Annotated in this window: 395 protein-coding genes, 13 tRNA genes, 2 pseudogenes and 2 riboswitches (2 of these 412 only partly in view); of the genes and pseudogenes, 162 read left to right on the top strand and 248 right to left on the bottom strand. The window is 66.2% G+C overall.

Annotated elements, in window-relative coordinates:
• A protein-coding gene (locus FHW58_RS03875) for a hypothetical protein (RefSeq protein WP_179671732.1) crosses the window boundary here: on the top strand, positions 1-107 show its 3' end. Its footprint begins 298 nt before the window's first position; the window shows 107 of its 405 coding nt (coding positions 299-405); the start codon falls outside the window, past its left edge; the stop codon is at positions 105-107.
• Between the two features lie 53 nt (positions 108-160).
• Here the strand turns inward: FHW58_RS03875 and FHW58_RS03870 are convergent, their stop codons facing one another.
• From FHW58_RS03870 to FHW58_RS03805, 14 genes are all read right to left on the bottom strand, one after another.
• A complete protein-coding gene (locus tag FHW58_RS03870; protein ID WP_179671731.1) occupies positions 161-1099 on the bottom strand; it encodes a LysR family transcriptional regulator in 939 nt (312 codons plus the stop codon).
• A 94-nt stretch (positions 1100-1193) separates the two neighbouring features.
• A complete protein-coding gene (gene yjfF / locus FHW58_RS03865; RefSeq protein WP_179671730.1) occupies positions 1194-2189 on the bottom strand; it encodes a galactofuranose ABC transporter, permease protein YjfF in 996 nt (331 codons plus the stop codon).
• 5 nt (positions 2190-2194) lie between these two features.
• Positions 2195-3226: an ABC transporter permease gene (locus FHW58_RS03860; RefSeq protein WP_229265168.1), complete on the bottom strand. Its 1032-nt coding sequence runs from the start codon at positions 3224-3226 to the stop codon at positions 2195-2197.
• 46 nt (positions 3227-3272) lie between these two features.
• Positions 3273-4859, bottom strand: a complete 1587-nt coding sequence (locus FHW58_RS03855; protein WP_179671728.1) for a sugar ABC transporter ATP-binding protein — start codon at positions 4857-4859, stop codon at positions 3273-3275.
• Positions 4859-5824: an ABC transporter substrate-binding protein gene (locus FHW58_RS03850; RefSeq protein ID WP_179671727.1), complete on the bottom strand. Its 966-nt coding sequence runs from the start codon at positions 5822-5824 to the stop codon at positions 4859-4861. Before FHW58_RS03850 ends, FHW58_RS03855 begins: the two co-directional genes overlap by 1 nt.
• Before the next feature lie 109 nt (positions 5825-5933).
• Positions 5934-8531 carry a beta-L-arabinofuranosidase domain-containing protein gene (locus FHW58_RS03845; RefSeq protein ID WP_373996623.1) on the bottom strand — a complete coding sequence of 866 codons (2598 nt, stop codon included), beginning with the start codon at positions 8529-8531 and terminating at the stop codon, positions 5934-5936.
• Between the two features lie 4 nt (positions 8532-8535).
• On the bottom strand, positions 8536-10086 hold the full coding sequence (locus tag FHW58_RS03840; protein ID WP_373996622.1) for an alpha-N-arabinofuranosidase: 1551 nt from the start codon (positions 10084-10086) through the stop codon (positions 8536-8538).
• An 18-nt stretch (positions 10087-10104) separates the two neighbouring features.
• Positions 10105-12060: a glycoside hydrolase family 97 protein gene (locus tag FHW58_RS03835; protein ID WP_179671726.1), complete on the bottom strand. Its 1956-nt coding sequence runs from the start codon at positions 12058-12060 to the stop codon at positions 10105-10107.
• A gap of 89 nt (positions 12061-12149) precedes the next feature.
• Positions 12150-12917, bottom strand: a complete 768-nt coding sequence (locus FHW58_RS03830; protein WP_179671725.1) for an SDR family NAD(P)-dependent oxidoreductase — start codon at positions 12915-12917, stop codon at positions 12150-12152.
• A 96-nt stretch (positions 12918-13013) separates the two neighbouring features.
• Positions 13014-14582, bottom strand: a complete 1569-nt coding sequence (locus FHW58_RS03825; RefSeq protein WP_179671724.1) for an aldehyde dehydrogenase (NADP(+)) — start codon at positions 14580-14582, stop codon at positions 13014-13016.
• Positions 14579-15571 carry an AraD1 family protein gene (araD1, locus tag FHW58_RS03820; protein ID WP_179671723.1) on the bottom strand — a complete coding sequence of 331 codons (993 nt, stop codon included), beginning with the start codon at positions 15569-15571 and terminating at the stop codon, positions 14579-14581. Before araD1 ends, FHW58_RS03825 begins: the two co-directional genes overlap by 4 nt.
• Before the next feature lie 99 nt (positions 15572-15670).
• The gene (locus FHW58_RS03815; RefSeq protein WP_179671722.1) at positions 15671-17413 is read right to left on the bottom strand and encodes an IlvD/Edd family dehydratase; all 1743 of its coding nucleotides are present in this window, start codon (positions 17411-17413) and stop codon (positions 15671-15673) included.
• 140 nt (positions 17414-17553) lie between these two features.
• Positions 17554-18612, bottom strand: a complete 1059-nt coding sequence (locus FHW58_RS03810; protein ID WP_179671721.1) for an aldose epimerase family protein — start codon at positions 18610-18612, stop codon at positions 17554-17556.
• A 90-nt stretch (positions 18613-18702) separates the two neighbouring features.
• The gene (locus FHW58_RS03805) at positions 18703-20205 is read right to left on the bottom strand and encodes an AMP nucleosidase (RefSeq protein WP_179671720.1); all 1503 of its coding nucleotides are present in this window, start codon (positions 20203-20205) and stop codon (positions 18703-18705) included.
• Between the two features lie 126 nt (positions 20206-20331).
• On the opposite strand from FHW58_RS03805, the gene FHW58_RS03800 reads away from it, so the two are divergent.
• Genes FHW58_RS03800 through FHW58_RS03785 form a run of 4 tightly spaced genes read left to right on the top strand, consistent with a single transcriptional unit; the run spans position 20332 to position 26223 of the window.
• Positions 20332-24375, top strand: a complete 4044-nt coding sequence (locus tag FHW58_RS03800) for a Pls/PosA family non-ribosomal peptide synthetase (protein ID WP_179671719.1) — start codon at positions 20332-20334, stop codon at positions 24373-24375.
• Positions 24372-24947, top strand: a complete 576-nt coding sequence (locus FHW58_RS03795; RefSeq protein WP_179671718.1) for a 4'-phosphopantetheinyl transferase superfamily protein — start codon at positions 24372-24374, stop codon at positions 24945-24947. Before FHW58_RS03800 ends, FHW58_RS03795 begins: the two co-directional genes overlap by 4 nt.
• On the top strand, positions 24944-25675 hold the full coding sequence (locus FHW58_RS03790; RefSeq protein WP_179671717.1) for a polysaccharide deacetylase family protein: 732 nt from the start codon (positions 24944-24946) through the stop codon (positions 25673-25675). The genes FHW58_RS03795 and FHW58_RS03790 overlap by 4 nt, the downstream gene beginning before the upstream one ends.
• On the top strand, positions 25672-26223 hold the full coding sequence (locus FHW58_RS03785) for a YdeI family protein (RefSeq protein WP_229265043.1): 552 nt from the start codon (positions 25672-25674) through the stop codon (positions 26221-26223). Before FHW58_RS03790 ends, FHW58_RS03785 begins: the two co-directional genes overlap by 4 nt.
• 107 nt (positions 26224-26330) lie before the next feature.
• Here the strand turns inward: FHW58_RS03785 and FHW58_RS03780 are convergent, their stop codons facing one another.
• Genes FHW58_RS03780 through bla form a run of 4 tightly spaced genes read right to left on the bottom strand, consistent with a single transcriptional unit; the run spans position 26331 to position 29296 of the window.
• On the bottom strand, positions 26331-26804 hold the full coding sequence (locus tag FHW58_RS03780; protein ID WP_218892622.1) for a GNAT family N-acetyltransferase: 474 nt from the start codon (positions 26802-26804) through the stop codon (positions 26331-26333).
• The gene (locus tag FHW58_RS03775) at positions 26801-27958 is read right to left on the bottom strand and encodes a GNAT family N-acetyltransferase (RefSeq protein WP_179671715.1); all 1158 of its coding nucleotides are present in this window, start codon (positions 27956-27958) and stop codon (positions 26801-26803) included. Before FHW58_RS03775 ends, FHW58_RS03780 begins: the two co-directional genes overlap by 4 nt.
• On the bottom strand, positions 27955-28356 hold the full coding sequence (locus FHW58_RS03770; protein WP_179671714.1) for a GFA family protein: 402 nt from the start codon (positions 28354-28356) through the stop codon (positions 27955-27957). The genes FHW58_RS03775 and FHW58_RS03770 overlap by 4 nt, the downstream gene beginning before the upstream one ends.
• A 58-nt stretch (positions 28357-28414) precedes the next feature.
• Positions 28415-29296: a class A beta-lactamase gene (gene bla / locus FHW58_RS03765; RefSeq protein ID WP_179671713.1), complete on the bottom strand. Its 882-nt coding sequence runs from the start codon at positions 29294-29296 to the stop codon at positions 28415-28417.
• Positions 29297-29402: 106 nt separating this feature from the next.
• Here bla and FHW58_RS03760 point away from each other — a divergent pair, with 106 nt between their 5' ends.
• The 4 genes from FHW58_RS03760 to FHW58_RS03745 all read left to right on the top strand — a co-directional run bounded on the left by FHW58_RS03760 (position 29403) and on the right by FHW58_RS03745 (position 35164).
• Complete coding sequence (locus FHW58_RS03760) at positions 29403-30905, top strand: FAD-dependent monooxygenase (RefSeq protein ID WP_179671712.1); 1503 nt, start codon at positions 29403-29405, stop codon at positions 30903-30905.
• 83 nt (positions 30906-30988) lie between these two features.
• Complete coding sequence (locus FHW58_RS03755; RefSeq protein ID WP_179671711.1) at positions 30989-32857, top strand: DUF885 family protein; 1869 nt, start codon at positions 30989-30991, stop codon at positions 32855-32857.
• A 49-nt stretch (positions 32858-32906) separates the two neighbouring features.
• Positions 32907-34166 (top strand): D-amino acid dehydrogenase, encoded by a 1260-nt coding sequence (locus FHW58_RS03750; RefSeq protein WP_179671710.1) that lies wholly within the window; start codon positions 32907-32909, stop codon positions 34164-34166.
• A gap of 41 nt (positions 34167-34207) precedes the next feature.
• Positions 34208-35164, top strand: a complete 957-nt coding sequence (locus tag FHW58_RS03745) for a tetratricopeptide repeat protein (RefSeq protein ID WP_179671709.1) — start codon at positions 34208-34210, stop codon at positions 35162-35164.
• Positions 35165-35186: 22 nt separating this feature from the next.
• Here the strand turns inward: FHW58_RS03745 and FHW58_RS03740 are convergent, their stop codons facing one another.
• On the bottom strand, positions 35187-36173 hold the full coding sequence (locus FHW58_RS03740; RefSeq protein ID WP_179671708.1) for a LysR family transcriptional regulator: 987 nt from the start codon (positions 36171-36173) through the stop codon (positions 35187-35189).
• A 100-nt stretch (positions 36174-36273) separates the two neighbouring features.
• Between FHW58_RS03740 and FHW58_RS03735 the strand changes: the two genes are divergently transcribed.
• Positions 36274-37221, top strand: coding sequence for an MBL fold metallo-hydrolase (locus FHW58_RS03735; RefSeq protein ID WP_179671707.1), 948 nt, complete (start codon positions 36274-36276; stop codon positions 37219-37221).
• A gap of 44 nt (positions 37222-37265) precedes the next feature.
• The gene (locus FHW58_RS03730) at positions 37266-37898 is read left to right on the top strand and encodes a response regulator (RefSeq protein WP_373996661.1); all 633 of its coding nucleotides are present in this window, start codon (positions 37266-37268) and stop codon (positions 37896-37898) included.
• On the opposite strand, the gene FHW58_RS03725 is transcribed toward FHW58_RS03730, so the two are convergent.
• From FHW58_RS03725 to FHW58_RS03710, 4 genes are read right to left on the bottom strand one after another with little or no spacing between them, the layout of a single operon-like run.
• Positions 37895-38551, bottom strand: a complete 657-nt coding sequence (locus tag FHW58_RS03725; protein ID WP_179671705.1) for a YoaK family protein — start codon at positions 38549-38551, stop codon at positions 37895-37897. The genes FHW58_RS03730 and FHW58_RS03725 overlap by 4 nt on opposite strands.
• Positions 38538-38930, bottom strand: a complete 393-nt coding sequence (locus FHW58_RS03720) for a DoxX family protein (RefSeq protein WP_179671704.1) — start codon at positions 38928-38930, stop codon at positions 38538-38540. Before FHW58_RS03720 ends, FHW58_RS03725 begins: the two co-directional genes overlap by 14 nt.
• The gene (locus FHW58_RS03715; RefSeq protein WP_179671703.1) at positions 38930-40858 is read right to left on the bottom strand and encodes an amidohydrolase; all 1929 of its coding nucleotides are present in this window, start codon (positions 40856-40858) and stop codon (positions 38930-38932) included. The genes FHW58_RS03720 and FHW58_RS03715 overlap by 1 nt, the downstream gene beginning before the upstream one ends.
• A gap of 4 nt (positions 40859-40862) precedes the next feature.
• Positions 40863-41126 carry a DUF1427 family protein gene (locus FHW58_RS03710; RefSeq protein WP_179671702.1) on the bottom strand — a complete coding sequence of 88 codons (264 nt, stop codon included), beginning with the start codon at positions 41124-41126 and terminating at the stop codon, positions 40863-40865.
• A gap of 163 nt (positions 41127-41289) precedes the next feature.
• Here FHW58_RS03710 and FHW58_RS03705 point away from each other — a divergent pair, with 163 nt between their 5' ends.
• Positions 41290-44295 (top strand): triple tyrosine motif-containing protein, encoded by a 3006-nt coding sequence (locus FHW58_RS03705; RefSeq protein WP_179671701.1) that lies wholly within the window; start codon positions 41290-41292, stop codon positions 44293-44295.
• Between the two features lie 10 nt (positions 44296-44305).
• On the opposite strand, the gene FHW58_RS03700 is transcribed toward FHW58_RS03705, so the two are convergent.
• Complete coding sequence (locus tag FHW58_RS03700) at positions 44306-44953, bottom strand: response regulator transcription factor (protein WP_179671700.1); 648 nt, start codon at positions 44951-44953, stop codon at positions 44306-44308.
• Between the two features lie 189 nt (positions 44954-45142).
• Between FHW58_RS03700 and FHW58_RS03695 the strand changes: the two genes are divergently transcribed.
• From FHW58_RS03695 to FHW58_RS03640, 12 genes are all read left to right on the top strand, one after another.
• On the top strand, positions 45143-45838 hold the full coding sequence (locus FHW58_RS03695) for a response regulator transcription factor (protein WP_179671699.1): 696 nt from the start codon (positions 45143-45145) through the stop codon (positions 45836-45838).
• Positions 45839-45905: 67 nt separating this feature from the next.
• The gene (locus tag FHW58_RS03690) at positions 45906-46220 is read left to right on the top strand and encodes a hypothetical protein (protein WP_229265042.1); all 315 of its coding nucleotides are present in this window, start codon (positions 45906-45908) and stop codon (positions 46218-46220) included.
• 73 nt (positions 46221-46293) lie between these two features.
• A complete protein-coding gene (locus FHW58_RS03685) occupies positions 46294-48423 on the top strand; it encodes a TonB-dependent receptor (RefSeq protein WP_179671698.1) in 2130 nt (709 codons plus the stop codon).
• Between the two features lie 51 nt (positions 48424-48474).
• On the top strand, positions 48475-49128 hold the full coding sequence (locus FHW58_RS03680; protein WP_179671697.1) for a MarR family transcriptional regulator: 654 nt from the start codon (positions 48475-48477) through the stop codon (positions 49126-49128).
• 57 nt (positions 49129-49185) lie between these two features.
• Positions 49186-49728, top strand: a complete 543-nt coding sequence (locus FHW58_RS03675) for a carboxymuconolactone decarboxylase family protein (protein ID WP_179671696.1) — start codon at positions 49186-49188, stop codon at positions 49726-49728.
• A gap of 10 nt (positions 49729-49738) precedes the next feature.
• A complete protein-coding gene (locus tag FHW58_RS03670; RefSeq protein WP_179671695.1) occupies positions 49739-50248 on the top strand; it encodes a redoxin domain-containing protein in 510 nt (169 codons plus the stop codon).
• Between the two features lie 80 nt (positions 50249-50328).
• The gene (locus tag FHW58_RS03665) at positions 50329-51024 is read left to right on the top strand and encodes a CPBP family intramembrane glutamic endopeptidase (protein ID WP_179671694.1); all 696 of its coding nucleotides are present in this window, start codon (positions 50329-50331) and stop codon (positions 51022-51024) included.
• Positions 51011-51853 carry a rhombotarget lipoprotein gene (rhlP, locus tag FHW58_RS03660; RefSeq protein ID WP_179671693.1) on the top strand — a complete coding sequence of 281 codons (843 nt, stop codon included), beginning with the start codon at positions 51011-51013 and terminating at the stop codon, positions 51851-51853. The genes FHW58_RS03665 and rhlP overlap by 14 nt, the downstream gene beginning before the upstream one ends.
• Positions 51831-52337 (top strand): rhombosortase, encoded by a 507-nt coding sequence (gene rrtA, locus FHW58_RS03655; RefSeq protein WP_179671692.1) that lies wholly within the window; start codon positions 51831-51833, stop codon positions 52335-52337. Before rhlP ends, rrtA begins: the two co-directional genes overlap by 23 nt.
• A 21-nt stretch (positions 52338-52358) precedes the next feature.
• Positions 52359-53759 carry a serine hydrolase gene (locus tag FHW58_RS03650; RefSeq protein ID WP_179671691.1) on the top strand — a complete coding sequence of 467 codons (1401 nt, stop codon included), beginning with the start codon at positions 52359-52361 and terminating at the stop codon, positions 53757-53759.
• Positions 53760-53764: 5 nt separating this feature from the next.
• On the top strand, positions 53765-54715 hold the full coding sequence (locus tag FHW58_RS03645; RefSeq protein WP_373996621.1) for a MaoC/PaaZ C-terminal domain-containing protein: 951 nt from the start codon (positions 53765-53767) through the stop codon (positions 54713-54715).
• A 63-nt stretch (positions 54716-54778) separates the two neighbouring features.
• Positions 54779-55354: an NnrU family protein gene (locus tag FHW58_RS03640; protein WP_179671689.1), complete on the top strand. Its 576-nt coding sequence runs from the start codon at positions 54779-54781 to the stop codon at positions 55352-55354.
• A gap of 127 nt (positions 55355-55481) precedes the next feature.
• Here FHW58_RS03640 and FHW58_RS03635 read toward each other — a convergent pair whose 3' ends face one another.
• The 6 genes from FHW58_RS03635 to FHW58_RS03610 all read right to left on the bottom strand — a co-directional run bounded on the left by FHW58_RS03635 (position 55482) and on the right by FHW58_RS03610 (position 63532).
• The gene (locus tag FHW58_RS03635) at positions 55482-55829 is read right to left on the bottom strand and encodes a hypothetical protein (RefSeq protein WP_179671688.1); all 348 of its coding nucleotides are present in this window, start codon (positions 55827-55829) and stop codon (positions 55482-55484) included.
• The gene (locus FHW58_RS03630) at positions 55829-56848 is read right to left on the bottom strand and encodes a diguanylate cyclase (RefSeq protein ID WP_373996620.1); all 1020 of its coding nucleotides are present in this window, start codon (positions 56846-56848) and stop codon (positions 55829-55831) included. The genes FHW58_RS03635 and FHW58_RS03630 overlap by 1 nt, the downstream gene beginning before the upstream one ends.
• 8 nt (positions 56849-56856) lie before the next feature.
• On the bottom strand, positions 56857-59931 hold the full coding sequence (locus FHW58_RS03625; protein ID WP_179671687.1) for an efflux RND transporter permease subunit: 3075 nt from the start codon (positions 59929-59931) through the stop codon (positions 56857-56859).
• Positions 59932-59943: 12 nt separating this feature from the next.
• Positions 59944-61104 carry an efflux RND transporter periplasmic adaptor subunit gene (locus FHW58_RS03620; RefSeq protein ID WP_179671686.1) on the bottom strand — a complete coding sequence of 387 codons (1161 nt, stop codon included), beginning with the start codon at positions 61102-61104 and terminating at the stop codon, positions 59944-59946.
• A 24-nt stretch (positions 61105-61128) separates the two neighbouring features.
• Complete coding sequence (locus FHW58_RS03615; RefSeq protein WP_373996619.1) at positions 61129-62670, bottom strand: efflux transporter outer membrane subunit; 1542 nt, start codon at positions 62668-62670, stop codon at positions 61129-61131.
• A 190-nt stretch (positions 62671-62860) separates the two neighbouring features.
• Positions 62861-63532: a hypothetical protein gene (locus tag FHW58_RS03610; protein ID WP_229265041.1), complete on the bottom strand. Its 672-nt coding sequence runs from the start codon at positions 63530-63532 to the stop codon at positions 62861-62863.
• A gap of 271 nt (positions 63533-63803) precedes the next feature.
• On the opposite strand from FHW58_RS03610, the gene FHW58_RS03605 reads away from it, so the two are divergent.
• From FHW58_RS03605 to FHW58_RS03590, 4 genes are all read left to right on the top strand, one after another.
• On the top strand, positions 63804-63986 hold the full coding sequence (locus FHW58_RS03605) for a DUF3311 domain-containing protein (protein ID WP_179671684.1): 183 nt from the start codon (positions 63804-63806) through the stop codon (positions 63984-63986).
• On the top strand, positions 63983-65461 hold the full coding sequence (gene mctP / locus FHW58_RS03600) for a monocarboxylate uptake permease MctP (RefSeq protein WP_218892621.1): 1479 nt from the start codon (positions 63983-63985) through the stop codon (positions 65459-65461). Before FHW58_RS03605 ends, mctP begins: the two co-directional genes overlap by 4 nt.
• Before the next feature lie 80 nt (positions 65462-65541).
• Complete coding sequence (locus FHW58_RS03595) at positions 65542-67212, top strand: alkaline phosphatase family protein (protein ID WP_179671683.1); 1671 nt, start codon at positions 65542-65544, stop codon at positions 67210-67212.
• A gap of 125 nt (positions 67213-67337) precedes the next feature.
• Positions 67338-68513: an MFS transporter gene (locus FHW58_RS03590; protein WP_179671682.1), complete on the top strand. Its 1176-nt coding sequence runs from the start codon at positions 67338-67340 to the stop codon at positions 68511-68513.
• Here FHW58_RS03590 and FHW58_RS03585 read toward each other — a convergent pair.
• From FHW58_RS03585 to FHW58_RS03535, 11 genes are all read right to left on the bottom strand, one after another.
• Complete coding sequence (locus FHW58_RS03585; RefSeq protein ID WP_179671681.1) at positions 68484-68852, bottom strand: response regulator; 369 nt, start codon at positions 68850-68852, stop codon at positions 68484-68486. The two genes, FHW58_RS03590 and FHW58_RS03585, sit on opposite strands and share 30 nt — an antisense overlap.
• Positions 68853-68928: 76 nt before the next feature.
• Positions 68929-70116, bottom strand: a complete 1188-nt coding sequence (locus FHW58_RS03580; protein WP_218892620.1) for an alginate lyase family protein — start codon at positions 70114-70116, stop codon at positions 68929-68931.
• Positions 70109-70585, bottom strand: coding sequence for a VOC family protein (locus FHW58_RS03575; protein WP_218892690.1), 477 nt, complete (start codon positions 70583-70585; stop codon positions 70109-70111). The genes FHW58_RS03580 and FHW58_RS03575 overlap by 8 nt, the downstream gene beginning before the upstream one ends.
• 157 nt (positions 70586-70742) lie before the next feature.
• Entirely contained in the window at positions 70743-73121 is a 2379-nt protein-coding gene (locus FHW58_RS03570) for a glycoside hydrolase family 3 N-terminal domain-containing protein (protein ID WP_179671679.1), read from the bottom strand.
• A gap of 29 nt (positions 73122-73150) precedes the next feature.
• The gene (locus FHW58_RS03565) at positions 73151-74290 is read right to left on the bottom strand and encodes a sugar ABC transporter permease (RefSeq protein ID WP_179671678.1); all 1140 of its coding nucleotides are present in this window, start codon (positions 74288-74290) and stop codon (positions 73151-73153) included.
• A 14-nt stretch (positions 74291-74304) separates the two neighbouring features.
• Positions 74305-75831 carry a D-xylose ABC transporter ATP-binding protein gene (xylG, locus tag FHW58_RS03560; protein ID WP_179671677.1) on the bottom strand — a complete coding sequence of 509 codons (1527 nt, stop codon included), beginning with the start codon at positions 75829-75831 and terminating at the stop codon, positions 74305-74307.
• 9 nt (positions 75832-75840) lie between these two features.
• Positions 75841-76809 carry a D-xylose ABC transporter substrate-binding protein gene (xylF, locus tag FHW58_RS03555; RefSeq protein WP_179673259.1) on the bottom strand — a complete coding sequence of 323 codons (969 nt, stop codon included), beginning with the start codon at positions 76807-76809 and terminating at the stop codon, positions 75841-75843.
• Between the two features lie 150 nt (positions 76810-76959).
• Positions 76960-78735, bottom strand: a complete 1776-nt coding sequence (locus tag FHW58_RS03550; protein ID WP_179671676.1) for an IlvD/Edd family dehydratase — start codon at positions 78733-78735, stop codon at positions 76960-76962.
• Positions 78736-78742: 7 nt separating this feature from the next.
• Positions 78743-79618, bottom strand: a complete 876-nt coding sequence (locus FHW58_RS03545; RefSeq protein WP_179671675.1) for an SMP-30/gluconolactonase/LRE family protein — start codon at positions 79616-79618, stop codon at positions 78743-78745.
• Positions 79615-80394, bottom strand: a complete 780-nt coding sequence (locus tag FHW58_RS03540; protein ID WP_179671674.1) for an SDR family NAD(P)-dependent oxidoreductase — start codon at positions 80392-80394, stop codon at positions 79615-79617. The genes FHW58_RS03545 and FHW58_RS03540 overlap by 4 nt, the downstream gene beginning before the upstream one ends.
• Positions 80395-80417: 23 nt before the next feature.
• The gene (locus FHW58_RS03535; RefSeq protein ID WP_179671673.1) at positions 80418-81602 is read right to left on the bottom strand and encodes a fumarylacetoacetate hydrolase family protein; all 1185 of its coding nucleotides are present in this window, start codon (positions 81600-81602) and stop codon (positions 80418-80420) included.
• Between the two features lie 106 nt (positions 81603-81708).
• Here FHW58_RS03535 and FHW58_RS03530 point away from each other — a divergent pair, with 106 nt between their 5' ends.
• From FHW58_RS03530 to FHW58_RS03520, 3 genes are read left to right on the top strand one after another with little or no spacing between them, the layout of a single operon-like run.
• On the top strand, positions 81709-82980 hold the full coding sequence (locus FHW58_RS03530) for an SGNH/GDSL hydrolase family protein (protein WP_179671672.1): 1272 nt from the start codon (positions 81709-81711) through the stop codon (positions 82978-82980).
• Entirely contained in the window at positions 82980-84602 is a 1623-nt protein-coding gene (locus tag FHW58_RS03525; RefSeq protein ID WP_218892619.1) for a glycoside hydrolase family 43 protein, read from the top strand. The genes FHW58_RS03530 and FHW58_RS03525 overlap by 1 nt, the downstream gene beginning before the upstream one ends.
• A gap of 36 nt (positions 84603-84638) precedes the next feature.
• The gene (locus FHW58_RS03520) at positions 84639-87473 is read left to right on the top strand and encodes a glycosyl hydrolase 115 family protein (protein ID WP_229265040.1); all 2835 of its coding nucleotides are present in this window, start codon (positions 84639-84641) and stop codon (positions 87471-87473) included.
• Between the two features lie 96 nt (positions 87474-87569).
• On the opposite strand, the gene FHW58_RS03515 is transcribed toward FHW58_RS03520, so the two are convergent.
• On the bottom strand, positions 87570-88676 hold the full coding sequence (locus FHW58_RS03515) for an endo-1,4-beta-xylanase (RefSeq protein ID WP_179671670.1): 1107 nt from the start codon (positions 88674-88676) through the stop codon (positions 87570-87572).
• 81 nt (positions 88677-88757) lie between these two features.
• Between FHW58_RS03515 and FHW58_RS03510 the strand changes: the two genes are divergently transcribed.
• The 6 genes from FHW58_RS03510 to FHW58_RS03485 all read left to right on the top strand — a co-directional run bounded on the left by FHW58_RS03510 (position 88758) and on the right by FHW58_RS03485 (position 98630).
• Complete coding sequence (locus FHW58_RS03510) at positions 88758-90917, top strand: alpha-glucuronidase family glycosyl hydrolase (protein ID WP_179671669.1); 2160 nt, start codon at positions 88758-88760, stop codon at positions 90915-90917.
• 57 nt (positions 90918-90974) lie between these two features.
• Complete coding sequence (locus FHW58_RS03505; protein WP_179671668.1) at positions 90975-92081, top strand: LacI family DNA-binding transcriptional regulator; 1107 nt, start codon at positions 90975-90977, stop codon at positions 92079-92081.
• 96 nt (positions 92082-92177) lie between these two features.
• Positions 92178-93689, top strand: coding sequence for a carboxylesterase/lipase family protein (locus FHW58_RS03500; protein ID WP_179671667.1), 1512 nt, complete (start codon positions 92178-92180; stop codon positions 93687-93689).
• Between the two features lie 87 nt (positions 93690-93776).
• The gene (locus FHW58_RS03495; protein WP_179671666.1) at positions 93777-96122 is read left to right on the top strand and encodes a M1 family metallopeptidase; all 2346 of its coding nucleotides are present in this window, start codon (positions 93777-93779) and stop codon (positions 96120-96122) included.
• Entirely contained in the window at positions 96119-96613 is a 495-nt protein-coding gene (locus tag FHW58_RS03490; protein ID WP_179671665.1) for a DUF6702 family protein, read from the top strand. Before FHW58_RS03495 ends, FHW58_RS03490 begins: the two co-directional genes overlap by 4 nt.
• 19 nt (positions 96614-96632) lie before the next feature.
• Complete coding sequence (locus FHW58_RS03485) at positions 96633-98630, top strand: TonB-dependent receptor (RefSeq protein ID WP_229265039.1); 1998 nt, start codon at positions 96633-96635, stop codon at positions 98628-98630.
• On the opposite strand, the gene FHW58_RS03480 is transcribed toward FHW58_RS03485, so the two are convergent.
• The 4 genes from FHW58_RS03480 to FHW58_RS03465 form a co-directional block, all read right to left on the bottom strand.
• The gene (locus FHW58_RS03480; RefSeq protein WP_179671663.1) at positions 98627-99655 is read right to left on the bottom strand and encodes an aldo/keto reductase; all 1029 of its coding nucleotides are present in this window, start codon (positions 99653-99655) and stop codon (positions 98627-98629) included. The two genes, FHW58_RS03485 and FHW58_RS03480, sit on opposite strands and share 4 nt — an antisense overlap.
• A 79-nt stretch (positions 99656-99734) precedes the next feature.
• On the bottom strand, positions 99735-102416 hold the full coding sequence (locus tag FHW58_RS03475; protein WP_179671662.1) for an ATP-binding protein: 2682 nt from the start codon (positions 102414-102416) through the stop codon (positions 99735-99737).
• A 69-nt stretch (positions 102417-102485) separates the two neighbouring features.
• Positions 102486-102962, bottom strand: coding sequence for a cupin domain-containing protein (locus FHW58_RS03470; RefSeq protein WP_179671661.1), 477 nt, complete (start codon positions 102960-102962; stop codon positions 102486-102488).
• 25 nt (positions 102963-102987) lie between these two features.
• Positions 102988-103941 (bottom strand): GlxA family transcriptional regulator, encoded by a 954-nt coding sequence (locus tag FHW58_RS03465; protein ID WP_179671660.1) that lies wholly within the window; start codon positions 103939-103941, stop codon positions 102988-102990.
• A gap of 152 nt (positions 103942-104093) precedes the next feature.
• Between FHW58_RS03465 and FHW58_RS03460 the strand changes: the two genes are divergently transcribed.
• Complete coding sequence (locus FHW58_RS03460) at positions 104094-104972, top strand: sensor histidine kinase (RefSeq protein ID WP_179671659.1); 879 nt, start codon at positions 104094-104096, stop codon at positions 104970-104972.
• 40 nt (positions 104973-105012) lie between these two features.
• Here the strand turns inward: FHW58_RS03460 and FHW58_RS03455 are convergent, their stop codons facing one another.
• The 15 genes from FHW58_RS03455 to FHW58_RS03385 all read right to left on the bottom strand — a co-directional run bounded on the left by FHW58_RS03455 (position 105013) and on the right by FHW58_RS03385 (position 121920).
• Complete coding sequence (locus tag FHW58_RS03455; protein ID WP_373996660.1) at positions 105013-106596, bottom strand: rhodanese-related sulfurtransferase; 1584 nt, start codon at positions 106594-106596, stop codon at positions 105013-105015.
• A 576-nt stretch (positions 106597-107172) separates the two neighbouring features.
• A complete protein-coding gene (locus tag FHW58_RS03450) occupies positions 107173-108501 on the bottom strand; it encodes an LLM class flavin-dependent oxidoreductase (RefSeq protein ID WP_179671657.1) in 1329 nt (442 codons plus the stop codon).
• A gap of 23 nt (positions 108502-108524) precedes the next feature.
• Positions 108525-109523 (bottom strand): ABC transporter substrate-binding protein, encoded by a 999-nt coding sequence (locus FHW58_RS03445; RefSeq protein WP_179671656.1) that lies wholly within the window; start codon positions 109521-109523, stop codon positions 108525-108527.
• Positions 109513-112002 (bottom strand): TonB-dependent siderophore receptor, encoded by a 2490-nt coding sequence (locus tag FHW58_RS03440; protein ID WP_179671655.1) that lies wholly within the window; start codon positions 112000-112002, stop codon positions 109513-109515. The genes FHW58_RS03445 and FHW58_RS03440 overlap by 11 nt, the downstream gene beginning before the upstream one ends.
• A gap of 23 nt (positions 112003-112025) precedes the next feature.
• Complete coding sequence (locus FHW58_RS03435) at positions 112026-113018, bottom strand: ABC transporter substrate-binding protein (RefSeq protein ID WP_179671654.1); 993 nt, start codon at positions 113016-113018, stop codon at positions 112026-112028.
• A 22-nt stretch (positions 113019-113040) separates the two neighbouring features.
• Positions 113041-113463: a protein TolR gene (gene tolR, locus FHW58_RS03430; protein ID WP_179671653.1), complete on the bottom strand. Its 423-nt coding sequence runs from the start codon at positions 113461-113463 to the stop codon at positions 113041-113043.
• 2 nt (positions 113464-113465) lie between these two features.
• The gene (gene tolQ / locus FHW58_RS03425; RefSeq protein WP_179671652.1) at positions 113466-114251 is read right to left on the bottom strand and encodes a protein TolQ; all 786 of its coding nucleotides are present in this window, start codon (positions 114249-114251) and stop codon (positions 113466-113468) included.
• Positions 114252-114263: 12 nt separating this feature from the next.
• On the bottom strand, positions 114264-115064 hold the full coding sequence (locus FHW58_RS03420) for a TonB family protein (RefSeq protein ID WP_179671651.1): 801 nt from the start codon (positions 115062-115064) through the stop codon (positions 114264-114266).
• Between the two features lie 13 nt (positions 115065-115077).
• Positions 115078-115947, bottom strand: a complete 870-nt coding sequence (locus tag FHW58_RS03415) for a class II aldolase/adducin family protein (protein WP_179671650.1) — start codon at positions 115945-115947, stop codon at positions 115078-115080.
• 15 nt (positions 115948-115962) lie between these two features.
• Positions 115963-116919, bottom strand: coding sequence for a D-isomer specific 2-hydroxyacid dehydrogenase family protein (locus FHW58_RS03410; protein ID WP_179671649.1), 957 nt, complete (start codon positions 116917-116919; stop codon positions 115963-115965).
• Positions 116920-116933: 14 nt separating this feature from the next.
• Complete coding sequence (locus FHW58_RS03405; protein WP_179671648.1) at positions 116934-118037, bottom strand: LLM class flavin-dependent oxidoreductase; 1104 nt, start codon at positions 118035-118037, stop codon at positions 116934-116936.
• On the bottom strand, positions 118034-119272 hold the full coding sequence (locus FHW58_RS03400) for an acyl-CoA dehydrogenase family protein (protein WP_179671647.1): 1239 nt from the start codon (positions 119270-119272) through the stop codon (positions 118034-118036). The genes FHW58_RS03405 and FHW58_RS03400 overlap by 4 nt, the downstream gene beginning before the upstream one ends.
• A 4-nt stretch (positions 119273-119276) precedes the next feature.
• Entirely contained in the window at positions 119277-120116 is an 840-nt protein-coding gene (locus FHW58_RS03395) for an ABC transporter ATP-binding protein (protein ID WP_179671646.1), read from the bottom strand.
• Positions 120117-120118: 2 nt separating this feature from the next.
• Complete coding sequence (locus tag FHW58_RS03390; protein WP_229265038.1) at positions 120119-120895, bottom strand: ABC transporter permease; 777 nt, start codon at positions 120893-120895, stop codon at positions 120119-120121.
• Positions 120896-121005: 110 nt separating this feature from the next.
• The gene (locus tag FHW58_RS03385) at positions 121006-121920 is read right to left on the bottom strand and encodes a LysR family transcriptional regulator (RefSeq protein ID WP_179671644.1); all 915 of its coding nucleotides are present in this window, start codon (positions 121918-121920) and stop codon (positions 121006-121008) included.
• Positions 121921-122081: 161 nt separating this feature from the next.
• Between FHW58_RS03385 and FHW58_RS03380 the strand changes: the two genes are divergently transcribed.
• Positions 122082-123020: an aliphatic sulfonate ABC transporter substrate-binding protein gene (locus tag FHW58_RS03380; protein WP_179671643.1), complete on the top strand. Its 939-nt coding sequence runs from the start codon at positions 122082-122084 to the stop codon at positions 123018-123020.
• Positions 123021-123127: 107 nt separating this feature from the next.
• Here FHW58_RS03380 and FHW58_RS03375 read toward each other — a convergent pair whose 3' ends face one another.
• The 3 genes from FHW58_RS03375 to FHW58_RS03365 are packed head-to-tail and all read right to left on the bottom strand — an operon-like array spanning position 123128 to position 127115.
• The gene (locus FHW58_RS03375; RefSeq protein ID WP_229265037.1) at positions 123128-123922 is read right to left on the bottom strand and encodes a phosphate/phosphite/phosphonate ABC transporter substrate-binding protein; all 795 of its coding nucleotides are present in this window, start codon (positions 123920-123922) and stop codon (positions 123128-123130) included.
• Positions 123919-124863: a fatty acid desaturase gene (locus FHW58_RS03370; RefSeq protein WP_179671642.1), complete on the bottom strand. Its 945-nt coding sequence runs from the start codon at positions 124861-124863 to the stop codon at positions 123919-123921. Before FHW58_RS03370 ends, FHW58_RS03375 begins: the two co-directional genes overlap by 4 nt.
• Entirely contained in the window at positions 124863-127115 is a 2253-nt protein-coding gene (locus tag FHW58_RS03365) for a TonB-dependent receptor (protein ID WP_179671641.1), read from the bottom strand. Before FHW58_RS03365 ends, FHW58_RS03370 begins: the two co-directional genes overlap by 1 nt.
• 153 nt (positions 127116-127268) lie before the next feature.
• Here FHW58_RS03365 and FHW58_RS03360 point away from each other — a divergent pair, with 153 nt between their 5' ends.
• Positions 127269-127475: a hypothetical protein gene (locus tag FHW58_RS03360; RefSeq protein ID WP_179671640.1), complete on the top strand. Its 207-nt coding sequence runs from the start codon at positions 127269-127271 to the stop codon at positions 127473-127475.
• On the opposite strand, the gene FHW58_RS03355 is transcribed toward FHW58_RS03360, so the two are convergent.
• The 6 genes from FHW58_RS03355 to FHW58_RS03330 all read right to left on the bottom strand — a co-directional run bounded on the left by FHW58_RS03355 (position 127472) and on the right by FHW58_RS03330 (position 135082).
• A complete protein-coding gene (locus tag FHW58_RS03355) occupies positions 127472-128167 on the bottom strand; it encodes a Crp/Fnr family transcriptional regulator (protein WP_229265036.1) in 696 nt (231 codons plus the stop codon). The genes FHW58_RS03360 and FHW58_RS03355 overlap by 4 nt on opposite strands.
• A 168-nt stretch (positions 128168-128335) precedes the next feature.
• A complete protein-coding gene (locus tag FHW58_RS03350) occupies positions 128336-129328 on the bottom strand; it encodes a hypothetical protein (protein ID WP_179671638.1) in 993 nt (330 codons plus the stop codon).
• A 201-nt stretch (positions 129329-129529) separates the two neighbouring features.
• The gene (locus tag FHW58_RS03345; protein ID WP_179671637.1) at positions 129530-129772 is read right to left on the bottom strand and encodes a hypothetical protein; all 243 of its coding nucleotides are present in this window, start codon (positions 129770-129772) and stop codon (positions 129530-129532) included.
• An 86-nt stretch (positions 129773-129858) separates the two neighbouring features.
• Complete coding sequence (locus FHW58_RS03340; RefSeq protein ID WP_179671636.1) at positions 129859-130728, bottom strand: alpha/beta hydrolase; 870 nt, start codon at positions 130726-130728, stop codon at positions 129859-129861.
• Positions 130718-133747, bottom strand: coding sequence for a glycosyl hydrolase family 28-related protein (locus tag FHW58_RS03335; RefSeq protein WP_229265035.1), 3030 nt, complete (start codon positions 133745-133747; stop codon positions 130718-130720). The genes FHW58_RS03340 and FHW58_RS03335 overlap by 11 nt, the downstream gene beginning before the upstream one ends.
• Positions 133748-133750: 3 nt before the next feature.
• Positions 133751-135082, bottom strand: coding sequence for a gluconate:H+ symporter (locus FHW58_RS03330; protein WP_179671635.1), 1332 nt, complete (start codon positions 135080-135082; stop codon positions 133751-133753).
• A gap of 252 nt (positions 135083-135334) precedes the next feature.
• Between FHW58_RS03330 and FHW58_RS03325 the strand changes: the two are divergent.
• A pseudogene (locus FHW58_RS03325) lies at positions 135335-135830 on the top strand (2Fe-2S iron-sulfur cluster-binding protein).
• A 7-nt stretch (positions 135831-135837) separates the two neighbouring features.
• On the opposite strand, the gene FHW58_RS03320 reads toward FHW58_RS03325, so the two are convergent.
• Entirely contained in the window at positions 135838-136743 is a 906-nt protein-coding gene (locus tag FHW58_RS03320; protein ID WP_179671634.1) for a catalase, read from the bottom strand.
• A gap of 20 nt (positions 136744-136763) precedes the next feature.
• Positions 136764-137399, bottom strand: coding sequence for a response regulator transcription factor (locus tag FHW58_RS03315; RefSeq protein ID WP_179671633.1), 636 nt, complete (start codon positions 137397-137399; stop codon positions 136764-136766).
• A gap of 93 nt (positions 137400-137492) precedes the next feature.
• Between FHW58_RS03315 and FHW58_RS03310 the strand changes: the two genes are divergently transcribed.
• Positions 137493-138773 (top strand): MFS transporter, encoded by a 1281-nt coding sequence (locus FHW58_RS03310; protein WP_179671632.1) that lies wholly within the window; start codon positions 137493-137495, stop codon positions 138771-138773.
• Positions 138774-138784: 11 nt separating this feature from the next.
• Here the strand turns inward: FHW58_RS03310 and FHW58_RS03305 are convergent, their stop codons facing one another.
• Positions 138785-139717: a GlxA family transcriptional regulator gene (locus tag FHW58_RS03305; RefSeq protein ID WP_179671631.1), complete on the bottom strand. Its 933-nt coding sequence runs from the start codon at positions 139715-139717 to the stop codon at positions 138785-138787.
• A gap of 203 nt (positions 139718-139920) precedes the next feature.
• Here FHW58_RS03305 and FHW58_RS03300 point away from each other — a divergent pair, with 203 nt between their 5' ends.
• The 6 genes from FHW58_RS03300 to FHW58_RS03275 all read left to right on the top strand — a co-directional run bounded on the left by FHW58_RS03300 (position 139921) and on the right by FHW58_RS03275 (position 145590).
• Positions 139921-140742: an alpha/beta fold hydrolase gene (locus tag FHW58_RS03300; RefSeq protein ID WP_179671630.1), complete on the top strand. Its 822-nt coding sequence runs from the start codon at positions 139921-139923 to the stop codon at positions 140740-140742.
• Positions 140739-142889 (top strand): xanthine dehydrogenase family protein molybdopterin-binding subunit, encoded by a 2151-nt coding sequence (locus tag FHW58_RS03295; protein ID WP_179671629.1) that lies wholly within the window; start codon positions 140739-140741, stop codon positions 142887-142889. The genes FHW58_RS03300 and FHW58_RS03295 overlap by 4 nt, the downstream gene beginning before the upstream one ends.
• A 15-nt stretch (positions 142890-142904) precedes the next feature.
• On the top strand, positions 142905-143357 hold the full coding sequence (locus FHW58_RS03290) for a (2Fe-2S)-binding protein (protein WP_179671628.1): 453 nt from the start codon (positions 142905-142907) through the stop codon (positions 143355-143357).
• Complete coding sequence (locus tag FHW58_RS03285; protein WP_179671627.1) at positions 143354-143896, top strand: hypothetical protein; 543 nt, start codon at positions 143354-143356, stop codon at positions 143894-143896. The genes FHW58_RS03290 and FHW58_RS03285 overlap by 4 nt, the downstream gene beginning before the upstream one ends.
• A gap of 18 nt (positions 143897-143914) precedes the next feature.
• Positions 143915-144634: a hypothetical protein gene (locus FHW58_RS03280; protein WP_179671626.1), complete on the top strand. Its 720-nt coding sequence runs from the start codon at positions 143915-143917 to the stop codon at positions 144632-144634.
• A gap of 68 nt (positions 144635-144702) precedes the next feature.
• Entirely contained in the window at positions 144703-145590 is an 888-nt protein-coding gene (locus FHW58_RS03275) for a LysR family transcriptional regulator (protein WP_179671625.1), read from the top strand.
• Between the two features lie 6 nt (positions 145591-145596).
• Here the strand turns inward: FHW58_RS03275 and FHW58_RS03270 are convergent, their stop codons facing one another.
• Positions 145597-146301 carry a siderophore-interacting protein gene (locus tag FHW58_RS03270; RefSeq protein ID WP_179671624.1) on the bottom strand — a complete coding sequence of 235 codons (705 nt, stop codon included), beginning with the start codon at positions 146299-146301 and terminating at the stop codon, positions 145597-145599.
• A 32-nt stretch (positions 146302-146333) separates the two neighbouring features.
• Between FHW58_RS03270 and FHW58_RS03265 the strand changes: the two genes are divergently transcribed.
• The 4 genes from FHW58_RS03265 to cphA all read left to right on the top strand — a co-directional run bounded on the left by FHW58_RS03265 (position 146334) and on the right by cphA (position 151791).
• Positions 146334-146795: a MarR family winged helix-turn-helix transcriptional regulator gene (locus FHW58_RS03265; RefSeq protein ID WP_179671623.1), complete on the top strand. Its 462-nt coding sequence runs from the start codon at positions 146334-146336 to the stop codon at positions 146793-146795.
• Positions 146796-146900: 105 nt separating this feature from the next.
• On the top strand, positions 146901-148304 hold the full coding sequence (locus FHW58_RS03260) for an iron-containing redox enzyme family protein (RefSeq protein ID WP_179671622.1): 1404 nt from the start codon (positions 146901-146903) through the stop codon (positions 148302-148304).
• Positions 148301-149143 (top strand): cyanophycinase, encoded by an 843-nt coding sequence (locus FHW58_RS03255; RefSeq protein WP_229265034.1) that lies wholly within the window; start codon positions 148301-148303, stop codon positions 149141-149143. Before FHW58_RS03260 ends, FHW58_RS03255 begins: the two co-directional genes overlap by 4 nt.
• The gene (gene cphA, locus FHW58_RS03250; protein ID WP_179671621.1) at positions 149140-151791 is read left to right on the top strand and encodes a cyanophycin synthetase; all 2652 of its coding nucleotides are present in this window, start codon (positions 149140-149142) and stop codon (positions 151789-151791) included. Before FHW58_RS03255 ends, cphA begins: the two co-directional genes overlap by 4 nt.
• Before the next feature lie 61 nt (positions 151792-151852).
• Here cphA and FHW58_RS03245 read toward each other — a convergent pair whose 3' ends face one another.
• Both FHW58_RS03245 and FHW58_RS03240 read right to left on the bottom strand, forming a co-directional pair.
• The gene (locus FHW58_RS03245) at positions 151853-153925 is read right to left on the bottom strand and encodes a Mur ligase family protein (RefSeq protein WP_229265157.1); all 2073 of its coding nucleotides are present in this window, start codon (positions 153923-153925) and stop codon (positions 151853-151855) included.
• A gap of 2 nt (positions 153926-153927) precedes the next feature.
• Positions 153928-154881 carry a class I SAM-dependent methyltransferase gene (locus FHW58_RS03240; RefSeq protein WP_179671619.1) on the bottom strand — a complete coding sequence of 318 codons (954 nt, stop codon included), beginning with the start codon at positions 154879-154881 and terminating at the stop codon, positions 153928-153930.
• Positions 154882-155089: 208 nt separating this feature from the next.
• Between FHW58_RS03240 and FHW58_RS03235 the strand changes: the two genes are divergently transcribed.
• Both FHW58_RS03235 and FHW58_RS03230 read left to right on the top strand, forming a co-directional pair.
• Positions 155090-155983 carry a manganese catalase family protein gene (locus tag FHW58_RS03235; RefSeq protein WP_179671618.1) on the top strand — a complete coding sequence of 298 codons (894 nt, stop codon included), beginning with the start codon at positions 155090-155092 and terminating at the stop codon, positions 155981-155983.
• 18 nt (positions 155984-156001) lie between these two features.
• Positions 156002-156401 (top strand): annotated as a pseudogene (locus tag FHW58_RS03230) (DUF892 family protein).
• A gap of 4 nt (positions 156402-156405) precedes the next feature.
• Here FHW58_RS03230 and FHW58_RS03225 read toward each other — a convergent pair.
• Positions 156406-157926, bottom strand: coding sequence for a PAS domain-containing sensor histidine kinase (locus tag FHW58_RS03225; RefSeq protein ID WP_179671617.1), 1521 nt, complete (start codon positions 157924-157926; stop codon positions 156406-156408).
• 135 nt (positions 157927-158061) lie between these two features.
• On the opposite strand from FHW58_RS03225, the gene FHW58_RS27880 reads away from it, so the two are divergent.
• The 4 genes from FHW58_RS27880 (at position 158062) to FHW58_RS03200 (ending at position 163959) form a co-directional block, all read left to right on the top strand.
• Positions 158062-160056 carry a purine nucleoside permease gene (locus FHW58_RS27880; protein ID WP_373996659.1) on the top strand — a complete coding sequence of 665 codons (1995 nt, stop codon included), beginning with the start codon at positions 158062-158064 and terminating at the stop codon, positions 160054-160056.
• An 83-nt stretch (positions 160057-160139) separates the two neighbouring features.
• Positions 160140-161156 (top strand): polysaccharide deacetylase family protein, encoded by a 1017-nt coding sequence (locus tag FHW58_RS03210; RefSeq protein ID WP_179671616.1) that lies wholly within the window; start codon positions 160140-160142, stop codon positions 161154-161156.
• A gap of 41 nt (positions 161157-161197) precedes the next feature.
• Positions 161198-161704 carry a hypothetical protein gene (locus tag FHW58_RS03205; protein ID WP_218892618.1) on the top strand — a complete coding sequence of 169 codons (507 nt, stop codon included), beginning with the start codon at positions 161198-161200 and terminating at the stop codon, positions 161702-161704.
• Entirely contained in the window at positions 161701-163959 is a 2259-nt protein-coding gene (locus FHW58_RS03200; RefSeq protein ID WP_179671614.1) for an acyltransferase family protein, read from the top strand. Before FHW58_RS03205 ends, FHW58_RS03200 begins: the two co-directional genes overlap by 4 nt.
• 1 nt (position 163960) lies before the next feature.
• On the opposite strand, the gene FHW58_RS03195 is transcribed toward FHW58_RS03200, so the two are convergent.
• Positions 163961-166306, bottom strand: a complete 2346-nt coding sequence (locus FHW58_RS03195) for a glycoside hydrolase family 31 protein (RefSeq protein WP_179671613.1) — start codon at positions 166304-166306, stop codon at positions 163961-163963.
• A gap of 181 nt (positions 166307-166487) precedes the next feature.
• Between FHW58_RS03195 and FHW58_RS03190 the strand changes: the two genes are divergently transcribed.
• Complete coding sequence (locus FHW58_RS03190) at positions 166488-167609, top strand: mechanosensitive ion channel family protein (RefSeq protein ID WP_179671612.1); 1122 nt, start codon at positions 166488-166490, stop codon at positions 167607-167609.
• Here the strand turns inward: FHW58_RS03190 and FHW58_RS03185 are convergent.
• Positions 167606-168115 carry a hypothetical protein gene (locus FHW58_RS03185; RefSeq protein WP_179671611.1) on the bottom strand — a complete coding sequence of 170 codons (510 nt, stop codon included), beginning with the start codon at positions 168113-168115 and terminating at the stop codon, positions 167606-167608. The two genes, FHW58_RS03190 and FHW58_RS03185, sit on opposite strands and share 4 nt — an antisense overlap.
• A gap of 193 nt (positions 168116-168308) precedes the next feature.
• Between FHW58_RS03185 and FHW58_RS03180 the strand changes: the two genes are divergently transcribed.
• Both FHW58_RS03180 and FHW58_RS03175 read left to right on the top strand, forming a co-directional pair.
• A complete protein-coding gene (locus tag FHW58_RS03180) occupies positions 168309-169247 on the top strand; it encodes a PaaX family transcriptional regulator C-terminal domain-containing protein (protein WP_179671610.1) in 939 nt (312 codons plus the stop codon).
• Positions 169214-169429: a hypothetical protein gene (locus FHW58_RS03175; RefSeq protein WP_179671609.1), complete on the top strand. Its 216-nt coding sequence runs from the start codon at positions 169214-169216 to the stop codon at positions 169427-169429. Before FHW58_RS03180 ends, FHW58_RS03175 begins: the two co-directional genes overlap by 34 nt.
• Here FHW58_RS03175 and FHW58_RS03170 read toward each other — a convergent pair.
• From FHW58_RS03170 to FHW58_RS03160, 3 genes are read right to left on the bottom strand one after another with little or no spacing between them, the layout of a single operon-like run.
• Positions 169410-170369, bottom strand: a complete 960-nt coding sequence (locus tag FHW58_RS03170) for an AEC family transporter (protein ID WP_179671608.1) — start codon at positions 170367-170369, stop codon at positions 169410-169412. The genes FHW58_RS03175 and FHW58_RS03170 overlap by 20 nt on opposite strands.
• Before the next feature lie 37 nt (positions 170370-170406).
• Positions 170407-171033, bottom strand: coding sequence for a response regulator transcription factor (locus FHW58_RS03165; protein ID WP_229265033.1), 627 nt, complete (start codon positions 171031-171033; stop codon positions 170407-170409).
• Between the two features lie 56 nt (positions 171034-171089).
• Positions 171090-174035 carry a sensor histidine kinase gene (locus tag FHW58_RS03160; protein WP_179671607.1) on the bottom strand — a complete coding sequence of 982 codons (2946 nt, stop codon included), beginning with the start codon at positions 174033-174035 and terminating at the stop codon, positions 171090-171092.
• 137 nt (positions 174036-174172) lie between these two features.
• Between FHW58_RS03160 and FHW58_RS03155 the strand changes: the two genes are divergently transcribed.
• Positions 174173-175072: an alpha/beta fold hydrolase gene (locus FHW58_RS03155; protein WP_179671606.1), complete on the top strand. Its 900-nt coding sequence runs from the start codon at positions 174173-174175 to the stop codon at positions 175070-175072.
• Positions 175073-175089: 17 nt separating this feature from the next.
• On the opposite strand, the gene FHW58_RS03150 is transcribed toward FHW58_RS03155, so the two are convergent.
• The 3 genes from FHW58_RS03150 to FHW58_RS03140 all read right to left on the bottom strand — a co-directional run bounded on the left by FHW58_RS03150 (position 175090) and on the right by FHW58_RS03140 (position 181157).
• Complete coding sequence (locus FHW58_RS03150; RefSeq protein WP_179671605.1) at positions 175090-177360, bottom strand: ATP-binding protein; 2271 nt, start codon at positions 177358-177360, stop codon at positions 175090-175092.
• Positions 177361-177364: 4 nt separating this feature from the next.
• A complete protein-coding gene (locus tag FHW58_RS03145; RefSeq protein ID WP_373996618.1) occupies positions 177365-178759 on the bottom strand; it encodes an amino acid permease in 1395 nt (464 codons plus the stop codon).
• Positions 178760-178961: 202 nt separating this feature from the next.
• Positions 178962-181157 carry an OsmC domain/YcaO domain-containing protein gene (locus FHW58_RS03140; protein WP_179671604.1) on the bottom strand — a complete coding sequence of 732 codons (2196 nt, stop codon included), beginning with the start codon at positions 181155-181157 and terminating at the stop codon, positions 178962-178964.
• Positions 181158-181257: 100 nt separating this feature from the next.
• Between FHW58_RS03140 and FHW58_RS03135 the strand changes: the two genes are divergently transcribed.
• Entirely contained in the window at positions 181258-182259 is a 1002-nt protein-coding gene (locus FHW58_RS03135; protein WP_179671603.1) for a S41 family peptidase, read from the top strand.
• A 4-nt stretch (positions 182260-182263) separates the two neighbouring features.
• On the opposite strand, the gene FHW58_RS03130 is transcribed toward FHW58_RS03135, so the two are convergent.
• From FHW58_RS03130 to FHW58_RS03120, 3 genes are read right to left on the bottom strand one after another with little or no spacing between them, the layout of a single operon-like run.
• Positions 182264-183610, bottom strand: a complete 1347-nt coding sequence (locus FHW58_RS03130) for an MFS transporter (RefSeq protein ID WP_179671602.1) — start codon at positions 183608-183610, stop codon at positions 182264-182266.
• A gap of 33 nt (positions 183611-183643) precedes the next feature.
• On the bottom strand, positions 183644-184417 hold the full coding sequence (locus FHW58_RS03125) for a substrate-binding domain-containing protein (protein ID WP_179671601.1): 774 nt from the start codon (positions 184415-184417) through the stop codon (positions 183644-183646).
• An 11-nt stretch (positions 184418-184428) separates the two neighbouring features.
• Positions 184429-185505: a porin gene (locus FHW58_RS03120; protein ID WP_179671600.1), complete on the bottom strand. Its 1077-nt coding sequence runs from the start codon at positions 185503-185505 to the stop codon at positions 184429-184431.
• Positions 185506-185612: 107 nt separating this feature from the next.
• Between FHW58_RS03120 and FHW58_RS03115 the strand changes: the two genes are divergently transcribed.
• On the top strand, positions 185613-186527 hold the full coding sequence (locus FHW58_RS03115; protein ID WP_179671599.1) for a LysR family transcriptional regulator: 915 nt from the start codon (positions 185613-185615) through the stop codon (positions 186525-186527).
• Between the two features lie 8 nt (positions 186528-186535).
• On the opposite strand, the gene FHW58_RS03110 is transcribed toward FHW58_RS03115, so the two are convergent.
• The 7 genes from FHW58_RS03110 to FHW58_RS03080 all read right to left on the bottom strand — a co-directional run bounded on the left by FHW58_RS03110 (position 186536) and on the right by FHW58_RS03080 (position 199988).
• Positions 186536-188089, bottom strand: coding sequence for an alpha-N-arabinofuranosidase (locus FHW58_RS03110; protein ID WP_179671598.1), 1554 nt, complete (start codon positions 188087-188089; stop codon positions 186536-186538).
• An 82-nt stretch (positions 188090-188171) separates the two neighbouring features.
• A complete protein-coding gene (locus FHW58_RS03105; RefSeq protein ID WP_229265032.1) occupies positions 188172-191183 on the bottom strand; it encodes a glycosyl hydrolase family 28-related protein in 3012 nt (1003 codons plus the stop codon).
• A gap of 15 nt (positions 191184-191198) precedes the next feature.
• Positions 191199-192506, bottom strand: coding sequence for a gluconate:H+ symporter (locus tag FHW58_RS03100; protein ID WP_179671597.1), 1308 nt, complete (start codon positions 192504-192506; stop codon positions 191199-191201).
• Positions 192507-192520: 14 nt separating this feature from the next.
• Complete coding sequence (locus FHW58_RS03095; RefSeq protein WP_229265031.1) at positions 192521-195475, bottom strand: TonB-dependent receptor domain-containing protein; 2955 nt, start codon at positions 195473-195475, stop codon at positions 192521-192523.
• A gap of 80 nt (positions 195476-195555) precedes the next feature.
• Entirely contained in the window at positions 195556-196473 is a 918-nt protein-coding gene (locus FHW58_RS03090; RefSeq protein WP_179671596.1) for an alpha/beta hydrolase, read from the bottom strand.
• A gap of 12 nt (positions 196474-196485) precedes the next feature.
• Positions 196486-199095 carry a glycoside hydrolase family 3 C-terminal domain-containing protein gene (locus FHW58_RS03085; RefSeq protein ID WP_179671595.1) on the bottom strand — a complete coding sequence of 870 codons (2610 nt, stop codon included), beginning with the start codon at positions 199093-199095 and terminating at the stop codon, positions 196486-196488.
• Between the two features lie 329 nt (positions 199096-199424).
• Positions 199425-199988: a TetR/AcrR family transcriptional regulator gene (locus FHW58_RS03080; protein ID WP_179671594.1), complete on the bottom strand. Its 564-nt coding sequence runs from the start codon at positions 199986-199988 to the stop codon at positions 199425-199427.
• Between the two features lie 145 nt (positions 199989-200133).
• On the opposite strand from FHW58_RS03080, the gene FHW58_RS03075 reads away from it, so the two are divergent.
• Positions 200134-200784 (top strand): glutathione S-transferase family protein, encoded by a 651-nt coding sequence (locus FHW58_RS03075; RefSeq protein WP_179673249.1) that lies wholly within the window; start codon positions 200134-200136, stop codon positions 200782-200784.
• A 177-nt stretch (positions 200785-200961) separates the two neighbouring features.
• On the opposite strand, the gene FHW58_RS03070 is transcribed toward FHW58_RS03075, so the two are convergent.
• From FHW58_RS03070 to FHW58_RS03055, 4 genes are read right to left on the bottom strand one after another with little or no spacing between them, the layout of a single operon-like run.
• A complete protein-coding gene (locus tag FHW58_RS03070) occupies positions 200962-201210 on the bottom strand; it encodes a hypothetical protein (RefSeq protein WP_179671593.1) in 249 nt (82 codons plus the stop codon).
• Positions 201211-201228: 18 nt separating this feature from the next.
• Positions 201229-201774: a nuclear transport factor 2 family protein gene (locus tag FHW58_RS03065; protein WP_179671592.1), complete on the bottom strand. Its 546-nt coding sequence runs from the start codon at positions 201772-201774 to the stop codon at positions 201229-201231.
• 12 nt (positions 201775-201786) lie between these two features.
• Positions 201787-202482 (bottom strand): dienelactone hydrolase family protein, encoded by a 696-nt coding sequence (locus tag FHW58_RS03060; RefSeq protein WP_179671591.1) that lies wholly within the window; start codon positions 202480-202482, stop codon positions 201787-201789.
• A gap of 26 nt (positions 202483-202508) precedes the next feature.
• Positions 202509-203477, bottom strand: a complete 969-nt coding sequence (locus FHW58_RS03055) for an AraC family transcriptional regulator (RefSeq protein ID WP_179671590.1) — start codon at positions 203475-203477, stop codon at positions 202509-202511.
• Between the two features lie 87 nt (positions 203478-203564).
• Between FHW58_RS03055 and FHW58_RS03050 the strand changes: the two genes are divergently transcribed.
• Positions 203565-204380 carry an alpha/beta fold hydrolase gene (locus FHW58_RS03050; protein ID WP_229265030.1) on the top strand — a complete coding sequence of 272 codons (816 nt, stop codon included), beginning with the start codon at positions 203565-203567 and terminating at the stop codon, positions 204378-204380.
• A gap of 2 nt (positions 204381-204382) precedes the next feature.
• On the opposite strand, the gene FHW58_RS03045 is transcribed toward FHW58_RS03050, so the two are convergent.
• The 5 genes from FHW58_RS03045 to FHW58_RS03025 all read right to left on the bottom strand — a co-directional run bounded on the left by FHW58_RS03045 (position 204383) and on the right by FHW58_RS03025 (position 211774).
• Positions 204383-205345, bottom strand: coding sequence for an alpha/beta fold hydrolase (locus tag FHW58_RS03045; protein WP_179671589.1), 963 nt, complete (start codon positions 205343-205345; stop codon positions 204383-204385).
• 111 nt (positions 205346-205456) lie between these two features.
• Positions 205457-205885: a MarR family winged helix-turn-helix transcriptional regulator gene (locus FHW58_RS03040; RefSeq protein ID WP_179671588.1), complete on the bottom strand. Its 429-nt coding sequence runs from the start codon at positions 205883-205885 to the stop codon at positions 205457-205459.
• A gap of 87 nt (positions 205886-205972) precedes the next feature.
• The gene (locus tag FHW58_RS03035) at positions 205973-207409 is read right to left on the bottom strand and encodes an efflux transporter outer membrane subunit (RefSeq protein ID WP_179671587.1); all 1437 of its coding nucleotides are present in this window, start codon (positions 207407-207409) and stop codon (positions 205973-205975) included.
• A 1-nt stretch (position 207410) separates the two neighbouring features.
• Positions 207411-210590, bottom strand: coding sequence for an efflux RND transporter permease subunit (locus FHW58_RS03030; protein WP_179671586.1), 3180 nt, complete (start codon positions 210588-210590; stop codon positions 207411-207413).
• On the bottom strand, positions 210587-211774 hold the full coding sequence (locus FHW58_RS03025) for an efflux RND transporter periplasmic adaptor subunit (RefSeq protein WP_179671585.1): 1188 nt from the start codon (positions 211772-211774) through the stop codon (positions 210587-210589). The genes FHW58_RS03030 and FHW58_RS03025 overlap by 4 nt, the downstream gene beginning before the upstream one ends.
• 148 nt (positions 211775-211922) lie before the next feature.
• Here FHW58_RS03025 and FHW58_RS03020 point away from each other — a divergent pair, with 148 nt between their 5' ends.
• Entirely contained in the window at positions 211923-212825 is a 903-nt protein-coding gene (locus FHW58_RS03020; protein WP_179671584.1) for a LysR family transcriptional regulator, read from the top strand.
• Here FHW58_RS03020 and FHW58_RS03015 read toward each other — a convergent pair.
• Positions 212788-213720, bottom strand: coding sequence for an alpha/beta fold hydrolase (locus tag FHW58_RS03015; RefSeq protein ID WP_179671583.1), 933 nt, complete (start codon positions 213718-213720; stop codon positions 212788-212790). The two genes, FHW58_RS03020 and FHW58_RS03015, sit on opposite strands and share 38 nt — an antisense overlap.
• Positions 213717-214148, bottom strand: a complete 432-nt coding sequence (locus tag FHW58_RS03010) for a hypothetical protein (protein ID WP_179671582.1) — start codon at positions 214146-214148, stop codon at positions 213717-213719. Before FHW58_RS03010 ends, FHW58_RS03015 begins: the two co-directional genes overlap by 4 nt.
• Positions 214149-214313: 165 nt before the next feature.
• Between FHW58_RS03010 and FHW58_RS03005 the strand changes: the two genes are divergently transcribed.
• Positions 214314-214568, top strand: coding sequence for a hypothetical protein (locus FHW58_RS03005; RefSeq protein WP_179671581.1), 255 nt, complete (start codon positions 214314-214316; stop codon positions 214566-214568).
• Positions 214569-214638: 70 nt separating this feature from the next.
• Here the strand turns inward: FHW58_RS03005 and FHW58_RS03000 are convergent, their stop codons facing one another.
• Positions 214639-214854: a 4-oxalocrotonate tautomerase family protein gene (locus FHW58_RS03000; RefSeq protein WP_179671580.1), complete on the bottom strand. Its 216-nt coding sequence runs from the start codon at positions 214852-214854 to the stop codon at positions 214639-214641.
• A 40-nt stretch (positions 214855-214894) separates the two neighbouring features.
• A complete protein-coding gene (locus tag FHW58_RS02995) occupies positions 214895-215635 on the bottom strand; it encodes an SDR family oxidoreductase (protein WP_179671579.1) in 741 nt (246 codons plus the stop codon).
• Between the two features lie 98 nt (positions 215636-215733).
• Here FHW58_RS02995 and FHW58_RS02990 point away from each other — a divergent pair, with 98 nt between their 5' ends.
• The gene (locus FHW58_RS02990; RefSeq protein ID WP_179671578.1) at positions 215734-216639 is read left to right on the top strand and encodes a LysR family transcriptional regulator; all 906 of its coding nucleotides are present in this window, start codon (positions 215734-215736) and stop codon (positions 216637-216639) included.
• Here FHW58_RS02990 and FHW58_RS02985 read toward each other — a convergent pair.
• Positions 216634-217407 (bottom strand): helix-turn-helix domain-containing protein, encoded by a 774-nt coding sequence (locus FHW58_RS02985; protein ID WP_229265029.1) that lies wholly within the window; start codon positions 217405-217407, stop codon positions 216634-216636. The two genes, FHW58_RS02990 and FHW58_RS02985, sit on opposite strands and share 6 nt — an antisense overlap.
• Before the next feature lie 37 nt (positions 217408-217444).
• Here FHW58_RS02985 and FHW58_RS02980 point away from each other — a divergent pair, with 37 nt between their 5' ends.
• Positions 217445-218209: an aspartate/glutamate racemase family protein gene (locus FHW58_RS02980; protein ID WP_179671576.1), complete on the top strand. Its 765-nt coding sequence runs from the start codon at positions 217445-217447 to the stop codon at positions 218207-218209.
• On the opposite strand, the gene FHW58_RS02975 is transcribed toward FHW58_RS02980, so the two are convergent.
• From FHW58_RS02975 to FHW58_RS02960, 4 genes are all read right to left on the bottom strand, one after another.
• Positions 218197-221157, bottom strand: a complete 2961-nt coding sequence (locus FHW58_RS02975) for a TonB-dependent receptor (protein WP_179671575.1) — start codon at positions 221155-221157, stop codon at positions 218197-218199. The two genes, FHW58_RS02980 and FHW58_RS02975, sit on opposite strands and share 13 nt — an antisense overlap.
• Positions 221158-221437: 280 nt before the next feature.
• Positions 221438-222376, bottom strand: a complete 939-nt coding sequence (locus FHW58_RS02970) for an alpha/beta hydrolase (RefSeq protein WP_179671574.1) — start codon at positions 222374-222376, stop codon at positions 221438-221440.
• A 232-nt stretch (positions 222377-222608) separates the two neighbouring features.
• Positions 222609-225566 carry a sensor histidine kinase gene (locus FHW58_RS02965; RefSeq protein WP_179671573.1) on the bottom strand — a complete coding sequence of 986 codons (2958 nt, stop codon included), beginning with the start codon at positions 225564-225566 and terminating at the stop codon, positions 222609-222611.
• A 22-nt stretch (positions 225567-225588) separates the two neighbouring features.
• On the bottom strand, positions 225589-226140 hold the full coding sequence (locus FHW58_RS02960) for a hypothetical protein (RefSeq protein ID WP_179671572.1): 552 nt from the start codon (positions 226138-226140) through the stop codon (positions 225589-225591).
• A 168-nt stretch (positions 226141-226308) separates the two neighbouring features.
• On the opposite strand from FHW58_RS02960, the gene FHW58_RS02955 reads away from it, so the two are divergent.
• A complete protein-coding gene (locus FHW58_RS02955; RefSeq protein WP_179671571.1) occupies positions 226309-229122 on the top strand; it encodes a winged helix-turn-helix domain-containing protein in 2814 nt (937 codons plus the stop codon).
• Here FHW58_RS02955 and FHW58_RS02950 read toward each other — a convergent pair.
• Positions 229083-229571 carry a hypothetical protein gene (locus FHW58_RS02950; protein ID WP_179671570.1) on the bottom strand — a complete coding sequence of 163 codons (489 nt, stop codon included), beginning with the start codon at positions 229569-229571 and terminating at the stop codon, positions 229083-229085. The genes FHW58_RS02955 and FHW58_RS02950 overlap by 40 nt on opposite strands.
• A gap of 196 nt (positions 229572-229767) precedes the next feature.
• Between FHW58_RS02950 and FHW58_RS02945 the strand changes: the two genes are divergently transcribed.
• The 5 genes from FHW58_RS02945 (at position 229768) to FHW58_RS02925 (ending at position 233325) form a co-directional block, all read left to right on the top strand.
• Entirely contained in the window at positions 229768-230388 is a 621-nt protein-coding gene (locus FHW58_RS02945) for an isochorismatase family cysteine hydrolase (protein ID WP_179671569.1), read from the top strand.
• Positions 230389-230398: 10 nt separating this feature from the next.
• Complete coding sequence (locus FHW58_RS02940; protein WP_179671568.1) at positions 230399-231250, top strand: alpha/beta fold hydrolase; 852 nt, start codon at positions 230399-230401, stop codon at positions 231248-231250.
• 16 nt (positions 231251-231266) lie between these two features.
• The gene (locus tag FHW58_RS02935; RefSeq protein ID WP_179671567.1) at positions 231267-231875 is read left to right on the top strand and encodes a response regulator transcription factor; all 609 of its coding nucleotides are present in this window, start codon (positions 231267-231269) and stop codon (positions 231873-231875) included.
• 104 nt (positions 231876-231979) lie between these two features.
• Positions 231980-232573 (top strand): response regulator transcription factor, encoded by a 594-nt coding sequence (locus FHW58_RS02930; protein ID WP_229265028.1) that lies wholly within the window; start codon positions 231980-231982, stop codon positions 232571-232573.
• Between the two features lie 38 nt (positions 232574-232611).
• Positions 232612-233325 carry an SDR family oxidoreductase gene (locus FHW58_RS02925; protein ID WP_179671566.1) on the top strand — a complete coding sequence of 238 codons (714 nt, stop codon included), beginning with the start codon at positions 232612-232614 and terminating at the stop codon, positions 233323-233325.
• A gap of 135 nt (positions 233326-233460) precedes the next feature.
• Here FHW58_RS02925 and mqo (FHW58_RS02920) read toward each other — a convergent pair whose 3' ends face one another.
• Entirely contained in the window at positions 233461-235170 is a 1710-nt protein-coding gene (mqo, locus tag FHW58_RS02920; RefSeq protein ID WP_179671565.1) for a malate dehydrogenase (quinone), read from the bottom strand.
• Positions 235171-235616: 446 nt separating this feature from the next.
• Between mqo (FHW58_RS02920) and FHW58_RS02915 the strand changes: the two genes are divergently transcribed.
• Complete coding sequence (locus FHW58_RS02915) at positions 235617-235964, top strand: hypothetical protein (protein ID WP_179671564.1); 348 nt, start codon at positions 235617-235619, stop codon at positions 235962-235964.
• 277 nt (positions 235965-236241) lie between these two features.
• Here the strand turns inward: FHW58_RS02915 and FHW58_RS02910 are convergent, their stop codons facing one another.
• From FHW58_RS02910 to FHW58_RS02760, 31 genes are all read right to left on the bottom strand, one after another.
• Positions 236242-236805, bottom strand: a complete 564-nt coding sequence (locus FHW58_RS02910) for an imm11 family protein (RefSeq protein WP_179671563.1) — start codon at positions 236803-236805, stop codon at positions 236242-236244.
• 407 nt (positions 236806-237212) lie between these two features.
• Positions 237213-237288: transfer RNA gene (locus FHW58_RS02905), tRNA-Gly, on the bottom strand.
• A gap of 338 nt (positions 237289-237626) precedes the next feature.
• Positions 237627-240608 (bottom strand): glycosyl hydrolase 115 family protein, encoded by a 2982-nt coding sequence (locus FHW58_RS02900; protein WP_179671562.1) that lies wholly within the window; start codon positions 240606-240608, stop codon positions 237627-237629.
• A 171-nt stretch (positions 240609-240779) separates the two neighbouring features.
• Positions 240780-240855: transfer RNA gene (locus tag FHW58_RS02895), tRNA-Gly, on the bottom strand.
• A gap of 9 nt (positions 240856-240864) precedes the next feature.
• Positions 240865-240938: transfer RNA gene (locus tag FHW58_RS02890), tRNA-Cys, on the bottom strand.
• A gap of 55 nt (positions 240939-240993) precedes the next feature.
• Positions 240994-241069 (bottom strand) — tRNA-Gly (locus FHW58_RS02885).
• 46 nt (positions 241070-241115) lie between these two features.
• Positions 241116-241191 (bottom strand) — tRNA-Gly (locus FHW58_RS02880).
• A 72-nt stretch (positions 241192-241263) separates the two neighbouring features.
• A tRNA-Gly gene (locus tag FHW58_RS02875) sits at positions 241264-241339 on the bottom strand.
• Positions 241340-241425: 86 nt separating this feature from the next.
• Positions 241426-242007: a CDP-diacylglycerol--glycerol-3-phosphate 3-phosphatidyltransferase gene (gene pgsA, locus FHW58_RS02870; protein WP_179671561.1), complete on the bottom strand. Its 582-nt coding sequence runs from the start codon at positions 242005-242007 to the stop codon at positions 241426-241428.
• A gap of 97 nt (positions 242008-242104) precedes the next feature.
• Complete coding sequence (uvrC, locus tag FHW58_RS02865; protein WP_179671560.1) at positions 242105-243958, bottom strand: excinuclease ABC subunit UvrC; 1854 nt, start codon at positions 243956-243958, stop codon at positions 242105-242107.
• Positions 243955-244350 (bottom strand): holo-ACP synthase, encoded by a 396-nt coding sequence (gene acpS / locus FHW58_RS02860; RefSeq protein WP_179671559.1) that lies wholly within the window; start codon positions 244348-244350, stop codon positions 243955-243957. The genes uvrC and acpS overlap by 4 nt, the downstream gene beginning before the upstream one ends.
• Entirely contained in the window at positions 244347-245111 is a 765-nt protein-coding gene (pdxJ, locus tag FHW58_RS02855; protein WP_179671558.1) for a pyridoxine 5'-phosphate synthase, read from the bottom strand. Before pdxJ ends, acpS begins: the two co-directional genes overlap by 4 nt.
• A 12-nt stretch (positions 245112-245123) precedes the next feature.
• Positions 245124-245960 carry a DNA repair protein RecO gene (gene recO, locus FHW58_RS02850; RefSeq protein ID WP_179671557.1) on the bottom strand — a complete coding sequence of 279 codons (837 nt, stop codon included), beginning with the start codon at positions 245958-245960 and terminating at the stop codon, positions 245124-245126.
• A gap of 13 nt (positions 245961-245973) precedes the next feature.
• Entirely contained in the window at positions 245974-246879 is a 906-nt protein-coding gene (era, locus tag FHW58_RS02845; protein ID WP_179671556.1) for a GTPase Era, read from the bottom strand.
• A 12-nt stretch (positions 246880-246891) separates the two neighbouring features.
• Positions 246892-247680, bottom strand: a complete 789-nt coding sequence (gene rnc / locus FHW58_RS02840; RefSeq protein ID WP_179671555.1) for a ribonuclease III — start codon at positions 247678-247680, stop codon at positions 246892-246894.
• A gap of 15 nt (positions 247681-247695) precedes the next feature.
• Complete coding sequence (locus FHW58_RS02835; RefSeq protein WP_179671554.1) at positions 247696-248070, bottom strand: DUF4845 domain-containing protein; 375 nt, start codon at positions 248068-248070, stop codon at positions 247696-247698.
• Positions 248071-248081: 11 nt separating this feature from the next.
• Positions 248082-248999 (bottom strand): signal peptidase I, encoded by a 918-nt coding sequence (gene lepB / locus FHW58_RS02830; RefSeq protein ID WP_179671553.1) that lies wholly within the window; start codon positions 248997-248999, stop codon positions 248082-248084.
• Entirely contained in the window at positions 248996-250789 is a 1794-nt protein-coding gene (gene lepA / locus FHW58_RS02825; protein WP_179671552.1) for a translation elongation factor 4, read from the bottom strand. Before lepA ends, lepB begins: the two co-directional genes overlap by 4 nt.
• Positions 250790-250931: 142 nt before the next feature.
• Entirely contained in the window at positions 250932-251204 is a 273-nt protein-coding gene (locus FHW58_RS02820) for a glutaredoxin family protein (protein ID WP_179673246.1), read from the bottom strand.
• A 99-nt stretch (positions 251205-251303) separates the two neighbouring features.
• The gene (locus FHW58_RS02815; RefSeq protein ID WP_373996658.1) at positions 251304-252719 is read right to left on the bottom strand and encodes a DegQ family serine endoprotease; all 1416 of its coding nucleotides are present in this window, start codon (positions 252717-252719) and stop codon (positions 251304-251306) included.
• Between the two features lie 219 nt (positions 252720-252938).
• On the bottom strand, positions 252939-253220 hold the full coding sequence (locus FHW58_RS02810; RefSeq protein WP_179671551.1) for a sigma-E factor negative regulatory protein: 282 nt from the start codon (positions 253218-253220) through the stop codon (positions 252939-252941).
• Between the two features lie 47 nt (positions 253221-253267).
• On the bottom strand, positions 253268-253867 hold the full coding sequence (rpoE, locus tag FHW58_RS02805) for an RNA polymerase sigma factor RpoE (protein WP_179671550.1): 600 nt from the start codon (positions 253865-253867) through the stop codon (positions 253268-253270).
• A 71-nt stretch (positions 253868-253938) separates the two neighbouring features.
• Positions 253939-254364 carry a protein YgfX gene (locus tag FHW58_RS02800; protein WP_179671549.1) on the bottom strand — a complete coding sequence of 142 codons (426 nt, stop codon included), beginning with the start codon at positions 254362-254364 and terminating at the stop codon, positions 253939-253941.
• A 161-nt stretch (positions 254365-254525) separates the two neighbouring features.
• Complete coding sequence (fabF, locus tag FHW58_RS02795; protein WP_179671548.1) at positions 254526-255773, bottom strand: beta-ketoacyl-ACP synthase II; 1248 nt, start codon at positions 255771-255773, stop codon at positions 254526-254528.
• Between the two features lie 30 nt (positions 255774-255803).
• Positions 255804-256043 carry an acyl carrier protein gene (gene acpP, locus FHW58_RS02790; RefSeq protein ID WP_055936274.1) on the bottom strand — a complete coding sequence of 80 codons (240 nt, stop codon included), beginning with the start codon at positions 256041-256043 and terminating at the stop codon, positions 255804-255806.
• Between the two features lie 143 nt (positions 256044-256186).
• On the bottom strand, positions 256187-256933 hold the full coding sequence (gene fabG, locus FHW58_RS02785; protein ID WP_179671547.1) for a 3-oxoacyl-ACP reductase FabG: 747 nt from the start codon (positions 256931-256933) through the stop codon (positions 256187-256189).
• A 48-nt stretch (positions 256934-256981) separates the two neighbouring features.
• On the bottom strand, positions 256982-257917 hold the full coding sequence (gene fabD / locus FHW58_RS02780; RefSeq protein ID WP_179671546.1) for an ACP S-malonyltransferase: 936 nt from the start codon (positions 257915-257917) through the stop codon (positions 256982-256984).
• A gap of 97 nt (positions 257918-258014) precedes the next feature.
• Positions 258015-258998, bottom strand: a complete 984-nt coding sequence (locus FHW58_RS02775) for a beta-ketoacyl-ACP synthase III (RefSeq protein WP_304506247.1) — start codon at positions 258996-258998, stop codon at positions 258015-258017.
• Between the two features lie 10 nt (positions 258999-259008).
• On the bottom strand, positions 259009-260070 hold the full coding sequence (gene plsX, locus FHW58_RS02770) for a phosphate acyltransferase PlsX (protein ID WP_179671545.1): 1062 nt from the start codon (positions 260068-260070) through the stop codon (positions 259009-259011).
• Between the two features lie 146 nt (positions 260071-260216).
• Positions 260217-260399, bottom strand: coding sequence for a 50S ribosomal protein L32 (rpmF, locus tag FHW58_RS02765; protein ID WP_072783806.1), 183 nt, complete (start codon positions 260397-260399; stop codon positions 260217-260219).
• Between the two features lie 141 nt (positions 260400-260540).
• Positions 260541-261038: a DUF177 domain-containing protein gene (locus FHW58_RS02760; protein ID WP_179671544.1), complete on the bottom strand. Its 498-nt coding sequence runs from the start codon at positions 261036-261038 to the stop codon at positions 260541-260543.
• Between the two features lie 126 nt (positions 261039-261164).
• Between FHW58_RS02760 and FHW58_RS02755 the strand changes: the two genes are divergently transcribed.
• The 3 genes from FHW58_RS02755 to FHW58_RS02745 are packed head-to-tail and all read left to right on the top strand — an operon-like array spanning position 261165 to position 263738.
• The gene (locus FHW58_RS02755; RefSeq protein WP_179671543.1) at positions 261165-261761 is read left to right on the top strand and encodes a Maf-like protein; all 597 of its coding nucleotides are present in this window, start codon (positions 261165-261167) and stop codon (positions 261759-261761) included.
• Positions 261758-262483, top strand: coding sequence for an SAM-dependent methyltransferase (locus tag FHW58_RS02750; RefSeq protein WP_179671542.1), 726 nt, complete (start codon positions 261758-261760; stop codon positions 262481-262483). Before FHW58_RS02755 ends, FHW58_RS02750 begins: the two co-directional genes overlap by 4 nt.
• A gap of 1 nt (position 262484) precedes the next feature.
• A complete protein-coding gene (locus tag FHW58_RS02745; protein WP_179671541.1) occupies positions 262485-263738 on the top strand; it encodes a lipoprotein-releasing ABC transporter permease subunit in 1254 nt (417 codons plus the stop codon).
• Positions 263739-263837: 99 nt separating this feature from the next.
• Here FHW58_RS02745 and FHW58_RS02740 read toward each other — a convergent pair whose 3' ends face one another.
• Together FHW58_RS02740 and FHW58_RS02735 are read right to left on the bottom strand one after the other, a co-directional pair.
• The gene (locus FHW58_RS02740) at positions 263838-265106 is read right to left on the bottom strand and encodes an EAL and HDOD domain-containing protein (protein WP_179671540.1); all 1269 of its coding nucleotides are present in this window, start codon (positions 265104-265106) and stop codon (positions 263838-263840) included.
• 45 nt (positions 265107-265151) lie between these two features.
• Positions 265152-266111, bottom strand: coding sequence for a 23S rRNA (adenine(2030)-N(6))-methyltransferase RlmJ (locus FHW58_RS02735; protein WP_179671539.1), 960 nt, complete (start codon positions 266109-266111; stop codon positions 265152-265154).
• Between the two features lie 165 nt (positions 266112-266276).
• On the opposite strand from FHW58_RS02735, the gene FHW58_RS02730 reads away from it, so the two are divergent.
• Both FHW58_RS02730 and FHW58_RS02725 read left to right on the top strand, forming a co-directional pair.
• Positions 266277-266534 carry a hypothetical protein gene (locus FHW58_RS02730; protein WP_154364341.1) on the top strand — a complete coding sequence of 86 codons (258 nt, stop codon included), beginning with the start codon at positions 266277-266279 and terminating at the stop codon, positions 266532-266534.
• Between the two features lie 2 nt (positions 266535-266536).
• Complete coding sequence (locus FHW58_RS02725; RefSeq protein WP_229265027.1) at positions 266537-266755, top strand: hypothetical protein; 219 nt, start codon at positions 266537-266539, stop codon at positions 266753-266755.
• 56 nt (positions 266756-266811) lie between these two features.
• Here FHW58_RS02725 and rraA read toward each other — a convergent pair whose 3' ends face one another.
• Complete coding sequence (rraA, locus tag FHW58_RS02720; protein WP_179671537.1) at positions 266812-267306, bottom strand: ribonuclease E activity regulator RraA; 495 nt, start codon at positions 267304-267306, stop codon at positions 266812-266814.
• A 201-nt stretch (positions 267307-267507) separates the two neighbouring features.
• Between rraA and FHW58_RS02715 the strand changes: the two genes are divergently transcribed.
• A complete protein-coding gene (locus FHW58_RS02715) occupies positions 267508-268401 on the top strand; it encodes a GGDEF domain-containing protein (protein WP_179671536.1) in 894 nt (297 codons plus the stop codon).
• A 73-nt stretch (positions 268402-268474) separates the two neighbouring features.
• On the opposite strand, the gene clpB is transcribed toward FHW58_RS02715, so the two are convergent.
• The 7 genes from clpB to FHW58_RS02680 form a co-directional block, all read right to left on the bottom strand.
• Positions 268475-271063: an ATP-dependent chaperone ClpB gene (gene clpB, locus FHW58_RS02710; RefSeq protein WP_179671535.1), complete on the bottom strand. Its 2589-nt coding sequence runs from the start codon at positions 271061-271063 to the stop codon at positions 268475-268477.
• Positions 271064-271128: 65 nt separating this feature from the next.
• The gene (moaE, locus tag FHW58_RS02705) at positions 271129-271587 is read right to left on the bottom strand and encodes a molybdopterin synthase catalytic subunit MoaE (protein WP_179671534.1); all 459 of its coding nucleotides are present in this window, start codon (positions 271585-271587) and stop codon (positions 271129-271131) included.
• Entirely contained in the window at positions 271584-274130 is a 2547-nt protein-coding gene (locus FHW58_RS02700) for a DUF349 domain-containing protein (RefSeq protein ID WP_179671533.1), read from the bottom strand. The genes moaE and FHW58_RS02700 overlap by 4 nt, the downstream gene beginning before the upstream one ends.
• Before the next feature lie 79 nt (positions 274131-274209).
• Positions 274210-274917, bottom strand: coding sequence for a hypothetical protein (locus tag FHW58_RS02695; protein WP_179671532.1), 708 nt, complete (start codon positions 274915-274917; stop codon positions 274210-274212).
• 129 nt (positions 274918-275046) lie between these two features.
• Positions 275047-277452, bottom strand: coding sequence for a bifunctional acetate--CoA ligase family protein/GNAT family N-acetyltransferase (locus FHW58_RS02690; protein WP_179671531.1), 2406 nt, complete (start codon positions 277450-277452; stop codon positions 275047-275049).
• A gap of 6 nt (positions 277453-277458) precedes the next feature.
• Complete coding sequence (locus FHW58_RS02685; RefSeq protein WP_179671530.1) at positions 277459-278448, bottom strand: DUF2804 domain-containing protein; 990 nt, start codon at positions 278446-278448, stop codon at positions 277459-277461.
• Complete coding sequence (locus tag FHW58_RS02680; RefSeq protein WP_179671529.1) at positions 278445-279686, bottom strand: winged helix-turn-helix domain-containing protein; 1242 nt, start codon at positions 279684-279686, stop codon at positions 278445-278447. Before FHW58_RS02680 ends, FHW58_RS02685 begins: the two co-directional genes overlap by 4 nt.
• A gap of 134 nt (positions 279687-279820) precedes the next feature.
• On the opposite strand from FHW58_RS02680, the gene FHW58_RS02675 reads away from it, so the two are divergent.
• The 13 genes from FHW58_RS02675 to dbpA all read left to right on the top strand — a co-directional run bounded on the left by FHW58_RS02675 (position 279821) and on the right by dbpA (position 295358).
• Complete coding sequence (locus FHW58_RS02675) at positions 279821-282442, top strand: diguanylate cyclase domain-containing protein (protein ID WP_179671528.1); 2622 nt, start codon at positions 279821-279823, stop codon at positions 282440-282442.
• Positions 282443-282508: 66 nt separating this feature from the next.
• Positions 282509-283735: an exonuclease SbcCD subunit D C-terminal domain-containing protein gene (locus FHW58_RS02670; protein ID WP_179671527.1), complete on the top strand. Its 1227-nt coding sequence runs from the start codon at positions 282509-282511 to the stop codon at positions 283733-283735.
• Positions 283732-287679 carry an AAA family ATPase gene (locus FHW58_RS27765; RefSeq protein ID WP_179671526.1) on the top strand — a complete coding sequence of 1316 codons (3948 nt, stop codon included), beginning with the start codon at positions 283732-283734 and terminating at the stop codon, positions 287677-287679. Before FHW58_RS02670 ends, FHW58_RS27765 begins: the two co-directional genes overlap by 4 nt.
• Before the next feature lie 192 nt (positions 287680-287871).
• Entirely contained in the window at positions 287872-288381 is a 510-nt protein-coding gene (locus FHW58_RS02660; RefSeq protein ID WP_179671525.1) for a putative metalloprotease CJM1_0395 family protein, read from the top strand.
• A 42-nt stretch (positions 288382-288423) separates the two neighbouring features.
• Positions 288424-288633: a hypothetical protein gene (locus FHW58_RS02655; RefSeq protein WP_179671524.1), complete on the top strand. Its 210-nt coding sequence runs from the start codon at positions 288424-288426 to the stop codon at positions 288631-288633.
• A 76-nt stretch (positions 288634-288709) separates the two neighbouring features.
• Positions 288710-289591, top strand: a complete 882-nt coding sequence (locus tag FHW58_RS02650; RefSeq protein WP_179671523.1) for a hypothetical protein — start codon at positions 288710-288712, stop codon at positions 289589-289591.
• An 86-nt stretch (positions 289592-289677) separates the two neighbouring features.
• Complete coding sequence (locus tag FHW58_RS02645) at positions 289678-290847, top strand: class I SAM-dependent methyltransferase (protein ID WP_179671522.1); 1170 nt, start codon at positions 289678-289680, stop codon at positions 290845-290847.
• Positions 290848-290895: 48 nt separating this feature from the next.
• A tRNA-Met gene (locus FHW58_RS02640) sits at positions 290896-290972 on the top strand.
• Positions 290973-291102: 130 nt separating this feature from the next.
• Positions 291103-291375, top strand: a complete 273-nt coding sequence (locus FHW58_RS02635; protein WP_179671521.1) for an antitoxin — start codon at positions 291103-291105, stop codon at positions 291373-291375.
• Complete coding sequence (locus tag FHW58_RS02630; RefSeq protein WP_179671520.1) at positions 291372-291782, top strand: type II toxin-antitoxin system VapC family toxin; 411 nt, start codon at positions 291372-291374, stop codon at positions 291780-291782. The genes FHW58_RS02635 and FHW58_RS02630 overlap by 4 nt, the downstream gene beginning before the upstream one ends.
• 78 nt (positions 291783-291860) lie before the next feature.
• On the top strand, positions 291861-293522 hold the full coding sequence (locus tag FHW58_RS02625; RefSeq protein ID WP_179671519.1) for an acid phosphatase: 1662 nt from the start codon (positions 291861-291863) through the stop codon (positions 293520-293522).
• Between the two features lie 83 nt (positions 293523-293605).
• Complete coding sequence (locus tag FHW58_RS02620) at positions 293606-293830, top strand: hypothetical protein (protein WP_179671518.1); 225 nt, start codon at positions 293606-293608, stop codon at positions 293828-293830.
• 118 nt (positions 293831-293948) lie between these two features.
• A complete protein-coding gene (gene dbpA, locus FHW58_RS02615) occupies positions 293949-295358 on the top strand; it encodes an ATP-dependent RNA helicase DbpA (RefSeq protein ID WP_179671517.1) in 1410 nt (469 codons plus the stop codon).
• Positions 295359-295361: 3 nt separating this feature from the next.
• Here the strand turns inward: dbpA and FHW58_RS02610 are convergent, their stop codons facing one another.
• Entirely contained in the window at positions 295362-296573 is a 1212-nt protein-coding gene (locus FHW58_RS02610; RefSeq protein ID WP_179671516.1) for an MFS transporter, read from the bottom strand.
• An 82-nt stretch (positions 296574-296655) separates the two neighbouring features.
• Here FHW58_RS02610 and FHW58_RS02605 point away from each other — a divergent pair, with 82 nt between their 5' ends.
• Entirely contained in the window at positions 296656-297468 is an 813-nt protein-coding gene (locus FHW58_RS02605) for a helix-turn-helix domain-containing protein (RefSeq protein ID WP_179671515.1), read from the top strand.
• On the opposite strand, the gene FHW58_RS02600 is transcribed toward FHW58_RS02605, so the two are convergent.
• Together FHW58_RS02600 and FHW58_RS02595 are read right to left on the bottom strand one after the other, a co-directional pair.
• Positions 297449-298924 carry a HAMP domain-containing sensor histidine kinase gene (locus FHW58_RS02600; protein WP_179671514.1) on the bottom strand — a complete coding sequence of 492 codons (1476 nt, stop codon included), beginning with the start codon at positions 298922-298924 and terminating at the stop codon, positions 297449-297451. The genes FHW58_RS02605 and FHW58_RS02600 overlap by 20 nt on opposite strands.
• Positions 298921-299631, bottom strand: coding sequence for a response regulator transcription factor (locus FHW58_RS02595; protein WP_179671513.1), 711 nt, complete (start codon positions 299629-299631; stop codon positions 298921-298923). Before FHW58_RS02595 ends, FHW58_RS02600 begins: the two co-directional genes overlap by 4 nt.
• Before the next feature lie 123 nt (positions 299632-299754).
• Between FHW58_RS02595 and msrB the strand changes: the two genes are divergently transcribed.
• Genes msrB through msrA form a run of 3 tightly spaced genes read left to right on the top strand, consistent with a single transcriptional unit; the run spans position 299755 to position 302843 of the window.
• The gene (gene msrB, locus FHW58_RS02590) at positions 299755-300240 is read left to right on the top strand and encodes a peptide-methionine (R)-S-oxide reductase MsrB (protein WP_179671512.1); all 486 of its coding nucleotides are present in this window, start codon (positions 299755-299757) and stop codon (positions 300238-300240) included.
• Positions 300241-300255: 15 nt separating this feature from the next.
• On the top strand, positions 300256-302127 hold the full coding sequence (locus FHW58_RS02585) for a cytochrome c biogenesis protein DipZ (protein ID WP_179671511.1): 1872 nt from the start codon (positions 300256-300258) through the stop codon (positions 302125-302127).
• Between the two features lie 14 nt (positions 302128-302141).
• Positions 302142-302843, top strand: a complete 702-nt coding sequence (gene msrA, locus FHW58_RS02580) for a peptide-methionine (S)-S-oxide reductase MsrA (RefSeq protein ID WP_179671510.1) — start codon at positions 302142-302144, stop codon at positions 302841-302843.
• Positions 302844-302849: 6 nt separating this feature from the next.
• On the opposite strand, the gene FHW58_RS02575 is transcribed toward msrA, so the two are convergent.
• Complete coding sequence (locus FHW58_RS02575) at positions 302850-303821, bottom strand: alpha/beta fold hydrolase (RefSeq protein WP_179671509.1); 972 nt, start codon at positions 303819-303821, stop codon at positions 302850-302852.
• A gap of 53 nt (positions 303822-303874) precedes the next feature.
• On the opposite strand from FHW58_RS02575, the gene FHW58_RS02570 reads away from it, so the two are divergent.
• Positions 303875-304612, top strand: coding sequence for a hypothetical protein (locus FHW58_RS02570; protein ID WP_179671508.1), 738 nt, complete (start codon positions 303875-303877; stop codon positions 304610-304612).
• Here FHW58_RS02570 and FHW58_RS02565 read toward each other — a convergent pair.
• The 3 genes from FHW58_RS02565 to earP form a co-directional block, all read right to left on the bottom strand.
• The gene (locus FHW58_RS02565; RefSeq protein ID WP_179671507.1) at positions 304609-306198 is read right to left on the bottom strand and encodes an amidase; all 1590 of its coding nucleotides are present in this window, start codon (positions 306196-306198) and stop codon (positions 304609-304611) included. The genes FHW58_RS02570 and FHW58_RS02565 overlap by 4 nt on opposite strands.
• Before the next feature lie 145 nt (positions 306199-306343).
• Positions 306344-306919, bottom strand: coding sequence for an elongation factor P (locus FHW58_RS02560; RefSeq protein WP_179671506.1), 576 nt, complete (start codon positions 306917-306919; stop codon positions 306344-306346).
• A gap of 124 nt (positions 306920-307043) precedes the next feature.
• Entirely contained in the window at positions 307044-308168 is a 1125-nt protein-coding gene (gene earP / locus FHW58_RS02555) for an elongation factor P maturation arginine rhamnosyltransferase EarP (protein ID WP_179671505.1), read from the bottom strand.
• Positions 308169-308318: 150 nt separating this feature from the next.
• Between earP and FHW58_RS02550 the strand changes: the two genes are divergently transcribed.
• Genes FHW58_RS02550 through FHW58_RS02540 form a run of 3 tightly spaced genes read left to right on the top strand, consistent with a single transcriptional unit; the run spans position 308319 to position 311618 of the window.
• Entirely contained in the window at positions 308319-309314 is a 996-nt protein-coding gene (locus tag FHW58_RS02550; RefSeq protein WP_179671504.1) for a hypothetical protein, read from the top strand.
• Between the two features lie 47 nt (positions 309315-309361).
• Positions 309362-309661 carry a hypothetical protein gene (locus FHW58_RS02545; protein ID WP_179671503.1) on the top strand — a complete coding sequence of 100 codons (300 nt, stop codon included), beginning with the start codon at positions 309362-309364 and terminating at the stop codon, positions 309659-309661.
• Between the two features lie 10 nt (positions 309662-309671).
• Positions 309672-311618 carry a S8 family serine peptidase gene (locus FHW58_RS02540; RefSeq protein WP_179671502.1) on the top strand — a complete coding sequence of 649 codons (1947 nt, stop codon included), beginning with the start codon at positions 309672-309674 and terminating at the stop codon, positions 311616-311618.
• 45 nt (positions 311619-311663) lie between these two features.
• Here the strand turns inward: FHW58_RS02540 and FHW58_RS02535 are convergent.
• Positions 311664-311739 (bottom strand) — tRNA-Glu (locus tag FHW58_RS02535).
• 35 nt (positions 311740-311774) lie between these two features.
• Positions 311775-311850: transfer RNA gene (locus FHW58_RS02530), tRNA-Glu, on the bottom strand.
• Positions 311851-312077: 227 nt separating this feature from the next.
• On the opposite strand from FHW58_RS02530, the gene FHW58_RS02525 reads away from it, so the two are divergent.
• A complete protein-coding gene (locus tag FHW58_RS02525; RefSeq protein ID WP_179671501.1) occupies positions 312078-312923 on the top strand; it encodes an NAD(P)H-binding protein in 846 nt (281 codons plus the stop codon).
• On the opposite strand, the gene FHW58_RS02520 is transcribed toward FHW58_RS02525, so the two are convergent.
• From FHW58_RS02520 to FHW58_RS02460, 13 genes are all read right to left on the bottom strand, one after another.
• Positions 312876-313592, bottom strand: a complete 717-nt coding sequence (locus tag FHW58_RS02520; RefSeq protein WP_179671500.1) for an MgtC/SapB family protein — start codon at positions 313590-313592, stop codon at positions 312876-312878. The two genes, FHW58_RS02525 and FHW58_RS02520, sit on opposite strands and share 48 nt — an antisense overlap.
• Before the next feature lie 145 nt (positions 313593-313737).
• Complete coding sequence (locus tag FHW58_RS02515) at positions 313738-314298, bottom strand: imm11 family protein (protein ID WP_179671499.1); 561 nt, start codon at positions 314296-314298, stop codon at positions 313738-313740.
• A gap of 539 nt (positions 314299-314837) precedes the next feature.
• The gene (locus FHW58_RS02510) at positions 314838-315140 is read right to left on the bottom strand and encodes a hypothetical protein (RefSeq protein WP_179671498.1); all 303 of its coding nucleotides are present in this window, start codon (positions 315138-315140) and stop codon (positions 314838-314840) included.
• Positions 315141-315150: 10 nt separating this feature from the next.
• Positions 315151-315735: a hypothetical protein gene (locus FHW58_RS02505; RefSeq protein ID WP_179671497.1), complete on the bottom strand. Its 585-nt coding sequence runs from the start codon at positions 315733-315735 to the stop codon at positions 315151-315153.
• A gap of 12 nt (positions 315736-315747) precedes the next feature.
• Complete coding sequence (locus FHW58_RS27875; protein ID WP_373996617.1) at positions 315748-315867, bottom strand: DUF3024 domain-containing protein; 120 nt, start codon at positions 315865-315867, stop codon at positions 315748-315750.
• On the bottom strand, positions 315843-316076 hold the full coding sequence (locus FHW58_RS02495) for a hypothetical protein (RefSeq protein WP_179671496.1): 234 nt from the start codon (positions 316074-316076) through the stop codon (positions 315843-315845). Before FHW58_RS02495 ends, FHW58_RS27875 begins: the two co-directional genes overlap by 25 nt.
• Positions 316077-316238: 162 nt before the next feature.
• Positions 316239-316314: transfer RNA gene (locus FHW58_RS02490), tRNA-Glu, on the bottom strand.
• Positions 316315-316347: 33 nt separating this feature from the next.
• Positions 316348-316423: transfer RNA gene (locus tag FHW58_RS02485), tRNA-Ala, on the bottom strand.
• A 45-nt stretch (positions 316424-316468) separates the two neighbouring features.
• Positions 316469-316544 (bottom strand) — tRNA-Glu (locus FHW58_RS02480).
• 32 nt (positions 316545-316576) lie between these two features.
• A tRNA-Ala gene (locus FHW58_RS02475) sits at positions 316577-316652 on the bottom strand.
• A gap of 85 nt (positions 316653-316737) precedes the next feature.
• Positions 316738-318147 carry a glutamate--tRNA ligase gene (gene gltX / locus FHW58_RS02470; protein ID WP_179671495.1) on the bottom strand — a complete coding sequence of 470 codons (1410 nt, stop codon included), beginning with the start codon at positions 318145-318147 and terminating at the stop codon, positions 316738-316740.
• A gap of 30 nt (positions 318148-318177) precedes the next feature.
• Positions 318178-318585 (bottom strand): VOC family protein, encoded by a 408-nt coding sequence (locus tag FHW58_RS02465; protein ID WP_179671494.1) that lies wholly within the window; start codon positions 318583-318585, stop codon positions 318178-318180.
• Positions 318586-318711: 126 nt separating this feature from the next.
• A complete protein-coding gene (locus FHW58_RS02460) occupies positions 318712-319821 on the bottom strand; it encodes an alanine racemase (RefSeq protein ID WP_179671493.1) in 1110 nt (369 codons plus the stop codon).
• Between the two features lie 135 nt (positions 319822-319956).
• Here FHW58_RS02460 and FHW58_RS02455 point away from each other — a divergent pair, with 135 nt between their 5' ends.
• On the top strand, positions 319957-320121 hold the full coding sequence (locus tag FHW58_RS02455) for a hypothetical protein (RefSeq protein WP_179671492.1): 165 nt from the start codon (positions 319957-319959) through the stop codon (positions 320119-320121).
• Here FHW58_RS02455 and FHW58_RS02450 read toward each other — a convergent pair.
• The 3 genes from FHW58_RS02450 to apbC all read right to left on the bottom strand — a co-directional run bounded on the left by FHW58_RS02450 (position 320103) and on the right by apbC (position 323102).
• Positions 320103-321284, bottom strand: a complete 1182-nt coding sequence (locus FHW58_RS02450; protein ID WP_179671491.1) for a hypothetical protein — start codon at positions 321282-321284, stop codon at positions 320103-320105. The genes FHW58_RS02455 and FHW58_RS02450 overlap by 19 nt on opposite strands.
• A complete protein-coding gene (locus FHW58_RS02445; protein ID WP_179671490.1) occupies positions 321260-321886 on the bottom strand; it encodes a TetR/AcrR family transcriptional regulator in 627 nt (208 codons plus the stop codon). The genes FHW58_RS02450 and FHW58_RS02445 overlap by 25 nt, the downstream gene beginning before the upstream one ends.
• Positions 321887-322013: 127 nt before the next feature.
• Positions 322014-323102 (bottom strand): iron-sulfur cluster carrier protein ApbC, encoded by a 1089-nt coding sequence (gene apbC, locus FHW58_RS02440; protein ID WP_179671489.1) that lies wholly within the window; start codon positions 323100-323102, stop codon positions 322014-322016.
• A gap of 100 nt (positions 323103-323202) precedes the next feature.
• Between apbC and metG the strand changes: the two genes are divergently transcribed.
• From metG to FHW58_RS02415, 5 genes are all read left to right on the top strand, one after another.
• Positions 323203-325368 (top strand): methionine--tRNA ligase, encoded by a 2166-nt coding sequence (metG, locus tag FHW58_RS02435; protein ID WP_179671488.1) that lies wholly within the window; start codon positions 323203-323205, stop codon positions 325366-325368.
• Between the two features lie 9 nt (positions 325369-325377).
• A complete protein-coding gene (locus FHW58_RS02430; RefSeq protein ID WP_179671487.1) occupies positions 325378-325857 on the top strand; it encodes a GNAT family N-acetyltransferase in 480 nt (159 codons plus the stop codon).
• Positions 325858-326132: 275 nt separating this feature from the next.
• Positions 326133-326378 carry a hypothetical protein gene (locus FHW58_RS02425; RefSeq protein WP_179671486.1) on the top strand — a complete coding sequence of 82 codons (246 nt, stop codon included), beginning with the start codon at positions 326133-326135 and terminating at the stop codon, positions 326376-326378.
• 99 nt (positions 326379-326477) lie between these two features.
• The gene (locus tag FHW58_RS02420) at positions 326478-326789 is read left to right on the top strand and encodes a hypothetical protein (RefSeq protein ID WP_179671485.1); all 312 of its coding nucleotides are present in this window, start codon (positions 326478-326480) and stop codon (positions 326787-326789) included.
• A 10-nt stretch (positions 326790-326799) separates the two neighbouring features.
• The gene (locus FHW58_RS02415; RefSeq protein ID WP_179671484.1) at positions 326800-327111 is read left to right on the top strand and encodes a hypothetical protein; all 312 of its coding nucleotides are present in this window, start codon (positions 326800-326802) and stop codon (positions 327109-327111) included.
• 19 nt (positions 327112-327130) lie between these two features.
• Here the strand turns inward: FHW58_RS02415 and FHW58_RS02410 are convergent, their stop codons facing one another.
• Complete coding sequence (locus FHW58_RS02410; RefSeq protein ID WP_179671483.1) at positions 327131-329125, bottom strand: pyridoxamine 5'-phosphate oxidase family protein; 1995 nt, start codon at positions 329123-329125, stop codon at positions 327131-327133.
• Positions 329126-329127: 2 nt separating this feature from the next.
• Complete coding sequence (locus FHW58_RS02405) at positions 329128-329751, bottom strand: glutathione S-transferase family protein (RefSeq protein WP_179671482.1); 624 nt, start codon at positions 329749-329751, stop codon at positions 329128-329130.
• A gap of 109 nt (positions 329752-329860) precedes the next feature.
• On the opposite strand from FHW58_RS02405, the gene FHW58_RS02400 reads away from it, so the two are divergent.
• Complete coding sequence (locus tag FHW58_RS02400; RefSeq protein WP_179671481.1) at positions 329861-330766, top strand: LysR family transcriptional regulator; 906 nt, start codon at positions 329861-329863, stop codon at positions 330764-330766.
• A 38-nt stretch (positions 330767-330804) separates the two neighbouring features.
• Here the strand turns inward: FHW58_RS02400 and FHW58_RS02395 are convergent, their stop codons facing one another.
• Both FHW58_RS02395 and FHW58_RS02390 read right to left on the bottom strand, forming a co-directional pair.
• Entirely contained in the window at positions 330805-332463 is a 1659-nt protein-coding gene (locus tag FHW58_RS02395) for a hypothetical protein (RefSeq protein ID WP_218892617.1), read from the bottom strand.
• Between the two features lie 76 nt (positions 332464-332539).
• Complete coding sequence (locus FHW58_RS02390; RefSeq protein WP_179671480.1) at positions 332540-333442, bottom strand: DMT family transporter; 903 nt, start codon at positions 333440-333442, stop codon at positions 332540-332542.
• Between the two features lie 126 nt (positions 333443-333568).
• On the opposite strand from FHW58_RS02390, the gene FHW58_RS02385 reads away from it, so the two are divergent.
• From FHW58_RS02385 to panC, 3 genes are read left to right on the top strand one after another with little or no spacing between them, the layout of a single operon-like run.
• The gene (locus FHW58_RS02385) at positions 333569-333778 is read left to right on the top strand and encodes a DUF3460 family protein (protein WP_179671479.1); all 210 of its coding nucleotides are present in this window, start codon (positions 333569-333571) and stop codon (positions 333776-333778) included.
• A 38-nt stretch (positions 333779-333816) separates the two neighbouring features.
• On the top strand, positions 333817-334812 hold the full coding sequence (locus FHW58_RS02380) for a ScpA family protein (protein ID WP_373996657.1): 996 nt from the start codon (positions 333817-333819) through the stop codon (positions 334810-334812).
• Positions 334813-334839: 27 nt separating this feature from the next.
• Entirely contained in the window at positions 334840-335679 is an 840-nt protein-coding gene (panC, locus tag FHW58_RS02375; RefSeq protein WP_179671478.1) for a pantoate--beta-alanine ligase, read from the top strand.
• On the opposite strand, the gene FHW58_RS02370 is transcribed toward panC, so the two are convergent.
• The 16 genes from FHW58_RS02370 to flhD form a co-directional block, all read right to left on the bottom strand.
• Positions 335676-336089 (bottom strand): DUF1640 domain-containing protein, encoded by a 414-nt coding sequence (locus FHW58_RS02370; protein ID WP_179671477.1) that lies wholly within the window; start codon positions 336087-336089, stop codon positions 335676-335678. The two genes, panC and FHW58_RS02370, sit on opposite strands and share 4 nt — an antisense overlap.
• Positions 336090-336155: 66 nt before the next feature.
• Positions 336156-337367 carry an EAL and HDOD domain-containing protein gene (locus FHW58_RS02365; RefSeq protein ID WP_179671476.1) on the bottom strand — a complete coding sequence of 404 codons (1212 nt, stop codon included), beginning with the start codon at positions 337365-337367 and terminating at the stop codon, positions 336156-336158.
• Positions 337368-337477: 110 nt separating this feature from the next.
• A complete protein-coding gene (gene cheY, locus FHW58_RS02360; protein WP_028104141.1) occupies positions 337478-337867 on the bottom strand; it encodes a chemotaxis response regulator CheY in 390 nt (129 codons plus the stop codon).
• 124 nt (positions 337868-337991) lie between these two features.
• Positions 337992-339068 (bottom strand): chemotaxis response regulator protein-glutamate methylesterase, encoded by a 1077-nt coding sequence (locus FHW58_RS02355; protein WP_179671475.1) that lies wholly within the window; start codon positions 339066-339068, stop codon positions 337992-337994.
• A gap of 18 nt (positions 339069-339086) precedes the next feature.
• Entirely contained in the window at positions 339087-339683 is a 597-nt protein-coding gene (gene cheD, locus FHW58_RS02350) for a chemoreceptor glutamine deamidase CheD (protein ID WP_179671474.1), read from the bottom strand.
• 9 nt (positions 339684-339692) lie between these two features.
• Positions 339693-340556, bottom strand: a complete 864-nt coding sequence (locus FHW58_RS02345; RefSeq protein ID WP_179671473.1) for a CheR family methyltransferase — start codon at positions 340554-340556, stop codon at positions 339693-339695.
• Positions 340557-340620: 64 nt separating this feature from the next.
• On the bottom strand, positions 340621-342372 hold the full coding sequence (locus tag FHW58_RS02340) for a methyl-accepting chemotaxis protein (RefSeq protein WP_179671472.1): 1752 nt from the start codon (positions 342370-342372) through the stop codon (positions 340621-340623).
• 117 nt (positions 342373-342489) lie between these two features.
• Positions 342490-342987, bottom strand: a complete 498-nt coding sequence (locus tag FHW58_RS02335; protein WP_179671471.1) for a chemotaxis protein CheW — start codon at positions 342985-342987, stop codon at positions 342490-342492.
• Positions 342988-342996: 9 nt separating this feature from the next.
• The gene (gene cheA / locus FHW58_RS02330) at positions 342997-345189 is read right to left on the bottom strand and encodes a chemotaxis protein CheA (RefSeq protein ID WP_179671470.1); all 2193 of its coding nucleotides are present in this window, start codon (positions 345187-345189) and stop codon (positions 342997-342999) included.
• A gap of 42 nt (positions 345190-345231) precedes the next feature.
• The gene (locus FHW58_RS02325) at positions 345232-345597 is read right to left on the bottom strand and encodes a response regulator (protein WP_179671469.1); all 366 of its coding nucleotides are present in this window, start codon (positions 345595-345597) and stop codon (positions 345232-345234) included.
• Between the two features lie 35 nt (positions 345598-345632).
• Complete coding sequence (locus FHW58_RS02320) at positions 345633-346181, bottom strand: chemotaxis protein (RefSeq protein WP_179671468.1); 549 nt, start codon at positions 346179-346181, stop codon at positions 345633-345635.
• Positions 346182-346208: 27 nt separating this feature from the next.
• The gene (gene motB / locus FHW58_RS02315; protein ID WP_179671467.1) at positions 346209-347174 is read right to left on the bottom strand and encodes a flagellar motor protein MotB; all 966 of its coding nucleotides are present in this window, start codon (positions 347172-347174) and stop codon (positions 346209-346211) included.
• A gap of 37 nt (positions 347175-347211) precedes the next feature.
• Entirely contained in the window at positions 347212-348072 is an 861-nt protein-coding gene (motA, locus tag FHW58_RS02310) for a flagellar motor stator protein MotA (RefSeq protein ID WP_179671466.1), read from the bottom strand.
• 130 nt (positions 348073-348202) lie between these two features.
• A complete protein-coding gene (locus FHW58_RS02305) occupies positions 348203-348937 on the bottom strand; it encodes a bifunctional 2-polyprenyl-6-hydroxyphenol methylase/3-demethylubiquinol 3-O-methyltransferase UbiG (protein ID WP_179673240.1) in 735 nt (244 codons plus the stop codon).
• A 71-nt stretch (positions 348938-349008) separates the two neighbouring features.
• Positions 349009-349554 (bottom strand): flagellar transcriptional regulator FlhC, encoded by a 546-nt coding sequence (gene flhC, locus FHW58_RS02300; protein ID WP_179671465.1) that lies wholly within the window; start codon positions 349552-349554, stop codon positions 349009-349011.
• A 27-nt stretch (positions 349555-349581) separates the two neighbouring features.
• Positions 349582-349899, bottom strand: a complete 318-nt coding sequence (flhD, locus tag FHW58_RS02295; RefSeq protein WP_179671464.1) for a flagellar transcriptional regulator FlhD — start codon at positions 349897-349899, stop codon at positions 349582-349584.
• Between the two features lie 567 nt (positions 349900-350466).
• Between flhD and kynU the strand changes: the two genes are divergently transcribed.
• From kynU to FHW58_RS02280, 3 genes are read left to right on the top strand one after another with little or no spacing between them, the layout of a single operon-like run.
• Positions 350467-351708, top strand: coding sequence for a kynureninase (gene kynU, locus FHW58_RS02290; protein ID WP_179671463.1), 1242 nt, complete (start codon positions 350467-350469; stop codon positions 351706-351708).
• Positions 351709-351726: 18 nt separating this feature from the next.
• Positions 351727-352608 carry a tryptophan 2,3-dioxygenase gene (kynA, locus tag FHW58_RS02285; RefSeq protein ID WP_179671462.1) on the top strand — a complete coding sequence of 294 codons (882 nt, stop codon included), beginning with the start codon at positions 351727-351729 and terminating at the stop codon, positions 352606-352608.
• A gap of 58 nt (positions 352609-352666) precedes the next feature.
• Positions 352667-353242 carry a CHRD domain-containing protein gene (locus FHW58_RS02280; protein ID WP_179671461.1) on the top strand — a complete coding sequence of 192 codons (576 nt, stop codon included), beginning with the start codon at positions 352667-352669 and terminating at the stop codon, positions 353240-353242.
• 2 nt (positions 353243-353244) lie between these two features.
• Here the strand turns inward: FHW58_RS02280 and FHW58_RS02275 are convergent, their stop codons facing one another.
• From FHW58_RS02275 to FHW58_RS02265, 3 genes are all read right to left on the bottom strand, one after another.
• Positions 353245-355227 carry a CocE/NonD family hydrolase gene (locus FHW58_RS02275; RefSeq protein ID WP_179671460.1) on the bottom strand — a complete coding sequence of 661 codons (1983 nt, stop codon included), beginning with the start codon at positions 355225-355227 and terminating at the stop codon, positions 353245-353247.
• Between the two features lie 104 nt (positions 355228-355331).
• Positions 355332-357242: a molecular chaperone HtpG gene (gene htpG, locus FHW58_RS02270; protein WP_179671459.1), complete on the bottom strand. Its 1911-nt coding sequence runs from the start codon at positions 357240-357242 to the stop codon at positions 355332-355334.
• A gap of 55 nt (positions 357243-357297) precedes the next feature.
• Positions 357298-359046, bottom strand: coding sequence for a PLP-dependent aminotransferase family protein (locus tag FHW58_RS02265; RefSeq protein WP_179671458.1), 1749 nt, complete (start codon positions 359044-359046; stop codon positions 357298-357300).
• 76 nt (positions 359047-359122) lie between these two features.
• Here FHW58_RS02265 and FHW58_RS02260 point away from each other — a divergent pair, with 76 nt between their 5' ends.
• The 4 genes from FHW58_RS02260 to FHW58_RS02245 all read left to right on the top strand — a co-directional run bounded on the left by FHW58_RS02260 (position 359123) and on the right by FHW58_RS02245 (position 363611).
• Positions 359123-360058: a DMT family transporter gene (locus tag FHW58_RS02260; protein WP_229265026.1), complete on the top strand. Its 936-nt coding sequence runs from the start codon at positions 359123-359125 to the stop codon at positions 360056-360058.
• Positions 360059-360156: 98 nt separating this feature from the next.
• Positions 360157-360618: a RidA family protein gene (locus FHW58_RS02255; protein ID WP_090177463.1), complete on the top strand. Its 462-nt coding sequence runs from the start codon at positions 360157-360159 to the stop codon at positions 360616-360618.
• An 83-nt stretch (positions 360619-360701) separates the two neighbouring features.
• Complete coding sequence (locus FHW58_RS02250) at positions 360702-361895, top strand: PLP-dependent aminotransferase family protein (protein ID WP_179671457.1); 1194 nt, start codon at positions 360702-360704, stop codon at positions 361893-361895.
• Between the two features lie 357 nt (positions 361896-362252).
• On the top strand, positions 362253-363611 hold the full coding sequence (locus FHW58_RS02245; protein ID WP_179671456.1) for a diguanylate cyclase domain-containing protein: 1359 nt from the start codon (positions 362253-362255) through the stop codon (positions 363609-363611).
• Here FHW58_RS02245 and FHW58_RS02240 read toward each other — a convergent pair.
• Genes FHW58_RS02240 through FHW58_RS02230 form a run of 3 tightly spaced genes read right to left on the bottom strand, consistent with a single transcriptional unit; the run spans position 363608 to position 368451 of the window.
• Positions 363608-365170: an FGGY-family carbohydrate kinase gene (locus tag FHW58_RS02240; protein WP_179671455.1), complete on the bottom strand. Its 1563-nt coding sequence runs from the start codon at positions 365168-365170 to the stop codon at positions 363608-363610. The genes FHW58_RS02245 and FHW58_RS02240 overlap by 4 nt on opposite strands.
• Before the next feature lie 15 nt (positions 365171-365185).
• On the bottom strand, positions 365186-366865 hold the full coding sequence (locus tag FHW58_RS02235; RefSeq protein WP_179671454.1) for a glycerol-3-phosphate dehydrogenase/oxidase: 1680 nt from the start codon (positions 366863-366865) through the stop codon (positions 365186-365188).
• Positions 366862-368451, bottom strand: coding sequence for an FAD-binding oxidoreductase (locus FHW58_RS02230; protein ID WP_179671453.1), 1590 nt, complete (start codon positions 368449-368451; stop codon positions 366862-366864). The genes FHW58_RS02235 and FHW58_RS02230 overlap by 4 nt, the downstream gene beginning before the upstream one ends.
• A gap of 102 nt (positions 368452-368553) precedes the next feature.
• On the opposite strand from FHW58_RS02230, the gene FHW58_RS02225 reads away from it, so the two are divergent.
• Positions 368554-369576, top strand: a complete 1023-nt coding sequence (locus FHW58_RS02225; protein ID WP_179671452.1) for an AraC family transcriptional regulator — start codon at positions 368554-368556, stop codon at positions 369574-369576.
• On the opposite strand, the gene FHW58_RS02220 is transcribed toward FHW58_RS02225, so the two are convergent.
• From FHW58_RS02220 to FHW58_RS02200, 5 genes are all read right to left on the bottom strand, one after another.
• Positions 369573-370022, bottom strand: a complete 450-nt coding sequence (locus tag FHW58_RS02220) for a hypothetical protein (protein WP_229265025.1) — start codon at positions 370020-370022, stop codon at positions 369573-369575. The genes FHW58_RS02225 and FHW58_RS02220 overlap by 4 nt on opposite strands.
• Positions 370023-370033: 11 nt before the next feature.
• Positions 370034-370558 (bottom strand): SRPBCC family protein, encoded by a 525-nt coding sequence (locus tag FHW58_RS02215; protein ID WP_179671451.1) that lies wholly within the window; start codon positions 370556-370558, stop codon positions 370034-370036.
• Between the two features lie 36 nt (positions 370559-370594).
• Positions 370595-372001 carry a cytochrome P450 gene (locus FHW58_RS02210; protein WP_179671450.1) on the bottom strand — a complete coding sequence of 469 codons (1407 nt, stop codon included), beginning with the start codon at positions 371999-372001 and terminating at the stop codon, positions 370595-370597.
• A 61-nt stretch (positions 372002-372062) separates the two neighbouring features.
• Positions 372063-372263 carry a hypothetical protein gene (locus FHW58_RS02205; RefSeq protein ID WP_179671449.1) on the bottom strand — a complete coding sequence of 67 codons (201 nt, stop codon included), beginning with the start codon at positions 372261-372263 and terminating at the stop codon, positions 372063-372065.
• Positions 372264-372272: 9 nt separating this feature from the next.
• On the bottom strand, positions 372273-375098 hold the full coding sequence (locus tag FHW58_RS02200) for a pitrilysin family protein (protein ID WP_179671448.1): 2826 nt from the start codon (positions 375096-375098) through the stop codon (positions 372273-372275).
• Between the two features lie 94 nt (positions 375099-375192).
• Positions 375193-375311, top strand: a riboswitch (FMN riboswitch).
• 91 nt (positions 375312-375402) lie between these two features.
• On the opposite strand from FHW58_RS02200, the gene ribB reads away from it, so the two are divergent.
• Positions 375403-376062: a 3,4-dihydroxy-2-butanone-4-phosphate synthase gene (gene ribB, locus FHW58_RS02195; RefSeq protein WP_179671447.1), complete on the top strand. Its 660-nt coding sequence runs from the start codon at positions 375403-375405 to the stop codon at positions 376060-376062.
• Positions 376063-376120: 58 nt separating this feature from the next.
• Here the strand turns inward: ribB and FHW58_RS02190 are convergent, their stop codons facing one another.
• A complete protein-coding gene (locus FHW58_RS02190; RefSeq protein ID WP_179671446.1) occupies positions 376121-377509 on the bottom strand; it encodes an MFS transporter in 1389 nt (462 codons plus the stop codon).
• 95 nt (positions 377510-377604) lie between these two features.
• On the opposite strand from FHW58_RS02190, the gene FHW58_RS02185 reads away from it, so the two are divergent.
• From FHW58_RS02185 to FHW58_RS02160, 6 genes are all read left to right on the top strand, one after another.
• Positions 377605-378471, top strand: a complete 867-nt coding sequence (locus FHW58_RS02185; RefSeq protein ID WP_179673237.1) for a LysR family transcriptional regulator — start codon at positions 377605-377607, stop codon at positions 378469-378471.
• Positions 378472-378511: 40 nt separating this feature from the next.
• On the top strand, positions 378512-379300 hold the full coding sequence (locus FHW58_RS02180) for an ABC transporter permease (RefSeq protein WP_179671445.1): 789 nt from the start codon (positions 378512-378514) through the stop codon (positions 379298-379300).
• A gap of 1 nt (position 379301) precedes the next feature.
• Positions 379302-380270, top strand: a complete 969-nt coding sequence (locus tag FHW58_RS02175; protein WP_179671444.1) for an MlaD family protein — start codon at positions 379302-379304, stop codon at positions 380268-380270.
• Entirely contained in the window at positions 380267-380914 is a 648-nt protein-coding gene (locus FHW58_RS02170) for a hypothetical protein (protein WP_179671443.1), read from the top strand. The genes FHW58_RS02175 and FHW58_RS02170 overlap by 4 nt, the downstream gene beginning before the upstream one ends.
• Positions 380915-381035: 121 nt before the next feature.
• Positions 381036-381998 (top strand): nucleoside hydrolase, encoded by a 963-nt coding sequence (locus FHW58_RS02165; protein ID WP_179671442.1) that lies wholly within the window; start codon positions 381036-381038, stop codon positions 381996-381998.
• Between the two features lie 3 nt (positions 381999-382001).
• Positions 382002-382346 (top strand): translation initiation factor Sui1, encoded by a 345-nt coding sequence (locus FHW58_RS02160; protein ID WP_179671441.1) that lies wholly within the window; start codon positions 382002-382004, stop codon positions 382344-382346.
• A gap of 38 nt (positions 382347-382384) precedes the next feature.
• Here FHW58_RS02160 and FHW58_RS02155 read toward each other — a convergent pair whose 3' ends face one another.
• Both FHW58_RS02155 and FHW58_RS02150 read right to left on the bottom strand, forming a co-directional pair.
• Positions 382385-383635, bottom strand: a complete 1251-nt coding sequence (locus FHW58_RS02155) for a DEAD/DEAH box helicase (RefSeq protein WP_179671440.1) — start codon at positions 383633-383635, stop codon at positions 382385-382387.
• A 55-nt stretch (positions 383636-383690) separates the two neighbouring features.
• Positions 383691-384080 carry a hypothetical protein gene (locus tag FHW58_RS02150; RefSeq protein WP_179671439.1) on the bottom strand — a complete coding sequence of 130 codons (390 nt, stop codon included), beginning with the start codon at positions 384078-384080 and terminating at the stop codon, positions 383691-383693.
• A 54-nt stretch (positions 384081-384134) separates the two neighbouring features.
• Here FHW58_RS02150 and FHW58_RS02145 point away from each other — a divergent pair, with 54 nt between their 5' ends.
• Positions 384135-385148: a dipeptidase gene (locus tag FHW58_RS02145; RefSeq protein ID WP_229265024.1), complete on the top strand. Its 1014-nt coding sequence runs from the start codon at positions 384135-384137 to the stop codon at positions 385146-385148.
• 1 nt (position 385149) lies between these two features.
• Here FHW58_RS02145 and FHW58_RS02140 read toward each other — a convergent pair whose 3' ends face one another.
• Entirely contained in the window at positions 385150-385755 is a 606-nt protein-coding gene (locus FHW58_RS02140; RefSeq protein WP_229265023.1) for a TetR/AcrR family transcriptional regulator, read from the bottom strand.
• A 57-nt stretch (positions 385756-385812) separates the two neighbouring features.
• Between FHW58_RS02140 and FHW58_RS02135 the strand changes: the two genes are divergently transcribed.
• Complete coding sequence (locus FHW58_RS02135) at positions 385813-386373, top strand: isochorismatase family protein (protein ID WP_179671438.1); 561 nt, start codon at positions 385813-385815, stop codon at positions 386371-386373.
• Here the strand turns inward: FHW58_RS02135 and FHW58_RS02130 are convergent.
• Positions 386366-388147: a DUF4153 domain-containing protein gene (locus FHW58_RS02130; RefSeq protein ID WP_179671437.1), complete on the bottom strand. Its 1782-nt coding sequence runs from the start codon at positions 388145-388147 to the stop codon at positions 386366-386368. The genes FHW58_RS02135 and FHW58_RS02130 overlap by 8 nt on opposite strands.
• A gap of 87 nt (positions 388148-388234) precedes the next feature.
• Between FHW58_RS02130 and dapC the strand changes: the two genes are divergently transcribed.
• From dapC to FHW58_RS02115, 3 genes are all read left to right on the top strand, one after another.
• Positions 388235-389449 (top strand): succinyldiaminopimelate transaminase, encoded by a 1215-nt coding sequence (gene dapC / locus FHW58_RS02125; RefSeq protein WP_179671436.1) that lies wholly within the window; start codon positions 388235-388237, stop codon positions 389447-389449.
• A gap of 10 nt (positions 389450-389459) precedes the next feature.
• A complete protein-coding gene (gene dapD / locus FHW58_RS02120) occupies positions 389460-390287 on the top strand; it encodes a 2,3,4,5-tetrahydropyridine-2,6-dicarboxylate N-succinyltransferase (RefSeq protein WP_179671435.1) in 828 nt (275 codons plus the stop codon).
• A gap of 119 nt (positions 390288-390406) precedes the next feature.
• Entirely contained in the window at positions 390407-391552 is a 1146-nt protein-coding gene (locus tag FHW58_RS02115) for a PilT/PilU family type 4a pilus ATPase (protein WP_179671434.1), read from the top strand.
• 8 nt (positions 391553-391560) lie between these two features.
• Here FHW58_RS02115 and FHW58_RS02110 read toward each other — a convergent pair whose 3' ends face one another.
• The gene (locus FHW58_RS02110) at positions 391561-392199 is read right to left on the bottom strand and encodes a hypothetical protein (RefSeq protein ID WP_179671433.1); all 639 of its coding nucleotides are present in this window, start codon (positions 392197-392199) and stop codon (positions 391561-391563) included.
• 200 nt (positions 392200-392399) lie between these two features.
• Here FHW58_RS02110 and FHW58_RS02105 point away from each other — a divergent pair, with 200 nt between their 5' ends.
• From FHW58_RS02105 to FHW58_RS02090, 4 genes are read left to right on the top strand one after another with little or no spacing between them, the layout of a single operon-like run.
• Positions 392400-392753, top strand: coding sequence for an ArsC family reductase (locus tag FHW58_RS02105; protein WP_179671432.1), 354 nt, complete (start codon positions 392400-392402; stop codon positions 392751-392753).
• A 1-nt stretch (position 392754) separates the two neighbouring features.
• Entirely contained in the window at positions 392755-393888 is a 1134-nt protein-coding gene (dapE, locus tag FHW58_RS02100) for a succinyl-diaminopimelate desuccinylase (RefSeq protein WP_179671431.1), read from the top strand.
• 7 nt (positions 393889-393895) lie between these two features.
• The gene (gene prmB, locus FHW58_RS02095) at positions 393896-394783 is read left to right on the top strand and encodes a 50S ribosomal protein L3 N(5)-glutamine methyltransferase (protein WP_179671430.1); all 888 of its coding nucleotides are present in this window, start codon (positions 393896-393898) and stop codon (positions 394781-394783) included.
• A 2-nt stretch (positions 394784-394785) separates the two neighbouring features.
• Entirely contained in the window at positions 394786-396789 is a 2004-nt protein-coding gene (locus FHW58_RS02090; RefSeq protein ID WP_179671429.1) for an ATP-binding cassette domain-containing protein, read from the top strand.
• 7 nt (positions 396790-396796) lie between these two features.
• On the opposite strand, the gene FHW58_RS02085 is transcribed toward FHW58_RS02090, so the two are convergent.
• Positions 396797-397276, bottom strand: a complete 480-nt coding sequence (locus tag FHW58_RS02085) for a chemotaxis protein CheW (protein ID WP_179671428.1) — start codon at positions 397274-397276, stop codon at positions 396797-396799.
• Positions 397277-397390: 114 nt separating this feature from the next.
• On the opposite strand from FHW58_RS02085, the gene arfB reads away from it, so the two are divergent.
• On the top strand, positions 397391-397786 hold the full coding sequence (gene arfB / locus FHW58_RS02080; protein WP_179671427.1) for an alternative ribosome rescue aminoacyl-tRNA hydrolase ArfB: 396 nt from the start codon (positions 397391-397393) through the stop codon (positions 397784-397786).
• Here the strand turns inward: arfB and FHW58_RS02075 are convergent.
• A complete protein-coding gene (locus FHW58_RS02075) occupies positions 397783-398502 on the bottom strand; it encodes a sulfite exporter TauE/SafE family protein (RefSeq protein ID WP_229265022.1) in 720 nt (239 codons plus the stop codon). The two genes, arfB and FHW58_RS02075, sit on opposite strands and share 4 nt — an antisense overlap.
• Positions 398503-398579: 77 nt before the next feature.
• On the opposite strand from FHW58_RS02075, the gene FHW58_RS02070 reads away from it, so the two are divergent.
• The gene (locus tag FHW58_RS02070) at positions 398580-399470 is read left to right on the top strand and encodes a LysR substrate-binding domain-containing protein (protein WP_179671425.1); all 891 of its coding nucleotides are present in this window, start codon (positions 398580-398582) and stop codon (positions 399468-399470) included.
• Positions 399471-399555: 85 nt separating this feature from the next.
• Positions 399556-400659, top strand: coding sequence for a M23 family metallopeptidase (locus FHW58_RS02065; RefSeq protein ID WP_179671424.1), 1104 nt, complete (start codon positions 399556-399558; stop codon positions 400657-400659).
• Here the strand turns inward: FHW58_RS02065 and FHW58_RS02060 are convergent.
• The 3 genes from FHW58_RS02060 to FHW58_RS02050 all read right to left on the bottom strand — a co-directional run bounded on the left by FHW58_RS02060 (position 400628) and on the right by FHW58_RS02050 (position 405064).
• Positions 400628-402499 carry a flagellar assembly protein A gene (locus FHW58_RS02060; protein ID WP_373996616.1) on the bottom strand — a complete coding sequence of 624 codons (1872 nt, stop codon included), beginning with the start codon at positions 402497-402499 and terminating at the stop codon, positions 400628-400630. The genes FHW58_RS02065 and FHW58_RS02060 overlap by 32 nt on opposite strands.
• A gap of 111 nt (positions 402500-402610) precedes the next feature.
• Positions 402611-404452 (bottom strand): flagellar assembly protein A, encoded by a 1842-nt coding sequence (locus tag FHW58_RS02055; RefSeq protein ID WP_229265021.1) that lies wholly within the window; start codon positions 404450-404452, stop codon positions 402611-402613.
• A gap of 279 nt (positions 404453-404731) precedes the next feature.
• Positions 404732-405064: a hypothetical protein gene (locus tag FHW58_RS02050; protein ID WP_229265020.1), complete on the bottom strand. Its 333-nt coding sequence runs from the start codon at positions 405062-405064 to the stop codon at positions 404732-404734.
• Between the two features lie 232 nt (positions 405065-405296).
• Here FHW58_RS02050 and ompR point away from each other — a divergent pair, with 232 nt between their 5' ends.
• Genes ompR through FHW58_RS02035 form a run of 3 tightly spaced genes read left to right on the top strand, consistent with a single transcriptional unit; the run spans position 405297 to position 408155 of the window.
• Entirely contained in the window at positions 405297-406064 is a 768-nt protein-coding gene (gene ompR / locus FHW58_RS02045; RefSeq protein WP_179671422.1) for a two-component system response regulator OmpR, read from the top strand.
• A gap of 13 nt (positions 406065-406077) precedes the next feature.
• Positions 406078-407433, top strand: coding sequence for an ATP-binding protein (locus FHW58_RS02040; protein ID WP_229265019.1), 1356 nt, complete (start codon positions 406078-406080; stop codon positions 407431-407433).
• A complete protein-coding gene (locus FHW58_RS02035) occupies positions 407433-408155 on the top strand; it encodes a hypothetical protein (RefSeq protein ID WP_179671420.1) in 723 nt (240 codons plus the stop codon). The genes FHW58_RS02040 and FHW58_RS02035 overlap by 1 nt, the downstream gene beginning before the upstream one ends.
• Here the strand turns inward: FHW58_RS02035 and FHW58_RS02030 are convergent.
• Positions 408118-408627, bottom strand: a complete 510-nt coding sequence (locus FHW58_RS02030; RefSeq protein WP_179671419.1) for an Imm26 family immunity protein — start codon at positions 408625-408627, stop codon at positions 408118-408120. The two genes, FHW58_RS02035 and FHW58_RS02030, sit on opposite strands and share 38 nt — an antisense overlap.
• Before the next feature lie 125 nt (positions 408628-408752).
• Positions 408753-408851: riboswitch (TPP riboswitch) on the top strand.
• Positions 408852-408907: 56 nt separating this feature from the next.
• Here FHW58_RS02030 and FHW58_RS02025 point away from each other — a divergent pair.
• Positions 408908-411040 (top strand): TonB-dependent siderophore receptor, encoded by a 2133-nt coding sequence (locus tag FHW58_RS02025; protein ID WP_179671418.1) that lies wholly within the window; start codon positions 408908-408910, stop codon positions 411038-411040.
• A 75-nt stretch (positions 411041-411115) separates the two neighbouring features.
• Here the strand turns inward: FHW58_RS02025 and FHW58_RS02020 are convergent, their stop codons facing one another.
• The 9 genes from FHW58_RS02020 to FHW58_RS01980 are packed head-to-tail and all read right to left on the bottom strand — an operon-like array spanning position 411116 to position 427836.
• Positions 411116-411646 (bottom strand): AAA family ATPase, encoded by a 531-nt coding sequence (locus tag FHW58_RS02020; protein ID WP_179671417.1) that lies wholly within the window; start codon positions 411644-411646, stop codon positions 411116-411118.
• On the bottom strand, positions 411643-412251 hold the full coding sequence (gene pnuC / locus FHW58_RS02015; RefSeq protein ID WP_179671416.1) for a nicotinamide riboside transporter PnuC: 609 nt from the start codon (positions 412249-412251) through the stop codon (positions 411643-411645). The genes FHW58_RS02020 and pnuC overlap by 4 nt, the downstream gene beginning before the upstream one ends.
• A 44-nt stretch (positions 412252-412295) precedes the next feature.
• Positions 412296-414431: a S46 family peptidase gene (locus tag FHW58_RS02010; RefSeq protein ID WP_179671415.1), complete on the bottom strand. Its 2136-nt coding sequence runs from the start codon at positions 414429-414431 to the stop codon at positions 412296-412298.
• Between the two features lie 32 nt (positions 414432-414463).
• Positions 414464-415975, bottom strand: a complete 1512-nt coding sequence (locus tag FHW58_RS02005) for a PAS domain S-box protein (RefSeq protein ID WP_179671414.1) — start codon at positions 415973-415975, stop codon at positions 414464-414466.
• Positions 415972-418536 carry a chemotaxis protein CheB gene (locus FHW58_RS02000; protein ID WP_179671413.1) on the bottom strand — a complete coding sequence of 855 codons (2565 nt, stop codon included), beginning with the start codon at positions 418534-418536 and terminating at the stop codon, positions 415972-415974. The genes FHW58_RS02005 and FHW58_RS02000 overlap by 4 nt, the downstream gene beginning before the upstream one ends.
• Positions 418537-418563: 27 nt before the next feature.
• The gene (locus FHW58_RS01995; RefSeq protein ID WP_179671412.1) at positions 418564-420000 is read right to left on the bottom strand and encodes an efflux transporter outer membrane subunit; all 1437 of its coding nucleotides are present in this window, start codon (positions 419998-420000) and stop codon (positions 418564-418566) included.
• The gene (locus FHW58_RS01990; protein WP_179671411.1) at positions 419997-423293 is read right to left on the bottom strand and encodes an efflux RND transporter permease subunit; all 3297 of its coding nucleotides are present in this window, start codon (positions 423291-423293) and stop codon (positions 419997-419999) included. Before FHW58_RS01990 ends, FHW58_RS01995 begins: the two co-directional genes overlap by 4 nt.
• Entirely contained in the window at positions 423290-426406 is a 3117-nt protein-coding gene (locus tag FHW58_RS01985; RefSeq protein ID WP_179671410.1) for an efflux RND transporter permease subunit, read from the bottom strand. Before FHW58_RS01985 ends, FHW58_RS01990 begins: the two co-directional genes overlap by 4 nt.
• On the bottom strand, positions 426403-427836 hold the full coding sequence (locus tag FHW58_RS01980; protein ID WP_179671409.1) for an efflux RND transporter periplasmic adaptor subunit: 1434 nt from the start codon (positions 427834-427836) through the stop codon (positions 426403-426405). Before FHW58_RS01980 ends, FHW58_RS01985 begins: the two co-directional genes overlap by 4 nt.
• 243 nt (positions 427837-428079) lie before the next feature.
• On the opposite strand from FHW58_RS01980, the gene FHW58_RS01975 reads away from it, so the two are divergent.
• Both FHW58_RS01975 and FHW58_RS01970 read left to right on the top strand, forming a co-directional pair.
• Positions 428080-428808 (top strand): response regulator, encoded by a 729-nt coding sequence (locus FHW58_RS01975; protein WP_179671408.1) that lies wholly within the window; start codon positions 428080-428082, stop codon positions 428806-428808.
• Positions 428808-430064, top strand: a complete 1257-nt coding sequence (locus tag FHW58_RS01970) for a HAMP domain-containing sensor histidine kinase (protein ID WP_179671407.1) — start codon at positions 428808-428810, stop codon at positions 430062-430064. Before FHW58_RS01975 ends, FHW58_RS01970 begins: the two co-directional genes overlap by 1 nt.
• Here the strand turns inward: FHW58_RS01970 and sppA are convergent.
• From sppA to FHW58_RS01940, 6 genes are all read right to left on the bottom strand, one after another.
• Complete coding sequence (sppA, locus tag FHW58_RS01965) at positions 430061-431935, bottom strand: signal peptide peptidase SppA (RefSeq protein WP_179671406.1); 1875 nt, start codon at positions 431933-431935, stop codon at positions 430061-430063. The two genes, FHW58_RS01970 and sppA, sit on opposite strands and share 4 nt — an antisense overlap.
• Before the next feature lie 43 nt (positions 431936-431978).
• A complete protein-coding gene (locus FHW58_RS01960) occupies positions 431979-433421 on the bottom strand; it encodes a sodium:solute symporter (protein WP_179671405.1) in 1443 nt (480 codons plus the stop codon).
• 126 nt (positions 433422-433547) lie between these two features.
• On the bottom strand, positions 433548-434753 hold the full coding sequence (locus FHW58_RS01955) for an MFS transporter (RefSeq protein ID WP_179671404.1): 1206 nt from the start codon (positions 434751-434753) through the stop codon (positions 433548-433550).
• Positions 434754-434838: 85 nt separating this feature from the next.
• On the bottom strand, positions 434839-435936 hold the full coding sequence (locus FHW58_RS01950; protein WP_179671403.1) for a Rieske 2Fe-2S domain-containing protein: 1098 nt from the start codon (positions 435934-435936) through the stop codon (positions 434839-434841).
• A 15-nt stretch (positions 435937-435951) separates the two neighbouring features.
• A complete protein-coding gene (locus FHW58_RS01945) occupies positions 435952-437493 on the bottom strand; it encodes an alginate export family protein (RefSeq protein WP_229265018.1) in 1542 nt (513 codons plus the stop codon).
• Positions 437480-438367 carry a glyoxalase gene (locus FHW58_RS01940; RefSeq protein WP_179671402.1) on the bottom strand — a complete coding sequence of 296 codons (888 nt, stop codon included), beginning with the start codon at positions 438365-438367 and terminating at the stop codon, positions 437480-437482. The genes FHW58_RS01945 and FHW58_RS01940 overlap by 14 nt, the downstream gene beginning before the upstream one ends.
• A 168-nt stretch (positions 438368-438535) precedes the next feature.
• On the opposite strand from FHW58_RS01940, the gene FHW58_RS01935 reads away from it, so the two are divergent.
• The 8 genes from FHW58_RS01935 (at position 438536) to FHW58_RS01900 (ending at position 445528) form a co-directional block, all read left to right on the top strand.
• On the top strand, positions 438536-438928 hold the full coding sequence (locus FHW58_RS01935) for an AraC family ligand binding domain-containing protein (RefSeq protein WP_179671401.1): 393 nt from the start codon (positions 438536-438538) through the stop codon (positions 438926-438928).
• Positions 438925-440439: a malate dehydrogenase (quinone) gene (gene mqo / locus FHW58_RS01930; protein ID WP_179671400.1), complete on the top strand. Its 1515-nt coding sequence runs from the start codon at positions 438925-438927 to the stop codon at positions 440437-440439. The genes FHW58_RS01935 and mqo (FHW58_RS01930) overlap by 4 nt, the downstream gene beginning before the upstream one ends.
• A gap of 10 nt (positions 440440-440449) precedes the next feature.
• Positions 440450-441898, top strand: coding sequence for a class II fumarate hydratase (gene fumC / locus FHW58_RS01925; RefSeq protein WP_179671399.1), 1449 nt, complete (start codon positions 440450-440452; stop codon positions 441896-441898).
• A gap of 41 nt (positions 441899-441939) precedes the next feature.
• Positions 441940-442149, top strand: coding sequence for a DUF3820 family protein (locus FHW58_RS01920; RefSeq protein ID WP_179671398.1), 210 nt, complete (start codon positions 441940-441942; stop codon positions 442147-442149).
• Between the two features lie 372 nt (positions 442150-442521).
• The gene (locus FHW58_RS01915; RefSeq protein ID WP_179671397.1) at positions 442522-443643 is read left to right on the top strand and encodes a hypothetical protein; all 1122 of its coding nucleotides are present in this window, start codon (positions 442522-442524) and stop codon (positions 443641-443643) included.
• Positions 443643-444101, top strand: a complete 459-nt coding sequence (locus FHW58_RS01910; protein ID WP_179671396.1) for a hypothetical protein — start codon at positions 443643-443645, stop codon at positions 444099-444101. The genes FHW58_RS01915 and FHW58_RS01910 overlap by 1 nt, the downstream gene beginning before the upstream one ends.
• 78 nt (positions 444102-444179) lie before the next feature.
• A complete protein-coding gene (locus FHW58_RS01905) occupies positions 444180-445205 on the top strand; it encodes a M4 family metallopeptidase (RefSeq protein WP_179671395.1) in 1026 nt (341 codons plus the stop codon).
• A gap of 17 nt (positions 445206-445222) precedes the next feature.
• On the top strand, positions 445223-445528 hold the full coding sequence (locus tag FHW58_RS01900; RefSeq protein WP_229265017.1) for a protealysin inhibitor emfourin: 306 nt from the start codon (positions 445223-445225) through the stop codon (positions 445526-445528).
• Here FHW58_RS01900 and FHW58_RS01895 read toward each other — a convergent pair.
• The 6 genes from FHW58_RS01895 to FHW58_RS01870 form a co-directional block, all read right to left on the bottom strand.
• Positions 445525-445914, bottom strand: a complete 390-nt coding sequence (locus FHW58_RS01895; protein ID WP_179671394.1) for a PPC domain-containing DNA-binding protein — start codon at positions 445912-445914, stop codon at positions 445525-445527. The genes FHW58_RS01900 and FHW58_RS01895 overlap by 4 nt on opposite strands.
• A gap of 3 nt (positions 445915-445917) precedes the next feature.
• A complete protein-coding gene (locus FHW58_RS01890) occupies positions 445918-446283 on the bottom strand; it encodes a glutaredoxin (RefSeq protein WP_179671393.1) in 366 nt (121 codons plus the stop codon).
• Between the two features lie 7 nt (positions 446284-446290).
• Positions 446291-446872: a YSC84-related protein gene (locus FHW58_RS01885; protein WP_179671392.1), complete on the bottom strand. Its 582-nt coding sequence runs from the start codon at positions 446870-446872 to the stop codon at positions 446291-446293.
• Positions 446873-446957: 85 nt separating this feature from the next.
• Positions 446958-449117: a bifunctional diguanylate cyclase/phosphodiesterase gene (locus tag FHW58_RS01880; protein ID WP_179671391.1), complete on the bottom strand. Its 2160-nt coding sequence runs from the start codon at positions 449115-449117 to the stop codon at positions 446958-446960.
• A complete protein-coding gene (locus tag FHW58_RS01875) occupies positions 449110-450090 on the bottom strand; it encodes an EAL and HDOD domain-containing protein (RefSeq protein ID WP_179671390.1) in 981 nt (326 codons plus the stop codon). Before FHW58_RS01875 ends, FHW58_RS01880 begins: the two co-directional genes overlap by 8 nt.
• Positions 450091-450132: 42 nt before the next feature.
• Positions 450133-451068: a LysR family transcriptional regulator gene (locus tag FHW58_RS01870; protein ID WP_179671389.1), complete on the bottom strand. Its 936-nt coding sequence runs from the start codon at positions 451066-451068 to the stop codon at positions 450133-450135.
• Between the two features lie 145 nt (positions 451069-451213).
• On the opposite strand from FHW58_RS01870, the gene FHW58_RS01865 reads away from it, so the two are divergent.
• The 5 genes from FHW58_RS01865 to FHW58_RS01845 all read left to right on the top strand — a co-directional run bounded on the left by FHW58_RS01865 (position 451214) and on the right by FHW58_RS01845 (position 458299).
• Positions 451214-451918 (top strand): pirin family protein, encoded by a 705-nt coding sequence (locus FHW58_RS01865; protein WP_179671388.1) that lies wholly within the window; start codon positions 451214-451216, stop codon positions 451916-451918.
• 210 nt (positions 451919-452128) lie between these two features.
• Positions 452129-452782, top strand: coding sequence for a GTP cyclohydrolase II (gene ribA, locus FHW58_RS01860; protein ID WP_179671387.1), 654 nt, complete (start codon positions 452129-452131; stop codon positions 452780-452782).
• A 17-nt stretch (positions 452783-452799) separates the two neighbouring features.
• The gene (locus FHW58_RS01855; RefSeq protein WP_229265016.1) at positions 452800-454347 is read left to right on the top strand and encodes a serine protease; all 1548 of its coding nucleotides are present in this window, start codon (positions 452800-452802) and stop codon (positions 454345-454347) included.
• Entirely contained in the window at positions 454344-455342 is a 999-nt protein-coding gene (locus tag FHW58_RS01850; RefSeq protein ID WP_179671386.1) for an FHA domain-containing protein, read from the top strand. The genes FHW58_RS01855 and FHW58_RS01850 overlap by 4 nt, the downstream gene beginning before the upstream one ends.
• Positions 455342-458299, top strand: a complete 2958-nt coding sequence (locus FHW58_RS01845) for a sensor histidine kinase (RefSeq protein ID WP_179671385.1) — start codon at positions 455342-455344, stop codon at positions 458297-458299. Before FHW58_RS01850 ends, FHW58_RS01845 begins: the two co-directional genes overlap by 1 nt.
• 35 nt (positions 458300-458334) lie before the next feature.
• On the opposite strand, the gene FHW58_RS01840 is transcribed toward FHW58_RS01845, so the two are convergent.
• Entirely contained in the window at positions 458335-458934 is a 600-nt protein-coding gene (locus FHW58_RS01840; RefSeq protein WP_179671384.1) for a TetR/AcrR family transcriptional regulator, read from the bottom strand.
• An 89-nt stretch (positions 458935-459023) separates the two neighbouring features.
• Here FHW58_RS01840 and FHW58_RS01835 point away from each other — a divergent pair, with 89 nt between their 5' ends.
• Positions 459024-460259, top strand: coding sequence for an MFS transporter (locus FHW58_RS01835; protein WP_179671383.1), 1236 nt, complete (start codon positions 459024-459026; stop codon positions 460257-460259).
• Here the strand turns inward: FHW58_RS01835 and FHW58_RS01830 are convergent.
• A complete protein-coding gene (locus FHW58_RS01830; RefSeq protein ID WP_229265015.1) occupies positions 460256-460552 on the bottom strand; it encodes a hypothetical protein in 297 nt (98 codons plus the stop codon). The two genes, FHW58_RS01835 and FHW58_RS01830, sit on opposite strands and share 4 nt — an antisense overlap.
• Before the next feature lie 34 nt (positions 460553-460586).
• Positions 460587-461373: the 3' portion of a LysR family transcriptional regulator gene (locus FHW58_RS01825; RefSeq protein WP_179671381.1), read on the bottom strand. Its footprint extends 119 nt past the window's final position; 787 of the gene's 906 nt are visible here — the last part of the coding sequence; the start codon falls outside the window, past its right edge; its stop codon occupies positions 460587-460589.

Genomic DNA, 461373 nt, shown 5'->3' with positions numbered 1-461373 from the left:
ATGGCCCGCATTTCACAGTGACCGTAGAAAATCACGCCGGCCGCAGATCAGTCGACCGATACGTTGGAATACCAGGAAAGCGACTGCATCGCGCGCGCAAAATGTAGTCTGCTTACTTGACCATTGTATTATTTAGCGCTTGCACGATGAGCAGCTTCGGTCAGTAAATCTCGCGCGCCACTTCGCGGACGGACTTGAGCAGCAGCTCGGCGCCTGGCGACAGGATGTGGCCATCCACGGTGATGATGCCGTAAGCGTCCATGCGGCACGGCAGTTCGATCGGCAGGATATTCAACACGCCCTGCGCTTCGTAGTACTGCGCCACCGCGATCGGCATCACATTCAAGGCGTCCGTCTGCTGCAGCAGCGGTTTAATCAGCAGCACGGCGGTGGTGTCGACCACGTTGACCGGCACCTCCAGGCCCGCGCGACGGAACATCAGTTCACACCGCGCGCGCAGAATCGAGCCTTGCGGCGGCAGGATCCACGGCTGGCTGGCGATGTCGCGCAGCTGCAGATTTTTGGACTTCATCAGCGGATGGCCGACGCGCACCACCGCGCATGCCGGTTCGTCGCCCAGTTCCTCGTAGCTCAGCCCCTCGGCGCTTTGGCGCTCCGGAATCCGTCCGATCATGAAGTCCAGACGGCCCCGTTGCAGCTGCTCCAGCAGCACGTTGGACTGCTCCATCTCCACGCCGATGCGCAGCTTGGGCGCCTGTTGCTTGGTGCGCGTGATCGCCTGCGGCAGCAGCGCGATCCCCGGCGTCATGATGGTGCCAATGTCCACCTGTCCGGTCAGGCCGGCCTTGATGGCGACGATATCTTCGTGTGCCAGCGAGAGACTGGTCAACGCCATGCGGGCATGGCGTATCATCGTCTCGCCGTAAATGGTCGGCTCCATGCCGCGCGGCAGCCGGTCGAACAGCTGCACGCCCAGCATCTCTTCCAGGTCCTTGAGCTGCTTAGACGCGGCAGGCTGCGTCATGTGCAATTCCTCGGAAGCGCGGTGGATGTTGCGTTGTTCGTCCAGCGCGATCAGCAGCAGCAGCTGGCGCGTTTTCAGGCGCGCGCGCAGGAACCAGTTCGGATTAGTGTCCATGGAAAAATGATACCATATTCGATATTAATTATTATTCAAAACCACAAGTCTTGGTATCACGCGGGAAAAGCGGCAGCGCGCTCTCCACCAGTGTTTATTTTTTAGTCGTGCGCATCGTCATGACGCGTTGTACGACGCAGAAGATGAACAGCAGGCCGCCGATCACAATCTTGGTCCACCATGAGCTCAGCGTCCCGTCGAAAGCGATCAGGGTCTGGATCGCGCCCAGCACCATCACGCCGGTCAGCGCGCCGGCCACGTAGCCGTAGCCGCCGGTGAGCAGCGTGCCGCCGATAACGACGGCGGCAATGGCGTCCAGTTCCGTGCCCTGCGCGTGCAGGCCATAGCCGGACAGCATGTAGAACGAGAACAGCACGCCGGCCAGCGCAGCGCAGAAGCCGGAGAAGGCGTAAATCAGCACCTTGGTGCGGGCCACGCGCAATCCCATCATCAGCGCCGACTGTTCGTTGCCGCCGATGGCGTAGATGGCGCGGCCGAACGACGTGCAGTGCGCAACGTAGATGGCGCCGGCCAGCGTGACCAGCGCAATCAACGCGCCCGGCGAGATGAAGCAGTCGCCAATCGGCAGCTGCGTTTGCGACAGGGCGACGAAGAACGGATTGTCGATGGTGATGGAGTTAATGCTGATCAGGTAGCACAGGCCGCGCGCCAGGAACATGCCGGCCAGCGTCACGATGAACGGTTGCAGCTTGAAGTAATGGATCATCGCGCCCATCGCCGCGCCAAACACGGTGCCCAGGGCCAGCGCGATGGCGATGACCAGCAGCGGATGCCAGTGCCAGGTGTGCAGCATGTAGGCGCAGATCATGGTGGTCAGCGCCAGCACCGAACCGACCGACAGGTCGATGCCGCCGGACAGAATGACGAAGCTCATGCCGACCGCGATCACCAGCAGGAAGGCGTTGTCGATCAGGAGGTTGAACAGCACCTGCACCGACAGGAAGCCAGGATAGGCGGCGCCGCCGGCACCCAGCAACACCACCAGCAGGAAGACCGTGATCAGCGACGTAAAGTATGGGGACGATGTGATGGACCGTGCCGGCAGGCCGGCGACGTTGGTGGTGCTCATGCTGCTCATTGTGCTTTACCTCCGCGGGCCGGAAACGCGCGGCGCCACATGGTTTTGAATTCCGCCGACTGCGACACGCAAATTACAAACACCACGACCGATTTGACGACCATGTTGACCTCCGGCGGCAGGCCGATGGAGTAGATGGTGTAGGTCAGCGTCTGGATGATGAGCGCGCCGATCACGCTGCCGGCCAGGCTGAATTTGCCGCCGGCCAGCGAGGTGCCGCCCAGCGTGACGGCAAGGATGGCGTCCAGTTCCAGCAGCAGGCCGGCGTTGTTGGCGTCCGCGCTCTTGATGTTGGAGGTGATCATCAGGCCGGCCACGCCGGCGCAGGCGCCGCAAAACACGTAGACGGTAAAGATCAGCACCGCCGTTTTCAGGCCAGCGAGCCGCGCCGCCACCGGGTTGATGCCGACCGACTGGATGAACAGGCCGAGCGCCGTTTTCCGCATCAACAGCGCGGTGACGATAAACACCGCCGCCACGATGTACAGCGAGAACGGCAGGCCAAACAGGTAGCCGCTGCCGAGGAAGAAGAACGGCTTGTAGTAGACGGTGACGATCTGACCATCGGTCAGCAGCTGCGCCAGGCCGCGCCCCGCCACCATCAGGATCAGCGTGGCGACGATGGGTTGCAGGCCTAGGCCGGCCACCAGCGCGCCATTCCACGCGCCGCACAGCAGCGCCGCGCCCATGGCGGCGGCCAGCGCCATCCACATCGGCGTGTTGGCCACGTATTCCGGCACGCCGTTGTTCATGACCATGGTGCCGCCGATGAGCATCGCGGCAACGGTGCCGCTGATGGCGACGGTGGCCCCGACCGAGATGTCGATGCCGCGCGTGGCGATCACCAGCGTCATGCCGATGGCGGCCAGGATCAGCGGCGCGGCGCGGTTGGCGATGTCGATCACGCTGCCGTACAGGTGGCCGTCCTTGATCTCCAGGTGGAAGAAGCCGGGGATCATGATGAAGTCGATCAGCAGCAGGATCGCCAGCGCGGCCAGCGGGCGGAAGGTGGGATGGTGCACGAACATGGGCAGACTGGTTTTGGTTGGCGCGCCGGGGACGCGGGCGGCGGGACTATGCATGCTGGTCCCCCGCCGCGATCACGTGCAGCACGGAGGTTTCGTCGAGCGCGCCGCGCGGGTATTCGCCACCTTGCTTGCGGTCGCGCATGACGACGATGCGGTCGCTCACGCGCAGCACTTCCGGCAGTTCGGAGGAGATGAACAGGATGGACATGCCTTTCTTGCACAGGGCGGAGACGTAGTTCATGATTTCCTGCTTGGCGCGCACGTCGATGCCGCGCGTCGGTTCATCGAGGATCAGCAGTTTGGGATCGGTCACCAGCCAGCGCGCCAGCAGCACTTTCTGCTGATTGCCGCCGGAGAGTGATCCGATCGGCGTTTCGATGCTGGCGGTCTTGATGCCAAGCGCCTTGACGTATTCTTCCGCCAGTTGCTGCTGGCGTTTCAGCGGGATGGCGCGCAGGATGCCCATGCGGGCTTGCAGCGCCAGGATCAGGTTTTCGCGCACGGACAGGTCGAGGATGGCGCCTTCGTGCTTGCGGTCTTCGGAGCAGAAGCCGATGCCGGCGGCGATGGCGTCGCGCGGGGACGAGAAGTTGCGGTCCTTGCCGTCGATGTGGATGCTGCCGGTGTCCGCCTTGTCGGCGCCGAACAGCAGGCGCGCGGCTTCGGTGCGGCCGGAGCCCAGCAAGCCGGCAAGGCCCAGCAGTTCGCCCTGGCGGATTTCCAGGTCCATCGGCTGCAGTGCGCCCTTGCGGCCCAGGCCCACGGCGCGCAGGAAGGCGCCGAAGCGCGAGCCGCCAGCGTCTGCGCGCAATGCGGCCTCGGCACGGTCGGTATCCCAGGGTTGCGGGGCGGCGGCGACTGGCGCAGCGGACGGCGCGGCTTGCGCGGCGGGCGCGCCCACCATCTTGTTGACCAGCTCAACGCGCGACAGCTCGGAAGCCAGGTACTCCCCTTCGCGCTCGCCGTTGCGCATGACGGTGATGCGGTCCGAAATCGCATACGTCTGGTCCAGGAAGTGCGTAACAAACAAAATCGCCATGCCCTGCTCCCGCAGGCCGCGCAGAACACTGAACAGCAGCTCCACTTCCTTCTCATCGAGCGAGGAAGTCGGCTCATCGAGTATCAGTACCTTGGCCGATACCAGCAGCGAGCGCGAAATCGCCACCATCTGCTGAACCGCCAGCGGATACTGCGCCAGCGGCGCCGTCACATCGATCCGGATCTGCATCCGCTCCAGCAGCCCGGCGGCCTGCGCCGCCATGCCCTTCCAGTCGATGCGGCCGAACTTGCGCGGATAACGGCCAATAAAAATATTCTCCGCGACCGACAAATTCGGGCACAGATTCACTTCCTGGTACACCGTGCTAATACCGTGATGCTGCGCGTCCAGCGTGGACTGCGGCTGTATCGACTGGCCAGCCAGCAGGATCTGGCCGTGGTCCGGCGCATGAACGCCGGTCAGCACCTTGATCAGCGTCGACTTGCCGGCGCCGTTCTGGCCCATCAGCGTATGCACCTCACCCGGATACAGATTGAGCGACACGCCATTCAAGGCCTGTACACCGGTAAAGGCCTTGCTGATGCCGCGCAGCTCCAGCACCGGGCGCGCGGGGGCGGATGGATTCATCGTCATCAGTATTTACGGTTCGGGAATTCCTTGGCCGCGACTTCGGCCGGGAACACGCCCTCCTGCGTCACCACGCGCTTCGGCACCGGCTTGCCGGCGGCGACATCCTTGGCAAGCTGCATCAACTGAGGGCCGAGCAGCGGATTGCACTCCACCGTCACATTCAGCTTCCCGGCCATCATGGCCTCGAACGCGCCTTTCACGCCATCGATGGAGATGACGATGATGTCCTTGCCCGGCTTCAGGCCCGCTTCTTCAATCGCCTGAATGGCGCCGATGGCCATATCGTCATTGTGCGCATACAGCACGTTGATCTTCTTGCCCTCCGCCTTGAGGAAAGCCTCCATCACCTCCTTGCCCTTGGCGCGGGTGAAGTCGCCGGTCTGGGAGCGGATCACCTTCAGCTTGGGATTGCCGGCGATGACTTCCTCGAAGCCTTTTTTGCGGTCCAGCGCGGGGGCGGAACCCACCGTGCCTTGCAGCTCGACGATATTCAAAACGGCATCGGGCGTTTTCTTCTGACGCTCCACCAGCCAGCGGCCGGCGCGGCGGCCCTCTTCCACGAAGTCGGAGCCAAGGAAGGTCACGTACAGCGAAGGGTCGCTAACCTTGACGGCGCGGTCGGTCAGGATGACGGGAATCCTGGCGCGTTTCGCCTCCAGCAGCACGGTATCCCAGCCCGATTCCACCACCGGCGAGAACGCGATCACGTCCACGCGCTGGGCGATGAAGGAGCGGATGGCCTTGACCTGGTTTTCCTGCTTTTGCTGGGCGTCGGCGAATTTGAGGGTGATGCCCTCCTTCTTGGCCGCGTCCTTGATCGAAACGGTGTTCGCGGTGCGCCATTCGCTTTCGGCGCCCACTTGCGAGAAACCGATCACCAGCGGTTTGGCGGCAAACGCCGACGGCACGCCCAGGGCGGTGACGGCGGCCAGCGCGGTGGCCAGTACGGTTCTGCGGTTGCATGTCATGGCAAGTCTCCAGGTGAATTTTTTCTAATGTTATTCGATCCAATACTATGAGAAATACAAATATCTATCCAATGATATTTTCGCATCTTGCGATATTATTTTTGATATATCAGCGCAGCAGGCGCAGGCCGTATAATCCGCCCGCCACGGAGCCGTCGCGGGCGACAAAGCGCACCACCAGCTTGCCGGCCCTTGCCGGGCCAATGGGAACAGGGTAATCGCGGCTGTAGAGTTCCTGCGGCGCGCTGGCGTCCAGGCGCACTTCGGCCAGCAGTGCATCATTGATAAGAATATCGAAACGGCGGCCGGCATCCCGTTTTGAGTATGTCAGGCGCAGGACGCGGGCTTCGCCTTTGGGATCGCTCAGCTCGTAGCTGAACCAGCCTTTTGCCTGGCGCCAGTGCTGCCCCCTGTGGATGCCGGCGTCTCCGCCCTCCGCCTTGAAGCCATGATCGGACTCCGGCTGCTGCTGGCCGGGCGCCACCTGGTCTATGGTTTGCGCGTCCAGCGCGAGCCGCTCCTTCTCATCTTGCGCCGCCTTGGCACGCCGCTGCTGCACGCCTTGCGGCGTGGCGTACGGCCAGTAGACCACGTAGCGCGCGTCGTGCACGCGGAAGAACGGCACCAGCGTGGTGGTCCCGGCTTCTATCGACTGCACCAGTCCCGGTGCGGTGAAGGTCAACGACCGGCCGGGCACGGGACGGAAGCGGCTCGCAAAGGCCGTATTGTCGCTGACCAGCATTGGCGCGCGCTCCAGCGGACATACCGGGCCGTGGGCGATGTGGCCCATGCGGCTATCGTCGGCAAAGTAGTTCAGCTGCTCGCCGGGGAAGGGATTGGTTTTGGCGGCCAGTACCAGCGGGCCATGGAGCACGGCGTAGTAGGCGGATTTGTCGGGCATCTGTTCCAGCCGCGTCGTCATCGGCAGGTGGATGTCGACCTTGTCGCCGTCGCGCCATGCGCGGCGCACGTTCACGTAGCGGTCCGCGCCGATGGCGGCGGCGACCGGCTTGCCGTTGACGGCGATGCTTAAGGCGCCCTGCGCCACCCATTCCGGATAGCGGATCTTCAGCGTAAAGGTCTTGTTGCCCTTGATGGTGAGCGTGCTGCGGTCCTCGTCCGGGAAGCGGTTGGCCTGGCGGACTTGTATGCCCTGCTCGCGCCAATCCAGCATGGAAGGGATGAACAGGTTTACATACAGGTTGTCGCCACGATGGGCGTAGATGAATTCTCCGTACTTGGCGTGGCTTTCGAGGCCGGAGCCGACGCAGCACCACATGGCCTTTTGCGGCTGCGAATACACGCGGTAGTGGTTGGGCCGCATCGGCGTGAAGTAGACGAAGCCGCCGCTGTCCGGCCGCTGTGCGGACAGGATGTGATTGTACAGCGCGCGCTCGTAGTAGTCGGCGTAGCTGCCTTTGGCGTCGCCGAGGAACAACAGCTCGGTGAGCTTGAGCATATTGTAGGTGTTGCACGTTTCCGGGCCTTCGACTTCTTCGATCATCGGGCCGAAGTCCTTGTCGTCGTGGAAGTGCTCCTTGACGCTGTTGCCGCCGATGGCGACGGTGCGGTGATCATGAACTGTCTGCCAGAAGAACGCGGCAGCCTGCTGCCAGTCCTGGCGGCTCGTGATGTCGCCGATGCGCTTGAAGCCGATCACCTTGGGAATCTGCGTGTTGGCGTGCAGGCCGGTGAGCTGGTCCTTGCCGTCTTCCAGCGGCCGCAGGATGGCCTGGTGCGAGAAGCGGATGGCCAGGTCCATGTATTTCTGCTGACCGGTCATGTGGGCGACGTCGGCCAGGACTTCGTTCATGCCGCCGTGTTCCGCGCGCAGCATGGATTGCAGTTGTTCGTCGCTCAGTTGCGCGGTGAGCGCCAGCGTCCAGTCGCACAGCGCCACCAGCATCGCGCGGGCATCCTGGTTGCCGGCGTAGGTGAAGGCGTCGCGCAGGCCGGCGTAGGTTTTGTGCAGGTTATACCAAGGTACCCATTTGCCGTTGACGGAGAAGTTATCGGCGTGCAGTTTGCCTTGGGCGATGTCGCGCCATGCGGCCGCGCCGCCGGGGACGCCGCCGAGGTAGCCGTTACCGTTAGCCTGCTGGCAGCGTTGGAGTTCGGCGACGCAGTAGTCCAGGCGCCGGCGGACTTGCTGGTCGCCGGTGGCGGCGTACATCAACGCCAGCGCGGACAGATAATGGCCGCCCATGTGGCCATCCAGGCCGCTGGATTCCCAGTTGCCGTAGGTTGGCTGCCTGATCGGCAAGCCGGCTTCGCGCAGGAACGGCGCCAGCAGGCGGTCCGGGTCCAGCGACAGGATGTACCGCAGGTCGGTGCGCTGGGCGTCCAGAAAGATGCCAGGGCCGAGGCGCACGGCGCTCAGCGGGAACAGCGCCGCCGTTCCGGCCGGTGGCGCGGACTGCGCTTCGGTCGCGCCATCAGCGGCGCCATCTGCGGCACCCGCAGCGGTGGCTGCGATGGTGTCGCCGGCCACGGCATTCGCCGCAGTCCCTCCCTTGGCCGCAGCGGATGCCCCGGCGTTGGCGGATGCCGCTGCCGCAGTGGCATTGCCGGTGCTGGCCGCAAACGCGCCATGCGTGGCCACGGTTGCCGCCGCGCCGGCGGCCAGCTTCAGGGCGCGGCGGCGCGATGGCCGTGCGCTGGTGCTCGACCGCCTGTCGGCGCTTGTTGCGTTTGCAGCCGGAGCCACGCGCTTACTCCACCGCCACCACGACCACCGCCTTGGCCGGGAGCCGCATCGTCAGCTTGCCGTCGGCGCCGGCGGTGGCATTGAATGGCACAGGCTTGATCGCGTTCGGCGCCTGGAAGGTGTTATGCGTGTCCATGGCGGACGCGGTCAGCAGCTTGCCGGTAGCCGACTTGATGCCCTGGCCAGCGACATTGACCGCCACCTCGGTCTCCCTGGTCGGGTTGGTGTTGACCAGCGCCAGATACAGCTTGCCGTCCGTGCCGCGCGCCGCCGAGGCGCTCACGCCCGGCACTTTGAGGCTGTCCACGCTGTAGTCGGGATTGTCCTTCAGCGCCACCGGCAGCGAGGTCGCCCCCTGGAACGGCACATACATCTGGAAGGCGTAATAGGTCGGCGTCAACAGCATCTTGTCCTTGTCGGTGATGATCATGGCCTGCAGCACATTGACCATCTGCGCGATATTCGTCATCCGCACGCGATCTGCGTGGGCGTGGAAGATGTTGAAGTTGAGCGCCGCCACCACCGCGTCGCGCAACGTGTTTTGCTGGAACAGGAAACCGGGATTGGTGCCCTTCTCCACGTCATACCACGTGCCCCACTCGTCCACCAGCAGGCCCAGTTTCTTCTCCGGATCGTGCTTGTCCATGGCGGCGCTGTTATTCTGGATGAAGGTATCCATGCGCAGCGTGTTGGACAGCGTAGAAATCCACTCCTTCTCCTGGAAGCCGGTCGATGCGCCCTTCGTGTCCCAGTTGCCGGTCGGGAGGGTGTAGTAGTGGAAGGTGATGCCGTAAGTTTGCTTTTTCAACTCCTTGCTCAGCACATCGGACCACGTCACGTCATCGCCGTTGCCGCCGCTGGCGATGATCTTCGGGCGATACTGCTTGGGCGCGCGCAGGAAGGTTTCGGTCTGCTTGTACAGGTCCGAATAGTACTGCGGGCTCATATTGCCGCCGCAGCCCCAGGACTCGTTACCGACGGCGAAATACGCCACCTTGAACGGCTTGTCGCGGCCATTCTTGCGGCGCAGGTTGGCCAGTGTGGACTTGCTGTCGGAGGTCATGTACTCGATCCACTCCGACATCTCCTGCGCGCTGCCGGTGCCAAGGTTGCCGTTGACGTAGGCGTCCGCGCCCAGCAGATCGACCAGGTCGAAGAACTCGTGCGTGCCAACGGCGTTGGATTCGTCGACGCCGCCCCAGTTGGTGTTGACCTTGACCGGACGCTTCTCGCGCGGGCCGATGCCATCACGCCAGTGGTACTCGTCGGCGAAGCAGCCGCCGGGCCAGCGCACCAGCGGCACGTGGATATCCTTCAGCGCGCCGACCACGTCGTTGCGCCAACCCTTGGTGTTGGGGATCTTCGATTTCGGACCGACCCACAGGCCTTCGTAAATACCGGTGCCCAGGTGCTCGGCAAACTGGCCGTAGACGTCCTTGTTAATCACCGCGCCCGGTTTGGCGGCGTCGATGGTCAGGCTGACCGGATTGACCGCAAAGGCGGCGCCGGCGGCCATCATGCACAGGGCGAATACGCCGCGTTGGATTGGATTCACTCTCAGTCTCCTTGGTTTTTATAGTTGAATGACAAAGCCGCCGTGCGGCTTGATGGTTACCGCTACTTTTTTGCCGGCGGCGATGGGGCGCTGGGTGAAACTGCGCTCGCCATCGCCATCGGTCATGATCATGCCCTGCTTGTTGCCGATGAAGGACAGGTCCAGCATCAGCGTTTTGTCGGCGGTGGTGCCGTTGATGCCGGCGATGTACCAGGTATCGCCGGCGCGGCGGGCGATAACGGCGTACTTGCCCGGATAACCTTCCACCAGGCGGCTGTCGTCCCAACTGCGCGGCAGCTTTTGCAAGAAGGTCTTGACGTAGTCCGGCACCGTCGCCATGCCCTCCGGCGTCTCGGCAAAGTGCTGGATGCCGGACAGGTACAGCACCGACGTGGCCAGTTCAAAGCCGTTGCGGGTAGACCGCTTGATCTTGGGGATGTCGCCGAACACCATCGGCGTAAAGTCCATCGGGTCGAACAGGTTGCGCGTGAACGGCAGCATGGCGGCGTGGGTCGGCATCAGGTCCTGGTCCTTCTGGCCAAAGGTGACGAACTCAAAGCCGCGTATCGCTTCCATGGTCATCAGGTTGGGCCAGGTGCGCGCCCAGCCGCGTGGCAGCGTGGAGCCGTGGAAGTTGACCAGCAGGCCGGCGTTGGCGGCGTCGCGCAGGATGTCGTTGTAGTAGGCGATCATCGACTGGCCGTCGCCGGCGAAGAAGTCGATCTTCAGGCCCTTGATGCCGATGTCGGTCAGCCGCTTGAACTCCTTTACCCGCTGCTCGTGCGTGAGCAACTGGCTCTTGGGCGAGTACTCGGTCTTGTTCCATCCGCCGGACGAGTTGTACCAGAGGATGAGGCCTACGTTCTTTGTGGCGGCGTAATCGGCCAGCTGCTTGATTTTTTCGTAGCCGATCTTGCGGTCCCAGTCGGCATCCACCAGCGTGTAGTCCCACTTCATGTCGGCCGCGTAGTCGATGAATTGCTTCTGCACGTCGTAGACGATGGAGTCGTCTTTCAGGATCACCCAGCTCCACGAGGCATGACCAGGCTTGACGCGCGCGGGGTCAAAGGCGATCGCGGGTGCCGCCAGGTCGGTGCCCAGCGTGGAGTTGGTGACGGTGGCCAGCGATCCAAGCGCGATGATGCGCCATGGCGACGTGAGCGTGCCCTGCGTTTCGGCCATCAGGCCGCCGTTGGTGAAGACTTCGGACGGCATCGGGTTGCCGATGCTGTATTTGCCGCCGGGGGCGTTCTGCGCGAGGCGCGATGCCTGCCAGCTGCCGTCCATGTCCGCCTCGGAGATGGCCAGCCAGTTGGCGCCGGTCCGGAACAATGCGGGGAGCACCCATCCTGCTTCGGACGGCGACGGCGTGCCGGCCGGGATCTCCATCTGGTAGTGCTCTTCGTAGGATGGATTAGTGTTGGCAAAGCCGGTCTGCGCCACCGCCATCGGCTGCAGCCACGCCTGGGCGCCAGCCGGCAGCGCGAAGGTGGTGTGTTCCTGCACCAGCTTTTTCAGCGGCAGCGTGGTGTCGGCCACGATGTAGCGGAACGCCACGCCGTCATTCGAGACGCGGAACACGATGTCGATCTTCTGCGCCTTGGCGTTTTGCAGCGACCAGGTTTGTTCATTGGCGCGGTAGCTGATGTCCTTGCGCTTGCCCACCGCCATCTGGTAGTGGTCTTCCACCACACGCGGCGCGGAGGCGGCAACCAGCGTCAGGCCGTCGGTCAGGTCGGCGCCGGCCAGTTGCAGGCCAAGGTCGGATGGCAGCAGCACCGGCTTGCCGTCACGGGCGATGGCATACGTCAGCCGGCCCTCGGACTGGCGGACGGTAACGGCGATGTGCTTGTCCGGGCTGCGCAGCGCGGCTGGGGCGTGCGCGGCGATGGCGGCCGGCGTGGCGACGGCCACGGTCACGGCCATCGCGGCGGTGGCGCAGGTCAGCGCCTTGACTACGGTTGTCTTCAACATGTTCCTACCATTTATCTGATGGTTGCGATACCCCGCCGCGTCGATGCGCGCTGTCTCCGGGGGCGAACGGTGTTGCTACTGCTTGCGGCTTATACCCAGCCCGCGTCGACGATGAATTCCTGCGCGGTGCACATGGCGCCGTCGTCGGCGGCCAGGAACAGCACCATCGATGCCACGTGCTGCGGCATCAGCTTGTTCTGCAGGCACTGGTTGCGCTTGATGTCTTCCTCGCCGGCGTCATCCAGCCACAGGTCGATCTGGCGCTGGGTCATCACCCAGCCCGGCGTGACGGTGTTGACGCGAATGCCATGGGCGCCGAATTCACGCGCCAGCCCGCGCGTCAGGCCGTGCGTGGCGGCCTTGGTGGTGGCGTAGGCAGGATAGCCGGCGTTCTTGACGTGCCAGGAGATGGAGCCGATGTTGATGATGGAGCCGCCCCCCTTTTTCTTCATGCCTTCCAATACGGCCTGGCAGGTGAAGAACATGGGACGCTGGTTGACGGCGATGCACTTGTCCCAGAATTCCGGCGTGACGTCGGCCGTTTCATGGCGCTGGTCGTTGGCGGCGTTATTGACCAGGATGTCGAAGTCGCCGACCACGCCGGCCATGTCGGCCATGGTGGACTGCAGCGCGGGGATGTCGGTAATGTCGCACTGGCGGAACAGCGGTTCAGGATAACCGGCTTCCTTCACGCGGCGGATCAGCGCCAGGCTGGCGTCGCGCGCGATGTCGACGAAAGCCACCTGCGCGCCCTGCTCCGCGAAGGAAATCACCATGGCTTCACCGATGCCGGTGCCGCCGCCGGTGATGAATACGCGCTTGCCGCGCAAGCTGCCGAACCTGGCCAGTTGTGTCATACAGTCTCCGTGATTATTCTGTCACCCCGGCGAAAGCCGGGGCCCATACTGAGCATGCGTTCTATGGGTCACGGCTTTCGCCGCGACGACGCTGTTTTAGTTACGGGTCAATTCACCGTCGCGGCGCAGCCAGGTGGCGCTGCCGTCGTCACGCAGGACTTCCGGCAGCAACGCTTGCGACAGGTTCTGATAGCACACCGGCCGCAGGAAGCGCGCGATCGCACCGGTGCCCACCGACGTCGACCGCCCGTCGGAGGTCGACGGGAACGGACCGCCATGCACCATGGCGCTGCTGACCTCCACGCCGGTCGGATAACCGTTGGCCAGAATGCGGCCCACTTTACGCTCCAGCACCGGCAGCAGCGCGCGCGCCGCGTCGATATCGCCTTCGTCCATTTGCAGCGTGGCGGTCAGTTGGCCTTCCAGCTTCTCAGCCACCTGGCGCAGCTCCGCCACATCCTTGCACACCACCACCAGCGAGGCCGGACCGAAGATCTCTTCCTGCAGCGCGTGCTGCGACAGGAACGCCGACGCATTCGACACGAACAGCGCCGGCGCCCCCTTGCCTTCCGCCTGCGGCGCCAGCGCCAGCGTCTTCACGTCCGCATGACCGGCCAGCTGGTTCACGCCACGCGCGAAATTGCCGGCGATGCCAGGCGACAGCATCGAGCATGCCGCGCCGCCCACCAGCGCCTGCGAGGCGGCAGTGGTAAAGCGCTCCAGATCGGGACCATCAATCGCCAGCACCAAGCCGGGATTGGTGCACAGCTGCCCCACGCCCATGGTCAGCGAAGCGGCGAAACCGGCGGCGATATCTTCGGCGCGGTTCTTCAGCGCCTGCGGCAGCAGAAACACCGGATTGATCGAGCTCATTTCCGCATACACCGGAATCGGCACCGGACGCGCGGCGGCAGCGGCCATCAGCGCCATGCCGCCGCCACGCGAGCCGGTGAAGCCGACCGCCTTGATGGCCGGATGGCGCACCAGCTCAATGCCCAACTCATTGCCAACGCCAGTCAGCAGCGAGAACACGCCGGCCGGCAGGCCGCAGATCTCCACCGCCTTGACCACCGCGCGGCCCACCAGTTCCGAGGTGCCGGGATGGGCAAAGTGCGCCTTCAGCACCACCGGGCAGCCGGCGGCCAGCGCCGACGCGGTGTCGCCGCCAGCGACAGAAAAAGCCAGCGGGAAGTTACTGGCCGCGAAAACAGCCACCGGGCCCAGGCCGATCATGCGCATGCGCAGGTCGGGACGCGGCGGCGTCCGTTCCGGCAGCGCCTTGTCGAAGCGCACGTCGTTCCACGAGCCTTCGCGCAGCAGGTTGGCAAACATTTTGAGCTGGCCGACGGTGCGGCCGCGCTCACCTTCCACGCGCACGCGCGGCAGGCTGGTTTCTTCCATCACGCGCTCGACCAGCACATCGCCCAAGGCCATGATCTGGTCGGCGATGGTCTCCAGGAAGCCGGCGCGCTGCTCGTCGCTCAGCGAACGGAAGGTGTCGAAAGCCTCCTCGGCCAGGCGGCAGGCCTGGTCGATCTGCGCCGCGTCCACGGTGCGGAACTCGGGCTCAATGACCTGGCCCAGGGCCGGGTTGTATGCGCGGACGCCAGCGCCCGTGCCCTTGACGGCTTTGCCGCCAATCAGTGCATCACCAGTAATCATCATAATGTTTTCACTTTCGCGACTTCGGTTTTGAACACGGACAGCTTGTTGCGCAGCGCCGGGCCAAACTGCGGCGCTTCGATTTCAAAGGTTTCGCCAGGCTGCACGACGATGTTGTCGGCCACGCTCAGGGTGGCGGTGCCGAAGAAGTGCACGTGCACGTCGCCGGGACGCTTGAACAGCGGGTACTTGAAGTGGTGGTGTTCCAGGTTGGCGATGGTGTGCGACATATTCTGTTCGCCGCTGAAGAACGGCTTCTCCCAGCGCACCTTGCCTTCCTTGTCGTAGATGCGCGAAGTGCCCTCGACACTGGCGGGCGCCTCACCGACCAGCAGCGCCGGGCCAAGGCCGCAGGCGCGCAGCTTGGAGTGCGCCAGGTACAGGTAGTTCTGGCGTTCGGTCACGTGGTCCGAGAACTCGTTGCCGATGGCGAAACCGACACGGTATGGCTGGCCGTCGTCGCCGATCACGTACAGGCCGGCCACTTCCGGCTCTTCGCCGCCATCCAGCGCGAAGTCCGGCATCGACAGGTCCTGGCCGCTGGCGGCGACGATCGAGCCATCGCCCTTGTAGAACCACTCCGGCTGCACGCCGGCGGTGCCGGCGGCGGGCTTGCCGCCTTCCACGCCGAGGCGGAACATCTTCATCGAGTCGCTCAGCGATTCGACATCGCCGCCGATTTTCTTGTGCATGGCGTCGCGGGTGTCGGCGGAACCGAGGTGGGTCAGGCCGGTGCCGGTGACGTAGGTGTGGGCGTGGTCGGTGTGATCCAGCGGCGGCAGCAGGCGGCCGGCGGCGGCCACGGCGCCGAACGACGCGGTCTGCGTGCCAACCGACTTGTCCACCAGCGCAGCCAGGCCGACCGATTTGCGGATCGCATCCAGGGCCAGCGCGTAGGTGGTGCTGTAGCCGTCGATGATGCGGAGGGTATCCTGTTCCAGCACGCCGACCTGGCGCGCGCCTTGTTCATTTTTGAATTGTACGAGTAGCATGTAAAGTCTCCTAAGCGCTGTCGTTCCGGCACAGGCCGGAACCCATGGAACGCATGCTCAGCATGGGCTCCGGCTTTCGCCGGAGCGACGGGGGTGGGTTTAATGCGAGTGGCGCGGCACGGCCGAACCGCGCTTGCCGACCAGGAAATCGAAATCGCAGCCCTCGTCCGCCTGCAGCACATGTTCGATGTACAGCTGCTGATAACCGGTCTTCGGCCCCGGCGCGCTGCCGCGTTCACGCACGGCCTGGCGCGCGGCGATTTCCTCATCCGACACTTCCAGATTCAGCTTGCCGCCGGCGCAGTCCAGCGTAATCCAGTCGCCATCCTTGACGATGCCCAGCGGGCCGCCGGCCATGGCCTCCGGCGCCACGTGCAGCACCACGGTGCCGTAAGCGGTGCCGGACATGCGCGCGTCAGAAATGCGCACCATGTCTTTCACGCCTGCCGCCAGCAGCTTGGGCGGCAGGCCCATATTGCCCACTTCCGCCATGCCCGGATAGCCTTTCGGGCCGCAGTTCTTCATCACCAGCACCGAATCCTTGTCCACTTCCAGTTCCGGGTCCATGATGCGCGCCTTGTAGTGCTCAAAGTCCTCGAACACCACCGCCTTGCCGCGATGCTGCATCAGCTCCGGCGTGGCGGCCGATGGCTTGAGCACGGCGCCGCGCGGCGCCAGGTTGCCGCGCAGGATGCAGATGCCGCCGTCCTTGCAGATCGGATTGTCCAGCGTGCGAATAACCTCGTCGTCGTAGATCGGCGCGTCCTTGCAGTTGTCCCACAGGCTCTTGCCGTTGACGGTCGGCGCGTTCGGATGCGGCAGGATGGCGCCATCGCCCATGCGGCGGATCACGCCCGGCAGGCCGCCGGCGTAGTAGAACTCCTCCATCAGGAAGCGGCCCGACGGCAGCAGGTCGACGATGGTCGGCGTGCCGCGGCCAACGCGGGTCCAGTCCTCCAGCTCCAGGTCGACGCCGATGCGGCCGGCGATGGCCTTCAAGTGGATCACGGCGTTGGTCGAACCGCCGATGGCGGCGTTGACGCGGATGGCGTTCTCGAAGTTCTCCTTGGTCAGGATCTTCGACAGTTTCAGGTCTTCCTTCACCATTTCGACGATGCGGATGCCCGACATGTGCGCCAGCACGTAGCGGCGCGCATCCACCGCCGGAATGGCGGCATTGTGCGGTAGCGAGGTGCCCAGCGATTCGGCCATACAGGCCATGGTCGACGCGGTGCCCATGGTGTTGCAGGTGCCGGCGGAACGCGAGTGGCCCGCTTCGGCGGCGATGAAGTCGTGCATCGAGATTTCGCCAGCCTTGACCTGCTCGTGCAGTTGCCAGACGGCGGTGCCGGAGCCGATGTTCTTGCCGTTCAGTTTACCGTTCAGCATCGGGCCGCCGGTGACCACGATGGTCGGGATGTCTACCGAGGCAGCGCCCATCAGCAGCGCCGGCGTGGTCTTGTCGCAGCCGACCAGCAGCACCACGCCATCCATCGGATTGCCGCGGATCGATTCTTCCACGTCCATCGAGGCCAGGTTACGGGTCAGCATGGCGGTCGGGCGCAGGTTCGATTCGCCGTTGGAGAATACCGGGAATTCGACCGGGAAGCCGCCGGCTTCGAGGATGCCGCGCTTGACGTGTTCCGCCAGCTTGCGGAAGTGCGCGTTGCAGGGAGTCAGCTCAGACCAGGTGTTGCAGATGCCGATAATGGGCTTGCCCTGGAATTCGTGGTCAGGAATGCCCTGATTCTTCATCCAGCTGCGGTACATGAAGCCGTTCTTATCTTCCGTGCCGAACCACTCGGCCGAGCGCAGCTTCACCTTTTTGTCATGCTCAGACATGCATTTCTCCTCAATATATTCCTGCGCGGGGGCGCGACCGCCCCGCCCCCGCATCGATGAGGGATACTAAAATGGACCGAGATAACTTTCCAATGAATTGTTTATCAATATCGATATCGAAATTGATATAGCTGGGCAGCTCAGGCCACGCTGAAGCGGTAGGCCATCACCGTCGCATATTCCTCGTTGGGGCGCAGGATGGTGGACGGGAAGTCCGGACGGTTGGGCGAGTCCGGGAAGTGCTGCGGCTCCAGGCAGAAAGCGCTGCGATGGCTGTAGACGCGGCCCTTGCCCTGCACGCCGTCATTGAGGAAATTGCCGCTGTAGAACTGGATGCCCGGCTCCTGCGTCCACACCTCCAGCACCCGGCCGGATGCCGGATCCACCACGCGGGCCGCCACTTCCAGCGCCTTGTCGGCTGATTTGGCCAGCACGAAGTTATGATCGTAGCCAGAGCCCAGCGCCAGCTGCGCGTCGGCCTGGTCGATGCGCGCGCCGATGGCGTGCGGTGTGCGGAAGTCGAACGGGGTGCCGGCCACCGGCGCCGGCGCGCCGACCGGTATCAGCCCTGCACCGACCGGGGTGTAGGCGTCGGCGACAATCGTCAGCTGGTGGTCGAGAATCTGTCCCTTGCCGGCCAGGTTGAAGTAAGCGTGGTTGGTCAGGTTCATCGGCGTGGCCCGGTCGGACACCGCATGGAAGGCGATGCGCAGCTCGTTGTCGTTGCGCAGTTCGTAGATGGCGGTGACCTCGGCGTTGCCGGGATAACCCTGGTCGCCGTCCGGGCTCATGTAAGTCAGGATCAGGCCCACCGACTGCCGCGTGGCGAAGGTTTCCGCCTCCCACAGTTGGCGGTGGAAGCCGTTGGCGCCGCCGTGCAGGTGGTTGACGCCATCGTTCTGGTCGAGTTGATACACCACCCCGTCCAGCGTGAAGCGACCATTGGCAATGCGGTTGCCGTAACGGCCGATCAACGCGCCGAAGTAATGCGACTCACCCAGGTAGGCGGCAGCGTTGTCGAAGCCGTGGCAGACGTCGGCCAGCACACCGTCGCGATCCGGCACGTGCAGCCCGGTGATCACGCCACCCAGGTTGCTGATCCTGGCGACCATGCCGTTGGCGTTGGTCAGGGTGTACAGGGCGGCTTCACGCCCATCCGGCAAGAGGCCAAACGGAGCGTCAGTGATGGTGGCTTGCATTTCGGCTGTCCAAATAGGCGAATGATAAAGCATATACCAAATCCGCCAATGACATTTTTCCGGTTTTCGATACCGGAAAACGTATCAGGCTTATTGGAAAGCCACCTCGGTAAAGCTGCGCAGCTTGCGCGAGTGCAGCTTGTCCACGCCCAGCGCCCGAAGCAGCTCCATGGCGCGGATACCGATGCGCAAATGCTGGTCGACCCGGTCACGATAGAACTGGTTGGCCATGCCCGGCAGCTTGATCTCACCATGCATCGGCTTGTCGCTGACGCACAACAAGGTGCCGTACGGGACGCGGAAGCGGAAACCGTTGGCGGCGATGGTGGCGCTTTCCATATCCAGCGCGATCGCCCTGCTCTGGCTGAAGCGGCGCTCCGGCGTCCGCTGCGGCATCAGTTCCCAGTTGCGGTTGTCGGTGCTGGCGACGGTACCGGTGCGCATCACGCGCTTCAGGTCGTGACCGGTGAGCTGCGTGACTTCCGCCACGGCCGCCTCGATGGCCACCTGCACCTCGGCCAGCGGCGGAATCGGCACCCACAGCGGCAGGTCCTCGTCCAGCACGTGGTCTTCGCGCACGTAGCCGTGGGCCAGCACATAGTCGCCCAGTTCCTGGGTGTTGCGCAGGCCGGCGCAATGGCCCAGCATCAGCCACGCGTGCGGGCGCAGCACCGCGATGTGATCGGTGATGGTTTTGGCATTGGCCGGGCCAACGCCGATATTGACCATCGAGATGCCGGTGCCGTCGGCGCGGATCAGGTGATAGCCCGGCATCTGCGGCAGGCGTGGCGGCTGGGCGCCGTGGGCATCGCCCGGCTCCACCGCCTGCCCCACGCGCCGCATCACCAGGTTGCCCGGTTCGACGAAGGCGATGTAGTCGTTGCCCGGCTCGGAGGACGGGCTGGCCATCAGCTCGTGCCCCAGCTTGATGAATTCGTCGATGTAGAACTGGTAGTTGGTGAACAGGACGAACTTCTGGAAATGCTCGCACGAGGTGCCGGTGTAATGGCGCAGGCGCTGCAGCGAATAGTCGACGCGCGGCGCGGTGAACAGCGACAGCGGCTGCGCCTCGCCCATCGGCGGCTCGTGGGTGCCGTTGGCGATGCCGTCATCCATGGCGGCCAGGTTGGGCAGGTCGAACACGTCGCGCATCAGCAGGCGGCGCTCGGCGGTCAGGCTGCCCTCGATGTGCTCATGTTCGGCGATCGAAAAGTGGATGGGAATCGGCTGCGCGCTGACGCCCACCTCGATCTTGACATGGTGGCTGCCGTGGTTCTTCAGCAGCAGCTTGAATTGCTGCAGATAGTAGCGGGCAAACAGGTCGGGCCGGGTCAGCGTGGTTTCGTAGGTACCGGGGCCGGCGACGAAGCCGAATGCCAGGCGCGAGTCGGCGCGCGCCACGGTGTCGGTATGGACGCGCACGAACGGGTAGCAGGCGCGCACGTGGTCGCCGACGTTTTCGCCGGCCACAAAACGCTTCATGGCGTCGCGCAGATAGGCGATATTGGCGTCGTAGATGGCCAGCACCTGGTCGTAGGCGGCCTGCGGGTCGTCAAACTGCATCGGGGCGATGAATGGGCGGGTGGTAGACATGCGGCTCCTTCAGTTTTGGCTCGTATTTCCTATTGTAAAGGCTGTAAGCGGAACTTGCATTCTCCCTCTATGGGAACGATCTGGCGTACCGTACAATGATGCCCTGATACCGAGAAAAGCCACCGCATGAATCAAGCCGCAACACCGCACGTCCTTTTTGGCCCTCAGCAGGAAAGCCTGCTGCGCGAGGAGATCCTCGCCGACCTGCTGGAAGCCAGCGCCGCCCGCACGCCCGACCAGACCGCGCTGATTTTCGGCGAACGGTCGCTGAGCTACCGTGAGCTGAACGGGCAGGCCGACCTGGTGGCGTCGCGGCTGATCGCGGCGGGCGTCCGGCCGGGCCAGATCGTCGGCCTGTGGCTGCCGCGCGGGATCGAGTTGCTGGTGCTGCAGGCGGGCATCGCCAAGGCCGGCGCCGCGTGGCTGCCGGTGGATGAGGATACGCCGGTCGAGCGGCTGCAGGTGTGCCTGGACGACGCGTCCGGCGCCGGTGTGCTGACCAGCGCCGCGTTCGCGCCGCGCCTGGCCGCGCTGGCCGATTTCGTGGCGTCCGGCCGTCCGGTGTGGACCGCGGAGGCGCTGCTGGCCGCGCCGGCGGACGGCGAGGTGCTGGCGCGGCGCGGCACCGTGTCGCCGGACGTGCCGGCGTATGTGATCTACACGTCCGGCTCGACCGGCAAGCCGAAAGGCATCCTGATCACCCAGCGCAGCATCTGCCACTTCCTGCGCAGCGAGAACGAGGTGCTGGGCGTGCGCGCCGACGACAAGGTGTATCAGGGCTTTTCGGTGGCCTTCGACATGTCGTTCGAGGAGATCTGGATTTCGTACCTGGTCGGCGCCACGCTGTGGATCGGGCCCAAGGAAATCAGCGGCGATCCGGAGACGCTGCCGCGCATGCTGGAGCAGCACCACGTGACGGTGCTGCATGCGGTGCCGACGCTGCTCGCGCTGTTCAACCAGGACGTGCCGGGCCTGCGGCTGATTAACCTCGGCGGCGAGGCCTGTCCGGAGTCGCTGGTCGCGCGCTGGTCGCGCGAGGGCCGGCAGATGTTCAACACCTATGGGCCGACCGAGGCCACGGTGTCGGCCAGTCTGGCGCGCCTGCAGCCGGGCTATCCGGTCACCATCGGCCGCCCGCTGCCCAACTACGGCCTGCTGGTCATCGACGCCAATACCGACGCCGCGCCCGGCGCCTCCGGCCCGGTCCTGCGCCTGCTGCCCTACGGCGAAGTCGGCGAATTATGCATCACCGGCCCAGGCCTGGCGGCCGGCTACCTCGGCCGCCCTGACCTGACGGCGGAAAAATTCCTGCCCAATCCCTGGTCCACCGGCCCGCACGACGCGCGCCTGTACCGCACCGGCGACCTGGCGCGCATCGGCCCGGACGAGGAAGTGACCTGCCTGGGCCGCGCCGACGACCAGGTCAAGATCCGCGGCTTCCGCGTGGAGCTGGGCGAAATCGAAGCCCTGCTGGCGCAGCAACCCGGCGTCGGCACGGTCGCCGTCCTGCTGCGCAAGGATGACGGCATCGACCAGCTGGTGGCCTACATCGTGCCCGATTCCGGCGTCACGCTGGACAACCGCACGCTGCGCGCCGCGCTGGCCGAAAAACTGCCGCCGCACATGGTCCCCGGCCGCTACCAAATGCTGGACGCCATGCCGCGCCTGACCTCGGGCAAAATCGACCGCAAAACGCTGAAGGCCACGCCGCTCAGCGCCCCGCCGGCCGGCAGCGTCGCCGAATCCGACCTGCCTGAAACGCCAGCAGAGGAAGCGCTGTTCGCCGCGCTAGCCACGCTGTTCCCCGGCCAGCCGATCTTGCGCCACGCCGATTTTTTCAGCGATCTTGGCGGCCACTCGTTCTTCGCCGCCCGCCTGGCCTCCGCGCTGCGCGCCGACCCGCGCTACGCCCACGTCACCGTCAGGGACATCTACCAGCAACGCCAGATCGGCAAGATCGCCCAGGCGCTGGCCGACGCTCCCGGCGGCGGCCAGCAGGAACAGGACTGGACGCCGCCATCGCGGGTAAAACGCTGGGTATGCGGCATCGCCCAGGCCGCTGCCATGCCGCCGCTGGTCACGCTGCGCATGGCGCAATGGCTGGCGCCCTTCTTCACCTATCACTTCTTCACCGGCGACCCCGGCGACTCGGTGGCGCGCGCCATTGCCGCCTCGGTCGGCGTGTTCCTGCTGGCGACCATCGGCGAATTCGGCATCGCCATTCTTGGCAAGTGGCTGATCGCCGGCCGCCTGCAAGCCGGCAGCTACCCACTATGGGGGCTGACCTACTACCGCTGGTGGCTGGCAGACCGCCTGGTGGAGGCGGCGCCGGCCTATCTGCTCAGCGGTTCCTCGCTCAACATCTGGTGGCTGCGCGCGCTCGGCGCCAGGATCGGCAAGGAAGTCACGATCGGCTCCTACACGCTACGGGCCCCGGACCTGCTGCACATCGGCGACCAGGTCAGCATCGGCAACGCCGTCAATTTTGAAAACGCCCGCGTCGAACGCGGCCAGTTGCACCTTGGCCAGATCACGCTGGAAAAAGACGCCTGCGTCAGCTCCTACGCCATCCTGGAGGGGAACACGCGCGTGGAGACGCTGGGCCATCTGGAAGGCCAGTCGGCGCTCAGCGACGGCGGCGTGGTGCCGGCCGGCCGCGTGTGGGCCGGTTCACCGGCGCGCGACATGGGCGCCTTCGATACCACCCGCCTGCCGCCGCGCCCACCAGTTACCGCCGCGCGCCGCGCCGCCGAGGCGCTGTTCTTCGTGCTCGGCATCCTCGGCATCGTCACGCTGTTCTTCATGCCGGTGTTCCCGAGCTTCGTGTTGATCGACTGGTTTGACGAAGCGGGCTGGCTGCCGTGGATTCAGGGCGACGACGTGCGCATTCAACTGCTGCGCTACTTCCTGCTGGCCTTCCCCGCCAGCACGGTGCTGATCGTGCTGACCGCCCTGATCTCGGCCGGTATCCGCTGGAGCGCGCTGCCACGCCTGAAGCCCGGCCAGTTCCCGGTGCACGGCAACACCTACTGTGCCAAATGGCTGGTGAGCCAGATCCAGGAATCGAGCCTGAACGTTTTGCATGGTATTTACGCCACCGTGTTCGCGCCGTACTGGTATCGCCTGCTGGGCGCCAAGGTGGGCAAGGACGCAGAAATCTCCACCGCGCTGGGCGTGGTGCCGGACATGCTGACGCTGGGCGACGAAACCTTCATCGCCGACGCGGTCATGCTGGGCGACGAAGAAATCGACGGCGGCTGGATGGTGATGAAGCCAACCGTGGTGTCGCACCGCAGCTTCGTCGGCAACGGTGCCTACATCCCGGACGGCACTGTGCTGCCGGAGCATGTGCTGATCGGCGTGCATTCGCGCGCGCCGGATAATCACCACATGAAGGACGGCGATACGTGGCTCGGTTCCCCGCCTATCAACCTGCCGGCGCGCGAGCAGACCAGCGGTTATCCGGAACACCTGACCTTCCACCCGTCGCCGCTGCGCCGCCTGGGACGCGGCTTGATCGAGGCCTTCCGCATCGTCGCGCCGCACGCGCTGGTGATCGCGGTGGGCTACACGCTGGTGCTGGCGGTGATGCCGGCGGCCGGTGCCGGCCGCTGGGCGGAAGTGACGTGGGATCTGGCGCTGGCGGGCCTGGGGTATGGCGTGCTGAATTATGTGTTCGTGGTGCTGCTCAAGTGGGCGCTGATCGGCCGCTATCGCAAACAGTCGGAGCCGATGTGGACGCCGTTTGTGTGGCTGTCGGAAGGCGTGACCAACCTGTATGAAGGCATCGCCGTGCCCAACTTCATGCGCTACCTGCGCGGCACGCCGTGGCTGCCGATCGCCTTCAACCTGCTGGGCTGCCGCATCGGCAAGGGCGTGTACATGGACACCACCGACATCACTGAATTCGATTGCGTGCAAATCGGCGACAACAGCGAACTGAATGCGCTCACCTGCCCGCAGACGCACCTGTTCGAGGACCGCGTGATGAAGATCGACCAGGTGGTGATTGGCGAGCGTGTCTACATGGGGCCGCGCGCGGCGGTACTGTACAGCGCGGCCGTCGGCGACAACGCCCGCCTCGGCGCGCTGACGCTGGTGATGAAGGGCGAAACCATCCCCGCCAACGGCAACTGGGCCGGCTGCCCGGCCGCTCCGGCGCGCCCATGAAGGCGCTGGCCGTCCACCGCTGGCCCGGCCCCACGCCGATGCCGCGGGACGGCCTGTTCGCCATCCTGATCGACACCCGCACCGCCGCCGCGCAGCGCGATGCCGCACGGCGCCAGGTCCGCCTGGCGGCGCGCGAGGCAGTGGCCGCCGTGCTGGGCGTGCCGGTTGCCGACATCGCCATCACCTCCACGCCCGGCACGCCGCCGCGCCTCCTGCTGGCCGGCGCGCAGAGCGGCGTCGGCATCTCCATCACGCACGAAGACCACTACTCGCTGGCGGCCATCAACCTCCACGGCCCCATTGGCGCCGACATCATGCGCGTCCAGAACATCCCTGACTGGCAGGCCGTCGCCCGCGACTACCTCGGCCCAGCCGCCACCGCCGCGCTGCACGCCACATCACACCGCCCGCAAGCCTTCGCGAACGCATGGACACAACGCGAAGCCGCGCTAAAATACCACGCATTAGAACTCAGCGAATGGCAAGCCGACCTTCCGGGCGTCTCCATATCGCTGATCCTGCCAGACCCTGATCTGGCAGGCCACATCCACATCGGAGACAAAACCGCATGAGACTGACCGCACTGCTGCTCGCCGTTCTCGCCACAGCCACCGCCAACGCCGCCGCCCAGTGCGGCCCGGACCAGCTCAACACCGCCCGCACCATCACCCTGAAGCGCGAAGGCGCGCAATACGGCGCGCTGCAGCACGCCGCGCTGCCGCTGGAAAAAGGTGAAGTCGTGCTGACCTTCGACGACGGCCCATCCGCCGACAACACGCCGCTGGTGCTGAAAGCGCTGTCCGACCAATGCGTCAAGGCGACCTTCTTCCTGATCGGCGAACATATCAAGCAGCAGCCCGACCTGGCGCGGCGCCTGATCCGCGAGGGCCATTCGGCCGGCATCCACAGCAACACGCACCCGCACCTGGGAACGATGACGCCCGAGCAGCAACTGGACGACCTGAAACTGAGCCGCGCCGCCTACAAGTCGGTGTTCGGCGTCGAACCGCCGGCCTACCGTTTCCCTTACCTCGAAGAGACACCTACGCTGCTGGAGGCGCTCAAGCGCGACAACATCACGGTCGCCTCCATCGACATGGCCATCAACGACTGGACCCCGGAGGATACCACCGCCATTCTGGCCCAGCGCCTGACCGAGAGCCTGGATAAGGCAGGCCGCGGCATCATCCTGATGCACGACGAGCACGCTGCCACCGCCAGGGCGCTGCCCACGCTGCTCAAGGTCTTGCAGGACAAGGGCTACAAAGTCGTTCACCTTGAATGGGAGGCGCCCAAATGAGCGATAAAAAGTGGCAGGCGGAGTTTGATGCACTGCGCGTCATCGTGCTGGATTGTGGCCTGGACGAACAGGTCAAATGGGGTCAGCCCTGCTTTACGCTGGACGGCCAGAACGTGGTGCTGATCCACGGTTTCAAGGAGTACTGCGCGCTGCTGTTCTTCAAGGGCGCGTTGATGAAGGATCCGAAGAACATCCTGATTCAGCAGACGGAAAACGTGCAGGCCGCGCGGCAGATACGCTTTACCGCGCTGGCCGACATCACCCGGCTTGAGAAAACGCTTAAGGCTTACATCAAGGACGCCATCGCGCTGGAAAAATCCGGCGCCAAGGTGGCGTTCAAGAAGACTGCGGAGTTCTCTTTTCCCGAGGAGTTGGAGCGCAAGATGGATGAACTGCCAGCCCTGCGCACGGCGTTTGAGGGGTTGACGCCTGGCCGGCAGCGCGCCTACCTGCTGCACTTTTCGTCGGCCAAGCAAGCAACAACGCGCGAATCGCGCATCGAAAAATGCGTGCAACGCATCCTCGACGGCAAGGGCCTCGACGACTGATCCTCGCAGCTAACCCCGGAAGGTCAGGGTCAGACCCCTTACGGGGTCTGACCCTACGCGCCGCAGTGCGGGGTGAACGGTTCCCGCTCGCGGCGGACGGTCGACTTTTATCCCTTTGACCACGCCATCTTTTGCAGCTGGATGTGGGGGTGGCTTTCCAGCGGTTCCCATTGCGGCAGGAACGCAAAGCCTTGTTTCTGGTAGAAGGCCGACGCGCGCGCATTCGTCGGCGCCACATCGAGCAGGATGCGATGGCCGGCATGGGCCTTGACCGCATCGACCAGCCGGGCGGCGGTCGATGTGCCACGGTGCGATGGCGCGACCCACATGGCGATCAGCTCCAGCTCGCGCTGCGCATTCGGCACGTAGCCAACGATGCCGACAGCTTCCGCGCCATCAAACGCCAGAATGAAACGCGCCTTACCATGCCTCGCGGCGCGGTCGCGCCAGGCGTCGTCGGTGTAGGCAGCGGCGGAGGCGTAGGTCACGCCAAAGGCGGTCGGCGCGTCCTGCAACGCCGCAAGCCGCACGCGTTTCAGTTCCGGCCAGTCTTCTTCTCTCGTGTATCGGATATCGATCATGGTCTGGACATCCGCACGTAGGCCACTTCCTTGCCATCATATTGGCGGATGGTCTCCCCGGAGAGGGCGAAGCCGTTTTTCTCGTAAAAGCTGATGGCGCCGTGGTTGGAGCGCGCGACGTTGAGCGTGATCTCGCCGGGCGTCTTTTCCAAAACAGCATTCAGCAACGCCTGGCCTACGCCCCGCCCACGTGCGGCGCGCTGCACGAACAGCGCGCGCAACTGCCCGTCAAACACCGCAGCGAAGCCATGTATGCCATCGGCATCGTAGACCATCACATCCGACTGGACGAAGGCAGCCAACAGCCCTTGGTCCTGCTCCAGCGGCGTAATGTTGAATGACGCCGTTTCAAAACGCAGTTCATCCGGTTTCGCTTCCAGATAAATGCGGCAGACAGCGGCGAAATCTTCGGCAGTGTAGGCGCGCACGGCGTCAACATGCATGTTGGCATCGGCCGTTTCACGGTGAATGACGCCGGGATCGGCCAGCTCACGAAGCGCAAGCGCGCGCATCGCGTCGTTGGCCAGGCCGGCGATTGCTGCGCTCTGCAAGGCATCCGCTTCCGCACTTCTTCCCAGCCCGCGCCAGACGGCGACGCAGAGCGACAGGTCGCCGACAAAATTCGACAGCTCGGCGGCCAGACGCGGCGGCTCGCCGCGGGTCGGCATCAGCGGCACCTTTTCTGCCAGGCTGTTTAGCTCGGGCAGCCTGGCCGACGGGTCGCGGAGATAGCGTTCGGCCAGCACATAATCCTGTGCTTCAACCACGGCCGGCAAGGCGCGCCAGGCGTTTCGTTTCGCCAGATCCGGCTGGGCCGCCAGCAACTGCAGGAACAATTCGTAGGTGGTCCGGCTGTCCTCTAATATTTCATTCATCTCGACGATGATCTCGAACCGGCCACGCTGTCGGCCGCCGTCATCCTCGCCAAACATCGTATCCTCGGCCAACAGGCGGCTGGCCTGAGCGTCACGTTCACGCACCATGGCGGCACGCGCCGGGGCATACTGCTCAATCAACTGGCTCCAGGCGAACATGGTGATGAAATGCCGGTCATCCGCCCGCGCAAATAGCGCAAGCAGCGCCACGAGTGCTTCGTCATGCCGGCCTTCGTGCAGCGCCAGCAAGGCTTTGTCCACCTCTGGATCGGGGGTCATAGATGCCTCGTTTCCGCTGGCGGCACGTTCCAGTTGTCGTTTTTGCCGTCCAGGTAGGTGATCGGGGCGTTGGCCAGCTCCTCCTCGCTGGCGTCATCCAGGCAGGTGAGGTTGACCGAGTAGAACTCGCCCCAGCGCGGCGATACGCCGATGCCGAAGGGGTGAACGCCGCAGTGACGGCAGAACAGGTGCTTATCGCGCTTGGTGAGGAACTGGTACAGCGTCAGATCGCCCTCGCCCGATTGCAGGCGGAACGCCTCGGGCTTGACGATCGCGGGCCAGTAACGCATCTTGACGCAGATGGAGCAGTTGCAGCGCAAGGTCCCTTGCGCCAGATCGATGTCCGCCGCAAAGCGCACCGCGCCGCAATGACAGCTGCCGTGGTAAGTCTTCAGCATGGCAGCCGCGCCACCTTGTCACTGCGCGGCGCAGCTTGGTCGTGAGAGCCGTATTCGTTCACCGGAACGCCTCGATCGCCACCTTGGCCACGTCACCGTGCAGTTCGGGGCGTGCCTTGTCATCCTTGGCGGGCTGGGTCAGATACACGGCCAGCACGATCGGCGCCCGGCCGGGCGGCCAGATCACGGCGATGTCGTTGACCGTGCCGTAATCGCCGGCGCCGGTCTTGTCGGCCACCACCCAGCCTGCGGGCACGCCGGCGCGTATGCGCGTGGCGCCGGTGGTGTTCCCGATCATCCAGTCCTTGAGCTGGCGCCGGCAGTGCAGCGGCAGCGCGTCGCCCATCACCAGCTTGTGCAGCGAACGCGCCATCGCCTGCGGCGTGGTGGTGTCGCGCACGTCGCCGGGCAGCGCGGAATTGAGTTCGGTTTCCCAGCGGTCCAGCCGGAACTCGGCGTCGCCGATGGAGCGCGCATAGGCCGTCACCGCCGCCGGACCGCCGATCTGCTTCATCAGCAGATTGGCCGCCGTGTTGTCGCTGTACTGCAGCGTGGCCTCGCACAGTGCCTCCACCGTCATGCCCTCCGCCACGTGCTTGCCAGTGACCGGCGAATGCGGCACCAGATCCACCTTGTCGTAGCGCAGGCGCCGGTCCAGCAGCGACGGCTCGCGCGCCAGCACCGCCGCCGCCAGCATCATCTTGAAGGTGCTGCACATCGGGAAACGCTCGTCGGCGCGGTGCAGCAACTGGCGGCCGTCCGCCGTGTTGAACGCCGCCACACCAAGCCGGCCGCCGTATTCCTTCTCCAGCCGCGCCAGTTGCCCGGTGCGCGACACCGGCGTGGTGCCTGGCGCCTGATCCAGCAGATCGGCGGCGCGCGCCAGCGGGGCGCTGGCCAGCGCCAGCACCAGCATGCGGCGGGTTGTGAAATCGGTCATCGGCTGCGAATAAGAGTTAAGTAAAAATAAACATAGCACAGTCTTGCCATAAATGCCAATCCCCAATTGCGCGCAGCGCGATCGCTACTGGCGGTAGACTGGCCACATGTCTACCCAGGTGCTCATCGTCGGCGCCGGTCCCACCGGCCTGGTGCTTGCCATTGCGCTGGCAAGAAGGGGCGTTGTCGTGCGCATCATCGACCGCAACAGCGGCCCCGGACAGGCCTCGCGCGCCATGGCGGTCCACGCCCGCACGCTGGAGTTCTACCGCCAGTTGGGCTTCGCCGATGCCGTCATCAACCAGGGCATCCAGATAGACGCCATCCACCTGCGCGAACACGGCGAGGACATCGTCGCGCTGCCGCTGCGCGACATCGGCGCCGGCCTCAGTCCCTACCCCTTTGTGCTGGCCTACCCGCAGGACGACCACGAACACCTGCTGGTGGCGCAGTTGCGCGCCGAGGGCGTGGAGGTGGAATGGAACACCGAGCTGGAATCGTTCACGCAGGACGAATGGGGCGTGCGCGCGGTGCTGGAACACGGCGACGACCGCGTCACCTGCAGCAGCGCCTATCTGTGCGGCTGCGATGGCGCGCGCAGCCGCGTGCGAGAAGCGCTCGGGCTGGACTTCGCCGGTGGCACCTACAACCACCTGTATTACGTGGCGGACGTGCAGACCGCCGGCCCGCCCAACCAGGACCTGGTCGGCCACCTGGCCGCCCACACCTTTGCGCTGATGCTGCCGGTGCGCTCGCGCGGCATGCAGCGCCTGATCGGTATCCTGCCGGACGGCGCGCCAGCCCACGCGGACTTCGAGGCGGTGCGCCCGGTACTGGAGCCGCTGCTGGGCATCCGCGTGGAACAGGTGAACTGGTTCTCCACCTACCGCGTGCACCACCGCGTGGCCACACGCTTTCGCGTCGACCGCTGCTTTATCGCCGGCGACGCGGGCCACGTCCACAGCCCCGCCGGCGGCCAGGGCATGAACACCGGCATCGGCGACGCCATCAACCTGGCCTGGAAACTGGCCCACGTGCTGCAGGGCCGGGCCGACGCCGCGCTGCTGGACACCTACGAGGCCGAACGCATCGTTTTCGCCCGCAAGCTCGTGACCACCACCGACCGCGCCTTCCAGCTGATCGTCTCGCAGGGGCCGGGCGGCCAGCTGCTGCGCAACTGGCTGCTGCCGCACGTGCTGCCGGCGCTGAGCGGCCTGTCCGCCGCGCGCCGCACGCTGTTCAAGACCGTCTCGCAGGTGATGATCCATTATCCCGACAGCCCGCTCAGCGCCGGCCGCGCAGGCGACATCATCGGCGGCGACCGGCTGCCCTGGGTGCCGGACAACTTCGTGCCGCTGCAATCGCTGGACTGGCAGCTGCACGTCTATGGCCACACCGATCCGGCGCTGGCCGCCGCCGCGCAGGCGCTGCGCCTGCCGCTGCACGCCTGGCCGTGGACCGAGGCCCACGCCCACGCCGGCCTGCTGGAAGATGCCGCCTACCTGGTGCGCCCGGACATGCACGTGGCGCTGGCCCTGCCGCGCCAGGAAACCGACGTGTTGCAGGCACTGGCCACGCGCCTCAAGCTGCGCTTCGGCAGGGATAGCTAAATGCCATTGACAGCCCGGCGGTGAGCAAGCTAAGGTCAGCATCGCGCCGATGCCCGACCTTATTTACTCACTTAAAGGATGCCATGAGCCTTCACAACCCTTCCCGCCGCGAGCTGCTGCTGGCCGCCCTCTCCGCCACCGCCGTCAGCGCCCTGCCAGGCCTCGCGCTGGCCGCCGACGCATCGCCGGCCGACGCCCGCTTCAGCAAGCTGCTGGACGACATTGCCGAAGAAGTCCTGCGCCTGTCGCCAACCAGCGCCACCGGCCTGGGGTTGGACAAGGGCCCGCGCACCGCGCTCAAGTCGCAGCTGGAAGACCTGTCGCCCGCCGGTGACAAGGCCTGGGCGGAGGAAGTAAAGTCGATTCAGGCGCGCCTGCGCGCCATCAACCGCGCCACGCTCAGCGCCAACGCGCAGATCCGCTACGACACCATCGCCTACGCCGCCGAATCCGGCCTGCAGGGCCTGCGCTTCCCGTTCGGCGGCGCCGCCAGCGGCTTCAATGGCGGCACCGCGCCGTTCCCGGTCACGCAGCAGGACGGCACCATCACCCGCCTGCCGGAGTTCCTCGACTCGCAGCACCAGATCGCCGACGCCGCCGACGCCGAGGCCTACCTGGCGCGCCTGGCAGGCATGGCCAAGCTGCTGGATGACGAAACCGCCCGCATCGAAGAGCAAGCCGGCAAAGGCATCATGCCGCCGGACTTCATCTGCAAGACCGCGCTGGGCCAGTTGCAGGACTTCCGCAAAACCGCCGCCGCCGACCAGAAGCTGGTGACCTCGGTCACCGAGCGCGCGCAGAAGCTCAACCTCGCCGGCGACTGGCACGCGCGCGCCCTGAAACTGGTGGAAGGCTCGGTCTACCCGGCGCTGGACCGCCAGATCGCCGCCTTCGGCAAGGCCGCCGCCAAGGCCACCAACGTGGCCGGCGTGCACCGCCTGCCGGACGGCGCGGCCTATTACGAGTGGGCGCTGCGCCTCGGCACCTCGACCACCCACAGCGCCAGGGAAATCCACGCCATCGGCCTGGAACAGAACAAGCAACTGCAGTCGCGCATCGACGCCATCCTGAAAAAGCAAGGCATCACGCAGGGCACCGTCGGCCAGCGCCTGCTCGGCCTGACCAAGGACCCGCAGCGCTTCTACGCCGACAACGACAAGGGCCGCGAAGAGCTGATCGCCTTCTGCAACGAGCGCGTGGCCGCCGTGCGCAAGCTGATGCCGCAGATCTCGCACCTCAACATGCAGGCGCCGCTGCAGATCAAGCGCGTGCCGGTCGACATTCAGGACGGCGCGCCGCTGGGCTATATGAACTTCGCTTCGCTCGACGGTTCGCGCCCGGCCATCTACTACGTTAACCTGAAGTCGACCACCTTGTGGCCGAAGTCCGAGCTGTCCACGCTCACCGCGCACGAAGGCATTCCGGGCCACGCCTGGCAAGGCGCCTACCTGGCCGAGCACCACGACGAGCTGCCGCTGATTTCATCGCTGATCGGTTTCAACGCCTTCGTCGAGGGCTGGGCGCTGTACGCGGAACAGCTGGTCGATGAATTCGGCCTGTACGCCAACGATCCGTTCAGCCAGATCGGCTACCTGCAGGCGCAGCAGTTCCGCGCCTGCCGCCTGGTGGTGGACACCGGCATCCACGCGATGCAGTGGACGCGCGAACAGGCGATCCGCTTCCTGGTCGAGAACACCGGCCGCGGCCAGCAGGCCATGACCAGCGAAATCGACCGCTATACCGTGTCGCCGGGCCAGGCCTGCGGCTACAAGATGGGTCACAACGAGATCCTGCGCCAGCGCCAGCGCGCGCAGAAGGCGCTGGGCGGCAAATTCGACCTGGCCGGCTTCAACGACGCGCTGGTGGAGAGCTGCGGCGTGCCGCTGACGGTGCTGCCGACCGTGATCGACCGCTACATCAACGCCCAGCGCGCGAAACAACAGAAGGCATAAAAAGTCGTTTATCGCGCCATGGTTTTCTTGTAAGCTTGTCACGACTATCATGAAAACCATCGCCATCATCGGCGGCGGCGTCACCGGCGTGACGACCGCCTATGCCCTCGTCAAGCGCGGCTTCGCCGTCACCCTGCTGGAGCGTCATCGTTATCCGGCGATGGAAACTTCCTATGCCAACGGCGGCCAGCTGTCGGCCTCCAACGCGGAAGTGTGGAACCACCGCTCGACCATCGCCAGGGCGCTGCAATGGATGCTGCGCGGCGACGCGCCGCTGCTGGTGCATCCGCACCCCACCTGGCACAAGCTGTCGTGGTTTGCCGAATTCATCTCGGCCATGCCGGACTACCACCGCAACACCGTCGCGCTGGCGCGCATGGCGGTGGCGGCGCGCGACCACCTGTTCCAGTGGGCCGACGACGAGGGCATCGCCTTCGACCTGCGGCGCGCCGGCATCCTGCACATCCACCGCGACCGCGCGGAATTCGAGCACGCCGTGGCGGTCAGCAAGCTGCTGGCGCGCGGCGGCGTGCCGCGCCGCGCGGTCACGCCGGACGAGATGCGCGCCATCGAGCCGGCGCTGCGCGGCGAGTTCTACGCCGGCCACTACACCGAGAGCGACAGCAGCGGCGACATCCACAAGTTCACCACCGGCCTGGCGCAGGCGGCGCAGCGCCTCGGCGCGCAGTTGCGCTGCAATCAGCAGGTGGTGCACCTGAACGCCGGCGAGGACGGCGTCGACATCACCGTGCTGCACGACGAGCGCGCCGACACCACGCGCTACGACGCGGTGGTGATCTGCGCCGGCGCCGCCAGCCGGGCGCTGGCGGCGCAGGTCGGCGACAGCGTCAACGTCTATCCGGTCAAGGGCTACTCGGTCACCGTCCAGCTGGAGGACGCCGCCAGCCGCGCGGCCGCGCCGCAGGTCAGCCTGGTCGACGACACGGTCAAGCTGGTGTGCAGCCGGCTGGGCGAGGACCGGCTGCGCGTGGCCGGCAGCGCCGAGTTCCACGGCCACAACCGCGACATCCGCGCCGACCGCATCGCGCCGCTGACCGACTGGGTGCAACACAACTTCCCCGATGTCAGCACCCGCGCCATCACGCCCTGGGCCGGGCTGCGACCGATGATGCCGGACCTGATGCCGCGCGTCGGCCCCGGCAAGGCGCCGGGCGTGTTCTACAATACCGGCCACGGCCACCTGGGCTGGACCTTGTCGGCCGCCACGGCCGACATGGTGGCGAGCGCCATCCATTCCTCTTGGGAGGCTGTGCGGCAACGCACAACCACGCCCTTGAAAATGGCGTAAACTAGCTTCATCTAAGGCTCGTCTTCACTAGGAGGTATGACATGACGGCTAAATCTATCGCACGTATCACTTTGCTGGCCGGCGCCCTGGCGCTGGCAGCCCCCGTATTTGCCGCCGAGCCCACCATCCAGGAGGTGTACGCGGCAGCCAACGCTGGCAAGTACGCCGAAGCGCAGGCCATGATGGACCAGGTGCTGGCCGCGCATCCGAAAAGCGCCAACGCCCACTTCGTCGAGGCCGAGCTGCTGGCCAAGCAAGGCAAGTTCGCCGCCGCCCAGGCCTCGCTGGCCAAGGCGGAAGAACTGGCGCCGGGCCTGCCAAAGGTGAAGCCTGAAGCGGTCAGCAAGCTGCGCGCGCTGCTGGCCGACGGCCAGAAGCTGGACTATGCGCAAAAGCGCAGCCACGCCACCACTAGCGGTGGCGGCAACAACTATGGCAGCGGCGGGTACGCCAACGCGCCGCAGAGCAGCGGCATCGGCTGGGGCGGCATCCTGATCATCGGCGCCGGCCTGGCGGGTTTTATCTGGCTGGCGACCCGCTTCATGCAGCGTCGCCAGCAGCCGCCTGTTAATGACGGCTACAGCCCCGCCGGCTACAATCCGGGCGCGGCGCCGGGCTATGCGCCGGGCGGCGGCTATCCGCAGCAGCCGGGCTATGGCCAGGCCGGCTGGGGCCAGCAAGGCTATCCGCAACAGCCGGCGCAGCCGGGCATGGGTTCGCGCATCATGGGCGGCCTGGCGACCGGCGCGGCGGTGGGCGCGGGCATCGTGGCCGGCGAGGCGATCGCCCGCCAGTTCACCGGCGGCCATGACAGCGGCTCGGGGTCGAGCAACCTCGACCAGTCGCGCAACGACATCGTCTACGACGACCCGTCGGCCCGCGACGACCTGCTGCGCCGCGATGACATGGGCGGCAACGACTTCGGCGTCAGCGGCGGCTGGGATGACGGCGGCAGCGGCGGCGGCGGCGACAGCGGCGGTGGCGGCGACTGGGATTAATCCCGCCTGTCACTAATTACGATTACGGGGCGCGGCGTTCGCCCGCCCCGGCAGCCTCCAGCGCCAGGTCCCAATACGGCGGACTACCGAAATACTCCTTCAAATGACGTATCAACAGCTGGGCCTTGGCCTGGTTGGAGCGGCCCGGCATGTGCACCGCGTGGATGGCCGGTTCGTCCGGCGAGCGCCGCGGCGACGCCACGTGCTCGACCGGCAACATCGGAAACACCGGCACCAGCTGACCGGCGACGATGGCGTCGCTGGTCAGCCAGTTGGCCAGGTGGGCGATGCCGGCGCCGCTGATGGCCGCATGCAGCAGCGAGTCGGTATCGTCGCAGCGCAGCTTGCCCTTCACCGGCAACGGCTGATTGCCGTTGACACCTTCAAAACGCCACCAGCCGCGCGGCGGCACCCTCCCGTTGACCGTCAGGCACTGGTGATCCAGCAAATCTTCCGGCTTGCGCGGCCAGCCATGGCGCTCCAGGTAGGCCGGGCTGGCCGTCACCAGCCGCTGCATGCCGGCGAGACGCGTGGCCACCAGGTCGCTGGCTGGCAGCACGCCGGCGCGCACCGCCACGTCCACGCGGCGCGCCAGCAGGTCGACCACGTCGTCGCTGACGTGCAGGTCGACCTCGATCAGCGGATGGCGCTGCAGGAAGGCGGCGATGGCCGGCGCCACGTGCAGGCGGCCGAAGGCGGCCGGCGCCGTCACCGTCAGCAGGCCGCGCGGTTCGCTGTCCAGTTCCTGCACGGCGCTCTTGCCCTCGGCCAGCTCGGCCAGTATATTGCGGGCGCGCGGCAGAAAACGCTCGCCGGCGTCGCTCAGGATCACTTGACGCGAACTGCGCAGCAGCAGCCGCGCCCCCAGTTCCGCCTCCAGCGCATCAATCTTTCGGGAGACTGACGACACCGCCATTTCAAGGTGTACTGCTGCCTTGGACAGGCTGCGCAACTCGACTACAGTCACAAAACATTCGAGACTATCTATCACAAATTTCTCCCGAGCCATACATCTTTGCAGATCCAGCAAAGATCATTTGCTTTTTTCCATATTGTGCCATTTTTTGCAAAGCTGCATACTTCGCTCATCGATTGTTAAGGATGCCAACATGAAATTCACACCACTGTTTGCCGCACTGGCCATTGCCACCGCCGCCTCCACCCCCGCCTTTGCCGCCGCGCCGCTGGCCGGCACCAACGCCCCCGGCTTCTACCGGGTGATGCTGGGCGACTTTGAAGTCACCGCCCTCAGCGACGGCACCGTCGACCTGCCGTTTGACAAGCTGCTGCACGAACCGGCCGACGTCACCAAAAAAGCGCTGGCCCGCAACTACCAGTCGGTGCCGACCGAAGCCTCGGTCAACGCCTTCCTGGTCAACACCGGCGCCAAGCTGATCCTGGTGGACACCGGCGCCGGCGGCCTGTTCGGCCCGACGCTGGGCAAGGTGCTGGCCAACATCAAGGCTTCCGGCTATCAGCCGGAACAGATCGACGAAATCTACCTGACCCACCTGCATCCCGACCACGTGGGCGGCCTGGCCGCCAACAGCCAGCTGGTGTTCCCCAACGCCGTGGTGCGCGCCGACCAGCGCGACACCGATTTCTGGCTGAGCCAGGCCAACCTGGACAAGGCCCCGGCCGACAGCAAGGGCTTCTTCCAGGGCGCGATGGCCTCGCTGACGCCCTACGCCGCCGCCCAGCACCTGAAGCCGTTCAGCGGCGACACCGAACTGGCGCCGGGCGTGCGCGCAACGTCGAGTTATGGCCACACGCCGGGCCATACCATTTATACTTTCGAAAGCAAAGCCAAGAAGCTGGTGCTGGTGGGTGACCTGATCCACGTGGCCGCCGTGCAGCTGGCGCATCCGGAAGTGACGATCGGCTTCGACAGCGATCCGAAAGCCGCGCTGGCGTCGCGCACCAAGGTGTTCCAGGCGCTCTCCAGGGAGGGCGCGCTGGTCGGCGCCGCCCACCTGTCGTTCCCCGGCCTGGGCCACCTGCGCGTGGACGGCAAGGGCTACGACTGGCTGCCGGTTTCCTATTCCCAGCTGCGCTAGTCAGCGGCACGTCAGCAAACTCTGAAAGACTGGTCATCATGGACATGCGTACCTCACCCAGCCCTATTTCCGTGCTCGTCGTCGACGACCATCCCTTGCTGCGCGCCGGCCTGGGCGAGGCCATTTCCAGCCAGTCCGACATGTGCGTGGTGGGCGAAGCCTGCAACGGCCGCGAGGCGGTGGACGCCTACACCCAGCTGCGGCCGGACGTCACCATCATGGACATCGCCATGCCGGAGCTGGACGGCGTGCAGGCGCTGCACGAGATCCGGCGCGAGCATAACAACGCCCGCGTCGTCATGCTGACCACCTACAAGGGCGACGCGCAGATCCTGCGCGCCGTCCAGGGCGGCGCCGCCGGCTTCCTGCTGAAGAGCACCCTGCGCCGCGAACTGCTGGACACGGTGCGCGGCGTGCACATGGGGCAGCGCCGCATTCCGCCGGAAATTGCCATGGAACTGGCCCAGCACATGGGTCAGGGCCCGCTGAGCTCACGCGAGATGGAGGTGTTGAATCTGGCGGCCAGCGGCCATTCCAACCGCCGCATCGCCGAGCGCCTGACGATTTCCGAGGAAACCGTCAAGGCGCACATGAAGAACGTGCTGGCCAAGCTGGCCGCGAACGACCGCACCCACGCGGTGACGATCGCCCTCAAGCGCGGGATTATTTCGATTTAATCCCTGGCGGTGCCCGCCAGCGCCAGCAGGATGGCGCACGGCAGCAGCAGGCCGTGGAAGCCAAACTGCACGAAAGCCAGGCCGCCGCTCATGCAGCCGGCGGCAAACATCACCACCGGCCAGGTCAGCTTCTTGCAGCGGCCGATCGCTTCCGGGTCACCGCGCAACGAATCCACCAACTCGATCACCAGCCCGGTCACGTTGCCGGTCATGACGGTGGTGGCCGCCGTCTTGCCAAGCAATAGCTTGCCGTAGGCGTTCTGGATCGCCATCGCGCCCGCGCATAGCGAGCCGGTGAGCAGCGTCAGCGGCTCGGAAGCCTCGATCACCGGCGCCGCCCGCCAGGCGCAGAACACCGTGGCCAGCATCAGGAACAGCTGCAACAGGAAGCTGTTGCGCAGCGTTTTGGCGCCGGCCCGGTCCCAGTGCAGGATCGCCAGCCGCGCCAGCGCGACAAACACGATAAACACCGGGAATACCAGCAGCTTGATGAAGATGGCTTGCGATGGCTCGATCAGCGCGCGGCCGATCAGCACAAAGTTCCCCGTGACGTGGGCCGTGAACAGGCCAAACAGCCCGACAAAGCCCAGCGTGTCGACGTAGCCGGCCAAAAAGCCCAGTGCCGCGCCTTGTTTGATGTCACCGCGTTCCATTACTCCCTTTCTGAAGATCGAGCCAGGCCAACAGCAGGAAAGCGCCGGTCAGGCCGAGGTGCTCGAAAAAACTGTTGGCCGCCATGAAGCGTTCCTGGCCGCCCATCTCCCAGAAGCGGTTGGCGACAAAGGTGGCCATCAGCGTGAACACGCCGAGGAAAGCGGCGCCCAGCCAGCGGTAAAAACCGGCCACGATGGCGACCGAGGCGCCCAGTTCCAGCGCGATCACCAGCGCCGCCAGCGGCGCCGCCGGCGCCAGGCCGAAGTGGCGCATCTCGCCGATGGCCGAATCAAAATCCGTCAGCTTGTTGATGCCGCCCTGCAGATAGGCGGCACACAACAGCAGCAGACAACAACGTTCTATCCACTGCGACCGCATTACACCGCCCAGCAGGCGCAGCCCAGGGCGCCCCAGAAGCTCTTCAGGTCGGAGACCGGCAGCTTGCTGGCCCACGAGTTGGCGTGCTGGTGGCCGTGCAGATTGCAGTTGTTGGCGCAGCCGCAGGCGGCGGCCTGCTGCTGGCGTTCCCGCTGCTGCCGCAACTGGCGCTGTTCCAGTTCCTTGAGCGCGGCGCGGCTGGTGCCCTGCTTCTCGCCCCAGCCGGCGTAGCCGCCGAAACGGCGCACCGGCGACCAGTCCGGCATGGCCGGCGGCGGCGGCAGGTCGTGGCTGGCGAAGGCGCCGGCGGCGTAGACGATCTTGCCGCCCACCACGGTCAGCTCCGAGGTCATGTCCCAGATCTCGCTTTCGGCGCAGGCGTAGAAGTCCTTGTCCGGCACGATCAGGTCAGCCAGCTGGCCGACTTCGATGCGGCCCTTCTTGCCTTCCTCGTTGGAGAACCAGGTGGTGTTCTCGGTCCACATGCGCAGCGCCTGTTCGCGGTCCAGGCAATTGGCGCGCGGGTACAGCTGCGCGCCGCTGACGGTTTTACCGGTGATCATCCAGGCCAGCGACACCCATGGATTGTACGAGGCCACGCGGGTGGCGTCGGTGCCGGCCGAGGTTTTCACGCCCGATTCCAGGATCTTCTTGATTGGCGGCGTGGCCTCGGCGGCGCCGTGGCCATAGCGTTCGATGAAGTATTCGCCCTGGTAGGCCATGCGGTGCTGCACGGCCACGCCGCCGCCCAGCGCGGCGATGCGGTCGATCGACTGCTGCGAAATGGTTTCCGCGTGGTCGAAGAACCAGTTAAGGCCCTCCAGCGGAATCTCCTGGTTGACGCGCTCGAACACGTCCAGCGCGCGGCTGATGGTTTCGTCGTAGGTGGCGTGCATGCGCCACGGCCAGCGGTTCTGCGCCAGCACCCGCACCACGCCTTCCAGGTCGTCCTCCATCGATTCCGGCATGTCCGGGCGCGGCTGGCGGAAGTCCTCGAAGTCGGCCGCCGAGAAGGTCAGCATCTCGCCTGCGCCGTTGTGGCGGAAGTAGTCGTCGCCCTGCTGATACTTGACGCTCTGCGTCCAGTTCAGGAAGTCTTCCTTCTCCTGCTTGGGCTTTTGCGTGAACAGGTTGTAGGCCATGCGCACCGTCAGCTGCTTTTCGTCGGCCAGTTGCTGGATCACCTGGTAGTCTTCCGGATAGTTCTGGAAGCCGCCGCCGGCGTCGATCACGCCGGTCACGCCGAGGCGATTCAGTTCGCGCATGAAGTGGCGGGTCGAGTTGACCTGGTATTCCAGCGGCAGTTTCGGGCCCTTGGCCAGCGTGGCGTACAGGATCGAGGCATTCGGCTTGGCCAGCAGCAGGCCGGTGGGATTGCCGCTGCCGTCGCGCAGGATCTGGCCGCCCGGCGGTTCCGGCGTGTCCTTGGTGTAGCCGACGGCGCGCAGCGCGGCGCCGTTCAGCAGCGCGCGGTCATACAGGTGCAGGATGAACACCGGGGTATCCGGCGCCACCGCGTTCAGCTCCTCGATGGTCGGCAGGCGCTTCTCGGCGAATTGGTGCTCGGTGAAGCCGCCCACCACGCGCACCCACTGCGGCGCCGGCGTAATGGCCACCTGCGCCTTCAGCATGGCCATGGCGTCGGCCAGCGAGCGCACGCCGTCCCAGCGCAGCTCCAGGTTGAAATTCAGGCCGCCGCGGATGATGTGGCAGTGGTTGTCGATCAGGCCTGGCAGCACGCGCTTGCCATGCAGGTCGATGATACGGGTGGTCGGGCCGGCCAGGGCCATCACCTCGTTGGCGCGGCCAACGGCGATGAATTTGCCATCCTTGATGGCGACGGCTTCGGCGTGCGGGTTGGCGCGGTCCAGGGTGGTGAACAGGCCGCGGTGCAGGATCAGATCGGGAGTGGGGTTCGCTTGGGTCATTTAATCAGGTGCTCCGGGTTTCATCGGACTTCTGCGCGGTTGGCAGCTGGCCGAAACAATGTGGCTTGACGTGGTCTTCGATCCACGACACTTTGGGCGCTTCCTTCTGCCACAAGGGGCGCAGCAGCGGCGGCAGCTGCTCGCCGAGCAGCATGCCCAGCAGGCCGACCAGCGCGATCACCGGCGGCGCCGGCGAACGCACGTTCAAAAAGCCATAAATCAGGCCCACCAGCAGGCCGACGGCCAGCGATACAATATACATTTTCATGATTGAGCGGTACTCCGGTCAGGTGAATCGTGCCCGTAGTGTAGTGATCCCTCTCTCCTATGACATCACCGGGATTGATCGACAATTCCCCCCTCTTTTGGGAGGTATGAACTTGCACTTGAATAGGTGCTAAAATGGTCTGACTCCCGGGAACCGATACGCCATGACGACTGCACGCGCCGTACAGCTCCTGCATGCCGCCGTTGCCGCCTTGTGCGGCCTGCTCTTGTGCGTCCCGCCGCCCGCCCTCGCCCAGCAACCGCCGGCCCGCCTCCTCGAACAATTCACCCATACCAGCTGGGGCGCGCTCGATAGCGCCCCGGTGGACATCCTGAATATTACCCAGACCAGCGATGGCTGGCTATGGCTCGCCGCCGGCACCGGCTTGTACCGCTTCGACGGCAAGCGCTATGAGCGCGTCGACAGCGTCGACGGCCACGCGCTGCTGTCGTCCAATGTGCGCACGCTGTATGCGCCGCCGGAGGGCGGCCTGTGGGTCGGCTACCGCATCGGCGGCGGCATCAGCTACTACAGCCGCAACCAGGTGCGCCACTTCGCCGCCGGCCAGGGACTGCCCTCCGGCGCCGTCACCAGCATCACGCGCGGGCCGGACGGCGTGCTGTGGGTGGCCGCGCGCGACGGCCTGGCGCGGCTCGAAGGCGACCATTTCGTCGGCGTCGGCGCCGACTACGGCCTGCCGCCACGGCGCGCGCGCCAGGTGCTGTTCGACCGCGACGGCCGCCAGTGGGTGGCCATGCAGGGCGGGATCTACAGCCGCGCCAACAGCGCCGCGCCGTTCCGGCCAGCCTGGCCGCACGGCGACCTGAGTGGCTTGGCGCTGGCGCCGGACGGCACGGTATGGGCGTCCGACATCGGCAGCTATTACCGCATGCTGCCTGAGGCGCCGGCCGGCGACGTCGGCGCGCAGGCCTCGCTCCAGGGCAGCAATATGTACTTCGACCGCGAGGGCAACCAGTGGGTATTTCGCGCCGGCGGGCTGGAACGGCGCAACGCCGGCGGTGGCGAGGCGCAGCAGCAGGACCTGAACGGCGGCCTGCCGCAAAGCTTTTTCCAGGACCGCGAGGGCAATGTGTGGATCGGCAGCTCGGCGGGGCTGAACCGTTTCCGCCACAACCGTCTCATGACGCTGCCGCTGCAGATCGTGTTCAACCATCCGGCCATCGCGCCGGTGGCCGGCGGCGGCGTCTGGGCCGGCGACCGTACCGGCGTGCTGCACGTGCTGGGAGCGGAAGGCGCGCGCCGCAGCGTGCTGGCCGGGCACGTGTCGGCGCTGTACCGCGATCCGGCCGGCGTGCTCTGGGCCGGCAACGACGAGGAGGTGTGGAGCGTGGAAGGCGGCCGCGTGGAGCGTTATCCGCTGCCGCCGGAAGCGCGCAGCTACGAGGTGCAGGCGATCAGCGGCGCCGCCGGCGGCGGCCTGTGGGTATCGGTGGTGCGGGCCGGCCTGTATCTGCTCAAGGACGGCCAGTGGCGCCACCAACCTGCGCTGCCGCTGTCCACGCCCGGCATGAGCGACCAGTTTCCGACCTCGCTGGTGACCGGCCGCGACGGCGCGCTGTGGGCCGGCTATATCCGCAACTACATCGTGCGCCTGGCCGGCGGCAAGACCGACATCTACAGCGCCGAACAAGGCCTGGACCTGGGCCACGTGCTGACGCTGCACCGCGCCGGCGGCCAGCTGTGGGCCGGCGGCGAACGTGGCGTCGCCTGGTTCGACGGCAAACGCTTCTTCATGCTGCATGGCCAGCGCGGCGAGGCGTTTCGCGGCGTGTCCGGCATCGCCCGCAGCGCCCAGGGCGACCTGTGGCTGTTCGGCACCGAGGGCCTGACCCGCATCGCCGCCGCCCAACTGGCGCGGGCGCTGCGCGAGCCGGCGCAAGCGGTGGAGTTCGAGCGCTTCGACGCCCACGACGGTTTGCTCGGCGCCGCCTCGCAGCTGCGCCCCATGCCGTCGCTGGTGCTGGGCGACGACGGCCTGCTGTGGATGGCCACCGCCAACCGCATCAACTGGATCGACCCGGCGCGCATCGCCCGCAACCCGGTGCCGCCGCCGGTGCTGGTGCAGGGCATCGCCGTCGGCGAGCAGCGCTACAGCGCCCTGCCCGGCCTGACCCTGCCCAAGTCCACCAACAGCCTGCGCATCGACTACACGGCGCTGAGCCTGAGCATCCCCGAGCGGGTCCGCTTCCGCTATCGCCTCGACGGCGTCGACCAGGACTGGCAGGATCCGGGCGCGCGGCGCCAGGCCTTCTACACCAATCTGGCGCCGGGCCAGTACCGCTTCCGCGTGATGGCTGCCAACGAGGACGGCGTGTGGAATCCGCGGGAGGCGCAACTGGTATTCAGCATTCCGCCGACGTTCATCGAGACCGCGTGGTTCAAGCTGCTGTGCGTGCTGGCATTGGCGGCGCTGCTGTGGGCCGTGTACCGCCTGCGCCTGCGCCACGTGACCCGCCAGCTGCGCACCCGGTTGGAGGACCGCGCCGACGAGCGCGAACGCATCGCCCGCACGCTGCACGACACCTTCCTGCAAAGCGTGCAAGGCCTGATGCTGCGGGTGCAAACGCTGCTCAAGCGCCTGCCGCAGGAAGGCGAAGCGTACCAGCTGGTGGAAAAGATCCTGAATCAGGCCGACCAGGTGCTGGCCGAGGGCCGCAACCAGGTGCGCGGCTTGCGCAGCGTGCCGCACCTGGACGACCTGCCGCATATGTTCGGCGAGCTGGGACAGCAACTGCGCGAGGAACACGCGGCCGACTTCGCGGTGATCGTCACCGGCCAGCAAACCACGCTGACCGAGGCGGCGCGCGAACACCTGTACCACATCGGCCGCGAGGCGCTGCTGAACGCCTTCCGCCACGCCGGCGCCAGCCGCATCGAGCTGGAACTGGGCTACGCGCAGGATCACTTCACGCTGGTGGTGCGCGACGACGGCCGCGGCATCGATGAGAAAGTGCTGGCGGCCGGCGAGTTGCCCGGCCACTGGGGCCTGATCGGCATGCGCGAGCGCGCCGTGAAGATCGACGCCGCGCTGGACCTGTGGTGCCGCCCCGGCATGGGCACGGTGGCGCAGGTCAGCGCGCCGGGATCGGCCGTGTACGAGCGCAAGCCCGGCACGCTGCGGCGCTGGCTGATGCGCGAAGCGGCCTAGCTGGCGGCTGTCAGTGGATCACGCCGCAGGAGTGCAGATCGAGGATGCCGCGCTCGATGGCCAGCGTGACCGCGTGGGTGCGGTCGCTGGCATTCAGCTTGGCCAGGATGCTCTTCATGTGCACCTTGACCGTTTCCTCCGAAATCACCAGGTGCATGCCGATGCGCTTGTTGCTCTGGCCTCCGGCCACCAGTTGCAGCACCTCGACTTCGCGCTTGCTCAGCGCGCCCTCATGCCAGTGCTCGGCGATGCCGCTGGCCACCGCCGGCGGAATGCTGCGGCGGCCCTGGTGCACGGCGCGGATGGTGGCCAGCAGTTCCTTGCGCAGCATGCTCTTGAGCAGATAGCCGGCGGCGCCGGCGGCGATGGCGCGCTGCGCCAGCACGTCGCCCTCGTAGGTGGTCAGCACCACGATGCGGGCGTTGGGGAATTCCTTGCGGATGGCGATGGTGGCATCGATGCCGTTCATGTCCGGCATCTGGATGTCCATCAGCGTGACATCCGGCTGCAATCGGCGATAGGCTTCCACGGCCTGTACGCCGTTGGTGGCCTCCTCCAGCAGCTGCATGTCCTCCTCGTCGGCGATGACGCTGGCTATGCCTTCGCGGAACATCGGGTGGTCATCCACGCTGAGGATCTTGATAGGCGTAGCGGTCATAGGCGTCTCGTACATCGGAGGGGGGCATCGTGAATAAAGTTTTGGCAGGTACCGTAAGAATGCCACAAAACGCAAGCCCTGTCCTATACCTCCATCTAGGGATGAGGATCCTCCCGGATCGGGGCGTGGCAAAACGGCTTGTAAAGATTAATCTTCTAGTCACCAGTTTTTTATTTTTAGGAGAGTGACATGCGAGTGGATACCCGATCCTGGCCACAGTCCGCCGTTGGCGGCACCGGTAACACCAGCGCCGCCGTCCAGCAAGGCGATCAAGTACGCGTGGTGGTCGCCCATGCTGACCCTATCGTCAACGCCGGACTGTGCGCCCTGCTGGGCACACAAGGCGACATGCAGATCACCGCCGCCAACAGCGAGGCGGCCAGCCACGCCGCGGCCGACGTGATCATCCTCGATCACCGCAACGGCCTGGAACACATGCGCCGCGCCGCCAACGCCCACCACGGCGAGCAGCAGCCACGGGTGCTGATCGTCACCCAGCTGGAACGCGAATGGGAAGTGCGCACCGCCATGATGGCCGGCGTGCATGGCTACCTGCTGCAGAACTCCGATGCCGAACAACTGCTGACCGCCGTGCGCACGCTGAGCCGCGGCATGCGCTACCTGAGCGCGGAATTGAGCCGCTGCGTGGCCGACAGCTTCACCCGCATCGGTCTGACCAGCCGCGAAACCGACGTGCTGCAACTGCTGGCCCAAGGCCAGTGCAACAAGTCGATCGCGCGTGAACTGGGCATCGGCGTGGGCACCGTCAAGACCCACGTCAAGGGCCTGTTCGACAAGCTGGGCGCAACCGCCCGCACCCACGCGGTGGTGCTGGCCACGCGCCGCGGCCTGGTGGGCGATTCGGTCGCCAATCAGCAGCATTGACGTGAAAACGTTGTCTAACCTGGCAGATCCCCTGTAAAATCAGGGGATGTACGCCCAGACCATCACCATGAGCACACCACATCGCCAGACGCGTTATCAACGCGTCATGATGTTCTTCGTGCTAATGTTCCTGGCGCTGCAACTGATCGGCGCGGGTTCGCATACGCACGCCTACACGGATCACGAGCCGGATTGCGCGGCCTGCGCGGTGGTGCACCTGCCCGCCGGTGGCGTGCCGCCGGCCACCCTGCTAGTGGTGCCGGTCGGCCTGCAAGGCAGCCTGCCTGTACTCGCGCCGCCCGCCGTGGTGCGCGCCGCGCAAACCAGCTATCTCACCCCGCCTTCCCACGCGCCGCCCGGCGTTGCTGTTTTTTCCATCTGAATTGTTATCGCCGCACTGACGTCCCGCGAGGGCCTGATGCGCCGTCACGTCTGTTTTTATTCAAGGATTTAACATGCAACACAAGCCACAACTCCGTATTCTGCCGCTGCTGATCGCCGCCGCCTTCTATGCCAACCATGCCTATGCGGAGGATGCCGCCGCGCCGGACGCCGCGCCGATGCAGCAAGTGGAAGTCACCGCCGCGCACCTGAAAAGCGCGCGCATCGATCTGTCGCCCAACGTCGGCACCACCATCTACAGCATCGACAAGCACATGGTCGACCAGCTGGGCCAGGGCGACAATACGCCGTTCAACGAAGTGCTGCTGCGCCTTCCGGGCGTGAGCCAGGATTCCAAGGGCTCCGGCTCGATCCACGTGCGCGACGACCACGCCAACGTGCAGTACCGCGTCAACGGCGTGCAGTTGCCGGAATCGATCAGCGGCTTTGGCCAGTCGATTGATACCCGCTTCGTCGAATCGACCGACTTCATCACCGGCGCGTTGCCGGCGCAATTCGGCCTGCGCACCGCCGGCATCGTCGACATCCAGACCAAGGAAGGCCAGCCCAAATCGGGCGGCCGCGTGGGTGTGCTGGTGGGCAGCCACGATTACGTGCAGCCAAGCGCGGAATTCTTCGGCACCCAGGGCGCCTTCAACTACTACCTGTCCGGCAGCTACCTGACCGACAAGCTGGGGATCGAAAATCCGCTGCCGACCCGCAGCGCGCTGCACGACAAGACCAACCAGACCAAGTCCTTCGGCGTGCTGTCGTACTTCCTGGATGACGACACGCGCCTCGGCCTGATGTTCGGCACCTACAACGGCCGTTTCCAGATTCCGAACAATCCGAACCAGGAACCGGCGTTTGCCGTCACCGGCGCCAGCGCGCCCGATTCGGCGCGGCTGGATGAAAACCAGCGCGAGAAAAACCGCTTCCTGGTGCTGTCGCTGCAGAAAAGCCTGGGCGACCTGAATTACCAGGTGTCGGCCTTCCACCAGTATTCGGAACTGCACTACCTGCCGGACGCCATCGGTGACCTGGCCTACAACGGCGTGGCCTCCGACACGCTACGCTCGAATACCGCCAACGGCGTGCAGTTCGACGCCAGCTACAAGCTGAATAACACCCACACGCTCCGCACCGGCCTGGCCTACACCCGCCAGACCACGCACAGCGACAACAACGTCGGCGTGTTCGACCTGAATGACGACGGCTCGCAGGCCAGCACCGATCCGCGCACCATCATCGACAACAGCAGCAAGACCGGCCGGATCTCCAGCCTGTACCTGCAGGATGAGTGGCACATCGGCGCGCCGCTGACCGTCAACTACGGCGTGCGTTTCGACAAGGTCGACGCCTTCGTCAACGAGCAGCAGTGGAGCCCGCGCATCAACGTGGCCTACCAGCTGGCCAAGGGCACGGCCCTGCATGCCGGCTACTCGCGCTACTTCACGCCACCGCCGCAGGAACTGGCGGCGCAGTCCAGCATCGACAAATACGCCGGCACCTCGAACGCGCCGGAAGTGCCGGTGTCGGACAACGTCAAGTCCGAGCGCACCAACTACTACGACATCGGCATCAGCCACCAGCTGACCTCCGCGCTGACCGTGACGGCGGACGCCTACTACAAGAAGATCCGCAACATGCTGGATGAGGGCCAGTTTGGCCAGGCGCTGATCCTGTCGCCGTTCAACTACGACCGCGGTTTCGCCAAGGGCCTGGAACTGTCCGGCGTCTACAGCCAGAAGAACTGGGGCGGCTTCCTCAACGTGACCACGCAGAAGGCGGAAGGCACCAACATCATCTCCGGCCAGTCGCTGTTTGGTCCGGACGAACTGGCCTACATCGCCAACCACTACATCCACGTGGACCACGACCAGACGGTAACCGTATCGGGCGGCGCGCACTACCACTTCGGCGATTCGCAGATCAGCGCCGATGCCCTGTACGGCAGCGGCCTGCGCCTGACGCCGGAAGGCGGCGCGCCGAACTCCGGCCACCTGCCGCACTACACCACTGTCAACCTGGCGCTGACCCATACCTGGAAAGCCACGCCGGTGGGCACCGTCGAAGGCCGCCTGGCGCTGATCAATGCCTTCGACAAGGTATACCTGTTGCGCGATGGCTCCGGCGTGGGCGTGGGCGCGCCGCAATACGGCGAGCGCCGCTCGCTGTACGCCGGCCTGTCGACCAGCTTCTGAATTTGATTAGGAGTCCTTGACAATCGGTTTTGAGGGTGTATCATGCACGGCATGGACACCAAATCGAAAAAGCCGTGGCAGGATACGCCTGATGTTTCAGCGCGCATCATCACCTCGATCGGACGCATCGCCAGTGTGATGCGTTCCGGTATGTGGGAGTTTGCCACGGCCGAAAACCTGAATCCCACCCAGGCCGACATGCTGCAACTGCTGCAGGGTCGGCCCAAGGGTGTGCGCCTGTCCTGGCTGGCGTCGCAGTTGTCGATCAGCGCCGCCAGCGCCAGCGATTCGGTATCGGCGCTGGTGTCCAAGGGCTTGCTGGTCAAGGCCCGGGCGGAGGATGACGGCCGCGCCACTGCGCTCTTCCTGACAGCGGAAGGTGCGGCCATGGCGGCCCGTATCGGCGGTGCCCTGGCATTTGCCGAACAAGCGGCGGCCGCGCTGCCTGCGTCACAGCAGGCGGAGTTGTTGACCGGCTTGTTCAAGCTGATCGCGCAGCTGCAAAAGACCGAGCGCTTCCCCGAGATGCGTGCCTGCCTGTCGTGCCGGTTCTTCGAACCGAATCGGCATCCGGGCAAGCAGGCGCCGCACCACTGCACCCTGGTGGATGCGCCGCTGTCGGTACCGCTGTTGCGCATGGATTGCCTTGAACACCAGCCGGCCGATCCGGCGGCCAAGGCGCGCAACTGGAAAGTGTTTGCCTGAGTTTTTTTGACCATAATAGTTAGGACTCCTATTTTTCAACCACTGAAAGGAAACATCATGTCCCGCATCGCTCTCGTTACCCCTGCCGACACCAACGGCGAACGCCAACAGCTGCTGGCGCAGATCGACGGCGCCTTTGGCGCCACGCCGAACATGTTCAAGGCCGTAGCCAATTCCACCGCCGCGCTGAAATCGATGTGGGGCTCGTTCGGCGCGCTGGGCGGCGGCGTCATTGGCGCCAAGCTCGGTGAGCAGATCGCCGTCGCCATCGCCGACCGCAATGACTGCGAATACTGCCTGGCCGCGCACACGGCGCTGGGCCGCAAGGCCGGCGCCACGGCCGAGGAAATGAGCGCGGCGCAGGCCGGCCGCTCGGACGACCCGAAAACCGCCGCCGCGCTGCGCTTCGCCACCGCCGTCGTCAACAACCGCGCGCAGATCAGCGACGAGGAAGTGACGTCGCTGCGTGAAGTGGGCTTCAGCGATGAAGAAATCGTCGAGATCCTGGCCCACGTGGCGCTCAACCTGTTCACCAACTACGTCAACGTGGCGTTCAAGGTGCCGGTCGACTTCCCGTCGGTCAAACTGCGCGCCAAATAAAGGAGCTGTCATGAAACCGGTCGCCCCTGAACTTCAGGTGGCGGCCTGGCTGAACACCGCCAGGCCGCTGTCGATGGCGCAGTTGCGCGGCAAAGTCGTCGCCATCTACGCCTTCCAGATGCTGTGCCCTGGCTGCGTTTCCCACGGCATTCCGCAAGCGAAGACGATACGCACCACCTTTCCCGAACAGGATGTGGCGGTCATCGGACTGCACTCGGTCTTCGAGCACCACGACGTGATGACGCGCGCCGCGCTGGAAGCGTTCGTGCACGAATATCGCATCGACTTCCCGGTGGCAATCGACCAGCCGTCCGCGCACGGCCCGATTCCGCTGACGATGGAGAACTACCAGTTGCGCGGCACGCCCACGCTGCTCTTGATCGACCGCCAGGGACGGCTGCGTGCCAGCCACTTTGGCCGCGCCGACGACATGCACGTCGGCGCGCTGATCGCTCAGCTGGTGGCGGAAGCCGCAACGCAAGCGGTGCAGTGCGACGATACCGCGTGCAGCATCCGTTGATACCATCACGTCCAGCGCTTGGGAATTGCATAATTCGTAACGTATAATCGGCCGCTGTTTGCACTCATCGTGGCCGAAACATGATAGACCTGGCGCTGGCGTTCTACCTCATCCTGATTTACCCCGCAGTCCAGCTGTGGCGCAGCGTACGCCAACGCGATGTGGCTTCGCGCCCGCGCGCGCAAGGCTACGTCAGAACCATGCGCACCATCAGCCTGGCGCTGATGGCGCTGGCGGCGGCCTGTTGGGCCAACGGCTACTCCGCGCATGATCTGGGACTGGATATGCCCCGCGCCGGCGCCGCGCTATGGTGCCTGCTGATTCCCGCCATCGGCCTGTCCGCCATGTACGCCGCCGCCACGAAGAAGACCACGCCGGACAAGGCCGCGAAGCTGCGTGCCCTGGCGGAGTCCAACGACAAGATGCCACGCACACCGCGCGAGTTCCGGCTCTTCCTGCTGACGACACTCTTCGTCGGCGCCGGCTGGGAGCTGCTATACCGCGGCTTTCTCACGCTGGTGCTGACGCCCTATGCCGGCGCTTGGGGCGCGGTCGCCATCACCGGCCTGGCGTATGGCCTGGCACATGGTTATCGCACTCCGATCCAGCTCGGCGGCAGCATTGTCTCCGCGCTGCTGTTCGGCGCGGGCTATGTGCTGACCGGCAGCCTATGGTGGCTAATCGCCATCCATATAGGCCTGCCGCTGGTCGGCGCGATTGGCAGCTACCACATCCTGCATCAGCAACCTAGTGGAGAACCACATGCAATTTCTTAAAGCCCTGTTGATTGTCGCTGTCGCTGTCGTGATGAGCGGCTGCGCTGTCTGGCATAACCCGAATGGCGCCAAGCAGACGGGTAGCCTGGTCGACTATCTGTATCCGAATGCGAAGGAATCGCCGTCGCTGGCGCCGAGCGTGGTCAGGCTGCGGCCTCCGGTCAAGGTGGGGATTGCCTTCGTGCCCGGATCGAACTGGAATAACGGATTGCCGGAAGCCGCAAAAATCAAACTGCTGGAGCGCGTGCGCGACGCGTTCTCCAAACACCAGTACATCGGCAAGATCGACATCATCCCAAGCCAGTACCTGCAGGCCAAGGGCGGCTTCACCAATCTGGAACAGGTGGCGCGCATGTTCGATGTGGAAGTGGTCACCCTGCTCTCCTACGACCAGGTACAGTTCAACGACAGCAACGCGCTGTCGGTGCTGTACTGGACCATCATCGGCGCCTACGTGATCCATGGTGACCAGTATGACGTGCAGACGATGGTGGATGCCGCCGTGTTCGACGTCCAGAGCCACAAGCTGCTGTTCCGCGCGCCGGGCACCAGCCGCATCAAGGGAGGCGCCAGTCTGGCCGGCCTGACCGAGAAACAGCGCCAGGCCGCCGGCGAGGGTTACGAGCGCGCTGTCGATCAACTGATCCCGCAATTGCAAACGGAATTGGATAATTTCCGTGAGCGGATCAAGAACGACGCCAATTACCAGGTCGAGAACAAGGCCGGTTACCACGGCGGCGGGCATGGCGGCGGCGGCATGGGCTGGATCAGCCTTGTGCTGGCGGCGCTGCTGGCCGGCGTGGCCTATGCCGTCCGCCGCCGTGCCTGAACTGTGGCAGTTTGACCGCCACGCCATCCTGTCCGGCGAGATCTGGCGCTTGTGGACCTGCCATCTGGTCCACTATTCGGCGCGCCACGCGCTGATGGACTTTGCGACGGCGCTGGCGGCGGGCGCCATCGCCCTGCCGGCGCTGGGCTGGCGACGCCTTTGCCTGATCGTGGCGCTCAGCGCACCGCTGATCTCCGCCGGGCTGCTGCTGTTGGCGCCGGATCTCCTCTATTACCGTGGCGCGTCCGGCATGGCGGTGATGCTGGTGGTGCTGGCGGCTGGCACCTTGTGGCCACGCGCCGGCCGCCGTGCGCGGGCGGCGCTGGTGCTGCTGGGTGTCGCGCTGTCGGTCAAAATCGCTGCAGAAGCGCTGGGCTATGTCGCCAGCTGGTCGGGCCTGCCGCCCGGCGTGGCCGTGGCGTGGCAGGCGCATTTACTCGGTGCGGTGCTCGCCGCATTCACGGTACAATCGTTGACAGATTAAGCATCTTTTATATGGGCTGGCATGTCAATAGCATCAAAAATCCTGATCGCCACTGGCGCGGTGGTGGTGATTGCGGCGGGCGGTGTGGCGACGCTGGCGGTGAAGCCGCCCGAATTGCTGCGAGTGGGCGCGAATTACGGCGCCAAGATCGTATGTTCCAATGTGTTTATCGCCGGACGTGACGGCCAGGCAGTACTGGCCGACGACGTGCAGGCGCCTGGCCATCCTGTGCTGAAGTATCTGCAGGTACGGGTGGACCAACAGCGCAAGACCGTGCGCGCGCAGTTCTTTGGTTTTGTCGGCGATGGCATGGCAGTGTACCGGCCCGGCACCGGCTGCGCGGTGGCGCCCGATGGCGATGTGGCGCGGGCGGCGCAATATCAATTCAATCCCATCAAGATCTGGGCGCCCTCGCCCAATGTGCCGTGGCCTACCGGTTCGCTGGCGGAGACCAATCCCGCGGTGCAGGCTTTGCTGGAGCAGGACGTGCTGGCCGGTCCTGGTGTGCGCGGGCTGGCGGTGATTCATCGCGGACGGCTGGTGGCGCAGCGCTATGGCGTGGGCTTTACGGCGGCCTCGCCGCTGCTGGGGTGGTCGATGACGAAGACGGTCAGCGCGGTGCTGGCGGGGATGCAGATCGCGGACGGCAGCTTGTCCTTGCAGCAGAGCGGTTTCTGGCCTCCTGGCGATCCACGCGCGCAGATCACGCTCGAGCAGTTGATGTCGATGACCAGCGGCTTGCGCTGGAACGAGGCGTATGGCGATGTGTCGGATGTGACGCGCATGCTGTACCTGGAGCCGGATATGGCGGGCTTTGTGGCGTCGCAGCCGCTGGAGCAGCCGCCCGGCGGGAAGTGGAATTATTCGAGTGGCGGCACGGTGCTGCTGTCGCGGGTGTGGCAGCGGGCGGCGGCGGGTGGCGACGCCACGTCGGCGACGTCGGCGCGCGTGTTGTCGCTGCCGCATGATCGTCTGTTTGCGCCGTTGGGCATGAGCAGCGCGGTGATGGAGGCGGATGCGCGCGGCAATCTGGTGGGGTCGAGCTATATGTACGCAACCACGCAGGATTGGGCGCGCTTTGGGCAGTTCCTGTTGCAGGACGGCGTATGGCAGGGCAAGCGCATGCTGCCCGAGGGCTTTATCGCCGGCATGCAGCAGGTGGTGCCGGCATCGGGCGGGCAGTACGGCCAGGGGCAGGTGTGGCGTTATGGACCTGCTGGCGACACGCCGGAGGGGCAGAATCCTGATGCGCGGTTTCAGCTGCCGGACGATACGTACTGGCTGGAGGGGCATGATGGGCAGAGCATTGCGGTGGTGCCGTCGCAGCAGTTGGTGGTGGTGCGGCTTGGTTTGACGCCGCATCGGTTGCTGTATCAGCCGCAGGCCCTGCTGGCGGCGGTTGTGAAGGCGGTTCAGCAATGAGCGACGTGCCGTATGGCTTGCTGCGCCACCAGCTCCCAATGCTGCTGACCGGTGCGCGGGTCGTCGGCCATACCGTGCTGGACGCGATCACGCAGGCGTCCCGGCCGGGCAACCGCGGCGACGAGGGCACCGGCGGCGGTGGCGGTGGCGGCGTTGTCGGCGGTAGCGGTGTCGATGGCGCGGGGCTGGCGGTGGTGGGGCGTGTTGCGCCGGTGGTGCGCATGGTTGCCGCGCCGTCGGATGATCTGGTGGCGGCGTACGTCCGCTGGGCGGGTGCGGCGGGCTATGACTGCGAACTGCCGCCGCATATGGTGTCGCAATGGAGCCTGCCGCTGGTCGGCGAGCTGCTGCTGCGTATGCCCTACAAGCTGACCAGCGTGATTAATCAGGGCGTCACCTTGCGCATACATGGACCGCTGCCGCGCCATACGCCGTTGCGCGTCAACGCCGCCGTCGAGCAGATCGAGGAGACGCCCGGCCGCGTCAAGGTGGTGGTGGCCGTCGTGACCGGCACCGCGCGGCAGCCCGCACTGGTCGAGACGCGCCTGCATATGAGTTTCCTGCTGCCCGGTCCACGCGCCGCCAAAACCGTACCGCTGCAGGCGGAAGAACCGGCATGGCTCATCGCCGGCCAGTGGCACGCCGATGTCCGCGACGGCCTGCGCTTCGCGCTGCTGACGGGCGACTTCAATCCTATCCACTGGTGCGGGCCGCTGGCGCGACGTTCCGTATTTCGCGGCCTGGTGCTGCACGGCTTTGGCAGCTTCGTGCGGAGCTACGAAATCCTGCGTCAGCATGGTGTCGATTTCCAAGAGATCGACGTCCGCTTCATCAAGCCGGTGCCGCTCCCCTGCCCCGCGCTGTCCGTGCACATCGCGCCGCCGGGCAGCGACGGCAGCCGCCCGGTTCGACTGGTCGGCGGCGCCACCGTTCATCTGGCCGGAAACCTGCGCTAGCGGCGTTGCGCGACGGCGCGCAGCGGTGTATCGTCACGCCAGCAGACAACCACGGAAAGCGCGATGACGATACTGATACTGGGCCTGATCATTTTTCTCGGACTGCACTCCATCCGCATCTTCGCCGAAGACTGGCGCAACGCGGCCCGCGCGCGCATCGGCTTCCTGCCATGGCGCGCCATGTACTCGGTGGTATCCATCACCGGCCTGCTGCTGATTGTCTGGGGCTATGGCCTGGCGCGCCAGGCACCGGTCGTCGTCTGGATTCCGCCGCTGTTCACGCGCCACCTGGCGGCGCTGCTGGCGGTGATTGCGTTCGTCTTCATCGCCGCCGGCTTCGTCCCGCGCAACGGCATCAAGGCCAGGCTGCACCACCCGATGACCATCGGGATCAAGACCTGGGCGCTGGCCCACCTGATCGCCAACGGCACGCTGCACGACATCCTGCTGTTTGGCAGCTTCCTGATCTGGGCCATCCTGCTGTTCCGCGCCTCGCGCCGGCGTGATGCGGCGTTGGGCACCATGTACCTGCCAGGCAGCGGCGGCGCCACGGCAATCACCATCGTGATCGGCATCGTCGGCGCGGGGGTGTTTGCGATGTGGTTGCACCTGCCGCTGATCGGCGTGCGTCCCTTCTGATACTGAGTTCGCGGGAATCGCTCAACCCGCACTGCGGCGAACAGGGGTCTGACCCCATACGGGGTCATACCCCGACCTTTTCGGGTTGCGACAACGCTCAATCGGGCGGCGCGACTTCGTTCCATCGTTAACGGCATTTGCCGCGCGCCGCCGCGGCAATCACCCATGGCAGCGAGTATGGGCCCACCACCGCCACCGGACCAATCTGCGCCGGCTGCAGCTTGAGCGCGTCCGGATGCAGGCAATCCGGCACCTTGGCCTGCTCGAACGCCGCGCTCATGCGCGCCTCCACCGGATTGGCGCGGAACGCTCCCGCTTGCGCATTGGACGACGGCAGCGGTCGCGGATCCTCCGCAATCGTCTCGCGCACCGCTTTCCTGATGATGTCATCGGTCAGCGCAATGGCCGGCTCGTTGCGCTGCTGGCCTGCGGCCAGGGTGTGCGTCGCCAGCAAGGCCACGAATAAAATCCGCATCAGGACACCTCCGCCACGCGCACCGCATTGCGCCCGCCCTGCTTGGCCGCATACAGCATCTTGTCGGCCAGCGCCAGCCAGGCCTCCGGTGTCTGCGACTTGTCCATGTACGCCACACCGATCGAGATGGTGATCGGGTGCCCTTCCAGAAGCGTGGCGGATTCCACCGCGCCGCGCATGCCCTCGGCCAGGACGGCGGCCGCGTCCAGTCCCGCGCCGGTGGCGATAATCGCGAACTCTTCGCCGCCGTAACGGAAGATCCGGTCCGACGACCGCGTATGCCGCTGCATCAGCGCCGCCAGCCGCACCAGCACCTTGTCGCCGGCGGCGTGGCCGTATTGGTCGTTGATCTGCTTGAAATGGTCCAGGTCCAGCAGCAGCAGGCTCGATTCCAGCTGCGGCCTGCGTTCCTGCGCGTATTCCGCCAGCAGCCGGTCCAGCGCGCGGCGGTTGCCCACGCCGGTCAGGAAGTCGCGCTCCGCCGCCTTGTGCAGGCGCCGCGCCTGGATGCCGGTGCGGTAGGAGAAGATGTAGGCGAACAGGTTGACCAGGCCTATGGTCACGATGATGGTGGCCAGGTTGAGCACCTCCACCTGCCCGTGCAGGATGGCCACCAGCACCACCAGCCCGACGCTGTTGATCGCCAGCGCCACCGATGGCCGCAGCACGAAGTACGCCGCGATCATGGTCGGGTAGACCCAGTACACCAGCCCCACGCCGCGCAGGTAGACCGTGGCCAGCATGCCGCCGGAATAGAAGATGGTCACGCACAGGCTGGCGACCTGGTAACGGCCGGTGCGCCACACGTGGGCGATCACCGCCGACATGGCCAGCACCAGCGCCATGTCGACCATGGCCGAGGCCCAGCTGCCTTGCAGCAGCCGGTAAATGCCAAAGGGGAGAATACTGGGAATGCTAAGGGCACACAGCAGCATCAGGATCACTTCTTCCTGACGCCGCTGGCGCCCTCCCGACAGCCAGCGCCAGCGCGGGGCGCTGGCTTTGCCGGTACCGCTCACGATGACACTCAGTGCGCGGGCTGCGTGGACGGCTCGGAGGGTGGCGCGTCCGCCGGCTGGGTGTGGGCTTTGTGCTCGCCCGCCAGCCACAGATACATGGCGGGCACCACGAACAGCGTGAACAAGGTGCCGATCGACAGGCCGGTGAAGATCACCAGGCCCATGGCGTGACGGCCGGCGGCGCCGGCGCCCGACGCGATCACCAGCGGGATCACGCCGAACACCATGGCCGCGGTGGTCATCAGGATCGGACGCAGACGGGTGGCCGCCGCCTCCTCGATCGCCTCGCGCTTGGACTTGCCGGCCTCGCGCAGATGGTTGGCCACCTCCACGATCAGAATGCCGTGCTTGGAGATGAGGCCCATCAGCGTCACCAGCCCCACCTGCGTGTAGATGTTGACCGAGGCGAAGCCGAGGAAGATAAACGTCATCGCGCCGAACAGCGCCATCGGCACCGAGAACAGGATCACGACCGGGTCGCGGAAGCTCTCGAACTGCGCCGCCAGCGCCAGGAACACGATGATCACGGCAAACAGCATGGTCACCAGGAAGCCGCCCGACTCCGCCGCGTACTGGCGCGATTCGCCCGAGAAGTCGGCCGTGTAGCCGGCCGGCGCCACTTCCTTCAGCGCGTCACGCAGGTACTGCTGGATCTCGCCCTGCGACGAGCCGGTCACGCCGGAAATCGTCGCCGAGTTCAGCTGCTGGAAGCGGGTGATCGATTCCGGCTGCACGCTGTACTTGATGCTGGCCACGGTGCTGGCCGGGATCATGTCGCCGGTCGGCGTCTTGATGTAGAAGTCCAGCACGTCGTTCGGATTCAAGCGGTCCACCTGCTGCACCTGCGGGATCACCTTGTACGAACGGCCGGCGATCGAGAAGTAGTTGACGTAGCCGCCGCCAAGCGCCGCCGCCATGGCATTGCCGAAGTCCTGCTGCGTCAGGCCCAGCGTGGCCAGCTTGTCGCGGTCCACGTCCACGGTCGCCTGCGGGGTGTCGATTTTCAGGTCGACGTCGACGAAATAGAACTTGTTGTCCTTGCGCGCCTTGTCCAGCACCGCCTGCGCCACCGTGTTCAGGTTCTCGAATGGCTCGGTGGTGGTGATCACGAACTGCACCGGCAGACCCGAGCTGCCCGGCAGCGCCGGGAACTGGAACGCCGCCACGCGGCCGCCGGCGATCTGGTTCCACTTGGCCTGCAGCTCCTGCTGGATCTCGTGCGCCGAGCGGCTGCGCTTGTCCCATGGCTTGAACAGCACGCCGCCGATACCGGCGTTGGTGGTCGGCACGCCGGTGATCTGGAACATCTGGTCATATTCCGGCAGCGACTTGGCGACATCGAAAATCTGCTTGGCGTAAGCCTGCATCTGGTCCGACGTGGCGGTGGGCGCGCCCACCACCTGCGACAGCACGATGCCCTGGTCCTCTTCCGGCGCCAGCTCGGACTGCGACAGCTTGAACTGGATGATCAGCAGGCCAAACACGATGAAGCCGAACACGATCAGCACCACCCAGGTGTTGAGCAGGTTGCGCAGCACGCGCAGGTAGCCGTCGTGCACCTTGGTGAACACGCGGTCGATGGCCTTGACGAACTTGCCCTCGTCCTGCGAATGGTCGAAGAAGTGGCCGCACATCATCGGCGACAGCGTCAGCGCGACGATGCCGGATACCGCCACCGCGCCGGCCAGCGTGAAGGCGAACTCGGTGAACAGCGCGCCGGTCAGGCCGCCCTGGAAGCCGATCGGCACGTACACCGCGATCAGCACCACGGTCATCGCCAGGATCGGGCTACCCAGCTCGCGCGCCGCGACGATGGCGGCGTCGAACGGCTTCATGCCCTGCTTCATGTGGCGGTCCACGTTCTCCACCACGATGATGGCGTCGTCCACCACCAGGCCGATGGCCAGCACGATCGCCAGCAGCGTCAGCAGGTTGATCGAATACCCGAGCAGCAGCATCACGAAGAAGGTGCCGATCAGCGACAACGGCATGGCCACCACCGGCACGATCACCGCGCGGAAGCTGCCGAGGAACAGGTAGATCACCACGGTCACGATGATCAGCGCCTCCACCAGCGTCTTCACCACTTCCTCGATCGAGGTGTTGATGAACTCCGTGGAGTCGTAGACGATTTCGCCGGTCAGGCCGGTCGGCAGCTGCGACTTGATGCCGGGGAAGGCTTCGCGCACGCGCTTGGCCACATCCAGGATGTTGGCCTCCGGCGCCACCTTGATACCGATGAACACCGAGCGCACGCCGCTGAATGCGACGTTGAAGTCATAGTTCTCCGAACCCAGCGTGACGTTGGCGATGTCCTCCAGGCGGACGATGGCGCCGTCCTGCTGCTTGACCGCCAACTGCTTGAACTCCTCCACCGTGTGCAGGTCGGTGCCGGCGGTCAGCGGCACGGTCACCGCCTGGCCCTTGGTCGAGCCCAGGCCGGCCAGGTAGTTGTTGGCGGCCAGCGCCTGGCTGACCTCCGCCGCGGTGACGCCGTGCGCCGCCATCTTGCCGGCGTCCAGCCAGGCGCGCAGCGCGAACTGGCGGGCGCCCAGCAGCTCGGCGGTCTGCACGCCCTGGATCGAATCCAGCTTGGGCTTGACCACGCGCAGCAGGAAGTCGGTCACGTTATTGGTCGGCAGCGTGTCGCTGTAGAAGCCCATGTACATGGCGTCGGTGGTCTGGCCGGTCTGCACCGTCAGCACCGGTTGCTGCGCCTGTTGCGGCAGCTGGTTCTTGACCGAGTTGACCTGGGTGGTGATCTCGGTCAGCGCGCGGTTGGAGTCGTAGTTCAGGCGCAGCGTGGCGGTGATGGTCGACACGCCGCTGTTGGACGACGACGACAGGTAGTCGATGCCCTGCGCCTGCGCGATGGCCGATTCCAGCGGCTGGGTGATGAAGCCCGCCACCGTGGCCGCGTCCGCGCCGTAGTAAGTGGTGGAGATGGTCACCACCGCGTTCTGCGTCTTCGGATACTGGTTGACCGGAAGACTGAACAGCGAGCGCAGGCCCAGCACCACGATCAGCAAACTGATCACGCTGGCCAGCACCGGCTTCTTGATGAAGATATCGGTAAAGTTCATGGCGCGTTATCCTCAGTGTTCCTGCGGCGTCGGATTCGGGCTGTTGGCCGGTTGCACCTTGTTGTCGATGACCGCCGGCGTGCCGTTCTTCAGTTTCAGCTGGCCGCTGGTGACCACGGTCTGGCCCTCTTTCAGGCCGGTGAGGATGGCCACCTGGTCGCCGCGGGTCGGACCGGTGGTCACGAATACCTGCTGCGCCACCAGGTAGGGCTGGCCCTTGTCATCCTTGAGCGTGTCCTTGGCGTCGGCCGGCGGTGGCGCCAGCAGGAACACGGTCGAGCCGTACGGGTTGTAGGTGATGGCGGTCTGCGGCAGGGTCAGGTATTTTTTCAGCTCGCCCTGATCCAGGCTGACGTTGGCGAACATGCCCGGCAACAGCTGGCGCTTGGTGTTGGGCACCGTGGCCTGCACCTGCACGTTGCGGGTGGCGGCGTCGATTTTCGGGCTGATCGAGGTCACCTTGGCGGCGAAGCCCACGCCCGGATAGGCATCGCTGGTCAGGTTCAGCTTCTGGCCGATGGACAGGCTGGCCAGCTGCTTCTGCGGCACGAAGAAGTCGACGTAGACGGTGTCGATGGTCTGCAGCGTCACCAGCTTGTCGCCCGGATTCAGGTACTGGCCCGGATTGACGGCGGTGATGCCCAGCTTGCCGGCGAACGGCGCGCGGATGGTCTTCTTGTCGACCAGCGCCTTTTGCTGCGCGGCCAGGGCCTGGCGCGACTTCAGGTCGGCCTCGTCGGCATCGACCTGCGCCTGGCTGATGGCCTGCGCCTGCAGTTGCAGCTTGTCGCGCTTGAGGGTGGTGGCCGCCAGGTCGGCGTTGGCTTGCAGCGCGCGCAGCTGGGCGATGTCGGAGTCGGCGTTCAGTTCGAACAGCACCTGCCCGGCCTTGACCTCGTCGCCGGACTTGAAGCGCACTTCGCGCACCAGGCCGGCGATCTCGGTGGTGACATCGACGCCGCGCACCGGCGACAGCGTGCCGACAGAGGTGAGCTGCGGCTGCCATTCGGCCGACTGCACCTTGACGGCGGTGACCACCTGCGCGCCCGGCTTGGGCGCGCTGGCGATCAGCTTTTTAATCTGTAAAAATTTTCCGAACGCGAGTACGGCGATCAACAAGATCACCAACCCCACCATGATGAGCATGCGCTTGGTCGTTGGACGCTTGGCCATGAATCGTTCTCCTGCGTGTTTGAGTTATTGGTTTTTGCCGTACGGGGCGGCGGCGGAAACCGCCGTCGCGGCGGGAACGCCGTTGGCGCGATTCCACCAGCCGCCGCCCAGCGCCTGGAACAGCGCGGCGGTATCGGCGTAGCGGGCGGCCTGCGCCTGCACCAGGGCGATATGGGTTTGCTGGTAGCTGCGCTGCGCGTCCAGCAGCGTCAGGTAGCTGATGCCACCCAGCTTGTACTGCTGCTCGGCCAGATCCAGCGTTTCCTTGGCCAGCGCCTCGGCTTGCGCCTGCGACTGCAGCGCGGCGGCATCGGACTCCAGCGCGCGCAGCGTGTCGGCCACGTTCTGGAACGCGGTCAGCACGGTGGCGCGGTACTGCGCGGAGGCGGCGTCATACGCCGCTTCGGCCGCGCGCCGCTGGGCGCTCAGCGCGCCGCCATTGAAGATCGGCTGCGCCACGCCGGCCAGCAGGCTCCAGGCGGTGGTCTGCGAGTCGAACAGCTTGCCGAAGGTGGCGGCGCTGGACCCGTAGGACGCGGTCAGCGAAAACTGCGGATACTGCGCCGCCGTGGCCACGCCGATGGCGGCGCTGGCCTGGTGCAGCGCCTCCTCGCTGGCGCGGATGTCGGGCCGCTGGCGCACCAGCGCCGAGGGCAGCGACACCGGCAGCTGCTGCGGCAGCGTCAGCGACGCCAGCGTGAACTCCGGCATGCCGCCCTCGCCCGGCAGCTTGCCGGCCAGGACCGACAGCTGGTGGCGCGCCGCTGCCAGCGCCTTCTCCAGCGGCGCGATGGTGGCGTTGATCTGCGCCACCTGGTTGCGCTGGCTGAGCACCGTGGTGCGCGGAATGGCGCCGTACTCGAACTGCTTCTCGATGACGTTCTGCTGCTTGGTCAGCGCATCCAGCACCTCGCGCGTGGCCTGCAGTTGCGCGCGCAGCGAGGCTTCCTGGATGGCGGTGGTGACCACGTTGGCGCTCAGCGTCAGGTAAGTCGCCTCGACCTGGAAGCGCTGATAGTCGATGGCCGCCTGCGCGCCTTCCAGCGTGCGCCGCGTGCCGCCGAACACGTCCGGCGTATAGGCGACGTTGACCGAGGCGTTATAGACGTTATAGACGCCGGCGGCCGCGCCGGCGGTGGCCGCGCTGACCTTCTGGCGGCCGCCGCCCAACTGGGCGCTGACCGACGGATACAGCAGATTGCCGGCCTGGGCGTTGTAGTTTTCCTGCGCCTGGCGCAGGGTCGCCTCGGCAGCAGCCATGTTCGGATTTTGCGCCAGCGCGCCGCGGATCAGCTGATCCAGCGCCGGCGAATTGAACAGCGACCACCACTGGGCCGGGATCTCCTGCCCGAAGGCGAACTGCTGGGCCGCGCCGCCCATGCCCGGCGCCGACACCGTCTGCTGTGGCAGCGGCGTCGGCGTGTAGCTGTCGCCGGCAGTGGCCGGCGCAGCGGGTGCCTTGAAGTCGGGGCCTAGCGCGCAACCGCCCACTCCGGCGGCGATCAACGCCGCCACGCCGGCCCGCAAGGCCAGCGTGTTGAACTGCCTGAAGATTCTTCTTTTCACTACAATCTCCCGCACTGTTACCAATATTTAAAGTTGACGTACACTAAAGATTAAATGACTGTACATTCAACTACGATGTTCGCATTTTTTATGGCTCAGGTGTGATTTAATTGCCGTGAGAGATATAAAAAAAAGGGCTTTGCCATCGCTGGCAAAGCCCTTTTTTGGGATAAGACTGGTAAAGACGCGATCAGGCCGCGACAGCGGCGGCGCCCACGGCGCCGTAAGCGGTATTCACCTCGGTCAGCGAGAACGCGCTGGGGCCGTTGGTCTGGGCGTCGACGCCATCGTCATGCGCCAGGCTGCGGTAGGTCAGCGGCGCTTCGTAACGGATGCGCTCGTCTTCGCTGATCTTGCCGTCGTGATTGGTGTCGGCGGCCATTTCAGCGGCCGGCGGCGGCACGCCCAGCACGCCGTCCTCGCCCACGCCCGGCAGCGGTTCGGGCGACAGCAGCGGATCGGGCGCGTTGGCGCTGTTGACGCCGTTACCGCCATTGACGCCATTGTTGGCGGCATTGTCGGCGCCAAAGCGGGCCTGGAAGATCTGGGTTTCCGGACGCTGGACCAGTTTTTTCAGGCCCTCGTCGAACTGTTGCAGCGCGCTTTTCAGCGTATCGTCTGCCGACACGGCCTTGACCAGCGCGTTGGCCTGGTCGCCGGTGTTGGCGGCATTGCTGGTGTCAGCCTGCAGGGGGCTGGTGGCATTGAAGCCAGGCAACGAGAAATACGCGGCAACCGATGCACTCAGGTCCGCGTTGCTGCTGTCCGTGGCAGATTGAACCTTGACGGGCGCCAGCGCTTTGTCAGCAACCAGCGCTGCCGACAGCGTACCGCCACCAATGTTGTTCACGTTAATCATCATCGACTCCTGCAAGAAGATTCCTCACCACTACATTCTATCAGCGTTTTGGCAATAGTGATCATTTCGTGCCGGCATCTCCGGTAAAAAACTGCTCTTTTGCGGCAAATTAGTTGCTTAATCGCACCATTGCAATTAAGAAAATCAATCGGCGCGGCAGCCCGATAGCTTTTGTTTGTAACAAGCCCGCTACAATTTTATCCCTACATCGGAGGTGGCGCGGTTTGTGCTGGTTTTATACTATTGCACCATAACCTAAAAATATGGAGTCATCGTGCATTACCTGCTTGCTCTGCCCTTTCTTGGCCTGCTCTGGCTGCCCTTCTACAACCACGAACTCCCCTCGCTGTTTGGCTTCCCCTTCTTCTACTGGTACCAGTTTGCCTGGGTCCCGCTGACGTCGCTGATCATCTGGTTCGTCTATCAGCATGACAAGAAGAAGGGAGACCAGCCATGATCCCGGATCAAGTCAACTGGACCGCCCTCGGCGTCTTCATCTTCTTCTTCGTGCTGGTGACGGTGCTGGGCTTCGGCGCCTCGCGCTGGATGAGCGCCAAGCAGCAAGGCAACCACCTGGAGGAATGGGGCCTGGGCGGGCGCAACTTTGGCGCCTGGATCACCTGGTTCCTGGTGGGCGGCGACTTCTACACCGCCTACACCGTGATCGCCGTGCCGGCGCTGGTGTACGCGGTGGGCGCCTACGGCTTCTTCGCCCTGCCCTACACCATCCTGGTGTACCCGATCGTCTACACCATCATGCCCAAGCTGTGGCACGCCGCGCAAAAGGCCGGCCACGTCACCGCCGCCGACGTGGTGTTTGGCCGCTACCGTTCGCGCCCGCTGGAATTCGCCATCGCGCTGACCGGCGTGGTGGCCACCATGCCCTACATCGCGCTGCAACTGGTGGGCATGGAAGTGGTGATCAAGGCGCTGGGCCTGACCGGCGAGCTGCCGCTGGCCGCCGCCTTCGTCATCCTGGCGCTGTACACCTACGCCGCCGGCCTGCGCGCGCCGGCGCTGATCGCCTTCGTCAAGGACCTGATGATCTACATCGTGGTGCTGGTGGCGGTGATCCTGGTGCCGGCCAAGCTGGGCGGCTATGGCGCGGTGTTCAGCGCCGCCGGCGACGCCTTCGCCGCCAAGGGCGGCGCCACCGGCCTGACGCTGAAGCCGGCGCAGATCCTGCCGTTCGCCACGCTGGCGCTGGGGTCGGCCATGGCGGCCTTCATGTATCCGCACACGCTGACCGGCATCTTCGCCGCCAACAGCGCGGACACCATCCGCAAGAACGCCGTGTTCCTGCCGGCCTACACCATCCTGCTTGGCCTGATCGCGCTGCTGGGCTTCATGGCGTATGCCGCCCACCTCACGGTGGCCAGCAACAACGACGTGGTGCCGGCGCTGTTCAACGCCCTGTTCCCGAGCTGGTTCAGCGGCTTCGCCTTCGCCGCCATCGCCATCGGCGCGCTGGTGCCGGCGGCGGTGATGTCGATCGGCGCGGCCAATCTGTTCACCCGCAATTTCTGGAAGCCGTATGTGAATCCGGCGGTGACGCCGGAGGGCGAGGCCAAGGTGGCCAAGCTGGTGTCGCTGGTGGTCAAGGTGGGCGCGCTGGTGTTCATCCTGTTCCTGCCGACCAAGTTCGCGCTGGACCTGCAACTGCTGGGCGGCGTGTGGATCCTGCAGACCTTCCCGTCGGTGGTGTTCGGCCTGTTCTTCGGCTGGTTCGGCGCCCGCGCGCTGCTCAGCGGCTGGGCGGTCGGCATCGTCGCCGGCAGCGCGCTGGCCTTCAGCGACGGCATCAAGCCGGTGCACACGCTGGTGATCGGCGGCGACAGCTACACCGCCTACACCGGTTTGCTGGCGCTCGCGCTCAACATCGTGGTCGCCATCATCGTGCAGCTGGTGGCCGGCGAAAAGCGCAAGGCCTGAACTTCTTGTCATCGTCCCGTCACAGGAATAGGATAGCATCCGGCACGCCCAAGCTATCCTATTCAACCTGACGATCCTCTATGACCAAGAACTTGTCCCTGCGCGCGATCACCATCGCCGCATCCTGCCTTGCCCTGTCCCACGTTCACGCCGCGCCTGCGGCGCCCACCACCGCCTCCACCCTGCCCAAGCTGGTGGTCGTGCTGGTGGTGGACGGCCTGCCGAACGAACAGGTGCAACGCTACCGCGACCAGTTTGGCCAGGGCGGCTTGCGCCGCATGCTGGACCAGGGCGCCTCGTTCAGCAACGCGCACCAGGCGCACGGCGTCACCGTCACCGCCATCGGCCACAGCGCCGTGCTGACCGGCGCCTATCCTTATGTGCACGGCATCATCGGCAACAACTGGATCGATCCGCTCACCAAGAAGTCGGTGTACTGCACCGAGGACAGCAACTACACCTACATCGGCGAAGAGACCAAACCCAGCGACGGCACCTCGCCGGCCAAGCTAAAGGTCAACACGCTGGGCGATGAACTGCGCTACGCCACCGGCAGCCGCAGCAAGGTGGTCACCGTGTCCGGCAAGGACCGCGGCGCCATCCTGCTGGCCGGTAAAACCGGCACCGCCTACATGTACATGGACAAAACCGGCAACTTCGCCAGCAGCACCTACTACATGAAGCAGCATCCGGAGTGGGTGCAAAAGTACCTGGCCGCCAAGCCGCAGGACCGCTACTACGGCAAGACCTGGGCGCCGCTGCTGCCGGAAGCTGCCTACGCCGGCGACGCGCCGGAAGACCTGAACATTCCCAAACCGGGCTCGCACAACCGCCTGCCCTACACCTACTACAGCGAGAGCGGCGAGATCGACGCCGGCTACTACGCCAGCCTGCGCGTCGGCCCGTTCCTCGACCAGCTGACGCTGGACTTCGCGCGCGCGGCGGTGGAAGGCGAAAACCTCGGCCGCAATCCGGCCGGCGTGCCGGACCTGCTGGGCGTCAGCCTGTCGGCGCACGACTACGTCAACCACGCCTTCGGCCCGGAGAGCAAGCTGTCGCACGACCACCTGCAACGCCTGGACCGCATGGTGGCCGACTTCTTCAACTACCTGGACAAGCGCATCGGCATGGACAACGTGCTGGTGGTGCTGACCGCCGACCACGGCTTCCCCAACACGCCGGAATTCTCCAAGACGCAGAACTACGACGCCCAGCGCCTCGACGGCGACAAGCTGATGGCCGCGCTGGACCAGCATCTGGCCGCCAAATTCGGCGTCTCGAAACTGGTGCAAGCCTGGTCGCTGCCGAACATCCACCTGGACTACGTGCTGGCCGAGCAAAACAAGCTGAAACGCGAAGACGTGGAAAACGCCGCCGCCAAGTACCTGCTGGCGCAAAACGGCGTGGTCGACACCTACACCCGCACCCAGTTTGAAAGCGGCGCGGTGCAGGGCACGCACATCAACACCCTGATGCGCCGCGCCTGGAACCGCGAGTCGTCCGGCGACCTGATGGTGGTGCTCAAGCCGTTCTGGTACTTCGGCACCGGCAATAGCGGCACCTCGCACGGCTCGCCGTATGCCTACGACACCAACGTGCCGCTGATGATCATGGGTAAACGCTGGATCAAGCCGGGCGCCTACGGCCAGTACGCCGAAGTGGTCGACATCGCGCCGACGCTGGCCAACCTGCTGCACGTGCGTCCGCCGGCCGGCGCGGAAGGCCGCGTACTGACCGAAACCCTGCGTTAAAGTTACCCTTTCGGGCAATCGCGGCAACAGCCAGAGGGCAGAGCAGCCGCGCATGCCCGCCCGCCCCTCAGCACAAAACCGCCGACTCCACTATAGTAAGCCTTTTGCTTAGCTGAAAGAACACAGTGGATACGAACAAACAGCCCACCTGGGCACTGCTGGCACTAGCGGTTGGCGCCTTCGGCATCGGCACCACCGAATTTTCGCCCATGGGACTGCTGCCGGTGATCGCCGACGGCATCCATGTCTCCATCCCCAGCGCCGGCCTGCTGATCAGCGCCTACGCGCTGGGCGTGATGATCGGCGCGCCGGTCATGACGCTGCTGCTGGCCCGCCTGCGGGCCAAGCACGCGCTGATCGTGCTGCTGTCGATTTTCGTGGTCGGCAACCTGCTGTCGGCCATGGCGCCCGGCTACTGGACGCTGCTGGCGTCGCGCCTGGTCACCAGCCTGAATCACGGCGCCTTCTTCGGCATCGGCTCGGTGGTCGCCTCCAACCTGGTCACGCCGGACAAGCGCGCCAGCGCCGTCGCCACCATGTTCATGGGCCTGACCATCGCCAATATCGGCGGCGTGCCCGCTGCCACCTGGGTCGGCCAGCAGATCGGCTGGCGCATGGCGTTTGCCGGCACGGCGGGCCTGGGCCTGCTGGCGATGGCGGCGCTGATCTTTGCCTTGCCGCGCGGCGAGGCCGGCGCCATGCCGGACATCCGCAAGGAGCTGCGCGTGCTGGCCAGCCCCACGGTGCTGATGGCCATGGCCACCACGGTCATGGGCTCGGCCGCCATGTTCGCGCTGTACACCTATATCGCGCCGGTGCTGACCACGCTGACCGGCGCCTCGTCCGGCTTCGTCACGCTGGCGCTGGTGCTGATCGGCGTTGGCTTCACAATCGGGAATGGGGTCGGCGGCAAGGTGGCCGACTGGTCGCTGGATGGCGCCACCAAGATCTTCCTGGCGGCGCTGGCGGTGATCATGCTGGTGCTGCCGCTGCTGTTCAGCAGCCACTGGGGCGCGCTGGTTGGCGTCATCTTGTGGGGCGCGGCAGCGTTTGCGATCGTGCCGCCGGTGCAGATCCGCGTGATGCACGCGGCGGCCGAGGCGCCGGGGCTGGCGTCATCGGTCAACGTTGGCGCGTTCAATCTGGGCAACGCGCTGGGCGCGGCCATCGGCAGCTACGTCATCTCGGCCGGCATGGGGTATGCCGCAGTGCCGGTGGCCGGCGCCGTGATGGCCGCCGCCGGCCTGCTGCTGGTGTTCGCCGGCCGTCGCTCAGGACAAGCTGGCGAGGTAGCTGTTTAAGTGGTCGAAGTTCAGCGGCTTGGAGAAGTGCTGGGTAAAGCCGGCGGCGACCGCCTTCTTGACCGAATCGCGGTCGGCGGAACCGGTCAGCGCGATGATCGGCAGCGACTGCGCGCCCGGCATGCGGCGGATCGCGCGCACCGCGCCAAAGCCGTCCATCCATGGCATGCCCAGATCCATGATGATTGCCTTGGGCATGGCGTCCTTGACCCAGTCGCAGGCCTCGTAGCCGTTGTGCGCGGCGGCGGTCTCGTAGCCGTGGCACTGCAGTAGCGCCGACAGCGACTCCACCACATCGACATTATCATCCACCACCAGAACCTGTTTTGCGCTTGCCATGATGTGCCTCACTTTTTATTGGACAGTGAAACCATCGTAACAACGGCTGAGTTAGTCGTATGTACGGCAGCGCACCTTACCAGAGCACGGGCTGGCGGATGAAGAAATTGCGGTTGACCTCCTCCACCGTGGAGTCGGCGGGCAGGCCGGCCCAGAGGGCCAGATAATCCGCCCTGCCCAGCGCGCGCCCGGCGAACAGCAGGCTGGCATGGCGCATCGGCCACTGCTTGTCGTACATGACGTCCGGCGGCAGCGGCCAGGCGCGCTTGTCGCGGATGTAGGGCGCCATCCAGGCCATGGCCTTGGCCATGCTCCTGCCGTCCGGCGTGGCGTAGGTCCAGAGATTGTCGTCCGGCGTGGACAGGATCTGGCACAGCGCGGCCAGCGCCTCCAGGTCAAACAGCGCGTAACCGTAAGGCTTGGTGCGTTTCAGCTCCAGCGGCAGGCTGCCATCGGCAGCGAGCTGGGTGGGCAGCAGCACGGTTTTGAAGCGCTCGCGCGCAGTGGCCAGCAGTTGCTGATCGCCGGTCAGGTGGGCGAATGCGGCCACCTGCAGCAGCCAGCAGGTGCCATGGTTGTTCTTTGCGTCGCGCTCATCGTGGCCGTTCTTGCTGCTGGTGAGCCAATGCAGATACTCGGTGAACCAGCGCTCGATGCCGGCTTGCTCGTCGGCCGCGAGTTGGCCGCCGTCGCGCAGCACCTCGATGGCGCGCGCCACTTCGACCAGGTGCACGGTGTCGATGATGCCGATGCCACGTCCCTTGGTGACGCCGGAAATCGCCTGCGCATACTGCAGATTCGGATTCAGCCGCGTGTCCGGACCGATGAACCAGGCGTGCAGGTGGTCGACGGCGTGCCGCGCATAACGGCCATCGCCGGAAATCCTCCACGCCGCCGCCAGTGCCGGCATCTGCATCGAAAACCGCACCAGGGCGCGCCGATGGGCGACGAAGTTATCGGGATTGGTCAACCCGTCGCGCTGGATGTACGGCCCGCCCGGGTGCGCCGGGTCGGGCCACCAGTAGTCGCCTTCCGAGTAAAAGTCATGCGGCCCGCCACTGCTGCGCGGACTGGGAAACGCGGTAATGGTCACCGGCGCTTCCGCCAGCGCGGCATCGGCCGCCCGCAAAATGCGCGGCCGGTCCAGGCTGACGATATCGGGCGATGGGGATGGGGATTGAGCCAGCGCCGGTGCCGCCGGTCCGGCCAGGCAGGCCAGTGCCAGCCAGATGCCGCCCAGCGCGCGCGTCAGGCCGTCAGCCACGCACGGCCGCTTCGATGCGGGCGACGTCGATTTTTTGCATCGTCATCATGGCCTGGAAGGCGCGCTGGGCGACCTCGCCGCCCTTCAGCATGGCCTCGGTCAGCACGCGCGGGGTGATCTGCCATGACAGGCCCCACTTGTCCTTGCACCAGCCGCAGGCGCTCTCGGCACCGCCGTTGCCGACGATGGCTTCCCAGTAGCGGTCCGTCTCCGCCTGGTCCTCCGTCGAAATCTGGAAGGAAAAGGCCTCGCTGTGCGTAAAGGCCGGGCCGCCGTTGAGGCCCAGGCACGGTATGCCACAGACCGTGAACTCGACCGTGAGCACCTGTCCCGCCGAGCCGCCGGGGAAATCGGTCGGCGCGCGATGGACGGCGCTCACTGCGCTATCGGGGAAGGTGCGGGCATAGAACTTGGCCGCTTCTTCCGCGTCCTTGTCGTACCACAGGCAGATCGTATTCTTGGCCGTCATCATGTCTCTCCTCTGTTCGCCGTGGGACGATTTTACAGCGTAAAAAATGATGACGGCGCGCGCGAGGCCCTACCCCGCAACCTTTTGCCTCGACGCCAGCTTGACCACTTAGGGGTCTGACCCCGTACGGGGTCAGACCCCGCCTGGCCGTGCGGGGTCAGCTCACCATCAGCTTGGTCGACTTCAGATTAACGCTATCCGGGCCAGCATGGATAGTGAAGCTGCCCGGCTCCACCACGCGCTGCATCTCGGTGTTATAGAACCACAGGTCCGACGGCTTGATATCAAAGCTCAGCGTGCGCTTCTCCCCCGGCTGCAGCGTCACGCGCCTGAACGCCTTCAACTCCAGCACCGGCCGCGTGACCGAGCTGACATCGTCGCGGATATAAATCTGCACTACCTCATCGCCCGCCCGCTTGCCGGTGTTGGTCACATCCACCTCCACCCTGGTGGACTCATTGACGCCTATGGTCGCCTTGGCCAACCGCGGCGCCGACATCGCAAACGTGGTATAGCTCAGGCCAAAGCCAAACGGATACAACGGCTTGGTCGAACCATCAATATAACCACGCCGCGCCGACGGCTTGTGGTTGTAGAAGATCGGCAGTTGCCCGACGCTGCGCGCGATCGACACCGGCAGCTTGCCGCCCGGGTTGGCGCGGCCGAACAACAGATCCGCCGCCGCGTGCCCCGTCTCCTGGCCCATGTACCAGCCCTCGATGATCGCGTCCGCCTTCTCGGCCAGGAAGTTGATCGACAGCGGACGGCCGTTCAGCAAAAACACCACGGTCGGCTTGCCCAGCGCGAAAATGGCGCGCGCCAGGTCGTTCTGCTGCCCCATCAGGTCCAGCGATTCGCGGTCGCCGAGGTGGGTGTCGGCCCACGCCTCGCGGCTGGTCTGCTCGTTATCGCCCAATACCATGATAATGGTGTCGGCCGACTTGGCCGCCTCCACCGCGTCGGCGATCAGCTTCGCATTCACCGCCGGATCGGTGAATTTGATTTCGTCCTTGCCCCAGATGCGGCTTTCGGTGATGCGCACGCCCTCAGAATACGCCAGCGTGAAACCCTGCGCCTTGGCCTCCGCCTCCAGGCCCTCATGGATCGACACCACATGGCGCGGAATATCCGAATAACCGCCGATCGGCGTGTCCTTGGCGTGCGTGCCGATCAGCAGCACCTTGCCGACCTTCTTGCCGTCCAGCGGCAGCAGGCCCTTGTCGTTCTTCAGCAGCACCGCCGTGCGCGTGGCGGCCAGGCGCGCCAGCGCGAGGGCATCCTTGGTGGCGGTCAGGCCGTCGGCCGCCTTGGCGTCGACGTACGGATTTTCAAACAGCCCGGCTTCAAACTTCATGGTCAGCACCCGGCGCACCACGGCGTCGATCTCGCTTTCGCTGACGCGTCCCTCTTTCACCAGTGCGCCGAGGTGCTTGAAGCCTTTGCCGTCCGGCGTCTCGATGTCGACACCGGCCTTGAAAGCGCGATAGCCGGCCTCCTTCTCCGAATCCACCAGCTTATGGCGCGTCACCAGTTCCGCCACGGCCATGTAGTCGGACACGGTCAGCCCCTTGAAGCCCCACTCCTCGCGCAGCACCTTGTGCAGCAGCCAGTGATTGGCGTGTGACGGCACACCACCGATCTCGTTATACGACGGCATGACCGCGCCAACGTTGGACTCCTTGATCGCGCGCTCGAACGGCGGAAAGAACTCCTCGCGCAAAGTGCGTTCGGTGACTTCGGCCGGCCCGGTGTTGGTGCCGTTTTCCGGCTGGCCGTGGCCCGTCATGTGCTTTAGCGTGACAAACACCTTGTCCTTGGCCAGCCTGGGGCTGGTGCCGGCGAAACCGAGTATCGCCGCCTTGCCCATCTCGCCACAGACGTACGGATCTTCGCCGAAGGTTTCCTCGATACGCCCCCAACGCGGCTCGCGCGCCACGTCCACCACTGGCGCCAGCGCCAGGTGCGAGCCGGCCGCGCGCATTTCACGCGCCGCCACGCTGAAGATCCTGGTGGTCAGTTCGGGATCGAAGGACGAAGCAATGCCGATCGCTTGCGGGAAGCTGGTCGCATGGCGCGCCGCGTAGCCGTGCAGCGCTTCTTCGTGCATGAACATCGGGATGCCGAGGCGGGTCTGTTCCATCGCCCATTTCTGCGCCGCGTTGACGTAGGTGGCGGTTTCCAGCGGGGTGCGGTTGATCACCTGGCCGTCATCGCCGGCCGCGCCGCCCCCCTGTCCCAGGCGCCGGTCCGATGGACGGGCCAGCATGCCCATCCCGTTCGGGAATTCCTGCTGCGCCTTGGCGGCGACGAATTCGCCCTTCTCGTCCTGGATGCGCACCTTGGTCTGCCAGGTGCAATGCAGCTGCATGATTTTTTCTTCCAGCGTCATGCGGCCGAGCAGATCATCGACGCGCCTTTCAACTGGCAGCGATGCGTCCTTGTACGGCGCCTTGGCCGGCGCCGCGAACGCCGGCATGACGGTAAGACCGGCCAGGCCGGTCATGGAAGTGAGGAACTGCCTGCGGTGGTTGGTCATGCATTGTCTCCATGTTTGGATTTATTTTTTTATCGTTTGCCTGCGCGGGTGCTGACGTCCACCCACACGGCCAGGGTCAGGATCGCGCCTTTGACGATCATCTGCCAGTAGGTGTCGACGTCCAGCATCGACATGCCGTTGTCCAGCGACGCCATCACCAGCGCGCCGATCAGCGCGCCGTGCACGGTGCCGGAGCCGCCGCGCATCGAGGTGCCGCCAATGAAGCAGGCGGCGATGGCATCCAGCTCGCCCGAGGTGCCGGCCGATGGCGAACCGGCCGCCAGGCGCGCCGTATTGACCAGGCCCGCCAGGGCGCACATCAGACCCATGATGCCGAAGATCCACAGCTTGATTGATTTGACGTTGATGCCCGACAGGCGCGTGGCCTCCATGTTGGAGCCGACCGAGTACACGCGGCGGCCGAACACCGTCTGCGTGGTGACATAGCTGAAGATGCCCAGCAGCGCCAGCAACAGCAGCACCGGCAGCGGAATGCCCTCGTAGTCGTTGAAGGTGATGATGAAGGCGGCCAACACCACGCCCAGAATCGCCAGCTTGGCGGCATCACGCCACATCGGCGCCACCTCCAGCGCGTGCGCGGCGCGGCTGCGGCGCTGCTGGAAGATCAGGTAGATCGCCACCACGAACAGCAACACGCCCAGCGCGATGCCCAGCGTTGGCGACAGGTAGGCCTGGCCGATGTAGACCATATCGTCCGACACCGGCGCGATGGTGGTGCCGCCGGTCACGCCCAGCACAATGCCGCGATAGGCCAGCATGCCGCCCAGGCCCACGATGAACGACGGAATGCCCAGGTAGGCCGTGAGATAGCCGTTGAACAGGCCAATCAGCAGGCCCACCACCAGCACGATCACCAGCGTGGCCGGCAGCGGCAGATGGTGCGTCACGTCCAGCACCGCCGCGATGCCGCCCAACAGGCCAAGCAGCGAACCGACCGACAGGTCGATCTCGCCGGCGATGATCACCAGCGACATGCCGCAGGCGACGATGCCGGTAATGGCCATCTGGCGCATCAGGTTGGACAGGTTGCGCGGCGTGACGAAGCCGCCCTCGGTGTGATAGCTGAAGAAGGCCCAGATCAGCGCCACGGCGATCAGCAGGGCCAGCATCTTGTACTGCGTGAACAGCTGTTTCAAGTTACTTTTCATTGGTAGTCCTAATATCAATGCGCCTGATCCAGCGCCGCCGCCAGTACCGTTTCCTGGCTTAGATTGTCGTTGACGAAATCGCCGCGCAGCCGGCCCTCGCCGATCACCAGCACGCGGTCCGAGATGCCCAGCACCTCGGCCAGCTCGGACGACACCATGATGATCGACATGCCCTGCCTGGCCAGGTCGAACATCAGCTGGTAAATCTCGAACTTGGCGCCGACGTCGACGCCGCGCGTGGGTTCGTCGAGGATCAGGATCTTCGGCTTGGTCAGCAGCATCTTGGACAGCACCGCCTTCTGCTGGTTGCCGCCCGACAGACCGGTAATCGGCAGGAATGGGCTGGAGGTCTTCAGCTTGACGCTCTTGATCTCCTTGCGGATGGTGGCCAGTTCGGCTTCCTGGTCGATGCGCGTGGCGCGTGCAAAGTCCTTCAGCACCGTCAGCGTCATGTTATGGCCGACCCCGAGGTCCGGCACGATGCCGTGGTGCTTGCGGTCTTCCGGCACCATGGCCAGGCCGTTGCGGATCGCCTTGACCGGCGAACTGGTATCCAGCTTGTGGCCATTGAGCCAGACTTCCGCCTCGCATGGCCCCGGATAGGCACCGAAGATGGCCGACACCAGCTCGGTGCGGCCGGCGCCCACCAGCCCCGCGATGCCGAGGATTTCGCCCTGGCGCAACTGGAAGGAGATGTTGTCTACGCGCTTGCGCTCGGGGTTGTCGGCGTCGTAGCAGGTCACGTTGCGCGCTTCGAAAATCACCTCGCCTGGCGTGTGCTCGCGCTGCGGATACAGCTGCGTCATCTCGCGGCCCACCATCTGGGCGATGATGCGGTCGATATTCATCTCGGACATCGGCGTGGTGGCGATATGCTGGCCGTCGCGGATGGTGACGATGGTGTCGCAAATCTCCGCCACCTCATCCAGCTTGTGCGAGATGTAGACGCAGGTGACGCCCTTGGCCTTGAGCGAATGGATGATATTCAGCAGCACCTTGATCTCGGCCGCCGTCAGCGACGACGACGGCTCGTCCAGGATCAGCAGGCGCGCGTTCTTGTTCAGTGCCTTGGCGATCTCGATCAGTTGCTGGTGGCCGCCGCCGTACTGCTTCACCGGCAGCACCACGTTGACGTCATTGATGTTCAGCTCTTTCAGCAACTGCTCGGCGCGGCGGTTCATGGCCGCGTAGTCCATGCGGCCGCCCGGCAGCGTGATCTCGTTGCCGAGGAAGATATTCTCCGCCACCGACAGTTCCGGCACCAGCATCAGTTCCTGGTGGATGATGACGATGCCGGCGGCCTCGGTTTCACGGATGGACTGGGCCCGCAGCGGCTGCCCGTCCCACAGGATTTCGCCTTCCCAGGTGCCGTGCGGGTAGACGGCGGACAGCACTTTCATCAACGTCGACTTGCCGGCGCCGTTCTCGCCGCACAAACCGGCGCACTCGCCGGCTTTGAGCTTGATGTCGATGCCGTTCAGGGCGCGCACACCGCCAAATTCCTTGACGATGTTGCGCATTTCCAGAAGATATTCGGCCATGCTGATTCCTTAGTTGGCGGTCAGCTGCGCCTTGGTGTAGAAGCCGTCGTCGGCCAGCACGTTCACATTCGCCTTGGTCAGCGCGACGGGCGCCAGCAGGACGGTGTTCACGTTCTTCATGCCGTTGTTGTAGGTCGAGTTGTAGGCCGGCGCTTCATTGCGCACCAGTTTCACCGACAGGCGCGCGGCTTCGGTGGCGATCACCTTCAGCGGCTTGTAGACGGTCATGGCCTGGGTGCCGGCGATGACGCGCTTGACGGCCGCCAGGTCGGCGTCCTGGCCGGACACCGGCACCTTGCCGGCCAGCTTTTGTGCCGCCAGCGCCTGGATCGCGCCGCCGGCGGTGGCGTCGTTGGATGCCACCACGGCATCGATCTTGTTGCCGTTGGCGGTCAGCGCGTTTTCGATGATGGCCAGCGCTTCGGAGGCGCTCCAGTCCTTGGTCCACTGCTTGCCGACCACCTTGATGTCGCCTTTGTCGATCAGCGGTTGCAGCACTTTGAGCTGGCCTTCGCGCAGGATCTTGGCGTTGTTGTCGGTCGGCGCGCCGCCGAGCAGGTAGTAGTTACCCTTCGGTTTCAGCGCCACCAGCGTGCTGGCCTGCAGCTCGCCGACCTTGGCGTTGTCGAAGGAGATGTAGGCGTCGATGTCGGCGTTGAGGATCAGGCGGTCGTACGACACCACCTTGATCTTGGCCTTCTTCGCCTCGCGCACGGCGTTGTTCAGCACCGTGGCGTTGTAGGGGACGATCACCAGCACGTCGACGCCGCGCGAGATCAGGTTTTCGATCTGGGCGATCTGGCGCTGCTCGCTGGCGTCGGCCGATTGCACGTAGACTTTGGCGCCCAGCTTCTCCGCCTCGGCGGTGAAGTAGTCGCGGTCGCGCGCCCAGCGTTCCAGGCGCAGGTCGTCGATCGAAAAGCCGATTTTCGGGTTCTTGGCGTCGGCCATGGCGCTGCCGGCGCCCAGTGCCATCATTGCGCCCAGCACGGCGCTCACAACAATCTTTTTCACTTCATCGTCTCCATAATTATTCTCCCCCCGTGTGTCATTCCGGCGCAGGCCGGAATCCATGGAACGCATGCTCAGCATGGATTCCGGCTTTCGCCGGAATGACGGTGACGGGGTTTAGTGGTTGTGGCGCGCCAGCTTTTCGCCCACGCCCTGGTACTTGAGCGCCAGCTCCATGCAGGCGCCGGTCTCCATCTGGCCCACGGTGGCGCGGTACAGCTCCTGCCACGGCGTCTGGCTGGCCGGCACCGGCGGAATGCCTTCCGCCTTGCGCTTCGCCAGTTCCTCGTCGCTGATCAGCATATTGCAGCTACCCTGGTTCAGGTCCACGCGCACGGTATCGCCGGTGCGGATGTAGGCCAGACCACCGCCCACCGCGCTCTCCGGCGAGGCGTTCAGAATCGACGGGCTGTCCGAGGTGCCGGACTGGCGGCCGTCGCCCAGCGTCGGCAGCCAGTTGACGCCGCGCTTGATCAGCGCATCCGGCGGTTGCATGTTGACCACCTCCGCCGAACCCGGCCAGCCGATCGGGCCGGCGCCGCGAATCACCAACATGCAGTTCTCGTCGATATTCAGCGACGGATCGTTGATGCGGTCATGGTAATCGCCCGAGCCATCAAACACGATGGCGCGCGATTCGAAGATGTTTTCCTGGCCAGGCTTGCTCAGGTAGCGCTGGCGGAATTCCGGCGAAATCACGCTGGTCTTCATGATGGCGAAGTCGAACAGGTTGCCCTTCAGGACGAAGAAGCCGGCGTCCTCCTTCAGCGGCGCGTTGAACGGATAGATCACCTCGCGGTCGTTGGTTTCGCGGCCGACCAGGTTTTCCGCCATGGTCTTGCCGGTGACGGTCAGGCGCTTGGAGCGCAGCTTGCCCTGCTGCTCCAGTTCCCACATCACGGCCGGCACGCCGCCGGCGCGGTGGAAGCGCTCGCCGAGGAATTTGCCGGATGGCTGCATGTTCAGCAGCAGCGGGACCTTGTGGCCATACTCCATCCAGTCGCTCGACTTCAGCTCCACGCCGGCGTGGCGCGCCATGGCGACGATGTGCTGTTGCGCGTTGGTGGAACCGCCGATGGCGGCGTTGACCACGATGGCGTCCAGGAAGGCGTCGCGGCTGAGGATCTGTGACGGCTTCAGATCCTGCTTGGCCATCTCCACGATGCGCTTGCCGGTTTCGTAGGCCATCTGGCCACGCTCGCGGTATGGCGCCGGAATCGCCGAGCAGCCGGTCAGCGACATGCCCAGCGCTTCGGCGATGGCGTTCATGGTCGATGCGGTGCCCATGGTGTTGCAATGGCCCGCCGACGGCGCCGAGGCGGCGGCGATTTCGAGGAACTTCTCGTTGTCGATCTTGCCGGCGGCCAGTTGCTTGCGGCCCTTCCAGATCGCCGCGCCGGAGCCCACCAGCTCACCGTCGAGCCAGCCGTCCAGCATCGGCCCGCCGGACAGCACGATGGCCGGAATGTCGATGGTGGCGGCGGCCATCAGCTGCGACGGCGTGGTCTTGTCGCAGCCGGTGGTCAGCACCACCGCGTCGATCGGGTAGCCGTGCAGGATCTCGACCAGGCCCATATACGCCAGGTTGCGGTCGATCGCCGCCGTCGGACGGCGGCAGTTTTCAAAGATAGGATGCAGCGGGAACTCCATCGCGATGCCGCCGGCGTCGCGGATGCCGTCGCGCACGCGCTTGGCCAGCTCCAGGTGGATGCGGTTGCACGGGCTGAGGTCACTGCCTGATTGCGCGATGCCGATGATGGGACGGCCGGAGCGCAGCTCTTCCGGCGTGATCCCGTAGTTCATGAAGCGCTCAAGATACAGCGCGGTCATATCGATGTGGTCCGGATTATCGAACCAGTCCTGCGAGCGGTAGCGACGCGATTGGGTGCTCATAGATTGCCTATTCAGGTAAGTACAGATGTTGCAATTGTCCCGGCGAGGCCACGCGGAAGCTGAAAATGCCCCCGGCCAGCGGCTCACGGCTTAATTCTTCCGCCGACAGACCCTTGCGGGCGGTGGTCACAAACACGGTGCGCAGATCGTCGCCGCCGAACGTGACCTTGGTGATATTCGAACACGGCATGCTCACGGTGTCCAGCAATTGGCCGGCCGCCGAGTAGCGCTCGATGCGGCCGCCGGCGAACAGGCCGACCCACAGCGTACCATCGGCATCGACCGCCGTGCCGTCCGGGTAGCCGCTACCCTCGATGCGCACGAACACGCGCTTGTTGGACAGGTTGCCCTGCTCGTCCAGCTCAAACGCGTAGATGGTCTTTTCCAGCGTGTCGGTGTGATAGAAGGTGCGCCCGTCCGGGCTGACGCACGGGCCGTTGGTGATGACGTAGCCGCCGTCCTTGTGCTGCGGCGCCGTGCCGCCGGACTGGCGATACAGCGCGCCGCTCGGCGCTTCCTCGGCGTTGTCCATGGAGCCGAACCACAGCGCGCCGTGGCGGTCCACGTAGCCGTCGTTCAGGCGATTGCCCGGCAGGTGCGATTCCAGCGCATGCAGCGTGGTCAGCGCGCCGGTGTCGAACGAAAAGCGGTCCAGGCGTCCCGGCAGGCCGCAGACGAAATCGCCGCCATGCATCGGCAGCGCGAAGCCCACTTCATCCGGCACCGTCCAGCTCTGGCGGCGGCCGCCGTCCTCGGCGCAGCGGTGAATCGCGCGCTGCTTGATGTCGACGAAATACAGCGACTTGTCCTCTGGATGCCATACCGGTCCCTCGGCCAGGGTCGCGCCCAGTGGCCAGATGCACTCAGGCTGGTAGAGGTTCATGCTCCATACCATCCGGCGTCAACGAAGTAGTCGCGGCCGGAGCAGCGTCGTGCGTTATCCGAGGACAGGAACAGCGCCATGGCGGCGATGTCTTCCGTCTCCACGCTTTGCGGCAGCACTTGCGCATCCAGGATCGCCTGGCCGGCTTCCGGCGAGTGCCACAACGCCTTCTGGCGCTCGGTCATCACCGAGCCAGGAATGACGGTGTTGACGCGGATGCCGTCCTGGCCCAGGTCACGCGCCAGGCCGCGCGTCAGGCCCTCGATGGCCGCCTTGGCGGTCATGTACAGCGTCAGGTTGGGCAGCGCCAGGTGCCACGAGATCGAACCGAAGTTCAGGATCACGCCGCCGCCGGCCTTCTTCATGCCCGGCGCCACCGCCTGCGCGCAGAAGAACTGGTGGCGCAGGTTGACCGCCAGGCTGTTGTCCCAGTACTTGCCGGTCACTTCGTGCACCTGGTGACGGTGATCGTTGGCGGCGTTGTTGATCAGGATTTCGATGGCGCCATGATCCTGCTCGATCTGCGCGATGACCTTGGCCAGCGCATCCAGATCGGTCAGGTCACAGTGGAAGAACACCGGCGCGTGTTTGGCGCCTTTCAGGCTTTCCACCAGCGCGCGCGACGCCTCCTCCACGATGTCGATGAAGAACACTTGCGCGCCCTGTTTGACGAAGGCGTCCACGATGCCGGCGCCGATGCCGGAGCCGCCGCCGGTGACCAGAACCCGCTTATCCGCCAGGTCCGGGTAGGTAGCGAAGACCAAAGGTTTCCCCATTTATTCTCTCCAGAGATTTGTTTTTAGTTGAGCAGGCCGCGCTGGGCCAGATTGCGATACAGTGCGCGCACGCCAAAGGTCCATGGCGCCACGGTGGTGCTGAGTTGTACGTGGTTGACCAGCATGCCCAGCGACGGGCTGCTGATGCTGACGCGGTCGCCCAGCTTGTGGGTGAAGCCGGCGCCCGGCGCGCCGCGGTCCTTGATCGGCGAGAACATGGTGCCGAGGAAGAGCATGAAGCCGTCCGGGTACTGGTGATGGGCGCCGGCGGTTTGCGACACCAGGTCCAGCGGGTCGCGGCTGATTTCGCGCATGCGGCTCTCGCCGTCCAGGCGGAAGCCGTCTTCCGCGCCTTCGATCAGCAGGCGCAGTTCCGCATTGCGCACGGTGTCGATGGTGAAGCGGCCGTCGAACAGGCGGATGAACGGGCCGATGCCGCACGAGGCGTTGTTGTCCTTGGCCTTGCCCAGCAACAGCGCGCTGCGGCCCTCGATGTCGCGCAGATTGACGTCGTTGCCGAGCGTGGCGCCGACCGTTTGCGCGCGGCTGTTCACCGCCAGCACGATCTCCGGCTCCGGATTGTTCCACTTCGATTCCGGGTGCAGGCCCACGTCCGCGCCCAAACCCACCGCCGACATCGGCTGCGATTTCGAGAACACTTCCGCATACGGGCCGATCCCCACTTCCATGTATTGCGACCAGGCGCCGCGCGCGATGAATTCCTGCTTCAGCTTTTCCGCTTCCGGCGAACCTGGCTTGATGGCCGACAGGTCGGCGCCGATATCCTTCAGCAGCGACTTGCGCAGCTCGTCGGCGCGGGCCGGGTTGCCGCCCGCTTGTTCTTCGATCACGCGTTCCAGCAGGCTGACGGCAAAGGTCACGCCGCAGGCCTTGATGGCCTGCACGTCGCATGGCGCCAGCAGGCGCACCGGCGCCTCCGCGCCGCTCAGCGCCGTCTCGATCAGCGCCTCGACCTTGCCCAGCGATTCGCCTTGCGCGGCCTGGGCGAAGGCGGCAACGTCGTCGCGGTCCAGCAGATCGGAAACGGTGGCCGCTTGCGCGGTGATGTCGAAAACTTCGCCCTTGCGGACCACGACCACGCTCGGGCCGTTAACATCCTGACGCCAGACGCGGCCGACCAGCAGGGCATCCGCGAGGTCGGCGGGGAGGTGCGCCAGCGCTGGCGCGTGCTTCAATTGATTGTTCACAGAACTGTCCTTGTCTCGTTGGGCTTCTGCCGGCTTTTTTTGTTGCGCGTACCATGCGAGTAACCTAAAATGAATAGCGCTAACATTTTGTCAGTGTGAAGGAATTATGCGATCAAGTCAACACGCTTTCCCCCGTTATTTTGGCGCCATCGCCGCCGCCTGCCTGCTGCAGGCAGCGGCCGCCGCATCGCCGGCGCCAGCGGCTTCACACTGGGTGGCCAGTTGGGGTGCGGCGCAGCAAATTCCCGATGCGAACAACCAACTGGCGGCCGAACAGTGGCGCGACGCCAGCCTGCGCCAGGTGGTGCGCCTCACTCTGGGCGGCAAACAATTCCGGGTGCGGGTCAGCAATGTGTACGGCACCGCACCATTGACGCTCGACGGCGCCAGCGTGGCGCTGGCGGCAGCGCCGGGACAGGCCGTTGTCCAGCCCCCTACCCTGCGCCCACTGACCTTTGACGGCCGCGCCAATGTCACCATTCCCGCCGGCGCGGAATACTACAGCGACGCAGTCGCCATGGAGCTGAAGCCGGCCGCCGACCTGGCGATTTCGCTGTACTTCAAGGCTGAACCGGCGCGCCAGACCGCGCATAACGGCGCCCGCGCCCACACCTTCCTCACCAAGGGCAACCGCGTGATGGACGCCGCGTGGGCCGATGCCGGCAAGGTCACGCGCTGGTACGCCATCAGCGACGTGGAAGTGCTGGCGCCGCGCAAGGTGGGCGCGCTGGTGGCCATCGGCGACTCCATCACCGACGGCTACGGCGTGCCGCCCGACACCAACACCCGCTGGACCGACGTGCTGGCTGCGCGCCTGCGCGACAACCAGCACACGCTGGGCGTGGTCAACGCCGGCATCGGCGGCGGCCGCATGCTGCGCGAGGGCATCGGCGCGCCGCTGGTGTCGCGCTTCGACCGCGACGTGCTGTCGCGCGCCGGCGTTACGCACGCGCTGGTGCTGATCGGCGTCAACGACCTGGGCGTCCAGCACCGCAACGGCCCCGATACACCATCCGACCGCCAGCAACTGCTGGCCGACCTCAAACTGGCCCACCGCCAGCTCGCCGAACGCGCGCATGCCCATGGCATCTGCCTGATCGGCGCCACCGTCACGCCGTATGTCGGCGGCGACTACTACCATCCAGAACCAGAAAACGAAGCAGACCGCCAGGCGCTGAATCAGTGGATACGCACGTCCGGCGTGTTCGACGCCGTGGCCGACTTTGACGCCACGCTGCGCGATCCATCGCAACCGGCCCGCATCAAGCCGGTGTACGACAGCGGCGATCACCTGCATCCATCGCTGGCCGGCTACCGCGCATTGGCGGAAACCGTGCCGCTGGCGGCGCTGCGAAAACAATGTGGAGACAATAAATAATGAGCAAATTCCCCGCCGCCGCGGCAGCCGCCGCGCGCCTGGCATTGACCGCGCTGATGGCCGCCGCCCCAGGCGTCGCCACCACCGCTGCCGCCGCCGACGCCACCTACACCAATCCGGTGTTGAGCGGCTTCCACGCCGATCCGAGCATCTGCCGCGTGGGCGGCGATTACTACCTTGCCACCAGCAGCTTTGAATACTTCCCGGGCGTGCCGATCTACCACAGCAAGGACCTGGTGCACTGGCGCCAGATCGGCCACGCGCTCACGCGCGCCAGCCAGCTGAATCTGGCCAAAACGCGCAGCTCGCAGGGCATTTATGCGCCCACGCTGCGCTGCCACGACGGCGTGTTCTACATGGTCACCACCAATATGGAGGGCGGCGGCGCCTTCTACGTCCACACCAAGGACCCGGCCGGCGAATGGTCGGAGCCAGTGTGGCTGAACGACCCAACCTTCGCCATGGACCCGTCGCTGTTCTTCGACGACGACGGCAAGGTGTACTACACCCGCCACGGCGGCGGCGAACATGGCGGCGTCTATCAGGCCGAGATCGACCTCAAGGCCGGCAAGCTGCTGGAGGCGCCGCGCCTGATCTGGTCCGGCACCGGCGGCGTGTGGCCGGAAGGCCCGCACCTGTACAAGTACAACGGCCTGTATTACCTGATGATCTCCGAGGGCGGCACCTCGTATAACCACAGCCTGACGATGGCGCGTTCCACCTCGCCATTCGGCCCGTTCACCGCCAACCCGGCCAATCCCATCCTGACCCACCGCGGCCACCCGGAACTGCCGCTACAGGCCACCGGCCACGGCGACCTGGTGCAAACGCCGGAAGGCAAATGGTGGATGCCGCTGCTGGGCATCCGTCCGGTCGACAAGCAGCATCACCTCGGCCGCGAAACCCTGCTGACGCCCGTCGAGTGGAACGCCGACGGCTGGCTGGTGGTCAACCAGGGCAAGCCGCTGGCGGTGCAGATGTCCGCCGCCGGCCTGCCGCCCTCCTCGCCATGGCCGCTCGAACCGGTGCGCGACGACTTCAAGGCGCCCAAGCTTGGCCTGCAATGGACCATGCTGCGCGGCCCCGGCGATGGCCTGTGGTCGCTGACCGAGCGGCCCGGCTACCTGCGCCTGAAAGGCAGCAGCGTCACCATGAACGACATCGCGCAACCAGCTTTCGTGGCGCGCCGCCAGGAACACATGCGCATGCGCGCCGCCACGCAAGTGGCGTTTCAGCCTTCCGCCGCCACGCAGGCGGCCGGCCTGGTGCTGCGCCAGAACGAAAAGAACTACTACGAGCTGCGCATCACCGGCGCGCCGGAGCGCCGGCTGGAGCTGGTGGCGCGCGCCAAGGGCGTGACCACGCTGCAGGCCTCGGCGCCGCTGCCGGCGGGACCGGTGGTGCTGCAGGTTGAATCGACGGCTGGCCAGTACACCTTCAGTTACGGCAGCGGCGACGGCCAGCTCAAGCCGATCGGCACCGTCCCCACCGCGCCGCTGTCGTCGGAAGCGGCGGGCGGCTTCACCGGCGTCTTTATCGGCATGTACGCCGAAGGCGCCGGCAAGGAAGGCATGCCACCAGCCGATTTCGCCTGGTTCGACTACACCCCGCTGGAAAAATAAAACAACATGAGACAACCCGTTCTTGCCGCAGGGGCCATGCTATTGGCCCTGCTGTGTCACGCCCTGCCCGCGCAGGCCCTGGGCCAGAAAAAGCTGGCCTGGTTCGATCAACCGCCGCCTGACGCCGTCGCGCTGGCCAGCAACGGCCAGGCCGCCCGCATCTACATCGACGCCGCCGACCACGCGGGTGTGATCCGCGCCGCAGGCGACCTGCAGGCCGACATCGCCCGCGTCAGCGCCGCCAGGCCGCTGCTGGTCAAGGGCGGCAAGCCGGCCGGCGCGGACGTGATCATCGTCGGCACCGTCGGCAAGAGCGCGTTGATCGATCAACTGGTGGCCGCGGGCAAGCTGGATGTCTCGTCCATCAAGGGCAAGTGGGAAGGCTGGCAGGTGCAGACCTTGCGCCAGCCGCTGCCCGGCGTGGATCGGGCGCTGGTCATCGCCGGCAGCGACAAGCGCGGCACTATCTTCGGCATCTACGAGATGTCGGAGCAGATCGGCGTCTCGCCGTGGAACTGGTGGGCCGACGTGCCGGCGGCGAAGCACGCCAGCGTGTACGCGTCGGCCGGCGCGGCGGTCAGCGATGCGCCGGTGGTGCAGTATCGCGGCATCTTCCTCAACGACGAGGCGCCGGCGCTGACCGACTGGGTCAAGCAGCGCTACGGCGGCTTCAATCATCAGTTCTATGAAAAAGTATATGAACTGATCCTGCGTATGCGCGGCAACTACCTGTGGCCGGCCATGTGGGGCAAGGCCTTCTACGACGACGACAAATTGAACGGCAAGGTGGCCGATGAATACGGTGTCGTCATCGGCACCTCGCACCACGAGCCGATGATGCGCGCGCACGATGAGTGGCGCCGCTACGGCGGCGGCAAGCCGTGGGACTACAACCGCAGCGCCGATGCTCTGCGGGAGTTCTGGACCCAGGGCCTGCGCGTCTCGCAAGGCCAGGAAAAGCTGATCACGCTGGGCATGCGCGGCGATGGCGACGAGCCGATGTCGGAAGGCGCCAATGTGGCGCTGCTGGAGCGCATCGTCAAGGACCAGCGCGACATCATCGCCAAAGAAGTCAATCCGGATGTGACCAAGGTGCCGCAGGTATGGGCACTGTACAAGGAGGTACAGGAGTATTACGAGAAAGGCATGCGCGTGCCGGACGACGTGATGCTGCTGTGGTGCGACGACAACTGGGGCAATATCCGCCGCCTGCCGACCGCCGACGAACGCAAGCGCGCCGGCGGCGCCGGCATCTATTACCACTTCGACTACGTCGGCGGCCCGCGCTCGTACAAGTGGATCAACGTGACGCCGCTGCCCAAGGTATGGGAGCAGATGCACCTGGCGTGGCAGTACCAGGCCAACCGCATGTGGATCGTCAACGTGGGCGACCTCAAGCCGATGGAGGTGCCGATCGAGTTCTTCCTCACCTACGCGTGGAACCCGGCGGCATGGCCGGCCGAACGGCTGCCGGATTACCTCAAGCTGTGGGCGGCGCGCGAATTCGGGCCGGCGCATGCAGACGATATCGCCGACATCGTCGCCAAATACGCCAGGTACAACGGCCGCCGCCGGCCGGAGATGCTGGAGCCGACCACCTACAGCCTGGTGAACTACAACGAGGCGACGCGCATCGTCGACGACTACAACGCGCTTGCGGCGCGCGCGGAGAAAATCTCCGCCGCCCTGCCGGCCGACAAGCGCGACGCCTTCTTCCAGTTGGTGCTGTATCCGGTCAAGGCCAGCGCGGTGGCGAATGAGCTGTATGTAACGGCCGGACTGAATCAGCTGTATGGCCTGCAAGGTCGCACCGCCACCAACGACCTGGCCGCGCGGGCACGGGCGCTGTTTGCGGAGGACGCGGAGCTGGTGCGCCGCTATCATCAGGACATCAGCGGCGGCAAGTGGAATCACATGATGTCGCAGACGCACCTGGGCTACACGTACTGGAACCAGCCGCCGCGCAACGTGATGCCGCCGGTGACCGAGATGCAGGTGCCGGAAGAGGCGGACATGGGCGTGGCAGTGGAAGGCAGCGCGCAGGTCTGGCCGGGGCCGGGCGGCGAGGCGCTGGCGCTGCCGGCGCTGGATGTGTTTGAGAAGAAGGCGCGGTTCATCGATATCTTCAACCGCGGGCGGCAGGCGTTTGACTACACGGTGTCCGCGAGCGAGCCGTGGATTACGCTGGACAAGCCGGCCGGCAAGGTGGATCGCCAGCAGCGCGTGATGGTGGATGTGCGCTGGGCCGAGGTGCCGGATGGCGCGCGGAGCGCGACGCTGACGGTGTCTGGCGCGGGCGGCAAGACCACGGTGAAGGTCCCGCTGCGCAAGCCGGCCGGCGCGGACGCGCTGAAAGGATTTATCGAGACGGATGGCGTGGTGTCAATGGAGGCGGAGCACTACACGCGGGCGGTGGCGGCGGACCAGCGCTCGTGGCTGCGGATTCCGGATCATGGCCGCACGCTGTCCGGCATGACGACGCTGCCAGTGGATGCATCGGCGGAAGAGACGCCGCGCATGCGGCTGGAGTACGAGATGCAGCTATTCAGCGCCGGCAAGGTGGAGGTGCAGACGACGCTGGCGCCGACGCAGAAGTTCCAGCCGGGAGCAGGTCTGCGGTATGCGATATCGTTTGATGACGAAGCGCCGCAGATCATCAACATGCATGCGGACGGCAGCGAAAAGGCATGGGAAAAGACGGTGGCCGATGGGGCGACGGTGCTCACTTCGCGGCATACGATCACGCAACCCGGCCCCCACACCCTCAAGTTCTGGGTGGTGGACCCGGGGGTGGTGCTGCAAAAGCTGGTAGTCAATGCGGGCGGGGTAAAACCCAGCTATCTCGGGCCGCCCGAAAGTCCCCGCCGCTAACCCACAACCTAAGCGATATGCTTGCCCTACCACTTAGGGGTCTGACCCCGAACGGGGTCAGACCCCGCCTGGCCGTGCGGGGTCAGCCGGCCTTGATCACCCTCGCGCCGGCATCCCCTGAATCGCCGCCGCAATCGCATCCCGCAGCGGCTTCGCGCGCAACTGATCATCAAAAGGCGTCGGCCGCATCTTCAACCCATCGGTGCGTGGCGCCTCATCCCAGCCCTGAAGCCAGCTCGCGTTATCCGCCATCCCCCACATCAAAAAGTCCTTGCACTGCCGATAACTGAACGTCACATCCAGATACTCCTTCGCCAGCGTCGCCACGCCCGCGTCGCGCACCGCCACATCCGCCGGCAGCTTGCGGTCATTCACATCAAACTCCGTCACCAGCAAATCCAGGCCCATGCCAGTCACCTCATCCAGGAAGCGCCGCCACGCCTCCTGGTGCCTGCCCATCCCCATCTCATCCCACGACCCGATATGGCTCTGCAACCCCAGCGCATCCACCGGCGTGCCACGCGACTTCAGATCATGCAGCAGCTTCAACACACCCGCCCGATGCTTCGCGCTCCCCAGATCCGCCCGCATGTAATCGTTATAAACCAACTGCGCCTTCGGCGCCTTCTCCCGCGCCACCCGGAACGCCAGGTCGATCTGCTCCACCGCCCCCAGCCGCTGCGTGAACACATTCGCCCGCAGCTCGCCGGTCTTCGGATCCACCGCCTCGTTCACCACATCATAGCTATGAATCCCATCGCCGAAATGCTCGCACACCGTCACGATATGCTTGCGCAGCAACGCCTCTGCCGCCACGGCCGGCTGCGCGCCAAAATCATATTCGTTGACCCACTTCGGCAACCACTTCGCGTCCTGCCAGATCAGGTTATGCCCGCGCACCAGCATCCCCTGCGAGCGCGCCCACGCATACATTTCGTCCGCCGGACCAAACTGATAAACCCCGGGACGCGGCTCCAGCGCCTGCCACTTGCCCTCGTTCTCGGCCACCAGCATATTGCATTCGCGCGCCATCAACGCCTTGTAGGCCGGATCACGGAACCAGCGCCCGCCAATCGCATTGCCCACATTGAGGCCCTTGCGTTTGCCCAGCACCTTCAAGGGTTCTGGCATATCGGCCGCATGCAGCGGCAGCAAACCGCCCGCCGCCATCACGGCCAGAACGCCGCGTCGGGATATCTTCATGTTTGTCTCACTCCTCGTTGGAATTGTTTGCTAACATCGTGGCATAATGAAATGATTACGCTACCATAAAACGGAGACAAGATGCGATTTACCTTTTCGGCCGCGCTGGCGACGCTGCTTTTCACGCTGACCGCGACCGCTAGCGCCGCCGACGAAGACGGCTACGACCTGTGGCTGCGCTACCGGCCGCTGGACCGCGCCGCGCAAGCCAGCGTGCAGGCGCAAGCCCGCGCCATCGTGCTGCCGGGCGCGCCCACGCCGACCACGCAAGCCGCCGTCGCGGAGCTGCGAAAAGGCCTGGCGGGCATGCTGGGCAAGTCCGCCGCGCCGACCGTGCCGGACGCAATGACCGCAACGCGCATCACCGACGGCGCCCTGCTGCTCGCCACCCCCGCGCGCCTGCCGGAACTGGGCGCCGCCGCCTCGCCACTGCGCGCCGAACTGGCGAAGCTGGGCAACGAGGGCTACCTGCTGCGCCTGACCCGCATCCAGAACCACAACGTCACGCTGATCGCCGCCAACAGCGACATCGGCCTGCTGTACGGCGCTTACGCCTGGCTGCGCGACGCCGCCACCGGCGCCAAACTGGAAGCATCGTCCGCGCCAAGGCTGCCACTGCGCCTGCTGAACCACTGGGATAACCTGGACCGCACCGTGGAACGCGGCTACGCCGGCCAGTCGATCTGGGACTGGTGGGCGCTGCCGGACATCAAGGACCAGCGCTACACCGACTACGCCCGCGCCAACGCCTCGCTGGGCATTAACGGCACGGTGCTCAACAACGTCAACTCCAAGCCGGAAGTGCTGACCGCGCCGTTCATCGCCAAGGCCGCCGCCGTCGCCGACGTGCTGCGCCCTTACGGCATCAAGGTCTACCTGTCGGCCCGTTTCTCGACGCCGCTGGAACTGAAGGAAACCAGCACCGCCGATCCGCTGTCGCCAGAAGTGCGCGCCTGGTGGCAGCGCAAGGCCGACGAAATCTACAAGGCCATTCCCGACTTCGGCGGCTTCCTGGTCAAGGCCAATTCGGAAGGCCAGCCCGGCCCGCAGGACTACCACCGCAGCCACGCCGACGGCGCCAACATGCTGGCCGCCGCCGTGGCGCCGCACAAGGGCATCGTCATGTGGCGCGCCTTCGTCTACGCCCCCAAGGGCGCGCACCTGGCCGATGACCGCGCGCGCCAGGCCTATGAGGAATTCAAGCCGCTGGACGGCAAGTTCGCCGACAACGTGCTGGTACAGGTGAAGAACGGCGCCATCGACTTCCAGCCGCGCGAGCCGTTCCACCCGTTGTTCGGCGCCATGCCGAACACGCCGCTGATGATGGAATTCCAGATCACCAAGGAGTACCTGGGCTACTCGACCGACCTGGCTTACCTCGGCACGCTGTTCGAGGAGACGCTGGAAAGCGACACTAAAACCGCCGCCGGCGCCGTCGCCAATACCCTGAGCGGCATGGCCGGTGTGGCCAATATCGGCAGCGACCGCAATTGGGCCGGCTCCAACTTCGACCAGGCCAACTGGTACGCCTTCGGCCGCATGGCCTGGAATCCGCAAGCCAAGGCGCGCGACATCGCCGCCGAATGGGCCGCCCTCACCTTCGGCCCGGACCGGCGCGTGGTGCCGCCGGTGGTCGACATGATGATGATGTCGCGCGAAACGGTGGTCAACTACATGACGCCACTGGGCCTGCACCACATCATGGGCACCGGCCACCATTTCGGCCCGGCGCCGTGGGTGGACAATCTGGAGCGCCCGGACTGGAACCCGGTCTACTACCACCGCGCCAGCCGCGACGGCATCGGTTTCGACCGCACCGCCAAGGGCAGCAACGCGCTGGAGCAGTATGCGCCGGAGATCGCCCGCCAGTACGCCGATCCCAAGACCACGCCGGAGCAGTTCCTGCTGTGGTTCCACCATCTGCCATGGGACTACGTGATGCCGTCCGGCCGCACGCTGTGGGCGGAAATGCTGAACCGCTACGACAAAGGCGTGGCCGACGCGCAGGCGCTGCACGCGCGCTGGGTGGCATTGAAACCGCTGATCGACGCCGGCCGCTACACCGAGGAAGAACAACGCCTGGCGCGCCAGGTCAACAACGCCATTCTGTGGCGCGACGCCTGCGTCGCCTATTTCCAGTCGGTGTCCGGGCTGGCGCTGCCGCCGGGCGTGAAAGCGCCCGCGCACCCGCTGGCATACTACAAATCCCTGAGCTATCCGTATGCCCCGGGTCGTGGTTAAGCCCCGCTTGTGGTAAAGTCCCGGGCTTAACATAGCTTTATTATTTACTGAGGACAGATGACCAAAACCAAGGTGAAACCGGCGCCGGTACCGGCCGTGCAGAACCGCTCGCAAGCGCCGACCATGGCCGATGTGGCCCAGCTGGCCGGCGTGTCTCCGATGACGGTATCGCGCGTGATGAACGGCGATACCAACGTCCGCGAGAAAACCCGCAACCGCGTCGACGCGGCCGTCGCTGCCCTCAACTATGTGCCCAACCAGGCCGCGCGCCGCTTGGCCGGCTCGCGGCCGATCCGCGTCGGCTTCCTGTATTCGAATCCGTCCGCCGGCTACCTGAGCGAATTCCTGGTCGGCCTGCTGAACCAGGCCAGTCCAAACAACGTGCAGCTGGTGGTGGAAAAATGCGAGGCCGACGAACACGGCGTCGAACAGGCGCGCCGTCTGATTTCGAACGGCGTCGATGGCATCATCCTGCCGCCGCCGCTGTGCGACGTGCATAACCTGATCGAGCTGATTGCCACGTCCGGCACGCCGGCCATCACCGTGGCCTGCGGCCAGCCTGACGCCCGCGTCGGCGGCGTCAGTATCGACGACTACGAGGCCGCGTATGCGATGACCTGCCACCTGATCGCGCTGGGCCACCAGCGCATCGGCTTCGTCATCGGCCATCCCAACCAGAGCGCCAGCGCGCGCCGCCTGGCCGGCTTCAAGGCGGCCATCGCGGAAAAGCACGCGCAGAGCGCGCCGGAGCTGATCGTGCAGGGCCTGTTCACCTACCGTTCCGGCCTGGATGCGGCGGAATCGCTGCTGGGGCTCGAACAGCGCCCGACCGCCATCTTCGCCAGCAACGACGACATGGCCGCAGCCGTGGTGGCGATCGCCCACCGCCTGGGACTGGACGTGCCGGGCGACCTGACCGTCGCCGGCTTTGACGATACCGCGCTGGCCACCACCATCTGGCCGGAGCTGACCACCGTGCGCCAGCCGATCACCGATATGGCGGAAGAAGCGGTGCAGTCGCTGGTGCGCCTGATCCGCGCGCAGCGCAACGGCACGCCGGAAGCGCCGCAGCACGTGGTGACCAGGCACACGCTGGTACGCCGCCAGTCCGACGCCGCGCCGCGCCTGCGGCCATCGACCAAGGTCGCCGCCAAGGCCAAGTGACCATCAGGCTGCGGCGGCGCAGCATAAGCAGTCATGCCCACCATGGGCGTTTTGCGATATAGTTAATCTTCCGATCAAACTATAACACTGAGACCCATGAAAAAAGCCGGCCTGCTGTTCCTGTCTTCCAGTCTGCTCGCATGCTCCGCCCACGCCACCACCCGCGTCAGCACCGCCACCGGCGCGGTCGAAGGCGTGACGGAAGCCTCCGGCGTCACCGCGTACAAAGGCATTCCATACGCGGCGGCGCCGGTCGGCAAGCTGCGCTGGCAGGCGCCGCAGCCGGCGGCCAAATGGAAAGGCACGCGCAAGGCCGACCACTTCGGCGCGCGCTGCATGCAACTGCCGCTGTTCAGCGACATGGTGTTCCGCTCCGACGGCGTCAGCGAAGACTGCCTGTTCCTGAATGTCTGGACGCCGGCCAAATCGGCCAGGGAAAAGCTGCCCGTGCTGGTGTACTTCTACGGCGGCGGCTTCGCGGCCGGCGACGGCTCGGAGCCGCGCTATGACGGCGAGAGCATGGCCGCCAAGGGCATCGTCACGCTGACTGTCAACTACCGCCTCAACGTGTTCGGCTTCCTGGCCCACCCGGAACTGACCAGGGAGTCGCCGCACCACGCCTCCGGCAACTACGGTTTGATGGACCAGGCGGCGGCGCTGCAGTGGGTGAAGAAGAACATCGCGGCCTTCGGCGGCGACCCGTCGCGCGTCACCATCGCCGGCGAGTCGGCCGGCTCGTTCTCGGTCAGCGCGCAGATGATCAATCCGCAGGCCAAGGGCCTGATTGCCGGCGCCATCGGCGAAAGCGGCTCGCTGCTTGGCCTGATGGCGCCGGCGCCGCTGGCCGCCGCCGAGCAGGCCGGCGCCACCTTCGCGCAAGGCATCGGCGCGCCGACGCTGAAGGAACTGCGCGCCCTGCCCGCCGACAAACTGCTGGACGACCTCAAGAAACCGGGCGCCTGGTTCTTCGCCATCCAGGACGGCTACGTGATTCCGAAGTCGCCGGTCGCCATGTACGCGGCGGGCGAACAGGCCAAAGTACCGCTGCTGGCCGGCTGGAATTCGTATGAGGGCCACTACAAGCAAATCCTCGGCGACGCCGAGCCGACCGGCGAAAACTTCGCCGCCGCGCTGCAAAAACTGTACGGCGACCAGGCCGGCGCCGCGCAACAAGCCTACAGCGGCGACGTCAAACAGGCTGCGACGGAACTGGCCAGCGACCGCTTCATCGGCTACGGCACCTGGAAATGGATCGACAGCCACGCGCGCACCAGCGGCAAGCCGACCTGGCGCTACTACTACACCCGTCCGCGTCCGGGCCAGGAAGGCGCCAACCACTCGGTGGAGATCGAATACGCGATGGGCAATCTGCCCTTGAACAAGGTCTATGCGTGGGCGGCGGAAGATTATGCGCTCTCGAAGCAGATGCAGGACTACTTCGCCAACTTCATCAAGACCGGCAACCCGAATGGCGCCGGCCTGCCGGAATGGCCGCAAGCCAGCGCCGGCGCGGGTTCCCGCCTGATGCAGCTGGACGCGACGTCGAAAGCTATCACAGCGACCGACGACGCGCACTATCAATTTCAGGAGTCGCAGGCAAAACGGTAACAGCGGTTTGTATTTTATTGTATCAGCGGGTAATCGATTGCAAACCTGCTATACAATTTATCCTCTTATCTGGAGGAAATACAACCGATGCACAAGAAACTTGGCTTCCTGGCACTCTGCCTGACAGTTTCCGCCTACGCGGCGGAACCTTTCGACGACAAATTCCGTCAGCTCGAAGAAATCCTGCCGACTCCAAACGCCTACCGCACCGCATCCGGTGCACCAGGCCACGCCTACTGGCAGCAGCGCGCTGATTACACCATCAGCGCCTCGCTGGACGAAGCCAAGCGCGCCCTCACCGGCAGCGAACAGATCACCTACCATAACAATTCGCCGGACACGCTGAATTACCTGTGGGTGCAGCTGGACCAGAACATCTATAAGAAGGATTCCGACGCGCGCATGATGCTGACCCAGCCATCGCGCGAGGCGTGGGCCAAGCCGGCCGGCCCGGAGGACGGCTACAAGTTCGAAGGCATGCGCGGCATCCTGGCCGGCCGTGAATTCGACGGCGGCTTCAAGATCAAGACCGTGGCCGCCAGCGGCCAGCCGCTGAAGTACGTCATCAACCGCACCATGATGCGCATCGACCTGCCGACGCCACTCAAGCCGGGCGAGAAGTTCGTCTTCAACATCGACTGGTCCTACAACATCAACGAGCAGCAGGTGCTGGGCGGCCGTTCCGGCTACGAGCACTTTGACGAAGACAAGAACGACCTGTTCGAAATCGCCCAGTGGTTCCCGCGCATGGCGGCCTACTACGACGTCTACGGCTGGCAGCACAAGCAGTTCCTCGGCACCGGCGAATTCACGCTGGAATTCGGCGACTACGACGTGCAGCTGACCGTGCCGGCCGACCACATCGTCGCTTCCACCGGTGAACTGCAAAATCCGAACGACGTGCTGACGCAGGCGCAGCGCGACCGCCTGGCCAAGGCCCGCACCGCCACCGCGCCGGTGGTCATCGTGACGCAGGAAGAAGCCACTGCCGCCGAAAAATCGCGCGCCACCGCCACCAAGACCTGGCACTTCAAGGCCAGCAACGTGCGCGACTTCGCCTGGGCGTCGAGCCGCAAGTTCATCTGGGATGCGCAAGGCTTCAAGAAGGATTCCACCAACGTGCTGGCGATGTCCTACTATCCGAAGGAAGGCAACCCGCTGTGGGGCAAGTACAGCACCCAGGCCATCATCCACACCATCGACAAGTACAACAAGTACAGCTTCGACTATCCGTATCCGACCGCGATCTCGGTCAACGGTCCGGTGGGCGGCATGGAATACCCGATGATCTCCTTTAACGGTCCGCGTCCGAGCAAGGACAAGAAGACCGGCCAGATCACCTGGTCGCAGCAGACCAAGTATGGCCTGATCGGCGTGATCATTCACGAAGTGGGCCACAACTACTACCCGATGATCATCAACTCGGACGAGCGCCAGTGGACCTGGATGGACGAGGGCCTGAACACCTTCGTGCAGTATCTGGCCGAGCAGGAATGGGAAGACGGCTATCCGTCGCGCCGCGGCGAGCCGCGCAACATCGTCGACTACATGAAGAGCCGCAACCAGGTGCCGATCATGACTAACTCGGAGTCGATCGCCGCGTTGGGCAACAACGCCTACGCCAAGCCGGCGACGGGCCTGAACATCCTGCGCGAAACCATCCTGGGCCGCGAGCTGTTCGACTATGCCTTCCGCGAGTACGCGCAACGCTGGAAGTTCAAGCGCCCCACCCCGGCCGACTTCTTCCGCACCATGGAAGACGCCTCCGGCACGGACCTCGACTGGTTCTGGCGCGGCTGGTTCTACACCACCGATCCGGTGGACATCAGCATCGACGGCATCACCGAATACGGCGTGAGCACCAAGAACCCGGAAATCGAGAAGGCCTGGAAGAAAGCGCAGAAGGACGCGCAGCCGATCTCCGTCTCCGAGCAGCGCAACAAGGCCCTGCCGAAGCGCGTGGACGCCCATCCGGAACTGAAGGACTTCTACAACGAGCACGACGAGTTCACCGTCACCAACAAGGACCGCAACACCTACGCCGAATCCATCGAGAAGCTGGAGCCGTGGGAGAAGAAGCTGCTGGATCAGGGCAAGCACCTGTACCTGGTGGACTTCTCCAACCTGGGCGGCATGGTGATGCCGCTGATCCTGGAGATTGAACTCAAGAGCGGCAAGAAGTATATCGAGCGCATTCCGGCCGAGGTATGGCGCTACTCGCCGAAGAAGATCACCAAGCTGATTGTGACCGACGAACCGATGGTCAGCCTGACCCAGGACCCGTACTGGGAAACCGCCGACATCGACACGTCCAACAACGCGTGGCCGCGCAAGGTAACGCAATCGCGCCTGGAACTGTTCAAGACCGAACGCGATCGCAATAACCTGATGCGCGACTTCAACACGCCGCTGAAGAAGGACGAGAAGAAGTGATCGCACGCCGCCTGCGCGCGGTGGTGGCAACCATGCTGGCCGCAGCCAGCATGGCCGCAACGGCCCATAACTTCCACATGGGCATAGCGGACATCAGCTACAACCAGCGCACCGGCAGCACCGAGATCGTGCACAGCTACACGGGGCACGATCTCGCCGCGCTGCTGACCAATCTGTATGGCCGCCAGTTCGACCTGGGCCGACCGGACAGCGAAGCGCCGCTGCGCCGCTACGTGGAAAAACAGTTCAGCATCACCGACAAGAACGGCAAGGCCCTGCCGCTGCACTGGGTCGGCGCCAAGGTCGATGCCGACACGGTGCTCGTGTTCCAGGAAATCCCCGGCACGAAAATCGAAAAAGGTAGCCGCATCCACAACGCTTTGCTGATAGACTTCCTGCCGTCGCAAAGAAACACCGTGAATGTGGAAACCGATGGCACCGTCAAAACCCTCTTCTTCGATCAAGACAGCATCGATCAAATCGCCCCTTAAAGTCGTCCTCTTGCTGGCCATGGGCTCAGCCCAGGCCGACGACCCGATGATGCTGCAACGCGTGCTGGTGGACGGCTCGCGCACCAACCAGATGGGCGTGGCCGATGCCGCCAGCGCCGGCAGCGTCACGCAGGACGAACTGGCGGCGCGCACCGTCTATCGTCCCGGCGAAATGCTGGAGGCGGTGCCGGGACTGGTGGTGAGCCAGCATAGCGGCGAAGGCAAGGCCAATCAGTTCTACCTGCGCGGCTTCAATCTCGATCACGGCACCGACTTGCGCACCACGGTGGACGGCATGCCGGTCAACCAGCGCAGCCACGCGCACGGCCAGGGTTGGACCGACCTGAATTTCCTGATCCCCGAACTGGCGGTGCGGCTCGACTACAAGAAAGGCCCCTACTCCGCCGAGGAAGGCGACTTCGCCTCGGCCGGCACCGCGTCGGTGGTGTATGCCAACCGCTTGTTGCAGGGCGTGGCCAGCGTGGCGGCCGGCCAGAACGGCTATGGCCGCGCGCTGCTGGCCGATTCGGCGGAGACATCGCGCGGCAGCCTGCTGTACGCGGTCGAGGCCATGCACAACGACGGCCCGTTCACGCGGCCGGACGATTACCAGAAGCTCAACGCCGTGCTGCGCTACAGCGAAGGCTACGCCAACAACGGCTTCAACGTCAGCCTGATGGCCTACAGGGCCGACTGGAACTCCACCGACCAGATTCCGCTGCGCGCGGTACGCGACGGCCAGATCGGCCGCAACGACGCCATCGACAACACGGACGGCGGCAAGGCCCACCGTTACAGCCTGTCCGGCGCCTGGCGCCGCACCACCGACGACAGCGCATCGAAAGTCAACGCCTACGTCATCGCCAACCAATTGGACTTGTGGTCCGACTTCACCTACTTCATGGACGATCCGGTGCACGGCGACCAGTTCGCGCAGCCGGACAAGCGCGTGACCAGTGGCCTGAATGCCTCGCACAGCTGGCACCATCACACCGACACCGGCAACACCGAAACCACCGTCGGCGTGCAGCTCCAGAACGACAACATCTTCAACGGCTTGTACCACACGCAGGCGCGCCGCACGCTGTCGGTCACGCGGCAGGATCACATCGTCGAGTCCAGCGCCGGCCTGTTCGTCGAGAACAACACACGCTGGAACGCGGCCTTCCGCACCGTGGCCGGCGCGCGCCTCGACAGCTACCGTTTCGACGTCCGCAGCGATCTGGCGGCCAACTCCGGCAAGGCCAGCGACCACCTGGTGAGCCCGAGCCTGAGCCTGATCTACGGCCCGTGGCAGAGCGCCGAGGTGTACGCCAACGTCGGCAGCGGCTTCCACAGCAACGACGCGCGCGGCGCCACCATCACCATCGATCCCAGGACCGGACTGGCGGCGGACAAGGTGCGGCCGCTGGTGCGCTCGCGCGGCATGGAGCTGGGCGCCCGCACCGCGTGGCTGCCGGGGTTGCAGACGTCGCTGTCGGTCTACCGCCTGGATTTCGATTCCGAACTGACTTACGCCGGCGACGCCGGCAGCACCGAGGCCGGCCCGCCGAGCCGCCGCTACGGCGTGGAGTTCTCCAACTACTACAAGCCGCTGAAGTGGCTGTCGGTGGACCTGGATCTGGCCTATGCGCGCGCCCGTTCGCGCGGCGACGTCGCGGAAGGCAGCTACATCCCCGGCGCCATCGAAGGCACCGGGCAACTGGCCGTGACAGTGGATGACGGCGGACCGTATTCCGGATCGCTGAAGCTGCGCTACTTCGGCCCGCGCCCGCTGATCGAAGATAACAGCGTGCGCTCCAGCGCCAGCATGACGCTGAACGGCCGCTTCGGCTGGAAGATCCGCAAGGACCTGCGGCTGGAGCTGGAAGCGTTCAACCTCACCAACCGCCGCGATTCGGCCATCGACTACTATTACGAGTCGCAGCTGAAGGGCGAAGCGGCGCCGGTCGCCGACATCCACTTCCACCCGATCGAATCGCGCTCCGTGCGCGCCACGCTGATCAAAAACTTCTAGGCCGCGCCGCGCTCATTCAGCATGACGAAGCTGCGCTGGTGCCACACCGGATAGGCCGGCGGCACATCGCTGGCCTGCTCCAGCAGCGCGTTCTGCTCCGGCGTCAGCGACCAGCCGGTGGCGCCGATGTTCTCGATCAGCTGCCGCTCGTCGCGCGCGCCGATGATGACGTTGGAGACGGTCTTTTTCCCCAGCAGCCAGTTCAGCGCGATCTGCGGGATCGACTTGCCGGTCTGTTCGGCCACCACGTCCAGCGCCTCGACGATGCGGAACAGCCGTTCCTCTTCAAAGTGCGGACCGGTGCCGGCGATGTCGTGCGCGCGTGTGCCTGGTTTGGCCGGCTGGCCGCGGCGGATCTTGCCGGTCAGTTTGCCCCAGCCCAGCGGACTCCAGACCACCGCGCCCACGCCCTGGTCTGCCGCCAGCGGCGCCAGTTCCCATTCATAGTCGCGGTTCAGCAGCGAGTAGTAGATCTGGTGCGCCACGTGGCGCGGATAGCCGTAACGGTCCGCCACCGCCAGGGACTTCATCAGATGCCAGCCGGAGAAGTTGGACGCGCCGATGTAACGCACCTTGCCGGCGCGGACCAGCTGGTCCAGCGTGGACAGCGTTTCCTCCACCGGCGTGTTGTAGTCCTGGCCGTGCAGTTGCAGCAGATCGATATGCTCGACCTGCAGCCGCTTGAGCGACTTGTCGACCGCGTCGATGATGTGCTGGCGCGACGAGCCAAAATCATTCGGTCCGTCGCCGGTGGGGAAGGTTACCTTGGTGGAGATCAGCAGGCGGTTGCGCTTGCCCTTGATCGCCTCGCCGAGTATCTGTTCGGCCAGGCCGTCGGAATACACGTCGGCGGTGTCGAACATGGAGACGCCGTGTTCCAGGCACACATCGATCAGGCGCGCGGCGCCGCCGGCGTCGGTGCTGCCCCAGGCCTTGAAGAAGTCATTGCCGCCGCCGAACGTCGCCGTGCCGAAACTCAGTTCCGGCACGCGCAGGCCGGATTGTCCAAGACGCTTGAAATTCATCGCAATCCTCCTAAGATGGCGCGCGCCCCGGGGCGCGCTGGAGTTTGATTGTACATTTTTCGCCGGCGCGGCGCTGCCGCTAAGGGACCAGCAACGCCGCCAGCCTCTCGTGGTCCACCGGCTTGACCAGCAGGGCGTCGAAGCCGGCCGCCAGCGCATGCCGCCGGTCCTGCTCCTGCCCGTAACCGGTGACGGCAATGATGCGCGCGTCCCGGGTGGCGGCATGCTCGCGCAGGTGACGCGCCAGCGTGTAGCCGTCCATCACCGGCATGCCAATATCGAGCAGGAACACCTCGGCCGGCTCCAGCACGGCGCGCTCCAGCGCGGCCAGCGGATCGTGCTCCACCCGCACCGTGTGCCCGGCAACGCGCAGCACCGCGGCCAGCGCCTGCGCGGCATCCTCGTTGTCGTCGACAATGATGATACGCCGCGCCGCCGGCGCCGCCGCCGATGGCGGGGGCTGCCCGGCCGCTGCGCCCGGCCCGGCGGCCAGCAACGGCAGCCGCACCGTGAACAGGCTGCCCTTGGCCGGTCCGGCGCTGTGCACCGCCACCGCGCCGCCATGCAGTTCGGTCAGCCGCTTCACCAGCGACAGGCCGATGCCCAGGCCGCCCTGCTGGCGGTCGATGCCGCGCTCGCCCTGCACGAACAGATCGAACAGGCGCGGTATCAGTTCGCTGTTCAGGCCTATGCCGTTATCGCGCACCCGCACCACCGCCTGGCCATCCTCCACCGACAGCTGCAGATCGATGACGCCGCCCTCCGCCGTGTAGCGCGCCGCATTGGTCAGCAGGTTGACAAACACCTGCACCAGCCGTTTCTCGTCGCCGGACACCATGGTGCGCTCCGGCGTCAGGTGCATGGTCAGCTGGTGGGCGCGGCGCCTGATCAGCGGCAGCACCTGTTCGGCGGCCCCGGCCAGCGTGGCTTTCAGATCGACCGTGGCGCGCTCCAGCTCGATCTTGCCGCGGGTGACGCGCGACACGTCCAGCAAATCATCCAGCAGCCCGGCCATGTGCTTGACCTGGCGGTCGATCACCTGGCTCATGCGCAACATGTGCTCGTCGCCGTGACCGATCCGCATCAGCAGGCCCGCCGCTGAACTGATCGGCGCCAGCGGATTTCGCAACTCGTGCGCCAGCATCGCCAGGAAGTCGTCCTTGTGCCGGTTGGCCGCCTGCAGCGCGGCTTCGGATTCCTTCTGCTGCTGGATGTCGATGGTGATGCCGTCGAAGCGCGCCGGCAGGCCCTCGCCGTCCAGGTAGACCCGGCCCTTGGCGCGAATCCAGCGCGAACGGCCGTCGCCGGCGAGCGTGCGGTATTCGACGTCGTAGTCCGCCTGTTCCTCCACCGCGCGGCGGATGGCCTCGCGCACGCGCGGCCGGTCCTCCTCGGCAATCAGCCGGTAGAACAGGTCGATGTCGATCTCGGCGTCCGGCGGCAGGAAGAATTGCGCCTTGCAGGTGGCATTCCAGTAGATGGCGTCCAGCGGCAGCGGGCAGTAAAAGATGCCCAGCCCGGCCGCGTCCACCGCCAGTTGCAGGCGCTGGTCGGCCGCCGTGGCCTTGGCGTCCGACAGGCGGCGCTGCGTTTCGTGCTCCACCGCGCGCCGCTCGGCATTCTTCTGCAGCGAGACATCGATGGCAATCCCGCGCAGCTGCGTCACCACGCCATCCGGACCGGCGGCCGGGGCGGCGCGCAGCTCCAGCCAGAGCGGCTCGCGGTCCGGCAGCGTGCGTTGGACCGTCTCGACGGCGGCGCCGCCGGCGGCCAGCGCCGCCGCCCGCAGGCTGGCCAGCCGCGCCTGGTCGTCGCGGTCGATGACGTCCCACCCCCCATCCAGTTCGGCGCGGCTGGCGTGGAACACCGTCTCCGCGTTGTCGAAGAACGCCACGCGGTCGCTGGCCAGGTCCCACACCCACATCGCCATGCGGGCCGCGGACAGGCCCTGTTGCAGCCGCAGATGGCTCTCGCGCAGGGCGTCGCGCATCGCCTTCTTCTCGGTGACGTCGAAGCCCTCGACGAAAATGCCGGTGACCCGGCCGTCCTTGTCCCGCACCGGCTGGCAGACCAGGTCCATGTACAGCTGATCGAGTGCGCCGTGTGGCTGGCGGCGCAGTTGCAGCGGCACGTCGTAGGCGGTGCGGGGAATGCCGGTGCGGTAGGCCTCGTCGAGGGTCGCCAGTATGCCCTGCCCCTCCAGCTCGGGAAAGGCGCGCCGGATCGGCTGGCCGATCACCTGGCGATGGCCGTGGAAGTGGCGATGCGATTCGTTCTCCAGCACATACACGTGCTCGGGGCCGCGCAACATGGTCATGAAGCCGGGCGCCTGGTCGAACATCTCCTGGAAATTGGCCAGGGTGTCGCGTTCGCGGCTCAGCCGCTCGTCGGCCAGCGCGCGCTCGGCCAGCGCGGCGCGGCGCGCCACCCGCCGCACGGCGGCCCCCAGGCCGCTGAACAGCACGCCGACGGCCAGAAAGGCCGCGACGACGATGCGGTCAGCCGGGTCGTCGATCCAGAATTGGTACGTGGGGCCGAGGATGTAGATGCCATACGCCACGCCGCCGCCCAATACCACGGCCGCGGCGGGCCAGCCGAGCAAGGCGGAAGCAAGGGCGGCGGTCGGGACGAAGATCAGAAACGGCGCCCGCGCGCCTATCAGCAAGCTCAATAGAAGCTGGAGGCCGGTGGCCATCGCCACCAGGGCGATCGCGATCAACAACTGCCGGCGCAGCGTGACATCCTGAATATTGATGAACATTCCCCCCCTTGCAGCGGATCATACAGGACTGGCGCCCTATGCCGCGCAAGCGAGATCATCCCTGCCCGCTCACGGCGCCCAATCCTTGTACGGGTTGTCAGCCGGGTTGCCGGAGGTGTCGGTCCAGATATCATCCGGCAAGGCGCGGTCGCGCAGCATGACCCGGTCGTGGTCTGGATACGTGACTTGATCGACCGGCGCGCGCGTGCCGGCCACCAGGCAGCGCGCCGCGGCCGCGCTCTTGTTCCACAGGTAGTGACCGACGGCGCTGCCCTGGGGGAAGGCCGCGGCGTCGCCGGGACCGAGCAGATATTCGTCCGTCCCTTCAATCACCGTGACTTCGCCCTCCAGCACGTACACGAATTCGTCCTCGGCGGCATGCCAGTGCTTGATGGACGAACGCGTGCCCGGCGCCAGCACGTGGACGAAGGCGCCCAGCGCGGTCAGCCCGGCGGGCTCGCTAATCCATTCCTCGCGGTTGCTGACGCCATCACGGGACGTCTCTATCGTTTCAATGTGTCTTTGCGCGGCACGGATGACAGGCATCTCGGCTCCTCCAGTGGGTGGTTGGTCACGGCGCCAGCGCGGCCTTGCGGGCGCGCGAGCCTTTCAATACTTTTTGCGGCACGTCGTTCAACTCGCGCAGGAAGGCGCGCCGCATCCGCGCCTCGTCGCCAAATCCGGTCTGGGCGGCGATGCGCGCGGCCGACGAATGGCCGCTTTCGATCAGGTTCTTCGCCGCCTCCACGCGCAATTTCTCGATCGCCTTGGCCGGCGACAGGCCGGTTTCCGCCTTGAAGGCGCGGCTGAAGTGACGCGGGCTCCAGTTGACTTGATCGGCCAGCAATTCTACCGTTAACGACTCGTTTAAATTGTCACGGATGAAGGCCAGCGCCTGCTGGATGCGTTCCTGCTTGGCGTCGATCTCGGCCAGCACCGAGAACTGGCTCTGGCCGCCCGGGCGGCGGTGACTCAACACCATCGCCTTGCAGATCATTTTGGTCACCTCGGGGCCGACGTCCGCCTCCACCATGCTCAGCACCAGATCCATTCCCGCCGTCATGCCGGCCGAACTCCACACGTGGCCATCGCGCACGAACATCCGGTCCGGCACCACCACGGCGCCGGGCAGCGTGCTCATTAACTCATCTGTATGGAGCCAGTGCGTCGTCACTTCGCGCCCGTCGAAGGCGCCGGCCGCGCCGAGCAGGAACGCGCCGGTGCAGATGCTGGCCACGCGCCTGGATTCCTTGAGCGCCCGGCGCAAGCGCTCGGTCAGTTCCGGCCACGGCGTGGGGATGCCGGGCATGCTGGCAACGATGATGGTGTCATAGCGCTGCTCTTCGAATTTCTTTGTATCAACTCCGATGCCCGTCATGCTAGGGACGATGCCACCGCTCATGGAGACGATCTCCAGCTCGTAGGTGCCGGGGGCGAAGTGGTTTGCCATGCCCAGCACGGTGGCGACCGACAAATCCAGCACGTTAAACCTGGGGAAAATGATAAGTGCTACTTTTGCTGCCATAACTGACTCCGTGAGAACAAGCGCGACCACTGACTATTATAAAAGACGTCACAGCGCGCCAGCGGCAGACCTGTCTGCTTGATCATGACTTGTCTGTTTTTGTCGTTTGTTTGGCTGCCTCCGGCGCCCGCGCCTTCGTATAATCATCTCCTATGCTAACCGGAATCCTGCTATTTGCCTCGCTGCTGGGGATGAGTTATGCCGCCAGCGGTCCGGTACTGGAGTCGGCCGCCGCCATGACGGTGTTGCAGACGCCGTGGTTCCGGCTGCTCTTGGCGGGGCTGGCGGCCCTGTCGCTGTGGGCCTGGCACAAGCATCGCCTGCGCCAGGCGGCGGAGCAGGCGCACAGCCGTTTGCAGGAGCGCCTGGACGAGCGACATCGCATCGCGCGCGAACTGCATGACACGCTGCTGCAATCGGTGCAGGGCCTGATCCTCAAGGTGCAGGCGGTGGCGCTTGGCCTGCCGAAGGAAAAGCATGGCTTGCGCGCGGAAATCGAGAGCATCGTCAGCCAGGCCATCTCTTCGCTCGAAGAGGGGCGCGACCGCGTGCAAAACCTGCGCGCGCCCAGCCCGCACGATATCACGCTGGAAGCCGCATTGACCGAGGCCGCCGACCAGTTCGCCGACGAGTACGTGAAAGAACCAGCGCGCATCCACATCGTGGGCGCGGCGCGCGAGCTGCACTGCATCGTCCGGGAGGAACTGGGCGCGATCGGGCGCGAGGCGCTGATCAACAGTTACCGCCACGCGCACCGGGCGGTGGAGGTTGAACTGCGCTATGGACGCTGGCATGTCAGCCTGTCGATCACCGACGTGGGGCCGGGCATTCCGCGCTCGGTGCTGCAGGCGCGGGGGCGCGCGGGCCATTGGGGCTTGCCCGGCATGTTTGAGCGCGCGGCAAAGATCGGCGCGCGGCTGGCGCTATGCAACGTTAGCGGTCAGGGCGCGCGCGTCACCGTCACGCTGCCCGCGCGGCTGGCCTACCAGCAGAAGCCGTGGCGCTCGCGCGGTCCTTGCGCAAAGACTTAAACCGCTTTCCAGCCGTCGCCGCAGGACGCGCCGCCGTGATTCAGATCACGTTAAAGCCGTGCGTACCATCCCTGGCTAATTGCGCCACCAGGCCGAACTCCCAATCCAGATACGCTTGCATGGCCTCCGCGCGATTGTCCGTGCCTTCGTATGGGCGACGATAGCGGTCGATCAGCGGCGACGCCAGGCGCGTGGCGCCCGACTCCACCGGCTTGCCGTCCGCGAGCCACGCGGCCGTGCCGCCAGCCAGCACAAACACCGGCAACTTGGTCAGCGCCTTCAGGTCGGCGGCGGCATAGCGCGCCAGCAGGCTGCTGCCGCAAGTGAGCACATAGCGCTGCACGCCGTCCGGCAGCTGCGCCAGCGCGGCCGCCAGCTGCGAGCGCAACGCGAACCAGGCGCCGGGAATGTGCCGCTTCTGGTAGTTGACGCCGGACGTGAAGTCCAGCACCGCCACCTGCCCCGGCGCGCTAGCCAGCCATTGCGCCAGCGTGTCGACGCTGATCTCGTTCACCTGCGGATGCGGCGGCAGCTCATCCCGCCACGCGCCGGCGACACTGAAGTCCGCCGGCTCCAGGCCGTCCACCACATACACGTCGTTGTTCATCTGCCTGAGCCAGTGCGCGGTAAGGTTGGCGCGCACGCCGTCGCTGTCCGCCAGCACGATGCGCGCGCCGCGTACCGGCGCGAACTGCTCGGTTTCCTGCACCAACTGCCCGCCCGGCGCGGAGCGGAAGTGCGGCAGCCTGCCGTCGGCGTACTCGCCGGGACTGCGCACGTCGAAGAAGTAGTTGGTGCGCGCGTGCTCCGCATGCAGCGCCGCCAGTTGCGCGCGGTCCAGCCGCCTGACGCCGGCGCGGTCGGCCAGCGCCCGCGCATCCCGCGCCGCCACCTGCCGGTTGGCTTCCCGCGCCGGCGGATAGCTGCGCGACTGGCCATGTTCCAGCTGCTGCGCCGCCAGCGTCCAGCCGATGGTGCCGTTGCGCAGCGCCGACACCGGATTCGGCACGCCGGCGTTGATCAGCGACTGCGTGCCGATGATGCTGCGCGTCCGTCCCGCGCAGTTGACGATGATGCGGGTGGCCGGATCCGGCGCCAGCTCGCGTGCGCGCAAGGCCAGCTCCGCGCCCGGCACGCTGATGCTGCCGGGGATGCTCATGGTCTGGTATTCGTCATAGCGGCGCGCGTCGAGGATGACGATGTTGTCGCCGCGGTCGATCAGCGCCTTCACCTCCGGCGCGGACAGCGATGGCGTATGCCGCGCATGCTCCACCAGTTCCCCGAAGGACTTGCTCGGCACGTTCACGTCGCGGAACAGCTCTCCGCCGGCGTCGCGCCAGCCGGACACGCCGCCCTCCAGCAAAGCCACATTGGTGTAACCCAACTGGTGCAGCTTGAGCGCCGACGGCAACGCCAGTCCCTCGCCATCGTCCAGCACCACGATCGGCACGTCGCGGCGCGGCAACCTGGTGTAGGCATCGGCTTCAATGCGGCCGTACGGGAAATTGGCGGCGAACAGCGGATGCGCCTGCGCGTGCGGATCCTCCTCGCGCACATCCAGCAAGGCGATTTCCCGTCCCGCCAGCAGCTCCGCCCTCACCTCCGCATAGCCGCGATACGGGATTTGCGGCGCATAACCGGAGCGGAATGGCTTGACCTGGCCGTCCAGCGTGTAGACATGGCGGTCCACCGCGCCGATATCCGCGCCGTACACGTGAATGCCGACGGATACCCGGTCGCTGTAGGCATTGTAGACCTGATGGATATCGCCCAGCGTTGGCGACACCGCCACCACCGTACCCGTCTCCAGCCGCTGCGGCTCGCCGTGACGCGCCAGCGTGCCGTCCGCATTGCGGCGGAAGTCGTGCGATATCTCGGCGCCGCGCAGCAGGCCTATCAATCCCCATACCGTGTGGTCGTGTATCGGCGTGGATTGCCCCGGCCCCCAGACAAAGCTGACCACCGAGAAGCGCGCGGCCGGATCGCGGTACAGCAGATACTGGCGATAGAACTGTGGATGCGGCGCGGCCGCCTCCGGCGGCAGCCAGTCGTCATGCGCCACCAGTTCACGCAGCGCGGCCGAGCCCTGCTCGACGATCCGCGCCTCGTCCTGGCCGATCATGCGTTCCAGCTGGCTGACGAAATGCCGCAGGCGCGGCGGCAGATCGCGTTGTTGTGCTTCACTCATCTTGTCTCCTCCTTACGCGGCCTGGCGGCGTGCGGCGGTGTTGCGGTTTTCCGGCACGTCCAGGCCCAGATTACCACGCAAGGTGCTGTGTTCATACTCCTCGCGGAACAGGCCGCGCTCCCGTAGCACCGGCACCACTTCGGCGACAAACGCGTCCAGCTGGCGCGGCAGCGATTCAAACAGGATGAAGCCATCGGCCGCGCCGCCCTCGAACCAGCGCTGAATGGCGTCCGCCACCTGCACGCCGGTGCCGACGAATTCGCGGCGGGGGCTGGCGTGGCGCAACGCGGTTTCGCGCAGCGTCAGCTTCTCCTCGCGCGCGGTGCGGACGATGCGCTCGGACGAGCTGCGGTTGCTCTCGGCGCCGTGGTGGGCGATGTCGGGGAACGGGCCATCCAGCGGGTACTGGCTGAGGTCATGCTCGTTGAAGGAACGGGCCAATGCCACCAGGGCGTCTTCAATCCTGATCAGGCTCACGGCTTCCTGGTAGAGATGTTCCACCTCTTCCCCGGTGCGGCCGACGATGGCGCGCAGCGCCGGCAGCACGTTGAGCCGCTCCGGCGCGCGGCCAAAGGCGGCGGCGCGGCGCCTGATATCGGCGTAGTAGGCTTGCGACGCTTCGAAGGACGCGTTCTCGGTGAAGAAGGCGTCCGCGTGGCGGGCCGAGAAATTGCGGCCGTCCTCCGAGGCGCCGGCCTGGAAGATCACCGGCTGCCCTTGCGGCGAACGGCTGATGTTCAGCGGGCCGCGCACCGAGAAGAATTCCCCCTTGTGGTTCAGCGTATGCAGCTTGGCCGGATCGAAGAACTGGCCGCTGGCCTTGTCGCGCGTGAGGGCATCGTCTTCCCACGAATCCCACAGGCCGCGCACGGTGTCCAGGTGTTCGGCGGCGATGCGGTAACGGACTTCATGCGGCGGGTGCGACGGTTTGCCGTAGTTTTCCGCGCTGCCGGACAGCCAGGACGTGACCACGTTCCAGCCGGCGCGGCCCTTGCTGATGTGGTCCAGCGACGCGAACTGGCGCGCCACCGTGTACGGCTCGCTGTAGCTGACGGTCAGCGTGCCCACCAGGCCGATGTGGCTGGTGGCGGTGGCCAGCGCCGACAGAATAGTCAGCGGCTCGAAGCGGTTGAGGTAGTGCGGGCTGGATTTTTCGGTGATGTGGACACTGTCGGCGACGAACAGGAAATCGAATTTGGCCTGCTCCGCCAACCTGGCCTGGCGCAGATAGAAGTCGATATTGGTGCTGGCGGTGGGGTCGGCGTCCGGGTGACGCCAGTCGCCCCAGCCGGGGCCAACGCCGTGCAGGATGAAGCCGAGTTTTAGTTGTCGGGTGCTCATGGTGGTGCTCCTTGATGTCAGGGTCAGGCGGGATGGAACAGGCTGGGGTCGACCAGCTTGCTCGCGTCCACCCGGCGTGGGAATAACTTGGCTTCGTAGAAGGTGTCGGCGACTTCCTGCAACTGGCGCACGATCTCGCTGTCGACCGCCCGCAGTTGCGGCCTGTCGCGGCTGACGGCCAGCCGCGCCACGTCCGGCGGCAGGCCTGTCAGGCGCTGGAATACGTCGCCGTACTCCTTGGGATGGGCGTTGGCCCAGACATTCGATTGCGCCAGCCGTTGCAGCACGTCCGCCAGCGCGGCGCGCTTGCCCGGGTCGGCGAGCGCCGCGTCCGACGCGGCGATGACGCCGATGCCGGAATTGATGCCGACACCGTTGCGCAGCACCCGTGCGCCGCGCAGTTCCGCCGCGGCCTGGTAGGTTCCGAAGGTGGCCCAGGCCTCGATTTTCCCGCTGGAGAAGGCGACGGCGGCGTCGCTGGGCAGCAGGAAGCCGGTGTTGACGTCCCGCGGCGTCAGGCCCGCCTCGCGCAGCGCGCCAAACAGCAGGAAGTGCGCCACGCTGCCACGGGCGGAGGAGACGATCACATTGCGGCCCTTGAGGTCTGCCACGGTCTTGATCGGCGAATCCGGCGGCACCAGGATGGCGACGCTGACCGGCGACGATACGCTGGCCGCCACCACCTTCACGCGCGCGCCACCGGCAGCCGCCGCCAGCGCCGGCGTGTCTGCGGCCATCGCGGTATCCACGTCGCCGGAGACGACCGCTTCGAACAGCGGCGCCGCGCCCTGGAAGCTCGCCCACTGGATCTTGTATGGCACATCTTTCAGCACGCCGGCCGCTTCGGCCTTGGTTTGCAACAGCCGCACCTGGTCGCCCAGCACCAGCGTCACCTTGGACAGCTCAGGCGGCGCGCCGGTGCCGCTGGCTCCCGGCGCGGTCTTGCCGCAGGCCCCGAGGAACGCCGCCGCTGGCAGAATCGCCAGCAGACGGCGGCGGATCGCATCCGGATCAGAAGGCATAGGTCACCTTGCCATAATAGTAGGCGCCGCTCGGCGCAAACGGCGCCGGGCCATAGACAAAGCTGTTGCCGCCCGAGTTGGCATCGCCCGGACCATTCTTGTCCGGCCGGGTGTTAAACACGTTGGCCGCGCCGATCACCAGCCTGGTCTTTTTGGTCACCGCATAGCTGAGGTCAAAGTCCGTCAGCCACTTTGCGCCGAAGTGGTAATCCTGCGCGCGGTTGGCGGTGGTCTGCCAGGTGTACGAGTCATAGCGCGTGGTCTGCACGTTGGTTTCAAAATCGCCGACGAACCAGCGCGCCGACAGTATCAGCTTGGTCTTGGGCGTCGCCGACAGGTCGCCGATGCCGCCGCCCGCCGAATAACCGAACCATACCGAACTGCCGCCCGGATTGGCGCCCAGCGCGGTAATTTGCGCCGGCGTCGGATTAATGCGCGTTACCGTGGTCTTGTTCCAGTTCAGCGCAGCGCCCCAGCGCACCAGGCCATAGCTGCCATAATCGCTGGTCGCATCGGCCACCAGATCGGCGCCGCGCGTGCGCGTGTCGACCGCATTGGCGAAATACTGCACCCACTCGCTGCCCGTCAGACCCGCGGCAACCAGCGTCGGCGCGAAGGCCGGGCCAAACATGTAGCCGGTGCGGACGATGCGGTCCTTCACCTTGACCTGATACGCATCCAGCGTCACATTGACGCTCTCCGCGGGCTTGAGCACCAGCCCGAGGCCGAAATTAAGCGACTTTTCCGGATCGAGATCGCGCGCGCCAAACTTGTGCGCCAGATCCGAGTCGTTGCGCAGCAGCTTCGACAAGCTCGGTTCCACCACGCCCGTCACCGGATTGATGTTGGTGCGGTTGTCGGTCTGCGAATAGCCCGTCTGCGTCAGCGACGGCGCGCGGAAACCGCTACCCACCGTGCCGCGCACCGCCACCCTGGACGAGAAGTCGTAGCGGCTGTTGATCTTGCCGCTGGCCGTGTTGCCCGCGCTGTCGTTGTAATGCTCGAAGCGCACCGCGCCATCCACGAACCAGTCATCCACCGGATAGAAACCAAGGTCGTTGTACACCGCCAGCACGGTGCGGCGGATGCTGGTGGCGTCCGCCGGCGACAGCGCCACGCCGGCCTGCGCGCCTACCGCCGCCGGTTTGCCGACGTTGGGATTGCCTTCCTGGTCGCCGGGCTTGAAGATGTAGCCGCCGTTCCTGTAGCCCAGCGGGTCGCCGGCAAAGGTGGAGAAGCGTTCCACGCGCTGTTCCAGCCCCCACGACCATTGCAGCGGTTTCTTCCAGCCGACATCCACCGCGCGCGTGAAGTCCTCGTTGGTGGTCCACTGCTCGAACTGATAGGTGGCCAGGTTATCGAAGCTGGTCGGCGACGAAGGGCCCAGCGATGGATTCAGTGTCAGGTTGCTGTACTGGCGGGCGCGGTTCTTGCCATAGCCGGTGCTCAGGTCCCAGCTCCAGCCGGCCGCCCTGCCGCGCGCGCCGACGTTCAACTGGTAGTCGAAGGCGCTCATATTATTCAGCGCGAAGTACCCGTCCGGGAAAATCTGCGCGATGGTGGCCAGCCCGTTCGGGCGGCGGAAGTTATTCCCGGCCACCGTGTTGCGCGTGCCGGCCGTGCCGAAGGCGTACAACGTGATGTCGGCGCTGTACGGCTTCTCGGCGTTGAACGCCAGGTCATACGCCTCGATGCCAGGATCGCCGTTGTGGGCGCCGTCCCGATTCCAGGTGGCGTTTTTCGGATTGGAGGCGGGCGAATACGCCACCAGGTTCGTCGACGGGAAGTTGTACCACGCCTGTCCACGCTTGCGGGCCGCGGCGGCGAGGTGCAGGAAGCCGTCCTCGCCCAGCGCGAAGCCGGCGTCGCCTTCGATCTTCTTGTTCGACAGGTCGCCATCGCCGTGTTGCAGCCTGCCGTAGCTGGCCGACACCTCGCCGCCATGGTTGCCGGTCTTGAGGATCACGTTGACCACGCCCGCCACCGCGTCCGAACCGTATTGGGCGGCGGCGCTGTCCTTCAGCACCTCGATGTGGTCGATGGCGCTGAGCGGAATGGTGTCCAGATCGATGGCGTTGACGCCGCTGGTATCGCCGCCGCCATTGGTCAGCAGTGCGCCATTGTGGCGCCGTTTGCCATTTACCAGCACCAGCGTGTACGCCGGCCCCAGGCCGCGATTGCTCACCGGCCGCACCACCGAGTTGACGCCCGCCTGGTTGGTGCCGAAGTTAAAGGACGGCAGCAGACGTGCCAGCGCCTCGGCCAACTCCGCGCGGCCGGTATGGATTAACTGTTCGCCGCTGATGACGTCCACCGGCGCCGGGCTGTCCGCCACGGTGCGCGCTTCGCCACGCACGGCGGTGGTCACCACCACGTCCTGCACCTGCCCCACGCTGGTCTGCGCCAGCGCCGGCGCGCCGATGGTCATCAGCGCCAGGCTCAGTGGCGTCAAAGCGATCTTCTTCGAATAATGCTGCATGCGTTTTTTTCCTCTCGTTTTTATCAGCTCAGATACTGTGTAAAACTGCGATCCCAGATCGGACGCACATCGACGCGGCGGCCCAGCAGGCCGGCATCCGCAAACACGTCCGCGACTTTCTGTTGTGATTTGATGGCCGCGTCGTCGACCGGTATCAACTTGTATGGTTCGCTGCGGTTCTTCACCTGGTTGAGGAAGAATTGCGGCGGCACGCCGGCGATCTGGCCGCTGCGCGCGGCCCACTTGTCCGGATTGCGATTGATCCAGTCGTAGACCCGGGCCACGCGCTGCAGATAGTCGCCCACCGCCTGGTGCTTGAGCGGATCGGCAATCGCCTGCGTGGTGGCGCTGATGACATAATTACCGGACAGGTAGCCCTTCGCCGTGCGCAGCACGCGCGCGCCCTGGCTCCTGGCGAATTCCACCACCAGTCCGTAGATGACCCAGGCGTCCAGTTGCCCGCTCTTGAAAGCCGCCAGCCCGTCCTGCGGCGGCAGCGCCACCGGCTGGATGTTCTTGAACGTGAGGCCGTTCTCCTTCAGCAGCTGGATTAAAAAATAGTGCGACGTGGTGGACCGCACATAGCCGATCCGCTTGCCCTTGAACTGGGCCGGATCGGTGATGGCCGAATTCTTCGGCACCAGCACGACCTGGTTATTCACGTCACCGCGCAGCACGGCGATGACTTTCAGCGGCGCGCCACCGGCAGCGGCGAAAATCGGCGGGATCTCGCTCATGCCGCCAAAGTCCAGCGAACCGGAAGACATGGCTTCCACAATCAGATTCCCGCCCGAGAATTCCGCCACATTGGTCTTGTAGGGAATGTTGTCCACGCCCGCTTCGGTAAAGTAGTAACTGTCGCCGCCCTTGTAGGTGCCGACGCGCAGCGTGGTGTCGCGCAACTGCACCGCCGTGGCGCGGGTGACGTTGCTCCAACCGCCCACCAATGCGGCCAGCGCCGCGCCCTTTCTCAGGAATTGACGGCGAGCGCCGCCCTTCGAAGTCCTCGAATCCATGCTCCAACCTTTATTGAGTGAGTTATTGCGTGTGCTGTTCCGACACCAGCGCGATGCGGGCGTAACCGGCATCATTGAGGGCGCCCATGGTCTTGACGATGCGGCCATAAGCCAGCGCCTGGTCGCCGCGCAAGTGGATACGGCGCTCCTTGTCGCCCTCCGCTTCCTTCTGCATCAGCGGCAGCAGCGTGTCAGGCGTGGATGCCGTCTGGTTGACGTACACCGTGCCTTCGGCATCGATACTGACGACGATCGGCGGCTTGGGCTCCTGCAGCGGCTTGGCGTTGGAGGTGGGCAGGTCGACCTTGACGCCGGCCGTCATCATCGGCGCCGCCACCATGAACACGATCAGCAGCACCAGCATCACGTCCACCAGCGGCGTCACGTTGATGTCGCTGACGGGCGCCGGCCGCGCCGCCGGACCGGAAGAGAGTCGTACGCCCATGATCAGGCTCCCTGCGCCGACAGCGGCGTGACGTTGTGGCTAGCGCGTTCCGCCTTGGCCGGCGCCACCTCCACGTTGTCCAGTTGCGAGTCCCCTGCCTCCAGCTGGCGCGATAACTGCACCTCCACCAGGCCGACCAGCGTGGAAAGGCGGCCGGCGTAGTGATTCAGGTCGCCCGATGCGCGGTTGTACGCCACCACGGCGGGAATCGCCGCCACCAGCCCAAGCGCGGTGGCAAACAAGGCCTCCGCGATGCCCGGCGCCACCACGGCCAGACTGGTGTTGTTGCTGGCGGCGATGCCCTGGAAGGCGTTCATGATGCCCCACACGGTGCCGAACAGGCCGACGAACGGCGCCACCGATCCCACGGTGGCCAGTACCGACAGGCCACGCTGCAACTGCTCCACTTCCACGTTGCTGGCGATCTGGCCGACACGGTTAATGCGCTCTTTCAGGCTGTCGCGGCCCGACGTGCTCTGGTGCAGTTGTTGACGGTGGGTAGTGTGCCATTCGTCGACAATGGCGTGATAGATGCGTGCAAAGGGATCTTGCGCGTGCTGCTTCAGTTCCTGCGCCAGCCTGCCAAGCGAGCGCTGTCCCGCCAGCGCCGAGGTCCAGCGGATGGCGTTGCGGCGCAGCCTGGCGAAGCGCAGCAGCTTGTCGATGATGACGCCCCAGCTCACCAGCGAGGCCAGTGTCAGCAGGACGAGGATGGATTTGACGATGACATCGGCCTGCTCGAACAGTTCCAGCGGCGTCAGATGGGCAGCGGCTTGGGTAGCACTCATGGCGATTCCTTGTTAGTTAATTTTAAAGACGATGTTCCCGGCCAGCAGATAGCTGCTGCCACCCAGGTCGGGCAGGCGCGGGAAAGGCGCGGCGCGGCGGATAGCGTCGCGCGCCGCCTCGTCCAGCGCTTCCACGCCGGACGACTGGATATCGAAGGACAGCAGCGAACCATCGGGATTCAGCGTCAGGCGGTAGCCGACTTTGCCCTGCTGGCGGCGCATCTTCGCTTCGCGCGGGTAGTCCGCGTTGCGGTTGATGCGGGCATACACCTGGTTGACGTAATCGGTCGGGATGCCCTCGGTGCTGATCTGCCTGGGCGCGGCGGCGGCCTGCGGCGCTGGCTGCGCGGGCGCGGCCTGCGCTTGCGGCGGCGTCACCGGGCCCGGTGGGGCGGCGTGCACCGGCGGCGCCGGCGGCGTGTAGCTTTCCGCCTGCGCGGCCGGCGCTTCAACGGTTTTCGGCACCGGCAGCGGTGGCGCCACAGGTTTGGGCGGCGCCAGTGCCAGCTGCTTTTCCTTCACCGGCTCCGGCTTTGGCGGCGTAATTTCCCGCTTTGGCTCCGGTGCGATGCGGATCAACTCGATCACTGGCGGCGTCACCGCCGGCCTGGTGATGGTGGCGGACCAACTCCACACCGCCAGTAGCGCCGCGCCATGCAGCGCCACCGTGGCGAGGGCGCCGGGGCGGCGCAGCCAGTGCTGGCCGCCGCCGTCCTCCAGGTACGACGTGGCATAGCCCGCGCCCGGCACGGCGGCCTGCTGGGTGCCTGGGTCGGCGAAGTTATCCTTCAACGATAGCGTGGCGCTGGTCATGATGGCTCTCCTGTCAGTCGAACAAATCCGGCTCTTCGCGGGTAATCACGTCCCACAGCGGCTGGAAACTGAACCAGCCGCCGGCCTCTGAACCCATCTGCTTGGAGGTATGCAGCGCCACATCGTGCGGAATCGGCTTGACCGGGCCGGCCGCTTCCGACAGCAACTGCGCCTGCGCCGCGTTCTCGAACGCGATGTAGCGCCATACCGCGGACTCCACCGACGCGCCCACGGTCAGCAGGCCGTGGTTCTGCAGGATTACCGCCTTGCGCGGGCCCAGCGTGCCGGCGATGCGCTGACCCTCGCTGGCATCCAGCACCACGCCGCTGAAATCCTGGAAAATCGCGTGGTCCTCATAGAACGCGCACGCGTCCTGCGTCAGCGGATCGAGCAGGCGGCCCTGCGCCGCAAACGCCTTGCCGTACAAGCCATGCGAGTGTGCGGCGGCGATGACGTCCGGGCGCGCCTTGTGCAGTTCCGAGTGGATCGCAAACGCCGCGCGGTTCAGCAGTCCGTCGCCCTGCACCACCTTGCCCTCATGGCTGACCAGCAGCAGGTCCGACACGCGCACGTGGCCGAAGTACACGCCCGCCGGATTGACCCAGAAATGGTCCGGGAACTCGGGATCGCGCGCCGTGATGTGGCCGGCGCCACCCATGTCGAAGCCGTAGCGCGCAAACAGGCGGAACGACACGGCCAGCCGCTCCTTGCGGTGGCGGCGGCGTTCCTCGATGCCGTCCGGCTCCGGCGGCTGGGCGAAGATGATGCCGCCCTTCTCGTCGCGCGGCGCGCTGTAGATGGCGGGACGCGGATACTGCTTGCCGACCGCGCGCAAATGGGGCCGCGACAGCGGCGCGGAATACAGGGGTGCAGAGCTGCTCATTGGGTGATCCTCATATCAGTAGCCGCGCGCGGTATCCACCACGTCGGCCAGTGGTTGTCCGCTGCGGAAGCGGTCCAGGTTCAGTACAAACTTGTCGATCAGCGCGGGCACGATCTGGTCGGTGCTGGGGGAAATATGCGGCGACAACCGCACGCGGGGGTGGCCGTAGAACGCGTGCCCGGCCGGCAGCGGCTCGGGATCGGTCACGTCCAGCGTCGCCAGCGCGATACGGCCTTCGTTCAGCGCGTCCAGCAAGGCCTGATGGTCGACCAGGTTGCCGCGCGCGATGTTGATCAGGTGAAGATGCGGCCGGGCGTGCGCCAGCGACGCGCGGCCGATCGCGTGGCGCGTCTCCGGCGTGGACGGCGCGGCCAGCACCAGGTGGTCGGAGCGCCGCACCAGTTCCTCCAGGGAGGCCACGCGCTCCACTCCATCCACCTCGAACGGTGCTTCCGAACGGCGCAGCGCCACCACCTTGATGCCCAGTGCCAGCGCGCGCCGGGCCAGTGCCTGGCCGATCGAGCCAAAGCCATACAAGCCAAGCGTCGTGCCCTGCACCAGCCCAAGCTGGATGCGGCGCCAGTCGCTGGCCTGCTCCAGCCAGATTTCCGGGATGCGCTTGGCGGCGGTGAAGATCGCCGCCAGCACGTATTCGGCAATGGCGATCGACGCCGTGCCGCGCGCCGACGTGACCACCGGGCCGTCAAACAGCCAGCCGGGGTAATAGTCGATGCCCACGGATGCCAGTTGCACCCACCGCACGTCGCTCCAGCCACGCGGCGCCGGCACGTCCAGCAGCGACTGGCCCTTGGGCGCGGGCAAGGCAAACAGCACGTCCGCGCCCGGCGGCAGCGCGGTCAGCGGGCCGGGCGCCACGTCGCGCACCGCCAGGCCGGTGCGCGTGGCCAGCAGCGCGTTGACCTTGGGGTCGAACTGGCTGGCCACGATCAGATCATTCTTCACTGCGCTCATCGCCCGCTCCGTGCTCAGGCCGCGAGACGCTGATCCTGCGCCTCGCGTTCGGCGATGGCCGCGCGCACCAGCGGAATCAGCTCACGGCCGTATTGCAACGCGTCCTGGATAGGGTCGAAGCCACGGATCAGGAAGGTGGTCACGCCCAGTTCCCAATACTTGATCAGGGCGTCCCGCACCTGCTCCGGTGTGCCGACCAGGCCAGTGGAATTGCCGGACGCCTTGGTCAGCGCGGCGATGCCGGTCCACAGGCGCTCGTCCACCACCTTGCCTTGCGCGGCCGTTTCCAGCAATCGCTTCGAGCCGGTGTTTTGCGGGTCCTGTGGACGCTTGTTGAAGTGGACGTTCTGCTTGACACGCTCGGTGGCGGCAGCCAGGATCGCGTCGGCCTTGGCCCAGGCTTTTTCCTCCGTTTCCGCCAGCACCGGACGCAGCGACAGGCTGAAACGGATCTTGTCAGCGCGGCCGTGCCTTGCCGCGGCGGCGCGCACGCGGGCGATGGTGTCCGCCACCTGCGCCAGCGACTCGCCCCACAACGCGTACACGTCCGCGTGCTTGCCGGCGACCTCGATCGCGGCGTCGGAAGATCCGCCGAAATAGACCGGAATATGCTGGTTGCGCACAGGGCGTACGCCGGCGTTCTGGCCTTTCAGGTGGTACAGCGGGCCATCGTGGTCGAACGGGCCGTCCGAAGTCCAGGTCTTTTTCACCACGTCCAGGTACTCGTCGGTGCGCGCGTAACGCTGGTCGTGATTGAGGAAGTCACCGTCGCGCTGCTGCTCGGTGTCGTCGCCGCCGCTGATGACGTGGACCGCCAGCCGGCCATCGCTGAAGTGGTCCAGCGTGGCAAACTGGCGCGCCGCCAGCGTCGGCGCCACAAAGCCGGGGCGATGCGCCAGCAGGATGCCCAGCTTGCCGGTCTGCGAGGCGATGTAGGACGCGACCTGGAAGCCGTCCACCGAGGCGCTGCTGTGCGCCACCAGCACGCGGTCGAAGCCCGCATATTCGTGCGCCCGCGCCACCGCGCCGAGGAAGCTCTTGTTGACGACTGGGCCTTGCGGCAGCAAGGTTTCCGACGTTTCCTGGGTGGCGCTAAAGCCGATAAACTCGATACTCATGATGCGTCCTTTGCAGTGATGGTTGAAATACCGGCCACGCCGGCGGGAGAGGTTTTTCTGGCGGCGGCACGCGCGGCAAAAGCGGCGCGCCCGCTGTTGATCAGGATGGTGTCGTTCTGCGGCGTGTGAATGCGGCTGCACAGCACATCGCGGTAGTGGCGCTGCAGCGGATTGGCGCGCGACAGACCCGGATTGCCGCTCAGCTCAATCGCCTTCTCGACCACCTGGATGGCGGTGTTCGTCACCAGATACTTGATGCGGAAGGCGTCCGGCGCCGGCACCGCGCCATGGGCGGCGGCGTCCAGCAGAACGCGGTTGGAGAACAGCCAGGCGTCCAGCTGACCCAGCGCCTCCTGGAAGCGCGGCAGGCTGGATAGGGGCGCGCCAAGGTTGGCCGGCACGCGGTCTTCCAGCCAGTCGGCCAGCCAGTCGCGCGCGTTGCGGGCCACGGCATCGTAGATGGCGCCCAGCAGCACCGACATCCACAGCAGCAGCGAGGCATCCAGCTCGGGCGCGGCACTGGCTGGCGCAACGTCCACCGCGTGATCCGGCGGCACCAGCACGTCGTCAAACACCACTTCGTGGCTGCCGGTCGCGCGCATGCCGAGATGGTCCCAGGTTTCGTTGACGGTGATGCCGGGCGTGTCGCGCCGCACCAGCCAACTGCCGACCAGCGGCTCCGCATCATCGCTGCGTGCCCACACGGCCAGCCAGGTCAGGCGCGGGATGCCGGTCGAATAGATCTTGCGGCCGCTGATACGCCAGCCCTGCGGCGTGCGGCGCGCCACGGTGCCCGGCAGGCCGCCGCGCGCCGGCGTGCCCAGTTCCGGCTCCACGCGCAAGGCGTTGATCAGGGCACCGTCACGCAGCGTCTCTTCGTTCACACGCTGCAGCAGATGCTGCGGCCACCTCGCGCCCCTTCCCGACGCATGGTGCAGGTACTGCATGGTCAGCACCAGCGCGGTGGACGGCTCGCCGCGCGCCACGGCGGCGATCACGCGCGTGGTCTGCGCCAGATTGGCACCCAGGCCGCCCTGCGCGCGCGGCACGGTCAGGCCTAGCAGGCCCAGTTCGTGCAGGCGTTCGAAATTCCGGTGCGGGAAGCTGCCATCGCGGTCGTGCTGTTCGGCGGTGGCGGCAAATTCGGCGGTCAGCGCGTCCAGCAGCGCGGCGAATTCCGGGCTATCCAGCTGGTGACTGTGTGCCGCGACGGGCAGGCGGAGGACGGAAGTCATGGTGTCAGATCGAGAAGTTACTGAAGTTGAACGGCGTGACGACGGGCGTGGGCGCCGACGCTTCCAGCGGCGTGGCGGCCGGCGCTTCGATGTCGACGCCCAGCAGTTGCAGCAACTGCGCGCGCACTTTCTGGAATTGCGGCGACTCGGCGCTGCGCGGACGCTGCTGGGTAATGGCGATGTCGGCGGCGATGCTGCCCTTCTCCAGCACCAGCACGCGGTCCGCCAGCAGCACGGCTTCGTCGACGTCGTGCGTCACCAGCAGCACAGACGGGCGGTGCTGGCGCCACAGCGACAGGATCAGCTGGTGCATGCGGATGCGGGTCAGCGCGTCCAAGGCCGCGAACGGCTCGTCCAGCAACAGCAGTTGCGGTTCGCGCACCAGCGCCCGGGCCAGCGCCACGCGCTGCGCTTCGCCGCCGGACAGCGTCGATGGCCACGCGTTTTCGCGCTGCGCCAGCCCCACTTCTGCCAGCGCGGCGCGGGCGCGTTCGCGCGGCTGGTCGATCTTCAGGCCGAGCGTGACGTTGCGCCAGGCGCGCTTCCACGGCATCAGGCGCGGCTCCTGGAACACGGCGGCGCGGGCCTGCGGCACGTCCAGCGTGCCGGAGCTGATGCGGTCCAGCCCCGCCAGTGCGCGCAGCAGCGTCGTTTTGCCGGAACCGCTGCGGCCCAGCAGCGCGACGAATTCACCGGTGCGGATCTCCAGATCCAGCTTGTCGAGGATGGTGTTGGCACCGAAACGCTTGCTCAACTGGCGCGCCTGCACGGGGCTGCGCGGCAGCGCCGGCGCATCGTCGCGCTGTGCCTTCTGGCGTGGGGGATTCAAAGTCAGACTGTGCATGCTTAATCCTTGATGAAGGTCGGACGCCAGGCCAGCGCGTAGTGTTCGATGCCGCGCACCAGCAGGTCGGTGGCGAGGCCCAGCAGGCTGTAGACGATCAGACAGACGACGATGACATCGGTGCGCATGAAGTCGCGGGCGTTGTTGATCAGGTAGCCCAGGCCCGCCGTGGCGTTGATCTGCTCCACCACCACCAGCGACAGCCAGCTCACGCCCAGCGAGTAGCGCAGACCAATCAGGAAGGACGGCAAGGCGCCGGGCAGGATCACGTGCAGGATCTGCTGCGGGTAGCTGAGGCCAAACAGGCGCGCTGCTTCCACCAGCTTCGAATCCACGCCGCGAATACCGCTGTACAGCGACAGATACATCGGAAAGGTGGTGGCATAGGCGATCAGCACGATCTTGGTGAATTCGCCGATGCCGAACCACAGGATGAACAGCGGCACCAGGCCAAGGAAGGGAATGGTGCGCGCCATCTGCATGCTGGAATCCACCGCCACCTCGCCCTGGCGCGACAGGCCGGCGATCAGCGCCAGCGCGGTCCCCAGCGGCAGCGACACGGCCATGCCGATCAGTACACGCTGCAGCGACACCAGCACATTGCTGCCCATTTCGCCGGAGGCGATCAACTCGCCGAGGGTGGTGAAGATCTGGGTTGGCGCGGCCAGGATGCGTTCCGGCAGCACGCCGCTGCGGGAGGCGGCTTCCCACAACGCCGCCAGCACCAGCGGGCCTATCGCGCGGCGGAAGATGGGAAGGTGGAGCGTTGAAACCGACATTTTTTGCATCCCTATTCAAGCTGTTGAGGCTAGTATAGGGAGCAAATGATTATGATAAAACTAATCGTTTCGAGTATGGATATATGATTTTCAGGAATAATCCTGACTACTCATCTTGCGACAACCTTCAGCGGCGACTCGGCAAACGCATGCTCCACCGCGTTGGCGAAGAAGTCGATCGCATGCTGCACCGGGCCTGGCTGCAAGGGCTGCACCAGCCAGATATCCAGCACCGGCCTGAAATCCGAAACGTTGACGATGTCGAGGTGCGAGCGGTGCCGGCTGCGCTCCAGGATAGGACGCGGCATCAATCCGAGCCCGATGCCGCTGGCCGCCAGCCCAAGCTGCAGGTCGGTGCCGAAGGTCTCCAGGTTGATCTTGAACGACAAACCCTGCTCCGCCAGCGCCCGCGCCAGGCCGGCGCGGAAACCGCAGCCGTCCGGATTGAGCACCCAGCCGGTATTGAAGATGTCGCGCAGCTTGTAACTCCGCTTCGGCATCGTCTCCTTTTTTGCCACCACCACCAGCTCGATGCGGCCCAGCGCGCGGCCACTGAGCCCATCCGGCAGCACTTTCGTCGCGGGGAACAGCGCAATGGCCGCGTCGATCTCCGCGTTGGCCACCCGCTCCACCAACTGCGAACCCCAACCGCACGACACCTCGGTGTGCAGCTCCTTGAAGGTACGGTTCAGCTTTTGCAGCGTATCGAGCAGCACCACGTCGCCGATGGTCTGAATCACGCCGATGCGGAATACGCCGGTGGGCGCGTGGTCCGCCTGCACCAAGGCGCGCAGGCGGTCAACCTCCTGCAGCACCTTGCCCGCCTGCTCGAACACCTGGCGGCCCATGGCGCTGGGCTTGGGCGGCTTGACGCTGCGGTCCAGCAGTTCGACGCCCAGCGCCTGTTCCAGATTCTGCACGCGCCGGGTGATGGCGGACTGGGTCAGGCCCAGGGCCTCGGCCGCCGCGCTCACCGACTGGTTGCGCACCACGGCCACGAAGGCGCTGATGTCATCTATTTTCATATCGTTGTCAGAAAAAGCCATGCGTCATCTTAACAGCATAATCCGCGGGCCAAGGGCGCATGCCTGATATCCGTCGGCGCTATATGCAAAGTTGAAAGCATTCGTTTTGCCGCTTGCGGTGACGGCGTACCATCGGGAGATAACTATCTTCAGGAGGATGTATGCATCGTCGTACTTTGCTGTCGCTATTATCGATGCTGCCGTTTGCGGCCCTGGCGCAGAAGGCGCCATCCACGCTGCGCATCGGCTATCAGAAATCGTCCACGCTGCTGACGGTGCTCAAGGTCCGCGGTCAGCTGGAGCAGGATCTGGCGCAGCTGGGCGTCAAGGTGACGTGGCATGAATTCTCCAGCGGCCTGCCGTTGTTGGAGGCCTTGAATGTGGGCGGCGTCGATCTGAGCGCGGATCTGGCGGATACGGTGCCGGTGTTCGCGCAGGCGGCCGGCGCGCAGCTGACGTACTTTGCGCAGGAAGCGCCCTCGCCTTCCGCGCAGGCGATTGTGGTGCGGGCTGATTCGCCGATCACCAGCGTCGCGGAGTTGAAGGGCAAGAAAGTGGCGGTGACCAAGGCGGCCGGCGCGCATTATCTGCTGATTTCCGCGCTGGACAAGGCGGGCCTGCGGTTCAAGGACATCGAGCCGGCTTATCTGACACCGGCCGATGGCCGCGCGGCGTTCGAGCGTGGCGCGGTGGCGGCTTGGGTGACGTGGGATCCTTATCTGGCCGGCGTGCAGCGGCAGTCGCAGGTGCGCATTCTGGCCGATGGCCGGCAGCTGGCGGATTATCAGCGCTACTATCTGGCTTCGAGCGCGTATGCGGCGGCGCACCCGGAGGTGTTGCCGGTGGTGTTCGAGGCCTTGCGCAAGGCAGGCAAGTGGGTCAAGCAGTCGCCGAAGGAGGCGGCGGAGTTGCTGGCGCCGGCGTGGGGGCTGGACGCGGCGACGGTGGAGCTGGCGAACAGCCGCCGTAGCTATGATGTGCGGCCGGTGGTGAAGGACGCCCTGGGCGAACAGCAGCGCATTGCCGATGCGTTCTATGGCGAGGGGTTATTGCCGCGCAAGCTGGATGCGACGGCTATTCCTTTGTGGCGCTTGCGGTGAGTTGTTTTGGTGTGTGCTGGATACGCCCAACCCGCACTGCGGCACACAGGGGTCTGACCCCGTACGGGGTCAGACCCCATCCTCTGGGGTTGGCTGCGGTGGCTCAGTCAGTTTAGCTTGGGGTAGCCTAGCGCCAGCGCTGTGGCTTCGAGTTGCAGGATGCGTTCGTAGTCTGCGTTGGTGCATGCCTCGAACCCGCTGATGCGCAGGCGCCGCATGTGGTCCCGCAATGCCGCACCAGGGTCAAGCAGTGCGTTGCGCATCCTTTCCCGTATCGCTTCCGGCACCGCTTGCGCGGCGATCAATGGCAGGCCTGGCGTTGACTTGGTATATTGCAGGATCGTTATCCCGTGTACGCTGTCCGCATCCTCTTCTTTCAGGTAGCCGTAGGTAACGCAGTCGATGGCGGCGATGTCGGCCTCACCTGCTTTGACCATGCGCAGGCTTGCGGCGTGGCTGCCCGTCCACCTGACCTCCCCGAAAAACCGTCCATGCCAGGCAAGCGGCGCCACCGCGTGGCGCAGCACGTTCATGCCGCTGTTGGACTGTGGGTCGTTGGCGGCAGCGATGCGGCCGCGCGCGTCGGCCAGTGACTGGATGTCGCTGCCGGTGCGGGTGATGATCGCGCTGGCGTAGTCGGCGCCTTCGCAGCCCGGGAAGTCATAGCACGGCGTTGCCAGCAGCGCGCTGTTGTCCCGCAACGTTGTCATGTAGGGATAGCCGCAGGTTTGCGTCAGCAGCACGTCGTCGCGCCGCCAGAAGGATGGCAGGTCGGTTGACGACAGCAGCTCGACTTCATTCGTCACTTCGGCTTGGGCGAGCAGGCTGGCGGCAAAGGATTCGTACTCGCGCCGCAGTCGCGGGGAGACGTTATACATCGGCAGGGCTACGTTCCAGGTCATGGCATGCGTGGGTGCACAGGGGCGTCGATAGGGCGGAATCCATAACGGCGCATCAGTTCCCCGTAGCCGTTGATCTGGAAGCCGCCGCTGCGCGCATTATAGGCCGCCTTGCGCGCGCGGTACACGCGCGGCAGCAGATACCACGGCAGCGATGGCAGATCGTGGTGCACCAGGTGCAGGTTATTGTTCAGGAACAGGACACGGAACACCAGGCCGGCGTCATTCAGCACAATGCGCTGCTTGTGGTCTTCCGCCGGGCGATGCTCGTAGTAGGAGCGGATCATGGCCAGCGATTGCGCCGGATAGGAGATCGCCAGCACATACCACACCGCCGACACGCCGAAGGTGGTGTCGATCCACCACAGCAGCGCGGCCAGCGTGGCGAGGTGGCGCAGCCAGACCCCGGCATCGCGCCAGTCGCCAGCGACGATGCGCCTCGCGGCGCCGCCCCAGGTGGAGACAATCGCCAGCGCGGGACCGGCCAGCATGCGGCCCCAGAATGTCTTGTTCAGCCAATGCAGCGCGCGGCGCGGACGGCTCATGGCGGTCCATGCAACCGGCGATACATAGTTGCTTTCCGCGTCCAGTGCAGGCATGGTCAGATTGAAGTCGTCGTGGTGCCGCAGGTGGCTCTCGCGATAGATCTGGTACGGATACCATACCGCCAGCGGCAGGTAGCCAAACAGGCGGTTGACCCAGGGCCAGCGTGTCGGGTGGCCGTGGATCAGCTCATGCTGAAGCGACATATACCACGCGCACCACCAGATCATCAGCAGCGTCGCTGGCACGGCGCCGATCTGCCGCCAGAACGCCAGCGTGGCCAGCCAGCCGCCGTGGATGACGCCGATCAGCAGCCAGGTCGGCCACTCGCCGCGCCACAGCGCGCGCGTGCGCTCGGCAACGACTTCGCGCTGCTGCTCGGTGTCGATCCAGGCCTGCATCAGAAGCGCGCCTTTACCCGCAGGCCCACCGTGCGCGGACGCACCATGTAGACCAGGTTGCCCGGCTGGATGGCGATGGTATTCGCCGTCACGTCGCTGACTTTGGCGCCGTTGGTCAGGTTGGTGCCGAACAGGCCGAATTCATAGGCGCCGTGCCTGTAGGTCACGGTCGCATTCAGGGTGTTCGAGGCTGGAATCTCTTCGTAGCTGCCCTGCGCCGCCGCGAAGTTGGTGTAGGCGCTGCCGCGATGCGCATAGCTGGCCAGGAAGCCCAGTTCATCGACACCGTTGACCGGCAGGTAATAGCTGGCGTTGACGGTGGCGGCGATGCGCGGCGCGTACGGCACCCGGCTGCCTTGCGGGATATTCTGCGCGGCGATGCCCGTCACCACGGTGCGGGTGGCGTAGGCGTGGTTGTAGGCGGCGCTCAGTCCCACCGATGCGCGGCGGCTGATCTTGAAGGCTGTCTCCAGTTCCAGCCCTTCGCTGCGGATCTTGCCGGCGTTTTGCGTGAAGTAGTAGGTGCAGGGCAGCTTGTTAAATACCTGTACGTCCTTCCAGTCGATCAGGTAGGCGCTGGCGTTCAGCGTCAGGCGGTGATCAAACAGCGTGTTCCTGGTGCCGGCCTCGAAGTTCCACAGGCTGTCCGGCGCAAAGGTCGATGGCGCATTGACGCCGCAGAAGTTGAACGGCACCGGCTGATTGTTGCCGCCGTAGCGGAAGCCCTTGCCCACCGACGTGTACAGCATGTGGTCGGGATCGAGACGGTAGGCCGCCGCGAAGCGCGGATTGGCGCCGCGCGAGGTGGCGCTGCTGTTGCTGAGTTCCGGCTGGCCGACCGGCGCGGTGGGCGTGGCGCCCACCAGGTTGCCGAACAGGCCGGTGAAGCGCAGGTCGAAGTCCTGCGTGCCGCGAAACAGCCGCACGCCGGCCGTCAGGTCCAGCTTGTCCCACAAGGTGTAGGTCCCTTCGGCAAACAGCGCGGCCTGGCGCGACCGGGTGTTCTGCTGGCCGGAGAAGAAGTCGTCCGGGTTGAAGGCCAGGTCGTTGGTTTGCGAGTTATAGCCGGGGAAGTTATGGGTGGCAGCGAAGCGCGCGTCAAAGCCTTCGGTCGGTTCGTCCTGGCGCGTGTCGCGTTTGCCGGCCTCGAAGAAGGCGCCGGCCGTCCATTTGAACGGACCGTCCCCCCTGGAGCTCAGGCGGAATTCCTGGGCGAAGTCCTTGACCGCGTTGCCGATGGTGTAGGCGGCTTTCATCAACGGGTCCTTGCCGCCGAAGATGAAGGCGGTGGCCGGATACTGGGCCGAGGTCACGTACAGCGTATCGCGGTGCAGGTAGGAGGTCGACGACACCAGCTGCGCGCCGCCCAGCTCATAATTCACGCCCACGTTGTACAGCTGCAGGTTGTCGTTGCTGGTCTGCGGGATCAGCGCGAAAGTGGTGTACGGCGCCAGGCCGGCGTAAGCGTCGTTGATGCCGCCCTTGATGTTGGAAGCGGTCACGCTGGCGTCGATCACCAGGTCGCGTGACGCTTTGATGCGCAGCGCCGCCCTGCCCTGGTTGGTCGATACGCCATTGGTGATGGCGCCGTTGTACCGGTTGCGGATATAGCCGGCGTCCTTGCCGGTATAGGCGGTCAGGCGCAGCGCGGCCACGTCATCCTGCAACGGCAGGTTGACCATGCCGCGCAGGTTGTGGTTGCTCCCGCCGAATTTGGAGGTCTGCGAGCCGACCGCTTCCACCGTGCCAAAGACATCGTTCAGCTCCGGCTTTTGCGTGATCTGCCGCACCGCGCCAGCCATGGCGCCGGCGCCAAACAGCGTCCCCTGCGGCCCTTGCAGCACTTCCACCCGCTCCAGGTCCAGCACCTTCAGGTCCGGATTGCCGGATTTGAGCGTCACCGGCATGTCGTCGATGTAGACCGCTACCAGCGACGCATCCTGCACCTCGGACGGCACGATGCCGCGCACCACCAGCCCGCGCATGGTGATGTTGTTGACGCCCGGCCCCTGCTCCTGCACCGACATGGCCGGCACCAGGTTGGCGATGTCGGTCAGATTGCCCTGACCGTAGCGGGTCAGGCTGTCCGGCTTGATCACCGAAATGGCGGCCGGCACCTGCTGCACGTCGACCGCCGTGGCGGCCCGCGTGGCGGTGACTTCCACTTTGTCGAGATTGTCGGTGTCCGGTTCCGCCGCGATGGCGACGCCGGCCGACAAGGCGGCGACGGCCAGATAGATGCGCTTGCTCATCCATACCCTTTTTAATTTTCACAGGGCAGAGTATACGCAGCGCTAACGCAACAGGAAACGAATGAAAACAAGCTTCTTTATGCGATTTTTGCGTGGCCGCGTAGGTGAGACAGCGTACAGCCGCAGCCACAGTGGACGCGCAAAATAAAGTCCATGGATACGCACACCAACACCACCACACCGCGCAAATACACGCCCGCCGCCTATGCGATGCACAGGCAGATGGTGGCGGTGCGCAGGACGATTTCGGCGACGACGATTGAGGAGTCGCAGGCGGCGGCGCGTTGGGCGCAGGCGTGGTATCAACTGGTGCAGCGCAAGCTGGATCAACTCCAGCAAGCGCCGCGCTATCTGCATTAGGCGGGGGAGTAGCAGCCGCCGGCGCGGCGTTCCATGGCGTGACGGTCGATGATGGTGACGGTGCCGCGGCGGTATTCGATCAAGCCTTCTTCCTGCAGCTTGCCGGCGCAGCAGGTGATCGATTCACGGCGCACGCCCAGCATGTTGGCAATCATTTCCTGGGTCACTTTCAGTTCGTTGGACACCGAGCGGTCCAGGCGTTCCAGCAGCCAGCGGCACAGGCGCTGCTCGATGCTGCCGTGGCGCACGCCGGCCACCGTCTGCGCCAATTGGGCGAACAGCGCGCTGGTGTGACGCATCAGCTGCTGGGCCAGCGCGCCGCCGCTGAAGAAGGCCTGGCGCAGCACCGCCGACTTGATGCGGTAGCCGTAGCCGCTGCTCTGCACCACGGCCGAGCAGTTGGCGCGTTCGTTTTCGTACATCGACACGCCGACCACGCCTTCGCGGCCGACCACCGCCACCTCGGCGGCGCCGCCGTCCTCGGTTTCATACTGCAGCGAGATGATGGCGTTGGTTGGGAAGTAGGCGTATTCCATCGCTTCACCGGTGTCGAACAGGCGCTTGCCGACTTCCAGCGGCACCAGGTCCAGGTGGACGAACAGGTCGATCAGTTCTTCACGCGACAGGGCACGCAACAACTCGTTCTGCTGCGCACCGGTCAGGCTGATGGCCGGGGTGGCGGTGTGCTGCATAGCGCGAGGAATGTTGGCGGAAACAGTTTGATTAGTTGCGTACATATCGTGCCTCATCGTGTGTTTGTGTTGGATGAGTCACACTATATCCGCGCTATGTGCGCTTAATTATAGGAGCACTTACACGCCTTATGTAGGTTGGGAACATAGCCTTTTGTCAGCCTGATCCTACGCCGTGGCGCCGCCCGCGCAAGCCGCCAGGCGTTCATGCCATGGCAGGCGCACCCGGCCGGCACGCGGCGTTGCCACCTGGGTCGGCGCGCCGTCCAGGCTCAGCAGCAAATCCGGGTAATTCAGGCCCGCCCGCTCCGTGTACAGCAACGAGGCCCAACCGTGCGGATTCAGCGCCAGAATGACATAACTGTCGCGCGCGGGATCGTAGCGCAGCTCCAGGTGGCCGGCGCCGCTGTAGTCGCAGGCCGCCGCGAAGCGCTCCACGTACTCGCGCACCCGCGCGCTCGGATAAAACGTCCGCTCGCCGCGCCGCCGGTGGCGGTACACCGAACACGCGGCCAGCCGCCCCTTACTGGCGAGAAACGACGCGCCCACCTTCCAGCCGGGAATCCATGACTGCGCAATGAGAGGAAACGGCGGCGCCAGCCGCCCGCGCGCCAGCGTCCGCTGCAGCGCGGCCGGGCTGCGGTGCACCTGGCAGCCCGCGCCGGCCCGATGGTCCAGCGGCCTGGTGATGATCGGATACACCAGCGGATGCGCCAGCAACTGCGCCGCATCGTCGGCCCGCATGCTGTCCGGCGCCGGCAGGCCGGCCGCCCGCAGCAGCCGCGTCAAGTTCCATTGATCGTGGAAGGTCAACATGGTCGAGGGCTGCGGCAACGCGCACACCGGCAGTTGCGCCGCCGCTGCGCCTTGCGCCAGCAGCAGTACCGTGTCGTGGTCGGCGCCGATCACGCGCTCGATGCCGGCGCTGTCGCACACCTGGCGCACCTGCGTCAACGCCGCCGTATCCAGCGGCGCGCCGTTGCCGCGCACGCCCTGCCAGCGCAGGTGGCGGCGACAATCGCCGCTCCATAGCATCGGCCAGCAGGCTTGCCGGGCCAGCACCAGCGGCGTGCGGCCGGCCCGCCGCAGGCAGTGCGCCACCGCCCACGTCAGCGACGGCACCACGCCCACTACCAGTACCGAAGGGTCAGTTGCGGCCATCACGGTCTCCCGGCAAAAAACGCCAGCGTAGACCGGTGCCGCGCGCGCCACTAGAGCGCCGTCAAACGTGCGCGGGCGCGCACTTGAGCGAGCATAAAGGCCGCGTCGGAAAGTCCGGTGCACCGCGCCGCAAAGAATGGCGGCGGGAGGGGAACGGAGGAGGCGCCGGGCACGCGGCCGGCACGGCGCCCCGGCGGACGCTCAGGAAAACTTGATGCTGCGCGCGCCCTCTTCCATCTGGCGCTCGTCACGCGAGCGCAGGCGGCCCGGGTTGCGCCGATGTTCCGGCTCGGAAATAACACGCTTGATCACGCTTTCCAGCACCCCGCGGTGGCTGAGGTATTCCGCCGCGCTCTCCGGACCGAGCCGGTCGGCGCGCTCGATGCCGGCTTCCACCACCTCGGACGAGTGGTAGTCAGGCCGGAAAGTTTGCTTAGTAGACATCGCTGCCTCCGATGGACAAAATCCAATTCTCGGATTCTACAGCAGCTTCTGCCGTGCGGTAACTCACGCCCGTGGCGGGAGCGCAACTATGGCGCCGGTACGCCCTGCGGTGGCTGGCCATTGTGCGGAATCAGCCAGCCGCCGTCGCCCAGCCAGTCGAACAGGCGGTCGGGCCAGTGCACATCGGACAGCCGCTCCGAGCGCTGGCCCATGTTGAAGGCGTGGTCGGTATCGGCATACAGATGCAGCTCGGCCGACACCCCCGCCCCCACCAGCTGCTGGTACAAGCCCAGCGCCGGCGGCATGCAGCACTTGTCGTTGGAGCCGGCCACGATGAAGGCCGGCGGCGCGTTCTGCACCGCCCTGGCCGGCACGCCCAGCGGACCGGGATAGACCAGCACCTGGAAATCCGGCCGCGCGCTCTGGCGGTCGATGGCGTCCCTGGCGGGCGGCGCCGGCTCGGGATTATCCGCCACCAGCGACACCAGTTCGCCGCCGGCCGAGAAGCCCATCACGCCCAGCCGGTGTGGATCGATGCCGTAATCGGCCGCATGCGCGCGCACCCAGCGCACGGCGCGGCGCAGGTCCGCCGCCGCGTCGTTCTCGATCGAATACGACGAGCCCTGGTCGCGCGCCAGCCGGTACTTCAGCACAAAGGCCGTGATGCCCACGCGGTTGAGCGCCTTGGCCGCCACCATGCCCTCGTTCTGGAACACCAGCATGCGATGGCCGCCGCCCGGCACGACGATGACCGCCGCGCCGTTGGCGTGGCGCGGATTGGCGCGCGCCACCGTCAGCGACGGATTGTGGACATTGCTGACATAGGTGTTGTCCACCTTCTCCGCCTCGGCGCGGCGCTGCTCCGCGCCCGGCGCGCCATCGGGCCACAAGGGCAACTGCTGCGCGCCCGCGTGCGCGCACGCCGCCAACAGCAAGACCACCAGTTTATTGCGCATGAATGCCTCCCGTTGCGTACAGCGCGTGATGCGTGAGAATGAACAGCGTGCGGCCATCGTCGCCGCCAAAGATCAATTGTAGCGGGCGCTCCGGCACGTCGATGCGGCCGATTTCCTTGCCGTCCGGCGCGTAGACAAACACCTGCCCGTTGGCGACATACACATTGCCCTTGTCATCCACCGCCGCGCTTTCGCCGCCGCGATTGGCCACCTGCTTCAGGTCCGTGATGGCGCCGCCGGCGCCGATCACACCGCTGAAGGTGCGGTTCTCGGAGCCGTTGGTGAACACCACGCGCCCATCGGCGCCGGCCGACACCAGGCCGTGTGTGTCCAGCGTGTCCGAGAAGCGGTAGCCCAGATGGTCGTTCGGCCCCTGCTTGAACACCCGGTAGGCCGGCAGTACCAGGCTGCCGTCCGGCGACACGTATTCGCGCTGCTTGGGCAGCGCCACGTCGCGCGCGAACATCTCGGCCAGCGTGGTGAATTCGTAGGTGTCGAAATTCAGCTGGTCACGGAATTCGCCGTTCTGCCAGAAATTCACCGGCACAACCACGCGCGCGCCACTGGCGGCCTTCGCCGGCGTCGGCTTGATGACGGTGACCGGGCCGGCCGGCTGGCGCGGGTCAAACGAATACACCGTGCCCTCCGGCCCGAACGACGACACCACCATGATGGCGCCACTCTTGTCGATGGCCAGGTTGACCGGGTCCAGCGGGGCGTCGCGCACCACCGCCAGTCCGTCCCGCTTCGACCAGCTGTAGATGCGGTTGAAACGGCGGTCGACGAAATACAGCTTGCCCTGGCTGTCCACCGCCGCGCCGGCGATGGAGTAAAAGCCGTCTTCCAGCTTGCGGACGCGCGGGTCCGGCGCCGGCGCCGCGCTGGCCGGGACGTCCGGGCCGATGTCCAGCATCGCGAATTCGTGCTCGCGCACTTCCTGCTTGTGCGTCAGGTCCTGCAGCGTGTTCTCGAACGGGTATTTGCTGGCGCGCAGATAGGTGTCGCAGCCGTTTTCGTCGCAGGTGGCGAAGCCGCTTTCCGCGTTCACGTGCACGTTGCGGAAGCGGATGTTGCCCGAGTTGGTCATCTTCACCGCCGACACGGCCGGCTTGATCGAGCGCGTGACGCGGTAAGCGTGGTAGTTGGCGAAGGTGATGTTGCGCGAGTTGCGGATCTCCAGCGACACCGCGTCCATGCCGTCGCGCACCTCCTGCTCCGTTTGCGGCGCCAGGAACTCCCAGTTCTCCACGTTATCCAGCACGATCTCGGCGCGCACGTGGTGCTCGGCCGACAGCTCGTACACCCTGCCCGGCGTTTTGGTGTTGGAAACGTAGAAGCCCGCCTGCGCGAAGGTGCTGGGCGACCAGCAGGCCACAAAGGTGCCGCCGCCGCCATCGGTGACCCAGATGCTCGGATACTGGCGGTCCCAGTGCAGCGTGGGATCGAAGTTGGCGCTTTTCTGGTACGGGTCGCGGCGCTTGCCGTCATACAGGCGCGTGCCGTGGCCGCCCTGGATGCGGATATCGTCCACCAGCGAATCGGCGCCGGCGCGCCACAACAGCGCCGTCGCGCGCGGATTGACCTCGCCGGTCGCCAGGCCAAAGCCGGAGACGATGGCGTCGCCGCCCTTCGCGCTTTCCAGCAGCGCCTTCGGCCCGTCGGCGCCGGCATACAGCGGCGCGCCGTTCGGCAGCAGCAGTTGCGTGACGCCGGGATGCAGGCCGACCAGCACCGTGTCCGGCTTCAGGCGGATGGTGTCGCGCACCATGTAGAAGCCCTGCGGCAGATACACCACGCGACGGCTGTCGATGGCTTTCTGCACCGCCGCCGTGTCGTCGGTGACGCCGTCGCCAACGGCGCCGAAGGCGCGCACGCTGGCCCATTCCCTGGTCGACGGCAGCGCGCGCATCACCGGCGCGCGCTGGGCTGGCATGGCCTTCAGCGCGGCGCCCTTGACGTTGGTGCCGAACTTGCCCACGCTGCCCAGTCCCGGCAGCATCAGGCCATAATTGAATTCGCTGACCTGGTACACCGGGCCGTAGCCGGGCACCGTCTTGCCGCTGTCGCGGAAGCGCGCGAACACCGGCACGTTCTTCGCCACCGCGTTGTCGAAGCCGACCTGCGTGTAGACGTTGTCCTCGTTGCTGATGATGACCGCCGCCTTCGACACGTTCTCGAAACGCACGTCCTTGCCCCACAACCAGTCGCCATAACCACGGCTGATCTCGATGCCGACCGGCGTGTTGCGGATGGTGGTGTTGATCAGCGTGAGGCCGGCCTCGTGGCCGCGGATGGCCGCCTCGCGCTGGCCCTCGAAGGTGGCGTCCATCAGCGTGTATTGCCACGCCGGCGAGGTCTTCTCGGTCAGGATGCCATAGCGGCCGCCGTAGAACTTCAGGTCGAAGCTTTCGTTGCCGACCATGTAGACGCCGGCCAGGCCGGAGCCGATATGAAAGTCCATGTGGCTCAGGTAGGAGTGCTGCGCGGTGCGCAGGCGCACCGCCGCCGCCGCCGGATTGCCGTCGCCGATCTCGAAGTCCACATTGCTCATCGCCGAATAGAAGGTGGACGAATTGGCGTCGCGCACCTGGTCGCTGTACGGCACGGCGCTCTTCACCGGCACCGGCACCTTGCCCACGGTGTACTGGTCGCCGCCGGTGAACACCACCATGTTGGCCACGCCCTTCTGGAAGCCCGGCGTGTTCGGCGCCAGCATCAGCACCGGCCGCGTGGGACCGACGCCGTACAGCCGCACCGCCAGCGGCACCAGCAGCGAACGGGTGATGCGGTAGCGGCCGGACGGCAGGAACACCACGCCGCCCTCGCCCTGGTTGGAGGCCGCGTCCAGCGCCGCCTGGATGGCGGCGGTATCGTCGGTGCGGCCGTCGCCGGCGGCTTTGACCTGCACCGCGCGCGGATCGTCCGGCATGGTCTGATAGGCGGAGACCGAGGCCGCCTGCGCCAGCAGGGGCGCGGCCAGTGCTGCCGCGGCCAGCATACTCACGATTGGTTTCATCATCTGTTATCCCAGGAAGGCAGAAAGAAGCAATACGAAAATGAGCCCGAACACGCCGACCAGCGTTTCCATCAGTGTCCAGGAACGGAAAGTGTCCTTCAGCGACAGCCCGAAATACTCCTTGAACATCCAGAAGCCGGAGTCGTTCACATGGCTGCACATCAAACTGCCGGCGCCGATCGCCAGCACCATCAGCGACGGATCAATGCCCGACTGCTGCACCACCGGCGCCACGATGCCGGCCGCCGTCAGTCCCGCCACGGTGGCGGAACCCAGGCAGATGCGGATCAGCGTCGCCACCAGCCAGCCCAGCACCAGCGGCGGCACCGGCAGCGCGCCCAGTTGCGTGCCGAGTTGCGCGCTGACGCCGGAATCCACCAGCACCTGCTTGAGCGCGCCGGCGCCGGCGATGACCAGCAGGATGGGCGCGATGTCGCGCAGCGCCTCCTGCGCGCCGGACATCAACGCCGGCAGCTTCTGCCCGCGCGCCACGCCCAGCGTGAGCACCGCCACCAGCAGCGCGACCAGCATCACGATCATGGGATTGGCGAGGAAGCCGACCAGCTTTTTCAGCGCCGGATCGGCGATCGGTAGCGCGCCGGCGGCGGTGGCGGCGGCCAGCAGCCACACCGGCAGCAACGCCGTGGCGAAGCTGTTGAAGGCGCCGGGCAGTTCGGCCTCGTCGCGCAGGCCGGTGCGGAACATCGGCGCCGGCTCGGCCTTGATGCGCTTGAGCGTCATGGCGAACAGCGGCCCGGCGATGATCAGCGTCGGCACCGACACCATCAGCCCATACAACAAGGTGCGGCCCATGTCGGCATGGAACTGCGCCACCAGCGCGGTGGGCGACGGGTGCGGCGGCAGGAAGCCGTGCGCGATCGACAGTCCGCACAGCAGCGGTATCGCCAGCGCCACCGCCGGACGTCCGCTCTGGTACACCAGCGAGAACACCAGCGGCACCAGCAGCACGAAGCCGACGTTGTAGTACAGCGGAATGCCGGCCACGAAGCCGGTCAGCGTCAGCGCCACCGGCATGCGCGCGGAACCGAACACGCCGATCAGGTAACTGGCGATGCGCTGCGCGGCGCCGCTGTCGGCGATCAGCTTGCCGAACACCGCGCCCAGGCAGACGATGACGATCAGCGACCCAAGCAGATCGCCGATGCCCTTGTCGATCGACTTGGGGATGCTCTCCAGCGGCATGCCAAGCAGCAGCGCGGCGGCCAGCGCGGCCACCACGAAGGCGATTAACGGCTGCACCTTGGACCAGGCGATCAGCAGCGTGAGCAGGCCGACCGACAGCGCCACGGCCAGCAGCGCCCATGCGGGGCTGGTCATGTGTGTCTCCATGTGTTGTTGTCTGTCGCCCTTGACTCAGATAGCGCTAACATTCCTCGCCTGAAGCAACCGGCGCGACATCCATGCGCCAGAGACTGTTCATTCAAGGAGGTTAACGCGCGTCAAGATAGCGTTATCATTTTGTTGAACTTTAGCGCAACTTGAGAATTTGTAAAGCGTTATTCATACTGCGTTGCAGCATGAGCGTCTCGGCGCCACAACGGTCCAAGCTTCTCACCGAGGAGATACGCCATGACCGTCACCCTACAGATTTACCGCTACGACCCAGACCAGGACGCGGCGCCGCGCATGCAGACCTACAGCATCGACGGCCATCGCGGTACCATGGTGCTGGACCTGATCACCCACATCAAGAACGAGATCGACGACAGCCTGTCGTGCCGCCGCTCCTGCCGCGAGGGGTATGCGGTTGCAATCGCCTGAACAACGCGACCTGCTGAATGGCCTGTACGAGTGCATCCTGTGCGCCTGCTGCAGCACCGCCTGCCCGACGTTCTGGTGGAATCCCGATCGCTTCGTCGGTCCGGCCGGCCTGCTGCAAGCCTACCGCTTCATGGCCGACTCGCGCGACACCGCGCTGAAGGAGCGGCTCGACAACGTCGATGACGCCTACCGCCTGTTCCGCTGCCGCACCATCATGAACTGCGCCGACGTCTGCCCCAAGGGCCTCAATCCGGCCGCCGCCATTGGCAACATCCGCGACCTGCTGGCGCGCCGCATGCTGTGAACTGCGGCTAGCGCCGGCGCTTGAGCGAGGCGGCGGCGTAGGCGGCGGCGCGGGCGCGCAGGATCGGATCGTCGCTGGCGGCGATGCCGGCCGGCAGCCGGGTCGGCAGGAAGACCATGTGGTCGCAGCTGTCGTCGGCCAGCGCGCTGATCACCAGGCTGCCCAGCAGCACCTTGTCCTGCCCGCGCCACGGCATGCTGGGATCGTCGAGCGGATCGCCCTGCGCCGGCCGCTGCGCGTACAGCCGGAAGCGGATCGGCCCGTGCAGCAGGCGTTCGTCCATCTCGCGCTCCAGGAAGCTGTCCGGCAGCTGGCGTTCCTGCGCGCCGCTCAGGTACTGCGTGCCGGCCTGCGGTTCGGCCATGATGCGCGCCGGCCGCGCCTCGCCGTCGGCGCCGGTGAACAGGAAAGCGTGGGTCGAGTGATACGGCGTGCACGCGTACGACGCCGGCGCCGCGTGCGCCGCCAGCAGCGCCGGCAGGCGCGCGGTGTCCGGATGGCGTTGCGCATGGGCGGCCAGCCGCTGCGGATCGGCGACGCCGGTGCGTGGATCGGCCGCATGCGCCTCCAGGTAGCTCAGATAGGACAGCGGCGTGGCGGCGAAAAAGATCGGCTCCGACACCAGCACGATGTCATAGGTTTCATACACGCCGTGCAGGCGCAGCGCCATGCCGCGCAGGCTGCGCGTTTTTTCGGAGGCGTGGGGATCGCCGCCCGCCACCGAGAAGCGCACCGTCATCGGCAGCGGGCCGTCGCGCAGCAGCGGCGCGCCGGCAAAGGCGGCGGCGCCGGCGTCCGGCGCGAAATGGCCGACCGCGCAATAGCCGCGCGCGTGGCTGGCGCGCTTGCCGGCGTGGACGCCTTGCCGCGTCAGGGCGTCGAGCAGGGGCAGCGGGCCGTTGGGGGTGCTCATCGCGCCGTGCGTGGTCCCGCTTACAGTTCCCAGGTGTCCAGCAGGCCGCGCTGCAGGCAGATGGTGACGGCGTGGGTGCGATCGTTGGCCCCCAGCTTGGTCATCACCGTGCGCATATAGCTCTTGACGGTTTCCTCGCTGATGCCGAGTTTGTCGCCGATGGCGCGGTTGGACAGGCCACCGGCCACGTTGCGCAGCACATCCAGTTCGCGGAAGCTCAGGCGGTCGCGTTCAAAGTAGATCTGCCCGCCCAGCAGCTCGGAGGGCCAGACCTCGCGCCCGCGGTGCACGGTGCGTATGCTGTCCAGCACATTCTCGGCCAGCATGCTCTTGAGCAGATAGCCGGAGGCGCCGGCCTTGTGGGCCGCCTGCACCAGCGCACCGCCGGCGTAAGTGCTGAGGGCGATCAAACGGGCATTGGGACGGTTGCGGCGGATGGCGGAAATGGCGTTCAAGCCGCCCAGCCCCGGCATGCGCAGATCCATCAGCGTGACGTCGGGCCGTACCTCGACAAAGCGCGCCACCGCCTCCTCGCCGCTATCGGCTTCCGCCACCAGTTCAATGTCGGGGGCCTTGGCCAGGATGGCCAGCAGTCCCTCGCGCAGCAGGGGGTGATCATCGACGATCATGACACGGATGGAAGACGGGAGGCTCATGCCAGATATTCTACGCAATTTGTCCCATCCCGCCATCCCTCGTTCTAGGGTAGTATCCGCACTCACAGCAACAACCACCAGAGACAAGCGCACATGACCGCCACCTCCATTTCGCCGGCCCGGCCGCTGACCGGCCAGGATTACAAGACGCTGGCACTGGCCGCCCTCGGCGGCGCCCTGGAATTCTACGACTTCATCATTTTTGTATTTTTCGCCAACGCCATCGGCCAGCTGTTCTTCCCGCCGGAGATGCCCGACTGGCTGCGCACGCTGCAAACCTTCGGCGTGTTCGCCGCCGGCTACGTGGTGCGGCCGCTGGGCGGCATCGTCATGGCCCACTTTGGCGACCTGCTGGGCCGCAAGCGCATGTTCACGCTGTCCATCCTGCTGATGTCGGTGCCGACGCTGGCCATCGGCCTGCTGCCGACCTACGCCAGCATCGGCCTGGCCGCGCCGCTGCTGCTGTTGCTGATGCGGGTGCTGCAAGGCGCGGCAGTGGGCGGCGAGGTGCCGGGCGCCTGGGTGTTCGTCTCCGAGCACGTGCCGCCCCGCCACACCGGCTACGCCTGCGGCGTGCTGACCGCCGGCCTGACCTTCGGCATCCTGCTTGGCTCGCTGGTGGCCACCGGCCTGAATACCGCCTACCAGCCGGCCGAGGTGCTGGCCGGCGCGTGGCGCTGGCCGTTCCTGCTGGGCGGCGTGTTCGGCCTCGGTTCGATGTACCTGCGCCGCTGGCTGCACGAGACGCCGGTGTTCGCCGAAATGGCCCGGCGCAAGGCGCTGGCGGCCGAGATGCCGCTCAAGTCGGTGCTGCGCGGCCACCGCGCCGCCGTCACTGTCTCCATGCTGCTGACCTGGATGCTGTCGGCCGGCATCGTGGTGGTGATCCTGATGACGCCCGCGCTGCTGCAAAAGATTTATCACATCGACGCCCGCACCTCGCTGGTGGCCAACACCCTGGCCACGGTCGGCCTGGCGCTGGGCTGCGTCTTCTATGGTGTGCTGGCCGACCGCGTCGGCGCCCGGCCGGTGCTGTTCATCGGCGCCCTGCTGCTGGCGGTGTGCGTGTACCTGTTCTACACCACGCTGCGCGCGCGGCCGGAGCTGCTGCTGCCGCTGTACGGCCTGACCGGCTTCTTCGTCGGCGTGGTGGGCGCGGTGCCGTCGGTGCTGGTGCGGGCCTTCCCGCCGCAGGTGCGCTTCTCCGGCCTGTCGTTCTCGTACAACCTGTCCTACGCCATCTTCGGCGGACTGACGCCGGTGGTGGTGACGCTGATGCTGAAGAACGATCCGCTGGCGCCAGCCTATTATGTGATCGCGGTCTGCCTGCTCGGCATGCTGACCGCACTGTTCGTGCGCACCGCGCGCGATTGAGCACCTGACATTCAGGCGGCCCGCCGCAGCGATTGCGGCGGCGTGCCGCACACGCGCAGGAAGGCGCGCCGCATCTGCTCCACTTGGGCGAAGCCGGCCTCGCGGGCGATGTAATCCAGCGTGTGGCGGGTATTTTCCAGCATCTCGCGCGCCGACTCCAGGCGCAGCGACTCCACCGCCTTGGCCGGCGACTGCCCGGTCTCGTCGCGGAAGCGGCGCGTGAACTGGCGCCGGCTCAGATTGGCCACGCCGGCCAGCTCGTCCACCGACAACTGGCGCCGCAGATGCGCGCGCGCATACGCCAGCGCCTTCTGTATCGGGTCGGAGCGCGGCGCCAGCTCCAGCAGCGTGGAAAACTGTGAATGGCTGCTGGCGCGGCGGTGGTAGATCACCATCTGGCGCGCGATCTGCAGCACCAGCTCGGCGCCGTGGTCCTGCTCCACCATGGCCAGCGCCAGGTCGATGCAGGCGGTCATGCCGGCCGAACTCCAGTATTTGCCATCCCTGACGTAGATCGCTTCCGGCGCCACCTTCAGCCGCGGGAAGCGGCGTTGCAGCTCGTCCGCGCGCGCCCAGTGGGTGGTGACACGGCAGCCGTCCAGCAGGCCGGTGGCGGCCAGCAGCTCGGCGCCAGTGCAGATGCTGCCGGCGCGGCGCGCCGCCATGCAGGCGCGCCGCACCATGTCCACCGCCGCCGCGCCGGTCGGCAGGCTGCCCACCGCGCCGAACACCAGCACCGTGTCGAGCGGGCATGGGGCGTCGGCGGCGGCGCGCGTCTCGACCACCGGCCCGGCGGAACTGGCAATGGCGCCGCCGGCCTGCGACAGCATCGTCAGCTGGTACAGGCGCGCGCCGGACAGCACGTTGGCCATCTCGAACACGGTGACGGCGGCGAAGTCCAGCAGCTCGAATCCGGGGAAGATGAAAAAGGCGATTGATTTCATGTGGCGATGGTAGCGGCGCCTCTCCCGCAAGACGATCCAGCGTAAGCGGGGGCATCCGCCCTCTTTCGGGGGCTATACCGGCGGCCGCGCCTTTGCTAGCGCCGCCGCATATCGCAGGCATGTCCTGAAATGCGCGATTTACGTCCCAAATTGCGGGGAGCGCGCTCCTATAATTTTTTCATTTCACCCTGCAAGGAGCCCACATGACGACCCACACCATCACGGTCAATGGCATTGCGACCGCCTACCGCCAGGTCGGCGAGCGCGGCGCCGAGCCGCCGCTGGTGCTGATGCAGCACTTCACCGGCACCATGGACAACTGGGATCCGCTGGTCATCGACGGCCTGGCCAGACAGCGCCAGGTCATCGTCTTCGACAACGCCGGCGTCGGCGCGTCGCACGGCGTCACGCCATCCAATGTGCCGGAAATGGCGCAGCACGCGGTTGCCCTGATCGAGGCGCTGGGCCTCGGCCAGGTCGATCTGCTTGGCTTCTCGCTGGGCAGCTTCCTGGCGCAGGAAATCGCCGCCAACCAGCCGCAGACCGTGCGCCGCGTGGTGCTGGCCGGCGGCTGCCCGTCCGGCCAAGGCTCGGCCGACTTCCGCAAGGTGATCAGCGAAATCGGCGGCAAGACCCCGGCCGAGATCCTGCTGCACCTGTTCTTCACGCCCAGCGCCAACAGCCAGCGGCGCGGCAAGGCCTTCCTGGAGCGCCTGACCTTCCGCGACGAAGCCGGACCGAATCCGCCGTCGCAGGTCTTCACCGCCCAGTACCTGGCGATTGAAACCTGGTGCGAGCGGCGCGACCCCGGCTTCTCGCTGCTGAAGCGCATCAAACAGCCGGTGCTGGTGGTCCAGGGCAGCCACGACACCATGTTCCCGACCGAGCAATCGGTGCGCCTGTTCCAGCACCTGCCGCACGCGCAACTCAGTTTGTACCCCGATGCGGGCCACGGCTCGCTGTTCCAGTATCCCTCCCTGTTCGTCGAACAGGTCGACACCTTCCTGCGCAAGGAGCTCGCATGACCGACCGCCGTCTCTTCCTGAAAGCCATGGCCGCCGCTGGCGGCGGCCTGGCGCTGCACATCGCCATTCCCTCGGCCCGTGCCCGCGACGCCGCCACCGCCGCGACCACCGCCTTCGAGCCGAACGCGCTGGTGCGCATTACCGCCGACGGCAAGGTCCACCTGACCATGCCCTACGTCGAAATGGGCCAGGGCACGTACACCTCGGTGCCGATGCTGATCGCCGAGGAACTGGAGGTCGACCTGAAGGACGTCCAACTGGAGCACGCCGGCGCCGACGACAAGCGCTACGTCAATCCGGCGCTGGGCTTCCAGGTCACCGGCGGCTCGACCACCATGCGCGCCGCCTGGATGCCGATGCGCCAGGCCGGCGCCGCCGCCCGCATGCTGCTGGTGCAGGCCGCCGCGCAGCAATGGCAGGTCGACCCGGCCAGTTGCCGCGCCGAGCATGGCGCCGTAATCCACGCGGCGTCCGGCCGCAAGCTGCCTTACGGCGCGCTGGCCGATGCCGCCGCGCGCCTGCCGCTGCCGGACCCGAAAACCATCGTGCTGAAAGACCCCAAGGACTTCCGCCTGATCGGCAAGGTCACGCGCCGCCTCGACACGCACGGCAAGCTGGATGGCTCGGCCCAATACGGCATCGACGTCCAGTTGCCGGGCATGAAAGTGGCCGCGCTGGCCATCACGCCGGTGTTCGGCGGCCGCCTGGCGAGCCTGAACGAAGCGGCCGCGCTCAAGGTGCCGGGCGTGCGCCAGGTGGTGCGGCTGGAGGACGGCGCCGCCGTCGTCGCCGACAACTACGCGGCCGCGCAGCGCGGCGTGCAGCAACTGGACCTGCGCTGGGACGACGGTCCCAACGCCAAACTCGGCACCGCGGACATCGTGGCCGACATGGTGCGCTCCGCCGATGCCGGCAGCGCCAAGGTGCGCAGCGAGGGCGACCCCGAACAGGCCTTCCGCAATGCCGCGCGCGTGATCGAAGCCACCTACGAACAGCCCTTCCTGGCCCACGCCGCGATGGAGCCGATGAACTGCACCGTGCACGTGACGCCGGACAGCTGCGAGATCTGGACCGGCACCCAGGTGATGACGCTGGCGCGCGGCGTGGCCGCCAAGGTCACCGGTCTGCCGGTGGAAAAGGTCACCGTGCACAACTTCCTGCTCGGCGGCGGCTTTGGCCGCCGGCTGGAGATCGACGGCGTGGAGCGCGCGGTGCGGGTGGCGCGCGAGGTCAGGCACCCGGTCAAGGTGATCTGGAGCCGCGAGGACGACATCCAGCACGACATGTTCCGCCCCTACTTCTACGACCGCATCCGCGCCGGTCTGGATGCCGGCGGCGCGCCGGTGGCCTGGTCGCACCACGTCACCGGTTCCTCGGTGCTGGGGCGCTTCCTGCCGGCCGCCTTCAACAACGGCTGGGACTCGGAAACGCTGGATGGCGCCGAAACGCCGCCGTATGCCTTCAAGTCGATCAAGGTCGACTACACCCGCCACGAGCCGCCGCACATTCCCACCGCCTTCTGGCGCGGGGTCGGCCCGACCCACAACGTGTTCGTGGTGGAGAGCTTCATCGACGAACTGGCCGCCGCCGCCAAGGCCGACCCGCTGCAATACCGCCTGGCACTGCTGAAGCAGAATCCGCGCGCCGAGCAGGTGCTGCGCCTGGCCGCGCAAAAGGCCGGCTGGAAGGGCCCGCGCGCCGGCAAGACGGGACGCGGCCTGTCGGTGCAATACGCCTTCGGCACCTACATGGCGATGGTGGTGGACGCCCACATCGAGGACGGCGAGGTACGCGTCAGCCGCGTGGTGTGCGCACTCGATTGTGGCGTTGCCGTCAATCCGGACACCATCCGCGCGCAGGTGGAAGGCGCGGCCATCTTCGGCATCTCGGGCGCTTTATACGGCAACGTCACCTTCAAGGACGGCCGCGTCGAGCAAAGCAATTTCCACGACTACCGGGTGCTGCGCATGAACGAAACGCCGGTGATCGAGACGCACATCGTCGCCAGCAACGAGGCGCCGGGCGGCATGGGCGAGCCGGGCACCTCGGCGGTGATGCCGGCGCTGGCCAACGCGGTGTACGCCGCCACCGGCCAGCGCGTGCGCAAGCTGCCGATCGCCGCGGCCCTGGCCGCAACCCCGACTTAACAGGAGCAAACCAACATGACTTCATTGAACATCAACGGCAAGCAGGTCGACGTGCAGGCCGAAGCCGATACCCCGCTGCTATGGGTCCTGCGCGACGAACTGCAGATGTCCGGCACCAAATTCGGCTGCGGCATGGCGCTGTGCGGCGCCTGCACCGTGCACCTGGACGGCCAGCCCACCCGCGCCTGCGTCACCCCGGTGTCGGCGGCGGCCGACAAGAAGATCACCACCATCGAAGCCATCGGCGACTCGGCGGTGGGCAAGCGCGTGCAGGCGGCATGGGCGGAGATCGACGTGCCGCAATGCGGCTACTGCCAGTCCGGCCAGATCATGGCGGCCACCGCGCTGCTGAAGGCCATCCCCAAGCCGACCGACAAGGATATCGACCAGGCCATGTCCGGCAATATCTGCCGCTGCGGCACCTACCCGCGCATCCGCGCGGCCATCCACAAGGCGGCCAAGGCATGAAGCGCGCACTCCTCCTCTCCGCCCTGGCGCTGGCCGGGCTGGCCGGACTGGCCCAAGGCGCGCCCAAGGGCGACGGCAAGCTGTTCGACCCGGTGGCCAGCGTGGTGATGTCGCCGCGCTGCATCAACTGCCACCAGGCCGAAGCGCCGCACCAGAAGGACATCGGCATCGTCCACGCGCAGCAGGTGGTGCGCGGCGCCGACGGCCATGGCTCGGCGGTGCTGCATTGCGCCGCCTGCCATCAGGCCAGCAACACCGCGCAGGGCCGCGTACCGGGCGCGCCCAACTGGCACCTGGCGCCGCTCAGCATGAAATGGCAAGGGCTGGACAAGAAAGGCGTGTGCCTGCAGATGAAGGACCCCAAGCGCAATGGCAACCGCAAGACCGGCGAGCAGGTCATCGAGCACATGAAAACCGACCCGCTGGTGCTGTGGGCCTGGAATCCGGGCGCGCAACGCACGCTGCCGCCGATGTCGCACGAGGACTTCGTCAAGGCGCTGGAAAAGTGGGCCGACGCCGGCATGCCCTGCCCGCAATAACTCTCAACAAGGAACAGCATGAACGCATTACTGGATAAAGTCATCACCGCCCACGGCGGCCTGCAACGCTGGAAAAGCTTCAGCAAACTGAGCGCGCACCTGAGCCAGGGCGGCATCCTGTGGCCGCTGAAGGGCCACGGCGGCAAGCTCGATGAGGTGGACGTCAGCATCGAACTGCATCGCCAGTGGACCTCGCACGCGCCATTCGGCGCGCCGGACCGCCGCACGTCGGTCACGCCGCAGCGCGCCATCATCGAAACCACGGACGGCACGGTGGTGGAGTCGCTGTCGTCGCCGCGCGACTCGTTCGCCGGCTTTGGCCTGGAGACGCAATGGAGCGAGCCGCAGCTGGCCTACTTCGTCGGCTACGCCATCTGGAATTATCTGACGCTGCCCTTCGCGTTTGCCGAAACCGGCTTCGAGATGGAGGAGCTGGCGCCGTGGCAGGAGAACGGCGAAACGCTGCGCCGCCTGAAGGTGCGCTATCCGGACAACATCGCCACCCACGGCCGCGAGCAGACCTTCTACTTCGCCGACGACGGCAAGCTGCGCCGCCATGACTACGACGTCGACATCAGCGGCGGCACGCCGGCGGTGCACTACTTCCACGACTACGGCACCTTCGACGGCATCATCATGCCGACCCGCCACCTGATCTACGTGCGCGACGCCGACCTGGGACATCAGCCGGAGCCGCTGGTGGTGTCGATCACCGTCAGCCAGATCAGATTCAGCTGACCATGCCATAGCCACGCTCTCCGCCAGGCTTGCCGATATAATCAGCGGCTTATCGGGAGCGTGTGTCCATGGAATATGAAAATTTTAACGATCTGCTGGCGTTCGTGACGGTGGCGCGCGAGGGCAGCTTCACCAGGGCGGCCAGGAAGATGGGCGTGTCGCAGTCGGCGCTGAGCCACACCATCCGCGGGCTGGAGACGCGCCTCGGCATCCGCCTGCTGACGCGCACCACCCGCAGCGTCAGCCCCACCGAGGCCGGCGAACGGCTGCTGCGCACTGCCGCGCCGCGCTTCGATGAAATCACCCAGGAACTGGCCTCGCTCAACGAGTTGCGCGACAAGCCGGCCGGCACCATCCGCATCACGGCCGCCGAGCACTCGGCCAACAATGTGCTGTGGCCCAAGCTGGCCGCCGTCATGCACGACTACCCGGACGTCAAGATCGACATCACCATCGACTACGGCATGACCGACATCGTCTCGCAGCGCTACGACGCCGGCGTGCGCGTGGGCAGCCAGGTGGAAAAGGACATGATCGCGGTGCGCATCGGCGCCGACTTCCGCATGGCGCTGGTGGCCACGCCCGAGTATTTCGCCCGCCGCGGCAAGCCGCGCACGCCGGACGACCTGCAGCAGCACAGCTGCATCAACCTGCGCCTGCCCACCCATGGCAACCTGCAGGTATGGGAGCTTGAGAAGAACGGCACGCCGCACAACGTGCGCGTCGACGGCCAATGGGTGTTCAACAACACCACCTCGCGTCTGCGCGCGGCGCTGGCCGGCTACGGTATCGCCTCCGTGCCGGAGGACATGGCCTGCGACCATGTCAAGGAAGGCACGCTGGTGCGCGTGCTGAAGGAATGGTGCCCGGTCCTGCCGGGCTACCACCTGTACTACCCCAGCCGCCGCCAGTCCTCCCCCGCCTTCCAGCTGGTGGTCGACGCGCTGCGGCTCTAACCGCCTTTACAGGTCCTCGTGGTGGCCGGAAGCGCCCTGCTTCCAGTACGCGGAAATGCGCGCCGCGTCGCGCGGGTGGCCCTTGTCGACGAAGACCGCGTCGCGCACCTGCGCCGCCAGCGCCGCTTCGCCGGCAAACCAGAAGAAGCCCTCGCCCGCCGGCAGTTGCAGGGCGCGGATCGCGGCCAGCAGCGCCTCCTGGCTGTCCAGCCGCTGCACTTGCACCTGCGCCTCGCCGCGGAACGGCAACGCGGACGCGCTATCCGCCGCCACCAGCACCTGTACCCGCGCCTCGCGCGGCAGTTCTTCCAGGCGGCGGCGGATGGCCGGCAGCGCCGAGGCGTCGCCCGCCAGCACGTGCCAGTCATAGTCCATCGGGATGATCATCGAGCCGCGCGGGCCGGCGATGACCGCCGTCTGCCCCACGGCCGCCTGGCGCGCCCAGTCCGAGGCGGCGCCGCTGGCGTGCAGCGCGAATTCGATGGTCAATTCGCCGGCCACGTTGTCGTAGCTGCGCGGCGTGAAGTCGCGCCGCACCTCGTCGCCCAGCATGAATTTCACGTGGTCGTCGTAGGAGGACGAGACGAAATCGTGTAAGGTCTCGCCTTTGAATGTTACGCTGACGTAGTCCGGCGCCAGATGCTCGACCTTGGCCACTTGCAGCTCGCGCCGTTTGATCTCGTGCCGGACGCGCTGAATTCGATTGCTCATCACCTGCCCCTTAGTTGATAATGTCACCCATTATGACCAAACCAGTTAATAAAGTCAACCAATCGGAACAGGTGTTCGACGCCATCCACTCGATCATGCATGTGTTCCGCGCGCGCCAGCTGCGCGGCCTGCGCGACCATCCGCATGAACTGACGCACATGGAATACAAGGCACTGGGCTTCTTTGCGCGCCACCCCGGCGCCACCCAGGGCGACCTGGTGGCGCACTCCGGCCGCGACAAGGCGCAACTGGCGCGCCTGTTGAAAAGCCTGCGCGACAAGCAGTTGCTGGACGCCGCCGCCGATGACGCCGACCGCCGCATCACCCACCTCACACTCAGCGCGCAGGGCCAGAAAATCTTCCACAGCCTGAATGAACTGGGCCAGCAGGCCGCCGCCGCCGCGGTGACCGGCATGAGCGCCGACCAGTTGACGCAATTGCAAGCGTTATTACAGCAGATCCGTGACAACCTCGAAGCCGGCGGCCAGGTCTGAAACGGTCCTGTCGGCCTACTCTTACACAAACACAAGAGACGCACCGATGTGGGGCATGGAGGGCGGCGTTGATAATCAACCCATCCTACTCACCTCGGAACGCTCATGTTACAGCTTGCCTATGCCGTCGCCGCTCCCGCCGCAGTCAACAGCGCGTCGGCGATCTACCGTTCACTCAATGCCGGCCCGCCGGATGACGCGACGCTGGACAGCGCACGCACCTTTCTGGGGCAGCGGCTGCAGGCCGCGCGCCAACTGCACCACGATCTGCCAGACGACCCGCAGCAGCTGGCGTCCTGGATGTCCAGCCGCGCCTTCACGGTCGGCAGCGAATACCAGGCTTACCTGCAAAGCCGCCGCGAAGGCGCGCCGCGCCGCTACTTCAGCAACCAGTCGCACGCTCTGCACTTCCTCAAGCACGTGGCCCCCACCAAACTGGTGGACGGCGCCTGGCTGTATGGCCTGCTGGCGCGCTGGGACGATCCCGACTTCCGTCCGCTGATCCAGACCTACCTGGAGGAGCTGGGCGACGGCGTGCCGGAAAAAAATCACGTCCTGCTGTATAAAAAGCTGCTGGCCACGCACGATTGCGAAGACTGGCAGCACCTCCCGGACACCTATTTCGAGCAAGGCGCCATCCAGTTGGCGCTGGCCTATGACGCCGAACGCTTCCTGCCCGAGATCATCGGCTACAACCTCGGTTACGAGCAGTTGCCGCTGCACCTGCTCATCACCGCCTACGAGCTGAATGAGCTGGGCATCGATCCCTACTACTTCACGCTGCACATCACGGTGGACAACGGCAGCACCGGCCACGCGCACAAGGCGGTGCAGGCGCTGTTACAGCTGCTGCCGCGCTTTGGCGACACCGCCAGCGTGTGGCAGCGCATCCAGGACGGCTACCGCCTCAATGATCTTGGCGCCTGCACCACCTCGGTCATCGCCGGTTTCGACCTGAACGAGGAACTGGTGGAGATCATGGCGGCCAAGGCCCACACCGGAGCCAATATGCATTCCGACTACTGCCGCCTGGCCGGCCGCGGCATCAACGAGTGGCTCAGCGATCCGCAGCAGATCCCGGAGATGCTGGCGGAACTGGAGAACGCCGGCTGGATACAGCGCGGCCAGCCGCCGGAGAACAGCCGCTTCTGGCGCCTGATCCAGAGCGAGCGCGCCGAGATGTTCGGCGTCTTCAGCGCCTACGAGCAGCAGGTCCTGCGCGACTGGATCGTGACGCCGAAACGCGTGCCGAGCTTCCGCGCCCGCCAGCGCTCGCTGGATTCGCTGGGCCTCAACCACACGCCGCGCCAGGGACCGCCGCGCGGCATCGTGCGTCACCACGCCGGCGATGACGACAGCAGCCCGCTGCGCCGGCTGGAGCAACAGGTGGCCACGCTGGGCAGCAAGCAGGCCGCCGTGCAGCTGCTGCAAACGCTGATGACGCCCGCCCAGCATCATCGCCCGCTCGGCCTGATGGCCACCCGCATGTACCGACAACTGACAGCATGAACATGAACCACAACGGCAGCCTGATGATCATCGGCGGTAACGAAGACCGCACCAACAACAAGGACGTGCTGCAGCAGTTCCTGACGCTGGCCGGCGGACCGCAGCAGCCCATCATGGTGATCACCGCCGCCAGCACCGTGCCGGACAAGGTCTGGGAGATGTACGAAACCGCCTTCGGCGAACTTGGCGCCACGCAGGTGACGCACGTGCGCATCGGCAGCCGCGCCGAGGCCGAGGACGACATGCTGGCGCACCGCATGGCGCAGGCGCGCGGCATCTTCATGACTGGCGGCGACCAGAAACGGCTGGTGGCCTTCATCGGCGGCACCCAGCTGGAGCGTGCGATGCGCCGCGCCTACATCGATAACGGCGCCTGCATCGCCGGCACCAGCGCCGGCGCCTCCGGCATGTGCACCCACATGCTGGCCGAGGGCAAGGCCGAACTGGCGCCGGAAAAAGGCGCGGCGCGGCTGGGCGCGGGGCTGGGCTTTGTCAGCCGCGTCATCATCGACCAGCACTTCTCGCAACGCCACCGCATCAACCGCCTGCTCAGCGCCATCGCCCAGAGCCCCTTCTTGCTGGGCGCCGGCATCGACGAGGACACGGCGCTGATCGTGCAGGGCGATGGCATCGCGGTGGTGGGCGAAGGCACCATCACCGTGGCCGACTGCCGCCACGCGGTGACCAATATCGCCGAAGTGGCGCCCGGCGCCGTGCCGCAGATGCTGGACGTGCGCCTGCACCTGCTGCCCGCCGGCGCCAGTTTTGCCAGCCCGGCCGACGCCGGCCCGCTGGCCGATTTCATCCAATATTTAACCGACAGGACTTTAGAGCAATGATCATCGTTAAACAACATGTGCTGCGTGGCCCCAATCTGTATTCCAGCCAGCCATGCCTGCTGAGCGTCATCGACCTGCAGGAGCTGCGTGACCACACCACCACCGGCATCGACGGCTTCAACACCCAGTTGCTGGCGTTGCTGCCATCGCTGTACGACCACCGCTGCTCGGTGGGCCAGTATGGCGGCTTTGTGCAGGCGCTGAACAACGGCGCCAACCTGGCGCACGTGGTGGAGCACGTGACCATCGCGCTGCAATGCCTGGCCGGCACGCCGACCTACCTGGGCCGCACCCACGAGGTGCAGGGCGCGCCGGGCCAGTACCGCGTGGTGTGCTCGTACGAGTCGGAGCACGTGGCGATCGACGCCTGCGACCTGGCGCTGTCGCTGGTGCGCGGCCTGGCCACCGGCGCCGACGGGCTGGCGCAGCAACTGGAGGCCGGCGTGGCGGCGCTGAAGGACACCGCCGAACGCCATGCCATCGGCACCAGCACCGGCGCCATCCTGCGCGCGGCGGTCCGCCAGGGCATCCCCTACCAGCGCCTGACCGAGGACGCCAATATGTTCCTGCTCGGCTGGGGCGCGCAGCAAAAGCGCCTGCAGGCGACGATTACCGGCGATACCGGCCACATCGCGGTCGGCATCGCCTCGGACAAGCAGCTGACCAAGGCGCTGCTGGAGGAAGCCGGCGTGCCGGTGCCGGAAGGCGTCAGCGTGCGCACGCTGGAACAGGCGCTGCGCGCCGCCCGCGAGCTGGAAGGCCTGGTCACCGTCAAGCCGCTGGACGGCAATCACGGGCGCGGCGTCTCGACCCGCTGCGGCACGCCGGACGAGGTCAAGCTGGCTTTTGAACGCGCGCGCGAGCATGGCCGCACCATCATCGTCGAGCGCTACATTCCCGGCGACGACTACCGCATCCTGGTGGCCGGCGAGCGGGTGGTGGCGGCCGCGCTGCGCCGTCCCGCCGCCGTAACGGGCGACGGCGTATCCACCGTCCGCCAACTGGTGGAACTGGAAAACCGCAATCCGGCACGCGGCGAAGGCCACACCAACATCCTGACCCGCATCCCGCTGGACGGCCACGCCGAAACCACGCTGGCCAGCCAGGGGCTGGACTTCGACAGCGTGCCGGAGACCGGGCGCCGGGTGCTCATGCGCGGCAACGCCAACCTGTCCAGCGGCGGCACGGCGGAGGACGTGACCGACCGCCTGCCGCCCGAGACGCTGGCGATGTGCGTGCGCGCGGCGCGCAAGATCGGCCTGGACGTGGCGGGCATTGACCTGGTCTGCGAGGACATTTCGCGTCCGCTAAATGGCCGCAATGGCGCGGTCATTGAAATCAACGCGGCGCCGGGCATCCGCATGCACGAATACCCCAGCGCGGGGGTGCCGCGCGATGCCGGCGCCGCCATCGTGGAATCGATGTTCGGCCATCAGGATGGCCGCATCCCGGTCATCGCCGTCACCGGCACCAACGGCAAGACCACCACCACGCTGATGATCGAGCACGCGCTGCGGCAGGCCGGCATCGCCACCGGCTGCACCACCAGCGAGGGGGTGTTCATCAACGGCGCGGAGGTGCGGCGCGGCGACTGCAGCGGCTACTGGTCGGCGCGCACCGTGCTGTCGGCGCCGGAGGTGGAGTTCGCGGTGCTGGAGACGGCGCGCGGCGGCATCCTCAAGCGCGGCCTGGCGTTCGACCGCTGCGACGTGTCGGTGCTGCTCAACGTCAGCGAAGACCATCTGGGTCTGGATGGCGTGGAGACGCTGGACGATCTGGCGGCGGTCAAAGGCGTGGTGGTGCAAGCGGCCAGCGGCGCGGTGGTGCTGAACGCCGAGGATGAGCGCTGCCGCGCCATCGGTGCCGGCCTGGATGAAAAAGTCGAGCGGATCTACTTCAGTTGCGACGCGCGGCACCCGGCGCTATTGGCCCACCTGCAGGCCGGCGGCCGCGCGACCTGGCTGGAAGACGGCGCGCTAATGGCGTCGGACGGCCACGGCCAGCACCACGTGCTGCTGGCGGCGCGCGAGATGCCATCCACGCTGGGCGGCTGCGCGCAGCACAACATCGCCAACGGCCTGGCTGCCGCGGCGGCCCTGATGGCCAGCGATCTGGGCAACGGCGCCATTGCGGCGGGCTTGCGCAGCTTCGTGTCCGACGCGCGGCACAATCCGATGCGCGCCAACCTGTACGACGTCAACGGCGTGCAGGTGGTGGTGGACTTTGCGCACAATCCGGCCGCTTTCAGGGCGTTGGCCGCGACCGCGCGCGCCATGACGCAGGGCCGCACCGTGGCCGTGGTGACCTCGCCGGGCGACCGTCGCGAGCGTGACTTCCAGCAGATCGGCCAGATCTGCGGTGGAAGCTTCGATACAACGGTGTTCTATGAGTGGGAAAGCGAGCATCGCGGCCGCGCGGCAGGTGAGCGCGCCGCCATGATGCGGGCGGCGGCGCAGGCGGCGCGCGGGCAGTCGGCGGGCGTGATGTTGGAAAGCGATCCTTCGGAGGCGCTGCGCCTCGGCCTGTCGCAATGCCGGCCCGGCGATGTGCTGGTGTACGCATGCGGCTCGTCGGTGTCCGAACTGGTGGACGCGCTGCGTCCGGTCGATCCGGTCAGCGCGGCGCGCATCGACGCCACCCTGGCGTAGGCGGACAAGGCCAGCGCCCGGCGCCGCGTTGCGCAACTCGGCGCGCAACGCGGCCCGCCAGTCACGCGGCGGGCATGGCCTGCTGCGCCAGGCGCGCGGCAGCCGGCGCATCGATGGCGCGGATGGCATCGATCAGCGTCGATACCTCCGTGCCGCAGGCGAACACCATCACATCCCCCGGCTGGCAAGCCAGAAACGCCGCCTGCACCGCCGTCGCCGCACCATCGTACTGCCGCACCACCGCGCTCCCCGCCGCACGCGCGCCATCGGCAATCAGCCCTGCCGCCTCGCCATGCCCACGCCCGCGTGACGCCGACTCGTACACGAACAGCTCATCGAAATGCACGGCGCAGGTGGCGCCGGTACGCGTCAAATCCTCGTCGCGGCGGTCGCCGGGCGAGGTCACCACGGCCAGCACGCGGCCGGGCGCCTGGCCGGTGGCCTTGCTCTGCCCTTGCCCTTGCGCCAGCCCGCGCGCCAGCGTGGCCAGCGCCGCGTAGGCCGCCGGATTATGCGCATAATCGAGCACGATCTTCATCATGTCCAGTTCAAACACATTGGACCGCAGCGGATTGGTGGCCGCGTCCGACTCGAAGCTGGCCAGCCCGGCGCAAATCTGCGTCACGCTGAAGCCACTGGCCGCCAGCGCGGCCGTCGCCGCCAGGCTGTTGGCAATGTTGTAGCGCGCCAGACCGCCGCAGGTGGCGGGAATGTGCGCGGCCGGAATCACGCGCTGGCGCACCTGGCGCTGGCTCAGCATGATCACATCATGTTCCAGCCAGACCGCGTCGCCGCCCTGCGCCAGATGCGCCAGCAGCACCGCGTTATCCGGCTTCATGGAAAAGTACATGGCGCGCGCATCGGCGGACAGGCGGCCGCGCGCCGCCACGCAATGCGCATCGTCGGCGTTCAGCACCGCCACCTCGGCGGCGGCCACCACCAGCGACTTCACGCGCGCCAGCTGTTCCACCGTGTCCACGCCATCCAGCCCCAGATGATCATCCGAGACATTCAGCATCACGCCCACGCTGCAACGGTCATACGCCAGTCCGCGCTTCAGCAGGCCGCCGCGCGCCGTCTCCAGCACCGCGAATTCGGTCTGCGGCGACGCCAGCACCGCGCGATGCGACCAGTAACCGGTGCAATCGCCCTCGCCATACAGCTGCCCGGCCACCGTGATGCCCTGCGTGCTGGCGCAGCCGGTGCGCAAGCCCGCCAGCCGCACCGCGTGCGCGATCATCAGCGTGGTGGTGGTCTTGCCATTGGTGCCGGTGATGCCGATGACCGGAATCCGCCCCCTGGCCGCATCGGCATGCAAGGCACGCAGCAGGTCACGCTGGTCATGGCTGGGCGCCGGCGCGCCCAGCACCGCGTCCACCTTGGGCGCGCGCCGTCCCGGCAGCAGATCGACCTGCGCATGGTCCAGTCCCAGCGTGATGGCGGCGCGTTCGGCCACGCCGCGCACTGCCGCATCGGCATGCTGCGCCTCGCCGTTCAGCACCTGCACGCGCAGGCGCTCGCCCGGCTGCCGCTGCGGATCCTGGAAGTCCTCGGCCGGCACCTGCAGCTGCGCCTCGATCAGCAGGGAGCGCATCAGCTGGCGTTCGTGCAGCAAGGTGCCGGTCAGCAGCCGGTTATCGTCCCCGGCCTGCGCCAGATAGCGCCACTGCCGGTGGCCCCAGCCCAGCCGCAGCAAGCCGCCATGCTCGCTGATGCGCTGGACCGGAATGCCCAACGCATCCGCCTCGCGCGCCACCGCCTGCGCCGACCACGGCAGCTGCATGGAGGCCGACAGCGCCCGCAGCGATGCCACGGCCGTTGCCACATCCGGCGCTTCGCCACGGCCGGTAGCGGAAATCAGCTCGACAGCGGCCGCCAGCGCGGCCTGGCCGAGGTGCTCCAGCGTGTACTGCACCACCACGCGCCAGCGCGGCGGCCCGCCCTCCTCGCCATCGCCGGCCGGCTCCGAATGCATGAACTCCACCGCCTCGCCGCACGCCTGTTGCAGATAGCGGGCGGTGTAAGCCGCCTGCCGCCCCGCTTCCTCCAGCGGCGACTCGACCACCGCGACAATGCACGGCATGCGGCTGTACAGGTTGGCGCCGCGCAGCAGGCGCTGTTGCAGGATCCGCATGTTCACGCTTCCCTGCTGGCGACCAGCCACACGGCGGCAATGCGCTCGGCCTCGGCGTAGGCCGGCGTGTCCAGTTCCTCGCCAAACACGTCGGGATCAATTTCCTCGTAGGTCCAGCGCAGGCCCGCCTCGTCCAGCAGCGCCGTGGCGTGGCGCAGGAAAGCGTCGTCGCCGTCCCGCATCGCCACGCCGGTGTACAGCCACAAGGCGCCGCCGCGCGCCAGCCGGACGATCGCCGCCTGCACGATCTGCAACGACAGGCCGGCGCCCAGCTCGCCGCCGCCATGGCGGTAAGCGCGCTCGCTCTGATCCAGCAGGTACGGCGGATTGGCAACGATCAGGTCGAACACGCCGTCCACCTGGTTGAGCAGATTGCTGTGGCGCGCGCTCGCGTTGGCCACGCCGGCCAGGCGGATATTGATGTCGGCCAGCGCCAGCGCGCGGTCGTTGACATCCACCGCCAGCACCTCGGCTTCGGGAAAACGGCGCGCCAGCGCGATCGCGCCCACGCCGCTGCCGCTGCCGATATCGACGATGCGACGCAGCGGCGCCTGCGTCGGCAGCGGCGTCTGCTCCATCGCCCGCACGAAGCGGCAGGTGTCCGGGCCGAAGAACACCGCGTCGTCCTGCGTGGTCGGATAGGCCGAATGGAACAGCCACTCGCCCGCCAGCGTGGACACGCGCACGGCGCTGCGCAGCAGCCCGTCCCGCTCCTCAACGATGCTGGCGGCCCGCATGCAGGCCAGCAGGTCGGCGTCGATGGCGGCGGCGGTGAACGGCCGGTTCCAGCCGAAGATGTCGCGCAGGCTGGCGGTGGCGGGATCGGCCGGGCGGGCCAGCACGCGCGCCTGGGTGGCCGGCGTGACAATGGTGAACTGGTATTTACGCGCACGCAGCGCAGCGCCCAGCGCCAGCAGCGCCTGTTGTTGGACGGCGGTGAAAAACGGTGTGGTCACAAAAGCTCCTGTCAAACTTTGATACTGAGGCAGAAGCCCGCTGGCTTGGGTGCGCTGTCGCACATTGGGGCGCAAAAGCGGTTAAGCCCATCGATACGGTTGGTGGCCAAATGACAGCGCGGTCTTACGCCCGTGCAGGTGCGCCACCGATACGCAGTCAAACGGACGGCGCCTAAGATGGCTGCACACCTACTGAAGGAGATCCCCCATGTTCGCTCACAATAAGCGTCTGCAGTACACCGTACGGGTCAGCGAGACCAATCCCGGCCTGGCCAATCTGATGCTGGAACAATTCGGCGGCCCGCAAGGCGAGCTGGCGGCCGCGCTGCGCTACTTCACCCAAGCGCTGTCGGAAGACGATCCGGGCCGCAAGGATATGCTGTTCGACATTGCCACCGAAGAGCTCAGCCACCTGGAAATCATCGGTAACATCGTCGCCATGCTGAACAAGGGCGCCAAGGGCCGGCTGGCCGAGGGCATCGACAGCGAGGCCGAGATGTACCGCGCCATCAGCGGCGGCGGCAACGACAGCCACGTCACGCAATTGCTGTACGGCGGCGGCACGCCGCTGATCAATTCGGCCGGCGTGCCCTGGACCGCCGCCTACATCGACACCATCGGCGAGCCGACCGCCGACCTGCGCTCCAACATCGCCGCCGAGGCGCGCGCCAAGATCGTCTACGAACGGCTGATCAACCTGACCGACGATCCCGGCGTCAAGGACGCGCTGACCTTCCTGATGACGCGCGAGGTGGCGCACCAGAAGTCGTTCGAAAAGGCGCTGTACGCCATCCAGCCCAACTTCCCGCCGGGGAAACTGGCCGGGCGTCCCGAGTTCGCCAGCGTCTACTTCGACATGTCGCAGGGCGGGCCGGAACTGCAGGGCTCCTGGAACAGCGGCGACAAGTGGCAGAGCGTCAGCGACCGCGAGGACCAGTATGCGGTGGATGGCGGCGACGGCAGCGCCTCGGTCGGTCTGACGGCGGAAGAGGACACGGCACTGAACCAGATGGCGGCGCGCACGCTGTCCGATCCCGACGCCGAGCCCCTGACGGGCGCCGAACTCGGCGCCGGCACGGCTCCCATTTCCACGCAGATCTGACAACGACAAGGCGCCATCATGACTAGCACCGCCAACGAACATCTGGCCGACTGGCTGCGCGATGCCCACGCCATGGAACGGCAGGCCGAAACCATGCCGGAGTCCATGGCCTCGCGGCTGGAGCGCCACCCGGCGCTGCGCGCGCGCATCGTCGGGCATATCGAGGAAACGCGCTGGCAGCGACGAGGTGGTGAAGGGCGCCATGGCCGGCTAGGTGTTCGAGAACATGGAGATCGCCAGCTACACGGTGCTGATTGCCGCCGCCCAGGCGGCGGGCGACCCGACCACCGAGGAGGCCTGCCGCAAGATCATCGCGCAGGAACACGCAATGGCCGCGTGGATGCTGAAAAACCTGCCGGCCATCGCCTCGGCCTTCCTGGCCCGCTCGGCCACGCCGGGCGTGGAGGCCAAGGTGTAGCCGGCTACAGCGCCTTCAGTGTACGAATAAGATCGCTCAGGCGGTAAGGCTTGGCGATCAGTTCGAAGGCGCCGATATCCGGCATCTGGTCGCGCAGCGCGTTCTTGACGTAGCCCGATGCCAGCACGATCTTCAGCTCAGGGAATTCCTGCCGCGCGATCTTGCCCAGTTCCACGCCGCTCATGCCGGGCATGACCACATCGCTGAACAGGATGCCGATGCCGGGATGGAGCCGCAGCGTTTCCAGCGCCTGCGCGCCGTTATCGGCGGACAGCACCTCGTAGCCCAGATGGGTGAACAGGTTGATGGCCGTCTCCAGCACCTCCGGCTGATCGTCCACCAGCAGCACTTTCTCGGCCTGGCCCTTGGCCTCCTCCATCGCCCCGTGCTGGCGCACGGCCGGGAAGTACATCGACACCGTGGTGCCCGCGCCCAGCTGCGACGCCAGCGTCAGCGCGCCCTGGCATTGCTGCATCAGCCCATACACCTGGCTCAGTCCCAGGCCGGTGCCCTTGCCCACTTCCTTGGTGGTGAAGAAGGGTTCGATCGCGCGCGCCATGGTTTCCGGCGTCATGCCGGCGCCATGGTCGCGCACCTCCACCCGCACGTACTGGCCGGCGGGCAGCCGCTCGACCTGCGCCTCGCCCAGCGTGACGGCCGAGACGTCCAGCAGCACTTCGCCATGGCCGTCCATCGCGTCGCGCGCGTTGACCACCAGGTTGAGCAGCGCCGACTCGAACTGCGTGGGATCGAGCATGGCTTGCGGCAGGTTCTCGTCCAGCCGCAGATGCAGGCGCATGTCGTCGTTGAGGGCGCGCCGCAGCACCGCGTCGAACGAGCGCACCACGCGCGCCACGTCGTGCGCCTCCTGGCGCAAGGGCTGCTGACGGGCGAAGGCCAGCAACTGCTGCGTCAGCGAGGCGCCGCGCTGGGCCGCGCGCGACATGGTGTCCACCGCCTTGGCATGCATGGCCGGATCGCGCGACATGCGCAGCAGTTCCAGCCCGTTGACGATCACGTTCAGCAGGTTGTTGAAATCGTGCGCGATGCCGCCGGTGAGTTTGCCGATGGCTTCCAGCTTCTGCGACTGGAACAGCGCCTCGCGCGCGCGCTCCAGTTCCTCGGCCGCCACGCGGCGCTCGGTGATGTCGCGCGTGATCTTGGCAAAGCCGAGCAGTTCGCCGTTCGGGTCGACGATGGGGTCGAGCACCACGCTGGCCCAGAAACGGCTGCCGTCCTTGCGCACGCGCCAGCCCTCGTCCTCGAACTTGCCGGTGGTGCGCGCCACCTGCAGCGCATGGGCCGGGCGGTTGGCGGCGCGGTCCTCGTCGGTATAAAACATGGAGAAGTGGCGGCCGATGATTTCTTCCGGCGGATACCCCTTGAAGCGCTGGGCGCCGGCGTTCCACGTCACCACCACGCCTTCCGGCGACAGCATGTAGATCGCGTAATCGGTCACGCCCATGATGAACTGGCGGAACCGTTCGGCTTCGATGGCGCCGACATTGGGCTGGGCACTCTGCATGGCTTCCTCTAATAGCTCTTTGGCCCAATTTTACTTGAGGGGCAAGAAAACCCGCACACAATCGTACGTCCTGGACAAATTAACGGGGCTGGCATACAGCTTGCATGCCCAAGTGGCATCTCAATACCCTGATTGATGCCGATGACTGCCATCCGTTTGCTGTGTGCCCTGCTGCTGGCAGGCGCTTCCTCCACCGTCCCGGCCGCGCCGCCCCGGCCAGTCAAGGTGATGATCATCAGCATGTTCGACCAGGAGGCGGCGCCCTGGAACGACAAACTGGAACTCCAGCAGTCCATTCCGGTGCCTGGCCTGTCGCCGCGCTACCCGGTGGTGCGCTGTAACAGCGAGGATGTCTGCCAGCTGACCACCGACATGGGCAAGGCCAATGCCGCCGCGTCGGTGGCGGCGCTGGTCCACAGTGGCCTGTTCGACCTGCGCGCCGCCTACTTTCTGGTGGCCGGCATCGGCGGCATCGACCCGGCGCAAGGCACCACCGGCACCGCCGCCTGGTCGCGCTACCTGGTGGACGCCGACCTGGCCTGGGAGCTGGACGCGCGCGAACGCGGCGAAGGCTGGAGCACCGGCTACCTCGGCATCAACACGAAGACCCCCACCGACGTGCCGCCGCTGCACTACGGCTCCGAGATGTACCAGCTGGACGAAGCGCTGCTGCAGCGCGCCCTGTCCCTGTCGCGCGACGTGCAGCTGTCCGACTCGGACCAGGCCCGCGCGTACCGGGCCCGCTATGGCGCGGCGCCGGCCAGCGCGCCGCCCCGGGTCACGCAGTGCGACACCATGACCGGCAACACCTGGTATCACGGCACGCTGCTGGGCCAGCGGGCGCGCGACTGGTTCCGCATGCTGACGGCCGGCCAGGGCACCTACTGCATCGTGGCGCAGGAGGACAACGCCACCTACACGGCGCTGAAGCGTGGCGCCGAGGCGGGTTTGCTGGACCTGCGGCGGGTGGCGGTGCTGCGCACGGCGTCCAATTTCGACCGCCAGCCGCCGGGCATGACGGCGCTGGAGTCGATGCACGCGCAATCAGGCGGTTATCCGCCGGCCTTGCGCAATCTGTACCTGGCGGGGAGTCCGCTGGTAAGGGACATTGTCGCCCACTGGCAGGACGACGCGGCGCCCACCGCCGCCGCGCCGCAGCCCGCGCCGGCACAGACCCCGGCCTATGCGCCGCGCGTCATGATCGTCAATATGTTCGGCGCCGAAGCCGAGCCTTTCATCAAGGGCCTGGCGCTGAGCGCGAAGCACAGGGTGCCCGGACTGTCGGCGCGCTATCCGGAGGTGCTGTGCAACCAGGACCACGTCTGCCAGCTGACCACCGACATGGGCTACAGCAACGCCGCCGCCAGCATGACCGCCCTGCTCTACGCCAGCGGCATGGACCTGCGCGACACCTACTTCATCATCGCCGGCATTGCCGGCATCAATCCCCGCCATGGCACGGTTGCCACGGCGGCGTGGGCCGATTATGCGGTGGACTTTTCGCTGTCGCACGAGATTGATGCGCGCGAGATGCCGGCGGACTGGCCTTATGGTTACTTCGGCATCCACACCAGCGCGCCGGGCGTCATGCCGCGCTTCGACTACCGCACCGAGGTGTTCCAGCTGAATACCGCGCTGGTGGACCGCGCTTACCAGCTGTCGCGCGGCGTGGCCTTGAGCGATTCGGCCGGCGCGCGCGCCTATCGCGCCGGCTTTGCCAGCGCGCCGGCCAACCAGCCGCCGGTGGTGACGCGTTGCGACACGGTGTCCGGCGACACCTGGTACGCTGGCGACACGCTGGGCCGCCGCGCGCAGGAATGGTCCGCCCTGCTCACCGGCGGCAAGGCGCGCTACTGCACCTCGCAGCAGGAAGACAACGCCACGCTGGAGGTGCTGCGGCGCGGCCAGGTCGCCGGCAAGGTGGATTTCGGCCGGGTGCTGATCCTGCGTTCGGCGTCGGACGTGGACCGGCCGCATCCCGGCCAGTCCAACCGCGATGTGCTGGTGAATTACGCGCAGCAGGATGGTTTTGGGCCATCGACCGCCAATCTGCTGCTGGCCGCCCGGCCCGTGATAGAGGCGATTTCCGGCAACTGGGCGCACTGGCGGCAAGGCGTTCCGGCGCAGTGATTTTGCCCTCGGTTTGATCAAGCGCATGCCGCCGCGGGCCACGCTGGCTACACTGGCCGGATTGACATTGCCGGCTGGCCGTCATGCGCGTCTGCATTACCATCGATACGGAGTTCAGCATCGCCGGGGCGTTTGCCGACCCGGCGCGCTTGCCCGTGGGCGCGCCGATGGTGCTGTGCGAGGCGGATGGGCGCTCGCAGGGGCTGGGGTTTCTGCTGGACTGCTTCCAGCGACACGGCATTCAGGCGACGTTCTTTGTCGAGACGGCGCAGCGGCACTATTTTGGCGATGAGCCGATGCGCGGTTTGGCGCGGCGCATCGCCGCCGCCGGGCACGAGGCGCAGCTGCATGTGCATCCCTGTTGGGCTGTGTTCCAGCACCCGGACTGGGCGCAACGCGTGCGGCGCCAGCCGCGCCAGGATGATCTGGCCGGGCGGGATGTGGCGTCCACGCTGGCTTTACTCAGGCATGGGCTGGCGACGTTCGCGGCGTGGGGTTTGCCGGCGCCGCAGGTCTTCCGCGCCGGCAATCTGCAGTATGACGATCATCTGTTTGGCGCCGTGGCGGCGGCGGGAATGCCGTACAGCTCCAGCGTCGGGCTGGGTGTCTACAACGGCGGGCAGGCGTCGTACCAGTTGTACGCTGGACGGCATCGGCGGCATGGCGTGCTGGAATGCCCGGTACTGACGTATTGTGATCGGGGCCGGCACCTGAAGTCGGCGGCGGTGTCCAGCACCAGCTTTGCAGAAATGCGCGCCTTGCTGGAGCAGGCGTATGCGGCTGGCCTGGAGCTTGTCGTGATATTGACCCATCCTTTTGAGTACGTGCACAGCGATGGCCCGGCATTTCGCCGGCTGCGTCGGCATGCGCTCAACCAGTCGCGCATGGAGCGGCTGTGTGCATACATCGCCGCGCACCCGCAACGGTTCACGGCGAGCGGCATGGCGCTGGCGGCCAGCCAGCCGATGACGGCGACGACGGCGTGCAATCCGCTGTTGCGCGGCCGGACCTGGCGCACCGTCGGCCGGCTCGCCGCCCAATCCGCCTACGACCGCTACGGCCGATGGGCGCTGGCCCGCATCGCCGCGAGGTCCGCATGAACACCCGCCACGGCACATGGCGCGGTGGGCTGCGGGCCTGCTTGGCGCGGCTGGCCCTGCGTGGCGGGCTGCTGGCGGCGTTTCGCCTTCGGCATCCCGAGCAGGTGCGGCGCGTGGTGTTTGTCTGCCTGGGGAATATTTGCCGCAGCGCGTATGCGCAGCGCGTTGCCGGGCGCCTTGGCATGCAGGCCGCCTCCGTGGGCCTGTCCACCTGCACCGGCGCGCCCTCCCCGCCGTCCGCCCTGCGCGCCGCCGAGCGCTGCGGCGAAGACCTGCGCGCGCACCGCGCCACCGACCTGCGCGACTTCGAGGTGCTACCGGGCGACCTGCTGCTTGCCATGGAAGTCCGTCACGCGCGCGCGCTGCAACGCCGGCTGGCCGGCCGCGACGACATTCAGATCGCCCTGCTCGGCCTCTGGTGCGCGCCGCCCATGCCGCACCTGCACGACCCCTACACGCTGAGCGACGCCTACTTCGACCAATGCTTCGAGCGGCTGCGGCAAGCGGTGCACCAGCTGCACCGTACCTTGTCGCGGGGCGCGGCATGAACCCCGCGTTTTCCACCTACCTCGACCTGGTCCGCATCGCCAGCGCGCTGCTGGTGGTGCTGTACCACTCCAACATCCGCCTGCTGATCGCGGACAAGCTGCCGCTCAGCACCCACGGCCACGCGGCGGTCATCGTGTTCTTCGTGCTGTCGGGCTACGTGATTGCCCACATCACCAGCACGCGCGAAACCACGCCGCTGGAATACTGGTCCAGCCGACTGGCGCGCTTCTACTCGCTGGCGCTGCCGACCGTGCTGCTGACGCCATTGCTGGACCAACTGGGCGAAGCCATGGTCCCGCAATTCTACGGCGACCGCACCACACACGATCTGTCCTGGCTACGCATCCTCACCAGCCTGGCATTCATCAACGAGAGCTGGACGCTCTCCATCATGTCCTTCTCCAACGTACCGTATTGGTCGCTGTGCTACGAATTCTGGTACTACGCGCTGTTTGCGGCACTGACCTTCACGCGCGGCCGCCGGCGCGTGGTGTGGTGCGGCATGGCGATGCTGCTGGCCGGCCCCAAAATCCTGCTACTGGCGCCGGTGTGGGCGACCGGCGTGGCGCTGCACCGCTGGACGGCCCCGCAGCGCATCGGCCGCGCTGCCGGCGCCGTGCTGCTGGCCTGCTCCTGCCTGGCCTACGGCCTGTTCCACCACTACCAGCTGACCGAAGCCGGCAGCACCTGGCTGCGCGACATCATCGGCGCGCACTGGCACCGCCAGCTGGCCTTTTCGCGCTACTTTGCGACCGACTACCTGCTGGCGATCATCGTCGCCATCCATTTCGCCGGCGTCCGCGCGCTGGCGCCGCCGCTGGACCAACTGGCGCCGCTGGCGCGGCCGCTGGCGGCATACACCTTCAGCACCTACCTGCTGCACCAGCCGCTGATGCAGTTTTATGCCGCCTTGTTCAACGGCGACCCGGCCGGGCCGTGGTTCTACATTGCCACCATGCTGGCGGTGTTTGTCAGCATCTTCGCCATCGGCAGCGTCACCGAGCGGCAGCGGCATCACTGGCGGCGCTGGATACATGGCCTGCTCGCGCCGACGCCGCCGCAGCCATTGCCGGCGGTGGTGCTGGGCATCGACACGCCCATCGGGCTGGCCATCATCCGCGATCTAGGCCGGCATGGCGTCAAGGTGTACGGTATCGCCGGCGATGCGCAATCGCTGGGACTGGGCTCGCGCTACCTGTATCGCGGCATGCTGCGCGCGGACGACGTGGTGGCCCAACTGCGCCGGCTGGGCGAAGAAAACGGCCCGGCCGCGCTATTCGCCGTTTCGGAAACGGACATCCTGATGCTCAACGCCGCGCGTCACGCGCTGCCCGGCTACCGCATGATGTTTGCCGATGCCGCGCGCATGGAGCGTGTGCTGCACAAGGAACGAACCTACGCGGCGGCGGCCGATGTCGGCATCTTCGTCCCGCGCACCAGGCACCCGGCGTCGGTGGCGGACGCCCGAACGGTTGCGCGGACGGCCCGCTATCCGGTGGTGCTGAAATGGGCCGATCCGAATACCATCGCCCCCCTGCTGCGCCAGGCCGGCATGACGCTGGAAAAGATGCGGCGCTGCGATGACGCCGACGCCTTGCTGGCCAGCCTGCGCCGCTACCAATCGCTACGGCGCCACCCGATGGTGCAGGAATATTGCGACGGCTACGGCCTGGGCCAGTTCGTCCTGATGAAGGATGGCGAAGCGCTGTACCAGTTCCAGCACCGCCGCCTGCACGAGTGGCCACCCGAGGGCGGCACATCCACGCTGTGCGTATCGACGCCGGTATCGCAGCCGCTGATGCGGCAATCGATCGCCCTGCTACGGGCACTGGACTGGGAAGGCGTGGCGATGGTCGAATACCGCTACGACCCGGCCACCGGGCGGGCCGCCTTGATGGAGGTGAACGGCCGCTTCTGGGGCAGCCTGCCGCTGGCCTGCCAGGCCGGCGCCAGCTTCCCCTGGTACTGCTACCAGGCGCTGGGGCTGCAGCGGCAGATCGCCGTGCAGCCCTACCGCACCGGCCTGCGCTGCAGATTCATGACAGCGGACACGCGCCGCCTGCTATGGCTGCTGGCGCGCGGGCCGCTGGCCGGCCGTGCGCGCGCCCTCGCAGGCTACCTGGCGGAATGCCTGCGGCCCGGCGCCCGCTACTTCGTTCACGACTGGCGCGATCCGCTGCCACTGTGGCGCGACCTGCGCCACAGCGTCTCGCGCAGGCTGCGCCAACCGCGCTATTGGAACAAAGCGAAGTGAGTTATTTGCCGATCACCTTGACCAGCCCCGCCGCCGACTTGACCAGCGCCGCGTCGCCGCCGCTGGCACTGAGCTTGCCGGCCGCGTCTTCCCACTTCAGCTGCGTCACGGTCGACTTGCCCTTCTCGTAGTCGTAGCTCACGCCATCGTCGTCGTACAGGCGGAACTCGCCGTTCCTGCCCGGGTAGACGTGGATCGCTGCGATGGCCTGCCGGGTCGCGGTGGATTGCACCTCCGCGCCCATCGGCAGCACCGACCCCGCCTTCACGAACACCGGAATCTGATCGATCGGCGCCGCCACCTTGACCCAGCGGCCACCGGCCAGTTTCTCGTTGGTCCAGAAGTTGTACCAGTCCGCGCCGGCCGGCAGGTACACGTCCTTCTCGGTCTGCCCCTGCTCTGTCACCGGCGCCACCAGGAAGGCCGGGCCAAACATGTACTGGGTGCCGATGTTGGCCACGTTCGGGTCGCTGGCAAAGTCCATCCACAGCGGCCGCATGAACGGCGCGCCGGTATCGTGCGTGAACTTGGCCTGCGAGTACATGTAGGGGATCAGCTGATAGCGCAGCTTGTCGAAGCGCGCCATCACCGCCTCCGCCTGTTTGCCGAAGGACCAGATCTCGGCCTCCTTGCGGTCGCCGTGCAGGCGCAGCGTCGGCAGGAAGGTCCCGTACTGGAACCAGCGCGTCATCAGCTCCGGATAGTCATGGTTGTTGCCCACCACGTTGCGCGCATCGGACGGATCGAGCAGCGGCGGCTTGACCGCGCTGCTGTTCGGCGCCAGCTTCTGCCAGCCGCCGATGTCGTTGCCCCAGTAGGCGATGCCGGAGGCCGTCATGTTCAGGCCAGTCGGCACCTGGCGCGCCAGCGCCTCCCAGGTCGGCTGAATGTCCGAGGACCAGAACAGGGCGCCGGTGCGCTGCGCGCCCAGGTAGGCGGCGCGCGACAGGATCAGCACCCGCTTGTTCGGCTTCCACGCGCGCAGGTTGTCGGCCACGCCCTCGACGTGCAGCAGCGGGAACAGGTTGTGATAGCGGTCGCCGGAACCGATCGAATAGAAGAAGCCATCCGGCACCAGATCCGGCTCGGTTTCGTCCAGCCACGGATAATCGAAGCCCTGCGACAGGATATTGTCGCGCGCCTTCTCCCAGAACCACTTGCGGGCGGCCGGATTGGTCGGGTCGATCAGGCCGCCGGTGCGGTCGGAGCGGAACGGCAGGCCATCGACCGTCTTGCCGTCCTTGTCCTTCAGCAGATAGCCCTTGCTGTCCAGTTCATTGAAGTAGCGGCCGGCGGTTTCGTAGCGCGGCCAGATCGAGATGATGGATTCCATGCCCATCTCGTGCAGTTGCTTGTTCATGGCCTTGGGATCGGGGAACTGCGCCGGGTCGATGTCCATCTGGCCCATGCGGGTCCAGTAGAACCAGTCCACCACCATCACGTCCAGCGGATACTGTTTCTGGCGATAGGTGTTCGCCACGCGCAGCACCTCCTGCTGGCTGTCGTAGCGGGCTTTCGACTGGATCAGGCCAAACGCGGACTTGGGTGGAATCGGCGTCTTGCCGGTCACGCGCGCATAGCCGGAATAGATCTCCTCCGGCGTGGCGCCGGTGATGATGAAGAAGCTGACACGCTCGCCCACAGTCGACTGGAACGCGGTGCGGCCGTTGACGCCGGCCACAAAGCGGGTTGCCGACGGGTTGTCCCAGACGATGCCGTAGCCCTTGGACGACACCATGAACGGCACGCAGACCGATTCCCCGGCCGGCGCGTCGTACCAGTGCTTGCAGTCGAGGACGCGGCCGCGCAGGTCCAGTGGCCCGATCGACTCCTGGTTCTGACCCATGCCGTAGTAATGCTCGTCGCGCGCGACGGAGAACGAGGCGCCGACCTGGAAGGTCTTCTCGGTGTTGACGGTCTGCGGCGACATCTCCCAGCCGTTCATGCTGACGATCTGCTCGCCCCTGGCGTTCAGCACCTGCAGGCCGACCGGCGCCAGCGCCGGCGCGAAGTACTTCTGGCCCTGCGTCGGTACTGACGGCGGCGGCGCCGGGTTCACGCGCACCGTCATCGCCGGCGAGACAAACACGTCGCCGTCCTTGCCGCCGGTGTGGCGGAAAGCGCCGTTGTCGCTGTTTTTCGGCAGGATGCCATAGCCCGGCCCCTTCAGCACCTCCGCCTTGTCGACGGCGATGGTGACGTGTACCACGTTTGGGCCATAGGCCTCAATCGACACGAAGGCGCCCTCCCGGTCCAGGGTGGCGATGGGCGCGGCGAGCGCCGAAGCGGAAAAGGCAAAAATCGATGCGAGCGCGGTGAAGACCGGCGTGTGGGCGAGCTGTCTCATAATCCTCTCTTATTGTGGAGATGTGCCAGCATTGTGCTTCTTCAAATTCAGAATAGCAATTACGAAAATCACCAAAAGCCACTACGTTTCTGGCCAGCCGTGTGATGCAACGAACAGAGGTCCGCCCGCACACTGTCTACCATGGGGCGATCACCGCCACAACGCAGAACAGGAGCACGGTTTGAATATTCAACGTTATCTGGCCCCCTTTTCCAACGTCGACGGCGAACAGCTGCTGATCGCAGCCGGCGCCGCTGGCATCACCTTCCTCGCCATCTATGCCGTTCTGAGGCTGCTGCGCAGGCGCCTGTGCCGGCACGACGAAGCCGGACGGCCCGACCGCCCTGCCGTCCAACTGCTGAAGGAAACCCTCAACCGCACCAGCATGCTGGCCGTGCTGGTGGTGTCGCTGCTGGTCGGCCTGAAGATGCTGGAGCTGCCGCCGCTGTGGGAGGAGCGCCTCGGCCACCTGTGGTTCATCGTCCTCGGTTTCCAGCTGGTGCTGTACCTGGACCGTGCCGCCACGCTGGGCGCGCGCCGCTACTTCCGCAACCACGCGGAAAATCCCGACTCCCCCACCACTGTCGCCAACACGCTGATGGTGTGGGCATTGAAGACCACCGTGTGGGTGATCTTCATGCTGGCGGCGCTGTCCAACCTCGGCATCAATGTCTCGGCGCTGGTGGCCAGCCTGGGGATCGGCGGTATCGCGGTGGCGCTGGCGGTGCAGAATGTGCTGGGCGACCTGTTTGCGTCGCTGGCCATCGCCGTCGACAAGCCGTTCGAGGTGGGCGACTCGATCGCCATCACCAATGTTTCCGGCACCGTGGAGCACGTGGGCCTGAAGACCACCCGCATCCGCTCCGACAGCGGTGAGCAGATCATCATCGGCAACGCCGAGTTGCTGAAGAACGTGGTGCGCAACTACAAGCGCATGCAGAATCGCCGGGTGCAGTTCTCCCTGCGTATCAATCCGGCCACGCCGGCCGCGCTGGCGGCCAAGGTGCCCGATGCGCTGAAGGCGGTGGTGGAACGCCAGCCCGATGTCCGCGCCGACCGGGTGCACCTCAAGTCCGTCACCCAGGATGCGCTGGAATATGAGCTGGTGTTCTACGTGCTGAATTCGTCGTATCTCAACTTCATGAACGCGCAGCAGGCGGTGTTGCTGGGCGCGCTGGAGGTGTTCAGCGAGCTGGGGGTGGATGCCAACGCGCCAACCCGCCGCCTGCTGTTCGAACAGGGCGCCGAAGCGGCCAACGAGGCGGCGCAGCCGGAGCGCCGCCTGCAGGGCCGCCCGCATTAATCGGGCTTGAGCTTCGCGTCCTCGGCCTGGGCTTCCTGCATCGCTTCCGGTTCCAGTTCCTCGGCCGAGCGGTTGAGGTGCACGAAGACGCCCCATGCCGCCAGCAGCACGCCAACTCCGGCCACCAGCGCGGCGACGTACAGCAACTCGCTGGCGTCGTCGTGCACGGCGCGGAAGGTGGCGACCAATGCTTCAATCGCCAACGCCACGACCACCACCACAAAGAAGCGTGACAGGAAGCGGCGCACCCGGGTGGGCGCGCTGATGTCGGCGTCACGCACCACTTCTTCTTCGACGATGGTTTCGGCGATCTGCAACGCCACCACGGCGGCGGCCAGGATGCCGATCGCCTCGATGACCTCCTGCGCCGCGGCCAGGCCGCTGTCGGCGCCCGCCGCGTGCCAGCCGAGTTTTGCGCCAACCACAATCAGAAACAGCGCGCCCGCCGTGAACAGCGCGGCGATCATCGCATGCACCACGCCAAACGCCAGCATTAATTTTTTCATTGTTGATTCCCTCGCAGTTGTTTGCGGTGATTGTAGAGCGCACGCCCGCGGCCGATTGTGCGCTATCGAACATAGCCTACGGTCGTTCCGGCGCAAGCCGGGATGACGGGTCGCAAGCTAACTCGACCGCATAGTGTTGAATACTTGATTTGAATCAAGGAATTCTTGCTTTGCCGGATGGGAAAATGACCGCATGAATAGCGAAATGTATATCGACGCGGCGCTGCGCCAGGCCCGGCCCCGTTTAAGCACCCTGTTGAAGCTCATGTTCGGCGAAGCGCAGGCTGCCGGGCTCACGACCCAGTGGCTGGGCAGCGTCATCGCCTTGATGGCGCTGCTCGGCTTCCAGGAACGCACCGTGCGCACCGCCCTGTTCCGCCTGGCCGAAAGCAAACTGATCAAGATCGAACGCCACGGCCGCCGCAGCCTGTGCATGCTGACGCCGCCGACCGCCGAGGCCATCCTGGCCGCGCGCCAGCGTCTCAACATGCCGGCCGGCCGCGATTTCAGCGAGCACTGGACCATGCTGGTGCACACCGGCGGCATCAGCGCGCCGCGCCATGCCGCCGCGCGCAAGCAGTTGCTGGAGCTGGACTACTGCGCGCTGGCGCCCAACCTGCTGGCGCGGCCGGCGTCGTACGCGCGCGATACGCGGGACGGCGAGGACCATGGCCTGGCGTTGTTCGAGGTGAGCGGCAGCCAGCTGGCCGCCGCCGTGCGCCAGCCGCTGTTCGGCAAAATCGACTGGGATCTGCGCACGCCGCGCGAGCTGTACCAGCAGTTCCAGCAGCGCTTCGTGCCGCTGCGCGCCATGCTGGGCCAGCGCGGCGCCTTCACCGACCAGCAGGCGTACAGGATCCGCCTGCTGGTCAGCCACGGCTACCAGCACTGCCGCCGCAACGATCCCTTGCTGCCGCGCGAACTGCTGCCGGAAGACTGGCCGGCGATGGCGGCCTATCAGACCTACGTGGCGCTGTACGCGGGCTGCGCGGCGCAAGCGCGCCGCCACCTACTCAAGACCAGCGTATCACCGGCGCCCGACACGGCCGCCGAGGCGCCGCGTCCATCACTGCTTCATCACCGAAAAAGGAAACCGGAATGGCACAAGACTACTACGACGGCCCGACCCTGAGCGTCACCGTCAACCGCGAGGGTGCGCGCGTGCACCGCCTGATCGACGACACCACCTACCCGACGCGCGCCAAAAAGCTGAGCATCCGCCGCGACCCGATGGTGGAAGCGCTGTTCGGCGCCGCCGCCGAACACGCGTCGCAGGCCGCGCCCGCCCGCAAGATCAAGGCCGGGCACCGCTGACCAGCCACATCCACATGCTCAGCGTGAAGAACGACGATACCATGCAGATCAGCAGCGCGGTGGCGCTGCGGTCGGCTTCGCCGTAGGCCTGGGCCAGGATCGGATAGATGCTCAGCATGGGCATGGCCGCCATCAACAGCGCGGCGGCGCGCAGCTCGGTGCCCATCGCCGTCACGCCCAGCAGCGGCAGCAGCGACGACACCAGCAGCACCGCCAGCGGATGGCCGATCAGCTTGCAGGCCACCAGCGGCACCACGCGCTGCCAGCCGGCGCTCAGCGACAGTCCCACCAGCATGCCGCCGATGGCAAACAGCGACAGTCCGCCGCTGGCCTGCGCGAACAGCGTCACCGTGCGCACCACCGGCTGCGGCAGCGCGATCTGCGTCAGGCTGACGGCCAGCCCGGCGCTCACCGCCAGCACCAGCGGATTGCGCAGCAGCCGCCGCGCGGCCTGGCGCAGCACCTGGTGCCAGGCGCCGGCGCTGCCGTGCTTGCCATGTTCGGCCATCGCCAGCAGCAGCGGCAGCATCACCAGGTTCTCGACGATGACGTTGAGGCCGAGCGCCACGCCGGCCACCGGCGCCACCATCAGCATCAGGATCGGAAAACCGATGAAGCTGCTGTTGGAGCACGACACGCCCATCGCCACAAACGTGCTGCGCACCAGGCTCAGGCCGAACAGCCGGCGCCCGGCCAGGAACGCCAGCGCCAGCATCAGCAGCGAACCGAACAGGTAGGACAGCAGATAGCCGGGGTGCAGGATGTCGCGGATGTGGCGCTGGGCCAGCGCGTTGAAGATCAGCGCCGGCAGCGCCAGGTTGAACACGAACTTGCCGAACACCTGCATGTCGGCGCGGGCGAACAGGCCGCCGCGGGTGGCCAGGTAGCCGGCAAGCACAATCAGGTAAATCGGACAGGTGATGGCGAGGATTTCAAGCATAAGCCGCGTAGCATACCATCATCGCGGCGCGCGCCGGCTAGCCCTCCCAGTAGCCGCGGCGCATGGCGATCATCACCGCGTGGGTGCGGTCGCGCGCGTCCAGCTTTTGCAGGATGGTTTTCATGTGGGCCTTGATGGTGTCCTCGCTCAGCCCCAGCTGCTCGGCCGCGCGCTGGTTGGAATTGCCGTCGGCCACCACGCGCAGCACCTGCACCTCGCGCTTGCTCAGCGTGTCTTTCTGGAAGGTGTTGGCCAGGCTGCACGCCACCTGCGGCGACAATTGCTGGCGGCCGGCGCACACCGCCGCGATGTAGCTGACCAGGTCGGTGCGCACCATGTTCTTCAGGATGTAGCCGCTGGCGCCGGCTTTCAGGCCGCGCGCCACCTGCACCTCGCCGCCGTAGGTGGTCAGGATGATGACGCGGGCGCGCGGGTTGATGGCGCGGATGGCCAGCGTGGCCTCGATGCCGTTCAGGCCCGGCATCTGCAGGTCCATCAACGTGATGTCGGGCCGGTGGCGCTGGTATTGCGCCAGCGCCTCGTCGCCGTCGCCGGCCTCGGCCACCACGGCAAAGCGCGGGTCGGCCGACAGCACGGCGGCGATGCCGCTGCGCAGCAGCGGGTGGTCGTCGGCGATCATGACGCTGATCAGTTGATGTTCCATGATGACGCTCCCCAAGTCCCGCCAGACTAGCACCGGCGGCCGCCTCCGCCATCCCCCTATCGGGTATATGCCAGCGCGGCCGGCAACGCCAGCTGCCATTCGGTGCCGTCGGCGCCGCTGCGCAAGGCCAGCCGCGCCTTGATCCGGCCGGCGCGCTCGTGCATGCCGCGCATGCCCCAGTGGTTGGCGCGGCCGCCGTCGCGCACGATCTCCAGCGGGATGCCGGCGCCGTCGTCGCGCACCGTGCAGCGCAGCTCCCTGATTCCGTAATGCAACACCACGACGATGCTGCGGGCGCCGGCGTGGCGGTAGGCGTTGCCGATGGCCTCGCTGATGATGGCCAGCGCCTCCTCCTGCATGGTCGGGTCCAGCGGGCGCGCCGTGCCCTCGATCCGCAGTTGCACCGGCGGTCCGTCGTACGCCCGCAGCCGGGTGGCGGCGGCCAGCACCGCGTCGGCGAAACTGAGCTTGCCGGCATCCTCGCCGCGCAGGTCGCGGATGCGACCGCGCCCCTCGTCGACCACGTCGTCGGCCTGGCGCAGCGCGCTTTCCAGCGCCTGCCGCGTGCTGTCGTTGTCCGGCAGCCGCACCGCCGCCGCGTGCACGTGCAGGATCAGGCCCTGCACCGATTGCAGCAGCGTGTCATGCAGCTCGCGGGCGATGCGTTCGCGCTCGCCCACGCGCTCCTGCAGGCGGCCGGCCAGTTGCCGCCGCACCCGGCCGATATGCCAGCGGTAGGCCAGCCACGCCGCCGCCAGCAAGGCCGCCGCGCACAGCGCGCGGAACCACCAGGTTTCGGTGGGCGACGGCGCAATGCTGAAGCGCAGCACGCTGGCGCCGTCCGGCCAGTTGCCGAGGTAGTCGGACGCGGCCACCTCGAAGCGGTAGTCGCCGGCGCCCAGGTTGCTGAAATACGCGCTGCGCCGCCCGCCCACCTCTTGCCAGTCACCGTCGTCGAGGCGGTAGCGGAAACGCACCCGCTCCGGCATCGCCAGCGCCGGCACCGTGTAGTCGATCTGCAGCGACGCCGTGCCGGCGGCGAAGCGCGCCGGCACCACCGCCGCCACACCGGCGCCAGGCGCGCCGGCGGTCTTGATGATGACCGGCAGCGCCGGCGCCGCCGGCAGGCGCGCCGCCGGGTCCAGCAGGTACAGGCCGGCGCTGCGCACCACCCACAGGCGGCCGTCGGCCGCGCGCGCCAGTGACTGGGTCGACGGCCGGCGCGGCGCCAGTCCCTCCAGGCCGTCCAGCTGGTCCAGCCGCTCGTAGCGCACCGGATAGTCGGGCGCCTGCCGGAAGCGGGCGACCTCGGCGGCCGGAATGCGGAACAGGCCGGCCGTGGCGTTCAGCCACACCGCGCCGTCATCCTGCTCGACGATGCCGGAGGTGCCCTCGAACGCCTCGCCGCCAACGCCGCGCAGCGGCCGGAAGCGCTCGCCGGCCAGCAGCGCCACGCCGGTTTCGCCGCCAACCCACACGTGCGGGCCATGCAGGTGCAGCCCCAGCAGCAGCCCGAGCGCCAGCCCCTCGGCCGCGCCGTAGCGGCGCCACGTGGCGCCGTCGGCGTGCGTGGCGCTGCCATCCTCGTTGGTCAGCCACAGCCCGGCCGCGTCGGAGCGGGCCAGGCACAGCACGCCGGTCAGCGGGTGAATCTTGTGCCAGTCGTCCGGCGGCCGCAGGCGGTACATGCCATGCTGCCGCAGGCTGACCAGCAGGCTGCCGTCGCGGTCGGCCGCCAGCAGCGGCATCACCACGCCGGTCGCTTCCGGCGGCAGCGCGATGTCGCGCACCTGCCGGCCCTGGATGCGGCGCAAGGCGCGGTAGGTGGCGCCCCACAACACGCCGTCGGCGCCGCGGGTATAGCTGTACAACACGCTGGCCCAGCCCTGCTGGGTGGCCGGCCACAACGGCGTGATGCGGATCTGGCCGTCATCGCCGGCGCCGAGGTGCAGCCGGCCCAGCCACACGCCGCCACGCTCGTCGGCCAGCAGCGCGCCGCTGATGTCGGCCGCCGGGATCTCGATCCGCGTCACGCGCCGCCGGCTGAAGCGGTCGATGCCGCCGGACGTGGCGGCCCAGACATTGCCTTCCTGGTCCTCGAACAGGGCGGTGACATAGCGCCCGCTCAAGCCGTGGGCAATGGTGGTGTAGCCGCGCCCGTGGGCGCCGCGGTATTCCACGCCCTCCTGCAGGCCGATCCACAGGCCCTGGTGGCGGTCGAACAGCAGGCTGGACGGATCGCCCATGCGCTGCCACAGCTGCGCCAGCGCTGGCCGTGGCCGGCCGTCCAGGCGGTGGAAGCGCGCCTGCGCCGCGTTCCAGCTGACCACGCCGTCACCGCCGAGGTCGAACAGCACGCCGGCGCCGCTGTCGACCTCGGCGCGGGTGAAGCGGCTCGCCTTCTGCGGCAGGAAGTACACGCCGGCGTCGCCCTGGGCCCAGAGCACGCCGTGGCGGTCGCGCATCAGCGTCTTGTACAAGCCGGCGGGCAGGTCCCACGACGGCGCCGCCGCCTGCCAGCGCTCGCGGTCGAGGTAGTACATGCCCAGCGCGGTGGCCGCCCAGACGCGGCCGCCGCCATCGCGCTCGACGCCCCACACCGCCCGCTTCGGCAAGCCGTCCTGCTGGCCGTAGTTGCGGACGTGGCCATTGTGCAGGCGGCTGACGCCGCCACTGCGATAGCCGATCCACAGCGCGCCGTCGTCCCCGGCGCTGACCACGCTGACGTTGCGGCTCAGCAGCGGCCCGTTGGCCGGCGTGAACTGTTCGAACTGGACACCGTCAAACCGATACAGGCCGGTCGGGGACGCCAGCCACAGCCAGCCATCGGCGCCCTGCGCCATGGACAGCACCATGGCCGGCGCGCCGTCGCGGGCGGTCCAGCTGCTGTGGTGCAGATTGATCGCCGGCAGCGGCGCGGTTTGCGCGCGCGCGGCGCCGGCGCAGCAGCACAGCGCGCACCACAGCAATGCCAGGGCGCTAGCGGGCCATCGTATGGTCATGGAGGGAGCAACCAACAATCGGTAACGGTTAGTCGGATTTTGTTGCAGTGACGAATATTGTATAGAAATCACCCTATCGTGTGTATGTCCTTGCAAGCCGGCTGGCTATGCTGTTTCTTTCACCACAGGAGGAAATCATGACTATTACCAAGCTGCTCGGGATCTGTCTGCTGACGCTGGGCGTGGCCGTGGGCCAGGCGCGCGCCGAGGCGCCCAAGAGCCAGTTCGCCGAAGCCAATGGCGTGCGCCTGCATTATCTGACCGCCGGCAAGGGCGATCCGGTGATCCTGCTGCACGGCTACACCGAGTCCAGCCACATGTGGCTGCCGCTGATCGACCAGCTGTCGAAGAACCACCTGGTCATCGCGCCCGACCTGCGCGGCTTCGGCCAGTCCGGTCTGCCGCAGGGGCCGTACACCAAGTCGGTGATGGCGCAGGACGTGCACGCGCTGGTTACCAGCCTGGGCATCAAGTCGGCCAAGGTGGTCGGTCACGACATCGGCCTGATGGTGGCCTACGCCTACGCCGCGCAGTATCCGAAGGAGGTCAGCAAGATCGCGCTGATGGACGCCTTCCTGCCCGGCATCGGCAACTGGAAGGACGTGTGGCTGCTGCGCGACCTGTGGCACTTCCACTTCTACGGCGAGACGCCGCTGGCGCTGGTCAAGGGACGGGAGCGTATCTATTTCGAACACTTCTGGAACGATTTCGCGGCCGACAAGACCAAGTCGCTGAGCGAGGCTGACCGCAAGTTCTACACCGCCGAATATGCGCAGCCGGGGCACATGAAGGCCGGCTTCGAGGTGTTCCGCGCCTTCGAGCTGGACGCGGTGGAGTTCGCCGCCTACGCCAAGACGCCGCTGACCATGCCGATGCTGGTGCTGACCGGCGAGAAGGCGTCGGGCGAGTTCCTGATCCAGCAGGCCAGGCTGGTGGATAGCAATGTCGAAGGTGTGGTGATCAAGAACAGCGGCCACTGGCTGATGGAGGAAGCCACCGCGCAGGTGGTGCCCAAGCTGGTTGAGTTCCTGAAGTAGGCCGGAGGCTACAAACCTCAGGCGGGCAGTGCCGGGGCAGCCGGGACGCCCGGCGCTAGCTCTTGCAGGGCCAGCGCCAGTTCCTGCCGCAGTGCGGCCAGGTGCGGCGCCAGCGCGTCCAGTTCGGCGGCGTCGGCCAGCCGTTCGATGCGGGCGCAGCGCGCGTGCAGCGTGTCGGCGCCGAGATAGGCCACCGCGCCCATCAGGCGGTGCGCCGCCAGCGCCACGGTGGCGGCGTCGCCCTGGTCCAGGCCCTGCTGCGCCACATCCAGCAGGCGCGGCCCCTCGATCATGAAGGCGGCGCGCATGGCGCGATACAGCCTGTCGCCGCCGTCCGACAGCGGCATGCCCGCAGGCGCCGCCATACCCACAGGCGCCCCGGGCAGCACCGCGGACGGCGACACACGGGGCAGCGCGGCGGATGGGGACACGCCGGGCAGCGCCACTGTGCTGACGCCGAACATGGCGTCCAGCGCCGCCGGCGTTGGCGCGGCGGCGGGCGCGTGGCGCTGGCCCACCAGCGGCTTGCCTTGCGCCAGCAGCACCTCCACTTGGCGGGCAATTTCCGCGTGCAGCGCGTTCTCATCGATCGGCTTGGGCAGGAAGCCATCGGCGCCGGCCGCCAGGAAGCGCTGGCGGTCCTCCGGCGCGGCATTGGCGGTCAGCGCGATCACCGGCACGGCGGCATTGCGCACGCCGTCCAGCCCGGCGCGCAGGCGCTGCAGCGCGGCGTGGCCGTCCATGCGCGGCATGCGGTCGTCCATGATGACCAGGTCGTAATCGCGCGCGGCCAGCGCCGCCAGCGCCTCGATGCCATCCTCGACGATGGTGATGGCGTGGCCCATATAGCCCAGCAGCTCGCGCAGGATCAACTGGTTGATGCTGCCATCCTCGGCGCACAGCACCGCCAGGCTGGCCCGGTGCGGACGCAGCGGCTCGGCCGGCGGCGCCGCCACCGGCACGCCTGGCACCAGCGGCAGCGTCACGCGGAACTGGCTGCCTGCGCCCAGAACGCTGCTGACCTCGATGCGGCCGCCCATGGCGCCAACAATACTCTTGCAGATCGCCAGCCCCAGGCCGGCGCCGCCAAACTTGCGCGACGTGGCCGCGTCGGCCTGCTCGAATTTCTGGAACAGCCGACCCAGCGCTTCCGGCGCAATACCGATGCCGCTGTCGCGCACGGTCAGCAGCACGCCCTCCCCGTCCCGCGCCACGCTGACGACCACCTCGCCGCGCTGGGTAAACTTGATGCCGTTGCCGACCAGGTTGACCAGCACCTGCCGCAGCCGGGTCGGATCGCCGCGCCACCAGACCGGCAGCGCCGGCTGCACTTCCGCGACCAGCGAAATGCCCTTGGCCTCGGCGCGCTCGCCCAGCAGATCGACCACCTCGCGCAGCAGCCCTGGCAGGTCGAAGTCGAGCGACTCCAGCGGCATCTTGCCGGCCTCCAGCCGCGAAAAATCAAGGATGTCGTTAATGATTTGCAGCAGCACCTCGGCATTGCTCAGGCTCAGACGCAGCTTGTCGCGGCTGGCCGGCGGCAGGCCGGCGTCGCGCAGCGCCGAGCGCAGCATGCCGATCACGCCACCCAGCGGGGTGCGCACCTCGTGGCTGATCATGGCCAGGAAGTCGCTCTTGAGTTGATTGGACACCTCGGCCGCGCGCCGCGCCGCCACCGACTCGGCATTGCTCAGGTGGATGGCGCGCTCGCGCACCAGCGCCCCGGCCAGGCCGTGCAGCAGGTAAGCGCAGGACACGCTCAGCACCGCCGCCACCAGCAGGAAATTGACACTCAGGATGATCCAGTGCAGCAGCGGACTGACCACCATCACCGCCAGCCCCGGCTCGATGCCGCCGAAGTAGCCGGCCACAAACAGCGTGGCGCTACACCACAGCAGCGCCAGCATGGCCGGGATGGCGCCGACCAGCACCGTGCACAGCACCGGCACCGCCAGCAGGTAAATCTGCGACAGCGGCCCCATCGACAGCAGCAGCGCCACCGCGATCACATAGGCAATCGCCAGCAGCGCCAGCGCGCGCCAGCGGTACGGCAGGCCGCGCCGGTAATGCAGCAGCGCCATGCCGGCGATGGCGGCCAGATCCACCACCACCAGCGGCCAGTGCCCCTGGCGCGCGCTGGCCCAGATGCTGGGCAGCGCCGCCGCCACGCCCAGCCACAGCGCCACCGCGCACAGCCCGTCCAGCAGCCGGTTGCGCCAGCCCTGCAGGTCCTGGTCGCCGTGGTCGAGACGTCTCGACAGGAAGGCAGGCAGCGGCAGGCGCCCCATGCGGTTAGCGCGCCTGGTTCAGCGCCGAGTGATGGCGCGCGTAGGTGAAGTACACCACCAGGCCGATCGCCAGCCAGATCAGGAAAGCGATCCAGGTGATGGCGCTGAGGAAGGCCATCAGCGCACCGCAGAACACGATGGCCAGCGCCGGGACCACCGGCACGCCCGGGCAGCGGAACGCGCGCGGCAGGTCGGGACGCTGCTTGCGCAGCACGATCACCGCCACCGACACCAGGCAGAACGCCGCCAGCGTGCCGATATTGGCCAGCTCGCCCAGCACTTGCAGCGGCACCAGCGCGCCCAGCAGGCCGAAGACGATGCCGACCAGCCAGGTCGAGACGATCGGCGTGCCCTTGCCGTTCAGCGCCGACAGGCGCTTGGGCAGCAGGCCGTCGCGCGACATGGCGTACAGCACGCGGCTCTGGCCGAAGGCCATGACCAGGATCACGGTGCTCATGCCGAGGATGGCGCCGACGTCAACGAAGCCGGCCACCCAGTTCTCGCCGGCATACTGCAGCGCCAGCGACACCGGGTGGTCGACGCCGAGGAACTTGGTGAACGGCACGATGCCGGTCATGATCAGCGACACCACCACGTACAGCACGGTGCACACCGCCAGCGAACCGATGATGCCGATCGGCAGGTCACGTTTGGGTTGCTTGACCTCTTCCGCCGCCGTGGTCACCGCGTCAAAGCCGATGAAGGCAAAGAACACCAGCGCCGCCGCGCTCATCACGCCGGTGCCGCCATACGGCATGAATGGCTGCCAGTTGGCCGGCGTCACGTGGCGCACGCCGACGAAGATGAACAGCAGCACCACGGCGATCTTGACCACCACCATGATGTTGTTGATGCGCGCCGATTCGCGCACGCCCAGCGACAGCATGACGGTCAGCACCATCATGATCAGGAAGGCCGGCAGGTTGAAGAAGGTGGTCACGCCCGGCAGCGCGCCCGGCGCGGCGGACAGCGCCACCGGAATGTGCCAGCCGAAGCCGCTGATCAGCGACTGGAAGTAGCCGGACCAGCCGACCGACACCGCCGACGTCACCAGGCCGTATTCCAGGATCAGGTCCCAGCCGATCATCCAGGCGATGATTTCGCCGAGGATGGCGTAACTATAGGTGTAGATACCGCCGGCAACCGGCAGGATGGAGGCAAATTCCGCGTAGCACAGCGCCGCGAAACCGCAGGCGAACGCGGCCACCACGAAGGACAGCGCCAGCGCCGGGCCGGCGGTGGTGGCGCCGCTGCCGGTCAGCACGAAAATACCGGTGCCGACAATGGCGCCGATGCCCATCAACACCAGGTCGACGGGCCCAAGGACCTTTCTCAGCCCGCCCGGCTTGGCGCTGGCGGCCTGCATCGCGTCAAAATCCTTGGTTCTAAAAATACTCACTACTGCCTCCGTTGCTATATTGAATATCAGACCACTGCTTAAAGCGCGGCAGTATGACACAACCTGAGGCGGAAGGGCTAATTGCTCATTCCGGCGCAGGCCGGAATCCATGACGGCATGCGTCATGGCACGCTGGCCTTCCATGGGCTCCGGCTTTCGCCGGAGCGACGGGCTTAACGGAACGGCATTCAGGCGGAAGGGCTTATTTCCTGGCCCGGGCGCGGGCCGCGTGCAGCTTGCGGTAGCTGTCCAGCAGGCGCTGGTGGCGCTCCAGGCCCTCCAGCTTCATGCTGGTCGGCGTCAGGCCGTGGAAACGCACGCTGCCGTCCAGCGCGCCGAGCACGGCGTCCATGCGCTCGTTGCCGAACATGCGGCGGAAGTTGACTTCGTACTCGTCCATCGTCATCTCGTCGTCCAGTTCGACTTCCAGCGCGGCGTTCAGCGCCTGGTAAAACAGGCCGCGCTCGACGGTGTTGTCGTTGTACTGCAGGAAGGCGCCGACCAGCTCGTGCGCGTCCTCCAGCTGGCCCAGCGCCAGGTTGATCAGCAGCTTCAGTTCCAGCACGGTCAACTGGCCCCAGACGGTGTTCTCGTCGAACTCGATGCCGATCAGGGTGGCGATGTCGCCGTATTCGTCCAGCTCGTTGTTTTCCAGGCGGTCCAGCAGCGCTTCCAGTTGGTCGTCGCTCAGGCGGTGCAGGTTCAGCACGTCCTCGCGGAACAGCAGCGACTTGTTGGTGTTGTCCCAGATCAGGTCTTCCACCGGATAGACTTCCGAGTAGCCCGGCACCAGGATGCGGCAGGCGGTCGCGCCCAGCTGGTCGTAGACGGCGGTGTAGACTTCCTTGCCCATGTCGGCCAGGATGGCCAGCAGCGTGGCGGCCTCGTCGGCGTTGGCGTTGTCGCCCGCGCTGGTGAAGTCCCACTCGACGAACTCGTAATCGGCCTGGTTGCTGAAGAAGCGCCACGACACCACGCCGCTGGAATCGATGAAGTGCTCGACGAAGTTGTACGGCTCGGTGACGGCCTCGCTGGCGAAGGTCGGACGCGGCAGGTCGTTCAGGCCCTCGAAGCTGCGGCCCTGCATCAGCTCGGTCAGGCTGCGCTCCAGCGCCACCTCCAGGCTCGGGTGCGCGCCGAACGAGGCGAACACGCCGCCGGTGCGCGGATTCATCAGCGTCACGCACATCACCGGGTACTGGCCGCCCAGCGAGGCGTCCTTGACCAGCACCGGGAAGCCCTGCTCTTCCAGGCCCTGGATGCCGGCCACGATGCCGGGGTACTTGGCCAGCACCTCTTGCGGCACGTCCGGCAGCGCGATCTCGCCTTCCAGGATCTCGCGCTTGACGGCGCGTTCGAAAATCTCCGACAGGCACTGCACCTGCGCCTCGGCCAGCGTGTTACCGGCGCTCATGCCGTTGCTGGCGTACAGGTTCTCGACCAGGTTGGACGGGAAATACACCGTCTCGCCGTCCGACTGGCGGGTGAACGGCAGCGCGACGATGCCGCGCTGGACGTTGCCGGAATTGGTGTCGACCAGGTGGTGGCCGCGCAGTTCGCCGTCCGGGTTGTAGATGGCCAGCGTGTAATCGTCCAGCAGGCCGGCCGGCAGCTTGCCTTTCGGGCCGGGCTTGAACCATTGCTCGTTCGGGTAGTGGACGAACTCGGCGTTGGCGATGTCCTCGCCCCAGTAGGCGCCGGCGTAGAAGTGGTTGTTGCTGATGCGCTCGATGTACTCGCCCAGCGCCGAGGCCAGCGCGCTTTCCTTGGTCGCGCCCTTGCCGTTGGTGAAGCACATCGGCGAGTGGGCGTCGCGGATGTGCAGCGACCACACGTTAGGCACGATGTTGCGCCACGAGGCGATTTCGATCTTGATGCCGATGTCGGCCAGCAGGCCGGACATGTTGGCGATGGTCTGCTCCAGCGGCAGGTCCTTGCCGAGGATGTAGGTGGTGGCGTCGGTGGCCGGGGCGACCGTCAGCAGCGCCTGGGCGTCGGCGTCCAGGTTGGCCACTTCCTCGATGATGAAGTCCGGGCCTTCCTGCACCACTTTCTTCACCGTGCAACGGTCGATCGAGCGCAGGATGCCGATGCGGTCTTTTTCGGAAATGTCCTCGGGCAGCTCCACCTGGATCTTGAAAATCTGCTTGTAGCGGTTTTCCGGATCGACGATGTTGTTCTGCGACAGGCGGATGTTCTCGGTCGGGATGTTGCGCGTGTTGCAGTACAGCTTGACGAAGTACGCCGCGCACAGCGCCGACGACGCCAGGAAGTAATCGAACGGACCCGGCGCCGAGCCGTCGCCCTTGTAGCGGATCGGCTGGTCGGCAATCACCGTGAAGTCGTCGAACTTGGCTTCGAGGCGCAGCTTGTCGAGAAAATTGACCTTAATTTCCATGGGGAGAATTCCAAAAAAAGCAAAAAGGGCAGCCAGCAGGCCGCCCTTACAAAGATGCGCAAGTTTACCATACATTGCGGCCGATTCAGGTTATTATGAAATGCATAACAACCATGTGGAAGGCGGGAGGATGGGGAACAAGTTCAAGCTGGCCGCGCTGCTGGCGACCTGCTGCATCGGCGCCGCGCACGCGGCGGACTTTGACGACGCCACCCGCGCCAGGGTCATTCGGGACTACGCGCAGAAACTGGAGGACAGCTACGTCTTCCCGGCCAAAGGCAAGCAATTGGCCGACAACCTGCGCCGCCACCTGGCGCAAGGCGATTACGCCGGCTTGTCGGAAAAAAACCTGGCGGACAAAGTGCAGCGCGACCTCGACAGCGTGGTCGCCGACCAGCACAACGGCCTGGTCTACGTTGAATTCGACGCGCTGGACGAGCCGCCGCCCCCGCCCAAGCCGGCCGAGCCGGTGGCGCGTCCCGGGCCGGACAACTTCGGCTTCGCCAAATTCGCCATGCGCGGCCACACCGCTTACCTGCAACTGACCCGCTTCGCGCCGGTGGACCGCTTTTCCACCGAGGCCCTGGCCAAAATCATGACGCAGGCGGCCGGCAGCGAGGCCATGATCATCGACCTACGCGATGGCCACGGCGGCGTGCCCGGCATGTCCACCCTGTTATCGAGCTACTTCTTCGACGACCGCCCGGTCCATCTGCTGGATGAACTGGACCGCGACGGCAAAGTCACCGATTCCTTCATCACCACGCCGGCGGTGAGCGGTGCGCGCTATGGCAGCAAGCGGCCGCTGTACCTCCTGGTCAACGAGGACACCGCCTCCGCCTCGGAATCGTTCGCCTACGCACTGCAGCGGCAACAGCGCGCCATCGTGGTGGGCGGCAAAACCGCCGGCGGCGCCCACAAGCAATTCGGCGTGCCGGTCACCCACCACCTGATCGCCTTCGTGGCGATCGGCCGCAGCGTCGATCCGGTTTCCGGCGCCAACTGGGAAGGCACCGGCATCCAGCCCGACCTCGCCGTGCCGCCCGAGCAGGCGCTCGACGTCGCACTGGCCGAGATCGCCAAGAGCAAGGGCGGCCAGTAAGCGCTTAGCTGCGCTCCTTGACGATGCCGCGGTAGACCAGGAAGGTCGCTACCAGGCTGATGGCGCCGGCGCCGGCCATCCAGTAGCCCGGGGCGGCCTTGTCGCCGCTGACTTCGATCAGCCAGGTGGATACCAGCGGCGTCATGCCGCCGAACAGTGCGGTCGCCAGGCTGTAGGCCAGCGAGAAACCGGTGGTGCGCACGCGCGCCGGGATGATCTCGGTCAGCGCGACAATGGTGGCGCCGTTGTAGCTGCCGTACAGGAAGGACAGCCACAGTTCAATCAACACCATGTTGCCGAAGCTCGGGTTGGCGATCAGCCACGACAGCGCCGGGTACGCGGTCAGCACCGTCAGCGCCGAGCACGCGGCCATGATGGGCCAGCGGCCGATGCGGTCCGACAAGGCGCCCATCACCGGCAGCCAGATGAAATTGGACAGGCCCACGCACAGCGTCACCAGCAGACTTTCCTCGGTGGTCAGCTTGAGGATGCTCTTGCCGAAGGTCGGCGTGTAGACGGTGATCAGGTAGAACGCCACCGTGGTCATGACGATCAGCGCGGTGCCGGCGGTCACCAGCGGCCAGTTGACGCTGATGGTCTTCATCATCTGGCGGAAGGTCGGGTGGGTTTTCTGCGACAGGTAAGCCTCGGTCTCCTGCAGCGAGCGGCGGATGTAGAACACCACCGGAATGATCGAGCAGCCGATGAAGAACGGAATGCGCCAGCCCCAGTCGGCAATGAACTCCTTGCTCAGGCTCTGGTTGAGGAAATAGCCCAGCGCCGCCGAGAAGATGATGGCCACCTGCTGGCTGGCCGACTGCCAGCTGACGTAATAGCCCTTGTTGCCCGGCGTCGCCATCTCGGACAGGTAGACCGACACGCCGCCCAACTCCACGCCGGCCGAGAAACCCTGCAGCAGCCGGCCGACCAGCACCAGGAACGGCGCCATCAGGCCGATGGTTTCATAGCCGGGCACAAACGCGATCAGCGCGGTGCCGGACGCCATGATGGCCAGCGTCAGCACCAGGCCCTTGCGGCGGCCGATGCGGTCGATGTAACTGCCGAGGATGATGGCGCCCAGCGGCCGCATGAAGAAGCCGGCGCCAAAGGTGGCGAAGGTCATCATCAGCGCCGCGTATTCGCTGGTGGCCGGGAAGAAGGCCTTGGCGATGTACGTGGCGTAAAAGCCGAACAGGAAGAAATCGTACATCTCGATGAAGTTGCCGCTGGTGACGCGGATCACGGTGCCGAAGCGGGACGGCGCGCGCGCCGGCTTGGCGGCCGCGTTGGCGCCCGAGATGGGCTCGACGATGGCCTCGGCGCTGGCCGTGGCGAGAGACTGGTTGGACATGATGGACCTCTGCTTCAAAACAAGGGGTGGGAATTAATGACGCGCCACCGGCTCCAGGCCGGTCGCCTCGATCACGCCGGCGTTGGCGGGCGCGGACAGGAAGCGCAGCAGCTTGCGGCCGGCCTCCGGTGCGGCGGCGCCGCGCACCAGCGCCGCGGAAAATTCAGTCTTCTGCTGCACGGCCTCCGGCAAGGTGCCGACGATGTCGATGCCAGCCACCGGCAACAGCTCGCTCTTCTGCTGGCAGCCGAAATCGGCCTCGCCGTGGGCCAGGATCTCGCCCACCGGCGTGGCCGGGATCTGCGCCGCCTTGCCGGCCATCTTGTCCTCGATCTGCAGCTTGCGCATCAACTGGTGCTTGATGTACTCGCCGCTGGCGCTGTCCGAGTAGGCCACCCTGGACGCGTGCAGGAACGCGCTGCGCAGGCCGTCGACGGTGCTGATGTCCGGCCGCGTGGCGCCATGCGGCACGGCGCAGGCGATCGGCGAATTGGCCAGCACCACCTTGCTGCCCGGCTCCAGCTTGCCCTCGGCCATCAGCTTGTCCAGGGCGTCGCCGACCATGATGACGACGTCGATCGGCTCGCCGCGCGCCAGCCGCGCCGGGATGGCGTTGACGGTGGTGCCCATGGACGGTCCCCAGCCGGAAATCAGGCGATCGCCGCTGCTGTCCTGGTAGGCCGCCGCCAGGTTCTTGTACGCCTGCGCGAAGCCACCCGAGCTGACCACGCGCACTTCGGCGGCATGCGCCGCGCCGCCCGACAGCAGCAGCGCCGCCAGCACAATTTTCAAACGATGAAGCTGCATCACGATCTCCTTTAAAACTTCTGCATCAGGCCAAGCGTCAGCGCCCTGCCCCGACTGGCGTTGGGCTGCGCGGAAGCGTCGCCGCGCCAGACGGTGTTGTCGAATTCCAGGTAAGCGGTGGTGCGCGGCGACAGCGCCTTCTCCAGGAAGGCGAAGAAGCGGTCAAAGCCGTCGTCGCGGAAGCCGGTCGCCACGCGGCGCACGTGGTAATAGGCGGTGGTCAGCAACAGGTCGGACGCCAGTTGGCGGCCGACGCCGGCGGCGGCCACGCGCTGCTGCAACTGCTTGTTGCCGGCCACGTCGGCGTGGTTGTAGCCGAGCGTGCCCTTGAATTGCCAGTCGCCCAACTGGTAGGCGGCGCCGGCGGTGGCGGCGTCCAGGCTCAGGTTGTCGCGGTTGTGGAAGCGCATGGCGGCGCCGGACAGCACCAGGCCGCCCTCGCGGTAGGTCAGGCCGGCGCCCTCGGTGGACAGCGGCGACAGGCCGTTGGTGGTTTCGCCAAACGAGTAGGCGGCGCGCGCCACCACCGGCCCCACGGTGGCAACGTATTTGACCGTGTTGTCGAGCCGGTAGAAATTGTCGGCATAGCCGCTGGTGCCGTACTGCTGGCCAAAGCCGTGCTGGCCGAAGGCGGTATTGCTCAGGCCATTGACGTTGATATTGGGATTGAACGAGGCATAACGCAATTGCAGCGGATCGACCGGCGACAGCACGTCCGACAGCAGATTGGCCTGGCGGCCCAGGTACACGGCGCCGTACGGCGTCTTGACGCCGACCCACGCCTGGCGGTCAAACAGCTTGTCGCTCTTGGCGGTGGCGCCAGTGTCCAGATTCAGGCCGCCTTCCAGGCGGAACTCGGTCTGCCAGCCGCCACCCAGGTCTTCCTCGCCGCGGATGCCCCAGCGGCTGGTGCGGTTGACGCCGCTGCTGACCGCGCTGACCGGGCCGGGCGCCGGCGCGTTATTGGCCGTCAGGCCGCTGCTGCTGCGCAATCCAAGGTCGGCGATGCCGTAGAGGGTGGTGTTGGTCTGGGCCTGGCAGGCCCCGCCGGATGCCAGCAGGACTGCGAATAAACATGCGTCGCGCATGATGTCTCCATTAAATTGTGCCTTCTTGACGAGGCTAACGAGGTTTAAACTGCATCTTCGAACAAATGGCATAATTTGAGAATTGCAATTTTTCAGGCGATTAATGCATGACACGCATCAATTACGATTTGCAGGATCTGAAAGCCTTTGTGGCGGTGGCGGAGCGGCAGAACTTCGGCCAGGCGGCCGCCGACCTGTTCCTGTCGCAGTCGGCGCTGAGCCGGCGCATCGAAAAGCTGGAGGAGGCGCTGGGCGTCAAGCTGTTCGAGCGCACCACGCGGCGGGTGCAGCTGACCAACGTCGGCCAGGCTTTCCTGCTCAATGTGCGCACCGCGCTGGACGGGCTGGAGGACGCGGTGCTGGGCGTGGCCGACCTGGCCGCGCACCGCACCGGCACCGTCACCATCGCCTGCGTGCCGTCGGCGGTGTGGCATTTTCTGCCGGAGGTGCTGAAGGAGTTCAGCGCGCGCTTTCCCAAGATCCGGGTCCGGATTCATGACGAGAGCGCGCAGGATGTGCTGAACCTGGTGCTGGGCGGCGAGGCCGATTTCGGCATCAACTTCACCGGCGCGGAAAATCCGGAAATCCTGTTCCAGCCGATTTACGTGGAGAGCTATGTGCTGGCGATGCGGCGCGACCACCCGCTGGCCGCGCGCAAGAAGTTAAGCTGGAAGGAGACGGTGAACGAACGGTATATCTCGGTGGCCAAGTCGAGCGGCAACCGCAGCGTGATCGACGCCGCCTTGTCCGGCGTCGAGAAGCACCCGCTGATTTTCTGTGAAGTGAACCACGTGTCCGGCATCCTGGCGCTGGTGGATGCCGGCATGGGCGTGGCCGCCGTGCCCGGCCTGTCGGTGCTGCAGGACCGTCAGGACAACATCATTGGCGTGCCGCTGGTGAATCCGGCCGTCAAGCGCACGCTGGGCATCATCAGCCGGCACCATCACGTGATGCCGCCAGCCGCGCGCACGCTGTTCGACATGCTGATCGCGTCGGTCAAGCGGCGGCGCCTGGCGGCCTAGCCTGGCCGTTATTCGACCGCCACCACCGCCACCGCGCGCGGCGCCAGCGTCAGCACCGGCTGGCCGCGCACCAGTTTGACCTCCAGCGGCTTCGGCGTCACCGTGTCCGGCGCGCTGAAGGTGTTGACGCTGTCGGCCTGCGGCGCCGCCAGCACCTGTGCCGAGGCGGCGTTCACCTGCAGGCCCTTGAGCGCCAGCGCGATGTCCACCGGGCGGCTGTAGTCGATATTGGTCAGCGCCACCCACAGCTTGCCGTTGGCGTCGCGCGCGGCCATGGCGTCCACGCGCGGCATCTCCAGCTTGCCGTGGCGGTAGGTGCCGGCGCTGAAGCGGGCCGGCACCAGCGTCGCGTCCTGGAACGGCACGTACATCTTGAACACGTGGTAGGTCGGCGTCAGCACCATCTTTTCCTTGTCGGTCAGGATCATCGCCTGCAGCACGTTGATCATCTGGGCGATGTTGGCCATGCGCACGCGGTCGGCGTGGCGCGCGAAGATGTTCAGATTGAGCGCGGCGACGATGGCGTCGCGCTGCGAGTTCTGCTGCATCAGGAAGCCCGGATCGGTGCCCGGCGTCGGCGCCAGCCACGAGCCCCACTCGTCCACCACCAGCGCCACCTTCTTCTGCGGGTCGTAGCGGTCCATGATGGCGCCGTGCTTGCGGATCAGGCCTTCCATGCCCAGCGTCTCCTTGATGAAGCGCGCGTATTCCGGCTCGCCGAAGCCGGTCGCCTTCACGGTCGGCGGCCAGCCGTTCAGCGTGTACGAGTGCAGCGACAGGCCGTCGATGTTCCAGGCCCAGGTCTTGCCGGCCCAGGCGCGCATCACGGCCTCGGTGTATTCGGGCTTGGCGCCGTCCGGGCCGACGGCGATCTGGCGCATGGTCTGCGCGCTGTTGTAGTTGCGGCTGTAGCGAGCGTACATCTTCATCTCTTCGACATAGTGCTCGGGGCTCATCGAGCCGCCGCAGCCCCAGCTCTCGTTGCCGATGCCCCAGAAGGCCACCTTGTACGGCGCCTTGTGGCCGTTGGCGGCGCGCTCGTCTCCCAGCGCGGTCTGCTCGGCGGTCAGGTACTCCAGCCACTCGGCCGCCTCCTGCCGCGTGCCGGAACCGACGTTGGCGGAGATGTAGGCCTCGGCGCCGATCTGGCCGACGAAGTCCATGAATTCATCGGTGCCGAAGGTGTTCGGCTCGACCACGCCGCCCCAGTTGGGATTGCGGCCGGCGCGGCGCTTGTCGGCCGGACCGATGCCGTTGCGCCAGTGGTATTCGTCGGCAAAGCAGCCGCCCGGCCAGCGCACGTTGGGCACCTTGATCGCCTTCAGCGCCGCCACCACGTCGTTGCGGATGCCGCGCGTGTTGGGGATGGCTGAATCGCGGCCGACCCAGATGCCGTCGTAGATGCCGTGGCCGAGATGCTCGGCGAACTGGCCGAAGATGTGGCGGTCGATGACCGGACCGGCCGCCCTGGCGTCGATGCTGACGGTGACCGGCTCGGCCAAGGCGGCCGACATCGCCACCAGCATGGTGAACTGCCCTGCAAGCAGAAGAATTTTTTTCATGTCTAAGGCTCGAAGTAAGAAAAAATGCCGCTGCAGACTGCGCAGCGGCAAACGGCCGACAGGCCTGGAGAATGACAATAACTCAGATCCGCGCCGCGTACAGCGCGTGGTGGGTCAGGATGTACAGCGTGCGGCCGTCGGCGCCGCCGAAGATCAGCTGCAGCGGCCGCGCCGGCACGTCGATGCGGCCGGCCGGCTTGCCGTCGGCGCCGTAGATGAAGACCTGGCCATTGGCCACGTACACCTTGCCATCCGGCCCCACCGCCGCGCTCTCGCCGCCACGGTCGGCCACCTGTTTCAGATCGGTGATCGCGCCGCCCTCGCCCACCAGACCGCTGAGGGTCAGGTTCTGCGAGGCGTTGGTGAACACCACGCGCTGGCCCGGCCGGGCATAGACGAAGCCGTGGGTGTCCAGCGTGTCCGACCAGCGGTGGCCCAGGTGGTCCAGCGAGCCGTGGCGCGTGACGCGGAACGCCGGCAGCGCCAGGCTGCCGTCGGCCGACACGTACTCGCGCGCCTTGGGCATGGCGGCGTTGCGGGAGAAGATCTCCGCCAGCGTGGCGAATTCATAGGTGTTCAGGTCCAGCTGGTCCTGGAATTCGCCGTTGGCCCAGTAGTTGACCGGCAGCGCCAGGCGCGTGTTGGCGCCGGCCTTGCGCGGCGTCGGCGCGATGAGCGAGATCGCGCCGCCCGGCACGTCCGGCTTGAGCGCGTACACGGTTGCCTGCTTGCCGGCCGACGACAGCACCATCAGGTTGCCGCTGTCGTCCACCGCCAGGTTGACCGGATCGAGCGGATAGTCGCTGATGGTGCGCAGCCCCTCGTCCGCCGCGTAGCGGTAGATGCGCTGGAAGTGGCGGTCGATGAAGTACAGCCGCCCCTTGGCGTCGACGGCGGCGCCGGCGATCGAGTAGAAGCCCTCTTCCAGCTTGTCGACTTTCGGTGCCGGCGGCGCGGGCGGCGCGCTGGTTTGCGTGCCGGTGTAATCCAGCACCGCGAACATGCGCTCGCGCACCTGCAACCGGTTGGTGACGTCGACAATCGCGTTCTCGTACGGGTATTTCGAGGCGCGCAGGTAGGCCACGCAGCCTTCCTCGTCGCAGGTCGGGAAGCCGCTCTCGCCGTTGACCGCCACGTTGCGGAAGCGGATGTCGCGCGAATTGCTGATCTCCACCGCCGACAGCGCCGGCTTGATGGAACGGGTCACGCGGTAGGCGTGGTAGTTGGCCAGCAGGATGTTGCTGGAGTTGCGGATGGCCAGCGACACCGAATCGGCGCCGTCGCGCACCTCTTCCTCCGTCTGCGGCGCGTAGAACGACCAGTTCTTCACGCCATCCAGCACGATCTCGTTGCGGATGTGGTGCTCGGCCGACAGCTCGTACACCCGGCCCGGCGTGCTGGTGTTGGTCACGTAAAACGCGGCCTGCGCGTGGCCGGCCGGCGACCAGACGCCGGTGAAGGTGCCGCCGCCGCCATCGGTGACCCAGATGCTGGGGTACTGGCGGTCCCACCAGGCCGAGGTGTCGAAGCGTTCGCTCTTCTTGTACGGATCGGTCGGCGAACCGTAGCCCCACTGGATGCGGATATCGTCCATCTGCGACTGCGCGCCGGCACGCCACAGCAGCGCCACCGCGCGCGGATTGACCTCGCCGGTGTTGATGCCGATGCCGGTGACGATGGCGTCGCCGCCGCGCGCGGTTTCCACCAGCGCCTTCGGCGTGCCGATGCCCTGGTACAGCGGCGATCCGTTCGGCAGCACCAGCCGGGTCTGGCCCGGATGCAGGCCGATCAGCACCGTGTCCGGCTTCAGGCGCAGCGTGTCGCTGACCACGTACATGCCCAGCGGCAGATACACCACGCGGCGGCTGTCGATGGCTTTCTGCAGCGCCGCCGTGTCGTCGCTGACGCCGTCGCCCTTGGCGCCGAAGCTGCGCGCGCTGGCCCACTCGGCGGTCGGCGGCAGCGGCCGCATCACCGCCTCGGCGCCGGTCTTGGCCGGCAAGGCGGCGGTGCGGTAACGGGTGTCGAACTGGCCCGGCTGGCCCAGCCCCGGCAGCACCAGGCCGTGCTGGAATTCCGTCACCTGGTAGCTGGCGCCCGGCGCGGCCAGTTGCTTGCCGCCGTCGCGGAATTGCGCGAACACCGGCACATTGCGCGCGCTGATGCGCTCAAAGCCGGCCTGGGTGTAGACATTGTTCTCGTTGCTGATGATGACGCCGGCCTTGGACACGTTTTCCAGCCGCAGATCGTGGCCCCACAGCCAGTCGCCGTAGCCGCGGTCGATCTCGATGCCGACCGGTGTGTTGCGGATGTCGGTGTTGGCCAGCGTCAGCGCCGCCTCGTGCTCGCGGATGGCGGCGTCGCGCTGGCCGTCGAACAGCGAGTCGACCAGCGTGAACTGCCACGCCGGCGAGGTCTTCTCGGCCAGGATGCCGTAGCGGCCGCCGAAGAAGCGCAGCTTGTAGGCCATGTTGCCAACCTGGTAGACGCCGGCCAGCCCCGAGCCCATGCGGAAGTCGATGTGCGACAGGCTGGAATGCTGGGCGGTGTGCATGCGCACGCCGCTGGCGGCCGGGTTGCCGTCGCCGACCTCGAAGTCGACGTTGGACAGCACCGAGTAGAAGGTCGACGAGTTGGCGTCGCGCACCGCCTTGCCCGGCTCGGCGCTGAACGGCACCGCGCTCGGCACCGGCATCGCCACCTTGCCGACGTTGTAGGTGTCGGTGCCGGTGAAGATCACCATGTTGGCCACGCCCTTCTGGAAGCCGGGCGTGTTGGGCGCCAGCAGCAGCACCGGCCGGGTCTTGCCGACGCCGTAGACGCGCACCGCGATCGGTATCAGGATGCTGCGGCTGATGCGGTAGCGGCCGGACGGCAGCCACACCACGCCGCCGGCGCCCTGGTTGGCGGCGCTGTCGATGGCGCGCTGCAGGGCGTCGCTGTCATCGGTGACGCCGTCGCCGGCGGCGCGCACCGTCACGGCGCGCGGATCGTCGGGCATGCTCTGGTAGGCCGACACCGACGGCGGCGCGGCCAGGGCCGGCGCCGCCAGCACGGTCAGCGCCAGCAGTAATGAAGTGAAACGGTAAGTCAATCCAGTCTCCTTGTTCTAGACGAACAGCGACAACAGCAACACGAACACGATGCCGAAGCTGCCCACCAGTGTTTCCATCATGGTCCATGAGCGGAAGGTGTCCTTCAGCGACAGACCGAAATATTCCTTGAACATCCAGAACGCCGAGTCGTTGACGTGGCTGAACATCAGGCTGCCGGCGCCCACCGCCAGCACCATCAGGTTGGGGTCGACGCCCGAGGTCTGCGTCAGCGGCGCCACCACGCCGGCGGCGGTCACGCCGGCCACCGTGGCCGAGCCGAGGCAGACGCGGATCAGCGTCGCCACCGCCCAGCCCAGCAGCAGCGGCGGCACCGGCAGGCTGGCCAGTTGCGCGCCCAACTGGGCGCTGATGCCGGACTCGGTCAGCACCTGCTTGAGGCCGCCCGCGCCGGCGATGATCAGCAGGATCGGGGCGATTTCGCGCAGCGCCTCCTGCGCCGAGCCCATCACCTGCGCCATGCTCATGCCGCGCCGCAGGCCCAGCACGATCATGCCGACCACGTAGGAGGCCAGCATCACTGTCATCGGATTGGCAAAGAAGGCCAGCGGCGGCGCCAGCGCCGGCCGCCACAGCGTGACCACGGTCAGCGCCGCCAGCAGCGCCACCGGCAGCAGCGCCACGAAAAAGCTGGCGCCGGCGCTGGGCAGTTCATGCTCCGGTTTCGGCTCGCCGCGGAACACCGCCGCCGGCTGGGCGCGGATACGGGTCAGCGTCATGGAAAACAGCGGCCCGGCGATGATCAGCGTCGGGATCGCCACCACCATGCCGTACAGCAGCGTCTTGCCCATGTCGGCGTGCACCGCCGCCACCAGCGCGGTGGGCGACGGGTGCGGCGGCAGGAAGCCGTGGGCGATCGACAGGCCGGCCAGCAGCGGCATGCCGAGCGCCACCGCCGGCCGGCCCGACTGCGCCACCAGCGAAAAGATCAGCGGGATCATCAGCACGAAGCCGACGTTGTAGTACAGCGGCAGCCCGACCACGAAGCCGGTCACCGTCATGGCCACCGGCATGCGGCGCGGCCCCATGGTGTCGATCAGGCTGATGGCGATGCGGCGCGCGGCGCCGCTGTCGGCGATCAGCTTGCCGAACACGGCGCCGACGCAGATCACCACCGTAAGCGAACCCAGCAGGTCGCCGATGCCCTTTTCGATGACGCCGGGGATCTTGGCCGGCGGCATGCCCAGCATCAGCGCGGCGGCCATGGCCGCCACCACGAACGCCAGGAGCGGCTGCACCTTGCCCCAGGCGATCATGATGGTCAGCAGGCCGACCGCCAGCAGTACGGCAAAAATACTCCACACAGCTGGCGCCTCCGTCAGAAGCTGGCGCGCACGCCAACCCGGTAGGTGCGGCCGACCGAGTCATACAGGGCCGGATTCAGGCCCAGGCTGAGGTTGGTCTGCGGCACCAGCACCGGCGCGCGGTCGGCCAGGTTGTCGATCTTGAAGTAAGCCGACACCTGCTTGGTGACGCTGTAGCTGCCGCCAAAGTCGAAGTACACCGCGCCCGGCATGTGGTTGTCGAAGATGGTCGGGTGCGCGGCCGTTGGCAGCGGGCAGTTGGTCTGGCACTCGATATATTCGTTGTTGAATTTACCGGCGCCGATCCAGCGCTCGCTCAGCGTCAGGCCCAGCTTGCCACTGAGCAGGCCATCCCACGACTGCGACACCAGCGCCTTCCACTTCGGCGTGGCGCCGGTCATGTTGCCGGCGCCCTCGCTCGGCGTGGTGCCCGGCACGCCCGGATCCGAGATCGAGTGGATCATGCGCGACGCCAGGCCGCGCAGGGTCACGGTGCCCGGCAGACCGAAGTCCTTCATGTTCTTGCGGTAAGCCAGCTCGAAGTCGACGCCACGGGTGTGCAGCGACGCGAAGTTGAAGCTCTGCGCCAGCACGTAGTTGGTGCCCGCCGGACCGTTGATCGACACCGCCGAGCACACCTGCTGGTTGCCGCCGTAGCACAGGTCGACCTCCTGCTGCGGATTCAGCGAGCTGATCACGTTGTTGACCTTGATATCGTAGTAGTCGACCGAGAAGTTGAAGTTGCGCGCCCAGCTCGGCTGGCTCAGCACCAGGCCGAACGAGTTGTTGCGCGCCACCTCCGGCTTCAGCGCCGGGTTGCCGACGTTGCGCTGCTGGATCTGGACCGACTGGCCCTGGTTGTTGTTGACCGCCTGGTTGGTCACCGTCATGGCGGCAAACAGCTCCGACAGGTTGGGCGCGCGCACGTCGCGCGAGCTCACCGCGCGCAGGCGCAGGCCATCCACCGGGGTCTGCCAGGTGGCACCCAGCTTCCACGCGCGCGCCTTGCCGGCGGTGCTGTACTTCTCCTCGCGGTCGGCGATGTTGAGGTTGGCTTCACCCCAGGTGGCCGACTTCAGGAACGGAATGTTCAGCTCGGCATACGCCTCGCGCACATTGAACGCGCCCTTGCCGTTATGGTAGTTGCCGGCAAACCAGTTGTCGCCGGTGACCGAAAGCGTCGGATCGGCCGGATACGCCGGGCTGTACGGCGACTCGGTGGCCAGGCCGGCGCCGTATGGATCGCCGTGCACCGAGTAGTCCTCGCGCCGCCATTCGGCGCCGAACGCCAGCGAAATCGGGCCGGCCCAGCCTTGCGCCAGCTCACCGTTTATGTTAGCGCTAACAACATTTTGCGACGAATCGGTGTGCTGCATCGGACCGTTGGATGGGGCGATGTAGTTCCAGCCGGCCAGGTTGATCGGCACGTTGCCGAAGATGTTGATCGGCTGGCAGCCGGCGGCGCGCGCGGCGGCGCTGCGGCAGACGATCTGGCCGGTGGCCGGGTCCTTGACGGCGTCGATGGCGAAGTTGTAGCGCGGATTCAGCGTGATGTCGTTCACGTGGATCACGGTGGTGTTTTCGCCGTGCTCGGCGTAGGCGTCATACGACCATTCCTTGCCAAACAGCTCGAACTTGCCGTTGGCGCCGATCACCGCGCGGCGCTGGGTGCGGGTCGGGTGGACGTTGATGTTGGCCGGGAATTCGCCGTTCGAGGTACCCACCGACATCGCGCCGCTCGGGTAGCCGGACACGCAACCCGCCGCCACCGAGGCCGGCAGATAGGCGTTGTCGCAACGGATCGACAGATTGCCCTGCTTGGCCGCGCCCGGATTCGGCGAGAACACCGATTTGACCTGGGCCCAGTTGCCGGTGATGTAGATTTCGTTGTCGGCGTCCAGGTTCCACGAGATGCGGGTGTAGGCCACCTGGCGCTTGAAGTTCATGGCCAGGTTGGTGCCGGCGCCGACGCTGCCGTCGCGGTCGCCACCGATACAGAAGTTGCCGACGCAATCGGTGCCGTACTGGAACGGATATGGCGTGCCGCCCGGACCGAAGGCCGTGCCTTTCAGCGGGCCGTTGACGATCAGGCCGTACTTGGCGTACTGGATGTGCTGGGCGTTGCTGATCATGCGGTAGCGCGGCAGGCCGGCCGCCTGCATGTCCTTGGTCGATTCCTGCAGCGCCGGGTTGTTGTACCAGGTGCGGCCGCCAGCGCCGACCTGGCCGAAGCCGGGCGAGTCGATGCCGTTCTGCTTGGTGAACTCGCCGCTGACGGTGACATGCAGGCGGTCATCCATGAAGCCCTGGCCCCACGCCGCCTGGACGGTGCCGCCCTTGTCGTCGTGGTACTTGGTTTCGCCGGCCGACAAGTTGGTCTTGAAGCCGGTGAACTTCTTGTCGGTGATGAAGTTGACCACGCCGCCGATGGCGTCCGAGCCGTAGGAGGCCGAGGCGCCGCCGGTCACCACGTCCACGCGCTTGACCAGCAGCTGCGGGAACTGGCTGACGTCGGTCACGCCGGTGACGTTGGCGCCGACCACGCGCTGGCCGTCCAGCAGCGTCAGGGTGCGCAGCGTGCCGAGGCCGCGCAGCGACAGCGACGACAGGCCCTGGATGCCGCTGGAGGTGCTGAAGGTGTTGGTGGTGCGGCCGGTGCTGCCCTGCAGTGCCGGCAGTTCGGTCAGCGCGTCGAAGATGTTCGGCTTGGCGGCCTTGTCGATGTCGGCGGACGACAGCGTGGTGGTGGGCGTCGGCTGGGTGAAGCCGCGCGCGGCGATGCGCGAGCCGGACACCACGACGGTGTTGTCGCTGCTCGGCTTGTCCGCGGCCGGCTGCGGCTGCGGTTGCGGCGCGGCCGCCTCGTCCGGCTTGGCCGGTTCCTGCTGGGCATAGCCCGGCGCGGCCAGCACCGCGCAGGCGCCGGCCACGGCCAGCTGCATCAGATTACGTTGAAATGGTGAACGCATATAAATCTCCATTGTTGTTATGTGGTCTGTGGGGGTTGCTACGGTGTTGTTCTGGATGCCCTCCCGTGGTGGTGAATGGATCAGCGCGGCTTGGCCTGCAGGTAGCCATGCATGGTCAGCCAGCGCACATAACTGTCGAACCAGCCGGTGCTGGTGGTCTTTTTCGGATACATGCCGAAGCCGTGGCCGCCCTGCTCGAACAGGTGGAACTCGACCGGCCGCTTGGCGGCGCGCCAGCTGTCGATCAGGCCGTAGCCGCTGTTGGCGAAGAACGGATCGTCGGCGGCCAGCGCCACGAACAGCGGCGGCGCCTCGGCCGGCACGGTGACGGCCGTCAGCGGGCCGTAGATGTTGCCGATGAAGGCCGGCTTGGCATCCTGGCCGTGCAGCGTGGTGGCCATGGTCAGCATGGCGCCGGCCGAAAAGCCCAGCATGCCGACGCGGTCCGGGTCGACGTGCCACTCGGCCGCGCGGGCGCGCACCAGCGCGAAGGCGGCGCGGGCGTCGGCGATCTGCGGCGCGAACTCGGCGGCCGAATCGGCCGACGGCGGCGGCCGCTTGGCGGTGCCGGAGAACATCTCGGCCATGGCGCGGCCGAAGGCGTCCATGTCGGCCGGCGTCTGCACCAGGCGGTACTTCAGCACGAAGGCGGCCACGCCCTTGTCGGCCAGCGCCTTGGCCACTTGCCAGCCCTCGTTTTCCATCGACAGCGTGCGGAAGCCGCCGCCCGGCGCCACGATCACGGCGGCGCCGCTGCCCTTGCCGGCGGCCGGCAGGAACGGCGTCAGCGTGGCCACCGTGACGTTGCGGGCGAACACGCTGTTGTACTGGCTGTGCCAGCTTTCCTGCGTGGTCGCGCCCGGCAGCGGGCCGGTGTTCAGCGTGATCGCGGCCGGCTGGGCCGGCGTGGCGATCGGCGTCATCTTGTCATTCTGCGCCAGGGCGGAGGCGGACAACACGCAGGCCAGGGCCAGCGCGGCGAATCGGGCTTGATACATGAGGTCTCCTTGTTATTTATCGATTGCGACGGTTTGATTCAAGACCAGCGACGCCTGCTGGCCGGCCACGCCGGCGCCCGGCTGGCCCGAGCCCACGCTGAGCTGGTACTGGCCCGGCATCAGCTGGCGCGCGCCATCGCGGTTGACGAAGCTGAGGTCGCGCGGCGTCAGGCGGAAAGTCAGCTGGCGGCGCTCGCCGGCCTTCAGCGTCACGCGCTGGAAGCCGCGCAGCGCCAGCCTGGGCGCGCCCTCGTAGGCCGGCGGCGCCAGGTACAGCTGCGCCACCTCGTCGCCCTCGCGCGCGCCGGTGTTGCTGACTTCGGTGGTGACGACCACGCCGTTTTCCGGCGCGCCATCCACCGGCGCCACGCGCAACGGCGTGTAGCTGAAGCTGGTGTAGCTGAGGCCGGCGCCGAACGGATACACCGGGGTGCCGGCGTAATAGCGGTAGGTGCGGCCGCGCATGCTGTAATCGTCAAACGGCGGCAGGTCGGCCAGGCCGCGGTAGAAAGTCAGCGGCAGGCGTCCGCCCGGATCGGCGCGGCCGGTCAGCACGTTGGCCACCGCCAGGCCGCCAGCCTGGCCCGGATACCAGGCCTCCAGGATGGCGGCGGCGTTGTCCTTGGCCCACGACAGGTCGAGCGCGCTGCCGTTCATCAGCACCACCACCAGCGGCTTGCCGAGCGCCTTGGCGCGCTCCAGCAACTGGCGCTGCTCGGCCGGCAGGTCGAGCGTGGTCTTGTCGCCGCCGGAGAAGCCCTCGGCTTTCACCGCCATCTCCTCGCCCTCCAGGTCCGAGGTCAGGCCGACCACGGCCACCACCACGTCGGCGCCGGCGGTGGCGCGCTGCAGGTCGGCGTCCGGCTCGCTGGAGATGCGCTTCCAGAACAGGCCCGGCACGCCGGAGCCGCCGCTCTCGGCCTCGAAGCGCAGCGGGTAGCGCTGGCCGCGTTCCAGCTTGACGGTGGTCAGCTCCAGCGGCTCGGCCCACTTCGAATACGTGTCGGCCGCTACCGCCGGCTTGCCATCCACCGTCAGCGCGCCCTTGACGCCACTGACGCCGAGGCGGTACATGCCGCTTTCCGGCACGGTCAGGTAGCCGTCCCACACCACCTTGTGGCGGTCGGCGATGGCCTTGAACTGCAGCGCGTGCGCCACCAGGCCGTCCTCGGTACGGGTCATGGCCGGCTTGGCCTCGTACTGCTCGCCGTTGCGGTTGTAGTAGGCGGCGCGCAGGCCGGGCTGGCCGTCCGGCGTGCGCAGCGCCGTGGCCGGCACCGGGTCGCCATCGGTGATCGAGGCGGCCGACGGCGCCACCTGGATGCTGGCCTTGGGCAGCACGCGGCGCAAGCCTTCCAGCACCGACACCGGCGGCGCCGACTGCGTCGACGAATAATTGCCGCGCAGGACGCGGGTGGCGTCGGCCAGCGGCCCGATCACCGCCAGCTTCAGGCCCGGCTTGAGCGGCAGCACGCCGTCGTTCTTCAGCAGCACCAGGCTGCGCGTGGCCGCCTGCAGCGCCAGCGCCTGGTGTCCGGGGGTGTTGATAGCGCTAACTGGAACGGCGTTAACCTGGCGCTGGGTCAGGCCGGCCAGATCGCCGGCGCGGTAGCGCGCCGAAAACAGCCGCACCAGCGCCTGGTCGATGTCGGCCATGCTGATCAGGCCGCGCTGCCAGGCTTCGCGGTAGCGCGCGCTCAGGTTGGGCGTGTCGCCCAGCGTCTTGGTGTTGCACTCGTTGTCGGTGCCGGCCTTCAGCGCCACCGCCACGGCGGCAGCCGGATCGGTGGCGTACTTGTGCTGCTCGGCGATGTCGGTCACGGCGTCGCAATCGGACACCACGTAGCCCTTGAAGCCCCAGGCGCCGCGCAGATGCTCCTTCATCAGCAGCTCGCTGCCGCAGGCCGGCTGGCCGTTGATGCGGTTGTAGGCGCACATGATGGAGCCGGCCTTGGCGTCGACAATGGCGGCGCGGAAGGCCGGCAGGTAGGTGTCCTCCAGGTCGTGGCCGGAGACGAACACATCGGCCACGTGGCGCGTCGATTCCGGCCCGCTGTGCACGGCGAAATGCTTGGGCGTGGCGATCACGTCCGGCAGATCCGGGTTGCTGCCCTGGATGCCGCGGATGAAGGCCACGCCCAGCGCGGCGGTCAGGTGCGGATCTTCGCCGTAGGTTTCCTGCCCCCTGCCCCAGCGCGGGTCGCGGAAGATGTTGATGTTGGGCGACCAGGTATCGAGGCCGGTGCCGATGCGGCCCAGGCGGCCGGTCTGGCGGCCCAGCGTGTGCAGCGCGCGCACCTCGGTGCTGATGGCGGACGCCACCTGCTGCACCAGCGGCGCGTCGAAGCTGGCGGCGAGGCCGATCGGTTCGGGGAAATTGGTGGTCGGCAGCGGCCCCAGCGCGCCGTGCAGCGACTCGGTCCACCAGTTATAAGCGGGAATGCCCAGGCGCGGGATGGCGGGCGCCACGTTCAGCAGCTGGTCGATCTTCTCGTCCAGCGTCAGCTGCGTGACCAGGCTGCGGGCGCGCTGATCGGCGTCGCTGCGCGCATCCGCAGCCTGGACGGCCAGCGGCAACGCCGCCGCCAGGGCGAGTGCCAGCAGGGCCTTATTTTTTCGCATCGATGTCTCCTATTATTCAGGCAAGATGTTTGCGTTAACAATTCATGCCTGTTGGAGCCATCTTACCTTTCGATTAGTAACTAACCAATAATTTTTTTGTTGTAAGCGATAACCGAAACGGTATCAACCACGGCTACACATCGGCGCAGCCGCCTGAATGCTGCGTTACAACATGTTGTAAAAAAGTCGCAGGCGTATCAGGAAATGCCGACTCACTCATGCTTTTTGATACTTGTTTTGATATCAAAAGTAACAAGTATCCATTCACCCGCCCCGAAAATGTTATCGCAAACATTTTTAGTGGCCGTAACATTACACATAACATCAAATCATGGCAGCAGCCCGGCCGCACGGTAGGCGGCCAGCGTGTTGTCGAAGACGCTGACATCATCACAACCGCGCGCCACCAACTGCGCGCCTTCGATCGCCGAGAAGATGGCAAAGGCACGTCCCCTCACCGCCTCGACCGCCATCTTTGGATGGCCCAGCGCCACCACGCGCGCCAGCCAGCCAACGATCTGCTCGGTGAAACGCTCGACTTCCAGCTTCACTTCCGGCGCCAGGCTGGGACGCTCCGCCGCCAGCACGCCGGCCATGCACATGCGGTTTTCGCGCAGCAGGGTGTCGCGGAACACCTCGGCGTATTTGGCCACACAGGTACGCCAGTCCAGGCCCTGCTCCAGCAGATCGTTCAGGTAGGCCATGAATTCTTCGGTGTACTGGCGCGCCAGCGCCGCGCCGAGGTCGCCCTTGGTGGGGAAATAATAGTGAATGCTGGAACTCTTGACGCCAACGGCCTCGGCCAGGTCGCGGAAGCTCAGCGCGTTGTAGCCCTGCGCCTGCACCATCAATCTCGCCGCCATCATCACTTCCTGTTTTTTATCGCTTGCCATAACTGATCCTTAAAAAAATCCACTTGACGCGGCAAAACCGCCGGAATTATTATGCATCTATCGATAGATAGACAAATTCCAGATGCGTCCTTCTATCGTCTATTTTAATCTATCTACCGAGAGGTAGACCTAAAGAAAGCACATGATGAAGATTTACGATACCCCCGGCTTCCCCAATCCCGCCCGCATCCGCATCGTCCTGGCCGAAAAAGGCCTGGAGCAGCTGTTCCAGTTTGTGCCGGTCGACCTGATCGCCGCCGAGCACAAGCAGCCGGCCTTCCTGGCGAAGAACCCGAACGGTGTGGTGCCGGTGCTGGAGCTGGATGACGGCACCTGCATCAGCGAGTGCGTGGCCATCACCGAATACCTGGACAATCTGGACGCCAATCCGGTCCTGACCGGCAAGACCGCGCGCGAAAAAGCCATGATCCACATGATGCAAAAGCGCGCCGACGACTGGATGATCGACGGCATCGGCATCTACTTCCACTACGCCACGCCGGGCCTGGGCGCCGCGCTGCAGCCGTTCAAGGCGCCGGAATGGGCCGGCCGCAAGGAATGGGGCGAGCGCCAGCTGGCCAAGTTCAAGAACGGCCTGAAGTATTTCGATGGTGTGCTGGCGAAGACGCCTTATGTGGCCGGCGACCAGTTTTCGATGGCCGACATCACCGTCTACGCCGCCCTGCTGCACGCCGCCTTCCTCAGCATCACCGTCACCGACGACTACCCGGCGCTGAAAGCCTGGCAAGCCAGGGTGGCCGACCGCCCCAGCGTAAAACACCGCAGCGGCCAGTAAGCAAGAAGGAGTCCCTCGGGACTAATGCCGTTAAGTTAAGCGCGTCGCTCCGGCGAAGGCCGGAGCCCATGGAACGCCAGCGTGCCATATCGCATGCTGTCTATGGATTCCGGCCTGCGCCGGAATGACCGGTCAAACGCTAACTTAACGGCATTAGTCCCTCGGGACTCCTTTTTTTTAGATCACGCCGTCGCCGCGCACATTGGCGATCTGGTCAAACAGGTCTTGCATCAGCGCTGCATGGCTGCGCTCCTTGACGGGGCTGTCCGCCACCCGGCGTACCGCGTCCGGTGCCGGGGCTGTTTCCTCGGCTGATGGCGCGGTCAAGGTCGGCGCGCTCGACAAGTCAAACTGCGCCATCGTCGGCTGAAACTGCAGGGCGAACGACGGCACAAAGGTCGACGGCAGAGGTTTGATGACGTTCATACCATTCTCCCGGCTTGGTCAGGCAGGCAGGACAGGCATCAGTCCCGCAAAGGTGGCGGCTGTGGTGTCGGCCGGCGTCAGCGCGTCGTTGGTGACGGAACCGCCGATGTAGCGCTCGAAGATTTTCCAGCCATCCGGCGTGCGCACCAGACGGTCGCGCATCGGCGAATACAGCCAGATGGCCGGCAGGCCATCGTAGCTGGTCATCACCTGGCCCGCGCCCAGTGCCGGCGCATCCTGCGGCAACGCGTGGCGTACCAGCAGGTTGTGGTAGCGCACCTGCACGCCATCGCCGTCGATATCGACAATATGGTTGGTCGCATGGCGGCTCACGCCGGGAATCAGGTAGGGATAATCGTGCTCGAAGAAGTGGCGGATCTCGGCATGGCCGCTGATGGTGCCGTGAAAGTGGTAGGCCACGGCATCCGGCGTGAAGGCGTCGATCATGCCTTCCACGTCCCAGGTCTCAAACAACCAGTTGACACGGTTGACGAAATCGACGGCGCTGGCGTGGTCGGCGGCGTCCACAGGGCTGACGCGCGCGATGGCGGGAAATGCTTGCATGGGGTTTACTCCTTAAAGGTGCTGCTTGAAAAACGCCGCAGTGCGGGCATTGGCCTGCGTCGCGGCGACGGGGTCGTAATGGCTGCCGCGCGGACGCGCAAACGCGTGGTTGCAGCCGGGGTAGCCATGCAGTTCGATCAGCGGGTTGGCGGCAAAGGCGTCGCGGATGGTGCGTTGCGCTTCCTTGCCGATGTACTCGTCCTCTTCCGCCAGGTGGTAGAGCAAGGGCTTGCCGACGTTGTTGGCTTCCGCCGCATAGTCTTCCGTGCTGCCGCCGTAGTAGGCGACGAAGGCGTCGGCATCGGCGCGGGCGGCGGTCAGGTAGGTCATCAGGCCGCCAAGGCAGTAGCCGGTCACGCCGACCTTGCCGGAAGCGCCGGCCATGGCGCGGGCCGCGCGCACGGTGGCGGCGATATCCGCCACGCCGCGCTGGCGGTCATAAGCGCTGTACAGCGCGAAACCGCGCGCCCAGTCGCCGGCCTGCTGCTCCGACAAACTCAGGCCAGGATCGGCGCGCCAGAACAGGTCCGGCGCGACCGCGATATAGCCCTGCGCCGCGTAACCATCGGCAATCTCGCGGATGCCGGCGTTGACGCCGAAGATTTCCTGCAGCACAACGATGACCGGCGCCGAAGTCAGGCCCGGCGGCCGCGCCACATGGCAGTGGAAGCTGCCGTCGGCAACCTGGATGGTAAGTGTCTCAGTCATGGTGTTCTTTCGATGCGTTGAATGGATCAAGCACGCTGCCCACGCACCGTGCTTGGCGAATAGCCAAAATGGCTTTTGAAGGCCCGGCTGAAGGCGGCCTCCGAGGCGTATCCGCTACGCCCCGCGGCTTGCGTGACCAGCACGCCCTGCGCCAGCATGTCGTGCGCCAGCGTCAGCTTCCAGTGCTGCGCGTATTGCAGCGGCGCCTGCCCCACCGCCGTCGTGAAACGCTCCGCAAACGCCGAGCGCGACATGCCGGCCAATGCCGCCAGCGCCTGCACCGTCCAGGCCCGCTGCGGCTCGGCGTGGATGGCGCGCAGGGCGCGGCCGATGCGCAACTCGGACAGCCCGGCCACCCAGCCCGGATGACGCACCTGAGTTTCGGCCCAACAGCGCAATGCGCGGATCACCAGCAAGTCCACCAGCCGCGACACCATCAGCGCCGAGCCCGGACCACCGCCATGCGCTTCCTGCAACAGGAAACGGGTGATGGCGTCCAGCCACGGCGGCGCCACGGCGCCATTGCCGGGCAGGTGCAGCATCGGCGGCAGCGCGGCCAACACCGCGGCCGCCGCGTCGCCGTCAAAATGGAACTGGCCGCCGATCAGGCGGCAGGCCGCGCCATCCCGCCCCGCGCGCAGCACATGGCGCGTGGCGCCAAAGTGGGCACGGCTGACCAGTTCGATGTCGTCCGCCACCAGCAATGCACCGCTGCTGAGCGCGTGGTCCTGCCGGTGCGGCAGCATCAGCAGGTCGCCACGCCGCAGTGCTACCGGCGGCAGCGGCGCGCGGCCGCTCAGGTGCACCCATGCCGCGCCCTGCTCCACGTAGTAGAAATGCGCGGCGCCGGCCGGGAAGCGCAGCGCCCACGGCGCGCCAAGCTCGGCCCGATAGACGGCGCCGCCGCGCAGCCTTACCTGCGTCAGCACGTGCGACAGCATGTCCACGTCGATCGACGGCACGCCGGCCGATTCGGACGATGGGGCATGAACCAAGGCGTCCGCATCATGGCTGTGCGGGCACGCCGTCCTTATCATGCTGGTCGCCGCGGCAGTTTTTTCTTTCATTTACAGGAATACCTCATGAAACAACTATGGAAACCCATGGGCGCGATCGCGCTCGCCGTGGCGGCGCTGACTGGCGCCGTGTCGCTGTCCGGTTGTGGCGGCAACGACGCTGTCGCCGCCACCACACCCGCACCAATCAAGCCAACCACCGTGGTGCTGGTGCACGGCGCCTGGGCCGACGGCTCCAGCTGGTCGAAAGTGATCCCGCTGCTGCAACAGCGCGGCCTGAAAGTCGTGGCCGTGCAGTTGGCCCGCAAGTCGCTGGCCGACGACGCCGCCACCGTCAGCCGCGCCATCGCCGCGCAGAGCGGCCAGGTGGTGCTGGTCGGCCACTCCTACGGCGGCGCCGTCATCACCGAATCCGGCAACGACGCCAAGGTGGCGGCGCTGGTCTACGTGTCCGCCTTCGCGCCGGGTGATGGCCAGTCGATCAACGACATCACCAAGCCCTTCCCCGCCGGCGCCTGGCAACAAGGCCTGGTGGTCGACAGCGCCGGTTACCTGACGCTGGATGCGGCCACCTTTGCCAGCAGCTTCGCGCCGGATGTGGCGCCAGCCGACCGCACCGTGCTGAGGGCGGTGCAAGGCCCGATCTTCAACCATGTGCTGGACGATAAAATTACCGTCGCCGCATGGAAGACCAAGCCGTCCTGGTGGGTGTATGGCGACGCCGACATCATCATCCCGGGTGCCTTCCAGCAGGCGGAGGCGGCACAGATCAAGGCCCGCGTCAGCGCCATCGGCGGCGCCAGCCACGTGGCGCTGATCTCCCATCCCGCCGACGTCGCCAGCAGCATCCTGGGCGCCGTCAGCAGCGTCGGCGGGCTGTAACATCAGGAACGCAGGAAGGCCAGCAGATCGCTGTTCAGTTGGTCTTTCTGCGTGATCAGCAGACCGTGCGAGCCGCCCTCGTAGACCTTGAGGGTGGCGTTGCGCACCAGTTGCGCCGACAGCTTGCCGGAGATTTCGAATGGCACGATCTGGTCGTCGTTGCCGTGCACCACCAGCGTCGGCACGGTGATTTTCTTCAGGTCGGCGCGAAAGTCGGTTTCCGAAAACGCGGTGATGGCGTGATACGCCGCCAGCACGCCGGTATTCATGCCCTGGCGCCAGTAATCGTCACGCACGCCTTCCGACACCTTGGCGCCGGCGCGGTTGTAGCTGTAGTACGGCATGGTCACATCCTTGTTCCACTGCGAACGATCGGCCTGCACGGCGGCGCGGAAGGTGTCGAACAGCGCTTTCGGCGCACCGCCCGGATTGTCCGGCGTTTGCAGCAGGAATGGCGTCACCGCCGCCACCAGCGCCACCTTGGCCACGCGCTGTTCACCGTGACGGCCGATATAGCGCGCCACTTCGCCCCCGCCCATCGAGTGTCCGACCAGCGTGACCTGTTTCAGGTTGAGCGCGTTGATCAGCGCCGCCAGGTCGTCGGCGAAGGTGTCGTAGTCATAGCCGCCGGCAGGCTGGCTGGAACGGCCGAAGCCGCGGCGGTCGAAGGCGATCACGCGGAAGCCTTGCTGCATCAGGAACAGCATCTGGTATTCCCAGGCGTCCGCCGACAGTGGATAGCCGTGGCTGAACACCACCGCCGGGCCGCTGCCCCAGTCCTTGTAATAGAGCGTGGTGCCGTCGTTCAGCGTCAGCGTGCTGGACGTCAGACGCGCCGCGCCGGCGGCTTTGGCCGGCGCCGCCTCGGCGGGCTGAACGGCTGCGGCCAGGCCGCTGATGGCGGCCATGCCGGCCAGGGAGCCGAGCAGCGCGCGGCGGGAAGTAGTGTTGGGTTTGATCGTCATGATAATCCTAAAAAAATTTAACTATCTATCGATAGATAGATTGATTGAATAGTAAAACAGCGTCCTTGCCGCTGTCAAGCGACAAGCCGCACTGCTGGCGTGGTTAGTGGATTAAGGCTTCTGGCTCCAGGCGGCCAACCGCTGGCGCAACGCCGCCGCTTCGGGTGTGCCGACGCCGGCTTCAAATTCCGCCTGGGCGTCCTGCCAATGCTGATGCGCGCGCTGGTAGATGGCGCGTCCCTCCGCCGTCAGCGACAGCAGCAGCTTGCGGGGATAGGCGGGGTCCGGCTGCTGCGTCACGTAGCCATCGCGCGTCAGCGGTTGCAGCGCGCGCACCATGCTGGTCCGGTCCATCACCAGCACATCGGCCAGCTCCTGCACCGGCACCCCGGCCTGCCCCTGGATGGCGGCCAGGATGCTGAACTGTGACGAGCTCAGGCCGGTGGGCGCGAGATGGCGGTCATACAGCGCGGAAATCGCGCGCGCGGCCTGGCGCACGGCGAGGCAATTGCAATCCGAAATGGCGAGCGGCTTGGTCATGAGAGCTTCGATCTAAGGCGTTTGTTTGCAAGTGTACCGCAGGCGGGAGACAGGCGCCGCCTGTCCCCGCCCCGCGCTACCCGGTGGTCAGCTGCGCGGCGCTTCCCAGCCGCCACCCAGCGCGCGTATCAGCGCCACGGTGGTGATGGCGCGGTTGCCGCGCAGCTGCACGGCGGTCCGCTCGACGGTGGCCAGGTTGCGTTCCGCGTCCAGCAATTCCAGGTAGCTGGAACGGCCGGCGTCGTACAGCTTGTGCGCCAGCTCGGCCGAGCGGCGCGCCGACACCAGCGCGTCCTCGATCTGCGCCGACTGGCCGTGCAGGATGCGCAGGCCGGCCAGGTTGTCCTCGACCTCGGCGAACGCCGTCAGCACGCTCTGGCGGTAGGCGGCCACGGCTTCCTCCAGCGCCGCCTCGCTGCGCGCGACGTTGGCGCGCCGCCTGCCGCCGTCGATCACCGGCGCCGACAGCAGCGCGCCCAGCACCCACGAACGGCCGGTCATGCTCAGCACGTCCGGGAAGTTGCCGGCCACGCCGCCGCCGGCCGCGTTGATGTTCAACGCCGGGAACATGGCCGAACGCGCCACGCCGATGCGGGCGTTGGCCGCTTCCATGGCGCGCTGCGCTGCGGCGATGTCGGGACGGCGCTCCAGCAGCGTGGACGGCAGGCCGGCCGGAATCGACGGCAGGCGCCCCTGGTCGGGCAAGGGACTGGCGCCGGCGGTGTAACTGGCGGCCGGCTTGCCCAGCAGCACCGCCAGTGCGTGCTCGGTGGTGGCGCGCAGCTGTTGCAGGCCGATGGCCTCCGCCCGCGTGGTCGACAACTCGGTCAGCGCGCGCGCCAGGTCGAATTCGCCAATGTCGCCGAGGTCGAAACGGCGCTGGTTGACCTTGACGTTTTCCTCGCGCGTCTGCACCGTGCGGGCCAGGGTTTCCAGCTCGGCGTCGGTGGCGCGCAGGCGGAAGTAGTGCTGCGCCACGTCGGCCTGCAAGGTCAGCTGCACCGAGCGGTAGCTGGCTTCGGCCGTGTCGGCGTCGGCGGTGGCGGCCGCCACGTTCGACGCGACGCGGCCGAACAGGTCGACCTCGTAGCTGGCTGTCAGGCGGGCACGGTAGGTGGTCTGCGGCGCGACCGGCGTACCGGCCGGCAGTCCCAGTTCCGCCGGCGCGGTGCGGGCGCGCTGGGCGCCGGCCGCCAGATCCACCTGCGGCACGCGGTCGGCTTCGGCGATGCCGGCGATGGCGCGTGCCTGCTTGACACGCGCCGCCGCCAACGCCAGATTGGCGTTGTTGCGCGTGGCCTCGTCGATCAGCGCATCCAGTGCCGGGTCGCCGAACGCGCGCCACCACTCGCCGCGCGGCTGCCGCTCGGCCGGACGGGCGGCCACCCAGCGGCTGCCGTCTTGCGCCGTCTGCACCGGCGCTTCCTTGAACGCACCGGGCATCTCGATCACCGGTTGCCTGAAATCCGGCGCAGCGCAGCCGGCCAGCAAGGCCGCCAGCAATATCATGGTTGGTGCGCGCATCTCAATGGCCCTCCACCGGATGGGCAACGGCGTGCGGCACGGGCTTGTGCCGCTCCAGCCGCAGCGCCAGCTTGCGCACCAGCACATAGAACACCGGCGTCAGGAACAGGCCGAAGAAGGTTACGCCCAGCATGCCGGCAAACACCGCCACGCCCATCGCATGACGCATCTCCGAACCGGCGCCGTGCGAGAACACCAGCGGCAGCACGCCCATGATGAAGGCAATCGACGTCATCAGGATAGGACGCAGGCGCAGGCGGCACGCTTCCAGGGCGGCCTCCACCACGCCACGGCCGTGGTGTTCCAGTTCCCGCGCGAACTCGACGATCAGGATGGCGTTCTTAGACGCCAGCCCCACCAGCACGAACAGCGCGATCTGCGTGAAGATGTTGTTGTCACCCGCGCTCAGCTTCACGCCCAGCAGCGCGCTCATGATCGACATCGGCACGATCAGGATCACCGCCAGCGGCAACGTCCAGCTTTCGTACTGCGCGGCCAGCACCAGGAAGACCAGCAGCACGCACAGCGGGAACACATAGATCAGCGTGTTGCCGGCAATGGTGTCCTGGTAGGTCAGCTCGGTCCATTCATAGCTGACGCCCTTGGGCAGCACCTCCGCCGCCAGGCGCTCCAGCGCCGCTTGCGCCTGGCCGCTGGAATAGCCCGGGGCCGGACCGGCATTCAGGTCGGCCGCCAGGTAGGCGTTGTAGTGCTGCACGCGATCCGGGCCGTAGCTATCGCTCATCCGCATCAGCGACGACAGCGGTATCATTTCGCCCTTGTCGTTGCGCACCTTCATCTGGCCGATGTCTTCCACCCGCGAGCGGAAGCGCGCATCCGCCTGTACCCGCACCTGGTAGGTGCGGCCGAACTGGTTGAAGTCGTTCACGTACAGCGAACCGAGATTGATCTGCAAGGTCTGGTAGATGGTTTGCAGCGGTACGCCGAGTTGCTTGGCGCGGTCGCGGTCGATGTCGGCGTACAGCTGCGGCACATTGATCTGGTAGCCCGAGAACACGCCCGCCAGCTCCGGCGTGGCGCGCGCCTTGTCCACCAGTGCCTGCGTGGCTTTATACAACTCGTCGTAACCGACGTTGCCGCGGTCCTCGATCATCATCTTCAGGCCGCCGATGGTGCCGAGGCCATTGACCGGCGGCGGCGGGAACACCATCACGAACGCATCCTGAATGGCGCCGGCGCGTTTGTTGATTTCGCCGGCGATGCCCGGCGCGCTGACTTCCGGCGTATTGCGCGTTTCCGGCGCCAGTTCGCCCACAAAGACGATGCCGGCGTTCGGCGCGTTGGTCAGGTCGTTGACCGACAGCCCGGGGAACGCCACCGTGTTGCGCGCGCCCGGCACGCCCAGCGCGATGTCGGCGGTGCGGCGGATGACGGCGTCCGTACGGTCCAGCGCGGCCGCTTCCGGCAACTGCGCGAAGCCGACCAGATAGCCCTTGTCCTGCGACGGCACAAAGCCCGGCGGCACCAGCTTGAACAGCAGCGCCGCCAGCGCCACCAGCACCAGGTAGAAGCCGACCGACAGCGTCTTGTGGCTCAGCACGCCCTTGACGCCGCCCTCGTAGCGCTGCGAGCTGCGGCCGAAAAAGTCGTTAAACCAGCGGAAAAAGCGGCCGAACAGCTGGTCCATCACGCGGGTCAGCGCATCCTTCGGCGCGTCGTGCGGCCGCAGCAGCGCGGCGGCCAGCGCCGGCGCCAGCGTCAGCGAGCTGAAGGCGGAGATCACGGTCGAAATCGCGATCGTCAGCGCGAACTGGCGATAGAACTGGCCGGTCAGGCCGGCAACAAACGCGATCGGCACAAATACCGCGCACAGCACCAGTGCGATCGCGATGATCGGCCCGCTGACCTCTTTCATCGCCTGCACCGTGGCGGCGCGCGGCGACAACCCGGCCGAGATATTGCGCTCGACGTTCTCCACCACCACGATGGCGTCGTCCACCACGATGCCGATCGCCAGCACCAGTCCGAACAAGGTCAGCGTGTTGATCGAGAAGCCAAACGCCAGCATGACGGCAAACGTCCCCACCACCGACACCGGCACCGCCAGCAGCGGAATGATCGACGCGCGCCAGGTTTGCAGGAACACGATCACCACCAGCACCACCAGCGCGATCGCTTCAAACAGCGTGTGGATGACCGCCTTGATCGAGTCGCGCACGAACATGGTCGGGTCATAGGCGACGCTGTATTCGACGCCGCGCGGGAAGTCCTTGCTCAGCTCCGCCATGCGGGCGCGCACGTCGGCCGACAGTTGCAGGTCGTTGGAGCCAGGCGAGGCGAAGATCGCCAGCGCGGCGGCCGGCTTGTTGTCCAGCAGCGCGCGCAGCGCATACGAGCCGGAACCGAGCTCGATGCGCGCCACGTCGCGCAGCCGCGTCAGCGCGCCGTCCGCGTTGGTGCGGATGATGATGTTGCCAAAGTCTTCCTCGCTCTTCAACCGTCCCTTGGTATTGACGCTGAGCTGGAAGTCGGCGTTGCGCGTCGGCGAGCCGCCCACCACGCCGGCCGCCACCTGCACGTTCTGTTCGCGGATGGCGTTGGCGATGTCGCCGGCGGTCAGGCCGCGCTGCGCGACTTTCTGCGGATCGAGCCAGACGCGCATGGCGTAGTCGCCCGAACCGAGGATCTGCACATCGCCCATGCCGGGAATGCGCGCCAGCTGGTCCTTGACGTTGAGCACCGCATAGTTGCGCAGGTACAGATCGTCATACGAGGAATCCGGCGACACCAGGTGCACCACCATGGTCAGGTTGGGCGAAGTCTTGACGGTGGTGACGCCGATCTGGCGCACCTCCTCCGGCAGGCGCGGCAAGGCGCGCTGCACGCGGTTCTGCACCTCGGTCTCGGCCTGCTGCACATTGGTGCCGATGGCGAACGTGACGGTCAGCTTGAGCGCGCCGTCCGAGGTGTTTTGCGAGGACATGTAAATCATGTGCTCGACGCCGTTGATCTGCTCCTCCAGCGGCGCCGCCACCGTTTCGGCGATCACCTTGGGATTGGCGCCCGGATACTGGGCGCTGACCACCACCGACGGCGGCACCACATTGGGGTACTCGGAGATCGGCAGCTGGAAAATCGCAATCAGGCCGGCGACGAAGATAATGATCGACAGCACCGCCGCGAAGATCGGCTTGTCGACAAAAAAGCGCGAGAAGTTCATGGCCGGCTTCCTTTGCCGGCGGACGCCAGCTTGACGTCGGCGGCGTCCATCGCCACCACTTGCGGCGCCAGCAGCGCGCCCGGATGCACGCGCTGCAAGCCGTTGACCACGATAGTCTCGCCCGCCTTGAGGCCGGAGCGCACGATGCGCAGGCCGCCGCTGGTGGCGCCCAGCGTCACCTGGCGGTATTCGGCCTTGTTGTCCTTGCCGACCACGTAGACGAACTTGCGGCTCTGGTCGGTGCTGATGGCCTGGTCGTTGATCAGCACCGCCTTGTGGCCGTCGGTGGCGCCGCTGTCCACCTGCACGCGGGCGAACAGGCCGGGAGCCAGCAGGTTGTCGGTATTGGCGAAGACGGCGCGCATGCGCACCGCGCCGCTGCCGGCGTCCAGCTGGTTGTCGACGAATTCCAGGCGGCCCTCGTGCGGGAAGCCCGCCTCGCTGGCCAGGCCGATGCGCACCTTGACCTGTTCGTTGCGGCGCGCGCGGGCGCCGACCTGCAGATAGGTTTCCTCGTCGCCATCAAAGCTCGCATAGATGCGCTCGTCCGATACCACCGAGGTCAGCACGGCGGTCTGATCGACCAGGTTGCCGACCGTGATCTCGGCCTTGCTGACCCGGCCATCGATCGGCGCAGTCACTTGCGTGTAGCCCAGGTTCAGCCGCGCCGTTTCGTACTGCGCGGCGGCGGCATGGGCGTTGGCGTCCAGTTCCTTCAGCGCAGAGGCGCGCTCGTCGTATTCGCGCTGGGCGATGGCGCGATCGGCCAGCAGCTTCTCTGCGCGCTTCAGTTCCAGCTTGGCCAGTTCGGCCTTGGCGCTGGCGGCCAGCGCGGCCGCCTGTGCGCGGCTGGCTTCGGCCGCGAACGGACGCGGATCAATGACGAACAGCAGTTGGCCCTTGCGGACCCTGCTGCCCGGCGTGAAGTGGACCGAAGTGATGTAACCGGCCACACGGGCGCGGATGTCGACCCGTTCGATCGACTCCATGCGACCGGAGAACTCTTGCGTCAGCGTGATATTGCGCTCGACGGCGGCGGCGGCCGTCACCGGCGCGCCCGGCGCGGTGGCCGTGGCATTGTTGCTGTGAGCGTTGCCGCAGCCGCCAAACGCCAGCGCGGCCAGGCCGCCGGCGAGCAGCGCGGGCGCCAGCACCCGCAATTTGCCGAAATCTGAATTTTTCATGTGAATTAAGTGTGCAATTACACACATGCTGGGTAAAATAAAGCCTCTTGGATCAAGAGGCCGCGCATTTATTAATGATGATTGTAATCTATATTTTTTCAAAGTCAACCGGTTTATGGCGCCGCCACCGCGCGTCGGAGGTGCGCTGATGGATCGCCTGGCAACGATGCGGGTGTTTGTCCGCGTGGCCGACGCGGCCAGCTTCGTGCGCGCCGCCGAGGCGCTGGATTTGCCGGCGGCCTCGGTGTCGCGCATGGTGCAGGCGCTGGAGGCGCACCTGAAAGTGCGGCTGCTCAACCGCAGTACGCGCAACGTCACGTTGACCGACGAGGGCCGCGCCTATTACGAGCGCTGTGCGCGCGTGCTGAACGAGATCGACGACATGGAGGCGGCAGCCGGCGCCGGCCACGGCCCCGGCGGCCGGCTCAAGGTCAGCCTGCCCGCCTCGATGGCCAAGGGCGTGCTGATTCCGGCGCTGCCGGCGTTTCTGGCGCGCTATCCGCACATCGATGTGGAACTGGCGATGTCCGACCGCCGTGTGAACCTGATCGAGGCCGGCGTCGACTGCGCCATCCGCGTCGGCGCCGCGCCCGATCCCGGGCTGGTGGCCAAGCAGATCGGCATGGTGGCGCGCATCACCTGCGCCTCGCCGGCGTACTTGCGGCGGCACGGCGAGCCCCGCACGGTGGCCGACCTGGCGCGGCATGTCGGCATCGGTTATGTCTGGGACCATGGCGGACGCAGCCGGCCATGGGAATTCACCGTCAACGAACAAGTGCGTCAGGTGCCGATGGCCCACGCCGTGTATGTCGACGACGCCGATGCCTATCTCGCCTGCGGCGTGGCGGGGCTGGGCATCGTCAGCGCTTCCGAATACACCTTGCGGCCGGCGGTGCGCGGCGGTCTGCTGCGCCAGATCCTGCACGACCACGCCGCGCCGCCGCGGCCGGTATCGATCGTGTTCCGTCCCAACCGCCACATGCCGCCGCGCCTGCGCGTGTTTATCGACTGGTTCACGGCACTGTATCCGTCGTTATCGCGGGCGGATTGACAAAGCGCGCCAGAATGCGGCGGGCGATATCGGCGCCCTCTTCTTCCAGCGCGAAATGACCGGTGGCATAGTGGACCACCTCGGCGGCCGGCAGCCAGCGCCGCACCGCGTCCGCGCCGGCCGGGGCAAACAGCGGGTCGCCATCACCCCACACCACCAGCGCTGGCGGCTGCGCTGCCTTCAGGTAGGCTTGCCACCCGGCGTATAGCGGCAGGTTGTTGGGAATGTCGACTTGCAGGTCGGTCATCACGCGGCGGTCCGCATCGATGGATAGCGCATAGGCGTCGTTGACCCAGGCGTCCGGGTTAAGCTGCGCGGGATGGCGCGCGCCCTGCCGGTACAGAAACTGCGCGGTGGCCAGCGTGACGCGCTGCGCGGCCGCCGCGCGCCTGGCGCCCGCCGCCGCCATCGCGCCGGCCTGGACGGCGGCCAGCCGCTCCGGCGCCCAGCCATCGAGCGAGATCGGCGTGTTCTGGAAAATCAATCCGGCAATCCAGTCCGGATGGCGGACGGCCAGGCGCATGCCCACCGGCCCGCCGAAATCCTGCATGTACAGAATGACTTTGCCCCGGCTGGTCTGCGCGACAAAACGCTCGATGGTGTCGGCCAGGCCGTCGAACGTGGCCGGGCCGCGCGCTTCCGGCGGCGCCGCGCTGTGGCCCATGCCCGGATAATCCGGCGCCAGCACGTGGAAGCGCCCGGCCAGCGCCGGCATCAGCTCGCGGAACATGTGCGATGACGATGGAAAGCCGTGCAGCAGCACCATCGGCGGCAAGGCCGGGTCGCCGGCTTCACGGTAGAACACGCCATCGGCGCTGGTGTGGTACGACACCGTCTGCGCCGGGGCGTCCAGCGCCAGCAGCGCGCAGCACAACGTCAGCGCGCGCCGGCTCATCGCGTTCCCCGCGCCAGCGCCGAGGCGTCCGACAAGCCCGGCAGCACGAAATAGCTGGGATCGAGCACGTCCTTCATGCGCTCGTAGAACGCCTGGCGAAACGCCAGCACCGACGCAAACGGCCGCATGGCGACGCTGCGCTCGACCACCAGGCCGTCGTCATCGTGCAAGAGCATCTCGAAGCTGTCGAGCGGCTGGCCGTCAACCGTGCCGCGCCACACCAGCAAGGTCACCTGACCGTCGCTCATCTCGCTGATGTAACTGCCCTCGCGCACGGCGATCGCGCCCACCATGGTGCGCGCCACCGCCTCGCGCCCGGTCACGCTGCGCGACAGGATGGGGCTTTTAAATACGACTTCCGGCGCCAGAATGGCGCCGATTTCTTCGGCGCTGGCGCCGGCTTCACGGAGTTGTATCAATTTGTGCATGGATGGTCCTTGAAAAGTCCAGCCATTGTAGAAAGCGGCGGCCACCGGCACGAGCTTGCGCGCGCAATACAGTATTGTCGAATTCAACATCGAACCGGGGGCGGCAACTGCGTATATTGACCGGGCAACGCCCTGTCTTTCGACCCACTGGAAAGGAACACCGCAATGAGCCATCTGACCATCAGCAAATCCGGCACCGCCTGGATCCGTGACATGCAAGCCCAAGGCAAATCCGCCGCCGGCGGCTGGGCCGCCAGCCCCAACGCCGCCTACTACGCCTCGCTCGATACCGACCAGCCGCTGCCCAATCCGGGCGTGAGTCTGCCCACCACGTTCGCCGAACTGCTGAAAGCGCGCCGCGCCGAACAGGAGCAGCCGCAGCAGTCCGTCACCGGCCACCGCATCAACACCACCGCCTGAGGCGGCCCGCCGACAATCAGCGGAGCAGCCTCAGGCATGGCCAGCCTGGGCTGACCGGCGGGCGCGCGGCTCAGGACTTCGGTGGCTTGCCCATCTTGGCCAGGGTTAGCGTCTCGTCGGCGCGGCCCCAGCCGCCGTCGGCCACTTCCTCGACCAGCACCATGGTGTACTGGCGGACACCCTCGCCGTAGTACTCGACGAACATATCGGTCACGCGGTGGATGATTTCTTCCTTGCGGGCCGCATCGATGATCCCTTCCGGGAATTTGAAGTTTGCGAATGGCATGGTTTTCTCCTTTAAATGCCGTTGGTGAATGATGGTGGTGTCAGGCGAAACCACCGTTGGAACGGATGACTTGTCCGTTGATCCAGCCGCCCTGCTCACTGGCCAGGAAGGACACCGCGTCGGCGATATCCTTGGGCTGGCCGATGCGCTCCAGCGGCGACTGCATGATGATGTGCGCCACCTGCTCGTCGCTCTTGCCTTCGAAGAACAGCTCGGTGGCCACCGGGCCCGGGGCGACGGCGTTGACCGTGATGTTGCGCCCGCGCAGCTCGTTGGCGAAGACCTTGACCAGCCCTTCCACGCCGGCCTTGGAGGCGATATAGGCGCCGTAGCTGGGCACATTCTTGGCGATGACGCTGGTGGACAGCGCGATGAAGCGCCCGCCGCGCCCCAGGTGCCGTGACGCCTCCGCCATCAACAGGAAGGCGCCGCGCAGGTTGACGTTGACGATCTGGTCGAAGTCGGCCAGCGGCATGTCGCCGATCAGCGCATTCTTCATGATGCCGCCGTTGGCCACCACCACGTCGACCCGGCCGAAGGCTTGGCGGGCGCTGGCGAACAGGCCGCGCACCGCGTCGGGCTGGCTGACATCGGCCTTGACCGCCACCGCCGCGCCGCCGTCGGCTTGAATTGCCGCCACCACGGCGGCGGCCGCCTCGGCGTTGCCGGCGTAGTTGACGACGACCGCGTAGCCGTCGCTGGCAAGGCGGCGGGCGATGGTCTGGCCGATGCCGCGCGAGGCACCTGTGACGATGGCCACTTTGTGTGCTGAGGTTTGCATGGTTTTGCTCCTGCGTTGTGCGATGTGTTCATTATTGTTGTTACGCGAAGCCAAATAAATGCGAAAATCAGCACATCTTAATTTCACCAGGAATAACAATGGACCGGCTTGACACCCTGGTGCTGTTCACGCGCATCGTGGAAACGGGCAGCTTCAGCCGGGCGGCGGAGATGCTGGACATCCCGCGCCCCACCGCCACCAACGCCATCAAGGACCTGGAGGCGCGGCTTGGCGTGCGCCTGCTGGACCGCACCACGCGCCAGGTACGCGCCACACACGACGGGCAGGCGTATTACGACCGCTGCGTCCACGTGCTCAGTGAGCTGGACGATGCCGAGGCCTCGTTCCGCCACGTGGCGTCCAATCCGCGCGGCACCTTGCGGGTCGATATGAGCGGCACCCACGCGCAGCACATCGTGCTGCCGGCGATCGACGATTTCCGCCGCCGTTATCCGAACATCGAACTGGTGCTGAGCAGCGGCGACCGGCTGGTTGACCTGGTGCGCGAAGGGGTCGATTGCGTGATCCGCGCCGGCGCGCTGCGCGATTCCAACCTGGTGGCGCGGCCGCTGGCGTCGATGCCGCAGGTGATGTGCGCCAGCCCGGACTATCTGGCGCGCTGCGGCACGCCGCGGCATCCGGACGATCTGGCCGGCCATCAAATGGTGAAGTTTTTCGCCAGCGGCGGCGGCATCGACTATCCGCTGACGCTGATCGTCGACGGCGCGCCCAAGGATTTCATGCTGCCGGGCTGGATCAGCGTCAACGATGCCGAGAACAATGTGCTGTGCGCGCTGCGCGGGGCCGGCATCGTGCAGGTGCCGCGCTTTCACGTGGAGCAGGCACTGGCCGATGGCCGGCTGGTGGCGCTGCTGCCGGAATGGCGGAGTCCCGAGATGACGGTGTCGGCGCTGTACCCGTACCGGCGGCATTTGTCGCCGCGCGTGCGGGTGTTTGTGGACTGGCTGGTGGCCTTGTACGGCAGCCGCTTCGGGCCGCTATAAGCAGCGCCGCGCGCGGTAGGCGCCAGGCGTCTGCCCGAGCACTTTGCGGAAGGCCACGCCCATGTGCGACTGGTGGGTAAATCCGCAGGCGGCGGCGATATGGGACAGCGGCAGGCCGGCGTCGGCCATCATCGCGCGCGCCGCCTGCACCCGCGTTTCGACGATGAACGCATGCGGCGTCATTCCCACCGCCCGGGTGAATTCGCGCAGGAAGGCCAGCGGCGTCCTGCCCTCCTCCGCCGCCAGCTGGGCGATGGCCAGCGGCTGATCGAAGCCGGACGCTATCCGCTCCAGCACGCGCTGGTAGACCACGCGCGTGGACTGGGCCGGCGCCACCGGCGCGCGCGCATCAAGGCCGACCAGCGCCAGCATCGCCTGCTCGATCGCCAGCGCATCGGGCGCCTCGGTCAGCAGCAGGCGCCGCAGCGCGATGGCGGCGCGCAGCGCCTGACCGTGCCCGCTCCACTGGTGGCGCCGGTCCGGCGCCACGCCGAGCACCACGTCCGCCGCCGGCGTCCAGCGCACCACCAGGTATTCACCGCCGCCGGGCGACTCGGAAAACACCTCCACGCCCGGCGGCGTGTAGGCGAGCGTGCCGGGCCAGGTGTCGAAGTCGGTGCGGCGGTCGCTGCCGATGGCGTGCACGCCGCGCTGCCGCTCCAGCGCCACGCCCAGCGTATGGGTCAGCACCGGGTCGCGGGCGCTGTAGGCGCGGCGCGGCAGCAGCTCTGCCTGCATTGCGGGAAACGCCGACGATTGAAATTTCATGATAGACCCCGGCCCGTGGTGCGTGGATACTGCTGGCATGGATACCTTAACACACCAAGGGCCTGACCAGCCCCGCGTCATCGGTCTTATCGGCGGCATGAGCTGGGAGTCCAGCGCCGAATACTACCGCCTGATCAACCAGGAGATCCGGCGCCGGCTCGGCCCGCTGCGCTCGGCCAGGCTGTTGCTGCACAGCGTGGACTTTGGCCCCATCCAGCAGGCGCAGCACGATGGCCGCTGGGACGACGCCGCCGTCATGCTGGAAGACGCCGCCAGGCGGCTGTACCGGGGCGGCGCCGACTGCATCGTGTTATGCACCAACACCATGCACAAGCTGGCCGACCGGATCGCGGCGGCGGCGCCGCTTCCGTTCCTGCACATCGCCGATCCGGTCGGCGCGGCGGCGCGGCGCCGGCAAGCGACAGTGCTGGGGCTGCTGGGCACGCGCTTCACGATGGAGCAGCCATTCCTGCGCGAACGGCTGGAGCGCCACTACGGCCTGCGCGTGCTGGTGCCGGACGAGGCCGGGCGCGCCGACGTGCATCGCATTATTTACGAGGAGTTATGCGCCGGCGTGATCCGCGACGGCTCGCGCCAGGTCTACCAGCGCATCATCGGCGAGCTGGCCGCGCGCGGGGCCGAGGCGGTGCTGTTGGGATGCACCGAAATCGGCCTGTTGATCGGCCAGGCCGACAGCCCGCTGCCGGTGCTGGACACCACGGCACTGCATGCGCAGGCCGCGGTGGATTTTTCGCTGCGGGAAGACTCAGCCTGGCCGGCGGCGGCGCGTCAGAACTTGTAACGCGCGCCGATCATGTAACGCGGTCCGGCTTGCGTCACATTCAGCGTCGACGCCATCGTGCGGCCGTGCTGGCGTTGGGTCGCATCGTTGAGGTTGATCGCCTCCAGCTGGAAGCTCAGGTTCTTGTTGTAGTTGTAGCCGATGCTGAGGTCGAACTGGCCGTAGGCGTCGGTGTACACCGGTGCCGCGCGGCCATTGCCGTCCACCGTCGCGGCCAGAAACTCGTCGCGCCAGTTGTAGGCCAGGCGCACCGACCAGTCCTTGTTCTCGAAGATGCCCACCACGTTGGCCGAATTGCTCAGACCGAGAATCGCGAACTGGTCGTTCACGTCGGCGTTGTTGTACTTCAGCGGCGAGTGCACGTAGGTGTAGTTGGCCTGGATGCCAAAGCCGCTCTGGCCGAACATGTGCTGCACGTTGACCTCGGCGCCGCTGACGTTGGCCGACTTCTGGTTGGCGTAGGTGGTGGTCTGGAAGTTCAGCAGCGGATCGGTCGGCAGGCCGGTGATGGTGCCGTCCAGCATGCCGTCGCCCTTGACGCCGGTCTTCTTGACGCCCGGCTGGCCGTCGAAGTTGCCGAGGATGTAGTTGCGGATGCAGTTGGTGTCGGCCGCGCCGCAACCGCTGGCCAGCGCCGCCTTGTAGTAGGCGCCGCCGATCGGCGTGTGCAGGTCATACAGCGTCTGCGAGATCAGCGTCTGGCCGGCGTAGTTGTCCAGCTGCTTGCGGAAGTAAGCCAGCGACACCAGGCTCTGCTTGTCGTAATACCATTCCCACGACAGGTCCAGGTTCTTCGACTTGACCGGCTTCAGCGCCGGGTTGCCGACCGAGGCGCTGCCGCCGGTGAAGACGTTGGCGATGGTGCCCAGCGTCAGGCCGCCCTGCAACTGGTCGTAGCGGGCGCGGCCGATGGTGATGCCGGCGCTGGCGCGCAGCTTCATGTCGCTGCGCAGGTCGGCGTCCAGATTGATGGCCGGCAGCACATTGGTGTAGGACGCGTCCTTGTTGCTGAAGGCCTGGCCGCCGAAGGTCAGCGGCAGCTCGTTCTGCGCCACCCACACCACCGCCGACGCCGGCAGCACCTGCGCGACCGAGTCGACCTTGGTGCGCTCGACGCGCACGCCGAACGACGAGTGGAACGGAATCTTGGTGTCCCAGTCGGTGTCAAAGCCGACGTAGGCCGAGGTGGTTTTCTCGGTCAGCGTGCGGTCGGTGTCGGCGCTGGCGAAGTTCGGCAGGTAGGCGGCCTGGTTGCCGACCGCGTTGGCGGTCACCTGGCGCACCTGGGCGAAGTTGAAGGTATAGAGCGTGGCGAACAGGTCCGGCGAATTGGCGCCGCCCAGCTTGTTGAAGAACGACGGCAGCGAGTTGGCTTGGAACAGGCTGGCCGGATAGTCCGAGGCCTTGGTGGCGCCGCCCCAGGTGTTGTTCTGCACGTTCGAGTAGGTCGAGCGGTTGGTGGTGTCGGTATAGCCGACGCCAAAGTTGAGGTTGGACGCTTCCATCATCTGCAGCGAGCCCTTCACCTGGGCCTGCTTGATGGTGGACTTCTCGTAGCTGTTGTGGAACCACGAGCCGGCGGCCTGGATCGGCGCCTTGGCCAGGTCGGCGGCCGGCATGCTCAGGATCGGCAGTTCATGGGTGAAGTCGACCTTGGTGGTGCCGCGGCTGAAGCTGGCGTTGGACAGCGCGTTCTCGCTGCCGAACGGGCTGTCGGCGCCGGATTCGGCGGTCGAGTGGTGGGCGTCGAACTCCAGCTTCAGGCCGGGGCTGGCCTTCCACTGGGCGTTGAAGCCGAGCGACTGGTTCTTGGTCTTGGTGGCGAAGTCGCTGCCCACCACCGAGATGTCCTGCGGCGTCGGGTAGACTTCCTGGTAGGTCAGCGGCGACACCACGTGGCCGCTCGGCCAGCTGCTGGTGGAGGTCGGCGTCTGCGCGAACCACACGCTGAGCTCGTTACGCTTGGTCTGGATCTTGTTTTCCGAATAGGTGTAGTCGACCGTCGTGGTCAGCTCCTTGACCGGGCGGAACTGGAAGGTCAGCTGGCCGTTGGTGCGCTGCCGCTGCACCGCCGCGACGTTGTAGTTCATATTCTGCGGAATCGAGTACAGCGCGTCCGGCGCGGGACGGTTGGTGATGTTCTGCGCGCCCGGCTGGCCCGGCTGCGGCAGCGTCTGGCCGTCGATCACGGCCGAGCCGAGGTACGGGCCCTGGTAGCCGTTGAACAGGCCGGCGCGGTTGAAGCCGGAGTCGCGCGACTGGTAGCTGGCGCTCAGCGACACGCCAAAGCGGCCGTCGGCGCTGGTGTTGCTGTAGATGCCGGAGATTTCCGGCGTCACGCTCTTGCCCTTGACGTCATTCGGCAGGTGGTCGTTGGAAGTGTCCTTGACCGCCTTGATGCCGACGCTGGAGTGCATGCCCGGATTGTCGAACGGGCGGCCGGTGATGACGTTGATGGTGGCGCCGATGCCGCCGGTCGGGCTGTCGGCGCGGCCGGTCTTGTACACCTGCAGCTGCGAGATCGATTCCGAGGCCAGGTTGGAAAAGTCGAACGACCGGCCGGACAGGTCGCTCAGGTCGGTGGTCGGCATCTGGCGGCCATTCAGCAGCACCAGGTTGAAGTCCGGCCCCAGGCCGCGCACGGTGACCTTCTGCCCCTCGCCATTGCTGCGGTCGATCGAGACGCCCGAGATGCGCTGCAGCGACTCGGCCAGGTTGGTGTCCGGGAACTTGCCCATGTCTTCGGCGACGATGCCGTCGACGATGCCGTCCGAGTTGCGTTTCAGATTCAGGGTGGACTGCATACTGGCGCGGATGCCGGTCACGATCACCTGCGGGGCGTCGGCGGCCGGCGTGTCGGCCTGCTGGGCGAGGCCGGGCACGGCCAGGGCACTGCAGGCGCTGGCCACGGCCAGGCACATCAAACGACGCTGAAATGGGGTTTGCATAAGGTCTCCTTGATTTTTTTGTATATCGCTATCGTGGTCCTTGTTAGCTCCGATGTTAGCGAGCCGTGAAAATGTTTGCGGTAACATTTTCGGACAAACTTAATGTATCGCTTGCATTGCTAAGCAACCAATAATTTTTTTGCATGGGTTCATACCGAAATCGGTATCAGCGGCTATCGTCCTCTGCTGACGCCCTTGCTTCACGGCCGCCCAAGACAACAGGCAGCCGCGCGGGCTGCCTGTTCAAAGTTGTGTTTTAACAACTGAAGCGCGCCTGGATCTACGGAATGAAATGCTGGCGCGTGAGCCAGCGCTTGAATTGTTCCGGCCACACGCGCTCTTCCGGCAATTGATCGGCCAGCCCCGCCCCATGCGCGCCATGGGCAAAGAAGTGCGTTTCGTTGGGCACGCCGGCGGCGTTTAGCGCATCGCCAAACATCACGCTGTTATTCGGATCGATGCGCTGGTCGTCCATGCTGACAAACAGGAACACCGGCGGCGTGCGGGCGCTGACGTTGTCCTGCGCGGACAGCCGCTGTTCCAGCTGATGCAGTTGCGCGCCGCGATAGCCATGCAACAGCTTGGCGCGGGTATTGGACTTGCCGGACGCGGCAGGATCCATGGAAATCACCGGATAGCCCAGGCCCAGCAGATCGGCCGCGCCGCTGGTGGCGTCCACGGCGTCACGCGCGGGCAGGCCGAAATCCATGTCGGGATGGAGCGCCAGCGTGGCGGCCAGATGCCCCCCCGCCGAAAAGCCAAACACGCCGATGCGCGCTGGATCGATTTGCCATGCCTGGGCGCGATGGCGTATCAGCTTCAGCGCGCGCTGGCCGTCCCACATCGGCACCGGGTAGCGGTAGGTGCCGTCGGCCTGGACCAGCCGGTAAGATAAAACGAAGGTGGTGATGTTCAGTTCGGACGCGAAATAGGTCGCCACCGGCGCCTGCTCTTTTTGGTTGGACAGATGGTCGTAGCCGCCGCCGGCCAGCAGCAACAGCGCCGGCCCGGGGCGATCGCCATGCGCGGCGTGGAACACGCGCAGGTAGGGAATGTCCAGGCACGGATCGTCGCCGGCGGCGCCTGGCGCCGGGCCGTCCCACAGCCGGATCAGGTCCGGATCCTGCGGATCGAAACAGTTGCGGACCGCATCGCGCGCGGCATGGGCCTGGCCGGTGACGGCGAGGAGCATCGAAAAGACCACGGCAAGCACGCGCATAAGCAGAGTCCAGATGAAAAGAGCAACGATACCAGCAACGATCTCCTGTTTCAGCCCGCTTGTGTACTGGGCGATTGGGAGTAACGACTTCGCGCTGCCGGATTGAGGGTTGGCGTACCCCAAAAAGGTCGGGGTCTGACCCCGTACGGGGTCAGACCCCAGTTCTCCGCAGTGCGGGTTGGGCGATTCCCGCATGCGTCCGTAGGGCCGTGATCGCGCCGAGACCCTGCGCTTATCGCCACCCCCAGCGGCGGCGTGGCGCCAGTTGGTATGCCGACTTCGCCGCCACGCTGACGCGCACCGTGGTGCCGCCGCCGGCCGTGCTGTGCAGCGCGAATTCGCCATCGATACGGTGCGCGCGCTCGCGCATGCCGGTCAGGCCGAAATGGCGCTGCGCGGTCGCGGTCTGGCCGGCGTCGGCCGCCATGCCGACGCCGTCGTCGCGCACGGTCAGCACCAGTTGGTCGTCGCCGTAGCTGATGTCGACGCCGATGTGCGCGGCCTGTGCGTGGCGGAACGCGTTCATGATGGCTTCGCGGCCGATAAATATCAGCTCGTCCAGCACGTCGGCGCGCAGCAGGCGCGGTGTGCCATCGTTGTGCACCTGGAACGCCGCGCCGAATTGCGCCGTCATCGATTGCCCGACCCGGGCCAGCGCCGGTGCCAGCCCGTCCTGCGCGCCCGGGCCGCCGCGCAGGCCCAGCACCTCGCTGCGGCCCTCGTCCACCAGCCGGTCGGCGTCGTCCAGGATCTGATCGACCATCTGGCGCGACGTCCCGTCATCGCGCACGCGGTCGCGGATGCCGTCCACGCGCAAGATCAGGCCTTGAAGGCTTTGCAGGAAGGTGTCGTGCAGCGCGCGGGCGATGCGCTCGCGTTCGTCCAGCCGCTCCTCCAGGCGCTCTTGCATGCGCAAGGTGAGCTGGCGCATGCGCCAGTGGAACAGCAGCACCAGCAGGCCGGCCACGCCGGCCGCGCACAGCAGCTTGAAGGCGATGGTCTGCGTGAAGGCCGGCTGGATGCTGAAGCGGACACGCTCGGCGCTGGCGCTCCACACGCCATCCTCGTTGGCGGCGCTCACCTCGAAGGTGTAGTCGCCCGGCTCCAGGTTGGTGTAGTAGGCGACGCGGTTCTGTCCCGGATCGCGCCAGCCGGGATCGACGCCGCTCAGACGGTAACGGAACCGCACCCGCTCGGGCATGGCCAGCGCGCTGGCGGTGAAGCGGATCTGCAGCGCGCGGGTCCCCTGCGGCAGCACCGGCGCGGTGTCAGCCGCGTAGCTGGCGGTATCGGTCGCCAGCGAGCGCACCATGACGTGCGGCGCGTGCACGTTGCGCAGGATGTGCGCCGGATCGATCCAGCCGACACTGGCGCCGGTGGCATACCAGATGCGGCCATCGGTGCCCCCGGTCAGCGATGGCAGCGGCGAGATTTGCGACGGCAGCCCTTGCAAGCCGTCGAGATGGTTGAAATCCTCCACCGCCGCCGCGCCCTGGGCGCCGATGTCGCGCGCCGCAATGCGGCTGATGCCATCCACGTGGTGCAGCCACAGCTCCCCGGCCGGCGTCTCGACGATGCCGGACACGCCGCGAAACGCGCTGCCGTCCGGCCGCAGCCACGGCACGAAGCGGCCGCCGTCCAGATAAGCCAGTCCCTTCTCGCCACCCGCCCACAGTCGCTGCGCGCCGCTGTACAACGCCAGTACGTTGCCGATGTCCAGCCCTTGTGCGCCGCCATAGCGCGTCAACCGGCCGCGTGACAGCATGACGACGCGGCTGTTGGTGTAGCCGAACCAGATGCGCCCGCGCCCGTCGGCGTGCACCCAGATCGGCGTCTCCTTGCCCAGCGCGTCGATGCCGCCGCGCGCCGTCCACACGCCGTCGCGGAAGGTGTGGACGCCATGCCCGAGCACCGACAGCCAGAGCGTGCCGTCCGGCGCCAGCGCCATGGCCTGGACGCGAAACCCCGTCAGCGCGTCCGGCAGCTTCCACTGTTGCGTCGTCTTGCCGGCCTGGCGCCACAGCGCGCTGTCGGTGCCGAACCACATGGCGCCGTCGGGCGCGCGCAGCGCCGCCGCCACTTCCTTGATGCCGCCGGGCAGCCGGGTGCCGTCGGCCGCGATGCCGAAACTGTCGGCGCCGTAGCTGCCGCCAATCCAGACCGTGCCATCCGCGCCGGCGCTGACCAGCGGCGAATCGTACGTCGATGGCAGCGCCACCGTGCTCAGCTTGGTTTCACGCAGGCGGTCGATGCCGCGCCGGGTGCTGAACCACAGGTTGCCCTCGCGGTCGTCGAACATATTCAGATAGGTGTCGTCAGTAAAGCCCTGCGCCCGGTTGAAGGAGCGCAAGGGGCGCATGTCCCGGTCCAGCAGCTCGATGCTGTTGCCGGTGTTGAGCCAGAACGCGCCGCGCTCGTCGCTGCGGTAACTGTAGATGCGCCGCTTGCCCGGCAGCGTGACCTTGCGCAGCGCGCCGCTGGCCGGGTCGTAGGCGGTGATGCCGGAACGCTGGCTGTACAGCCAGATGCTGCCGTCCGGGCGGTCGTCGCCGCCTTCCAGTCCGGCCATCGTCAGCACCAGCCGGAAGCGCGGCTCGCCGGCCGCGCTGCGGTACATATGGTCGCCGATGTAGGTGATGATGCCGCCGTCCCTGGTGAAATTGAAGGCGCCGGCGAAGCCGTCCGGCAAGCCGTGTTCGGCGCCGGCATGGCGCCAGCGCTGCCCTTCAAGCCAATACAAGCCGCGCGAGGTGGCCGCCCACATGATGCCGCCGGGGCTCAGGTCGACGTGGTGCACGGCGCTGGGCGGCAGGCCATCGGCCTCGCCGTAATGGCGCGCCTGCCCCGCCTTGAAGCGGCTGATGCCGCCAAACTGGTAGGTGACCCACAGCGCGCCGTCGAAACTGGAGATCGACATCAAATTGCTCGATTGCAGCCGGTTGCCGTCGATCTGTTCGATGCGCTCGAAGGCCACGCCGTCGAAGCGGTACAGGCCGTCGTGCGCGGCAAACAGCATCCTGCCGTCCGCCGCCTGGGTCATGAACAGGACGTCGGCCGGGGCGCCGTCCTTCTGGCTCCAGCCCTGGTGATGCAGCGCGCTATGCCACATGGGCGGCGCGGCGGCGGCCGCCGTCACGGCCTGGCACAACATCATGGCCATCCAGCACAGCCGCACAAACAAAGACAGCATGGTTCTCCCGGTGGATGAAGGGTCAGAGCGCCGGCGGCAGCGGCGACACCGTCAGGCGCACGCCGCCCGGCGCCAGCAAGGCGCGCAGCAATTCCGCCAGCGGGGCGTCATCGTCCGCCGCCTGCACGTAGGCGGCCGCCGCGCCCGCATAGCGCGCGGCCACCGACAGCATCTCTTTTGCATCTCGGCAACGTATGAGGATGCCGAGCCGTCCCGCGACCGGCTGCGGCAACGGCACGCCGGCCGCCCCGGTATCGTCGATTTCAACGAACAGCGGCGCCGCCGGCGCCCGCCCCTCGCCGATGACGTTGTAGTGCTGCGCCGGCAGCCCCAGGTCCGGCGCGCCGCCCGGCACTGGCGTGCCGCGCCCCTGCATGTGTTCGGAAATGCTTTCGCGCAGGTCGGTCATGCCGTCGCCGTCGATGACCACCACCGGACCGGGCGCGCCACTGGCCGGCAGGCGCAGCAGGCGTTCGACCACCGCGCGGCCGGCATCCTCGGCGCAGGCGTTCAGCGCCGCCGGCAGGATGAACACCGGGTTAGCCTGCGAGCGCGCTGCGATAGTCCCGTCCATATGCCGGCGTCTGTCCTCATAAGATGCTTCATTGTAGAAACAAAGGATCTGGCAGCGTGACTAAAGCGGTATAAATTGTTGTTAAATCGATGCCTTAACCATAACAGGTAATTGCCTCACTATTGATCCGCATGAAACAATGACCTGAACCTCATCAGGAACCCGACCATGACCACTTCCGGCAGCGCCGCCGTCGAACCCGAACTGGCCTTTGGCCCCTACCGGCTGGCCCCGGCCAACCGCACGCTGCTCAACGACGGCAGACCGGTGCAGCTCAGCGGCCGCGCCTTCGACTTGCTGCTGGCCCTGGTCGAGCGCGCGGGCGAGGTGGTCAGCAAGGAAGAGCTGATCGCGCGGGTCTGGCCCAGCACGGTGGTCGAGGAAAACAATCTGCGCGTGCACATCGGCACGCTGCGCAAGGTGCTGTGCGCGGACGACAGCGGCATGCGCTATGTCGAGAACGTGGTCGGCCGCGGCTACAGCTTCGTGGCGCCGGTCACCCGCGTCGCGCACGATATCCGCACGACCGTGCTGCACAAGGACATCGTGCGCCTGCCGCTGCTGCAGACCCGGCTGATCGGCCGCGACCAGGTGCGCGACCAGCTGACCGCGCTGGTGGGGCAGCACCGCTGCGTCACCATCGTCGGCCCGGGCGGCATCGGCAAGACCACGATGGCGCTGGCGGTGGCCGAGGCGCTGGCCCCGGTCTTCGGCGAGCACAGCTACTTCCTCGACCTGGCGCCGGTCAGCGACGGCAAGCTGGTGGCCAGCACCGTGGCGGTGGCGCTGGGGGTGCCGGTGCTGGGCGACGATCCGCTGCCGGCGCTGCGCGCCTTCCTGCGCGACAAGCAGGCCATGCTGATCTTCGACAGCTGCGAGCACGTCATCGACCAGGTCGCCGCGCTGGTGGAGCAATTGCTGACGGACAGTCCGCCGCTGCACATCCTGGCCACCAGCCGCGAGCCGCTGCGCGCCGACGGCGAGCGGCTGCACCGGCTGGAAGCGCTGGCCGTGCCGCCGCCGCAGGTGACGCGCGAGGACGCGCTGTCCTGGCCGGCGGTGCAACTGTTCACCGAGCGGGCGATGGCCAGCATGAACGGGCTGGACCTGTCGGCCGACAACCTGCGCCACATCGTCCACATCTGCCGCCGGCTGGACGGCATACCGCTGGCGATTGAACTGGCGGCCGGCCGCGCGGATTTTTTCGGCATCGCCGGCCTGTCGGCCCAGCTGGACGACTGCTTCAACACGCTGGTGCGCGGCCGCCGCACCGCCCTGCCCCGGCACCAGACGCTGCGGGCGACGCTGGACTGGAGCTTCGACCGCCTGCCGGCCGTCGAGCAGCAGCTGCTGCAACGGTTTGCCATCTTTCGCGGCAGCTTCACGCTGGAGGCGGCGATCGACGTCGTCACCTGCGACGTCATCAGCAAGAGCGCCGCGCTGGACGGTTTTGCCAACCTGCACGCCAAGTCGCTGCTGAGCACGGACGCGGACCAGGACCTGATGCTGTACCGGCTGCTGGACACCACGCGCGCCTACGCCGCCGAAAAGCTGGCCGCCGCCGGCCACACCGCCATCCTCGCCCGCCGCTACGCCGAGTATGGCTGCCGGCTGCTCGCCAACGCCCAGGCCGACTGGGAAAGCCGGGCGACGCGCGACTGGCTGGCGCAATACGGCCGCAGCATCGACCACGTGCGCGCCGGCCTTGACTGGGCGTTCGGCGCCGATGGCGACGCCCTGATCGGGGTGCGCCTGACCATGGTGTCGGCGCCGCTGTGGTATCAGCTGTCGCTGATGAGCGAATACCGCGACCGGCTGGAAACCGCGCTGCGCCACGTGGCGCAGGCCGAGCCGGCACAGGAAGGCTGGCAGATGCAGCTCCACCTGGCGCTGGGCCACACCTTGCTGCACACCCATGGCGGCGACGCCGTCTGCCAGGCCGCGTTTGCCACCACCCTGCGGCTGGCGGACAAGCTGGGCGACATGCCGTGCTACCTGCGCGGCTTGTGGGGTGCGTTCACCGACGCGATCTTCCGTGGCGACTATGCCGCCGCGCTCGGCTACGCGGAACAATTCGGCTTCGCCGCCGAGCGCCACGCCGGCGAAGCCGAGCGCGTCATCCACGCGCGGTTGAAATCGCTGGCGCTGCATTATCTCGGCCGCCAGGACGAGGCGCGCGTCTACGCCGACCTGGTCGCGCGTCACCCGCTGACGCACGCGGCGCGCGCGCGCAACCATGGCTTCCAGTTCGACCAGCGCATTTCATCGCTGGCGATCCAGTCGCTGGTGCTGTGGATGCAGGGCTACCCGGAACAGGCGCTGCGCATCACCGGCGACGCGGTGCGCGAAGGCCAGGAGGTGGGCCACAGTATTTCGCTGTGCTTCGCGCTGACCGTGGCGTGCTCGGTCGCCACCTGGAGCGGCGCGCGCCAGCAGGCGCAAACCTGGACCACGCTGCTGCTGGATGTGTCGACCCGCGCCATGCTGCCCAACTGGCAGTACTGGGGCCGGATCTTCCAGGCCGCCTGGCTGCTGGAATATGCGCCCGACGACTGCGCGCGCGAATCGCTGGCGGCGCTGGAGCAAAGCCCGTTCTGCGGGCCATTGCAGGCCGAGGTCATGGCCAGCGCCCATCCCGCCCTGCTGACGCGGCGCGCGGTTCAACGCGCCACGGACGGCAGCGCCGGCTGGTGCCGCGCCGAGATCCTGCGCCACCAGGCCGTGCTGGCATTGGCGGCGCCGCAGCCGGACGCCGCCAGCGCCGAGGCCCTGCTGCACGAGGCGCTGACGCTGGCGCGCAGCCAGGGCGCGCGCGGCCTGGAACTGCGCGCCGCCACCACGCTGGCCGCAATGTGGCGCGACCAGGGCCGGGCGGCCGAGGCGGCGCCGATGCTGCAAGCGGTCTACGCGGGTTTCACCGAAGGCCATGACAGCCGCGATCTTCAAGCCGCGGCGGCGTTGCTGGCGGGCTTGCGGTGCTGATTCAAATGGCGCACCTGCAGCGTCACGCCGATCACCAGCAGCAGGAACAGTACGCCGGTAATGGCTTTCAGCTCGGGCGCCTCGGCGTCCGCCAGCAGCGGTGCGCCGGCCGGCAGCCGGGTCAGGGTTTCGGTGAACGCCGGGATCATGTGGAAGAAGAAGGTCAGCGACAGCAACACGGTCTGCACCACCACCCTGGAGCGCAGCGCCCAGGCCGCCGCCAGCACCAGCAAGGTCAGTACGCCCAGCGCGTGTGGCTTGCCAAAACCGCCATGTTGAAAAATACCAAAGCCGGTCAGGCAAGTCAGTATCGTCATGACGACGTAGGTCTGGCCGGCGCGGTTGCCGGGGTCGATACGCTTGTCGCGCGCCAGGCCGACGACGCCGGCGCCGACCGCCACCAGGCTGATGACCGTGTGGATGAGGCCGAGGGTAGTGAGTCCGGACATGTTGCACTCCTTTGATGGTTGACGGTTGAGAACACTGTGCAACCATGGTAGGCCCCGCGCCCGACCGGCGTGAGTAAATCGTTATAAAGCCGTATAAAGCATTAACAAGACTTAGCAAGGTTTTACTCGCGGCCAGCCATGGCGGCTGACTACACTTTCCTCGCAGTCCGACCCACGCCAACGAGAGGAAAACCCCATGAGCAGCCATCCCTATCTTTCGACCGACACTGCCCTGCTGCTGGTCGACCCGTACAACGATTTTCTCAGCGAAGGCGGCAAGCTGTGGCCGCCAGTCAAGGAAAGCGCCGAGGCGCAGAACCTGCTGCCGAACATGAAGGCGGTGGTGGCGGCCGCGCGCGCGGCCGGCATCCGCGTGTTTTACGTGCCGCACCACCGCGCCGAACCGGGCGACCTGGAACACTGGCACCACGCCACGCCCTACCAGCAAAGCGCCGCCAAGCTGCAAGTCTTCGCCAGGGACAGCTGGGGCGGCGAATGGCATCCGGACTTCGTGCCGCAGCCGGGCGACGTCATCGCCAAGGAACACTGGGCTTCCAGCGGCTTCGCCAACACCGACCTGGACGTGCTGCTGCGCCAGCACGGCGCGCGCAAGGTCATCCTGATCGGGCTACTGGCCAATACCTGCATCGAAACCACCGCCAAGTTCGCCATGGAGCTGGGCTACCACGTGACGCTGGTCAGCGACGCCACCGCCGCCTTCAGCAAGGAGGCGCTGCACGCCGCCCACCACATCAACGGCCCCACCTATGCCAGCGCCATCCTGTCCACCTCGGCGCTGCTGCACGCCCTCCAATAAGGAAACCGCGATGACCATCACCGCCATCAACACGCCCAACCTGAAGGTCGACATTCGCGGCCGCACGCTGGCCTACCGTTCGCTGGGCGACGGCCATCCGATCGTGCTGTGCACGCGCTTTCGCGGCACCATGGACGTCTGGGACCCGGCCTTTCTCGACGCGCTGGCCGCCAATGGCTTGCGTGTGATCACCTTCGACTACAGCGGCATCGGCCAGTCCAGCGGCGAGAAGTCGATGCATCCCGGCGCCTTGGCCAATGACGCCTACGACCTGATCGACGCGCTCGGCCTCGACCAGGTGGTTATCAGCGGATGGTCGCTGGGCGGTATGGCAGCGCAGATCGCGCTGGCCGTGTATGGCCAGCGCATCAGCCACGCGGTGCTGATCGGCACCACGCCACCCGGCCACCTGGCCAAGCCGGCCGAGCAACTGTTCTACGACACGGCGGTGATTCCCGAATACACGCTGGAGGACGAAACCATTTTGTTCTTCGAGCCGACGTCCCCGGCCAGCGTGGCGGCGGCGCGCCGCTCGGTCGCGCGCATCGCCCAACGTACCGAAGGCCGCAGCCCGCCGGTGCCGCTGGCGTGGGCGGCCGAGAATCTGGGCAGCACGCCGAAGAACCCGCTGTTCCCTGCAGACGCCGTGATGGACGCGCTGAAAACCACCACCATTCCGGTTCTGCACGTGGGCGGCGACCACGACATTATCTTCCCGGTGGAAAACTGGTACGCCCTCAACCAGCAACTGCCGACCACGCAACTGCTGACCTTCCCGCACGCCGGCCATGGCCCGCACCACCAGCATCCGCTGGCGGTGGCGGAATACATCGCCAGCTTCGTCCGCAACACCAGCAAGTGACGCTCCCCACACGACGATGATCGATATTCTGGCGGTCGACGACCATCCGCTGTTCCTGGAAGGACTGGCCAGCGTGATCGGCCGCGAGCCCGGCCTGCGGCTGGTGGGCGATGCCGTCAGCGGCCGCGCGGCGATGGATGCCTACCGGCACCTGCGGCCAGACGTGGTGCTGATGGACCTGCGCCTGCCGGACATGGACGGCATCGACGTCATCGCCGCCCTCCGCGCCGAGTTCCCCCAAGCCTGCGTGATCGTGCTGACCACCTACGAGGGCGACGCGCTGGTGCAGCGCGCGCTGCGGGCCGGCGCCGCCGGCTACCTGTTGAAGAGCATGCTGCGCAAAGAGCTGGTGGCCAGCCTGCGCCAGATCCACGCGGGCCAGCCGCATCTTCCTCGCCAGAGCCCGCCCGACACGCTCAGCCGGCGTGAAATCCAGGTGCTGGAACTGGCGGCGGCCGGGCGCGGCAACCGCGAGATCGGCCTGGAACTCAATATCTCGGAAGACACCGCCAAGGCCCACATGAAAAACGTCATGGCCAAGCTGAACGCGAACGACCGCACGCACGCGGTGCTGATCGCGCTGAGTCGCGGCATCCTCGACCTGCGCCTGCGCGCGCCCAGATAAGCGGCGCCACTTAGCAAGGCTTAGCAAAGATTTACTCGCGTTGCCCGCGTCCCCGTCACTACACTGGGGACTGCCCTGAACCCTGGTACTGGAGAGGAGTGGTCATGATGGACAGCAACAGAACGATAGACGTACTGATCGACCATCGCACGCCGCTGGTGCGAACAGCGCTGATCGCGATACTGGGCGCCTGCCGCGACATGCGCGTCAGCGCCAGCCCGATGGGCGTGGCGCCGGACGTCATCGTGGCGAACTATGCCACCGGCATGGCGCACCTGGAGCGCCAGCGCGACGCCGGGCACGAGCACGGCCCGCGCGTGCTGATCCTGACCCACCGCTGCCGCGAGTGGGAGGTACGCACCGCCGTGTCGGCCGGCGCGCGCGGCTACCTGCTGCACGACTGCGGCAGCGCCGAACTGGTCGACGCAGTGCGCGCGGTCGACGCCGGCGTGTCGCACATCCACCCTTCCCTGATCGGCAGCATCGCCCGCAGCTACGAGCGCGCCATGCTGACCGGCCGCGAACAGCAGGTGCTCAATCTGCTGGCCCAGGGCTGCTGCAACAAGCATATCGCGCGCGAGCTGGGCATTGGCCTCGGCACTGTCAAGACCCATGTCAAGGGAGTCTTCGAGAAGCTGGGCGCCACCGCCCGCACGCACGCGGTGGTGCTGGCCAGCCAGCGCGGCCTGGTCAACTGACCAGCCCATTTTTCCAACGCCCGTTTAAGGAGGCAAGCATGAAAATCGACCAATCCATCGTCCTGGTGACCGGTGCCAATCGCGGCCTGGGCCTGGCCTTCGCGCGCGCGCTGGTCGCGCGCGGCGCAAAGAAAGTCTATGCCGGCATGCGCGACACAGCCGGATTCAGCGAACCGGGCGTGACGCCGGTCCGGCTCGACCTGCATGATGCAACCAGCATCAAGGCGGCGGCGGAGCAGTGCGGGGACGTGACGTTTTTGCTGAATAACGCCGGCATCGCGCGTTACGAAAAGTCGGTGCTGTCCGCCGATGGCGCCGAGGACGCGCGCGCCATGTTCGAGACCAATTACTTCGGCACGGTGCGCGTGACGCAAGCGTTCGCGCCAGCGCTGCTGCGCAATGGACCGGGCGCGATCTTGAACGTGCTGTCGGTGGCGTCATGGATCGCCAAGCCGCTGCTGGCGGCGTATGCGGCCTCCAAGTCGGCCGAATGGAGCTTCACCAACGCGCTGCGGGTGGAGCTGAAAGAGACCGAGGTGCTGGTCAGCGGCATGCACGTCGGCTTCATCGACACCGATCTGACCAAGGACCTGCAGGTAACCAAGCTGACGGTGGAGTCGGTGGTCAACAGCGCGCTGGATGGCATTGAAGCCGGGCTGGAAGAGATCCTGATCGACGATGTTTCCAGAGCCGTCAAGGCCAGCCTCGGCACCGCCAGCGCCGTCTACCTGGCGCCGCCAGACATCAGGTAAGCCGCCGATGGAGCGTTGTCGCCCACCCCGGAAGGTCGGGGTCTGACCCCGTACGGGTCAGACCCCAGCGTGCCGCCGTGCGCGGCTGGGGTCAACAGAACAATCGCGAACTATGAACACCACCGCCGCGCCGCGTTACAGCGCGATATCCGGTACCTTCTTCACCACACCCGGCTCGCCGGCCGGAGCCGCCGCCGGCGCAAAGCCGTCCAGGCTTGGCGAGGCGATCGCCAGTTGCAGCGTTTCGGCGGTGGCCGCCCATTCGGCCGCCAGCAGATCCGGGTGCTCGTTGAGCTTTTTGCCGTAGGACGGCACGATCTCGCGGATCTTGCTCTGCCAGGCGGGCGTCTTGATACGGTCCGCGAACACCTTTTCCAGCAGCGACAGCATGATCGCCGGCGAGGTCGAGCCGCCCGGCGAGGCGCCCAGCAGCGCCGACACCGAACGGTCCGCCGACACCACCACCTCGGTGCCCAGCTTCAGCACGCCGCCCTGACCCGGCACGTTCTTGATGATCTGCACACGCTGGCCGGCCTGCCACAGGCGCCAGTCCTCGTCCTTGGCCTCCGGCATGTAATGGCGCAGCGCGGCCATCTTCTCTTCCTTGGACAGTTCCAGCTGCTGCGCCAGGTACTTGACCAGTGCGAACTCGTGCATGCCGACCTGCAGTTGCGGAATGATGTTGGACGGCGTGGTGGCCTTGGCGATATCGAAGTAGGAGCCGTTCTTCAGGAACTTGCTCGACCACGTGGCGAATGGACCGAACAGCAGCACCGTCTTGCCATCCAACACGCGGGTGTCCAGGTGCGGCACCGACATCGGCGGCGAGCCGGTGTCAGCCAGGCCGTAGACCTTGGCCAGGTGGCGCGACGTGATGGCCGGATTATCGGTCACCAGGAATTCGCCGCCGACCGGGAAGCCGCCATACTGCTTGGCTTCCGGAATGCCCGACAGTTGCAGCAGCGGCAGTGCCGCGCCGCCGGCGCCGATGAAGATGTGGCGCGCGTCCACCGTCTGGATCTTCGACTTGTCCTGGATGTCGAACGCCGACACGCGCCACGAACCGTCGCCGTTGCGGGTAATCGAGCGCACCTCGTAGCCGGTAGAGATCTTGACGCCGGCGCGGTCGCGCAAATGCTGGTAGAACTGGCGCGTGATGGCGCCCAGGTTGACGTCGGTGCCCAGCGGCGAGCGGGTGGCGGTGACCACGTCTTCCGGCTTGCGGCCTTCCATCATGATCGGGATCCACTGCTTGATCTTGACCGGATCGGTGGTCATCTCCATGCCGGCAAACAGCGGCGACGCCTTCAGCGCCTCCACGCGCTTGCGGATGAACTCGCGGTTTTCCTCGCCAAAGACCAGGTTCATGTGCGGGGTCGAGTTGATGAATTCGCGCGGATTGCCCAGCACGCCCTTGCGCACCTGGTGCGACCAGAACTGGCGCGAGATCTGGAAGTTCTCGTTGATCTCGACCGCCTTGGCGATCTGCACCTTGCCCTTGTCGTCCATCGGCGTGTAATTCAGCTCGCACAGCGCCGAGTGGCCGGTGCCGGCGTTGTTCCAGCCGTTGGAGCTTTCTTCCGCCACCTTGTCGAGGCGCTCGAAGACCTCGTAGGTCCAGCCTGGTTCCAGCTCGGCCAGGTAGACGCCCAGCGTCGCGCTCATGATGCCGCCGCCGATCAGCAGCACGTCCACCTTGCGGTCGGCCTTGTCGGCACGGAACTGACCGCCGAAGAACACCGAATAGCCACCCCACACGGCAGCGGCGCCGACCGCCGCGCCGATGAACTGGCGACGCGAGAAACGCCCGCGCTTGGCGACGTTATTGTTGTTCGTTTGACTCATGGAACTCATCCTTTAACAAATAAAAAATAGCCGACCCCAGCCTCGGTGTGCGCAGCTATGAATGCTGTTTTTGGGATCTGATGACCTGAGGCGGCGACGGCGGCCTGGCAGAGCGCGCAAGCGCGCGGCGGTGGCAGAAGTGGTTGCTGCATGCCCTAAATATGAGCATGATATTGTCTCTGTAGCTATCTTAATTGAGGCGTCACGGCTGAGCCATTGTGGTTAACCGAAACGTTAAGACGCGTAGAATGCAAACGGGAGATGCCCCCCCATTCAGGTCGCGCCCAGCGAAATTGCCGGTGGCAAATATGAACCTGTCGGAACGAGCCGAGCGGCAGGCCCGCGCTTGAGTAAACCGTCTCTCGCTGATTAACGAGCGCCATCCCAAGCATAACGTTGACAACGCACAGCAAGCGCGCCGGTTCGCCAGTGAAGCGCTCGGCTCCGTGCAAGAAGGCGGTCAGGTTGCCAAAGAAGTGCGCCGTCTGGCGCAGCATTCGGCCGCAGCGACCAAGGAAATCAAGCCGCTGGTCGGCGACTCGTCGGCTCACTTGCAGCAAGGCGGCTTGCTCGTGGCAAAAGCCGGCGACGCCATGCAGCGCATGGTTGACAGTATCACAGGCGTGGTGAATAAGGGGGCGAATTTTCGGGAGCTAGCCGTGAACAGAGCGATGGCACCCGCCATGGGCGATGTGCTGACTGTTCTAGTCGCGCAATTATGCCTTCCGGGCAGCACATTGGCACTGCGTGCCGCGCAGCAACCTAGCGCTAGCCTATACCTAAATCATCTGTGAGGCATGCAGACAAAATGCGTGTGAAGTATCAACCTAATATGAACTAATCCCATTGCAGCGCCAACTGATACCAACTAGTAATCATTTCCTACGGGAGATTGCCAAACGGCTCGGGCCGAGTCGAGCAAGCCGCGCCAGCAGTGGGGAAGTTTGAAACAGATCCACGTGGAATTGAAAGCGCTGAGTTATGAGAGATTGATGTCACCCGATCTCTGAGGTCACGCAGATCGTGAGATGCATATTTCTTGCTCACAAATGGACTGTCGCTTTTGAAAATTCATACAGGGCGAAAGGTGGTATAGCCCGATCCAAGTTCTTCAATTCTATGCTTTAATTGCTCCGAAACTATTACGCTGAGATGATACCCCGAAGGACGGAAGATATGCGCTCCACAAACGAGTGAGGTATCGATAACCATCTTGGTTATCACCTTAAATTCTCCCACTTTATCAGGACGAATACTATCCAACTCCCATTTTGAAAACTCTGAACGCTCTTCGTCAATACACCTAATTTCACGAATGACATTAACGAGTGATATCACTACCTCTGTACCCACCACCTTTACCGGGATAAGTTCAATATCAGCACGTCCGATTTCTTGAAGAATGTCCGCCCACTCCCTCATCGCGTAGATAAGATCGAATGCACCAAACGCAACACCAGTAACCTCACCTGACCTTAGAACTCGGGCCGACAAGTCATCCAAAAAAGGCGATAATGGTTCGCAAGATTTGAATTTCCAAGGCGAAATTACGGTACCAAAACTGTCTTCGGGTTCTGCTAAAAACCACCCTCTATCAACAGTTTGATTAAAATACCATTCGTAATATTTGGTCATTTCGTAATCATCTTATTAAGACGCAAACCTCGAGTCTCAAGCTCACGACTAAGTCCCCATTGAACACCTCAATATTACATTATATTCGGCCCATCAAATCCATCAGCGGCCGCTTGGAGATACCTATATACATCTTCATGATAATCCTCCGGATGCGGCCCGTAATCTCCTGTGAATCGCCACCGTCCAACTAGACACTCCGCAGCTACAAAAATTCCTTCCGCTCGACCAAGGCCACATCAATTACCAGGACGGCGAAGTGATTACGATACGATATACCGTAGACGGCGCCCCCGCGATTGGACGACGAGCAGTCCCACCACCTCGCTGACAGTCCAAGTTTGAGAGTCGTACAGGTCCCAAAGCCAAAAGGGTAGCCCGGATAACTGGGCTGCCCTTTTACATTTTGGAGCGGGAGAAGAGTCTCGAACTGTCGACCTCAACCTTGGCAAGGTTGCGCTCTACCAACTGAGCTACTCACGCTGAGGAGCCTTGGAGGCGCGGATAGGAGTCGAACCGACCTAGACGGCTTTGCAGGCCATATTCCATCCTAAAATCAAAGACTTACAGCCATACCGCCTTTACACCGCACCAAACTGTTATTTTGCGCCGCTCTGAGCGCCGTCAAACCGAAGCAATAAATGCCTGTGTTTGTCTCATAACGGCAGCCGTGCAACGATGTCGCCCCTCCCCTAAGCCCGCGAGCGCCCGAAGCCGGCCTTCGCCGGGTGAAACGCGTGCCGCCGCTTTACCCAGCGAAGCATCGGTTTATGCTTCCATTTTGAGCGAACCACAAAGTAAAGGCGTTTGCCTTAGCAGTTTCACTTCACCGAATTCGATACCTTTGATGGGATATCGGGGCTTTCCGGAGGGCCGAGGTAGCTAGGCTTCAATCCGCCAGCATCCACTACCACGCGCTGCAACACCAGGCCTGGGTCCAATGCCCAGAATTTGACAGTGTGCTTGCCGGGGCGCTCAACGCGGTGTTTGGTCACGAATTTTGCCACACCGTCAGACACCAGCTTACGCCAGTACGTCTCGGAGACGTCAGCGTGAACATTAACGATCTGCGGAGCTTCATCATCTATCGCCATCGCGTAGCGGAACCCTTTCCCTGGCTGGAACTTTAGCGTCGGGCCAAGCACGGTTTCGACCGCCAACGCGCCGCTGCTGAACAGGTAGACGTCATATTCCAGACGCATGCCGTCCTCCACCGACAGCGCAGGGGCAAGGGCTGGCGCGGTGGTCACGCCTGATAGTGTGTGGCCGTAGCCGGGAATAATTTGCCATTTGCGGCCCGGTGCCACGTGCGCACGGCTATAGTGTTCAGCTTCGATTGCAACCACGCCGTCGTTCTCGATGTGCCCGTAAACCGATGCCAGTTCAGCTGACGGCCGATGATATACAGGCACCCGGACCACGACCTTGGCCTGGCTGGGACCACTGATGGTCAGCTCCGCTTGTGTCGTGCCGGCAGGGACCGCTTGCCAGTCCAGGTCGATCCAGATGCGCTGTTCCTTGTTCACGCTGCCAGTCGGCTGACTGATGCGCAGCCATGGGTGGCTAGCGGCGATACTGTAATCGAAGGCTGGGCCGCCACGGCTGAATATCTCAATGAAGTGGCGCTTTTTGTCCACCGAGTCAAATGCCGGCAACGCCAGCTTGTGGATCGGGAATACTGGAAAGGCCACCGGATCGCCCTCAACCGCCAAGCCCATCAAATCAGACGGATGGATGCCATTCGGTGCCGCCAGCTGATCACCTTCCGGCACGCGCAACTCCGACACCGCCGGCATGACGTCGCGATAGGGCTGATCCCAATTGGTATAGCCGAAGCGCGTCTGGGACATCATGTGATTCCACTTGCCGCCGCTGATTTCCTGCTGATAGCGTTTGGTCAGTTCGGCGTCACGTGCAAACAGGCTACGGACACGCGCCGCCATATCGTTGGTGCTTGCGCGGCCCTGCTTTGCGTAAAGCCGGTTGAAGCCGGTCGACACGTACATCTCCAGCGCGTTCGCCGACGCCAGCACGGGATACTCCACGAGCTGGTAGTAGGCGTCGCGCGCAACAGGCGGCAATTGCCGACCAATGCGGCTAGCCTGCTCGCCAAGCGCATTGTAGTCGGCAACAACGCGCTCTGCCTCGTTGTAATTGGTCAGGCTGAAGGTGTCCGGCTCCAGTTGCTCCGGTCGGCGCCGGGCATTGTAGCGCGTGTAGCGATCGACAATCGTCGCGATGTCGGCAGCATGATCGGCGCCGAACTCGCGCTCGGCCCACTGGTGCAGGTATTGCGGCAGGCGCTCGGCCGGCCAGGCTGATGGATTCCATGCATAGGCCATGAAGAATTCGGTGGGCACCTCCATCGGCTTCAGGTCCCCCACATTTACCACCCACAGACGATTGGCACCATACGCGTTGGCCAGGTTCATCTGCTCCCAGATCTTGCTCACCTGGGTCACATTCAACCATTTGTATGAGCGTGGCACGCCAACATAGTCGAAGTGATAGTAAACGCCGGCGCCGCCGCTGCGCTTGCGTTCCTCTTCGGTTGGCAGGCGGCGGATATTGCCCCAGTTATCATCGCACCACAACAGCAGCATGTCATCCGGAACGCGCATGCCTTTTTGGTAGTAGTCCTGCACCTCCTTATACAGCGCCCACAGCTGAGGCACCTGCTGCGGTTCCTTGCCGAGTTCCTGGCGGATCAGCGCGCGCTGATCGGACACAATGTTTTGCAGCAGCTCGACGTTGGCGTCTTCCGACATCGGTTCGTCACCGTCGCCACGCATCGCCATGGTGATCACTTTTTCTTGATCGCGCGTGTTGCGCAGCCCACCTGCCCAAAACGCGCGCAGGCCATCACGATTATGCTGGTAATCCCAAGGCCCTTTGCCGTAACGGTGCCATTCCTGCTGCGAACGCATCATCGGTTCATGATGCGAAGTGCCCATGACAATGCCCATGCGGTCGGCCAGCGGGCCGTTTGCCTTGTCGTCATCGTAAAACGCGGAGTACCACATCGCAGGCCACAGGTAGTTGGCGCGCATGCGCAGCATTAACTCAAACAAGCGTTCGTAGAACTCATGGTTAAACCCGCCAAAACGCTCCTTGGCCCAGTTGGTTAGCGCCGGCGCTTCATCGTTGAGGAAAATACCGCGGTACTGGACGGTCGGTTTCTCGAAGATCCGGGTGGTGAGCGGCACGCTGAGCAGGCTATGCTTCTTTATCGGAACATCGGCCCACCAGTACCACGGCGACACACCGATTTGCTCTGACAGGGTGTAGATGCCGTAAATTGTGCCGCGTTTGTCGCTGCCAGCAATCACCAGGGCACGTTTCACACCGGGCAACGGGTTGCGCACCACCTGGATGAGAAAGCCTTCCCACTGACCGACCAATTGGGCTGTATCTAGTTTGCCCTGCTTTGCCAATTGGTCGATCAGCGGATTTCGACCTAGCGTGCCAGCAATTATGAGATCTGATTCAACGGGGGCATCGCCAGTTACGGCCTTGGGCGTAGTGCCGGTAACGCTACCGATATCGCGCTGCAGGTCGCGCGCAGCACGCAGCACGCCTTCATGTTCATCTCTACCTAGCACGATCGTAGCTGCGACACCAGGCGCGGCAATGAGCACACCGTCGGTTTGATCGACTCTCACGAACCTTTCAGTATCGATTGCCTGGGCGCCTGCGCTGCTCGCGCCCAGTACGATTGCCAACGCCAAATGGGCGCTTGTCGCCAGTCGCCTGGACGGTTGTAATGCGCACAGCAAAATCCGCAGGCGAAATTGGAAAGTCATCGCGTCTCCGTTTGTGACAGGAAGGTTAGCTAACATCCTGTTTGTATTTATGATTGCGCAATCATTTTAGTCTACAGTGCGGGCCTACATCAACCACTGGTGCAAATGTTGGCTTGGACGCGCCGCCGCAAATGCAAAAAGGCAGCCCACCGGGCTGCCTTTTTGCATTTTTGGAGCGGGAGAAGAGTCTCGAACTCTCGACCTCAACCTTGGCAAGGTTGCGCTCTACCAACTGAGCTACTCCCGCATGGAGCTTTGGAGGCGAGGATCGGAGTCGAACCGACCTAGACGGCTTTGCAGGCCGCTGCATAACCGCTTTGCTACCTCGCCAGAGGAAACATTTACTACGAGATAACAGCTGGTTATGCGCTGCCATCCGAAATTCTGGAGCGGGAGAAGAGTCTCGAACTCTCGACCTCAACCTTGGCAAGGTTGCGCTCTACCAACTGAGCTACTCCCGCATGGAGTTTGTTACGTTTTTACTACAGTGCTCGTTTCCGCAGAAACTGGAGCGGGAGAAGAGTCTCGAACTCTCGACCTCAACCTTGGCAAGGTTGCGCTCTACCAACTGAGCTACTCCCGCATTTCGAGTCCAGCATCATAACAGGTGACTGTTGTTTTTGCTAGTACTACTTGTTACTGACTTCGCCGATGCTGGAGCGGGAGAAGAGTCTCGAACTCTCGACCTCAACCTTGGCAAGGTTGCGCTCTACCAACTGAGCTACTCCCGCTTTGCTTCGTCGTCATCAACAACAGGCCAGCATTATAGAGGTTCTACGGCGTCTGTCAATGCTGAATGTAAATATTGTTTATACGATTAGAGTTGGCCGGATTTTTCCTTGATCAGCGGCCACGCCAGGCGCAGGTAGTAGAACATCGACCACACGGTCAGCACCGCCGCCACTTCCAGCAGGCGCGCGCCCCAGAACTGGCTGTCCAGCGCGCCCCACAGCACGTCGTGGAACAGCAGCAGCGGAATGGCGGTCATCTGCGCCGTGGTCTTGATCTTGCCCAGCGAGCTGACCGCCACCGATTTGGACGCGCCGATCTGCGCCATCCATTCGCGCAGCGCCGAGATGGCGATCTCGCGGCCGATGATGATGAAGGACATGACGGCGTTGGCGCGGTCCAGCTGCACCAGCACCAGCAAGGCGCCGGCCACCATCAGCTTGTCCGCCACCGGGTCGAGAAAGGCGCCGAAGGCCGAGGTCTGGTTCCAGCGGCGCGCCAGGAATCCGTCGAACCAGTCGGTGACGGCGGCGATGATGAACACCAGCGTGGCCGCCAGGTTCTGGTCCGCCACCGGCAGCACGGTGGTGGGGAGGTAGTAGACGCCCACCACCAGCGGAATCAGCGCAACGCGCAACCAGGTCAACAGAATCGGAATATTGAAGGGCATAAGCTAAAAGTGATGTGCGGCCGTGAAATTTTGTAATGCGCCGTTAGTCTACCTTGACACCGCGCATTAAACCAGCACCGCAGCAATTGTCGCCCGCTCAGTGCAGCTGCTTGTAGATTTCCTCGGCCAGCGCGCTGGAGATGCCTTCAACTGTTTTCAGATCCTCGACGCTGGCGTTCATCACGCCGCGCAGGCCGCCGAAGCGGGCCAGCAGGCGCTGGCGGCGCTTGGCGCCGATGCCTTCGATCTCTTCCAGCCGCGAGGTCTGGCGCGTCTTGGCGCGCTTGGCGCGCATGCCGGTGATGGCGAAGCGGTGCGCCTCGTCGCGGATCTGCGCCACCAGCATCAGCGCCGCCGATTCCTTGCCCAGTTCCTGCGGCGGCCGGCCGTCGACGAACATCAGCGTCTCCAGGCCCACGCGCCGCCCTTCCCCCTTGGCCACGCCGACGATCAGGCTGATGTCCAGTCCCAGTTCGGCGAACACCTGGCGCGCCATTTCGATCTGGCCCTTGCCGCCGTCGATCAGCACCACGTCCGGCATCACGCCATCGCCATTGGCCACCTTCTCGTAGCGGCGGCACAGTACCTGGCGCATGGCGGCGTAGTCGTCGCCCGGCGTGATGTCGTTGATGTTGTAGCGGCGGTATTCGCCATTCTGCATCTGGTGGTGATGGAACACCACGCACGAGGCCTGCGTCGCCTCGCCTTGCGTGTGCGAGATGTCGAAGCATTCGACGCGCAGCGTGTCGATGTCTTCCACTTCCAGCTGCAAGGCTTCGACCAGCGCGCGCGTGCGCGATTGCTGCGAGCCCTGCTCCGACAGCAGCCGCGCCAGCGAGATCTCGGCGCCCTTCTGCGCCAGTTCCAGCCACTTGCGGCGCTGGTCCTGCGGCTGGAAGATCAGGTTGATGCGGTGGCCGCACTGCTCCTGCAAGGCCTGGATCAGCGCCGGGTGGTTGAATTCGATGTTCAGGATCAGCGTGCCGGGGATGAATTTGTCGGCGTAGTGCTGGGCCAGGAAGGCGGCCAGCACTTCGACTTCGATCGACTCTTCGGCAATCGCCTCGGCATCGCTGACGTGGGTCGGGAAGTAGGCGCGGTCGCCGAGGTGGCGGCCGCCGCGCACCATGGCCAGGTTGACGCACGCGCGGCCGCCCTGCACCAGCACGGCGATGATGTCGACATCGGCGTCGCCGGTGGTTTCCATGCTTTGCTGGTGCAGCACGCGCGACAGCGACTGGATCTGGTTGCGCACCGACGCCGCCTGCTCAAATTTGAGGTCGGCCGCGTAGGCGTGCATTTTCTTTTCCAGGTCTTCCAGCACTTCGGACTGGCGCCCGCGCAGGAAGCGCGCGGCGTTGTCCACGTCGAGCTGGTAGTCTTCCCTGGAGATCAGGTCGACGCACGGCGCGCTGCAGCGGCCGATCTGGTGCAGCAGGCAGGGGCGCGTGCGGTTGGCGTAGACGCTTTCCTCGCAGGTGCGGATCTGGAATACCTTCTGCAGGATCTGCATCGATTCCTTGACCGCCCACGAACTGGGGAAGGGTCCGAAGTACTGGTTCTTCTTGTCCACCGCGCCGCGGTAGTAGACCATGCGCGGGGCGTCGCCGCCGGTGATCTTCAGGTAGGGGTAGGACTTATCGTCGCGGAACAGGATGTTGTAGCGCGGGCTCAGGGCCTTGATCAGGTTATTCTCGAGGATCAGCGCTTCGGCCTCGCTGTGCGTGACGGTGGTTTCGAGCCGGGCGATGCGCTCGACCATCATGGCGATGCGCGGGCTGGCCAGGTTTTTCTGGAAGTAGCTGGACACGCGCTTTTTGAGGTCGCGCGCCTTGCCGACGTAGAGGACTTTGTCCTCGGCGTCGAAGTACCGGTACACGCCCGGCAGGTTGGGCAGCTTGGCGACGGTGGCTAATACTTTTTCGCGCGGATCGCTTACTTCTTCAGTCACTTTTCCTGCTCCACGATGACGAAGGCGACCGCGTAGTCTTCTTCGTCGCTGACGGTCACCTGGGCCGACAGCTTGTTCTTTTCCATGAATTCTTTCAGCACGCCGCTGCAGACGATCATCGGCTTGCCGCTCGGATGATTCAGCATCTGCGCGGCGGGCCAGGTCATCGGCATGCGCATGCCCAGGCCGATGGCCTTGGAGAACGCTTCCTTGGCGGCGAAGCGCGTGGCCACGAAGCGGATGCCGCGCACCGGATGCTTGGCCTTGCGCGCCAAATACTTCTCAAACTCCTGCGGCCCGAGGATCTTCTTCGCAAAACGGTCGCCATGGCGCGCCAGCGCCGCTTCGATGCGCGGGATTTTGCAGATGTCGGTGCCGATCCCGTAAATCATGACGCGCCCCGGCCAATGCGGGTCGAGACCATGATGGCCTTCATCTCGCGCACGGCATTCTCCCAGCCGACGAACACCGCGTGGGCGACGATGGCGTGGCCGATATTCAGTTCGGCGATTTCCGGAATGGCGGCAATCGCCTGCACGTTGGTGTAGTGCAGGCCGTGGCCGGCGTTGACCTTCAGCCCTTTGCCCACGCCATACAGCACGCCGCGGTGGATGCGTTCCAGCTCGGCTGCCTGCTCGGCGCCTTCGGTGTCGGCGTAACGGCCGGTGTGCAGTTCGATCACCGGCGCGCCGATGGCGGCGGTGGCGTCCATCTGCGCCTCTTCGGCGTCGATGAACAGCGACACGCGGATGCCTTCGGCCTGCAGCTGCTTCACCGCGCGCTCGACGGCGTTGTAGTGGCCGACCACATCGAGGCCGCCCTCGGTGGTGACTTCGGTGCGCTTTTCCGGCACCAGGCAAACGTCGGCCGGCTTGATCTTGCAGGCGAAGTCGATCATCTCTTGCGTGACGGCGGCTTCCAGGTTCATGCGGGTGATCAGCTGCGGCGCCAGCGCGATGACGTCGGCGTCCTTGATGTGGCGGCGGTCTTCGCGCAGGTGCAGCGTGATGCAGTCGGCGCCAGCCTGCTCGGCCAGCAGCGCGGCGCGGATCGGGTCCGGGTAACGGGTGCCGCGCGCGTTGCGCAAGGTGGCGACGTGGTCGATGTTCACGCCCAGGTCGATGATGGTGCCGGATGGTTGCAGGAAGCTCATTGTTGTTTTCTCTTATAACTGGGACAGATCGATCAGAATCTGCCGGGTGTTCAACGGCGCGCCGTTCAGGTGGTGCGCGACCAGGAAGCGCATCAGCTGCTTGCTCTGCACCTGGGTGGCGATGTCCTCGTAGTCTTCGCATTCCATGTCCAGCAGCGTCTTGCCGGCCACGCGCGGCCACGGGTCGGAGGCGCGCTCGGGACGCGGGCCGCGCTCGGGATCGACGACGTACACCACGTCCGCGCGCACGGCGCTGCGCGTTTCGACGCAGCGCGAGAAGTCGGCCGCAACGCCCGTCTCTTTAAGTAAGGCTCGTTCGAACTTTCTCAAGACGATGGGCGCCGGCTCGTTGTGCGCGAGCTGGTTGAGGGTGGAGACGTAGTGGTCGAACAACGCCGGGTGGGCGTCGTCGCGCGCCAGCAGCTTGACCAGCAGTTCGTTCAGGTAGAAGCCGCACAGCAGCGCGGTTTTCTCCAGCGGCAGCATGCCGCCCACCCATTCGGCGTCGGTCAGCGTGCGCAGTTCGGATTTGCCCACCCAGCTGCTGGACAGCGGCTGAAAGGTCTGCAGCACGCCGCGCAGTTGCGAGTGCGGGCGCTTGGCGCCCTTGGCGATCAGGGCCACGCGGCCGTAGTCGCGCGTGAACAGGTCGATAATCAGGCTGGTTTCTTTGTAGGGATAGCTGTGCAGCACGAAGGCCGGCTGGCCGGCGACCTTGGTGCCGACGGTGCGCTCGCGCGACGGCGCGCGCGGGCGCTTGGGCGTGGCCGCCGGCGCCGCAGGTACGCCCGCCTCCACCGGCGCCGCGTCGCGCGGTGCGTCCAGGGTGGCGTCTGGCGTGGTGGACATGCTGGTGGTGTGCTTACTCGTAGCCGTACGCGCGCAGGCCCGCTTCGTTATCGGCCCAGCCGGATTTGACCTTGACCCAGATCTCCAGGTACACCGGGCCGCCGAACAGCTTTTCCATGTCCAGCCGCGCCTGCGTCGATACTTCCTTGAGGCGCGCGCCCTTGTTCCCGATGATCATGGACTTGTGCGTGTCGCGTTCCACCAGGATGGCGGCGAAGATGCGGCGCAGATCGCCCTCCTGCTCGAACTTCTCGACCAGCACGGTGCTGGTGTACGGCAGCTCGTCGCCGACGAAGCGGAACAGCTTCTCGCGCACGATTTCCGACGCCATGAATTTTTCGCTGCGGTCGGTGATGTCGTCCGGGCCGAAGATGGCCTCGTTCTCGGGCAGGAACTTCTTCAATTCCTTTTCCAGGCCGTCCAGCTGGAAGCGCAGCTTGGCCGATACCGGCACGATGGCGGCGAAGTTGAACTTGGCCGCGACCTGCTGCGCGAACGGCATCAATGCCGCCTTGTCCTTCACGCGGTCGGCCTTGTTGATGACCAGGATCACCGGCACCTCGGTCGGCAGCAGATCCAGCACCTGCTGGTCGGCCGGGCCGAAGGTGCCCGCCTCGATCACGAACAGGATCAGATCCGACGAGATCAAGGTGTTGGTGACGGTCTTGTTCAGGTTCTTGTTCAGCGCATTGGCGTGGCGCGTCTGGAAGCCCGGCGTGTCGACGTAGATGAACTGGGCGTCGTCATAGGTCTGGATGCCGGTGATGCGGTGGCGCGTGGTCTGCGCCTTGCGCGAGGTGATGCTGACCTTGGCGCCGATCAGGGTGTTCATCAGCGTGGACTTGCCCACGTTGGGGCGGCCCACAATGGCGATATAGCCGCAGCGGAAGTTGTCGGCGGAAGTCGTTTCGGTCGTCATGGTGTTCTCTTGTTATTTATTGGCTGCCTTGGCCGACGGCGTCGGCTGCTCCTGCACGGTGGCGATGCCGGCCAGCTTGAGTTGCGCCGCGCGCGGCTTGGACTTGCGGGCGGCGGCCGGCGCCTTCTGCACCGCCTGTTCGGCGGCGGCCAGCGCCAGCTTGGCGGCGGCCTGTTCGCCGGCGCGGCGGCTGCCGCCACGGCCAAACACCTGGATGCCGAGTTTCGGCACCAGGCATTCGATCTCGAATTCCTGGCTGTGCGCGGCGCCGTGGGTGGCGATCACGTTGTACAGCGGCAGCGAGATCTTCTTCGACTGCAGGAATTCCTGCAGCAGCGTCTTGGCGTCCTTGCCCAGCGTTTGCGGATCGACCGAGTCCAGGATCGGAATGTAGAACGAGCGGATGGCCGCGCGCGCCGGCTCGAAGCCGCCGTCGAGGAAAATGGCGCCCAGCAGCGCCTCCAGCGTATCGGCCAGGATCGACGGCCGGCGGAAGCCGCCCGATTTCAGCTCGCCCTCGCCCAGGCGCAGGAAGTGCGACAGCTCCAGTTTCTGCGCGATTTCGTACAGCGACTGCTGCTTGACCAGGTTGGCGCGCAGGCGCGACAGGTCGCCCTCGTCGATCTCGATATAGCGCTCGTACAGGATGGAGGCCACCACGCAGTTCAGCACCGAATCGCCCAGGAACTCCAGCCGTTCGTTATGCACACTGCTGTGGCTACGGTGCGTCAAGGCCTGCTGTAGAAGACCAGCATCCTGGAACGTGTAGCCTAAACGAGTTTGCAATAACTGGAGATTCATTATGTGGTCGGTTCTTTATTCGGTTTTCGCGGGTTTGGCGCCACGCTTGGCGGTGGTGCCTTCATACTCAAGCAACAAACTGGCCGGTCCGACCAGCGGGATTTTCTTCTCGTAGGCGAAACTGATTTCCGTCTCGCCGTTGTCTTTTTCAATGATCAGGTCACGGCTGCTGATCGAGCTGATGTAGCCGGCCGTGGCGCTGGCGTCAAACGACTTCTGGATCTCGGCCACGCCGCCGCCGGTGGCCTTGGCCGTGACGATGGCGTTCTGGATCGCGCGGTACTCCATGTAGGTCGGCACAATCTTCAGGGCCAGCATCAGGACACAGCCCAACACCGCCAACACCACGATCAAGCCTACCAGCGAAATGCCTTCCTGTCGTTTGTGCATCTTAGCCCCTTTTAGTGGATGCTACCGATACGGCGCAGGTTACCCAGATTCATCCAGACAAAGAATGCCTTGCCGACAATATTCTTGTCCGGCACGAAGCCCCAGTAGCGGCTGTCGAGGCTGTTGTCCCGGTTGTCGCCCATCATGAAGTAGTTGCCCGCCGGAACTACGCAGGTAAAGCCTTCATAGCGGTAGGTGCAGTTCTCGTTGTGCGGGAACGGGTCCACCGCCTCGCGGCTGTAGGTCGGCTTGCTGTCGTCATTCAGGATGCGATGGCTGACGCCGGTCAGGTTTTCCTCGAATTGCTTGTTGTACACCAGGCGCTCGTCGTTCAGGTAATCGTCCAGCGGGGTGTACTTCACTTCCACGCCGTTGACGGTTAAGCGCTTGTTTTCATACGTAATTTTATCACCCGGCACGCCGATCACGCGTTTGATGTAATCCTGGCTCATATCCTTGGGATACTTGAACACCATCACATCGCCGCGCTGCGGGTCGTTGATCTGGATGATTTTCTTGTTGATCACCGGCAGGCGGATGCCGTAGGTGAACTTATTCACGAGGATCAGGTCGCCCACCAGCAAGGTCGGCACCATCGACGACGACGGAATCTTGAACGGCTCGTACAGGAAGGAGCGCAGGAAAAACACCAGCGCGATCACCGGGAAGAAGCTGCCCGAGTACTCGATCCAGGTCGGCTGGCGCAGGATGCCGGCTTCCAGTTCGCCGCGCTTGCCCAGGTTGTCCAGCTTGATGCCGTCGGCGGTGGCCTTGGCGGTGCGGGCGTCGTACTCGGCCAGCGCGCGGTCGGCGGCGGCGCGGCGCTGCTTGGCCAAGTAGAACACGTCCAGGCACCAGATCACGCCGGTGATCACCATCAGCACGAACAGGATTAATGCAAAGTTTCCTAAGATGACTTGCAGGCTCATTTCTCGTCCACTTGTAAGATTGCCAGGAATGCTTCTTGTGGAATTTCCACCGAGCCCACCTGTTTCATGCGTTTTTTACCGGCCTTCTGCTTCTCCAGCAGCTTCTTCTTGCGGCTGACGTCGCCGCCGTAGCACTTGGCCAGCACGTTCTTGCGCAGCGCCTTGACGTTTTCACGCGAGATGACGTTGACGCCGATCGCGGCCTGGATCGCCACGTCAAACATCTGGCGCGGGATCAGCTCGCGCATCTTGGCGGCCACCTGGCGGCCACGGTAAGCCGAGTTGGAACGGTGGACGATGATGGCCAGCGCGTCGACCTTCTCGCCGTTGATCAGCATGTCGACCTTGACCACGTCCGAGGCGCGGTATTCCTTGAACTCGTAGTCCATCGAGGCGTAGCCGCGCGAGGTGGACTTCAGCTTGTCGAAGAAGTCCAGCACGATCTCGCCCATCGGCATTTCGTACACCAGCTTGACCTGGCGGCCGTGGTAGCTCATGTCCATCTGCACGCCGCGCTTGCCGATGCACAGCGTGATGACCGAGCCGACGTACTCTTGCGGCATGTACAGGTTGACGGTGACGATCGGTTCGCGGATCTCGTTGATCTTGGTGGTTTCCGGCATGCGCGATGGGTTGTCGACCTTGATCACCGAGCCGTCGCGCATTTCCACCTCGTACACCACGGTCGGCGCGGTGGTGATCAGGTCCATGTCGAACTCGCGTTCGAGACGTTCCTGCACGATCTCCATGTGCAGCAGGCCGAGGAAGCCGCAGCGGAAGCCGAAGCCCAGCGCCTGCGACACTTCCGGCTCGTACATCAGCGCGGCGTCGTTCAGTTTGAGTTTTTCCAGCGAGTCGCGCAGCGCGTCGTACTGGTTGGCCTCGACCGGGAACAGGCCGGCAAACACCTGCGGCTGCACTTCCTTGAAGCCAGGCAGCGGCGCGGCGGCGCCGTTCACCGCGTGGGTGATGGTGTCGCCCACGCGCGCGGCCTTCAGTTCCTTGATGCCGGCGATGACGAAGCCCACCTGGCCGGCCGACAGCTGCGGCAGCGACACCGAGCGCGGCGAGAAAATACCGATGTCTTCCACCAGCTGCACCGAGTCGGTGGCCATCAGCTTGATTTTTTCCTTGGGCTTCAGCGTGCCGTTGACCACGCGCACCAGCATCACCACGCCGACGTAGGCGTCGTACCAGGAATCGACGATCAGCGCCTGCAGCGGCGCGGCCGGGTCGCCCTTTGGCGGCGGCACCTTGGCGATGATCGATTCCAGCACGTCTTCCACGCCCAGGCCGGTCTTGGCCGAGCATTGGACGGCGTCGCCGGCCTCGATGCCGATCACGTCTTCGATTTCCTTGATGGCGCTGGGCGGATCGGCGTTCGGCAGGTCGATCTTGTTCAGCACCGGCACCACTTCCACGCCCAGGTCGAGCGCGGTGTAGCAGTTGGCCACGGTCTGGGCTTCCACGCCTTGCGAGGCGTCCACCACCAGCAGCGCACCTTCGCAGGCCGACAGCGAGCGCGACACTTCGTACGAGAAGTCGACGTGGCCCGGGGTGTCGATCAAGTTCAGGTTGTAGACGACGCCGTCACGGGCTTTGTATTGCAGGGCAGCGGTTTGCGCCTTGATCGTGATGCCGCGCTCGCGCTCCAGATCCATCGAATCGAGCACTTGCGCTTCCATCTCGCGGTCGGACAGGCCGCCGCACAGCTGAATGATGCGGTCAGCCAGCGTCGATTTGCCGTGGTCGATGTGAGCGATGATGGAGAAATTGCGTATGTTGTTCATTAACAAATATTCAAAAACAGGTTGGACACGACGGGCCCACAATACAAAAAAGCGCTCCGAACGGGGCGAAGCCCTGGCGAGCGCCTTGTGGAAATATGCTTTGCCCCGGCATTTTACCGGATTTCAGAGTGGAAAGCCCGATTTATGCCACGCGAAATGCACTTGCCTGGCGTTTCAGCACTTCGCGCACCCGGGCTTCGTCCAGGAAGTAGTGGCACAGTTCCGGCTGGGACAGATCGGCGAACAAGACGGGCACCAGTTCGTCGTATTGCGCCAGCAGCTGCGGGTCGTTGGCGGCGTCGATGTCGATGACGTCGACGGTGAAGGTCCGACCCGGTGGCTGGAGGCGCATCAGCGCGTCCAGCATGTCCTGGCATAAATGGCAATAACTGCGGGAGTACAGTGTGAAATGCATCGTCAGCGCGTCGTTCCGGCGCACGCCGGAACCCATGCTGAATAAGCTCGGCATGGGCCGCAGCGGCGGACCGCCCGGCTTTCGCCGGGACGACTTCGGTTACTTTGCGGTTGGCCGCAGCGAAATGAAGCGGGTCGAATCGTCGCGGCGCACCAGCAGCACCGACGGCTTTTTCGGATCCAGCTTGGCCACCAGCTCATTGAACTGCTTGGCGTTCCTGATCTCGGTGTTATTCAGCTGCAACAGCACATCGCCCTCCTCCAGCGAGGCATTGGCCGCCACGCCCTCGGCCGAATCCACCAGCACGCCGCCGTCCACGCCCAGCTCCTTCTTCTGCTCGGCGCTGAGGTCGATCACCTTCAGCCCCAGCGCGTTGGCCTTGGCCGCTTCCGGCGCCGGCTTGCCGCCCTTGCCCTTGCCGGCCTTGGCGCCCTTGTCCGCGTCCAGCTCGGCCACCGTCACCGGCAGCGTCAGCTCGGCGCCCTTGCGCCACACGGTCACGGTGGCCTTGCTGTCCAGCGCGCTGTCGCCCACCAGGCGTGGCAGGTCGGACGAACGGTTGACCGAGGTGCCGTTAAACTTCAGGATGATGTCGCCGGCCTTGATGCCCGCCTTGTCGGCAGGACCGCCCGGCTCCACCAGCGCCACCTCGGCGCCCTGCGCGTTCTTCAGGCCCAGCGATTCCGCCACTTCCTTGCTGACTTCGCCGATCTGCACGCCGATGCGGCCGCGCGTGACCTTGCCGTTCTTCTTCAGCTGTTCCGACACGCGGATCGCCTCGTTGATCGGCACCGCGAACGAAATGCCGTTCGAGCCGCCCGACAGCGTGGCGATCTGCGAGTTGATGCCGATGACCTCGCCGCGCATATTGATCAGCGGGCCGCCCGAGTTGCCGGGGTTGACCGCCACGTCGGACTGGATCAGCGGCAGGTATTCGCCGGTGTCGCGCGCCTTGGCCGAGATGATGCCGGCGGTGACGGTGTTTTCCAGGTTGAACGGCGAGCCGATGGCAATCACCCACTCGCCGGCGCGGATCTTGTCCGAGTTGCCCATCACCAGGAAGGGAAGCTTGTCGCCCTCGATCTTCAGCACGGCCACGTCGGTGCTGGTGTCGGCGCCCAGCACCTTGGCCTTGAATTCGCGCTTATCGGTCAGCGTGACGAATACTTCGTCGGCGCCGTCGACCACGTGGGCATTGGTCATCACGTAGCCGTCGGCCGACAGGATGAAGCCGGAGCCGACGCCGCGGTTGACCGGCTCGTCGGACGGCGCCTGGCCACGGCGGCCGCGGCCATTCGGCGCGGCGCCCGGCGGCAGCTGGCCGCCGAAGAAGCGGCGCAGCAATTCCTGCATATCGTCATCGCCCGGCAGGCCGTTGGCGCCCTTGCCCTGTTTCGGCCGCTCGGTGGTGCGGATATTCACCACCGCCGGGCCAACGCGGTCGACCAGGTCGGCAAAGTCCGGCAAGCCGATGACGGCGCCGGTGACCGGCGAGGCTGCCGTGGCGGGCGACATCCCCAGGGACATCCATAAACTGGCGCCGAGGACCAGCGCGGACAACGTTTTACTACCAGCAGAGAAGTTATTTTTCATGGAGTATCGGTCTCTTCTTGAAAAGTCAGGATGCAAGCGCGCCGCCATCGCGTCGGCGTGGTTGGCGCGACGAGAGGCTAGCACATGGTAAGCGAAAAGTCGCTATGCCGTATGCGCGAAAAGATTATAAAGCCAGCAGGCTTAGGGGAAAATGATGGCGGCCGGCTGTTCTTCAAGATCGGCCGGCGCCGGCGCGTGGGGCGCCTCGGCCGCCAGCCGCGCCGCCAGGCGGGCGCTGAAGCCGGCGCTGAGGCCGGGAGCGGGGGCGCCGCGCAGCACGTCGCCGGCCAGGTGGTAGGCGCGCCAGGCCGCCTGCCCTTCGGGAGTGTCGAGCGCGGCCAGGGCCAGTTCGCGTTCGCTGTCCGGCAATTCGCCGTCGGCCAGTGCCGAGATATGTTCACGCAGCTGTTTATCGGTGTCCATCACGATCCCGCCATCATAAGTTGCCGAATATCATCATCATTCCCGCCTTACCAGCGCTTGTCAACCGGCATATCCAGCAAGGGTTTCAATTTCTCGGCGATGACTTCGCGGGCGCGGAAGATGCGGCTGCGCACGGTCCCGATGGGACAGGCCATGATGTCGGAAATTTCCTCATAGCTCAAGCCCTCGATCTCGCGCAGCGCGATCGCGGTCCGCAAGTCCACCGGCAAGGCATCCATCGCTGCGTTGACGGTCTGGGCGATTTGCTTGCTGGCCAGCATGGATTCTGGCGTATTGATGTCGCGCAGATGCTCGCCATCGTATCCTTCGGCCTGTTCGCTGTCGGCGTCGGTGGACGTGGGCGTGCGCCGCCCCTGCGTCGCCAGGTGGTTCTTGGCGGTATTGATGCCGATGCGGTACAGCCAGGTGTAGAAGGCCGAGTCGCCGCGAAAATGCCGCAACGCCCGATATGCCTTGATAAAGGTTTCCTGCACCACGTCCTCCGCCTCGGCAGGGTCGTGCACGATACGCGACAGCAGGCGCATCAGCCGGCGTTGGTACTTCGCCACCAGCATGTCAAACGCCTGCTTGTCGCCGTCACGGACCCGTTCGACCAGCAATTGGTCACACTCGCGTTCTGTCGTCACTCCTGCATTCCTCGGTGGCCTGCAGCGATACGTCCGGCCATATGCTATAGAGTTAGCTCGCTGCAAGAAGTTCACACTGCCGGCGTGTTTATTTCGGTGCGCGCCGCCGCGCGGCAGGCCAGCGCCAGCGGCCGCCAGTGGGCCGGCGCCACGCTGTCCGGCAGCACGGTCAGCAGCGCGGCCCGGCCGGCCGCGTCGCCCAGCCGCAGCAACAGCAGCCGCGGCCACAAGGTCGAGCCGCCCAGCAGGCGCAGCGCGCCACCGTTGTGCTGGTATACCGCCAGCCGCATGTGGCCGACACCGGATATATCAAGCTGGCGCGCGATAGCCGGCGGCCGGCCGCGCAGCCACGCCAGCGCGCCGGCCAGCAGGCACAACAGCGGCGCCACCACGCCGGGACACGCGGCGGCGGACGCCATCACGCAACAGCACAAGCCGGCATGCACAAGGCGCAGGCCGCGCGAGGGGCGGACGATGACGGACACCGCGATCGACATGACGGCAGCACCACAAACACATGAATTTAAAAACGGGGAAAACTGCGTGGTAGCGCCAGCCAGTGAAGGCTGGGCAATTCAGGCGCCGGCGAGTGCCGGCGCCCCGAATTCTCGCTCACCTTGTTTGGACAAGGTGAGCACAGAATTAGTTCAAACTATTTTCAGATCTTACCGAAGACCAGGCTGCCGTTGGTGCCGCCGAAGCCGAACGAGTTTTTCACTGCATACTCGATCTTCATGTCGCGCGCCGTGTTGGCAACGAAGTCCAGGTCACAGGCCGGATCCTGGTTGAAGATGTTGATGGTCGGTGGCGACACCTGGTGGTGTACCGCCAGCACCGTGAACACCGACTCCAGGCCGCCCGCGCCGCCCAGCAGGTGGCCGGTCATCGACTTGGTCGAATTGACCACCAGCTTTTTGGCGTGGTCGCCGAAAGTGCGCTTGATGCCCTGCACTTCGGCCACGTCGCCCTGCGGCGTCGAGGTGCCGTGCGCGTTCACATAGTGCACCTGGTCCGGGTTGATGCCGGCGTTGCGCAGGGCGGCTTGCGCCGACTTGCTGCCACCGCTGCCATCTTCCAGAGGCGAGGTCATGTGATACGCGTCGGCGCTCATGCCAAAGCCGAGCAGTTCCGCGTAGATCTTGGCGCCGCGCGCCTTGGCGTGTTCGTACTCTTCGAGCACCATCACGCCGGCGCCCTCGCCCAGCACGAAGCCGTCGCGATCCTGGTCCCATGGACGGGACGCGGTCGCCGGATCATCGTTGCGCGACGACAGCGCCTTGGCCGAGGCGAAGCCGCCCAGGCCCAGTGGCGACACGGTCGATTCAGCGCCGCCGGCAATCATCACATCGGCATCGCCGTACTCGATCAGACGAGCGGCGGCGCCAATGCAGTGCAGGCCGGTGGTGCAAGCCGTCACGATCGACAGGTTAGGACCACGCATGCCGTACTTGATCGACAGGTTGCCCGAGATCATGTTAATGATCGAGGCCGGCACGAAGAACGGCGAGATACGGCGCGGACCGCGCTTGTCGTAGTCTTCCTTCTGTTCTTCGATCATCGGCAGGCCGCCGATGCCGGAACCGACGATGACGCCGATACGGTCGGCGTTTTCTTCGGTGACAACCACGCCCGAGTCCTGCACAGCCTGGATGCCGGCCGCCATGCCGTAATGGATGAAGGTATCCATGTGGCGGGCTTCCTTGGCCGAGATGTAGTCCTCGATGTTGAAGCCTTTGACTTCGCCGGCAAAGCGGGTGCTGAAAGCAGATGCGTCAAACTTGGTGATGGTGGCAATCCCGGATTTACCCTCGACGGCTGCGGCCCACGACTCGGCAATGTTATTGCCGATCGGAGTCACGGCGCCCAGGCCGGTAATGACAACACGACGGTTTTTAGAACCTCTCAAGCGATTCTCCTAAAGTCGATCGGGCAGGTATTACGCCTTGACGTGCGCGGTCGCGTAGTCGATCGCCTGCTGCACGGTGGTGATTTTCTCTGCTTGTTCGTCAGGGATTTCCATTTCGAACTCGTCTTCCAGGGCCATCACCAGTTCCACGGTGTCCAGCGAGTCAGCGCCCAGATCGTCAACGAACGACGATTCGGTTTTGATGTCTGCTTCGGCGACGCCCAGTTGCTCAGCGACGATTTTCTTTACGCGTTGTTCGATATCCGACATGTTATGGCTCCATTTTGTTTGTTACGGAAAGCGCGCATTTTATCAGGTTTGCGCGCTGAAAAACGAATTTCAGTGTCTGCTGCTAAATATACTGAAATCCCTACTAAAAGATTTGAACAGGCTTTGAATACAGCCCATTCTCATCAATTCATATACATACCGCCATTCACGTGGAGGGTGGTGCCGGTAATATAAGCGGCTTGCGGCGACGCCAGGAAGGCGACCGCCGCGGCGATGTCCTCCGGCTTGCCGAGGCGCGCCAGCGGAATCTGGGTTAGCAAGGCGGCGTGCTGTTCTTCGCCCAGCCCCTTGGTCATGTCGGTGTCGATGAAGCCCGGCGCCACGCTGTTGACGGTGATGTTGCGGCTGCCGATTTCACGCGCCAGCGCGCGCGTCATGCCTTCCACGCCGGCCTTGGCGGCGGCGTAGTTCATCTGGCCCGGGTTGCCCGACGAGGCCACCACCGAGGTGATGTTGATGATGCGGCCGGTCTTGGCCTTCATCATGCCGCGCAGCACGGCGCGCGACAGGCGGCCGACCGAATTCAGGTTGGTGGCGATGACGTTGTCCCACTCCTCGTCCTTCATGCGCATGGCCAGCTGGTCTTGCGTGATGCCGGCGTTGTTGACCAGGATGCCCACCGCGCCATAGGTCTTGCCGATCTCGTCGACGATGGCGGCGCACGCTTCAGCGTTGGTGACGTTCAGCACCATGCCCTTGCCGGCTTCCGCGCCGATCTCGGCCAGGTAAGCGGAGATCGCCTCGGCGCCGGCCTCGGTGGTGGCGGTGCCGACCACTTTCGCGCCCTGGCGCGCCAGTTCCTGGGCAATCGCCTTGCCGATGCCGCGCGATGCGCCCGTTACCAGGGCGACTTGATTTGCTAAAGTCATGTAAGTCCTTCTACAGTAAATACGGAGTGTGCCTGAAAGCGCAAACGATTATTTGAGCTTGCTCAAGACGGCGTCCAGCGAAGCCTGGTCGAAGATCGCGTCGCCGGCCAGGTTGCCGTCGATGCGCTTGGTCAGGCCCATCAGCACCTTGCCCGGGCCGCACTCGACCACGTCAACGATGCCGTCGGCGGCGATCTTCTGCACGGTTTCCACCCAGCGCACCGGCGCGGCGGCCTGGCGCACCAGCGCATCCTTGATGGCGGCCGGGTCGTTCAGCACGGCCACGTCGACGTTGTTGATCAGCGGGATCTGCGGCGCGGCGAAGGCGATGTCGGCCAGGTACGCGCGCAGGCGGTCCGACGCCGGCTTCAGCAGCGACGAGTGGAACGGCGCCGACACCGGCAGCTTCATGGCGCGCTTGGCGCCCTTGCCCTTGGCGATCTCGCAGGCGCGCTCGACGGCGGCGGTGTCGCCGGCAATCACCACCTGCGCCGGCGCATTGAAGTTGACCGCCTCGACCACGCCACCAGCGGCGGCCGCTTCGGCGCACGCAGCGCGCACGTCGTCATCCGACAGACCCAGCACCACGGCCATCGTGCCCTGCCCGACCGGCACGGCTTCCTGCATGGCTTGCGCGCGGAAGCGCACCAGCGGCACGGCGTCCTTGAAGGCGACCACGCCGGCGGCGACCAGCGCCGAGTATTCGCCCAGGCTGTGGCCGGCCACGACCGACGGCAGCGGGCCGCCGGCGGCGATCCACGCGCGGTAGGTGGCCACGGCGGCGGTCAGCATTACCGGCTGGGTGTTGGTGGTCAGGTCCAGCTCTTCCTTCGGGCCTTCGGCGATCAGCTTGCCGAGGTCGAAGCCGATGGCGTCCGACGCTTCAGCGACGGTCTGCGCGACCACCGGGTTGCCGGCAAAGCCGTCCAGCATCGCAATCGCCTGCGAGCCCTGGCCTGGGAATACAAAAGCAAATTTAGTCATGACTTCATCTCTTTTTAATTATTGGCAGCAAAGCTATCATCGAATCATGACAGCACTGCTACCGCTGAGTCCGTTAGAACTCTAATTCTAATTCAGCTTAAAACTTGGCCAGCACCGCGCCCCAGGTAAAGCCGCCGCCCACGCCTTCCATCATGATGTTCTGGCCGGGCTTGACGCGGCCATCGCGCACGGCGGCGTCCAGCGCCAGCGGAATCGATGCGGCCGAGGTGTTGCCGTGCTGATCGACGGTGACCACCATTTTTTCCATCGGCAGGCCCAGCTTCCTGGCGGTGCCGCTCATGATGCGCAGGTTGGCCTGGTGCGGGATCAGCCAGTCGATCTGGTCCTGCTGCATGCCGGCTTTTTCCAGCGTTTCGTTGGCCACCTTCTCCAGCACGGAGACGGCCATCTTGAACACCGCCGGGCCGTCCATGTACAGGTAGGCTTCGCCGGCAGTGGCGCTGCTGAAGGTGCTGGGCATGCACAGGATGTCGGAGTGGCGGCCATCGGCGTGCAGCGCGGTCGCCAGGATGCCCGGCTCTTGCGAGGCGGTCAGCACCACGGCGCCGGCGCCGTCGCCGAACAGCACGCAGGTGGTGCGGTCACTGAAATCGAGGATGCGGGAGAACACTTCGGCGCCGATCACCAGCACGTTCTTGTGCACGCCGGCGCGGATGAAGGCATCGGCGGTCGACAGCGCGTAGACGAAGCCGCTGCACACGGCCTGCACGTCGACGGCGGCGCCGTTGTTGGTGATGCCCAGTTTTTGCTGCACCACGCAGGCGGTGCTGGGGAAGCTGCCGAAGAAGTCCGGCGTCGAGCTGGCCACGATGATCAGGTCGATGTCGTTGGGCTGCAGGCCAGCCATGTCCAGCGCGTTGTGGGCGGCCTTGACCGCCAGGTCGGACGATTTTTCGTCCGCCGCGGCGAAGTGGCGCGCCGCGATGCCGCTGCGGGTGACGATCCACTCGTCCGAGGTTTCGATGCCTTTGGCGGCGAGTTGATCAGCCAGCTCCTGATTGGTCACCCGCCTGGCTGGCAGGTAGCTGCCGGTGCCGATAATTTTGCTATACAAGGTCATGCCGTTTTACCTAGTTAGTTGAGCTTGGTACTTCCGGAGTATCGGTGCTGCGCGGCATCAGCTCGGCGATCAGGGTCGAGATATGCGGCAACACGTCATTTTTTGCAGCATCATACGCCCGCTTGATCGCCCATTCAAAGGAATATGCGTCGGCGCCGCCATGGCTCTTGAACACCAGCCCGCGCAAACCCAGCAGGCTGGCGCCGTTATAGCGCGACGGCGACAGGCGTTTCTTGATGTTGTTCAGCGCGCCGCGGCCAATCAGGGCGCTCAGCATGGTCAGCGGATTGCGGGTGAATTCGGACTTGACGGTGTCGGCGAAGAAGCGCGCCACGCCTTCGACGGCCTTGAGCGTGACGTTGCCGGTAAAGCCGTCGCACACCACGATGTCGGTGGTGCCCTTGAAGATGTCGTTGCCTTCCACATTGCCGTGGAAGTTGAGCGCGCCGCGCTCGTGGTCGGTCTGCAGCAGCTTGCTGGTGGCCTTGACCACGTCGTTGCCCTTGATGTCCTCGGTGCCGACGTTCAGCAGGCCGATGGTCGGGCGCGGGTTGTTTTCCATGGCCGACACCAGCACCGAGCCCATGATGGCAAACTGGTGCAGGTGGTGCGGCTCGCAGTCGACGTTGGCGCCGAGGTCCAGCACGTAGGTCGGGCCGTTTTTCTGGTTGGGCATGATGCTGCAGATGGCCGGGCGGTCAACGCCGCTCATGGTCTTCAGCACATAGCGGGCGACCGCCATCAGCGCGCCGGTGTTGCCGGCCGAGACGGACGCCTGGGCGTTACCGTCCTTCACTTGCTCGATGGCGACGCGCATCGACGAATCCTTCTTGCGGCGCAGGGCCACTTCCAGCGGATCGTCCATGGTGACTTGTTCGGAGGCGTGGACCACGCTCAGACGCGGATGGGCGTCGGCATGGTGTTTCTTCAACTCGGCGCGGATGACGTCTTCGAGGCCAACAAGGATCAGCTCGGCATCAGGCTCGCGGTTGACGAAGGAAACAGCTGCGGGGATGGTGACCGACGGGCCGTGATCGCCACCCATGCAGTCGATAGAGATTTTGATTGTCATTGTTATGGCAAGCGGCGGGACCGCGACTTCCGGACTCCGCGTTGGAACATGACGGTGTGCAAAACGAAATTGCAGCCGATGAAAAAAGAAAAAGCGATGCTACACAAGTCAGCACCGCCTGTTTCCGGGTCCAGCAAAAACGTCGATTACTCGTCGTTCTTGGTTTTCAGGACTTTGCGACCACGGTAGAAGCCGTTAGGGCTGATGTGGTGACGCAGGTGGGTTTCACCGGTGGTTGGCTCGATCGCCAGTTGCGGAGCAACCAGGAAATCGTGCGAACGGTGCATACCGCGCTTCGATGGGGATTTTTTGTTCTGTTGAACTGCCATGTTAATGACTCCTAATACATAAGTTCTAAAATTCTAACACAATCGACCGGCATATACATGCAAATCGAGCCCTACTACTTTGCTACTGCGAACTTGCCAAGACTCGATGAACACGCGTATTGACACGTCTGGTACTACAACTTATTCGGATTTGAGGCTCTTCAGAGCGTCGAAGGGCGAGATCTTCTCGCTTTTTGCCTTGTCCAGCAGGCTGGAATCCGGGCAGACATCGTGACGCGGCGATTGCGGCAAGGCCAGCAATGCTTCGTCTTCCACCAGGTACATCAGCTCCATGCTGCGACTACCAACGATGACGTCGATCGATTCGTCGTCTATCGTTTCTTCAATTTCATCCGCCTCTGCGTCATCCTTACCCAGCATCAGCACCGTCGACGAATCGAGGTGGTGAGCGTAAGGCTGCAGGCAGCGCTGGCACACCAGCTGGACGGTGCCGTTGACCGACAGCGTCATTTGCGGGAAGCCCAGTTTGTGGGTGGTCCCGACCGCGCTCCAGGCGATCGCGCCGGAATTGTCAGCACATTCCTTGACCAGACGGGTCATTTCAGCGACAGGCGTCACGCCTTCCTGGCTGCTGTTGGTCCGACAAAATTCAAAGGTGTCGATCACAAAAGCATTCATTACAGAAAATTCCCCGGAAAACCTGCGATAATAGCAGGGTTTTCGTCATCAAGTCAAAGCCTTCGTGATTGTTGCGGCTTTTTTGCCGCCCCAATCACCGGCGACAGAGCATATAACATTCCTTTCATGACATCAAGTTTACTCGTACTGGCCTCCAGTTCCGCCTACCGCAAGGAATTGCTCACCCGCCTGCAACTGCCTTTCGAGGTGGCCGTGCCCGCCATCGATGAAACGCCGTTGCCGGGCGAAACGCCGGACGCCACCGCCCTGCGCCTGGCGCTGGAAAAAGCCGCCGCCGTGGCCACCAAGATGCCGGGCGCCATCGTCATCGGCTCCGACCAGGTCGCCACGCTGGACGATGAACAGATCGGCAAGCCCGGCAACCACGCCAACGCCCTCGCCCAGCTGCAAAAGATGCGCGGCCGCGAAGTCATCTTCCACACCGCGCTATGCGTCTGGGACGGCCGCGACGGCACCCACCAGCTGCAGGACATCCAGACCGTGGTCCGGTTCCGCGACCTGCCGGACGAGGAACTGGACGCCTACCTGCGCATCGAGCAGCCCTACGACTGCGCCGGCAGCGCCAAGAACGAGGCGCTCGGCATCGCCATCCTGGAACGCATCGACAGCAGCGACCCGACCGCCCTCACCGGCTTGCCATTAATCGCGCTGACAGGCATGCTGCGCAACATCGGCGTCACCTTCTTTCAAAACAAACAATGACCGGCACCCTCTTTTTAATACCGAACACCCTGGGCCAGACCGAAGCGCTGGCCCACGTGCTGCCTGAACAGGTGCAGCGCATCACCTCGCAACTGGGTTACTTCGTCGCGGAAAACGCCAAGACCGCGCGCGCCTTCCTCAAGCTGGTCGGCGCCCAGCATCCGCTGCGCAAGCCGCTGCAGGAAATCCACATCGCCGAACTCAACGTCAACACCCCGGCCGCCGCGCTCAACGACCTGCTGGCGCCGCTGCTGGCCGGCCAGGATGGCGGCCTGGTGTCGGAAGCCGGCGTGCCGGCGGTGGCCGATCCCGGCGCCGACCTGGTGCGGCTGGCGCATCAGCACAAGATTCCGGTGCGGCCGCTGGTCGGGCCGTCGTCGCTGCTGCTGGCGGTCATGGCGAGCGGCCTCAACGGCCAGAGCTTCGCCTTCAACGGCTACCTGCCGACCGACGCCGCCCAGCGCGCCCAGCGCATCAAGGAGCTGGAACAGCGCTCGCGCAAGGAAAAGCAGACGCAACTGTTCATCGAAACGCCATACCGCAATGCCGCCATGCTGGAAGCGCTGGTGGCGTCCTGCGCGCCGGGCACGCTGGTATGCGTGGCGACCGACCTCAGCCTGCCTTCAGAAACCATCCGTACCATGACGGCGGCGCAATGGAAAACCGCGCCGGCGCCGGACTTCCACAAAAAACCGACCGTATTCCTGCTGCTGGGCCAATAAGATGACCACACCTTACGAATGGCTGATCGGCCTGCGCTACATCCGCGCCGGCCGCCGTAGCGGCCGCAACAGCTACATCTCCTTCATGTCGCTGGTCTCGATCGCCGGCGTCGGGCTGGGCGTGGCGGCGCTGATCGTGGTGCTGTCGGTGATGAACGGCTTCCAGCGCGACGTAGGCGCGCGCATGATCTCGATCCTGTCGCACATCGAAGTATTCGACGCGCGCGGCACGCTGCCCGACTGGCAAGCCACCGCGCGCGACGCCGAGCGCAATCCGGCGGTGCAAGCCGCCGCCCCCTTCGTTGAATTGCCCGGCATGCTGCTGCAGGAAGACACGATGAAGCCGGCGCTGCTGCGCGGCATCCTGCCCGAACAGGAAGCCAAGGTGGCCGACTTCATGAAGGGCAAGAACGCCGCCGCGCTGGACCTGCTGAAACCGGGCGCCAACCAGATCGTGCTGGGCAGCGAGCTGGCCAAGGCGCTGCACGTCAAGGCCGGCGACCACGTGATCCTGGCCATGCCATCGCAGCAGGCCACGCTCAACAACGTGATGCCGCAGACGCACCGCTTCACGGTGGCCGGCACGTTCGAGGTCGGCCACTTCGAATTTGACTCCAGCCTGGCCTTCATCCACCTGCAGGACGCCGAGGACGTGTTGCACATCAACCTGCCGATGGGCCTGCGCCTGCGCATCGCCGACGCCAACCTGGCGCCGCAGATCGCCCACGAACTGAAGAACAGCCTCGACGGCAACTACCTGGTGCGCGACTGGACCCAGCGCAATTCCACGTGGTTTGCGGCGGTGCAAAGCCAGAAGCACATGATGTTCATCATCCTGACGCTGATCGTGGCGGTGGCCGCGTTCAACGTGGTGGCGATGCTGGTGATGTCGGTGACCGACAAGCGGGCCGACATTGCCATCCTGCGCACGCTGGGTGCGCGGCCGGCGTCGATCATGAAGATCTTCATGGTGCAGGGCCTGCTGTCCGGCCTGCTGGGCGTGCTGGCCGGCACCACGCTGGGCGTGCTGGTGGCGTGGAATCTGCCGGAGATCGCCAGCGGCATCGAGCACCTGCTGGGCATCCAGCTCCTCGACAAGAACATCTACTTCATCAACACGGTGCCGTCGCAGCTGCTGTGGAGCGACGTGGCCGGCGTGGTCGGCGTGGCGGTGGCCCTGTCCTTCCTGTCCACGCTATACCCGAGCTGGTGGGCGACCCGCACCAACCCAGCCGAAGCCCTGCGCTACGAATAACCCCAAAACTCCGGGGTCAGGTCCTCCATTTGTACACGAGCTCTGCCCTAGGCGCGCCTAGGGCAGAGCTCGTGTACAAATGGAGGACCTGACCCCGGATTAGATGCCGCGGGTGTATTCGGTCACCCACTCGATCGCGGCCAGCTGAATGGCGTACAGCTCGGAAGGCCGCAGATTGAGCTGGTGCAGCATCTCGGCCAGCACGCGGCCATCGCGGCCGCGCTCGATGTGCTCAATCAGGCTGAGCATGCTGCCGTAGTCGCCGGCGCGGTGCAGCAGCGCCGCCCGCACGTCGTCCAGCACGTTCACGCTTTCCAGCACCTCGCGCATGTGGATCGAAAACAGCGTGTCCATCAGCGACATCACGCCCACCGTGAAGCCAATGTCGGCGCTGACCCGCTGCCCCGGCTGCCGGTGCTCCACCATCAGTTCCATCGTCTTGCCGCGCGTGGTGGCCAGTTGCAGCAGCGGCGAGGTGAATTCCTGCGTGCCGCCGTTCTTCACGTACAGCAGGATCTGCAGCCAGCGCCGCAGCTGGCGCCGCCCCAGCACCATCAGCGCGTGTCCCACCGAATTGATGCGCTGCCGCGCGCCCACCGCCGGCGTGTTCACCAGCCGCAGCAGGTTCAGCGTGATCAGCGCGTCGTGCTTGACGCTGTGCTCGATCTCGGTGTTGCTGGCATCCCGGTCAAGCAACTCCAGCAGATTCAACACGCTCAACTGCGAGGGCGAGATTTTCTTGCCGCTCAATATCACCGGGCGGGCGAAATAGTAACCCTGGAAATACTCGAAGCCCAGCTCCATGCACTCCTGGAATTCTTCGACGGTTTCGACCTTTTCCGCCAACAGCTTCTGCTTCGGATTTTTCAGCACCTTGGCCAGCGCCGGCAGCGTGCCGGGTTGCATGTCCTTGATGTCGACCTTGATCACGTCGCACAGCGGCGTCAGCTTCTGCACGTCCTCGTTCTGGCCGATCACGTCGTCCAGCGCGAACTTGAAGCCGGCTTCCTTGAGCTCGCGGATGCGCGCCAGCACCTCCGGCGTGGCCTTGACCGTCTCCAGGATTTCGAGGATCACCTTGTCGTTCGGCAGGAAGTGGATGAAGTCGCTCATCAGGCCGACCGCGTCGACGTTGACAAACGCCATCTGGTCGCCCACCACCTGCCCCATGCCGAGCTCCGAGGCGTGGGCGATGACGGTGGCGGTGGCTTCGGTGTCGTCAATGACGTGGGCGCCGTTGTGGGAGCCGGCATCGCGGAACAGCAGTTCGTACCCGACCAGCCGCTGTCCCCGGTTGAGGATGGGCTGGCGCGCGAGGAAGAAGTTGTCCGCCAGGTGGGCGGCGGCCGGCGTCGAGGCTAACATCATGGGGAACTCCCATTGTCAATCTGCTTGCCACCAGCCTATACCTAATTATGTACTCTTGACAATATTTTTCTGACGGACAGGCGGCCGGCGCTCGGCACTGTTGCGCATTCCCGTCGTCTGCGTGCCGCTTTCCAGCGTGAAGCGCGCGCCGGCGTCGACGCCCAGCGCCTTGACCAGCCACGGCATCACTTCCTTCAGCATCGGTTCCAGCGTGTACGGCGGGTTGAGGATGAACATGCCGCTGCTGTGCAGGCCGCCCACGCCGTCCGGCATCGGCTTCTTGATGGTCAGCACCACGTTCAGCCATTGCGCCGCCGGCAGTTGCTTGAGCTTGTCGGCGAACTGGCGCGATTCCATGCGCTGCAGCAGCGGATACCAGACGGCGTAGGTGCCGGTCGGGAAGCGGCCCAGCGCTTCGGCCAGCGCGTCCTTGGTCTTTTTGTAGTCCTGCTTGTCCTCATACGGTGGATCGATCAGCACCAGCGCGCGGCGCGACGGCGGCGGCAGCAGCGCCTTCAGCGAGGCAAAGCCATCGCTGCGGTTGACGAGGACGCGCTTGCCGCGCACGGTCGGGCGGATACCTTGCGCCGCAGCATGCTCTTCCAGCTTGCGGAAGTTATCGGCCAGCAGCTTGGCGTCGGCCGGGTGCATTTCGAACAGGCGCAGGCGGTCCTGCTCGCGCGCCACCTGGTCGGCGATGTACGGCGAACCGGGGTAGTAGCGCATCTTGCCGCTGGGGTTCATGGCGCGGATCAGGTCGACGTATTCCTTGACCGGCGCCGGCATGTCGGTGAGCTCCCACAGGCGGCCGATGCCGGTGTCGTACTCGGCGTTCTTGGACGCGAAAGCGCCATCCAGTTCGTAGACGCCAGCGCCCGAGTGCGTGTCGATGTAGCTGTAGGCCACGTCTTTCTGGTTCAGGTACTGCAGCAACTGGATGGTGATGAAGTGCTTGAGCACGTCGGCGTGGTTACCCGCATGGAAGGCGTGGCGGTAAGAGAACATAAGCTGGTGATCCTGATTGATTCAATCCGACATTATCCCTCAGAACCGGGCCGCCACCAAAAAAGCCCGCACTTCGCCTGGATCAAAGCGCGTTCATCCGGCGTGACTACCATGGAACTGCCACGCCGGCATCCGCTGGCGCGGCGATCTTTCATGGAGGAGATTATGGCTTTCAACAACGTAGGGCCGCTGACCTTCCTGGCGCCCGGTCAGACCGCTTTCTGGAGCTACACCTACGGCGGCGACCGCGGCACCCAGTTCGCGTCGGCGGACGTCAAAACGCCCAACCAGGGCGCGGTCCACCTGGCCGACCAGCAGCGCAAGGCCAAGGACAACAACGGCAACGCCACGTACTTCGTCGCCATCCACAACCAGGGCGTCGGCGGCTGCTTCCACAACCTGCAAGGCGGGGGGATGTCATGAAGATGACCATCGTTACGGACGTGCACGGCAACGTGCTGGGCGCCGTCCAGGGACATAACCTGACGGAAACCAAGGATGGCGTGGCGGCGACGGTGTCGTTCGCGCCCGGCCACACCACCCACATGGTGGAAGTCGACGACGACCTGAGCACGGTCGACGACGTCGAGGAATTCCAGCAGCGCCTGCGCCGCCACCTGCAGCAGCACCAGTCGACGCCTTGAACGGCACGCCGCGGCGCTGGCAACGCCGCGGCTTTTGTCGCGCGGATCGGGCGGTATCAGGCCAGCTTCTGCTGCGCGATCAGCACGCCGTCGGCGTCCGCATAAATCCAGTCGCCCGGATTGACCGGCACGCCCGCGATGTGCACCCGCACATTGCGCTCGCCCACGCCTTTCTTGTTGGGCTTTTGCGGATGCGCGCCCAATGCGCGCACGCCGATGTCGCAGGCGTTGATTTCCTCGGTGTCACGGATACAGCCATCGACGATGATGCCGGACCAGCCATTGTCCTGCGCCAGCAAGCCCAGTTGCCCGCCCACCAGCGCCCGTCGCAGGCTGCCGCCGCCATCCACCACCAGCACATTACCGTCGCCTGGCGTTTCCAGCGTGGCGCGCACCAGCGCGTTATCCTCGTGCACTTTCAGTGTGACCACGCGGCCGGCAAAGCGCAGCCGCTGGCCGTAGTGCCGGAATACCGGCGGCAGCACGGCCAGGCGGCCATCGTCCAGCAGATTGGCGTTGTCGTCGCACAGGTCGGTGGTGGCGAAACTCATGGTGATTCCCTGGATCGTTGAAATAAGGTTAATTCTAGGCCGTTTTGGCGACGGCGGCCACGCCGCACTGCGCGCACACCTTCTTTCGATAACAACAATAGTGAACGTTGATTAAGTTTTCCTATTTACTGCCGATAACGTTCACTTGGACAAAAGTACGGTACATTAGTGGAAACTAATCAATTAGAAAAACGATATCGGATGGCGGATCTTTCCCTCTTCTCGAACGATCAGATTGCGGCGCTGCTGTCGGCATTGCCGGACCCGGCATTCATCCTGACCCGCAGCGGCCGTTACGCGGCCGTGTTTGGCGGCACCGACAGCCGCTACTACCACGACGGCAGCGGACTGGTGGGCAAATCGCTGGACGACGTGCTGCATCCCGAAAAGGCCGCCTGGTTCCACGCGCAGATAGCCATCGCGCTGGCCGCGCAAGGCTTGCACGTGGTGGAATATGCGCTCGGCCGCGAGGACGTGCGTGGCATCGGCACCGACGGCCCTGCCGAACTGATCTGGTTTGAAGGCCGCGTGCAGCCGCTGGCATACCCGGTGCTGGACGAGGACGCGGTGCTGTGGGTGGCCAGCAACATCACCGCCAGCAAGAAGCTGGAAGCGCTGCTGCGCATGCAGAGCGAAACCGATTCCTTGTCCGGCCTGGCCAACCGGCGCAAGCTGATGAGCAGCCTGACCGAGCATTTCGAACTGTTCGCCCGCTACAAGACGCCGGCGGCGGTGCTGATTTTCGATATCGACCACTTCAAGAACATCAACGACGCCCAGGGCCATCTGGCCGGCGACAAGGCCATTGCGGCCACTGCCGACGTCTGCCGGCGCGCGCTGCGCGCCACCGATTTTCCGGCGCGGCTGGGTGGGGATGAGTTCGTGGTGCTGATGCCGCACACCGACAGCGAGCAGGCCTTGCCGATCGCGGAACGGCTGCGTCTGCGCATTGCCGAGCAGACCGGCGCCACCATCAGCGGCGGCCTGAGCGAGATGACGCCGGGCGACCTGTCATACGAGGAAGTATTGAAACGGGCGGACGACGCGCTGTACCGCGCCAAGCGCGACGGCCGCAACCGCATCGTCCGCCCCTAGCCCCCCGTGGGGACAGACCACATTTTTAGAACATTTCAGAAACGTGGTCTGTCCCCAAGGGCGCCAAGGGCGCTCAGGCGAAGGCCAGTTCGCCGTTGACGGCGTCCACGTGGATCGTGTCCTTCGGCCCGAACTTGCCTTGCAGGATCAGCTTCGACAGCGGGTTCTCGATCTCCTGCTGGATCGCCCGTTTCAGCGGCCGCGCGCCGTACACCGGATCGTAGCCCGCCTCGGCGATCTTGTGCAGCGCCGCGTCGGTCACGTCCATGCCGATCTCCAGCTTGGCCAGGCGATGACGCAAGGTTTCCAGCTGAATCCGCGCAATCGCGCCGATGTTCTTCTCGTCCAGGCCATGGAACACCACAATCTCGTCGATCCGGTTGATGAACTCCGGACGGAAGTGCGAGCGCACCTCGGCCATCACCGCCAGCTTGACCACCGCCGGGTCCGAATCCTCCATCGACTGGATCTTGTGCGAACCCAGGTTGGAGGTCATGATGATGACGGTGTTCTTGAAGTCCACCGTGCGGCCCTGGCCGTCGGTCATGCGGCCGTCGTCCAGCGCCTGCAGCAGCACGTTGAACACGTCCGGGTGCGCCTTCTCCACCTCGTCCAGCAGGATCACGCTGTACGGCTTGCGGCGCACGGCCTCGGTCAGGTAGCCGCCCTCGTCATAGCCCACGTAGCCCGGCGGCGCGCCGATCAGGCGGGCCACCGAATGCTTCTCCATGAACTCGCTCATGTCGATGCGGATCAGCGATTCCTCCGTGTCGAACAGGAAGCCGGCCAGCGCCTTGGTCAGCTCGGTCTTGCCGACCCCGGTCGGGCCGAGGAACATGAACGAGCCGTACGGACGGTTGGGATCGGCCAGCCCGGCGCGCGAGCGGCGGATGGCGTCGGCCACGGCGCTGATCGCCTCGTCCTGCCCCACCACGCGCTCGTGCAGCTTTTCCTCGATGTGCAGCAGCTTCTCGCGCTCGCCCTGCATCATGCGCGACACCGGAATGCCGGTCGCGCGCGACACCACTTCGGCGATCTCTTCGGCGCCCACCTCGGTGCGCAGCAGCTTGGGCTTGGACGGGTCGGCGCCGCCGGCCGCCGCGGTGGCCTTCTCGGCCTGCTTCAGCTGCGCTTCCAGCTCGGGCAGGCGGCCGTACTGCAGCTCGGACACGCGCTGCCAGTTGCTCTCGCGCGTGGCCTGCTCCATCTGTTGCTTGATGCGGTCGATCTCTTCCTTGATGTGCGTGCTGCCCACCACCACCGATTTCTCGGCCTTGAGGATTTCCTCGTAGTCGTTCAGCTCGCGCGTCAGGCGCACGATTTCTTCTTCGATCAGGTCCAGGCGCTTGCGCGACCCCTCGTCCTTTTCTTTCTTGACGGCTTCCTTCTCGATCTTCAGCTGGATCAGGCGGCGTTCCAGCTTGTCCATGACCTCCGGCTTGGAATCGATCTCGATCTTGATCTTGGCCGCGGCCTCGTCGATCAGGTCGATCGCCTTGTCCGGCAGGAAGCGGTCGGTGATGTAGCGGTGCGACAGCTCCGCCGCCGCGATGATGGCCGCGTCCGAGATGGCCACCTGGTGGTGCAGCTCGTACTTGTCCTGCAAGCCGCGCAGGATAGCGATGGTGTCCTCCACGCTCGGCTCGTCAACCAGGATCTTCTGGAAGCGGCGCTCCAGCGCCGGGTCTTTCTCGATGTATTTGCGGTACTCGTCCAGCGTGGTGGCGCCGACGCAGTGCAGCTCGCCGCGCGCCAGCGCCGGCTTCAACATATTGCCCGCGTCCATCGCGCCATCGGCCTTGCCGGCGCCGACCATGGTGTGCATCTCGTCGATGAAGACGATGGTCTGGCCCTCGTCCATGGCCAGCTCTTTCAGCACGGATTTCAGGCGTTCCTCGAACTCGCCGCGGTACTTGGCGCCCGCCACCAGCGCGGCCATGTCCAGCGCCAGCACGCGCTTGCCCTTGAGCGAATCCGGCACCTCGTTGTTGACGATGCGCTGCGCCAGGCCTTCGACGATGGCGGTCTTGCCCACGCCCGGTTCGCCGATCAGCACCGGGTTGTTTTTCGAGCGGCGCTGCAGCACCTGGATGGCGCGGCGGATCTCGTCGTCGCGGCCGATCACCGGGTCCAGCTTGCCGTTGCGGGCGCGCTCGGTCAGGTCGAGGGTGTATTTTTTCAGGGCTTCGCGCTGGCCTTCGGCGTCGGCGTTGTCCACCTTGGCGCCGCCGCGCACGGCGTCGATGGCCGCTTCCAGCGCCTTGCGGGTCAGGCCGTTTTCACGCGCCAGCGTGCCGGCGTCCGACTTGTCCTCGGTCAGCGCCAGCAGCACCATTTCGCTGGAGATGAACTGGTCGACGCGCTTCTGCGCTTCCTTGTCGGCCAGGTTGAGCACGGCCACGAGGTCGCGGCCGGCCTGCACATTGCCGCCGGTGCCGGATACTTTGGGCAGGCGTTCCAGGGCACCGGTCAGCGCCTTGGTCAGGCCGCCGACGTTGACGCCGGCGCGCTGCAGCAGCGAACGGGCGCTGCCGTCATCCTGGTTCAGCAGCGCGGTCAGCAGGTGGACCGGCTCGATGTACTGGTTGTCATTGCCCACGGCCAGACTCTGCGAGTCCGACAGGGCTTCCTGGAGTTTGGTGGTGAGTTTGTCTTGCCGCATGGTGTTGCTCCGATATATTTAACTATCGCTAACATAGGGGCCACCAATCGCTTTTCAAGAAGCCGCTACAACCATTTATTCAGCGCCTGGTCGTCGCTGACGCGGGCATCCACCCAGCGCGCGCCCTCGGGCGTCTGCTCCTTTTTCCAGAACGGCGCTTCCGTCTTCAGGTAGTCGATGATGAACTCGCTGGCGGCAAAGGCTTCGCCGCGGTGGGCCGAGGTCACCGCCACCAGCACGATCTGGTCCTTGGGCTTGAGCGGGCCAACCCGGTGGATCACCAGCGCACTGAAGATCGGCCAGCGCTGTTTCGCCTTGTCAATAATGTCACTGATCGACTGCTCGGTCATGCCCGGATAGTGCTCCAGTTCCATCTCCGACACGCTGGCGCCCTCGTTCAGGTCGCGCACCGTGCCGACGAAGGTCACCACGCCGCCAACCTTGGGGTAATTGGCGCGCAGATGGGCCACTTCCGTCGACAGGTCGAAATCGTTGGTCTGGATGCGGACTTCGTTCAGGCTCATGCGCGCTCCGAGGCGCCGATGCGGCGGAAAAGTTGTTCGATGCGGCTGGCGGTGCGGGCGTCCACCAGCGCCGGCATGGCGCACAGTTGCAGGTAGGCGGCGGTGGCCGACTGCGGCTTCTGGCCGGACTTCAGCGACGATTGCAACACTTCCACCTGCATCTTCAGGCGTTCGCGGGCAAACTCGGCGCCGCTGTCGACGCCGGCCACGATTTCCAGCCGCAGGATTTCATCCAGCAGCCTGGCGCGGTTGCTCTCCAGTTGGGCGGCGTAGGCGGCGCGGTTGCCGTTGGCGGCCTCCAGCGCGGCGTTGAAGCGGCCTTGCAGCGCCCGCTCGTAGTCGTTGCCCAGCGACGGCAGCGCCGCCCACTTGGCCTGCCATGCGGCGGTGTCGATGGCGCCCTCGCCGGCAATCTCGCTTTCCAGCGCCTGGTTGAGGCGCAGCTTGTCGCGCAGCGCGTTGGCCTGGGCGGCGCCGGCGCGGCGCTTGATGGCGTCCGCCTGCGCCTGCACCTTGCCGACCGCGTTGTGGTAGCGCTGGTTGATGCGCGCCTCGGACGCGCGCGGCACGGTGCCGCTGGCGTTCCAGGCGGCGGCGGCGTCCTTCAGCGCCGTGGCGATGGCGGCCAGTTGGGCCTTGTCGTCGCCGCTGAAGGTGGCTTCCTCTAGCGTCTTGCAGATGTCTTCCCGGGCGTGCAGATGGGCCTTGCGCTCGTGGTCGGCGGCGTGGGCGGTTTCCTTGCGCCTGGCGAAGATGGCATCGCAGGCGGCGCGGAAACGCTGCCACAGCGCCTGCTCGACCTTGCGTTCCAGCGGCAGCGCCTTGGCTTGCTCCTGCCAGCGTTCCTGCAGGCGGCGCAGCTTGTCCAGCGTGTGGCGGTCGGACGGTTCCAGCGCCTCGGCCTCGGCGATCAGCTGCTCGCGCTTGGCGGCTTCCACCTTGCGCTGCTCGGACAGCGGCGCCAGCATGTGGGCCAGCACCTTGTCGAAGGTGTGGTCGAGCTTGCGCTTTTCCTTGCGGTCGATGGTGCCGAGGCGGGTCCACATCTGGCGCAGGCGTTGGCCGGCGGCGGCCACGTTTTTCAGATCGGCGCCGCCGGCCGCCACCGATTCCGCCAGCGCCTGGGTTTCGGCGATCAGCGCCTGTGCCTTGGCGGCGTTGGCGTGACGTTCCTCGGCCAACTGTTTGAAGTGGGCGGCGGCCGGGGCGTAGGCGCTGGTGCAGGCGGCGTCAAAACGCTCCCACAGCGATTTGGGCGCGTGGCCGGAGACGGCGTCCAGCTGCTTCCAGCGGTCGCGCATGCTGCCAACTTTCTTGGCCAGCTCGCCCATCGACAGTTTCTGCGATGGCAACTCTTCCACGGCCTTGACCAATTCCTCGCGCGAGACGTTGCCGCCCCAGCGCGCCCAGTCGTTCAGGCGCTTCAGTTCGGCGCGGATGTGGTTCAGGTGGTCGTTCTGGGCCGGCGTCAGGCGGGTTTTGTGGTCGCGCAGCCATTTGTCGTACTCGGCGGCGGCGTGCAGTTGGCCGTGCTCCAGGGCGGCTTCCAGCGCGTCCATGGTTTCCAGGAATTTCTTGTCGGTTTCCTGGGGCGGCTGCTTCGGCTGCTTGGCGGGCTTGGCCGCAGCGGCGGCCGTGCCTGGCTCACCGGCGCTGGCCGGGCTTGCCGCGCCGTTAGCGCCGCCGGCGCCGGCCAGGCTTTCGGCGCCCTCGGCGCCGGCGGCCGAGGCGGCGCCCGCTGCCGTGCGCTGGGCGGCGCTGGTGTTTGCGTTCGCGGCGGACGGCGACGGCGACGGTGCCGGCGCGGCGGCCGGCTTGGGCGGTGCGGTCAGCGTGGCGCGGGTCTGTTCGACGGCCTGGGCGAAATCGCTCAACAGGTGGCGCGGCAAGGCGCCGTGTTCGGGCGCCTGCTGGTATTCAGCCAGATCGGCCGCGTGGCGCTCCAGCGCCGCCAGCGCCTCTTCCACCGGCAGGCCGGCCTGCGGCAGCTTGCGTACAACCGCCAGCGCGTCGATGATGCGGCGCTGCAAGGCCACCTGCGCCTCCAGCCGCGCCGCCAGCGCCGCGCGCGCGGACGCGTACGATGGCGCCAGTTCCGGCACCTCGGCCACCACCTGCCACTGGCGGTCCAGCTCGGCCACCTGGTTCGGCGTCAGTTTCTCATCTTGCAACAGGCGCTGGGCCAGATCGAGGCAGGCCTGGGCCTTTTGCCGCTCGGCCTGCTGGTAGCGGATGGCGTCCAGCCGGCCCTGCATCAGCTTGGCGACGCGGCGGTCGGTATTGCGCACCGCCTGCAGCACCTGTTCCAGCGCCGGCTGCGACGTCACGTGGTCGGCCGCGCTCAGGCGCACGCCGGCGAATTCGCTCTCCAGGATCAAGGCGACGGCGGCCGCTTCATTGCCGTTTAGCGCGGCGGCGCGCTGCGTTTGCGCGTCGCGGCGGCCGGCAGTCGCGGCGCTGGCCGCGTCCTGCTCCGGCGAGGCCGCTGGTGCTGGTGGAACGGCCGAGGTTTCGGTCGCACGCTTAAAGAGGAAATCGAACATGGTGCGCTATGGTGATGGCTAAAACCACCATCATAGCAAAGCAGGGGAAATTTGCCCTGTCAGTACACCATGAAGGCGGTTATTTCATAATGGCATCGTCTCGCGACAGCTGTCGCGGCGCGCGCTGCGGTGGCGCGGCCGGCACCTCGTCCAGCTTGACGATGGGCAGTACTTGCAGGCCGGGAATGGAAATCTGGCCGTCGTCGATCTCGCCGCCCGGCAGCGCGCGGCGCCGCGCGGTGACCTGGGCCGCCTCGGCCGGCGGCAGGCCCGAGCGTTTCATTTCGTCCAGGTGCTTGTCGTGCATCATCAACTGGTTGGCGATGGAAAACCAGGTTTCGCCGGCGATGGCGTGGCGCGCCAGCGCGAACAGCTCCTGCTCCTCTTTTTCCAGCCGTTTCAGCAGCGCGCTGCAGAAGGTGTCGATGCTGTCGCACACTTCGCTGACCTGCTCGTCGCGGACGTCGGCCAGCGCGCCCAGCTTGTCCTGCAGCAGGCGGATCGACATCAAGGCCGACTGGTTCAGGCGGTTGAGCTCTTCCAGCAACTGGTCGGCACGCTCGGTGGCGTCGCGCAGCGCCGGGATCAGGTACATCTCGGTCTTGCGCCAGCGGCAGGCCTGGTACAGCGTATTGAGGTTTTCGCAGGCGTACTCCAGCTGCGACAGGGTCATGCTGTTCTGCTGCATGAGCGTGGTCCGCACATACTTCTGGAACGATAGCAGGCTGAGGCGAACGCTGGCTTGCTCGACCGAGAGGGCTACCAAAGTGTATGTGGCGGTTAACATTCTGACTGACTCCCTGGGCTGAGGTAGCGGAAGTAAAAGTGTAAAGTTTCCCGACAACGGCGCTTTGAGCTAGCACAAACCCGCAAACGCGCTTGGTAGATCAAATATATCTCAAGCCCGCCGCGAATGCTATCGCAAAGGCAGCTGCAAGCGCACCATTCCCGCTTCAGGATGCGGCAATACCACGCCGCCGAAATGGCGTATCAGTTTTTGCACGCCGGTGTTCTCGGACAAGGCGTCGCCGACGATCTCGCGGGTGCCGCGCGCACGGAAATAATCCACCAGCTTCTGGAACAGGATGTAGCCCAGCCCTTTGCCTTTCAAATCGGAACGCACGATGATGGCGAACTCCGCCGATTGATTGTCGGGGTCCAGCACCGCCCGCACCACGCCCAGCGTTTCCGGCTGGCCTTGGGCGTTGGGCCGGGTGGCGATGAAGGCCATGGCGCGGTCGTAATCGATTTGCGTCAGCCGCGCCAGTTGGGCCGGCGGCAGTTCGCGCATGGCGGAGAAAAAGCGCAGGCGGATGTCGTCCGGCGCCAGCGCGGCGAAGAATTGCTGGTGCTGCGCGCCATCCTCCGGCTTGATCGGCCGCAGCAGAATCTGGCCGCCGTTCCAGTCCAGCCGCTCCTCCAGCTCCTGCGGATACGGGCGGATGGCCAACTCGGCGCGCCGGCCGCGCGCCTTGGCCAGGTGCATGCGCGCGCCCAGCGCCACCACGCTGCCGCCGAGGGCCAGCAGCGGATTCAGATCCAGCTCGGTGAGTTCGGGCAGGTCGGCCACCATGTCGGCCACCTGCACCAGCGTGCGGATCAGCGCTTCGCCGTCGGCGGCGGTCTGGCCCTGCGCCAGCAGACGCGAGACGCGGGTGCGGCCGACCAGGTCGCGCGCCAGCGTCATGTTCAGCGGCGGCAGGCCGGCCACGCGGTCGTTGACCACGTCAGCCGCGATGCCGCCTTGTCCGAAGAACAGCACCGGACCAAACACCGGATCATGGCCGGTCTGGATGCGCGCCGCCAGCAGCGTGGCGCCGGCCAGCGCTGCCTGCTGCGGCGTCGCCAGCGCAATGCCATAGGCGGACATCAAGGTGCGCGCATCGGCGTCGCTCAACTGGCTGTGGCCCGCGTGCAGCGCCGCCTGCACCAGACCGCGCGCCGCCGCCCGCGCCTTCGCGCCGGTGTTCGGCACGCCGACCGGCACTTCCATCAGCAGCTCCTGGTTGCGGCGGTACTGGGCAATCTGCAGGAAGCCGTTGACCGCCTTCTCCGGCGTGTCATAGGTCGGCAGGCCGGCCTCGGCGAACACGCGGCGCGCCTGCGCCACCGAACCGCCGCCCAGCCAGCAGGACAGCACGTTCTTGCCGGCCGCCTGCATCAGCGGCGCCACCGCCTGCGCGATCTGCTCGCTGCCGACCATGGCGGTGGGCGCGTGCAGGAACAGCAGCGCGTCGGCATGCGCCTCATTCAACAGCGCCTGCACGGCGCCGGCGTAGCGTTCGACCGGCGCGTCGGCCAGCAGGTCGACCGGGTTGGCTTGCGGCGCGCCGGCCTGCGCCAGCCGCTTCAGCGTGTCCGCCGACAGCGTGGCCAGTTGCGCGCCGGTGCAGGCCAAAGCGTCGGCGGCGATCAGCCCCAGGCCGCCGCCGTTGGTCAATACCGCCAGCCGCTCGCCACGCTGAGGGCGCTGGCGCGCCAGCGTTTCCACGGCGTCGAACAAGTCCTCGGTGGAGTACACGCGCAGCATGCCGGCGCGGCGGATGGCCGCGTCGAACACCATGTCCGCGCCGGGCGCCGCGTCGCGCCCGACCTTGAGCACGATGACCGGCTTGCCGCGCGCCGCCAGGCGGCCGGCCGACATGAACTTGCGCGCGCTGCTTACCTGCTCGATGCACAGCAGGATGGCTTCCGTTTCGCCATCGGCCGCCAGGTAGTCCAGCAGATCGCCGAAATCGATATCGGCACCGTCGCCCATGGCGACAAAGCGCGAGAAGCCGATGCCGCGCTGCCCGGCCCAGTCCAGCACCGCCGTCGCCAGCGCCGCCGACTGCGACACGAAGGCCAGCTTGCCCTTCCGCGCCGGCATCTGCGTGAAGCTGGCGTCCAGCCCCAGCGCCGGCGACTGCAGGCCCGCGCTGCTGGCGCCGAGCACCCGCAGCAGGTACGGGCGCGCCGCCTCCAGCATTGGCTGGCGCAGCCCGCGGCCGCCGTTGTGACCCGGATCGGCCGTCATCACGATGGCGGCCTTGCAGCCGGCCGCGCCCAGGTCATGGATCAGTCCCGGCACGGTGCCGGGCGGGGTGCAGATGATGGCTAGGTCGGGCGCCAGCGGCAGCGCGCTCACGCGCGCGTGGCACGGCAGGCCTTGCAGCCGCTGGTACTTGGGATTGACCGGCCAGACGGTGCCGCCGTTGCGCGTAAAGTCGCCGTCCAGCAGGTTCGCCAGCACCCGCGTGCCGATGCGCAGCGGCTTGTCGGAGGCGCCGATCACGGCCACGGAACGCGGTTGGAACAGACGGTCGAGATTACGGATGCTCATAGGGCCTTACCAGCGGGAGGAATGGTCTTCGGTCACGCCCATCAACTGCGTAACCATGCGTTTCGGTGCGTCGGGCGCGGCGCGCACCCAGCCGCTGAAGGTGCCGATCGGCTGCAGGTAGCGGCTGGCCGCCACCACCATTTTCTTGTTGTCGCGGCGCGCGCCTTCCGGCGTGAAGATCAGGTCCAGCATATCGTCTTCGGTGAAGATGTGCCACGGCGACAGCGCGTCCTTTTTATCGTACAGGAAGTGCGCCGGGCCGAGCGCGATCAGGTCGCCGTCCAGCCACAGCGCGTTTTCGCGGGCACCGAAGTAGCCGGCCTGCAGGTTGACGCCCAGCTCCATGTTGTGCGCCGAGGCCCAGCGCCAGGCGGTGTTCCGCGCCAGCAGGCCGTTGGAGTAATCGAAGCTGGCGACGCCGCCATCGAGCCTGAACTCATCGCGCCAGGTGCGCACCTCGCCGCGCAGCGGCATGGCGGACGACTTCTGCGTCGCGTGCACCGAGCCATGCGCGATCGGCCCGCTGGCCAGCAGCAGCGGCGATGGCGACGGGCCGAAGGCGGCGTCGATTTCCAGGTAGTCGCAGCGCAGCGTCAGCGCGTAGCCGCCATCAGCGCCGGCTTCGATGGCGATGTGCGCGCCGCCGCGCGAAAAGCTGCTCGACTCGCCGGCGTGGTTGGCCAGTTTGGCCGACACCAGCGGCAGGCCGTCCTGCGAGAAGTTGGCCAGCATGTCGCCGTCCTTGCGCTCGAAGGCGTAGGCGAAGGCGGTGCTGATCCAGCCCAGATCGACGATGGCGACGGCGCAGAACACCTCCTCGGTGCACAGTGCCACGTAGTGCCAGCGCTTGTGATGAAAGCGCCGCCACAGCGGATTGCGCGAAAACGGCGCGGCCAACTGGCTCCAGTCGATGCTGCCGACCTGGCCGGCGTAACGTCCAAACAGCGGCTGGCCGTCGGCGCCCAGCAGGCTTTCGGGTGCGGCGGGCAGCGTCATGCGGCTTCCCTGGTGGCGTCGGCGGCGGCCAGCGCGGCTTGCAGTTGCCGGCCAAATGCGGCCGGCACGGACTGCGTGATCTGTATTTGCGGGCAACCGTGCCAGTCGGCCAGCCGTTGCAGCGCGCCGGCGATGTCGCGCGTGAAGCGCTCGCTGACGCGCGCCGATGGCTCCAGCACCAGCGACTTCAGTTCGAACACGCCGTCGCGCCGGTGCGCCTTGGCGTCCACCCGCCCCACCAGCGCGCCGCGGCGCAGGATGGGCAGCGTGAAGTAGCCGTATTTGCGCTTGTCGGCCGGCGTGTAGCATTCCAGCCGGTAGTCGAAGTTGAACAGTTCCAGCGCACGGCGGCGGTCCCACACCACCGGATCGAACGGCGACAGGATGGTGGTCAGCGTCGGCGCCAGCGCGCCAGCGGCGGCGCTCTCCAGCAACGCCGCGTGGTCGGGATGGACGTAGATCGGGTCATCCCAGTCGTCCACCCAGGCGCGCAGCAAGGCGCCCTCCCCGACCAGCGTGTCGGGATCGAGACGCGGCGGCCGGGTGCGGAAATAATCGCTGATCCAGGCGGCGCGCGCGCAGCCCATGGCCTTGACGGCTTTCAGCACCAGGGCGCGGCGCACCTCGTCCTCGGACGCCAGCTGGCTGTCATCCCAGTGCGGCAGCACGCGCTCGGCCAGATCGTAGACGCGCTGGAAGTTGTGGCGGGCCGCGATCATCAGCTGGCCGGTGGTGAACAACACCTCCAGCGAGCGCTTCTCCGGCTTCCAGCTCCACCAGCCGCTGGCCTTGCCGTCGGTGCGTTCGAAGTCCGAGGAGCGCGTCGGGCCGTTGGCGCGGATATGCGCCAGCACCGCCTCGACTTCCTCGCGGCGCTCCTTCATCCAGGTGGCGGAGTACTTCCAGCCCATGGCCTCGGGATCGAGCATGCGGTGGCGGTACAGGCCATAGTCCTCGACCGGCACGAAGCAGGCCTCGTGCGCCCAGTATTCAAACAGTTCGCCGGCGGCCAGCGCCTGCTCCAGCCAGGCCGGCGGATAATCGCCCAGGCGGCTCCACAGCACCAGGTACGGGCTGCGCGCCACCACGTGTATGGTATCGATTTGCAGCACGCCCATCTGCCGGATCGCCGCCAGCAGGTCGGCCTGGCGCGCCTTGCGGCGGCGCGGCTGCAACAGCCCTTGGGCCGCCAAGTGCAGCGCGCGGGCGGCGGACAGGCTCAAAATCAGTTCGGTCATGGGCGCTATTCTAATAAAGTTTTCAATATTGCCTGTGCGGCGAATGAGGTTTTTTCGCCACTTTCACACCAAAAGCGATATTTCCGGGCAGAATACCCCAAAGGTTGCCGACCGCCGATGAGGAACGCTGTCCGATGCTCGATTTCTTCCGCCGTTTGTACCGCGCCATGCTGCTACCCGCGTTCGGCGCCGGGCTGCTGGTATTTACGTGGGCCGCAATCGCCTACCAGATCGTGCAGGAGCAGCGCACCGCCCGTTACGAGGCGGTGCTGCATAGCCAGTCGCTGGCGCGCACGCTGGCCGAGCATAGCAACCACCTGCTGCGCCAGGTCGATCACGCCACCCAGCTGTTCAAGCTCAAATACGAGGAAACCGGCGGCGCGCTGCGGCTGGCCGAATTCGCCCGCAAGAACGGCCTGCTGGACTCGCAGCTGCCGACCAAGCTCGATCTGCCGCTGGCCATCCTCGACCGCGACGGCAATGTGGTCGACAGCATGAACGGTTACTTTGGCCCGGACCTGAAGCGCCAGGCGGTGTTCCGCAACCACGCCGGCAATCCGTCCGACACCTCGCTGGTGACCACGCCGGTGGTCGACAGCCGCACCAAGAAATGGCAGATCCAGATTTCGCGCCGGCTCAATCACGCCAACGGCAGCTTCGCCGGCGTGATCATGATGATGATCGATCCGGCCTACTTCGTCGAGGACTACGACCGCCTGAACGTCGATCCGGGCGGCGCGGTGATGCTGATCAGTCGCGAAAACGGCATGTCCGCCGCGCGCATCGACGACCAGGTGATCATCAGCGACAGCATCGATTTCACCGTGTCGCAGCCGTCCGACGAATTTGTGCTCAAGCGCCGCTTCGACGCCGTCGACCGCATCTACGGCTACGCCGACATGCCGCGCTACCTGCTGACGGCGGTGGTCGGTAATCCGACAGAGTCGGCCATGGCGCGCTTTGACCGCCGCCGCACGATATATCTGGGCGCCGCCAGCGTGGTGTCGGTGCTAGTGACGCTGTTCGTCTATCTGCTGATGCGCCAGGCCTACCGCCTGCGCCGCACCGCCAGCATGGTGATCGAGGCGCAACTGATGCTGCGCGCCGCCGCCGACGCCAGCCTGGACGCGGTCTACCTGTTCAAGGCCTGCCGCATGCGCGGCGCGCAGCGCGAGATCCTCGACTTCACCATCGCCGACCTGAACGAGCGCGGCGCCCAGTTGATGGGCTATCGCAGCGCCGACATCAAGGACAAGCGCCTGGTCGAGGTGCTGCCGGACCTGCACTCCAAGGGCTTCGTGGAGAAATACCGCCACGTGCTGGAATCGCGCCAGCCGCTGGAGGAGGAATTCGAGGTCGACTTCCTGCCCAATCGCGCGGTGCACTGGCTGCATCACCAGATCGTGCCGATCACCGACGGCGTGGCGGTCACCGTGCGCGACATCACCTCGCGCAAGGAAACCGAACTGGCCGCGCGCAAGCAACAGGCCGAACTCACCGCCGTCAACGACGCCTCGCCGCTTGGCCTGCTGCGCGCCGACGCCTCCGGTCACTGCACCTACGTCAACCGCACGTTTGAGCTGATCACGGGCCTGACGCGCGAGGAAGCGCTGGGCGACGCCTGGCTGCGCGCCGTCCATCCGCAGGACCGCATGGTGCTCAAGAACGCGCTGGCCCACATGGCGCAAACCCGGGTGCCCTACCAGGACACGCTGCGCTGCGTCCATCCGGACGGCATGATCGTCTGGGTGTCGTTCAAGATCGCGGCGATGGTGGTGGACGGGAAAATCTACGGCTACGTCGGCACGGTGGACGACATCACCCACGTGCGCAAGTCGGTGATGGCGCTGCGCGAGAGCGAATCGCGCCTGCGCACCATCGCCGACACGCTGCCGGCCATGGTGGCCTACATCGACGCCGAACAGGTCTATCGCTTCCACAACGTGGCCTACGAGCGGGAGTTCAACCGCAGCGGCACCACGGTGCTGGGCCGGACCATCCGCGAAACCATGGGCGAGGAACGCTACGCCTTCCTCGAACCCTACATCCTGCGCGCGCTGGCGGGCGAAACGCTGACCTTCGAGGAAGACGACGACAGCGACACCATCGAGCGCACCTACGAGGTGGTCTACATCCCGCAACTGGACGAGGAAGGCGCCATCATCATCGGCTTCCACGTCATGCGGCAGGACATCACCGTGCAGAAGCGCGAGAAGCAGCGGCTGCTGCGCCTGTCGCAGGTGGACGCGCTGACCGGCCTGACCAACCGCGCCGGCTTCCTGCAAAAACTGCACGACACCATGGCCGCCGCGCGCGCCAACGGCAACCTGATGGCGGTGATGTACATGGACATCGACCGCTTCAAGCCAGTCAACGACACCTTCGGCCACGCCGTCGGCGACGCGCTGCTGAAGGCCTTCTCGGCGCGCCTGACCCATACCATGCGCGCCAGCGACACCATCGCCCGGTTGGGCGGCGACGAGTTCACCATCATCATGGACCGCATCCACCGCACCGATGACGCGGCGGCGGCGGCCGCCAAGATCGTCGCCGCCATGCAGGCCGATTTCGACCTGAATGGCACCGTGGTGTCGATATCGACCAGCATCGGCCTGACCTATTACAGCGACGAAGACGTCAGCCCCGCCGAACTGCTGAACCGCGCCGACATCCTGCTGTACGAGGCCAAACAGGCGGGCCGCAACACCTTCCGCGCCGGGCCGGCGGTGCCGGGACCGACCAGCAACGCGGCATAAATCAAACCGGGAGGCGCCGGCTTGCGCTATATTGAGCGCTTTCCCGCTGTTTGATCACATTTTTTCATGCGTCTGCTGCACACCTCCGACTGGCATCTGGGCCAATCCCTGCATAATTTTGAGCGTCATTACGAACACCAGCGCTTCCTCGACTGGCTGCTGGACGCCATCGTCGCCGAACAGGCCGACGTGCTGCTGATCGCCGGGGATGTCTACGATAACGCCAATCCGTCGGCGGCCTCGCAGAAACAGTTATACCGCTTCCTGCGGCAGGCCAGGGAGCGCGCGCCGCACCTGAACCTGATCGTCATCGCCGGCAACCACGACTCGCCCGGCCGGCTGGACGCGCCGGGGCCGCTGCTGGAGGCCCACGGCACGCGCGTCATCGGCGCCGTCCAGCGCCATGCCGATGGCGAGATCGACGTCGACTCGCTGGTGCTGCCGCTGACGGGCCGCGACGGCACGGTACAGGCCTGGTGCCTGGCCGTGCCGTTCCTGCGCCCCGGCGACGTGCCGCGCGTGGCCACCGAGGACGGCGCCGATCCTTATCTGGCCGGCATCGCCGCGCTGTACAAGCAGGCGTGTGAACTGGCGCTGAGCAAGCGCGAGGACGGCCAGGCCATCGTCGCCATGGGCCATTGCCACATGGTGGATGGACAGATGTCGAGCGACTCCGAGCGCCGCATCGTCATCGGCGGCACCGAGATGCTGCCGGCCGGGATCTTCGATCCGGCGATCGCCTACGCGGCGCTGGGCCATTTGCACCTGGCGCAGCACGTCGGCAAGCAGGCACATATCCGCTATTCGGGCAGCCCGCTGCCGCTGTCCTTCGCCGAAGTGAACTACGCGCACCAGATCCTGCGCATCGACCTCGAAGGTGCGGCGCTGCGCGAGATCGTGCCGGTGCCGGTGCCGCGCGCGGTGGAACTGCTTCGCGTGCCGTCCAAACCGGCGCCGCTGGCGCAGGTGCTGGACGAACTGGCGGCGCTGGCGCCGCCAGACGCGCCACCGGAGCAGCAACCGTACCTGGAAGTGCGGGTACTGCTGGAGCAGCCGGAACCCGGCCTGCGCGCGCGCATCGAGGCGGCGCTGGACGGCAAGGCCGTGCGGCTGGCAAAGATTGAAACCTCCACCGCCGCCCGCGCCTCCTCCATCGATCAGGAAGTGATGACGCTGGACCAGCTGGAAAAGCTCAAGCCGGACGACATCTTCAGGCAGCTCTACCAGCAGCGCTTCGGCAACGACGCGCCGGCCGATCAACTGAGCGCCTTCGCGGAGTTGATGCTGCCATGAGAATCCTGAAAATCAGCGGCAAGAACCTGGCCTCGCTGGCCGACGAATTCAGCGTGGACTTTGAAGCGGAGCCGTTGGCCTCCACCGGCCTGTTCGCCATCAGCGGCCCGACCGGCGCCGGCAAGAGCACCCTGCTGGACGCACTGTGCCTCGCGCTGTACGACGCCACACCACGCCTGCTGCGCGTGGCCGGTCGCAATTACCTGGCCGACGTCGGCAACGAAACCGTCTCCACGCAGGACCCGCGCACGCTGCTGCGCCGTGGCACGGCGGAGGGCTACGCGGAGGTGGACTTCGTCGGCAGCGATGGCGCGCGCTACCGCGCCCGCTGGAGTGTGCGCCGTTCGCGCACCAAGGCCGAAGGCGCGCTGCAGCCGACCGCCATGGCGCTCAAGACGCTGCCGTCGGAACAGCCAATCGGTGCCACCAAGACCGAGGTCAAGGCGGAAATCGAAAAACGCATCGGCCTGTCGTTCGAGCAGTTCACGCGCGCGGTGCTGCTGGCGCAGAACGAGTTTTCGGCCTTCCTGAAAGCCGAGGACAACGAGCGCGGCGAACTGCTGGAAACGCTGACCGGCAGCACGGTCTACTCCGAAATCTCGGTCCGCGCGTTTGAACGCAACAAGCTGGAACAGGCGGCGCTGCAAAAACTGACTCTGCGGCTGGCCGACCAGAAGCCGCTGACCGCCGAGCAGCGCGCCGAGCTGGAAGCCAGGAGCAAAGACGCCGCCATCGCCCTGCAAGCGCTGGACCAGCAGAAGGCGGAGCTGGAGCACGAACTGCGCTGGCACCAGCAGGCCGACAAGCTGGCCCAGGACGAGCAGGCTGCGCGCCAGGCCAGCGCCGACGCGCAGGCGGCCGTGGAAGCCGCCGCGCCACGCCGCGCCGCGCTGGCGCGCATCGACGCGGTGCAGCCGGCGCGTCCGCTGGCCGATGATATCCGCCGTATCGAGGCCGACATCGCCGCCACGCGGGAAGCCATCGTCGCCGGCGCACAGAACGTGGAGCAGGCCGCGCAGGCGCTGGAGCAGGCCACCGCCGCGCAAGCGCAAGCCGCGGTCGCCCAGCAGGAAGCCGAGGCCGCGCAGCGCGCCGCCGCGCCGCAACTGGACCAGGCCAAGGCGCTGGACGCGCGCATCGAAGCCATGCTGCCGGCCTGGCGCCAGGCCTCGGACGCCTGCGCGAAAGCCGAACAGGCCGACGCCGCCGCCAGGGCCGCGCTGCAATCGCGCCAGAGCGAACACGCGCGCCTCGCCGCGCAGCAGCAGGCCGGCGTGACGTGGCTGGAACAGCACAAGCACTGGAAAGCGCTGGCGCAGCAGTGGGAGCGCTGGGACGTGCTGTTCGTGCAGGCCGGCCAGGCGGCTGCGCAGGCCGAGCGCCTGCATGCCGGCCTGTCGCGCGTGCAGCGCAACGCGCAGCTGCACCGCGACGAGGAAGCCGACGCCAGCGCCAAGCTGGCCGGCGCCGTCGACGCGCTGCAAACGCTGGACTTGCAGCGCCAGCAGGCGGCGCAAGACCTGGCCGCCTATTCGGTCGAGCAGTTGCAGGCGTCGCGCGCGAGCTGGGAGCAATACCGCGACCGCCTGTCCAGCGCGGAAAAAATCTGGCTGGATCTCGATGCCCGCCAGGTCCGCCACGCGCAGATCGCGGCCCAGTCGGCGCAGCTGCGCCAGAGCATGGCAGCCGCCGAGGCCCAACTGGCGGCCGCGCAGCAGGAAGGCATCGCGATTCTGGCGACCTTCGCGCAGGCCGAGCGTTCGCTCAAGCTGGCGGAGGCGGCTACCGCGGCCAGCGTTGAATCGCTGCGGCAGACGCTGGAGGACGAGACGCCCTGCCCGGTCTGCGGCGCCAAGGACCATCCATACCGCCACAACGACGACAGCCTGCAAACCATGCTGCGCGAATTGCAAGGCGACGTGGCCCGCAGCCGTCAGCAGATGGAGGCCAACGTCAATCTGCAGGCGACGCAACGGGCCACCGCGCAGACCAGCGCCGACCAGCTGAACGTGCTGGCTGCGGAACAGCGCTCGGTGCAGCAAGCGATCGAGCGCGTGGCGGCCGCGTGGTCGGCGCATGCGCTGGTGGTCGCCAACGCCGTACCGCCGGAGGCCGGGCGCACCCAGTGGTTCAGCGACAAGCTGGTGGAAGCGCAGCAAGGCCTGCAGGCCGTCGAGCAGCAGGAGCGCGAGGTCCACGCGGCCCGCGCGGCGCGCGACCAGGCGCAAGCCGCTTACGAGCGCGCCGCCGCCGAACATACGCGCCTGCAAACCGTGGCGGCCGCCGCCAGGACGGCGCTGGCCCAGGCTAACACCGAATACAAGGCGCTGGAAGACCAGCGCATCGAAGTGGCGCTGGTGCTGAGCGGGCTGCTGTCCGATCTGGACGCGGCCTTCAGCGGCGGCGATCTTCCAAGCGAAGAGTGGAAGGAAGACTGGAAGTCGGGGCCCGCGCGGTTCTATGAAGCGCGTCAGGCGGAGAGCAAGCAATGGCTGGCGCAGCGCGCGGCCTACGATGAACGCGCCGCCGCCATGGCCGCCATCGAGGTGGAATTGAAAGGGCTGAACGAGGCGCTGTCCAAGGCCGGCCAGGATGCCGTCGCCGCCCGCGATGCCTTCAATGCCGCCGATGCGGCGCTGAAGGCGAGCCAGGACCAGCGCATGGCCATGTGGGGCGGCAGGGAAATCAGCGACGTGGAAGCCGCGCTGCAAGCGGCCATCGACAACGCCAGGGCACGCCATGCCGCCAGCCAGGCCGCCGCGCAGCACGCGGCACAACATCGCACGCGCTGCGACGAAGCCTTGTCGCAGGCGCACAATCGTCTCACCACGCTGCAAGCCGCCGCCGACACCGCCGCCGCGCGTCTGGCCGAGTGGCTGGCCGCATTCCAGCAACGCCAGCCCGACGCCGGCCTACACGATCTGGCGCAATTGCACGAACTGCTCGCCCTCGCCGCCGACGACGTCCACGCCGAACGTGAGGCGCTGCAAGCCCTGTCCCGCGCCGCCGACCACGCCGCCACGGTGCTGCAGGAACGCCAGCGCCAACGCGAACAACACCAGCTCACCGCCCCGCCGCCCCGCACCGCGCCCGCGCCCGCCGCCGCCGACACCACCGGTGCCAACGCCGTCGGCGCTGGCCGTACCTCGCAAGCCGCCGCGCCGCTGCCAGCCACCGCCGACCTCTGGGCCGACGACACCTCGCCTGCGACCACCTCAGCCGCCGACGAAGCACCGGCAAGCGCCCCCTCCGCTGCGCCGCCGGCCGAACCGCCCACCGCCGTCATCACCGCCGCACTCAACGCCCTGCTGGCCGAACGCAAAACCGCCAACGACCACGCCACCGCCCTGCACCTCGCGCTGGCGCAGGACGACGACAAGCGCCACCGCTCCAGCGCCATGCTGGCCGAGATCGAACAACAGGAAGCCATCGCCCAGCGCTGGGCGCGCATGCATGACCTGATCGGCTCCGCCGACGGCAAGCGTTTCCGCAACTACGCCCAGCAATTCACGCTGGACGTATTGCTCGGCTACGCCAACGCCCACCTCAACCACCTGTCGCGCCGCTACCAGCTGGAACGCATCCAGAACAACGCCGCCCCATCGCTCGCGCTGCTGGTGCGCGACCAGGACATGGGCGGCGAAATGCGCTCGGTGCACTCGCTGTCCGGCGGCGAATCCTTCCTCGTCTCGCTGGCGCTGGCGCTGGGCCTGGCCTCGCTGTCCTCCAACCGCGTGCGCGTCGAATCGCTGTTCATTGACGAAGGCTTCGGCAGCCTGGACGCCGACACCCTGCGCGTCGCCATGGACGCGCTGGACGGGTTACAGGCCATGGGCCGCAAGGTCGGCGTCATCTCCCACGTGCAGGAAATGACCGAACGGATCTCGGCCAAGATCCTGGTCCAACCCGCCGCCGGCGGCCGCAGCGCCATCAGCGTTCAATAGGAGCCCGCACGCGCCGCGCCTGACGGTCTGCACGGCCGTTGGCGCTTGATGTGTCATTCCGGCGCAGGCCGGAATCCATACGCCGCATGCGTCATATCATGCCAACGTTCCATGGGTTCCGGCCTGCGCCGGAACGACATGCTTCAATAGCGCCGCGCTGTTTTTTTGCTATCATGGCTGGGAGGCTCCCCCATGAATATCAGCGCCATCAACTCCTACGCCACCGCGCCGGCTACGCGCTTCGCCCCCGCGCCGCCGGCGGGCAGCGCCGCGCCGCAAGCCACGCCGTCGTCGACCACGCAGCTGTCCGAGGAAGCGCTGGCGGTATTGGACAAGCTCAAATCCCGCGATCTCGAAGTGCGCCAGCACGAGCAGGCCCACCTCGCCGCGGCGGGCGGACTCGCCACCTCCGGCGCCTCGTTCACCTATGAACGCGGCCCGAACGGCGTCAATTATGCCGTCGGCGGCGAGGTCAATATCGACACCTCGCCCGGCGCCACGCCGGAAGAGACCATCGAACGCGCCCGCACCATTCAGGCGGCCGCGCTGGCGCCGGCCGAACCGTCGAGCGCCGACCGCGCGGTGGCCGCCCAGGCGCAGCAGATGGAGGCCCAGGCGCGCGCCGAACTGGCGCAGCAAAAGACCATGCAGGCCTACGGCGCCTCGCCCGCCGCCGCGCCCACGGTCGACATTTACGCGTGAATGATAAAATCCCGCCTTTGCATTTTTAGCCGTCACACAATCATGTTAAAAGCACCACGCACCCTCACGTTCAAATGCGTTAAATGCGCCAAAGCCGTGCAAGTCCGCCTGCAAAAAGTGTCGGCCTGCTCGCACATCCAGCCTTACGTGGGCGTATGCGCCTGCGGCGAAGTGAAACATCACGCCATCGGCCAGAAAGACGCCGTGGAATCCTACCTGGCCGCCCCAGAGGGCTGGACCCACCACCACTAATTTGCGCCGTGCGCTCAAGTAATCGGCTAGGATACCGTTAAAGAATTGCAGAAGTTATATCGAAACGGAATCCGCCATGTCTACCATCTCCAACCTGGGCGCGCGCCTGCCATCGCTCTTCACCGGCTCGCAGGCCGACGCCAAAACGCCAGCTTTGCAAAAAACGCAAGGCGTGGCGGCGGCCAATAACAACCTGTCCACCAAGGGCCTCGACCTGGACAACCGGGTCGCCTCGATGGGCAACGCCACGGTGGATTTTGCGCAGGATTTCGTCAGCAGTTTCGCGCAGGCGCTGTTCGGTGACGCCGCCAAGGGCGCGACCATCGACTTCGACTCGGCCAGCCTGGACGCCAGTTCCAGTGTGGCGCTGGGCTACCAGCGCACCTCGGGCGCCAACGGCACCACCGAGGCCGCCGCCTTCAGCCTGACCGACAGCGCCCATTTCATCGGCAAAGGCACCATCACCACCGCCGACGGCCGCAAGTTCGATTTTGAAGTGGAAGTCCAGTACAACGCCGAATTGAACGCGGCCGCCAGCCAGACCACCAGCGCCGACAACGCCGCCGACAAGCCGCAGCCGAGCACCCAGGATCTGCCGACCGTGCAAGTGCCGAACATCGACTTCCCCGGCACGCTGGCGGACCTGTTCCAGCTCATTGGCCGCGACCTGCAAACCGCGCTGTCCCCGTCCAACAACAGCAACGACAAGACCGATGGCATCGACCGCAACACGCTGCGCGGGCTGTCGCTGCGTCTTCTGAATCTGGTCGACAGCAAGGACGGCAACACCTACGCGCCGCCAACCGCCGCCGACAAGGCCAAGGCAGCGGCCAACACCACTGATACGCCGCCGACCGGCGACGCCGCCGCGCCAGCCACGCCGGCCGCTTCCGACGCCGCAGCCGCGGCCGCATCGACCACCGACGCCGCGCCGGCCGCCGACAAAGCCGCCACCTGACCACCGCGCGGCGGCCGGTATAATAGCGACACTTTCCGCCGCGCCCCCTGGCGCGGCGCGTCCTATTTTCTGCCGATAGCCCCAACATGCCCGAACAAACCACCTCCTCCCCGACCGTCCCACGCATCCACTGGGAGGAGAACGGCGAACAGCGCTCCGCGCGCTGGCGCTCCGAAGCCGGCATGCCGCCGCCCAAGCGCGTGATCATCGCCGACGACACCACCAACGCCGATGTCGCCTACCGCCTGGCCTGCGAAGGCACGGCACTGCTGTGGCGCGGCGACTTCCAGAACGCGCGCCAGTTGCTGCAGGCGCTGGCGCGCCGCGCCGACCACAAAGGCCGCGCGGGCAAGAAGGCCAAGCCGGCCAAGGCGCCCTCCTCGCCGACCGAAGCCTTCCACCTGCATCGCCAGGCGCAGTCGCAACGCGCGCGCACGCTGGCCATGCTGCTGATTCCTTTCGACGAGGGCTACACCATCCCGCTGCGCCGCGCGCCGGACGTCAAGCTGGCCTGCAACGAAGCGTATGGCCGCTACCAAGAACCGTTCATCGCCTCGCTGCGCGAGTTGCTTGGACTGATCGGCGCCCATGAATGGCGCCGTACCGGCGTCGAGATCCCGGCGCTGGGCGCGCGCATCCACCCGCACTACGGCGTGTTCTCGCCGGTGCGCGGCGAATACGTGCAGATGGTGGCCGATGCACCGCTGCCGGCGGGCGCGGATCTGGCGTTTGATATCGGCGTCGGCACCGGCGTGCTGTCGGCGGTGCTGGCGAAACGCGGCGTCAAGCGCGTGATCGCCACCGACCAGGACCCGCGCGCGCTGAGCTGCGCGCGCGAAAACCTGGCGCTGCTGGGGCTGGAGGACAAGGTTGAGCTGCAAGTGGCCGATCTGTTCCCGGAAGGCCGCGCGCCGCTGGTGGTGTGCAATCCGCCGTGGGTGCCGGCGCGTCCGAGTTCGCCGATTGAATACGCGGTCTATGATCCGGACAGCCGCATGCTGCGCGGCTTCCTGTCCGGCCTCGCCGCGCACCTGACGCCGGGCGGTGAAGGTTGGCTGATCCTGTCCGACCTGGCCGAGCATCTCGGCCTGCGTCCACGCGAGCAGCTGCTGGAATGGATCGCCGCCGCCGGCCTCAAAGTGGCCGGCCGCATCGACGTGCGCCCGGTCCACCCGCGCGCCAGCGACGCCACCGATCCCCTGCACGCGGCCCGCGCCGCCGAGGTCACATCGCTGTGGCGATTGGCAGCCGCGTAAGACGACTTGCGCTCCCCGCCGAACCTGTATATAATACATGCCTTCAGACGCGGGGTGGAGCAGTCTGGCAGCTCGTCGGGCTCATAACCCGAAGGTCACAGGTTCAAATCCTGTCCCCGCAACCAGATTCGATAAGCCGTTGATTTCACAAGAAATCAACGGCTTTTTTGCGTTTGAGGTGCGGTAGTCCGCGGTCTGGTTTGACAACGTCGCCTTATACATATACATTTTGGCATATACATAAGGAGCTGTGCCATGCCCCCTTTGTTCACGCCATCCAAGCCCAAAGAAGCCAAGCTTTTCCGCAACAACCGCAGCCAGGCGGTCCGGATTCCTGTTGAGTTCGAATTACCCGGGGATCGCGTGCTGATTCATCGCGAGGGTAACAAACTCATCATTGAGCCACTCACAGGGCCAGCAAACATTGTTGAACTGCTCGCAGAGTGGAGGAAAGAGCCCCCCCTCGGACCGGAGGATGCGTTTCCCACCATCGGCGACCTCCCTGCGGACACGGAGGATATATTTTGAGCGGATATCTATTGGATACGAACATCATCAGTGACGTCATCCAAAGCCCGGATGGATCTGCTGCCCTCCATCTTGCGCAGATCGATCCTAAACAGGTATTCACCAGCGTCATTGTCGCGGCCGAGTTGCGCTATGGCTGTGGGAAGAAAAAGTCGTCCAAACTGACGGCCAGAGTGAACGCCTTCCTGAAACTCATCCCTGTTCTACCGCTCGATACGCCCGTTGACGTTGAATATGGCGATATCCGTGCCACGCTGGAAGCCGCCGGGCAAATTATCGGCGCAAACGATCTGCTCATCGCCGCGCACGCCCGTGCACGACAACTGACGCTGGTGACGGACAATCCACAAGAATTCAGCCGCGTGAATAACCTCAAGGTCGAGAACTGGAAAAGAGATCTACCGTAATCAACCTGAACCCACATGATACCCAAGCGTTCATAAAGCTGTCACAATTGGCGTTTTAGTTGAGCCAGGGAGGCATGCGTGAAGGATCAGGAACAAGTAGCAGAACAACAAGCGCAGGACGCGCCCGTCAATCCTTCCCGCCGCCGCATCTTCCAGGCCGCCGGCGCCGCCGGCCTGGCGACGTCGCTGCCGTCGTTGGCGGAGGCCGCGCCAGTCAAAGCCGCTGCCAAAGGTTCGCTCGACGACAAGCTCAAGACCAACATCAAGAACGTGGTGGTGATCTACCTGGAGAACCGCAGTTTCAACAACCTGTTCGCCAACTTCCCCGGCACCGCCAGTCCGCTGTCGGCCGCGCCGGCCGCCGCCTGCCAGCAGCGCGACCGCGATGGCTCGGTGCTGCCGGTGCTGCCGAAAATCTGGGGCGGCATGGTGCCGAACACGCAGGACATCGGCGGCAAAAAATACGCGGTCAAGGAAGACGACATCAAGAACCTGCCCAACGGCCCGTTCAAGCTGGTGGACACCGAGGGCAAGCCGCTGCCGGAAGGCGTGATCACGCGCGACCTGTGGCACCTGTTCTACCAGAACCAGATGCAGATCAACGGCGGCAAGAACGATGGCTTTGCCGCCTGGGGCAACACCGGCGGCATGGTGATGGGCTACTACGGCGAAACCGGCAAGAACCTCGGCCTGTGGAAGATCGCCGAGCAGTACACGCTGTGCGATAACTTCTTCATGGCGGCCTTCGGCGGCTCCTACCTGAACCACCAGTTCCTGATCAGCGGCCGCGTGCCGGAATACTTCAACGCCAAGGACACGGCAGCCAAGAAGAAGATCGCGGTGCTGGACGACGGCCCGACCGGCTTCCGCCTGTCGACCGCGCCGGACTCGCCGAAATCGGCGCTGGACGGCCACCCGCACTTCGTCAACAACGGCGCCATCACGCCGGACGGCTACGCGGTCAACACCATGGCCCCGCCCTACCAACCGAGCTACATCCGCCCGGCCTACGACGGCGATCCGCTGCACGCCGATCCCAAGGACGCCAGCACCCTGCCGCCGCAGACCTATGACACCATCGGCGATCTGCTGTCGCGCAAGAATGTCAGCTGGGCGTGGTACGGCGGCGCGTGGCAGGCGGCACTGGACGCCAGGGGCGGCGGCGAAAAACCGAATTTCCAGTACCATCACCAGCCGTTCAACTACTTCAAGCAGTTCGCGCCCGGCACCAAGGCGCGCGAGGAACACCTGCGCGACGGCGGCCTGGGCGACAGCCCGATCTCCAACAAATTCATCGCCGACGCGCTGGCCGGCAAGCTGCCGGCGGTGGCGTTCTACAAGCCGCAGGGCAACCTGAATCTGCATGCCGGCTATTCGGACGTGGAATCCGGCGATGCCCACATCGCCAACGTGGTCGAGCACCTGAAGAATTCGCCGCAGTTCAAGAACATGCTGGTGGTGATCACCTTCGACGAGAACGGCGGCTGGTGGGACCATGTGGCGCCCCCCAAGGGCGACCGCTGGGGCCCCGGCTCGCGCATCCCGGCCATCATCGTCTCGCCGTTCGCGAAGAAAGGCCACGTGGACCACAGCTTCTACGACACCACGTCGATCATGCGCTTCATCACCCGCCTGCACGACCTGCCGCTGCTGGAGGGTCTGAAGACCCGCAACGAGGCCTTCGCCGCCCGCCACGCCACGCCGCCGGGCGACCTGACGGGAGCCCTGAGCTTCCGTTGAGATTGCGCTTTGTGTTACACTGCGCGCAATTAAAGCAAGTTGACAAAGCCCGACTCCTCCAGCCGGGCTTTTGTTTTTTACCGATGAGAGATAAAAAAGATAACGCGACGTTCGACCTGCCCGGCTTTGAACCGGCCGAGCCGCTCGAACCGGAAGCCAAGCGCCCGCCGCCGCCGCGCGTGCGCCGCACGGCGCTCAAGCAGGAGCAGCTGGAACTGCTGGAACCGACCGACACCACCGGCCTGCCGATCTGGGTCCGCGACGAGAATCTTGACCTTACCGGTTTGCCGGTATGGAAGCGCGACTGATACGGCACAGCGCCGTCACAGTCGCCACACATCACCAATACACCGCCCGCACAGTGGGCCAGGCGCGCGTTAGCCTGTTAGACTGTGCCCACATCCTTTTTGAACAGGGTCCGCCACCATGACTTCCACCTCCTTTGCCAGCCTGCCGCTGAGCCCCGCCTTTCTGGACAACCTCGACTCGCTCGGCTACAAGGAGATGACGACGATCCAGGCGCAAAGCCTGCCGTCGGTGCTGGAAGGCCGCGACCTGATCGCCCAGGCCAAGACCGGCAGCGGCAAGACCGCCGCCTTCGGCATCGGCATCCTGGCCAAGCTGAATCCGGCCTGGTTCGCGGTGCAGGCGCTGGTGCTGTGCCCGACCCGCGAGCTGGCCGACCAGGTCGCGGGCGAGCTGCGCCGCCTGGCCCGCTCGACCGGCAACGTCAAGGTGCTGGTGCTGACCGGCGGCTCGCCGATGCGGCCGCAGATCGCCTCGCTGGAGCATGGCGCCCACATCATCGTCGGCACGCCGGGCCGCGTGCGCGACCACCTGGGCCGCGAAACGCTGGACCTGTCCAAGGTCAGCACGCTGGTGCTGGACGAGGCCGACCGCATGACCGACATGGGCTTCTACGATGAAATCGCCGGCATCGTCAGCGCCTGCCCGAAGCGCCGCCAGACGCTGCTGTTCTCGGCCACCTACCCGGACGACATCCGCCGCGCCACCGACGATTTCCTGGCCGATCCGGTCGAGGTCACCGTCGAGGCGCAGCACGACAACAGCCAGATCGAGCAGTTGTTCTTCGAGATCGGCTTCGACCAGCGCAACGACGCCGTCGCGCGCCTGCTGGGCCACTACAAGCCGGTATCGGCCATCGCCTTCTGCAACACCAAGGTGCAGTGCCGCGAACTGGTGGAATCGTTGCAGCAGAAAGGCTTCTCCGCAATGGCGCTGTACGGGGAACTGGAGCAGCGTGAGCGCGACGAGATCCTGATCCTGTTCGCCAACCGTAGCTGCTCTGTACTGGTGGCCACCGACGTCGCCGCGCGCGGCCTGGACATCCCGAACCTGGAAGCGGTGATCAACGTCGACGTCTCCAAGGATACCGAGGTGCACATCCACCGCGTCGGCCGCACCGGCCGTGGCGGCGAACAGGGCCTGGCCCTGTCGCTGTGCGCGCCGAACGAGAAGAAGTGGGTCAAGCTGATCGAGGAATACCAGGGCCAGCCGGTCAACTGGTTCGATCTGGACAGCCTGGATGACAACGACTACGGCGTCGATCCGGCACCGATGATGACGCTGGTGATCTCGGGCGGCAAGAAGGACAAGCTGCGCCCCGGCGACGTGCTGGGCGCGCTGACCGGCGACGCCGGCCTGAGCAAGGAACAAGTCGGCAAAATCAACGTGACCGAGTTCCAGACCTACGTCGCCATCGATCGCCGCGTGGCGTATGACGCCTACGCGCGCCTCAACAAGGGCAATCCGCTGGGCGGCGATTTCGGCGCCTTCAAAGGCCGCAACTTCAAGATGCGGTTTATCGACGCCTGATTGTCAATGCTTGTGCTGCTGGATGTTCGGCAGCAGCACCGTCAGGATGCCCAGCAGCGGCAGGTATGAGCACAGCTTGTAGACGAAGGCGATGCCGCTGACGTCCGCGATGTGGCCCATCGCCGCCGCGCCAATGCCGCTGATGCCGAACATCAGGCCAAAGAAAATCCCCGCCACCATGCCCACCTTGCCCGGCATGAGTTCCTGCGCAAACACCACGATGGCCGAGAAAGCCGACGAGATCACAAAGCCGATCACCACCGTCAGCACGGCCGTCCAGAACAGGTTCACGTAAGGCAGCAGCAGCGTGAACGGCGCCGCGCCCAGGATCGACATCCAGATCACGCGCTTGCGGCCGATGCGGTCGCCAATCGGGCCGCCCATGAAGGTGCCCGCCGCCACGGCCGCCAGGAACAGGAACAGATACAGCTGCGCGTTCGACACCGACACGCCGAATTTATCGATCAGGTAGAAGGTGTAGTAGCTGGTCAGGCTCGACATGTAGATGTACTTCGAGAACACCAGCAGCGCCAGCACCGTCATGGCACCATACACCTTGGCCTTGGGCAGCGGCGACGCCACCACGGCGGCGGCCTTCTTCGGCTGCGCCAGGTGGTGGCTATGCCAGCGGCTCACGTACACCAGCACCACGATGGCGGCCAGCACCAGCAGCGCGAACCAGGCGATGTTGGCCTGGCCGCGGCCGATGATGACGGCGGCCGCCATCACCGGCCCCAGCGCCGAACCGGCGTTGCCGCCCACCTGGAACAGCGACTGCGCAAAGCCGAAGCGGCCACCCGAGGCGGCGCGCGCCACGCGCGACGCTTCCGGGTGGAAGGTCGACGAGCCGACGCCGATCAGCGCGGCCGACACCAGCAGCGCTGGGAACGACGAGGCGAAGGACATCATCAGCACGCCGATCAGCGTGGCCACCATCCCCATTGGCAGCAGAAAGGGCATCGGCCGCTTGTCGGTGTAAGCGCCGATCCACGGCTGCAGCAGCGAGGCGGTGCACTGGAAAGTCAGCGTGATCAGGCCGACCTGGGTAAAGGTCAGGCCAAACTCCGACTTCAGCATGGGGTAGATCGACGGCAGCATGGCCTGCGTCAGATCGTTCAACAGGTGGACCACGGCGACCGCGCCGAGTATGCGCATGACGGTATCGCCGTGGGTCCGGCCGGCGGTGCCGGCGACGGTTGCAGTAGCAGTATTCATGTGGAGACCTCTTTGTAGGATGGAATCAGTGTAATATGGTCTACAAAACTTGATATTCCATCTTTCGTCGAATAAGTGCCAAATGCCGCCTTCCGCCCACCGCAGCACCGACCACCGTGACTACCAGCGCGTGCCGCGCGTGGTCACCGCCCTCGCCCGCGACGCCGAGCATGGCGTCACGGCGCCGCCCCACAGCCATGAACGCGCACAACTGCTGTACGCCACCCAGGGGCTGATGCGGGTGCAGACCGACACCGGCGTGTGGATCCTGCCGCCACGCCGCGCGCTGTGGATTCCGCCCGGCGTGGTGCACCACTGGACCTCGGTCAGCAAGGTCACCATGCGCACTATTTATGTCGAAGCCAGCGCCGCCAGGGCGTTCGGCGACAGCTGCCGCGTGATCGAAGTCAGTCCGCTGCTGCGCGAGCTGATACTGGCGCTGCTGGACGAGCCGATCGAATATCCGATCCCGGGGCGCGGCGAGCATCTGGCGATGCTGATCCTGTCCGAATTGCAGGCGGCGGAGACGGTGCCGATCGCCATTCCATGGCCGCGCGACCGGCGGCTGGTGGCGGTGTGCACCGCCATCATGAGCGCCCCTGGCAGCGCCAAGAATATCGAACAGTGGGCCGACGACGTGGGCGCCAGCGCGCGCACGCTGATCCGGTTATTCCCCAAGGAGACGGGCCTGCATTATCGCCAGTGGGTGCAGCAGGTGCACCTGGCGGAGGCGTTCAAGCGCCTGGCGCAGGGCGTCAGCGTGGGCGACATCGCGGCGGCGCTGGGCTACGCCAGCCCCAGCGCGTTCAGCGCCATGTTCCGCCGCATTCTGGGCAAGACGCCGCAGCACTACCTGACCGAGTGGCGCCAGCCGGTTACGCAGCAGCCAGCGTAAAGCAGAACACGGCGCCGGTGCCCGGCTCGCTCACCAGTTCGATCTTGCTGTGGTGGAGCTGCAGGATGCGGTTGACCGTCAGCAGACCAAGACCGCCGACGCGGTATTCGCCCTGCAGCGCCACCGGGCGGCGGAACAGGTTCTCGCGCATCGCCGCCGGCACGCCGGGGCCGGTGTCGGACACCGTCACCGCGACCAGGCCGCCGGCATTGGGCTGCACGGTAATTTCGACCTCGCCGCCGGCCGGCGTGTGGCGGATGGCGTTGTCGAACAGATTGGTCAGCACCCGCTCGATCATGCCCAGGTCCGCGCGCACCATCGGCGCCGGATGCGGCAATGTCGCCATCAGCCGCACCTGGCGCTCCGCCGCCTGCAGTTCGAATTTCTGGAACACGTCCTGGATCAGGTCCGACAGCGAGAACGCCTCCAGCTCCGGCTGCACCGAGCCATGCTCCAGGCGCGCCAGCTCGAACAGCGCCTGCGCCAGGCGCCCCACTTTCTGGCTCTGCGCCAGCGCGATGCCGAGGTAATGCTGGCGTTCGGCCGGCGTCAGCATCTCGTCCTTCAGCGACAGCGTTTCGAGATAACCATGCAGTGAGCCCAGCGGCGTGCGCAGGTCGTGCGAGATGTTCGCCACCACCTCGCGCCGGTCGTGGTCGAGCTGGCGCATGGTGGTCCATTGCTGGTTGATGCGCGCGGCCATGTCGCCAAACGCGTGCTCCAGCACCGCGATTTCGTCGCGCGGGCTGGCTTCCGCGGTGGCCGGCAGCGCCAGCTGGTCGGCCCTGGTGTCGAGCTGGCGCATGGTGGTGGTGAGGCGGCGCAGCGGACGGGTAATCAGGCGGAAGGCGATCAGGCCGGCGATCAGCACCAGCGCGGCCACCACCACCATCGACCACAAGGTGGTGCGCAGCACCGAACTGGCGGTGGCGCGCGCGGCCAGGCGGTCATGCTCCTCGCTTTGCAGGATGACGTAGATGTAGCCGACCTTGCGCTCACCGGCGCGCAAAATGGCGGCGCTGAACACCTTGCGGCCCTTCTCGCTGCGCGGGTCGTCGCCCTGTATCGGCAACGGTTCGTTGGCCAGCAGGCGGCGGATCGGCTCCAGGCTGACGTGATCGCGTTTCAGGCTGCCCGCCGGCGCGGCGTGGCCGACGATGCGGCCGTCCATGTCCAGCAGGTAGACTTCCACGCTGGGATTCACGTCCATCAGGCGGCTGAACAGGCGGCGCACGGCGTCGGCGCTCAGGCCCTGGGTGGCGGCGCTGTCGTCCTCGGCGTGCATCAGCTGCGCGTCCAGCGCGATGCTGCGCGCCAGCCCACGCGACAGGCCCTGCACCACCTCCTTCTCGTGCATGATGTTGGCGCGGATTTGCAGCCACGCGGACGCGCCGCAGCAGGCCAGCAGCAGGATCGAGAACACCAGCGACAGGCGCTGCGACAGCGTCAGTTTCATGCGGCCTCGCTGGCGTACCGGTAGCCCTTGCCCCAGACCGTGAGGATGCGCCTGGGATCGGCGGGATCGGCCTCGATCTTGGCGCGCAGGCGGTTGATGTGGGTGTTGACCGTGTGCTCGTAGCCATCGTGCTGGTAGCCCCACACCTGGTTCAGCAGATCAAGGCGCGAGAACACCTTTTCCGGATGCTTGATGAAGAAGTACAGCAGGTCGAACTCGCGCGGCGTCAAGTCCAGCACGGCGCCGGCCAGCGTGGCCTGGCGCGTCAGCGGGTCGACCCGCACGCCGTTCAGTTCCAGCGCCCCGCCCTCGTTGCGCTGGTTGCGCGACATGGCGTCGGCCCGGCGCAGCAGGGCTTTCACGCGCGCCACCAGTTCCAGCACCGAGAACGGCTTGGGCAGGTAATCGTCCGCCCCCAGCTCAAGTCCCAGGATGCGGTGCACTTCGCTGGAGCGCGCGCTGGTGATGATGATTGGCGTGTAGGTCGTCATGGCGCGCGCCTGGCGGCAGATTTCCAGGCCGTCCACGCCCGGCAGCATAATGTCGAGGATGAGCGCATCCCAGCCGCCGGTGCGCACCTGGGCCAGGCCCTGCGCGCCATCGGCGCAATGCGTCACCTGATAGCCCTCGTCCTGCAGGTGCATGCGCAGCAGGTCGGCGATGTGGATGTCGTCTTCGACGATCAAGACTCGTTTAGCGGGTTCCATAAGCGGTATTGTGCAGGATTCCTGCGCCGAAAAGTATCACAATTCGTTTACGTTTACGTGAGGATTTTGTCAGCACCGCGCAGGCAGAATGGCGTCATCGTCATTCCATCCACGGAGAGCAGCATGAACACCAGACGTTCCTTCATCCTGACCGGCGGCGCCGCGCTGCTGGCCGCCATCGGCTACCGCAGCACCATCGCCGCCCCGGCCGCCGCGTGGGAAGTCACCCGCACCGACGCCGAATGGCGCGCGCTGCTCACACCCGCCCAGTACGACGTGCTGCGCAAGCGCGGCACCGAGCGCCCGTTCAGCAGCCCGCTGTACAAGGAGCACCGCGCCGGCAAATTCCTGTGCGCCGGCTGCCAGAATCCGCTGTTCTCGTCGAAGAACAAGTTCGACAGCGGCACCGGCTGGCCCAGCTTCTGGAAGCCGCTGGACCGCGGCGTGGTCACCAGCCGCACCACCGCGCTCGGCCTGTATGGCGTGGAAGTGGTGTGCCGCCGCTGCGGCAGCCACCTGGGCGACGTGTTCGACGACGGCCCGGAACCAACCGGCCTGCGCTACTGCATCGACGGTGTGGCGCTCAACTTCGTCGCCGGCGACGCCTGAGCGGAGGACCGCATCATGTTGCTGATATTGCTGTCTTATCTTGGCGGCGCGCTGACCATTGTCAGCCCCTGCATCCTGCCGGTGCTGCCGTTCGTGTTTGCGCGCACCGGCCAGCCGTTCGTCCGCAGCGGCCTGCCGCTGCTCGCCGGCATGGCGCTGACCTTCGCACTGGTGGCCACGCTGGCCGCCGTCGGCGGCGGCTGGGTGGTGCAGGCCAACCAGTATGGCCGCTGGCTGGCCCTGGTGCTGATGGCGTTCTTCGCCATCACGCTGCTGCTGCCGCAACTGGCGGACCGCCTGACCAAGCCGCTGGTGGCGCTGGGCGACAAGCTGTCCAGCAAGGCGGCCGGCGGACAGGGATCGGGCGCCGGCGCGTCCTTCGTGCTCGGCGTGGCGACCGGTTTGCTGTGGGCGCCGTGCGCCGGCCCGGTACTGGGCCTGGTGCTGACCGGCGCGGCGCTGAACGGCGCCAGCGTGGGCACCACCCTGCTGCTGCTGGCGTATGCCGCCGGCGCGGCCACTTCGCTGGCACTGGCGCTGCTGGTCGGCGGCCAGGTCTTCAGCGCGATGAAGCGCTCGCTGGGCGCCGGTGAATGGCTGCGCCGTGGCCTCGGCGCCGCCATGCTGGCCGGCGTGGCCGCCATCGCCACCGGCCTGGATACCGGCCTGCTGACGCAAATCTCCACCGTCGCCACGGCGGGCGTGGAGCAGAAGCTGATCGACACGCTGGCGCCACGTGACAAAGCCAGCAACGAGGATATGCCGCCGGAAGGCGGCGCCATGATGCGCAGCGCAGCCGCCGCCCGCAGCGATGAAGTGGCGGCTGGCGGCACCATGATGGCGCGCAGCGCCATGGCCGGCGAAGCTGGTCCGGCCATGCGCGCCATGCGCGCCGCCACCCACGGCAGCGACGAGCTGCCGGTCGAAGGCCAGTTGCCGCCGCTGAACGGCGCGGTGGAATGGCTGAACGCCAAGCCGCTGACCGCCGCGCAGTTGAAGGGCAAGGTGGTGGTGATCGACTTCTGGACCTACTCGTGCATCAACTGCCTGCGCAGCCTGCCCTACACCAAGGCCTGGGCCGACAAGTACCGCGCTCAAGGCCTGGTGGTAATTGGCGTACACGCGCCGGAATTCGCCTTCGAGCGCAACGTCAACAATGTGCGCAAGGCGGTCAAGGATCTGGGCATCACCTTCCCGGTGGCGATCGACAACGACTACGCGATCTGGCGCGCTTTCGGCAACCAGTACTGGCCAGCGCACTACTTCATCGACGCCCAGGGCCGCATCCGCCACCACCACTTCGGCGAAGGCGATTACGCCCAGTCGGAACAGGTGATCCAGCAACTGCTGGAGGAAGCCGGCGGCAGGAATGTGACGAACACCGTGGTCAGCACCGAGGACGCGCGCGGCGTGCAGCAGCAGTCGGACGCGGGCCAGGTCGGCTCGCCGGAGACTTACCTCGGCTACGAGCGCGCCCAGAACTTCGCCTCGCCGGAACAGCAGGCAGCCAACGTGGCCCGCCAGTACACGGCGCCCGCCAAGCCAGGGCTGAACCAGTGGGGCCTGGCCGGCAACTGGCTGGCGCAGGCGGAGCAGATCACGCTGAATCAGGCGGGCGGCAGCATCGTCTACCGCTTCCATGCGCGCGACCTGCATCTGGTGCTGGGCCCGACCAGGGACGGCAAGCCGGTGCGCTTCCGCGTGACCATCGACGGCGCGGCGCCGGGCGCCAGCCACGGCACCGACGTCAAGGCCGACGGCAGCGGCGTGATCGACAGCCAGCGCCTGTACCAGCTGGTGCGGCAGTCCGGCGAGGTGGCTGACCGCACGTTCAGTATTGAATTCCTCGATCCCGGCGTACAAGCCTACGCCTTCACCTTTGGTTAAGCAGGAGAACTGTCATGAAAAATATCGCACTCAAAGTCGGCGCGCCGATCGCCTTCCTCATCGGCGTCGCCTTGCAGCAGCATGCCGCGTCGGCGGCGGAATCCGCGGTCGTCATCGCGCCGCCGGCGGTGGATGAACCGGCCAACGGCCAGCACACGGCCACCGCCATCTTCGCCGGCGGCTGCTTCTGGGGCGTACAAGGCGTGTTCCAGCACGTGAAGGGCGTGAGCAGCGCGGTGTCCGGCTACACCGGCGGCAACGCGCGCAGCGCCAGCTACGACATGGTGGAAAATGGCGATACCGGCCACGCCGAGTCGGTGAAGATCACCTACGATCCAACGCAGGTCAGCTACGGCAAGCTGCTGCAGATCTTCTTCTCGGTCACGCACGACCCGACCACGCTGAACCGCCAGGGCGGCGACGTCGGCACGCAGTACCGTTCCGCCATCTTCCCGCAGACGCCAACGCAGCGCGCGGTAGCGGAAAAATACATCGCGCAACTGGACGCCTCGCATGTGTTCAAAAAGCCGCTGACGACCAGGGTGGAGCCGGACAAGCAGTTCTACGTGGCCGAGTCCTACCACCAGAATTACCTGACGCTCCATCCGAACGATCCCTACATCGTCTACAACGATTTGCCGAAGGTGGATAATCTCAAGCGCATCCTGCCGGACCAGTACCGCGCCGAGGCGGTCCTGGTGCGCAAGCCTATGTGACCGCGATCAACGCCTGACCTGTTCCAGCAACTCCAGCACCGCGCCGGCCACCACATCTGGCTTATCCGCCTGAATCACGTGGCCGGCGCCGGCGACGATGCGTTGGGTGCCGCGGCTGGTGAGCGTGGTGAAGGTTTTCTGAAGCTGGACGTTCTCGTTCTCGAATGCCTTGTTGGCGGCGCTTTGCGGCTGCCCCGGCACCGCGTAGGGGCTGACGCCACGGGTGAGCACCAGCACCGGGATGTCGCCAAAGGGACGGCGCAGTTTGCGCAGTTGATCGTCGCTGGTGGCCATGGCGTCATACTCCGCCACTTTGGCGCGCCAGTAGGACGGCTTGCGCTCCGACGCCAATATCGCCGCGCCCAGTTGCGGCCCATACGTCGCCAGCGGCTCGCCGATGCACTGCGTCTGCTTCTCGCTGTCCTTGTCGAACCCGCGTTCCGCCACCTCCAGACAATACCTGTTCTGCGCCGCGAGCATCGCATAAAACTGGCGAATCTTGCCGCCGGACGCCTGATCCAGCCGCTCGGTTTCGTCCTCATGCTGGGCTTCGACAAGCACCAGCCCTTGCACCGATTGCGGGTAGCGATAGGCATATACCTGTACGTTGGCGCCGCCCAGTGAATTGCCGACCATGATATAAGGGCCCTTCTCGCCCGCCGCAGTCAGCAATTTATGCAGATCCTCCACCACGTTTTCGGCGGTATTCGGCCGCGTGGCCGGATCGCTGAAGCCGAATCCGGCGCGGTCGAAGATGCAGGCGCGCGTGTGTTTGGCGACCTCCGGCTGCACTTGATACCAGGCCCATCCCGCGTCGCCGGCGGCCGCGTCGAAGACCACCGCCGGTGTGCCGCTGCCGCTGCAGTACAAATTCATCTTGCGCCCGCCCCCGACATCGATCAACTGATGCGGTACCGCGAATTCGTTTGCCGCCGCCCAGCCGGAACTTAACGCCAACAGAACCACCACTGCTTTCATCGGAACCTCCTTCTCGCATGTGAAGTACCCCAATAATCGGCGATAATAGGCAGATGGACAAGCTCATTTCGGAACTGCGCAGGCTGTATCTGCTCAACGCGGACAACACTCAGCGCCTGCAACACCACTTGCGCGGCGAGGCGACGTTTGCCTTCGATCTGGCGCAGGATGGCGTCACGCGCGCCATCGTCATCGACTTCCACAAGGCAGACAGCGAGCAGCACTGGCAGCGCTTATGCAACGTCGCCAACGCCCTGCAATCGGACCTGGACTTGCCGGCGCCGGCGGTCAGCGTGTCCGGCGGCGAGTGCTATCGCCTGTGGCTGTCGCTGGCCTCGCCCATCCCGGTGGAACAGGCGCGCCAGTTCCTCGCCTTGCTGCACAAGGCTTACTTTGAAGACGAGCAGATTGACCTGGGTCGCACCGTGGTCGAACTGCCGCCATGCCTGCACGTAGCCACCGGCCTGTGGGCGGCCTTTGTCAACCCAAGCATGGGCGGCGCGCTGGCGGATGACCTGGGACTGGAAATGCCGCCCAATGAACATGCGCAGGCCGTCTTTCTGGAAAAACTGGAATGCATCGGCGACGACGTCTTTGCCAGCGCGCTGGCGACGCTCCAGCGCCGCCATCAAGCCACCAAAGCCGCGCCAGCACCGGCGGCGGACAAGCCAGCCAGGCCGGCCGACACGCCACCCGGCCTGTTGCTGAAGGACGCCACGCTGGAAGACATCGTGCGCCACCTGCACGCGCTGGGCATTGAGCCGACCTTCCGCCACGTGCTGAAAAACTAGCGCACCGCCAGCGATACGCTCGGCGGGAATTGCGGCGCGCGCCGGTGGCGCGTCGCCTGTTCGTAGGCGTAGGCCATGCGGATCAACGACGCCTCGCTGTACGCCGCGCCCACAAACGACAAGCCCACCGGCAGACCATGCACATACCCGGCCGGCACCGTGATGTGCGGATACCCCGCCACCGCCGCCGGCGACGAGAAGCTGCCGGTGAAGTGGTCGCCATTGATGAAGTCCGTCAGCCACGCCGGGCCGCCGGTCGGCGCCACCAGCGCATCCAGCTGGTGCTCCTTCATTACCTGATCGATACCCTCGGCGCGCGCGTAGCGGCGGTTGTTGGCCAGCGCCTCCTTGTAGGCCGGCGTCTCCAGCCCGCCCTTGGCCTGCGCCTGTTCCAGATACTCTTGCCCGAAATACGGCAGCTCCTGCTGGCGATGCTTGCGGTTGAAGGCAATCACCTCGGCCATGTTGGACACCGGCGCATTGGGCGCATACTCCTTCAGATAAGCCTCCAGATCGGCCTTGAACTCATACAGCAGCACCTCGGTTTCGCTGTCGCCGTACTTGCCCACGTTAGGAATTTCGGTATCGATCAGCACCGCGCCCTGCGCCTTCAGATCCAGCAGCGCTTTTTCGATGACCGCGTCGAGCTCCGGTTGGTGGCCGAAGAAATTGCGCGCCACGCCGATGCGCGCGCCTTTCAGGCCGGCCTTATCCAGCGCCGCGCGGTAGTCGCCAACCTTGCCGACGCTTTCCCGCGTCACCGGGTCCTGGGGGTCCACACCGGTCATGGCGGCCAGCATCAGCGCGGCGTCGGCCACGCTGCGCGCCATGGGGCCGGCCGTGTCCTGCGAGTGGGCGATGGGGATGATGCCGCTGCGGCTGACCAGCCCCAGGGTCGGCTTGATGCCCACCAGGCCACAGATCGACGCCGGCGACACGATCGAGCCGTCGGTTTCCGTGCCCACCGCCAGCGTCGCCAGGCCGGCGGCAATGGCGGCGCCGGAGCCGGAACTGGAGCCGCTGCAGTTGCGGTCCAGCGAATACGGGTTGAGCGTGAGGCCGCCGCGCGCGCTCCAGCCGCTGACCGAATTGGTCGAGCGCATATTGGCCCACTCGCTCAGATTGGTCTTGCCGATGATGACCGCGCCGGCCGCGCGCAGCTGCGCGGTCACGTGCGCATCGCGCGCGGCGCGCACGCCGGCCAGCGCCAGCGAGCCGGCCGTGGTGCTCATGCGGTCGCCGGTGGCGATGTTATCCTTCAGCAGCACGGGAATGCCGTGCAGCGGGCCGCGCACGCGCTTCAAGGTGCGCTCGCGGTCCATGTCCAGCGCGATCTTCAGCGCCTCCGGGTTGATCTCGATGATGGCGTTGATGCGCGGCCCGGCCTTGTCGATGGTCTTGATGCGGGCCAGGTACTGCGACGTCAGCGAATGCGAGGTCAGCTTGCCCGCCTCCATCATCTGCTGCTGTTCCAACACGCCAGCGTCGAGGATGCCGCTGGCGCCCGCTGGCTTGGCCAGCGCGCTGCTGGTGCTAGTGACGGCCCCCGCCGCCAGTCCGATTTTGACGAAATCCCTGCGATCCATGCCATCCCCGTGATTGGTTTCACTAATGTGCCGCATTTGTTGCGTGGCATAAATATATCAGCAGGTTGCAACTTCCACCACAAAAATTGGTAAAAAAAAAGCACGCCGGCTTGCGCGGGCGTGCTTTTCACAAAAAAACCGGTGCTTAGTTGCGCACGACTTTCTTGAATTCGTTGGTGCGGGTGTCGATTTCGACGATGTCGTCTTGCGACACGAACAGCGGCACCTGGATGGTGAACTGCTTCGATTCGATGGCGTTTTCGATCTTGGCTTCCTTGGTCACGTTGCCCGAGGTGTTGCCCTTGACGGCTGGCTCCGAGTAGACGATCTGACGCTGGATGGTGGTTGGCAGTTCAACCGAGATCGCTTTGCCGTCGTAGAACACGGCTTCGCATTCCATGCCGTCTTTCAGGTAGTTCAGCGCGTCGCCCAGGTTTTCTTCTTCGATTTCGTACTGTTCGTAGTCAGCGTCCATGAACACGTACAGTGGGTCGGCGAAGTACGAGTAGGTCACTGGCTTCTTGTCCAGAACGACCACGTCGAACTTGTCGTCACCGCGGAACACGCTCTCGAATGGGGCGTTGGTCAGCAGGTTTTTCATTTTCCACTTGTAGGTGAAGCCCGTGCGGCTCGAACCGTTGACGTCGGAGCGCAGCACGATGAATGGCTTAGCGTCAACCATGATGATGTTGCCAACACGAATTTCTTTTGCAGGTTTCATAGTGATTCTACTTAATAAGGTGGTTGCGTAAAGATCATCGTCGCCACGCAGGCTTACGCTTGATCGGGTAAAAAATGCGTCAGAGAGATTAACCCGGCATTGTACCTTGTTTTTCCGGCAGCGCCTATCTCAGCGTGGCGGCAAACGCCAGCATGTTGCTGGCCAGGTCGCCGTGCGCCAGCATTTGCCGCTGCCACTCGGCAGCGCGGACGGTGGCGGCGGCGCGCTCGCCGGCCAGCGCCGCCCACAGGCCGGCCCAGTCGTGCGGCGCGCCATCAGCCGGCGCGCCGTTCCAGCGCAGCGCAAACGCCGCCAGGCCCGGCAGATCGCCGGCATAACGCTGCAGGAAAGCGCGCAGCTTCTTATGGTGCAGGTTCTCGTCCTGCGGATAGATGTGCCAGACGAAGGGCTTGCCGGCCCACTGCGCGCGCACGAAGGAATCCTCGCCGCGCACGAAGTTCAGGTCGCAGGCCCACAGCAGCCGGTCGTAATCCGGCTGCGGTACGAAGGGCAGCACGCGCACCGTCAGCGCGCCGCGCGTGGCCACCTCGCCGGCCCTGCCCTCGCCGCCGGTGAAGGCGCGCACGGCGTCGGCCGCCACGCCTTCCGGCACCAGGCAGACCAGCGGCGCGTCGCCCTGGCGCCAAACGTCGAACAGCGCCGACACCGGCGCATGCGGATAGCAGAACAGCGAGATCCTGGTGGCCGCCAGCTCGTCCGGCGTCAGGCCCAGCTGACGCAGGAACGGCGCCGGATCGAATTGCAGGCGCTGCTGTTCCAGCGCCGCCTCGCGCAGCAGGCCGCCGGTCTTGTCGGTGAAGCCGGGGAAGAAGAAATGCTTCATCAGGCCTTGCCGCTGCGGCGACGGCAGGCGGTGACAGCCTTCCACCCACTCTTCCGCCGTCAGCCCCTCCAGGTTGAACCAGACCGGGCGCGGCTGGCGCTGCGCCATGGCGTCGATGTAGCCAGGCGGGATATCGACCGCGAAGAACTCCACCACGATGTCCGCCACATCGGCCGGCATGTAGACGCCGTGCTGGTCGCGCCAGTGCCGGACCGTGACGCCATCAATTAGCTGGCGGTCGGCGGCCACGTCCACCGGCGGGCAGATGCGCCGGAAGCTGACCAGGTCGTCCACATACAGCGTGACCGCCACGCCGTGTTCGCGCACCAGCTGCTTCGCCAGCCGCCAGCAAATACCGATGTCGCCATAGTTGTCGACCACGCGGCAGAACAGATCCAGTTTCATGGTGAGGTGAACAGAAAAATCGAGGCTGGATGATACCTGATTAACGCCGCGCGGCCACCAAGAATACTAAAACTTCATGGCGGCTTGGCAGTCCAATCCTACCAGCGCGGCCCCACGGCGCGCTGCAATCACCAACAACAAGGAGATGTCATGAATGAGTTTCAACAATACTACGGACAACAATTCGCACCCCAACAATTTGGCGAACTGGCGCCACAAGGGTTTCTCGGCGGGCTGCTCGGCGCGCCGCTGGGCGGCCTGATCGGACGCGGCATCGGCGGCCTGTTCGGCAATGCCAACCTCGGCCGGCAGATCGGCCAGGCGGCCGGCGGCATCGGCGGTGGCCTGCTGCCGTTCGGCGCCGACCCGGTGGCGGCCGCCTACGCGCAGCAGGCGCAGCAACAGCAACTGCTGCAGCAGTTGCAGCAGGCCCAACTCGGCCAGTTGGCGCCGCAGGGCTGGTTCGGCAACATCATCAAGCAGGTCGGCCGGCCGCTGGGCGGCATGATCGGCGGCGCCTTCGGCAACTCGGGCCTGGGCAACACCATCGGCGGCATCGCCGGCCAGTTGGGCGGCATGCTGCCGTTCGCCGCCGATCCGATGCTGCAGATGTCTGCGCAGCAAGGGCTGGCACCGCAAAGCCTGTTCGGCGACCTGTGGCGCCGCAACCATCCCTATGGCGGCATCCTCAGCCCCACCTTCCCGGTGCAGCAGCCGATGATGCCGTTTGGCGCCGACCCGCTCGGCGCCGCCTACGCGCAGCAGGGACAGCAGGGACAGCAGGGGCAGCAAGGCGGCATGCTGCCGTTTGGCGCCGATCCGGCGTCGCAAGGCTATGCGCAGCAGGTCCAGCTGCAACAACTGCAACAACTGCAGCAGTTGCAGGACCAGGGCCTGCTGCCGCAAGGCTGGTTCGGCAACATCATCAAGAACGTGGGGCGGCCGCTGGGCGGCATGATCGGCGGCGCCTTCGGCAACTCGGGCCTCGGCAACACCATCGGCGGCATCGCCGGCCAGCTGGGCGGCATGCTGCCGTTTGGCGCCGATCCGCTGACGGCGGCCTATCTGCAACAGGCGCAGCTGGCGCAACTGGCGGCCCAGCAGGCCAACGGCGCGCAGTACGGCGGCCAGCAAACCCTGCATTGATACCGCGGCGGCGCCCGGCGCGCCGCTCTGCCTTCGAGGAGACATCCATGCCTGGCACGACTAGCGACACCCCGCCCGATCCGGCCAAACGCCGCTTCCTGGTGCACGCCGCGCGCGGCGCGCCGCTCAACGACTTCCTGACCGTGGCGGCCACCGACGCCGACATCGCCATCGTCGACATCATCGGCCCGCGCGACCGGCCGCACACGGCAGTGGTCGAACTGACCGCCGACAAGGCGCGCCTGCTGGACCAGCACTTCCGCCAGACCGGCTCGCCCTCGCACCAATTGACGATAGAACCGGACCAGCCGCTGTCCATGTTCAGCGGCCCGTTCGACCCGTTTTGAAAGGAACATCATGCCCAAGAACCCGAATGGCGGCAGCAACACGCCGCCAGACCTCACCACGGCCGCCGGCGACGGCGCAGCCGCCGCGCCGGCCGATAGCGGCAATCCCGGCGGCGGACGCCGCGCCGGCGGCAGCGCCAGTCCGCCCACCGCCAGCACCACCGACGGGGCGCGTGCCACCGACGCCGACGCGGCCGCCAGCCGGCCCGATGGCGGCGACGCCGCGCCCCACAGCAACGGTCGCGCCGACAGCGCCGGCCGCAGCATCGGCGCCCGCAAGAAGCAATTCGTCATCGCCGCGCGCGCCGCGCCGGAAGGCCTGCAAACGCTCGGCCTCCAGCCGCTGCAGTTTGACGCGCTGGAGCAAGCGCTGCGCACCAGCGGCGACGTCGACGTGATCGACCGGGTCGGCCCGAAAAATGCCTTGGGCACGCTGGCCGACGGCATGGGCGGCGCGCAAGGCGTGCTGGTGGCGCGCATGACCGAACAAAAAGCCGCCGCCCTGCACCAGCAAGGCCAGGGCCGCCTGCTGGTCGAGCGCGACCAGCCGCTCAACCTGATGGAGCCCTCGCTGCGCCAGCCGGCGCTGGTCACCGGCGTCACCCCCACCGACGGCGGCGGGCCGGTGCTCAACGCCGTCATCAGCGTCCTCGGCAAGGATGGCGCGCCGCAGGCCAACGCCGAGGTGTCGCTGTTTGGCAGCATGCTGCCGGCCAGCGGCAGCACCGACGCCAGCGGCCAGGTGACGCTGACGCTGTTCGGCGAAACCGCCGACACCGTGCGCGGCCTGTACGTCAAGCCCAAGGCCGATTACTGGAGCTTCTACCAGCGCGACCCCGACATCCGCAACGACGAAGCCAACGTGGTGGTGCTGCGCGCGCTGTCCGACTGGCCGGCGCTGGCCGGCTTTCCGCGCCAGCGCGTGTACGGCTGGGGCCAGAAGGCGATGCGGCTCGACCAACTGCCCGGCAACTACCGCGGCCAGGGCATCCGGATCGCCATCATCGACTCCGGCGCCGCCACCACGCACGACAACCTGCGCGGCATCCACGCCGGCTTCGACGTGCTCAACAAGAAAACCAGTCCCGACGGCTGGGACCAGGACACGCTGGGTCACGGCTCGCACTGTGCCGGCGTCATCGCGGCCGCCGACATCGCCTCCGGCATTCGCGGCTTTGCGCCCGACGCCGAAGTCCACGCCTGCAAGCTGTTCCCCGGCGGCCAGGTCAGCCAGCTGATCGACGCGCTCGAATACTGCATCGACAAGCAGATCGATGTGGTCAACCTGTCGCTGGGTGGCGCCGACGTGTCGGAAGCGCTGGAGCAGCAGATCATCCGCGCCAGGCGCGTCGGCGTAGCATGTGTAGTAGCGGCCGGCAATTCGGGCGGCGCCGTGCAGTATCCGGCCTCGTCGCCCAACGTGCTGGCGGTGGCCGCCATCGGCAAGCTGGACGAATTCCCGGCCGACAGCTACCACGCGCAAACGCTGGACAACAACGTCGACGCCTACGGCTACTTCACGGCCAGGTTCAGTTGCTTCGGGCCACAGGTGGGCGTGTGCGCGCCGGGCGTGGCCATCACCTCCTGCGTGCCGCCAAATAACTTTGCCGCGTGGGACGGCACCTCGATGGCCGCGCCGCACGTGACCGGCCTGGCCGCGCTGGTGCTGGCACACCATCCCGACTTCAAGACGCCGCAATACAGCGCGCGCGGCGCCGAGCGGGTCGAGCGGCTGTTCCAGGTGATCCGCGCCAGCGCGCGCCGCGTCAGTCAGGGCGACCAGAGCCGCACCGGCTTCGGGCTGCCGGACGTGCTGCTGGCGGTGGGCCTGCAACCGCAGAGCGCCGTGCAGCCGCAACAGATGATGATGTTGATGGCGCCGGGGTACGATCCGCTGTCGCTGGCCATGCTGCCGCTGTACCGGCCGCCGCTGCACTACGCGCCGCTGGCGTGGTGAGGGCCAACAATGCAAAAAGCCGCACAAGGCGGCTTTTTGCTGATCTGGCGTCCCCACGGGGATTCGAACCCCGGTACTCACCGTGAAAGGGTGATGTCCTAGGCCTCTAGACGATGGGGACAAAAACTGTCCGTACTGGCCTTTGGAAATGTCTGTTGGCGTCCCCACGGGGATTCGAACCCCGGTACTCACCGTGAAAGGGTGATGTCCTAGGCCTCTAGACGATGGGGACATTTCCAAGGCGCGTATTATGGCAGCGGCCTTCTCCGAACGCAATAGCAAACCCTTGTTTTTGCTGAAAAATCACAGCAAGATTGGCAGCACTACAACGTTGCCCCGCTCGGGCCGGTGCTATCATGAACGCATGACGATTGTTTGATTCCTTGCTCCCTCCTCCGCCCCGTTGCCGGCTTGCGCGCGGCATGGCGCGGTTCGTCCCCACCAACACAAGGAATCGTCATGCACACTACTCTGCTCGTTGCGGGCGCATCCGGCCATCTGGGCCGGCTGGTTCTGCAGCACCTGCGCCGGCTCGGCGCACACCACCTCATCGCCACCACCCGCACACCGTCCAGTGGGCAACGTTACGCCGACTTCGATAACGCCGACAGCCTGCCAGCCGCCTTTGCCGGCGCGCAGCGCATGCTGCTGATCAGCACCGCCCTCGGCTACGCCGGCCCGCGCCGCGTGGCACAACACCGCAACGCCATCGACGCCGCCGTACGTGCCGGCGTAAAAAGCATCGTCTACACCTCGCTGCTCGGCGCCGTCAACGACGACCACACGCAAACGGAAACCATGCTGCGCGACAGCGGCCTGCCCCACATCATCCTGCGCAATGCCTACTACATGGAGCCGTTACGCGACACCCTTGCCGCAGCCGCCGGCTGTGGCAAACTGGTCTCGGCCGCCACGATCGGCCGCGCCGCATACATCACCCGCGACGATTGCGCACTGGCCGCAGCGCACGCGCTGCTATTGCCGCCTGCCACGCGGCAGTTGGACATCGTCGGTCCGCAAGCGCTCAGCGGCGCCGACCTGGCGAAGATCGGCAGCGAAGCGTTCGGCAAGCCGATCGCCTTTAGCGCAGTCGGCCCAGGTGAACGCGCAGACATGTTGGCAGCGCAAGGTACGCCGCCACAACTGGCGCGCATGATCGCACACGTCGAAAAGGCGCTGGACAGCGGCATGATGGACAGCACCAGCAAGGACTACACCGCGCTCACCGGCCGGCAAGCCTGCACGCTGCGCGACTTCCTACTCCGACGTACTCGGGCTCCAGAACGCCTGACGGACGGCGGCTAGCGACTGCAACTGCATCACCAGCACGTCCAGCTCATCGCCATCGATGGACGTGCTGGCCAGCGTCGCCTCGATCTCGATCTCGTCCTGGCCGAACGAATGGAGATTGAGCGACCGCGTGGGATAGTTACCGCGCTCCAGCGCCTCCTCCAGTTGCGTCATCACCGTCTTCTGATGCGCCTTGTCGGCGATGACATACACGATGTTGGTCACCTCCACCGACTCCACATCAATCGGCTTGCGGTTGATCTGATTGACGATGGGACGCAGCAAGGTATTGGCCGCCAGCACAAACAAGGCCGCCAGCACCGCCTCCAGTATCAGATCCGCCCCCGCCGCCGCGCCCACGCACGCCGAACCCCACAACGTGGCGGCCGTATTCAGGCCGCGCACATTGCCATCCTCACGCATGATCGCGCCGGCGCCAAGAAAGCCGATGCCGGACACCACATAAGCGATCACATGCACCGCGCCCTCATGCCCTTGCAGCCGGTTGGCCATGTCGACAAACATCGCCGCTCCCACCGCCACCAGCACATTCGTCCGCAACCCGGCCGTCCGCTGCCGATACTGCCGCTCCAGACCGATCACGCCACCCAGCACAAAAGCCGCGCCCAGAGATACCAGCGTGTCCAACAGGGAATCCAGATTGATATTAGCGAGCATTTGCATAGTGAACCCACATCGCCGAAGCAGCAAAAAGCCAGAACACTACTGCGCCAAGATGACCGGCAAATGACATTGCAAGTTCCGGGCCAAACCACCGACCGTTGTCGCCCCATTGCGGACCTTAGAGCGTGCGACTAACTACCACGCTCTAGCGCTCCCAATTAGCCTTATCATTACGCCAGAAGTCAGTGAAGCCGTCGAGGCACACAAACATCGACCCGGTAATGCCGTTTTCCTGCATTTTATTTTTCAAGCTAGCACTGACGATATTGGTTGTTGGTTCGATTGAAAGTGCAAACAATGGCAACAAGACCTTATGATCAGGATTCAACCTGAGGAGAGATAACGCCTCCACGCCGCCACCAGCATCCTCATCGTAGAAATCTATGATCGAATTGTCATGATCTATCGGGTCCGCGTCATGAAGAACATTGACGATGTAATGCTTTGAACTGATCGAATTGTTGCCAGCAACGATAACTTCATGGAACTCGGCGCTTCCTATTCCACATTCCTCTACTAATAGGTTCCGTAGTCTGGTTGAGACGATATTCTTTGATCCACATTGAAAGTAGTCGGGAAGTAAGCTAGAGCTTTTTATCGAAACTCTGAGTCGTGGAAAGTCACGCCATTTCCACGTCGCAGGTGCCGGGCCATGAGCTCGCCAGTAATCCCGTGACGTGCTTGACCACTGCATCAAGAGTCCCATGTCTAGGTGCGAAATAGCCCCCTCCTCAGGAAACCAAAGAAAGTCTGTATTCCAGACGAAGAAATCATTGAGCGCGATGGCTTTCTCCCCAGCAAATCCAAATGTGCAACGTGTTATCTATCGTATGGCTGCTTGTGGCCGAATACCGAACAAAGCTCAACATTACGGCATTACGGCTTACTGATGTGCTTCTGTTTACGAGAAGCCAGATTTTCTGCGACAAATAGAGCACTCGCCTGCCCAACTCCACACAGCGTAACCCAAGTAAGCTGGGCAAAAGACCTATCAAAAAAAGTAGGGAAACTTTCATATAGTGGACCGAGCGAAAGAGAAGCCGGGAGCGTGACAAACATGAGTAAGAAGTCAGGTAACATGTGTTCGTACCCAGAGTTCAAAAGCCGAATGTCGACGTACCAGGCGTAGCCAGCCGCCAAAAGGACGACCAAGGCATAAAACCACGCGATTAGACGAAATACTTTCATGGCACCTTGACTGTGTATAGACAAATCCGGAGCTTCCGCTGTTGGCCGTACACAGTCTCAGGGCAATACCAGCCGCATCTTGGCACTGGAAAAATACTGCACCTTGGCCTGAGCTAATTCTACAGACAGCTTTTGACGCAACGCCAATCCTTCCGCGTCTAATTTATCAACCTCAGCTGAATCTGTATATAAACGAAAATGAGCTAGTTCATATCGCTTCTGCCAGGCTGAGATTTCATCGCCCAAGCCATCTGAAATTCCAATGACAGATGGCGTCAGATAACCGCCCTCAACAGCGTCCCTGACGCCAGTTCCTGAGAGACAGCCATCAACCACTAAGTAGCGTGCTTTGTTAGGCATATCTATGTATTCATGAACGTCTGCAACTGGCCGACTGCGACCTAAGCAGGTGATTATCATTTTTTTCGGACAGTCGCTCAACCAGTGTGTCCAGTGCCACGCCATCCTCGTCGTCATACGCAAGTGCACGAAGATTTGTCCCGTCTTCGAGAATTCCATACCGAAACGCTTTAACCTTCGCTCGCTTCCTACCGTCCTTGAGGACTATCGGAACCCACTCAATCGAACCAGGTTTCATGTGCACCAGAATCGGCTGATTACTTACCGGGAAATGCGTTCCGCCCCATTCTCCAATTCGAGTATCGAACTTGTGTGCTCCCAACGGTATCTCGCCAAGTAGGACTTTGTTCACCACGTATTCGGTATGGTCGCAACCGCCATCGTTTGAAACGCATACTTGGTTGCGCCCATCTGAATTGATGCGCTCCTTCCCCTCACAAAGGTCAGGACAGAATTGGCCCCCGCGAGGCTCTAGTGTGACGCGCTGCACCGTCGCGATGAATAGCGATTCCTGAGCCTGCGCAGCAGTAATAGCCCATCCCCAAGACAATACGCACAACAGAATTTTTATCGATTTAAAAATCTGTTTACTCAAGGGCATACTCCTTTACCCCCAGAAACAGGCCCAGGGATCAGCGTCAACTTCAGCAATGACTTCTTCAATTGAACGTACCGTTGGCAACGGCTCATAACTGTGCCACTTCAAGTCGCTGCGCTGCCAATACAATCGCCAAACGCCACGCGTTCTAACAAATGTCGCTTTCGCAACAGCAATTTCATGCGTTTCCCCGTTTCCTTGCCAAAAATTTCGACGCTATGCCCTGTAATCCTGAAATCAAGATCGACATCTTGTCGGACGTGGACGGGCGGACGACGCCTTGCGACAAAGGATCCGACCGCGTTTTCAATCTTCTTTTTTTCCAGATCGTTGAGCACGATAACTCATCACATAAAAATGTCTTTCAGCGGTGCGCAGCGCTGCTAGCTTAACATTTTGTCTAAAAAGAAAATACGCGAATTATCACAGCGGGAGGAAGAGTGTGGGAGGTGCAGAAAGCAAAAAAGCCGCTTTATGGCGGCTTGATCATTTATGCTATTTGGCGTCCCCACGGGGATTCGAACCCCGGTACTCACCGTGAAAGGGTGATGTCCTAGGCCTCTAGACGATGGGGACCTTGGAACTTCTCGACAGTGCCTTCTACGCTGTTGGTGGAGGTAAGCGGGATCGAACCGCTGACCTCTTGCATGCCATGCAAGCGCTCTCCCAGCTGAGCTATACCCCCCGGGCACAGAAAACAGTTACTACTACCGACCAGCCTTGGCGAAGCTGGCGTCCCCACGGGGATTCGAACCCCGGTACTCACCGTGAAAGGGTGATGTCCTAGGCCTCTAGACGATGGGGACCTTGGCACTACCGTACTACAACCTCTGCAAACTGGTGGAGGTAAGCGGGATCGAACCGCTGACCTCTTGCATGCCATGCAAGCGCTCTCCCAGCTGAGCTATACCCCCGTTTGCGCGAGAGACAAGAGTATAGCAGAGGCGCCGTATTATGCAAATACCCTTTTGCAACTTTGCCCCTGCTTCAATGAAAAATTTAGAGGAACTTGGCCAGACGCGCGACCACGGTATCGCGGCCGAAGATTTCCAGCACCGCGTCAATCGCCGGAGTCTGCAGCTGGCCGGTAATAAACAGACGCAGCGGCATGGCGATCTGCGGCATCTTCAAACCATGCGCGGCCAGCACTTCCTTGATCATCGCAGCAATCGCGGCCTTGTTCCACTCGACCGTCTTGCAACGCTCGGCGAAATCGGCCAGCGCCGGTTTGACGGCGTCGGTCACATGCTGGGTCAGCAGCGCGGCGTCCGGCTGCGGCTCGCGGTAGAACAGCATGGCGGCGTCGGCCAGTTCGTTGACGGTGTTGGCGCGCTCTTTCAGCAGGCCCAGCACCACCGGCAGCGCCGGCGCGCCGTCGAACACGGCGCCGTTGGCCAGCATGCGCGGCTTGGCCAGTTCGGCCAGGCGCTGGTTGTCCGACTGCTTAATATAGTGGTTGTTCAGCCAGTTCAGTTTTTCGATGTTGAACTGCGCAGCCGAGTTCGACAGGTGCGAGCCGTCGAACCACTGGCATACCTGCTCCATCGAGAATACCTCGTCGTCGCCGTGGCTCCAGCCCAGGCGTGCCAGGTAGTTCAGGATGGCTTCCGGCAGATAGCCTTCGGCCGGGTATTGCATGACGTTGACCGCGTCCTTGCGCTTGGACATCTTGGCGCCGTCCGAACCGAGGATCATCGGCAGGTGGCCGTATTCCGGCAGCGGTGCGCCAATCGCGCGCAGGATGTTGATCTGGCGTGGCGTGTTGTTGACGTGGTCGTCGCCGCGCAGCACGTGGCTGATCTGCATGTCGAGGTCGTCGATGGCCACGCAGAAGTTGTAGGTCGGTGTGCCGTCCGGGCGGGCGATCACCAGGTCGTCCAGTTCTTTATTGGCGATGGTGATGGTGCCCTTGACGAAGTCGTTCCAGGTGACTTCGCCATCCAGCGGGTTCTTGAAGCGCACCACCGGCTTGCGGCCTTCCGGAATCGCCGGCAGCACCTTGCCCGGTTCCGGACGCCAGGTGCCGTCGTAGCGCGGCTTGAGGCCGGCGGCGGTGGCGCGGTCGCGCATCGCCTGCACTTCTTCCGGCGACGAGTAGCAGTGGTAGGCGGTGCCGGCGTCCAGCATCTGCGCAACCACTTCGCGGTAGCGGTCCATGCGCTGCATCTGGTAGAACGGGCCTTCGTCGTGATTCAGGCCCAGCCAGGCCATGCCTTCGATAATCGCCTGCACGGCTTCCGGGGTCGAACGTTCCAGGTCGGTGTCTTCGATGCGCAGCACGAAGGTGCCGCCGAAGTGACGGGCGAATGCCCACGAATACAGCGCCGTGCGGGCGCCGCCGAGGTGGAGGTAGCCGGTCGGGCTGGGGGCGAAACGGGTGCGGACTGGCTTGGCTGGTGCGTTGGTCATCGAAGTAATAAAGCTGAGATATAAAAGCAGCTATTTTACCGCGTCGGCGGCGGCCTGGCGCTCAAAGCTGGCGTGGTACTCCGGGTGGGCGTCGGCGCGGGTGTTCATTTCAAACAGCAGGCCGCCCGGCGCCTCGCAGAAAAAGCGGGTGCCGCGCTGGTGGTGGAACACATCGGTTTTCATGGCGACGCCCTGCGCTTTCAGGCGTTGGTGCAGCTGATGCACGTCGTCCACGCCGGGCAGCTCGAAGCCGAGGTGGAAGTTATGCGGCCACACCACGGTGTGATCCTTGGCCTCGATGACGATGTCGAAGCCGGCGCGCTTGAGCATCGCGGCCGAGGGGCCGATGAATTCCTGCGTGCAGCCGAGATGGCGCACGAAGAAGTCGGCGGTGGCGGGAACGTCGCTCGATGGGAAGCTGAGATGGTTGAATTTCATGCTGTTTCTCCTGTTGGTGAAGCCAACAGAATACGGACCGCGCGCCCTCCTCTCAACTCGCTTTCCGGCCACGGAAAAGTCTTTGCGCTCAAGGACTTGGCGCGAGCGCGGCCGGTTTGCTCACATTTACCAGCCGCTGAAGCGCTGCCACACCGTCCAGTCGCCGCCGTTTTGCGGGATCACGTGATACTGGCCGTGCTGCGCGCCGGTGGCGCAGGCGTGGTTGGGCAGCACGCGCAGGCTGCGGCCGACCGGGAAGACTTGGGTGATGTCGCCCTCGCCCGTCCATTGCAGCACGCCGTGCTCCTGGTTGGCCTTGCCGAAGCTGAGGCCGGGAATCGGCTGGCCGTCGATGTCGCAGACCTGGCCGTAGCCGTGGCCCTGGTGGCCGAGGTCGCGGCTCATGGCCATCCAGCCGCCGTCGGTGATGACCCAGCCTTTGTCCTGCTGGTGGCCGATGACGGTGCACAGCACGCTGATGGCGATGTCGTCCAGCGTGCAGACGCCGACGTCGGCCATCACCAGGTCGAAGAACACATACACGCCGGCGCGCACTTCCGTCACGCCCTGCAGATGGCGGGCGCTGAGCGCGGTCGGCGTGGAGCCGACGCTGACGACCTCGCACGCGTGGCCGGCGGCGCGCAGGCGTTCAGCGGCGGCGACGCAGCGCGAACGTTCCTGCTCGGCCATCTGCGCCAGCGCCTCAGGCGTGTTGAGGTCGTAGGAAGCGCCGGCGTGGGTCATCACGCCCTTGAGGCGGGCCCCGCCTTGCAATGCGGCGGCGATCTCCAGCAGCGCCGGGGCATCGGGCTTGACGCCGGAGCGGTGGCCGTCCGTGTCGATTTCAATCAGCGCCGGGTAGCAGACGCCATTGGCGGCGCCGTGCGCGGCCAGTTGCCGCGCCATCGCCACCGATTCCACCAGCAGCGTCAGGCGTGCGCCATCACGCATCAGCTTGAGCGCGTGGTCCAGCTTGTTGGGCACGATGGCGACCGCGTACAAAATATCGTCCACGCCGGCGCGGAAAAACTCCTCCGCCTCCTTCAGCGTCGATACGGTGATGCCATGCGCACCGGCCGCCAACTGCCGCCGCGCCACTTCCAGGCACTTGCTGGTCTTGACGTGCGGCCGGAACGACACGCCCAGGTTATCCATGCGTCGCTGCATGCGCTCGATATTCCGCGCCATGCGCGCCTCGTCCAGCAACAAGGCCGGTGTTTCCATCAGGTTGACCATGTTGGCTCCTCATTTAGATCTATACATTTTATCCAATTTCAGACCAAAAATCCAAATCATTTCCGAAAAATGGAATCCGCTGGCTGATTGCCAGCTCGATAATGATGTCTCCATCATCACCTGTAAGGAAATATCATGGCTAAAACTTCAGCAAAGCCCACCCCGCCCACGCCTCGCGACGCTGCGCGCGTGCAGTCGGCGGTCGCCCGGCAGAACGGTGGCGTCGTTCCCAAGGGGAACTATGCCGCACGCCTGCAAAGTGCCTCGGCTCGTCATCAAAATCAGTCCAAGAGAAAATGATAGCGCGTGCATAACCGCTCGATTTCGCCGTCATCTATTAGACAGGCGGGCCATGGGACGTCACCAAACTCGGTCCCCCTGGCCTGCAAGCGCTGCAGGTTCCGCTTCCACCATGCAACGTAACCCGGTGTGCAATCGGTCAGCCCCTTTGCTTTGCGCAGCGGGCTCCATAGATGCGCTGCTACCAGCATCGGCAATGGAGCGGCTGGGCGCACACCGGCTGTATCGGGGGGCAGCGCCTGCCGCCACAGCCGCAACAAGTCGAACACCCTGAAGCGTGTTGTTTCATCGCGCCAGCTAACGATGACTGATTCACTTTCCCCACTCCATGCCGCCATTTCCTTAACGCGTGGCAGTTGCTGTGGCATGCGGCCGTATTTATACCCATAGACCAGAACCGCGAGGAAATCAAACAGGCGGGACATCGATTTCTCGAACACCCGGTTGCCGGGCTTGCGCCCCCGTCGCAGCATCTGGCCGGAATTGCGGTCAATTTCAATGTCCATTGCAAGGCGGGGCATTGCCAGTGTGAACAGGGGATATGGCTTCAGTCTTGCTTGGAAATAGAACGCATTGAACTCCACGTCCCAACACGAAAAGACATGCAACATCATATGCTCAGCAAGCATGCGCGCCTCCCGGTGCAAGGCATCGATGTCTTCCGCTTCCCGCAACCGCGACGCGATGGCGTCATCCGCCTCTTGATCTGGCTCGTCCGCGCAAAAGCTTCGCAGCCAGTCCAGCGCGTTGAGCAGTTCGCTTCGAGAGGCTTCAACATCGCCCAGCCTCGCCGCCTCCAGCAAGGCATTGCAGTATTGGTCGAAGCGGACGGCAAGGGCCAGTGTCTCCGTGTAGTCGCCCGGGCTAAACCAGTAGATCAGATCGGCGGTCGGCAGCGCGATGGCGGAATGGCGGGACGGAGCGCCAGCAACGATCGCATCGGCCTCTTCTGCGGAGTATCCGCCGGCGGCCTGCAATTTCTTCGACAGACGGGCGCTACTCTCATCGCGCATGCGGTTGATTTCATTCGCGGACAAGCGCATGCCCTTGCCAAGCCAGCTTCTCCAGGTTCTTTCCGTGACGCTTGTGCCATCGGCCAGCAGCACCGGCAATTTTTTGCCGTGCAAACGCTCAAGAATCAGGACGGCGAACAGATTGAACATATCGCTTCCAGATAACCAAAGCAGGCGGCGCGGACGCGGCGGGCCAGGTCGGGGGCGTCGGTTTCGCCGCGCTGGCCGGCGGCGTCGATCATGGCGCGGATGATGGCCAGCAGGTCGGCGGCGGCCAGGGCGCGGCGGGCGGGATCGCTCAGGTGGGCGGGGATGTCGGGCTTGTCGAGCAGGATCAGCAACAGCTCGGCGAAGCTGTGGGCGCCGTCTTTGGCGGCGCGGATGTCGGGGCGTTCTTCTTCCTGGTCCAGCAGGCGGGCAAGGTGGGGCCGCGTCAGTTGCTGGCGGGCGGCGGCGTCGATGAACGCGGTCAGGGCGTCGCGCCACGCGGGTAGCGCGGCGGCTGCTTCGGCTTCGGCGTGGGCCTTGGCTTCCTCGCGCAGCAACAGCGCCAGCGTCAGGGCGTCTTTGCTGGGGAAATATTGGTAGAGCGTGCCGATGCTGGCGCCGGCGCGGCGGGCGATGGCGTTGGTGTTGAAGCCGGCCAGGCCTTCTTCCTCCAGCACCAGGGCGGCGGCTTCCAGGATCGCGTCCACCGTGTGGGCAGCGCGGCGCTGGCGCGGGGCTTTGCGCGGGGTGAGCGCGTTGGACATGGCGATCGGCGCTCCTGTGGCCGTTGATCCGTCATTCCGGCGCAGGCCGGAATCCATGCTGAGCGTGCGTCATCTTAACGCATGCGTTCTATGGGTTCCGGCCTGCGCCGGAACGACGGCGGGGCGGTTAGTCGTTTTTGACGACGATGGTCGGGAACTTGCTGGTCATGTCCTTGGCTTTCTCGGACACCTGCACCGCCACCTTGCGCGCGATCGCCTTGTAGATCTCGGCCACCTTGCCGTCCGGATCAGCCACCACGGTCGGCTTGCCGGCGTCGGCCTGCTCGCGAATCGCCATGGTCAGCGGCAGCGCGCCGAGGAAATCAACGCCGAAGTCCTTGCACATCTTTTCGCCGCCGCCATGGCCGAAGATCTCTTCCGCATGGCCGCAGTTGGTGCAGATGTGTACGCTCATGTTCTCGACCACGCCCAGGATCGGGATGCCGACTTTTTCGAACATCTTCAGGCCCTTGCGCGCGTCCAGCAGCGCGATGTCTTGCGGCGTGGTGACGATCACGGCGCCGGTCACCGGCACTTTTTGCGACAGCGTCAGCTGGATGTCGCCGGTGCCCGGCGGCATGTCGACGATCAGGTAGTCCAGGTCGCGCCAGTTGGTCTGCTCCAGCAGTTGCTGCAGCGCCTGCGTGACCATCGGGCCGCGCCACACCATCGGCTCGTCCGGGTCGATCAGGAAGCCGATCGACGATACCTGCACGCCATAGTTCTCCAGCGGCTCCATCGATTTGCCGTCGCGGGTTTCCGGACGGCCTTTCACGCCCAGCATCATCGGCTGCGATGGGCCGTAGATGTCGGCGTCCAGCAGGCCGACCGAGGCGCCCTCGGCGGCCAGCGCCAGCGCCAGGTTGACGGCGGTAGTCGACTTGCCCACGCCGCCCTTGCCCGAGGCCACGGCGATGATGTTTTTGACATTGGTCATCGGCTTCAGGCCGCGCTGCACGGTGTGCGCGATGACCTTGCTGAACACGCTAACGCTGATGTTGCCCACGCCCGGCAGGGTTTTCAGGCCGGCGATCACGCTGCCGCGGATGGCGTCGATCTGGCTTTTGGCCGGGTAGCCCAGTTCGATGTCCAGCGAAATATCACCGCCATCGACCTTCAAATTCTTGACGGCCTTGCCGGATACAAAATCTTTCGTTGTGTTTGGATCAACGATTTTGGACAGGGCGGCCTTGACGTCTTCTACTGCAATGCTCATGTAACTCTCCGTTAAATATGCCGCCATTCTAGCGCAACCTGCGCAAGTGCCGCATCCGCTGTTAAAATGACCCCTTTCCATCCACAAAGCGCAACAAACCATGACCCGCAAGCTGTTCGTCACCACTGCCCTGCCCTACGCTAACGCCGCCTTCCATATTGGCCACATGATGGAGTACATCCAGGCCGACATCTGGGTCCGTTTCCAGCGAATGCAGCGCGACGGCGACGCCCCGCGCGAGGTGCACTTTGTGGGCGCCGACGACACCCACGGCACGCCGATCATGATCGCCGCCGAGAAGGAAGGCATCACGCCGCAGGAGTTCGTGGCCAAGATCGCCGCCGGCCGCGCCCAGTACCTGGACGGCTTCCACATCGCCTTCGATAACTGGTACTCGACCGACTCGCCGGAAAACGTCGAGCTGTCGCAAGGCATCTACCGCAAGCTGCGCGATGCCGGCCTGATCCAGACCAAGACCGTCGACCGCTTCTACGATCCGGTCAAGGGCATGTTCCTGGCCGACCGCAACATCAAGGGCGAGTGCCCGAACTGCCACGCCAAGGACCAGTACGGCGACAACTGCGAGGTGTGCGGCTCGGCCTACCAGCCGACCGACCTGATCAACCCATACTCGGTGTTCACCAATGCCACGCCCGTGCTCAAGCCGTCGGAGCAGTATTTCTTCAAGCTGTCCGATCCGCGCTGCTACAACTTCCTCAAGGAGTGGCTGAACACGCCGGGCCGCTTGCAGCCGGAAATGGTCAACAAGGTGTCCGAATGGCTGGGCGAAGCCGGCGAAAAGCTGGCCGACTGGGATATCTCGCGCGACGCGCCCTACTTCGGCATCCCGATTCCGGACGCGCCGGGCAAGTACTTCTACGTCTGGCTGGACGCGCCGGTCGGCTACCTGGCCTCGCTGAAGAACTACTTCGGCAAGAAAGGCTGGGACTACGAAGCCTTCCTGAAAGATCCGTCGACCGAGCAGATCCACTTCATCGGCAAGGACATCGTCTCCTTCCACCTGCTGTTCTGGCCGGCCATGCTGAAGTTCGCCGACCACCCGACCATCGAGCGCATGCGCGTGGCGGTGCACGGCCACCTGACCGTCAACAACGAAAAAATGTCCAAATCGCGCGGCACCGGCATCTCGCCGCTGCGCTACCTGAACCTGGGCATGAATCCGGAATGGCTGCGCTACTACATCGCCTTCAAGCTCAACGCCAAGGTGGAAGACCTGGACTTCACCGGCGAGGACTTCGTGGCGCGCGTCAACTCGGACCTGATCGGCAAGTACGTCAACATCGCCTCGCGCTGCGCCGGCTTCATCGCCAAGAAGTTTGACGGCAAGCTGGCCACCAGCCTGTCCAACAACGCGCAGGAGTGGATCAAGCGCGCGCTGGTGACGCCGGAAGGCGTGGAGCGCCAGGCCACCATCGCCGCCAACTACGAGGCGCGCGAGTTCGGCAAGGCGCTGCGCGAGATCATGGAAATCGCCGACTTCGCCAACCAGTACGTGGACGAGAACAAGCCCTGGATCCTGGCCAAGGACGAGGCCAAGCTGGCCGAGCTGCACGATGTCTGCACCACCGCGCTGATCCTGTTCCGCCAGTTGTCGATCCTGCTGTCGCCGGTGCTGCCGGGCGTGGCCGCCAACGTGGCTAAGTTCCTCAACGACGACAAGTTCGACTGGGCACAGACCGACGTCGCCAGCGGCGCCGTCTGGAACGCCATGCTGGGCCGCACCATCGGCGCCTATGATCACCTGATGAAGCGCGTCGAGCCGAAGATGATCGAGGACCTGTTCGACAATCCGCAGGCGGCCGCCGCGCAAGCGGCCGCCCCGGCTGTCAAGGCCGAGAAGCCGGCCAAGGCCAAGGCCGCGCCGGCCGTGGCGGTGACCGAGACCGGCATCGAAGTGATGGCGCCGGAAATCACCGTGGACGACTTCTTCAAGGTCGACCTGCGCATCGCCAAAATCGTCAACTGCGAACACGTGGACGGCTCGGACAAGCTGTTGCGCCTGACGCTGGACGCCGGCGAGGGCCGCCACCGCAATGTCTTCTCGGGCATCAAGTCGATGTACCAGCCGGAAGACCTGATCGGCAAGCTGACCGTGCTGGTGGCCAACCTGGCGCCGCGCAAGATGAAGTTTGGCGTGTCGGAAGGCATGGTCATGGCCGCCTCGGCCGCCGACGAGAAAGCCAACCCAGGCATCTACATCCTCAACCCGTGGCCGGGCGCCGAGCCAGGCATGCGTATCCGCTAAGGACCAGGCATGAACCTGCGGGTGCGCGAAGCCACAGCGGACGATGCCAGACTGATCGCCGAGCTCACGCGCGCCGCGTGGGCCGGCAAGGTCAGCGTCACCTCCAGCGGCCACCGCGAAACCGCCGTCATCGTTGCAGAGCACCTGCGCGATGGCGGCGGTTTTGTTTTGGAGGTCGACAACCAGGCGGTCGGCTCGGTGCGCTGGCTGCCGCTGGAGGCGGAACAGGATGTGTGGGAGGTGTGCCGCATGGGCGTGCTGCCGGGTCATCGCGGCAGCAACCTGTCGCAGCATCTGCTGGAGGCGGTCATCCATCATGGCCTGACGTCCGGCGTGCAGGAGGTGCGGCTGGCGGTGCGCGCCGATCAGCCCAAGCTGATCGATTTCTATGCCGCCTACGCGTTCGAGCTGGCGGAGGAACTGGAGTATTCACACGCCAATCCGCTGGAACCGCCGCCGATGGTGATGCGACGGCTGCTGCGGCACTGACACGCTTACGGGTCCCGGTCCTACGCCGCCATCACTGGCCGCGTGAAAGAATGGCTGCTCACTCACATCGTTTTAGAGGAGCAGCCATGAATACTCGACTGATCGCACTTTTTGCCGCAGCCTGCCTGAGCGCCGCGGCAACGGCTCAGACCACCGGCACCGGTACTGGTACGGGCACCGGAACTGGCACCGGAACTGGCCAAACCGGCCAAACGGGCCAGAACGGTCAAACCGGCCAGACCGGGACTGGCACTGGCACTGGCACCGGCAGCGGCATGCAAAGCACCACCAATTCGCAAAACCGTTCGCAGGGCTCGGCCGATCCGCAACGTCAGAACAATGGCCAGAACAACCGCGCCGACCGCAACAGCAACAGCAACAATAACAACATCGACTGCCTGGATACCGACACCAGCCGTACGCGCAGCACGGCCACCGCCGGCACCACGCGCAACGGCAGCAACGTCAACTGCGACAACACCGGCACGCGCCGCAACACCACGCCAGGCCAGGTGCGCTAACCGGCAGAGCGCCTGCCGTCCGACTTGGGCACGGGATGTGCTCCTACGCGCAATCCGAACTCAGCATGCAACAATGGTTGCTCTCACAGGAGGCCCACGATGAATAGCAAACTCGTAGCATGCATGCTGGCATGCTGTCTGGGCACGGCAGCCTATGCCCAGCAAACCTCGCCCGATCCCGCCGTGAAAACCGGCGACGGCAAGACGGCGCAAGCAAAGAAAACGGCCGCGTCCGACTGCAACAACATGCAGGGCGGCGTGGACGCCAGCGGCGGCGAGAGCGTGGAACAGCACAGCAAGTCCGCCAAGGCCAGCGCCAATCACAACTGCGGCAAGCACAACGGCAAGGCCTCCACGCCGGAAGCCGCGCCCACCACCGCCAATCCCAACAAGGACCCCGTCCTCAAATAAGGAGTTGAACATGAACAGCAAACTGATCGCGATGATAGCGGCCGCCTGCCTGAGCACGGCAGCCATGGCCCAGACCTCGGGCACCAGCAACACCGGCACGCCGACCCAGGGCCAAAGCAACGCCACCAGCGGCGAGCAGAACGCCACCACCATGCAGAACAACACCAACACGCAGAACACCGCGCCGGCCAAAACGTCCAAAGACCGCAAGCATGCGAAGAACAAAAACCAGGCTGACTGCAACGCCGCGCATACCGACGGCAACGCCACCGCGCCATCGCACGCGCCGTGCGAAGAGCAGAACGTCCGCTCCAAGCGCTAAGCCAGCGCGATGACGACGCTCACAGTGCCAGCGTGAGCGGCGCCGCGCCCGTGCCGGCGCGCGGCACAGTGGAGCACAACAGCACCTGGCCGGACGCCGGCTGGGTGCCGCAACTGCGCGTGTAACTGACGTCGCCGCCTTGCAGGCCGACGGCGCACGCGCCGCACAGGCCCGAGCGGCAGCCCGACGGCGCCTCGATGCCATGGGCCTCGGCCAGCTCCAGCAGAGTGCCGTGTGTGCCATCCCAGGTCGCTTCCACTCCAGAACGCTCGAAGCGCACGGCCACCGGTTCAACTGGCGCCTGCGGCTGTGGCGCTGCTGTGGCCGCGTTGCGCCGTACACTGGACGGGCCAAACGCCTCGAAGCGGATGCGCGCGTCGGCCACGTTCAACTTGCGCAAGCCATCGTACATGGCCTGCATGAAACCGGCCGGGCCGCACAGATAAAAATCGTAGTCATCAAACGGCAGCAATTCCTTCAACGTCTGCAAATCCAGCCTGCGCTGCTGAACGTGCACGCGCAGATTGCCATGCCCGGCCGCCAGCTGTTGCAGGTGCACGGCAAACGGATGCGCCGTGTCGCGCGCGCCGTGGATGAAGTAAATCGGATGCTTGTGCCGTGTGCGGCTGCCGTTGACCAGCAAGCCATTCAGCATGGCGATCATCGGCGTGATGCCGATGCCGGCCGACAGCATCACCACCGGCCGCTGCGTGCCCTCCTCGAACGTGAAATCGCCACCCGGCCCCATCAGCTCGATCTGCGCGCCGGGCGCCAGGTGCGCGTGCAGCCATGACGACACCACGCCATCGCGCTTGACGCTGATGCGGTACTGGCGGCCATTGGGCGCGTCGGAAATCGTGTAGCTGCGGATCTGCGACGCGGCGTCGCCATCCGCCCACTCGGGCACCCGCAGCGACACGAACTGCCCCGGCACGTGCGGCGCCACGCCCAAGCCGTCCGCCGGTTGCAGATAAAAGGAGCGCACGTCCGTGCTCTCGTCGACCACGTCGGCGACGGCGAACGGGCGCCAGGTGGTGGTCAGCGCGGCGGCGGCCTGGACGCGATCGGCCTCGCTCCAATTGCCGGTGCGCGCCACTTGCGCGGCCGGTTGCGGCGCGCTCCAGCGGAACGGCAGTGCGCCGACGTTGCGCACCACTTCGCGCACATGGAAGCGCAGCAGCCGTTCGGCGCCGGCAAAGGCCTGCAACTGCGGGCCGTCCCAGATGATCTCGCCCTCCACCGCCAGGTGCAGCATGTCGCCGCGCTCGAAGTCGATGAACAGCAGGCCGGCGCGCGGATAGGCCAGCAGGTTGCCCATGGTGTTGAAGAAGAAGTTGCCGACGAATTCGGGCGACGTCAGCGTGCGCTCGTCGTCCACCCGCACAAAGCCGGGCCGGCCGCCGCGATGCGAGACGTCGACGCCACGGCCGCGCCCCGCGTCGGCCGCCATGTTGGCGCTGGCGATAAAGAAGGTGTCGGCGCGGGCGATCAGCGCGCGGTCGGCGTCGGTCAGCGTGGCAGCGCGCAGCACCCGTACGGCGCGGCCATCGGTCGGCGCGGCGCTGTGCTGGCGATGCTGGATGTACTGCGGGCAGTTGCCGAAGCTTTGCGTGACGGCGATGCGCAACGTGCCGTTGTCGGCCGCGACGATTTCGCCATTGACGCGGTTGCGGCGGCGCGTGGCCGGCGCCAGACCCAGGCCGCCGACGTGGGCACCCGGCCGCAATTGGCCGGTCAGCGGATCGCCGGGCAGCATGCCGCCGTGGATCTGCAGCGTGCGCGCGTCCGGCGTGACGATGAAGCCGGGATCGGCCGCCAGCATGGTCGCCCACGGCTGGCCGCCGGCGTCCAGCGCGCCGAGGAAGAAGAACGGCAGCTCATGGAAGAAGTCGCGGTGCTGGTCGGGCATGTGATCGCGGATGAAGGCCGCTGCGCCAGCCATCTGTTCGCGCACACCGACGCGCTCCTGAATCGCCAGTTCGGCGGCATGGAAGGGAGAGGCAGCGGCGTTCATGATCACACCTCCTCTGGTGCCAGGCCGGCTTTGGTGTCCGGCATGCCGACAAAGCCCGGCAGCGCGCGCACCTTGCCCAGCCAGGCGCGGATGTTGGGATACGGTTTGAGCGAGACGCCGCCTTCCGGCGCGTGGGCCACATAGCTGTAGGCGGCGATGTCGGCGATGGTGGCGTGCTCGCCGGCCAGCCAGTGGCGGCCTTGCAGTTCCTGCTCCATCACGTCGAACAGGCGTACGGCGATGGCTTTGGCGGCTTCGTGGTCGCGCTGGGCGTTGAACACGGTCACCAGGCGGGCGGCGGCCGGGCCGTAGGCGATCTTGCCGGCGGCGGCCGACAGCCAGCGCTGCACTTGCGCAGCGGTCAGCGGATCGCGCGGCAGCCAGCGGCCGCTGTCGTCATATTTCGACGCCAGGTAGACCAGGATGGCGTTGGAATCGGCCAGCGTCACGTCACCGTCCTGCAGCACCGGAATTTCGCCGAACGCGTTCATCGACAGGAACGGTTGCTGGCGGTGCTCGCCGGCGCCGAGGTTGACGGAGACGAAGTCATGCGGCAGGTTCAGCAGACTCAGGAACAGTTGCGCGCGGTGGGTGTGGCCGGAGAGGGGAATGCCGTACAGTTTCATGATGCGTCCTTGGTTGGTTGACAGTGAGGCCAGTATAAGGAAGCAATATCGTGCTGATAAGACGGACAAAAAGGGAATCACCGTCCACTCAAAGTGTACAATCGATGGCATGATCGATCTCAACACCATTAATCTGAACCGCCTGACCACGTTTGTCGCCGTGGTTGAGGCCGGGTCGCTGACGGCTGCCGCCGAGCGGCTGGGGCTGGCCAAGTCCATGGTCAGCAAGCATATGCAGCTGCTGGAACGGGAGATTGGTGTAGGCCTGCTGCTGCGTTCAACGCGCAAGCTGAGCCTGACCGAGGCGGGACGGACGTTTTACGCGTCCAGCCGCCAGTTGCTCCAGGCGGCCGAGCAAGCCATCGAGCAGGCGCGCAGCGGACGCGACCAGCTGCAGGGCACGTTGCGCGTGGCCTCGCCGATCGACTATGGGCTGATTGTGGTGTCACCGCTGTTGGCACAGTTACGGGCGCGCTATCCGGCGCTGAAGATCGATCTGACTTGCGGCGACCACATCATCGACCTGATCGCCGAGGGCATCGACGTGACCGTGCGGCTGGGCAAACTGGCCGATTCTGGCCACATGGCGACGCGGGTCGACAAGCTGACGCGCTGGCTGGTGGCCAGCCCCGACTTTCTCGCCCGGCACGGCATGCCGGCCACACCGGACGACCTGCCGCCGCTGCCGTATGTGTCGCTGTCGGTGCTGGCGCAGCCGAACCAGTTCACGCTCAGCGACGCCGCCGGCAACCAGGCCCATGTGCGCATGCAGAACACGGTGTTCTCGTCCAACACCGCCTACGCCACGCGCGCGGCCGCGCTGAGCGGCGACGGCGTGCTGCGCGCCACGGTGTTTTCCGTCAAGGACGACGTGGCGGCGGGCCGGCTGGTGCGCGTGCTGCCGGAATGGTCGCTGCCGGAGAGCGACATCCACGCCGTCTACCCTGCCACCTCGCACGTACCGCAAAAGGTGCGCGTGTTCATCGACGCGCTGAAGGCCGCCACAGCGGGCTAGGATCACTGCGGCAGCCCCGGTGGCGGCGGCGAATGCTGCTACGACGGTGGCGGTCGGCTGCGGCTGCGGCGACGCGCGATCATCCATGCGATCGCCGCCAGCGCTGTCAGCACGACGCCGCTCCAGACCCAGGTCGCGCGGGATGACGCCGGCCGGGGCTCGCGCGGCGCGGCAGGATCTTTGAGCGCGGCGGGAAAGACGCGCGGCGCCACCGGCACGATCTTCCATTCCGCCCGGTTGGCCGGCGCCCGCTGCTGGTACTCGCGCAGCGACAGCACCGGATCGCTGCCGAACGCGCGCGATGACGGATATTGCGGTATCCGCACAAACAGCAGCGCCTCCAGATCCTCGCCCAGTTGCGCTTCCAGCCCCGTACGTCCCCCTCCCCGGCTCAATCGCTGCAGCAAGTCACCGGCGATGGCGTTGAACGCCGCAAACGGCAGCAGTTCGGTGCGCTCGGTCTTGAGATAATCATAGGCGCTCTGACCACTGGCCAGACTGACTTCCTTGATGGCCATGTAGGGCAAGGCCACCGCGGCCTTCAGCGGGGCCTCGCCGCCCAGGCGCGGAATCTGCCAGCCCAGCGTCCGCAAGGTTTCCACGTTGATGCCGGCGCAGTTCGTGCTGGCGTGGCGATAGTGGAAATCCTGCCGGTAGAAATGGCTGAACACCCGGCTGATCGCCTCCTGGTACAGCGCCGGCACGCGCGGGTCTTTCAGCACCGCCACCAGCATATACGACGGGCGATACCAGGCCTGGCCGCTGTTCAGGTCGCCCATGTAAGCATCCATCGGCAGCGTGGCGGCAATAATGCCTTTTTCGCTGACCGAGGCCAGGCTGTAGAAATTGTTCACCAGCCAGTTGTCCCACTCGCCGCCAACGCCGAAGCGGCCGGTGGCGACGGCGAAATGGCCGCCATAAGATTCGTCATCATCGCCCTGCGCGCCGTTGAGCACGAAAGCCAGTGCCGGCTTGCCGGCCAACGGCAGCGGTTGCATGCCGCCGTCGCGTCGCCACAGCGTACGGACCGCGTAACCGGCCCTCGCGCCGCCCTGCTCTGCCCGCACCAGGCGCTCGACCGTCGTGCCGGTCGCCAGCGGCTGGCTGGCCGGCGCCGCAGCCATGGCGTAACGCTTGGGCCACAGCGTGCGGATCACGAACCGGTCTTCGCGCAGCACCCCGCGTGCCTTGATGTCGCCAGCGGCAAAGAAAGCGATGCTGCTGTCGCCCGCGTACGCGCGGTTGGTGGACAGGCGCGGCGTCAGCGTCACCGGCAGCGGCGCGGCGTGGCCGGCGCGCGTCAGTTGCCCTTCCGGCTGCAGGCGCCCTTCCGCCACGTGCGGCGAACCGATCCAGAGCAACGGCGGCGGCTGGTCGCGCGGCGTCGCGTGATTGTCCGCCAACCAGGCCCGTACATCCTCCTGCGCGCGCAGGCGCGGCGCGTAGCCGGCGGCGTTCGCCCTGGCGACAGCGATCATGTCATCGTTGAAATACCACAGCGCCTGCTCCGGCGCCTCGCAGTCCTTGCAGCGACCGGTGGTCAGCCGGAAACGGTCGGTGGAATACAAGCCCAGCCAGCCGGGCGCGAGCGCGTCGCGCACACTGGTGTCGGCGGTGTCGTTGGCATGGGCGGGCATGGCGGCGAGGCAAAGCAGCGCCACCGCCGCCAACGCCGAAGGAAGTGAAGGCTGCGGCATGCTGTTTCTCCGGCAAATAACGGAGTTGCAGTGTAGAACGCAGCCGCTAGCGGCTTGTTACGCCCGGTCAAGCTTTCTAGCCGCGCCGGGCGGAGACGACGATGCCGCCGACGATCAGCGCGAAGGCGGCGGCGTGGTAGCCGTGCGGTGCCTCGCCAAGAAAGGCCGAGGACAGCACGGCGGTGAACAACGGCGTCAGGTTGACGAAGAAGGCACCGACCGATGGCCCCGCTTCGCGCACGCCGGCGCCCCAGCAGCCAAAGGCAACGATGGCCGGGCCGGTCGCCACGTACAGCAGCGCCGCCGCCAGCGTCCAGCCCCATTGCACCGGAACCGCGCCCAGCGCCTGCTCGCCCAGCGCAAACGCGCCTGACCACAACACGCCGAACGCCACCTGCGCCAGCAGGAAGCTGGCCCAGTTGGCGCGGATCGCGGCCGGTTCGGTGACGCGCGTCAGCAGCCAGCTGTAGAACGACCAGGCAATGGTGGCCAAAATCATGAACAGGTCGCCCGGCACCAGCCGCAGCTCCATCACATGCCGCCATTCGCCGCGCGCCAGCACCAGCAGCACGCCGGCGATCGACAGCGCGGCGCCGGCCACCTGGCGCCGGCTGACCGGCACGCCGAAGAACAGCCAGCCGGTCAGCATCATCCACACCGGCATGCCGGATGCCACCAGCGTGACGTTGATCGGCGTCGAGCTTTGCAGCGCCATGTATTGCAGCGCGTTGTACATGCCGATGCCGAGCAGGCCCAGCATGGCGTAGCTTTTCCAGTGTCGCCACAGGCCGGCGTCGCGGCGAAACACCGGGCCGGCCAGCGCCAGCAGGATGAAAAAGGCGATGCCCCAACGCAGGAAGTTCAGCAGCACCGGCGGCAGCAGGTCGTGCACCAGGCGGCCGACGATGGCGTTGCCGGCCCATAGCAGCGGCGGCAAGGTGAGCAGGAAGATGGTTCTGGGCGTGAGGCGAGTTGTCATTTTTGATATTCGTACAACATTATCTTCCAGAGCATACCCGATCCGGCAGGCCATGAGCGATAGAAATAGCTTTGGGGCACCGGGGCGCGGTAAAATACCCGTTGCTGATCCAACCACTTAGATAATATGAAACTCTCTAAACAACATTCGATGTACGAATCCGAGCACACCCTGTTCATCAAGGCGTTGAAGGAAAAGAATCCAGGTATTGAAGCAGGCCAGCAACTGGGCCGCTCCCTGCTGTGGGATCGTCCGCCGGTGTCGCTGGATGAGCAGCAGCGTCAGCTGGAATCGGCTGTGAAGCAGCAGGCTTACGTCTACCAGAACAAGGTCTAATTACCGCGCGCGGGGCGGCAAGGATGTTGCCAGACGATATGGCTGACGTGCAGCCGCCAGTTCCGGACGACGCCGAGGGCGAGGCCGGAGCGGGGATCGTCGCATCCGCCGCCGGCACGGCCCCGGCCGCCAACGACGCCGCGACCGGCGAGGCCGAGGCCGCCGACGCGGCCGGCACGGCGGCTGGCGAGCCGGTTGCCACGCCCGAAGCGCAAGCCGCTGCAACGGCCGAGGCGGCGGCGGTCACCGCCGAAGTCTCCGCCCTTGCCCGCCTGTACGGCGAGCCGCTGCTCAAGCTGCCCACCGACCTGTATATCCCGCCGGACGCGCTGGAAATTTTCCTCGACGCCTTCGAAGGCCCGCTGGACCTGCTGCTGTACCTGATCCGCAAGCAGAACTTCAACATCCTCGACATCCCGATGGCGCAGCTGACGCTGCAGTACCTGAAGTACGTCGACCAGATCCGGCTGTCCAACCTGGAGCTGGCGGCCGAGTACCTGCTGATGGCGGCCATGCTGATCGAAATCAAGTCGCGCATGTTGCTGCCGCAGCGCCAGGCCGATCTGGACGTGGAGGCCGACGACCCGCGCGCCGAACTGGTGCGCCGTCTGCTGGAGTACGAGCAGATCAAGCTGGCAGCGTACGACCTGAACGCCATCCCGCAAGTCGACCGCGACTTCGTCCGCACCCAGATCTTCATCGAGCAAAGCCTGGTGCCGGTGTGGCCGGACGTGGTGGCCAGCGACCTGCAGCAGGCGTGGCTGGATGTGATGAAGCGCGCCAAGCTGACCCAGCATCACAAGATCAGCCGCGAGGAGCTGTCGGTGCGCGAGCACATGACCAGCATCCTGCGCCGCCTGCAATCGACCCGTTTTGTCGAGTTCGCCGACCTGTTTGACGTCGGCGGCGGCGTGCCGGTGGTGGTGGTCAACTTTGTGGCGCTGCTGGAGCTGGCCAAGGAAACCCTGATTGAAATTACCCAGGCCGAACCGTTCGCACCGATTTACGTGCGGCTGGCCTACTCGCCGGCGTGAGCCGGCCCCCAGAATGAGCTTAACACCATGAAAATCATCACCTCGATTGAAGAACTGCGCGACCAACTCAGCGGCCAGCTGCGCACGGCCTTTGTTCCGACCATGGGCAATCTGCACGAAGGCCACCTGTCGCTGATGCGCCTGGCGCGCAAGCATGGCGACCCGGTGGTGGCCTCGATCTTCGTCAACCGCCTGCAGTTCGGCCCCAACGAGGACTTCGACAAGTACCCGCGCACCTTCCAGGCCGACGTCGAGAAGCTGGAAAAGGAAGGCGTGTATGTGCTGTTTGCGCCGACCGAGAAGGATCTGTATCCGGAGCCGCAGGAGTACCGCGTGCAGCCGCCGGACGGCCTGGGCAATACGCTGGAAGGCGAGTTCCGTCCGGGCTTCTTCAACGGCGTGTGCACGGTGGTGACCAAGCTGTTCTCGTGCGTGCAGCCGCGCGTGGCGGTGTTTGGCAAGAAGGATTACCAGCAGCTGATGATCGTGCGCAATATGGCGCGCCAGTTTGCGATGCCGACCGAGATCGTGGCGGCCGAGACCTACCGGGCCGATGATGGCCTGGCGCTGTCGTCGCGCAATATGTATTTGTCCGAGGCCGAGCGCGCCGAGGCACCGGCGCTGTACCAGGCGCTGAACGCGGTGGCCAACGAGGTGCGCGGCGGCCATCTGGATGTGTTCCAGCTGGAGCACCAGGCAATGGACGATCTGGCCAAGCGCGGCTGGAAGCCGGATTACATTTCGATCCGCAAGCGCAACGACCTGCAACCGCCCAACGCCGGCGATCTGGCGCAAGGCACACCGCTGGTGGTGCTGGCCGCCGCCAAGCTGGGCACGACCCGCCTGATCGACAACCTGGAAATCTAAGGCGCGCCGCGCGGCGCGGCGGCCGGCGGCACGCTCGGCGGCGCGGCCGGCAACACGGTCACGCCCTGCGGCGTCAGCTGGATGATCACCGCCGGCGTACTGATCGCCGGCGCCGGGGCCACCGGCGATGGCTGTTGCGACAACAGGTTCACCATCAGTCCCATCATCGCGATGAACATGGCGATCATGGCGAACAGCACGCCGACGATCCATTTGATAATCCCGGCCTTCGCTGCCTCAACTGCACTTTCAATTTTCGTGTCCGTCGACTCAAACTTGGCGCTAATCGCGTCAAAGCGCGCGTGCACGGCTGTAAAGCGCTCAGTCATCGCCACGCGCAAGTCGTCCACGGCGGTGCGGACGTCGCCGACTTTGTTGTCGATGTACTCGCGGTCGGAATTGGCGTTCATGATGCAGCCATCATGCGCCGCGCCATCGGGGGCGTCAACGATGGCGCGTGCGGTGTTTGCGGCAGATCAGGCGGAGACGTTTTGCGCCCAGGCCAGCGCCGACAGGTGCGCCTTGTTGACGTCCAGCGGGCTGAGTTTCAAGGTCGCGGCCAGCGAGGCCACCAGGTCGGAATTCAGCTCGCAGGCCTCGGCCAGCGCCAGGTAGGGGCCGTATTTGCCGCCGCGCGTCAGCAGCGCGGCCACCACGTCTTCCGACAGCTGGATGTTGGCCAGCACTTCCTGCATGGGGATGCCCAGCAGCCGGTCCAGCAGCGAGAACATGCCCGCCACGAACACATTCTCCGCCTCGCTCTTGCCCAGCGCCGATTGCGCCAGCAGCTCGGCCAGGCGGCCGCGTACCACCGCCGTCTCCAGCAGCACCGGCGAGTAGCCGGACGTGCTGGCGGTCGCCAGCAGCAGCGTCAGCCAGCGGTAGAGCGGCTGGTAGCCCAGCAGGGTCAGCGCCTGGCGCAGCGACTGCACTTCCCGCCCGGCGCCAAAGCCGGCCGAGTTGATGAAGCGCAGCAGCTTGTAGGACAGCGTGGCGTCGCGCTTCAGCACCGCCTCCAGTTGGGCGATGTCGGCGTTCTGCCGCACCATCTGCATCAGTTGCATGATGATGGTCTGGGCCGGATTCAGGCCCTTGGTGTCGGTCGACGGCCGCGGCGTCAGGTGCAGCTTGCCGACGAAGGCGTTCAGGCCCAGCGCCGCGCAGGCGTCGAAGTCGGCCCAGTTGCTGACCGGACGGGCAATCATGCCCACCGTCGTTTGCTTCAGCCCGGCATAGGTGCGCGCCTGGGTGGCGACGTCGGCGCCGGAAAAGCGCATTTCCACGTAGGACGCCATGGTCGGCAAACGGCTGCCGATGCGCGCCAGGTCGGCCTCGCGCAGCAGGATGCCAACGCCGCCGGCGCGCAGCCCCTGCACGGCCGCCATGGTGTCCGGATGGGCCAGCTCGGCGGCCTTGATCGACAGCACCGTGCGCTCCGGCGGCAGCGCGTGCAGCGCGTCGGTCGAGAGCATGGCTGGCACTGCCTCCAGGAACAGGATTTTGTCGCGCAGCAGCCAGCCGTCATCCTCGTCCACCACCTGGCCGGCGACGAAGCCGACCAGCGACTCCAGCGCCTCCAGCGGCGAGGCCGCGCCACTGCTGGCCTGCTGCCAGCTCAGCTCATAGCCGACCACGCGCTGCTTGGGGTCGAGCAAGGGTTCACGGACAAGGAAATTGGTACGGTGCATGGTTTTTTACACTACCCCTAAAACGAAAGGGTCTGACCCCGTACGGGGTCAGACCCTGGCCGCAGCGGTGTGCGGGGTGTACGGGTGCCGCTTGCAGCCACTTCTTTACATCAAGCCCCGAGTTTTTCGAAGATCTTGTTGAGTTTTTCGTCCAGCGTAGCGGCGGTGAACGGCTTCACCACATAACCATTGGCACCGGCCTGGGCCGCCGCGATGATGTTTTCCTTCTTGGCTTCCGCGGTCACCATCAGCACCGGCAGCTTGGCCAGCGCGGGGTCGGCACGGATGTTCTGCAACATCGTCAGACCGTCCATGTTCGGCATGTTCCAGTCGGACACGACGAAGTCGAACTGCTCGGCACGCAGCTTGGCCAGCGCCATCACGCCGTCCTCTGCCTCGTCGACATTGGCATAACCCAGTTCTTTTAACAGATTCCGGACGATGCGACGCATCGTCGAAAAATCGTCAACAACTAAAAATTTCATCTTTGGATCAGCCATGAATTGCTCCGTTGATTCTCTACGCGGTTGTTAATAGTGCCTACAATTTGGCATTAAGTTGTAGGATAGCATTTTCGTTGCCTGAAGGCGAACAAAGTCGCAGTAAAACGTCACAGTTGCACAATTAAACACGCAAGGCGCGCATGCCATGTTGTGCCAGGTAGCCGAGCACCATGCCCGGCAGCGCCTGCAGTGCACCGACTTCGTGCGCCGCGCCCACCGCGATCGCCTCGCGCGGCATGCCGAACACCACGCAGCTGGCCTCGTCCTGAGCAAAATTATACGCCCCGGCGTTGCGCATCTCCAGCATGCCGGCCGCGCCGTCCTTGCCCATGCCGGTCAGGATAACACCAACCGCGTTTTTACCGGCGGCTTGCGCGGCGGAACGGAACAGCACATCAACCGAGGGCCGGTGGCGGTTGACCGGCTCGGCCTGGTCGATGCGGGTCATGTAGTTGGCGCCGCTGCGGGTCAGGTACAGGTGCGAGTGGCCGGGCGCGATGTAGGCGTGGCCCGGCAGCACGCGCTCGTTGCCCTGCGCCTCCTGCACCGAGATCTTGCACAGCGAATCCAGGCGCTTGGCGAACGAGCGCGTGAAGCCTTCCGGCATGTGCTGGGTGATCAGGATGCCCGGGCAGTCGGACGGCATCTGCATCAGGAATTCGCGGATGGCCTCGGTGCCGCCGGTGGAGGCGCCGATGATGATCAGCTTTTCCGACGACAGCAGCGGGTTGCGCAGCGCCGACAGCGGCGCCGCGCCGTGGCCCTCGGCGCCCGGCTGCGGCAGGCGGCGCGCCTGCACCCGCGCCTTGGAAGCGGCGCGGATCTTGTCGGTGATCAGGTCGGTGTACTCGCGCATGCCGGCCTGGATCGAGATCTTCGGCTTGGTGACGAAATCGACCGCGCCCAGTTCCAGCGCGCGCATGGTGATTTCCGAGCCGCGCTCGGTCAGCGAGGACACCATCAGCACCGGCATCGGCCGCAGGCGCATCAGTTTCTCCAGGAAGTCGAGGCCGTCCATTTTCGGCATCTCGACGTCCAGCGTCAGCACGTCCGGATTGGTCTGCTTGATCAGTTCGCGCGCGACCAGCGGATCGGGCGCGACGCCGACCACTTCCATGTCAGGTTGGGAATTGATGATCTCGCTCATGACGCTGCGGATCAGTGCGGAGTCGTCGCACACCAGGACTTTGATCTTCATACTCGGCTTTCTTGTTATTTAGAACAGATCGATATCGCCAGCCACCGGCGCCACCTTGAGGCGGCTGGCATACTCGATTTCGCGCTTGACCAGCGTATCGTTATGGCTTTGCATCAGTTTCTTGACCAGCACCTTGCCGGTGCGCGGGAAGAAATACACCTTGCGCGGGTAGATGTCGTTCAAGTCCTCGGCCACCACGCGGATGCGCTCGACTTTTAAAAAATTCAGCACAAAGGCGGCGTTGCGCTCGCCGACGTTGATGGCGGTGAAGCCCTTCAGCACCGCGCCGCCGCCAAACACCTTGGCTTCCAGATTTTCGCGCTTGGCGCCGGCCTTGAGCAGGTCGTTGATCAGGATCTCCATCGCGTAGGTGCCGTAGCGCGCGGAGGCCGACACCGGGCTGCCGTCGCCGCCGCCGTCCGGCAGCATGAAATGGTTCATGCCGCCCAGGCCGGTGGTGCGGTCGCGGATGCAGGCCGACACGCACGAGCCCAGCACCGTCACGATCAACATGTCCTTGTTGGTGTGATAGTACTCGCCAGGCAGGATCTTGGCGGCCTGGCAGTCGAACGTTCTATCGTAATAAACGTTCGTGGCAAATTGTTCGAGGTCCATGTTTTATTCTCATGTGCGTTGCGGTGTTTTGCGGGCCGCAGCGTTGTCGTCCAGTTCGTAGACGGTTTTGCCGCGCAGTTTCAACGACTCCGAGACATACAGGAAATTCTCCGAATGCCCGGCGAACAGCAGCGCATCCGGTTTCATCAGCGGCACGAAGCGCGACAGGATCTTGCGCTGGGTGGCCTTGTCAAAGTAAATCATCACGTTGCGGCAGAAAATGGCGTCGAACTGGCCGCTGATCGGCCAGCTGTCCGCCAGCAGGTTCAACTGCTTGAACGTTATCATATTACGCAATTCATTACGCACGCGCGCCATCCCTTCGCGCTCCCCCTTGCCCTTCAAAAAGAAGCGGCGCTGGCGCTCGGGCGACATCTTGTCCAGCCGGTCCATGGTGTAGACGCCGTTGGCGGCGTGGGCCAGCACGTTGGTGTCGATGTCGGTGGCGACGATCTGGCAGTTCGGCGTCAGCGTGTTGAAGGCCTCGCACACCGTCATGGCGATCGAGTACGGTTCCTCGCCGGTGGAGCTGGCGGAGCACCAGATGGTCAGCGGCTCGCGCTTGCCCTTGATGTGCTCGGCCAGCAGCGGGAAGTGGTGGGCTTCGCGGAAGAACGAGGTCAGGTTGGTGGTCAGCGCGTTGGTAAACGACTCCCATTCCTCGCCCAGGCGGCCGGCTTCCAGTTCGTCCAGGTATTTGGCGAAGGAGTCGATGCCGGTGGCGCGCAGGCGCCGCGCCAGGCGGCTGTAGACCATTTCCTGCTTGCTGTCGGCCAGCGAGATGCCGGCGCGCTTGTAGATCAGCCCGCGAACCCGTTCGAAGTCGCGCGCGTTGAAGTCAAATTCCTTGACCGTGTCTTTGCTGTGCGGCATATGATTCCTTTTTGCGCGTGTTGCCTGATACGCCCGTCACACCGGCGTGCGGCGGTGCGACGGCTTAAAACTCTTCCCACTCGTCGGCGCCCGAGGACGCCGGTGCGGCTTTTTTCGGCGCGACCGGCTTGGCGGCCGGCTTGGAGGCCGGCGGCGGCGCCGGACGCGGCGTGGCAGCGATGGCTGGCGCTGGCGCCGGCTTCGGCGCTGGGGCGGCGGCCACGACAGCGGCGCGCGGCGCCGGCGCCAGCGCGCGGCGCGCGCCGCCGTCATGCGACAGCTTGAAGATGCTGACCGCCTGCGACAGCAGCCCGGCCTGCTCCTGCATGCTTTCCGCCGCCGCCGCCGCTTCCTCCACCAGCGCGGCGTTCTGCTGCGTCATCTCGTCCATCTGCGAAATCGCCTGGTTGACTTCCTCGATGCCGTTGCTCTGCTCCTGGGTGGCGGCGGTGATCTCGCCCATGATGTCGGCCACCTGGCGGATCGACGTCACGATCAGGTCCATGGTCTGGCCAGCCTCGTCCACCAGCTTGCTGCCGGCGTCGACCTTTTCGACCGAATCGGTGATCAGTTCCTTGATCTCCTTGGCGGCGCCGGCCGAGCGCTGGGCCAGGTTGCGCACCTCGGACGCCACCACCGCGAAACCGCGCCCCTGCTCGCCGGCGCGCGCCGCCTCGACAGCCGCGTTCAGCGCCAGGATGTTGGTCTGGAAAGCGATGCCGTCGATGACCGAGATGATGTCGGCGATCTTGCGCGACGACTCGGTGATCGAGCCCATGGTCTGCACCACCTGCGACACCACCGTGCCGCCCTTCTCCGCCACCGACGATGCCGACACCGCCAGCTGGTTGGCCTGGCGCGCGTTGTCGGCGTTCTGCTTGACGGTCGAGGTCAGCTCCTCCATCGACGACGCCGTCTCCTCCAGCGAGCTGGCCTGCGACTCGGTGCGGGCCGACAGGTCGGCGTTGCCCGAGGCGATCTCCTGCGACGCGGTCGAAATCAGCTCGGTGCCGGCGCGCACGTCGCCAACGGTCTTGGCCAGGCTGTCGTTCATGTCCTTGAGCGCCTGCAGCAGTTCGCTGGTTTCGTCGCGGCCCTCGACCTGCACGTGCGAGGTCAGCTCGCCGCTGGCCACCTTCTGCGCCACCGCCACCGCGCCCGAGAGCGGCAGCGTGATCGAGCGCGTGATGACGGCCGCGCACAGCACGCCCAGCGCCACCGCCACGCCGCCCAGCACGAACAGCACCACCATCAGGCTGCGGTCAGCGCTGACCGAGCTGGCCATGACGTCCTCGGCGTTGGCGCGCTGCATCGCCACCAGCTTGTTGATCAGCACCAGCGTCTGCGTGTTCAGCGGGTCGATGCGGCCGGAGATGACCTTGGCGCCGCCCTCGGTGTTGAAGGCCAGGATCTGGCCGATGGCGTCGCGGAAGGCGGCGTCGGTGTCGGCGTCCAGCGCGCTGATCTGCGACAGCACCTGCTTCTCGGCGTCGTTCAGGCCAAGCGCCTTGAGGTCGGCCATGGCCTTGTCGTAGCGGGCGCGCTGGTCCTTGACCTTCTGTTCCTCTTTCTGCATCAGGCTGACGTCCGACTGCAGGCCGATGTTGCGCATGGCGATGCCGGTTTCCAGCATCGCGCTCTTCATCACGTCGGCCTGCAGGTTCTTGGCGGTGGCGGTTTCCAGCCCGTGGGTCAGCTGCTGCTTGTTGCTGTAGTTAAGGTAATTGGTCATCAGCACGATGACCACCAGGATCAGCAGGATGATGCCGAAGCCGATGCGCAGCCGTGCGCCGATGTTGAAGTCGCGTAAATTCATGGTACTCCCCTCTTTCTGTGCTCTGTCGTCGTGGGCGGCGCGTCCTTCTTTTTGGGACACGTCCGGATGCTGCGGAAGCCGGCGCGGGGATGGGGCGCCGGCGGGGCGGGATGCGCGTTAAGCGGCCGCCAGCTGGTCCATCAGGCCCATTTCCGGGCTGGACATCAGCTTGTCGATATTCACCAGGATCAGCATGCGCTCGTCGATGGTGCCAAGGCCGATCATGTAATCGCTGCTGAAGGCGGTGCCCATTTCCGGCGCCGGCTTCACCTGTTCCGGCGTCAGCGTGGTCACGTCCGACACCGAGTCCACCACCATGCCGACGATGCGGCCGCTGATGTTGAGGATGATCACCACGGTGAACTGGTCATACACCGGCTCGCCCAGGTGGAACTTGATGCGCATGTCGACCACCGGGATGATGATGCCGCGCAGGTTGATCACGCCCTTGATGAACTCGGGCGCGTTGGCGATGCGGGTGACCGCCTCGTAGCCGCGGATTTCCTGCACCTTGAGGATGTCGATGCCGTACTCTTCCGAGCCAAGCTTGAAGGCCAGGTACTCGTGGCCGGCGATCTCGTTGGCGTGTGCGGTGGTGGATTGGATCTCTGCCATGATGGCCCCCTATGAAGAAAAAATCGATTCGTCGGCCAGCTGGCGCGACGAGCGTATCAGCGCGGCCACGTCCAGGATCAGCGAAACGCCGCCGTCGCCCAGGATGGTCGCGCCGGAAATGCCGGCTACCTTGCGGTAATTGGATTCGAGGTTCTTGACCACCACCTGCTGCTGGCCGACCAGGTCGTCGACGAACAGGCCGGCCTTGCGGCCGTCGGTCTCGACGATGATGACGATGCCCTGGCAGGGGTCGGTGAAGCGCGGCGCGATGTCGAACATCTGGTACAGCGGCACCAGCGGCAGGTACTCGCCGCGCACCTTGATGACGCGGCCCTTGCCGCTGATTTCCTTGACGTCCTCGGGCGCCGGCTGCAGCGACTCGATCACAAAGCCCAGCGGCAAGATGTAGATCTCGTCGCCGACGCGGATCGACATGCCATCCAGGATCGCCAAGGTCAGCGGCAGCGAGATCGAGATGGTGGTGCCAAAACCCTTGGCCGAGCGGATGTCGACCACGCCGCCCATGGCGGCGATATTGCGCTTGACCACGTCCATGCCGACGCCGCGGCCGGAGACGTCGGTCACCACCTCGGCGGTCGAGAAGCCGGGCGCGAAGATCAGCTGCCAGACCTCGGCGTCGCTCATGCTGTCGCTGACGGCCAGGCCGTTCTGCTGCGCCTTGGCGAGGATCTTCTCGCGGTTGAGGCCGCCGCCATCGTCGGACACCTCGATGATGATGTTGCCGCCCTGGTGCGAGGCCGACAGGAACAGCCGGCCGGCGTCGCTCTTGCCGGCGGCGCGGCGCACCTCGGGCATCTCGATGCCGTGGTCGATCGAGTTGCGCACCAGGTGGGTCAGCGGGTCGACGATGCGCTCGATCAGGCCCTTGTCCAGCTCGGTGGCGGCGCCGTTGGTGATGAAGTCGACCTTCTTGCCCAGCTTGTGCGCCAGGTCGCGCACCATGCGCGGGAAGCGCGAGAACACGAAGTCCATCGGCATCATGCGGATCGACATCACCGCTTCCTGCAGGTCGCGGGTGTTGCGGGTCAGCTGGCTGACGCTGTTGAGCAGGCGCTGGTGCACCATCGGGTCGAGCGTGTCGACGCGCTGCTCGATCATCGCCTGCGTGATGACCAGCTCGCCCACCAGGTTGATCAGCTGGTCGACCTTCTCGATCGACACCCGGATCGACGACGATTCGGCGCCGGCGTGCGCGGGCGCCTTTTCCTTTTCTTTTTCCTCTTTCTTGACGACCTTCTTCTCTTCCTCCGGCGGCGGCGTCTCGATGACGATGCCGGCGGCGGCGCGGATCTGTTCGACCGGCTGGAAGAAGCCGTAGCCCTGGGCGTCCTCGGCCGCGGCGGTGGCGTTGGCGCGGATCTCGTCCAGCGGCTGGAAGAAGCCGTAGCCGTCGCCGCTGGCGGCGGCCGGTTTCAGGTCGGTGGTGTCGAAGAAGCCGTAGCCGAGGTCGGCCTCGACCTGGTCGCGCGCGGCCTTTTCCTTGTGCGCCTGCGCGTCGTCCAGCGCCGGCAGCTCGGTCACCTGCATCTCGTCCGGGTTCAGCACGAACGAGCAGATGGCGATGATGTCGTCCAGGCTTTCGTGGGTGGTGACCACCATGGCGTTGCGGTCCTTGTCCAGCGGCGTGATGGACACGTGGCCCATCAGGCCCAGCTCCTCGCCCAGCGCCTGCACCTCGCGGTGCGGCATGGCCGGCAGCTCCAGCCGGTAACGGCGGCCGCCGCTGTGGTCGACCACCTTGGTCTCGACGGCGTTGTAGGCCGGCGCCACCGGCGCCAGCGCCACCACCGGCACGTCCTGCGCCAGCGATTGCAGCATCATGCGCACGTCGCCGACCGCGTCCTGGTCGACCGCGCTGCCGAGGCGGTGGCCGTCCAGCTGCATCTTGAGGATGTCCTTGGCGGCCAGGAAGGCGTCCACGTGCTCGGCGGTCAGCGCCATCTCGCCCTTGCGGATGCGGTCCAGCAGGGTTTCCAGCACGTGCGTGATCTCGCTCATGTCGGTCACGCCGAACGTCGAGGCGCCGCCCTTGACCGAATGGGCGGTGCGGAAGATCGCGTTCAGATCCTCGGCGTCGGGCGCGTCCACATCGACGGCCAGCAGCAGCCGCTCCATTTCAGCCAGCAGTTCCTCGGCCTCATCGAAAAAGACCTGATAAAACTGGCTTATATCGATGGTCATGGTGATACTCCGTTACGTTCGCTACGCATCATGACCGCCTTCTCAGCCGATGACTTTCTTGACTACCTCGATCAGCCGCTGTGGATCGAAGGGCTTGACCAGCCAGCCGTTGGCGCCGGCGGCGCGGCCCTTGGCTTTCATCTCGTCGGACGATTCGGTGGTCAGCATCAGGATCGGGGTCTTGGCGTAGCTGGGCAGCTCGCGCAGCAGCTTGATCAGCTGCAGGCCATCCATGCGCGGCATGTTCTGGTCGGTCAGCACCAGGTCGACGTTCTGCAGCTTGGCCTTGTCCAGGCCGTCCTGGCCGTCCACCGCTTCGACTACCTGGTAGCCGGCAGCCTTCAGGCTGAAGGCCACCATCTGGCGCAGGGAGCTGGAATCATCAACTGCAAGTATAGTCTTGGCCATCTTGTTCTCTCTTGTAAATCACGTTTGTTGGGTGGTTAAAACAGCTCGATGTCGCCGCTTTCCAGGTGTTGCTGGCTGACTGCCTTGCGCAGCACGCTGCGCAGCTCCAGGCTCTGGATCGCCAGCGCCATGCTGACCTTGCCGAGCAGCTCGACGATCTGTTCGTTGTCGCTCTCGGGCAGCATCTCGGCGCCATGCGCGCCCAGCGTGCCGAGGAACTCGCGCAGGCCGGTCACGCGCTTCAGCGTGCGGTCCAGCAGCTGGCTGGTCATGTCCTGGAACTGCAGGCTGGTGATGGCGGCGTTGACATAGCCGCCCACCTGGCCCTGCAACGCCTCCAGCTGGGCGCGCTGCTCGGGGGTGGCGGTGCCGCCATCCAGCAGCAGCTGGATGGTGGCCTGCTCCGCCTCCACCGTCTGGTGGATGGCCATGAAGTTGTAGGACAGCTTTTCGATCGCCTCCTCCAGCAGCAGGCCGGTCTGGATCAGGTCGGTCTCGACTTCGGTCAGGTGCCGGCGACCGTGGTCAGACACGCCGGACAGCAGGCGCTTGACGTGGGAACCCAGAATTTTTTTTCTCGTCATAACAGTCTCGTTCTTACTTCTGCTAGCTTATTTGCGGACCGGCGGCCCGGCCGGCGCGGCGGCGGCCGGGCTGGCGCCCAGCGCCGCGCCGACCTCGGCCGCGTCCTCGGCGTCGCCGACCTCGACCTTGCGGCCGTCGCGCAGCACATTGTCCTCGGCGCGCTTGTTCATCACCACGATGCTGATGCGGCGGTTGATCGGATTGAACGGGTCGGCCTTGTCGAGGTTGATGGCCGAGGCCAGCCCGACCACCCGCAACACCTTGGCATCCTGCATGCCGCCGACGATCAGCTCGCGGCGCGAGGCGTTGGCGCGGTCGGCCGACAGTTCCCAGTTGCTGTAGCCGGCGTCGCTCATGTACGGCGTCGAGTCGGTGTGGCCGGACAGCGTGATGCGGTTGGGCACGTCGTTCAGCACGAAACCGATCTCGTGCAGGATGTCCTTGGTGTACGGCTGCAGCTCGGCCTTGGCCAGCGCGAACATCGGCCGGTTCTTCTCGTCGACGATCTGGATCCGCAGGCCCTCGCTGGTGATGTCCAGCAGCAGCTGTTCCTTGTATTTCTTCAGCAGCGGGTTGGCGTCGATCTTGTTCTCGATGCGCGCCTTGAGCGCCTGCAGGCGCTGGTTTTCCTCGGCCTCCAGCGCCGCCTTGGCGGCGGTCAGGTTATACGTCTTCTTGACTTGCGGATCGTCGCTGGCCTTGACCTGGCCGTCGGTGCGGGTCAGGTCCTTGCCGCCGCCCTTGATCAGGGACGAGCTGTCGCCGCTGCCCGAGCCGCCCGACATGGCCACCTTGAGCGGTGTCTTGAAGTACTCGGAAATGCCGTTGAGATCGCCCTTGGTGGTCGAGCCCAGCAGCCACATCAGCAGGAAGAACGCCATCATCGCCGTCACGAAGTCGGCATAGGCGATCTTCCAGGCGCCGCCATGGTGGCCGCCGCCGCCCTTCTTGATGCGTTTGACGATAATCGGCCGCAAGCCCTCTTCAGCCATGATTCATCCTTAAGCGGTTAACAAAGTGCGGCATGGCTTACTTCGACTTGGATTTCTTGATGTGGTCTTCGAGCTCGTTGAAGGTCGGGCGCTCGGTCGAGTACAGCACCTTGCGGCCGAACTCCACCGCCAGCGCCGGCGCGTAGCCGTTCAGGCTGGCCAGCAGCGTGACCTTGACGCACTGGTACATCTTGGTCGATTCCTCCAGCTTCTGCTCCAGCAGGCTGGACAGTGGACCGACGAAGCCGTAGGCCAGCAGAATACCGAGGAAGGTGCCGACCAGCGCGTGGGCGATCAAAATGCCCAGCTCGGCCGGCGGCAGGCCGACCGACTCCATCGTGTGCACCACGCCCATCACCGCCGCCACGATACCGAAGGCCGGCATGCCGTCGCCCAGCTTGGCGATGGCGTGGGCCGGCGCGGCACCCTCGTGGTGGTGGGTCTCGATCTCGATGTCCATCAGGTTCTCGATCTGGAACGCGTCCATGTTGCCGGACACCATCAGGCGCAGGTAGTCGGTCATGAACTCGACGATGTGGTGGTCTTCCAGCACGGTCGGGTACTTGCTGAACAGCGGGCTCTGCTCCGGGCTGTCGATATCGCCTTCGATCGACATCAGGCCTTCCTTGCGCACCTTGGACAGCACGTCGAACAGCAGCGACATCAGCTCCATGTACAGGTCCTTGGTGTAGCGCGAGCCCTTGAACAGCGTCGGCAGCGCGCCCAGCGTGGCCTTGAGCGTCTTGCCATTGTTGCCAACCAGGAAAGCGCCAAGCGCGCCGCCGCCGATCATGACCAGCTCCAGCGGCTGGATCAGCACGGCCATGTGCCCGCCGCTGGCGGCGTAACCGCCGAACACGCCGACGATGACCACTACATATCCAATGATGACTAACAAGTGTCCTGACTCCCCAGAGCGAAAACCGGCCACATTGTGAAAAAAGGGGCCGGTTTTTCAAGAATTTACATATAGAACTACAATAGCCTGACTAGGGGGGCACGGGCAAGTGAATAACGTCAAATGATGCTTAAAAGTACCATATATAGAGGGGAACTCCTCCCTCTGTGGCATCAATGATGCTATCCGGTGATCTTTCCTTGACGATAAATTCATAGCTCACAAGCATCGATCCAGGACACATTTCAGCCACCGCCTTGCGCCACAATCCGGACATGGCGGCCGGCGACAGATAGGCGAACACCAGGTCGAACTGGCTGAAATCCAGGCGCTCGTAGTCGCCCCGCACGAAGCGCGCGCGGCTGCCGGCCAGCCGCGCGCGCAGCCAGCTCACCAGCCACGGCAGCGGCGCCAGCTCGATGCCGCAGATGTCGGCGTCGGGCCGCACCCGCGCCAGGTACAGGCTCAGGCCGCCGAGGCCGCTGCCGATGTCGATCGCGCGCGGCGCCTGGCCGTCCCGCCCCTGGCGCGGCAGCAACTGGCGCACCGCATCCCACACGGCCGGCCCCGACGGGTAATACGGCACCTGGGTGCGGAAGGTCGACCAGTACCAGCCCAGCAGCAGCAGGAAGACCGCGCCGGCCAGCCACGACGGCAGATGCAGCGCCAGCGCGGTCAGCACCGCCAGCGGAAACAGCAACTGGATGGCGCGCCACCAGGGCGCCAGCGCCAGCTTCCAGGTCAGCGCGGCCGCCAGCAGCCCCTGCAGCACGGCCACGGTCAGATAGTCGACGGGGAAACGAAAACTGGCCATCACATAAATGATGGCCAGCGTCAGCGGCAGTGCGCCGCATTGGATCAGCATGGCCCGCACGGCGGGCGCGCGGGCAAGGCGTTGCAGGGAAGATAAGGTCACGGGCGTATTATGCCCGGGATTCAGGCCGCCAGGGCCTCTTCGCGGATTTTCTTGGTCTTGCCGGCGCGCGAAGGCATGTGGCACAGGCCGCAGACATAGCTGCCGTGCAGGTCCATGGCGTTGACCACGAACTTACCCTGGCACTTGGTGCACGGGGCGGTGTCCAGCATCTTGCTGCTGAAGAAGCGCACCAGCGTCCAGGCGCGGGTCAGCGACAGCAGCGGCTCCTCGCCCGGCTCCGGCGGCATTTGTTCAAGGTACAGCTTGTAGGCCTTCATGACCGCCTCGATGCCGGTGGCGCCGGCGTGGGTGACCAGGAAGTTGTGGATGTTGATGAACAGCGAGGAATGGATATTCGGCTGCCAGGTCAGGAACCAGTCGGTCGAGAACGGCAGCATGCCCTTCGGCGGCGACACGCCCTTCAGCTCCTTGTACAGCTTGAGCAGGCGCTCGCGCGACAGCGACACTTCCGACTCCAGCAACTGCAGGCGCGCGCCCAACTGAATCAGTTCAATCGCCAGTTGGATTTCCTGGGCTTCCGACACAACACTCTTCTTGGTGGCCATGATGGGGGCTCCGAACGCTGACAGCGATTAAACGATTTCTTCGACCGGCTGGCCGGCCATCAGGATGGCGGCGTGCGACTGGGCCAGCACGCGGTCCTTGTTGTAGTTGGTCAGCATCGACAGGATGGCGCTGTCGTCGAAGCGGAAACGGGCCAGCATCATGTTGCCGCCAGCCAGCTTGAGGATTTGGGCGTTGCTCATGCCTTCGATCAGGTCGGCGATTTCAGCGGCAATGCCGAGACGGAAGATTGCGGTGGCTTTATCGGAGCGGATCATCTGCTGGGCCAGCATCAGGTAGCTCAGGTTGGCGTCGCGGATTTCAGCCATCATGTCGTTTGCAGTCATTTTCCCACTCCTTGCGTTTTCTCTCTGTCGGAACACGTTTGCGTTTCCGTTGAGATACATTCTGCTTGAGCAACAAAAACACGAGAAGAGGTGACTCTCCGTATTTTTCGTCGGGAAATAGCGGGCGCGACCTGTCGGTGTTTGTCTTACAAACACTCGCAGATCAGCATCTACGCCCTTGCGGCGTAGGTTTCTTGCGGGATACAAGTTTCAAAAACATCCCTTTTTAAATCGAAAAATAAAGCGACAACGCGACTCTTTTTTGCGACATCTAACCCGGTAACGGCAGCCTGTTGGAGAACTTTAGGGTTCTTGAGAAAAATTTTTAAAAATTTTTCGGTTGCCTGCCCGGGCGTTCGATACACGCAGTGCTGCGTATCTAAGAACGGTAACGGCGGGGGTTTGAGGAACTTTAGGGTTTTTTTGAAAAAAATCGAAAAAAAATTTTAAAACCCCGTGAGAACGAGCATTCATGCGGCTTTGGCCGGTCTGGGGTCTGACCCCGCAGGGGGTCAGACCCCGCTTTTTCGGGTTAAACTGCAACTTTATGTTCAAGCTATTACCCCTATGACAACTCGCAATCGCTGCGTCGAACTGGACGCGGCAGATCCGCTGGCCCCGCTACGCGCCCAGTTCGACCTGCCACCCGGCGTTATTTATCTGGATGGCAACTCCCTCGGCGCCCGCCCCATGGCCGCCCTCGCCCGCGCCCAGCAGGTCGTCGCCCAGGAATGGGGCCACGACCTGATCCGCAGCTGGAACACCGCCGGCTGGTTCGACCTGCCCAAGCGCCTCGGCGACCGCCTGGCGCCGCTGATCGGCGGCCTGGACGGCGAAGTGGTGGTCACCGACACCACCTCGGTCAACCTGTTCAAGGCGCTGGCCGCCGCGCTGCAGATGCAGGCCGCCGACAGCGCCCGCCGCGTCATCGTCACCGAACGCGCCAACTTCCCGACCGACATTTACATGGCTGAAGGCCTGACCCGCTGGCTCGATCGCGGCTACAGCATCAAGCTCATCGACAGCCCGGATGAACTGTCGGCCGCCATCGGCGCCGACACCGCCGTCGTCATGCTCACCCACGTCAACTACCGCACCGGTTATCAATACGACATGGCCGCCAGCAGCGCCCTCGCCCACGCGGCTGGCGCATTGATCATCTGGGACCTGGCCCACTCGGCCGGCGCGGTGCCGGTCGACCTGCACGCCGATGGCGCCGACCTGGCCGTGGGTTGCACCTATAAATACCTGAACGGCGGCCCCGGCGCGCCGGCCTTCATCTGGGTGCCGAAGAAGCACCAGGCCGCGTTCCAGCAGCCGCTGTCCGGCTGGTGGGGCCACGCCGCGCCGTTCGCCATGGCGCCGCATTTCGCCCCGACCGACGGCATCGGCCGCGCGCTGTGCGGCACCCAGCCGGTGGTATCGCTGGCGATGGTTGAATGCGGCCTGGACGTACACCACCAGACCACCATGGCCGCCATCCGCGCCAAGTCGCTGGCGCTGACCGACCTGTTCATCGAACTGGTGGAAGCGCGTTGCGGCCACCACCCGCTGGAACTGGTGACGCCGCGCGAGCACGCGCGTCGCGGCAGCCAGGTCAGCTTCACCCATCCGCACGGTTACGCGGTGATGGCGGCGCTGATCGCGCGCGGCGTCATCGGCGACTACCGCGAGCCCGCCATCATGCGCTTCGGCTTCACGCCGCTATACACCAGCTACGCCGACGTGTGGGACGCGGTCGAGATCCTGCGCGACATCCTCGACCGCAAGGATTACAACGTCGACGCCAAGCGCGACGCCGTCACCTGACATAACGAGATCAACAACATGAGTGAACAGAAACCAGCCAGCGGCTGCCCGCTGCACGCGGCGGCGCCAGCCGGCGAGGCCGGCGCCGCGTGGCACGGCGCGCAGATGGACTTCAGCAACAAGATGAGCTACGGCGACTACCTGGGCCTGGAAAAGATCCTGCACGCCCAGCACCCGCTGTCGCCCAACCACAACGAGATGCTGTTCATCGTCCAGCACCAGACCAGCGAGCTGTGGATGAAGCTGATGCTGCACGAGATGCGCGCCGTGCGCGAACACCTGCGCGCCGACGACCTGCCGCCGGCCTTCAAGATGCTGGCGCGCGTGGCGCGCATCATGGACCAGCTGGTGCACGCCTGGGACGTGCTGGCGACGATGACGCCGCCCGAATACACGGCCATCCGCCCTTACCTCGGTGCCTCGTCCGGCTTCCAGTCCTACCAGTACCGCGAGATCGAATTCATCCTCGGCAACAAGAACGCGGCGCTGCTCAACGTCCACGCCGGCACGCCGGAATTCCCGCTGCTGGAGGAATCGCTGCGCACGCCGTCGCTGTACGACGAGGCGGTGCGCCTGCTGGCGCGCCACGGCCTGCCGATCTCCGCCGAGCGGCTGAATGCCGATCCGACCCAGCCGACCGTGGCCGACGACTCGGTGCAACAGGCGTGGCTGCAGGTGTACGGCGACACCACGCGCTACTGGGCGCTGTACGAGCTGGCCGAAAAGCTGGTCGACATGGAGACGGCGTTCCGCTTCTGGCGCTTCCGCCACGTCACCACGGTCGAACGCATCATCGGCTTCAAGACCGGCACCGGCGGCACGGCCGGCGTCAGCTACCTGCGCAAGATGCTGGACGTGGTGCTGTTCCCCGAACTGTTCGCGCTGCGCACCGAACTCTGACGGGAACTCGCGCGCGGGTGAGCGCTCTAAGATAGACCTAGCTTTCAGGAGGGATATCATGAAACGACACATCCGCGCCCTGCTCGGCGCAGCGGCCCTGCTGTGCGCCGCCACGGCGGCCGGCACCGCCAGCGCCACAGGCTACACCAGCATCCTCACCGGCCAGCAGGCCGGCAACAGTTCGCCGGCCATCGGCGTCGCCGTGGTGGAATTCGACGCCGCCAGCCACGTATTGCAGATCGGCGCCGCCTTCAGCGCGCTGCAAGGCCAGAGCAGCGGCGCCAACATCTCCTGGACCGGCGCCGGCGACACGCTGGCCGCGCTGCCCGGCTTTCCGCTCGGGGTCGGCACCGGCGCCTACAACCACAGTTTCAACACCAGCCTTGACGGCACCTGGGACGCCGCCTTCCTGAGCGCCAACGGCGGCAACGCGGCCGGCGCAGAAGCCGCCTTCCTGGCCGGCCTGCGCAGCGGCGCCGCCTGGATCAACCTCGCCAGCACGCGCTATGGCGGCGGCGAAATCCGCGGCACGCTCAACGCCGTCGCGGCGGTGCCCGAGCCGGCCACGTTCGCCATGCTCGGCCTCGGCGCGCCAGCCGTGCTGCTGCTGGCGCGGCGCCGCCGCAAGGGCTAGCGCTATTTCACGCTGGCGCCCACCAGCGGCAGCTCGATAAAGCTGTCGTGATAAATCCGCTGCGTGGCCTTCTTGTAGTCGCCAGGCTTGGCCTGGAAGATATTCGGCACGAAGGTCTGCGGATTGCGGTCGTACAGCGGGAACCAGCTGGACTGGATCTGCACCATGATGCGGTGCCCCGGCAGGAACACGTGGTTGGCGGTCGGCAGCGCAAAGCGATACGGCAGCGGCGTGTTGGCCGCCAGCGGCTTTGCCGTGGCCGCGCTCTCGCGATAGCGGCCACGGAAGATGTCGGCCGACACCATCAGCTGATAGCCGCCCAACTCCGGCTGCGAGGCCACCTGGTCCGGGTAGACGTCGATCACCTTGACCACCCAGTCCGCGTCCGTGCCGCTGGTGGAGGCCAGCAGGTGCGCCACCGGCTCGCCGCTGATCTTCACCGGCGCCGTCAGCACGCCGGTGGTATAGGTCAGCACATCGGTGCGGCCGGATGCCTCGCGCTGATCGTCCACCAGCCAGCGCGGCCAGGTCTGGCCCTTGGCCTCGTCATAGCCATAGGGTGGAATCGGCCGCTGGCGGTACGGCACCGGCTTGGCCGGATCGGAGACGTACTCGTCGTAACCATTGCGCTGCGCCGGCCTGCTCAACTGCACCGGCGCCGTGTTGGTCAGCGTCGCCTTGCCATCCGCCGCCAGCTGCAAGGTGGCCGGCGCGATGAAGCAGCCGCTGACGCAGCCGGCTGGCCAGGTGTCCAGCGCGCGCCACTTGTTGGTGCCGGTCTCGAACGCCGTCACCGGCGCGATCTTCGCCGCCAATGCCTGCGGCGACGGCTCGTCCTTCAGATAGCGCTCCAGGAAAGGCATCAGCACCTCCTCGCGGAAATGCAGCGCCGTGTCGCTGTTGAAGCGGATCGGCCCTAGCTTGCTGCCATCGCCATCCTGGCCGCCATGATTCCACGGCCCCATCGCCAGGAACACCTTGTTGTCCTTGTCGTTCGGCTTGATCGCCCTGTAGACCGCGATGGCGCCGTAGATATCCTCCGCGTCGTACAGGCTGTGCACCAGCAGCGTCGGCACCGTCACCGGCTGCTTCGCCAGGATTTTATCGACGGCCTGGCTCTGCCAGAACTCGTCATAGGAAGGATGGGCCACGATCTTGCGCCAGAAGCCGCTCTGCTCCACGCCGCGCTGGCGCGCCAGTTCGCCGGCCGAACCGGCACGCAGGAAGGTATCGTAATCGTCGTAATGGCTGGTGAACCAGCGCGCCTCATTGCGGCGCGTGACCACCTGCTCCAGGATGTAAGACATATTAATCTGCCGGAAGGCGCCGTGGTGGAACCAGTCGTCGCCGCGCCAGCCGTCGACCATCGGATTCATCGGCACCGCCACCTTCAGCGCCGGATGCGGATGGACCAGCGCGATCAGCGGCAGGAAGCCGTCATACGAACTGCCGATGATGCCCACCTTGCCGTTCGACTCCGGCACATTCTTGCTGAGCCAGTCGATGGTGTCCCAGGCATCGGTGGAATGGTCGACCGGGGTTGGATTGAACGGCGAGCCGGCCATGGGACGGTTCATCACATAATCGCCCTCGGAGCCGTACTTGCCGCGTACATCCTGCACCACGCGGATATAGCCGCCCTTGACGATGACATCCGGCTGATTGTCATACCCCTGCAGCACCGACTCCATCTGCGAATTCTCCGCATGCGCGGTCATCTCGGCCGCGTTGTACGGCGTGCGGGTCAACAGCATCGGCGCGTTGCGCGCCTTGCGCGGGATCAGCAGAACGGTATTGAGTTTGACGCCATCGCGCATCGGTATCATCACCGTGCGGCGGACATAATCGAAGCTATCGACCGGCGCCTTGAACTCCTCCGGCGTTTCGCTCGGCAGTGCGGGATAGCGCGGCGCCTGCTGCGCCAGGCTGGTCTGGATAGAAAAAACGCCGGCTACCAGCGCCAGCGTCAATGCGGTTTTCTTCATGTTCACTCCGGGGTCAGGTCCTCCAATTCTACACGGCCTCGGCACTGCGGCGCGCGTAGCGCAGAGCTCGTGTAGAAATGGAGGACCTGACCCCGGAGGGGGGGTTACTTCGCCAGCAGCAGTTCGTTCAGGCGCTTGACGAAGGTGGCCGGGTCGCTCAGCGAGCCGCCTTCGGCCAGCAGGGCCTGGTCGAACAGCAGGTTGGACCAGTCGCTGAACGAGCTGGCCACGTCTTCGTTCTTCAGGCGCTGCACCAGCGGGTGGTCCGGGTTGATTTCCAGGATGGGCTTGGACTCCGGCGCGTTCTGGCCAGCGGCCTTCAGCATGCGCAGCAGGTTGCCCGACAGCTCGTTCTCGTCCGCCACCAGGCAGGCCGGCGAATCGGTCAGGCGGAAGGTCACGCGCACGTCCTTGGCTTTGTCAGCCAGCACGCCCTTCATCTTCTCGACCAGGTCCTTGTACGAGGTTTCGGTTTCCTCGTGCTCCTTTTTCTCGGCTTCGTCTTCCAGCGCGCCCAGATCCAGGCCGCCCTTGGCCACCGACACCAGCTCCTTGCCTTCGAACTCGGTCAGGAACGACAGCATCCACTCGTCCACCCGGTCGGTCAGCAGCAGCACTTCCACGCCTTTCTTGCGGAAGATTTCCAGGTGCGGGCTGTTTTTCGCGGCCACGTAATTATCGGCGGTGACGTAGTAGATCTTGTCCTGGCCTTCCTTGGCGCGCGACAGGTACTGTTCCAGCGAGACGTTCTGCGCGTCGTTGTCGTTGGCGGTCGAGGCGAAGCGCAGCAGCTTGGCCAGACGGTCCTTGTTGGCCGCGTCTTCGCCGATGCCCTCTTTCAGCACCTGGCCGAATTCGGTCCAGAAGGTCTGGTACTTGTCTTTCTTTTCCTGCTCGTCGGCGTTGGCCAGTTCTTCCAGCATGCCGATCACGCGCTTGGTCGAGCCGTCGCGGATCACCTTGACGTCGCGCGACTCCTGCAGGATTTCGCGCGAGACGTTCAGCGGCAGGTCGGCCGAGTCGATCACGCCTTTGACGAAGCGCAGGTAGGTCGGCATCAGTTGCTCGGCGTCGTCCATGATGAACACGCGCTTGACGTACAGCTTGATGCCGCCGCGCTTGTTGCGGTCCCACAGGTCGAACGGCGCCTTGGCCGGGATGTACAGCAGCTGGGTGTATTCGCTGCGGCCTTCCACGCGGTTGTGGGTGTGGGTCAGCGGCGCCTGGAAGTCGTGCGAGACGTGCTTGTAGAACTCGTCGTACTGTTCCGGCGTGATGTCCGACTTGTTGCGGGCCCACAGCGCGCTGGCCTGGTTGACGGTTTCCCATTCGTCCTTGACGACGGTTTCTTTCTTCTCTTCGTCCCACTCTTCTTTCTGCATCACGATCGGCAGCGAGATGTGGTCGGAGTACTTGCGGATGATGGACTTGATCTTCCACGACGACAGCAGCTCGTCCTCGCCTTCGCGCAGGTGCAGGATGATGTCGGTGCCGCGGCCGACCTTGTCGATCTGCTCGACCGAGTAGTCGCCCTGGCCTTCCGACTCCCAGCGCACGCCGTCCGCGGCGTCGGCGCCGGCGCGGCGGGTTTCGACGGTGATCTTGTCGGCGACGATGAAGCCCGAGTAGAAGCCGACGCCGAACTGGCCAATCAGGGCCGCGTCCTGCTGCTGGTCGCCCGACAGCTTGCCGAAGAATTCCTTGGTGCCCGACTTGGCGATGGTGCCCAGGTGCGAGATGGCCTCGTCGCGGCTCATGCCGATGCCGTTGTCGGAAATGGTGATGGTGCGCGCGGCCTTGTCGAAGCTGACCTTGATTTTCAGTTCGTGGTCGTTGCCGTACAGGGCGTCGTTGTTGATCGCTTCAAAACGCAGCTTGTCCGACGCGTCGGAGGCGTTGGAGATCAGTTCGCGCAGGAAGATCTCTTTGTTCGAGTACAGGGAGTGAATCATCAGCTGCAGCAGCTGTTTCACTTCGGCCTGGAATCCAAGGGTTTGTTTTTGAGTATCAGCCATTTTTGAATAGTCTTTTGGTTAAGATTTCCGGAAAGTGGGGATTATAAGAGGCTTTTCAAGACCCACCCAGTTCTCTTTCAAGGAAACGCCAGATGGCCGGCTCCTGCATGGCCGCGACGTTGAGCCGCATGCGGGTCGACGGCAGCTGCTTGGGCGAGAACAGGCTGCCCGGCGCCAGCAGCAGGTTGTGCGCCATGGCGCGTTCGGTCAGCACGTTGGTGTCGCAGCCGGCGTCGGCCCAGACGAACATGCCGGCCGGCGGCGAACCGTCCACCTTCAGGCCGATGCGTTCCATTTGCCGCAGCGTCTTGGCGCGCAGGCCGTCCAGCCGGGCGCGCAGGCGGTCGGCGTGCTTGCGGTAGGTGCCTTCGGACAGCACCTTGTACACCACCCGCTCGCCGATATCGCTGGTGGTCAGCGTCGACAGCATCTTGCGGTCGGCCAGGCGCTCGGCGCGTTCCGGCGAGGTGGCGATGAAGCCGACCCGCAGGTTGGCGGCCATGGTCTTGGAGAAGCCGCTCAGGTAGATCACCCGCTGTAACTGGTCCAGCGCCGACAGCCGCGTGGCCGGCTGCACCGCGCTGCCGGGATGGAGGTCGCAGTAGATGTCGTCTTCGACGATGAGGAAGTCATGTTCCTCGGACAGCCGCAGCACCTGGAAGGCCTTGGCCGCCGACAGCGAGGTGGAACTGGGGTTGTGCAGCACCGAGTTGATGATGTACAGCTTGGGCTTGTGCAGCGCCGCCAGTTCGGCCAGGCGGGCGATGTCGGGGCCGTCGGCCAGGCGCGGGATGCCGACCACCTTGGCGCCCAGCGCGGCGAAGGAGCCGAACATCAGGAACCAGGCCGGGTCGTCGACGAAGATGGTGTCGCCGGGCCGGGTGAATTCGCGCGCCACCAGGTCGAGCGCCTGCGTGACGCCGGCGGTGGTGACGATCTGCTCGGGGGCGGCGGCGATCTCCAGCTCGGCGAGTTTGTGCTGCAGTTGCTGGCGCAGCGGCAGGAAGCCTTGCGGCACGCCGTAGCTTAATAACAGCGTGGGATTCTGGCGGCTGACGGCGCGCAGCGCGTTGGCGACCGCCGGGCCATCCAGCCACTCGGGCGGCAGCACGCCGGAGCCGGGCATCTGCTGGTGCGGCATCTGGCGGAACATGTTCCGCACCAGCCAGACCACGTCGATCGGCTTGGACTCGAAGCCGGCTAGCGCCGCGCGCGCGCCGCCGGTGCCGCCAAGGCCGCCCGCCATGCCTGCCGCGCCATGCAGGCCATGCACGCCAAACGCGCCGCCGGCCGCCGGATCGGCCGCGTTGAGCGCCATGGCCGGCCGTTCGCGCACGAAGAAACCGGCGCCGCGCCGCGATTCCAGATAGCCGGTGGCGACCAGCTTGTCGTAGGCCGCCACCACGGTGAAGGCCGACACGCCATGCGAGGCCGCGAACGCGCGAATCGACGGCATGCGCGCGCCGCCGCGCAGCAGCCGGTCGTCGATGCGCGCCGCCACCGAGCGCACGATCTGGTCGATCAGCGTCTCGCCCGATTCGCGCAGCAGCAAGCCGAACATCGGTCCCGCGCCGCCGGCGCCGCCGGCCTCGGCCGCCGGCGTGCGGCCCGGCACCCGGGCGCGCCCTCGCTCGACGGTCTGCTTCGCGGCCAGCGGCACCGACGCTACCGCAGGCCCCGGTGCCGGCGCGGCGATGGCGCGCGCTTCGCGGGCCTGTGCGGCGGCCAGCGCTTCGTTGACTGCTTCCGCCGCAGCCGCCGCAGCGGCACCCAACAGCGAAGTGCGTGGTCGTGTATTGGTCATTTTACCATCACAGTATAAGAAATTATGTTGCAAAGTGTACTGGCACTGTACTGGTTTTGTCACGTAGCATAAACCCATGCGCCCAAACACACCAGTCCTGACCACCCATCGCCGCATGAGCGACGAAAGCGCCGGCATGCTGCTTGGCCTGATCGGCGTCGCCATCTTCAGCCTGACGCTGCCCTTCACCCGCCTCGCCGTCAGCGGCGGCATGGCCAGCGGCCTGTCGCCGATGTTCGTCGCCCTGGCGCGGGCCTTGGCGGCCGCTGTACTGGCCGGCGGCTGGCTGTACTGGAAGCGCGCGCCGTTGCCACCGCGCGCCGCCCTGCCCGCGCTGGTCATGGTGGCCATCGGCTGCGTGATCGGCTTCCCCTGGCTGACGTCCGTGGCCATGCGCAGCCTGCCGGCCGCCCATGGCGCCGTGCTGGTCGGCGTACTGCCGCTGGCCACCGCGCTGTTCGCGGCCCTGCTGGGTGGCGAACAGCCGTCCCGGGGCTTCTGGATCATGGCCATCTTAGGCTCGCTGCTGGTGATCGGCTTTGCGCTGCGCCAGAGTGGCGGCAGCCTGCACGCAGCCGACCTGGCGATCTTCGTGGCGGTGCTGCTGGCGGCCATGGGCTACGCCGCCGGCGGCCGGCTGTCGCAGACGCTGGGCGGCCAGCAAACCATCTGCTGGGCGCTGATGCTGGCCGCGCCGCCGCTGCTGCCGGTGGTGGGCTGGCTGGCCTGGCACGAGAGCGCCCAACTGGCCCGCGCCAGCGCCGCCGCCTGGACCGGCTTCGCTTACGTCTCCGTGTTCTCGATGTTTATCGGATTCTTCTTCTGGTATCGCGGCATGGCGCTCGGCGGCGTGGCGCGGGTCGGACAAGTACAGTTGGTCCAGCCCTTCCTGTCTGTACTGGGCGCCACCGTGGTGCTGGGCGAGACACTGGACTGGCCGACGCTGGCCTTTGCAATCGCCGTCATCGCCACCGTGGCCGCCGGCCGCAAAATGCAGGTAAAACGCCGCTGACACCGTACAGTATCTGGATTTCGCGCCAACTGGAGACCGCCAGCGCCGCGAGAGTACAATATCGGTCTCCACACATCAATAATTAACTGGATAACCACATGTCTGTTTACGAAAAACTCAAAGCGCTTGATATCACCCTGGCGGCACCGGCCACCCCTGCCGCCGCCTACGTCATGTACGCCCAAACCGGCAATCTGGTATTCCTGTCGGGCCACATCGCCAAGCGCGCCGATGGCAGCGTCTGGGTCGGCCAGCTGGGCAAGAACATCGACACCGCCGAAGGCAAGGCCGCCGCGCGCGCCATCGCCATCGACCTGATCGGCACCCTGCAGGCGGCCGTCGGCGGCGACCTGACCCGCGTCAAGCGCATCGTCAAAGTCATGAGCCTGGTGAACTCCACCCCTGAATTTACCGAACAACACCTGGTCACCAACGGCGCCTCCGAGCTGCTGGGCGAAGTCTTCGGCGATGCCGGCAAACACGCCCGCTCCGCCTTTGGCGTGGCCCAGATCCCGCTTGGCGCCTGCGTCGAAATCGAACTGATCGCGGAAGTCGCGTAAAGCGGGCGGCGGCTACCCGCCGCCGTTCCTCCTATAAAAGCGCGCCACAAGCGCGCTGCTTGTTATCCTCTAGTGAGACCTGTATGAAAATCGAAAACCCCAATCCGATCCAGTGGCAGTTCGCTGAACGCGCCGAGCAGCTGCAGGCGTCCTTCATCCGCGAGATCCTGAAGATCACCCAGCAGCCGGAGATCATCTCCTTCGCCGGCGGCCTGCCATCGCCGCTGACCTTCCCGGTCGACGAAATGAAGGCGGCCTTCGACAAGGTGCTGAGCGAGAACGGCAAAGTGGCGCTGCAATACGGCCCGACCGACGGCTACACCCCGCTGCGCCAGTGGATCGCCGACTCGCTGTCGGTCAACGGCGCCAGGATCGTGCCGGAGCAGGTGCTGATGGTGTCCGGCTCGCAGCAGGCGCTGGACCTGCTGGGCAAGGTGCTGATCGACGAAGGCAGCCGCGTGCTGGTGGAAACGCCTTCCTACCTGGGCGCGCTGCAGGCCTTCTCGGTCTACCGTCCGGAATTCAAATCGGTCGACACCGACGACCACGGCCTGGTGCCGTCGTCGATCGAACAGGTGGCGCAAGGCGCGCGCCTGCTGTACTCCCTGCCCAACTTCCAGAACCCGACCGGCCGCACGCTGTCGGTCGAGCGCCGCCTGGAACTGGTGGAAACCTGCGCCCGTCTCGGCCTGCCGCTGATCGAGGATGATCCGTACGGCGCCTTGAGCTACAAGGGCGAACCGCTGCCGAAGATGGTGGCGATGAATCCGGACGGCGTGATCTACATGGGTTCCTTCTCCAAGGTGCTGACGCCGGGCATCCGCCTCGGCTACGTGGTCGCGCCGCTGCCGCTGGCGCGCCGCCTGGAGCTGGCCAAGCAGGCTGCCGACCTGCACACCTCGCAGCTGACGCAGATGGTGGTGCACCAGGTGGTCAAGGACGGCTTCCTGGAACAGCACATCCCGAAAATCCGCGCGCTGTACGGCGACCAGTGCCAGGTCATGCTGGATGCGATGGCCCAGCACTTCCCGGCCGGCGTCGAGTGGACCAAGCCGGAAGGCGGCATGTTCATCTGGGTCACGCTGCCCAAGCACATCAACGCCATGCAACTGCTGGATGAAGCGATCGCGCAAAAGGTTGCCTTCGTGCCGGGCGCGCCGTTCTACGCCAACGAGGCGGCCACCAACACGCTGCGCCTGTCGTTCGTCACCGTGCCGCCGGAGCGCATCCGCCACGGCATCGAAGTACTGGGCAAGCTGATCGCCGCAAAACTGTAAGCAGCACCATCGCGGGCGGCCCTCGCCGCCCGCAAAAATACAACACCCCGGCCGCGCGGATTATCACCAATAGTCACAAAATCGGCCGATTCCATAACTTCCCGCCAACATTACTTACACCATATGTGGCCAGCAGCGACGCGGCTCGATGCCCGCATGGCAACTCATCTGACAAGTCAGATAATTTTTCACCTGCGAACGTTGCAAAGCGGTATGATTTGGACGGATAGTCACTTTCATATCAGGCCAGCCTTTGTTGAAACACGCCCCCATCACCTTCGCTTGCCGCCGCCGTTGCGCACCCGCGCAACTGACCCAACACGCCAATACAACCCACCCGGTTAAAGGCGCCCAACAATGAATTCCGGAAGTCTGAGTTATGCCACGCGGCGCGATGCCGCGATCCTGATCGTGGACGACGCCCCCGAGAATCTCGGCGCGCTGCGCAAGCTGATGGTCGAACAGGGGTACCAGACCTTCGTGGCCACCAGCGGCGAACGGGCGCTGAAGATCGCCCGCCGCGTCCACCCGGACCTGATCCTGCTCGACATCATGATGCCGGGCATGGACGGCTACGAAACCTGCCGCCAGCTGAAGAGCAACGCCGTCACCCAGCGCATTCCGGTGATCTTCATGAGCGCGCGCACCGATACCGACGACGTGGTGGCCGGCTTCGACCTCGGCGCGGTCGACTACATCAGCAAGCCGCTGCGCATGCCGGAGGTGTGCGCGCGGGTGCGCACGCAGCTGCAGATCCGCAGCCGCAGCGAGACCCACGAGGAACAGGCCGAGCGCCTGCGCACCATCGTCAACAACATGGCCGAGGGCCTGCTGATCATCGAGGCCGACGGCCGCATCCAGTTCACCAATCCGGCCTGCGACAAATACCTGGGCTACAAGGCCGACGAACTGGCCGGGCGCACCATCTCGGAGCTGCTTAATCCCCTGGTGGCGCAGGAATACCTGGACTACTTCGCGCGCTACGCCGCCGCGCCGCAGACGGCGCACAACCACGGCACGCGCGAGGTGATCATCCGCCACCGCAATGGCAGCTCGGTGTGCATGGACCTGACGCTGACGCCGATGTACCTGCGCCAGCCGCTGTTCATCGGCCTGCTGCACGACATCACCCACCACAAGCAGTCGGAAGATACGCTGCTGCGCGCGGCCATGAACGATCCGCTGACCAAGATCGCCAACCGCCGCCACTTCGACAGCTTCCTGGAGAAGGAATGGCAGCGCGCCATGCGCAGCGGCCAGCCGCTGTCGCTGGTGGTGCTGGATGTCGACCACTTCAAGCTGTATAACGACACGCTGGGCCACCCGGCCGGCGACGCCTGCCTGCAGCAGGTGGCCGAGGCCATCGCCTCGCATGCGCTGCGCCCGACCGACCTGGCGGCGCGCTACGGCGGCGAGGAGTTCGTGCTGCTGTTCGCCGAGACCGACGGCGACAAGGCCTATCTGCTGGCCGAATCGATCCGCGCGCACATCGAGTCGCTGCAGATCCCGCATCCGCGTTCGACGACGTCGCCGTGGCTAACGGTCAGCATCGGCGTGGCCACGATTCACCCGCATCAGCTGGACAACACCGAATCGCTGTTCGTCGCCGCCGACCGCGCCATGTATGTGGCCAAGGAAGGCGGACGCAATCAGGTGCAGGCCACCAAGACCGGCGGCGCCTCGCTGGCCGCCGTCAAGGCGTTGGTGATGCGCTAATCCAGACCCGGATAGCCGGTGATGGCGGCGATTTGCTGGTACATCGGCTGCAGCTGCTTATACATTTTCAGGTACACGCGGCGGTACAGCTGGTCGTAGATTTTCTGGTTGGCGGCGATAGGTTGGAACACGCGTCCCGGCCGCGTCATGGCGACGGTGGCCGCCTCGAAGTCACGGTGCAGCCCGAGGCCGGCGGCGACGGCGATGGCCGCGCCCAGACCCGAGCTTTCGTAGACATGGGCGCGCGCGGCCGGCAGGCCGAAGATGTCCGCCGTCAGCTGCATCGCGGCGTCGCTTTGCGAACCGCCGCCAGCGATGCGCAGCTCCGTCACCGCCACGCCGCTGCGCTTTTCGATGCGTTCCTTCCCTTCGCGCAGCGCGTAGGCCAGGCCTTCAAGGATGGCGCGGTACATGTGGGCGCGCGTGTGCACGTCGCCAAAGCCGATCATGGCGCCCTTGGCCTCCGGCCCCGGAATGCGAATGCCGGGGCTCCAGTAGGGCTGCAGCATCAGGCCCATGGAACCTGGCGGGACGTCATCCACCAGTTGGTCGAACATGGCTTCCGGCGCCATGCCCTGGCGCGCGCCGGCCATCTGCTCCAGGTGGCCAAACTGTTCCTTGAACCAGTTGACCATCCAGTAGCCGCGAAAAATCTGCACCTCGGTGCTGTAGGCGCCCGGCACCGCCGCCGGGTAGGGTGGAATGTAGGGCGTGACTTCGACGTATTTGCGGGTGGTGGTGTTGATGGTGGCAGTGGTGCCGTAACTCAGGCAGGCGATGTGCGGCGCCAGGCCGCCGGCGCCGATCACTTCGCAGGCCTTGTCGGCGGCGGCGGCCACCAGCGGCGTGCCTTCCGGGATGCCGGTGGCTTCGGCGGCGGCGGCGGTGATGGCGCCGATGACCGTGCCCGGCGCCACCAGCTCGGGCAGCATGTCGGGCCGCACGCGCAAGGCCTGCCATTTCCAGTCGCGCGCGCCGGCCCACCGGTGGCGCTTGTAGTCGAACGGCAGGTAGGCGACCTGCGAGCCGGTTGAATCGACGTGGCGGCCGCACAGGCGGAAGTTGAGGAATCCCGACAGCAGCAGGTATTTGTGGGTATTGGCCCAGATCGCCGGCTGGTGTTCGGCTATCCAGTTGATTTCTGCCTCGCGGCGGAAGTAGTCGATGGTGCCGTCCACGCGCGCCAGCTTGAAGGCGGCGCGCCACCACAGGCTCAGTGGCGCCGGTTTGCCGACGCGGCGCTGGTCCAGCCAGGTGATGGCCGGCCGCAGCACCTTGCCGTGGCGGTCCAGATTCACTACCGTGCCGCGCTGCGTGGTGACGGCCACGCCCTTCACCGCGCTGCGCGGAATGGCGGTGGTGCGCCATAGCTGCTGGCAGGCGGCGGCGACGGCGTTCCAGTAGCCGTCGGCGTCGTGCTCGGCCCAGCCGGGGTGCTCGGAGTAGTAGGCTTGCAGGTGGATCTGCGATTTGGCGGCGAGGTTGCCGTTCAAGTCGAACAGCAGCGCGCGTACGCTCTGCGTGCCGTTGTCGATGGAGAGCAGGTAGTGGTCTGCCATGGTGTCTCGTTGTGTTTATTGTTTTGGTAGGCTGTAGTGTGTGGCCCACAGGGCCAGGTAGTCTGCCTGCTGCGCTTCCCAGTGCGGGTCGCTCCAGCCGAGTTCCGGCTGGCAGATGGCGCGGATGCGCGGCAGGATGTCGATGCCGCCGCCGCGCAGCTGGATGCCCAGGCGGGTGCGGCGCAGCAGCAGGTCTTCCAGCTTGCGCACGTCCTCGTGGCGCGCGGCCCAGCGCAGTTGCGCCCAGATGGTTTCTGTGCCGGGGATGCAGGACAGTTCGTCCGGCCGGGCGGCATCGATCAGCGCCTGCGCATCGGCGCCGTAGCGGCCTTGCAGGCGTTGCGCCTGGCCGGGCGGCAGCGCTGGCGTGTAACGCGGTGGCGGCGTAGCGGCGAACACCGGCTGCGGCGCCAGTTGTTGGCGGAGTTCCGGCAGGCGCGTGGCGGCCAGTGTGAGCGCGTCCAGTGCGATCACGCGGAAGGTGGTCAGCTTGCCGCCGGTGACGGTGAGCAGGCCGTGTTCCAGCCAGAGCGCGTGGTCGCGCGTTTCTCGGGATGGATCGGCTTTGCCGCTGTCGATGACGGGGCGCACGCCGGCGTAGGTGGCGATGATGTCGGCGTCGGTGAGGTGCAGTTGCGGGAACTGGGCGTGCAGGGCGGACAGCAGGTACTCGCATTCAGCGCGGGTGATGGCTGCTTCGCGTGCCAGGTCGTCGTGGTGATCGACGTCGGTGGTGCCGACCAGTGTGACGCCCTCCCATGGGTAGGCGAACACCGGACGGCCGTCGGCGGGATGCATCAGGCTGATCGCCTGCGCCAACGGCAGCCGCCAGGCCGGCAGCACCAGATGGCTGCCTCGCAAGGGCCGCAACCGCACGTCGGCGGACGGCGTCGATGCTGCCGGGCCCGACGCGGGCGCCGCACGGAGCCGGTCCGCCCAGGCGCCGGTCGCGCTGATGACGAGGCGGGCGCGAACCTCGTGCCGCTGGCCGCTCAAGGTATCCAACAGCCGCACGCCGCACACGTCCCCCGCAGCGCCCGCGCCGCCCTCCCCGACAGCGCCGCATGCGCCCAGTGCACCGAACTCCCCGACGGCGCGGATCGCGCTGGTTGCGCCGGTTGCGCCGGCGGCGCCTTCACGCAACAGCGCCTCGGCGGCCATGTAATTGCGCGCCACGCCGCCGTGTCGGCGCGCCTCGTGCAACACGCGCAGCACCAGCCGCGCGTCGTCCGTCTTGGCGTCCATGTAGACCATGCCGCCCCGCAGGCCGTCGGTGGCCACGTTCGGCGCCAGCGCAGCGAACTCCTCGCGGCTGTAATAATGGCGCGTGCGCTGCCCGGCCAGGCGATCGTAAATCGCCAGCCCCGCCAGGAACGCCCGCTTGCCCGGCTTGCGCCCGACGTAATCGCCAAACGCAAAACTCTGCGGCTCCACCAGCCCCACCGCATGCCGCAACAAGTGCTCGCGCTCACGCACGGACTCGCGCGTCAGCCCGAACTGTCCCTCCTTCAAATACCGCAAGCCCCCATGCACCAGTTTTGACGACCGGCTCGACGTCCCCCACGCAAAATCCCGCTGCTCCACCAGCAACGCGCGCAAGCCACGCCGCGCCGCCTCCAGCAAAATCCCCGCGCCGGTGATGCCGCCGCCGATCACCACCACATCCCACTCGCCCGCGATATCGTCCCGGCTCATGGCGCCAGCTTCCCCGGATTCATGATGCCCTGCGGGTCCACGTGCCCAAACACGGAGCGCAGCAGCGACATCCCCAGCTCGCCCTTCTCGGCCGACAGATATGGCGCATGATCGCCTCCCACGCCATGCTGATGGCTGATCGTGCCGCCATGCTCCACAATCGCCATCGACGCCGCCATCTTCAGCGACTTCCAGCGCGCCAGATCGGCCTCGTAGTCGCCCGCCAGCCGATACACAAAGGTCGTATAAACACTCGCCCCCTGCGCATACAGATGCGACAGATGCGTGTAAGCGTGCACCTGCTCCCCGTACTGTCCCAGCGCGGCGGCAGCCGCCGCCTCCACCGCGCGCATCATGATCTCCACGCGCGGCCAGTCCACCGCCGTCTCCACCGTGTCGATGGCATAACCGTGCTGCCAGGCCGCGTTGCGCAGGTAGACGTTGCGGAAGCGGTTCTGCTTCCACTTCTCGCCCATGAAGCGGCCCACGTGCACGCCGCCATGCGGCATGGTCAACACCAGCGCCTCGCGCAAGGCCGCCCGCGCCAGCGGCTTGCGGCCGCTGACGCCGATCATCAGCATGCACTTGCCGCCCTTGCAGCCGCGCAGCGACAGATAACCCTCCAGCAGCGCGATCATCTTCTTGTGGCCCGCCAACGCCAGCATGGTCATCGTCTCCATCGGATTCGACAAGCGCAGCATCGACAGCAACAACCCCGCCTGCGCCACCTGCCGCACCGCCGTTTCCGCCGACGGCCAGTCCGGAAAGAACACCGCGTGAAACGCCTCGTACTCCGGCACCGGCCGGACCCGCACCGTGGCTTCGGTCAGGATGCCCAGCCGGCCCTCGGAGCCCAGCACCATCTCGCGCAGATCCGGCCCCGCCGCCGACGCTGGAAACGTCGGCAAATGCAGCGTGCCGGACGGCGTCTCCAGCGAACCTCCGCGGAACATCTGCTCGATGCGCCCATACTTCAGCGACTGCTGGCCAGACGAGCGGGTGGCGATCCAGCCGCCCAGCGTCGAATACTCAAACGACTGCGGAAAGTGCCCCAGCGTGCAGCCGCGCGCCCGCAACTGCGCTTCCAGGTCCGGCCCCAGCACGCCGGCGCCGAACGTCGCCAGCTGCGACTCGGTATCCAGATACAGCAACTGCCGCATGCGCGTCATGTTGACCGCCAGCGACGGCCGCGCCGACGGCGCCGTCAGATGCCCGGCCACGCTGGTGCCGCCGCCCTGCGGGATCAGCGCCACGCCATGCCGCGCCGCATACGCCAGCAGCGCGCGCACGTCCTCCGCGCTCTCCGGATAGGCCACGCCGTCCGGCGCGGCGCCGATCACGCCATAACGCAGCCGCAGCCAGTCCGGCAGACTCTGGCCCAGCGCATTGCGCAGCCGCGTCTCGGCCGACGTGTCGATCAAGGGATGCGCCGGCAGGCGCGACGCGCCGATCTGCGCGCAGGCCTGCGCCAGCGACGCATCCGTCACCGGCCGGCCAGCGCCAACGCGCTGCGCCAGAAACGCCAGCGCGTCCGCGTTCAGCGCAAATTCCATCGACTCGTCGCCCCAACCGTTCCAGCGCCTCATTGTTTTGCTATCTCCCTGGCGGCGCGCTTGATATACTGGCAAGCACGCGATTTATTCACCACTTGAGATTAAAACAATGCCGCGCGCCGGTATTGCGCATTCATGACACCCCCCTTGTTCGATCATGCCAAACGCGTCGCCGGCTCCTACCTGCAGCCGCTGATGGAGGCCGCCGCCATGCGCGGCGTGACGGCGCGCGCGCTGGAAACGGCGGCCGGCCTGGCCGCCGGCGCGCTGGCGCCGCTGCCGGAGTCGCTGCCGGCCGACGACTACGTGCGCCTGCTCGACATCGGCGCCACGCTGGCCAACGATCCGCATTTCGGCCTGCACGTGGGCCAGTGCGTCAAGCTGGGGACCTACACCGTCTACGGCCTGATCCTGCTGAGCTGTCGCGATTTCGGCCAGGTGTTCGAACAGACCATGCGCTACGAACAGCTGGCGCATGACCTGGGCCGCTCGGCCATCACCATCGACGACGACATCGCCCACTACACCTGGCATAGCCACTACGGCAGCGCGCACCGCCACCTGGCCGACAGCGTGTTCGCCGGCATCCGCGTGTTCAGCAACTGGCTGGCCGGGACCGCGCTGCCGGCCCACGCGATCACGCTGACGCACGACGGCGGTCCGCCGGCACTGCGCGAGGAATACGTAAAGGTGCTGGGCGATATGCCGCTGTTTAACGCGCAAGCCAATGTCGCCAGCTTCAACGCCATGCTGCTGTCCTGGCCCGTGCCGAATGCGGACGTCAGCCTGTATCCGGTGCTGCGGCAGCACGCGGAGCAACTGCTGCAACAGCGCGCCAGCAGCGCGCCGGCCATCACGCGCCAGGTGCATGAGGCCATCGTCGCCAGCCTGTCCGGCGGCCAGGTGCGGCTGGCCACCATTGCCGAGACGCTGAAGCTGTCGCCGCGCACGCTGCAGCGCAAGCTGAGCGAGGCCGGCGCCACTTTCCAGCAGGTGCTGGACCAGGCGCGCTTCGCGCTGGCCAAGGAGTATTTGCGGCGCCAGGAGCTGAACCTGGTGGACATCGCCTTCCTGCTCGGCTACCAGGAGCAGAGCGCGTTCAATCACGCGTTCAAGGAATGGGCCGGGGTCAATCCCGGCGCCTGGCGCAGCGGCTAAACGCCCTGCCCGCGCACGCGGATGAAGGGGCCGATGCAGCGCTGCAGATTGGGATCGGCGCACATGACGAACAGGTTGCCGCCGGGGTGGAAGCGCAAGTAGCTGGTGACGGCGCGCCCCGGCTTGGTGACGTTGCCGCTGCAATCGCGCTTGCCGTTGTCCTTGACGATGGTGTCGACCTGCTTGTAGAAGCCATTCTTGTCCGGCTGGTCGCTGACGGTGAAGCTGGACTCCGCCACCTCCTCCTTGCTGAACACCAGCGTGGTGCCGTCCGGGCGGATGCGGTAGGTCTCGGTGCAGGCGCCGTCCGGCAGCGTAACACGCCAGATGCCGATCAGCGGATGGTCGTGCCGCAACGGCGCCGCGCCGGCTGGCGCGATGGCCATCGTCGCCGCCAGTGCCGCCGCCGTTGCCGCCATCGCCAGGTTGGTTGCCGCCTTGCGCATCATCCGTCTCCTTATTTTTCCGCCACCGTCTTCATTTTCGCCAGGCCGCTTTCAAAGGCCGGGCCGATCATGCTGTCCATGCTGATAAACACGTTCATCATCTTGGCCATGAAGTCGGTATCGCCGGACATGGTCCAGCGCACCGTGGTGGTGTCGCCTTGCGGCTCCAGCACGAATACGGTGTCCGAGGTCGACTTCACCGGCGTCAGGAAGTCCAGCTTGATGCCGACCCTGGCCGGCGTCAGGCTGACCACCTCCATGCGGCCGGAGCCCACGTTCTTGTTGCCCTGCCAGGCATAGACCGCGCCCAGATCCCTGGGCGCGCCGCTGTAGGTGCGCTGCATGGCCGGATCCAGTCCCTCCCACGGCGACCACTGCTGCCAGTGATGGAAGTCGCTGATCAGCGGCTGGATTTTTTCTGGCGGCGCCTTGATGGCGATCGAGCGCTGCACCGAGTAGGTCGACGGCTGCAAAGCGGCCCACGCCAGCAACAGCAGGATCAACACCGAAACGACGACGATGACTTTCTTGAACATGCTTTTCTCCCTTTCTCTTATTATGGCATTGGCCGGTCAGGTTTTGCGCGCCAGCCGCACCGGCAGCGCGTCCGGCGTCATGGTGAAGGTGAAGCACTCGCGCGCGGCCGGGGCGCCGGGCACCCGCTCCAGCGTGAAATGCCGCGCCAGCATCGACATCACCATCTTGATCTCCGCCATGGCCAGGTAGCGCCCCGGGCAGAAGCGCGGCCCGCCGCCGAACGGAAACAGCTTGCGGCCGGGATCATCGCCCTGCCCCGCGGCCTCCACCAGCCAGCGCTCGGGCAGGAAGCGTTCCTGCTGCGCCAGGCCGGCCTCGCGCTCCGCCGCGCGGCGCAGCAACAGGAAGATCACCGTGCCCGCCGGCACCGCCAGGTCGCCCAGCACCACGTCCTGATTCGGCTCGGCCGCCATGAACGGGCCGACCGGCTTGAGGCGCATCGCCTCGCGGGTGGCGGCGTCGATGTAGGGCAGCTGGTCGAGCAGGCGGTAGTCGTCCAGCACCGCGCGTTCGCCCAGCACCTGCTCCGCCTCGCGCGCCATGCGGGCGGCGGCAGCCGGATGGTCGGCCAGGAATTCCAGCAGCCAGGCGGCGGTGTTGGAGGTGGTGTCCTCGCCGGCGAACACCATGGTGATGGCATTGCCGACCACCGCCTCGTCGGTGAAGCCGGAATCCGGCTCGTCGCGCGCGACGATCAGCGCCTCCAGCAGGTTGGCCGGCTTGAGGCGGCGCGCCGGATCGGCCGCCAGCCGCTGGCGCGCGTCGGCGATGAAGCCAAAGATGGCCTGCTGGATGCGCGCCGAGGCGGCGATGGCCTCGTGGTCCTGCGCCCGCTTCAGCAGCGGCACGCGCCAGTACGCAAACGGCGTGGTCAGGCGGCGCGCCACCAACTGGAACAGGAATTCGATGTCACGCTGCAGCGGATGCGCCTCCAGTTCCAGCGTGTTGATGTCCTGCCCCATCGCCAGGCCGATGGTGACGTCCAGCGTGTAGGCCTTGAGGTCGCGCAGCAGGTCGACCGGCTGGCCGGCGGCCAGCGCGCGCTGCCAGCGCAGCCGCAGGCGCTCGGTCATCGCCGCCAGCGTCGGAAAGAAATGATGGATCACCTCCGGCGTCAGCGCCCGCATCACCAGCTTGCGCTGGCGGCGCCAGTCCTCGCCCTCGGCGGTGAACAGGCCGCGCGTGCCGATCTCATCGAGCATCTCGGCCGTGCGGCTGGAGCGGCGCATCATGTCCGGCCGGTCGCGCAGCAGCGTGGCGATCATGTCGCGGTCGGAGGTGGCCAGCATCTGCCGGCCCATGATGCGGAAGCGGTACAGCGGGCCGAACTCGCGCCCCCAGTCCTCCAGCACCTGGTGAAACGGCCGCGCGCGGATCTCGCGCACATTGCCCAGCAAGGGGCGCGGCTTCGGTCCCGGCAGGTCGCTGATGTTTTTGCCCATGGTTGTTCGTCCCCGGCGTTCCCTCTCTGCACATCGTCGTCTGCCGCGACGCCTGGCCGGACTAGGCCAGCGCTTCTTTCGCGGCTTCTTCCGGCGTCAAACCATCGTAGAACTGGTCGGTGAACCATTCCACCTGTTCTTCGATGTGGTCCTGCGCTTCCTGCTGGGTGGCGCCGCCCTTGACCAGGTAGCCCTCCACCTCGATGCACCAGTTGATCAGCTCCAGGGTTTCCGGGTCCAGCTCTTCTTTTTTCTTTGCCATGATTGCTCCTTACTTCTCGGGGTACAGCACCACTTGCAGATAGTTGTTGGTATCGAAGTAGCGCTGGGCGGCCTCCTGCAGGTCCGCCGTCGTCAGCGCGTTCACGCGCGACTCGTAGCTCAGTATATCCTCCGGACTGTTATTGTTGAAGAAGGCATTCTGCAGTGAGGCCATCCAGTAGCTGTTTTCGCGCAGCCCCTTGCGGTAGCCCTTGAGCCACGAGGCCTTGACCTTGTTCAGGTCCGCCTCCTGGGCGCCGTGCTGCTTGATCTTCTCGATCTCGGCGAAGGTGGCGGCCAGCACCTTGTCGACGTTCTCCGGCGCGCACGGCAGGTTGGCGCTGATCGTGTAGTTGCCGTAGGGGATGCGGCTCATGCTGCCGCTCATGCCGCCACTGTACATCGCGCCCATCTTCTCGCGCAGCGTTTCAATCAGCTTGATGTTCATGACCTCCACCAGTGCCTGCAGCCGCATGCGCGCGGCGCGCGAGTACTCCACCTCGCCGGTGAACGACAGCGAAATGGTGCTCTTCGGGTCCGAGCCGGCATGCACCTCCTTCTTCACCACGCCCTTGATCGGCCGCACGCCCTCATCCTTGAAGGCGACCGGGATCTCGCCCACCGGCAGGCTGGCCAGGTAGGTGGCGATCAGCGGCTTGATTTTCTGGACGTCGAAGCTGCCGACGATGAAGAAGGTGAAGTCGCGCGCGCTCGACAGCCGGCTGTTGTAGATGTCCAGCACCCGGTCCAGCGCCAGCTGGTCGAAATCGGCCGGGCGCGCCGCCCGCAGCACGCGCGGATTGTTGTTGTACAGCGTGGCGGTGACGGTGTCGTAGAACACCGATTCCGGCCGCGCCAGATTGTTCTGCGCCAGCTCGCGCTGGCGGTCGACGTAGGCGGTGTAAATGGCCGGGTCCTTGCGCGGCTGCGTCATCTGCAGGTACACCAGTTGCAGCATGGCTTCCACGTCCGAACTGCCGGAGCTGCCGCCGATCGACTCGTTGAGCGAACTGACATTGGCGGCCGAGCTGACGCTCTTCCCGGCCAAGACCTTCACCAGGTCGTTCGGCGTGTAGTTCAGCACCCCCATCTGGCCGACGATGCTGCTGGCGTAATGCGCGGCGAAGACGTCGCTGTCCGGCAGCAGCGACCAGCCGCCGTAGCGCAGGCCGCCCAGCAGCACCTGGTCGTTATTGAAGTCGGTCGGCTTCAGCACCACCTTGACGCCGTTGCTGAGCGTAAGCTGGGTGATGCCGACCTTGTCGTCGACGGTTTCGCTGACGATGCCGCCGGCCTTCGGCGGCTGCGGCATCAGCTGGGTGGCGTATTCCTTGTCCGCCACCGGCTTGACGGCAATGCGCTCGGCCGCGCTGGCGGTGCGCACCAGCTCATCGGCCCGCGGCGGCGGCACGCCCGGCTTGTCGACGCCGGTGTAGATCACCAGCTTGCTCTGGTTGTCCGGAATGGCCGCGCGCACGGCGGCGTTGACCTCGTCCACGCTGATCGACGGCAGCAACTGGCTGACGTAGCGGTATTCGGCGCTGATGCCGGGGATGGCCTCGTCCTCCAGGAAGTGGCGGATGTATTCGGCGGCGTAGCCGGCCGAATCGGATTTATCGCGCTCGTTGTACAGGCGCTCGTAGTTGCGCAGCATGCCCTTCTTGGCGCGTTCCACCTCGGCCGCGCTGAAGCCGTACTGGCGCGCGCGCTGGTCTTCCTGCACCAGCGCGTTGATGGCCGGCGTGGCGCCGCCCTTGCCCAGCACCGCGCCGGCGCCGAACGAGCGGTAGCCGCGCACGATCTTGTTCATGCCGCTGCCGCCCTGCAGGAACGGCGGGTTGGCCTGCTGCGTCAGCTCGTACATGCGCTGGCTGAGGATAAAGCTGTACAGGTTCTCGACCAGCTTCTGGCGGTAGTCGCCGAAGGTCTTCTCGGCCGGCAGCGACTGGATCGGGTAGCGGATGTAGACGGTGTTGGCGCTGACTTCCTTGTCGGTGAAGACGATGCCCTCCGAATCCTGGCGCTCGGGGATGCTGGCGTACGCGCGCGGGCGCGGATGGGCCGGATTTTTCAGCTTGCCGAAGTGCTGCTCGATCAGCCGCTGGGCCTCGGCCGGGTCGATGTCGCCGACCGCCACCACCGCCATCAGGTCCGGGCGATACCAGTCGCGGTAGAAGCGCTTGATGGCGTCGTACTTGAAGTGCCTGAGGATCTCCTCTTTACCGATCGGCATGCGCTGCGCGTAGCGCGAGCCGTTCAGCACCTTGGGCAGCACCACCTTGTTCATGCGGTCGTCCACGCCCTTCCCCATGCGCAGCTCTTCCAGCACGATGCCACGCTCGCTGTCGATGTCGGCGTCGTTGAACGACAGGCCGTGCGCCCAGTCCTCCAGCACCTGGAAGCCCTTGTCGACGACTTCCTTCTTATCGGTGGGCAGCGGCAGGATGTAGACGGTTTCGTCGAAGCTGGTGTAGGCGTTGAGGTCCGCGCCGAACTTGACGCCGATCGACTGCAGGTAAGACACCAGCTCGTTGCGCTTGAAATGGGTGGAGCCGTTGAAGGCCATGTGCTCGGTGAAGTGGGCCAGGCCCTGCTGGTCGTCGTCCTCCAGGATGGAGCCGGCCTTGACCACCAGCCGCAGCTCCAGCTTCTTCTCCGGCCGGCCGTTGCGCTGGATGTAGTAGCTCAGACCATTGGCCAATTTGCCAACCTTGACCTGCGGGCCCACCGGTATCGGGTCGCTCAGCTTGGGCGCGGGCAGATCGTCGGCTTGCGCCAGGAAAGAACACGCCAGGATTGCAGCGCCGGACAGGATACGCAGGGTAATCAGCTTCATTCCGAATGCACAAAATCTAAGAGAACAGCTACCTTACACCGAATTGCCGGATTTAGGCTAAAATCCTCGTGCCTGCCGCCCGGCGGGCAACAACAAACGTCTTCGGGGCGGGGTGCAATTCCCCACCGGCGGTACAGCCCGCGAGCGCGGCAACGCGCAGATCTGGTGCAACTCCAGGGCCGACGGTAACAGTCCGGATGAAAGAAGATGTGCGCTTGACGCAGCCCGCCGCCCCTTGTGGCCCGGCGGGCCGCGCGTATTCGCTTGCCCTGTCGCGTTCCTATCTTATCAAGGAGCGTTTCACATGCTGGACCACACTGCCGTATCCCCCTCTTCCCTTGTATCGGACGACCTGGAAGGCCGCATCCACGCGGCGCTGGACGCCATGCGCGCCGGCGTGCCGGTCATCCTGCTCGATGATTTTGACCGCGAGAACGAGGCCGACCTGATTGTCGCCGCTGAAAAGATGACGGTGCACACCATGGCCTTGATGATCCGCGAGTGCAGCGGCATCGTCTGCCTGTGCCTGGACGCGGACCAGGTGCGCGCGCTGGAATTGCCGATGATGGCGGCCAACAACGGCAGCCGTTATGGCACGCCGTTCACGGTGTCGATCGAGGCGCGTGAGGGCGTGACCACCGGCGTTTCGGCGGCCGACCGCGTGACCACCATCCGCGCGGCGACGGCGGCCAACGCCAAGCCGTCGGACCTGGTGCATCCAGGCCACGTGTTCCCGCTGCGCGCCACGCCGGGCGGTGTGCTGGCGCGCAAGGGGCATACCGAGGGCTCGGTCGACCTGGCCACCATGGCCGGCCTCAATCCGGCGGCCGTGCTGTGCGAGTTGATGAACCCCGATGGCACCATGATGCGTGGCGCCGACATCGAACGCTTCGCCGAACTGCACGGGATGCCGATCCTGACCATCGCCGAGATGATCGCCTGGCGCCAGCAGCACGGCATCTGACCCGCAGCCTGTGCCACGACGCCGGCGTCACCATTTGGGGGTCTGACCCCGCACGGGGTCAGACCCCGCCTGGCCGTGCGGGTCTGACGTGGCAATACACCAGCCCCAACGCCGCCGCATAGGCCGCCGCGATCAACCCAAACGACAGCGGCAGCCGCCAACCCCACGCCGGCGCCATGTGCAGCACGGTGCCCATCATCGCCACGCCCACCAGCGCGCCGATCTGGCGGTTGGCATTGAGCGCGGCGGCGGCGCTGTTGGCGTGCGCCTTGCCCGCCACCAGCATCACCGTCGCCGTCATGCCCGGAATCGCGATGCCGATGGCGACGTTCATCACCACCGCCGCCGTCACCAGTTGCCAGTACGGCGTCGCGGGGCGCAAGCCGGCCAGCATCAGCAGCGCCATCCCCAGCCCGACCAGCAGCCCATACAGCATCGGCGGCCGCGTGCCCACGCGCGCCGTGATCCGGCCCGAGGTCAGATTGCCGATCGCGAACGCCGCCATCATCGGAATCAGCCTCAGGCCCGTCTGCAGCGCGTCCGCCCCGCCCTGCTGGATGAATAAACTAAGCAGGAACAGCTGCCCGAACACGGCAAAATTAATCAGGAAGCCGACGCCATTGGCCGCCGCGAACGCCGCCGTCTCGAACAGCGCCTTGGGCAGCAAGGGATGGGCGCCGGCCCGCTCGCGCCGCACCAGCAGCGCGCCCGCCGCCAGCGCCAGCAGCGCCGCCGCCAGCACCGCCGGCGACAACCAGCCCAGCGCCGGCCCCTCGATCAGCACGAAACTCAGAGCCGCCAGCGCCGTCACGCCCAGCGCGTGGCTCAGCAGCGACAAGGCGCGCGCATGGCGCGCCGTGGCTGGCGCCAGCGCCTGCGTCAGCACGATGCCCAGCAGGCCGATCGGCACGTTGACCCAGAACACGCTACGCCAGCCGTAGGCGTGCACCAGCAGCCCGCCGACCAGCGGCCCGGCCGCCGACGAGCAGCCGACGATGGCCGACCACGTGCCCAGCATGCGCGCCCGCGTGGCCTGGTCCTCGTAGGCGTGCGTCAGCAGGCTCAGGGAACTGGGCATGAACAGCGCGGCGCCGGCGCCCTGCAGCAGGCGCGCCGCGATCAGCGCGTGGCCGCTGGGCGCCAGCGCGCACAGCACCGAGCCGAGGATGAACACGCTGAGGCCGCCCTGGTACACGGCCTTGGGGCCGTAGCGGTCGGCCAGCGCGCCGCCGGCCATCAGCAGCGCGGCAAAGGTCAGCGTGTAGCCGTCCACCACCCACACCAGGCCGGTGAGCGGCACCGCCAGGCTGAGCGCAATGTCGGACAGCGCGGTGTTGACGGCGGTGACGTCGATCATCGCCATCACAAAGCCGATGGCCAGCGTCATCAGCATCAACAGGGGAGGCACGTGGCGGGCTGGCGCCGCGGGGGAGAGAGAGGTCGTCATGGCGCCATGGTAGGCCGCTTGCGGGATGCAGTAAATACGCATAACATCGGCGCTCTGATGCAAAAATGCATCACCAACCGCCGCCGGAGGCCGCCATGGACTGGGACAACGCCCGCATCTTCCTCGCCATCTACCGCAAAGGCACGCTGCGCGCGGCCGCCGCGCTGCTGGACATCGACCAGGCCACCGTCGGCCGCCGCCTCAACGCGCTGGAAAAGTCGCTGGGCGCGCGCCTGTTCCTGCGCACGCCGTCCGGCTACCTGGCCACGCCGGGCGGCGAACTGGCGCTGGCCGCCGCCGAAAAGATGGAGCAGGCGGCGCTGCAGTTCCAGCGCGAGATGCAGGGCATCGACAACCGCCTGTCCGGCAGCGTGCGCGTGACCACCTCGGATACGATGGCCGCGCACTTCGTCCTCGGCGCCATGCGGCGGCTGCACGTGATGCATCCGGAAATCCGCATCGTGCTCAGTACCAGCACCGAGATCACCAGCCTGACGCGGCGCGAGGCCGACCTGGCGGTGCGCACGCTGCGGCCGACCAGCCCGGACCTGATCTCGCGCCACCTGACCAAACGCAGCATGGGCCTGTACGCCACGGCGGACTATCTGCAAGAGCGCGGCATGCCGGTGCCGGGCAACGGCCTGGCCGGGCATGACATCGTGATCTACCAGGCCTCGGTGGCGCCGCGCCACCAGCAGAAGATCTGCCTGGAGCCGGTGCACAACGCGCGCGTGGCGATGGAGGTCAACAGCGGCCTGGCGCTGATCGAGGCGGCGCGGCTGGGCATGGGCGTGACCGAGCTGCCCTGCCACATGGCGGACGGCGACCCGCGCCTGGTGCGCGTGTGGCCGGAGCGGGTCGACCATTACGACGTCTGGCTGGTGATGCACAGCGATTTGAGCCGCAGCGCCCGCGTGCGGGCGGCGGCCGACGCCATCATCGACAGCTTCCCAGAGCGGTAACGTACGCCGCGCCGGCGCGCGGCGGTGCTAATATGCCAACATGAGCACGCAAGCATCCCATCCCCCTCTCCTGCAACGGCTGCACCACGGCGCGGTCGGCTGGCTGCACAGCTGGTGGCGGCTGCTGCACTTCGCGGTGCTGATGCTGTCGGTGGCGCTGACGCCGTCCACCTATGGGCGCGCGCGGCGCCCGCTGCTGGCCGGCCACCTGGTGGCCGACACCGCGCCCAATCTGGCGTGGTATGGCGTGCTGTCGGCGCTGGTCAGCCTGGTGCTGATCCGCATCGTGGTGGTGACCTCGCAAAGCTATGGCCTGTCGCGCTTCGCGCTGGAGATGGTGGTGCGGGTGCTGGTGCTGGAGCTGGTGCCGCTGACCGCCGCCGCCTTCGTGGCGCTGCGCACCACGCTGCCGGCCGGACTGGAATTCGCCCAGGGCCGCGTCGCCGGGCGCCAGGTGACGGCGGCCGAGCTGCACGACGATTTTTTCCCGCGCGTGGCGGCCGGCATCTTCGCCGTGTGGATGCTGGCGGCGGTCAGCTGCGTGCTGACGCTGGTGCTGGCCTACCTGGCGCTGTACGGCTTCACGCCATGGGCGCTGGCCGGCTACACGCGCGTGGTCGGCCAGGTGTTCAATCCTGCCGTGACCCTGATCCTGGTGCTGAAGATCGTCTTCTTCAGCCTGGCCGTCGGCCTGATCCCGATGGCCTCCTCGTTTTATTTTGGCGCCAGCTACCGCAACAAGGTGACCCACGGCCTGTCGGACATGGTGCGCCTGTTTGCCGTCATGCTGCTGATCGAAGTCGCCTCGCTCATGGGGAATTACTACTGATATGACAGAACCAATCAACCAGGCCGCGCCGGTGCGCAACGCCGAATTCAAGGCCGCCGTGCTGCTGGTGCTGCTGGCCGCGCTGGTGCTGGGATCGGCGCTTTACCTGCTGTACGCGCGCGGCGCGTTCGAGTCGACCCAGACGCTGATTTTGCAGGCCGACGACTCGGAGGGCGTCACCGTGGGCATGGACGTGACCTTCGCCGGCTTTCCCATCGGCCGCGTGCGGCGCATAGAACTGAGCAAGGAGGGCAAGGCGCGCGTGGTGGTCGACGTGCCGCGCGACGATGCCCACTGGCTGCGCAGTTCCAGCATCTTCACGCTGGAGCGGGCCATCGTGGGCGGCGCCAAGCTGCGCGCCTTCACCGGCATCCCCACCGATCCGCCGCTGGAGGACGGCGCCACCCGCTCGCTGCTGGTGGGCGACGCGGCGGCCGAGATCCCGCGCCTGCTGGCGGCCGCCAAGGATCTGCTACAGAACCTGAACGACCTGACGGCGGAGAATTCGGCGCTGGCCGCCAGCCTGGCCAACGTGGCCGGCGTCACCGGCAAGCTGAATGGGCCGCATGGCGCCATGGGCCTGATCGCCGGCGACGACAAGAATGCCCAGCAACTGACCGAGCGCGCCAACAAGCTGCTGGTGACGGTCAACGCGCTGGCGGTCAAGGCGGATAGCCTGATCGGCCACGCGGACGAGCGGGTGTTCGGCCAGCAGGGCGTGATGACCGACGCCCAGGCCACCATCGTGCAGCTGAATGGCCTGCTGGCGGACGCCCGCAATTCGCTGAAGAAGATGGACGCGGTGCTGGTGGAGGCACAGGCGGTGGCGTCCAATACCAAGGAGGCGACGGCCGATCTGGGCACGCTGCGCGGCGAGGTGGAAAGCAGCTTGCGGCGGGTCGAGCAGCTGGTCAATGAAATCAACCGCAAATGGCCGTTCAAGCGCGACACGGAGATCAAGCTGCCATGAACAAGCGCATCGTCATCATCGCCCTGCTGCTGGCCGGCTGCGGCAACAACCCGCCGGTGCCGGACTGGCAGATGAACGCCAAAAACGGCATCGAGCGCGCCACCGCCGCCTACATGGAGGGCAACGCGCGCGTCGAGGCGGCCGAGTACCAGCGCGCGCGGGAAGCCTTGTCCAGCACCGGCAAGGTGGATCTGCTGATCCGCGCCGAGCTGACGCGCTGCGCGGCGCGCGTGGCGGCGCTGGTGTTTGAGGCTTGCCCGGGCTACGACCGGCTGGCGCAGGATGCCGGCGCCGCCGACCGTGCTTATGCGGCGTATTTGTCTGGCCACGCCGGCGCGGCCGACATCGCGCTGCTGCCGGCGCAGCATCAGGCGGCGGCGGCGGCGGGCGATCCGACTGCCGCCATCCAGGCCATCCCCGACCCGTTGTCGAAGCTGGTGGCCAGCGGCGTGGCGTTCCGGGCCGGCAAAGCCACCCCGCAACTGCTGGCGAACGCGGTGGACACTGCCTCCGCCCAGGGCTGGCGGCGGCCGCTGCTGGCGTGGCTCGGGGTACAAGCCATGCGCGCCGAACAAGCTGGCGACAGCGCCGAGGCGCAGCGCATCCGCCGCCGCATCGCGCTTTCCAGCGAACCCACAACCTGAGCGATACGCCAGCCCCTCCACTTAGGGGTCAGACCCCGTACGGGGTCTGACCCCGCCTGGCCGTGCGGGGGTAAACCGTCATCCTGTAAAATCCCAGGCTTCCACCGCACCAAGGATTTACATGCCCTATTCCCTCACCCGGCCACTGCGCGCGCTGTTCGCCGCGCTGGCCCTGTCCTGCGCCGCCCTGGCGCAGGCCGCGCCGCAAAAAGTCATCGTCGACATGGACATCGGCGACGACATCGACGACGCTTTCGCCCTCGCCCTGCTGCTGCAAAGCCCGGAGATCGAGATCGTCGGCATCACCACCGCCTGGGGCGATACCGCCCTGCGCGCGCAGCTGCTGGAACGCATGCTGCGCGAGACGGGCCACAGCCCGATCCCGGTGGCGCAAGGGGTGCGCACCACCGGCAACCCGCAGCCCTTTACCCAGGCCCGCTACGCCCAGCGCGGCAAGCCGCTGCCGCAGGTCGACGCCATCGGCTTCATGCTGGAGCAGATCAAGCGCCAGCCCGGCCAGATCACGCTGCTGGCGCTTGGCCCGCTGACCAACGTCGGTGCCGCCATCGACCGCGATGCTGCCACCTTCGGCCAGCTCAAGCAGGTGGTGATGATGGGCGGCTCGGTGCGCAGTGGCTACCGCAAGTCGCAGTACGTGCCGGCGCGCCCGGCCGACAAGGAGTACAACATCGTCTCCGACATCGCCGCCGCGCAAAAGCTGTTCACCGCCGGTGTGCCGATCGTGATGATGCCGGTCGATTCCACGCAAATCCGCCTGGACGAGGTGGAGCGCAACGCCCTGCTCGGCCACGGCTCGGCCGTCACCGATCAACTGGCGCTGCTCTACCACCAATGGATCGACGCTTACCAGCCGTGGTCCAGCAATATGCCGTCGCTGTTCGACGTGGTGCCGGTGGCGTGGCTGCTCGATCCGGCCGTCTGCCCGGTCACGCCGCTGCGCATCGTTGTCGACCAGCAGGGCTTTACCCGCGAGCAGGCGGGCAAGCCGAACGCGCAGGTGTGCCTGGCCTCGGACCAGGCGCGCTTCTTCGGCCTGTTCATGCCGCGGTTGTTGAAGGATTAAGCCATGGCCCTGGTCTATTCCACTGAAACCGGGCGCATGTGCCCGGACTGCCGCCAGCCGCTGGCCGACTGCCGCTGCAAGGCGGCCGCCAAGGCCAAGGCGGTTGGCGATGGCAATGTGCGGGTGTCGCGCGAGTCCAAGGGGCGTGGCGGCAAGACCGTGACGCTGGTGCGCGGATTGCCGCTCGATGCCGACGCGCTGGCGGCGCTGGGCAAGCAGCTGCGCAGCGCCTGCGGCTCCGGTGGCACCGTCAAGGACGGCGTGCTGGAAATCCAGGGCGACCATGGCGAGCGTGTCATGGCCGAACTGGCCAGGCTAGGCCACAAGCCCAAGCGCGTCGGCGGCTAGTCCGTGTTGCGCGCGCGCCGGCGCGGCCTGAGGTCCGACTATTCGCCGCCGGCGCGGGCCGCGGCTTCGCGCAGCTTGTCCTTCTTGCTCTTGCGCTTGCCCTTGATGCCGCCGTTTTCGGTGTCGGTGACGCCGCTGACCGGGGGCGCCGTTTCGGTCCGTTCGAAGCCGGGGATGGTTTCGCGCGGGACGCGCTGGTTCTGGCGCTTTTCGATCAGGCGGAAGTGCTGCTCGGCGTCGGCCGTGACGAAGCTGATCGCCACGCCGCTCGCGCCGGCGCGGCCGGTGCGGCCGATGCGGTGCGTGTAGTCGACGGCGGAGCGCGGCAGATCGTAGTTGACCACCGCCGGCAGGCGCGCGATGTCGATGCCGCGCGCGGCGACGTCGGTGGCCACCAGCGCCTGCAGCCGGCCGGAGCGGAAGTCGGTCAGCGTTTCGGTGCGCGCGCCCTGGCTCAGTTCACCGTGGAACGAGGCGGCGCGGATGCCGTTGCGGTTCAATTTGTCGGCCACGTGGTCGGCCGCGTACTTGGTGGCGACGAACACCATCACGCCGCGCCACTTGTGCTCCTGAATCAGGTGCTTGAGCAGCATGGTCCGGCGCGGCACATCGACCGCGATGGCGCGCTGCGTGATGGCCGGCTGGCTGGCCGCCTCGGACAGCACTTCGATGCGCGCCGGCTGGTGCAGCATGCCGTCGGCCAGCTTTTGCACCGCCGGCGGGAAGGTGGCGGAGAAGAACAGGTTCTGGCGCCGGGCCGGCAGCAGCGCCAGGATGCGGTTCAGCTCTTCGCTGAAGCCCAGGTCCAGCAGGCGGTCGGCCTCGTCCAGCACCAGCGTGGCGGTGTGGGCGATGCTCAGCGCGCGGTGCTCGATCAGGTCCAGCAGGCGGCCGGGCGTGGCCACCACGATGTCGGCGCCGCCGCGCAGCGCCATCATCTGCGGGTTGATCGAGACGCCGCCGAACACGATCGCCACTTTGACCGGCGCGTTCAGATGCGACACCAGCTTGCGGATCGACTCGCCCACCTGCACCGCCAGTTCGCGCGTCGGCACCAGCACCAGGCCATGCAGCTGGCGCGCGCCGCCGCGCCGTTCCAGCAGCGTGTGTAACAGCGGCAGCGCGAAGGCGGCGGTCTTGCCGGAGCCGGTTTGGGCGGCGCCCAGCACGTCCTCGCCGCGCAACATGGCGGGAATGGCGGCGCGCTGGATGGCGGTCGGCTCGTCGTAGCCGATTTCGGCGATGGCGTTGAGCAGGGAGGGAGCAAGGCCCAGGGTGGAGAAAGACATATCGGCCTAATGTAATCTAATAATCTAATCTAATCAGCCGACAGTATAAGGCATGCTAGTGGCACACCCCGCGCAGCGCGGCGACGGCGATGAAGGGCAGCGCCAGATAGCCGCCGAGGAAAAAGGTCGGCTGGCGTTTCAGGCCGTCGGCATGCAGGCAGTCCGGCACCTTGGCGTCGTTGAAGGCGGCGGTCATGATGGCGTCCGTCCTGGCGGCGCTGAAGGCTTGCGCGTCAAGCCGCTGCTGCGCCAACGGCGACGGCGCCGGTTCGGCCGCGATCGACTCGGCGACGGCTTTTTTGACGGCCGACTCGACGCGGTCCCGCAGGGCGCTGGCGGCCGGCGGCGCCGGCTGGGCGTCGAGATAAGCGTCCTGCCCGCGCTCCTGGGCGCCCGCGGCGGCGCTGCACAGGACGGCCAACAACATCCATCCGGATAAACGCATCAGAATTTCCCCGCTGTCGATCGCTTCCAGGCATTATCATGCAGAATAGCCGTTTTGACAAAGAAAACCATCATGATCCATTGGGACGCCCATGCCTGCCTGCCCCAGCACCCGCTGGCCGATTTCGCGCCCGTCCGCCGGCTGCACGCGGCGGGCGTCAATTATGTGTCGCTCAACGTCGGCGCGGACATGAATCCGCTGTCGCAGGTGATGTCGGTGATCGCCGGCTACCGCGCCACCATCGCCGCCGATCCCGCGCGCTATGCGCTGGTGTCCAGCGTGGACGACATCATCCAGGCCGCCGCCGATGGCCGCATGGCGATCGGCTTCGACCTCGAAGGCGCGCTGCCGCTGCTGGAGCAGCCGGACATGGTGGCGCTGTACGCGCAGCTGGGCGTGCGCCAGATCCATTTCGCCTATAACCGCAATAACAGTGTGGCCGACGGCTGCCACGACACGCCGCGCGGCCTGACGCCGCTGGGCGTGCGCATGGTGGAGGCGGTCAACGAGCATGGCATCCTGATGGACTGCTCGCACACCGGCCGCCGGTGCAGCCTGGAGATCATGCACGTGGCGTCGCAGCCGGTGATCTTCAGCCACGCCAATCCGGACACGCTGGCGCCGCACGGGCGCAACGTCACCGATGAGCAGATCCGCGCCTGCGCGGCGACCGGCGGCGTGGTGTGCGTGTCCGGCCTGTCCTTCTTCCTCGGCAGCGCGCGGCCGGATGCCGCCGACGTCGCCCGCCATGTGGCGTACATCGCCGATCTGGTCGGCGTGCAGCACGTCGGCATCGGCCTGGATATCTGCTTCCAGCAGCCGGGCCTGGACGACACGCCGCCGGGCGGGTTCGATCCCGCGTACTGGTGGCCGGCGCACGCCGGCTACCGCGCCGACGCGCCGCCCACGTTCACGCCGCCGGAGGTGTGGCGCGAGCTGCCGGCCGCGCTGCGCCGCGCCGGCATGCGCGAGAGCGAGGCGGAGCTGGTCCTGGGCCGCAACATGATGCGGGTGGCGCAGCAGGTGTGGGGCGCGCCCGCCGCGGCGGCGCTGGCCCGGGCCGCGTGATTCATTTGTGCAGGCGCAGTTTCAGGTAGGCTTGCAAGGCCAGCTTGAATTCCGCCACGAGCGCGCGCCGCTCGGCGGCGCTGGCTTCGGCGTACAGCGGATTCAATCCCTTGACGATCTGCAGCGCCACCTTGGCGGTGCGTAGCGCCTCGGCCTCGTCCATCTCCGGTTTCTTTTCCCGTAGCGCCGCGCCCAGCTGGGCGCGCAGGCGCTGGCGCGCGTCGGCGTTGCGCTGGTAGCCCAGCGTGGCGTTGAGCAGCGTCAGGTACGCCGGGTGGGCGTCGAAAAAGCCGATCATCAGGTCGAACACGCGGTCGGCCAGCGCCGCCACGCTGAGCTGCGCGGCGTCGGCGATCAGCGCGCTCCAGCCCTGCGCCATCTCCTCGCCGTATTGCTCGCGCAAGGCGCGCGCCAGCGCCAGCTTGTTGGGGAAGTATTGATACAGCGCGCCGATGGACGAGCCGGAACGCTCGGCGATGGCGGTCATGGTGGCGGCGTCGAAGCCGGATTGCGCGAATACGGCGGCGGCGGCATCGAGCATGGCGGCCATGCGCTGTTCGCCGCGCTGCTGCCGCGGTTTGCGGCGCGGGATATTTTCTGAGGACATCCTCAGATTATAGGCTAGAATATATGAGGATACCCTCACATTTAAGGAGCGAACCTCATGCAAACAACGGCACTGGTCTTGATCGATCTTCAACAAAGCAATGTGGCACGCACGCTGGCGCCGCATTCGGCGCAACAGGTGGTGGCCAACAGCGCGCGGCTGGCGGAGGCGGTGCGCCGCCAGGGCGGCACGGTGGTGTACGTGCGGGTGCTGGTCAACGAATTGCGGCAGCAGCCGGCCGATATGCCGGTGGGGCGCGATCCGTCCGCGCCGCCGCTGCCGGCGTCGGCGTGGGACATTGACGCGGCGGCGGGCATGCGGCCGGGTGACATCGTCATCGACAAGCGCCAGTGGGGCGCGTTCCACGGCACGTCGCTGGATCAGCAACTGCGCCGGCGCGGTGTGACGACGATTATATTGGGCGGCATCGCCACCAATTTCGGCGTCGAGTCGACCGCGCGCGCGGCGCAGGATCTGGGCTATGCGCTGCTGTTCGCGGAGGACGCGATGTCCAGCATCAAGGCCGAGATGCACCAGTTTGCGGTGCAGCACATCTTCCCTATCCTCGGCCAGGTGCGCTCGACCGCGCAACTGCTGCAAGACCCGGCGGCTAGTTGACGGCACCGCAGTCGGCGCCGCTGAACTGCTGCGTGAACTGCAGCTGCGCGCCGCCCACCTGCAGCGCTTTCCAGCGTGGCGCGGCCTGGGCAAAGCGCCCGGCTTTCAGGCGATCGCGCACAGCGTCGCAGGAGGCGGCGGGCAGTTGCGCCACCAGTGCCCACTGCCCCGGCGCCGTCTCGCCATACAGCAGGCCGCCCATGTAGGCAGGCCCGAGCAGCAGCACTTCCTGCTTGCCGTCGCCGTCGGCGTCCAGCAGCACGGCGTCGCACGGCTGGTTGGCGTACCGCAGGCATGGCGGCATCGGCGTCCCCGGCGCCTCGCGCCAGGCTTGCGCCGCGAAGCCGGCCGGCAGCGCGGCGCCGCTCGGCCATACCGTCAGATTGGCCGTGACGACCTCCGCGGTGGCCGCCTCCGCCGGCGGTGCCCATCGGTTGCTGAGCTTGAGCGCGGCCGCCGCCCTGGCGTTGCCCTGCGCCGCCATCCGCCGCAGCGCGGCGTCGCCGTAGCGCTGCCCCTCGAAGCGCAGGTAGGCATAGTCGAACTTGTCCGCCGTGACGCGCCCCCGGTCCAGCCGCGCCAGCTGGCTGTTGACCGAAAGCCGCGCCGGATCGGCGATCGGCGTGAACAGCGCCACGATCAGCGCCAGCACCACGTACGCGGTCCAGACGTTGATGCGGGCGATCGGCAGCAGCCAGGTGTCGTACTGGTGGGCGGCCCACTGGTAGCCCAGCGCATAGCAGCTGGCCACCAGCAGGCAGGCCGCCGCCACGATGCGGTCCACCGTCCAGCCGTAGGCGTGCACGCGCAGGCCGAGGGCGTAGATGGCGACGCCGGCCAGCGGCAACAGCAGCAGCGCCGCCGTGCGCGCGCTGACGCGGATCACCAGCGCCACCGTGGCGTGGCCGTTCTGGAAGGCGGCGTTGATCAGCAGGATGAGCATGGCCATGGCGGTCAGCAGCAGCGACGTGGCGTGGCGCGTGCCCCACAGCGCCTGCAGGCCGGTGAACGGCAGCGTGCACAGGAAGCCGCAGATGATGAGCACCGCCACCGGCAGGATCCACGACGACAGCACCAGTAGCAGCGTGCGGATGCCGCGCACGATGGCTGGCCGCACGTCGGTGACGTGCATCGCGCACGACCAGGCAAAGCAGATCACCGGCACGTAGAACCAGTCGCGCTGCAGCAGGGTTTTGAAGAAGGTCAGCCGCACCAGCTCAAACAGCCCGGCGCCCATCCACAGCACGGCCCACAGCGCGGCGACGAAGAACAGCGAAAACAGCAGCTGCACCGCCAGCTTCCATGCCACCTCGAAGTAGCTGTCGTACGTGGCCACGCGCCGCCTGTCCTGCACGCCGGCCATCACCAGCGCGTGGGCGATGTACAGGAAGGCGGCGCCGAACCACAGCAGCGTCCACGAGGGCGCGTTGCGCACCGGCCGGGCGATCGGGCCGGCCGCCAGCTCGGCCAGGCCGGCGGCGCGCCAGCTGTCGTGCAGCGCCAGCACGGCCAGCACCAGGCCCGCCGTCAGCGTCCACCGCGCCGTTTTGCGCGGCGCCATGTGGCCCAGGCTGGAGATCAGCACCACCGGCAGCATCAATCCGAGCATCACCAGCGGCGTCATGAGGTAAGGCGCGCCGGCCGGCCACAGGCCTTCCCTGGCGGCGCGGTACAGCCAGTACAGCAGCAGGCCTTGCGCCAGCCCGGCCGCCAGCCGCGCCGCCATCACGCGCAGGCTGACCTCCGCGCCCAGCGCCGTGTCGTTTTGTTCCATGATGGGGCTCCGCGCTTGTCTATTCCATTATTTTACTAATTTAGCATGGATGTCCGCACCGGCGCGGAGGCGCTATAATCAAAGACTATGAACCCACTTCTCGACAAGCTCCATCCCTACCCGTTCGAAAAACTGCGCCTGCTGTTTGAGCCGGTGACGCCCAATCCGCAGTACCAGGCGATCAGCCTTGGCATGGGTGAGCCCAAGCATCCGACGCCCAAGTTCATCGAGCAGGCGCTGACCGACAACCTGGCCGGCCTGGCCGTGTATCCGACCACCATCGGCTCGCCCGGGCTGCGCGCGGCCATCGCCGGCTGGCTGGAACGCCGCTACAACCTGCCCAGGCTGAATCCCGCCACCCAGGTGCTGCCGGTGAACGGCTCGCGCGAGGCGCTGTTCGCGCTGACCCAGGCGGTGATCGACAAGGACGCCAACTCGGTGGTGGTGAGCCCGAATCCGTTCTACCAGATTTATGAGGGCGCGGCCTATCTGGCCGGCGCCGAGCCGTATTTCGTCAACTCCGACCCGGCGCGTAACTTCGGCTGCGATTACGACAGCATCCCGGACTCGGTGTGGCAGCGCGTGGCGCTGCTGTTCGTCTGCTCGCCCGGCAATCCGACCGGCGCGGTGCTGTCGCTGACCGACTGGGAACACCTGTTCGCGCTGTCGGAGCGCTACAACTTCATCATCGCCGCCGACGAGTGCTACTCGGAGATTTACCATGGCGCGCAGCCGCCATTGGGCGCGATGGAGGCAGCCCACCAACTGGGCCTGGCCACCATCGACCAGCCGTATGCGCGGCTGGTGGTGTTCAGCAGCCTGTCCAAGCGCTCCAACGTGCCGGGCATGCGCTCGGGCTTCGTGGCCGGCGACGCCGAGGTGCTGAAGAAGTTCCTGCTGTACCGCACCTACCACGGCGGCGCCATGAGCCTGGCCGTGCAGGCGGCGTCGATCGCGGCCTGGAACGACGAGGCCCACGTCGAGGACAACCGCGCGCAGTACCGCGCCAAGTTCAACGCCATCACCCCGCTGCTGAAGGAGGTGCTGGACGTCGACCTGCCGGACGCCAGCTTCTATCTGTGGGCGGACGTCAGCCGCACCGGCCTGTCCGACACCGAATTCGCCCAGCGCCTGTACGCCGACTATAATGTCACCGTCCTGCCGGGCAGCTACCTGGCGCGCGAGGCGCACGGCGTCAACCCGGGCCGCAACCGCATCCGCATGGCGCTGGTCGCCGAGACGGCCGAAGGCCTGGAGGCGGCGCGGCGCATAGTCCAATTCTGCAAGTCCCTTAATAATTAAAGAGTCCATCATGAGCCAACAACTCCAGAACATCATCGAAACCGCCTGGGAAGACCGCGCGAACATCAACCCGGCCAACGGTTCCGCCGAACTGCGCGACGCCGTCAACCACGTGCTGGCCGGCCTGGACGCGGGCACCATCCGCGTGGCCGACAAGGCCACCGGCACCTGGGTCGTCAACCAGTGGGTGAAGAAGGCCGTGCTGCTGTCGTTCCGCCTGGAGAACAACGTGGTGCTGCCGTCGGATGGCACCATGCAGTTCTATGACAAGGTGCCGACCAAGTTCGCCAACTACAGCGCCGACGATTTCGCCAAGGGCGGCTTCCGCGTGGTGCCGCCAGCGGTGGCGCGTCGCGGTTCGTTCATCGCCAAGAACGTGGTGCTGATGCCGTCCTACGTCAACATCGGCGCCTACGTCGATGAGGGCGCGATGGTGGATACCTGGGCCACGGTGGGTTCGTGCGCGCAGATCGGCAAGAATGTTCACCTGTCGGGCGGCGTGGGCATCGGCGGCGTGCTGGAGCCGATGCAGGCCAATCCGACCATCATCGAGGATAACTGCTTCATCGGCGCGCGCTCGGAGATCGTTGAGGGGGTGATCGTCGAGGAGAACTCGGTGATTTCGATGGGCGTGTATATCGGCCAGTCGACCAAGATTTATGATCGCGCCACCGGCGAGGTGACTTATGGCCGCGTGCCGGCGGGGTCGGTGGTGGTGTCGGGTTCGCTGCCTTCGGAAGATGGCAAGTATTCGCTGTATTGCGCGGTGATCGTCAAGCGCGTGGATGCGCAGACGCGCTCCAAGACCAGCATTAATGAGTTGCTGCGCGGCGTTTAAACCCGCACGGCCAACCTGGGTCTGACCCCGTGCGGGGTCAGACCCTGCGGCATATCTGCAGCCAACGGCTAAAGCATAGGCAGGGGCGGCAAGGTTTTGGGGTAACCAGGGAGATCACCATGGCAATGGACCGCCTGTTCCAGCTGATGAAGGAAAAAAACGCGTCGGACATGTTCTTCGCGGTGAATTCGCCGGTGCACATCAAGATCAACGGCAACCTTATCCCGATCAACCAGCAGAAGCTGGAGCCGGAAAACATCCACGCGCTGCTGGCGGAAATCGCCTCGCCGGAGCAGATGGAGGAGCTGGCCGCCACTAATGAGTTGAACATGGGTGTGTCGGTCCCCAATCTGGGCCGCTTCCGCCTGTCGGCCTTCCGCCAGCGCGGCAGCATTTCGGCGGTGTTCCGCTTTGTGCCGGCCACCATCCCGCCGCTGGCCGACCTGCAATTGCCGCCAGTGCTGGCGGATCTGATCATGGAGAAGCGCGGCCTGCTGCTGCTGGTGGGTTCCACCGGCTCCGGCAAGTCAACTACCATCGCCTCCATGCTCGATCACCGCAACGAACTGCGCTCCGGCCATATCCTGACGCTGGAAGATCCGATCGAGTACCTGTTCCGCAACAAGAAATCCATCGTCAACCAGCGCGAAATCGGCAGCGACGCGAAGGACTTTGCCACCGCGCTGCGCAACTCGATGCGCCAGGCGCCCGATTGCATCCTGATCGGCGAGATCCGCGACAAGGAAACCATGGCGGCGGCGCTGGCCTACGCGCAGTCGGGCCACCTGGTGCTGGCGACGCTGCATGCCAATAACAGCTATAACGCCTTGAACCGCATTATCAGCTTCTATCCGATCGAGAACCGCCCCGCCCTGCTGCAGGATCTGTCGACCACCATCAAGGCCATCGTGTCGCAGCGGCTGGTGCGCTCGGTGAACGGCGGCACGCGCTCGGCGGCGGTGGAGGTGATGGTCAATACGCGCTATATCTCGGACCTGATCGAGAAGGGCGAAATCGGCCAGATCAAGGAGGCCATGGAGAAGAGCATGTCGCCCGGCTCGCAGTCGTTCGAGCAGGCCTTGCTCAAGCTGGTGCAGGATGGCCAGATCAGCCAGGACGAGGCGCTGGCCCACGCCGATTCGGCCACCAATCTGCTGTGGCTCCTGAATAATGGGCCGGACAGCAAGTCTGGTCAGGCGGCGGAGCCGGAGGCCAAGGCCGCGCCGAGCGAAGCGTCGTTCACCGAGTTCACGCTCAATACCTAGCTTTTTGCCTAATCAAACGCGACGTCTTCCAGGCGGAAGCGGAATTTGCGGCGCTCCGGCCAATCCCAGCCTACGCCGGCCGGCAGCGGACGGGCCGGCCCCGGTTGCGCCGGCACGGGCGGCTGGCTGACTGGCAGTTGCGATGGCGCCGCGGTCAGTAACGCGCAGGCCGTGGCGTCCGCCAGCGCGGCGCCCGGCGCGGGCCGCGGCGGACCGGCTGGCGCGGCCTGGGCCTGCTCCAGCCGCAGGCGGTGCGCCATCTTGAATTGTTTGTCCTGCGGACGGCGGATCGACAGGTCCTTCCAGGCGTTGCGCATGCTGCGGGCAAAAGATTGGGCGAATTGGTTGGGCGTGACCGGTTTGCCCTTGTGGATGATTTCGTCGCCAACCACGCGCGCGTGATTGCATGCGCCGTAGCTCCACGAGCGCAGCTCGGTGCCCTCCGGCAGGAACAGCGACTTCCATTGGTAGCCGCGCACGCTGGCGGGATTGCAGTCGAACGGCAGCTGCGATTGCTCGCGCAACCAGAGCTCGACTGCGCTGCTGAGCGCCTCGGCGAGGTCTTGCGCGCCACCGCGCACTTTGAGGAGGGAAATGAGGCGGAGCATGGTATCCGCATCGACCTGCACAGACACTGTGGATTTCATTCTGCTTCTCCTTCTGTTTTTTTCTGTTAGACCCTGAAATGTTCTGTAAAGTTCAAAACAGAGCGTTTCAGAACAAAGCAGAAGAAAGCAGAACGAAAAGCAGTCGTTTTGCCACACGGGGGCTGGACCTGCTCCCCACCCAACTACCGGGCCGGGGGGCGGGCATGGTATCCTAGCGGGTCCAACTTTCCCGACCGATCATGACCATTACCCTCTACGGCATCCCGAATTGCGATACCGTCAAAAAAGCACGCACCTGGCTGGCGGCGCAGCAGCAGGAATTCGCGTTCCACGATTTTAAAAAGCAGGGCCTGAGCCGCGAAATCGTCGCCGGCTGGCTGCAACACCTGTCGCGCGACGTGCTGGTGAACCGCAAGGGCACCACCTGGCGCGCGCTGCCCGACGAGCGCAAGGCCGCCATCGTCGACGACGACGCCGCCATCGCGCTGATGCTGGAAAACCCGTCCGTGATCAAGCGCCCGGTGCTGGACAAGGACGGCGCCTACGCCGTCGGCTTCTCCGACGCGCAATACCAACAGATCTTCAACAAGTAATATGACTCCATCCAAGACCCTGGCGCTGACCGAAAAGCTGATCTCCCTGTCCTCCGTCACGCCGGACGACAAGGGCTGCCAGCAGCACCTGATCGACCTGCTGACGCCGCTCGGCTTCCAGTGCGAAACCATCGTCTCCAACGGCGTGACCAATCTGTGGGCGCGGCGCGGCACCACCTCGCCGGTGATGGTGTTCGCCGGCCACACCGACGTGGTGCCCACCGGCCCGGTCGAACAATGGCGCTCGCAGCCCTTCACGCCGACGCACCGCGACGGCAAGCTGTATGGGCGCGGCGCGGCCGACATGAAGACCTCGATCGCCGCCTTCGTGGTGGCCTGCGAGGAGTTCATCGCCAAACATGCGGACCACAAAGGCTCGATCGCCTTCCTGATCACCAGCGACGAGGAAGGGCCGGCCACCGACGGCACCGTCATCGTCTGCAATCTGCTCAAGGAGCGCGGCGAAACGCTGGACTACTGCATCGTCGGCGAGCCGACTTCGGACGAGACGCTGGGCGACATGATCAAGAACGGCCGCCGCGGCTCGCTGTCCGGCAAGCTGACGATCAAGGGCGTGCAAGGTCACATCGCCTACCCGCAGCTGGCCAGGAACCCGATCCACCTGGGCGCGCCGGCGCTGGCCGAGCTGGCGGCCGAGGTCTGGGACCACGGCAACGAGTACTACCTGCCGACCTCCTGGCAGATGTCCAACATCCACGCCGGCACCGGCGCCAACAACGTCATTCCGGGCGAGATGGTCATCGACTTCAACTTCCGCTTCTCGACCGCCAGCACGCACGAGGACCTCAAGCGCCGCGTGCACGCCATCCTGGACCAGCACCATCTGCACTACGACCTCCAGTGGGCGCTCAGCGGCCTGCCGTTCCTGACGCCGCGCGGCACGCTGAGCGACGCGCTGTCGTCGGCGATCAAGGCGGAAACCGGCGTCACGACCGAGCTGTCGACCACCGGCGGCACCTCGGACGGCCGCTTTATCGCGCAGATCTGCCCGCAGGTGATAGAATTCGGCCCCCCGAACGCCAGCATTCACAAGATCGACGAGCATATCGAACTGCGTTTCGTCGACCCGCTGAAGAACATCTATCGCCGCACGCTGGAAAACCTGCTTACGTAAAACCGCCATGACCACGACTCTCTTCACCACGCCGCGCGACCTGTTGCGCTACGCCGTCACCCGCTTCAACACCGCCCAGCTGTTCTTCGGCCACGGCAGCGCCGAGGCGTTCGACGAAGCGGCCTACCTGATCCTGCACACCCTCAAGCTGCCGCTGGACCGCCTCGACCCGTTCCTGGACGCCAAGCTGCTGCCGGAAGAAGTGGCGGCGGTGCTGGCGGTGCTGGACCGGCGCGTCAACCAGCGCGTGCCGGCGGCCTACATCACCAACGAGGCGTGGCTGGGCAGCTACAAGTTCTACGTGGACGAGCGCACCATCGTGCCGCGCTCCTTCATCGCCGAGCTGATCCCCGAGTACTTCGCGCCCTGGGTCAACCAGCCGGAAAACGTGGCCAACATCCTCGAGCTGTGCACCGGCTCCGGCTGCCTGGCCATCATGATGGCGGACGCCTTCCCGGACGCGCACGTGGACGCGGTGGACATCTCGGCCGACGCGCTGGAGGTGGCCAAGCGCAACGTCGCCACCTACGAGCTGGAGGAGCGCCTGACGCTGATCCAGTCCGACCTGTACGCCAACGTGCCGGCCAGGAAGTATGACCTGATCATCACCAATCCGCCGTACGTCAATTCCAGTTCGATGAGCAAGCTGCCGATGGAGTACCGCGCCGAGCCGGAACTGGCGCTGGACGGCGGCAAGGATGGCATGGACATCGTGCGCCGCATCGTCGCCGGCGCGGCCGAGCGCCTGACCGACGACGGCCTGCTGATCGTCGAAATCGGCAATGAAAAAGCCTACGCGGAAGCCGCCTTCGGCGCATTGGGCCTGACCTGGCTCACCACCAGCAATGGCGACGACATGGTCTTCCTGCTGACCGCCGACCAGCTCAAAATTTAAATATGATCCGTTTCACTCAAGTTAGCCTGATGCGCGGCGTGAAGCCGCTGCTGGAGCAAGTCGACGTCACCCTCAACCCGGGCGACAAGATCGGCCTGATCGGCGCCAACGGCGCCGGCAAATCCAGCCTGTTTGCCATGATGCGCGGCGAGCTGCATCCCGACCAGGGCAATATCGACTTCCCGGCCAAGTGGCGCGTGGCTTACGTGGCGCAGGAAACGCCGCCGCTGGAACGCGCGGCGCTGGACTACGCCATCGACGGCGACGTCCACCTGCGCAAGCTGCAGGCCGAACTGGCGCGGCTGGAGGCCGAGCCGGAATCCACCGACAACGGCATCGCCATCGGCGAGATCTACAGCGCGCTGGCCGACGCCGACGCCTACACCGTGCAATCGCGCGGCGAGCAGCTGCTGCTGGGCCTCGGCTTCACGCTGGACCAGATGCAGCAGCCGGTGGCCAGCTTCTCCGGCGGCTGGCGCATGCGCCTGAACCTGGCGCAGGCGCTGATGTGCCCTTCCGACCTGCTGCTGCTGGACGAACCGACCAACCACCTGGACCTGGACGCCATCATCTGGCTGGAGGACTGGCTCAAACGCTACACCGGCACGCTGCTGATCATTTCCCACGACCGCGACTTCCTGGACGAAATCGTCAACGTCATCGTCCACATCGATGAGCGCAAGCTGAAGCGCTACTCGGGCAACTACTCGGCCTTCGAGCGCCAGCGCGCGGCGCAGATGGCGCTGGCCGCCGGCGCGCTGGAAAAGCAGCAGCGCAAGCGCGCGCACCTGGAATCGTTCATCGAGCGCTTCAAGGCCAAGGCCTCCAAGGCCCGCCAGGCGCAGAGCCGCATGAAGGCGCTGGCCAAGATGGAAGAACTGGCGCCGCTGCGCGCCGCCGCCGAATTCTCGTTCGAATTCCGCGAGCCGCTCAACGCCCCCAACCCGCTGCTGGTGATGGAAGACGTCAACGCCGGCTACCGCAGCGAGAACGAGAAGACCGGCGAAATCGCCGAGAAAACCATCGTCCGCGGCATCAACTTCTCGCTGCAGATCGGCCAGCGTATCGGCCTGCTGGGCGTGAACGGCGCCGGCAAGTCGACGCTGATCAAGACCATCGCCGGCGAGCTGGCGCCGCTGACCGGCGAATCGACCACCGGCAAGGGCCTGAACATCGGCTATTTCGCCCAGCACCAGGTCGAGATGCTGCGCCACGACGAATCGCCGCTGTGGCACCTGATGAAGATCGCGCCGACCACGCGCGAGCAGGAGCTGCGCAACTTCCTCGGCGGCTTCAACTTCCCCGGCACCATGGTGACCGAAAAGATCGCGCCGTTCTCCGGCGGCGAGAAAGCGCGCCTGGCGCTGGCGCTGATCGTGTGGCAGCGCCCCAACCTGCTGCTGCTGGACGAACCGACCAACCACCTGGACCTGGAAACGCGCGAGGCGCTGACCGAGGCGCTGGCGCAGTTCGAGGGCACGCTGGTGGTGGTCTCGCACGACCGCCACCTGCTGCGCGCCACCACCGACCAGTTCATCATCGTCGCTGACGGCAAGCTGCAGCCGTTCGACGGCGACCTGGATGACTACAAGGACTGGCTGTTCCAGACCAAGCTGGGCAAAGGCACCGACGTGCTGCCGGCCGCCGGCAAGGAGCACCAGACCGCCTTCCCGGTGCAGTCGCCGGTGGCGCCGCCCAGGGCGGCGGAAGCGCCGGCCGTCAACAGCAAGGAGCAGAAGCGCAAGGAGGCCGAGGAGCGCCAGCGCCTGTCCGCGCTGCGCAAACCGCTCGAGCAAAAGATCAGGCGCCTGGACGAGCAGATCGCCAAGCGCACGGCGCAAAAGGCCGAGGTGGACGCGCAGCTGGGCGAGGAGTCAATCTACGACGCCGCCAACAAGGCCAAGCTGAAACAGCTGCTGGCCGACCAGGCCTTCTTCAGCAAGGACCTGGGCGAGCTGGAAGAACAGTGGCTGGCGCTCAACGAGCAGCTCGAAGCGCTGGCCTGAGCCGGCGTCAGGCCGCCTGGCGGGCGCCGAACTGCACTTTGCGGATGGACATCAGCTTGTCGATGTCCACCACGATCAGGCGGCGTCCGTCCACCTCCCCCAGGCCGAGCAGATAATCGACCGCCGCCGCGCCGGCGATCGGCGCGATCTGCTGCGGCGTGAGCGCGACGATGTCGGTCACGCCGTCGACCACCATGCCCATCACGCAGCTCGACAGCTTGAGGATGATGACGTCGGTCAGCGGATCGTGCTGCGGCGGGCGCGGGCCGAAGGCGATGCGCATGTCGACGATGGGCATGATGACGCCGCGCGACACCACCACGCCGCTGATGATGGCGCCGTCGTCGGACGAAAAGCGCTCCAGCGCCTGCAAGGGGCGCAGCTCCCGCACCTTGCTGAACTCCAGCGCGTAATCGAGCCCGCCGAGCCGGAATACCAGATACTGCTGCGCCTCGGCGGCGGCGGCCTGCGTGGTCGGGGAAGCCATTGTTGATCCTTTCGTTCGGGGACAGCAAGTGCCATCCTAACCGCGCCCGCCGCCGCCGGCGTTGACAGGCGTCAACCTTCGCCGGCGCGCGCGCCGGTTTGCTACAATCGCCGCATGAACCCGATCAATCCCGATGAAGTGCTGTTCGCCGCCGTGCGCGCCCAGGGGCCGGGCGGACAGAATGTGAACAAGGTGTCGAACGCCGTGCACGCGCGCTTCGACGTCGCCGCCTCGTCGCTGCCGGAGCACATCAAGCAACGCCTGCTGGCGCTGCGCGACAGCCGCCTGACGCGCGACGGCGTCATCGTCCTCAAGGCGCAGCAGTCGCGCAGCCTGGGCGCCAACAAGCAGGACGCCTTGCGCCGCCTGCAGGAGATGGTCGACAGCGTGGCCGTGCTGCCGGCCGCGCGCCGCGCCACCAAGCCGACACTGGGCGCGCAACGCCGCCGCCTGGAAGGCAAGGCGCGCGACGGCGAGCGCAAACAGCTGCGCGGCAAGGTCAGTTTTTAAAGCACGCGCGCCAGCTGGTGCACGCCCAGCGCCAGCAAGGCCAGGAAGAAGCAGCGGCGGAACAGCGCCGGCGGCATGCGGCCGCGCAGCCATTGTCCCAGCCACATGCCGGCGAGGGACGGGATCAGCGCCAGCAGCGAAGCGCCGGCCGCCGCCACGTGCCATGCGCCGCGCAGCGACAGCATGCCCGCCAGCGCCAGCGTGCCCACCGTGAAGGCCATGCCCAGCGCCTGCACCAGGTCGTCCTTGTCCAGGTCGAGCGCCTGCAGGTACGGCGCCACCGGCATGACGAAGACGCCGGTGACGCCGGCCATCAAGCCGGTTGCGGCGCCGCACAACGGACCGGCCCAGCGCTGATGGCGCCGCGCCACCTGCAGCCGCCAGCCGGTGAGGCCCAGCAAGCCGTAGCCAGCCAGCGCCAGCCCCAGCACCATGCCGCTCCACGCCGCCGCCCCCAGCCAGGCAGCGCCGGCCACGCCGGCGCAGATCGCCAGCATGGTCCACCTGAAACGCTGCCACAGCGGATAGAGCGCAGGGCCGGCAGCCAACTGCCATACATTCGTCACAGACGAAGGCACGATCAGCAGCGCGGCCGCCTCCAGCGGCGCCATGCGCAACGACAGCAGCGCGATCGCCACCGTCGGCAGGCCCATGCCGGTGACGCCCTTCACCAGTCCTGCCAGCACAAACACCAAGGTAATGAACACGCTCTCCATGCCCGCCATTGTGCGCGCCGGCCATGCGCTTGAAAATCTGGCATATACTGAGTCAGACTTCGGATTATCCATAGGCTATGCGCTTCGACCTGACTGATCTTCAGCTATTCATCCACATCGCCGAGAGCGGCAGCATCACCGCCGGCGCGCAACGGGCGCATCTGGCGCTGCCCTCGGCCAGTGCGCGCATCCGCGGCATGGAGGAGACGCTGGACGTGCCGCTGCTGCAGCGTGGCCGGCGTGGCGTCGCGCCCACCGAGGCCGGCCGCACGCTGTTGCAGCACGCCCGCGCCATCATCCGCCAGATGGCGGACATGCACGCGGACCTGGCGCAATTCGGCACCGGCCTCAAAGGCCAGGTGCGGCTGCTGTGCAACACCTCGGCCATGACCGAATTCCTGCCGGACGCGCTGGCGGCCTTCCTCAAAACGCATCCGCAACTGAGCATCAACCTGGAGGAGCGCATGAGCCGCGACATCGTGCAGGCCATCGCCGACGGCGTGGCGGACATCGGCATCATTTCGGATGCGGTCGACCGCGCCCACCTGCAAGTCTTCCCCTTCCGCGACGATCCGCTGGTGCTGGCCATGGCGCGCGGCCATCCGCTGGCCAAGGCACTGGGCCACAAGCGCCACATGCCATTCATCGACGCGCTGGACCACGACTTCATCGGCCTGGCCGACGACAGCGCGATGCAGCGCAACGCCGCCGAACAGGCCGCGCGCCTTGGCCGCCGGCTGCACTGCAAGATCCGCCTGCGCAGCTTTGAAGCCATCTGCCGCATGGCCGCCAGCGGCGCCGGCCTGGCCCTGCTGCCGGCCACCGCGGCCCGCCGCAGCCCGGACGATCTGCGCGTGGTAAAGCTCAGCGACCCGTGGGCCGACCGCAAACTGCTGATCTGCGTACGCGACCAAGCCGCCCTGCCCGGCTACGCGCGCGATCTGCTGGCCGCATTGATGCTGGCATAAACCGCTGGCATAAATTCATCGCAGATTGGCAGTTTTCATGCTCGGCCGGATTCTAAGATGCCAGCTTTACATTACCGGTGTGGCCATGTCGCTTAAAACCTTTGCTCTACTTTGCTGCATCACCACCTCGGCCCATGCCGCCATGCCGAAGGGCTGCGACGACGTGCCCGCCGCCGCGCCGGCCACCCAGCAGCGCCAGCCGGTCTTCCCGCCGATCCAGCTGGAGATCCGCACGCCGCAGCCGCCGACTGCCTTTCCCATCGAGGGCCGCAATGTGCTGCTGTACGAACTGCATCTGCACGATTATGGCGACCAAACGGCGCCAGTGAGCGCGGTCGACATCATCAGCGATCAGGGCAAACTGCTGACCAGCATCGGCGCAGTGCAGTTGAAGAATCGCATGCGGCAATACCGCAACGGTGGAACGGCCGTGGTGTTTATCTGCCTGGCGTTCGAACGCGGCGTGGCCGTGCCGGCGGCGCTGCGCCACCGCGTGCTGCTGGGCGACGGCTTTGCCGACGGTCCGCTGATCGGGACCCATGCCAGCAAACTTAAAACGCTGGGCGCGCCGCTCAGCGGCGCCGGCTGGAGCGCAGACAATGGCCCCGGCCTCGACTCGCACCATCGCACCGGCGTATTCGTGGTTGGCGGCCGGGCGCAGAACAGCCGCCGCTACGCCATCGACTGGAAAAAGTATCAGGACGGCCAGCCCTACAAAGGCGATCCGCGCGACGCCAGCGCCCATCTGGCCTACGGCGCCGAAGTGCTGGCCGTGGCCGATGGCACGGTGGTCGCCGCCCGCAACGACATGCCGGACAACGTCCCGCGCACCGCCGCCGGCTTCACGCCCGCCGTGCCGATGACCATGGATAACCTGGCCGGCAATTTCATCATCATCGACCTCGGTGACGGCCAGTACGCGCAATACGCGCATCTGCGGCCGGGTAGCGTCAAGGTCAAAGCGGGGGACGAGGTGCGGCGCGGCCAGCAGCTGGCGCAAGTCGGCATCTCTGGCGATGCGCGCGTGCCGCACCTGCATTTCCAGGTTGCGGACAGCGCTGACTTCCTTGCCGGCGAAGGTCTGCCCTACGTGATCGACGCATTCCAGCTGAATGGCCAGCGCCGCGCTGGCGAATATCCGCCCGATGGCGCGGTCGTTAACTTCCGTCCTCGGACGGCGCCCAATTGATCGGCCCCACCGGGCCGGCGTGCAGCACCGTCATGCCCGGCGCGGCGGTGCGCACCCTGGCTTTCAGCTCCTTGGGCGGACGGTCGTAGGGCGGCGGCTCGCCCGGCACGAAGCTCATGGTCCGCAGCAGCACATCTCCGGTCAGCAGTTCCACCGTGCAGCGCGAGCCGCGGATCAGCGCCGCCTTCTGCCGCTGCACCTGCGCCACCTCACCCTGCGCCTGCTCCTGCTGTACCTGCGCCGCCTTTATCGCCAGCGAGATTTTCGCCACCTGGCGCAAGGACGGCCCCACCGCCTCCGCCATCTTCTGGAACAGCGGCAGCTGCTCCGGCGTCAGCGTCACCTCGCGCTTGCGCACGCGCGTGGCCAGCGTCAGGTAGTTGCGCACCTCGGTCTGGCCGGTGATGGCGTCCATCTCCGCCTGGCGCGCCTCGGCCTCGCGCGCCGCCTGCTGCACGCGCGGCAGCAGCTCGGCGATCTTCTTGTCGAACTTGGCGGTATCCGGCACCAGCGCATACAGCAGCATCTCGGTCTGCTTGCGCGGGCCGGCGTGGACGATCTCGATCTTGCGGGCGGCAATGGCGCAGCCCTCGGCCACCTTGATCACCACCTCGTCGGCCATGATCTCGCAATTGCTGGCCTCCCCGATCACCACGCGCGAACCGGAAATGATGCAGCTCTCGGCGCGCGTCAGCGCCACCTCGCCGCGCTTGGTCTGCAGCACCGCGCCCGAGGCCACGCCGCGCACGCGGATCGCGCCGTCGGCGTTGTTGACCGTGCCGCCCATCAGGTTTTTGCTCAGCACCACATCGCCGCCGCGCGAGACGATGTTACCGAACACGTCGCCGTGGATCGTGATGTTGCCGCCCTCGACCAGGCGCTGCTCCTGCACGTCGCCGAACTCCTCGTACTCGCCGGTCAGCTGCAGGTTGCCGGTGGTGCGCGCGCTGACGCCCTCGCGGCTGATGATCTTGGGCCCGATCGACAGCCGCCTGGTCGCCGGATCGACGCTCAGAAAGCCCTCCACCGCCGACACCAGGAACTCGCCGCCGCGCAGATGCTCGATCACCGTGCCCTCGCCGGCCACGCTGGTCAGCTCGAAATCCTTGGGCACCGGCGGCTCCAGCACCAGGCCGGACAACTCGAAGCCGCGGGTGCCGGCGGTGCGCGGCACCTTGCGCAGCAGCTTGACGTGCGGCTTGACCTGCGGGAAGCGGTTCTGGAACGTCTGCAGATCGAGGCGGCCCTCGCCCATGTCCTTGGGCGCGTTGCTGCGGTGGATATCCGGCGACACCTCGACGATGGCGGCGTCCTTGCCCGGCACCGCGTTCAGGCGCCGCGCCACGATGAGGCGCGCCAGGCGGCCGGTGGCGATGACGTCGCGCACCGCCGGCGCGTCGATGCCGAAGCGGATGCCCTTGACCCACATGTCGGCCACGAACTCGTCGAAATTCAGGCGCGCCGGCTGCGGCGGCAGGTCCGGCACGTCGAAGAACACCGGCTCGAAATAGTATTCGGCCTCGCCGTTGATCACCTTGACGGTCTTGTACAGCGCGCGGCGCGGCGCCGGGAACGGCGCGATGCTGTCGGCAAAGCGCAGCAGCGGCTGCGCGCGCAGGGCCGGCGGCAGGTCCGGGCCGACGTTGTACAGCATCTTGCTGAACACCGCGTAATCGAGGCCGATGAAACAGGCGCTGCCTAGGAACACCTGGCTGACCGCGGCCGCGCAGGCGGCGGCGCTGGCGTCGGCCTGGAAGAAGACGCCGTCGGCGCGGCGCAGCAGCGCCGCCGGCAGACCGTCATCCGCAGTTTGTTCCAGCGCCGTGGCGTCGTCAGACACAGTGCAATCCCCAGGAAGAAGTCCGTCGGGCCGGCGCGACCGAGCGCGCGCCCTGCCCTTTTTGATGTGAGCCCAAGAGTAGCACGTCCGGCCCGGCTTGCGCCAGCCGCCTCAAGGGGCGGGCCGCGGGCGCGCCGTCAGGTGCCAGTCGAGCGACCCGGCGCTGTCGGCAAACAGCAACTGGCCGCCGCTGGGCGTGCCGCGCAGGCGCTGCTTGAGCTCCTTGGGCGGCAACTGGCGCAGCGCCGCCGTGTCGGCCGCGAACGGCATGGTGCGCACCATGGTCTCGCCGCTGGCCAGGTGCAGGCCGCAGCGGGCGATGCCGGCCGCCTCCGCCTGCTGCTCGATGACGCGCGCCAGGCGGTCGCCCAGCAGCTTGTGCTGCGTCTGGCCGACCTGCAAGTCCTGCTTGTGCTTCTGGATCGCCTTCATCTCCTCCGCCACCGCGCCGGCGATCTTGCGCAGGTGCTGGCCCTGCTCCGGCGTCAGCACCAGCTCCTGGGTGCGCAGCTTGGCCGCCAGCGCCAGATAGCGGCGCACATCCGGCAGCGCGGCGATGCGATCGAGCTCGCGCTGGCTGTCGGCGTTGGCCTGCGCCAAGGCCGCCACGCGCAGCTCCAGGTCGGCGATCTCGGCGTCGAACTGGGTCACGTCCTTGACCAGCACATAAATCACCATCTCGGTACGGCGGCGCGGCCCGGCGCTCTCCACCTCGACATTGCGGCCGGCGATGGCGCAGCCCTCGGCCAGCGCCACGCGCACGGTATCGCCGATGATCTCGCAGTTGGACGCCTCCTCGATGCTGACGTCGACGCCCGAGATCACGCAGTTCTCGGCGCGCTGGATGGTCACCGCGCCATCGGCCGCGTAGACGATGGCGTTGGACGCCACGCCGGCCACGCGCACCGCGCCGGCGACGCTGTGCACGCTGCCGCCGACCAGGTTCTGGCCCAGCGCCACGCTGCCGCCGCGCGAATGGATGTTGCCGTAGACGTTGCCGTGCACCGTGATGTCGGTGCCGGTGACATCGCGCTGCTCCTGCACGTCGCCGTACTCCTCGTAGGCGCCGGCCAGTTGCAGGTTGCCGGTGGTGCGGCCGCTGACGCCCTCCAGGCTGACGATTTTATCGGTGACCGAAATGCGGTTGGACTTGGCGTCCACGCTCAAAAAGCCCTCGCGGGTCGACACCAGGTACTCGCCGTCGTCGAGCAGCCTGGCCTCGGTGCCCTCGCCGGCCAGGAAGCGCAGCGTCAGGTCCTTGGGCGGCGCCGGCTCGGTCCTGCGGCCGGCCAGGTCGAAGCCCGGCAGGCCGGGCGCGCACGGCTCCTTCTTCAGCAGCCGCATATTGGCCTTGATCTGCGGGAAGCGGTTCTGGAAGCTTTGCAGGTCGATGCGGCCGTCGGCGCGCGCCTTGGGGGCGTCGCTGCGGTGCAGGTCGGACGACACCTCGACCACGCAGGCGTCGCGGCCCGGCGCCGGTTCAAGGTCGGTGGCGAAGGTGATGCGCTCGGCCCTGGGCGAGGCCATGGCCGCCTGCACCGCCGCCACGTCGATGCCGAAGCGGATGCCCTTGTTCCACATGTCGGCGACGAATTCGTCGATGTCCAGCCGCACCGGGCGTTCCGGGATCACCGTGCCGTCGGGCAGCGTCTCCTGCTCCAGGTACAGCGGCTGGAAGGTGTACTCGGCGTAGGCCAGACTCACCTTGGGCGGTTTATACAGCGCCAGGCGGGCGGCGTCGAACACGCGCACGGCGTCGGCCAGGCGCAGCGCCTGGACCGCGCCGAGGTCGGGGCCGACGCCGTACAGCGCTTGCATCAGCGCGGCGTAATCAAGCCCGGCGAAATAGCCGCCGGCGGCGAACACCTGCGCCACCGCCGCCGTCAGCGCCGCCTGGCTCATGCCCACATCGATATAAATGCCGTCCGCGCGCTTGACCAAACCTATCGGCAAGCCGGGGCCTGGAGCGTCCGGCTCCGGGCTGGCGGCTGGCGCTGCGAATGCAAGCTCTTGAACCACGGTGTTCCTCCCAACGGCACGCAGGCAGCCGGAAGGCATTGCGTGTAATTAATTAATCTTACACGCAGACCATGAAAAAGAAAGGGGAAAACGCCGCCCGTACGGGGGCAACTGTCAGGATATTGATACAAACCAATAATAGGCAAATAATAAATGTAGCGTTTTATTATCGTTACTTATCGGTTCTGCAACGCCGCCGTGGCTGGCGCCGGCTCAGCGGCGCGGCGGCACCGCGTACAGGTCCTGGCTGACCTCGTTGATCTGGCGGCGCAGGTCGCGCCGCTCGTCGGGCGTCATGCGGCCGACGCGGCGGCTCATTTCAGCGTTGCGGCTGGCCTCCTGCATGGCGCGGCGCTGCTCCTCGGCGCGCGCCTCGTAGCTGCGCGGATCGAGCGGGCGGGCGTCGCCGCGCGGCGCCTCGGCGCGCGCGCCGTTCTGCTGCTGGTGCTGCTGCGGCGGCTCGCGGCGCGGACCGCCGCCGTCAGGGCCATCGGCGCGCGCGCTGGCGGCGCCCAGCAGGCCCACCATCAGCGCCGACGCCAGCATGGATCGAACGCAAAAAGCTGCGCCTGCTGCCGCGGATTTTTTTGTGTGATCGATGAACATGGCGTTCCCTGAAAGCTGAATCTATGCCCGCAGTGTATGATGCTTTGACCGAGGGGGTAAGGCGAATTGGGTAAAGTTTGTAACACTTTGTAATGGGTCGTCCCACCCGCGTTTTCGCTGGACGAATATGACGTTACCATAGCAACCTGAATAAGACAAATCTGGCAGCCAAATGACTACGACAACGACTGAATCCGGCAACAACGCCGCCACCGGCCAGGGCCACGCGGCCAAGATCATGGTGGTGGACGACGACGTCCGCCTGCGCGACCTGCTGCGCCGCTACCTGACCGAGCAAGGCTTCAACGTCTTCACCGCCGAAAGCGCCACGGCGATGAACAAGCTGTGGCTGCGCGAGCGCTACGACCTGCTGGTGCTGGACCTGATGCTGCCCGGCGAGGACGGCCTGTCGATCTGCCGCCGCCTGCGCGGCGCCGGCGACCAGACGCCGATCATCATGCTGACCGCCAAGGGCGAGGACGTCGACCGCATCGTCGGCCTGGAAATGGGCGCCGACGACTACCTGCCCAAGCCGTTCAACCCGCGCGAGCTGGTGGCGCGCATCGGCGCCGTGCTGCGCCGCCGCGGCCCGGACGAAATCCCCGGCGCGCCGTCGGAAACGCCGCAGACCTTCGAGTTCGGCCAGTTCGTGCTGGACCTGGGCACGCGCACGCTGAAGAAAAACGGCGAGACGGTGCCGCTGACCACCGGCGAGTTCTCGGTGCTGAAGGTGTTCGCGCGCCACGCGCGCCAGCCGCTGTCGCGCGAGAAGCTGATGGAACTGGCGCGCGGGCGCGAATACGAGGTGTTCGACCGCAGCCTGGACGTGCAGATCTCGCGCCTGCGCAAGCTGATCGAGCCCGATCCATCCAGCCCGCTGTACATCCAGACCGTCTGGGGCCTGGGCTATGTGTTCATCCCGGAGGGCCAGCCGCGCTGACCCGCGCCCGCCTATGAAGTTGCCGTTCTCGTTCCGCCTGGCCAGCCTCAAAAGCGGCCTGTTCTGGCGCACCTTCTTCCTGCTCGGCGCGCTGACCACCACCAGCATGACCGCCTGGGTCGGCATGATCAGCGTGGTGCAGCACGACCCGCAGGTGCAGCAGATCTCGGCCCAGGTGGTGTCGGTGGTGACCATCACCCACGCCGCGCTGACCCACGCCGCGCCCGAGCTGCGGCGCGAGCTGCTGTTCGACCTGGTGGCCAACGAGGGCATCCGCGTGTTCACGCTGGAGGAGGACGACCAGGTGGCGCCGCCGGCCAACAACGCGCTGATGCCGGACATCGAAAAGCTGGTGCGCGCCAAGCTGGGCCAGGACACCCGCTTCTCGTCCAAGGTCAACGGCGTGGCCGGCTTCTGGGTCAGCTTCAAGATCGACGACGACCAGTACTGGCTGATGCTGGAGCGCGAGCGCATCCGCGGCCTGACCGGCATCCAGTGGCTGGGCTGGGCCAGCGTGGTGTCGGTGGTGTCGCTGCTGGGCGCGGCGGTGATCTCCAGCCTGGTCAACCTGCCGCTGCGGCGCCTGACCCAGGCCACGCGCGACTTCGCCCAGGGCAAGCGGCCGGCGCCGCTGCCGGAAAAGGGGCCGCTGGAAATCATCGAGGCCAACCGCAGCTTCAACCAGATGGTGGACGACCTGCAGCAGGTCGAGTCGGACCGCGCGGTGATCCTGGCCGGCATCTCGCACGACCTGCGCACGCCGCTGGCGCGCATGCAGCTGGAGGTCGAGATGGCCCACCTATCGCGCGAGGCGCGCGAGGGCATGCAGTCCGACATCGGCCAGATGGACGCCATCATCGGCCAGTTCCTCGACTACGCCAAGCCGACCGAGGCCGCCAGCTTCGTCAACGTCGACCTCAGCGCGCTGCTGGGCGACAGCGCGCACGAGGCGGCGCGGCTGCCGGACGTGCGCATCCACGCCGACATCGCGCCCGGCGCCCACGCGCTCGGCAACGCGACCGACCTGAAACGGGTGATCAACAACCTGATCGAGAACGCCCGCCGCTACGGCAAGACGCCCGGCTGCGACTACACCGAGATCGACCTGCAGTGCGCGGTCAAGGGCCTGCACACGGCCAAGCGGGTGACCATCACGGTGCAGGACCACGGCAGCGGCGTGCCGGACGACCAGATCGCCCAGTTGCTCAAGCCTTTCACCCGGCTCGACGCCGCGCGCGGCCAGGCCAACGGCGCCGGCCTCGGGCTGGCCATCGTCGAGCGCGTGCTCACCCGCCACCAGGCCGAGCTGCAGGTGCGCAACCGCGACGGCGGCGGCCTGCAGATCCAGATCGTCATGAAGGCGCTGTGATGCGGCGCGCCCTGCCCGCCCTGGCCCTCGCGGCGCTGTGCGCAGCGGCCGCCGCGCCGGCCGCGCCCAGGGCGCAGCAGCAGCAGCAGCAGCAGCGGGAGCCGACCGCCGAGGAGCGCGCCTCGTTCGATGCGTATTACCGCGCGCAGGTGCCGGCCGCCGTCAGCGGCGGCCCCGGGCTGTTCGCGCCCAGCTTCGACATCCAGCGGCGCGGCAAGGCGGCGTGGCAGGTGATCGCCCGCGTCGACTCGGCGCCGCGCCACTTCACGCCCGAGCTGTGCCGCCAGATCCGCACCAGCTACATCTACAATGCCGCCGCCCCGGCCGGCCAGCGCTGGACGCCGTCGGCCGCCGCGCCGGAATGGCAGGTGTGGCTGGCCACGCCCAAGCTGATCTGCAGCGCCGCCCGCTACACCACGCGGCTCGACCCGGCCGTGCCGCCGGCCGACGCCGCCGCGCTGCTGTGGCGCCACCGCGACCTGCTGGCGCGCGCGCGCCTGCTGTTCGCCGGCAACTCGGCGTGCGCGCGCCAGCGCGCGCTGACCTTCCGCCTGGCCGCGATCGAGCCGGCGCCGCCGGCCAGCGGCGCGCCATCGATGATCGGCCTGGTGTTCGAGAGCGACCGCGACACGCAGGTACGGGTCGGCGTGCGCAAGCACCGCGGCGACTACGTGGCGTGGAGCGTCAACTGCGCGGCGCCGGCTGCCCCGCCGGCTGGTTGATCGGGTGCTCCGGCCCCTCCAGCAGCTTGGTCAGCAGCAGCTCGGTCGAGCCATAGCCGTACAGCGAATCGGCCTCCAGTCCCTGGGTATCGTAAGGCACGGACTCCTCGCGCTCCGAGCGGCTCGGATCGGCGTCAGCATAGGTGACGCGCCAGGCGCGGCGCAGCGCGTCGGCGCGGCGCAGGAACTGCGGCACCGGCCACATGGCCGGGTCCCAGACGTCGATCTCGCCCAGCACGCGCCAGTGGCCGCTGGCCAGCGCCATGTCGCCGCAGCGCAGCACCTTGACCGCGTCCTGCGGCCGCAAGGTGTTGAGCTGCTCCACCGACGGCAGGCGCGGCAGCTTGGGGCCGAACAGGTAGGCCAGCATGATTTTGCTGCCCGGCGACAAGCGCGCCACCAGGCCCCAGCCAAAACCACCGTCCAGCAACGGCACGGCAAACCAGCTCCCCTCTTGATACGACTGCTTCATTCCCGCCCTTTCAACCTCCGCCTTGCGGCGCAAGTCCGAAGTGTAGCGACGCCGCGCAAAACACGGCGCACGGCACCGCGCCGGCCGCGCCACGCCACGCCGCCGATGACAATTGTGTTACACTGGCGCCTCGCTAGGGGTCCTGGAACATTGTTTCCGGGTGAGAGATACCCTTCGTACCTGATCTGGATAATGCCAGCGAAGGAAAGCGCAAAAGTCGGATCTCCCTCCTTTGATGGCGCTCTTCGCCGGCCCCCAGCCGAACACGTAGAGAGCCAATATGTCCACACCAAAATTCGCAATGTCCGCCATCGCCCTGGCGGTGTTCCAGCTGGCGCACGCCGCCGACGACGCCGCCGCCCCTGAATCCACGATGCAGGAAGTCGTCGTCAACGGCGTCAAGCTGCGCGCCGCCTCGGCCTCGGTGGCCGGCTTCGCCAACGCCCCGCTGCTGGAGACGCCGGCCTCGGTCAGCGTGCTGAGCGCGCAGCAGATGCTGGACCTGCAGATCCGCTCGACCACCGACGCCGCCCGCTACGACGCCAGCCTGAGCGACTCGTACAACGCGGTCGGCTACGCCGAGCAATTCTCCATCCGCGGCTTCAAGCTGGACAACGAATCGAGCTACCGCAAGGACGGCATGGCCATCACCGGCGACACCCAGATCCCGCTGGAGAACAAGGAGCGGCTGGAAGTGCTCAAGGGCCTGTCCGGCCTGCAGGCCGGCGTGGCCGCGCCGGGCGGCCTCGTCAACTACGTCACCAAGCGCCCGACCGACACGCCGCTGCGCACGGTGGTGCTGGAAACGCGCGAGCGCGGCACGCTGTACGGCGCGGTCGACCTCGGCGGCCGCTTCGACAACCCGGACTTCGGCTACCGCCTCAACGCCGCCGCCGAGCGCCTGCGCTCCTACATCAAGGGCGCCGACGGCAACCGCAAGTTCATCTCGGCCGCCTTCGACTGGCGCATCTCGCCGCAGGCGCTGCTGCAACTCGACGGCGACTACCAGCGCAAGTCGCAGATCACCGCGCCCGGCTACCAGCTGCTCAACAACACCACGCTGCCCAACGTGCCGGCCGACCAGCTACTGAACGACCAGCCGTGGAGCCGCCCGGTGGCAACCACCAGCAGCAACATCGGCGCGCGCTTCGAATACAAGTTCTCGCCCGACTGGGCCGCCACCATCACCGCCAACCAGCACCACTTCAAGCGCGACGACTACACCGCCTTCCCTTACGGCTGCGGCGAGCAGGATCTGTACCCCGGCTTCTGCGGCAACGGCGACTACGACGTCTACAACTACATCAGCCTGGGCGAGAAGAAATCGCCGCTGACCGCGCAGGCGCTGCTGCGCGGCCGCTTTGCCACCGGCACCTTGGGCCATGACCTGACCGTCGGCACCTCGTTCTTCAAGAACAGCGAGAAATGGGGCGACTACCTGTACGACTGGTCGGGCGTCAGCAATATCTACCACCCGGTGGTGGTGGCGCCGGCGCCGGGCAGCAGCGGTCCGGTGTCCGAGCGCCGCCGCGACAACGAGCGCGGCGTGTTCGCGCAGGACATCATCAGCCTGAACGCGCAACTCAAGCTGCACGCCGGCGCGCGCTACGTCAAGGTCAAGCGCGACGAATACGTCGGCACCGACGACGCCGGCGCCGTGCTGCCGTACGCCCGCACCGACGTCGGCTTCTGGCTGCCGAACGTGGCGCTGGTGTACGCGGTGCGGCCGAACGTGTCGACCTACGTCTCCTACGCGCAGGGCCTGGAGCACGGCGGCGTGGCGCCGATGGGCACCGAAAACCAGCACCGCGCGCTGGCGCCGGGCAAGTCGAAACAGGTGGAAGTGGGCATCAAGGCCGATATCCGCCCGGACCTGAGCGCCAGCGTGGCGCTGTTCCAGATCCGCAAGGGGCTGGAGTACACCGATGCCGCCAACTATTTCGTGCGCAACGGCCAGGCGCAGAACCGCGGCCTGGAACTGGGCCTGGCCGGCCGCGCCACGCGCGAGCTGACGGTGGGCGTGTCGGCCACTGCGCTCAACACGCAGCAGCGCGACACCGGCGCGGCAGACCTGGACGGCAAGCGCGTGACCGACGTCGCCGCGTTCAAGTCGTCGGTGTATGCGGATTATGCGCTGGCGCGGGTGCCGGGGCTGAAGGTGGGCGCCAACTGGCAGTACTCGGGCAAGAAGGCGTTTGACGCGGCCAACACCGTGTTCGTGCCGGCGTATCACGTGGTCAATCTGACTGGTTCGTATGCGACCCGCGTCGGCGGCGTCGGCACCACCTTCCGGGCTGGCATCGACAACGCGTTCAATCGCTTCTACTGGCGCGACGTCACGCCGGACCTGGGCGGCTACCTGATGCCGGGGGCGTCGCGCACCTTCCGCGTGTCGGCCACCTTCGACCTCTGATCCGCCGTACCCGTCATTCCGGCGCAGGCCGGAATCCATGCTGAGCGTGAATGCCGGCGTTCCATGGGTTCCGGCCTACGCCGGAACGACGGTGGCGAGCGCTTGCGCGGCCTGGGCGATGCGCTGTTCCAGGCCGCCGGCAACCGGCACGTGGGGAATTCCGCGTGCCGCCAGTTCTTCCCGCAGCATGCGCTCAATCGTGATGCTGACTGCCTCGCTCTCCCGCTGCAACCCATCGGCCACCCACGGAATATCCGACGCCGTCACCAGCGTCAGCGCGTAGTCGCCGCCGTGGGCGTCGGCCAGCGGCGCCAGTTGCGCGTCGATGCCGCCGAAGTAGTGGCGGCTGTAGACCGCCGTCATCAGCGGCGTGGTATCGCAAAACAGGAAATCCCGCGCATGCGGCGCGGCGGCATCCTCGCGCGCCCGTTGCGTGCGCGCGATGTGGATCTGGTCCGCCTCCACCGGCACCCGGCCCTCGGTGTCGACGAATTCGCGCAGATACTCCGGCACCCAGACGGTGCCATGGCGTTGCGCCAGCGCGGCGGCCAGCGTGGTCTTGCCGGACGACGCCGTGCCGAGGATGGCGATGCGCAGCGGCCTCATTCCAGCGCCAGGCGCCGTCCGCCGCTGTGCGTGTCGCCGGACCACGCGCGCAGGCCCACCAACGCCATACCGACAAAGATGGCGTACAAGATCGCCGTCAGCATCAGATGCTTGTGCAGGTACAGCGCCACATACAGCACGTCGACGATGATCCACACATGCCAGTTCTCGATCTTTTTGCGCGACAGCAGCAACTGGCCGACCAGTGAGCCGGCGGTCAGGAAGCCGTCCGAATTCGGCACGTCGGTATCGGTGTACGACTTGAGGAACCACGCCAGCAGCACAAAGCCGGCCAGCCACGCCACGGCGGCCAGCACGCGGCCGCGCGCCGACAGCGCCGTCACCGGCAGCCGGCTGTGGCTGTCGTCGCCGCGCAGCCACTGATACCAGCCGAACACCGACACCGCGATGAACACCAGCTGCAGGCCCATGTCGCCATACAGCCGCGAGCCGTAAAACACCAGCCCGTAGGTGGCAGACGAGATGATGGCGAACAGCCAGCCCCAGTGGCTCTGGCGGATGTTCAGCCACACCGTGGCCACCGACAGCAGGAACGACAACAGCTCCAGCGGCGTCGTGGCAAAGACTGCCAGATGCAGCGGCATGTTTGCCGCGTTCACCCAACTACTGAGCAGGAGCTGTAAGGTCGTCATTTTTTAGGGTACTTGATGGTCATCTCTTTGAGCACGTTGTCGGCGTGATCGACTTCGGTCATCACCCACAGCATATACCGGATGTCCAGGTGGATGGCGCGGGTGATGTCGCGGTCGAAGTACCAGTCCTTGGTGATCGATTCATAGGTCGAATCGAAGTTCAGGCCAATCAGCTCGCCGTGCCTGTTCATCACCGCCGAACCGGAGTTGCCGCCGGTGGTGTCGGCGCTGGTCAGGAAGTCAACCGGCACGGTGCCCAGCACCGGGTCCTTGAACTGGCCATAGCGCTTGGCCTTGATCGCCTCCAGCAGGTTCTGTGGCGCGTCGAACGGCGCCTTGCCGGTGTTCTTCTCGACGATGCCCTCGATGGTGGTGAACGGGCCCTTGGTGATGCCGTCCTTCGGCGAGTACGGCGACACGGTGCCGTAGGTCACGCGCAGCGTCGAATTGGCGTCCGGGTAGACCGGCTTGCCCTGCGATTTCTTCCACGCGATGACGGCCGCCATGTATTGCGGGATCACGCGTTCCAGGTTGCCATCCAGCTCCTTGCGTCGGTCCTTCAGCGACTGCGCCACGTCGTCGGTCTTCACCGCCAGCTGGATGAAGGCGTCGCTGGAGGCCTTGAAGGCGGCGACGTCCTTGCCCAGCCACGACAGGCGGGCGGCGGTGTCGCCCAGCTGCGATTGCGCGTACAGCGCCGGCACCGCGTCGGCGGCCGGCAGCAGCGCGTCCAGGCCGGTCACGTGCATCGACTTCGGCAGCCTGGCGTAGCGCTGCAGCGCGGCGGCGAAGCGCGCCTGGTCGACACTGCCCATGTACGATTGTTCCAGGCGCGTCAGGCGCGCCTTGATGAACGGCAGGTCGCGCTGCTGGAAGCCCAGCTCGCGCTCGGCGTCCGGCTTGGCGCTTTCCTGCGCCAGGCGGTACAGCGGCGCCGCGGTTTTCAGCAGGTCGCTGGTGGTGGCCACGCTGTAGCCGAATTCCTCGTCGCTCAGCGCGATGTCGGCGGCGATCAGCGCATCCAGCTCGGCCAGCATTTTCTGGTCGCTGCGCGGCTGCTTGGCGTACCAGGCGCGGAACTCGGCGTCCTGCACGTCCTTGATGGCGGCGATGTCCTTGCGCGCGAAGCCGTCGATCAGGCCGCGCGTTTTCTTCATCACGTTGTTGAGACCCTTGACCACGCTGGCGTAGCGCACGGCGCTGGCCTCGCTGTCCCGGGTGGCGGCGGCGATCACGTCCAGGTCGGACTGGATCTCGCCGGCCTTGGCCGGATAGGCGCGGTCGCGCGCGTAGCGGATTTCCGATGGCAGCTTGTAGCGGCTGGTGCGGCCCGGGTAGCCGGCCAGCAGCACCGGATCGCCGTTCTTCAGGCCCTCGGCCGACACCACCAGGAAGTCCTTCGACTTGTACGGCACGTTGTCCGGCGACGGCTCGGCCGGACGGCCATCCTTGCCGACGTAGGCGCGCAGGAAGGAATAGTCGCCGACGTGGCGCGGCCACTCGTAGTTGTCGATGTCGCCGCCAAAGTCGCCCAGCGAGTTGGCCGGCGCGTACACCAGGCGCACGTCGCGTATCATCATCTGGCGGATGCGGTAGTACTCCAGGCCGCGGTGGAAGGCCGGCACCGAGCAGCGGTAGAACTTGTCGCTCTCGCATTCGGCGATCAGGGCCTTGATGTTCTTGTCCACCGCCTCGCTGCGCGCCTTGCCGCTCATGGTCGGCGTGACGCCCTGCAGGACCCGGCTGGTGACGTTTTCCACCTTGTCGGTCACGTACACCAGCGTGTTCGGGCCGCCCGGCAGCTCGTCGGCGCGGGTCTTGGCCAGGTAGCCGTTGGCGATGTAGTTGTGTTCCGGCGTCGAGTTGCGCTGGATGGCGCCATACGCGCAGTGGTGATTGGTGACCACCAGGCCGGCGTCCGACACGAACGACGCCGAGCAGCCGCCCAGCGACACGATGGCGCTCATCGGGTGCTTCGACAAGTCGGCCAGCTTTTCCGCCGGGATGGCGATGCCAATGCGTTTGAGTTCGGATTTGAGCTGCGGCAGTTGGTATGGCTGCCATTGGCCCTCGTCGGCTTGCACGCTGGTGGCGCACAGCAGCGCGGCGGGAAGAACTAGGTATTTGAACAAGATATGGCCCCTGAATGATTTTGGCGCCAGTATTATAGATCGAAGCTCAGCCTCAGCCTACATCCGCCCCCCGCCAGCGCGCTCTCCATGGTCAGCCGCCCGCCCAGCGCGCCGACCCGCTGCTCCATGCCGATCAGGCCAAACGCGTCCGGCTTGGCGCGGGCGCCCGGCGCCAGCCCGACGCCGTCGTCGGTGACACTGAACGCCAGCCCCCCGGCAGGCAGCAGCAGTTGCACCGCCACCGCGCTGGCGTGCGCATGGCGGCGGATATTCAGCAGCGCCTCCTGCAAGCTGCGGAACAGCGCAATTTCCATGGCCGCCGGCAGCGGCGGCAGCGCCGCCTCCGGCGGCAGCGACAAGGTGCAGCGCAAGCCGCTGTCGCGGCGGAATTCCGCCACCTGCCACTCCAGCGCCGCGCACAGCCCGAGGTCCAGCACCGCCGGCCGCAAGTCGTTCATGATGCCGCGCACGCTGCGAATGGTGGCATCGACGTTTTGCAGCGCGGCACGCGCGCGCTGGTGCAGCCGCGGGTGCCGCGCCCCGCTGCGCTCGGCCAGCATGGCGACGTCGATCCGCAACGCCAGCAGGTTCTGGCCCAGCTCATCGTGAATGTCGCGCGCGATGCGCTCGCGCTCCTGCTCCTTGCGCCGCTCCAGATGCAGCGCCAGGCGCTGGCTGTTCTCGGCCTGGCGACGCGCCGTGATATCGGAAAACACCCCGATATAATGGACGCCGCCGTCACCGTCGCGCACCACGCTCAGCGACACCATGCCGGCGTACACGCTGCCGTCGCGCCGCCGGCCCGACAGTTCGCCCTCCCAGCGCGGCGCCTGGCGCAACCCGCGCAACGCGCCGCGCCAGGCCGGCGCCGCCTGCGCCGCAATCAGGAAGCCCGTGCGGCGCCCCAGCACGTCTTCGGCGGCATAGCCGGTCAACCGCACAAAGGCCGGATTGACCGAAACGATGCGGCGCGCGGCATCGCACACCAGCACGCCCTCCGCCATGTGGTCGAGCACCTCGAACGCGCGGCGCCGCGCCGCCTCCCGCACCGCGGTGGTGCCCATGTCGGTCAGAATCATGCGGCAGCGCTGCGCCGGCTGGTCGAGGTTGGCCTCGATGCGCACCTGGCGCCCGCCCAGCAGCAGCTCCAGCGCGCCGGGGGCGGCCCCGGCCAGGGTGGCGGCAATGAATTCGCGCAGACGCTCCCGCGCCGGCGCGTCGAAAAAGCCCGGCAGGCACTGGCCCGGCAGCTCGGCGCGGCGCCGGCCCAGCAACGCCGCCGCCGCCAGATTGGCCCGCACGATGCAGCCCCCGGCGTCCAGCGACAGATAGCCGGCCGGCGCCTGCTCATACAGGGCCGCGTAGTCGGTGCGGCCGATCGCCAGCATCTGCCAGGACTGCTGCTCGGCCAGCGCCTGCTGCTGCAGATCCAGCTCGATCTGGCTGGCCTGCTGCTGGTGCCAGCGCCGCAACCGTTCGCTGTGGGCCAGGGACAGCGCCGCGCCGTCCTCCCCGCTGGCATCGCCGCGGCGCCGCCCGCTCATGGGCGGCCGCCGTTCTGCGCCGCGCGCAGCTGCACTTCCAGCTGCTTGGCTTCGGTGATGTTCACCAACGTCAGCACCACGCCGTCGATGACGTTTTCCACGGTCCGGTAAGGCATGATGCGCACCGAGAACCAGCGTCCGGTGCGGGTCGGGATCTGCCGCTCGCAAAACACCAGGGTGCGCAACACTTCGCGCGCGTCCTGCTCCAGATCGGGGTACTCCAGTTCGTTGTTGATGTCGCTCAGCGGCCGGTGCAGGTCGGCGGCGATCAGCTTGAAGATTTGCGTGGCGCGTTCGGTAAAGCGCCGTATCCGCATCTCGCTGTCGAGGAAAATCGTGGCGATGTCGGTGCTGTTGAGCAGGTTCTTCATGTCGCCGTTGACCACCGACAAATCATCGACCTTCGATTGCAGTTCCGCGTTGACCGTGTATAGCTCTTCGTTCAGCGACTGCATTTCCTCCTTGGAGGTGGTCAGTTCCTCGTTGGTCGACTGCAGCTCCTCGTTGGTCGACTGCAGCTCCTCGTTGGCCGAGCGCAGCTCCTCGCGCGACGCCTGCATCTCGTCGCGCACCGCCTGGATTTCCAGCCGGGCCTGCGCCAGCTGACGCTCCAGCTCCTGCACCTGCGGGTTGCCGGAACGGCTGCGGCGCCTGGCGGGGGAACCGGGCTGCAGCACAAACGTCAGCAGCACCGCGCCCGCCACGCCGCTGTCGGCCAGCGCTTCCGCCGTCAGATCCAGCAGTTGCCGGCCGTCGCCATGCTCGGTCAGCGCCACGCCGCGCATCACGGCGACGCCGGCCGTTTGCGCCGCGCGCTCCAGCAGCGCCGCCACCGCCGGCCGCACGCTGTCGCGCGCCATCGCGTGGATGTTCCAGTTGGCCTTGCCGGCCGCCGGTTCCAGGAAGGCGCCGGTACGGCCATGGATATACAGGATGTCGCCCTCGCGGTTGACCAGCACTGCCGCCGGCGTATGCCGCTGCAACAGGTGCTGGTCGATCTGCTGCTGCAGCGATGGCCGGCTGGCCGGATTGTGGGTGTCGTTCATGGGTGCGGGGGGGATGGATTGACGGGTTGCCAGATAGCTGCCAAAGCGCTGGCTGGACACCTCCAGCCGGCGGAACACTCTGCTGGAAGGCAGCACCGGCGCGAACATTTCATTGAACTGGCCCGGGGTGTCGGCGCTGCCCAGCACCAGCAGGCGTTGCGGGCGCAAGGCATAATGGAACAGGGGTATCAGCTGCGCCTGCAGCCGCGGGGTGAAATAAATCAGCAGGTTGCGGCAGCACAGGATGTCCAGCTTGGTGAACGGCGGATCGGAAATCACATTCTGCCGGGCGAAAATGATGCCCTTGCGGATATCCTTGGCAATGCGGTAGCCCTGCTCCTCGGTGCCGACGAAGTAGCGCCGCAGCAGATCGGCCGGCACCTGCTCGCGGATGCTGGCGCCGAACACCCCCTGCCGCGCGCGCGCCACCGCGTCGTCGTCGAGGTCGGTGGCGAAAATCTGCAGCTGGTAGCGCTCCGGCGACGGCAGCCGCTGCGCCGCTTCGCGGAACACCATCGCCAGCGTATACGCCTCCTCGCCGGTCGAGCAGGCCGGCACCCAGGCCTTGAATTCGCCGCCGTCCGGGTACGCCAGCAGCAGTTCCGGCAGCACCACGTCGCGCAACTGCTCCCATACCTTGGGATCGCGGAAAAACTGCGTCACGCCGATCAGCAGCTCCTTGAACAGCAGCTCGATCTCGCCGCGGTTGGCGTGCAGGAAGGCGACATAGTCCGCCAGCGTGGCGGTCTGGCGCAGCCGCATGCGGCGGTCGACGCGCCGCAGCACGGTGCTCAGCTTATAGTCGGAAAAATCGGCGCCGCCATGCTGGCGCAGCAGCTGGAACATCTGGCGCAACTGGGCGCGTTCGACGCCGGCCCGGTCCGGCAGCCACAGCAAGCCCTCCATGCGCCACCAGCGCTGGATGTGCTCCATCATCTGGCCCGGCAGCGCCACCAGGTCGACCGCGCCGGCGCCGATGGCGCTGGCCGGCATGGCGTCGAACTGCGCCGACGACGGCAGCTGCGCCAGCGTCAGGCCGCCGGCCTCGCGGATCGCCGCCAGGCCGCGGGTGCCGTCGGCGCCCATGCCGGACAGCACCACGCCAATCGCCTGCTGCGGATGGTGCCGCGCCAACGCCTGGAAAAACCGGTCGACCGGGCGGCGATGGCCGCGTTCGCCGGCCGGCGGCAGCGGCGCCAGCCGCCCGTCCGCGAAGCCGAGATCATGGTCGGGCGGGATAATGTACACATGGCCGGCCTGCACCGGCATGGGCTCGTTGACCTCGGCCACCGGCATCGGCGTCAGGTTTTGCAGCAGCTCCGGCAGCACCCCGCGGCGCGCGGGGTCGAGATGCTGCACCACCACGTAGGCGAAGGCGCTGTCGGGCGGCACGCTGCACAGGAATTCGGACAGCGGCTTGAGGCCGCCGGCGGACGCGCCGATGCCGACCAGCGGCACCACGCCGCGGGCCGGCGCGGCCGGCGGTGGCGTCAGGGAAGGGGCGGAATTTGTCATCGTCCCCTATCTTACTCTGAAACGCCGCTACGGCTGGTCGCCCGCGTGCCAGCCGCCACCCAGCGACTGGATCAGCGCGATCGCCGTGGTCTGGCGGTTGACCTGGGCCTGCACCAGCGCGCGGCGCGCGGCCAGCGCGGTCTGCTGCGCGGTGACCACGTCGCTGTAGCTGACCTGCCCGGCGCGGTAGCGGTTCAGCAGCTGCACCTCGACCTGGTCGGCCGCCGCCGACGCCACCTTGCGCAGGTCCTGCTGCTGCACCAGCGCGCGCGTGGCCACCAGCTGGTTCTCGACGTCGGCGAAGGCCGACAACACCGTCTGCCGGTAGGTGGCGATGGCCTGGTCGCGCGCCGCCTCGGCGCCGCTGACGCGGGCGCGGGTGGCGCCGGCGTCAAACAGCGTCTGCGCCGCGCTCAGGCCCAGCGACCACAGGTTGTTGGAGGCGTTGAACAAGCCGCCGGTGGCGCCGGCGCCGTAGCCGAAGGAACCGGTCAGGTTCAGGCTGGGGAAATAGGCGCTGCGGGCGATGCCGATGTTCTGGTTGGCGGCCGCCACGCGGCGCTCGGCGCCGGCGATGTCCGGGCGGCGCTGCAGCAGCGTCGACGGCAGGCCGGTCGGGATGTCCGGCACGGTGATCTTCCACTCGGCCGGCGGCAGCGCGAAGTCGTTGGCCGCCTTGCCCAGCAGGACCGCGATGGCGTGCTCGTAGGTGGCGCGGGTGCGCAGCAGCGTGATCTGGTCGATGCGGGCGCTGGCCAGCTGCGTCTGCGCCTGCAGCAGGTCCGACTTGGCGGCGATGCCGGCGTCGAAGCGGTTCTGCGTGATCTGCAGCACCCGCTCGTAGCCCTCGGTGGTCTGCTCCAGGATGGCCTTCTCGGCGTCGGCCTCGCGCAGCGCGAAGTAGTTGGTGGCCAGCTCGCCCTGCGCCGACAGGCGCGCGGCCGCCAGGTCGGCGGCGCTGGCCTGCAGGCTGGCGTTGGCGTTGCCCAGGCCCGCGCGCAGCTTGCCCCACACGTCCGGCTCCCAGCTGGCGCCGATGTTGGCGCGGTACTGGTTGGCGGTGGGCGTGTTGCCGCCGCCGCCGGAACGGGTGGCGCTGGCGTTCAGGTCCACCACCGGGAACAGCGCGGCGCGCTGCTCGGCCACCAGCGCGCGCGCCTGCGCGTACGCCGCCACCGCGGCCGCCACGTTCTGGTTGTTCACCTCAAGGCTCTCGGCCATCTGGTTCAGCAGCGGATCGTTGAACAGCTGCCACCACGGGCCGCGTTCCAGCGTGTCGGCCGGCGCGGCGGCGGTCCAGCCGGCGGCCGCCTTGTCGGCGTCGCTCGGCGTTTCCTTGTAGGCCGCCGGCTGCGGCGTCGCCGGCACCTGGTAGGTGGGCGTGACCGAGCAGCCGGCCAGCAGCGCGGCCGCCATGGCCAGCGCGGTCAGGGGATAACGGGAGGTCAATGCGTGTTTGCTCATGGTGTAATCGGCGATTCGTCGCTATGGATGCGGCTCAGTTGTTGTTCGGACGGGCCGCGGCGGCGCAGCTTGTCCATCAGGATGTAGACCACCGGCGTCGTCAGCAGCGTCAGCATCTGGCTGGCGATCAGGCCGCCGATGATGGCCACGCCCAGCGGCTGGCGCAGCTCCGAGCCCTCGCCGAAGCCGATCGCCAGCGGCAGCGCGCCCAGGCCGGCGGCCACGGTGGTCATCAGGATCGGCCGGAAGCGCAGCAGGCAGGCCTCGCGCACCGCCTCCAGCGGCGCCAGCCCGCGCGAGCGCTCGGCCTCCAGCGCGAAGTCGATGATCATGATGGCGTTTTTCTTGACGATGCCGATCAGCAGGAAGATGCCGATCAGCGCGATGGTCGAGAACTCCATCTTGAACACCAGCAGCGCCAGCACCGCGCCGACGCCGGCCGATGGCAGCGTGGTCAGCACCGTCACCGGGTGCACCAGGCTTTCGTACAGGATGCCCAGCACGATGTAGATGACCACGATGGCGGCCAGGATCAGCAGCGGCAGCGACTTGTTGCTGTCCTGCGCCTGCTTGGCGGCGCCGGCGAAGCTGCCGCGCACATTGCTCGGCATGGCGATGTCCGCCTCGGCCTGGGCGATCTGCGCCGCCGCCTCGGACAGGCTGGCGCCGTCGGCCAGGTTGAAGGCGATGGTGGTGGCCAGTTCGCCGTCCTGGTGGTTGATCGAGGTCGGCGCCGAACTCTCGGCGTAACGCGCCACCGTCGACAGCGGCACCATGGTGGTGGCCTTGGTGCTGAGCGACGAGCCGGACGAGGCGTCGCGCACCGCCGGCGCGGCCACGTTGGCGGCGGTGGCCGACGAGGTGCTGGTGGCGCTGCTGTTGCCGGCGGTGGTGGTGGCGGCCGCGGTGGTCGCCACCGGCGCGCCGCTCGGGTTGGCCGCGCTCGGCGCCGGCAGGCCGGTGGACGGCACGTAGACGTCGTTCAGCGCCTCCGGGCTGCGCGCCCACTCGCGCGCCACTTCCATGATCACGTGGTACTGGTTCAGCTCATCGTAGATGGTGGCCACCTGGCGCTGGCCGAAGCTGTTGTACAACGCGTTGTCGATGTCGCGCGTCGAAATGCCGAGGCGCGACGCGCTCTGCTTGTCGATGGTGACAAAGGTCTCGACGCCGTTGTCGGCCTGGTCGGAATCGACGTCGGTCAGCGCCGGCCGCCCCTTCATCGCCTCGGCCAGGCGCGCCGCCCATTTCTTCAGGTCGGCCTGGTTGTCCGACTTCAGCGTGTACTGGAAGTTGGCGTTGGCCGAGCGGCCGCCGGCGCGCAGGTCCTGCACCGGGCTGAGGAACAAGGTCACGCCGGTGACCTTGGCCAGCTTGGGCCGCAGGCGGGCGATCACCGCCTGCCCCGCCACCTTGCGCTCGCTGGCCGGCTTGAGGTTGACGAACATGAAGCCGCCGCCGGCGCGCCGGCCGCCGGTGAAGCCGACCACGGTCGCCACGTCCGGATCGTCCTTGATGATGTTGACCAGCTGGCGCAGCTTGCCCTGCATGGCCTGGAACGAGATGCTCTGGTCGGCGCGGATGCCGCCGCTGATCTGGCCGGTGTCCTGCTGCGGGAAGCCGCCCTTCGGAATCGCCGCGAACAGGTAGAAATTCAGGCCGATCACGAACACCAGGCTCAGCATCACCAGCCAGACGCTGTGCAGCGCCCAGTCCAGCGCGTGCTCGTAGGTCTTCAGCACGAAGTCGAAGCCGCGCTCGAAGAAGCGCGCGATGCGGCCCTGCGGCTTGGTGGCGTGGGCGCCGGGCGACAGCAGCCAGGCGCACATCATCGGCGTGGTGGTCAGCGAGATCACCAGCGAAATCATCACCGCCGCCGACAGCGTGATCGCAAATTCCTTGAACAGCGCGCCGAACTGGCCGCCCATGAACAGCAGCGGAATGAACACCGCGATCAGCGACAGGCTGATCGACAGCACCGTGAAGCCCACCTCGCGCGCGCCCAGCAGCGCCGCCTGGAAGCGGTCCATGCCGGCCTCGATGTGGCGGGTGGTGTTTTCCAGCACCACGATGGCGTCGTCGACCACGAAGCCGGTGGCCACGGTCAGCGCCATCAGCGACAGGTTGTTCAGGCTGAAGCCGAGCAGGTACATGACGCCGAAGGTGCCCAGCAGCGAGACGATGGTGGCCACGGTCGGCACGATGGTGGCGCGCACATTGCGCAGGAACACGCTGACCACCAGCACCACCAGCAGGATGGAGATGATCAGCGTGACCTCGATCTCGTGCAGCGACGAGCGGATCGAGTTGGTGCTGTCGCTGGCCACCTGGATCTTGACGTCCGGCGGCAGCTGCGCCTGCAGCATCGGCAGCTGCGCGCGCACGCTGTCCACCGTCTCGATGACGTTGGCGCCGGCCTGGGAGCGGATCAGCACGATGATGGCCTTCTCGCCATTGAACAGGCCCAGGTTGTTCTGGTCCTCGACGCCGTCCACCACCTCGGCCACGTCCCGCAGGCGGATCTCGGTACCGTTGCGGTAGCCGACGATCAGGTTCTGGTAGTCGGTGGCGCTGCGCCCGCCGGTGGCGTTGGCCGACTCGGAATAGATCTGCAGCCGGCGGCCGTCGCCCTGCAGCGCGCCGCGCGGGCGGTTGGCGTTGGCGGCCTGGATGGCGGCGCGCACGTCCTCCATCGACAGGCCCTGCTTGTTCATCGCGTACGGGTTCAGTTCCACCCGCACCGCCGGCAGCGAGCTGCCGCCCAGTTCCACGTCGCCGACGCCGGTCACCTGCGACAGCCGTTGCAGCACGATGTTGGAGACGGCGTCGTAGATCTGGCCCGGCGTGCGGGTCTTGGAGGTCAGCGCCAGGATCATCACCGGCGCGCCGGAGGTGTTGGCCTTGCGGTAGGTCGGATTGCTGCGCAGCGTGGACGGCAGGTCGACGCGGCTGGCGTTGATGGCCGCCTGCACCTCGCGCGCCACCGAGTCGACGTTGCGGTTGAGGTCAAACTGCAGCGTGACGTTGGCCGAGCTGGTGCTCGACTGCGAGGTCATCTCGTTGACGCCGGCGATGGTGCCGAGGTGGCGCTCCAGCGGCGTGGCCACGCTGGTGGCCATGGTGTCCGGGCTGGCGCCGGGCAGCGTGGCGCTGACCGAGATGATCGGGAAGTCGACCTGCGGCAGCGGCGCCACCGGCAGCACGAAGAACGCGCCGATGCCGGCCAGCGCCACGCCCACCGTCAGCAGGACGGTGGCGATGGGGCGCTTGACGAAGGGGGACGACAGGTTCACAGCGCGCTACCTCCGGCCGGCGTGGCCGGCGACGGCTGGCCGCGCAGGCGCCGCCCCAGGCTGTCGAAGCCGAGGTAGATCACCGGCGTGGTGAACAGCGTCAGCAACTGGCTGACGATCAGGCCGCCGAAGATGGCCAGGCCCAGCGGGCGGCGCAGCTCGGCGCCCTCGCCCCAGCCCAGCATCAGCGGCACGGCCGCGAACAGCGCCGCCAGCGTGGTCATCAGGATCGGCCGGAAGCGCAGCAGCGCGGCCTGGTGGATGGCCTCGCGCGGCGCCTTGCCCTCGTCGCGCTCGGCCTCGATGGCGAAGTCGATCATCATGATGGCGTTCTTCTTGACGATGCCGATCAGCAGAATGATGCCGATGATGCCGATCACGCCCAGGTCCTGGCCGGTGATCCACAGCGCCAGCAGCGCGCCGACGCCGGCCGACGGCAGCGTCGACAGGATGGTCAGCGGGTGGATGTAGCTCTCATACAGCACGCCCAGCACGATGTAGACGCAGACCACCGCCGCCAGGATCAGCCACAGCTGGTTGTTCAGCGAATTCTGGTAGGCGCCCGAGGCGCCGAGGAAGGTCAGCGTGACCGAGGCCGGGAACTTGATCTCGGCGGCGGCCTGCTTGATGCTGTCCACCGCCGTGCCCAGCGAGACGCCGGGCGCGGTGTCGAAACCCAGCGTGGTGGCCGGGTACTGCGCCACGTGCGTGACCTGCAACGGCGCCTGGCGCTCGCTGACCTTGGCCACCGCCGACAGCGGCGTCGGTTTGCCGGAGCCGGTGCGCAGGTACAGGTTTTCCAGGTCGGCCGGGGTGGCGATCGAGTCGCGCCGCGCCTCCAGGATCACGCGGTACTGGTTGGTCTCGGTGAAGATGGTGGAGACGATGCGCTGGCCGAAGGCGCTGTACAGCGCGTCGTCGATCGAGGCGGCGGTGACCGACAGGCGCGAGGCGGTGTCGCGGTCGACCGTGACGTAGGCCGCCGGCGCGCTGGCGCCAACGTCGGAGGTGACGTTGCGCAGCTGCGCCTTGGTGCGCATCTGCGCCTCCAGCCTGGTGGCCCACTCGTTGACCGAGGCGTTGTCCGCGCCCTCGATCGACACGCGGAACTGGGTCGGCCCGGTTTCGGCGTCGATGGTCAGGTCCTGGGTCGGCTGCAGGTACAGCGTCAGGCCCGGCATCTCGGCCACGCGCGCGCGCAGCCGGTCCATGATGGCCTGCTGGCTGGCACCGCGCTGGCGCTTCAGGTTGATCAGCATGCTGCCGGTGTGCAGCATGGTGTTGTTGGCGGCGTCCACGCCCACCACGGAGCTGAGGTTCTCGACATCCGGGTCGGCCAGGATGGCCCTGGCCGCCTGCTGCTGCAGCGCCGCCATCTTGTCGTAGGACACCGCCTTGCCGGTTTCCAGGCGCGCCTGCAGCTGGCCGGTGTCCTGGGTCGGGAACAGGCCCTTGGGAATGATCACGTACAGCAGCACCGTCAGCAGCAGCGTGCCCAGCGCCACCAGCAGCGTCAGGCCGCTATGCTCGATGACCCAGGTCAGCGACTTGTCGTAGTGGCCGATCACCCAGTCGAAGAAGGCCTGGAAGCGCACCGCGAAGCGCGACGGCTTTTCGTCGGCGTGGTTCTTCAGCCAGCGGCCGGACATCATCGGCACCAGCGTCAGCGACACCACCGCCGAGATCAGGATGGTGATCGCCAGCGAGATGGCGAACTCGCGGAACAGCCGGCCCACCACGTCGCCCATGAACAGCAGCGGGATCAGCACGGCGATCAGCGACACCGTCAGCGAGATGATGGTGAAGCCGATCTGCTTGGCGCCCTTGAGCGCGGCGGCCATCGGCGTTTCGCCCTCCTCGATGTAGCGGGCGATGTTCTCGATCATGACGATGGCGTCGTCGACCACGAAGCCGGTGGCGATGGTCAGCGCCATCAGCGACAGGTTGTTGAGGCTATAGCCGAGCAAATACATCACGCCACAGGTGCCGATCAGCGAGATCGGCACCGACAGGCTGGCGATGATGGTGGCGCGCAGGCTGTGCAGGAAGGCGAAGATCACCAGCACCACCAGCACCACGGCCAGCACCAGCTCCATCTCCACGTGTTCGACCGAGGCGCGGATGCCGGTGGTGCGGTCGCTCAGCACCTCCACGTGCATGGCGGCCGGCAGGCCGGCCTGCAGCTCCGGCAGGCGCGCCTTGATGGCGTCCACGGTCTGGATCACGTTGGCGCCGGGCTGGCGCTGCACGTTGAGGATGATCGCCTGTTTCAGGCTGTCCTGGTTGCCGGACCAGGCGCCCAGCTCCACGTTCTCGGCGCTGTCCACCACGGTGGCGACGTCGGTCAGGCGCACCGGGGCGCCGTTCTTGTAGGCCAGGATCAGGTCTTTATAGTCCCTGGCGGTCACCAGCTGGTCGTTGGCGTTGATGCTGTAGGCGCGCGTCGGGCCGTCGAAGCTGCCCTTGGCGCCGTTGGCGTTGGCCGCCGTGATGGCGGTGCGCAGCGTGTCCAGGCCGAGGCCGTACGAGGCCAGCGCGTTGGTGTCGGCCTGGATGCGGACCGCCGGCCGCTGGCCGCCGCTCAGCGTCACCAGGCCCACACCGGACACCTGGCTGACCTTCAGCGCCAGCCGGGTGTTGACGATGTTCTGCACCTCGGTCAGCGGCATGGTGTCGGAGGTGATGGCCAGCGTCAGCACCGGCGCGTCGGCCGGGTTGACCTTGGCGTACACCGGCGGCGCCGGCAGGTCGGTCGGCAGCAGCGAGTTGCCGGCGTTGATCGCGGCCTGCACTTCCTGCTCGGCCACGTCCAGCGTCTGGCCCAGGCCGAACTGCAGCGTGATGATGGAAACGCCGGCGGCGCTGGTGGAGCTCATGCGCGACAGGCCGGCCATGGCGCCGAACTGGCGCTCCAGCGGCGCGGTCACGGTCTGCGCCATCACTTCCGGGCTGCCGCCCGGGTACAACGTCTGCACCTGGATGGTCGGGAAGTCGACCTGCGGCAACGCCGACAGCGGCAGGAACTTGAAGCCGACGATACCCGCCAGGACGATCGCCAGCATCAGCAGCGAGGTCGCTACCGGGCGCTGGATGAAGGGTGCGGATGGACTCATTGCTGTGCCGCGCCTTCCTTGTTGCGGCGGCGGTGTTCAGTGGACGGCGCCTCGCCGGCCGGCGCGGACGCCGCCGAAGCCGCGGTCGCTCCCGGCGTGCCACCGGCGCCCTCGCCGGCCGCCGCGCCATCGCGCTTGCCCTTCCAGCCGCCGGCGTGGTCGCCGCCCTTGCCCTTGCCGCCCCAGCCGCCCTGGCCGCCCTGGCCGGGCAGCGTCACCTTGGCGCCTTCCTTCAGGCGGTCGGCGCCCTCGGTGATCACCTGCTCGCCCAGCTTCAGGCCCTCGGTGATCTGCACCTTGTCGACGGTGGCCACGCCGCGCTTGACCGGGCGCACGGTCACGGTCTTGTCTTCCTTCAGCACGTAAACGAAGTCGCCGTTGTTCCCGTGGCGCAGCGCGTTGACCGGCACCATGACCGCGTCCTTGACGGTGTTCAGTTCCAGGCGCACGTTGACGAACTGGCTCGGGAACAGCGCCAGCTTGGCGTTGTTGAAGCGCGCCTTGGCCTTGACGGTGCCGGTCTGGGTATCGATCTGGTTGTCCATGGCCTTGAAGGCGCCGCTGTCCAGCGTGGCGGTGCGGGTGCGGTCCAGCGCCAGCGCCGGCAGCGCCGCGCCATCGTTGACGCGCTGCGCCACCGCCGGCACGCTGTCCTGCGGAATCGAAAACTCGACGTCGATCGGCGACAGCTGGGTGATCACGGCCAGGCCGCCGGTGTCGCTGGAGCTGACCAGGTTGCCGATGTCGACCACGCGCAAGCCCACGCGGCCGGAGATCGGCGCCACCACCTTGGTGTAGCCCAGGTTCAGCCGCGCCGTGCCCTCGGCCGCCTTGTCGGTCAGCACCGTGCCCTCCAGCTGCTTGACCAGCGCCGCCTGCGTGTCCACGTCCTGGCGCGCGATCGAGTCCTGGGTCAGCAGCGTGCGGTAGCGGTTCAGCGTCAGCCTGGCGTTTTCCAGCTGCGCCTCGTCGCGCTGGCGGGTGCCGGTGGCCTGCATCAGCGCCATCTCGAACTGGCGCGGGTCGATCTGCGCCAGCACCTGGCCGGCCTTGACCATCTGCCCTTCCTTGAACAGCACCGATTGCAGGATGCCCGACACCTGCGGCCGCACGGTGGTGGTGGCCGCCGCCGTCACCGTGCCCAGCGCCTCCAGCGTCACCGGCACGTCGGCCTTTTCAGCGGTGGCCACGCCCACCGTGGTGGCCGGCATGCGGCGGCCGCCGCCCGCCCCACCGGGACCGCCAGGACCGCCCGGACCGGGGCCGCCGGGACCTTGTGCTCCTGGCGCACCGCCAGCCGGCTGGTGCGTCAGATGCCACGCCAGCCCGCCCAGCGCCGCCATGACGGCGATGGCGATCACGCTGCCCACAATCTTGCGGCTGCGCTTGGGAGGGTTGGCACTCAAAGTCGGCTTGGCTTGCGAATCCATCGTTATCCTTTTTGTAGACGTGCGTGTCCATGGCAAACGCGCCATGGCAATCAATCGTGGGACTGTAGCATAAGGTCCCGCCGCTGTCTGCGGGTCACCCGACGGGGTTACAAACTCGCTACAAATCAAGGACTTTGCGCGATTATCGTTCAACTACCTTTACATTTCTTTACCCGCGCGACATCGTCCCGGGTGCGGCGCGCGGCATACTGGCCGGGTTGACCGTAGCGTAGAATGCCCCCCATGAATCCTGTAGACCGAATTTTGCTGGTCGAAGACGATCCGCGCCTGGCCGAGATGCTCACCGAGTACCTCGGCCAGGCCGGCTTTCGCGTGACCCACGCGGCCACCGGCCGCGCCGCCCTCGACCACCTCGCCGCCGCCGAGATCGACGCGCTGATCCTCGACCTGATGCTGCCCGACATGGACGGCCTGGACGTGTGCCGCCAGCTGCGCGCCAGCTCCGACGTGCCGGTGCTGATGCTGACCGCGCGCGGCGACGCCATCGACCGCATCGTCGGCCTGGAGATCGGCGCCGACGACTACCTGCCCAAGCCGTTCGAGCCGCGCGAGCTGCTGGCGCGCCTGCGCGCCATCCTGCGCCGCCGCGTCGACCTGCGCCACATCGACGCGCCGCCCGGCGCCACGCCGCCGGCGGCCGACGCGTTCCTGCGCTTCGGCCGGCTGGAGATCGACCCGGCCGCCCACGCGGCGCGGCTGGACGGCGTGCCGTGCGAGCTGACCGCCTACCAGTTCGACCTGCTGCTGGTGCTGGCGCGCCACGCCGGCCGCGTGCTGTCGCGCGACGCGCTGATGGACCTGCTCAAGGGCGAGCCGCTGGAGGCCTTCGACCGCTCGATCGACGTCCACATGTCGCGCATCCGCGCCGCCGTCGAGGACGACCCGAAAAAACCGCGCCGCATCATCACCGTGCGCGGCGCCGGCTACCTGTTCGCCAAGGTGCAGGACTGATGAAACGGTTGAACGTCGGCTGGCCGCGGCTGTACTTCCGCTTCTACGTGGCGCTGCTGCTGATCCTGGCCATCTTCGCCATCGCCACGCTGGAAATCTGGGACCGCAGCGGCAGCCCGCTGGAGCGCTCCAACGCCACGCTGGCGCAGATCATGCAGAACGTGCTGGCGCCGCCGGACGCGCCGCCGGCGCAGCAGCAGGCGGCGCTGGCGCGCGTGGCCGCCAATCTGAACAACGCCCACATGACGCTGTACACGCGCGACTGGCGCCCGCTGGCGGTGGTGGGGGAATTCATCCCGGCGCGCCGCTGGCGCCGCCAGGGCATGACCGGGCCGCCGCCGGAATCGTTCGTGCGCCTGCCGGACGGCCGCAAGCTGCTGTCCAGCGAGCCGCTCGGCTTCACCCGTCCCAAGGCCATCCTGCACAACGCGCTGCTGCTGGCGGCGCTGGGCATCGGCGTGGCGGCGTTTCCGCTGGTGCGGCATTTGACCAAGCGGCTGGAGCGGCTGCAGCTGGGCGTCGAGAAACTGGGCGCCGGCGACCTCACCGCGCGCGTGCCGGTCGAGGGCAAGGACGAGGTGGCGCGGCTGGCGCAAAGCTTCAACCGCGCGGCCGACCAGATCGAGCGGCTGGTGGGCGCGCACAAGACGCTGCTGGCCAACGCCTCGCACGAGCTGCGCACGCCGCTGGCGCGCATCCGCCTGGCGCTGGAGCTGATCCCCGAGGGCATCGATGCGAAACGGCGCGCCGGCCTGGAACAGGACATCGCCGAACTGAATCATCTGCTGGACGAGATCCTGCTGGCCAGCCGCCTGGGCGCGATTCCGGAAAACACCGACACCGAGGAGCTGGACCTGCTGGCCCTGGCCGCCGAGGAATGCGCGCGCTACGACGACGCCACGCTGGACGGCGAATCGGCGCTGCTGCGCGGCGACCCGCGCCTGCTGCGCCGCCTGCTGCGCAACCTGCTGGAGAACGCCCACCGCCACGGCGTGCCGCCAGCCAGCGTGCGGATCACGGTGGCCGGCAAGATGGCGCTGTTGCGGGTGTGGGACCAGGGGCCGGGCGTGCCGGATCCGGAATTCGAGCGCGTGTTCGAGCCCTTCTTCCGCCGCCGCGGCACGCTGGATAATACCGGTGCCGGACTGGGACTGGCGCTGGTGCGGCAGATCGCCCGACGCCACGGCGGCGAAGCGCGCTGCGCCCTGATGAAGGATGGGCGCAGCTGCTTCGAGGTGGAGTTACCGCTGGCTTAAGGCGATTCGCACAGGCAGTGCGTGATCGCGGTGAACGGCTTGTGCTGCGCCGTGATCTCCGACAGCCAGCCCAGGTCATTGGCGATGCCGGTGGCCGCGCTCGGCGGCAGGCCGGTGCTGGCCGCCGCGCCCAGCTTGAGCTGCGCCGCCACCGCATTGGCCACCGCCTTCGCGGTGCCGCCGCCGATCATCTCGACGAAGCGGTCAAACTTGCTGATGTCGCGCTCCACGTACACCACGCGCGCGTCGGCCGGCAGCCTGGCGCGCGCGGCGGCGGACTTCAGCGCGTCGCCATAGCTGCCCAGGCGGTCCACCAGGCCGCGGTCCTTGGCCTGGGCGCCGGTCCACACGCGGCCCTGCGCCACCTCGTCGATCTTTTCCGGGGTGGTCTTGCGCGCCTTGGCCGCCTTGGTGGTGAACTCGGCGTAGATATGGTTGATGCTGCCCTGGATCACCTGGCCGAAGCGCGGGTCCAGTGGACGCAGCGGATTGCCGGCGTCGCCCAGCCAGGTGGTCGGCTGGCCGGCGGTGTGGATGCCCAGCTTGTCGATCACCTTGTCGGCGGTCGGCAGGATGGCGAACACGCCGATCGAGCCGGTGATGGTGGTCGGCTCGGCGATCACCTCGTCCGACGACATCGAAATCCAGTAGCCGCCGGACGCCGCCACGTTGCCCATCGAGACCACCACCGGCTTGCCGGCGGCGCGCGTCAGTTCCAGCTCGCGCCGGATCAGCTCCGAGGCGAAAGCGCTGCCGCCGGGCGAATCGATGCGCAGCACCACCGCCTTGATGCTGTTGTCCTCGCGCGCCATGCGGATCAGCTTGGAGGTCGAATCGCCGCCGATCGCCCCCGGACCGGCGGTGCCGTCGCTGATTTCGCCCTGCGCCACCACCACGCCGATGGCGTCGCCGGTCAGCTTGTGCGGCACGCGCGCCAGGTAATCGTCGAACGCCACCTGGCGGAAGCTCTTGCCGTCGGCATCGGCGGCGCCGCGCGTGATCATCATCTGGCGGACTTCATCCTTGGTCTTCAGGCCGTCGACCAGCTTCTCCGACAGCGACAGCTTGGCCATGTCGCCATTCGCCGCAGCCACTTGCGCCGGCAGGTCGTTGATGGTCTTCATGATCTGGCCCTGCGGCAGCTTGCGCGCCTTCTCGACGTTGTCGGTGTAGGCCGCCCACAGCGCGTTGTTCAGGTAGGACTCGGCCTCGCTGGCCGCCTGCGAGGGGCCGTTGGCGATGTACGGCTCGCCGAAGCTCTTGTAGGTGCCCACGCGCAGCAGGTTGACGGTCACGCCCAGCTTGTCCAGCGCGTCGCGGTAGTAATTGCGGTAGCGGCCAAAGCCCTCGATCATGACCATGCCCATCGGGTGCAGATACACCTCGCTGGCGTGCGCGGCCAGCAGGTACTGGCGCTGGTCATAGCTGGCGCCCCAGGCCACCACCTGCTTGCCGGACGCCTTGAAGCGGTCGATCGCGGCTGCCACTTCGCGCAGCGCGGCCTGGCCGCCGCCCTGCAGGTCGTCGGTCAGCAGCACCGCCGCGCCCACGTTCGGGTCCTTGGCGGCGGTGTCCAGCACGGCCAGCACGTCGCGCAGCTGGATCATCCTGTGCACCTCGGCGCCGCGCGCGTTGGCGATCAGCGCATCGGTGGCGTTGACGCTGGACTGCTCCACCAGCTGGCCTTTCAGGTCCAGCACCAGCGTGGTCTTGGGCTGCAGCGGCTTGGCGCCGCCGCCGAAAATGGCGTACAGCAGCACCAGCACCAGCGCCAGGAAAATCAGGTTCAGCACCGTGCGGCGGCTGGCGTCCAGCGCGCGCCAGAAAAAGCCGAAGCCGCGACGGACATAGGAAAACGGGGATTGACTCATCAATGCTCCAGTGGTTGCGTTATTTGCAATGATAATACTGCCATTACTGCTTTTTGGAAATGACCATCAGGCCGGCAAACACCAGCAGGCCATTCAGGATAAGCAATTCCAGCCCGATGCGGTAGCTTCCGAAAAGCAATTGCTGATTAGAATCAACTACATAGCACAGCGCCGGGCCGACCAGTGCCACCAGCGGCACCCAGCGGTCGCGCACCGCGCGGCGGGTCAGCATACCGAAGGCGAACAAGCCCAGCAATGGGCCATAGGTGTAGCCGGCCAGCTTCAGCACCACGCCGAACATGCTGGGATTGTCCGCCCACTTGAACACCAGCACCAGCGCCAGGAAGATGGCGCAGAAGCCCAGGTGCACGCGGTGGCGCAAGCGTACGCGGTCGGCCTCGCTCATGTCGGTGCGGCGCTGCACGCCGAGGATGTCGATGCTGAAGCTGGAGGTCAGCGCGGTCATGGCGCCGTCGGCGCTGGGGAACAGCGCCGAGATCAGGCCGATGAAGAAAATCAGTTGCAGCGCCGCCGGCATCTGCCCCATCACCACCGCCGGGAACAGCTTGTCGCCGCTGGCGCTGATGCCGGCGCCGGGCGCGTACAGGTACAGCAGCCCACCCAGGAACATGAACAGCACCAGTACAGCCGTCAATACAGCGGTGGTCACCAGCATGTTCTTCTGCGAGTCGCGCAGGGTGCGCACCGAAATATTTTTTTGCATGGTTTCCTGGTCTATGCCGGTCATGGCCAGCACGATGAAGAAGCCGGCCGCCAGCTGCTTCCAGAAGTTGGCCGGGCTGTCGATCGAGGTGGTGATCACCTTGGTGAAGCCGTGGGCCTGCATCTGGGCCAAGCTGTCCAGCGGGCCGAGGCCCATGGCGTGCATCAGCCAGCCGGCGCAGATGACCAGGCCCAGCACCATGCCGGTGGTTTGCAGCGTGTCGGTCCAGACGATGGTCTTGACGCCGCCCTCGTAGGTGTACAGCAGGATCATGGCGAGAATGACGGTGGTGGTCAGCCAGAACGGCACGCCCATGCTGTCGAGGATGGTGATCTGCAGGACGTTGACCACCAGGTACAGGCGGCCGGAAGCGCTCAGCAGGCGCGAGACGATGAAGAAAAACGCGCCGCTCTGGCAGGCGCGCGGGCCGAAGCGTTGTTCGAGGTAGGTGTAGATCGAGGTGAGCTTGAGACGGTAGTACAGCGGCAGCAGGATGGCGGCGACGGCGATGTAGCCGAGGATGTAGCCGAAAATGACCTGCAGGTAGCCGAAGCCATCGCGGCCGACCGAGCCGGGGACGCTGACGAAGGTGACGCCACTGAGGGTGGTGCCGACCATGCCGAAGGCCACCAGCAGCCAGTGACTGCGCTTGTTACCGATGAAGAAGCTGTCGTTGTTGGCGTTGCGGGAAGTGCGCCTGGCGACCAGCAGCAGTACGGCGAAGTAGGCGAAGACGAGACAAAAAAGCGAGACTGCGGACATGGGGTAGCATTGGGATAATTCGGATCGCCGCCAATATACACCAGTTGGCGGCGCCGGCTTCTACCCCCAGGGCAAACCCTGGGGTCGGACCCCGTACGGGGTCCGACCCCGCCTGGCCGTGCGGGTTTAGTGGGTGACGACGCGCACGCCGCCACCCCGCACGGCGGCACGCGGGTTCAGCCGGTCCAGCCGTCCGCTCAGCGCCGTCAGGCCCAGCGCGCCCAGCACCACCAGCCCGCCGATCCAGCCGGTGTGCACCAGCCCCACATGCTCCACGATCAAGCCCCCACCCCACGCGCCGCCGGCAATCCCCAGATTGAACGCCGCAATGTTCAACCCCGACGCCACATCCACCGCGCGCGGCGTGAAGTGTTCCGCCTGCTGCACCACGTACACCTGCAAGCCTGCCACGTTACCAAACGCCACCGCGCCCCACACCAGCACAGTCGCCAGCACCAGCCACTTGTACGGCGCCGCGAAGGTCAGCACCACCAGTACAGCCGCCAGTCCCAGGAAAATGATCTTCAGCGCGCCAATCGGACCGCGCCGGTCGGCCAGTTTGCCGCCCCAGATATTCCCCACCGCGACCGACACGCCGTACACCAGCATCACCAGCCCCACCGCGTTGGCGCTGAAGCCCGTGATGTCGGTCAGAATCGGCGCCAGGAAGGTGAAGGCGATGAACGAACCGCCGTAGCCCACCGCCGTCATCGCGTACACCAGCAACAGGCGCGGCTCGGCCAGCACCTTCATCTGCTGCAGCAGCGACGCCGGCTTGTTGTGCTGGATCGTCGACGGCACAAACAACAGGCTGCCCACAAAAGCGATGACGCCCAGCGCCGACACGGCCAGGAAAGTCTCGCGCCAGCCGAAGTGCTGGCCGATGAAGGTCCCCAGCGGCACGCCGGTCACCAGCGCCACGGTCAGGCCGGTGAACATGATGGCGATGGCGCTGGCCGCCTTCTCTTTCGGCACCAGCGAAGTGGCGATGGTCGAGCCGATCGAGAAGAACACGCCGTGCGCCAGGCCGGTCAGAATGCGGGCGATCACCAGCGATTCGTAGCTCGGCGCCTTCCACGCCAGCAGATTGCCGAGGGTGAACAGCACCATCAGCGACAGCAGCAGCAGCTTGCGCGGCACCTTGCCGGTCAGCGCGGTCAGCACCGGCGCGCCGACCGCCACGCCCATGGCGTACAGGCTGACCAGCAGCCCAGCCGACGGCAAATTCACGCCCAGATCGGCGGCGATGGTCGGCAGCAGGCCGACAATGACAAACTCGGTGGTCCCGATGGCGAATGCGCTGATGGTCAGCGCGAGTAGTGCAATGGGCATGACGTCACTCCTGAAAAGTTGATGTCATGCAGTATCAGGATTTCCGCCCATGAGAAAAAGACACGAAAATCCAAAACATCTTTGCCTACTGCGCAATAATGGGAATCGTCTCGATGGCCCAGGCGCCGCCGTCGCGCCGCGCCGGACCGGGCACCACGCAGGCCGTGCGGCCGGTGAACTCGCGCGCCACGCGTTCCTCGTCGATGCGCCAGCCGCGCCGCTCCAGCGCCTGGATTTGCTGGCGGAAGGCGATTTGCAGCGCGTCCGACTTGACCGACACCTCCTGCTGCCACGAATCCGGCACCCGCTCCGGCCGCACCTTGTTCAGCACCACCAGGTCCTGGTTGAAAATCTTCAGGTTGCTGGCGATGACGCGGCGGTCCAGCAGCGGCCAGCGCATGAAGGTGCGGCCCATCATCCACCAGGTGCGCGTGCGCTTGCCGTCCACCGGCGTGTGGGCCGAGACGATGTAGATGCGCCAGCCGTCGCGCGGCGCCAGTTCCAGTGTGGCGCAGGGGCCGGACAGGTGAAAGCCCGGCCGCGTGGCCACCTCGACATGCTGGCCGGTGGGCTTGCGCCGCCAGCCCTTGCGCACCGGCCGCCGCATGGTCATCAGCGCGCTGGCGCCCCACGCTTCCCGCTCCACCTCGAAGGCGCCGATTTCGGGATGGTCCGGGTCGCCGAAGGTGGAGCCGTGAACAAAGGGCGCGTGGGCGAAATCGAGGCCGTTTTCCATCACGCGGTCCCAGCTCGCGTCCCAGTCGAAGTGGCCGGACACCACCCGCACCTGGGGATCATCCACCCAGTCCAGCCGCGGCAGCGGCGGGCGCTCGGCTTCCGGCAGGTCGCCGAGGAAGGCCCAGATCCAGCCATAGCGTTCGATGGTCGGGTAGGCATCCACGCGCGCCTTGGCCGGTATGCGCAGGTCCGGCTGCGCCGGGATATGGTTGCACACGCCGTCGCCGCCGAAGCGCCAGCCGTGATACGGGCATTGCACGCTGCCGCCGACCTTGAGGCCGGCCGACAGCGCGCCGCCGCGATGCACGCAGATGTCCGACAGCAGCCGCGCCGTGCCGCCCTCGTCGCGGAAGGCGACAAAGTGCTGGCCGAGCAGTTGCACCGATTTCAGGCCGTCAGCCAGTTGGGCGGACGGCAGCACCACATACCAGAGATTAGTCAGCATGACGCTGATTCTAATCTACCAGCCGAATTTCAGCTCGACACCCAGGTAATCCGCATCCCTGCCGCCAGCGTTGCGCAGCGAGTCGCCGGCGTGGAAGTGCACCGCTTCCAGCGCCGCCGCCACGTTGGCCGTCACAGCCCAGTCGGCGCGCAGCTGGGCGTAGGCGCCGGTCCAGCGCGAGCCCTTGCCTGCCGTGCGCGGCACGCCGCTCATGTTTTGCACGTACACCGCGTCGGCGGTGGTCTGGCGCCATTGCAGGCCCAGCGCCGTGGTCACGCTGAAGGTCTTGGCCGGCTTGATCGTGACCGAGGGCTTCAGGTGGATCAGGTTGCTGTAGCCGGTCAGGCCGGCCAGCGCGAAGTAGTACCCGTTGGGGAACAGCGGGTTGAAGGTGCCCAGCTTGCCGTCGCCGGCGTGCTTGTCGCCGGAGGCCATGTCGAACTGCAGGCCGACGCGCGGCGTCCAGCCGGTCTTGGCGAAGGTGTAGCCGGCGATGGAGCCGAGCGCCCACGCCGATACCTGTTTGGCGCCGACCTGGCCGGATTGCAGCATGCCTTCGATGTCGAAGTCCAGCGCGCCCTGCTTGCCGTTGTAACGCATGTCCCAGACGTTGCGGCGTTCGTCGCCGGTGGCGTCGAGGAAGCGCGCGCCGTCGCGGCGGTAGCGCGAGTAGTAGCCGGACAGGTCGCCCGGGCCCAGGCCCTGGTATTCGAGGCGGATGCCATTCAGCGTCAGGTGCGGATCGGAGTAGTCGTCGAAGGTGTGGATGCTGCGGTTTTGCACCGGCTGGGTGACGTAGCCGATCAGGCGCCACGGTCCGTGCTCCCAGTCGGCCCAGACACCGTCGAAGGCCTGGCGCACGTTGGGGCCGTCGCGTACGGCGATGAAGCGCTGCAGGTCGAAGGCCATCTCCTGGCGGCCGGCGCGGAACTTGACGGCGCCGTCGGCGGTGGGCACGGCCACCGTCATGAACAACTGCTCGACATCCAGCTTGTCGCGGTCCGGCGGCGCGATGACCTTCTTTTGAAACGCGCGGGCGTCGACCAGTTGGCCGAAGATCTGCACGTAGGGGCCGAGACGCAGATCGGCGTGCAGGTTGGCACGCTGGATGACGTAGCCATCGGACGGCGCGGTGCCGGCGCCGAACTGCGGCGCGTCGATATGCTCGTAGCGCTCGCGCAGGCCGGCGCCCAGCGACAGATAGGACACGCCGTCGTCGCTGAGCGGGATGTATTTCAGGCCGTCCAGCGGCGCGCGCGGCACACAGGGATGGGCCAGCGCGTTCCAGTTTTCGTTCCAGCGATTGAAATTGATGGCCGGGCGCTTGGCGCCGCAAGCCGCGGCGGCGTCGGCTGACACGCTGCCGGCCGACAGGCTGGGGGCTGACATGCTGCCCGCTGTCGCGGCAATGGCGCCCGGCGCCGCGCCGCGCAGCGCGGCCAGGTCGGCGCCGGGCGCGGCATCGGCGGCGGCCAGCGTCTGCGCGCCGGCGGCGCCGCTGATGGCCAGCGCCAGCGCGCCGCCGCAGCGGCGCAGCGTCTTGCTATTTCGCGGCATCGTGAATCTCGCTGACGTAACCGCCCGGGAACTCCACCATGGCGCTCACATTACCCTGACTCGTTTTCACCGGCGCCACCAGCACCTTGGCGCCATTGGCGGTCGCCTTCTGCAGCGTGGCCGCCACGTCCTCCACCTGGTAGCCGGTGGTTTCGCGGCCATACGGGAACGGCAGCTTGCCGTCGCTGACGAACACCATCATCTTGCCGAAGCCGGAGCTCATCTGCACACGCCGCACCTGCTGGCCCGCGCGGCCGATCTCGGCGCCGTCGATCTGGTCGTCCGCCGTCACCTTGGCGCGGGCGAACTGCCTGAACTGGCTGATGAACTTGTCGCCGGAGACCTTGGACACGTACACGCGGTTGTCCGGCACCGAGTGCAGCGGCGCGTACGACGGCGCCTTGGTGTGCCAGTACAGCTGCATGTTGACGCCGCCGGCCCACTGGATGATCACATCCTTGCCGATCGGATCATCGAACGGCTCGACCACAACATCGGCGCCCGCCTCCACCGCCGCCCTGGTGGCGTCCTGGATATCGGTCACCAGGTAGCCGGTGCGCTCGGCGCCAAAACCATACGGAATCGGCGTCTGGAACGCGAACACCGACAGCATGCCCACCGGCGTCTGCACGTACTGCGACGCGGTCTTGCTCGGCGTCGGCGTCACGGTGAACACCGCGCGCGGCGAGGCCTTGCCGCCGAAGGTGTTGACGAAGCTGGTGACGAAGGCGTCGATGTCGGCGTTCTGCACATACACGTGGGTGGTGTCGTACTGCGGACCAACGGCGACGTCGGCGGCGGCCAGCGCCGGCAGCGCCAGCGCCGCGCTGAGCGCGGCGGCCACGATACGCGCGCGTAGGGAATGCATGCTCATGAAAACTCCAAAAGGAAAGGGACGAGATTTTTGACTATACCAACTCGGCCAAAAGTATTGACCTACCATCGGATCGGGGTGACTAGCACCTCTGCCTTTCGGCCGACCGTCCGCCCGGGGTGTGCGCGTATAGTCAGCACAGCTTCTAAACCTGGACAAGGAGGACCGATGATTCGCTGTGTACGCATCTGGACCAGTCCCGACGGGGACTCGCAGTTTGAAGAGGGCAGCATCGCCCTGCCGCGCGGCGAGCGCGGCGATACGCTCAGCGCCGTTTTGCCCGCCGTCAGCATCTCGTTCCGCGAGACGGCCGCCGGCGGCGACTTCCCGCCGCACCACGCGCCCACGCTGCAACTGGTGCTGACGCTGAGCGGCACGCTGTTATTCACCACCGCCAGCGGCGCCAGTTTCACCATCCGCCCCGGCGACGTGCTGCTGGCCGACGACCTCACTGGCAGCGGCCACAGCTGGCAGCTGATCGACGACCAGCCATGGCGCCGGGCCTACATCATCGTCGGTCCCGACGTGGCCGGCCTGTTCTCCCCAAGGAGCGCGGCATGACGACCTTTTCCCCCACCCCACCGCGCGACGTCGTCCTGATCGGCGCCGGCATCATGAGCGCCACGCTGGGCGTGCTGCTGAAGGAACTGGACCCGTCGCTGTCGATCGTCATGCTGGAAGCGCTGAGCGACTGCGCCCAGGAAAGCTCGGACGGCTGGAACAACGCCGGCACCGGCCACGCCGCCAATTGCGAGCTCAACTACACGCCGCAGCGCGCCGACGGCAGCATCGACATCAGCAAGGCGCTGCAGGTCAACACCGAGTTCGACATCTCGCGCCAGCTGTGGGCCTACCTGGTCGGGCGCGGCGCCATTCCCGATCCGCGCGCCTTCCTGCATCCCTGCCCGCACATGAGCTTGGTGTGGGGCGAGGAGAATGTCGCCTTCCTGCGCCAGCGCTACCAGGCCATGTCGGCGCACCATTGCTACCAGGGCATGGAGTACAGCGAGGACCCGGCCGTCATCGCCCAGTGGGCACCGCTGATCATCGAGGGGCGCGATCCGGCGCAGCCGATCGCCGCCACCCGCATGCTGACCGGCACCGACGTCGACTACGGCGCGCTGACGCACCTGCTGGTCAGCCACCTGAACGCCCAGCCGGGCTTCGAAGTGCGCTACAACCACCGCGTCACCGACCTGGCGCGCAATGCCGACGGCGGCTGGCAGATTACCGCCGAGGACGGAGCCGGCGCCAGCCAGTGCTGGCCGGCGCGCTTCGTGTTCATCGGCGCCGGCGGCGGCGCGCTGCCGCTGCTGCAGCAGTCCGGCATCCCGGAGGCGAAGGGCTACGGCGGCTTTCCGGTCAGCGGCATCTGGCTGCGCTGCGACGTCGACGCCATCAGCCAGCGCCACCACGCCAAGGTCTACGGCAAGGCCGCCAGCGGCTCGCCGCCGATGTCGGTGCCGCACCTGGACACCCGCATCATCGGCGGCAAGCAGTCGCTGCTGTTCGGGCCGTACGCCGGCTTTTCCACCAAGTTCCTCAAGCATGGCAGCCTGACCGACCTGTTCACCTCGCTCACCCACAGCAACATCATCCCGCTGCTGGACGTGGCGCGCGACAACGTCGAGCTGACCGAATACCTGATCGGCCAGGTGATGCAGAGCGCCGACCACCAGTTTGCCGCGCTGAAGGAATTTTTCCCGCACGCGCGCCAGCAGGACTGGAAAAAAGCCGTGGCCGGCCAGCGCGTGCAAACCATCGCCCCGCACGAGAGCGCCGGCTGGTTCAAGCACGAGGAAGGCAAGCTGCAATTCGGCACCGAGCTGGTGTCGGCGGCCGACCAGTCGCTGGTGGCGCTGCTGGGCGCCTCGCCGGGCGCCTCGACCGCCGCCTTCATCGCGCTGGAAGTCTTGCAGCGCTGCTTCGGCCGCCAGTTGACCGAGGCCGGCTGGCTGCCGAAGCTGAAAACCATCATCCCCACCTACGGCATCGACCTCAAGCAAGATGCCGAGGCCTGCCGCCGCAGCCGCGCCGCCACCGCCGCGCTGCTGCGCATTGACAACGTCTGAAGGAGCGCGCATGAGTTCCATCCCGACATTGCAGGACATTCCGATCGGCCTGGCGGCCACCGGCTCGCGCCAGGAGTTCGATTCCATGGGCACCGTCGAGGTGCCTGCCGACAAATACTACGGCGCGCAAACCGCCCGCTCGCTGGTGCATTTCTCGATCGGCGACGACCGCATGCCCAAGGCGGTGTACCACGCCTACGGCATCGTCAAGAAGGCCTGCGCGCTGGTCAACCAGGCCGCCGGCCGGCTGCCCGACTGGAAGGCGCAAGCCATCGCGCGCGCCGCCGACGAGGCCATCGCCGGCCAGCTGGACGCGCACTTTCCGCTGTACGTGTGGCAGACCGGTTCCGGCACGCAGTCCAACATGAACGTCAACGAGGTGCTGTCGAACCGCGCCATCCAGCTGCTGGGCGGCACACTGGGCAGCCAGCAGCCGGTCGGCCCCAACGACGACGTCAACATGGGCCAGAGTTCCAACGACACCTTCCCCACCGCCATGCACATCGCCGCGCTGGACGCGCTGGACCGGCGCCTGCTGCCGCAGCTGGCGGCGCTGGCCGAGGTCATCGAGCGCAAGGCGGACGGCTGGATGGACGTGGTCAAGATCGGCCGCACCCACCTGGAGGACGCCACGCCGCTGACGGTCGGCCAGGAATGGTCCGGCTACGCGGCGCAATTGCGCGCCGCCGCGCGCGCCATCGAGGACAGCCGCGCCGGCCTGTACCAACTGGCGGTGGGCGGCACGGCGGTCGGCACCGGCATCAACGCGCCGCCCGGCTTCTCGGTGGCGGTGGCGCGCCAGATCGCCGCGCTGACCGGCAAGCCCTTCGTCACCGCGCCCAACAAGTTCATGGCGCAGGGTTCGCTGGACGCGATGGTGCGCGCGCACGCGGCGCTGCGCGGGCTGGCGGTGGCGCTGATGAAGATCGCCAACGACATGCGCTGGCTGGCGTCCGGCCCGCGCTGCGGCCTCGGCGAACTGCTGCTGCCGCAGAATGAGCCGGGCTCGTCCATCATGCCGGGCAAGGTCAATCCGACCCAGTGCGAGGCCATCGTCATGATCGCGCTGCAGGTGATGGGCAACGACAGCACGGTGGCGTTCGCCGGCTCGCAGGGCAACTTCGAGCTGAACGCCATGCGGCCGGTGATCATCAACGCCTTCTTGCACTCGGCCACCATCCTGGCCGACGGCTGCGAGAAATTCCGCGCGTATTCGGTCGAGGGCACGCAGCTGAACGCGCGCCGCATCGCCCGCCACCTGGAAAACAGCCTGATGCTGGTGACCGCGCTGTCGCCGGTGATCGGCTACCAGCGCGCGGCCCACATCGCCGAGCAGGCCGACGCCAGCGGCAGCACGCTGCGCGAGGCCGCGCTGGCCTCGGGCCACGTGGACGCCGCCACGTTCGACCGCGTGGTGGACGCCCGCGCCATGGTCGGCCACGGCGTGGCCGGCGCCTGAGCGGCGGCGCGGCGGGCGGCGGGGCGCGTTACAATGGCGCCATGAACTCCGACCAACTCGCCCTGCTGCTGACGCGTGAAATGCCCTACGGTAAATACAAGGGCCGCAAAATCGCCGACCTGCCCGGCCACTACCTGGGCTGGTTCGCGCGCGAGGGCTTCCCCTCCGGCGAGCTTGGCGGCCTGATCGCGCTGATGTACGAACTCGACCATAACAACCTGCGCGCCCTGCTCGATCCGCTGCGACGCTAATCTCCTCCCTCCCAAAGTTGCTTGCACAAAGGCAAGTTGTTTGTTATCGTTAATGCATGATACTTTTGGTTCACATACTGTGAGTTATCCATGCAGCCAATGCGGCCTGTGCTGCCGCCACGTTGATCGCAGCCACGAAACCGCCTGGCTGGACCGCGGCGATGGTACCTGCCGTCATTTCGACACGGCCGCCAAGCACTGCACCGTGTACGCGCAGCGGCCGCAAATCTGCCGTATTGACGAGCTGTACCCGAGGTTTTCGCACACCATGTCGCGCGCCGCTTATTACCAGGCAAACGCAGCGGTCTGCAACGCCCTGCAGGCCACGCATGGTCTTCCATCGCACTATCAAATACATCTGGGGGAATCGTAATGGCAGTACCATTGATTATCGGCGGCGCCGCGCTCATCAGCGGATTATGGGGGGCGAAAAAAGGCTATGACGCCAAGAAGAACTACGATGAGGCCGAGCGTGTCGTCAAGAACGCGGTGTGGGAACTGGAAACCAGCCGCGATCTGCTGGAAGAGCAGAAGGACAGCACGGCGTCGACGCTGAAAAGCCTGGGCAGCCTGCGCCTGACCACCGAGGGCACACAGATGAAGCGCTTCATCGACGCCATCGCCAAGGTCAACCAGATCAGCTACCGCAACATCGAACTGGATGGCAAGCCGGTCGATATTCAGGCGCCGGATTTCAAGGATATCGCCTCGCGCTCCTACCAGGCGGCCGACCTGCTCAAGGACGGCATCGGCGCGGTCTCCTCCGGCATTCTGACCGGCATCGGCGCCGGCGGTCTGGCCACGCAGATCGGCGTGGCCTCGACCGGCACGGCGATCGGTTCGCTGTCCGGCGCGGCCGCCACCAACGCCACGCTGGCATGGCTGGGCGGTGGCTCGCTGGCCGCCGGCGGCATGGGCGTGGCCGGCGGCACCGCCATCCTGGGCGGCGCCATCGCCGGGCCGGTGATCGCGGTGATGGGCTTCTCCGCCGCCAAAAAATCCGAGCAGGCGCTGACCGACGCCTTCAGCAAGGAAGCTGAAATCCTGGAGGCCAACGAGCAGGTGCGCAACGGCATCGCCGTGCTCGGCCACATCCAGCGCCGCGCCGACGAAATCCAGCAGGTGATCACCGCCGTCTCCGGCCGCTTCGAGCAAGTTTTGCAGGGCGCAGAAACGCTGCTGCTGCACAAGGGCAAGCTGGCGCGGCAGTTGCAGGAGGAGGCCGAGCAGAACAAGCGCAGCTATCTGCAATCGCATTGGCTGAAGCGACTGTGGCACAGGTTGCTGGGCAAGACGCCCTCCTTCGCCTATGCCGACCCGTTCGACTTCACGCTGTTCAGCGAAGAGGAGCGCAAGCTGTACATGACCCTGACCGCCTTCGGCTATGCGCTGTACGCGCTGCTGAAAGTCAAGGTGCTGGACGATGACGGCAATCTCACCGCCGACAGCGAGGCGGCGGTGGCCCAGGGCCGCCAATTGATGGAGCCTGCATAATGGCCAACAAACTCGTCAACATGCTCACCAGCCTGGGCGCGGCCAAGTCCAAAAAGCCCAAGGGCGGTGACCTCCAGGACGTGCTCAGCAATGTACCGCTGGACGCGATGCAGAGCGTCAAGCACGTGTTCGACAATGTCACCGAATACCTGAAAATCGCCGAACAGGAACAAACCAACCGCGCCAACATCGCGGCCCGGCGCGACGTGGCGCTGGAACAGATCCGCAGCCAGCGCGACACCATCAACCTGCTGATCCAGCGGACCTTCGACGAGCGCGGCCAGGTACTGGCCAAGCAGTTCGAGGCGCTGGACCGGGCGCTGGCCAATGGCGATGTCGCCATCGTGCAGGCGTCGCTGCAGGGCATGGTGGCGGTGATCCAGACCTCGCCGTTCAAAACCATCCAGGACATGCAGCAGGCCCTTGGCAGCAAGGATTTCGTCGTGCGGCTGGAGTGAGCCGCACTCGGCAACCGTGACGTACCGGCCGTGCAAATGCGTGTATAAATACGTTATTGCATTGTTTAGGAGAACGTCATGGCTGCGCATCCACACGGCTGCACTTGCTTCATCATTCCGCCCAAAATGCTGCGCAAGCTGGCTGAGCAAACGTCGGACCAGCAGGAGCGCCATTGCCTGCTGGACGCGGCCGAGGTGTCGGCCCACCTGCGCGGCCAGCGCTCGGTGGCGCCGATCCGGCTCGGCATCAGCGCCGTCATCGGCGACAAGCAGCGCACCGTCTACGACGCCCAGAACAAGTCCACCCTGCCTGGCAAGCTGGCGCGCGAGGAAGGCAGCAAGCCGTCCACCGACCTGGCCGTCAACCAGGCGTACGATGGCGCCGGCGCCACCTACGATTTCTACCGCGAAGTCCTGCAGCGCAACTCGATCGACGGCAAGGGCATGCGGCTCGATTCCACCGTGCATTACCAGAACAAGTTCAACAATGCTTTCTGGAATGGCCAGCAGATGGTGTACGGCGACGGCGACGGCAAGCTGTTCCTTGGTTTCACCGGCGCGGTGGACGTCATCGCCCACGAGCTGACCCACGGCGTGACGCAGTACGCGGTGCCGGGCGGGCTGGTGTACGAGGACCAGAGCGGCGCGCTCAACGAGTCGATCTCCGACGTGTTCGGCAGCGTCGTCAAGCAGTGGACGCTGAAACAGTCGGTCGAACAGGCCGACTGGCTGATCGGCGCCGGCATCATGGCGCCATCGGTCGGCAAGGCGCTGCGCTCGATGGCCGATCCCGGCAACCAGGCGCTCACGTGGTCGGGCGACGACCAGCCGAAAACTATGGCAGGATATGTGGAAAACGGCGACGTCCACACCAACTCCGGCATCCCCAACCACGCGTTTTACGCGGCCGCCATCGCGCTCAAGGGCAATTCCTGGGACAAGGCCGGGCCGATCTGGTACAAGGCGTTGTCGCTGCTGACCGCCAACGCCACGTTCGCCGACATGGCCAAGGCCACCGCGCAAGCGGCCGCGCTGCTGTATGGCGCCGACTCGGCCGAGCAGCATGCGGTGCAGGCCGCGTGGAAAGTGGTCGGCGTGGAGTAAAGCGTAAAGGAAGCATCATGCGTCTGATTTTGAAATGCACCGGCGGCTTCGCCGGTCCGGCCGGCGCCCAGACCCGCACCGTCGACCTGGCGCTGCTGCCGGCCGACCAGGCCAGCCAGCTGGAGCAGTTGCTGCACGCCAGCGACTTCTTCGCGCTGCCGCCCCGGCTGGTCAAGCCGGCGCCGAAGTCGTGGGACTTTCAATACGATCTGGAGGTCGACGATGGCGCCCAGGCCCACTGCGTGCGCTACCACCTGGACGAGGCCTCGCCGCCGCTGAAGGCGCTGACGGAAAAGCTCAACGAGGAAGTCGACCCGGACTAGCGGATCGTCAATTCGGGATAGCCGGTGCGCGCGTCATGCTCGCGCGTGAAGCGCCGCTCCGGCAACAGCGCCAGCAGCACCTCGGCCGTGGTGCGGACCACGCAGCCGGCGCACACGTGCCCGCCCAGCAGCGCGCCGCGCGCGTCCGACACCGCCATGTGCAGATGCGCGCCGTCGGCCGCCAGCGAACCGGCCAAGGTCAAAATTTCCAGGTCGCCGCGCAGTTCGGTCGGCCCCGGCAGGCCGGCGTATCGCAGCTGCGCCACGCTCAGGCTGCCAATGCCCTGCAATACGAAGCCGGCCTGGTGGCCGCTGTCCAGCAAGGCTTGCACCAGCGCCGCGCGCAGATCGTCGCCGGGATGCAGGCGCAGCGGCAGCGTTTGCATGGCTCAGCCCAGCAGGCGCGCGAACTCGCCGCTGTCGATCAGCTTCTGCAGATCGGTGGCGCCGCCGATCAGCGTGCCGTTGACGAAGATCATCGGGAAGGTCGACCAGCCGCTCCACAGCTTGAGCGCCAGGCGCGGCCGCCAGGACGAGAAGTAGTTGCCGTAGCTGAGATAGGTGTACGGCGTGCCGTTGCGCTCCAGGATCTTGCGCGCCTTGGCCGGAAACGGGTTCAGACCCATGCCCACCACCACCACCTTGTTGGCGGCCACGGCGGCCTCCACCTCGGCGATCAGATGGGTGTGATAGGTGCTGATCTGCGCCAGCGCGGCGGGGTGGATGCGTGCTTGATCCAGGAGCGGTCGGGTCATTATTGCCTTACAAGTCGAGTTTGGAAATCTTGGTGCCTTCCAGGTTCAGGTTGGCCATCAGACCGGCGTTGGTCAGCACAAAGGCCTGAATCGGGTTGTTGGCGGTGGAGGTATCGACCTCGCCGTTGGCGCCGACCTTGATCAGGGCCACCGAGCCATCGACGCCGGCGGTCCAGCCTTTGCCGTTGCGGAATTTGTCCAGCGCTTCGCGGCTCATGAACAGCAGCACCACGGCCTTCGATTGCGCGCCGGCCTGGAAGCCGACCGACAGCGACGCCACGCTGTAGTAGTCGGCGGTCTGGCCGCCGGTGCGCAGCACGCCCTTGCCGTATTCGCCGCCGACCACCAGGCCGGCTGCCACCACGTTGGGGAACACCAGCACGCCATTGGCCTTGTGCACCAGCTCGCGCGAGCCCTTGACTTCCTTGTACAGGCGCTCCAGCGTGGTGTAGGCGCCCTGTTCGATTTCGGTCTTCACCGCGGCCGAGCTGGGCTTGGCGGCGCCGGTGGTGGTGGTGCAGCCGCCGAGCGCGAAGCCGGCGAAGGCCATGGCGGCGGTGGCGCGCAGCAGGAAAGTACGTTTTTGCATGTAAGCCTCCGGTAAGTAGTTTAAACAGACCATTGTTTCATCATCTACATTACCACGCTATCTCTCTTCCGTAGCACACCGCAGTTCAGCGGTTGGCGAAGGCCAGCCGCTTGCCTTCGCGTAGCATGGCAGCGAACTCGGCCGCCGGCACCGGCTGGCTGAACAGATAGCCCTGCAGCTGGTCGCAGCCCAGCTCGCGCAGGAAGGCCATCTGCTCGGCCGTCTCCACGCCTTCCGCCACGATCTCCTGGCGCAGCTGCTGCGCCATGGTGACGATGGCGCGGGCAATGGCGCAATCGTTTTCCTCGTACGGCAGGCCGATGACAAAGGAACGGTCGATCTTCAGCGTGCTGATCGGGAATTTCTTCAGGTAGGCCAGGCTGGAATAGCCGGTGCCAAAGTCGTCCAGCGCCAGCGCCATGCCCATCGCCACCAGCTGGTTCATGATGGCGATCACCTTGTCGGTGCCGCGCACCAGCAGGCTCTCGGTGATTTCCAGGTTGATCTGGTCCGGCTGCACCTGGTGCCGCTCCAGCACGGCCGCCACGCGCCGCGGCAGGTCGGCGTCGAACTGGCGCGCCGACAGGTTGACGGCGATCGGCGGGATGATCATGTTGGCGTCGCGCCATTCGCGCACCTGGCGGCAGGCCTCTTCCAGCACCCACTCGCCGAGGTCGAGAATGAGGCCGGTTTCCTCGGCCACCGGAATGAACACGCCCGGCGACACCAGCCCGCGCACCGGATGGCGCCAGCGCAGCAGCGCCTCGGCGCCGACGATGCGGCCGCTGCGCAGGCTGACCTTGGGCTGGTAGTACAGCTGCAGCTCGTGGTTCTGCAGCGCCTGCCGCAATTCGCTCTCGATGCGCAGATGCTCCTTGGCGCGCTGGTTCATCTCCTCGCTGTAGAACAGGAAATTCGATTCCAGGCTTTGCGCCGCCTTGGCCACCGCCACGTCGGCGTAGCGGATCAGCGTGGCGACGTCGGCGCCATCCTCGTTGTAGACGGTGATGCCGACGTGGGCGCCGACCTGCAGGCTGTGGGCGGCGATGGTGATCGGCGCGGTCAGCGTGGCCAGCAGCTTTTCGGCGACGATGCCGGCGTGTTCGCGCTTTTCCACGTGCAGCAGCGCCACCGCGAACCGGTGGCCGTCCAGCCGCGCCAGCACGTCGCCCTCGCGCAGCGAGGCGCGGAACAGGCGGCCGATTTCGCACAGCAGCTCGTTGCCGATCTCGTGGCCCAGCGTGTCGCTGATGGCGCCGACGCGGGTGATTTCGATCACCATCAGCGCGCCGTGCTCGCCGGAGCGCTTGGTTTCGGTCAGCGCCTGGCCGACCAGCGTGGTCAGCAGGCACAGGTTGGGCAGCCCGGTCAGCGGATCGTAGTTGGCCATGCGCTGCATGCGCGCCTCGGCATCCTTGTGCACGCTGATGTCGGAGAACAGCGAGAAGGTGTGGCTGATCTTGCCGTTGTGGTCGCGCACCGCGCTGATGGTCACCGATTGCGGAAACAGCTCGCCGTTCTTGCGCTTGCCGATGATCTCGCCGCGCCACGGCCCGCCGCCCTGCATGGCGCTGCGCACCTTGGCGCGGAACTCGGCGTCGTGCACGCCGGAGCGCAGCAGGTCGGGCGTCTGGCCGATCGACTCGGCCGGCGTGTAGCCGGTGATGCGGGTGAACGAGGAGTTGATCGAGACGATGCGCTCCTGGGCGTCGGTGATCAGCACCCCCTGCTCGCTGTCCTCGATGATGCGCGCGTGCAGGTTGACCTTGTCGAGGTCGGACAGCGTCTGGTTGGCCTGCGACAGCCGCACCAGCATGCCGATGGCGTCGCCGCCGTCGTCGTGACGCAGCTCGATGTCCAGGTGGACCCAGATGATGTCGCCGTTCTTCTTGCGGCGCCGCACCTCGGTGCGGGCGGCCGAGGCGCCGGGATCGTGGTCGAAGAACAGCTCGGCGATATTGCCGTCGTCATCGTCCTCGGCGTACAGGAACAGCACGTGCTGGCCGACCACCTCGTCGGCCGCGTAGCCGAACATCTGCTGCGCGCCCACGCTCCACGCGCTCACGTAGCCGGTCAGGTCGAGTTCGAAGGTAGCGTTTTCCGGCGGCATGTCGCCCGGCTTGAGCGCCGCCCGTGCCTGCTTCAGCGCCGCGTCCAGCTCGGTCAAGGTCAGTTGCAGCGCCGCGCCTTGCTCACTCCGGGCTTGGCGGCTCAGTGCGAGACAACGCTCGATCGCGTCAAGCATGGGGGCTACCCGCCTTGCCCGCCGTGACGTCCTGCATCCACAGCACGGCGTCGATCAGGATGCGGTTGTAGTCGGCGGCGTCCAGTTGCAGCGCCGCCAGGCAGCCGGCCAGCGCGGCGTGGTCGGCGCGCTCGGCCGACTCGACCACGCACAACAACTGGCCCATCTCGCCGCCGTGCTCCAGCAGCGCCCGCTGCACCGCCTCGCTGACGGTCAGCGGCTTCAGCACCTCTTCCAGCGGCATGCCAAACAGCACGCCCAGCAGCGAGAACATGCCGACCATGAAGGCCTGTTCCTGGTGCTGCTTGTCTTCGCCGCAGGCCTTGGACAGCAGCTCCATCGCGCGCGCCCGCAGCGCCACCCGCGCCAGCAGCATGGCCGAGCGGCGGTCGCCCTCGCGCGACGAGAACAGCATCAGGTTGAGCCAGCGCCGCAATTGCGCGCGGCCAAGGATCAGGATGGCCTGCGAAAAGCTGGTGACGCGGCGGCCGGTGCCCATGCCGAGCGAATTGACCAGCCGCAGCAGGTGGTAGGACAGCGTCGGCTCCTGCCGCAGCAGCGCCTCGATTTCGTGGGTGTCGGCGTCGGCCGACACCAGCTGCACCAGTTGCAGCGCCAGCGCGCGCGAGGCCGCCTGCGTGCCGACCGGCTTGGGCGGCGGCGCCAGGAACCAGTCGCCCGCGATCCATTGCACGGCCGGCGCCAGGTCCTTGGGCAAGGCGTCGTCGGCGCGCTGCACCTTGTCGGCGGCCAGCGCGTGCCAGCCGGCCTGCTCCAGCGCCTGCGCCAATGCCGGCGCGGCGTCGGCGCGGTAGCAGCAATGCATGCTGCCGTCGGCCAGTTCCTCCAGCAGGTTCAGCGGCACTTCGGCGCCGGCCGGCAGGCGGCCGGTATCCAGCAGCAAGGCTGCCGGGCTGCCGTGACGGTCAGCCAGCAGATGCAGCAACAGTGCCGTGGCGGTGGAAGCGGTCATGAAGTGGTCCATTGATTGGTCTTGCTATGTTGCCCGAAGTCATTAGCCTTGGTCAACACCATGATGCGGAAGATGGGACAGCAGCCGCCCCAGCAGGCCAGGCTCGCGCATGCGGTTGATCCACCAGTTGAGCGCGGCGCCGTTTTCGCCGCTGCGCCAGGCCAGGTAGAAGGTTTCGGCCGGCTTGGGCTCGGCCACTTCCTTTTCCACCAGCAGGCCGCGCGCGATGGCATGGCGCGCGCATGGTTCCGGCAGGAAGCCGAAGCCCATGCCGGCCAGTTGATACTGATACTTGGTTTTCATGTCCGGCACGGTGAGCGTGTCCTGCCCCAGCAGCAGGCCGACGGTGCGCGGCGCCATCTGCCGCGCCGAGTCGGCCACGCTGATGGCGCGGTGGTGCTGCAGGTGGGTGCGGTCCAGCTTGTCCTGGACAGCAGCCAGCGGATGCGACGGCGCCACCGCGAACACGAAGTTGATCTTGCCGATCGGCTCGGACACATAGCCGCCGCCGGCCGGGCCGTCGCCGGCCGCGCCCACCAGCAGGTCGGCGCGGCGGTCCAGCAGCGCCTCCCAGGTGCCGGACAGCGCTTCCTGCACGATGCGCAGCCGGGTCTGCTGGGCGACCTGGTAGAAGGCCGGCACGTCGTCATGGAACAGGCAGGCAGAAAACATCGAGTCCATGCCCACCGCCAGTTCGGTTTCCCAGCCGGAGGCCACGCGCCGCACCCGGTGCTCCAGGTCCTGGGCCGCCTTTAGCAGGTAGCGGCCCTCTTTCAGAAGTTCGGCCCCGGCGGCGGTCAGCTCGACGCGCGGGCCGTTGCGTTCGAAAACTTGCACACCCAGGTCGTCCTCCAGCTTGCTCACGGTGTAGGAAATGGTCGAGGGCACGCGGTGCAATTCCTTGCCGGCGGCGGAGAAGGAACCGCGGCGGTCGATGGCGTCCACGATCTGCAGGGCTTCAAGGCTGAGTCTGAGCATTCGATTTTATCGATAGTAGGAGGGTAATTTTTCCGTTTTTTTATTCTGAATCAGGGGTCTACAATGTGATTCATGGATGCGGCGAGATTGAAAGCGCGCTTTCAAAATTATCGCACATTAACCCCAATAAGAAATGGAGCTCATCATGTTGCAAGTACGTCATTCCGATTCGCGCGGTAAAGCCAACCACGGCTGGCTGGATTCCAAACACAGCTTCTCGTTCGGCCACTACCATGATCCTGAACACGTCGGTTTCGGCCCGCTGCTGGTGATCAACGAAGACAAGGTCATGGGCGGCCAGGGCTTCGGCACCCACGGTCACCGCGACATGGAGATTATCTCCTACGTGCTGAGCGGCGCGCTGGAACACAAGGACAGCATGGGCACCGGCTCGGTGCTGCACTACGGCGACGTCCAGCGCATGAGCGCCGGCACCGGCGTGCGTCACAGCGAGTACAACGGCGACCGCACGGAGCAAGTGCACTTCCTGCAGATCTGGATACAGCCGAATCAAATCGGCATTCCACCGAGCTACGAAGAGAAAAACTTCACGCCGGAGCACAAGAAAGGCAAACTGGCGCTGATCGCCTCGCCGGACGGTCGCAACGGCTCGGTGCTGATCCACCAGAACGCCACCATCTACGCCTCGATCATGGACGAGGGCGACAGCCTGAAGCATGAACTGGACGAGGGCCGCATCGGCTATGTGCACCTGATCCGCGGCGCGGTGACGGTCAACGGCGTGCACCTGAAGGCCGGCGACGCGCTGAAGCTGACCGACGAGCCGCTGATCAAGCTGGAACAGGCGGAAGCCGCCGAACTGCTGGTGTTCGACCTGCCAAAACAGTAAGCACCGTCATTCCGGCGCAAGCCGGAATCCATGCTGCGCGGCTGCGGACGCGCGCTATGGATTCCGGCATCCGCCGAATGACAGGGTACTGCCGAGGGCGGACTCAAAACATTTCCGCCAGTTTTGGTATCATGAAGGGCGCGCCGGGTCTGTCTGAACAGCCCGGCGCGCCTTTTTTACCTCTCAATGAATAGAATAAAGAGCAAAACCATGTCGCAGAGCGCAGAAATCCCGTCCCAGGACGAACTGAACTACGTTACCTCCTGCGCCCTGCCAACGCCGTGGGCCCAGTTCACCTTGCACGCCTTTGTTGAAAAAGCCACCGGCAAGGAACACCTGGCCATGGTGCTGGGCGACATCGGCAACGGTCAGCCGGTGCTGGCGCGCGTCCACTCGGAATGCCTGACCGGCGACGTGCTGTTCTCGCAGCGCTGCGACTGCGGCGCCCAGCTGGAAGGCGCGCTGAAGAAGATCGCCGACGAGGGCCGCGGCGTGCTGCTGTACCTGCGCCAGGAAGGCCGCGGCATCGGCCTGATCAACAAGATCCGCGCCTACCGCCTGCAGGAGGCCGGCGCCGACACGGTGCAGGCCAACGAACAGCTGGGCTTCAAGCCCGATCAGCGCACCTATGGCCTGGTCAAGCCGATGCTGGAGCAGTTCAACGTGAAAAGCCTGCGCCTGATGACCAATAATCCGCGTAAGATCGATGCCATGACCAAACTGGGCATCGAGGTGGCCGAGCGCGTTCCGCTGCTGGTCAACCGCAATGCCTTCAACCAGTATTATTTGGATACCAAGGCCGCCAAGCTGGGCCACATGATGACGCCGCTGACGCCGGCGCCGTTGGAGGATGGCGCGCTGTAACGTGTTTTAAGGATTGCATGAAAGTTACCAAGCTCGCTAGTACGCTTGTATTGATCTGGGCCGCCGCCACGGCCACGGCGGGCGCGGCCCGCGCGGCGTCCGCGCCGGTCCAGCCGGCCGCCCGGCCGCCGGCCGCCCAGCCGCCACAGTCAGCCCATCCGGCGCCGGCCACCGCAGCGCCGCCAGCGCTGCCAGCGGCCTCGCCTGCCTCGCCTGCCTCGCGAACTGCCGCGCCGTCGGCCGCCGGCGTCTCCGGCGCACCCGGCGTCCCCGGCGCTGCGCCAGCCGGCGCCGAGGCCAACGGCGACGCCGCGCCGCTGCCGCCCCCGTCCACCGCCGCCCAGCACCTGTACGCCGCCGCCAAGAACGACATCCTGCAAGTGCGCTCCTTGCTGAAAAGCGGCCGCACCCAGTCCTCGGTCGGCTCCGGCTTCCTGATCGGCACCAGCAACCTGGTGCTGACCAACTACCACGTGGTCTCGCAGTTCGCGCTCGATCCCGACACCTACGTCGGCGAATGGGTGGACACCGGCGGCCAGCGCGGCAACGTCGAACTGCTGGCGGTCGACGTGCTGCACGACCTGGCGGTGCTGCGCGTCAACCGCAACGGCACCGGCTTCTTCAAGATGCCGCCGCAACTGGCGCGCCTGACGCAAGGCCAGTACCTGTACTCGATGGGCAACCCGCTCGACCTCGGCTTCGCCATCTCCGAGGGCGCCTACAACGGCGTCATCACGCGCAGCTTCTACGACCAGCTGATGTTCACCGGCCCGATCAACTCCGGCATGAGCGGCGGCCCCAGCGTGACCGCCGACGGCTCGGTGGCCGGCGTCAACGTCTCCAAGCGCCTCGATGGCGAGCTGGTCAGCTTCCTGGTGCCGGCGCGCTACGCCCAGGACCTGCTGAAGAAGGTCGACCAGCAGCACAAGGCGCCAACCGATTTCACCGCCGTCGTGGCCGGCCAGTTGCTGGCGCACCAGACCGCGATGGTCAACCAGTTGCTGTCCAGCCCATTGAGCCTGAAACCGATGGGGCCGTACCAGGTGCCGGTGCGCGAGTCCGAGCAGATGCGCTGCTGGGGCCGTTCAAACGTCAAGGCCGACAAGCCGTTCACGGTGGACGACGCCAGCTGCGCGATGGAATCGGCGATCTTCGTCAGCGGCTCGCTGCAGACCGGCCAGATCGCCATCCGCCACCAGTTCCTGCGCAGCGCCGGCCTCGACAAGCTGCGCTTCGCCCAGCTGGCCAGCGCCTCGTTCCGCAACGAGCACTTCGGCAGCAACAAGGACGCCCGCCTGACCGGCCCCAACTGCACCGAGGACTTCGTCAAGAACAAGGACCTGCCGCTGCGCACCGTGCTGTGCGTGCGCGCTTACCGCAAGTTTGCCGGCCTGTACGACTTCGCGCTGCTGACCGCCAGCACCGACCAGGGCCTGATGAGCCTGCAAAGCCGGCTGGACGCGCGCGGCGTCTCGTATGACAACGGCCTGCGCCTGGCGCGCGTGTTCCTCGATTCGCTGTCGCTGGCACCAACGGCGGCGCCGGCGAAGAAAGGCGGCAAATGAAAGCCCCCTACTTCGTTGAACTCCTGGCCCGCAACGGCGACGTGCTGCACCGGCACAAGGTGGCCGCGCTGCCGATCCGCATCGGCCGCAGCTACGACAACGACATCATCCTGGACGACGCCCACAGCGCCGCCAGCCATGCCATCGTCGAGACCGACCAGCACAACCAGGTCGTGCTGCGCGACCTCGGCAGCAAGAACGGCACCGTCCACAAGGGCCGCCGCCAGACCAGCATCACGCTCGACGGCGACACCGTGGTGCGCCTCGGCCACACGCGGCTGCGGGTGCGGCCGTCCGACTTCCCGGTGGCGCCGGAAATCGCCGACACCACCATGCACGGCTGGGAAGGCGCGACGCCGGCCACCATCGGCCTGGTGCTGATCGCCGTGTTCAGCTGCCTGGAAACCTGGCTGGGCGACGTCGAGCCGTTTGCGCTGATCCGCTACCTGCTGGTGCTGGCCTCCAGCCTGGCCGCCGGCCTGCTGTGGGCCGGCGTGTGGGCGCTGGCCAACCGCCTGTTCGGCACCCACGCGCGCATGGGCCGCCACCTGTTCATCCTCGGCAGCGCGCTGGCGGCGGTCGGCCTCTGGCGCGCCGGCAGCGCCGTGCTGGCCTACGCGTGGTCGGCCGAGTCGCTGACGCGCTACGGCAACCTGGTCACGCTGGCGATCGCCTGCGCGATGGTGTTCTTCCACCTGATCACCATCAAGCCGCACCACCCGCGCCGCTTCCTGATCACCACCACGGTGATGCTGCTGGCCGGCGCCGGCCTGGTGGTGCTGAGCAATCTGCAGGGCACCGGCCGCGCCGCCGACGAACTGTACATGTCGGTGCTGCTGCCGCCGGAAGTGCGCCACAGCCCCAACCGCAGCGTCGACCAGTTCCTGGCCAACGCCGGCAAACTGAAAGCCGGCGTCGACGCCGCGCGCTCCCAGACCGTCAAAGACGGCGCCACCGATGGCGACGACGAGGACGACGACAGCGGCGCCGACTGATGCGGTGGCTGCTTCCGCTGCTTGCGCTGCTGGGCGCCCTGGCGGCGCCGCGTGCGGCCTGGGCGCTGGACCCGGCGGTGCCGTTCCAGGACCTGAACCACGCCTCCTGGAGCGACAAGGACGGCGTGCCGCAGAACACGCGCGGCCTGGCCCAGACCCGCGACGGCTGGCTATGGCTGGCCAGCAAGGACGGCCTGTTCCGCTTTGACGGCGTGCGCTTCGAGCGCTACCGGCTGCCGCGCAACCAGATCAATCGCGTGCGCGCGCTGCCCAACGGCGACCTGCTGCTCAGTTACTTCTTCAACGGCGCGGCGCTGCTGCACGCCAGCGGCAAGCTCGAAGAGCTGGGCCGGCAGGACTGGGACCGGCTGCAATCGCCCAACAGCATGGACCGCGACAGCGCCGGCGCCATCTGGTCCGTCGGCCCCGGCGGCGTGGAGCGCTACCGCGACGGGCGCTGGCACAATCTGCTGAGCGGCGACAACTGGCAAACCGAGGAATCCAGCCTGCTGATCGACCAGTACGACCGCGTCTGGGCCAGCGACGGCACGTCGGTCTATCTGTTCGACCACGCGGCCGGACGCTTCCAGCAGCTGTCACCGCCGGGCCTGACGGGCAGCCTGACGCAGTCGCCGGACGGCCAGCTGTGGATGATGAACGCGACCGGCGCGCGGCCGCTGCCGATGCCGCCCACCGGCAATCCGCGCCCGCGCCGCGCCGATTTCAACCAGATGGGCTCGCGCCGCGAGGGCGTGTTCGACCGCGACGGCAACCTGTGGGCCATGCAATGCCCGGTCGGCATCTGCCGCGTGCCGCGCACCGCCATCCGCACCGGCCAGCCGGTCGTGCTGGCGCGCGACGCGCGCGAACGACTGGACCAGGACTGGCAAATGACCTCGCTGGCGGTCACCGCCATGCTGGAGGACCGCGAGGGCAATGTCTGGGTGGCCACCCACGCCGGCATCGAGCGCTTCCGCATGAACAAGCTGTCGCCGGCCCACATCCCGAGCCGCTCGGGCACCTTCAGCATTGCCGCCGACGCCGACGGCCAGTTGTGGGCGGCCGACTATCCCAGCGGCACGCTGTGGAAAGTCTCGCCCGGGCAGGCGCCGCAACCGCAGCCGGGGCGCCATGCGCAGGTGCTGGGCAACGACCGCGACGGCGCCCTGCTGATCGTCGGCAAGCGCGACATCACCCGCGTCTACAAGGGCGCGCGCAGCAGCATTCCGCTGCCGCTGGTCAACGGCAAGCCGGCCGACCTCGACGTGCTGGGCGTGCTGGACGACGGCAAGGTGCTGTGGACCACGTCGATGCAGACCGGCACCATGGGCCGGGTCGATGGCGTATGGCGGCCGCGTAGCGCCTTCAAGTTGCCGCCGCGCATTTCGCTGTCGGCGCCGGGCGATACCGGCCAGCTGTGGCTGGGCCATGCCAGCGGCGAACTGAGCCTGTACGACAACGACCGCGTGTCGCGCTTCGACATCCGCATGGTGGGCATCGAGTCCGGCCTGTTCCCCGGCACGCCCATGGTGGTCACCGGTGAGCGCGGCATCGCGGTGCGCCAGGGCGAGCAGTTCGTGCTGCTCGGCCAGCCCGACGTGGAAGAGCTGCGCAGCATCACCGGCATGGTGCTGCTGCCCGACGGCGACCGCTGGTTCAACGGCGCGCGCGGCCTGGTGCACATCCGCCGCGCCGACTGGGAAGCCGCGCTGCGCCAGCCCCGGCTGCCGCTGAAATACCGGCTGATCGACGCCCAGGAGGGTTACCTGGGCCGCGCCGCCTTCGACAACCGCCTGACCACGCTGCTGAAGGTCGGCAACCAGGTGTGGGCGCGCGGCTCGGGCGGGCTGGTACGCCTGAACCTGGGCGACATTCCGCTCAACCCGGTGCCACCGTCGCCGCAGCTGCTGCAGGTGGAGGCCGGGGCCGGGGTCTATCCGGCCGCCGCCGGCCTGCGCCTGCCGTCCGGTTCGGATAGCCTGAGCATCCGCTACACCGCGCCCAGCCTGCGCAAGCCGGAGGGCGTGCGCTTCCAGTACCAGCTGGACGGCGTGGACAAGGACTGGGTCGACGCCGGCCCGCGCCGGGTGGCCTACTACACCAACGTGGAGCCGGGCCCGCACCGCTTCCGCGTGCGCGCGCTGAACGAGGATGGCGTGGCCAGCGCCGATGTCGCCAGCCTGTCGTTCGAGGTGGCGCCGCTGCTGGTGCAGACCTGGTGGTTCCGGCTGCTGTGCGTGGCGGCGCTGGCCGCCGGCGCTTACGCCTTGCACAAGTACCGGCTGAAGATCGCCACGCGCCGCATCACGCTGCAGGTGCATCACCGCATGCAGGCCAGCCTGGCCGAACGCGAGCGCATCGCCCGCACGCTGCACGACACCTTCCTGCAAAGCGTGCAGGGCCTGGCGCTGCAGGTGCACGCGGTGGCGCTGGAGCTGCCGGAGGAGCACACGGCGCGCGGCCGCCTGCACAAGGTGCTCAACAGCGCGACCCAGGCCATGGCCGAGGGCCGCGACCAGGTGCAGCAGCTGCGTCGCGGCAGCGACCCGGAACGCAAGATCCGCCAGCTCGGCGAGCAGCTGACCACGCAGGCGCCAGCCACCGGCTTCACCATGCAGGTGGAAGGCAAGCGCCGCGCGCTGAGCGTGATGGTGCAGGAGGAACTGGCCGAGATTGGCCAGCAGGCGGTGCGCAACGCCTTCCAGCACGCGCAGGCGGCCATGGTGACGGCGGAACTGGTGTACGGCGCCGACGCGGTCACGCTGCGCGTCAGCGACAACGGCCGCGGTTTCGACCAGCAGCGGCTGGAGCGCGCCAGCCAGCAAGGCCACTGGGGCGTGATCGGCATGGGCGAACGGGCGCGCAATCTGGGCACCACGCTGCAGGTGTCCAGCGTGCCGGGCCAGGGCACGCAAATCGCGCTCAGCGTGCCGGCGAAGCTGGCCTATCCGGCCTGAGGCGGGCAGCCGCTTGGCGGTGAGCGGTTATCCGTTCAGGCGCCCGGCCAGCCGCGCAGCACCTGGTCCACCACCTGCTGCAACTGCTGGCGGGTGGCGCCGGCGGCGGCCTGCACCGCCATGCCGTTGGACATGGTCATCACGTAGCGCGCCATCTGCACCGCGCAGAAGTCGGCCGGCAGGTCGCCCTCTTCCTTGGCGCGTTCGAAGCGGCGGCACAGGCGCGCCTCGGCGGCGGCGCGGCGCTCGATCAGGGAATTGCGGATCGGCAGCGCGTCGTCGCTGCAGGCCAGCGCGCCGTTGATGACCAGGCAGCCGTGCGGATTCTCGTCCTCGGTCTGGGCGTCGGCGTTACCGCGCAGGAAGTGCTCGACCACGGCGCGCGCGGTCTTTTGCTCCAGCGCGGCGTCGAACAAGGGGTCGTGGGTGGCGCCGTAGCGCTCCAGCGCCCGCCGGAACAGGTTTTCCTTGTTGCCGAACACCGCATACAGGCTGGGACGATTCATGCCCATGGCCTCGGTCAACTCGGGCAGCGAACTGCCTTCATAGCCCTTTTCCCAGAACACCTTCATCGCCTTGTCCAGCGCCTGATCGGCGTCAAAAGTACGCGGCCGGCCGATTTTTCGCTCTTTCATACCAATCGGTTAAAAACTCATTGACAAAATATCTCCCGGAGCACATTATGAACCGACCAGTAAAAAACTCAAGCTTTTTCAGGATACCCATGCAAAATCAGACCAATACCGTGGCGGCCGAGGCGCCGCCCGCTCCCGCTCCCGGCCCGCACCACTCGCCATGGCCGGCCGTGCTGTCGATCGCCATTGGCGCGTTCGCGCTGGTGACGACTGAATTCCTGCCGGTCGGCCTGCTGCCGGCGGTCGCCGCCGAGCTGGGCGTGACCGAGGGCGTGGCCGGCATGATGGTCACCATCCCCGGCCTGGTGGCGGCGCTGGCGGCCATCCTGGTCACCGTCGGCATCGGCAAGACCGACCGCCGCTACGTGCTGTGGGGCCTGACCGGCACCATGCTGCTGTCCAACCTGCTTGTGGCGCTGGCGCAGTCGTTCCCGCTGGTGTTGCTGGGCCGCGCGCTGCTGGGCGTGGGCGTGGGCGGCTTCTGGGCGCTGGGGCCGGCGTTGAGCACCCGGCTGGTACCGCCCGGCGCCGAGCCGCGCGCGCTGTCGATGATCTTTGCCGGCGTGTCGCTCGGCACCGTGGCCGGCGTGCCGGCCGGCGCGCTGGTCGGTGAATTGTTCGGCTGGCGCGTGGCCTTCTACGCCGGCGCCGTGGTGGCGCTGCTGGTGGTGCTGACGCAAATGCGGCTGCTGCCCGCGCTGCCGGCCAAGGGCGCGGTCACTTTCCGCCAGTTGCCGGAGATGTTGCGGGTGCCGAAGGCGCGGCTGGGCATCTTCATCACGATGCTGGTGTTCATCGGCCAGTTCGCTGCCTACACCTACATCACGCCATTCCTGGCGCAGAAGGCGCACCTGGACGCCAAGACCATCAGCGTGCTGCTGCTGGTGTACGGCGCGGCCGGCCTGGTGGGCAACGTCATCGGCGGCAAGATCCTGGCGCGCAGCGTGCGGGCCGGCCTGATCACCACCGGCGTGGTGATGGGCGTGTCGACGGCGCTGCTGCCGCTGCTGGGCACCGGCCTGGTCGGCGCGACGCTGCTGGTGGTGGTGTGGGGCATCGCCTTCGGCATGATGCCGATGTCGGTGCAGACCTGGATCTTCCAGGCCGCGCCGCATGCGATGGAGAGCGGCGGCGCGGTGTTCGTGACCACCGCGCAGATCGCGCTGTCCAGCGGCGCGCTGGTGGGCGGCCTGGCGGTCGACCATCTGGGCGTGTCGAGCGCGATGGTGGTGGGCGGCGTGCTGGCGCTGACCATGGCGGCGGTCACGCTACTGTGGGCACGTGACGGCGACCAGCCGGCCACCAAGCTACACGCGGTGCATTAAACGTTAAGCCGCACGCGCCGGTAAGCGCCGAGGAAGACCTGCGCTTCCTTCTTCGACATCACCTTGATGTCGTCGCCATGCCAGACGTACAGATACTGCGGGCCGCCCAGGCGGTCCGTCAGTTTGGCCTCCACCAGGAAGCAGGTGCCAAGCGGGTAGACGCTGGTGTCGCGCAGGCGGCTGGAGCATTGCACGTTCATGTCGGTGGCATAGGCCTGGCCCGGCATCGGGTGGATCTCCACCTGCCCGTTCCACGCCTCCGAATGCACCGCCACCTGGCGGTACGCCGTCATATCCCGCGCCATCGTCCACTCCCCGCAAAAGCCGTCATGGTAGCAGAGACTGGACGAAGGCCAGGAAGGCCTGGGTCTTGGCCGGCGGATGGTGGCGCGACGGGTACAGCGCGTACAGCGGGAAGCGCTCGTCCGGCCACGCCGTCAGCACCGGCACCAGCGCGCCGGAACGCAGCAGCGGCTGCACCGCCAGATCGATCACCTGCGCCAGGCCATAGCCGGACAACAGCACGCTTTCCATCGTGCCCGGATCGTTGAGCGTCACCTGCCCGCGCGGGTGGACGGTGGTGACCTTGCCGCCGCGGTGGAATTCCCAGTCGAACGGCCGTCCGGTGGCCGGATTGCGGAAGTGGATGCAGACGTGGTCCGGGCTTTCCAGATCGATCGGCTTCTTCGGCGTGCCGTGCTTGCGCAGGTAGGCCGGCGTGGCGACGGTGAGCACGCGCGTGTCCATCAGCTTGCGGGCGATCAGGGACGAGGTTTGCGGGTAGCCGAGGCGGATGGCGAGGTCGTAGCCATCGCCGACCATATCGCCGAGGTGGTCGCGCGCGGCCAGGTCCAGCGCCAGCTCCGGGTGCTGCTTGAGGAAGGCGCCCAGTTTCGGGCCGAGCAGCAGGCGCGCGCAGATCGGATCGATATTCACCCGCAGCCGTCCGCGTACCACGACGGCGCCCTCGCCCGCCGACGCCACCGCGTCTTCCAGGCCGGCCAGCAGCGGGCCGATCTCCGCATAGAAGCGGCGGCCTTCGTCGGTCAGCGCGATCTTGCGCGTGGTGCGGTCGAACAGCCGGATGTTAAGCCGCGCCTCCAGCCGGGCGATG

It is taken from the genome of Duganella sp. 1224 (assembly GCF_013408245.1).
Lineage (GTDB): Bacteria > Pseudomonadota > Gammaproteobacteria > Burkholderiales > Burkholderiaceae_D > Rugamonas.
Note: the sequence above shows the minus strand (reverse complement) of the source record. Positions and strands in the feature narration are given on the sequence as shown.

Excerpts from the sequence above, each read along its gene's own strand:
- FHW58_RS02740 (WP_179671540.1), bottom strand. The coding sequence starts at position 265,106 with ATGATGTTAGCCTCGACGCCGGCCGCCGCCCACCTGGCGGACAACTTC.
- FHW58_RS03755 (WP_179671711.1), top strand. The coding sequence starts at position 30,989 with ATGAGCCTTCACAACCCTTCCCGCCGCGAGCTGCTGCTGGCCGCCCTC.
- FHW58_RS02810 (WP_179671551.1), bottom strand. The coding sequence starts at position 253,220 with ATGGACACCGATAAACAGCTGCGTGAACATATCTCGGCACTGGCCGAC.
- FHW58_RS02160 (WP_179671441.1), top strand. The coding sequence starts at position 382,002 with ATGGCCCTGGTCTATTCCACTGAAACCGGGCGCATGTGCCCGGACTGC.
- FHW58_RS03735 (WP_179671707.1), top strand. The coding sequence starts at position 36,274 with ATGAAATTCACACCACTGTTTGCCGCACTGGCCATTGCCACCGCCGCC.
- arfB (WP_179671427.1), top strand. The coding sequence starts at position 397,391 with ATGAACCCGATCAATCCCGATGAAGTGCTGTTCGCCGCCGTGCGCGCC.
- FHW58_RS02950 (WP_179671570.1), bottom strand. The coding sequence starts at position 229,571 with ATGTCCGGACTCACTACCCTCGGCCTCATCCACACGGTCATCAGCCTG.
- FHW58_RS03650 (WP_179671691.1), top strand. The coding sequence starts at position 52,359 with ATGTCAATAGCATCAAAAATCCTGATCGCCACTGGCGCGGTGGTGGTG.
- FHW58_RS03115 (WP_179671599.1), top strand. The coding sequence starts at position 185,613 with ATGACACGCATCAATTACGATTTGCAGGATCTGAAAGCCTTTGTGGCG.
- FHW58_RS02650 (WP_179671523.1), top strand. The coding sequence starts at position 288,710 with ATGTCTACCATCTCCAACCTGGGCGCGCGCCTGCCATCGCTCTTCACC.
- fumC (WP_179671399.1), top strand. The coding sequence starts at position 440,450 with ATGAGTTCCATCCCGACATTGCAGGACATTCCGATCGGCCTGGCGGCC.
- FHW58_RS01955 (WP_179671404.1), bottom strand. The coding sequence starts at position 434,753 with ATGCCCATTGCACTACTCGCGCTGACCATCAGCGCATTCGCCATCGGG.
- FHW58_RS02695 (WP_179671532.1), bottom strand. The coding sequence starts at position 274,917 with ATGTTAACCGCCACATACACTTTGGTAGCCCTCTCGGTCGAGCAAGCC.
- FHW58_RS02370 (WP_179671477.1), bottom strand. The coding sequence starts at position 336,089 with ATGAACGCCAATTCCGACCGCGAGTACATCGACAACAAAGTCGGCGAC.
- araD1 (WP_179671723.1), bottom strand. The coding sequence starts at position 15,571 with ATGCTACTCGTACAATTCAAAAATGAACAAGGCGCGCGCCAGGTCGGC.
- FHW58_RS01940 (WP_179671402.1), bottom strand. The coding sequence starts at position 438,367 with ATGAGCATGCATTCCCTACGCGCGCGTATCGTGGCCGCCGCGCTCAGC.
- FHW58_RS03180 (WP_179671610.1), top strand. The coding sequence starts at position 168,309 with ATGAATAGCGAAATGTATATCGACGCGGCGCTGCGCCAGGCCCGGCCC.
- FHW58_RS02340 (WP_179671472.1), bottom strand. The coding sequence starts at position 342,372 with ATGAATTTACGCGACTTCAACATCGGCGCACGGCTGCGCATCGGCTTC.
- FHW58_RS03085 (WP_179671595.1), bottom strand. The coding sequence starts at position 199,095 with ATGCGAAAAAATAAGGCCCTGCTGGCACTCGCCCTGGCGGCGGCGTTG.
- bla (WP_179671713.1), bottom strand. The coding sequence starts at position 29,296 with ATGACCGATTTCACAACCCGCCGCATGCTGGTGCTGGCGCTGGCCAGC.
- FHW58_RS03770 (WP_179671714.1), bottom strand. The coding sequence starts at position 28,356 with ATGCTGAAGACTTACCACGGCAGCTGTCATTGCGGCGCGGTGCGCTTT.
- FHW58_RS02835 (WP_179671554.1), bottom strand. The coding sequence starts at position 248,070 with ATGCACAAACGACAGGAAGGCATTTCGCTGGTAGGCTTGATCGTGGTG.
- FHW58_RS03370 (WP_179671642.1), bottom strand. The coding sequence starts at position 124,863 with ATGCAGGCCTGGATCGACACCGAGCAGCAGCGCGAAGTCGTTGCCGAG.
- FHW58_RS03000 (WP_179671580.1), bottom strand. The coding sequence starts at position 214,854 with ATGCCATTCGCAAACTTCAAATTCCCGGAAGGGATCATCGATGCGGCC.
- FHW58_RS02745 (WP_179671541.1), top strand. The coding sequence starts at position 262,485 with ATGACCACACCTTACGAATGGCTGATCGGCCTGCGCTACATCCGCGCC.
- FHW58_RS01895 (WP_179671394.1), bottom strand. The coding sequence starts at position 445,914 with ATGCAAACGCTGCCGCTGCGCCTGCATCCCGGCGACGATCTGCGCGCG.
- kynU (WP_179671463.1), top strand. The coding sequence starts at position 350,467 with ATGACAACTCGCAATCGCTGCGTCGAACTGGACGCGGCAGATCCGCTG.
- FHW58_RS01905 (WP_179671395.1), top strand. The coding sequence starts at position 444,180 with ATGGCTGCGCATCCACACGGCTGCACTTGCTTCATCATTCCGCCCAAA.
- mctP (WP_218892621.1), top strand. The coding sequence starts at position 63,983 with ATGATCCCGGATCAAGTCAACTGGACCGCCCTCGGCGTCTTCATCTTC.
- ompR (WP_179671422.1), top strand. The coding sequence starts at position 405,297 with ATGACTACGACAACGACTGAATCCGGCAACAACGCCGCCACCGGCCAG.
- FHW58_RS03445 (WP_179671656.1), bottom strand. The coding sequence starts at position 109,523 with ATGCCTTCTGATCCGGATGCGATCCGCCGCCGTCTGCTGGCGATTCTG.
- FHW58_RS02575 (WP_179671509.1), bottom strand. The coding sequence starts at position 303,821 with ATGAAAGCAGTGGTGGTTCTGTTGGCGTTAAGTTCCGGCTGGGCGGCG.
- FHW58_RS03060 (WP_179671591.1), bottom strand. The coding sequence starts at position 202,482 with ATGACTGAGACACTTACCATCCAGGTTGCCGACGGCAGCTTCCACTGC.
- FHW58_RS03730 (WP_373996661.1), top strand. The coding sequence starts at position 37,266 with ATGCGTACCTCACCCAGCCCTATTTCCGTGCTCGTCGTCGACGACCAT.
- FHW58_RS03165 (WP_229265033.1), bottom strand. The coding sequence starts at position 171,033 with ATGGAACATCAACTGATCAGCGTCATGATCGCCGACGACCACCCGCTG.
- cphA (WP_179671621.1), top strand. The coding sequence starts at position 149,140 with ATGATCATCGTTAAACAACATGTGCTGCGTGGCCCCAATCTGTATTCC.
- FHW58_RS02775 (WP_304506247.1), bottom strand. The coding sequence starts at position 258,998 with ATGACCTTGTATAGCAAAATTATCGGCACCGGCAGCTACCTGCCAGCC.
- FHW58_RS03830 (WP_179671725.1), bottom strand. The coding sequence starts at position 12,917 with ATGACACAACTGGCCAGGTTCGGCAGCTTGCGCGGCAAGCGCGTATTC.
- FHW58_RS03075 (WP_179673249.1), top strand. The coding sequence starts at position 200,134 with ATGAAGATTTACGATACCCCCGGCTTCCCCAATCCCGCCCGCATCCGC.
- FHW58_RS03330 (WP_179671635.1), bottom strand. The coding sequence starts at position 135,082 with ATGACCAGCCCCGCATGGGCGCTGCTGGCCGTGGCGCTGTCGGTCGGC.
- FHW58_RS03695 (WP_179671699.1), top strand. The coding sequence starts at position 45,143 with ATGCGAGTGGATACCCGATCCTGGCCACAGTCCGCCGTTGGCGGCACC.
- apbC (WP_179671489.1), bottom strand. The coding sequence starts at position 323,102 with ATGAGCATTGCAGTAGAAGACGTCAAGGCCGCCCTGTCCAAAATCGTT.
- FHW58_RS03710 (WP_179671702.1), bottom strand. The coding sequence starts at position 41,126 with ATGAAAATGTATATTGTATCGCTGGCCGTCGGCCTGCTGGTGGGCCTG.
- FHW58_RS02180 (WP_179671445.1), top strand. The coding sequence starts at position 378,512 with ATGAGCACGCAAGCATCCCATCCCCCTCTCCTGCAACGGCTGCACCAC.
- FHW58_RS01945 (WP_229265018.1), bottom strand. The coding sequence starts at position 437,493 with ATGCCGCGAAATAGCAAGACGCTGCGCCGCTGCGGCGGCGCGCTGGCG.
- mqo (WP_179671565.1), bottom strand. The coding sequence starts at position 235,170 with ATGAGTCAAACGAACAACAATAACGTCGCCAAGCGCGGGCGTTTCTCG.
- FHW58_RS02235 (WP_179671454.1), bottom strand. The coding sequence starts at position 366,865 with ATGAGCCGGGACGATATCGCGGGCGAGTGGGATGTGGTGGTGATCGGC.
- FHW58_RS03530 (WP_179671672.1), top strand. The coding sequence starts at position 81,709 with ATGCGATCAAGTCAACACGCTTTCCCCCGTTATTTTGGCGCCATCGCC.
- FHW58_RS02215 (WP_179671451.1), bottom strand. The coding sequence starts at position 370,558 with ATGTTCAAGAAAGTCATCGTCGTCGTTTCGGTGTTGATCCTGCTGTTG.
- kynA (WP_179671462.1), top strand. The coding sequence starts at position 351,727 with ATGAGTGAACAGAAACCAGCCAGCGGCTGCCCGCTGCACGCGGCGGCG.
- FHW58_RS02800 (WP_179671549.1), bottom strand. The coding sequence starts at position 254,364 with ATGTCGATCGCGGTGTCCGTCATCGTCCGCCCCTCGCGCGGCCTGCGC.
- FHW58_RS03870 (WP_179671731.1), bottom strand. The coding sequence starts at position 1,099 with ATGGACACTAATCCGAACTGGTTCCTGCGCGCGCGCCTGAAAACGCGC.
- moaE (WP_179671534.1), bottom strand. The coding sequence starts at position 271,587 with ATGAGCCTGAACGAAGTCCGCATCCAGACCAACGATTTCGACCTGTCG.
- FHW58_RS01975 (WP_179671408.1), top strand. The coding sequence starts at position 428,080 with ATGAATCCTGTAGACCGAATTTTGCTGGTCGAAGACGATCCGCGCCTG.
- FHW58_RS02550 (WP_179671504.1), top strand. The coding sequence starts at position 308,319 with ATGAATGAGTTTCAACAATACTACGGACAACAATTCGCACCCCAACAA.
- FHW58_RS02225 (WP_179671452.1), top strand. The coding sequence starts at position 368,554 with ATGACACCCCCCTTGTTCGATCATGCCAAACGCGTCGCCGGCTCCTAC.
- lepA (WP_179671552.1), bottom strand. The coding sequence starts at position 250,789 with ATGAACAACATACGCAATTTCTCCATCATCGCTCACATCGACCACGGC.
- FHW58_RS03290 (WP_179671628.1), top strand. The coding sequence starts at position 142,905 with ATGACTTCATTGAACATCAACGGCAAGCAGGTCGACGTGCAGGCCGAA.
- FHW58_RS03620 (WP_179671686.1), bottom strand. The coding sequence starts at position 61,104 with ATGGCCAAGCGTCCAACGACCAAGCGCATGCTCATCATGGTGGGGTTG.
- pgsA (WP_179671561.1), bottom strand. The coding sequence starts at position 242,007 with ATGCCCTTCAATATTCCGATTCTGTTGACCTGGTTGCGCGTTGCGCTG.
- FHW58_RS03045 (WP_179671589.1), bottom strand. The coding sequence starts at position 205,345 with ATGACGATCAAACCCAACACTACTTCCCGCCGCGCGCTGCTCGGCTCC.
- FHW58_RS01915 (WP_179671397.1), top strand. The coding sequence starts at position 442,522 with ATGGCAGTACCATTGATTATCGGCGGCGCCGCGCTCATCAGCGGATTA.
- FHW58_RS03835 (WP_179671726.1), bottom strand. The coding sequence starts at position 12,060 with ATGTTGAAGACAACCGTAGTCAAGGCGCTGACCTGCGCCACCGCCGCG.
- dapC (WP_179671436.1), top strand. The coding sequence starts at position 388,235 with ATGAACCCACTTCTCGACAAGCTCCATCCCTACCCGTTCGAAAAACTG.
- FHW58_RS02355 (WP_179671475.1), bottom strand. The coding sequence starts at position 339,068 with ATGAAGATCAAAGTCCTGGTGTGCGACGACTCCGCACTGATCCGCAGC.
- FHW58_RS02230 (WP_179671453.1), bottom strand. The coding sequence starts at position 368,451 with ATGAGGCGCTGGAACGGTTGGGGCGACGAGTCGATGGAATTTGCGCTG.
- FHW58_RS02070 (WP_179671425.1), top strand. The coding sequence starts at position 398,580 with ATGCGCTTCGACCTGACTGATCTTCAGCTATTCATCCACATCGCCGAG.
- FHW58_RS02945 (WP_179671569.1), top strand. The coding sequence starts at position 229,768 with ATGAGCAGCCATCCCTATCTTTCGACCGACACTGCCCTGCTGCTGGTC.
- FHW58_RS02700 (WP_179671533.1), bottom strand. The coding sequence starts at position 274,130 with ATGTTCGATTTCCTCTTTAAGCGTGCGACCGAAACCTCGGCCGTTCCA.
- FHW58_RS02255 (WP_090177463.1), top strand. The coding sequence starts at position 360,157 with ATGTCTGTTTACGAAAAACTCAAAGCGCTTGATATCACCCTGGCGGCA.
- FHW58_RS02190 (WP_179671446.1), bottom strand. The coding sequence starts at position 377,509 with ATGACGACCTCTCTCTCCCCCGCGGCGCCAGCCCGCCACGTGCCTCCC.
- FHW58_RS02620 (WP_179671518.1), top strand. The coding sequence starts at position 293,606 with ATGAGAGATAAAAAAGATAACGCGACGTTCGACCTGCCCGGCTTTGAA.
- FHW58_RS03485 (WP_229265039.1), top strand. The coding sequence starts at position 96,633 with ATGGGCTCAGCCCAGGCCGACGACCCGATGATGCTGCAACGCGTGCTG.
- FHW58_RS01960 (WP_179671405.1), bottom strand. The coding sequence starts at position 433,421 with ATGTCCGCAGTCTCGCTTTTTTGTCTCGTCTTCGCCTACTTCGCCGTA.
- FHW58_RS03760 (WP_179671712.1), top strand. The coding sequence starts at position 29,403 with ATGTCTACCCAGGTGCTCATCGTCGGCGCCGGTCCCACCGGCCTGGTG.
- FHW58_RS01920 (WP_179671398.1), top strand. The coding sequence starts at position 441,940 with ATGAACTCCGACCAACTCGCCCTGCTGCTGACGCGTGAAATGCCCTAC.
- rnc (WP_179671555.1), bottom strand. The coding sequence starts at position 247,680 with ATGAATCTCCAGTTATTGCAAACTCGTTTAGGCTACACGTTCCAGGAT.
- panC (WP_179671478.1), top strand. The coding sequence starts at position 334,840 with ATGAAAATCATCACCTCGATTGAAGAACTGCGCGACCAACTCAGCGGC.
- motB (WP_179671467.1), bottom strand. The coding sequence starts at position 347,174 with ATGGCTGAAGAGGGCTTGCGGCCGATTATCGTCAAACGCATCAAGAAG.
- acpP (WP_055936274.1), bottom strand. The coding sequence starts at position 256,043 with ATGTCGGATATCGAACAACGCGTAAAGAAAATCGTCGCTGAGCAACTG.
- FHW58_RS02985 (WP_229265029.1), bottom strand. The coding sequence starts at position 217,407 with ATGAAATTTCAATCGTCGGCGTTTCCCGCAATGCAGGCAGAGCTGCTG.
- FHW58_RS01970 (WP_179671407.1), top strand. The coding sequence starts at position 428,808 with ATGAAACGGTTGAACGTCGGCTGGCCGCGGCTGTACTTCCGCTTCTAC.
- cheA (WP_179671470.1), bottom strand. The coding sequence starts at position 345,189 with ATGACCATCGATATAAGCCAGTTTTATCAGGTCTTTTTCGATGAGGCC.
- FHW58_RS01985 (WP_179671410.1), bottom strand. The coding sequence starts at position 426,406 with ATGAGTCCATCCGCACCCTTCATCCAGCGCCCGGTAGCGACCTCGCTG.
- FHW58_RS03810 (WP_179671721.1), bottom strand. The coding sequence starts at position 18,612 with ATGCAAGCCACCATCACTGACGCTCCGTTTGGCCTCTTGCCGGATGGG.
- FHW58_RS03575 (WP_218892690.1), bottom strand. The coding sequence starts at position 70,585 with ATGACGGCCAAGAATACGATCTGCCTGTGGTACGACAAGGACGCGGAA.
- FHW58_RS01900 (WP_229265017.1), top strand. The coding sequence starts at position 445,223 with ATGCGTCTGATTTTGAAATGCACCGGCGGCTTCGCCGGTCCGGCCGGC.
- FHW58_RS03785 (WP_229265043.1), top strand. The coding sequence starts at position 25,672 with ATGAGCGATAAAAAGTGGCAGGCGGAGTTTGATGCACTGCGCGTCATC.
- FHW58_RS03150 (WP_179671605.1), bottom strand. The coding sequence starts at position 177,360 with ATGGGGCGCCTGCCGCTGCCTGCCTTCCTGTCGAGACGTCTCGACCAC.
- FHW58_RS03130 (WP_179671602.1), bottom strand. The coding sequence starts at position 183,610 with ATGTCCAACCAGTCTCTCGCCACGGCCAGCGCCGAGGCCATCGTCGAG.
- FHW58_RS02735 (WP_179671539.1), bottom strand. The coding sequence starts at position 266,111 with ATGTTCTCTTACCGCCACGCCTTCCATGCGGGTAACCACGCCGACGTG.
- msrB (WP_179671512.1), top strand. The coding sequence starts at position 299,755 with ATGAACACCAGACGTTCCTTCATCCTGACCGGCGGCGCCGCGCTGCTG.
- FHW58_RS03500 (WP_179671667.1), top strand. The coding sequence starts at position 92,178 with ATGAAAAAAGCCGGCCTGCTGTTCCTGTCTTCCAGTCTGCTCGCATGC.
- FHW58_RS03515 (WP_179671670.1), bottom strand. The coding sequence starts at position 88,676 with ATGAAGATATCCCGACGCGGCGTTCTGGCCGTGATGGCGGCGGGCGGT.
- flhD (WP_179671464.1), bottom strand. The coding sequence starts at position 349,899 with ATGACTGCAAACGACATGATGGCTGAAATCCGCGACGCCAACCTGAGC.
- FHW58_RS03805 (WP_179671720.1), bottom strand. The coding sequence starts at position 20,205 with ATGTCTACCACCCGCCCATTCATCGCCCCGATGCAGTTTGACGACCCG.
- FHW58_RS03680 (WP_179671697.1), top strand. The coding sequence starts at position 48,475 with ATGGACACCAAATCGAAAAAGCCGTGGCAGGATACGCCTGATGTTTCA.
- FHW58_RS03725 (WP_179671705.1), bottom strand. The coding sequence starts at position 38,551 with ATGGAACGCGGTGACATCAAACAAGGCGCGGCACTGGGCTTTTTGGCC.
- FHW58_RS27880 (WP_373996659.1), top strand. The coding sequence starts at position 158,062 with ATGCCGATGACTGCCATCCGTTTGCTGTGTGCCCTGCTGCTGGCAGGC.
- lepB (WP_179671553.1), bottom strand. The coding sequence starts at position 248,999 with ATGAGCCTGCAAGTCATCTTAGGAAACTTTGCATTAATCCTGTTCGTG.
- FHW58_RS02690 (WP_179671531.1), bottom strand. The coding sequence starts at position 277,452 with ATGAGCATCCGTAATCTCGACCGTCTGTTCCAACCGCGTTCCGTGGCC.
- FHW58_RS03315 (WP_179671633.1), bottom strand. The coding sequence starts at position 137,399 with ATGAGCCTCCCGTCTTCCATCCGTGTCATGATCGTCGATGATCACCCC.
- FHW58_RS03440 (WP_179671655.1), bottom strand. The coding sequence starts at position 112,002 with ATGCAGCATTATTCGAAGAAGATCGCTTTGACGCCACTGAGCCTGGCG.
- FHW58_RS03255 (WP_229265034.1), top strand. The coding sequence starts at position 148,301 with ATGAACATGAACCACAACGGCAGCCTGATGATCATCGGCGGTAACGAA.
- FHW58_RS03320 (WP_179671634.1), bottom strand. The coding sequence starts at position 136,743 with ATGAGCACCCCCAACGGCCCGCTGCCCCTGCTCGACGCCCTGACGCGG.
- FHW58_RS02975 (WP_179671575.1), bottom strand. The coding sequence starts at position 221,157 with ATGCAAACCCCATTTCAGCGTCGTTTGATGTGCCTGGCCGTGGCCAGC.
- FHW58_RS03745 (WP_179671709.1), top strand. The coding sequence starts at position 34,208 with ATGACGGCTAAATCTATCGCACGTATCACTTTGCTGGCCGGCGCCCTG.
- FHW58_RS02280 (WP_179671461.1), top strand. The coding sequence starts at position 352,667 with ATGAAACGACACATCCGCGCCCTGCTCGGCGCAGCGGCCCTGCTGTGC.
- dapE (WP_179671431.1), top strand. The coding sequence starts at position 392,755 with ATGACTCCATCCAAGACCCTGGCGCTGACCGAAAAGCTGATCTCCCTG.
- FHW58_RS03525 (WP_218892619.1), top strand. The coding sequence starts at position 82,980 with ATGAGCAAATTCCCCGCCGCCGCGGCAGCCGCCGCGCGCCTGGCATTG.
- FHW58_RS03400 (WP_179671647.1), bottom strand. The coding sequence starts at position 119,272 with ATGACTTCCGTCCTCCGCCTGCCCGTCGCGGCACACAGTCACCAGCTG.
- FHW58_RS01840 (WP_179671384.1), bottom strand. The coding sequence starts at position 458,934 with ATGAAAGAGCGAAAAATCGGCCGGCCGCGTACTTTTGACGCCGATCAG.
- plsX (WP_179671545.1), bottom strand. The coding sequence starts at position 260,070 with ATGACAATCAAAATCTCTATCGACTGCATGGGTGGCGATCACGGCCCG.
- FHW58_RS02925 (WP_179671566.1), top strand. The coding sequence starts at position 232,612 with ATGAAAATCGACCAATCCATCGTCCTGGTGACCGGTGCCAATCGCGGC.
- FHW58_RS02110 (WP_179671433.1), bottom strand. The coding sequence starts at position 392,199 with ATGAAATCCACAGTGTCTGTGCAGGTCGATGCGGATACCATGCTCCGC.
- FHW58_RS02020 (WP_179671417.1), bottom strand. The coding sequence starts at position 411,646 with ATGAGGCCGCTGCGCATCGCCATCCTCGGCACGGCGTCGTCCGGCAAG.
- FHW58_RS03825 (WP_179671724.1), bottom strand. The coding sequence starts at position 14,582 with ATGATGATTACTGGTGATGCACTGATTGGCGGCAAAGCCGTCAAGGGC.
- FHW58_RS03120 (WP_179671600.1), bottom strand. The coding sequence starts at position 185,505 with ATGCGCGACGCATGTTTATTCGCAGTCCTGCTGGCATCCGGCGGGGCC.
- FHW58_RS02165 (WP_179671442.1), top strand. The coding sequence starts at position 381,036 with ATGCCCTATTCCCTCACCCGGCCACTGCGCGCGCTGTTCGCCGCGCTG.
- FHW58_RS02965 (WP_179671573.1), bottom strand. The coding sequence starts at position 225,566 with ATGCTGTCTTTGTTTGTGCGGCTGTGCTGGATGGCCATGATGTTGTGC.
- FHW58_RS02900 (WP_179671562.1), bottom strand. The coding sequence starts at position 240,608 with ATGACTTTCCAATTTCGCCTGCGGATTTTGCTGTGCGCATTACAACCG.
- FHW58_RS02460 (WP_179671493.1), bottom strand. The coding sequence starts at position 319,821 with ATGGTCAACCTGATGGAAACACCGGCCTTGTTGCTGGACGAGGCGCGC.
- FHW58_RS02515 (WP_179671499.1), bottom strand. The coding sequence starts at position 314,298 with ATGGGACTCTTGATGCAGTGGTCAAGCACGTCACGGGATTACTGGCGA.
- FHW58_RS02445 (WP_179671490.1), bottom strand. The coding sequence starts at position 321,886 with ATGTCCAACGCGCTCACCCCGCGCAAAGCCCCGCGCCAGCGCCGCGCT.
- FHW58_RS01885 (WP_179671392.1), bottom strand. The coding sequence starts at position 446,872 with ATGCAAAAACGTACTTTCCTGCTGCGCGCCACCGCCGCCATGGCCTTC.
- ribB (WP_179671447.1), top strand. The coding sequence starts at position 375,403 with ATGCTGGACCACACTGCCGTATCCCCCTCTTCCCTTGTATCGGACGAC.
- FHW58_RS03460 (WP_179671659.1), top strand. The coding sequence starts at position 104,094 with ATGCTAACCGGAATCCTGCTATTTGCCTCGCTGCTGGGGATGAGTTAT.
- FHW58_RS02540 (WP_179671502.1), top strand. The coding sequence starts at position 309,672 with ATGCCCAAGAACCCGAATGGCGGCAGCAACACGCCGCCAGACCTCACC.
- FHW58_RS03050 (WP_229265030.1), top strand. The coding sequence starts at position 203,565 with ATGAAACAACTATGGAAACCCATGGGCGCGATCGCGCTCGCCGTGGCG.
- tolQ (WP_179671652.1), bottom strand. The coding sequence starts at position 114,251 with ATGAGTGCTACCCAAGCCGCTGCCCATCTGACGCCGCTGGAACTGTTC.
- FHW58_RS02275 (WP_179671460.1), bottom strand. The coding sequence starts at position 355,227 with ATGAAGAAAACCGCATTGACGCTGGCGCTGGTAGCCGGCGTTTTTTCT.
- recO (WP_179671557.1), bottom strand. The coding sequence starts at position 245,960 with ATGTCCACCACGCCAGACGCCACCCTGGACGCACCGCGCGACGCGGCG.
- FHW58_RS01845 (WP_179671385.1), top strand. The coding sequence starts at position 455,342 with ATGCGGTGGCTGCTTCCGCTGCTTGCGCTGCTGGGCGCCCTGGCGGCG.
- FHW58_RS02680 (WP_179671529.1), bottom strand. The coding sequence starts at position 279,686 with ATGACCGAACTGATTTTGAGCCTGTCCGCCGCCCGCGCGCTGCACTTG.
- FHW58_RS02405 (WP_179671482.1), bottom strand. The coding sequence starts at position 329,751 with ATGAAACTGTACGGCATTCCCCTCTCCGGCCACACCCACCGCGCGCAA.
- FHW58_RS03855 (WP_179671728.1), bottom strand. The coding sequence starts at position 4,859 with ATGACGATGAATCCATCCGCCCCCGCGCGCCCGGTGCTGGAGCTGCGC.
- FHW58_RS03550 (WP_179671676.1), bottom strand. The coding sequence starts at position 78,735 with ATGAGCACCCAATCGCGTCGCTACCGCTCGCAGGACTGGTTCGATAAT.
- ribA (WP_179671387.1), top strand. The coding sequence starts at position 452,129 with ATGTCGCAGAGCGCAGAAATCCCGTCCCAGGACGAACTGAACTACGTT.
- FHW58_RS02715 (WP_179671536.1), top strand. The coding sequence starts at position 267,508 with ATGGCGGATCTTTCCCTCTTCTCGAACGATCAGATTGCGGCGCTGCTG.
- FHW58_RS03505 (WP_179671668.1), top strand. The coding sequence starts at position 90,975 with ATGACCAAAACCAAGGTGAAACCGGCGCCGGTACCGGCCGTGCAGAAC.
- FHW58_RS02260 (WP_229265026.1), top strand. The coding sequence starts at position 359,123 with ATGCGCCCAAACACACCAGTCCTGACCACCCATCGCCGCATGAGCGAC.
- FHW58_RS03020 (WP_179671584.1), top strand. The coding sequence starts at position 211,923 with ATGGATCGCCTGGCAACGATGCGGGTGTTTGTCCGCGTGGCCGACGCG.
- FHW58_RS02940 (WP_179671568.1), top strand. The coding sequence starts at position 230,399 with ATGACCATCACCGCCATCAACACGCCCAACCTGAAGGTCGACATTCGC.
- FHW58_RS03345 (WP_179671637.1), bottom strand. The coding sequence starts at position 129,772 with ATGTCTACTAAGCAAACTTTCCGGCCTGACTACCACTCGTCCGAGGTG.
- FHW58_RS27765 (WP_179671526.1), top strand. The coding sequence starts at position 283,732 with ATGAGAATCCTGAAAATCAGCGGCAAGAACCTGGCCTCGCTGGCCGAC.
- FHW58_RS02820 (WP_179673246.1), bottom strand. The coding sequence starts at position 251,204 with ATGCATTTCACACTGTACTCCCGCAGTTATTGCCATTTATGCCAGGAC.
- acpS (WP_179671559.1), bottom strand. The coding sequence starts at position 244,350 with ATGATTTACGGGATCGGCACCGACATCTGCAAAATCCCGCGCATCGAA.
- FHW58_RS02750 (WP_179671542.1), top strand. The coding sequence starts at position 261,758 with ATGACCGGCACCCTCTTTTTAATACCGAACACCCTGGGCCAGACCGAA.
- FHW58_RS03300 (WP_179671630.1), top strand. The coding sequence starts at position 139,921 with ATGACGACCCACACCATCACGGTCAATGGCATTGCGACCGCCTACCGC.
- FHW58_RS02685 (WP_179671530.1), bottom strand. The coding sequence starts at position 278,448 with ATGACGCTGCCCGCCGCACCCGAAAGCCTGCTGGGCGCCGACGGCCAG.
- msrA (WP_179671510.1), top strand. The coding sequence starts at position 302,142 with ATGAAAAATATCGCACTCAAAGTCGGCGCGCCGATCGCCTTCCTCATC.
- FHW58_RS03025 (WP_179671585.1), bottom strand. The coding sequence starts at position 211,774 with ATGAAAAATTCAGATTTCGGCAAATTGCGGGTGCTGGCGCCCGCGCTG.
- flhC (WP_179671465.1), bottom strand. The coding sequence starts at position 349,554 with ATGGCCACCAAGAAGAGTGTTGTGTCGGAAGCCCAGGAAATCCAACTG.
- mqo (WP_179671400.1), top strand. The coding sequence starts at position 438,925 with ATGACGACCTTTTCCCCCACCCCACCGCGCGACGTCGTCCTGATCGGC.
- rraA (WP_179671537.1), bottom strand. The coding sequence starts at position 267,306 with ATGAGTTTCGCCACCACCGACCTGTGCGACGACAACGCCAATCTGCTG.
- earP (WP_179671505.1), bottom strand. The coding sequence starts at position 308,168 with ATGAAACTGGATCTGTTCTGCCGCGTGGTCGACAACTATGGCGACATC.
- FHW58_RS02565 (WP_179671507.1), bottom strand. The coding sequence starts at position 306,198 with ATGGATCGCAGGGATTTCGTCAAAATCGGACTGGCGGCGGGGGCCGTC.
- FHW58_RS03800 (WP_179671719.1), top strand. The coding sequence starts at position 20,332 with ATGAATCAAGCCGCAACACCGCACGTCCTTTTTGGCCCTCAGCAGGAA.
- FHW58_RS03090 (WP_179671596.1), bottom strand. The coding sequence starts at position 196,473 with ATGTATCAAGCCCGATTCGCCGCGCTGGCCCTGGCCTGCGTGTTGTCC.
- FHW58_RS03080 (WP_179671594.1), bottom strand. The coding sequence starts at position 199,988 with ATGGCAAGCGATAAAAAACAGGAAGTGATGATGGCGGCGAGATTGATG.
- FHW58_RS02525 (WP_179671501.1), top strand. The coding sequence starts at position 312,078 with ATGCACACTACTCTGCTCGTTGCGGGCGCATCCGGCCATCTGGGCCGG.
- FHW58_RS02390 (WP_179671480.1), bottom strand. The coding sequence starts at position 333,442 with ATGACAACTCGCCTCACGCCCAGAACCATCTTCCTGCTCACCTTGCCG.
- FHW58_RS03160 (WP_179671607.1), bottom strand. The coding sequence starts at position 174,035 with ATGACCATACGATGGCCCGCTAGCGCCCTGGCATTGCTGTGGTGCGCG.
- FHW58_RS03395 (WP_179671646.1), bottom strand. The coding sequence starts at position 120,116 with ATGCACAGTCTGACTTTGAATCCCCCACGCCAGAAGGCACAGCGCGAC.
- FHW58_RS02320 (WP_179671468.1), bottom strand. The coding sequence starts at position 346,181 with ATGACGAGAAAAAAAATTCTGGGTTCCCACGTCAAGCGCCTGCTGTCC.
- FHW58_RS02660 (WP_179671525.1), top strand. The coding sequence starts at position 287,872 with ATGAATATCAGCGCCATCAACTCCTACGCCACCGCGCCGGCTACGCGC.
- FHW58_RS02400 (WP_179671481.1), top strand. The coding sequence starts at position 329,861 with ATGATCGATCTCAACACCATTAATCTGAACCGCCTGACCACGTTTGTC.
- FHW58_RS02970 (WP_179671574.1), bottom strand. The coding sequence starts at position 222,376 with ATGCGCGTGCTTGCCGTGGTCTTTTCGATGCTCCTCGCCGTCACCGGC.
- FHW58_RS02245 (WP_179671456.1), top strand. The coding sequence starts at position 362,253 with ATGAATTCCGGAAGTCTGAGTTATGCCACGCGGCGCGATGCCGCGATC.
- FHW58_RS03450 (WP_179671657.1), bottom strand. The coding sequence starts at position 108,501 with ATGAGCACCCGACAACTAAAACTCGGCTTCATCCTGCACGGCGTTGGC.
- FHW58_RS03170 (WP_179671608.1), bottom strand. The coding sequence starts at position 170,369 with ATGCTTGAAATCCTCGCCATCACCTGTCCGATTTACCTGATTGTGCTT.
- gltX (WP_179671495.1), bottom strand. The coding sequence starts at position 318,147 with ATGACCAACGCACCAGCCAAGCCAGTCCGCACCCGTTTCGCCCCCAGC.
- FHW58_RS02090 (WP_179671429.1), top strand. The coding sequence starts at position 394,786 with ATGATCCGTTTCACTCAAGTTAGCCTGATGCGCGGCGTGAAGCCGCTG.
- xylG (WP_179671677.1), bottom strand. The coding sequence starts at position 75,831 with ATGGCCGAATATCTTCTGGAAATGCGCAACATCGTCAAGGAATTTGGC.
- FHW58_RS03380 (WP_179671643.1), top strand. The coding sequence starts at position 122,082 with ATGCATCGTCGTACTTTGCTGTCGCTATTATCGATGCTGCCGTTTGCG.
- FHW58_RS02380 (WP_373996657.1), top strand. The coding sequence starts at position 333,817 with ATGGCTGACGTGCAGCCGCCAGTTCCGGACGACGCCGAGGGCGAGGCC.
- FHW58_RS03275 (WP_179671625.1), top strand. The coding sequence starts at position 144,703 with ATGGAATATGAAAATTTTAACGATCTGCTGGCGTTCGTGACGGTGGCG.
- FHW58_RS03470 (WP_179671661.1), bottom strand. The coding sequence starts at position 102,962 with ATGCCTGTCATCCGTGCCGCGCAAAGACACATTGAAACGATAGAGACG.
- FHW58_RS01870 (WP_179671389.1), bottom strand. The coding sequence starts at position 451,068 with ATGCTCAGACTCAGCCTTGAAGCCCTGCAGATCGTGGACGCCATCGAC.
- FHW58_RS03175 (WP_179671609.1), top strand. The coding sequence starts at position 169,214 with ATGGCACAAGACTACTACGACGGCCCGACCCTGAGCGTCACCGTCAAC.
- pdxJ (WP_179671558.1), bottom strand. The coding sequence starts at position 245,111 with ATGAGCTTCCTGCAACCATCCGGCACCATCATCGACCTGGGCGTGAAC.
- prmB (WP_179671430.1), top strand. The coding sequence starts at position 393,896 with ATGACCACGACTCTCTTCACCACGCCGCGCGACCTGTTGCGCTACGCC.
- FHW58_RS02335 (WP_179671471.1), bottom strand. The coding sequence starts at position 342,987 with ATGGCAGAGATCCAATCCACCACCGCACACGCCAACGAGATCGCCGGC.
- FHW58_RS02420 (WP_179671485.1), top strand. The coding sequence starts at position 326,478 with ATGAATAGCAAACTCGTAGCATGCATGCTGGCATGCTGTCTGGGCACG.
- FHW58_RS02675 (WP_179671528.1), top strand. The coding sequence starts at position 279,821 with ATGCTCGATTTCTTCCGCCGTTTGTACCGCGCCATGCTGCTACCCGCG.
- FHW58_RS01855 (WP_229265016.1), top strand. The coding sequence starts at position 452,800 with ATGAAAGTTACCAAGCTCGCTAGTACGCTTGTATTGATCTGGGCCGCC.
- FHW58_RS01880 (WP_179671391.1), bottom strand. The coding sequence starts at position 449,117 with ATGCTTGACGCGATCGAGCGTTGTCTCGCACTGAGCCGCCAAGCCCGG.
- FHW58_RS02910 (WP_179671563.1), bottom strand. The coding sequence starts at position 236,805 with ATGACCAAATATTACGAATGGTATTTTAATCAAACTGTTGATAGAGGG.
- metG (WP_179671488.1), top strand. The coding sequence starts at position 323,203 with ATGACCCGCAAGCTGTTCGTCACCACTGCCCTGCCCTACGCTAACGCC.
- FHW58_RS02655 (WP_179671524.1), top strand. The coding sequence starts at position 288,424 with ATGTTAAAAGCACCACGCACCCTCACGTTCAAATGCGTTAAATGCGCC.
- FHW58_RS01830 (WP_229265015.1), bottom strand. The coding sequence starts at position 460,552 with ATGACGGCGTACCGCCAGGTGGCGGTGCATTCGGAGGCGTGGAACGGG.
- FHW58_RS02570 (WP_179671508.1), top strand. The coding sequence starts at position 303,875 with ATGGACAAGCTCATTTCGGAACTGCGCAGGCTGTATCTGCTCAACGCG.
- FHW58_RS03705 (WP_179671701.1), top strand. The coding sequence starts at position 41,290 with ATGACGACTGCACGCGCCGTACAGCTCCTGCATGCCGCCGTTGCCGCC.
- FHW58_RS02520 (WP_179671500.1), bottom strand. The coding sequence starts at position 313,592 with ATGCAAATGCTCGCTAATATCAATCTGGATTCCCTGTTGGACACGCTG.
- FHW58_RS02645 (WP_179671522.1), top strand. The coding sequence starts at position 289,678 with ATGCCCGAACAAACCACCTCCTCCCCGACCGTCCCACGCATCCACTGG.
- FHW58_RS03030 (WP_179671586.1), bottom strand. The coding sequence starts at position 210,590 with ATGAACTTCTCGCGCTTTTTTGTCGACAAGCCGATCTTCGCGGCGGTG.
- FHW58_RS03610 (WP_229265041.1), bottom strand. The coding sequence starts at position 63,532 with ATGATGATTAACGTGAACAACATTGGTGGCGGTACGCTGTCGGCAGCG.
- FHW58_RS03775 (WP_179671715.1), bottom strand. The coding sequence starts at position 27,958 with ATGACCCCCGATCCAGAGGTGGACAAAGCCTTGCTGGCGCTGCACGAA.
- FHW58_RS03495 (WP_179671666.1), top strand. The coding sequence starts at position 93,777 with ATGCACAAGAAACTTGGCTTCCTGGCACTCTGCCTGACAGTTTCCGCC.
- FHW58_RS02595 (WP_179671513.1), bottom strand. The coding sequence starts at position 299,631 with ATGGAACCCGCTAAACGAGTCTTGATCGTCGAAGACGACATCCACATC.
- FHW58_RS02635 (WP_179671521.1), top strand. The coding sequence starts at position 291,103 with ATGCCCCCTTTGTTCACGCCATCCAAGCCCAAAGAAGCCAAGCTTTTC.
- FHW58_RS02000 (WP_179671413.1), bottom strand. The coding sequence starts at position 418,536 with ATGACAAATTCCGCCCCTTCCCTGACGCCACCGCCGGCCGCGCCGGCC.
- clpB (WP_179671535.1), bottom strand. The coding sequence starts at position 271,063 with ATGCGGCAAGACAAACTCACCACCAAACTCCAGGAAGCCCTGTCGGAC.
- FHW58_RS03095 (WP_229265031.1), bottom strand. The coding sequence starts at position 195,475 with ATGCGTTCACCATTTCAACGTAATCTGATGCAGCTGGCCGTGGCCGGC.
- FHW58_RS01890 (WP_179671393.1), bottom strand. The coding sequence starts at position 446,283 with ATGACCCGACCGCTCCTGGATCAAGCACGCATCCACCCCGCCGCGCTG.
- FHW58_RS01935 (WP_179671401.1), top strand. The coding sequence starts at position 438,536 with ATGATTCGCTGTGTACGCATCTGGACCAGTCCCGACGGGGACTCGCAG.
- pnuC (WP_179671416.1), bottom strand. The coding sequence starts at position 412,251 with ATGCCGCTGCATCTGGCAGTCTTTGCCACGACGCCGCTGGAGCTGTTG.
- sppA (WP_179671406.1), bottom strand. The coding sequence starts at position 431,935 with ATGAGTCAATCCCCGTTTTCCTATGTCCGTCGCGGCTTCGGCTTTTTC.
- rpmF (WP_072783806.1), bottom strand. The coding sequence starts at position 260,399 with ATGGCAGTTCAACAGAACAAAAAATCCCCATCGAAGCGCGGTATGCAC.
- FHW58_RS02075 (WP_229265022.1), bottom strand. The coding sequence starts at position 398,502 with ATGGAGAGCGTGTTCATTACCTTGGTGTTTGTGCTGGCAGGACTGGTG.
- FHW58_RS02185 (WP_179673237.1), top strand. The coding sequence starts at position 377,605 with ATGGACTGGGACAACGCCCGCATCTTCCTCGCCATCTACCGCAAAGGC.
- FHW58_RS02545 (WP_179671503.1), top strand. The coding sequence starts at position 309,362 with ATGCCTGGCACGACTAGCGACACCCCGCCCGATCCGGCCAAACGCCGC.
- FHW58_RS02605 (WP_179671515.1), top strand. The coding sequence starts at position 296,656 with ATGCCGCCTTCCGCCCACCGCAGCACCGACCACCGTGACTACCAGCGC.
- FHW58_RS03385 (WP_179671644.1), bottom strand. The coding sequence starts at position 121,920 with ATGAAAATAGATGACATCAGCGCCTTCGTGGCCGTGGTGCGCAACCAG.
- FHW58_RS03420 (WP_179671651.1), bottom strand. The coding sequence starts at position 115,064 with ATGACCAGCGCCACGCTATCGTTGAAGGATAACTTCGCCGACCCAGGC.
- FHW58_RS03335 (WP_229265035.1), bottom strand. The coding sequence starts at position 133,747 with ATGATGAAACCAATCGTGAGTATGCTGGCCGCGGCAGCACTGGCCGCG.
- FHW58_RS03585 (WP_179671681.1), bottom strand. The coding sequence starts at position 68,852 with ATGGCAAGCGCAAAACAGGTTCTGGTGGTGGATGATAATGTCGATGTG.
- FHW58_RS03295 (WP_179671629.1), top strand. The coding sequence starts at position 140,739 with ATGACCGACCGCCGTCTCTTCCTGAAAGCCATGGCCGCCGCTGGCGGC.
- FHW58_RS02175 (WP_179671444.1), top strand. The coding sequence starts at position 379,302 with ATGACAGAACCAATCAACCAGGCCGCGCCGGTGCGCAACGCCGAATTC.
- FHW58_RS02465 (WP_179671494.1), bottom strand. The coding sequence starts at position 318,585 with ATGAAATTCAACCATCTCAGCTTCCCATCGAGCGACGTTCCCGCCACC.
- htpG (WP_179671459.1), bottom strand. The coding sequence starts at position 357,242 with ATGGCTGATACTCAAAAACAAACCCTTGGATTCCAGGCCGAAGTGAAA.
- FHW58_RS02610 (WP_179671516.1), bottom strand. The coding sequence starts at position 296,573 with ATGAATACTGCTACTGCAACCGTCGCCGGCACCGCCGGCCGGACCCAC.
- cheY (WP_028104141.1), bottom strand. The coding sequence starts at position 337,867 with ATGGCTGATCCAAAGATGAAATTTTTAGTTGTTGACGATTTTTCGACG.
- FHW58_RS03720 (WP_179671704.1), bottom strand. The coding sequence starts at position 38,930 with ATGCGGTCGCAGTGGATAGAACGTTGTTGTCTGCTGCTGTTGTGTGCC.
- FHW58_RS03375 (WP_229265037.1), bottom strand. The coding sequence starts at position 123,922 with ATGACCTGGAACGTAGCCCTGCCGATGTATAACGTCTCCCCGCGACTG.
- FHW58_RS02410 (WP_179671483.1), bottom strand. The coding sequence starts at position 329,125 with ATGAACGCCGCTGCCTCTCCCTTCCATGCCGCCGAACTGGCGATTCAG.
- FHW58_RS03355 (WP_229265036.1), bottom strand. The coding sequence starts at position 128,167 with ATGCAGCACACCGCCACCCCGGCCATCAGCCTGACCGGTGCGCAGCAG.
- FHW58_RS03790 (WP_179671717.1), top strand. The coding sequence starts at position 24,944 with ATGAGACTGACCGCACTGCTGCTCGCCGTTCTCGCCACAGCCACCGCC.
- yjfF (WP_179671730.1), bottom strand. The coding sequence starts at position 2,189 with ATGAGCACCACCAACGTCGCCGGCCTGCCGGCACGGTCCATCACATCG.
- FHW58_RS02450 (WP_179671491.1), bottom strand. The coding sequence starts at position 321,284 with ATGTTCAATCTGTTCGCCGTCCTGATTCTTGAGCGTTTGCACGGCAAA.
- rhlP (WP_179671693.1), top strand. The coding sequence starts at position 51,011 with ATGCAATTTCTTAAAGCCCTGTTGATTGTCGCTGTCGCTGTCGTGATG.
- FHW58_RS03185 (WP_179671611.1), bottom strand. The coding sequence starts at position 168,115 with ATGAAAAAATTAATGCTGGCGTTTGGCGTGGTGCATGCGATGATCGCC.
- FHW58_RS03690 (WP_229265042.1), top strand. The coding sequence starts at position 45,906 with ATGAGCACACCACATCGCCAGACGCGTTATCAACGCGTCATGATGTTC.
- FHW58_RS02005 (WP_179671414.1), bottom strand. The coding sequence starts at position 415,975 with ATGAGCGGGCGGCGCCGCGGCGATGCCAGCGGGGAGGACGGCGCGGCG.
- FHW58_RS03310 (WP_179671632.1), top strand. The coding sequence starts at position 137,493 with ATGACCGCCACCTCCATTTCGCCGGCCCGGCCGCTGACCGGCCAGGAT.
- FHW58_RS02345 (WP_179671473.1), bottom strand. The coding sequence starts at position 340,556 with ATGCCGCACAGCAAAGACACGGTCAAGGAATTTGACTTCAACGCGCGC.
- FHW58_RS02990 (WP_179671578.1), top strand. The coding sequence starts at position 215,734 with ATGGACCGGCTTGACACCCTGGTGCTGTTCACGCGCATCGTGGAAACG.
- FHW58_RS02065 (WP_179671424.1), top strand. The coding sequence starts at position 399,556 with ATGTCGCTTAAAACCTTTGCTCTACTTTGCTGCATCACCACCTCGGCC.
- FHW58_RS03110 (WP_179671598.1), bottom strand. The coding sequence starts at position 188,089 with ATGAAAAAAATTCTTCTGCTTGCAGGGCAGTTCACCATGCTGGTGGCG.
- FHW58_RS01950 (WP_179671403.1), bottom strand. The coding sequence starts at position 435,936 with ATGCTGACTAATCTCTGGTATGTGGTGCTGCCGTCCGCCCAACTGGCT.
- FHW58_RS03135 (WP_179671603.1), top strand. The coding sequence starts at position 181,258 with ATGCATAACAACCATGTGGAAGGCGGGAGGATGGGGAACAAGTTCAAG.
- FHW58_RS03815 (WP_179671722.1), bottom strand. The coding sequence starts at position 17,413 with ATGTCTGAGCATGACAAAAAGGTGAAGCTGCGCTCGGCCGAGTGGTTC.
- FHW58_RS02305 (WP_179673240.1), bottom strand. The coding sequence starts at position 348,937 with ATGCTGATCCAATGCGGCGCACTGCCGCTGACGCTGGCCATCATTTAT.
- dapD (WP_179671435.1), top strand. The coding sequence starts at position 389,460 with ATGAGCCAACAACTCCAGAACATCATCGAAACCGCCTGGGAAGACCGC.
- FHW58_RS01850 (WP_179671386.1), top strand. The coding sequence starts at position 454,344 with ATGAAAGCCCCCTACTTCGTTGAACTCCTGGCCCGCAACGGCGACGTG.
- FHW58_RS03635 (WP_179671688.1), bottom strand. The coding sequence starts at position 55,829 with ATGCGGATTTTATTCGTGGCCTTGCTGGCGACGCACACCCTGGCCGCA.
- FHW58_RS02600 (WP_179671514.1), bottom strand. The coding sequence starts at position 298,924 with ATGAAACTGACGCTGTCGCAGCGCCTGTCGCTGGTGTTCTCGATCCTG.
- FHW58_RS03540 (WP_179671674.1), bottom strand. The coding sequence starts at position 80,394 with ATGGGGAAACCTTTGGTCTTCGCTACCTACCCGGACCTGGCGGATAAG.
- FHW58_RS02430 (WP_179671487.1), top strand. The coding sequence starts at position 325,378 with ATGAACCTGCGGGTGCGCGAAGCCACAGCGGACGATGCCAGACTGATC.
- FHW58_RS02250 (WP_179671457.1), top strand. The coding sequence starts at position 360,702 with ATGAAAATCGAAAACCCCAATCCGATCCAGTGGCAGTTCGCTGAACGC.
- FHW58_RS03415 (WP_179671650.1), bottom strand. The coding sequence starts at position 115,947 with ATGAGCAGCTCTGCACCCCTGTATTCCGCGCCGCTGTCGCGGCCCCAT.
- FHW58_RS02050 (WP_229265020.1), bottom strand. The coding sequence starts at position 405,064 with ATGCTGGCGTCGGCGCTGATGGTGGGCCTGCTGGGCGCCGCCAGCGCG.
- FHW58_RS03305 (WP_179671631.1), bottom strand. The coding sequence starts at position 139,717 with ATGAAATCAATCGCCTTTTTCATCTTCCCCGGATTCGAGCTGCTGGAC.
- FHW58_RS02115 (WP_179671434.1), top strand. The coding sequence starts at position 390,407 with ATGGCAATGGACCGCCTGTTCCAGCTGATGAAGGAAAAAAACGCGTCG.
- FHW58_RS02025 (WP_179671418.1), top strand. The coding sequence starts at position 408,908 with ATGTCCACACCAAAATTCGCAATGTCCGCCATCGCCCTGGCGGTGTTC.
- dbpA (WP_179671517.1), top strand. The coding sequence starts at position 293,949 with ATGACTTCCACCTCCTTTGCCAGCCTGCCGCTGAGCCCCGCCTTTCTG.
- FHW58_RS02130 (WP_179671437.1), bottom strand. The coding sequence starts at position 388,147 with ATGGAACAAAACGACACGGCGCTGGGCGCGGAGGTCAGCCTGCGCGTG.
- FHW58_RS03715 (WP_179671703.1), bottom strand. The coding sequence starts at position 40,858 with ATGACCCAAGCGAACCCCACTCCCGATCTGATCCTGCACCGCGGCCTG.
- FHW58_RS03510 (WP_179671669.1), top strand. The coding sequence starts at position 88,758 with ATGCGATTTACCTTTTCGGCCGCGCTGGCGACGCTGCTTTTCACGCTG.
- FHW58_RS02135 (WP_179671438.1), top strand. The coding sequence starts at position 385,813 with ATGCAAACAACGGCACTGGTCTTGATCGATCTTCAACAAAGCAATGTG.
- era (WP_179671556.1), bottom strand. The coding sequence starts at position 246,879 with ATGACGACCGAAACGACTTCCGCCGACAACTTCCGCTGCGGCTATATC.
- FHW58_RS03410 (WP_179671649.1), bottom strand. The coding sequence starts at position 116,919 with ATGAGCGCAGTGAAGAATGATCTGATCGTGGCCAGCCAGTTCGACCCC.
- FHW58_RS03685 (WP_179671698.1), top strand. The coding sequence starts at position 46,294 with ATGCAACACAAGCCACAACTCCGTATTCTGCCGCTGCTGATCGCCGCC.
- FHW58_RS03360 (WP_179671640.1), top strand. The coding sequence starts at position 127,269 with ATGGATACGCACACCAACACCACCACACCGCGCAAATACACGCCCGCC.
- FHW58_RS03260 (WP_179671622.1), top strand. The coding sequence starts at position 146,901 with ATGTTACAGCTTGCCTATGCCGTCGCCGCTCCCGCCGCAGTCAACAGC.
- FHW58_RS03860 (WP_229265168.1), bottom strand. The coding sequence starts at position 3,226 with ATGTTCGTGCACCATCCCACCTTCCGCCCGCTGGCCGCGCTGGCGATC.
- FHW58_RS02030 (WP_179671419.1), bottom strand. The coding sequence starts at position 408,627 with ATGAAGCAGTCGTATCAAGAGGGGAGCTGGTTTGCCGTGCCGTTGCTG.
- FHW58_RS02105 (WP_179671432.1), top strand. The coding sequence starts at position 392,400 with ATGACCATTACCCTCTACGGCATCCCGAATTGCGATACCGTCAAAAAA.
- FHW58_RS03545 (WP_179671675.1), bottom strand. The coding sequence starts at position 79,618 with ATGAACCTCTACCAGCCTGAGTGCATCTGGCCACTGGGCGCGACCCTG.
- FHW58_RS03405 (WP_179671648.1), bottom strand. The coding sequence starts at position 118,037 with ATGAGTATCGAGTTTATCGGCTTTAGCGCCACCCAGGAAACGTCGGAA.
- FHW58_RS02960 (WP_179671572.1), bottom strand. The coding sequence starts at position 226,140 with ATGGACGGGACTATCGCAGCGCGCTCGCAGGCTAACCCGGTGTTCATC.
- FHW58_RS03155 (WP_179671606.1), top strand. The coding sequence starts at position 174,173 with ATGACTATTACCAAGCTGCTCGGGATCTGTCTGCTGACGCTGGGCGTG.
- FHW58_RS02510 (WP_179671498.1), bottom strand. The coding sequence starts at position 315,140 with ATGCCTAACAAAGCACGCTACTTAGTGGTTGATGGCTGTCTCTCAGGA.
- FHW58_RS03285 (WP_179671627.1), top strand. The coding sequence starts at position 143,354 with ATGAAGCGCGCACTCCTCCTCTCCGCCCTGGCGCTGGCCGGGCTGGCC.
- FHW58_RS02955 (WP_179671571.1), top strand. The coding sequence starts at position 226,309 with ATGACCACTTCCGGCAGCGCCGCCGTCGAACCCGAACTGGCCTTTGGC.
- FHW58_RS02455 (WP_179671492.1), top strand. The coding sequence starts at position 319,957 with ATGGCTAAAACTTCAGCAAAGCCCACCCCGCCCACGCCTCGCGACGCT.
- FHW58_RS02395 (WP_218892617.1), bottom strand. The coding sequence starts at position 332,463 with ATGCCGCAGCCTTCACTTCCTTCGGCGTTGGCGGCGGTGGCGCTGCTT.
- FHW58_RS03350 (WP_179671638.1), bottom strand. The coding sequence starts at position 129,328 with ATGGCCGCAACTGACCCTTCGGTACTGGTAGTGGGCGTGGTGCCGTCG.
- FHW58_RS02385 (WP_179671479.1), top strand. The coding sequence starts at position 333,569 with ATGAAACTCTCTAAACAACATTCGATGTACGAATCCGAGCACACCCTG.
- FHW58_RS01910 (WP_179671396.1), top strand. The coding sequence starts at position 443,643 with ATGGCCAACAAACTCGTCAACATGCTCACCAGCCTGGGCGCGGCCAAG.
- FHW58_RS02935 (WP_179671567.1), top strand. The coding sequence starts at position 231,267 with ATGATCGATATTCTGGCGGTCGACGACCATCCGCTGTTCCTGGAAGGA.
- FHW58_RS03850 (WP_179671727.1), bottom strand. The coding sequence starts at position 5,824 with ATGACATGCAACCGCAGAACCGTACTGGCCACCGCGCTGGCCGCCGTC.
- FHW58_RS01865 (WP_179671388.1), top strand. The coding sequence starts at position 451,214 with ATGTTGCAAGTACGTCATTCCGATTCGCGCGGTAAAGCCAACCACGGC.
- FHW58_RS03520 (WP_229265040.1), top strand. The coding sequence starts at position 84,639 with ATGCTATTGGCCCTGCTGTGTCACGCCCTGCCCGCGCAGGCCCTGGGC.
- FHW58_RS02240 (WP_179671455.1), bottom strand. The coding sequence starts at position 365,170 with ATGGCAGACCACTACCTGCTCTCCATCGACAACGGCACGCAGAGCGTA.
- FHW58_RS02560 (WP_179671506.1), bottom strand. The coding sequence starts at position 306,919 with ATGAAACCTGCAAAAGAAATTCGTGTTGGCAACATCATCATGGTTGAC.
- FHW58_RS03280 (WP_179671626.1), top strand. The coding sequence starts at position 143,915 with ATGAACGCATTACTGGATAAAGTCATCACCGCCCACGGCGGCCTGCAA.
- FHW58_RS03565 (WP_179671678.1), bottom strand. The coding sequence starts at position 74,290 with ATGAAAAGTAACTTGAAACAGCTGTTCACGCAGTACAAGATGCTGGCC.
- FHW58_RS03665 (WP_179671694.1), top strand. The coding sequence starts at position 50,329 with ATGATAGACCTGGCGCTGGCGTTCTACCTCATCCTGATTTACCCCGCA.
- FHW58_RS01980 (WP_179671409.1), bottom strand. The coding sequence starts at position 427,836 with ATGGATTCGCAAGCCAAGCCGACTTTGAGTGCCAACCCTCCCAAGCGC.
- FHW58_RS02325 (WP_179671469.1), bottom strand. The coding sequence starts at position 345,597 with ATGGCCAAGACTATACTTGCAGTTGATGATTCCAGCTCCCTGCGCCAG.
- FHW58_RS02040 (WP_229265019.1), top strand. The coding sequence starts at position 406,078 with ATGAAGTTGCCGTTCTCGTTCCGCCTGGCCAGCCTCAAAAGCGGCCTG.
- FHW58_RS02085 (WP_179671428.1), bottom strand. The coding sequence starts at position 397,276 with ATGGCTTCCCCGACCACGCAGGCCGCCGCCGCCGAGGCGCAGCAGTAT.
- FHW58_RS03365 (WP_179671641.1), bottom strand. The coding sequence starts at position 127,115 with ATGAGCAAGCGCATCTATCTGGCCGTCGCCGCCTTGTCGGCCGGCGTC.
- FHW58_RS03125 (WP_179671601.1), bottom strand. The coding sequence starts at position 184,417 with ATGCAGCTTCATCGTTTGAAAATTGTGCTGGCGGCGCTGCTGCTGTCG.
- FHW58_RS02760 (WP_179671544.1), bottom strand. The coding sequence starts at position 261,038 with ATGAATGCTTTTGTGATCGACACCTTTGAATTTTGTCGGACCAACAGC.
- FHW58_RS03015 (WP_179671583.1), bottom strand. The coding sequence starts at position 213,720 with ATGAGCCGGCGCGCGCTGACGTTGTGCTGCGCGCTGCTGGCGCTGGAC.
- FHW58_RS02425 (WP_179671486.1), top strand. The coding sequence starts at position 326,133 with ATGCAAAGCACCACCAATTCGCAAAACCGTTCGCAGGGCTCGGCCGAT.
- FHW58_RS02755 (WP_179671543.1), top strand. The coding sequence starts at position 261,165 with ATGACATCAAGTTTACTCGTACTGGCCTCCAGTTCCGCCTACCGCAAG.
- FHW58_RS02155 (WP_179671440.1), bottom strand. The coding sequence starts at position 383,635 with ATGTCTTTCTCCACCCTGGGCCTTGCTCCCTCCCTGCTCAACGCCATC.
- FHW58_RS03700 (WP_179671700.1), bottom strand. The coding sequence starts at position 44,953 with ATGACCGCTACGCCTATCAAGATCCTCAGCGTGGATGACCACCCGATG.
- FHW58_RS02205 (WP_179671449.1), bottom strand. The coding sequence starts at position 372,263 with ATGGCAAAGAAAAAAGAAGAGCTGGACCCGGAAACCCTGGAGCTGATC.
- FHW58_RS02170 (WP_179671443.1), top strand. The coding sequence starts at position 380,267 with ATGAACAAGCGCATCGTCATCATCGCCCTGCTGCTGGCCGGCTGCGGC.
- fabD (WP_179671546.1), bottom strand. The coding sequence starts at position 257,917 with ATGACTAAATTTGCTTTTGTATTCCCAGGCCAGGGCTCGCAGGCGATT.
- FHW58_RS03435 (WP_179671654.1), bottom strand. The coding sequence starts at position 113,018 with ATGGATTCGAGGACTTCGAAGGGCGGCGCTCGCCGTCAATTCCTGAGA.
- FHW58_RS03465 (WP_179671660.1), bottom strand. The coding sequence starts at position 103,941 with ATGGCAGCAAAAGTAGCACTTATCATTTTCCCCAGGTTTAACGTGCTG.
- FHW58_RS02200 (WP_179671448.1), bottom strand. The coding sequence starts at position 375,098 with ATGAAGCTGATTACCCTGCGTATCCTGTCCGGCGCTGCAATCCTGGCG.
- FHW58_RS03595 (WP_179671683.1), top strand. The coding sequence starts at position 65,542 with ATGACCAAGAACTTGTCCCTGCGCGCGATCACCATCGCCGCATCCTGC.
- FHW58_RS03140 (WP_179671604.1), bottom strand. The coding sequence starts at position 181,157 with ATGGAAATTAAGGTCAATTTTCTCGACAAGCTGCGCCTCGAAGCCAAG.
- FHW58_RS02730 (WP_154364341.1), top strand. The coding sequence starts at position 266,277 with ATGGCTTTCAACAACGTAGGGCCGCTGACCTTCCTGGCGCCCGGTCAG.
- rrtA (WP_179671692.1), top strand. The coding sequence starts at position 51,831 with ATGCCGTCCGCCGCCGTGCCTGAACTGTGGCAGTTTGACCGCCACGCC.
- FHW58_RS03270 (WP_179671624.1), bottom strand. The coding sequence starts at position 146,301 with ATGAGCAATCGAATTCAGCGCGTCCGGCACGAGATCAAACGGCGCGAG.
- FHW58_RS03480 (WP_179671663.1), bottom strand. The coding sequence starts at position 99,655 with ATGAATTTCAAGCGTCTTGGACAATCCGGCCTGCGCGTGCCGGAACTG.
- FHW58_RS02930 (WP_229265028.1), top strand. The coding sequence starts at position 231,980 with ATGATGGACAGCAACAGAACGATAGACGTACTGATCGACCATCGCACG.
- FHW58_RS01995 (WP_179671412.1), bottom strand. The coding sequence starts at position 420,000 with ATGAGCAAACACGCATTGACCTCCCGTTATCCCCTGACCGCGCTGGCC.
- tolR (WP_179671653.1), bottom strand. The coding sequence starts at position 113,463 with ATGGGCGTACGACTCTCTTCCGGTCCGGCGGCGCGGCCGGCGCCCGTC.
- FHW58_RS01875 (WP_179671390.1), bottom strand. The coding sequence starts at position 450,090 with ATGACCGCTTCCACCGCCACGGCACTGTTGCTGCATCTGCTGGCTGAC.
- cheD (WP_179671474.1), bottom strand. The coding sequence starts at position 339,683 with ATGGACCTCGAACAATTTGCCACGAACGTTTATTACGATAGAACGTTC.
- FHW58_RS02725 (WP_229265027.1), top strand. The coding sequence starts at position 266,537 with ATGACCATCGTTACGGACGTGCACGGCAACGTGCTGGGCGCCGTCCAG.
- FHW58_RS03475 (WP_179671662.1), bottom strand. The coding sequence starts at position 102,416 with ATGTTCATCAATATTCAGGATGTCACGCTGCGCCGGCAGTTGTTGATC.
- FHW58_RS02210 (WP_179671450.1), bottom strand. The coding sequence starts at position 372,001 with ATGGGCAAAAACATCAGCGACCTGCCGGGACCGAAGCCGCGCCCCTTG.
- FHW58_RS03795 (WP_179671718.1), top strand. The coding sequence starts at position 24,372 with ATGAAGGCGCTGGCCGTCCACCGCTGGCCCGGCCCCACGCCGATGCCG.
- FHW58_RS03040 (WP_179671588.1), bottom strand. The coding sequence starts at position 205,885 with ATGACCAAGCCGCTCGCCATTTCGGATTGCAATTGCCTCGCCGTGCGC.
- FHW58_RS02365 (WP_179671476.1), bottom strand. The coding sequence starts at position 337,367 with ATGCACCGTACCAATTTCCTTGTCCGTGAACCCTTGCTCGACCCCAAG.
- FHW58_RS03780 (WP_218892622.1), bottom strand. The coding sequence starts at position 26,804 with ATGATCGATATCCGATACACGAGAGAAGAAGACTGGCCGGAACTGAAA.
- FHW58_RS02140 (WP_229265023.1), bottom strand. The coding sequence starts at position 385,755 with ATGTCCTCAGAAAATATCCCGCGCCGCAAACCGCGGCAGCAGCGCGGC.
- fabG (WP_179671547.1), bottom strand. The coding sequence starts at position 256,933 with ATGACTTTAGCAAATCAAGTCGCCCTGGTAACGGGCGCATCGCGCGGC.
- FHW58_RS03625 (WP_179671687.1), bottom strand. The coding sequence starts at position 59,931 with ATGAACTTTACCGATATCTTCATCAAGAAGCCGGTGCTGGCCAGCGTG.
- FHW58_RS03005 (WP_179671581.1), top strand. The coding sequence starts at position 214,314 with ATGAGCCATCTGACCATCAGCAAATCCGGCACCGCCTGGATCCGTGAC.
- FHW58_RS03670 (WP_179671695.1), top strand. The coding sequence starts at position 49,739 with ATGAAACCGGTCGCCCCTGAACTTCAGGTGGCGGCCTGGCTGAACACC.
- FHW58_RS02585 (WP_179671511.1), top strand. The coding sequence starts at position 300,256 with ATGTTGCTGATATTGCTGTCTTATCTTGGCGGCGCGCTGACCATTGTC.
- FHW58_RS02220 (WP_229265025.1), bottom strand. The coding sequence starts at position 370,022 with ATGCGCAAGGCGGCAACCAACCTGGCGATGGCGGCAACGGCGGCGGCA.
- FHW58_RS03245 (WP_229265157.1), bottom strand. The coding sequence starts at position 153,925 with ATGCGGATCCTGCAACAGCGCCTGCTGCGCGGCGCCAACCTGTACAGC.
- FHW58_RS03070 (WP_179671593.1), bottom strand. The coding sequence starts at position 201,210 with ATGAACGTCATCAAACCTCTGCCGTCGACCTTTGTGCCGTCGTTCGCC.
- FHW58_RS01835 (WP_179671383.1), top strand. The coding sequence starts at position 459,024 with ATGCAAAATCAGACCAATACCGTGGCGGCCGAGGCGCCGCCCGCTCCC.
- FHW58_RS02035 (WP_179671420.1), top strand. The coding sequence starts at position 407,433 with ATGCGGCGCGCCCTGCCCGCCCTGGCCCTCGCGGCGCTGTGCGCAGCG.
- FHW58_RS02265 (WP_179671458.1), bottom strand. The coding sequence starts at position 359,046 with ATGACCAATACACGACCACGCACTTCGCTGTTGGGTGCCGCTGCGGCG.
- FHW58_RS02995 (WP_179671579.1), bottom strand. The coding sequence starts at position 215,635 with ATGCAAACCTCAGCACACAAAGTGGCCATCGTCACAGGTGCCTCGCGC.
- xylF (WP_179673259.1), bottom strand. The coding sequence starts at position 76,809 with ATGATGGCACTGGGCGCCGGCAGCGCCATGGCCGACGCCAAGAACCCG.
- FHW58_RS03010 (WP_179671582.1), bottom strand. The coding sequence starts at position 214,148 with ATGCACAAATTGATACAACTCCGTGAAGCCGGCGCCAGCGCCGAAGAA.
- FHW58_RS03340 (WP_179671636.1), bottom strand. The coding sequence starts at position 130,728 with ATGCGCAATAAACTGGTGGTCTTGCTGTTGGCGGCGTGCGCGCACGCG.
- FHW58_RS03235 (WP_179671618.1), top strand. The coding sequence starts at position 155,090 with ATGTTCGCTCACAATAAGCGTCTGCAGTACACCGTACGGGTCAGCGAG.
- FHW58_RS03225 (WP_179671617.1), bottom strand. The coding sequence starts at position 157,926 with ATGCAGAGTGCCCAGCCCAATGTCGGCGCCATCGAAGCCGAACGGTTC.
- FHW58_RS02150 (WP_179671439.1), bottom strand. The coding sequence starts at position 384,080 with ATGCGTTTATCCGGATGGATGTTGTTGGCCGTCCTGTGCAGCGCCGCC.
- FHW58_RS03265 (WP_179671623.1), top strand. The coding sequence starts at position 146,334 with ATGACCAAACCAGTTAATAAAGTCAACCAATCGGAACAGGTGTTCGAC.
- FHW58_RS03570 (WP_179671679.1), bottom strand. The coding sequence starts at position 73,121 with ATGACCAACCACCGCAGGCAGTTCCTCACTTCCATGACCGGCCTGGCC.
- FHW58_RS03195 (WP_179671613.1), bottom strand. The coding sequence starts at position 166,306 with ATGAGACAGCTCGCCCACACGCCGGTCTTCACCGCGCTCGCATCGATT.
- FHW58_RS03035 (WP_179671587.1), bottom strand. The coding sequence starts at position 207,409 with ATGCGCGCACCAACCATGATATTGCTGGCGGCCTTGCTGGCCGGCTGC.
- FHW58_RS03750 (WP_179671710.1), top strand. The coding sequence starts at position 32,907 with ATGAAAACCATCGCCATCATCGGCGGCGGCGTCACCGGCGTGACGACC.
- FHW58_RS03390 (WP_229265038.1), bottom strand. The coding sequence starts at position 120,895 with ATGTCGGTTTCAACGCTCCACCTTCCCATCTTCCGCCGCGCGATAGGC.
- FHW58_RS03210 (WP_179671616.1), top strand. The coding sequence starts at position 160,140 with ATGCGCGTCTGCATTACCATCGATACGGAGTTCAGCATCGCCGGGGCG.
- FHW58_RS02415 (WP_179671484.1), top strand. The coding sequence starts at position 326,800 with ATGAACAGCAAACTGATCGCGATGATAGCGGCCGCCTGCCTGAGCACG.
- FHW58_RS02670 (WP_179671527.1), top strand. The coding sequence starts at position 282,509 with ATGCGTCTGCTGCACACCTCCGACTGGCATCTGGGCCAATCCCTGCAT.
- FHW58_RS02815 (WP_373996658.1), bottom strand. The coding sequence starts at position 252,719 with ATGTCGCCCGCCACGGCAGCCTCGCCGGTCACCGGCGCCGTCATCGGC.
- FHW58_RS02980 (WP_179671576.1), top strand. The coding sequence starts at position 217,445 with ATGGATACCTTAACACACCAAGGGCCTGACCAGCCCCGCGTCATCGGT.
- FHW58_RS03065 (WP_179671592.1), bottom strand. The coding sequence starts at position 201,774 with ATGCAAGCATTTCCCGCCATCGCGCGCGTCAGCCCTGTGGACGCCGCC.
- FHW58_RS03640 (WP_179671689.1), top strand. The coding sequence starts at position 54,779 with ATGACGATACTGATACTGGGCCTGATCATTTTTCTCGGACTGCACTCC.
- FHW58_RS03200 (WP_179671614.1), top strand. The coding sequence starts at position 161,701 with ATGAACCCCGCGTTTTCCACCTACCTCGACCTGGTCCGCATCGCCAGC.
- FHW58_RS03675 (WP_179671696.1), top strand. The coding sequence starts at position 49,186 with ATGTCCCGCATCGCTCTCGTTACCCCTGCCGACACCAACGGCGAACGC.
- FHW58_RS03740 (WP_179671708.1), bottom strand. The coding sequence starts at position 36,173 with ATGGCTCGGGAGAAATTTGTGATAGATAGTCTCGAATGTTTTGTGACT.